This is a genomic window from Micromonospora sp. WMMB235, from assembly GCF_001855515.1.
GTDB classification, from domain to species: Bacteria; Actinomycetota; Actinomycetes; order Mycobacteriales; family Micromonosporaceae; genus Micromonospora; species Micromonospora aurantiaca.
Genome location: NZ_MDRX01000001.1, coordinates 4,238,223 through 4,620,000 on the forward strand (window position 1 = coordinate 4,238,223; position 381,778 = coordinate 4,620,000).

At 72.5% G+C, this 381,778-nt stretch carries 360 protein-coding genes, 7 tRNA genes, 2 pseudogenes and 1 riboswitch (2 of these 370 only partly in view); of the genes and pseudogenes, 146 read left to right on the forward strand and 223 right to left on the reverse strand.

Annotated elements, in window-relative coordinates; translation table 11 throughout:
* Nucleotides 1-855, forward strand: the 3' portion of a protein-coding gene (locus BFV98_RS18505; protein WP_071097215.1) for an adenylosuccinate synthetase. Its footprint begins 405 nt before the window's first position; the window shows 855 of its 1,260 coding nt (coding positions 406-1,260); its start codon lies beyond the left edge, outside the window; its stop codon occupies nucleotides 853-855.
* A gap of 24 nt (nucleotides 856-879) precedes the next feature.
* A complete protein-coding gene (locus BFV98_RS18510; protein ID WP_071097217.1) occupies nucleotides 880-1,503 on the forward strand; it encodes a DedA family protein in 624 nt (207 codons plus the stop codon).
* 45 nt (nucleotides 1,504-1,548) lie between these two features.
* Here the strand turns inward: BFV98_RS18510 and BFV98_RS18515 are convergent, their stop codons facing one another.
* Complete coding sequence (locus tag BFV98_RS18515; protein WP_030273380.1) at nucleotides 1,549-2,190, reverse strand: TetR/AcrR family transcriptional regulator; 642 nt, start codon at nucleotides 2,188-2,190, stop codon at nucleotides 1,549-1,551.
* Nucleotides 2,191-2,268: 78 nt separating this feature from the next.
* On the opposite strand from BFV98_RS18515, the gene BFV98_RS18520 reads away from it, so the two are divergent.
* From BFV98_RS18520 to BFV98_RS18535, 4 genes are all read left to right on the forward strand, one after another.
* Nucleotides 2,269-2,721 carry an SCP2 sterol-binding domain-containing protein gene (locus tag BFV98_RS18520; protein WP_013283405.1) on the forward strand — a complete coding sequence of 151 codons (453 nt, stop codon included), beginning with the start codon at nucleotides 2,269-2,271 and terminating at the stop codon, nucleotides 2,719-2,721.
* Between the two features lies 1 nt (nucleotide 2,722).
* Nucleotides 2,723-3,937: an acyl-CoA dehydrogenase family protein gene (locus BFV98_RS18525; protein ID WP_071097219.1), complete on the forward strand. Its 1,215-nt coding sequence runs from the start codon at nucleotides 2,723-2,725 to the stop codon at nucleotides 3,935-3,937.
* A 165-nt stretch (nucleotides 3,938-4,102) separates the two neighbouring features.
* A complete protein-coding gene (locus BFV98_RS18530; RefSeq protein ID WP_013283403.1) occupies nucleotides 4,103-5,668 on the forward strand; it encodes an AMP-binding protein in 1,566 nt (521 codons plus the stop codon).
* A gap of 77 nt (nucleotides 5,669-5,745) precedes the next feature.
* Nucleotides 5,746-7,248 (forward strand): N,N-dimethylformamidase beta subunit family domain-containing protein, encoded by a 1,503-nt coding sequence (locus BFV98_RS18535; RefSeq protein ID WP_071097221.1) that lies wholly within the window; start codon nucleotides 5,746-5,748, stop codon nucleotides 7,246-7,248.
* Here BFV98_RS18535 and purD read toward each other — a convergent pair.
* The 3 genes from purD to BFV98_RS18550 form a co-directional block, all read right to left on the reverse strand.
* Complete coding sequence (purD, locus tag BFV98_RS18540; protein ID WP_071098928.1) at nucleotides 7,232-8,479, reverse strand: phosphoribosylamine--glycine ligase; 1,248 nt, start codon at nucleotides 8,477-8,479, stop codon at nucleotides 7,232-7,234. The genes BFV98_RS18535 and purD overlap by 17 nt on opposite strands.
* Before the next feature lie 90 nt (nucleotides 8,480-8,569).
* Nucleotides 8,570-9,493, reverse strand: coding sequence for a type IV toxin-antitoxin system AbiEi family antitoxin domain-containing protein (locus tag BFV98_RS18545; RefSeq protein ID WP_071097222.1), 924 nt, complete (start codon nucleotides 9,491-9,493; stop codon nucleotides 8,570-8,572).
* 236 nt (nucleotides 9,494-9,729) lie between these two features.
* Complete coding sequence (locus BFV98_RS18550) at nucleotides 9,730-11,019, reverse strand: adenylosuccinate synthase (protein ID WP_013473426.1); 1,290 nt, start codon at nucleotides 11,017-11,019, stop codon at nucleotides 9,730-9,732.
* A gap of 121 nt (nucleotides 11,020-11,140) precedes the next feature.
* Between BFV98_RS18550 and BFV98_RS18555 the strand changes: the two genes are divergently transcribed.
* Nucleotides 11,141-12,139 (forward strand): diacylglycerol kinase family protein, encoded by a 999-nt coding sequence (locus BFV98_RS18555; protein ID WP_071097224.1) that lies wholly within the window; start codon nucleotides 11,141-11,143, stop codon nucleotides 12,137-12,139.
* Between the two features lie 74 nt (nucleotides 12,140-12,213).
* The gene (locus tag BFV98_RS18560) at nucleotides 12,214-14,166 is read left to right on the forward strand and encodes a chromosome partitioning protein (RefSeq protein ID WP_071097226.1); all 1,953 of its coding nucleotides are present in this window, start codon (nucleotides 12,214-12,216) and stop codon (nucleotides 14,164-14,166) included.
* Nucleotides 14,167-14,217: 51 nt separating this feature from the next.
* On the opposite strand, the gene BFV98_RS18565 is transcribed toward BFV98_RS18560, so the two are convergent.
* Nucleotides 14,218-14,646: a DUF3151 domain-containing protein gene (locus BFV98_RS18565; RefSeq protein WP_013283396.1), complete on the reverse strand. Its 429-nt coding sequence runs from the start codon at nucleotides 14,644-14,646 to the stop codon at nucleotides 14,218-14,220.
* Nucleotides 14,647-14,907: 261 nt separating this feature from the next.
* Between BFV98_RS18565 and BFV98_RS18570 the strand changes: the two genes are divergently transcribed.
* The gene (locus BFV98_RS18570; RefSeq protein WP_071097227.1) at nucleotides 14,908-16,119 is read left to right on the forward strand and encodes an LOG family protein; all 1,212 of its coding nucleotides are present in this window, start codon (nucleotides 14,908-14,910) and stop codon (nucleotides 16,117-16,119) included.
* A 92-nt stretch (nucleotides 16,120-16,211) separates the two neighbouring features.
* Here the strand turns inward: BFV98_RS18570 and fbaA are convergent, their stop codons facing one another.
* Nucleotides 16,212-17,234: a class II fructose-bisphosphate aldolase gene (fbaA, locus tag BFV98_RS18575; RefSeq protein ID WP_013283394.1), complete on the reverse strand. Its 1,023-nt coding sequence runs from the start codon at nucleotides 17,232-17,234 to the stop codon at nucleotides 16,212-16,214.
* 163 nt (nucleotides 17,235-17,397) lie between these two features.
* On the reverse strand, nucleotides 17,398-17,781 hold the full coding sequence (locus BFV98_RS18580) for a phage holin family protein (RefSeq protein ID WP_013283393.1): 384 nt from the start codon (nucleotides 17,779-17,781) through the stop codon (nucleotides 17,398-17,400).
* Nucleotides 17,782-17,919: 138 nt separating this feature from the next.
* On the opposite strand from BFV98_RS18580, the gene BFV98_RS18585 reads away from it, so the two are divergent.
* Nucleotides 17,920-18,129: a hypothetical protein gene (locus BFV98_RS18585; protein ID WP_013283392.1), complete on the forward strand. Its 210-nt coding sequence runs from the start codon at nucleotides 17,920-17,922 to the stop codon at nucleotides 18,127-18,129.
* A 12-nt stretch (nucleotides 18,130-18,141) separates the two neighbouring features.
* Here the strand turns inward: BFV98_RS18585 and BFV98_RS18590 are convergent, their stop codons facing one another.
* The gene (locus tag BFV98_RS18590; RefSeq protein ID WP_071097229.1) at nucleotides 18,142-19,194 is read right to left on the reverse strand and encodes an LCP family protein; all 1,053 of its coding nucleotides are present in this window, start codon (nucleotides 19,192-19,194) and stop codon (nucleotides 18,142-18,144) included.
* The gene (locus BFV98_RS18595; protein ID WP_013473421.1) at nucleotides 19,194-19,676 is read right to left on the reverse strand and encodes a SigE family RNA polymerase sigma factor; all 483 of its coding nucleotides are present in this window, start codon (nucleotides 19,674-19,676) and stop codon (nucleotides 19,194-19,196) included. Before BFV98_RS18595 ends, BFV98_RS18590 begins: the two co-directional genes overlap by 1 nt.
* Before the next feature lie 117 nt (nucleotides 19,677-19,793).
* On the opposite strand from BFV98_RS18595, the gene BFV98_RS18600 reads away from it, so the two are divergent.
* Genes BFV98_RS18600 through BFV98_RS18610 form a run of 3 tightly spaced genes read left to right on the forward strand, consistent with a single transcriptional unit; the run spans nucleotide 19,794 to nucleotide 24,666 of the window.
* The gene (locus tag BFV98_RS18600; protein WP_071097231.1) at nucleotides 19,794-21,284 is read left to right on the forward strand and encodes a 3' terminal RNA ribose 2'-O-methyltransferase Hen1; all 1,491 of its coding nucleotides are present in this window, start codon (nucleotides 19,794-19,796) and stop codon (nucleotides 21,282-21,284) included.
* Nucleotides 21,281-23,797, forward strand: coding sequence for a polynucleotide kinase-phosphatase (locus BFV98_RS18605; RefSeq protein WP_071097233.1), 2,517 nt, complete (start codon nucleotides 21,281-21,283; stop codon nucleotides 23,795-23,797). The genes BFV98_RS18600 and BFV98_RS18605 overlap by 4 nt, the downstream gene beginning before the upstream one ends.
* 23 nt (nucleotides 23,798-23,820) lie before the next feature.
* The gene (locus tag BFV98_RS18610) at nucleotides 23,821-24,666 is read left to right on the forward strand and encodes a DedA family protein (RefSeq protein WP_030269737.1); all 846 of its coding nucleotides are present in this window, start codon (nucleotides 23,821-23,823) and stop codon (nucleotides 24,664-24,666) included.
* 172 nt (nucleotides 24,667-24,838) lie between these two features.
* Here the strand turns inward: BFV98_RS18610 and BFV98_RS18615 are convergent, their stop codons facing one another.
* The 16 genes from BFV98_RS18615 to BFV98_RS18690 all read right to left on the reverse strand — a co-directional run bounded on the left by BFV98_RS18615 (nucleotide 24,839) and on the right by BFV98_RS18690 (nucleotide 37,758).
* Nucleotides 24,839-25,216 carry a helix-turn-helix transcriptional regulator gene (locus BFV98_RS18615; protein WP_007454255.1) on the reverse strand — a complete coding sequence of 126 codons (378 nt, stop codon included), beginning with the start codon at nucleotides 25,214-25,216 and terminating at the stop codon, nucleotides 24,839-24,841.
* A gap of 57 nt (nucleotides 25,217-25,273) precedes the next feature.
* Nucleotides 25,274-25,813 (reverse strand): orotate phosphoribosyltransferase, encoded by a 540-nt coding sequence (pyrE, locus tag BFV98_RS18620; protein ID WP_013283387.1) that lies wholly within the window; start codon nucleotides 25,811-25,813, stop codon nucleotides 25,274-25,276.
* 154 nt (nucleotides 25,814-25,967) lie between these two features.
* The gene (locus BFV98_RS18625) at nucleotides 25,968-26,777 is read right to left on the reverse strand and encodes an SDR family oxidoreductase (RefSeq protein ID WP_013283386.1); all 810 of its coding nucleotides are present in this window, start codon (nucleotides 26,775-26,777) and stop codon (nucleotides 25,968-25,970) included.
* Complete coding sequence (locus BFV98_RS18630) at nucleotides 26,774-27,502, reverse strand: hypothetical protein (protein ID WP_030269733.1); 729 nt, start codon at nucleotides 27,500-27,502, stop codon at nucleotides 26,774-26,776. Before BFV98_RS18630 ends, BFV98_RS18625 begins: the two co-directional genes overlap by 4 nt.
* Before the next feature lie 72 nt (nucleotides 27,503-27,574).
* A complete protein-coding gene (locus BFV98_RS18635) occupies nucleotides 27,575-28,354 on the reverse strand; it encodes a hypothetical protein (protein ID WP_013283384.1) in 780 nt (259 codons plus the stop codon).
* A 69-nt stretch (nucleotides 28,355-28,423) separates the two neighbouring features.
* A complete protein-coding gene (locus tag BFV98_RS18640; protein WP_041784385.1) occupies nucleotides 28,424-29,422 on the reverse strand; it encodes a hypothetical protein in 999 nt (332 codons plus the stop codon).
* A 67-nt stretch (nucleotides 29,423-29,489) separates the two neighbouring features.
* Nucleotides 29,490-31,058, reverse strand: a complete 1,569-nt coding sequence (locus BFV98_RS18645) for a polyamine aminopropyltransferase (RefSeq protein ID WP_013283382.1) — start codon at nucleotides 31,056-31,058, stop codon at nucleotides 29,490-29,492.
* Nucleotides 31,055-31,828, reverse strand: coding sequence for a hypothetical protein (locus tag BFV98_RS18650; protein WP_071097235.1), 774 nt, complete (start codon nucleotides 31,826-31,828; stop codon nucleotides 31,055-31,057). Before BFV98_RS18650 ends, BFV98_RS18645 begins: the two co-directional genes overlap by 4 nt.
* A complete protein-coding gene (locus BFV98_RS18655; protein WP_030269725.1) occupies nucleotides 31,828-32,250 on the reverse strand; it encodes a DUF350 domain-containing protein in 423 nt (140 codons plus the stop codon). The genes BFV98_RS18650 and BFV98_RS18655 overlap by 1 nt, the downstream gene beginning before the upstream one ends.
* Before the next feature lie 31 nt (nucleotides 32,251-32,281).
* Nucleotides 32,282-32,707 carry a DUF4247 domain-containing protein gene (locus BFV98_RS18660; protein ID WP_013283379.1) on the reverse strand — a complete coding sequence of 142 codons (426 nt, stop codon included), beginning with the start codon at nucleotides 32,705-32,707 and terminating at the stop codon, nucleotides 32,282-32,284.
* Complete coding sequence (locus tag BFV98_RS18665; protein WP_013283378.1) at nucleotides 32,704-33,198, reverse strand: DUF2617 family protein; 495 nt, start codon at nucleotides 33,196-33,198, stop codon at nucleotides 32,704-32,706. Before BFV98_RS18665 ends, BFV98_RS18660 begins: the two co-directional genes overlap by 4 nt.
* 1 nt (nucleotide 33,199) lies before the next feature.
* Nucleotides 33,200-33,838 (reverse strand): DUF4178 domain-containing protein, encoded by a 639-nt coding sequence (locus BFV98_RS18670; RefSeq protein WP_030269724.1) that lies wholly within the window; start codon nucleotides 33,836-33,838, stop codon nucleotides 33,200-33,202.
* Nucleotides 33,839-33,919: 81 nt separating this feature from the next.
* Nucleotides 33,920-34,300, reverse strand: coding sequence for a hypothetical protein (locus BFV98_RS18675; protein ID WP_071097236.1), 381 nt, complete (start codon nucleotides 34,298-34,300; stop codon nucleotides 33,920-33,922).
* A 200-nt stretch (nucleotides 34,301-34,500) separates the two neighbouring features.
* A complete protein-coding gene (gene clpB, locus BFV98_RS18680) occupies nucleotides 34,501-37,092 on the reverse strand; it encodes an ATP-dependent chaperone ClpB (RefSeq protein ID WP_013283375.1) in 2,592 nt (863 codons plus the stop codon).
* An 85-nt stretch (nucleotides 37,093-37,177) separates the two neighbouring features.
* Nucleotides 37,178-37,444: a hypothetical protein gene (locus BFV98_RS18685; protein ID WP_013283374.1), complete on the reverse strand. Its 267-nt coding sequence runs from the start codon at nucleotides 37,442-37,444 to the stop codon at nucleotides 37,178-37,180.
* Nucleotides 37,441-37,758 carry a DivIVA domain-containing protein gene (locus tag BFV98_RS18690; RefSeq protein ID WP_013283373.1) on the reverse strand — a complete coding sequence of 106 codons (318 nt, stop codon included), beginning with the start codon at nucleotides 37,756-37,758 and terminating at the stop codon, nucleotides 37,441-37,443. Before BFV98_RS18690 ends, BFV98_RS18685 begins: the two co-directional genes overlap by 4 nt.
* Nucleotides 37,759-37,962: 204 nt before the next feature.
* Here BFV98_RS18690 and BFV98_RS18695 point away from each other — a divergent pair, with 204 nt between their 5' ends.
* The 4 genes from BFV98_RS18695 to BFV98_RS18710 all read left to right on the forward strand — a co-directional run bounded on the left by BFV98_RS18695 (nucleotide 37,963) and on the right by BFV98_RS18710 (nucleotide 40,579).
* Nucleotides 37,963-38,181 carry a winged helix-turn-helix domain-containing protein gene (locus BFV98_RS18695; protein WP_013283372.1) on the forward strand — a complete coding sequence of 73 codons (219 nt, stop codon included), beginning with the start codon at nucleotides 37,963-37,965 and terminating at the stop codon, nucleotides 38,179-38,181.
* Nucleotides 38,182-38,262: 81 nt separating this feature from the next.
* On the forward strand, nucleotides 38,263-38,763 hold the full coding sequence (locus tag BFV98_RS18700) for a cation:proton antiporter regulatory subunit (RefSeq protein ID WP_013283371.1): 501 nt from the start codon (nucleotides 38,263-38,265) through the stop codon (nucleotides 38,761-38,763).
* A gap of 5 nt (nucleotides 38,764-38,768) precedes the next feature.
* Complete coding sequence (locus BFV98_RS18705) at nucleotides 38,769-39,986, forward strand: cation:proton antiporter (RefSeq protein WP_013283370.1); 1,218 nt, start codon at nucleotides 38,769-38,771, stop codon at nucleotides 39,984-39,986.
* A 164-nt stretch (nucleotides 39,987-40,150) separates the two neighbouring features.
* Nucleotides 40,151-40,579, forward strand: a complete 429-nt coding sequence (locus BFV98_RS18710) for a hypothetical protein (RefSeq protein ID WP_013473407.1) — start codon at nucleotides 40,151-40,153, stop codon at nucleotides 40,577-40,579.
* Between the two features lie 230 nt (nucleotides 40,580-40,809).
* Here the strand turns inward: BFV98_RS18710 and BFV98_RS18715 are convergent, their stop codons facing one another.
* From BFV98_RS18715 to dnaK, 5 genes are all read right to left on the reverse strand, one after another.
* On the reverse strand, nucleotides 40,810-41,016 hold the full coding sequence (locus tag BFV98_RS18715; protein ID WP_013283368.1) for a hypothetical protein: 207 nt from the start codon (nucleotides 41,014-41,016) through the stop codon (nucleotides 40,810-40,812).
* A 165-nt stretch (nucleotides 41,017-41,181) separates the two neighbouring features.
* A complete protein-coding gene (locus tag BFV98_RS18720) occupies nucleotides 41,182-41,622 on the reverse strand; it encodes a heat shock protein transcriptional repressor HspR (protein WP_013283367.1) in 441 nt (146 codons plus the stop codon).
* A 24-nt stretch (nucleotides 41,623-41,646) separates the two neighbouring features.
* Nucleotides 41,647-42,834 carry a molecular chaperone DnaJ gene (gene dnaJ / locus BFV98_RS18725; protein WP_071097238.1) on the reverse strand — a complete coding sequence of 396 codons (1,188 nt, stop codon included), beginning with the start codon at nucleotides 42,832-42,834 and terminating at the stop codon, nucleotides 41,647-41,649.
* Nucleotides 42,835-42,913: 79 nt separating this feature from the next.
* A complete protein-coding gene (gene grpE / locus BFV98_RS18730) occupies nucleotides 42,914-43,651 on the reverse strand; it encodes a nucleotide exchange factor GrpE (protein WP_013283365.1) in 738 nt (245 codons plus the stop codon).
* Nucleotides 43,652-43,699: 48 nt separating this feature from the next.
* On the reverse strand, nucleotides 43,700-45,562 hold the full coding sequence (gene dnaK, locus BFV98_RS18735; RefSeq protein WP_071097240.1) for a molecular chaperone DnaK: 1,863 nt from the start codon (nucleotides 45,560-45,562) through the stop codon (nucleotides 43,700-43,702).
* A 210-nt stretch (nucleotides 45,563-45,772) separates the two neighbouring features.
* On the opposite strand from dnaK, the gene BFV98_RS18740 reads away from it, so the two are divergent.
* The 3 genes from BFV98_RS18740 (at nucleotide 45,773) to BFV98_RS18750 (ending at nucleotide 50,688) form a co-directional block, all read left to right on the forward strand.
* Nucleotides 45,773-47,590, forward strand: a complete 1,818-nt coding sequence (locus BFV98_RS18740) for an ABC transporter (RefSeq protein ID WP_071097242.1) — start codon at nucleotides 45,773-45,775, stop codon at nucleotides 47,588-47,590.
* Nucleotides 47,591-47,705: 115 nt separating this feature from the next.
* Complete coding sequence (locus tag BFV98_RS18745) at nucleotides 47,706-49,409, forward strand: GTPase (RefSeq protein ID WP_071097243.1); 1,704 nt, start codon at nucleotides 47,706-47,708, stop codon at nucleotides 49,407-49,409.
* A gap of 52 nt (nucleotides 49,410-49,461) precedes the next feature.
* Nucleotides 49,462-50,688 (forward strand): hypothetical protein, encoded by a 1,227-nt coding sequence (locus tag BFV98_RS18750; RefSeq protein ID WP_071097245.1) that lies wholly within the window; start codon nucleotides 49,462-49,464, stop codon nucleotides 50,686-50,688.
* Nucleotides 50,689-51,304: 616 nt separating this feature from the next.
* Here the strand turns inward: BFV98_RS18750 and BFV98_RS32295 are convergent.
* The gene (locus tag BFV98_RS32295) at nucleotides 51,305-52,054 is read right to left on the reverse strand and encodes a hypothetical protein (RefSeq protein ID WP_176921707.1); all 750 of its coding nucleotides are present in this window, start codon (nucleotides 52,052-52,054) and stop codon (nucleotides 51,305-51,307) included.
* Nucleotides 52,055-52,539: 485 nt separating this feature from the next.
* Between BFV98_RS32295 and pdhA the strand changes: the two genes are divergently transcribed.
* The 6 genes from pdhA (at nucleotide 52,540) to BFV98_RS18780 (ending at nucleotide 61,625) form a co-directional block, all read left to right on the forward strand.
* Nucleotides 52,540-53,718, forward strand: coding sequence for a pyruvate dehydrogenase (acetyl-transferring) E1 component subunit alpha (gene pdhA / locus BFV98_RS18760; protein ID WP_013283359.1), 1,179 nt, complete (start codon nucleotides 52,540-52,542; stop codon nucleotides 53,716-53,718).
* Nucleotides 53,718-54,707: an alpha-ketoacid dehydrogenase subunit beta gene (locus BFV98_RS18765; RefSeq protein ID WP_071097248.1), complete on the forward strand. Its 990-nt coding sequence runs from the start codon at nucleotides 53,718-53,720 to the stop codon at nucleotides 54,705-54,707. The genes pdhA and BFV98_RS18765 overlap by 1 nt, the downstream gene beginning before the upstream one ends.
* A gap of 5 nt (nucleotides 54,708-54,712) precedes the next feature.
* Nucleotides 54,713-56,182 carry a dihydrolipoamide acetyltransferase family protein gene (locus BFV98_RS18770; RefSeq protein ID WP_071098930.1) on the forward strand — a complete coding sequence of 490 codons (1,470 nt, stop codon included), beginning with the start codon at nucleotides 54,713-54,715 and terminating at the stop codon, nucleotides 56,180-56,182.
* Nucleotides 56,183-56,406: 224 nt separating this feature from the next.
* Complete coding sequence (locus BFV98_RS32300; RefSeq protein ID WP_013283356.1) at nucleotides 56,407-56,544, forward strand: hypothetical protein; 138 nt, start codon at nucleotides 56,407-56,409, stop codon at nucleotides 56,542-56,544.
* A gap of 348 nt (nucleotides 56,545-56,892) precedes the next feature.
* Complete coding sequence (locus tag BFV98_RS18775) at nucleotides 56,893-59,670, forward strand: hypothetical protein (RefSeq protein WP_071097250.1); 2,778 nt, start codon at nucleotides 56,893-56,895, stop codon at nucleotides 59,668-59,670.
* 119 nt (nucleotides 59,671-59,789) lie between these two features.
* Nucleotides 59,790-61,625, forward strand: coding sequence for an NHL domain-containing thioredoxin family protein (locus tag BFV98_RS18780; protein ID WP_071097251.1), 1,836 nt, complete (start codon nucleotides 59,790-59,792; stop codon nucleotides 61,623-61,625).
* A 60-nt stretch (nucleotides 61,626-61,685) separates the two neighbouring features.
* Here the strand turns inward: BFV98_RS18780 and BFV98_RS18785 are convergent, their stop codons facing one another.
* From BFV98_RS18785 to BFV98_RS18795, 3 genes are read right to left on the reverse strand one after another with little or no spacing between them, the layout of a single operon-like run.
* Nucleotides 61,686-62,435, reverse strand: coding sequence for a LamB/YcsF family protein (locus BFV98_RS18785; protein ID WP_071097253.1), 750 nt, complete (start codon nucleotides 62,433-62,435; stop codon nucleotides 61,686-61,688).
* Nucleotides 62,419-63,288 carry a biotin-dependent carboxyltransferase family protein gene (locus tag BFV98_RS18790; RefSeq protein WP_071097255.1) on the reverse strand — a complete coding sequence of 290 codons (870 nt, stop codon included), beginning with the start codon at nucleotides 63,286-63,288 and terminating at the stop codon, nucleotides 62,419-62,421. The genes BFV98_RS18785 and BFV98_RS18790 overlap by 17 nt, the downstream gene beginning before the upstream one ends.
* Nucleotides 63,285-63,899 (reverse strand): allophanate hydrolase subunit 1, encoded by a 615-nt coding sequence (locus BFV98_RS18795; RefSeq protein WP_071097256.1) that lies wholly within the window; start codon nucleotides 63,897-63,899, stop codon nucleotides 63,285-63,287. The genes BFV98_RS18790 and BFV98_RS18795 overlap by 4 nt, the downstream gene beginning before the upstream one ends.
* 75 nt (nucleotides 63,900-63,974) lie before the next feature.
* On the opposite strand from BFV98_RS18795, the gene BFV98_RS18800 reads away from it, so the two are divergent.
* Nucleotides 63,975-64,652 carry a hemolysin III family protein gene (locus BFV98_RS18800; RefSeq protein ID WP_047894297.1) on the forward strand — a complete coding sequence of 226 codons (678 nt, stop codon included), beginning with the start codon at nucleotides 63,975-63,977 and terminating at the stop codon, nucleotides 64,650-64,652.
* A 64-nt stretch (nucleotides 64,653-64,716) separates the two neighbouring features.
* Here BFV98_RS18800 and BFV98_RS18805 read toward each other — a convergent pair whose 3' ends face one another.
* The gene (locus BFV98_RS18805) at nucleotides 64,717-65,007 is read right to left on the reverse strand and encodes a DUF6458 family protein (RefSeq protein ID WP_013283349.1); all 291 of its coding nucleotides are present in this window, start codon (nucleotides 65,005-65,007) and stop codon (nucleotides 64,717-64,719) included.
* Between the two features lie 117 nt (nucleotides 65,008-65,124).
* On the opposite strand from BFV98_RS18805, the gene BFV98_RS18810 reads away from it, so the two are divergent.
* On the forward strand, nucleotides 65,125-65,661 hold the full coding sequence (locus BFV98_RS18810) for a histidine phosphatase family protein (RefSeq protein WP_071097258.1): 537 nt from the start codon (nucleotides 65,125-65,127) through the stop codon (nucleotides 65,659-65,661).
* A gap of 10 nt (nucleotides 65,662-65,671) precedes the next feature.
* Here BFV98_RS18810 and BFV98_RS18815 read toward each other — a convergent pair whose 3' ends face one another.
* Complete coding sequence (locus BFV98_RS18815; protein WP_071097260.1) at nucleotides 65,672-66,079, reverse strand: helix-turn-helix domain-containing protein; 408 nt, start codon at nucleotides 66,077-66,079, stop codon at nucleotides 65,672-65,674.
* Between the two features lie 150 nt (nucleotides 66,080-66,229).
* On the opposite strand from BFV98_RS18815, the gene BFV98_RS18820 reads away from it, so the two are divergent.
* Nucleotides 66,230-67,096 (forward strand): aldo/keto reductase family oxidoreductase, encoded by an 867-nt coding sequence (locus BFV98_RS18820; protein WP_071097261.1) that lies wholly within the window; start codon nucleotides 66,230-66,232, stop codon nucleotides 67,094-67,096.
* Between the two features lie 9 nt (nucleotides 67,097-67,105).
* Here BFV98_RS18820 and BFV98_RS18825 read toward each other — a convergent pair whose 3' ends face one another.
* From BFV98_RS18825 to BFV98_RS18840, 4 genes are all read right to left on the reverse strand, one after another.
* Nucleotides 67,106-67,375 (reverse strand): DUF6458 family protein, encoded by a 270-nt coding sequence (locus tag BFV98_RS18825; protein ID WP_013283345.1) that lies wholly within the window; start codon nucleotides 67,373-67,375, stop codon nucleotides 67,106-67,108.
* A gap of 184 nt (nucleotides 67,376-67,559) precedes the next feature.
* A complete protein-coding gene (locus BFV98_RS18830; protein WP_013283344.1) occupies nucleotides 67,560-69,416 on the reverse strand; it encodes an acyl-CoA dehydrogenase in 1,857 nt (618 codons plus the stop codon).
* Nucleotides 69,417-69,535: 119 nt separating this feature from the next.
* Nucleotides 69,536-70,660 (reverse strand): PP2C family protein-serine/threonine phosphatase, encoded by a 1,125-nt coding sequence (locus BFV98_RS18835; protein ID WP_030269685.1) that lies wholly within the window; start codon nucleotides 70,658-70,660, stop codon nucleotides 69,536-69,538.
* A 68-nt stretch (nucleotides 70,661-70,728) separates the two neighbouring features.
* The gene (locus BFV98_RS18840) at nucleotides 70,729-71,361 is read right to left on the reverse strand and encodes a septal ring lytic transglycosylase RlpA family protein (RefSeq protein ID WP_013473388.1); all 633 of its coding nucleotides are present in this window, start codon (nucleotides 71,359-71,361) and stop codon (nucleotides 70,729-70,731) included.
* Nucleotides 71,362-71,521: 160 nt separating this feature from the next.
* On the opposite strand from BFV98_RS18840, the gene BFV98_RS18845 reads away from it, so the two are divergent.
* Together BFV98_RS18845 and BFV98_RS18850 are read left to right on the forward strand one after the other, a co-directional pair.
* A complete protein-coding gene (locus tag BFV98_RS18845; protein ID WP_176921708.1) occupies nucleotides 71,522-72,070 on the forward strand; it encodes a phosphoribosyltransferase family protein in 549 nt (182 codons plus the stop codon).
* A gap of 40 nt (nucleotides 72,071-72,110) precedes the next feature.
* The gene (locus tag BFV98_RS18850) at nucleotides 72,111-72,524 is read left to right on the forward strand and encodes an ASCH domain-containing protein (RefSeq protein ID WP_071097263.1); all 414 of its coding nucleotides are present in this window, start codon (nucleotides 72,111-72,113) and stop codon (nucleotides 72,522-72,524) included.
* Here BFV98_RS18850 and BFV98_RS18855 read toward each other — a convergent pair.
* From BFV98_RS18855 to BFV98_RS18870, 4 genes are all read right to left on the reverse strand, one after another.
* On the reverse strand, nucleotides 72,521-73,432 hold the full coding sequence (locus tag BFV98_RS18855) for an LLM class flavin-dependent oxidoreductase (protein WP_013473385.1): 912 nt from the start codon (nucleotides 73,430-73,432) through the stop codon (nucleotides 72,521-72,523). The two genes, BFV98_RS18850 and BFV98_RS18855, sit on opposite strands and share 4 nt — an antisense overlap.
* A gap of 21 nt (nucleotides 73,433-73,453) precedes the next feature.
* Nucleotides 73,454-74,506: a MerR family transcriptional regulator gene (locus tag BFV98_RS18860; RefSeq protein ID WP_071098934.1), complete on the reverse strand. Its 1,053-nt coding sequence runs from the start codon at nucleotides 74,504-74,506 to the stop codon at nucleotides 73,454-73,456.
* A gap of 76 nt (nucleotides 74,507-74,582) precedes the next feature.
* Nucleotides 74,583-75,149: an NUDIX hydrolase gene (locus tag BFV98_RS18865; RefSeq protein ID WP_071097264.1), complete on the reverse strand. Its 567-nt coding sequence runs from the start codon at nucleotides 75,147-75,149 to the stop codon at nucleotides 74,583-74,585.
* A 30-nt stretch (nucleotides 75,150-75,179) separates the two neighbouring features.
* Nucleotides 75,180-76,073, reverse strand: coding sequence for a LysR family transcriptional regulator (locus BFV98_RS18870; protein ID WP_013473382.1), 894 nt, complete (start codon nucleotides 76,071-76,073; stop codon nucleotides 75,180-75,182).
* An 88-nt stretch (nucleotides 76,074-76,161) separates the two neighbouring features.
* Between BFV98_RS18870 and BFV98_RS18875 the strand changes: the two genes are divergently transcribed.
* Together BFV98_RS18875 and BFV98_RS18880 are read left to right on the forward strand one after the other, a co-directional pair.
* Nucleotides 76,162-76,557 (forward strand): VOC family protein, encoded by a 396-nt coding sequence (locus BFV98_RS18875; RefSeq protein WP_030269673.1) that lies wholly within the window; start codon nucleotides 76,162-76,164, stop codon nucleotides 76,555-76,557.
* Between the two features lie 9 nt (nucleotides 76,558-76,566).
* Nucleotides 76,567-77,133 (forward strand): GNAT family N-acetyltransferase, encoded by a 567-nt coding sequence (locus BFV98_RS18880; protein ID WP_071097266.1) that lies wholly within the window; start codon nucleotides 76,567-76,569, stop codon nucleotides 77,131-77,133.
* Here the strand turns inward: BFV98_RS18880 and BFV98_RS18885 are convergent.
* The gene (locus tag BFV98_RS18885; protein WP_013283333.1) at nucleotides 77,112-77,723 is read right to left on the reverse strand and encodes a dihydrofolate reductase family protein; all 612 of its coding nucleotides are present in this window, start codon (nucleotides 77,721-77,723) and stop codon (nucleotides 77,112-77,114) included. The two genes, BFV98_RS18880 and BFV98_RS18885, sit on opposite strands and share 22 nt — an antisense overlap.
* 77 nt (nucleotides 77,724-77,800) lie before the next feature.
* Between BFV98_RS18885 and BFV98_RS18890 the strand changes: the two genes are divergently transcribed.
* Nucleotides 77,801-78,103 carry a hypothetical protein gene (locus BFV98_RS18890; RefSeq protein ID WP_013473379.1) on the forward strand — a complete coding sequence of 101 codons (303 nt, stop codon included), beginning with the start codon at nucleotides 77,801-77,803 and terminating at the stop codon, nucleotides 78,101-78,103.
* On the opposite strand, the gene BFV98_RS18895 is transcribed toward BFV98_RS18890, so the two are convergent.
* The gene (locus BFV98_RS18895; protein WP_071097268.1) at nucleotides 78,081-78,626 is read right to left on the reverse strand and encodes a hypothetical protein; all 546 of its coding nucleotides are present in this window, start codon (nucleotides 78,624-78,626) and stop codon (nucleotides 78,081-78,083) included. The two genes, BFV98_RS18890 and BFV98_RS18895, sit on opposite strands and share 23 nt — an antisense overlap.
* A gap of 115 nt (nucleotides 78,627-78,741) precedes the next feature.
* On the opposite strand from BFV98_RS18895, the gene BFV98_RS18900 reads away from it, so the two are divergent.
* A complete protein-coding gene (locus BFV98_RS18900) occupies nucleotides 78,742-79,479 on the forward strand; it encodes a hypothetical protein (protein ID WP_030269669.1) in 738 nt (245 codons plus the stop codon).
* Between the two features lie 60 nt (nucleotides 79,480-79,539).
* Here BFV98_RS18900 and BFV98_RS18905 read toward each other — a convergent pair whose 3' ends face one another.
* The 4 genes from BFV98_RS18905 to BFV98_RS18925 all read right to left on the reverse strand — a co-directional run bounded on the left by BFV98_RS18905 (nucleotide 79,540) and on the right by BFV98_RS18925 (nucleotide 81,382).
* Entirely contained in the window at nucleotides 79,540-79,782 is a 243-nt protein-coding gene (locus BFV98_RS18905) for a hypothetical protein (RefSeq protein ID WP_030269667.1), read from the reverse strand.
* Nucleotides 79,783-79,793: 11 nt separating this feature from the next.
* Nucleotides 79,794-80,312: a hypothetical protein gene (locus BFV98_RS18910; RefSeq protein WP_071097270.1), complete on the reverse strand. Its 519-nt coding sequence runs from the start codon at nucleotides 80,310-80,312 to the stop codon at nucleotides 79,794-79,796.
* 87 nt (nucleotides 80,313-80,399) lie between these two features.
* The gene (locus BFV98_RS18915) at nucleotides 80,400-80,819 is read right to left on the reverse strand and encodes a hypothetical protein (protein ID WP_030269662.1); all 420 of its coding nucleotides are present in this window, start codon (nucleotides 80,817-80,819) and stop codon (nucleotides 80,400-80,402) included.
* A gap of 489 nt (nucleotides 80,820-81,308) precedes the next feature.
* Nucleotides 81,309-81,382, reverse strand: a tRNA-Gly gene (locus BFV98_RS18925).
* A 244-nt stretch (nucleotides 81,383-81,626) separates the two neighbouring features.
* Between BFV98_RS18925 and BFV98_RS18930 the strand changes: the two genes are divergently transcribed.
* Complete coding sequence (locus BFV98_RS18930; RefSeq protein WP_013283326.1) at nucleotides 81,627-82,619, forward strand: zinc metalloprotease; 993 nt, start codon at nucleotides 81,627-81,629, stop codon at nucleotides 82,617-82,619.
* Nucleotides 82,620-82,689: 70 nt separating this feature from the next.
* Here the strand turns inward: BFV98_RS18930 and BFV98_RS18935 are convergent, their stop codons facing one another.
* Nucleotides 82,690-83,235, reverse strand: a complete 546-nt coding sequence (locus tag BFV98_RS18935) for a pyridoxamine 5'-phosphate oxidase family protein (RefSeq protein ID WP_071097274.1) — start codon at nucleotides 83,233-83,235, stop codon at nucleotides 82,690-82,692.
* A 78-nt stretch (nucleotides 83,236-83,313) separates the two neighbouring features.
* Here BFV98_RS18935 and dcd point away from each other — a divergent pair, with 78 nt between their 5' ends.
* The gene (gene dcd, locus BFV98_RS18940; protein ID WP_013283324.1) at nucleotides 83,314-83,892 is read left to right on the forward strand and encodes a dCTP deaminase; all 579 of its coding nucleotides are present in this window, start codon (nucleotides 83,314-83,316) and stop codon (nucleotides 83,890-83,892) included.
* 64 nt (nucleotides 83,893-83,956) lie between these two features.
* Here dcd and BFV98_RS18945 read toward each other — a convergent pair whose 3' ends face one another.
* Nucleotides 83,957-84,988 (reverse strand): NlpC/P60 family protein, encoded by a 1,032-nt coding sequence (locus BFV98_RS18945; protein WP_030269659.1) that lies wholly within the window; start codon nucleotides 84,986-84,988, stop codon nucleotides 83,957-83,959.
* Between the two features lie 13 nt (nucleotides 84,989-85,001).
* Nucleotides 85,002-85,136: riboswitch (cyclic di-AMP (ydaO/yuaA leader) on the reverse strand.
* A gap of 238 nt (nucleotides 85,137-85,374) precedes the next feature.
* Between BFV98_RS18945 and BFV98_RS18950 the strand changes: the two genes are divergently transcribed.
* Nucleotides 85,375-87,408 carry an N-acetylmuramoyl-L-alanine amidase gene (locus BFV98_RS18950; protein ID WP_071097275.1) on the forward strand — a complete coding sequence of 678 codons (2,034 nt, stop codon included), beginning with the start codon at nucleotides 85,375-85,377 and terminating at the stop codon, nucleotides 87,406-87,408.
* Between the two features lie 70 nt (nucleotides 87,409-87,478).
* On the opposite strand, the gene BFV98_RS18955 is transcribed toward BFV98_RS18950, so the two are convergent.
* The 3 genes from BFV98_RS18955 to BFV98_RS18965 all read right to left on the reverse strand — a co-directional run bounded on the left by BFV98_RS18955 (nucleotide 87,479) and on the right by BFV98_RS18965 (nucleotide 90,964).
* The gene (locus BFV98_RS18955) at nucleotides 87,479-88,489 is read right to left on the reverse strand and encodes a C40 family peptidase (RefSeq protein WP_013283321.1); all 1,011 of its coding nucleotides are present in this window, start codon (nucleotides 88,487-88,489) and stop codon (nucleotides 87,479-87,481) included.
* 170 nt (nucleotides 88,490-88,659) lie between these two features.
* Complete coding sequence (locus BFV98_RS18960) at nucleotides 88,660-89,664, reverse strand: hemolysin family protein (protein WP_071097277.1); 1,005 nt, start codon at nucleotides 89,662-89,664, stop codon at nucleotides 88,660-88,662.
* Nucleotides 89,657-90,964, reverse strand: coding sequence for a hemolysin family protein (locus BFV98_RS18965; RefSeq protein ID WP_013283319.1), 1,308 nt, complete (start codon nucleotides 90,962-90,964; stop codon nucleotides 89,657-89,659). Before BFV98_RS18965 ends, BFV98_RS18960 begins: the two co-directional genes overlap by 8 nt.
* A gap of 82 nt (nucleotides 90,965-91,046) precedes the next feature.
* Here BFV98_RS18965 and BFV98_RS18970 point away from each other — a divergent pair, with 82 nt between their 5' ends.
* Entirely contained in the window at nucleotides 91,047-91,724 is a 678-nt protein-coding gene (locus BFV98_RS18970) for a GPP34 family phosphoprotein (RefSeq protein ID WP_244879707.1), read from the forward strand.
* Between the two features lie 67 nt (nucleotides 91,725-91,791).
* Here BFV98_RS18970 and BFV98_RS18975 read toward each other — a convergent pair whose 3' ends face one another.
* Both BFV98_RS18975 and BFV98_RS18980 read right to left on the reverse strand, forming a co-directional pair.
* Entirely contained in the window at nucleotides 91,792-93,990 is a 2,199-nt protein-coding gene (locus tag BFV98_RS18975) for a (Fe-S)-binding protein (protein ID WP_013283317.1), read from the reverse strand.
* A 180-nt stretch (nucleotides 93,991-94,170) separates the two neighbouring features.
* Entirely contained in the window at nucleotides 94,171-94,434 is a 264-nt protein-coding gene (locus tag BFV98_RS18980; protein ID WP_013283316.1) for a cell division protein CrgA, read from the reverse strand.
* Nucleotides 94,435-94,664: 230 nt separating this feature from the next.
* Here BFV98_RS18980 and BFV98_RS18985 point away from each other — a divergent pair, with 230 nt between their 5' ends.
* The 4 genes from BFV98_RS18985 (at nucleotide 94,665) to BFV98_RS19000 (ending at nucleotide 98,097) form a co-directional block, all read left to right on the forward strand.
* Nucleotides 94,665-95,471: a DUF881 domain-containing protein gene (locus BFV98_RS18985; RefSeq protein WP_013283315.1), complete on the forward strand. Its 807-nt coding sequence runs from the start codon at nucleotides 94,665-94,667 to the stop codon at nucleotides 95,469-95,471.
* Between the two features lie 791 nt (nucleotides 95,472-96,262).
* Nucleotides 96,263-97,165 carry a class E sortase gene (locus tag BFV98_RS33090; RefSeq protein ID WP_071097279.1) on the forward strand — a complete coding sequence of 301 codons (903 nt, stop codon included), beginning with the start codon at nucleotides 96,263-96,265 and terminating at the stop codon, nucleotides 97,163-97,165.
* Between the two features lie 3 nt (nucleotides 97,166-97,168).
* Complete coding sequence (locus tag BFV98_RS18995; RefSeq protein ID WP_013473364.1) at nucleotides 97,169-97,441, forward strand: hypothetical protein; 273 nt, start codon at nucleotides 97,169-97,171, stop codon at nucleotides 97,439-97,441.
* A gap of 5 nt (nucleotides 97,442-97,446) precedes the next feature.
* The gene (locus BFV98_RS19000) at nucleotides 97,447-98,097 is read left to right on the forward strand and encodes an aminodeoxychorismate/anthranilate synthase component II (RefSeq protein WP_071097280.1); all 651 of its coding nucleotides are present in this window, start codon (nucleotides 97,447-97,449) and stop codon (nucleotides 98,095-98,097) included.
* 174 nt (nucleotides 98,098-98,271) lie between these two features.
* Here BFV98_RS19000 and pknB read toward each other — a convergent pair whose 3' ends face one another.
* From pknB to BFV98_RS19035, 7 genes are read right to left on the reverse strand one after another with little or no spacing between them, the layout of a single operon-like run.
* Nucleotides 98,272-100,104, reverse strand: a complete 1,833-nt coding sequence (gene pknB / locus BFV98_RS19005; RefSeq protein WP_071097282.1) for a Stk1 family PASTA domain-containing Ser/Thr kinase — start codon at nucleotides 100,102-100,104, stop codon at nucleotides 98,272-98,274.
* The gene (locus BFV98_RS19010) at nucleotides 100,101-101,486 is read right to left on the reverse strand and encodes a serine/threonine-protein kinase (RefSeq protein WP_013283309.1); all 1,386 of its coding nucleotides are present in this window, start codon (nucleotides 101,484-101,486) and stop codon (nucleotides 100,101-100,103) included. Before BFV98_RS19010 ends, pknB begins: the two co-directional genes overlap by 4 nt.
* A 1-nt stretch (nucleotide 101,487) precedes the next feature.
* Complete coding sequence (locus BFV98_RS19015; RefSeq protein ID WP_013283308.1) at nucleotides 101,488-102,996, reverse strand: penicillin-binding protein 2; 1,509 nt, start codon at nucleotides 102,994-102,996, stop codon at nucleotides 101,488-101,490.
* Nucleotides 102,993-104,483, reverse strand: coding sequence for an FtsW/RodA/SpoVE family cell cycle protein (locus BFV98_RS19020; protein WP_013283307.1), 1,491 nt, complete (start codon nucleotides 104,481-104,483; stop codon nucleotides 102,993-102,995). The genes BFV98_RS19015 and BFV98_RS19020 overlap by 4 nt, the downstream gene beginning before the upstream one ends.
* A gap of 28 nt (nucleotides 104,484-104,511) precedes the next feature.
* Complete coding sequence (locus BFV98_RS19025) at nucleotides 104,512-105,948, reverse strand: protein phosphatase 2C domain-containing protein (RefSeq protein ID WP_030269644.1); 1,437 nt, start codon at nucleotides 105,946-105,948, stop codon at nucleotides 104,512-104,514.
* Complete coding sequence (locus BFV98_RS19030; protein ID WP_013283305.1) at nucleotides 105,945-106,430, reverse strand: FHA domain-containing protein; 486 nt, start codon at nucleotides 106,428-106,430, stop codon at nucleotides 105,945-105,947. Before BFV98_RS19030 ends, BFV98_RS19025 begins: the two co-directional genes overlap by 4 nt.
* A gap of 6 nt (nucleotides 106,431-106,436) precedes the next feature.
* On the reverse strand, nucleotides 106,437-107,225 hold the full coding sequence (locus BFV98_RS19035) for a DUF3662 and FHA domain-containing protein (protein WP_026267912.1): 789 nt from the start codon (nucleotides 107,223-107,225) through the stop codon (nucleotides 106,437-106,439).
* A gap of 209 nt (nucleotides 107,226-107,434) precedes the next feature.
* On the opposite strand from BFV98_RS19035, the gene BFV98_RS19040 reads away from it, so the two are divergent.
* From BFV98_RS19040 to BFV98_RS19055, 4 genes are all read left to right on the forward strand, one after another.
* Nucleotides 107,435-107,520, forward strand: a tRNA-Leu gene (locus BFV98_RS19040).
* 71 nt (nucleotides 107,521-107,591) lie between these two features.
* Nucleotides 107,592-108,701, forward strand: coding sequence for an NAD-dependent epimerase/dehydratase family protein (locus tag BFV98_RS19045; RefSeq protein WP_030269640.1), 1,110 nt, complete (start codon nucleotides 107,592-107,594; stop codon nucleotides 108,699-108,701).
* Nucleotides 108,698-109,504 carry a WecB/TagA/CpsF family glycosyltransferase gene (locus BFV98_RS19050; protein WP_071098936.1) on the forward strand — a complete coding sequence of 269 codons (807 nt, stop codon included), beginning with the start codon at nucleotides 108,698-108,700 and terminating at the stop codon, nucleotides 109,502-109,504. The genes BFV98_RS19045 and BFV98_RS19050 overlap by 4 nt, the downstream gene beginning before the upstream one ends.
* Before the next feature lie 86 nt (nucleotides 109,505-109,590).
* Nucleotides 109,591-110,193 (forward strand): hypothetical protein, encoded by a 603-nt coding sequence (locus BFV98_RS19055; protein WP_013473359.1) that lies wholly within the window; start codon nucleotides 109,591-109,593, stop codon nucleotides 110,191-110,193.
* Here BFV98_RS19055 and BFV98_RS19060 read toward each other — a convergent pair.
* The 3 genes from BFV98_RS19060 to BFV98_RS19070 form a co-directional block, all read right to left on the reverse strand.
* Nucleotides 110,161-110,559 carry a hypothetical protein gene (locus BFV98_RS19060; RefSeq protein ID WP_013283300.1) on the reverse strand — a complete coding sequence of 133 codons (399 nt, stop codon included), beginning with the start codon at nucleotides 110,557-110,559 and terminating at the stop codon, nucleotides 110,161-110,163. The genes BFV98_RS19055 and BFV98_RS19060 overlap by 33 nt on opposite strands.
* A 149-nt stretch (nucleotides 110,560-110,708) precedes the next feature.
* Nucleotides 110,709-110,930 (reverse strand): DUF397 domain-containing protein, encoded by a 222-nt coding sequence (locus tag BFV98_RS19065; protein ID WP_013283299.1) that lies wholly within the window; start codon nucleotides 110,928-110,930, stop codon nucleotides 110,709-110,711.
* Complete coding sequence (locus BFV98_RS19070; protein WP_013283298.1) at nucleotides 110,900-111,781, reverse strand: helix-turn-helix transcriptional regulator; 882 nt, start codon at nucleotides 111,779-111,781, stop codon at nucleotides 110,900-110,902. The genes BFV98_RS19065 and BFV98_RS19070 overlap by 31 nt, the downstream gene beginning before the upstream one ends.
* Before the next feature lie 627 nt (nucleotides 111,782-112,408).
* Here BFV98_RS19070 and BFV98_RS19075 point away from each other — a divergent pair.
* Together BFV98_RS19075 and BFV98_RS19080 are read left to right on the forward strand one after the other, a co-directional pair.
* Complete coding sequence (locus BFV98_RS19075; RefSeq protein ID WP_013283297.1) at nucleotides 112,409-112,696, forward strand: hypothetical protein; 288 nt, start codon at nucleotides 112,409-112,411, stop codon at nucleotides 112,694-112,696.
* Between the two features lie 98 nt (nucleotides 112,697-112,794).
* A complete protein-coding gene (locus tag BFV98_RS19080; protein ID WP_030269636.1) occupies nucleotides 112,795-113,262 on the forward strand; it encodes a hypothetical protein in 468 nt (155 codons plus the stop codon).
* Between the two features lie 3 nt (nucleotides 113,263-113,265).
* Here the strand turns inward: BFV98_RS19080 and BFV98_RS19085 are convergent, their stop codons facing one another.
* Together BFV98_RS19085 and BFV98_RS19090 are read right to left on the reverse strand one after the other, a co-directional pair.
* Nucleotides 113,266-114,165, reverse strand: coding sequence for a PASTA domain-containing protein (locus tag BFV98_RS19085; protein ID WP_083395298.1), 900 nt, complete (start codon nucleotides 114,163-114,165; stop codon nucleotides 113,266-113,268).
* Between the two features lie 97 nt (nucleotides 114,166-114,262).
* Nucleotides 114,263-114,934 carry a PASTA domain-containing protein gene (locus tag BFV98_RS19090; RefSeq protein WP_232236631.1) on the reverse strand — a complete coding sequence of 224 codons (672 nt, stop codon included), beginning with the start codon at nucleotides 114,932-114,934 and terminating at the stop codon, nucleotides 114,263-114,265.
* Between the two features lie 103 nt (nucleotides 114,935-115,037).
* Here BFV98_RS19090 and BFV98_RS19095 point away from each other — a divergent pair, with 103 nt between their 5' ends.
* Entirely contained in the window at nucleotides 115,038-116,432 is a 1,395-nt protein-coding gene (locus BFV98_RS19095) for a hypothetical protein (RefSeq protein WP_071097284.1), read from the forward strand.
* 204 nt (nucleotides 116,433-116,636) lie between these two features.
* Here BFV98_RS19095 and BFV98_RS19100 read toward each other — a convergent pair whose 3' ends face one another.
* Entirely contained in the window at nucleotides 116,637-118,115 is a 1,479-nt protein-coding gene (locus BFV98_RS19100) for a hypothetical protein (protein WP_013283292.1), read from the reverse strand.
* 253 nt (nucleotides 118,116-118,368) lie between these two features.
* The gene (locus BFV98_RS19105; RefSeq protein ID WP_013283291.1) at nucleotides 118,369-118,950 is read right to left on the reverse strand and encodes a YceI family protein; all 582 of its coding nucleotides are present in this window, start codon (nucleotides 118,948-118,950) and stop codon (nucleotides 118,369-118,371) included.
* Nucleotides 118,951-119,051: 101 nt separating this feature from the next.
* On the opposite strand from BFV98_RS19105, the gene BFV98_RS19110 reads away from it, so the two are divergent.
* A complete protein-coding gene (locus tag BFV98_RS19110; protein WP_013283290.1) occupies nucleotides 119,052-119,543 on the forward strand; it encodes a MarR family winged helix-turn-helix transcriptional regulator in 492 nt (163 codons plus the stop codon).
* Between the two features lie 281 nt (nucleotides 119,544-119,824).
* On the opposite strand, the gene BFV98_RS19115 is transcribed toward BFV98_RS19110, so the two are convergent.
* The 8 genes from BFV98_RS19115 to BFV98_RS19150 all read right to left on the reverse strand — a co-directional run bounded on the left by BFV98_RS19115 (nucleotide 119,825) and on the right by BFV98_RS19150 (nucleotide 133,158).
* Entirely contained in the window at nucleotides 119,825-122,362 is a 2,538-nt protein-coding gene (locus tag BFV98_RS19115; protein ID WP_030269626.1) for a helix-turn-helix domain-containing protein, read from the reverse strand.
* 100 nt (nucleotides 122,363-122,462) lie between these two features.
* Complete coding sequence (locus BFV98_RS19120) at nucleotides 122,463-123,611, reverse strand: acyl-CoA dehydrogenase family protein (RefSeq protein WP_013283288.1); 1,149 nt, start codon at nucleotides 123,609-123,611, stop codon at nucleotides 122,463-122,465.
* Nucleotides 123,612-123,729: 118 nt separating this feature from the next.
* Entirely contained in the window at nucleotides 123,730-125,262 is a 1,533-nt protein-coding gene (locus tag BFV98_RS19125) for an acyl-CoA carboxylase subunit beta (RefSeq protein WP_071097286.1), read from the reverse strand.
* A 219-nt stretch (nucleotides 125,263-125,481) separates the two neighbouring features.
* Nucleotides 125,482-126,402, reverse strand: coding sequence for a hydroxymethylglutaryl-CoA lyase (locus BFV98_RS19130; RefSeq protein ID WP_071097287.1), 921 nt, complete (start codon nucleotides 126,400-126,402; stop codon nucleotides 125,482-125,484).
* A gap of 25 nt (nucleotides 126,403-126,427) precedes the next feature.
* A complete protein-coding gene (locus BFV98_RS19135; protein WP_030269621.1) occupies nucleotides 126,428-127,765 on the reverse strand; it encodes an acetyl/propionyl/methylcrotonyl-CoA carboxylase subunit alpha in 1,338 nt (445 codons plus the stop codon).
* A 77-nt stretch (nucleotides 127,766-127,842) separates the two neighbouring features.
* Entirely contained in the window at nucleotides 127,843-128,457 is a 615-nt protein-coding gene (locus BFV98_RS19140) for a TetR/AcrR family transcriptional regulator (protein ID WP_013283284.1), read from the reverse strand.
* A 71-nt stretch (nucleotides 128,458-128,528) separates the two neighbouring features.
* Nucleotides 128,529-131,372 (reverse strand): hypothetical protein, encoded by a 2,844-nt coding sequence (locus BFV98_RS19145; RefSeq protein WP_071097289.1) that lies wholly within the window; start codon nucleotides 131,370-131,372, stop codon nucleotides 128,529-128,531.
* Nucleotides 131,365-133,158 (reverse strand): HSP90 family protein, encoded by a 1,794-nt coding sequence (locus tag BFV98_RS19150; protein ID WP_071097291.1) that lies wholly within the window; start codon nucleotides 133,156-133,158, stop codon nucleotides 131,365-131,367. Before BFV98_RS19150 ends, BFV98_RS19145 begins: the two co-directional genes overlap by 8 nt.
* A 117-nt stretch (nucleotides 133,159-133,275) precedes the next feature.
* On the opposite strand from BFV98_RS19150, the pseudogene BFV98_RS32750 reads away from it, so the two are divergent.
* Nucleotides 133,276-133,455: pseudogene (locus BFV98_RS32750) on the forward strand (MFS transporter); the annotation flags it as partial.
* Between the two features lie 76 nt (nucleotides 133,456-133,531).
* Complete coding sequence (locus tag BFV98_RS19155) at nucleotides 133,532-134,548, forward strand: MFS transporter (protein ID WP_255368168.1); 1,017 nt, start codon at nucleotides 133,532-133,534, stop codon at nucleotides 134,546-134,548.
* Nucleotides 134,549-134,564: 16 nt separating this feature from the next.
* Here BFV98_RS19155 and BFV98_RS19160 read toward each other — a convergent pair whose 3' ends face one another.
* Nucleotides 134,565-135,710 carry an FAD-dependent monooxygenase gene (locus BFV98_RS19160; protein ID WP_071097293.1) on the reverse strand — a complete coding sequence of 382 codons (1,146 nt, stop codon included), beginning with the start codon at nucleotides 135,708-135,710 and terminating at the stop codon, nucleotides 134,565-134,567.
* Between the two features lie 91 nt (nucleotides 135,711-135,801).
* Here BFV98_RS19160 and BFV98_RS19165 point away from each other — a divergent pair, with 91 nt between their 5' ends.
* Genes BFV98_RS19165 through BFV98_RS19175 form a run of 3 tightly spaced genes read left to right on the forward strand, consistent with a single transcriptional unit; the run spans nucleotide 135,802 to nucleotide 138,138 of the window.
* Nucleotides 135,802-136,401 carry a TetR family transcriptional regulator gene (locus BFV98_RS19165; protein WP_071097295.1) on the forward strand — a complete coding sequence of 200 codons (600 nt, stop codon included), beginning with the start codon at nucleotides 135,802-135,804 and terminating at the stop codon, nucleotides 136,399-136,401.
* Between the two features lie 16 nt (nucleotides 136,402-136,417).
* On the forward strand, nucleotides 136,418-136,948 hold the full coding sequence (locus BFV98_RS19170) for a SigE family RNA polymerase sigma factor (protein ID WP_013283278.1): 531 nt from the start codon (nucleotides 136,418-136,420) through the stop codon (nucleotides 136,946-136,948).
* Entirely contained in the window at nucleotides 136,945-138,138 is a 1,194-nt protein-coding gene (locus BFV98_RS19175) for a hypothetical protein (RefSeq protein ID WP_071097296.1), read from the forward strand. The genes BFV98_RS19170 and BFV98_RS19175 overlap by 4 nt, the downstream gene beginning before the upstream one ends.
* 82 nt (nucleotides 138,139-138,220) lie before the next feature.
* On the opposite strand, the gene BFV98_RS19180 is transcribed toward BFV98_RS19175, so the two are convergent.
* Genes BFV98_RS19180 through BFV98_RS19190 form a run of 3 tightly spaced genes read right to left on the reverse strand, consistent with a single transcriptional unit; the run spans nucleotide 138,221 to nucleotide 140,383 of the window.
* The gene (locus BFV98_RS19180) at nucleotides 138,221-139,123 is read right to left on the reverse strand and encodes a sulfurtransferase (RefSeq protein ID WP_013283276.1); all 903 of its coding nucleotides are present in this window, start codon (nucleotides 139,121-139,123) and stop codon (nucleotides 138,221-138,223) included.
* A 40-nt stretch (nucleotides 139,124-139,163) separates the two neighbouring features.
* A complete protein-coding gene (locus BFV98_RS19185; RefSeq protein ID WP_013473340.1) occupies nucleotides 139,164-139,610 on the reverse strand; it encodes a hypothetical protein in 447 nt (148 codons plus the stop codon).
* A 2-nt stretch (nucleotides 139,611-139,612) separates the two neighbouring features.
* The gene (locus BFV98_RS19190) at nucleotides 139,613-140,383 is read right to left on the reverse strand and encodes an SGNH/GDSL hydrolase family protein (RefSeq protein WP_013473339.1); all 771 of its coding nucleotides are present in this window, start codon (nucleotides 140,381-140,383) and stop codon (nucleotides 139,613-139,615) included.
* A gap of 254 nt (nucleotides 140,384-140,637) precedes the next feature.
* On the opposite strand from BFV98_RS19190, the gene BFV98_RS19195 reads away from it, so the two are divergent.
* Both BFV98_RS19195 and BFV98_RS19200 read left to right on the forward strand, forming a co-directional pair.
* Entirely contained in the window at nucleotides 140,638-142,119 is a 1,482-nt protein-coding gene (locus tag BFV98_RS19195) for a hypothetical protein (protein WP_071097298.1), read from the forward strand.
* Between the two features lie 19 nt (nucleotides 142,120-142,138).
* Complete coding sequence (locus BFV98_RS19200) at nucleotides 142,139-143,539, forward strand: PQQ-like beta-propeller repeat protein (RefSeq protein ID WP_071097300.1); 1,401 nt, start codon at nucleotides 142,139-142,141, stop codon at nucleotides 143,537-143,539.
* 51 nt (nucleotides 143,540-143,590) lie between these two features.
* Here BFV98_RS19200 and BFV98_RS19205 read toward each other — a convergent pair whose 3' ends face one another.
* From BFV98_RS19205 to BFV98_RS19230, 6 genes are all read right to left on the reverse strand, one after another.
* Nucleotides 143,591-144,604, reverse strand: a complete 1,014-nt coding sequence (locus tag BFV98_RS19205; RefSeq protein WP_255368169.1) for a hypothetical protein — start codon at nucleotides 144,602-144,604, stop codon at nucleotides 143,591-143,593.
* A 171-nt stretch (nucleotides 144,605-144,775) separates the two neighbouring features.
* Nucleotides 144,776-145,882 carry a hypothetical protein gene (locus tag BFV98_RS19210; protein WP_071097303.1) on the reverse strand — a complete coding sequence of 369 codons (1,107 nt, stop codon included), beginning with the start codon at nucleotides 145,880-145,882 and terminating at the stop codon, nucleotides 144,776-144,778.
* Nucleotides 145,879-146,409 (reverse strand): SigE family RNA polymerase sigma factor, encoded by a 531-nt coding sequence (locus tag BFV98_RS19215; RefSeq protein WP_071097305.1) that lies wholly within the window; start codon nucleotides 146,407-146,409, stop codon nucleotides 145,879-145,881. Before BFV98_RS19215 ends, BFV98_RS19210 begins: the two co-directional genes overlap by 4 nt.
* 116 nt (nucleotides 146,410-146,525) lie before the next feature.
* The gene (locus BFV98_RS19220) at nucleotides 146,526-147,041 is read right to left on the reverse strand and encodes a putative immunity protein (protein WP_071097307.1); all 516 of its coding nucleotides are present in this window, start codon (nucleotides 147,039-147,041) and stop codon (nucleotides 146,526-146,528) included.
* The gene (locus BFV98_RS19225) at nucleotides 147,038-147,595 is read right to left on the reverse strand and encodes a putative immunity protein (RefSeq protein ID WP_071097309.1); all 558 of its coding nucleotides are present in this window, start codon (nucleotides 147,593-147,595) and stop codon (nucleotides 147,038-147,040) included. The genes BFV98_RS19220 and BFV98_RS19225 overlap by 4 nt, the downstream gene beginning before the upstream one ends.
* Nucleotides 147,592-147,927 (reverse strand): hypothetical protein, encoded by a 336-nt coding sequence (locus BFV98_RS19230; RefSeq protein ID WP_083395299.1) that lies wholly within the window; start codon nucleotides 147,925-147,927, stop codon nucleotides 147,592-147,594. Before BFV98_RS19230 ends, BFV98_RS19225 begins: the two co-directional genes overlap by 4 nt.
* Before the next feature lie 95 nt (nucleotides 147,928-148,022).
* On the opposite strand from BFV98_RS19230, the gene BFV98_RS19235 reads away from it, so the two are divergent.
* The gene (locus BFV98_RS19235; RefSeq protein WP_071097313.1) at nucleotides 148,023-148,826 is read left to right on the forward strand and encodes a helix-turn-helix transcriptional regulator; all 804 of its coding nucleotides are present in this window, start codon (nucleotides 148,023-148,025) and stop codon (nucleotides 148,824-148,826) included.
* A complete protein-coding gene (locus BFV98_RS19240) occupies nucleotides 148,817-149,011 on the forward strand; it encodes a DUF397 domain-containing protein (RefSeq protein WP_071097314.1) in 195 nt (64 codons plus the stop codon). The genes BFV98_RS19235 and BFV98_RS19240 overlap by 10 nt, the downstream gene beginning before the upstream one ends.
* On the opposite strand, the gene BFV98_RS19245 is transcribed toward BFV98_RS19240, so the two are convergent.
* A complete protein-coding gene (locus BFV98_RS19245) occupies nucleotides 148,986-149,753 on the reverse strand; it encodes a class I SAM-dependent methyltransferase (RefSeq protein ID WP_071097316.1) in 768 nt (255 codons plus the stop codon). The genes BFV98_RS19240 and BFV98_RS19245 overlap by 26 nt on opposite strands.
* 120 nt (nucleotides 149,754-149,873) lie before the next feature.
* Here BFV98_RS19245 and BFV98_RS19250 point away from each other — a divergent pair, with 120 nt between their 5' ends.
* From BFV98_RS19250 to BFV98_RS19265, 4 genes are read left to right on the forward strand one after another with little or no spacing between them, the layout of a single operon-like run.
* Nucleotides 149,874-150,221: a PadR family transcriptional regulator gene (locus BFV98_RS19250; protein WP_013473327.1), complete on the forward strand. Its 348-nt coding sequence runs from the start codon at nucleotides 149,874-149,876 to the stop codon at nucleotides 150,219-150,221.
* Nucleotides 150,222-150,223: 2 nt separating this feature from the next.
* Nucleotides 150,224-150,601 (forward strand): DUF1048 domain-containing protein, encoded by a 378-nt coding sequence (locus BFV98_RS19255; RefSeq protein WP_071097318.1) that lies wholly within the window; start codon nucleotides 150,224-150,226, stop codon nucleotides 150,599-150,601.
* On the forward strand, nucleotides 150,598-151,410 hold the full coding sequence (locus BFV98_RS19260) for an ABC transporter ATP-binding protein (RefSeq protein WP_071097320.1): 813 nt from the start codon (nucleotides 150,598-150,600) through the stop codon (nucleotides 151,408-151,410). The genes BFV98_RS19255 and BFV98_RS19260 overlap by 4 nt, the downstream gene beginning before the upstream one ends.
* Nucleotides 151,407-152,171, forward strand: coding sequence for an ABC transporter permease (locus tag BFV98_RS19265; protein WP_013283259.1), 765 nt, complete (start codon nucleotides 151,407-151,409; stop codon nucleotides 152,169-152,171). Before BFV98_RS19260 ends, BFV98_RS19265 begins: the two co-directional genes overlap by 4 nt.
* A 24-nt stretch (nucleotides 152,172-152,195) precedes the next feature.
* Here BFV98_RS19265 and BFV98_RS19270 read toward each other — a convergent pair whose 3' ends face one another.
* Nucleotides 152,196-152,570: a VOC family protein gene (locus BFV98_RS19270; protein ID WP_013283258.1), complete on the reverse strand. Its 375-nt coding sequence runs from the start codon at nucleotides 152,568-152,570 to the stop codon at nucleotides 152,196-152,198.
* 174 nt (nucleotides 152,571-152,744) lie between these two features.
* Here BFV98_RS19270 and BFV98_RS19275 point away from each other — a divergent pair, with 174 nt between their 5' ends.
* From BFV98_RS19275 to BFV98_RS19290, 4 genes are all read left to right on the forward strand, one after another.
* Nucleotides 152,745-154,514, forward strand: coding sequence for a proline--tRNA ligase (locus tag BFV98_RS19275; RefSeq protein ID WP_071097321.1), 1,770 nt, complete (start codon nucleotides 152,745-152,747; stop codon nucleotides 154,512-154,514).
* 54 nt (nucleotides 154,515-154,568) lie between these two features.
* On the forward strand, nucleotides 154,569-154,988 hold the full coding sequence (locus tag BFV98_RS19280) for a CBS domain-containing protein (RefSeq protein ID WP_013283256.1): 420 nt from the start codon (nucleotides 154,569-154,571) through the stop codon (nucleotides 154,986-154,988).
* A 78-nt stretch (nucleotides 154,989-155,066) separates the two neighbouring features.
* Entirely contained in the window at nucleotides 155,067-155,492 is a 426-nt protein-coding gene (locus BFV98_RS19285; RefSeq protein ID WP_013283255.1) for a SufE family protein, read from the forward strand.
* A gap of 20 nt (nucleotides 155,493-155,512) precedes the next feature.
* Nucleotides 155,513-156,145, forward strand: a complete 633-nt coding sequence (locus BFV98_RS19290) for a DsbA family protein (RefSeq protein ID WP_013283254.1) — start codon at nucleotides 155,513-155,515, stop codon at nucleotides 156,143-156,145.
* 36 nt (nucleotides 156,146-156,181) lie between these two features.
* Here BFV98_RS19290 and BFV98_RS19295 read toward each other — a convergent pair whose 3' ends face one another.
* The 4 genes from BFV98_RS19295 to BFV98_RS19310 all read right to left on the reverse strand — a co-directional run bounded on the left by BFV98_RS19295 (nucleotide 156,182) and on the right by BFV98_RS19310 (nucleotide 159,427).
* Nucleotides 156,182-156,730, reverse strand: coding sequence for a YbaK/EbsC family protein (locus BFV98_RS19295; RefSeq protein ID WP_071098938.1), 549 nt, complete (start codon nucleotides 156,728-156,730; stop codon nucleotides 156,182-156,184).
* A 59-nt stretch (nucleotides 156,731-156,789) separates the two neighbouring features.
* Complete coding sequence (locus BFV98_RS19300) at nucleotides 156,790-156,987, reverse strand: hypothetical protein (protein WP_013283252.1); 198 nt, start codon at nucleotides 156,985-156,987, stop codon at nucleotides 156,790-156,792.
* A gap of 36 nt (nucleotides 156,988-157,023) precedes the next feature.
* On the reverse strand, nucleotides 157,024-157,836 hold the full coding sequence (locus tag BFV98_RS19305; RefSeq protein ID WP_255368170.1) for an SDR family oxidoreductase: 813 nt from the start codon (nucleotides 157,834-157,836) through the stop codon (nucleotides 157,024-157,026).
* Nucleotides 157,837-158,050: 214 nt separating this feature from the next.
* Nucleotides 158,051-159,427, reverse strand: coding sequence for an MFS transporter (locus BFV98_RS19310; protein WP_047893156.1), 1,377 nt, complete (start codon nucleotides 159,425-159,427; stop codon nucleotides 158,051-158,053).
* 210 nt (nucleotides 159,428-159,637) lie between these two features.
* Here BFV98_RS19310 and BFV98_RS19315 point away from each other — a divergent pair, with 210 nt between their 5' ends.
* Entirely contained in the window at nucleotides 159,638-164,137 is a 4,500-nt protein-coding gene (locus BFV98_RS19315) for an HAD-IC family P-type ATPase (RefSeq protein ID WP_071097325.1), read from the forward strand.
* Here the strand turns inward: BFV98_RS19315 and BFV98_RS19320 are convergent.
* Entirely contained in the window at nucleotides 164,134-165,081 is a 948-nt protein-coding gene (locus tag BFV98_RS19320; RefSeq protein WP_041784381.1) for an L-threonylcarbamoyladenylate synthase, read from the reverse strand. The genes BFV98_RS19315 and BFV98_RS19320 overlap by 4 nt on opposite strands.
* Nucleotides 165,082-165,170: 89 nt before the next feature.
* Nucleotides 165,171-165,761, reverse strand: coding sequence for a helix-turn-helix domain-containing protein (locus BFV98_RS19325; protein ID WP_071097327.1), 591 nt, complete (start codon nucleotides 165,759-165,761; stop codon nucleotides 165,171-165,173).
* Between the two features lie 65 nt (nucleotides 165,762-165,826).
* On the opposite strand from BFV98_RS19325, the gene BFV98_RS19330 reads away from it, so the two are divergent.
* Nucleotides 165,827-166,417: a dienelactone hydrolase family protein gene (locus BFV98_RS19330; protein ID WP_071097329.1), complete on the forward strand. Its 591-nt coding sequence runs from the start codon at nucleotides 165,827-165,829 to the stop codon at nucleotides 166,415-166,417.
* A 3-nt stretch (nucleotides 166,418-166,420) separates the two neighbouring features.
* On the opposite strand, the gene BFV98_RS19335 is transcribed toward BFV98_RS19330, so the two are convergent.
* Genes BFV98_RS19335 through BFV98_RS19350 form a run of 4 tightly spaced genes read right to left on the reverse strand, consistent with a single transcriptional unit; the run spans nucleotide 166,421 to nucleotide 168,400 of the window.
* Nucleotides 166,421-167,110 carry a PH domain-containing protein gene (locus BFV98_RS19335; RefSeq protein ID WP_047893152.1) on the reverse strand — a complete coding sequence of 230 codons (690 nt, stop codon included), beginning with the start codon at nucleotides 167,108-167,110 and terminating at the stop codon, nucleotides 166,421-166,423.
* Nucleotides 167,111-167,152: 42 nt separating this feature from the next.
* Entirely contained in the window at nucleotides 167,153-167,701 is a 549-nt protein-coding gene (locus BFV98_RS19340; RefSeq protein ID WP_071097331.1) for a hypothetical protein, read from the reverse strand.
* Between the two features lie 10 nt (nucleotides 167,702-167,711).
* Nucleotides 167,712-168,098 carry a VOC family protein gene (locus tag BFV98_RS19345; RefSeq protein WP_013283243.1) on the reverse strand — a complete coding sequence of 129 codons (387 nt, stop codon included), beginning with the start codon at nucleotides 168,096-168,098 and terminating at the stop codon, nucleotides 167,712-167,714.
* A complete protein-coding gene (locus tag BFV98_RS19350; RefSeq protein ID WP_013283242.1) occupies nucleotides 168,095-168,400 on the reverse strand; it encodes a helix-turn-helix transcriptional regulator in 306 nt (101 codons plus the stop codon). The genes BFV98_RS19345 and BFV98_RS19350 overlap by 4 nt, the downstream gene beginning before the upstream one ends.
* Before the next feature lie 51 nt (nucleotides 168,401-168,451).
* On the opposite strand from BFV98_RS19350, the gene BFV98_RS19355 reads away from it, so the two are divergent.
* Nucleotides 168,452-169,018, forward strand: a complete 567-nt coding sequence (locus tag BFV98_RS19355; protein WP_071097333.1) for an AAA family ATPase — start codon at nucleotides 168,452-168,454, stop codon at nucleotides 169,016-169,018.
* A 122-nt stretch (nucleotides 169,019-169,140) separates the two neighbouring features.
* On the forward strand, nucleotides 169,141-170,172 hold the full coding sequence (locus BFV98_RS19360) for a DMT family transporter (protein ID WP_071097335.1): 1,032 nt from the start codon (nucleotides 169,141-169,143) through the stop codon (nucleotides 170,170-170,172).
* A gap of 251 nt (nucleotides 170,173-170,423) precedes the next feature.
* Here the strand turns inward: BFV98_RS19360 and BFV98_RS19365 are convergent.
* The 6 genes from BFV98_RS19365 to gyrB form a co-directional block, all read right to left on the reverse strand.
* A tRNA-Ala gene (locus BFV98_RS19365) sits at nucleotides 170,424-170,499 on the reverse strand.
* A 10-nt stretch (nucleotides 170,500-170,509) separates the two neighbouring features.
* Nucleotides 170,510-170,638: a DLW-39 family protein gene (locus tag BFV98_RS32465; protein ID WP_013283222.1), complete on the reverse strand. Its 129-nt coding sequence runs from the start codon at nucleotides 170,636-170,638 to the stop codon at nucleotides 170,510-170,512.
* Nucleotides 170,639-170,681: 43 nt separating this feature from the next.
* A tRNA-Ile gene (locus BFV98_RS19370) sits at nucleotides 170,682-170,755 on the reverse strand.
* A gap of 144 nt (nucleotides 170,756-170,899) precedes the next feature.
* Entirely contained in the window at nucleotides 170,900-171,826 is a 927-nt protein-coding gene (locus BFV98_RS19375) for a DUF3566 domain-containing protein (protein ID WP_013283221.1), read from the reverse strand.
* Between the two features lie 3 nt (nucleotides 171,827-171,829).
* Nucleotides 171,830-175,609: an intein-containing DNA gyrase subunit A gene (gene gyrA / locus BFV98_RS19380; protein WP_143025346.1), complete on the reverse strand. Its 3,780-nt coding sequence runs from the start codon at nucleotides 175,607-175,609 to the stop codon at nucleotides 171,830-171,832.
* A gap of 130 nt (nucleotides 175,610-175,739) precedes the next feature.
* Nucleotides 175,740-177,686, reverse strand: a complete 1,947-nt coding sequence (gyrB, locus tag BFV98_RS19385; protein WP_013283219.1) for a DNA topoisomerase (ATP-hydrolyzing) subunit B — start codon at nucleotides 177,684-177,686, stop codon at nucleotides 175,740-175,742.
* Nucleotides 177,687-178,233: 547 nt separating this feature from the next.
* Here gyrB and BFV98_RS19390 point away from each other — a divergent pair.
* A complete protein-coding gene (locus BFV98_RS19390) occupies nucleotides 178,234-178,788 on the forward strand; it encodes a hypothetical protein (RefSeq protein ID WP_013283218.1) in 555 nt (184 codons plus the stop codon).
* On the opposite strand, the gene BFV98_RS19395 is transcribed toward BFV98_RS19390, so the two are convergent.
* A complete protein-coding gene (locus tag BFV98_RS19395; protein WP_013283217.1) occupies nucleotides 178,773-179,261 on the reverse strand; it encodes a MarR family winged helix-turn-helix transcriptional regulator in 489 nt (162 codons plus the stop codon). The genes BFV98_RS19390 and BFV98_RS19395 overlap by 16 nt on opposite strands.
* A gap of 81 nt (nucleotides 179,262-179,342) precedes the next feature.
* Between BFV98_RS19395 and BFV98_RS19400 the strand changes: the two genes are divergently transcribed.
* Entirely contained in the window at nucleotides 179,343-179,582 is a 240-nt protein-coding gene (locus BFV98_RS19400) for a hypothetical protein (RefSeq protein ID WP_013283216.1), read from the forward strand.
* Here the strand turns inward: BFV98_RS19400 and BFV98_RS19405 are convergent.
* From BFV98_RS19405 to dnaA, 6 genes are all read right to left on the reverse strand, one after another.
* The gene (locus tag BFV98_RS19405) at nucleotides 179,573-180,178 is read right to left on the reverse strand and encodes a DUF721 domain-containing protein (protein WP_013283215.1); all 606 of its coding nucleotides are present in this window, start codon (nucleotides 180,176-180,178) and stop codon (nucleotides 179,573-179,575) included. The two genes, BFV98_RS19400 and BFV98_RS19405, sit on opposite strands and share 10 nt — an antisense overlap.
* Nucleotides 180,171-181,301 (reverse strand): DNA replication/repair protein RecF, encoded by a 1,131-nt coding sequence (recF, locus tag BFV98_RS19410; protein WP_013473313.1) that lies wholly within the window; start codon nucleotides 181,299-181,301, stop codon nucleotides 180,171-180,173. Before recF ends, BFV98_RS19405 begins: the two co-directional genes overlap by 8 nt.
* Before the next feature lie 16 nt (nucleotides 181,302-181,317).
* The gene (gnd, locus tag BFV98_RS19415) at nucleotides 181,318-182,190 is read right to left on the reverse strand and encodes a phosphogluconate dehydrogenase (NAD(+)-dependent, decarboxylating) (protein WP_013283213.1); all 873 of its coding nucleotides are present in this window, start codon (nucleotides 182,188-182,190) and stop codon (nucleotides 181,318-181,320) included.
* A gap of 40 nt (nucleotides 182,191-182,230) precedes the next feature.
* Nucleotides 182,231-183,364: a DNA polymerase III subunit beta gene (gene dnaN, locus BFV98_RS19420; RefSeq protein WP_013283212.1), complete on the reverse strand. Its 1,134-nt coding sequence runs from the start codon at nucleotides 183,362-183,364 to the stop codon at nucleotides 182,231-182,233.
* 212 nt (nucleotides 183,365-183,576) lie between these two features.
* Nucleotides 183,577-183,849: a hypothetical protein gene (locus BFV98_RS31970; protein ID WP_141722578.1), complete on the reverse strand. Its 273-nt coding sequence runs from the start codon at nucleotides 183,847-183,849 to the stop codon at nucleotides 183,577-183,579.
* A gap of 580 nt (nucleotides 183,850-184,429) precedes the next feature.
* The gene (gene dnaA, locus BFV98_RS19425) at nucleotides 184,430-186,259 is read right to left on the reverse strand and encodes a chromosomal replication initiator protein DnaA (protein ID WP_071097337.1); all 1,830 of its coding nucleotides are present in this window, start codon (nucleotides 186,257-186,259) and stop codon (nucleotides 184,430-184,432) included.
* Between the two features lie 576 nt (nucleotides 186,260-186,835).
* On the opposite strand from dnaA, the gene rpmH reads away from it, so the two are divergent.
* From rpmH to BFV98_RS19460, 8 genes are all read left to right on the forward strand, one after another.
* Nucleotides 186,836-186,973, forward strand: a complete 138-nt coding sequence (gene rpmH, locus BFV98_RS19430) for a 50S ribosomal protein L34 (protein ID WP_013289388.1) — start codon at nucleotides 186,836-186,838, stop codon at nucleotides 186,971-186,973.
* Between the two features lie 34 nt (nucleotides 186,974-187,007).
* Nucleotides 187,008-187,421 carry a ribonuclease P protein component gene (rnpA, locus tag BFV98_RS19435; protein WP_030269559.1) on the forward strand — a complete coding sequence of 138 codons (414 nt, stop codon included), beginning with the start codon at nucleotides 187,008-187,010 and terminating at the stop codon, nucleotides 187,419-187,421.
* A gap of 41 nt (nucleotides 187,422-187,462) precedes the next feature.
* Entirely contained in the window at nucleotides 187,463-187,702 is a 240-nt protein-coding gene (gene yidD, locus BFV98_RS31555) for a membrane protein insertion efficiency factor YidD (protein WP_013477538.1), read from the forward strand.
* Nucleotides 187,703-188,704, forward strand: coding sequence for a membrane protein insertase YidC (gene yidC / locus BFV98_RS19440; RefSeq protein WP_013289386.1), 1,002 nt, complete (start codon nucleotides 187,703-187,705; stop codon nucleotides 188,702-188,704).
* Between the two features lie 210 nt (nucleotides 188,705-188,914).
* Complete coding sequence (locus BFV98_RS19445) at nucleotides 188,915-189,505, forward strand: R3H domain-containing nucleic acid-binding protein (RefSeq protein WP_013289385.1); 591 nt, start codon at nucleotides 188,915-188,917, stop codon at nucleotides 189,503-189,505.
* A gap of 341 nt (nucleotides 189,506-189,846) precedes the next feature.
* Complete coding sequence (rsmG, locus tag BFV98_RS19450) at nucleotides 189,847-190,599, forward strand: 16S rRNA (guanine(527)-N(7))-methyltransferase RsmG (RefSeq protein WP_369830085.1); 753 nt, start codon at nucleotides 189,847-189,849, stop codon at nucleotides 190,597-190,599.
* Between the two features lie 245 nt (nucleotides 190,600-190,844).
* Nucleotides 190,845-192,182, forward strand: coding sequence for a ParA family protein (locus BFV98_RS33005; protein WP_083395300.1), 1,338 nt, complete (start codon nucleotides 190,845-190,847; stop codon nucleotides 192,180-192,182).
* A gap of 27 nt (nucleotides 192,183-192,209) precedes the next feature.
* On the forward strand, nucleotides 192,210-193,250 hold the full coding sequence (locus BFV98_RS19460) for a ParB/RepB/Spo0J family partition protein (protein ID WP_071097341.1): 1,041 nt from the start codon (nucleotides 192,210-192,212) through the stop codon (nucleotides 193,248-193,250).
* A gap of 782 nt (nucleotides 193,251-194,032) precedes the next feature.
* Here the strand turns inward: BFV98_RS19460 and BFV98_RS19465 are convergent.
* Together BFV98_RS19465 and BFV98_RS31975 are read right to left on the reverse strand one after the other, a co-directional pair.
* Nucleotides 194,033-195,005: pseudogene (locus BFV98_RS19465) on the reverse strand (IS481 family transposase).
* A gap of 446 nt (nucleotides 195,006-195,451) precedes the next feature.
* Nucleotides 195,452-195,745 carry a hypothetical protein gene (locus tag BFV98_RS31975; protein WP_176921709.1) on the reverse strand — a complete coding sequence of 98 codons (294 nt, stop codon included), beginning with the start codon at nucleotides 195,743-195,745 and terminating at the stop codon, nucleotides 195,452-195,454.
* A gap of 497 nt (nucleotides 195,746-196,242) precedes the next feature.
* Between BFV98_RS31975 and BFV98_RS19470 the strand changes: the two genes are divergently transcribed.
* A complete protein-coding gene (locus tag BFV98_RS19470) occupies nucleotides 196,243-197,121 on the forward strand; it encodes a hypothetical protein (protein WP_071097343.1) in 879 nt (292 codons plus the stop codon).
* Between the two features lie 2 nt (nucleotides 197,122-197,123).
* On the opposite strand, the gene BFV98_RS19475 is transcribed toward BFV98_RS19470, so the two are convergent.
* Together BFV98_RS19475 and BFV98_RS19480 are read right to left on the reverse strand one after the other, a co-directional pair.
* Entirely contained in the window at nucleotides 197,124-198,119 is a 996-nt protein-coding gene (locus tag BFV98_RS19475) for a D-alanine--D-alanine ligase (protein ID WP_013477531.1), read from the reverse strand.
* Nucleotides 198,120-198,126: 7 nt separating this feature from the next.
* Nucleotides 198,127-199,440 carry a PLP-dependent aminotransferase family protein gene (locus tag BFV98_RS19480; RefSeq protein ID WP_013477530.1) on the reverse strand — a complete coding sequence of 438 codons (1,314 nt, stop codon included), beginning with the start codon at nucleotides 199,438-199,440 and terminating at the stop codon, nucleotides 198,127-198,129.
* A 282-nt stretch (nucleotides 199,441-199,722) separates the two neighbouring features.
* Between BFV98_RS19480 and BFV98_RS19485 the strand changes: the two genes are divergently transcribed.
* Nucleotides 199,723-200,388, forward strand: coding sequence for a hypothetical protein (locus tag BFV98_RS19485; RefSeq protein ID WP_013289377.1), 666 nt, complete (start codon nucleotides 199,723-199,725; stop codon nucleotides 200,386-200,388).
* A gap of 8 nt (nucleotides 200,389-200,396) precedes the next feature.
* Here BFV98_RS19485 and BFV98_RS19490 read toward each other — a convergent pair whose 3' ends face one another.
* From BFV98_RS19490 to murJ, 7 genes are all read right to left on the reverse strand, one after another.
* On the reverse strand, nucleotides 200,397-201,557 hold the full coding sequence (locus BFV98_RS19490) for an N-acetylmuramoyl-L-alanine amidase (RefSeq protein ID WP_071098942.1): 1,161 nt from the start codon (nucleotides 201,555-201,557) through the stop codon (nucleotides 200,397-200,399).
* A 162-nt stretch (nucleotides 201,558-201,719) separates the two neighbouring features.
* Complete coding sequence (trxA, locus tag BFV98_RS19495; RefSeq protein ID WP_013289375.1) at nucleotides 201,720-202,043, reverse strand: thioredoxin; 324 nt, start codon at nucleotides 202,041-202,043, stop codon at nucleotides 201,720-201,722.
* A 38-nt stretch (nucleotides 202,044-202,081) separates the two neighbouring features.
* Nucleotides 202,082-203,035, reverse strand: coding sequence for a thioredoxin-disulfide reductase (trxB, locus tag BFV98_RS19500; protein ID WP_030269547.1), 954 nt, complete (start codon nucleotides 203,033-203,035; stop codon nucleotides 202,082-202,084).
* Between the two features lie 176 nt (nucleotides 203,036-203,211).
* The gene (locus tag BFV98_RS19505; protein ID WP_071097344.1) at nucleotides 203,212-204,153 is read right to left on the reverse strand and encodes a hypothetical protein; all 942 of its coding nucleotides are present in this window, start codon (nucleotides 204,151-204,153) and stop codon (nucleotides 203,212-203,214) included.
* Nucleotides 204,150-204,854, reverse strand: coding sequence for an RNA polymerase sigma factor SigM (gene sigM, locus BFV98_RS19510; protein WP_030269539.1), 705 nt, complete (start codon nucleotides 204,852-204,854; stop codon nucleotides 204,150-204,152). The genes BFV98_RS19505 and sigM overlap by 4 nt, the downstream gene beginning before the upstream one ends.
* Nucleotides 204,855-204,897: 43 nt before the next feature.
* Nucleotides 204,898-206,508: a protein kinase family protein gene (locus tag BFV98_RS19515; RefSeq protein WP_041784380.1), complete on the reverse strand. Its 1,611-nt coding sequence runs from the start codon at nucleotides 206,506-206,508 to the stop codon at nucleotides 204,898-204,900.
* 410 nt (nucleotides 206,509-206,918) lie between these two features.
* Nucleotides 206,919-208,667: a murein biosynthesis integral membrane protein MurJ gene (murJ, locus tag BFV98_RS19520; protein WP_071097346.1), complete on the reverse strand. Its 1,749-nt coding sequence runs from the start codon at nucleotides 208,665-208,667 to the stop codon at nucleotides 206,919-206,921.
* Nucleotides 208,668-208,799: 132 nt separating this feature from the next.
* On the opposite strand from murJ, the gene BFV98_RS19525 reads away from it, so the two are divergent.
* Nucleotides 208,800-210,260, forward strand: coding sequence for a CCA tRNA nucleotidyltransferase (locus BFV98_RS19525; protein ID WP_047892729.1), 1,461 nt, complete (start codon nucleotides 208,800-208,802; stop codon nucleotides 210,258-210,260).
* A gap of 176 nt (nucleotides 210,261-210,436) precedes the next feature.
* The gene (locus tag BFV98_RS19530; protein ID WP_071097348.1) at nucleotides 210,437-212,473 is read left to right on the forward strand and encodes a S8 family serine peptidase; all 2,037 of its coding nucleotides are present in this window, start codon (nucleotides 210,437-210,439) and stop codon (nucleotides 212,471-212,473) included.
* Nucleotides 212,474-212,530: 57 nt separating this feature from the next.
* On the opposite strand, the gene BFV98_RS19535 is transcribed toward BFV98_RS19530, so the two are convergent.
* Both BFV98_RS19535 and BFV98_RS19540 read right to left on the reverse strand, forming a co-directional pair.
* Nucleotides 212,531-214,039 (reverse strand): flotillin family protein, encoded by a 1,509-nt coding sequence (locus BFV98_RS19535; RefSeq protein ID WP_013289367.1) that lies wholly within the window; start codon nucleotides 214,037-214,039, stop codon nucleotides 212,531-212,533.
* A 25-nt stretch (nucleotides 214,040-214,064) separates the two neighbouring features.
* Nucleotides 214,065-214,607 (reverse strand): NfeD family protein, encoded by a 543-nt coding sequence (locus BFV98_RS19540; RefSeq protein ID WP_013289366.1) that lies wholly within the window; start codon nucleotides 214,605-214,607, stop codon nucleotides 214,065-214,067.
* 81 nt (nucleotides 214,608-214,688) lie between these two features.
* Between BFV98_RS19540 and BFV98_RS19545 the strand changes: the two genes are divergently transcribed.
* Nucleotides 214,689-215,168 carry a methylated-DNA--[protein]-cysteine S-methyltransferase gene (locus BFV98_RS19545; protein WP_030269532.1) on the forward strand — a complete coding sequence of 160 codons (480 nt, stop codon included), beginning with the start codon at nucleotides 214,689-214,691 and terminating at the stop codon, nucleotides 215,166-215,168.
* 67 nt (nucleotides 215,169-215,235) lie between these two features.
* On the opposite strand, the gene BFV98_RS19550 is transcribed toward BFV98_RS19545, so the two are convergent.
* Nucleotides 215,236-216,315, reverse strand: a complete 1,080-nt coding sequence (locus tag BFV98_RS19550; RefSeq protein WP_013289364.1) for an inositol-3-phosphate synthase — start codon at nucleotides 216,313-216,315, stop codon at nucleotides 215,236-215,238.
* A 23-nt stretch (nucleotides 216,316-216,338) separates the two neighbouring features.
* Nucleotides 216,339-216,977, reverse strand: coding sequence for a PadR family transcriptional regulator (locus BFV98_RS19555; RefSeq protein WP_013289363.1), 639 nt, complete (start codon nucleotides 216,975-216,977; stop codon nucleotides 216,339-216,341).
* A gap of 174 nt (nucleotides 216,978-217,151) precedes the next feature.
* On the opposite strand from BFV98_RS19555, the gene BFV98_RS19560 reads away from it, so the two are divergent.
* The 3 genes from BFV98_RS19560 to BFV98_RS19570 all read left to right on the forward strand — a co-directional run bounded on the left by BFV98_RS19560 (nucleotide 217,152) and on the right by BFV98_RS19570 (nucleotide 222,294).
* On the forward strand, nucleotides 217,152-217,598 hold the full coding sequence (locus BFV98_RS19560; RefSeq protein ID WP_013289362.1) for a DUF5318 domain-containing protein: 447 nt from the start codon (nucleotides 217,152-217,154) through the stop codon (nucleotides 217,596-217,598).
* Between the two features lie 194 nt (nucleotides 217,599-217,792).
* Nucleotides 217,793-220,615, forward strand: coding sequence for a transglycosylase domain-containing protein (locus BFV98_RS19565; RefSeq protein ID WP_013289361.1), 2,823 nt, complete (start codon nucleotides 217,793-217,795; stop codon nucleotides 220,613-220,615).
* A gap of 122 nt (nucleotides 220,616-220,737) precedes the next feature.
* Complete coding sequence (locus BFV98_RS19570) at nucleotides 220,738-222,294, forward strand: glycosyltransferase family 87 protein (protein ID WP_071097350.1); 1,557 nt, start codon at nucleotides 220,738-220,740, stop codon at nucleotides 222,292-222,294.
* Between the two features lie 21 nt (nucleotides 222,295-222,315).
* Here BFV98_RS19570 and BFV98_RS19575 read toward each other — a convergent pair whose 3' ends face one another.
* Nucleotides 222,316-224,415 (reverse strand): hypothetical protein, encoded by a 2,100-nt coding sequence (locus BFV98_RS19575; protein WP_071097352.1) that lies wholly within the window; start codon nucleotides 224,413-224,415, stop codon nucleotides 222,316-222,318.
* Nucleotides 224,412-225,194 (reverse strand): deoxyribonuclease IV, encoded by a 783-nt coding sequence (locus BFV98_RS19580; protein WP_071097354.1) that lies wholly within the window; start codon nucleotides 225,192-225,194, stop codon nucleotides 224,412-224,414. Before BFV98_RS19580 ends, BFV98_RS19575 begins: the two co-directional genes overlap by 4 nt.
* A gap of 634 nt (nucleotides 225,195-225,828) precedes the next feature.
* On the opposite strand from BFV98_RS19580, the gene rpsF reads away from it, so the two are divergent.
* The 4 genes from rpsF (at nucleotide 225,829) to rplI (ending at nucleotide 227,470) form a co-directional block, all read left to right on the forward strand.
* Nucleotides 225,829-226,119, forward strand: a complete 291-nt coding sequence (gene rpsF, locus BFV98_RS19585) for a 30S ribosomal protein S6 (protein WP_013289357.1) — start codon at nucleotides 225,829-225,831, stop codon at nucleotides 226,117-226,119.
* 81 nt (nucleotides 226,120-226,200) lie between these two features.
* Nucleotides 226,201-226,728 carry a single-stranded DNA-binding protein gene (locus BFV98_RS19590; protein ID WP_018788497.1) on the forward strand — a complete coding sequence of 176 codons (528 nt, stop codon included), beginning with the start codon at nucleotides 226,201-226,203 and terminating at the stop codon, nucleotides 226,726-226,728.
* A 41-nt stretch (nucleotides 226,729-226,769) separates the two neighbouring features.
* Complete coding sequence (gene rpsR, locus BFV98_RS19595) at nucleotides 226,770-227,009, forward strand: 30S ribosomal protein S18 (RefSeq protein ID WP_013289355.1); 240 nt, start codon at nucleotides 226,770-226,772, stop codon at nucleotides 227,007-227,009.
* A gap of 14 nt (nucleotides 227,010-227,023) precedes the next feature.
* On the forward strand, nucleotides 227,024-227,470 hold the full coding sequence (gene rplI, locus BFV98_RS19600) for a 50S ribosomal protein L9 (protein WP_013289354.1): 447 nt from the start codon (nucleotides 227,024-227,026) through the stop codon (nucleotides 227,468-227,470).
* 66 nt (nucleotides 227,471-227,536) lie between these two features.
* Here rplI and BFV98_RS19605 read toward each other — a convergent pair whose 3' ends face one another.
* On the reverse strand, nucleotides 227,537-229,207 hold the full coding sequence (locus BFV98_RS19605) for a hypothetical protein (RefSeq protein ID WP_071097356.1): 1,671 nt from the start codon (nucleotides 229,205-229,207) through the stop codon (nucleotides 227,537-227,539).
* A gap of 398 nt (nucleotides 229,208-229,605) precedes the next feature.
* Between BFV98_RS19605 and dnaB the strand changes: the two genes are divergently transcribed.
* Complete coding sequence (dnaB, locus tag BFV98_RS19610) at nucleotides 229,606-232,425, forward strand: replicative DNA helicase (protein WP_071097357.1); 2,820 nt, start codon at nucleotides 229,606-229,608, stop codon at nucleotides 232,423-232,425.
* Between the two features lie 6 nt (nucleotides 232,426-232,431).
* Here dnaB and BFV98_RS19615 read toward each other — a convergent pair whose 3' ends face one another.
* The 5 genes from BFV98_RS19615 to BFV98_RS19635 all read right to left on the reverse strand — a co-directional run bounded on the left by BFV98_RS19615 (nucleotide 232,432) and on the right by BFV98_RS19635 (nucleotide 238,164).
* Complete coding sequence (locus BFV98_RS19615; protein ID WP_013289351.1) at nucleotides 232,432-233,112, reverse strand: maleylpyruvate isomerase N-terminal domain-containing protein; 681 nt, start codon at nucleotides 233,110-233,112, stop codon at nucleotides 232,432-232,434.
* 94 nt (nucleotides 233,113-233,206) lie between these two features.
* Nucleotides 233,207-233,599 carry a zf-TFIIB domain-containing protein gene (locus BFV98_RS19620; RefSeq protein WP_013289350.1) on the reverse strand — a complete coding sequence of 131 codons (393 nt, stop codon included), beginning with the start codon at nucleotides 233,597-233,599 and terminating at the stop codon, nucleotides 233,207-233,209.
* 23 nt (nucleotides 233,600-233,622) lie between these two features.
* On the reverse strand, nucleotides 233,623-234,255 hold the full coding sequence (locus tag BFV98_RS19625) for a phosphoribosyltransferase (protein WP_013289349.1): 633 nt from the start codon (nucleotides 234,253-234,255) through the stop codon (nucleotides 233,623-233,625).
* A complete protein-coding gene (locus BFV98_RS19630; protein ID WP_071097360.1) occupies nucleotides 234,252-235,595 on the reverse strand; it encodes a glycosyltransferase 87 family protein in 1,344 nt (447 codons plus the stop codon). Before BFV98_RS19630 ends, BFV98_RS19625 begins: the two co-directional genes overlap by 4 nt.
* A 40-nt stretch (nucleotides 235,596-235,635) precedes the next feature.
* Nucleotides 235,636-238,164, reverse strand: coding sequence for a putative bifunctional diguanylate cyclase/phosphodiesterase (locus BFV98_RS19635; protein WP_369830066.1), 2,529 nt, complete (start codon nucleotides 238,162-238,164; stop codon nucleotides 235,636-235,638).
* A 583-nt stretch (nucleotides 238,165-238,747) separates the two neighbouring features.
* On the opposite strand from BFV98_RS19635, the gene BFV98_RS19640 reads away from it, so the two are divergent.
* Entirely contained in the window at nucleotides 238,748-239,626 is an 879-nt protein-coding gene (locus BFV98_RS19640) for a BTAD domain-containing putative transcriptional regulator (protein WP_071097364.1), read from the forward strand.
* On the opposite strand, the gene BFV98_RS19645 is transcribed toward BFV98_RS19640, so the two are convergent.
* Entirely contained in the window at nucleotides 239,614-240,396 is a 783-nt protein-coding gene (locus BFV98_RS19645) for an IS5/IS1182 family transposase (RefSeq protein ID WP_071095663.1), read from the reverse strand. The genes BFV98_RS19640 and BFV98_RS19645 overlap by 13 nt on opposite strands.
* A gap of 137 nt (nucleotides 240,397-240,533) precedes the next feature.
* Between BFV98_RS19645 and BFV98_RS19650 the strand changes: the two genes are divergently transcribed.
* The 5 genes from BFV98_RS19650 to BFV98_RS19670 all read left to right on the forward strand — a co-directional run bounded on the left by BFV98_RS19650 (nucleotide 240,534) and on the right by BFV98_RS19670 (nucleotide 245,643).
* Entirely contained in the window at nucleotides 240,534-242,672 is a 2,139-nt protein-coding gene (locus tag BFV98_RS19650) for a tetratricopeptide repeat protein (protein ID WP_255368172.1), read from the forward strand.
* Nucleotides 242,673-242,926: 254 nt separating this feature from the next.
* Complete coding sequence (gene moaC / locus BFV98_RS19655) at nucleotides 242,927-243,418, forward strand: cyclic pyranopterin monophosphate synthase MoaC (protein ID WP_013289345.1); 492 nt, start codon at nucleotides 242,927-242,929, stop codon at nucleotides 243,416-243,418.
* Nucleotides 243,415-243,885: a molybdenum cofactor biosynthesis protein B gene (locus BFV98_RS19660; protein WP_013477514.1), complete on the forward strand. Its 471-nt coding sequence runs from the start codon at nucleotides 243,415-243,417 to the stop codon at nucleotides 243,883-243,885. Before moaC ends, BFV98_RS19660 begins: the two co-directional genes overlap by 4 nt.
* 37 nt (nucleotides 243,886-243,922) lie before the next feature.
* On the forward strand, nucleotides 243,923-245,182 hold the full coding sequence (locus BFV98_RS19665; protein WP_071097366.1) for a molybdopterin molybdotransferase MoeA: 1,260 nt from the start codon (nucleotides 243,923-243,925) through the stop codon (nucleotides 245,180-245,182).
* A 35-nt stretch (nucleotides 245,183-245,217) separates the two neighbouring features.
* Nucleotides 245,218-245,643 carry a molybdenum cofactor biosynthesis protein MoaE gene (locus BFV98_RS19670; protein WP_176921779.1) on the forward strand — a complete coding sequence of 142 codons (426 nt, stop codon included), beginning with the start codon at nucleotides 245,218-245,220 and terminating at the stop codon, nucleotides 245,641-245,643.
* 4 nt (nucleotides 245,644-245,647) lie between these two features.
* Here the strand turns inward: BFV98_RS19670 and BFV98_RS19675 are convergent, their stop codons facing one another.
* Together BFV98_RS19675 and BFV98_RS19680 are read right to left on the reverse strand one after the other, a co-directional pair.
* Nucleotides 245,648-247,072, reverse strand: a complete 1,425-nt coding sequence (locus BFV98_RS19675) for a glycosyltransferase 87 family protein (protein ID WP_013289341.1) — start codon at nucleotides 247,070-247,072, stop codon at nucleotides 245,648-245,650.
* 207 nt (nucleotides 247,073-247,279) lie between these two features.
* Nucleotides 247,280-247,825 carry a DoxX family protein gene (locus BFV98_RS19680; RefSeq protein WP_071097367.1) on the reverse strand — a complete coding sequence of 182 codons (546 nt, stop codon included), beginning with the start codon at nucleotides 247,823-247,825 and terminating at the stop codon, nucleotides 247,280-247,282.
* Between the two features lie 135 nt (nucleotides 247,826-247,960).
* On the opposite strand from BFV98_RS19680, the gene BFV98_RS19685 reads away from it, so the two are divergent.
* On the forward strand, nucleotides 247,961-248,506 hold the full coding sequence (locus BFV98_RS19685) for a GNAT family N-acetyltransferase (RefSeq protein WP_013289339.1): 546 nt from the start codon (nucleotides 247,961-247,963) through the stop codon (nucleotides 248,504-248,506).
* A 57-nt stretch (nucleotides 248,507-248,563) separates the two neighbouring features.
* On the opposite strand, the gene BFV98_RS19690 is transcribed toward BFV98_RS19685, so the two are convergent.
* Both BFV98_RS19690 and BFV98_RS19695 read right to left on the reverse strand, forming a co-directional pair.
* Complete coding sequence (locus tag BFV98_RS19690) at nucleotides 248,564-249,799, reverse strand: ATP-binding protein (RefSeq protein ID WP_041784376.1); 1,236 nt, start codon at nucleotides 249,797-249,799, stop codon at nucleotides 248,564-248,566.
* 143 nt (nucleotides 249,800-249,942) lie between these two features.
* On the reverse strand, nucleotides 249,943-250,776 hold the full coding sequence (locus BFV98_RS19695) for a hypothetical protein (RefSeq protein ID WP_030269511.1): 834 nt from the start codon (nucleotides 250,774-250,776) through the stop codon (nucleotides 249,943-249,945).
* Between the two features lie 85 nt (nucleotides 250,777-250,861).
* Here BFV98_RS19695 and BFV98_RS19700 point away from each other — a divergent pair, with 85 nt between their 5' ends.
* Both BFV98_RS19700 and BFV98_RS19705 read left to right on the forward strand, forming a co-directional pair.
* Nucleotides 250,862-251,869 (forward strand): EamA family transporter, encoded by a 1,008-nt coding sequence (locus tag BFV98_RS19700; protein WP_232236626.1) that lies wholly within the window; start codon nucleotides 250,862-250,864, stop codon nucleotides 251,867-251,869.
* A gap of 11 nt (nucleotides 251,870-251,880) precedes the next feature.
* Entirely contained in the window at nucleotides 251,881-252,516 is a 636-nt protein-coding gene (locus BFV98_RS19705) for an A24 family peptidase (protein WP_071097369.1), read from the forward strand.
* Between the two features lie 31 nt (nucleotides 252,517-252,547).
* Here the strand turns inward: BFV98_RS19705 and BFV98_RS19710 are convergent, their stop codons facing one another.
* The 5 genes from BFV98_RS19710 to BFV98_RS19730 all read right to left on the reverse strand — a co-directional run bounded on the left by BFV98_RS19710 (nucleotide 252,548) and on the right by BFV98_RS19730 (nucleotide 259,283).
* A complete protein-coding gene (locus BFV98_RS19710) occupies nucleotides 252,548-255,733 on the reverse strand; it encodes a UvrD-helicase domain-containing protein (protein ID WP_071097371.1) in 3,186 nt (1,061 codons plus the stop codon).
* Nucleotides 255,734-255,827: 94 nt separating this feature from the next.
* Nucleotides 255,828-257,090 (reverse strand): metallophosphoesterase, encoded by a 1,263-nt coding sequence (locus tag BFV98_RS19715; protein ID WP_369830067.1) that lies wholly within the window; start codon nucleotides 257,088-257,090, stop codon nucleotides 255,828-255,830.
* 20 nt (nucleotides 257,091-257,110) lie between these two features.
* Complete coding sequence (locus BFV98_RS19720) at nucleotides 257,111-257,356, reverse strand: MoaD/ThiS family protein (protein WP_013289332.1); 246 nt, start codon at nucleotides 257,354-257,356, stop codon at nucleotides 257,111-257,113.
* A gap of 2 nt (nucleotides 257,357-257,358) precedes the next feature.
* Nucleotides 257,359-258,372: a GTP 3',8-cyclase MoaA gene (gene moaA, locus BFV98_RS19725; RefSeq protein WP_013477506.1), complete on the reverse strand. Its 1,014-nt coding sequence runs from the start codon at nucleotides 258,370-258,372 to the stop codon at nucleotides 257,359-257,361.
* Nucleotides 258,369-259,283, reverse strand: a complete 915-nt coding sequence (locus BFV98_RS19730; RefSeq protein WP_013477505.1) for a fructosamine kinase family protein — start codon at nucleotides 259,281-259,283, stop codon at nucleotides 258,369-258,371. Before BFV98_RS19730 ends, moaA begins: the two co-directional genes overlap by 4 nt.
* Nucleotides 259,284-259,435: 152 nt before the next feature.
* On the opposite strand from BFV98_RS19730, the gene BFV98_RS19735 reads away from it, so the two are divergent.
* Nucleotides 259,436-260,638, forward strand: coding sequence for a DUF4192 domain-containing protein (locus BFV98_RS19735; RefSeq protein ID WP_071097374.1), 1,203 nt, complete (start codon nucleotides 259,436-259,438; stop codon nucleotides 260,636-260,638).
* A gap of 65 nt (nucleotides 260,639-260,703) precedes the next feature.
* Here the strand turns inward: BFV98_RS19735 and fdhD are convergent, their stop codons facing one another.
* Complete coding sequence (gene fdhD / locus BFV98_RS19740) at nucleotides 260,704-261,558, reverse strand: formate dehydrogenase accessory sulfurtransferase FdhD (RefSeq protein WP_071097376.1); 855 nt, start codon at nucleotides 261,556-261,558, stop codon at nucleotides 260,704-260,706.
* A 282-nt stretch (nucleotides 261,559-261,840) separates the two neighbouring features.
* Between fdhD and BFV98_RS19745 the strand changes: the two genes are divergently transcribed.
* The 3 genes from BFV98_RS19745 (at nucleotide 261,841) to BFV98_RS19755 (ending at nucleotide 264,091) form a co-directional block, all read left to right on the forward strand.
* Nucleotides 261,841-262,614, forward strand: a complete 774-nt coding sequence (locus BFV98_RS19745; RefSeq protein WP_071097378.1) for a molybdenum cofactor guanylyltransferase — start codon at nucleotides 261,841-261,843, stop codon at nucleotides 262,612-262,614.
* On the forward strand, nucleotides 262,611-262,868 hold the full coding sequence (locus tag BFV98_RS19750; RefSeq protein ID WP_013289326.1) for a DUF6457 domain-containing protein: 258 nt from the start codon (nucleotides 262,611-262,613) through the stop codon (nucleotides 262,866-262,868). Before BFV98_RS19745 ends, BFV98_RS19750 begins: the two co-directional genes overlap by 4 nt.
* Before the next feature lie 65 nt (nucleotides 262,869-262,933).
* Nucleotides 262,934-264,091, forward strand: coding sequence for a hypothetical protein (locus BFV98_RS19755; RefSeq protein ID WP_013477501.1), 1,158 nt, complete (start codon nucleotides 262,934-262,936; stop codon nucleotides 264,089-264,091).
* Nucleotides 264,092-264,098: 7 nt separating this feature from the next.
* Here the strand turns inward: BFV98_RS19755 and BFV98_RS19760 are convergent, their stop codons facing one another.
* A complete protein-coding gene (locus BFV98_RS19760; protein WP_071097379.1) occupies nucleotides 264,099-265,055 on the reverse strand; it encodes a zinc-binding dehydrogenase in 957 nt (318 codons plus the stop codon).
* A gap of 55 nt (nucleotides 265,056-265,110) precedes the next feature.
* Complete coding sequence (locus tag BFV98_RS19765) at nucleotides 265,111-265,569, reverse strand: Lrp/AsnC family transcriptional regulator (RefSeq protein WP_013289323.1); 459 nt, start codon at nucleotides 265,567-265,569, stop codon at nucleotides 265,111-265,113.
* Nucleotides 265,570-265,628: 59 nt separating this feature from the next.
* Here BFV98_RS19765 and ddaH point away from each other — a divergent pair, with 59 nt between their 5' ends.
* Complete coding sequence (ddaH, locus tag BFV98_RS19770) at nucleotides 265,629-266,462, forward strand: dimethylargininase (protein ID WP_176921710.1); 834 nt, start codon at nucleotides 265,629-265,631, stop codon at nucleotides 266,460-266,462.
* 91 nt (nucleotides 266,463-266,553) lie between these two features.
* Here the strand turns inward: ddaH and BFV98_RS19775 are convergent, their stop codons facing one another.
* Entirely contained in the window at nucleotides 266,554-267,774 is a 1,221-nt protein-coding gene (locus tag BFV98_RS19775; protein WP_013477498.1) for an ABC transporter substrate-binding protein, read from the reverse strand.
* A gap of 49 nt (nucleotides 267,775-267,823) precedes the next feature.
* Nucleotides 267,824-268,651, reverse strand: a complete 828-nt coding sequence (locus BFV98_RS19780; protein WP_071097383.1) for a S9 family peptidase — start codon at nucleotides 268,649-268,651, stop codon at nucleotides 267,824-267,826.
* 57 nt (nucleotides 268,652-268,708) lie between these two features.
* Here BFV98_RS19780 and BFV98_RS19785 point away from each other — a divergent pair, with 57 nt between their 5' ends.
* Complete coding sequence (locus tag BFV98_RS19785; protein ID WP_013289319.1) at nucleotides 268,709-269,299, forward strand: bacterial proteasome activator family protein; 591 nt, start codon at nucleotides 268,709-268,711, stop codon at nucleotides 269,297-269,299.
* Between the two features lie 35 nt (nucleotides 269,300-269,334).
* Here the strand turns inward: BFV98_RS19785 and BFV98_RS19790 are convergent, their stop codons facing one another.
* The 3 genes from BFV98_RS19790 to BFV98_RS19800 all read right to left on the reverse strand — a co-directional run bounded on the left by BFV98_RS19790 (nucleotide 269,335) and on the right by BFV98_RS19800 (nucleotide 271,870).
* Nucleotides 269,335-270,147, reverse strand: coding sequence for an HAD family hydrolase (locus BFV98_RS19790; protein WP_071097385.1), 813 nt, complete (start codon nucleotides 270,145-270,147; stop codon nucleotides 269,335-269,337).
* On the reverse strand, nucleotides 270,147-270,968 hold the full coding sequence (locus BFV98_RS19795; RefSeq protein ID WP_071097387.1) for an HAD family hydrolase: 822 nt from the start codon (nucleotides 270,966-270,968) through the stop codon (nucleotides 270,147-270,149). The genes BFV98_RS19790 and BFV98_RS19795 overlap by 1 nt, the downstream gene beginning before the upstream one ends.
* Nucleotides 270,969-271,135: 167 nt before the next feature.
* The gene (locus BFV98_RS19800) at nucleotides 271,136-271,870 is read right to left on the reverse strand and encodes a hypothetical protein (protein WP_013289316.1); all 735 of its coding nucleotides are present in this window, start codon (nucleotides 271,868-271,870) and stop codon (nucleotides 271,136-271,138) included.
* 118 nt (nucleotides 271,871-271,988) lie between these two features.
* On the opposite strand from BFV98_RS19800, the gene BFV98_RS19805 reads away from it, so the two are divergent.
* The 3 genes from BFV98_RS19805 (at nucleotide 271,989) to BFV98_RS19815 (ending at nucleotide 273,666) form a co-directional block, all read left to right on the forward strand.
* On the forward strand, nucleotides 271,989-272,417 hold the full coding sequence (locus BFV98_RS19805; RefSeq protein WP_013289315.1) for an OsmC family protein: 429 nt from the start codon (nucleotides 271,989-271,991) through the stop codon (nucleotides 272,415-272,417).
* An 89-nt stretch (nucleotides 272,418-272,506) separates the two neighbouring features.
* A complete protein-coding gene (locus BFV98_RS19810) occupies nucleotides 272,507-272,851 on the forward strand; it encodes a metallopeptidase family protein (protein WP_026268384.1) in 345 nt (114 codons plus the stop codon).
* A gap of 95 nt (nucleotides 272,852-272,946) precedes the next feature.
* The gene (locus BFV98_RS19815) at nucleotides 272,947-273,666 is read left to right on the forward strand and encodes an AIM24 family protein (protein ID WP_013289313.1); all 720 of its coding nucleotides are present in this window, start codon (nucleotides 272,947-272,949) and stop codon (nucleotides 273,664-273,666) included.
* A 42-nt stretch (nucleotides 273,667-273,708) separates the two neighbouring features.
* On the opposite strand, the gene pheA is transcribed toward BFV98_RS19815, so the two are convergent.
* The 4 genes from pheA to BFV98_RS19835 form a co-directional block, all read right to left on the reverse strand.
* A complete protein-coding gene (gene pheA / locus BFV98_RS19820) occupies nucleotides 273,709-274,665 on the reverse strand; it encodes a prephenate dehydratase (RefSeq protein WP_013289312.1) in 957 nt (318 codons plus the stop codon).
* Between the two features lie 10 nt (nucleotides 274,666-274,675).
* A complete protein-coding gene (locus BFV98_RS19825; protein WP_036311149.1) occupies nucleotides 274,676-275,215 on the reverse strand; it encodes a hypothetical protein in 540 nt (179 codons plus the stop codon).
* Nucleotides 275,216-275,300: 85 nt separating this feature from the next.
* A complete protein-coding gene (locus tag BFV98_RS19830; RefSeq protein ID WP_013289310.1) occupies nucleotides 275,301-275,750 on the reverse strand; it encodes a hypothetical protein in 450 nt (149 codons plus the stop codon).
* 143 nt (nucleotides 275,751-275,893) lie between these two features.
* On the reverse strand, nucleotides 275,894-276,631 hold the full coding sequence (locus BFV98_RS19835) for a hypothetical protein (RefSeq protein WP_013289309.1): 738 nt from the start codon (nucleotides 276,629-276,631) through the stop codon (nucleotides 275,894-275,896).
* 162 nt (nucleotides 276,632-276,793) lie between these two features.
* On the opposite strand from BFV98_RS19835, the gene BFV98_RS19840 reads away from it, so the two are divergent.
* Nucleotides 276,794-278,008 (forward strand): arginine deiminase, encoded by a 1,215-nt coding sequence (locus tag BFV98_RS19840; protein ID WP_013289308.1) that lies wholly within the window; start codon nucleotides 276,794-276,796, stop codon nucleotides 278,006-278,008.
* A 10-nt stretch (nucleotides 278,009-278,018) separates the two neighbouring features.
* Here the strand turns inward: BFV98_RS19840 and BFV98_RS19845 are convergent, their stop codons facing one another.
* The 12 genes from BFV98_RS19845 to BFV98_RS19900 form a co-directional block, all read right to left on the reverse strand.
* Nucleotides 278,019-278,903: a DUF5926 family protein gene (locus BFV98_RS19845; protein WP_013477492.1), complete on the reverse strand. Its 885-nt coding sequence runs from the start codon at nucleotides 278,901-278,903 to the stop codon at nucleotides 278,019-278,021.
* An 86-nt stretch (nucleotides 278,904-278,989) separates the two neighbouring features.
* Nucleotides 278,990-279,406 (reverse strand): ATP-binding protein, encoded by a 417-nt coding sequence (locus BFV98_RS19850; RefSeq protein WP_255368356.1) that lies wholly within the window; start codon nucleotides 279,404-279,406, stop codon nucleotides 278,990-278,992.
* 64 nt (nucleotides 279,407-279,470) lie between these two features.
* Nucleotides 279,471-280,925 (reverse strand): ATP-binding protein, encoded by a 1,455-nt coding sequence (locus BFV98_RS19855; RefSeq protein WP_030272676.1) that lies wholly within the window; start codon nucleotides 280,923-280,925, stop codon nucleotides 279,471-279,473.
* A 76-nt stretch (nucleotides 280,926-281,001) separates the two neighbouring features.
* Nucleotides 281,002-281,793 carry a glycerophosphodiester phosphodiesterase family protein gene (locus tag BFV98_RS19860; protein ID WP_013289304.1) on the reverse strand — a complete coding sequence of 264 codons (792 nt, stop codon included), beginning with the start codon at nucleotides 281,791-281,793 and terminating at the stop codon, nucleotides 281,002-281,004.
* A gap of 15 nt (nucleotides 281,794-281,808) precedes the next feature.
* A complete protein-coding gene (locus BFV98_RS19865) occupies nucleotides 281,809-282,144 on the reverse strand; it encodes a rhodanese-like domain-containing protein (RefSeq protein WP_013289303.1) in 336 nt (111 codons plus the stop codon).
* Between the two features lie 28 nt (nucleotides 282,145-282,172).
* Nucleotides 282,173-283,108 carry an LCP family protein gene (locus BFV98_RS19870; protein ID WP_052166194.1) on the reverse strand — a complete coding sequence of 312 codons (936 nt, stop codon included), beginning with the start codon at nucleotides 283,106-283,108 and terminating at the stop codon, nucleotides 282,173-282,175.
* A 179-nt stretch (nucleotides 283,109-283,287) separates the two neighbouring features.
* Entirely contained in the window at nucleotides 283,288-284,502 is a 1,215-nt protein-coding gene (locus BFV98_RS19875; protein ID WP_013289301.1) for an LCP family protein, read from the reverse strand.
* Between the two features lie 203 nt (nucleotides 284,503-284,705).
* On the reverse strand, nucleotides 284,706-285,953 hold the full coding sequence (locus BFV98_RS19880; RefSeq protein WP_013289300.1) for an LCP family protein: 1,248 nt from the start codon (nucleotides 285,951-285,953) through the stop codon (nucleotides 284,706-284,708).
* A 74-nt stretch (nucleotides 285,954-286,027) separates the two neighbouring features.
* Nucleotides 286,028-287,005 carry an NAD-dependent epimerase/dehydratase family protein gene (locus tag BFV98_RS19885; protein ID WP_071097391.1) on the reverse strand — a complete coding sequence of 326 codons (978 nt, stop codon included), beginning with the start codon at nucleotides 287,003-287,005 and terminating at the stop codon, nucleotides 286,028-286,030.
* Nucleotides 287,006-287,072: 67 nt separating this feature from the next.
* Complete coding sequence (locus BFV98_RS19890; RefSeq protein WP_013477486.1) at nucleotides 287,073-288,746, reverse strand: cation acetate symporter; 1,674 nt, start codon at nucleotides 288,744-288,746, stop codon at nucleotides 287,073-287,075.
* On the reverse strand, nucleotides 288,724-289,092 hold the full coding sequence (locus tag BFV98_RS19895) for a DUF485 domain-containing protein (RefSeq protein WP_013289297.1): 369 nt from the start codon (nucleotides 289,090-289,092) through the stop codon (nucleotides 288,724-288,726). The genes BFV98_RS19890 and BFV98_RS19895 overlap by 23 nt, the downstream gene beginning before the upstream one ends.
* A 240-nt stretch (nucleotides 289,093-289,332) precedes the next feature.
* The gene (locus tag BFV98_RS19900) at nucleotides 289,333-289,920 is read right to left on the reverse strand and encodes a flavin reductase family protein (protein WP_318528075.1); all 588 of its coding nucleotides are present in this window, start codon (nucleotides 289,918-289,920) and stop codon (nucleotides 289,333-289,335) included.
* On the opposite strand from BFV98_RS19900, the gene BFV98_RS19905 reads away from it, so the two are divergent.
* Nucleotides 289,919-290,176, forward strand: coding sequence for a hypothetical protein (locus tag BFV98_RS19905; RefSeq protein ID WP_071097392.1), 258 nt, complete (start codon nucleotides 289,919-289,921; stop codon nucleotides 290,174-290,176). The two genes, BFV98_RS19900 and BFV98_RS19905, sit on opposite strands and share 2 nt — an antisense overlap.
* Before the next feature lie 21 nt (nucleotides 290,177-290,197).
* On the opposite strand, the gene BFV98_RS19910 is transcribed toward BFV98_RS19905, so the two are convergent.
* The 10 genes from BFV98_RS19910 to BFV98_RS19955 all read right to left on the reverse strand — a co-directional run bounded on the left by BFV98_RS19910 (nucleotide 290,198) and on the right by BFV98_RS19955 (nucleotide 300,906).
* Nucleotides 290,198-290,689, reverse strand: a complete 492-nt coding sequence (locus BFV98_RS19910) for an SRPBCC family protein (protein ID WP_030272668.1) — start codon at nucleotides 290,687-290,689, stop codon at nucleotides 290,198-290,200.
* Nucleotides 290,689-292,383, reverse strand: a complete 1,695-nt coding sequence (locus tag BFV98_RS19915) for an ABC transporter permease (protein WP_071097394.1) — start codon at nucleotides 292,381-292,383, stop codon at nucleotides 290,689-290,691. The genes BFV98_RS19910 and BFV98_RS19915 overlap by 1 nt, the downstream gene beginning before the upstream one ends.
* On the reverse strand, nucleotides 292,368-293,132 hold the full coding sequence (locus BFV98_RS19920; protein ID WP_013289292.1) for an ABC transporter ATP-binding protein: 765 nt from the start codon (nucleotides 293,130-293,132) through the stop codon (nucleotides 292,368-292,370). The genes BFV98_RS19915 and BFV98_RS19920 overlap by 16 nt, the downstream gene beginning before the upstream one ends.
* Before the next feature lie 78 nt (nucleotides 293,133-293,210).
* The gene (locus BFV98_RS19925) at nucleotides 293,211-294,851 is read right to left on the reverse strand and encodes a cation acetate symporter (protein ID WP_013289291.1); all 1,641 of its coding nucleotides are present in this window, start codon (nucleotides 294,849-294,851) and stop codon (nucleotides 293,211-293,213) included.
* Nucleotides 294,851-295,231, reverse strand: a complete 381-nt coding sequence (locus BFV98_RS19930) for a hypothetical protein (RefSeq protein WP_071098944.1) — start codon at nucleotides 295,229-295,231, stop codon at nucleotides 294,851-294,853. The genes BFV98_RS19925 and BFV98_RS19930 overlap by 1 nt, the downstream gene beginning before the upstream one ends.
* A gap of 232 nt (nucleotides 295,232-295,463) precedes the next feature.
* On the reverse strand, nucleotides 295,464-296,126 hold the full coding sequence (locus BFV98_RS19935; RefSeq protein WP_255368174.1) for a DUF5701 family protein: 663 nt from the start codon (nucleotides 296,124-296,126) through the stop codon (nucleotides 295,464-295,466).
* Between the two features lie 67 nt (nucleotides 296,127-296,193).
* Nucleotides 296,194-296,961: a LytTR family DNA-binding domain-containing protein gene (locus tag BFV98_RS19940; protein ID WP_071097397.1), complete on the reverse strand. Its 768-nt coding sequence runs from the start codon at nucleotides 296,959-296,961 to the stop codon at nucleotides 296,194-296,196.
* A complete protein-coding gene (locus BFV98_RS19945) occupies nucleotides 296,958-298,181 on the reverse strand; it encodes a histidine kinase (RefSeq protein ID WP_013289287.1) in 1,224 nt (407 codons plus the stop codon). The genes BFV98_RS19940 and BFV98_RS19945 overlap by 4 nt, the downstream gene beginning before the upstream one ends.
* A gap of 33 nt (nucleotides 298,182-298,214) precedes the next feature.
* Complete coding sequence (locus tag BFV98_RS19950) at nucleotides 298,215-299,720, reverse strand: sugar transferase (RefSeq protein WP_013289286.1); 1,506 nt, start codon at nucleotides 299,718-299,720, stop codon at nucleotides 298,215-298,217.
* 325 nt (nucleotides 299,721-300,045) lie between these two features.
* Nucleotides 300,046-300,906: an Fpg/Nei family DNA glycosylase gene (locus BFV98_RS19955; protein ID WP_013289285.1), complete on the reverse strand. Its 861-nt coding sequence runs from the start codon at nucleotides 300,904-300,906 to the stop codon at nucleotides 300,046-300,048.
* A 136-nt stretch (nucleotides 300,907-301,042) separates the two neighbouring features.
* Here BFV98_RS19955 and BFV98_RS19960 point away from each other — a divergent pair, with 136 nt between their 5' ends.
* On the forward strand, nucleotides 301,043-302,311 hold the full coding sequence (locus tag BFV98_RS19960; protein WP_030272663.1) for a glycosyltransferase family 4 protein: 1,269 nt from the start codon (nucleotides 301,043-301,045) through the stop codon (nucleotides 302,309-302,311).
* Nucleotides 302,312-302,368: 57 nt separating this feature from the next.
* On the opposite strand, the gene BFV98_RS19965 is transcribed toward BFV98_RS19960, so the two are convergent.
* From BFV98_RS19965 to BFV98_RS19980, 4 genes are all read right to left on the reverse strand, one after another.
* Nucleotides 302,369-303,091, reverse strand: coding sequence for a CDP-alcohol phosphatidyltransferase family protein (locus tag BFV98_RS19965; protein WP_071097399.1), 723 nt, complete (start codon nucleotides 303,089-303,091; stop codon nucleotides 302,369-302,371).
* On the reverse strand, nucleotides 303,066-304,133 hold the full coding sequence (locus BFV98_RS19970; protein WP_013289282.1) for an iron-containing alcohol dehydrogenase family protein: 1,068 nt from the start codon (nucleotides 304,131-304,133) through the stop codon (nucleotides 303,066-303,068). The genes BFV98_RS19965 and BFV98_RS19970 overlap by 26 nt, the downstream gene beginning before the upstream one ends.
* A complete protein-coding gene (locus BFV98_RS19975; RefSeq protein WP_013289281.1) occupies nucleotides 304,121-304,852 on the reverse strand; it encodes a sugar phosphate nucleotidyltransferase in 732 nt (243 codons plus the stop codon). Before BFV98_RS19975 ends, BFV98_RS19970 begins: the two co-directional genes overlap by 13 nt.
* Before the next feature lie 70 nt (nucleotides 304,853-304,922).
* Entirely contained in the window at nucleotides 304,923-305,378 is a 456-nt protein-coding gene (locus BFV98_RS19980; protein ID WP_030272661.1) for an NUDIX domain-containing protein, read from the reverse strand.
* Nucleotides 305,379-305,490: 112 nt separating this feature from the next.
* Between BFV98_RS19980 and BFV98_RS19985 the strand changes: the two genes are divergently transcribed.
* Complete coding sequence (locus BFV98_RS19985) at nucleotides 305,491-305,883, forward strand: cyclic nucleotide-binding/CBS domain-containing protein (RefSeq protein WP_013289279.1); 393 nt, start codon at nucleotides 305,491-305,493, stop codon at nucleotides 305,881-305,883.
* Nucleotides 305,884-305,981: 98 nt separating this feature from the next.
* On the opposite strand, the gene BFV98_RS19990 is transcribed toward BFV98_RS19985, so the two are convergent.
* The 9 genes from BFV98_RS19990 to BFV98_RS20030 form a co-directional block, all read right to left on the reverse strand.
* Nucleotides 305,982-309,068, reverse strand: coding sequence for a malectin domain-containing carbohydrate-binding protein (locus BFV98_RS19990; protein ID WP_013289278.1), 3,087 nt, complete (start codon nucleotides 309,066-309,068; stop codon nucleotides 305,982-305,984).
* Nucleotides 309,069-309,256: 188 nt separating this feature from the next.
* On the reverse strand, nucleotides 309,257-310,300 hold the full coding sequence (locus BFV98_RS19995; protein ID WP_071097401.1) for a glycoside hydrolase family 26 protein: 1,044 nt from the start codon (nucleotides 310,298-310,300) through the stop codon (nucleotides 309,257-309,259).
* Nucleotides 310,301-310,444: 144 nt separating this feature from the next.
* Complete coding sequence (locus BFV98_RS20000; protein ID WP_030272655.1) at nucleotides 310,445-311,374, reverse strand: sulfotransferase; 930 nt, start codon at nucleotides 311,372-311,374, stop codon at nucleotides 310,445-310,447.
* 28 nt (nucleotides 311,375-311,402) lie between these two features.
* The gene (locus tag BFV98_RS20005) at nucleotides 311,403-313,016 is read right to left on the reverse strand and encodes an oligosaccharide flippase family protein (RefSeq protein ID WP_013289275.1); all 1,614 of its coding nucleotides are present in this window, start codon (nucleotides 313,014-313,016) and stop codon (nucleotides 311,403-311,405) included.
* A complete protein-coding gene (locus BFV98_RS20010; protein WP_013289274.1) occupies nucleotides 312,983-313,846 on the reverse strand; it encodes a sulfotransferase in 864 nt (287 codons plus the stop codon). Before BFV98_RS20010 ends, BFV98_RS20005 begins: the two co-directional genes overlap by 34 nt.
* Nucleotides 313,847-313,863: 17 nt before the next feature.
* The gene (locus BFV98_RS20015; RefSeq protein ID WP_013289273.1) at nucleotides 313,864-315,069 is read right to left on the reverse strand and encodes a hypothetical protein; all 1,206 of its coding nucleotides are present in this window, start codon (nucleotides 315,067-315,069) and stop codon (nucleotides 313,864-313,866) included.
* Entirely contained in the window at nucleotides 315,069-316,553 is a 1,485-nt protein-coding gene (locus BFV98_RS20020; protein WP_047890497.1) for an O-antigen ligase, read from the reverse strand. Before BFV98_RS20020 ends, BFV98_RS20015 begins: the two co-directional genes overlap by 1 nt.
* A complete protein-coding gene (locus BFV98_RS20025) occupies nucleotides 316,550-317,557 on the reverse strand; it encodes a DUF3048 domain-containing protein (protein WP_013289271.1) in 1,008 nt (335 codons plus the stop codon). The genes BFV98_RS20020 and BFV98_RS20025 overlap by 4 nt, the downstream gene beginning before the upstream one ends.
* Nucleotides 317,554-319,407 carry a Wzz/FepE/Etk N-terminal domain-containing protein gene (locus BFV98_RS20030; protein WP_071097403.1) on the reverse strand — a complete coding sequence of 618 codons (1,854 nt, stop codon included), beginning with the start codon at nucleotides 319,405-319,407 and terminating at the stop codon, nucleotides 317,554-317,556. The genes BFV98_RS20025 and BFV98_RS20030 overlap by 4 nt, the downstream gene beginning before the upstream one ends.
* A gap of 500 nt (nucleotides 319,408-319,907) precedes the next feature.
* Between BFV98_RS20030 and BFV98_RS20035 the strand changes: the two genes are divergently transcribed.
* From BFV98_RS20035 to BFV98_RS20050, 4 genes are read left to right on the forward strand one after another with little or no spacing between them, the layout of a single operon-like run.
* Nucleotides 319,908-320,384 carry a polysaccharide biosynthesis protein gene (locus BFV98_RS20035; RefSeq protein WP_013289269.1) on the forward strand — a complete coding sequence of 159 codons (477 nt, stop codon included), beginning with the start codon at nucleotides 319,908-319,910 and terminating at the stop codon, nucleotides 320,382-320,384.
* The gene (locus tag BFV98_RS20040) at nucleotides 320,384-320,965 is read left to right on the forward strand and encodes a glycosyltransferase (RefSeq protein WP_013289268.1); all 582 of its coding nucleotides are present in this window, start codon (nucleotides 320,384-320,386) and stop codon (nucleotides 320,963-320,965) included. Before BFV98_RS20035 ends, BFV98_RS20040 begins: the two co-directional genes overlap by 1 nt.
* Nucleotides 320,962-321,963, forward strand: coding sequence for a sulfotransferase (locus BFV98_RS20045; RefSeq protein WP_013289267.1), 1,002 nt, complete (start codon nucleotides 320,962-320,964; stop codon nucleotides 321,961-321,963). Before BFV98_RS20040 ends, BFV98_RS20045 begins: the two co-directional genes overlap by 4 nt.
* A complete protein-coding gene (locus BFV98_RS20050) occupies nucleotides 321,960-322,874 on the forward strand; it encodes a glycosyltransferase family 2 protein (RefSeq protein WP_013289266.1) in 915 nt (304 codons plus the stop codon). The genes BFV98_RS20045 and BFV98_RS20050 overlap by 4 nt, the downstream gene beginning before the upstream one ends.
* A 58-nt stretch (nucleotides 322,875-322,932) precedes the next feature.
* Here BFV98_RS20050 and BFV98_RS20055 read toward each other — a convergent pair whose 3' ends face one another.
* Nucleotides 322,933-324,588: a hypothetical protein gene (locus BFV98_RS20055; RefSeq protein WP_071097404.1), complete on the reverse strand. Its 1,656-nt coding sequence runs from the start codon at nucleotides 324,586-324,588 to the stop codon at nucleotides 322,933-322,935.
* 101 nt (nucleotides 324,589-324,689) lie between these two features.
* A complete protein-coding gene (locus BFV98_RS20060) occupies nucleotides 324,690-325,568 on the reverse strand; it encodes a 3'(2'),5'-bisphosphate nucleotidase CysQ (RefSeq protein WP_013289264.1) in 879 nt (292 codons plus the stop codon).
* A 198-nt stretch (nucleotides 325,569-325,766) separates the two neighbouring features.
* On the opposite strand from BFV98_RS20060, the gene BFV98_RS20065 reads away from it, so the two are divergent.
* On the forward strand, nucleotides 325,767-326,861 hold the full coding sequence (locus BFV98_RS20065) for a PLP-dependent aminotransferase family protein (RefSeq protein WP_013289263.1): 1,095 nt from the start codon (nucleotides 325,767-325,769) through the stop codon (nucleotides 326,859-326,861).
* A 344-nt stretch (nucleotides 326,862-327,205) separates the two neighbouring features.
* The gene (corA, locus tag BFV98_RS20070; protein ID WP_013289262.1) at nucleotides 327,206-328,354 is read left to right on the forward strand and encodes a magnesium/cobalt transporter CorA; all 1,149 of its coding nucleotides are present in this window, start codon (nucleotides 327,206-327,208) and stop codon (nucleotides 328,352-328,354) included.
* Nucleotides 328,355-328,426: 72 nt separating this feature from the next.
* On the opposite strand, the gene BFV98_RS20075 is transcribed toward corA, so the two are convergent.
* Entirely contained in the window at nucleotides 328,427-329,266 is an 840-nt protein-coding gene (locus BFV98_RS20075; protein ID WP_013289261.1) for a hypothetical protein, read from the reverse strand.
* Nucleotides 329,267-329,350: 84 nt separating this feature from the next.
* On the opposite strand from BFV98_RS20075, the gene BFV98_RS20080 reads away from it, so the two are divergent.
* Both BFV98_RS20080 and BFV98_RS20085 read left to right on the forward strand, forming a co-directional pair.
* A complete protein-coding gene (locus BFV98_RS20080; protein ID WP_013289260.1) occupies nucleotides 329,351-329,881 on the forward strand; it encodes a peptidylprolyl isomerase in 531 nt (176 codons plus the stop codon).
* Between the two features lie 25 nt (nucleotides 329,882-329,906).
* On the forward strand, nucleotides 329,907-330,848 hold the full coding sequence (locus tag BFV98_RS20085) for a rhomboid family intramembrane serine protease (protein WP_049794858.1): 942 nt from the start codon (nucleotides 329,907-329,909) through the stop codon (nucleotides 330,846-330,848).
* Between the two features lie 3 nt (nucleotides 330,849-330,851).
* Here the strand turns inward: BFV98_RS20085 and BFV98_RS20090 are convergent, their stop codons facing one another.
* Nucleotides 330,852-331,283, reverse strand: a complete 432-nt coding sequence (locus BFV98_RS20090; protein WP_049794857.1) for a PH domain-containing protein — start codon at nucleotides 331,281-331,283, stop codon at nucleotides 330,852-330,854.
* A 99-nt stretch (nucleotides 331,284-331,382) separates the two neighbouring features.
* On the opposite strand from BFV98_RS20090, the gene BFV98_RS20095 reads away from it, so the two are divergent.
* From BFV98_RS20095 to BFV98_RS20120, 6 genes are all read left to right on the forward strand, one after another.
* A complete protein-coding gene (locus tag BFV98_RS20095) occupies nucleotides 331,383-332,555 on the forward strand; it encodes an acetyl-CoA C-acyltransferase (protein WP_013289257.1) in 1,173 nt (390 codons plus the stop codon).
* Nucleotides 332,556-332,663: 108 nt separating this feature from the next.
* Complete coding sequence (locus tag BFV98_RS20100; RefSeq protein ID WP_013289256.1) at nucleotides 332,664-333,176, forward strand: hypothetical protein; 513 nt, start codon at nucleotides 332,664-332,666, stop codon at nucleotides 333,174-333,176.
* A 68-nt stretch (nucleotides 333,177-333,244) separates the two neighbouring features.
* A complete protein-coding gene (locus tag BFV98_RS20105; RefSeq protein WP_013289255.1) occupies nucleotides 333,245-333,928 on the forward strand; it encodes a response regulator transcription factor in 684 nt (227 codons plus the stop codon).
* Between the two features lie 34 nt (nucleotides 333,929-333,962).
* Nucleotides 333,963-335,405, forward strand: a complete 1,443-nt coding sequence (locus tag BFV98_RS20110; RefSeq protein WP_369830086.1) for a sensor histidine kinase — start codon at nucleotides 333,963-333,965, stop codon at nucleotides 335,403-335,405.
* A gap of 58 nt (nucleotides 335,406-335,463) precedes the next feature.
* Nucleotides 335,464-336,051 (forward strand): hypothetical protein, encoded by a 588-nt coding sequence (locus BFV98_RS20115; protein ID WP_013289253.1) that lies wholly within the window; start codon nucleotides 335,464-335,466, stop codon nucleotides 336,049-336,051.
* A 79-nt stretch (nucleotides 336,052-336,130) separates the two neighbouring features.
* Nucleotides 336,131-336,841, forward strand: coding sequence for a glycosyltransferase family 2 protein (locus BFV98_RS20120; RefSeq protein WP_013289252.1), 711 nt, complete (start codon nucleotides 336,131-336,133; stop codon nucleotides 336,839-336,841).
* A 70-nt stretch (nucleotides 336,842-336,911) separates the two neighbouring features.
* On the opposite strand, the gene BFV98_RS20125 is transcribed toward BFV98_RS20120, so the two are convergent.
* Both BFV98_RS20125 and BFV98_RS20130 read right to left on the reverse strand, forming a co-directional pair.
* Nucleotides 336,912-337,787 (reverse strand): transketolase family protein, encoded by an 876-nt coding sequence (locus BFV98_RS20125; protein WP_071098948.1) that lies wholly within the window; start codon nucleotides 337,785-337,787, stop codon nucleotides 336,912-336,914.
* A gap of 14 nt (nucleotides 337,788-337,801) precedes the next feature.
* Nucleotides 337,802-338,485: a transketolase gene (locus BFV98_RS20130; protein WP_071097408.1), complete on the reverse strand. Its 684-nt coding sequence runs from the start codon at nucleotides 338,483-338,485 to the stop codon at nucleotides 337,802-337,804.
* 46 nt (nucleotides 338,486-338,531) lie between these two features.
* Between BFV98_RS20130 and soxR the strand changes: the two genes are divergently transcribed.
* Nucleotides 338,532-338,984, forward strand: a complete 453-nt coding sequence (gene soxR, locus BFV98_RS20135) for a redox-sensitive transcriptional activator SoxR (protein ID WP_013289249.1) — start codon at nucleotides 338,532-338,534, stop codon at nucleotides 338,982-338,984.
* Between the two features lie 3 nt (nucleotides 338,985-338,987).
* Here the strand turns inward: soxR and BFV98_RS20140 are convergent, their stop codons facing one another.
* Together BFV98_RS20140 and BFV98_RS20145 are read right to left on the reverse strand one after the other, a co-directional pair.
* Nucleotides 338,988-339,962 (reverse strand): NAD(P)H-quinone oxidoreductase, encoded by a 975-nt coding sequence (locus BFV98_RS20140; RefSeq protein WP_030272633.1) that lies wholly within the window; start codon nucleotides 339,960-339,962, stop codon nucleotides 338,988-338,990.
* A 9-nt stretch (nucleotides 339,963-339,971) separates the two neighbouring features.
* The gene (locus tag BFV98_RS20145) at nucleotides 339,972-340,217 is read right to left on the reverse strand and encodes a hypothetical protein (RefSeq protein WP_218128566.1); all 246 of its coding nucleotides are present in this window, start codon (nucleotides 340,215-340,217) and stop codon (nucleotides 339,972-339,974) included.
* Nucleotides 340,218-340,464: 247 nt separating this feature from the next.
* Here BFV98_RS20145 and BFV98_RS20150 point away from each other — a divergent pair.
* The 3 genes from BFV98_RS20150 to BFV98_RS20160 all read left to right on the forward strand — a co-directional run bounded on the left by BFV98_RS20150 (nucleotide 340,465) and on the right by BFV98_RS20160 (nucleotide 342,081).
* Nucleotides 340,465-340,551: transfer RNA gene (locus tag BFV98_RS20150), tRNA-Ser, on the forward strand.
* A gap of 266 nt (nucleotides 340,552-340,817) precedes the next feature.
* On the forward strand, nucleotides 340,818-341,507 hold the full coding sequence (locus BFV98_RS20155) for a DNA alkylation repair protein (RefSeq protein WP_071097409.1): 690 nt from the start codon (nucleotides 340,818-340,820) through the stop codon (nucleotides 341,505-341,507).
* 40 nt (nucleotides 341,508-341,547) lie between these two features.
* Nucleotides 341,548-342,081 (forward strand): YbhB/YbcL family Raf kinase inhibitor-like protein, encoded by a 534-nt coding sequence (locus BFV98_RS20160; protein ID WP_013477456.1) that lies wholly within the window; start codon nucleotides 341,548-341,550, stop codon nucleotides 342,079-342,081.
* Between the two features lie 53 nt (nucleotides 342,082-342,134).
* Here BFV98_RS20160 and BFV98_RS20165 read toward each other — a convergent pair whose 3' ends face one another.
* Nucleotides 342,135-342,839, reverse strand: coding sequence for a class I SAM-dependent methyltransferase (locus BFV98_RS20165; RefSeq protein ID WP_013289245.1), 705 nt, complete (start codon nucleotides 342,837-342,839; stop codon nucleotides 342,135-342,137).
* 208 nt (nucleotides 342,840-343,047) lie between these two features.
* Here BFV98_RS20165 and BFV98_RS20170 point away from each other — a divergent pair, with 208 nt between their 5' ends.
* Nucleotides 343,048-344,826, forward strand: coding sequence for a hypothetical protein (locus BFV98_RS20170; protein WP_071097411.1), 1,779 nt, complete (start codon nucleotides 343,048-343,050; stop codon nucleotides 344,824-344,826).
* Between the two features lie 4 nt (nucleotides 344,827-344,830).
* On the opposite strand, the gene BFV98_RS20175 is transcribed toward BFV98_RS20170, so the two are convergent.
* A complete protein-coding gene (locus tag BFV98_RS20175; protein WP_030272627.1) occupies nucleotides 344,831-345,613 on the reverse strand; it encodes a hypothetical protein in 783 nt (260 codons plus the stop codon).
* Nucleotides 345,614-345,934: 321 nt separating this feature from the next.
* On the opposite strand from BFV98_RS20175, the gene BFV98_RS20180 reads away from it, so the two are divergent.
* Nucleotides 345,935-347,467 (forward strand): peptide deformylase, encoded by a 1,533-nt coding sequence (locus BFV98_RS20180; RefSeq protein WP_013289242.1) that lies wholly within the window; start codon nucleotides 345,935-345,937, stop codon nucleotides 347,465-347,467.
* A 68-nt stretch (nucleotides 347,468-347,535) separates the two neighbouring features.
* Here the strand turns inward: BFV98_RS20180 and BFV98_RS20185 are convergent, their stop codons facing one another.
* The gene (locus BFV98_RS20185) at nucleotides 347,536-348,657 is read right to left on the reverse strand and encodes a globin domain-containing protein (protein WP_013289241.1); all 1,122 of its coding nucleotides are present in this window, start codon (nucleotides 348,655-348,657) and stop codon (nucleotides 347,536-347,538) included.
* A gap of 122 nt (nucleotides 348,658-348,779) precedes the next feature.
* Between BFV98_RS20185 and BFV98_RS20190 the strand changes: the two genes are divergently transcribed.
* A complete protein-coding gene (locus tag BFV98_RS20190; RefSeq protein ID WP_013477452.1) occupies nucleotides 348,780-349,553 on the forward strand; it encodes a CPBP family intramembrane glutamic endopeptidase in 774 nt (257 codons plus the stop codon).
* Nucleotides 349,554-349,638: 85 nt separating this feature from the next.
* On the opposite strand, the gene BFV98_RS20195 is transcribed toward BFV98_RS20190, so the two are convergent.
* Complete coding sequence (locus tag BFV98_RS20195) at nucleotides 349,639-350,391, reverse strand: hypothetical protein (protein WP_244879699.1); 753 nt, start codon at nucleotides 350,389-350,391, stop codon at nucleotides 349,639-349,641.
* An 875-nt stretch (nucleotides 350,392-351,266) separates the two neighbouring features.
* Between BFV98_RS20195 and BFV98_RS20200 the strand changes: the two genes are divergently transcribed.
* From BFV98_RS20200 to BFV98_RS20210, 3 genes are all read left to right on the forward strand, one after another.
* Nucleotides 351,267-351,357: transfer RNA gene (locus BFV98_RS20200), tRNA-Ser, on the forward strand.
* A gap of 36 nt (nucleotides 351,358-351,393) precedes the next feature.
* A tRNA-Arg gene (locus tag BFV98_RS20205) sits at nucleotides 351,394-351,466 on the forward strand.
* Nucleotides 351,467-351,787: 321 nt separating this feature from the next.
* The gene (locus BFV98_RS20210; protein ID WP_071097413.1) at nucleotides 351,788-352,840 is read left to right on the forward strand and encodes a polysaccharide deacetylase family protein; all 1,053 of its coding nucleotides are present in this window, start codon (nucleotides 351,788-351,790) and stop codon (nucleotides 352,838-352,840) included.
* A 108-nt stretch (nucleotides 352,841-352,948) separates the two neighbouring features.
* On the opposite strand, the gene BFV98_RS20215 is transcribed toward BFV98_RS20210, so the two are convergent.
* Nucleotides 352,949-353,359, reverse strand: coding sequence for a RidA family protein (locus tag BFV98_RS20215; protein WP_071097415.1), 411 nt, complete (start codon nucleotides 353,357-353,359; stop codon nucleotides 352,949-352,951).
* Between the two features lie 78 nt (nucleotides 353,360-353,437).
* Between BFV98_RS20215 and BFV98_RS20220 the strand changes: the two genes are divergently transcribed.
* Entirely contained in the window at nucleotides 353,438-353,815 is a 378-nt protein-coding gene (locus tag BFV98_RS20220; protein ID WP_013289104.1) for a helix-turn-helix domain-containing protein, read from the forward strand.
* 41 nt (nucleotides 353,816-353,856) lie between these two features.
* Here BFV98_RS20220 and BFV98_RS20225 read toward each other — a convergent pair whose 3' ends face one another.
* From BFV98_RS20225 to BFV98_RS20245, 5 genes are all read right to left on the reverse strand, one after another.
* A complete protein-coding gene (locus BFV98_RS20225) occupies nucleotides 353,857-354,564 on the reverse strand; it encodes an excalibur calcium-binding domain-containing protein (protein ID WP_255368178.1) in 708 nt (235 codons plus the stop codon).
* A 175-nt stretch (nucleotides 354,565-354,739) separates the two neighbouring features.
* Nucleotides 354,740-355,783, reverse strand: coding sequence for a P1 family peptidase (locus tag BFV98_RS20230; protein ID WP_176921780.1), 1,044 nt, complete (start codon nucleotides 355,781-355,783; stop codon nucleotides 354,740-354,742).
* On the reverse strand, nucleotides 355,780-356,121 hold the full coding sequence (locus BFV98_RS20235; protein WP_013289101.1) for a DUF1330 domain-containing protein: 342 nt from the start codon (nucleotides 356,119-356,121) through the stop codon (nucleotides 355,780-355,782). The genes BFV98_RS20230 and BFV98_RS20235 overlap by 4 nt, the downstream gene beginning before the upstream one ends.
* A gap of 48 nt (nucleotides 356,122-356,169) precedes the next feature.
* Nucleotides 356,170-356,700: a hypothetical protein gene (locus tag BFV98_RS20240; protein ID WP_013289100.1), complete on the reverse strand. Its 531-nt coding sequence runs from the start codon at nucleotides 356,698-356,700 to the stop codon at nucleotides 356,170-356,172.
* Nucleotides 356,701-356,772: 72 nt separating this feature from the next.
* Nucleotides 356,773-357,414 (reverse strand): class I SAM-dependent methyltransferase, encoded by a 642-nt coding sequence (locus tag BFV98_RS20245; protein ID WP_071097420.1) that lies wholly within the window; start codon nucleotides 357,412-357,414, stop codon nucleotides 356,773-356,775.
* 130 nt (nucleotides 357,415-357,544) lie between these two features.
* Between BFV98_RS20245 and BFV98_RS20250 the strand changes: the two genes are divergently transcribed.
* Together BFV98_RS20250 and BFV98_RS20255 are read left to right on the forward strand one after the other, a co-directional pair.
* Entirely contained in the window at nucleotides 357,545-361,018 is a 3,474-nt protein-coding gene (locus BFV98_RS20250) for an NACHT domain-containing NTPase (protein ID WP_071097421.1), read from the forward strand.
* A 41-nt stretch (nucleotides 361,019-361,059) separates the two neighbouring features.
* Complete coding sequence (locus BFV98_RS20255; RefSeq protein ID WP_013289097.1) at nucleotides 361,060-361,980, forward strand: alpha/beta fold hydrolase; 921 nt, start codon at nucleotides 361,060-361,062, stop codon at nucleotides 361,978-361,980.
* Here the strand turns inward: BFV98_RS20255 and fxsT are convergent.
* From fxsT to BFV98_RS20285, 7 genes are all read right to left on the reverse strand, one after another.
* Nucleotides 361,958-365,893, reverse strand: coding sequence for an FxSxx-COOH system tetratricopeptide repeat protein (fxsT, locus tag BFV98_RS20260; RefSeq protein WP_071097423.1), 3,936 nt, complete (start codon nucleotides 365,891-365,893; stop codon nucleotides 361,958-361,960). The genes BFV98_RS20255 and fxsT overlap by 23 nt on opposite strands.
* Nucleotides 365,890-367,080: a TIR-like protein FxsC gene (locus tag BFV98_RS20265; protein ID WP_013289095.1), complete on the reverse strand. Its 1,191-nt coding sequence runs from the start codon at nucleotides 367,078-367,080 to the stop codon at nucleotides 365,890-365,892. Before BFV98_RS20265 ends, fxsT begins: the two co-directional genes overlap by 4 nt.
* 127 nt (nucleotides 367,081-367,207) lie before the next feature.
* Nucleotides 367,208-368,020, reverse strand: a complete 813-nt coding sequence (locus tag BFV98_RS20270; protein WP_236619333.1) for an aminoglycoside N(3)-acetyltransferase — start codon at nucleotides 368,018-368,020, stop codon at nucleotides 367,208-367,210.
* The gene (locus tag BFV98_RS20275) at nucleotides 368,008-370,314 is read right to left on the reverse strand and encodes an FxsB family cyclophane-forming radical SAM/SPASM peptide maturase (RefSeq protein WP_071097425.1); all 2,307 of its coding nucleotides are present in this window, start codon (nucleotides 370,312-370,314) and stop codon (nucleotides 368,008-368,010) included. Before BFV98_RS20275 ends, BFV98_RS20270 begins: the two co-directional genes overlap by 13 nt.
* A gap of 6 nt (nucleotides 370,315-370,320) precedes the next feature.
* Complete coding sequence (locus BFV98_RS32310; protein WP_013289092.1) at nucleotides 370,321-370,494, reverse strand: hypothetical protein; 174 nt, start codon at nucleotides 370,492-370,494, stop codon at nucleotides 370,321-370,323.
* A 276-nt stretch (nucleotides 370,495-370,770) separates the two neighbouring features.
* Nucleotides 370,771-373,032: a hypothetical protein gene (locus BFV98_RS20280; RefSeq protein WP_071097427.1), complete on the reverse strand. Its 2,262-nt coding sequence runs from the start codon at nucleotides 373,030-373,032 to the stop codon at nucleotides 370,771-370,773.
* A gap of 10 nt (nucleotides 373,033-373,042) precedes the next feature.
* Nucleotides 373,043-375,088 (reverse strand): hypothetical protein, encoded by a 2,046-nt coding sequence (locus BFV98_RS20285; RefSeq protein WP_255368180.1) that lies wholly within the window; start codon nucleotides 375,086-375,088, stop codon nucleotides 373,043-373,045.
* A gap of 311 nt (nucleotides 375,089-375,399) precedes the next feature.
* On the opposite strand from BFV98_RS20285, the gene BFV98_RS20290 reads away from it, so the two are divergent.
* Both BFV98_RS20290 and BFV98_RS20295 read left to right on the forward strand, forming a co-directional pair.
* A complete protein-coding gene (locus tag BFV98_RS20290; RefSeq protein ID WP_071097430.1) occupies nucleotides 375,400-376,941 on the forward strand; it encodes a non-reducing end alpha-L-arabinofuranosidase family hydrolase in 1,542 nt (513 codons plus the stop codon).
* Between the two features lie 183 nt (nucleotides 376,942-377,124).
* A complete protein-coding gene (locus BFV98_RS20295; protein ID WP_013289088.1) occupies nucleotides 377,125-377,418 on the forward strand; it encodes a DUF4287 domain-containing protein in 294 nt (97 codons plus the stop codon).
* A gap of 145 nt (nucleotides 377,419-377,563) precedes the next feature.
* On the opposite strand, the gene BFV98_RS20300 is transcribed toward BFV98_RS20295, so the two are convergent.
* The 4 genes from BFV98_RS20300 to BFV98_RS20315 all read right to left on the reverse strand — a co-directional run.
* Nucleotides 377,564-378,085, reverse strand: a complete 522-nt coding sequence (locus tag BFV98_RS20300) for an alpha/beta hydrolase (RefSeq protein ID WP_013289087.1) — start codon at nucleotides 378,083-378,085, stop codon at nucleotides 377,564-377,566.
* 70 nt (nucleotides 378,086-378,155) lie between these two features.
* Complete coding sequence (gene argS / locus BFV98_RS20305; RefSeq protein WP_071097432.1) at nucleotides 378,156-379,874, reverse strand: arginine--tRNA ligase; 1,719 nt, start codon at nucleotides 379,872-379,874, stop codon at nucleotides 378,156-378,158.
* Between the two features lie 271 nt (nucleotides 379,875-380,145).
* Nucleotides 380,146-381,204: a tryptophan--tRNA ligase gene (gene trpS / locus BFV98_RS20310; RefSeq protein ID WP_071097434.1), complete on the reverse strand. Its 1,059-nt coding sequence runs from the start codon at nucleotides 381,202-381,204 to the stop codon at nucleotides 380,146-380,148.
* Nucleotides 381,205-381,474: 270 nt separating this feature from the next.
* Nucleotides 381,475-381,778 carry the 3' portion of a PRC-barrel domain-containing protein gene (locus tag BFV98_RS20315; RefSeq protein WP_013477419.1) on the reverse strand. It continues 140 nt past the right edge of the window, so the window shows 304 of its 444 coding nt (coding positions 141-444); the start codon falls outside the window, past its right edge; it ends in the stop codon at nucleotides 381,475-381,477.

The window sequence follows — 381,778 nt, forward strand, 5'->3', positions numbered from 1 at the left end:
GGGGTGGGCGAGGCGGTCGCGTACGGCCTCGCCCACCCCGACGAGGCACCCCGGGTGGCTGACTGCCGCCGCCCGGCGGTGCTGCGCCGGCGACTGACCGCGCTGCGGGACCGGCTCACCGCCGAGCTGGGCCCGCTCGACGCGCCACCGGTGGACGACAGCCTGCCCGCGTACGCGGCCTTCGCGCGCCGGGTGGCGATCGTCGACCGGACCTGGCTGGCAGGTGCCCTGCGCGAGGGCACCTGCGTGTTCGAGGGCGCGCAGGGGGTGCTGCTGGACGAGTGGCACGGCTTCCACCCGTACACGACGTGGAGCACCACGACGTTCGCCAACGCCGAGACGCTGCTCGCCGAGGCGGGCATGGCCGGGACCGCGCAGCGGCTCGGCGTGCTGCGCACGACCACCACCCGGCACGGTCCCGGGCCGCTGGTCACCGAGGACGCGGCGCTGCCGTTCACCGACCGGCACAACGGGACGAACCCCTGGCAGGGGCGGTTCCGGTTCGGGCACTTCGACGCGGTCGCCCACAGATACGCGCTGGAGGTGGCAGGTGGCGTGGACGGGCTGGCGCTCACCCACCTCGACCTGGCCCGGCCCGAGCTGCGGATCTGCCGCCGGTACGAGGGCCTGGACCGGCTCGTCCCCGGCCCGGCCGGTGACCTGGACCGGCAGGCGGCGCTCACCGAGCGGCTGATGCGGGCTCGGCCGGTGCTGGACGAGTCGCCTGCCGACTGGCCGGCTGCGGTCTCGGAGGCGCTGGGCGCGCCGGTGGTGCTCACGTCGCGCGGGCCGACGGCCGAGGAGAAGGAAGGGCCCCTTGTTAACGCCTTTTGTATGGGAAGGGCCCCTGCTTAACACCGCACCCCCGAGCATGGGTGCATGGGGGACGTGCTCGACCTGCTGCACCACACGGTGACGTCGCCGTGGGTGTACCTGGTGATCATCGCGGTCACCGCCATCGACGCGTTCTTTCCGGCGGTACCGGGCGAGACAGTGGTGATCACCGCCGGGGTCTTCGCGGCCGGCGGCGAGCCGAACCTGGTGCTGGTGATCGTGACCGCCGCGTTCGGCGCGCTCGCCGGCGACCACATCTCGTACGCGATCGGGCGCGGCGGCGGCGCGCACCGGCTGGCCCGCTTCCCGGCGGACAGCAGGCGGCGGGCCAGCTCGGAGTGGGCCCGCCGGGCGGTCGACAGACGCGGCGGGATGATCCTGACCACCGCCCGGTACGTCCCCGGCGGCCGGACCGCCGTCACGCTGACCATGGGCGCGGTCCGCTATCCCGCGCGCACGTTCCTGCTGTACGACGGCCTGGCGTGCACCACCTGGGGGATCTACTGCGGGCTGCTCGGCTACTTCGGCGGCCTGGCGTTCGAGCACAACCCGCTGTCCGGGCTGCTCGCCGGCGTGGCCATCTCGCTGGCCGTCACCGGCCTGTTCGAGGCCGTCCGCTGGGGCCGGCGGCGGGCGCACCGGCGGGCTGCCGCCCGGCGCGACTGTTAACAAGGGGCCCTTGTACTACCGCAGGCGTTAAGAAGGGGCCCTTCCTTACCCCGCGGCGGGCGGGTGCCAGGTGACGCCGCGCAGCAACTGGTCGGCGCCGAGCCAGGCCACGTTCATCATCCGGGTCGCTGTCTTCCCGGCGTCGGCCTCAGGGTGGTCGGCCAGCCAGTCGGCGAGCGACTCACTGGCGCCCACCAGCCCGTACGCGACCACCTCCAGGTCGGTGGCGCCGACCTCGCGGCCGGAGGCGCGCAACGCGTGGTCGAGCATGCCGGCGACCACCTCGACCAGCCGGCCGCGCATGGCGGCGAGTTCGGCGGCGAACGGCTGGGAGCCGCGGGCCTGCCGGTAGAGGACCGCCCAGCCGTCCCGGTGCGCGCCGACGAAGCCGAAGAACGCGCGCAGTCCGCGCCAGAGCCGCTCGTCGGCGGGCAGGTCGGGGGCGGCCGCGCCGGCGATCGCCTCCATCATCCGGGTGCTCTCCCGGTGCAGGCAGGCGATGAAGAGTTCCTCCTTGGTGCCGAGGTAGGCGTACACCATCGGCTTGGAGATGCCGGCGTCGTCGGCGATCTCGTCCATGCTGGCGGCGTGGAAGCCGCGGCGGGAGAACACCTTCACCGCCGCGTCGAGCATCTGCTGCTCGCGTACGGCGCGGGGGAGGCGCTTGAAGGTCGGCGTGCTGGACACCCTTGCGAGCATACCTACCCGTGCGTAAGGTTACGCCAGAGTAACCAAAGTGGCCCCGCCCGAGAGGTGCAATCCCCCATGACTGACTTCGACCCGGCCAACTTCGCGAACGTCGGCCCGAAGGAGTTCGCGCAGCTGGTCAAGTCCACGCCGGACGCCAAGATCAACGAGATCATGTCCGGCGAGGCGCGCGGCAAGATCCTCAGCGAGGTCTTCAACCGGATGCCCACGCTGTTCCGCGCGGACCGCGCCGGTGCCACCAACGCGGTCATCCACTGGAACATCACCGGCCGTCCGGACGGTGGCACCGACACCTACGAGATCGTCATCGAGAACGGCACCTGCACCGTCTCGGAGACCGCGACCCGCGACCCGAAGCTGAGCCTCACCATGGGCCCGGTCGAGTTCCTGAAGATCGTCTCCGGTGGCGCCAACCCGGTGATGATGTTCATGACCGGCAAGCTGAAGGCCAAGGGCGACCTGGGCCTGGCCGCCAACATCGCCAACCTGTTCGACATCCCCAAGGCCTGACATGGCCGAGTTCTCGCTCGACCTGAACGAGGAACAGCGGGACCTTCGCGACTGGGTGCACGGCTTCGCCGCCGAGGTCGTGCGCCCGGCCGCGGCCGAGTGGGACGCCCGGGAGGAGACTCCCTGGCCGATCATCCAGGAGGCCGCGAAGGTCGGCCTGTACGGGTTCGAGTTCCTCGCCACCTGCTGGGCCGACCCCACCGGCCTCTCCCTGCCGATCGCCAGCGAGGAACTCTTCTGGGGTGACGCCGGCATCGGCCTGAGCATCTTCGGCACCTCCCTCGCGGTCGCTGCGATCTACGGCGCCGGCACCCCCGAGCAGCTCGTCGAATGGGTGCCGCAGTGCTTCGGCGACGTCGACTCCTCGGCCGTGGCCGCGTTCTGCACGAGCGAGCCGGAGGCCGGATCCGACGTGGGCTCGATGCGTACCCGCGCCGTCTACGACGAGGCCACTGACGAGTGGGTGCTCAACGGGCAGAAGGCGTACGCCACCAACGGCGGCATCGCCGGGGTGCACGTGGTCACCGCCTCGATCGAGCCCGAGCTGGGCTCGCGCGGCCAGGCCGCGTTCGTCGTACCCCCTGGCACTCCCGGTCTGACCGCCACCCGCAAGCTGCGCAAGCTGGGGCTGCGCGCCTCGCACACCGCGGACGTCTTCCTCGACGACGTCCGGGTGCCAGGCCGCTGCCTGCTCGGCGGCAAGGACGCGCTCGACGAGCGTCTGGCCCGCGCCCGGTCCGGGCAGCGCGCCTCCGGCCAGGCGGCGATGCGGACGTTCGAGCTGTCCCGCCCGACAGTCGGCGCGCAGGCGCTCGGCGTGGCCCGCGCCGCCTACGAGTACGCCCTGGACTACGCCAAGGAGCGGGTCCAGTTCGGACGGCCGATCATCTCCAACCAGGCGGTCGCGTTCGCGCTCGCCGACATGAAGATGGAGATCGACGCGGCCCGGCTGCTGGTCTGGCGCGCCTCCTGGATGGGCCGCAACAACCGGCCGTTCACCGCGGGCGAGGGCTCGATGTCCAAGCTCAAGGCCGGTGAGGTGGCCGTCTCGGTGACCGACAAGGCGGTCCAGCTCCTCGGCGGCGCCGGCTTCCTGCGCGACCACCCCGTCGAGCGGTGGTACCGCGACGCCAAGATCTACACCATCTTCGAGGGCACCTCCGAGATCCAGCGGCTGGTCATCTCCCGGGCCATCTCCGGGATGCAGATCCGCTGACCGCCGGCGGGCCGCGGCCCGGCCCGTGACGACGTCTCACGCCGTCGGGCCGGGTCGCCGCTCCCGGGCCGACCCGAACCGCGATCGGGCGCAGGATCATGCCGAACCGGACGGCCGACCGTCCGGAGCCTGGTCGACGAACCACGAACGCGAAGGAGTTGCGCCGTGGACCTGCCGTTCATCGCCGCCACGCTGACCCGACGTGGACTGCTCGCCCCGGGCGGACCGATCCGCGTGGTCTCCCAGCTCAACGCGCTGCGCCGGTGGGGCTGGAGCCTCGCCGGGGAGCTGCGCCAGGCCGCCGCCCGCGACCCCGGCCGTGTCGCCGTGGTCGACGAGCAGGGCGCCACCATGACGTACCAGGAACTGCTCGACCGCTCCGAGCGGCTGGCCCGGTCGCTGCGCTCCCACCTCGGCGTGCAGACCGGCGACCGGGTCGGTGTGCTCTGCCGCAACCACCACGGCCTGATCGAGGCGATAGTGGCAGCGATGCTGCTCGGCGCGGACGCCGTCCTGGTCAACACCGGCCTGTCCGCCGCGCAACTGGTGACTGTGGCCGAGGAACAGGGCCTGCGCGTCCTGGTGCACGACGGCGAGTTCACCGAGCGCGTCCTCGGCCTCCCGGCCGAGCTGCACCGGGTCGACGAGCGGCGGCAGGAGGAGCTGATCGCCGCCGCCGTACCCGGCGAGAAGCTCCAGCCGCCGGAGCGCGACGGCCGCACCATCGTGCTGACCTCCGGCACCACCGGCGCGCCCAAGGGCGCCCGCCGGCCCACCCCGCACGGCTTCGGCCCGCTGGTGTCCATCATCGACCGCATACCGCTGCACGCGCGGGACACCGTGATGATCGCCGCGCCGATCTTCCACACCTGGGGGTACGCCGCGCTTCAGGTGTCGTTCGCGCTGCGCGCCACAGTCGTACTGCACCGACGCTTCGACCCGGCCGCCACTCTCGCCGCGCTCGCCGCTCAACCGTGCGACGCGATGTTCGCCGTACCGGTGATGCTGCAACGGCTGATGGAGGTCGCGCCGCCGCAGCCCCGGCCGCCGCTCAAGGTGGTCGCGGTCAGCGGATCCGCGCTGCCCGGCAACCTGGCCACCGCGTTCATGGACCGGTACGGCGACGTGCTCTACAACCTCTACGGCTCGACCGAGGTCTCCTGGGCCTCCATCGCCGGCCCGGCCGAACTGCGCGCCGCGCCCACCACCGCGGGCCGGCCACCGCACGGCACCCGGCTGGCCATCCTGGACGAGACCGGCCGGCCGGTCCGCGACGGCGAGGTCGGACGGATCTTCGTCGGCAACGAGATGCTGTTCGAGGGCTACACCTCGGGCGCCGGGCGGGAGAGCCGCGACGGCCTGCTCGACACCGGCGACCTGGGCCGGCTGAACGCCGACGGCCTGCTCTTCGTCGACGGCCGGGCCGACGACATGATCGTCTCGGGCGGCGAGAACGTCTTCCCGTCCGAGGTGGAGGATCTGATCGCCCGGTTGCCGCAGGTCCGCGAGGTCGCCGTGATCGGCGTACCGGACCCCGACTACGGCCAGCGACTGGCCGCGTTCCTCGCGCTGCGCACCGGCGAGACGCTCGACCCGGAGGCGGTCCGCGAGTACGTCCGGCGCTACCTGGCCCGCTTCTCCGTGCCCCGCGACGTGGTGTTCGTCAAGTACCTGCCGCGCAACGCCACCGGCAAGGTGCTCACCCGGGAGCTGCGCCGCTACTTCGACTGATCCACATCGGTCACACGGCTGCCGTCCTCCGGTGCTACGGTCTCCCCCGATCGAACGGGGAAACGGGGAGCACCACAATGGACAGGCTTCGGCGGCGTACCGCACTCGGCCTCCTCGTCGGCGGCGCGTCCGCCGCCGCGCTCGGCCCGTTCGACCCGGTCCTCGGCGGCCGGCCCGACGACTCACCCACCCGGTGGCCGGTCCCGCCCGTCGAGCGGGAGAACCGCGCCGCCGGTGAGCCGTGGTGGCCCGAGCACGGCGGCCGGGCCGCCGACGACCGGCGGCGCCAGATCCAGGGGTACGCCTCGACGACGAGCGTCGCCCCCGGCGAGGAGATCGACTTCCACGTCGCGGTCAACCCGGGCGGCCGGTTCCGGATCAGCGTGCACCGCCTCGGCTGGTACGACGGCGCGGGCGCCCGCACGATGCTGACCAGCCCCGAACTGCGCGGCGTACCGCAGCCGGTGCCGGTGGCCGACCCGGACACCGGTGTGCTCGACTGCCGGTGGCCGGTGTCCTGGCGCCTGTCCGTCTCGCACGGCTGGACCTCCGGCCTCTACCAGGCGGTCTTCACCTCGGCTGACGGCTGGCGGGCCTGCACGCCGTTCGTGGTACGCGACGACCGGCGCCCGGCCGCGCTCTGCGTGGTGCTGCCGGTGACCACCTGGCAGGCGTACAACCAGTGGCCGCGCGACCGGCGGACCGGCAAGAGCCTCTACAACGGCTACCGGGCCGACGGGCGGCGCGACCCGGCGCTGCGGGCACGCGCTGTCACGTTCGACCGCCCGTACTCCGGCGCCGGCCTGCCCACCCACTTCGACCGCGACGAGGCCGCGATCCGGTGGCTGGAACGCAACCTCTACGACGTCAGCTACGCCACCAGCTTCGACCTGCACTCCGGGCGCCTCGACCCGGCCCGGTACCGGGGTCTGGTGTTCTGCGGGCACGACGAGTACTGGTCGGCCGAGATGCGCCGCGCCACCGAGGTCGGCCTGGACGGGGGCACCAGCCTCGCGTTCCTCGGCGCGAACAGCGTCTACTGGCACGCCCGCGTACGCGCCGCCGCCGACGGCCGCCCCGAACGGCTCGTCGAGTGCGCCAAGACGCTTCCCGACCCGGGCGCGGGCATCGGCGACCCGACCGTGACCTGGCGCAACCTCGACCGGCCGGAACAGGCGCTGCTCGGCGTGCAGTACAACGGCATCGTGCTGACCCCGCAGCCGCTCGTGGTGCGCGCCGCAGACAACTGGGTGTGGGCCGGCACCGGCGTGGCCGACGGCGACCGCATCCCGGGCGTGGTCGCGGGCGAGGCGGACGGGCTGCACGCGGCCCTCCCGCGGCCCGCCGGGACCACGCTCAGCTCCTCGCCGTACCCGGCCCAGCAGGGCGGCCGACGGCTCCAGAGCAGCTACGTCCACGAGACGGCACGCGGAGCTGTCGTCTTCGCCAGCGGCACGCTCGGCTGGACCCTGGCACTGGACCGGCAGGGGCACCGCGACCCGCGCATCGAGCGGGCCACGGCGAACGTGCTCAACCGGATGGCCGGCCGGCGCCCCGGGCCGGTCAGCCCGGAATCGTGACCCGGCCGTCCACGGCCGCCGCCGCGATGTCGGTGCGGTGGTGGGAACCGGCCAGCTCGACGTCGCGTACCAGGGCGTAGGCGGCGTCGCGCGCGGCGGCCAGGTCCGGCCCGGTCGCCGTACCGCAGATGACCCGGCCCCCCGCGGAGCGCAACGTGCCGTCGGCGTCCCGGCGGGTGCCGGCGTGGATGATCCCGGCGCGGTCCGCGCCGGTGATCACGTCACCGGTACGCGGGCCCGCCGGATAGCCGTCGGCCGCCACCACGACCGTCACGGCCGCGCCGTCGCGCCAGCGCAGCGGCGGGTGCGCGCCGAGCGTGCCGGTGGCGGCGGCGTGCAGCAGCCCGGCCAGCGGCGTCTCCAGCAGGGCGAGTACGACCTGCGTCTCCGGGTCGCCGAAGCGCGCGTTGAACTCGATCACCCGCGGGCCGGACGGGGTGATCGCCAGGCCCACGTAGAGCAGGCCGGCGAACGGGGTGCCCCGGCGGCGCAGCTCCGCCAGCGTCGGGTGCACCACGTCGCGCATCACGTCGTCGACCAGATTCGGCGGGGCCCACGGCAGCGGCGCGTACGCGCCCATGCCGCCCGTGTTCGGCCCGGTGTCGCCGTCGCCGACCCGCTTGAAGTCCTGCGCCGGCAGCAGCGGCACCGCCGCCTCGCCGTCGGTGACCACGAACAGGGAGACCTCGGGACCGGACAGGTACTCCTCGATCACCACCCGGCCGCACTCCGCGGCGTGCCGCTCGGCGACCGCCCGGTCTTCGGTGACCACCACACCCTTGCCGGCGGCGAGCCCGTCGTCCTTCACCACGTACGGCGCGCCGAACTCGTCCAGCGCGCGCCCCACCGCCGCCGCGCCCTCGCAGGTGTACGCGCGGGCGGTCGGCACCGCCGCGGCGGTCATCACGTCCTTCGCGAACGTCTTCGAGCCCTCCAGCCGGGCCGCCTCCGCGCTCGGGCCGAACACCGCGATGCCCTTGGCGCGTACCGCGTCGGCGACGCCCACCACCAGCGGCGCCTCCGGCCCGATGACCACCAGGTCGGCAGCGACCTCGACGGCGAGAGCCGCCACTGCTGCCGGATCGGTGGGTGTCACCTCCCGAAGTTCGGCAACCGCAGCGATCCCCGGATTCCCCGGAGCCGCGACGAGCGCCTCGACAGCCGGGTCACCGGCGAGTCCGAGCGCGAGAGCGTGCTCCCGCCCACCACCACCCACAAGAAGTACGCGCACGACCGGCATCCTACTGACCGCCCCACCCCACCCCGTCGATCAAGGAGTTTGCGTCTCAGATTGAGCGGTGCGGGTCCGCAAACTCCTTGATCACCGGCGCGTCAGGGCGTGCTTGACCGTCTGGGGGATGTAGTCGGGGCGCAGGGTGTCGGACCAGGTGAAGCGGAGGATCCGCCAGCCGGCGTTGACCAGGCGGTTCTGCCGGAACCGGTCCGCGTAGACGGCCTGCGGCGTCAGGTGCGGGCCTCGGCCGTCCGCCTCCGCAATCAGACGAGCCCCGCGCCATGCCAGGTCCCCGACGCCGAGCAGGTAACCGTCCTCGTCCCGCACCGGCAGTTGCAGGACGTCCGGCGGCACGCCACCGTCGACGCACCGGAGCCTGGCGCGGGTCTCCAGCGGTGACTGTGCCCGGCCGTCCGCCTCGGCCAGGTATCCCCGAGCGGCGACCGCTCCACGGCGTCCGGTGAGGTGCGTGAGCACCAGGGACAGGTCGTTCTCGGCCAGGATCCGCTGATTGAGCGCGGAGTCGAGGACGCACACCGCCGGATAGCGCCGCGCCCGCAGCAACACGTCGGCGACGGTGCGCGCCGGTGTGGTGACCGGTACGCCGCCGGCCCGGCACACGTCCGCTTCGGCGAGCGTCAACTGGTGCACCGTCAGGCCCGGCTCCGCCCGGCGCTGCACGTGCGGCCGATCCGGCGGCACCGAGACGTGGATCGCCGCCGTCGGCGGGAGACCGGCGATGCCGTGCAGCTCGGCGGCGGTACCCAACACGGCGACCGCGCCCCGCCCGAGGCTGGCGACCGTAGCGCGGATCATGGCACGTCGTAGTGCCACAGGCGTCAGCACGGCGGGAGGCGGCAGGTAGCAGCCGCGCGAGACCCGGGTCCATCGCCCGGACCGGACGAGGTACCGGATCTGCTCCCGGCCGAGGCCCAGGCGCAACGCCTGCCCCGCCGTCACGAACCCGCCCTGCGTCGCGGCCAGCCGCGTCAGTTCGCCGAATTCACCCACACGCGCAGGCTCCCCCGCGCCACCCCACAGCCGACACCCCTGTGGACAACCCTGTGGAAAACCGCCTCCCACAGCCCGCCCCGCCTCCACCCCGTGCCCGCCTTCACCCGCCCCGGCGCCCGCCCCGGTGATCAAGGAGTTTGTGTCCGGATCCGACGCCGAACTGGACACAAACTCCTTGATCACCAGAGTGCGAGCCGGAGGGCGGGGGCCGGGGGTCCGGCGCGGGGGTGGGGTTAGGGGAGGAGGGGGTGGCGGAGGACGTTTTCCTCTCGGCCTGGACCCACGCCCACCACGCTCACCCGGGTGCCGGTCAGCTCCTCGATACGGGCGATGTAGCGGCGGGCGTTCTCCGGGAGCTCGTCCTCGGTCCGCGCCTTCGTGATGTCCTCCCACCAGCCGTCGAGCTCTTCGTAGATCGGCGTGGCGTGGTGGAAGTCGGTCTGCGTCATCGGCATGTCGTCGAAGCGCTCGCCGTTGATCTCGTACCCGACGCAGATCGGCACCTTGGCCAGGCCGGTCAGCACGTCCAGCTTGGTGACCACCAGGTCGGTGACGCCGTTGAGGCGGCACGCGTACCGGGCCACCACGGCGTCGAACCAGCCGCAGCGGCGCTCCCGGCCGGTGGTGGTGCCGTACTCGTGGCCGACCTTGCGCAGGTGCTGCCCGTTGTCGTCGAACAGCTCGGTCGGGAACGGGCCCGAGCCCACCCGCGTCGTGTACGCCTTGCTCACCGCGATGACCTTGGTGATCGCGGTCGGCGGGATGCCCGCGCCCACGCACGCCCCGCCGGCCGTCGGGTTCGACGAGGTGACGAACGGGTAGGTGCCGTGGTCCATGTCGAGCATGGTGGCCTGGGCGCCCTCCAGCAGCACGGTCTCGCCGCGGTCGAGCGCGTCCCAGAGCATGACCCGGGTCTCGGCGATGTACGGGCGCAGCCGCTCGGCGTACTGGAGGTACTCCTCGACGGTCTCCTCGACGTCGATCGCCTTGCGGTTGTAGACCTTGAACAGCAGCTGGTTCTTCTCGCGGAGCGCCAGCTCCAGCTTCTTGCGCAGGATGCCCGGGTCGAGCAGGTCCTGGAGCCGGATGCCCATCCGGGCGACCTTGTCGCCGTACGCGGGACCGATGCCCCGGCCGGTGGTGCCGATACGGGAGCTGCCCAGGTAGCGCTCGACCACCCGGTCCAGCGCGCGGTGGTGCGGCATGATCAGGTGCGCGTCGCCGGAGATACGCAGGCGGGACACGTCCACGCCGCGCTCGGCGAGCCCGTCGATCTCCTGGAGCAGCACCTTCGGGTCGACCACCACGCCGTTGCCGATCACGATCATCGCGCTCGGTGACAGCGCCCCGGACGGCATGAGGTGCAGCGCATACTTCTGGCCGTCCGGCGTGATCACCGTGTGGCCTGCGTTGTTGCCGCCGGAGTAGCGCACGACGTAGTCGACCCGCTCACCCAGCAGGTCGGTAACCTTGCCCTTGCCCTCGTCGCCCCACTGGGCGCCGAGCAGCACGATCGCTGGCATCTTCTCGCCTCCAGAAGGCTCGGGTGCCAGGTGGCGACCGGTCAGCGAGCCCGGGGTGTCAGGCTAACAAGTAGTGACGGCGGGACCAGCAGGGGTTGGTCGAGAAGCAGGAGGCTCCTTCGTGTACGACGTGGTGCTGCTCACCCTCGGCTCGGAGCGGGACGCTCCCGGTGGTGGCTGCGGCAGCGGCGGCGCCTGCTGCGGCGGCGCGGACGACACCGCCGCCGAGAGCGGCGAGGAGCGCTGCGAGACGCCGCGCGTACCGGTGCTGGCCTGTGCGGACGAGCTGACCGCCCGGGGTGCCCGGGTGACCACCGTGACCGCCCGGTCGGACTCCGAGATCGACGAGGTGCTGGCCCGCCTCGACGGCCCGCCGCGCGCCGACGGCCTCACCTGGCCGGACTCCGACGGCAAGACCCGGCTCATCGTCGCCACGGCCAGTGACGGTCAGTTGCGCGCCGTCCTGCGCCGGCTGGTCCGGCGGTACGCTCCGCCGCCGAGTCGCCGCCCCGCGGACCTGGCCGCCAACCGTACGGTGCCCGACCTGCCGCCTGTGGGCGTACTCCCGCTCGATCCGGCCCGGTCCGGGACGGCGCGGGACCTGGCCGCGCAGCTCGGGCTGCCCCGGGATCCGGCGGGTGTGGCCGCCGCGGTGCTGGACGGCACCGCCCGGCGGCTGGACCTGCTGCGCAACGACGGCGGCTCGGTGACGCTGGACGGGGCGCTGCTCGGCGCCGCCGACGACGCGGGCCGCCCGCTGCACTGGCGGGCCCGGGTCGAGGTCGACGGCACGGTGCTGAGCGACGGTTCGGAGCCGATCACCGCGTGCGCGATCGGCAACGCGGGCGGGTACGCGCGCCTGGGCGAGGTCGACCTGCTGGGCGGCCCGGATCCGGCCGACGGGCGGGTGACGGTGGGCGTCGCCGTACCAGTGGTGACCCGGTCGGTGTTGGGCCGGAAGAAGGTCCGGCTGGAGGTACGCCGGGCGCGGGGACGTGCGGTGGCGGTGGTGCCCCGCGACGAGAAGGTGCCCTTCCTCGACGACGGCGTCGAGGGCGAGCTGAGCCGCAAGCGCTCCTGGTGGACCGAGCCGGGCGCCTGGGCGGTCTGGACGGGCTGACCTCGGTCGATCCCCACCCGGCTCGCGGCGCTGGCCGGACCGCCTATCCTCGGCGGAGGGAATGGGGAGGAACCGTGGTGCACGAGAACGACGACCGGGCCCACGTACCGGGCCGACCGCAGGTGCCGCAGCGGGACGTCGAGCCGCTGTGGCCGCCGGAGGAGACCGACGCGGCGGCGGCCACGATCCCGCCGTGGGCGTCGGTGCCCTGGCCGCTCCCGCCCGCCGACGCTCCCACGCCGGTGGCCGCGGACGTTCCGGCGCCCCAGGCGCCGGTGGCGGCGGACGTCCCGGCGCCCCAGGCACCCGCTGTCGACCTGGACCTGCCGTTCACGCTCGACCGGGCGACCTCCGCCCCGTCACCGGCCCAGCCGGAACCGGCGGCATCCGGCTCACCGGCGACATCCGGCTCACCGGCGGTGCCCGGTACGCCGGCGGCACCCGTCCCGGCGACCACGCCCGCCCCCGGCACTGCCGGAACGGCGACCGCCGGCGAGGGCGCCGGGAACGGACGGCCCGGCTCGCCGTGGGCACAGCCGCCACAGCGGGCCGGGTCGGACTCCGCCACCACGCCGGACCCCGCCGACGCCACGGCGCCGCCGTCCGAGGCGGTGGAGGCCGACGGCACCGCGTCCGGCCGCGCCACCGTGGCACCTCCCCCGCCCGAGGCACTCTCCACCGACGGCACCGCCTCCGGCCGGGCCACCGTGGCACCGCCCCCGCCGCCTGACGCCCTCCCCGAGGACGGCACGGTGTCCGGCCGCGCCACCGTCGCCGGGACGCAGCCGTCGCCGGACTCCGGTACGGGACCGGCAGGGACGGGCGCGCCCGAGCAGGCGCCCCGCCTCGGGCCGTTCCCGCCGTCGCCGGGCGTACCGGCACAGCCGTCCCCGTACGGCAACGGCTACCCGTCGCCCGGCTACCAGCCACAACCGGGTCAGCCCGGCTGGTACCCGCCGCCCGGCTGGACGCCCCAGACCGGCGTGCCGCAGCCGGGCGGCCCGCTGCCTCCGCAGGCGCCGGTGTCCGGCCCGGTGGTGCCGCCACCACCTCAGCCCGGAGCACCCCACCCGGAGCAGGGCTGGACGCCGCAGCAGGCGGTGCCCCCGACCGCCGAGGACTTCGCCCGCCGCCGCCAGGCCCGGCCGGTCGACCCGGTGGCCACCATGGGCGTACGCGCGGTGGTCAACAAGATCGGGCTGGTCCGGCTCGCGCCCGGGCGGCACGAGCAGGAGATGAAGCGCGACATCGAGATGGTCCGCCGCAACTTCGGCGGCCTGCGCCAGGTGACAGTGGTCAACCCGAAGGGCGGCGCCGGCAAGACGGTGGCGATCCTGCTGCTCGCCATGACGTTCGGCCAGAAGCGCGGCGGATACGTGCTGGCCTGGGACAACAACGAGACCCAGGGCACCCTCGGCATGCGGGCGCAGCAGGACTTCCACGCCCGTACGGTGCGGGACATGCTGCGGGACCTGGCCCAGTTCCAGGGACCGCACGGCCGGGTGGGCGACCTGTCGCAGTACGTCCGCTCGCAGGGCGAGGGCATGTTCGACGTGCTGGCCTCGGACGAGTCCGCGACCGGCGGCGAGATGCTCACCGCCGCCGCGTTCGCGGAGATCCGTGAGGTGGTCAGCCGGTTCTACAAGCTGATCTTCGTGGACACCGGGAACAACGTCCGGGCGCAGAACTGGCAGGCCGCGATGGACGCCACCGACCAGCTCGTGGTGACCATGTCGGCCCGTAACGACTCGGCCGAGACCGCCGCGCGGATGCTCGACCACCTGGAGCAGAGCGGCCGGCAGCGGCTGGTCCGGCAGGCGGTCACAGTGGTCTCGATGCCGCCGTCGCGCAAGGAGATCGACCTGCCCGCGATCCAGGCCCACTTCGCGGCACGGACCCGGGCGGTGCTGCTGGCGCCGTACGAGCGGCTCATCGACACCGGCGAGCCGCTGCGGTACGGGCAGCTCTCCTCCGCCACCCGGGACGCCTGGCTGAAGATCGCCGCGTCGGTGGCGGAAGGGCTGTAGGACGGGCGCGACGGCCGGCGCCCGGGTCGGGACCGGCCGTCGCGGCAGTGGTCAGTCGCCGGAGAGCGCGTCTCCGGCGGCCGGGTCGCAGTCGCGGAGGAACTGGGCGCACCGGGCCGCCTCGTCCGCCTCGCCGATCTCCCCCGCCGCGCGGGACAGCACGTAGAGGCAGCGGAGGAAGCCGCGGTTGGGCTTGTGCGACCAGGGCACCGGACCGTGGCCCTTCCAGCCGCTGCGGCGCAGCTGGTCCAGGCCCCGGTGGTAGCCGGTGCGGGCGTACGCGTACGCCGTGACGACCTGACCCGCGGTGAGCGCGCGGCCGGCCAGCGCGGCCCAGGCCGCACTGTAGGTCGGGAATCGGGCCGCGACCTCGGCGTACGCCTCGTCGGTGCCCTGCTCGGCCGCCGCCGCCAGCGCGGCGTCGGCCTCCTCGTGGACCGGGAGCAGGGTGGCCGGTGGCTCAGGCAACAGGTTCTGCATCGCCCCATTCAACCCGCTTCGCCCTCGGGTACGCGAGGGGCCTCGCCCGTACGGTTGGCTGAACGGCTGAGGGTTTCGTCACGCCTGCGGCGGGAGCACACGTACCCGCGGCCCATGCCGCCGCCGTGGTTCTTGCACTACAAATACAGATCCGGAGCCTCCCCAGGACCCGGTTACGCAGGAGCCCGGCGGCGTGCCCGCCGGGCTCCTGTCGTTCCCGCCCCGGTTTCGGCACTTGCCGCGCGGGGGCAGGATGGCCTGGTGCCGACCCCACCACCCGCGGACGTCATCGAGCCGCACGCGCCCCACGTCAACGAGATCGAGACCCGCACCGCGTTCGAGCAGCGGCTGGCCGGGGGAACCCTGGCCGGTCTGACCGTGCAGGGCCTGCGCCTCGACCTCGACCCGGTTCCCGACCTGCGCGACGTCGACGTCACCGGCACGCTCTTCGTGGGCTGCCGCTTCGCCGGCCGCGAGGTGGGCGCGGACCTGGTCCGCCGGGGCGCCAACGTCGTCCCTCCGTTCTCCGGGCTGCCCTACCCGACCCAGCCGTCGCACCTCTACACCGCCGACGAGCTGGCCGCCGGGTTCGCCGAGGGCGGGTTCGCCGGAATGTACGACACCCGGGTGTACGCGCACTTCCGGGAGCACGGCGGCGCGCTGCCGGACGTACGCGAGGCGCTCGGTCAGCGACTGCACGACCACGGCGTGGACAACGCGCTGGCCGACGCCACCCGGTCGTGGCTGGCCGCGCACGGGCCGCAGTCGGTGGTGGGCGTGATGGGCGGGCACGCGGTGCCGCGCGGCAGCGTCGCGTACCGGATGGCCGCCGTGCTGGGCTGGGAGCTGGCACGGGCCGACCGCCTGGTGGTCACAGGCGGCGGTCCGGGTGTGATGGAGGCGGCGAACCTCGGCGCGTTCCTCGCGGCCTGGCCGGCCGAGGAGCTGTCCGCCGCGATCGACGTGCTCGCCGTCGCGCCGGACTTCACCGACCACGACCGGTACACGGCGGCGGCGCTGGCGGTGCGCAAGCGGTACGCGGACGGCCCGTCGCTGCCCTCGCCCCGCCCGTCGGCGCCAGGCACCGGGTGGGCCCGTTCCGGCGGGCTGGCCATCCCCACCTGGTTGTACGGCCACGAGCCGGCGAACCTGTTCGCGGGCCGGATCGCCAAGTACTTCTCCAACGCCATCCGGGAGGACACGATCCTGCGGCTGGCCCGGGGCGGGATCGTGTTCGCGCCCGGCAAGGCCGGCACCGTGCAGGAGGTGTTCCAGGCGGCCACCAAGACGTTCTACGGCACCGACGGGGCGAGCGGGGCGTACGTCTTCCTGGACCGCACGTACTGGACCACCGAGCTGCCGGTGGAGTCGCTGCTGCGGCCGCTGTTCGCCGCGTCCCCGTTCGGCGACCTATCGCACACGATCCATCTGACCGACGACGTGCGCGACGCCGTCCGGGTGCTGGTGCAGTGAAAGGAAGGGCCCCCTTTTAACGCCTCCGGTAGAGGAAGGGCCCCTTGTTAACGCCGAGCGTTAACAAGGGGCCCTTCCTTACACGCGGGGTGTCACTTCATGGTGGTGCCGGTGGAGCGCAGGTGCTCGCAGGCCTCGACCACGCGGGCGGCCATGCCGGCCTCGGCCGCCTTGCCCCAGACACGCGGGTCGTACATCTTCTTGTTGCCGACCTCGCCGTCGACCTTGAGCACGCCGTCGTAGTTGCGGAACATGTGGTCCGCGACCGGGCGGGTGAAGGTGTACTGGGTGTCGGTGTCGATGTTCATCTTCACCACGCCGTAGTCCAGCGCCTCCCGGATCTCCGACAGCAGCGAGCCGGAGCCGCCGTGGAAGACCAGGCTGAGCGGCTTGTCCTTGCCGTACTTGGCGCCGACCGCGTCCTGGATCTGCTTGAGCACCTCGGGACGGAGCTTGACGTTGCCCGGCTTGTAGACGCCGTGCACGTTGCCGAAGGTCAGCGCCGCCATGTAGCGGCCCTTCTCGCCCAGGCCGAGCGCGTCGACCATGGCCAGGCCGTCGTCGACGGTGGTGTAGAGCTTGTCGTTGATGGCGTTCTCGACGCCGTCCTCCTCGCCGCCGACGACGCCCACCTCGATCTCCAGGACGATCTTGCCCTTGGCGGCCTCGGCGAGGAGTTGCTCGGCGATCTCCAGGTTCTCCGCCACCGGCACGGCCGAGCCGTCCCACATGTGCGACTGGAACAGCGGCTCCTGGCCGCCCTTGACGCGCTCCTGCGAGATGGCCATCAGCGGCCGGACGAACTTGTCCAGCTTGTCCTTCGGGCAGTGGTCGGTGTGCAGCGCGATGTTCACCGGGTACTTCTTGGCGACCTCGTGCGCGTACGCGGCGAACGCCACAGCGCCGGTCACCATGTCCTTCACGGACGGGCCGGACAGGTATTCCGCGCCGCCGGTGGAGACCTGGATGATGCCGTCGCTCTCCGCATCGGCGAAGCCCTTGAGCGCCGCGTTCAGCGTCTGCGAGGAGGTCACGTTGATCGCGGGGTACGCGTACCGGCCGGCCTTGGCCCGGTCCAGCATCTCCGCGTAAGCCTCGGGGGAAGCGATGGGCATGTCGAACGCTCCTTACTTACCGCTCTCGGCCGTGCAGGCCGCTGTCTTCCATGGAGGGCGGCCGTTCCGGTCGCTGACGTCCACGGCTGCGCCGGACCGCGCTGTCCACCGCGGGCAGTATCCCGTAGGAGCGTGAGCGGGGCACAACCGGCCCGGACGCCGCTCACCGATTCTCCAGCCGGTCCGGCACGATGACGCTGATCAGCCAGCTCACCACCGCGACCACGATGGCGCCCCAGAAGGCGGCCCAGAAGCCGTCCACGTGGAACGGGAGCTTCAGCACCCCGGCGATCCAGTCGGTGAGCAGGAACAGCAGCGCGTTCACCACGAGCGCGAACAGGCCGAGCGTGAGCAGGTAGAACACGCAGCCGAACACCTTGATGAGCGGCTTGAGCACCGCGTTGACCACACCGAAGACCAGTGCCACCACGATCAGGGTGAGCACGTTGCTGCCGGTGTTACGGCCGCTCACCTCCACTCCGGGCACGATCAGCGTCGCGATCCACAACGCGACCGCGGTGATCGCCAGTCGGATCAGGAAGCCCATGCCTCCCATCCTGGCACCGGCCGCGCGCCGGGAGCGGGACAATCGCCGACTCCGCCGTTCCGCCCGCCACCCAGCGGCGGCCCGGAGCAGCCCGTACGGTGGTGGGGACGATGCCCGCACGGAGAACAGGGAGGGACGATGGGTCAGCCCGACGAGGACTTCGCCCCCAGTGACCACCTCGCCCCGGAGGAGCGGGATCTGGAGGCCGAGCCGGCCGACGCGGTGGAGCAGGCCACCACTGTGACCGACGAGACAGACGGCGAGCCGCACCGGGGCATGGAGGTCGACGACTGGGACGCCATGGAGCAGGCCCGCGTCGTCGCCGCCGACGAGGACGACTACCGCTGACCCGGCGCCCGGTCACCGCAGGGCGGTGACCTGACCCGGGTGTTCTGCGGCCCACTGCGCCAGCCGGTCGGCGCGCAACGCGTCCAGGAACCCGGGGGCGAGTTCCGGGTCCGGCTCGTACCCGCGACCGTTCCACTCGTCGCGTACCGGGAAGGCGAGCGCGACCGGCTCGGCCGCGGCGGTTCGACCGCTCGCGGCCACCAGCGCCGGCAGCGACAGGTCGCCGGTGTCGGCCGTGACGGCCGGTCCGATCCGCAGGAGCAGCCGGCCGAGTTGCGCCGGATCGGTCGCCGTGCCCTGCTCCCGAAGCTTGCGGAGCAGACCGGCGGCGTAGCGGGCCGCGTTGCGGTCCCGGTCCAGCCCGCCGTCGCGCAGGCCGTACCGCTGCCGCAGCAGGTCCACCGCCGCCGCGCCGTCGAGCCGCTGGCAACCGGCCGGGAAACGCCGTTCGGTGTGCACCGAACGCACCGGCGCCGGCAGGCAGACCGGCACGCCGCCGACCGCGTCGGTCAGCTCACGCGCCCCCGGGTACGTGAGCACCGCGCCGGCGTCGACGCGTACCCCGGTCAGCCGGGCGACCGCCTGGCGGGTCGCCCGGTAGCCGGCGGCCAGGTCGGTGCCCGAACCGGCGGCGCGGGAGAACGTCGCATTGAGCTTCTCCGTCCCGCCCTGCGGCGGTACCGGCACCAGCAGGTCACGCGGGAACGACACGAGGTGGAGCCGGCTCCGGTCGGCCGGCAGGTGCACCAGCAGCACCGAGTCGGCGCGCCGGCTGCCGACCGACTGGTCGACGCCGAGCAGCAGCAGGTTCAGCGCTCCGCCGGGCTCCGGCACCGGCGTGGGGGGCGCGGGCGCCGCCGTCGGCGCCGGCGGCCGGGGCGCCATCGCTGTGAAACCGACAAGCGCGACGGCGGCGACCGCCAGGGCGGTCCCGGCCAGGCGTACGCGCCGACGGCGCCGACGGCGACTGATCACCGCCCGGTCGACGGCGGCCCGGACCGGGCCGACGGGCGGGGTCGACTCCTCGAGGCGGGCGAACGCGGCCCGCAGCTCGTCCTCGATCATCAGCAGACCTCCACGAGTTCGGCTCGGAGGGTGGCCAGCGCACGCGAGATGCTGGACCGGACCGTGCCGACGGCGCAGCCGAGGATCTCGGCGATCTCCCCGTCCGGCAGGTCCTCGTAGTACCGCAGCACCAGCGCGGCCCGCTGCCGCCGGGGCAACCGGGACAGCCAGGACCGGACCTGGTCCCGGTCCACGGCGGACTGGGCGTGGTCGGTCGGCGCGGGCACCGACTCGTCCGCCTCGCCGCGCAGCAGCACCCGCCGCGCCCACGATCCGCGCCGCCAGTCGATGAACTGGTTGGTGAGCATCCGGCGCACGTACCGCTCCGGGGCGTCGGTGCGGGCCACCCGCCGCCAGTTGAGCTGGACCCGGACCATGGTCTCCTGCACGAGGTCCTGGGCCTGGTGCGGATCCCCGGTCAGCATGACCGCGTACCGCAGCAGGGCGCCCAACCGCGCGTCGGCGAACTCCTCGTACGTCACTGCACCTCCCGGTGTCCCGTTTCATGGACGGTCCCGGGCAGCCGGAACATTGCGGCGGGATTCGGCCTCCCGGAAACCCCCACGACAGGAACCGGGCGATCACGAGATCATCGATGGGTGCTGCTGACCCTGACCACGACCCACCGCCCGGCGACCGACCTCGGACACCTCCTGGTGAAGCATCCGGACCGCGTGCAGAGCTTCGACCTGCCCGCCGGTGCCGCGCATGTGTTCTACCCGGAGGCGGACGAGGCGCGCTGCACCGCGGCGCTGCTGGTCGAGGTCGATCCGCTCAAGCTGGGCGGCGGCCGCCGGAACCGGGCGCCGGAGGGCTTCGCGCTCGGGCAGTACGTCAACGACCGCCCGTACGCCGCCTCCAGCCTGCTCTCGTCGGCGCTGTCGAAGGTGTTCCGCTCCGCCCTGCGGGGCGAGTCACGCGACCGTCCCGAGCTGGCGGCGAGCGCGATCCCGCTGACCGTACGGGTGCCGGTGCTGCGCTGCCGTGGCGGCGCCGAGCTGGCGGTACGGATCTTCGCCCCGCTGGGCTGGACCGTGACTGCCACCCCGATCCCGCTCGACGAGACGTACCCGGAGTGGGGTGACAGCCGCTACGTCGACCTGACGCTGACCGGCACGCTGCGGCTCGCGGACGCCCTCAACCACCTGTACGTGCTGCTGCCGGTGCTCGACGACGCCAAGCACTACTGGGTGGCGCCGGACGAGGTGGACAAGCTGCTGCGGGCCGGCGCCGGCTGGCTGGCCGGTCATCCGGAGCGGGGCCTGATCACGCGCCGCTATCTGGCGCACCGCCGGGCGCTCGCGGGTGAGGCGATGGCCCGGCTGACCGAGCTGCGGCTCGCCGACGAGCCGCCCGCCGACGACAGCATCGAGCCGTCGACCGGAGAGCCGGCCGGGTCGTCGGGCGGCGGGGCCGGGACGGCGGAGGACGTCCGCCGGGCCTCCCTGGCGGTACGGCGACGGGAGGCGGTGCTCGCCGCGCTGCGGGACAGCGGCGCGAGCCGGGTGCTGGACCTGGGCTGTGGTGGCGGCGCGCTGCTCACCGCGCTCGTCGCCGACCGGCGGTTCACCGAGGTGGTGGGCGTCGACGTGTCCGACCGGTCGCTCGGCCTGGCTGCCCGGCGGCTGCGCCTGGACCGGCTTCCGGAGCGGCAGCGGGACCGGATCCGGCTGTGGCAGTCCGCGCTCACCTACCGGGACGACCGGCTCCGGGGGTACGACGCGGCGGTGCTGATGGAGGTCGTCGAGCACCTCGACCCGCCGCGCCTGCCGGCGCTGGAGGACGCGGTGTTCGGTCACGCCCGGCCGGGCACGGTGGTGGTGACCACCCCGAACGTCGAGTACAACGTGCGCTACGAGGGGCTCGCGCCGGGCCGGTTCCGGCACGCCGACCACAGGTTCGAGTGGACCCGGGCCGAGTTCGCCGCCTGGGTGGACCGGGTGGTGGCGGCGCACGGCTACACGGCGGTGCTCGGCGGCGTCGGCGACGAGGACCCGGAGGTGGGCACGCCGACCCAGATCGCGGTGCTGACGCGGGATGACCGCAATGAGAACACCAGCAACGACCGGAAGGAGGCGACGAACCGATGACCGTCCTGGACATCCCCGAGCTGGCACTGGTGGCGCTCGTCGGCGTCTCCGGCTCCGGCAAGTCGACGTTCGCCCGGCGGCACTTCGCGCCCAGCCAGGTGCTCTCCTCGGACACGTTCCGCGGGCTGGTGGCCGACGACGAGAACGACCAGTCCGCGTCCGCCGACGCGTTCGACGCGCTGCACCACGTCGCCGCCATCCGGCTGCGGCGGGGACTGCTGACTGTGGTCGACGCGACGAACCTCCAGCCGCACGCCCGCGCCGGGCTGATCCGGGTGGCCCGGGAGCACGACGTGCTGCCGGTGGCGATCGTGCTGGACGTGCCGGAGGCGGTGGCCTGGGAGCGTACGGAGGCGCGCGCCGACCGGACGCACGGCCGCCAGGTGCTCAACCGGATGCGCCGCGACCTGCGGCAGTCGTACGGGCGGCTGGCCCGCGAGGGCTTCCGCAAGGTGCACGTGCTGCGCGGGGTGGACGAGATCGACGCCGCGGAGGTCCGCTACGAGAAGCTGTTCAACGACCGGCGGGAGCTGACCGGCCCGTTCGACGTGGTCGGGGACGTGCACGGCTGCCGGACCGAGCTGGAGGCGCTGCTGTCCCGGCTCGGCTACGTGCTGCGGCACGACGACGCGGGCCGCCCGGTGGACGCGGCGCACCCGTCGGGGCGTACCGCGGTGTTCGTCGGTGACCTGGTGGACCGCGGCCCGGACTCGCCCGGCGTGCTCCGCCTGGTGATGGGCATGGTGGCGGCCGGGCACGCGATCTGCGTGCCGGGCAACCACGAGCAGAAGCTGCTGCGCAAGCTGCGCGGCCGGGACGTCCGGCTGACCCACGGCCTGGCCGAGACGATGGAGCAGCTCGCCGCCGAGTCGCCGGAGTTCGTCGCCGGGGTGGAGACGTTCATCGACGGCCTGGTCAGCCACTACGTGCTCGACGGCGGCCGGCTCGTGGTGGCGCACGCCGGGCTGAAGGAGGCGTACCACGGGCGGGCGTCCGGCCGGGTGCGGTCGTTCGCGCTCTACGGCGAGACCACAGGCGAGACCGACGAGTACGGCCTGCCGGTGCGCTACCCGTGGGCGCGGGACTACCGCGGCTCGGCGATGGTCGTGTACGGGCACACGCCGACGCCCGAGCCGGAGTGGGTGAACAACACCATCTGCCTGGACACCGGCTGCGTGTTCGGCGGGCAGCTCACCGCGCTGCGCTACCCGGAGAAGGAGCTGGCGGCGGTCCCGGCGGTGAAGGAGTGGTACGCCCCGGCACGTCCGCTGGTCCCGGTCACGCCGTCGCGGCCGGACACCGTGCTGGACCTGGCCGACGTGACCGGGCGACGGCACCTCACCCACGCGTACGGGTCGCTGACCGTGCCGGCCGAGAACGCCGCCGCCGCGCTGGAGGTGATGAGCCGGTTCGCGGTCGACCCGGGCCGGCTGGTGTGGCTGCCGCCGACCATGGCGCCCTGCTCCACGTCGGCAGTGGACGGGTTCCTGGAGCACCCGGCCGAGGCGTTCGCCGACTACCGCGCGGCGGGCGTCGAGCGGGTGGTCTGCGAGGAGAAGCACATGGGCTCGCGAGCGGTGGTGCTCGTGGAGCGGGAGCCGGGCCGTTTCGGCGGCGGGGTGGTGCACACCCGTACCGGCAGGCCGTTCTTCGATCCGCCGCTCGACGGCGAGCTGCTGACCCGGGTGCGCGCCGCGGTCACCAGCGCCGGTCTCTGGGCCGAGCTGGACACCGACTGGCTGCTGCTCGACGCCGAGCTGCTGCCCTGGTCGGCGAAGGCGAGCGGGCTGATCCGCGAGCAGTACGCCGGGGTCGGCGCGGCCGGGCGGGCCGCGTTGCCGGCGGTGCTCGCCGCGCTGGACACCGCCGCCGGGCGCGGGATGCCGGTGGCGGGGCTGCGCGACCGGATGGCCGGGCGGGCCGCCGAGATCACCGCCTACTCGGCTGCCTACCGGGCGTACGTCCGGCCGACCGACGGGCTGCGCGGGGTGACGCTGGCGCCGTTCGCGGTGCTGGCCGGGGCCGGGGTGAGCTACGCCGACCGCGACCACGGCTGGCACCTGGCGCTGGCCGACCGGCTCTGCGCCGCCGACCCGGAGTTCTTCACGCCGACCCGGCGGCGGGTGGTGGACCTGGCCGACGAGTCGGCGGTGGCCGACGCCACCGAGTGGTGGCTGGCGCTCACCGCGGCCGGTGGCGAGGGCATGGTGGTCAAGCCGTACGCGGGCCTGGCCGCCCGTTCGCCGAAGGGCTCGTTGCTCCAGCCGGGGATCAAGTGCCGGGGGCGGGAGTACCTGCGGATCATCTACGGTCCCGGGTACACCGAGGCGGGGCAGCTCGCCGCGTTGCGCCGCCGTTCGCTGGGTCGCAAGCGCGGGCTCGCCCTGCGCGAGCACGGACTGGGCCTGGCCGCCCTGGACGCGCTGGCCGAGGACGCCCCGCTCTGGCGCCGCCACGAGCTGGTGTTCGCGATCCTCGCCTGCGAGTCCGAGCCGGTCGACCCCCGCCTCTGACGAGGACGCCCGGTCCGGCCGAAATGCCGGACCGGGCCGGGGTACCCTGTGTGGCCGTGGACACAGCAGAGAAGACCCGGATGTTCTCCGAGAGCGTGGCGCTGAACCCGCTCGATCCGAAGGACCTCATCCACACCTTCGGCATGATCGGCGTCTGGGTGATCCTCTTCGCCGAGACCGGGCTGCTCGTCGGCTTCTTCTTCCCGGGCGACTCGCTGCTGTTCCTGGCCGGGGTGGCCGCCTCTCCGGTGGCCGACGCCATCTTCGGCGACGGCACCCGCCTGTCCCTGGCCGGGCTGATGATCGGCGGTCCGCTCTGCGCCATCGTCGGCGCCCAGCTCGGGCACTGGCTCGGCGCCCGGTACGGCCGGCGCATGTTCGAGAAGCCCAACTCCCGTCTGTTCAAGCGGGAGTACGTGGAGAAGGCGGAGTACTACTTCCAGAAGTTCGGCCCGGCGAAGGCCGTGGTGCTGGCCCGGTTCATCCCGATCGTGCGGACGTTCCTCAACCCGGTGGCCGGGGTGCTCGGCATGCCGGCCCGCCAGTTCTTCGTGTGGAACGTGGTGGGCGCGGTCCTCTGGGTGGACGGCATCCTGCTGATCGGCTACCTGCTGGCCCGGCAGATCTACGACGCCATCGGCGACAAGATCGACAGGTACATCCTGCCGGTGGTCGCGCTGATCATCGTGATCTCGGTGCTGCCGATCTTCTTCGAGTTCCTCCGCGACCGGCGGGCACGCAAGCGCGGCGAGGCGGTCGCCGTCATCACCGCGGCGACTGTGGCCGGCACTGTGGAGGCGGCCCGGGAGGGCATCGAGGAGCACCGTCCCGGGCACGGCGACGGGCACGGCGGTCAGCACCGCCGCTGAGCACGTACGGACGCCGAAGGCCGGCCCTCGGACGAGGACCGGCCTTCGACAGCACTGCTCCAGCCGGGTCACACGGACGACGACAGCCGTCACCGTGCGCTGATGGCGCCACCCCTCGCACGCCACCGGTCACCCGGTCGGGACGACCCTCGGTCGGGTCGGCCCGAAGGTTTCAGCGAGCCTTCTTGGTGGCCCGCTTCCGCGGCGGGGTGAGCAGATCCGCGATCGTGGCGATCGCGGACGGCACCAGCCGGTAGTACGCCCAGACCCCGCGCTTCTCCCGCTCCAGCAAGCCGGCCTCGGTGAGGATTCGCAGGTGGTGGCTGACCGTCGGCTGCGAGAGGCCGAGCGGCGCGGTGAGGTCACACACGCACGCCTCCCCCTCGGGAGCCGACTGGATCAGGCTGAGCAGCCGCAGCCGGGCGGGGTCAGCGAGGGCCTTGAGGACCCCCGCAAGCCGCTCGGCGTCGGCGCGTTCGATCGGCTCGCCGGCAAGCGGCGAGATCTGAGGCATGGTCATTTCAGCCAACGCAGTTCCCACGTATTCCATCCTTCCACCAGCAGCATCGATCCGCCTGCATATCAGCAGATCCGAATCGGCAAACTTTTACGCCACAAGGCCGAGGTCAGCCAACGTATAGGCCGCCCGATAGGGCAATCCGGCGGCTCGCACCGTGTCGCCGGCACCTCGATCAACAATAACCGCCACACCCACCACCTCGGCCCCTGCCTCACGCAATGCGTCGACAGCCGTCAACACACTTCCACCGGTGGTGGAGGTGTCCTCGACCGCGAGCACCCGTCGCCCGGAGACGTCCGGCCCCTCGATCCGGCGCTGGAGACCGTGGGCCTTGCCCTCCTTGCGGACCACGAAGGCGTCGACCGCGTGGCCGGTGCCCGCCGAGGCGTGCAGCATGGCGGCGGCCACCGGATCGGCGCCCAGGGTCAGCCCACCGACCGCGTCGTAGGCCCAGTCGGCGGTGAGGTCACGCATGACCCGGCCGATCAACGGAGCCGCCTCGTGATGGAGCGTGACGCGACGCAGATCCACGTACCAGTCCGCCTCGCGGCCCGACGAGAGCACCACCCGGCCGTGCACCACAGCGAGGTCAGTGATGAATTTGCGCAGGTCGTCGTGGTCGCCCATGGCCCAAGAGCGTACTTCGCAAGTCTGAGCGCCATGTTTCGGGCCTGCCCTGGTCAACCCTGCGGGCGACCGACGGGTGGCGATGAGCGGCTACGCTGTGCGACCGTCCATCCCGGTCGGCCGCCGGGCCGGTGCGCGTACGGGCTGCCGCCGGTCAGCCGCGCTGCCGGCCGACCGCACCCCGGGTGTCCCGCCGGAAGCCGCGCAGCAGCCGCTTCGGCGCGTGCCGCAGCCCGGCCACCGCCACCTTGTACTTCCAGTCCGGCACGCTCACCGACTTGCCTTTCCGCAGGTCACGGAGCCCTTCGGCGACCACATCGTCGGCTCGCAGCCAGGCCCAGGCGGGCAGGCGCGACATGTCGATGCCCGCGCGTTCGTGAACTCCGGTTCGCGTGTAGCCGGGACAGAGCGCCATCACGCGCACACCCAGCGGTGCGACGGACTGGCCGATCGATTCACTGAAATTCGTCACCCACGCCTTGCTGGCCGAGTACGTGGATCCCGGCATGGGGACACCGAAGCCGGCAACGGAAGAGACATTTATCACTGCCCCGTGGCCCCTCTCGATCATCGGACCGAGGGCGGCGTGGGTCAGACGCAGCACGGCGAGCACGTTGAGCCGGACCAGCCGCGCCTCGTCCGCCACCGACGAGCGGACGAACGACGTGCTCAGACTGATGCCGGCGTTGTTGACGAGCAGCTCGATCGGCGTACCGGCGGTGAGCCGCTGCTCGACCGCCGCGCAGCCGTCCTCGGTGGACAGATCGGCCGCGATCGTCTCGGCGTCACCGCCGTGCCGGCCGGTCAGCTCGGCCGCCAGCGCGTCGAGCCGGGCGGCGTCCCGGGCCACCAGGACGAGGTCCCATCCGTCGGCGGCGAGCCGGCGGGCGAACGCCTCGCCGATGCCCAGGCTGGCGCCGGTCACCAGGGCGCGGCGCCGGGAGGGGTGGGTGTCACCGGTCATCGGCTGTCCTCGGGAGGTGGCGGGAACCCACCCGGCGGCGTCGCGGGCGGGACGGACGGGGGCGGGTTCAGGCCGGGTGGCGGCCCCCAGGGCGTCGGCCCGGGGGCGGCCGCGCCGGACACTGTCGAGCCGTAGCCGGACAGCCGCAGCGGTGCGGTACGGCGTCGCAGGAACGCGCCGGACGACGGCAGCGTGAGCAGCACGGCGACCACCAGATAGCCGAGGATCTGCGCCACCGACAGCGTCGCGTTCACCGGGATCCACCACGACGGGTACGCGTCGCCGACGAGCCCCAGCAGGTCGGCGGTGATCCGGTCGTCCGCGCCGAGCCGCAGCGGGGCGGCCCGCTGGCCGACCAGCACCGCCAGCCCGCAGCAACCGCAGAGCAGGCCCGTGCCGGCGACCACCCAGGTCGCCGTGCGGGCACCGGACCGGCCGGCGAGCAGACCGAGCGCGAGCCCGACGAGCAGCAGCGCGGCGAGCACGCCGAGCACGGCGGCCAGCACTGTGGAGCCGCGCAGCAGACCGGCCACCTGGTCGACGTCGCCGCCGCTGGCGCCGGTCCGCTCGGCTGCCGCGTCCCGGAACCGGTCCACCGTGCCGCCGCCGACGGCCAGGTTGACCACCGCGTACGCCACGGCGCCCACCGCCATCACCAGCAGCAGCGCCGCCGCGGCGAGGACCGTGCCCGGCCGGCGGGGTGCGGCCCGTTCGGGGTACGACACGACTGATCCCTCCGGTAGGCGTCGGCTTGCAACCTACTCGGAGGGATCGTCGGCGTCGCTGCAATCCGGACGTCAACTTCCGGATGGCGGCTCCGGGTCGCGGCGCTCACCCGGCTGACCACCGGGCGCGGACGGCGGCTGACCACCCGGCGCGGACGGCGGCTGACCGCCGGGCGTCGACGGCGGGGTGCCGGGAGCCGGCGGGTACGACGGGTATGCCGGATCCCCGGACTGGCCCGGGTGCGACGGGTACGCCGGGTAGGCGCCACCGGGCACCGGCGGCTCCCAGCCGGCCTTGGGCTTGCGGAAGAACTCGTTCGCCTTCGGCAGCGCCAGCAGGATCAGCGCGGCCAGCAGGGCGAGCAGCGCGACCAGACCCAGCAGCAGGTTGACCGGGGTGTACCAGGACGGCAGCGCGTCCTCCAGCCGGCGCTGGATCTCCTCCGAGCTGGGCACGTCACCGGTGGTGTTGCCGCCGCCCGTCATGCCGCCGGTGAGGCCGGTCAGCAGCCCGCCGCCGGTGCAGCAGAACAGGATGCCGCCCAGCACCCAGGTGGTGATCCGGGAGCCGTTCTTGCCCCGGTTGTTCAGCAGCGCGAGGACGACGAGCCCGGCCGCGATCAGCAGCGACACGACCGCCGTGATGATGCTGAACGCGTACGCGATGTCGCCGGCCCCTTCGGCCGAGGTGCCCGCGTACGCGTCGGTGAGAACGTCGCGGATCTTGCCGACGACGGTCAGCGCCACGATCAGGTTCAGCACCTGGATCGCGGCGACGAGGATGAGCAGCCAACTGGAGAGCGTCACCACGCCGGGACGCGTGCGGGGCGGGGTGCCCGGAGCATCGACCATGATTCTCCCTTCCTGGATCAGATGCCCACCGTAGCGATCTTCCACCAGCTCAGCACGCCGGAAACGGCTCTACCTCTCGGCGGCGCGCCGCAACCGGCGGTGCTCGGCGGTGACCACGCCGAGCAACGCGAGATCGAGCGCGACGGCGGAGACCGCGCCGAACTGGTTCACAGTGAAGTTGAAGACCTGCCCGAACAGCAGGTCGACGAGCAGCGCCAGCTTGAACAGGCGGAACGCCTCGGCCCGGTTGCGGCGCAGCAGCCAGGCGGCCCACAGACCGAGCACGGCGGTGATCAACGCGGTGGCGCTGACGCCGAGCACCGCGCCCCACTCCCGTTCCTGGTCCAGTTTCCCGGTCACGCCGTCGAGGAACACCGCCACCACCGTGAGCACCGGCTCCACCACCAGGTAGACCACCACCGGCCAGACCAGCCACCGGCGTCCGGCCGCCCAGACGGCGAGGCGCCGGGCCCGGTCCGCCGCCCGCTGCCAGAGCGGCACCGGCGGCGGTTCCCGGTGGGGCACCGCTTCGAGCAGGTGCGCCACCGCCGTCTCGGTGGCCGGTCCGGTGCCCTGGACGAGCCGCAGCACGGCGATCCGGCGGCGGTCGGTCAGCCCGCCCGGCAGGCCGCTGAGCACCATGTCCAGTGCGTTCGCGGTGCGTTCGGCCGGGGTCAGCCGGGACCGGCCGGTGCGCCCGCGTACCGCCTGGATGAGCAGGACCAGCAGCGCGAACGCGACATAGATGATGGCGGCGGCGGGGGCGTAGAAGTAGTCGGTGCCGGTGGTGACGAACTTGCCCACCTCGTCGATGAACAACCCGAACCCGATGCCGCCGATCACCGCCCCGCCGCTGCGGGCGCCACCGCCGAGGAAGACGAGCGGGATGCCCAGGCCGACGGCGAGCAGCAGGCCGCCCCAGAGGACGTGCGCGATGTGCAGCCCGCCGCCGCCGAGCTGTGGATAGTCGGTGGCCTTCAGGTACGCCCGCACGGCCAGCACGGTGACCACGCCGGAGAGCACGAACGCCTGGAGGTAGGACGCCGCCTCGACCGCCCGGGTCGGCAGCCGGCGGACCAGCCAGCCGATCCCCGGTCGGTGACGCGACGACGATTCGGGTGGCATGTCCCGAAACCTAGTAGCCGCGCCACTCCTCGCGGGCGTAGTCCAGCACCCTCGGGCGCAACAGGGTGGAGGCCGGTACGTCGATCCGGGCCCGGTCGGCGGGGAACGTGCCGGCGGCGGCCAGCACCGCCGGGGTGAGGAAACGCAGCGGCGGCGGATCGTCCGGCAGCGCCAGTTCCGGCGCGACGTCACCCGGCGCGGCGAGCACGAACCCCCAGTCGCCGAAGCTCGGCACGTCGACGTGGTACGGCACTGTGGCGAAGCCCGCCTCGCGCACCGACCGCTCGATCGACCAGTACGACCGGGGTGCGAAGTAGGGCGACCCGGACTGCACGACGAGCCGCCCGCCGGGGGCCAGCACCGGCCGGATCAGCGTGTAGAACTCGATCGTGTAGAGCTTCGCGGTGGCCGTCTCGTCCGGATCGGGCAGGTCGGCGATCACCACGTCGAAGCGGTCCGTGGCGGTACGCAGCCAGGCGAACGCGTCCAGGTTGAGCACCCGTACCCGGGGGTCGGTGAGCGACTCCCGGTTCAGCTCGCGCAGCTGCGGCTCCCGGCGGGCCAGCTCGACCACTGCCGGGTCGAGGTCGACGAGCGTCACCGAGCGCACGTCCGGGTACTTGAGGATCTCCCGTGCGGCCAGCCCGTCCCCGGCGCCGAGCACCAGCACGTCACCGTGCGCCCCCCGCATCGCCGGATGCACGAGCGCCTCGTGGTAGCGGTACTCGTCGATCGAGCTGAACTGGAGGTCGCCGTTGAGGAACAGCCGCAGGTCGGTGTCGGAGTGGCCGGGCTCGCGCACCGATCGGGTGAGCACGATCTCCTGGTAGCGGCTGCGCTCGGCGTGCACCACCGGGTCGCGGTAGAGCTGCTGGCGGGTGGTCACCTCGAAGTCGTGGGCGGTCACCCAGGCGTACCCGAGAAGCAGGCCGACCACGACGGTGGCCGCGCCCAGCGCGGCCCGCGCCCGGCGGCCGAGTTCAGCGCGGAACACGGTGAAGACGAGCACCACACCGGCGACCGCGTTCACCGCGCCCACCACGAGCGCGCCCTTGAGCTGGCCGAAGACCGGGATCAGCAGGAACGGGAAGGCCAGCCCGCCGAGCAGCGCGCCCACGTAGTCGGCGGCGAACAGGTCGGCCACCGCGCTGCCCGCCGACTGCTCCCGGATGCGTTGCAGCATCACCATGAGCAGCGGGATCTCCGCGCCGATCAGCAGTCCGAGCACGAACGCGGTGCCGACGAGCGCCGGACCGTACAGGTCGAGCCAGGCGAACGCGGCGTAGAGGCCGAGCACCGACAGGCCGCCGAGCAGCGCCAGCGTCAGCTCGATCACCGCGAACGAGACCACCGCCCGGGACTGCAACGGCTTCGCCACCAGCGCGCCGACGCCCATCGCGAAGACCATCACGCCGAGCACGATCGACGCCTGACCGACCGTGTCGCCGATCAGGTAGCTGCCGAGCGCGACCAGCGCCAGCTCGTACACCAGGCCGCAGGCCGCGCACACGAAGACCGCGAGCAGGACCGCCGCGCGGGCCAGGCGCCACCGCGGCCGCGCGGCCACGTCGACTGTCACCGTCTGCTCCGGGTACGTCCGGCGGCTCCCGCCCCGGCGCGCTGCGCGGGCACCCGTCCCCGGTGGTTGCGGCGCTGGCGCACGCCCACGACGAGGAACAGCGCGGCGAGCAGGAACAGACCGAGCGAGCTGAGGACGTAGATCCAGCGGTCCCGCCAGAAGTCGTTGCCGGCGTCCGGCAGCGGTGCGGCCGCGGTCGACGGCCCGGCGGTGGGGGTGGCGGCCGGCTCGGCGAGCCCGCGCTCCGCGGCGAGCAGCGGCAGGATCGTGGCGGCCCGGGTGACGGCCCAGCCCGGGTCGTCGACGAATGCCTCCTCGTCCAGCCCGAAGCGGCTCAGGCGGGTCTCGATCGCGGCGAGGTCGGCGAACTCGATGTCGTCCGAGCCCTTGATCCGGATCGTGGCGGAGTCCTCCGACTCGCTGCTGGACGAGGTGTACCTGACGTTCGCGGACACAGCGATCCAGCGCGTGCAGCCGGGAGCGTCGACGACTGTGGTGCCGTCGCCGAGGTTGGAGCCGACGCTCACCTCGTCGTACACGTCGAGCAGTTCCCAGCCGTAGCAGATGCCCTGGCTGTCGGCGGCGGCCCGGAGGATCGGCACGGTGCCGGACCGCTCGTCGGCCGCCGGCGCGGGGACGGAGGTGTCCGAGTCGCCGCTGAACGCGCCGATGGCGCAGACGACGACCACGATCCCCACGACCACGGACCAGATCACCGTCTGGGTGCGCTTGTCCTTCCCCGCCGAATGCTGTGCGGGCTTTCCGCTCATCAGATGATCGCGGCCGCGATGATCGCACCGGTGGCGAGGTGCACGGTGGCGGAGACCCACACCGCCGGGTGCGGCTCCGGGTCGACGAGCAGCTCACCGAGCTTGCCCGGAGTGGCCACGTCGAGCAGCACGAACGCCGCCGCCATGATCACCAGACCGAGGATGCCGTACGCGGCGGCCCCGACCAGCCCCAGCGTGAAGTCGTCGTCGCTGGCCACGATCGCGGCGACCACGATCGTGCCGACCCCGAGCAGGTTGGACGAGAGCAGCAGCGCCGCGTTGCGGTTGCGCTCGGTCCAGATCAGCTCGTGGAGCTTGCCGGGGGTGGCCAGGTCGACCAGGACGTAGCCGATCGCCATCAGGACGACGCCGACCGCGCCGTAGGCGAGGGTGACCAGCAGGTCGGTGACGAGATGCTGCACAGGAGACTCCAGGGTGAGGGGGTCGGAGGGGCTACTTGCCGGAACCGGGGCCGCCGCCCCGGACCGTGCTGCCTCGGCCCCAGCCCCAGCTGTTGCCGACGACGCTGTGGTACCGGGGGTAGGCGGTGGTCATCTTCTCCAGCAGGATCACCGAGCCGACGGCGAGCGGGAGGATCACCACCGAGTCGTCGTCGTAGCGCAGGTACACGCCGCTGCCGTCGACGTACTGGTCGGCCGGCTTCCAGGTGTCGGTGATCTGCTTGGACACGTCGCTCGGCGCCTTGTTCGAGGTGTAAGCGATCGCGTTCGAGCCGATGTCCCGCCCGGTGGCGCGGGAGAAGTTGTCCTCCACGTAGCCGCGGGGCGAGAAGTTGCCGTAGAAGATCGTGAAGGCGGCGATGAGCGCGCCGATGACGGCGACCGCCACGCCCACCACGAACCACCGTCGGTACGTCACAGCTCCTCCACCACCGTCTCGGTCAGGACCAGCTCGTTGGTCTGCGGGTAGGCGTGCCAGGTGCGCCAGGCGAGCACGCCGTCCGGCGGGGCGGGCCGCACGGAGAGCGCGGTGACCGCGTCCTCGTCGCCGGGGAAGACGCCGATCAGCGCGTACGGGTCCTCGGCCAGCTCGGCGCGCAGCGCCGCGACCCGGGTACGCAGGCCGTCGCCCTCCGGCCGGAGCACTGTGGCGAGGAACCGGTAGCCGGCCGTCTCGTCGTGCAGCGTGCCCGGCAGGTGCGGCGGGCGGCCGGGCAGGCAGGCGACCGTCTCGGTGAGCGTGCCGAGCACCACCTGGTGGGAGGCGCCCAGCAGGCGCAGCCGCAGCCGGGGCAGGCCGGGCAGGTCGATGTCGCGTACGGCGAGCGCCGGCAGCTCCGGGCCGCCCAGGGCCAGGCTCAGATCGGCGGCGCTGGTGTCGACGTAGGGCGCGTCCAGACAGACGAGCACGTCAGCGCACCGTGTCCGGGCCACCCTGCGGGTAGATCATCACCTCGGCGCGGCGCAGCTCCTCGCCGAGGTTGACCTCCCAGCCGGCCTCCCCGTACGCCTCGAACGACAGCCGTGCGCCGCCGGGCGCCTGGTAGTCGTAGTAGCGCATGGTGCCGTTCGGGTCGAGGCCGGTGCCCTCGGTGGCCGTGTACCGGGCCTGGCCCGACTCGTCCCAGTTGTAGCGACGGCCGGCGATCTCCAGCGTCGGGGCGCCGGGCGTCACGGTGGCCCCCGGCTCGCTGGTCCAGAGCACCATCTCCAGGTCCGGGTCGGCCTCGACGGACAGCCAGCGCTTCACCCCGCCCGCATCGTCGAGCAGGTGCTCCGCCCAGCTCCAGCCGCCCTCGACCAGGTGCACCGAGCCACGGACCGTGTACGGCACCGCGCGGATCTCGACGATGTCGCCGGGCTTGAGCGCGCGCGGGTCGCCGCGCAGGGCGTCCGCGTCCCGGTCCCGGAACGGGTCACCCGGCGCCGCCTTCGTCTTCGGGCGGGACGCGGACTGGGACTTCCGCCACGCGATCACCGCGATCACCACTCCGGCCACCCCGACCAGACATCCCAGCGTGGCCAGCACCCACGCCAACGAACCGTTCACGACCGCCTCCCCCAACGTGCTCGGCGGGAACGGTAACAACCGCACGCACGCCTGCTGAAGTCCTGTTCGCTGAGTGTGTGCTCAGCTACTGTCGGCGGCGGCGAGCCGGTCGGCGGCGTATTCGCCCAGCGTGGCGCGGCCCATGAGGCAGCCGGAGAACGTGGTGAACTCGCCGTCGTCGCCGCGCAGCCGGGCCCAGGCGTCCCGCCCGGCGGCCGGATCGACCGCCTCCAGCAGCGTCGCCGCGTACGCCCGGCCGGCCGGCGAACCCTTGCGGAGCAACCTGTCGACCCGCTTGCGGGCCGCCTCCGGGTGCTCCCGCAGCCCCTGTTCCAGCGTCCGGTACGCCTCGGTCGCGGGCAGGATCTGCCCCGCCAGTCCCACCCCGCCGAAGGCGAGGGTGTCCGCGCCGTCGAGTTCCCGCGCGGCCGCGTCCAGTTCCCGTTCCCAGCTCCCGCTCATGCCCCACTATGTGCCCACCCCACCAACCCCTCACGCTCACTCCGTTCGCGTGAAAGGAAGGGCCCCCTTTTAACGCCTCCGGTAGAAGAAGGGCCCCTTGTTAACACCACGGCGGGCAGCACCCACGGCACGCGGGCCGGCACGGCCGGGGACGGCGAAGGCCCGGCCGGGAGGGCCGGGCCTTCGCGGGGTGGTGCGGGTCAGGCGGCGGTCACCGCCAGGGACTCCTTGGAGTCGGACAGGTCGACGCGGACCGTGTCGCCGTCGCGGATGTCACCGGCCAGCAGCGCCTTCGCGAGCTGGTCGCCGATCGCCGACTGCACCAGCCGGCGCAGCGGGCGGGCACCGTAGATCGGGTCGTACCCGTGCTCGGCCAGCCACGTGCGGGCCGCGTCGGTGATCTCCAGGCCCAGCCGGCGGTCGGCCAGCCGGCGGCGCATGCGGTCGAGCTGGATGTCCACGATCGACCGCAGGTCCTCGCCCTGGAGCGCGGCGAACACCACGATGTCGTCGAGCCGGTTGAGGAACTCCGGCTTGAAGTGCGACCGGACCACCGCGAGCACACCCTCCCGGCGCTCGTTCTCGGTGAGCGTCAGGTCGCTGATCACCGACGAACCGAGGTTCGAGGTGAGGATCAGGATCGCGTTGCGGAAGTCCACGGTACGGCCCTGACCGTCGGTGAGCCGGCCGTCGTCGAGCACCTGGAGCAGCACGTCGAAGACGTCCGGGTGGGCCTTCTCCACCTCGTCCAGCAGGATCACCGAGTACGGCCGGCGGCGTACCGCCTCGGTGAGCTGGCCGCCCTCCTCGTAGCCGACGTACCCGGGCGGGGCGCCGACCAGGCGGGCCACCGAGTGCTTCTCGCCGTACTCGCTCATGTCGATGCGGACCATGGCCCGCTCGTCGTCGAAGAGGAACTCGGCGAGCGCCTTGGCCAGCTCGGTCTTGCCGACGCCGGTCGGGCCGAGGAACAGGAAGCTGCCGGTCGGCCGGTCCGGGTCGGCGACGCCGGCCCGGGCGCGGCGTACCGCGTCGGAGACCGCGCCCACCGCCTCGGCCTGGCCGACCACGCGGCCGCGCAGCGTTTCCTCCATCCGGAGCAGCTTGGCGGTCTCGCCTTCGAGCAGCCGCCCGGCGGGGATGCCGGTCCAGGAGGCGACCACTGCGGCGATGTCGTCCGCGCCGACCTCCTCCTTGAGCATCGCGCCGTCGGCCTGGAGCCGGGCCAGCTCCTCCTCGGCCTGCTTCAGCTCGGTCCGCAGCGCGGGGATCCGGCCGTACCGCAGTTCGGCGGCGCGTTCCAGCTCGCCGTCGCGCTCGGCCCGCTCGGCCTCGCCACCGAGGCGCTCCAGTTCCTCCTTGGCGGTGGAGAGCTTGGTGATGTGGCTCTTCTCGGTCTGCCAGCGCTCGGAGAGCGCGGTGAGCTGCTCGCGCTTGTCGGCCAGCTCCTTGCGCAGCCGCTCCAGACGCTCGGCGGACGCGGCGTCCGGCTCCTTTGCGAGCGCCATCTCCTCGATCTCCAGGCGGCGTACCGCCCGCTCGATCTCGTCCACCTCGACCGGGCGCGAGTCGATCTCCATGCGCAGCCGGGACGCTGACTCGTCCACCAGGTCGATCGCCTTGTCCGGCAGGAACCGGTCGGTGATGTACCGGTCGGAGAGCGAGGCGGCGGCCACGAGTGCGGCGTCGGTGATCCGTACGCCGTGGTGCACCTCGTAGCGCTCCTTGAGCCCGCGCAGGATGCCGATGGTGTCCTCGATGGTCGGCTCGCCGACCAGCACCGGCTGGAAGCGGCGCTCCAGGGCCGGGTCCTTCTCGATGTGCTCGCGGTACTCGTCGAGCGTGGTCGCGCCGACCATCCGCAGCTCGCCGCGCGCCAGCATCGGCTTGAGCATGTTGCCGGCGTCCATCGAGCCCTCGCCCTTGCCGGCGCCGACCACGGTGTGCAGCTCGTCCAGGAACGTGATGACCTGGCCGTCGGAGTTCTTGATCTCCTCCAGCACGGACTTCAGCCGCTCCTCGAACTGACCGCGGTAGGACGCGCCGGCGACCATCGCGCCGAGGTCGAGCGAGACGAGCTTCTTGTCCCGCAGCGACTCCGGCACGTCGCCGGCCACGATCCGCTGGGCCAGGCCCTCCACGATCGCGGTCTTGCCGACGCCCGGCTCGCCGATCAGCACCGGGTTGTTCTTGGTACGCCGGGACAGCACCTGGATCACCCGGCGGATCTCCGAGTCCCGGCCGATCACCGGGTCGATCTTGCCGTCGCGGGCGCTGGCGGTGAGGTCCACGCCGTACTTGGCCAGGGCCTGGTAGGTCTGCTCCGGGTCGGCGGTGGTCACCCGGCGGTCGCCGCCCCGGACGGTCGGGAACGCGGCGACCAGGTTCTCCTCGGTGGCGCCGGAGTTCTTCAGCGCTACCGAGACCGCGCCGCCGACCCGGGCCAGCCCGGCCAGCAGGTGCTCGGTGGAGGTGTACTCGTCGCCCAGCGGCCGCGCGATCTGCTCGGCGGCGCCGATGGCGTTGACGAACTCGCGGGCGAGGGTCGGCTCGGCGATGCTCGACCCGCGTGCGGCGGGCAGCGCGTCGACCGAGCGCTGGGCGACGCGGCGCAGCTCGGCGGGGTCGGCCCCGACGGCGCGCAGCAGGCCCGCGGCGGTCGAGCCTTCGGTGTCCAGCAGTGACAGCAGCAGGTGCCAGGGCTCCACGGTGGCGTGACCGCGCTGGTTCGCCAGCGCGACGGCACCGGTGATGGCTTCGCGGCTCTTGGTGGTGAGACGTTCCGTGTTCATGGGCTCCCCCGGATCGGCGTGTCCACTGGACATGACACAACCAGAGTTGAGTCTATTCCGCTCAACTCTACCCCTGTGACCTGAGTCACCGTCCTCCGGTCCGGCCGGGGAGACGCGCGAGGCAGGGAGTCTCGTGGTCGGCGCGCAGCACGCAACGCCGGCCGCCGTCCAGCTTGCGGTCGCAGAACACCCAATGGCGTACGGACTGGTCGTCCTCCGTCGACACGGTGATCCCGCCCAGCTCCACCACCGCGAGGAACGCCAACGACCGGCCGGCCGTGCGACCGAGCATCTTCGCCCGGGCCAGGTCCGCCGCGCGCACCGGCAGATGGATCACGTACCGCCCGGTCACGGCCGCCCGGCCAGGTCGCGCATCGAGGGAGCCTGACGGGACTGCCACTCGCGCAACGCGCCCTTGATCCGCGCCGTCTCGTCCCGGCTACGTGCGACTTCGGCGTACGCGGCGGCGAGGTCCCCGGCGACGCGGTCGAGGAACGCGGCGACCTCGGCGGGGTCCAGCCCTCGCCGGCACGTCCTGAAACTGTGGCCCCGCACCTGCCAGGGCCGGAGCGGAAGGTACGACGCGGAGCGGTAGGGGCCGCCCGGCGCGGAGTCGGGCGGGCGCGCGTTCCGCCGCTTCGGACGTATTCGCAGGATATTGCGCACGACACTGTCCCTTCTCGCCGAGGACGGGGGTCGGGACGAGCCACGGGGGATGCCCGCCCCGACCCTGGAAGCTCCAGGTGCCATCCGGGAGCGTTCGCCAGCAACCTACAATCGGTACCAGTCGTAGGTCAACGATCGACCCACAATTGCTTGAGGTTGGAGGTGGGTGCATGGTCGAATGGGCATGCCATCCGGGGAGTGTGTATGCCCAAGCAGCAGTACCAAGTGCTCGCAGACGAACTGAAGAGCAAGATCGATTCGGGAGAGTGGCCACCCGGCACCAAGCTGCCGAGCCGCGCCCAACTGTGCAAGGAATACGGCGTCTCCGACACGGTCGTCGGCAAGGCGATGATGATCCTGCGCGCGACCGGCCTCACCGAGACGCTCGAAGGTGTCGGCGTGTTCGTGGCCGAACGGACCTAGACGAGCCGCCCGAGCCGCATTGTGCAGTCTGTAGTTCGGCCCCGGACGCGGTGCGTGCGTGGCAGCGGTAGCCTCACCGGCGTGCGAGTACGTGTCGAACAGACCGCCCTGCCCGGGATCGGCGTACGTCATGATCTGATGACGGAGTCCGGCCGCCGGCTCGGCGTGGTCTCCCACCGCAATGGCCGCCGCGACCTGGTCCTATACGACCCGGACGATCCCGACTCCTGCCAACATGACATACCCCTGACCGACGACGAGGCGGAGGCGCTCGCCGACATCCTCGGCGCGTCGCTGATGCTGGGTCAGCTCTCCGGGCTGCGCGAGCAGGCCGCCGGGCTGCTGACCGAGCAGATCGCCATGCCGGCGGGGTCGAAGTACGTCGGCAGGCGGCTCGCGGACACCAAGGCACGCACCCGGACCAGCGCGTCGATCGTGGCCGTGCTGCGTCAGGGCGCCGTGAACGTCTCGCCCGATCCCACCTTCCGGTTCGAAGCCGGCGATGTGGTCGTCGTGGTCGGTACCCGTCAGGGGCTCGACGGCGTGACCGCGATCCTCGCCGAGACCGATCCGGACGGCTGACGCGTATGCACGAAACCACAATCCTGCTCATCGAGGTCGGTGCGCTGCTGCTCCTGCTCGGCCTGCTCGGCCGGCTGAGCCGTCGCTTCGGCGTCTCGCCCATCCCCCTGTACCTGCTCGCCGGCCTGGCGTTCGGGCACGGTGGTCTGCTGCCGCTCAACGCCAGCGAGGAGTTCTTCGCGGTCGGCGCCGAGATCGGCGTGATCCTGCTGCTGGTCATGCTCGGCCTGGAGTACAGCGCGAACGAGCTGGTGGGCAACCTCCGGTCCGCCGCGCCGGCCGGCCTGATCGACGCGGTGTTCAACGCGCTGCCCGGGTTCGCCTTCGCGCTCCTGCTCGGCTGGGGCTGGGTGGCGGCGGTGGTGCTCGCGGGCGTGACCTGGGTGTCGTCGTCCGGCGTGATCGCGAAGGTGCTCGGCGACCTGGGCCGGGTCGGTAACCGGGAGACCCCGGTGATCCTCTCCGTCCTGGTGATCGAGGACCTGGCGATGGCCCTCTACCTGCCGCTGGTCACCGCGCTGCTCGCCGGGGTCGGCCTGATGAAGGGCGGCATCGCGCTCGCCGTCGCGGTGTTCACCGTGGTCGTGGTGCTGGCCGTGGCGATCCGGTACGGCCACCTGATCTCCGCCGCGCTCTCCGCCAAGGATCCGGAGGCGCTGCTGCTCGGGGTGCTCGGCCTGACCCTGCTGGTCGCCGGTGTCGCGGCCAAGCTCCAGGTGTCGGCGGCGGTCGGCGCGTTCCTGGTGGGCATCGCGCTGTCCGGGCCGGTGGCGCACCACGCCACCGAGCTGCTCTCCCCGCTGCGTGATCTGTTCGCCGCGGTCTTCTTCGTGTTCTTCGGGCTGGTCACCAACCCGTTGGACATGCCGCCGGTGCTGCTGCCCGCGCTGCTGCTCGCAGTGGTGACCATGGCGACGAAGGTGGCCACCGGCTACCTGGCCGCCCGCCGGGCCGGGATCGCCGAGCCCGGACGCTGGCGGGCCGGCCTGGCGCTGACCCCGCGCGGCGAGTTCTCCATCGTCATCGCCGGGCTGGCCGTCGCGGCCGTCTACCCGGTGGAGCCGAAGCTCGCCGCGCTCGCCACCGCGTACGTGTTGATCACGGTGGTGACCGGGCCGCTGCTCGCCCGCCTGCCGGACAGCCCGTGGTTCAAGCAGTGGCTGCGCACCCGCGCCGCCGCCGCACGGCCGCCCGCGCCGCTGCCCCTGGGCACCGGCGACTGACCGGGCCGGGCCGGATCAGCCGCAGGGCAGATCCGGCCCGGCGTTGTCAAATTGATCCCGGGAAGGTCTACCCCTGCTCCGTCCAACCGCGTTAACGTTTCGGCCCAGCAGCCAGGGTCCGCGGGTGGCCTGCGCCCCCGCCAGCGCAAGCGGAAGGTCGGCCGGTGAGCGTGCAGGAAGAGACGTTCCGCGGCTTCGCCAACCCGGTCGATCCCTCGCCCGCCGAGCTTCGGGCGTGGGCCTATCAGCCGGATTCGGTGCCGCTGACCTCGATGCCGCCCGACTGGGATCTGCTGGTCGCCGGTGACCATCTGGTGCAGACGCTGTTCGATCTGGCCATGGATCAGGGCTGCCCGGCGCGGCGGTTCACGCTGCACTGCCTGTACATCTACGCCGCCGACGGCATCCGGACGAACTTCCGCGCCCACCCCAAGCGCCGGTTCCGCAAGCTGGTCGAGCAGGCCGAGAAGTCCGGCGACGACCTGATGCGCAACTGGGCGCACAACAGCCGGGTGCTGCTCGCCCGGCCGGATCTCTTCGTCTACCGGGACTGGTGCGAGGGCGGCCTGGTCCGCGAGAACCGCCGCCTCTGACCACCTCGACCCGCCCACGTCGACCTCACTGGCCACGTCGACCCGACCGGCCTGGTCGATCATGAACTTGGCGGTGTTTGGTGTCCGGTTTGTCGCCGCCAACTTCATGATCGACCGCGAGGGCGGGTGGGTGGTGCCCGCCCGGAGCAGCCCGACGTCCCGGCCGGCCCTGCAGAACACGAACGGGCCGGGATCCCCCGTGGATCCCGGCCCGCACGTCGGCGGATCGTCTAGGTCGACCCGCCCTGCTTCTTGCGCCGCTCGTCGTCCCGCGCCCGGTCCACGCCGTGGTCCGTCTGGTCGGCGAAGCGCCCTTCCTTGACCTTGTCGCTGAAGCGTCCCTCGGTGACCCGGTCGAACCGCTCGCGCACGTTCTCGGCCACCTTCTCCAGCCGTTCCTCCGCGCGCTCGGCCACCTTCTTCGCCGGTTCCGTCATGACTCCCCCCGCCAGCCCGGAATCCGCTTTGGGGCTTTTGCCCCTATGGAAAAGCCTAGTTGACCCCGCTCTGCCGTACCCCGCTTTCCCCGCGAACCGCCCGGGGAACGACGAAGGCCGGCGCGGCCCCGGGGGAGCGGGGCGCGCCGGCCTTCAGGTACGGAATCAGCGGTCGGGAGCGCGGCGCGGACGCCAGACGACGAGCGCGGTGGACGTGCGGTTGGTGGGCACGAGGTCGCCGCGGGGGAAGCCGCCGAGCGACTCCAGCTCGGCGATCCGCCGGTACGCGGCGTCCAGTTCCGCCTCCAGCCGGGCCACCCGCTGCTGCGCCTCTTCGAGCAGCCGCTCCAACCCGATGATCCGCTTGACCCCGGCCAGGTTGATCCCGTCGTCCTGGCTGAGCCGCTGCACCTCGCGGAGCAGCACCACGTCCCGGACGCTGTACCGGCGACCGCCGCCGGACGCCCGGCCGGCCTGCACCAGGCCCAGCCGGTCGTACTGGCGCAGCGTCTGGGGGTGCATCCCCGCCATCCGCGCGGCCACCGAGATCATCAAGACCTTGGCCTCGTATGCCTGGTCACCCGAGCCGACGTACTCCTCCGACATGCCCGCTCACCTCCGGTGCCGCCGTCAACTGAATCGACGTACCCGCGCGTCGAGATGTTGCCGCGCGGCGGGCGGAGTCTGCGCCGCGAAGGTCTCCAGCGCCGCCCGCGCCTCGTCCGAGACCTTCGCCGGAACCACCACGTCGAGCGTGACCAGCAGGTCACCGGCGCGGCCGTCCTTGCGTACGACGCCCTTGCCGCGGGCGCGCAGCACCCGCCCGCTGGGCGTACCCGGTGGCACCCGCAGGGTCACCGTCCCGTCCAGGGTCGGCACGCGCAGGTCCGTGCCGAGAACCGCCTCGGCGTACGTGATCGGGACGTTCAGGGTCAGGTCGTCCCCGGTGCGCCCGAACAGCTCGTCCGGGCGGACCTTCACCTGCACGAACAGGTCGCCCGCCGGACCGCCCCGCTCGCCGGGCTCACCTCGGCCGGCCAGGCGGATCCGCTGCCCGTCCGACACCCCGGCGGGGAAGCGGACGTGCAGCGTGCGGGTCTTGGTGACCCCGCCGGTGCCGTGGCACTCCGGGCACTTCTCCTCGACGATCGTGCCGACACCCTGGCAGTTGCGGCACGGCTCGGAGAAACTGAACGACCCCTGGTTGCGGGTGGTCACGCCGGCACCGTGGCAGACCGGGCAGGCCACCGGCTGGGTGCCGGGCTTCGCGCCGTTGCCGTGGCAGGTGTCGCAGACGCCGGGCGCGCGCAGCGTCAGCGGCAGCGTGACGCCGCGTACCGCGTCTTCGAAGTCGAGCGCCACCTCGGTCTCGACGTCCCGGCCGCGGGCCGGGCCGCGCGGACGTGCCGGACCGCCGCCACCTGCACCGCCGGAGAAGATCGAGCTGAACAGGTCGGTGAAGCCGCCGCCGCTGAACCGGCTGTCCCCACCCCCGGCACCGCCGCCGAACAGGTCGGAGACGTCGAACGGCATGCCGCCCGGCTGGCCCGCGCCGCGGGCGTTGCGCCGGAAGGCGCCGGAGCCGAACAGCGAGCGCATCTCGTCGTACTCACGGCGCTTCTTCTCGTCACCGAGCACCGCGTACGCCTCGGAGACGGTCTTGAACCGCTCCTCGGCGCCGGTGTCGCCGGGGTTGTGGTCCGGGTGCGACTCCCGGGCCAACTTGCGGTACGCCTTCTTGATCTCGTCCGAGGAGGCGGACTTGTCCACGCCCAACGCGGCGTAGTAGTCCTTCTCGATCCAGTCCTTGGAACTCACCGGTCCACCCCCTTCCACGGGTCGAACCCCGGTCGTCCCGCCCGCCCGGTGCGGGCGGGCGGGACGTCACGGGTCGGCACTACTCCGGGTCCGCGACCGCGACCATGGCGGGCCGCAGCAGCCGCTCGCCGAGCTGGTAACCACGGCGCATGACCTGGACGCAGGTCGGCTCCGTCACGTCGGCGGAGGTCTGGTGCGCCACCGCCTCGTGCCGGGTCGGGTCGAACGGGTCACCCGTCTCACCGAACGCGGTCAGGCCGAACTTCGCGAGCGCGCCGGTGAGCTGCTCGGCCACGCTGCCGAACGGTCCCACCAGGTCGCCGTGCTCACGGGCCCGGTCCAGGTCGTCGAGGATCGGCAGCAGCGCGGTGAGCACCGCCCCGGTGGCCTGTTCCTGAACCAGGTTGCGGTCCCGGTCGACCCGCTTGCGGTAGTTGGCGTACTCCGCGGTCACCCGCTGGAGGTCGCGGGTGCGCTCCTCCAGGTCGGTGCGGAGCGACTCCAGCTCGGCGCCGAGCGGCGCGTCCGGGCCGGTCCCGCCGTTCGGCTCGGCGGGCGAGTCGACCACGGTCGGACCGCTGACCTCGGCCTCGCCGCCGATCTCGTCGACCACGACCTCGGCCTCCTCGACCAGCCCTTCGGCGGGCGCGTCGGCGGCCGCGTCGGCCGCCGAGGCGTCGTTCGCCGGCTGCTCGGTCACCTTGCCGAGCTTGCGCTTGTCGCGGATGACGACCCGGGGTTCGTCGCCGGTGTCCTTGCCGGCGCCCGGCGCCGACCCGGTGGCACCCGGGCCGGCCGCTCGTGGCTTGTCCGTCATGCGGTTACCTCATCCCTCTGCCGTGCGAATCGTGTCCGGGACCGGATGTCACTTCTTGTCCTCGTCCACGATCTCCGCGTCGACCACGTCGTCGTCGCCACCGGCCTTCGGGCCACCGGCCGCACCCGCGCCGGCACCCGGCCCGGCCGCACCCGGTGCGGTCTGCTCGCCCTCCTGCTGCTGGGCGTAGAGCAGCGAGCCCGCCTGCTGGGAGACCTGCGCCAGCTTCTCGTGCGCGGACTTGATCTTCTCGATGTCCTGCCCGCCGAGGGCGCTGCGCAGCTCGCCGAGCGCCTCGTTGAGCTGGTCACGGTTCTCGCTGGGCAGCTTGTCGCCGCTCTCGGCGAGGAACTTCTCGGTCTGCCACTGGAGCGCCTCGGCCACGTTGCGGGTCTCGGCCTCCTCACGGCGGCGCTTGTCCTCGTCGGCGTGCTCCTCGGCGTCCCGGCGCATCCGCTCGATGTCGTCCTTCGGCAGCGAGGAGCCGCCGGTGATCGTCATCTTCTGCTCCTTGCCGGTGCCCAGGTCCTTGGCGTGCACGTTCACGATGCCGTTGGCGTCGATGTCGAACGTGACCTCGATCTGCGGCACGCCGCGCGGGGCCGGCGGGAGACCGGTCAGCTCGAAGGTGCCGAGCTTCTTGTTGTAGGCGGCGATGTCCCGCTCGCCCTGGAACACCTGGATCAGCACCGACGGCTGGTTGTCGTCGGCCGTGGTGAACACCTCGGAGCGCTTGGTCGGGATGGTGGTGTTGCGCTCGATGAGCTTGGTGAAGATGCCGCCCTTGGTCTCGATGCCCAGGCTCAGCGGGGTCACGTCGAGCAGCAGGACGTCCTTGACCTCGCCCTTGAGCACACCGGCCTGGAGCGCGGCGCCGACGGCGACGACCTCGTCCGGGTTGACGCCCTTGTTCGGGTCGCGGCCGGTGAGCTGCTTGACCAGGTCGGTCACGGCCGGCATGCGGGTCGAGCCGCCGACCAGGATGACGTGGTCGACGTCGGAGATCTTGATGCCGGCGTCCTTGACGGCCTGCTCGAACGGGCCCTTGCAGCGGTCCAGCAGGTCCTGCGTCATGCGCTGGAACTCGGCGCGGCTGAGCGTCACGTCCAGGTGCAGCGGGCCGGCCGAACCGGCGGTGATGTACGGCAGGTTGATGTTGCTGGTGGTCGCGGCGGACAGCTCGATCTTGGCCTTCTCGGCGGCCTCCTTGAGCCGCTGCATGGCCATCTTGTCCTGCGAGAGGTCGATGCCGTGCTCGCCGCGGAACGTCTTCACCAGGTGGTCGATGATGCGCTGGTCCCAGTCGTCACCACCGAGCTGGTTGTCACCGCTGGTGGACTTGACCTCCACCACGCCCTCGGCCAGCTCCAGCAGGGACACGTCGAAGGTGCCGCCACCGAGGTCGAAGACCAGGACGGTCTGCTCCTTGGAGCCCTTGTCCAGGCCGTACGCCAGGGCCGCCGCGGTCGGCTCGTTCACGATCCGCAGCACGTTGAAGCCGGCGATCTCACCGGCCTCCTTGGTGGCCTGGCGCTGCCCGTCGTTGAAGTAGGCCGGGACGGTGATCACCGCGTCGGTGATCTGCTCGCCCAGGTACGCCTCGGCGTCCCGCTTGAGCTTCATCAGCGTGCGCGCCGAGATCTCCTGCGGGGTGTACTTCTTGCCGTCGATGTCGACGGTCCAGTTGGTGCCGATCTCACGCTTGACCGACCGGATGGTCCGGTCGGGGTTGGTCACCGCCTGGCGCTTGGCGACCTCACCGACGAGCACCTCGCCGTTGCGGGCGAACGCGACGATCGAGGGAGTCGTACGCGAGCCCTCGGCGTTGGCGATGACGGTGGGCTCACCGCCCTCGAGAACGCTGACGCAGGAGTTCGTCGTGCCGAGGTCGATGCCGACCGCACGTGCCATGTTCGCTTCCTCGCTTCATAACGGGTGAGCAGGTCAGACGGCCTGCCCGGCGGGTCGCCCGGAAGCGACCGCACCACAAGTTGAGTGAACTTGACTCAATAGTGCCACGCGATCGCCAATCCGCAAGTCGGGGTTGAGCCGACCCGGCGCAACCCGACCGTTACTACTGTCCGGTTGTCTTACCTTGCGTCGGTCGGGCACGCTTTAGCGGTGACGACGCATGGCGATTCCGCCACCCGTGCCGGCGCGCCCGCCGTCGCAGCCCGCACCGGAGCCACCACGGGCGACGACCAGCCTGCTCACGCCGCCGACGGCCTGCCCGCCGCGCTCACCGGCCTGCGCGCGGCGATCGGTGCGGCCCGCTTCCCGCTCGCCCTGCCCTCGGCCGAGCCGGCCCGGCACGCCGCAACGAGCCTCACCGACCAGCTCGACGACTACCTGCTGCCCCGGCTGGCCCGGCTCGACGCCCCGCTCCTGGTGGTCGTCGGCGGTTCCACCGGCGCCGGCAAGTCGACGCTCGTCAACAGCCTGGTCCAGGCGCGGGTCAGCGCGGCGGGTGTGCTCCGCCCCACCACCCGCTCCCCGGTGCTGGTGTGCAGCCCGACCGACGCGGCCTGGTTCCGGCAGGGTGAGCTGCTGCCCGGTCTGACCCGGACCACCGAGCCCAGCGAGCAGCCGGGCACCCTGCACCTGGTCACCGCGCCGGCGCTGCCGCCCGGCCTGGCCTTCCTCGACGCGCCCGACATCGACTCGGTGGTCGACGCCAACCGGGCGCTCGCCGGTCAGCTGCTCGCCGCCGCCGACCTCTGGCTGTTCGTCACCACCGCCGCCCGGTACGCCGACGCCGTCCCCTGGGAACTGCTCCGCAGCGCCCGCGCCCGGGGCACCGCCGTGGCGATGGTGCTCGACCGGGTGCCCCCGGAGGCAGCCGACGAGGTCGCCGCCCACCTGTCCGAGATGCTCGCCGAGCAGGAGCTGGGCGCCTCGCCGCTGTTCGTGCTGCCGGAGACCTGGGTGGACGGGCAAGGGCTGCTGCCGGACCGGATCACCGCGCCGCTGAGCGACTGGTTCGCCCGGCTCGCCGCCGACGCCGAGGCCCGCGCCGCGGTGGTCCGGCAGACACTCGACGGCGCGCTGGCCGCGGTGCACCCGGTCGTCGAAGGGCTGGCCGAGGCCGCCGACGAGCAGGTCACCGCCGCCGACGCGCTGGACGAGCGGGTCCAGGCCGCGTACCGGAGCGCGGAGCGGAGCGTCGACCAGGGGCTCAGGGACGGCCGGCTGCTGCGCGGCGAGGTGCTGGCCCGCTGGCAGGAGTTCATCGGCACCGGCGACTTCTTCCGCGGGCTGGAGGCCCGCATCGGGCGCCTGCGCGACCGGGTGGTCGCGGCGGTCACCGGGCGGCCCGCTCCCGCCGCGGAACTGCGTACCGCGATCGAGTCCCAGCTCGTCACGCTGCTGCGCGGGGTGGCCGCCGAGGCGGCGGAGAACGCGTACACCGGCTGGAAGGCGCACCCGGCGGGCGCGGCGCTGCTGGAGCCCGACCTGGCCCACCCCTCGGCCGACCTGCCGGAGCGGGCCGAGCAGCTGGTCCGCGACTGGCAGCGCGGCGTGCTGGAGCTGGTCCGGGTCGAGGGCGGCGACCGGCGGTTCGTGGCCCGCACGGCCGCGTACGCGGTGAACGCCACCGGCCTCGCCGTCATGATCGGCGTGTTCGCCTCCACCGCGTTCATCCCGACCGGGCTGGAGGTCGCCGCGGGCACCGGCACGGCGGTCGCCGGGCAGACCGTGCTCCAGGCGATCTTCGGTGACCAGGCGGTGCGCAACCTGGCCCGCAAGGCCCGCGTCGACCTGCTCGACCGGGTCGGCAAGCTGCTGGCCGAGGAGGCCGGGCGCTACCTGAGCCGCACCGAGGCCGAGCGCCCCGCAGCCAACGCCGGTGCGGCGCTGCGCTGGGCCGCCGTCGAGGTCGAGCGGGCCCGGCACCGCAGCGGCCTGTTCCCGGCCCCCGAGCAGGACGGTCGCCCGTGAGCGCGAGGAGTGAGCCGGTCCTGCGAGCCCCGCAGTCGCGAGCAAGGACCGGCACCGTGAGCGCGAGGAGTGAGCCGGGTCTGCGAGCCCCGCAGTCGCGAGCAAGGAACGCACCGTGAGCGCGAGCAAGGACGGCACCGTGGGCAACATCGTGGGACGGATGCGCGAGGCGATGCGGGGCGAGCAGCGGGTCGACCCGGACACCCTGATCGAACGGCTGACAGCGATCCAGCGGTTCCTCGGCGCGGTGGACGGCCACGTGCCCGACGCCCAGCTCGTCGCCGCGCACACGGTGGTCGAGCGCGCCGGTGACCGGCTGGCGCTCTCCGGCCGCCACACGGTGGTCGCGCTCGCCGGCGCGACCGGCAGCGGCAAGTCGAGCCTGTTCAACTCGCTGGCGCGGCTCGACCTGTCGCCGGTGGGCGTACGCCGGCCGACCACCGGTGTGGCGCACGCCTGCGTGTGGGGCCCGCTCGACGGCGCGGTACGGCTGCTCGACTGGGTCGGGGTGCTGCCCCGGCACCGGTTCGTCCGGGAGAGCCCGCTGGACGCCGACGACGAGTCGAACCTGCACGGCCTCGTCCTGCTCGACCTGCCCGACTTCGACTCGGTGCAGCACGGCCACCGGCTGGAGGTCGACCGCCTGCTCGGCCTCGTCGACCTCGTGGTGTGGGTGGTCGACCCGCAGAAGTACGCCGACCGCGTGATCCACACCAGCTATCTGCGCGAGTTCCACAGGCACAAGGACGTCACGGTCGTGGTGCTCAACCAGGCCGACCGGCTGCACCCGACCGAGCTGCCGAAGGTCCTCGACGACCTGCGCCGGCTGCTCGACGCCGACGGGCTCGGCGGGGTGCCGCTGCTGCCCACCGTCGCGGTGGACCCGAACGGGCTGGAAGGGCTGCGGACCGAGCTGGAGCGTACGGTCGCCGAACGGCAGGCCGCCTTGCGCCGGCTCTCCGGCGACGTGGACGCCGTGGTGGCCGATCTCGAACCGCTCGTGGGGCCGGAGCCGCCGCGCACCCGGCCCGGTGACGCCTCGGCGCAGGAGCTGACCCGGGCACTGGCCGGGGCGGCCGGGGTGCCGACCGTGGCGGCGGCGGTCGAGGGCGCGTACCGGCATCGGGCGGTGAGCAACACCGGCTGGCCGCTGCTGCGGAGCTGGCGCAAGCTGCGGCCGGATCCGCTGCGCCGGCTGCACCTGCCCGGGCGGGATCCGGACGCGCCCGCGGAGAGCCTGGTCGCGGCCACCTCCGTACCCGATCCGACAGCCGCGCAGCGCTCGGCGCTGACGCTGGCGATCCGCGCGGTGGCCGAGCGGTCCGGTAGCGGTCTGCCGGCGCCGTGGCCGACCGCGGTGACCGCCGCGGCCCGGGCCCGGCAGGCCGACCTGCCGGGCGCGCTCGACCACGCGGTCGCCGCGACCGACCTGGGCATGGACCGGCGGCCCGGCTGGTGGCGGGTGGTGGGCGTGCTCCAGTGGGTGGTCACCCTCGCCGCGCTGGCCGGCCTGGTCTGGCTGCTCCTCGGGTACGCGGTGCGCCTGCTCGGCCTGCCGCCGCTCGAACACCCGACGCTCGGTGTGGTGCCCTGGCCCACGGTCCTGCTGCTCGGCGGCCTGCTGGCCGGGCTGCTCGTCGCGACGGTCACCCGGCCGGTGGTGGGGTGGGCCGCCCGGCGGGCCCGGCGGCGGGCGGAGGAGCGCCTGCTCACCTCGGTGGGCAGCGTCGGGGAGAAGTACGTGCTGGACCCGGTCTGGGCGGTGCTGGCGCGCTACGGCACGGCCCGGGACGCGCTGCGCGAGGCGGGACGGCGCTGAACCCGGCGTGCTGACCGGTGTGGGGGCGGCCGGTGCGGCGTAGGGTCGATGCATGGCCACGCCACAGACCCCCTACGACGCGGTGCTGCACGCCGCGCGCGACGTGACGAGGCTCGACTCGGCCCTGGACGCGGAGATGCTCGGCGCGGCGTTGCTGGGCAGCGTCTACGCCGTCGCGGAGCACGACCGGGAGCGGGCCGTCCGCGAGTTCGTCAGCGGCTTCCTCGCCGCCACGTCCCGGCGCCGCAGCGCCGCCGCGACCACCCTGCGGGCCGTCTTCGCCGCCCTGGTGCCCGACGCCGAGGGCGCCGCCCGGGTCCGGCCCGGCGCGTACGCCCCGTCGTGGGCCGGCCAGCTCGGCCGGGTGCGCGTCACCGGCGCCTGGGCCTACGGCGACGTGTACGGCGACCAGACCTCCTACCTCGCCACGTTCGCGTACGACGACGAGGAGGAAGGCGGCCCGGAGCACGCCCTGGTTGCCCTCGTCGACCACAACATCGGCATCACCAAGGACGTCTTCGTCGGCGGCCCGGCCGGACGGATCGTCGAGCAGGCCCGGGAGATCTGCACCGAGGACGAGTTCACCTGGTTCCGCACCGAGGACCCGGCCCGGATGCACGCCGAGGTGAGCCGCCACCTGGCGGTCACCGACGACCTGACCGAGCTGCCCGCACAGGGCTCGCTCGCCACCGACCGGGCGCTCGTGGGCGCCCGGCTGGCCGCACTGCCCGGGCCGACCCTGCCAGCCGGTCCGGCGGTCGTGCCGCCGCCCACCGACGAGGAGCGCACCCGCCTGGTGCGCGCGTTCCTCGACTCACCCGAGGCGGCCCGGTTCGGGCTGCCCGAGGTGGCCGACGGCGAGCTGGCCTCGCTGCACTTCTGCCTCGGCCTGCTGCTCGACCACGCGGCCAGCTTCCCGGATGCCGACCCGATGCGGTGGAGCCCGATGGTCGCGGAGCTGTTCCTGCTCGACTGGGTGCACCGCCGGGCCGTGCTGGACATGGACGACGCCGCGATGCTGCCCCGGGTGCTGCGCGCCTGGGCGGCGTACGCGGCCCGGCAGCGTGGGCTGTCACAGTCGGCCGCCGCCCGGACGGACGAGGCGATCACCGAGATGGTCCCGGAGTTCGCGCGGCTCTACAGCACCGGCGAGCGGCGCAGCCCGGCCACCGCGGCGGTGGCCCAGCTCATGGCGGACGGGGTGGACCCGGACGACCCGGAGGCGCTGAACGCCTGGATCGAGGCGAACCGCCACCGCCTCACCGACGACCCGGCCTAGGCACTCGCGCCCCGCGTGATTCGGCACCACCTCGTCGAGGTGGCGGCATCCGACCGGCCAGAACCACACCACCACGCCGAGCTGGTGCCGATCATGCGAGACCGACCCCGATCACCTCGCCCCCCCTCGGTGATCCACGCCACCTCGGCGAGGTGGCTGCATCGCGCCGACCGGAACCACACCACCACGCCGTAATGGTGTCGATCATGCAGCCTGCCGTCCCCCGACCGCACCGCTCGACACGAGGGGCATGAACCCGGACACCGTTGATCCACACCACCTCGGCGAAGTGGCGGCATTGGGCCGGCCGGAACCACACCACCACGCCGTAGTGGTATCGATCATGCGCCTGCCATGTCCTGACCACCCCGGCCCGACACGAGTGGGGCATGGCCCGGACCTCGTTGATCCACGCCATCTCGGCGAGGTGGCTGCATCGCGCCGACCGGAACCACACCACCACGCCGTAGTGGTGTCGATCATGTGGCCAGACGCCCCCCGACCGCACCGCTCGACACGAGGGGCACGAACCCGGACACCGTTGATCCACACCAGCTCGGCGAAATGGCGGCATCAAGCCGGTCGGGACTGCACCACCACGCCGGAGTGGTGTGGATCATGAGGTGTGGGAGACCGACGGGCTGGCCGGGTCGGACGGCCCGGCGGAACCCGACGGATCGGCAGGACCGGACGGGTCGGCAGGACCGGACGGGTCGGCAGGACCGGACGGATCCGATGGGCTGGACGGGTCGGACGAACCTGCCGAGGGTGTCGGCTCGGCGGTCGTGACCGACGGCTCGGGGCTCGGGCTCGGCTCGGGCGTCGGCGTGGCCGGGTCCGACGGCGAGTGCGACGGCGACGGTGAGGGCACCGGTGACGGGCGCGGCGGGCGGACCGGGGTGGGCCGGACCGGCGCGGCCGGCGGCGGGGGCGCGGCGACCGGGCGGGACCGGTGCCGGGAGCCGAGGTCGCTGTCGTCGGGCAGGGCCGGTGCCGCCGGGAGCACCGGCCGCGCCGGGGGCACCGATGTCACGTCGACGGCGGGCGTGGGCGTGGACGGCGCCGGGGCCTGGGTGCCCTGGGGCATCGGGATGACCACCGGGCCGACCGAGGGGGTCGGCAGGAACGGCGTGCTGGTGTCGGGGAGGGCGCTGTTGCCGACGGTGGCCGACCCGGTGCTGATCGCGGCGAGGATCGGCATCGACGCGGTGCCGGCGAGCAACGCCACGGTGAGCAGGTAGCCGCGGCTGGGACCGCCCGTTCCGGGGGCGCGGTGCGCGCCCACGACCCGGCGGTACGGGGAGGCGGGCAGGGCCCGGTGCCGGCCAAGGAAGGGCGTACCGGGCGGACCCTCTGGTTCGGACACCGGCACACTCCTCACGCACGGACGGACGAAGAGCACGCGCGGATATTCGGACAAATGCCGCGCAACAGCTCACCGCAAGCTTGACCCAGTGACGCTCAGTTCACCAGCCGCAACCGCGTGTCGACACACATTTTGTACGTCGGCCGCACCCGCCACTGCGGACAAAAGCGCTTATCCGTCGTGAACCCGATCGAACCTCACCGGCGAGGGAGGCCATACTGTGGGCCCGCTCACCTCCTCTGCAATCATTCAGACACGACGGCAACGCAGCCGCCACCTCCGCGTACCCCGCGGCTGGTGCGGAACGGCGCCGGCGCTCCCGGGCCTGGGTCTGTCCCCGACCGACTCCGGCTCACGCCGCGCGGCAACCCCTACCGGGGTCAGGCGCGGTCGCCAGGGACCGACCCGGCACCAGCCGGGCGGGCGCACGAGGTGCTCGGCTCGGGTAACCCCCGGCGCCGGCGCAGACAGACAGGGAGAGACGGATGGCAAAGGGCGACCCCGGGGCCGCCACCCGCAGCAAGCGGGCCGCACCCCGCACCAGGCGCGCCGCCGCGACCGGTGAACCGGAACTCGTACAACTGCTCACCCCCGAGGGTGAGCGGATCGAGAGCGCGCTCGGCCCGGACGGGACCGAGTACCGCGTCGACTTCACCGACGAGGAGTACCGCGGGCTGTACCGCGACCTCGTGCTGGTCCGCAAGCTGGACGCCGAGGCCACCGCTCTGCAGCGCCAGGGCGAGCTGGGACTGTGGGCCAGCCTGCTGGGCCAGGAGGCCGCGCAGGTCGGCTCCGGCCGGGCGCTGCGTACGCAGGACATGGCCTTCCCGACCTACCGCGAGCACGGCGTGCTCTACTGCCGCGGCATCGACCCGATCATGCCGCTGGGCCTGTTCCGCGGCGTCGACCAGGGCGGCTGGGATCCGAACGAGTTCAAGTTCAACATGTACACGATCGTGATCGGGGCGCAGACCCTGCACGCGACCGGGTACGCCATGGGTGTCGCCATGGACGGCAAGACCGGCGGCGAGGACGGCGAGGCGGTCATCGCCTACTTCGGCGACGGCGCCACCAGCCAGGGCGACGTCAACGAGTCGTTCGTCTGGGCCAGCGTCTTCAACGCCCCGCTGGTGTTCTTCTGCCAGAACAACCAGTACGCCATCTCCGAGCCGCTGGAGCGGCAGACCCGCGTGCCGCTGTACCGGCGGGCCGGCGGGTTCGGCTTCCCCGGCGTCCGGGTGGACGGCAACGACGTGCTCGCGTCGTACGCGGTGACCCGGCACGCGCTGGACAACGCGCGCAACGGCCAGGGCCCGAGCCTGATCGAGGCGTACACCTACCGGATGGGCGCGCACACCACCTCCGACGACCCGACCCGCTACCGCATCGCCAGCGAGGTCGAGGCGTGGCAGGCGAAGGACCCGATCGCCCGGATGAAGGCGTTCCTGACGAAGCAGAAGATCGCCGACGAGTCGTTCTTCACCGAGGTCGACGAGCAGGCCCGCACCGAGTCGGTGCACCTGCGCGAGCGCGTGCTCGCCATGCCCGACCCGCAGCCGGTGACCATGTTCGACCACGTCTACCCCAACGGCTCTCCCGAACTGGACGAGCAGCGGGCCCGGTTCACGCAGTACATGGAGTCCTTCGAGGGGAGCGCGCACTGATGGCCACGGAGACGCTCACCCTCGGCAAGGCGCTCAACACCGGCCTGCGGCGGGCCTTGGAGAACGACCCGAAGGTCGTCGTCATGGGCGAGGACGTCGGCAAGCTCGGCGGCGTGTTCCGGATCACCGACGGCCTCCAGAAGGACTTCGGCGACCAGCGCGTGATCGACACCCCGCTGGCCGAGTCCGGCATCATCGGCACCGCCGTCGGCCTGGCCATCCGCGGCTTCCGGCCGGTCTGCGAGATCCAGTTCGACGGCTTCGTCTACCCCGCGTACGACCAGATCGTGTCGCAGGTGGCGAAGATGCACTACCGCTCGCAGGGCAAGGTGCGGATCCCGATGGTCATCCGCATCCCGTTCGGCGGCGGCATCGGCGCTGTCGAGCACCACTCCGAGTCGCCCGAGGCGTACTTCGCGCACACCGCCGGTCTCAAGGTGGTGAGCTGCGCGAACCCGCAGGACGCGTACGTGATGATCCAGCAGGCGATCGCGTCGGACGACCCGATCGTGTTCCTGGAGCCGAAGCGGCGCTACTGGGAGAAGGGCCCGGTGGACCTGGACGCGCCGATCGCCGACGCGTACCCGCTGCACTCGGCCCGGGTCGCGCGGCCCGGCACCGACGCGACGGTCCTGGCGTACGGCCCGATGGTCCGCACCGCGCTCGACGCGGCCACCGCCGCCGCAGAGGACGGCCGCGAGCTGGAGGTCATCGACCTGCGCACGATCTCGCCGCTGGACCTGACCGCCGCGTACGAGTCGGTGCGGCGCACCGGCCGCTGCGTGGTGGTGCACGAGGCCCCGGGCAACCTGGGTCTCGGGTCGGAGATCGCGGCCCGGATCACCGAGGAGTGCTTCTACTCCCTGGAGTCCCCGGTGCTGCGGGTGACCGGCTTCGACACCCCCTACCCGGCCGCCCGGGTGGAGGAGGAGTACCTGCCCGACCTGGACCGGGTGCTCGACGCCGTCGACCGCACGTTCGGCTGGTGAGCGGCATGTCCCGGATCAAGGAGTTCAACCTTCCCGACCTGGGCGAGGGCCTGACCGAGGGCGAGATCCTCGCCTGGCTGGTCAAGGTCGGCGACGACATCGAGCTGAACCAGCCGATCGTCGAGGTGGAGACCGCCAAGGCGGCGGTCGAGATCCCGGCGAAGTGGGCCGGCCGGGTGCAGGCGATCTTCCACCCGGAGGGGTCGACGGTCGAGGTCGGCGTACCGATCATCGCGATCGACACCGATCCGAACGCCGGGCCGATCGAGGAGTCGACGACCGCGACCCCGGCGTCGGACCTGCCCGCCCCGTCGGCCGCGTCGCTTGCAGCGGTCCAGGTCGCGCCGGCCGAGGGCATGGTCGAGCCGGGCCTGATCGGTGGTGTGGCCCCGGGTGGGCGTACCGCCGTGCTGGTCGGCTACGGCCCGCGCAACGCCCCGGCCAAGCGCCGCCCCCGCAAGGGCGACGCGCCGGCCGCGGCACCGGTTCAGGCCGCCGCCCCGGTGGCACCCGCGCCTGTCGCTCCCGCGCCGGTGGCGCCCGCTCCGGCGCCGGCGGTCAACGGCAACGGCCGGGTCTCCGGCCCGGTTCTGGCCAAGCCGCCGGTCCGCAAGCTGGCGAAGGATCTCGGCATCGACCTGGCCACGCTCACCGGCTCGGGTCCGCTCGGCTCGATCACCCGTGAGGACGTACAGCGGGCGGCGAGCGCGACCCCGGCGGCGGCCGAGCCGCTGACGGTCGCGGCGCCTGCCGCGTCGGCCGCGAGCTTCGGCGCGGACCGCGAGCAGCGCATCCCGGTCAAGGGGGTACGCAAGCTCACCGCGGAGAACATGGCCCGCTCGGCGTTCACCGCCCCGCACGTGACGGAGTTCCTGACCGTCGACGTGACCCGGGCGATGAAGGCGCTGGACCGGCTGCGTGAACGGCGCGAGTGGCGGGACGTGCGGGTCTCGCCGCTGCTGCTGGTCGCCAAGGCGGTGCTCCTGGCCGTCAAGCGGCACCCGATGGTCAACTCGACCTGGGCCGGCGACGAGATCGTGGTGAAGGAGTACGTCAACCTCGGCATCGCGGCGGCCACCGAGCGCGGCCTGATCGTGCCGAACATCAAGGACGCCGGGCGGCTCTCGCTGCGCGAGCTGGCGGACGCGATGACGGAACTGGTGCAGACCGCGAAGTCGGGCAAGACGTCCCCGGCGGACATGTCCGGCGGCACGCTCACCATCACCAACGTCGGCGTCTTCGGCGTCGACACCGGTACGCCCATCCTGCCCCCGGGTGAGTCGGCGATCCTCGCCTTCGGCGCGGTACGGGAGCAGCCGTGGGTGCACAAGGGCAAGGTGAAGCCGCGCCTGGTGACCACGCTGGGCCTGTCCTTCGACCACCGGATCATCGACGGTGAGCTGGGTTCGAAGTTCCTCCGCGACATCGGGGACTTCCTGGCCGACCCGGAGGCGGCGCTGCTCGCCTGGACCTGACGCACCACCGCCCCGGTCACGGCCGGTGTGCCACGGGTGAACGCCCGGCACACCGGCCGTGACTTTTTTGGGAACGGATTCGTCGGATCTGAGGGTGTGAACACCTACGATCCGTAGGTACGTGGTTCAGCTCACCTAATAATCGATGGCGGTGGCCGTTCCGGTGCGCTTAAATAGAGACATCAAGGGGCTGACAACCGAATAGCCAGGAGGAGAGACCCGAGATGAGCATGATCGAGCGAATCCGCACCCGCCGCGACGCCAACCGCCGCGCCCGCGCCATCGAGCACGCGCTGCGCTCCGCCAACTCGCCCGCGGTCCGCGAGGAGCTTCTCGCCATCGCCCAGCGTCACATGAGCTGACGCCATCGACCTTTCTCACCTCCTCCAGTCCGAAGACCCGCCCGGCACCGGGCGGGTCTTCGGCGTATCGGTGTCGGTCGGCACCGGGATTCCACCTCGCTCCACCGCCCGGTACGGTTGGCACGGTCGCCAACCGGCTGACTCCGGACGGACGCGGGACAACGAAACCCATCGACGTCGTCCGGTGACTTTCGGTGACCGCTGATGCTCCCCCGGGCGGCCTCGGGCGACCACCGGATACGGTGCGGGGAGCCCGCACGGCCGGTACCCGCCGGCGACGCCGGCAGCCGTGCCGACGGTTCCCCCGACCGGCATCGGCGGCCGACCTGTGATGGAGGAGGCGCACCCATGACGTCCGAGGCTCCGCACCGCCCCGGCCAGGAGCCGGGCGAGGTGTCGCCGGGCACCGGCGGACCGGTGCCGTACGGCGATCAGCCGGCGCAGCAGGACAACGGGTACAACGGCGCACCCGACCTCGGCTGGGCACCGCCCCCGCCGGCCGGTCGGCCCGCGCAGCCGGCCCCGGCCTGGGCCGCGAACGACGACCAGCCACCCGCGTGGGCCCCGCCCGCCGGGCAGCCGGTGACCGGGCGGGCGACCGCCCAGGTCCCGCAGCCCGCCTGGGGCGGCAACGACCAGGGCAACCCCGCCTGGGCCGGTTCCGGTGGCCCCTCCTGGGGCAACCAGGAGCAGTCCGGCCCTGATCGCGGCGCCGAGCAGGCGCCGCCCGCCTGGGCCGCCACGCCGCCGGGCAGCCCGGCCGAGCCGTCGCAGGCCCTCTGGGCCGCCGAGCAGAACCGACCCGGGTGGGGCTCCGGCGAGCAGCCGGGCTGGTCGCCGTCCGGTGACCCGGCCGCCCGCGGCACCGGTTACGTGCCCGCCCCGGCCACCGTGCCGAACGAGACCTGGGTCACGCCCGCCCCCGCTGACGACCCGCACCGCTCCGGCGGCTTCGCGCCCACCGGCGGGCAGCACGAGGACGCCTCCGGTCGCGCCGGTGGCTGGGCCGCCGCACAGCAGCAGGACGACCCGAACCGCTCCGGCGGCTGGAACCCGCGCGACGAGCAGCCCGCCGCGTCCGACGACCCGAACCGCTCGGGCGGCTGGAACCCGCGGGAGAGCCAGCCGGCCTGGGCGCCGGGTCAGCAGACCGGTGCCACCTGGCCGCCGGCCGACCCGCCCGCCCGTGCCGCCGCCGCGGTCTCCGTGCCGGGCGCCGCCCGGCCGGACAACGCCTGGTCCACTCCGGAGCAGTCCGATCAGGACAACCGCTCCGTCGAGGACAGCGGCGGCTGGCGGGCGACCGGTGGGCCGCAGCACGACGAGGGACAGCGTTCCGGCGGCTGGCCCGCCCCGCAGGCCGAGAACCGGTCCGGCGGCTGGGACGAGCCGGCCCGCACCGAGGACCCGGACCGCTCCGGCGGCTGGGCCGCCGGACGCGCCGCGAGCCCCGCCGAGGCGGCACAGCCGGGCGGCTGGGAGCCGAACCAGAGCCGGCAGGCCGGCGGCTGGGGTGACGGCACCGCCGTACCGCAGCAGCGTGACTCCGGTGAGCAGGCCGGTGCCTGGAGCGGCGCGGCCTCCGTACCGCAGCAGCACGAGCCCGCGCGGCCGTCGGACGAGCCCGCGCAGCCCGGCTGGGGCGCCGCCGCGCCGGCCGAGGCCCGCGCGAGCGTGTCCGTGCCGTCGCCCGACGCGCCCGCCGGCTGGGGCGGCAACCAGGACGAGCGTCCGGCCGCACCGTCGCCCGAGCCGTGGTCGCCGGCCGAGGCGTGGGGCCGGTCCGAGGACTCCGCCCCGGCCTACCAGCCCGCGCCCGCGCCGGGCATCTCCCCCGGCAACGCGGTGCCGCTGCCGGCACAGCAGCAGCGGGTGCCGGGCGCCGCGCTGGCCGCGTCGTCGCCCGCCGACCACCCGGGCCCCGAACCCCAGGGGTACGAGCCGGAGCGCGGCGACGGCGGCTGGAACGAGCCGCAGTCGCCAGCCGTTCCCGGACCGCGTACCTCCCCGGAGGGCGGCCCGGTCTCGGCGAGCGCGTCGGTCCCGGTGGCCAGCCGGGTCACCCCGCCGTCCGACCAGCCGCTGCCGACCAGTGGCCCGGCGCCGCAACCCCGGGTGTACGGGCGGCCCGCCCGCCCGGAGCCCGACGAGGCTCCCGAACAGGACGAGTCCGGGTTCCCCGGCCAGGACGGGCCGCACGGCAACGGCTTCCCCGGCCCGCAGTCCCGGTCCGAGGACGCCGACGGCCCGCACGGGTATGCGGGCGCGCCCTCCTCGCCCGCCGCGCCGCCGTCGTTCCCGGTCGGCGTGCCGTCCTTCGTGGACACCCCCGGCAACACCCGTCCCGCCAACGGCGTACACCCGGGCGGCGAGCAGCCCGACGCCGCCCGTGACCCGTTCGGCGGCCCGCAGAGCCCGTACGGCGCTCCCGGCGGCCAGGACGCGTTCGGCGGCCCGGGTGGGCGGCCGGACCCGTTCGGCGCCCCGGGCGGCCAGCAGGATGCGTTCGGTGGCCCCGGCCAGCAGGACCCGTTCGGCGCCCCGGGCGGCCAGCAGGCGCCGTTCGGCAGCCCGGCCGGCCGACCCGAGCCGTTCGGCGAGCAGGACCGGTTCGGCCCGTCGGCCGGGGGACGCGCCTCGGTCGCGGTGCCCGGCCAGGGCCCGGCTGGTGGCGGCAACGCCTTCCCGCCGCCGCCCCAGCAGGCCCCGCCGGCCTGGTCGCAGGACGGGCCCGGCACCGAGCCGGAGCAGGGCCGCTTCGACGCGTTCAAGCCGGACGCCGCCGAGCCGCAGACCGAGGCGCCCCCGCCGAAGGTGCGCAACGGCCGGGTGCTCGCCGCCGTGCTGATCGCGGCGGTACTCATCCTCGCCGTACCGCTGGGTCTGCTCACGCTGCTCGGCAAGGTCGGCGACGACAAGTCGGCCGGCTTCGACCCGGCGGTCGGCTCCTGCGTGAAGCAGTCCGGCACGAGCGCCGTGGCCGCCGACTGCGGTGAGCCCGGAGCGTTCAGCGTGGTGTCGAAGGTGGACAACAAGGACAAGTGCGCCGATCTGGCGCAGCCCTCGGTCTCGGTCGAGAGCGGCGGGACCACCCGGGTGCTCTGCCTGAAGCCCGCCGGCCAGTAACCGCACGTACGCGGAGCGTCCATCCCTCACCGGGGTGGGCGCTCCGCGTCGTTCCGGTGTGCGTCTGTTCACCCCGGGATCGCCGGGAGCGGGCCCGGCCGGTGCGGCACGATGGGGGCATGAGCGCACGCGTACGGGCACCGGAACTGCGGGGTCGGGCCTGGCTGAACACCGGCGGCAAGGCCGTCACGCTGGCCGACCTGCGCGGCAAGATCGTCCTGCTCGATTTCTGGACGTTCTGCTGCATCAACTGCCTGCACGTGCTCGACGAGCTGCGTCCGCTCGAAGACAAGTACGGCGACGTCCTGGTCGTGATCGGCGTGCACTCGCCGAAGTTCGAGCACGAGAAGGACCCGGCGGCGCTGGCCGCGGCCGTCGAGCGCTACGGCGTGCACCATCCGGTGCTCGACGACGCCGAGATGGACATGTGGCAGCAGTACGCGGCCAAGGCGTGGCCGACGCTCGCCGTGGTCGACCCCGAGGGGTACGTGGTCGCCACCATGGCCGGCGAGGGGCATGCCGAAGGGCTGGCCCGGCTGATCGACGAACTGATCGCCGGCCACGAGGCGAAGGGCACCCTGCACCGGGGCGAGGGCCCGTACGTGCCGCCGGCCGAGCCGGACACCGTCCTGCGGTTCCCCGGCAAGGCGCTGCCGCTCGACGGCGGGAACCTGCTGGTCAGCGACTCGGCCCGGCACTCCCTGGTCGAGCTGGCCGCCGACGGCGAGACGGTGGTCCGCCGCATCGGCGCCGGCTCCCGGGGCCGCACCGACGGCCCGGCCTCCGCCGCCACGTTCGCCGAGCCGCAGGGGCTCTGCCTGCTGCCGCCGCACGTGGCCGAGGTGGCCGGCTACGACGTGGTCGTCGCGGACACGGTCAACCACCTGCTGCGCGGCGTACGGCTGTCCTCCGGCGAGGTGGTCACGGTGGCCGGCACCGGACGGCAGTGGCGCTCGACTGTCGACGACCACGCGCACGACGCCCGCGCGGTCGACCTCTCCTCCCCCTGGGACGTGGCCTGGTACGACGACCGGGTGGTCGTGGCGATGGCCGGCATCCACCAGCTCTGGTGGTTCGACCCGATCAAGCGGACCGCCGGCATGTACGCCGGGACCACTGTCGAGGCGCTGCGCGACGGCCCGCTGCCGGACGTGTGGATGGCCCAGCCGTCCGGGCTGTCCGTCTCGGCCGACGGCGCCCGGCTCTGGGTCGCCGACAGCGAGACCAGCGCGATCCGGTGGGTCTCCGACGGCGAGATGCACACCGCAGTCGGTCAGGGCCTGTTCGACTTCGGGCACGTCGACGGCCCGGCCGACCAGGCGTTGCTCCAGCACCCGCTGGGCGTGTGCGCGCTGCCCGACGGCTCGGTGCTGATCGCCGACACGTACAACGGGGCGGTGCGCCGCTTCGACCCGGAGACCGGCCAGGTGGGCACCGTGGCGGACGGGCTGGCCGAGCCGAGCGACCTGGTGCTCACCGGCGAGGGCGACGTGCTCGTGGTCGAGTCGGCCGCGCACCGGCTGACCCGGCTGGCGCCGGGCGCGCTGACCTCGGCCGGGGCGAACACGGTGGACGGCCCCCGGCACCGGCTGGAACGCAAGCCGACCGACGTGGCGGCCGGGGAGCTGACCCTGGACGTGATCTTCACGCCGGCGCCGGGGCAGAAGCTCGACGAGACGTACGGGCCGTCCACCCGGCTCGTGATCTCGGCGTCCCCGCCGGAGCTGCTGGTCGAGGGTGCCGGCACGACCACCGACCTGTCCCGCAAGCTGGTGGTCAGCGGCGACGTGGCGCAGGGCGTGCTCCAGGTGACCGCCCAGGCGGCGACCTGCGACGCCGACGTCGAGCACGCGGCCTGCCACCTGACCCGGCAGGACTGGGGCGTGCCGGTGCGGGTGGTCACCGGCGGCGCGACCCGCGTGCCGCTGGTCCTGCGGGGCATGGACGAGTCCTGACGGTGCGTGTTAAGAAGGGCCCCTTCCTCTACCGGAGGCGTTAAGAGGGGGCCCTTCCTTTCACGCGAACGGAGTGAGCGTGACCCCCGCGTCGATGAGCGCGGCCCGTACCAGCTCCGCGCACCGCACCGCGCCCGGCGTGTCCCCGTGCAGGCAGATCGACTCGACCGGGGCCGGGATGACAGTCCCGTCCACGGCGACCAGCGTGCGCTCGACGGCCATCCGTACCGCCCGGACGGCCACCTGCTCCGGGTCGGTCACCAGCGCGTCCGGTGAGCTGCGCGGCACGAGCGTGCCGTTCGGGAGGTAGTTGCGGTCGGCGAAGCCCTCGGCCACCACCCGCAGCCCGGCGCCCGCAGCGAGCTGGGCCAGCACGGTGCCGGGCTGGCAGAGCACCGGCAGCTCGTGGTCGTACCCGCTGATCGCCGCCACCAGCGCGGCGGCCTGGCCCTCGTCGCGGGCGGCCGCGTGGTAGAGCGCGCCGTGCGGTTTGAGGTAGCGGACCCGGGTGCGGTACAGGCGGCAGAACGCGTCGAGCGCCCCGAGCTGGTAGATCGTCTCGTCGCGCAGCTCGGCGAAGTCGTACGCGATGTGCCGCCGGCCGAAGCCGGCGAGGTCCCGGTAGCCGACCTGCGCGCCCACCGCGACGCCGCGTTCGGCGGCGCCCGCGCAGACCCGGTGCATGGTGGCCGCGTCGCCGGCGTGGAAGCCGCAGGCGACGTTCGCGGAGCTGATCAGGTCGAGGAGCGCGTGGTCGTCGCCCAGCCGCCAGCTTCCGAATCCCTCGCCCAGGTCAGCGTTGAGGTCCATGGAACGTCACCGTAGTGCCTGGCCGGGCCTGGGCGAGCGGGGTCACGTCGTCCACCACCCCGATGACGGGGTACCCGCCGGTGGTGGGGTGGTCGGCCAGGAAGACGAGCGGCCGGCCGTCCGGCGGCACCTGCACCGCGCCGAGCACCAGGCCCTCGCTGAGCAGTTCGCCGGCGACCGCGCGGGTCACTGCCGCGCCGGCCAGCCGCGCGCCGACCCGGTTGCTGTCCGGGCTCACCGTGTACGCGGTGCGGCACAGCACGTCCAGCGCCTCCGGGGTGAACCAGTCCTGCCGGGGGCCGGGGCGCACTGTGAGCCGCAGCTCGTCCGGGACCGGCCGGGTGACGGCGAGGTCGACCGGTGCGGGTGGGCCGGCCGGGGTGCCCACCGGCAGCCGGTCCCCGTCGCGCAGCGGCGGCGGTCCGAGGCCGGAGAGCGTGTCGGTGGCGCGGCTGCCGAGCACCGGTTCGACAGCGATCCCGCCGCTGACCGCGAGCCAGGTCCGCACCCCGGCGCGGGCCGGTCCGACGCGCAGCACCGCACCGGCGGGCAGCGCGAGCGGCCGTCCGACGTCCCCCGGGCGCCGCTGTGCGGATCCGGCCCGCCACTCGACGACCACGTCGGCCGGGGCGCCGGTGAGGGCGACCGCCACGGCCCGGGTGAAGCGCAGCGTGCAGCCGGTCACGGTGATCTCCAGCCCGGCCGCATGCTCGTCGTTGCCGACGAGCCGGTTGGCCAGGCGCAGGGCGGCCGGGTCGAGCGCGCCGGAGCGGGGTACGCCGAGGTGCGCCCAGCCGGGCCGGCCCTGGTCCTGGACCGTGGTGAGCGCCCCGGCCCGCAGCACCTCGATCACGACGCGTCGACCAGGCGGACGCGGGTGCCGGGGGTGAGCCGGGCCGGTGGGTCGGCGTGCACGTCGAACAGCGGCAGATCGGTGCGGCCGACGAGCAGCCAGCCACCGGGTGACGCGGCGGGGTAGATGCCCGCGTACGGGCCGGCGAGCGCGACCGAGCCGGCCGGTACCCGGGTACGCGGCGTGGCGAGCCGGGGCACCGCCAGCTCGGGCGGCAGCCCGGTCAGGTACGCGAACCCGGGTGCGAACCCGCAGAACGCGACCCGGAACTCGGTACGCCGCAGCCGGTCGACGACTGCGGGAACGTCGACGTTCCAGTGGCCGGCGACGAGCGGAATGTCCTCGCCGTCGTACACGACCGGTACCCGGACCTCGGTGGTGGCCGCGCCGGAGGCGGCGGTGCGGGGGTGCCAGGCGGCGATCCGCGCGGCGGCTGCCTGCGGGTCCGGTACGCCGTCGAGCAGCACGGTGACCGCGCCGGGGACGATCTCGGTGGCGGTCAGCTCGCCCGCTTCACGCCGGTGCCACAGTTCGGCCCGCCACGCCTGCGCCTGCTCCGCGTCGTCACAGTCGAGGAGCAGGGCGTACGCCCCGACCGGCCGGATCCGCATCCGGTCATCCTCCCGTCGAGTGAGGTGACGGTCCACACTACTTGCAAGTAACCTACGCCGTCGTAACCTATTGCTGTGACGACCTCCGCACCGTTCCGGCTCCGGCCGGCCGACATCGGGAAGCCGCGTATGCGCGGCTGGCTGCACGCGTACGCGTTCTTCGCCGCTCTCGTCTGCGGCATCGTGCTGTGTTCGATCGCCGCCGGCCGTCCCGGCTGGGCGCCGCTGGTGAGCTGCCTGATCTACAGCTTCACCGTGTGCGGGCTGTTCGGCACCAGCGCGCTCTACCACCGGCGGGTCTGGACCGAACGCGGCTACCAGATCATGCGCCGGATGGACCACTCGATGATCTTCGTGTTCATCGCCGGCACCTACACACCGTTCTGCGCCCTGCTGCTGGACACCCGGCAGGCCACGATCATGCTGAGCCTGGTCTGGGGCGGCGCGATCGCGGGCGTGGCGGTGAAGCTGATCTGGCCGCACGCGCCGCGCTGGGTCTCCGCCCCGCTCTACCTGGCGCTCGGCTGGGTCGCGGTGGCCATGCTGCCGCAGATCCTGCACTCCGGTGGCGTCACCGCGCTGGTGCTGCTGAGCGTGGGCGGCGCGATCTACAGCGTGGGCGCGGTGTTCTACGCGCTGCGTCGGCCGAATCCGTGGCCCACAGTCTTCGGGCACCACGAGTTCTTCCACGCCTGCACGCTCGTCGCGGCGATCTGCCACCACATCGCGATCTACTTCGCACTGTTCGCCTGACCGAGCGGACCCCGGACATGCGCGAGGGCCCCGCACCGTTGCGGGGCCCTCGGGTTCTCGGGGGTCAGGCCGGGTAGCCCGAGCCCGGGCGGCGCACCTCGCGGTACTCCTCGCGCACCACGCGGTCGTCGCGCACCGGCACCACCGGCTCGGCGACCACCTGCTCGCGGACCGGGGCGGCCACGACCCGGCGGCGGCTGTTCCAGAAGTAGAGCGTGGTGAGCAGGCCGGCGACGCCGGCGAGCATGAGCACCCAGCCCACCACGTTGAGGTTCAGCCATCCCAGATCGGCGTCGATGGCGAACGCGAAGATCGCGCCGAGCGCGATGAGGAAGATGCTGGCACCGATGCCCATGACGTCGCCTCCTTGGCGTCCTGCTGGCGTTTCCTGCCCGCCGCGGCCATGGATGAGGTAGCGGCACACATCGACATACCCAGGCGCTTCGATCGTCAATCAGGCAAGCTGGGCGGTATGACGGACGGCAGGAACGGGCAGCGGACGCTGGTTCTGCTGCGGCACGCCAAGGCCGAGCAGTCCGCGGACGGCCCGGACGCGGAGCGGTCGCTCACCGCGCGGGGCCACGCCGACGCGGCGGCGGCCGGCGCCTGGCTGGCCCGGCAAGGGCTGCTTCCCGACGTGGTGCTCTGCTCGCCCGCGCGGCGCACCCGGCAGACCTGGCACGACGTGGCGATGGGCATGACCGGTTCACCACCGGAGGGCGGCCCGGCGGGTTCGCGCCCGGCGGTGCGGTACGAGGCGGCCGCGTACGACGCGCACCCGGACCAGTTGCTGGACCTCGTCCGGACGGTCGAGCCGACGGCCGGCACGGTGCTGCTCGTGGCGCACAACCCTGGTGTCTCGCTGCTCTCGGCGCTGCTCGACCCGCAGCGGGCCGACCCGGACGGGCTGCGTACCACCGATCTCGTGGTGCACCGGCCGACGACCCGGTGGGCCGAGCTGGCCCCCGGCGGCGCGCCGCTCACCGCCCGCCACACCGCCCGCGCCTGACCGGTACGACTCAGACCCGGCTGTCGTAGGCCTCCCGGTTGGCGAACACGTCGTCCATGTGCGCCTCCGCCCAGACCTTCAGGCCCTGGATCGTCTTGAGCAGCGAGAGCCCGAGCGCTGTCAGCTCGTAGGTGACTGTGACCGGCACCGTGGGCTCCACGGTGCGGGTGACCAGGCCGTCGCGTTCCAGGGCGCGCAGCGTCTGGGTGAGCATCTTCTGGCTGACGCCGACGAGCGTGCGGGACAGCTCCGAGTAGCGCATCGGGCGCGGGACACCTGCGCAGTCGGCACCGAACCGGTGCGAGCCGTCGCTGCGCAGCGCTGCCAGCACCAGCGTGACCCACTTGTCGGCGATCCGGTCCAGTAGTTGCCGGCTGGGGCACTGGGCCAGGAACGCGTCGTACTCCGCCTTGCTCATCTCTGCTCCTGCCGCCCTCTCCTGCCGTCCGGTGAGCTACGCACTTTCAGGTGCCTACTTCCCAGCAGAAAGTTACACCCCGATAGTGGAGGTCGGCGCCGCGACCCGGCGGCGTCGCGTAACGGACGACGAGAGCCAAGAGGTACACGCATGGCCCGCACCACCCTTCCCGGCGGCACCTGGACGCTGGGCGACCTGACCGTCACCCGGTTCGGCTACGGCGCGATGCAACTCGCCGGCCCCTGGGTCATGGGACCACCGGCCGACCGTGACGGCGCCCTGGCGGTGCTGCGCGAGGCGGTCGCACTCGGCATCACCCACATCGACACCAGCGCGGCGTACGGGCCGTACGTCACCAACCGGCTGATCCGGGAGGCGCTGCACCCGTACCCGGAGTCGCTGCACATCGTCACGAAGGTCGGCGCGGACCGGGACGAGCAGGGCGGCTGGCCCACGGCCCGGGATCCGCAGAGCCTGCGCCGGCAGGTCCGGGAGAACCTGGAGACGCTAGGCGTGGACGCGCTCGGCCTGGTCAACCTGCGGCTCGGCGACGCCACGGGGCCGCAGCCCGGGTCTCTCGCCGAGGCGCTGGAGACGCTCGTCGCGCTCCGGCAGGAGGGCCTGATCCGCCACCTCGGCCTGAGCAACGTGACGCCCGAGCAGGTGGCCGAGGCGCAGACGATCGCGCCGATCGTCTGCGTGCAGAACCGGTACAACCTGGCCCACCGCGGCGACGACGACCTGATCGACGAGTTGGCCCGGCAGGGCGTCGCCTACGTGCCGTTCTTCCCGCTCGGCGGGTTCACGCCGTTGCAGTCCTCGGCGTTGTCGGCGGTGGCGGAACGCCTGGGGGCGACGCCGATGGGCGTCGCCCTGGCCTGGCTGCTGCGGCGCTCGCCGAACATCCTGCTGATCCCCGGCACCAAGTCCGTCGCGCACCTGCGCGAGAACGTCGCCGGTGCCGGGCTGGCCCTCTCCGGCGACGACCTCGCCGAACTGGACCGGATCGGCCGCTGAGACGCGGCGTCAGGACGGCGGCGCGGTCGGCGGCGGCGGGTCGGGCGGCGGCGGCATCATCGCTGTCGGATGCGAGAGCCGGTTCTCCTCCACGATGAGCGTGCGGGCCCGCTTGCGGCGGTCCTGCCAGAACCACAGCGTGGTCAGCAGAACGCCCAGCCCGGCCAGGATGAACACCCAGCCGACCGCGCGCAGGTCGATCCACCAGACGTTGGCCCGGATGGCGAAGGTCATGATCGCGCCGAGCGCGATGAGAAAGATGGCGCTACCAATGCCCATGTGCGCTGCACTCCCCCGTGCGATGGCCTTGGGCGTACTCCGGTCGTGGTCCGCGACGGTTACCCGCCACCGGGCCGCCTATCCACCCGGGCGCACGCACGACGACGGCCGGCGGGCTGGTGCCCGCCGGCCGTCGTCATGAGGGGGAGAGTGACGTTTCAGGGGTGAAAGCCCCCGGAAGGGCTCAGAAAGCCTCCTCCGGGAGGTCCATGATCTCCAGGTCGGTGCCCTCGATGATCCGGCGGTCGGCGCCGATGCGGGGCAGCACCTCGCGGGCGAAGAACCGGGCCGCGGCGACCTTGCCGGTGTAGAAGGACTTGTCGGCCGCGGAGACCTCGCCGGCCAGCGCCTTCAGAGCCACGTCCGCCTGCTTCTGGAGCAGCCAGCCGACCACCAGGTCGCCGATCGCCAGCAGGAACCGGCGGCTGCTCAGGCCGACCTTGTAGAGCGCGCGGGTGTCGCCGCCCTGGGCCTCGCCCAGCCAGCCGGTCATCACGCCGAGGATGTTCTGGATCTCGGCGAGCGCCTTGCCGAGCGCCTGACGCTCCTCCTTGAGCTGGCCGTTGCCGGCCTCGGAGGCGATGTGCTCCTGGATCTCGGCGGCGACCGCCATCAGGGCCTTGCCGTTGTCCCGGACGATCTTCCGGAAGATCAGGTCGAGGCTCTGGATCGCGGTGGTGCCCTCGTACAGGGTGTCGATCTTGGCGTCCCGGACGTACTGCTCCAGCGGGTAGTCCTGGAGGAAGCCGGAACCGCCGTACGTCTGGAGCGACTCGTGGCCGAGCAGCTCGTACGCCCGCTCCGAACCGACGCCCTTGACCAGCGGCAGGAGCAGGTCGTTGACGCGCTTCGCCAGCTTGGTGGCCTTCTCGTCACCGGCCGCCTCGGCGATCGCGACCTTGTCCTGCCAGCTCGCGGTGTAGCAGACCAGCGCGCGCAGGCCCTCGGCGTACGACTTCTGCAGCAGCAGCGAGCGGCGCACGTCCGGGTGGTGGGTGATGGTCACCCGCGGGGCGGTCTTGTCGGTCATCTGGACGAGGTCGGCACCCTGCACCCGGTTCTTGGCGTACTCCAGGGCGTTGAGGTAGCCGGTGGAGAGCGTGGCGATCGCCTTGGTGCCGACCAGCATCCGGGCGTACTCGATGATCATGAACATCTGGCGGATGCCGTCGTGCTTCTCGCCCAGCAGCCAGCCCTTGGCCGGTACGCCGTGCTCGCCGAAGGTCACCTCGCAGGTGTTCGAGACCTTCAGGCCCATCTTGTGCTCGACGTTCGTCGCGTAGACGCCGTTGCGCTCGCCCAGCTCGCCGGTCTCGGCGTCGAAGTGGTACTTCGGCACGACGAACAGCGACAGGCCCTTGGTGCCCGGACCGCCGACGCCCTCGACGCCGACCGGGCGGGCCAGCACGTAGTGGACGATGTTGTCGCTCAGGTCGTGCTCACCGGAGGTGATGAAGCGCTTCACGCCCTCGATGTGCCACGAGCCGTCCGGCTGCTGGATCGCGCGGGTACGGCCGGCGCCCACGTCGGAGCCGGCGTCCGGCTCGGTGAGGACCATGGTCGAGCCCCACTGCTTGTCGATGAACAGCCGGGCCCACTTCTTCTGCTCCTCGGTGCCCTCGACGTGCAGCACGTGCGCGAAGGACGGGCCGGAGGCGTACATCCAGATCGGGGCGTTGGCGCCGAGCACCAGCTCGGCGAGCGACCACCAGAGGGCGCGCGGGGCGTTCGTGCCGCCCAGGGACTCCGGCAGGTCCAGGCGCCAGAACTCGGAGTCCATGAACGCCTTGTACGACTTCTTGAACGACTCCGGCAGCGGCGCGGTGAACGTCGCCGGGTCGAAGACCGGCGGATTGCGGTCGCTGTCCGAGTAGCTGGCGGCCAGGTCCTCGCGGGCGAGGCGGTCGACCTCGCCGAGGAAGCTGCGGGCCGTGTCGACGTCCAGGTCCGTGAACGGCGCCTGGCCGAGCGTCCGGTCCGCCCCGAATACCTCGAACAGGTTGAACTCGAGGTCCCGCACATTGCTCTTGTAGTGGGTCATGCTCGCTGGCCCCGCTTCCGGACAGGTGTTACCGATCAGTAACTCCAGACTGTATTACTCACCGGTAGGCAACGACAAGCGGATCTCGGAAGTGACAGCGATTACACACTTCCCGTTCATCAGTCGGCGGCGCCGACCTCCCAGCTCGGAACCGGCGTGGCGGTGGTGTTGCGCGCGCCGACGTACTCCATCAGGACCAGCGCGATGTCGTCGTCGAGCCGGCCGTGCACCCACTCGACCAGGGCGGTCTCCAGCGAGGCCAGCCCGTCCGCGACGGTGCCGTGGCCGAGCAGCCGCCAGGCCCGGTCGGCGGTGGGGAAGAACTCGCCGTCCCGGCGCGCCTCGCCCAGGCCGTCGGTGAACAGCAGCAGCCGGTCGCCCGGTTCCAGCCGCTCCACCCGGGGCCGGACCACGGGCATGAAGCCGAGCGGCGGCGCGGGCGCGGGCGGCTCCAGCGGGATCACCGCACCCCGGCGCAGCAGCAGCGGCGAGGGGTGCCCGCAGTTGACGATGGTGAGCGTGCCGCCGCGCTCCTCCACCAGGGCCGCGGTGACGAAGTCCTCGTCGCCGACGTTGCGGGCCACCGCGCGGTCCAGGTCGGTCACCACCGCGCGCAGGTCGGCCCGCTCGTACGCGACGTGCCGGTAGGAACCGAGCACGATGCTGGCCAGGCGGACCGCGTCCAGCCCCTTGCCCCGTACGTCACCGATGATCATGCGGACGCCGTACGGGGTGTCCATCACCTCGTACAGGTCGCCGCCGATCTCGGCCGTCGCGGTAGAGGAGATGTACCGGGCGGCCACCGCGAGCGTGCCTACCTGCGGGCCGAGCGGCCGCAGCACCGCCTGCTGGGCGACCGAGGCGAGCCGGGACAGCTCCGCGATCCGGTCCGCCTGGCGCTGGCGTATCGCCGCCGTCGCAGCCGCGATCGCGGTGGCCACCCCGACGGCTGTCACGTTGACCACTGTCACCAGCGGGCTACCCCGTTCGGCGACGGCGAAGCCGATCCCGATGGCGGTGGCCAGGCCGCCGACCGCGAGCACCACCCGCCAGGACGCCAGTGCCGCCGCGAGGAACGGCGCGACGACCATCAGCGCGAGGTAGTGCGCCGGGCGGCCGTCGGCCAGCTCCACCGCGACCACGATCGCGAGCAGCGCGAGGGCCGCGCCGAGACCGGCGCGGGATCCGGGACTCAGCGGGCCTCGGCCCGGCTGGAAGGGTTGCGTGCGTACATCCGACAGCATGCCTGATGGACGTGAACGGGAGAATGAACCTGGCCCGTCGGTCGTGGAAGTTCTGCCCGACTGGCCGGTCAGCCGAGCACCTCGTACCGGACGTTCACGTGGCCGAGGCTGGTGGCGGCGATGGTCGCGAACGCGGCGCGGGACAGGTCCAGGCACCGGCCGTCGATGAACGGGCCACGGTCGTTGATCCGCACCACCACCGACTTGCCGTTTGCCGGGTTGGTCACCCGGACCTTGGTGTTGAACGGCAGCGTCTTGTGCGCGGCGGTGAGCGCGTCCGGGTTGAACGTCTCGCCGTTCGCCGTCATCTGGCCCTCGGCGTAGAAGGAGGCGCCGCAGGAGCCGCTGTCCACGACCTTCGGGCTGCTCGTCTTCTTCGCCGTCGGCGACGGGGAGGCGGTCCGGGCCTTGCTGCGGGAGGCCGCCTGGGTGCGGCTCGCCTTCGGACTCGGGGTGGCCTTCGGCGACGGGCTGAGGCTCGCGCTCGGCGAGGCGGACGCGCTCGGCGAGGGGGCGGCCGACGTGGGGGCGGGCGTGCTGGGCAGCGTCTCGACCACGGCCGGCTCGGCGGGCGGCTCGGCGGAGGTGAGCCGCACGGCGCCGACGGTACCGCCGACCGCGAGCGCCACGCCGACCGCCGCGGTCGCGGCGATGGCGGCGGGCGAGGAGAACTTGCGGGTACGAAGGTGCCTAGCAGCCACCGGCCCGGTCCTTTCGTCAACTGAACAAACCGGCCCGGACCGTAACGAGAGAAGCACTTCCGAAGTCAACGTGATCATGGTGCTATGCCCGCATTTACCCTGGTACGTGTAGCCGATCACGCCACTGTCGATCGGCCGAACGGCCCACCGATCCGCCAGGATGGAAACCGTGCTGAGTCGTCGCCTGGTCGAGCTGTTCGAGTGGATCGACCCCGGCCCGGGCAGCACCCACCTGGTCAGCGACATCTCCGGCTGGTGGCGTGACCCCGACGTGCTCGCCCAGGTCGGGCCGGCCCTGGCCGGGCTGTTCCCCGAGGACCGCCCGACCGTCGTGATCGCCCCCGAGGTGACCGGGCTGCTGCTCGGCCCACTGGTGGCGGTCGCCGCCGGAGCCGGTTTCCTGCCCGCGTACAAGGACGGCGGCGAGCGACGCCGGGCCGCGCCGACGCGCTGGGCCGAGACGCCTCCCGACTACCGGGGACGGCGGCTGCGGGTCGGCGTGGACGGCCGGCGGCTGAACCCCGGCGACCGGGTGCTGCTCGTCGACGACTGGGTCGACACCGGCGCGCAACTGGACGCGCTGTGCCGGGTCGTCCGGGACGCCGGGGCCGGCCTGATCGGGGCCGCCGCACTGGTCGCGACCTGCCCGCCCGAGGTCGCCGCACGGCTCAGGCTGCGCGCCCTGCTCACCGGCGCCGACCTGCCGTGAGCCCGTCGGCGGTGGCGGAGCATGCCGTAGCGTCGGCGGCATGTGGCCCCGCATCGGTGGATTGCGCGCACTCGCCCTCGGCACGCCCGGCGAGCTGCGTACCCGGCTCAACACCCTCGTCCTCTCCGGCGCGAAGACCGCCACCGCCGGGCTCGTCCAGGAGTACGACGACGAGAACGAGGAACTGGAGTACGTCGGCGAGCGACTGGTCCTGGTCGACGACAACGACGCGCTCGTCGGCGTCGTGGAGGTCACCGGCGTCGAGGTGGTGCGCTTCGCCGACGTGCCGTGGGACTTCGCCCGCGCCGAGGGCGAGGGCGACCGGTCGATCGAGGAGTGGCGCGAGGGCCACGGCGCCTACTGGGCCCGGCAGGGTACACCGGTCACCGACGACACCCGGATCGTCTGCCTCCGGTTCCGGCTGGTCTCCACCGAGGGCAGCATCGGCACCTAGCCGGCCCGGCGCAGCTCCGGCAGCAGCGCCGCCGCCTCCACCAGCACGGCCTCGTCGCCCGCGTACCAGCTGCTGGCCCGGGGCCAGTGCGTCACCACGTCGGTGAAGCCCAGCCGGGCCGCCCGGGCCACCTGCTCGGCGAGGAAGTCGGCGCTGGTGAGCGAGAACACCGGCGCGGAGTCGAGCGACAGGTAACGGTCGAGCGTCGCCGGGTCACGGCCGGCCTGCTCCAGCGTCCGGGTCATCCGGTCCGACAGCTCCGCCACCGTGCCCCACCACGCCTCGATGTCGTCGCCGCCGAGCCCGGTGGTGACCCAGCCCTGCCCGAACCGGGCGACCAGCCGCATCGAGCGGGGACCGTTCGCGGCCATCACGAACGGCACCCGGGGCTGCTGGACGCAACCCGGGTTGTTGCGCGCGTCCACGGCGGTGAACCACTCCCCGCGCCAGGTCGTGCCGTCCTCCCGCAGAATCAGGTCGAGCAGCTCGGTGAACTCGGCGAACCGGTCCACGCGCTGCCGGGGCGGCAGCGTCTCGCCGCCGAGCACCGCCGAGTCGAAGCCGATGCCGCCCGCGCCGAGGCCGAGCAGCACCCGGCCGTCCGACACGTCGTCGAGCGCGGTCACCTGCCTGGCGAACGCCGCCGGGTGCCGGAAGTTCGGCGACGCCACGAGCGTCCCGAGCTTCACCCGGGACGTCACGCCGGCCGCCGCGGTGAGCGTCGTCCACGAGTCGAACCACGGCCCGTCGACCAGGTCACGCCAGCCCAGGTGGTCGTAGGTCCAGGCGTGGTCGAAGCCCCACTCGTCCACCTGGGCCCACCGCCGACGCGCTTCCGACCAACGCTGGTCGGGCAGGATCACGATGCCGATTCGCATGATCGCCAGGGTACGACCCGGGCCGGACATCCCGGCCCGGGTCGCGGGGGATCACGCCGCCAGGTCGGCCACCACGCAGGCGATGTTGTCCGGCGCGCCAGCCGCGTACGCCTGCTCGACCAGGCGCTCGACGGCGCTCTCCGGATCGTCCGCCTCCGCCAGCGCGGCGTGCAGCGCGCCCGGGTCCACCACGGCGGAGAGGCCGTCGGAGCAGAGCAGGTAGCGGTCGCCGGGCAGCGCGGTACGCAGCGCCAAGTCCGCCTCCACCTCCGCGCCCGCGCCGAGCGCCCGGGCCAACAGCGCGCGCTGCGGATGCGCCAGGGCCTCGGCCGGGGTAAGCCGCCCCTGGTCGACGAGCGTCTGCACGTACGTGTGGTCCTGGGTGAGCCGGGACAGCTCGCCGCCGCGCAGCAGGTACGCCCGGCTGTCCCCGACGTGCACCAGCGCGAGCCGGGTGCCACGTCGCACGAGCGCGGTGAGCGTGGTGGCGGGCTGGTCGGCGTCGGTGGCGTGCGCGCGTACCGCCCGGTCGGCCCGGGTCACCGCGTCGGCAAGGGCGGCGAGCAGATCGGCCCCCGGCGCGTCCGCCTGCTCCAACGGCCGCAGCGCGTCCACGGCCGCCGCGCCGGCAGTGGCCCCGGCCGGACCGCGTACGCCGTCGGCGACCGCGAGCAGCGCCGCACTCGCGTACGCGGTGTCCTCGTTGGAGTCGCGGACCGTGCCGGTCTCGCAGCGCGTCGCGTACCGGAAGGTGGTCTCGGACATGGTGGTGCCCCTCTCGCTGAGCCTGTCGACGAGGAGCGCGACGGCCCGGCCGCGCGCCGCGGTGTCCGCGCTGACCCGCCGCCACCAGGCGTCGAGCGCCTCGGCGGCGGCAGCGGGCGGCAGGCCGCAGACGGTACGGATCTCGGCCAGCGGCATCCCGGCCCGGCGCAGCCCGGCGATCAGCCGTGCGCGGTCCGCCTGCTCCGGCGCGTAGTAGCGGTAGCCCGAGTGCGGGTCGACAGCAGCAGGGGGCAGCAGCCCGCAGTCGTCGTAGATGCGCAGCGCCTTGGCGCTCAGGCCGGTCGCCCGGGCGAACGCGCCGATGGTCAGCAGTCGCACCGTGCCTCCCTCGCGCTCCTCGTGCCGGTCACCGCGACCGGCACCGGTCACGCTGGGCCTTGCCGCAGGGGACGGGTCAAGGCGTCGCTGCCGCCAGTTTGGTCAGCATCCGGCCCAGATGCGGCTCGATCGTGCCGGTCGGCGCCTCGTTCACCTCGGCCGGCGTCCACCAGCGGATGCCCGCGAACTCCACCGGATCGGGCGTGAACCGCTGGTCACGGTGCGAGTCCAACACGTACCAGAGGCTCACGTCGGTGTGCCGGTGCTCGGGCGGGCCGACCGTCTCAGTGACGGTGAGGAACGCCGGGCGCTCGCCGAACGGCGGCGCGAAGACCGCCGCCACGCCCAGTTCCTCCCGCAGTTCGCGGCGCACCGTGTCGGCCGGGTGCTCACCGGGCTCGACGTGACCGCCGCTGGGCAGCCACATCCCCGCCAGGCGGTGGTCGACCAGCAGCACCGCGCCGTCGGCCGGGTCGCGGAGCAGGAAGTACGCGACCAGGTGCGGCGACGGCGTACGCGGCTTGACCCGGCGGAAGACGTCATCCGTGCCGGCCAGCCAGGTCAGCGCCGCCTCCCGGTGCCGCGCCTCCAGTTCGTCTCCCGGTGACAGTTCCTCGACCAGTGCCCGGATCTCGTCCCGCATCCCGCCGATGCTGCCAGCCGGGTACGACGGTCAGTCCGGCGGCAGCGGGTTGGCGTCGGCAGCCGCGCGGACGAACTCACGTACCCGGGACGTGGTGTTCCCGGCCGGCCACACCGGACCGCGACAGATCGGCGGCGCGTCGTGGATCGGCACGTAGGCCACGTCCGGGCGGGCGTAGAACTGCCGGGCCTGCTCGCCCACCGGCAGCACCCCGCGCCCCATCGCGACGAGCGCCAGCATCTCCGAGAAGCTGCCGCCCACCGGGCCCTTCGGCACCGGGCGGCCGGACGGGGTGCGGTCCGGCGTGCGGTCCTGCTTGAACGCGGCCGACGTCACCGCCGGGTACTGCACCACCGGATGGTCGCCCAGCACCTCCAGCGACACCGACTCCTCGGCCGCCAGCGGATGATCAGCGGCGACCGCGAGCACCCGGCGCTCGCGCAGCAGCACCGGGCCGTTCGCCATGCCGTCGAAGGGGTACGAGGCGATCAGCACGTCGATCGTGCCGTCCAGCAGGCTCGACCGGGTGCTGGCCAGCGGCGCCTCGTGCACGTGCACCTCGCAGTCCGGGTGGCGCTCGGTGAACAGGGCCACCGCGCGCAGCAGCACCGGAGCTGTCGACTCACCGACATACGCCACCCGCAGCTCGCCGGTGAGCCCGCGCCCGGCGTCGACGGCCCGCTGCACAGCCGCCTCGATGCCGGCCACCAACGGGCGCATCTCCTCGGCCAGGCGGGCGCCGATCGGGGTGAGCCGGACGACCCGGCTGGTCCGCTCGAACAGCGGCGCGCCGATGCGGCGTTCCAGCTTGCGCACCACATGGCTGACCCGGCCGGTACTCACCCGCAGCCGCTCGGCGGTCCGCCCGAAATGCAGTTCCTCGGCCAGGGTCAGGAACGTCTCGACCTCGTACCGCTCCAGCACCGGAGCACCTCCGTCGTTGCCTGCGGGTCAACGATCGTAGTCCGGATCGGGGTTGGTCCGGACGACGCGCCGGACCAGGGTTGACGGCATGCACAACCATCTCGTGACGGTGACCGGTTTCGACCACCTCGTCCTCTCGGTGAGCGACGTCGAGCGTTCCCTCGACTTCTACTGCGGCACGCTCGGCCTGGCCCCGGTGCGGGTCGACAGGTGGCGGGCCGGTGAGGTGCCGTTCCCCTCCGTACGCGTCGACGCCGGCACCATCATCGACCTGATCGAGGGCGACCCGACCGGGTCCAACGTGGACCACTTCTGCCTCGTGGTGGAGCCGGTCGACTGGCAGCGGGTGGTCGACTCCGGCGTCTTCACCGTGCTGACCGGCCCGGTCCCGCGCTTCGGTGCGCGCGGCACCGCCACCTCGATCTACGTCAGCGACCCGGACGGCAACACAATCGAACTGCGCTGCTACCCGGCCGACGCCTAACCTGTTCCGATGCCGGAGCTGGAACGACTCGCCGCCCACCACGCACCCGCCGTGCTGCGGTTCGAGCGGGAGAACCGGGCCTACTTCGCCCGGTACGTCCCCGACCGGGGCGACGACTTCTTCACCGGGTACGCCGCCCGGCACGCGGCCCTGCTGGACGAGCAGGAACGCGGCACCTGCCACTTCCACGTGCTGGTCGGCGACCACGGCGCCGTGCTCGGGCGGTTCAACCTGGTCGACGTCGCAGGCGGCAGCGCCGAGCTGGGCTACCGGGTGGCCGAGCGCGCCGCCGGGCGCGGGCTCGCGGGTGAAGGCGTACGGCACGTCTGCGAACTGGCCCGCACCGAGTACGGGCTGCGCCGGCTGGTCGCCTCGGCGGCCCTGGCGAACCCTGCCTCGCTGGCGGTGCTCCGTCGCGCCGGTTTCGTGCTCGACGGTTCGGTGCGCGGCGATTCGGTGCACGACGGTTCGGTGCGCAGCGGTTCGGTGTCCGGCTGCGAGGTGGATCTGGACGGGGAGCCCGGCCTGCGGCACGTGCTCGACTTCGGCGCGCCCTACGCCGCCGCGTCCCCGTAGGTGGGCGCTCCGGCCGGCTCGTACGTCAGTTGCAGCGTGCCGTGGGCGTGGGTGACCGACTCGGTGAGCCGCAACGCGCTCGGCACCGTCCCCTCGCCGAACAGGCGCTTGCCGGTGCCGAGCACCACCGGGTACACCCACAGGTTGAGCCGGTCGACCAGGCCGAGGCGCAGCAGCGACTGCACCAGGTCCAGGCTGCCGATCACGTGGACCTCGCCGTGGCGGCCGTTCATCTCGGTGACGCGCTCGGCGAGGTCACCTTTTACCAGCGACGAGTTCGTCCAGGTGAGCGGCTCGGCGAGCGTGCGGCTGGCCACGTACTTCGGCACGCCGTTCAGCAGGCCGGTGAAGGGGATGTCCGCAGGCGCCTTCGGCCAGTAGCCGGCGAAGATGTCGTACGTCTTGCGGCCCAGCAGCAGCGCGTCCATGCTGCTCGCCTGCTGGAACATCACCGCGCCGGACTTCTCGTCGAGCAGCGGCATCTGCCAGCCGCCGTGGCTGAAGCCGCCCTCGCGGTCCTCGTCGGGCTCACCGGGCGCCTGCGCCACGCCGTCGAGGGTCAGGAACTCTGTCACGATCAGCTTGCCCATGGGTCCGCTCCTCCGGTTTCCGCTCGTCCCCCGTCAGACCCGTCAACGACCCGCAACTCATCGCCGAGGTGTACGTGATGGATTTCGTGGAACTGGTCATCGACGGGCAGATCGACATCGATCGCGACGACCTCGAAGACGCCCTCAACGAGGCTCTCGTCGGGCGCGGCGAGGTGACCGGTGCCGGAACAAGCGAGCACGGCTCCCACCTCGACGTCGACGTCCTTGTGACGGCGGACCGACGAGCCGTCCTGGACGCCGTCTTCGGGGTGCTCGCCGCCTTGGACCTGGGCGACTCCGTGCGGGTCCGGCCCGGCGACGGGCAGACCTGGATCCGTCCGGGCCAGTGGACCCGCTCTACTCGTGCCGGACGAGCCTGAAGGGCATCCCGTCGATCTCCGTGACGTACCCGATCACCGGCACCGGGTTCCTCAGTTCCGCGATCTCGACAAGCAATGCGGTGGCAGTGCCGGCGTAGGGCTCGGGCGGGTCGATCAGGGCGGTATCGCAGACCACCGTCGGCCACTGCTCGGGAGGACCGTCGTCCAGGTGCCAGCAGAGCAGATAGTCGAAGTTCACGGCTCCCCAGACCCGGAGGTCTCCCGGTGAGGTGCCGAAGTGGTACGGGAACCCTCCTGTACACTCCGCCCTCTTGTTCATCACGTGATGCCAGTTCCGCGCGTACCGGAGGAATTCCGGTACGCCCCAGTCGGAAGGATGAAGCACTTCCAGGAAGCCGATGCTGCCGTGTGGGAAGCGCTCGACGAAGCGTCGGTAGTCCTCGGGAAAGGGATGGCCTGCCGCCTCGGTGAGAGCCGTCCAGTCGATCTCCGTCTCCGTCGCCCCGTCCCAGTCGAACAGGCCGGCGAGTCGATCCACGGTCGGCGAAGCATTCGGTGTCATTTGGCTTCCTCCGGCAGATGATCGTTGGTCGGGTGCACGTCCCACCTCGCCTTCACCGTAAGATCACTCTCTTCGGCAGGCGTACGCCTCCGGAGTCCTCGAAGGCGGATTCGCCATGATCCCCGATCGGACTGAGGTAAGCGACCTCCTGGAGAAGGCGCTGGCGGGTGCGGCCGCCACGTTCCAGGGCATGACGGCGCACCGGCAGGAGTCCAACTGCGAGTGCCACTGGGGCAGCGCGGAGGAACTGGCACTGCTGAAGACGCCGGACGTGCCGCTCGACGAGGACCTGCTCCGTCGCACGTACTGGACCACGGACTGGCGCTATCCCGGCCCGCTGCTGCGCCGGATCCTGCCCCAACTGACCCGGAGCCTCGTGGCCGGCAGAGTGATGCCCATGGCCGGGATGGAGAGCCTCGGGTACTTGTTCACCACCGCCCGCTGGCAGGAATGGCCCAAGGGGCAGCGGGACGCTCTGCGGGAGTTCCTGGACGCCTGGTGGCTGCATGCCCTGGTCGAGCCCGATGCGAAGGTGCCCGCTCACGAGGCCCTGGAACTCATCGCCGAGACCACCGGCAAGCTCACCCCGTGGTTGGCTGTCTGGACGGAGTCGCTGGCCGACGCGGTGGCCCGACGACGGCTGGTCACGGCCGTGGAGGAGTGGGTGGACGACCTGGTGGTCGACAGGCTCCCCTGGTCGAGTTGGCACAAGGAGGACACGTGGGGCGCCGCGCTGTCGCTGTGGGTGATACGACATGCGCCGACCCCACTACGGGAACACAACGCGTCGAGCGACGTGCTTGATTACATTGGCCTGCTCGCCCTGCCCTACGCCGATCGGTGGGACAAATAGCCCTCGCGACGGCGCGCCGAATGCTCGTGGCATCACAAGCGGTGGGAGCCCTCGCGACGGCTACGTCCATGGCGTGGACCGCATCTGGATCGGCTGGTAGGCCAAGGCTCGGTCAACCACCTCGGCAGCCGTCAACTCGGGGTCGCTCCAGTAGATCAGGTTGGAGACGTAGCCGCCTGGGCAGGCGAGGTCTCGCTCAAGTTGGTCCAGCCAGCCGCCCAGCTCACCATCGTCCGCGTAGTCGACACTCATGATCCGCTCGACGAGGGCGATGGCCTCGTCCCGCGTCAGCTCTGCTGCCAAGTCGGCGCACCTCACGTCCTTTGTCGACCACGCCGGTCAGCTCTCGAACGGCGATCAGCCCAAGTAGCGCTGCTTTCAATCAGCAGCCTTACCGCGCGAAGGTCCGGCACCACTACCGCGAGCCACGTCCGGTACTCGTGGCGCAACTGCGCATCAACCCCCACCAGTACGCCTGCCGGAAGCTCCGCCCAGAACTCCTGGGTGAGACGGCACGAGTCGGGCCCGAGCGGCACAACGGTGAGCACGCCGCCGCTGGAGTACCCGGAAGTCAACGTACGGGTGACGGCACGACGTCCCGGTTCGACCTCGACGACCTCGTGCATGATCCCCAGTCGACCGTCGGGGCTCCGATGCACGAACGCCTGGATCTCGCCGACTCCCTTCGGTCCGGGCAGAGTGACGCCGATCTCAATCGAGTCGTCCAGCACCACCGACGAGGCCGGATCCTCCATGAAGCCGAAGGCCGCCTCCGCGCTCGTCGGCAGGTCGACGGTGGCCGTCTCCCGTACCTGGACCGCAGTCGTCGTCACCCTGATCAACCGTAGACGCGAGCGCACGCCGCATTGTGTCAGTCGACCCGCCGACGGTGGGGGCGAGATCAGCGCTACGCGCCCTCGCTAGCGGGCTCCGCCTGGTGCGAACACTGCATAGAAGTACCGGAGGCTGTCCTCCGGACCGTTCTCCAGGCGCTTGAAGGCCTTCGCGATCGGATTGCACCAGCCCTGCCCGGCGAGCTCGACCACCATGGGCCATCCGACGACGGCCAGTTCGTCTGCCGCCGTTGCGCGCCACCGTCCACCCGCATGCCGGGTCAGCACCTCGCCGACATAGCAACCGAAGCCGAAGAGAGTCTCTGCCACCTGCCCAGCGGCGAGGCCCTCGGCCCGAAAGCCGTCGAGGATGGCGTCCACGGCCGCCAGGCTGTCCGGCGTGTAGTCCAGGTGCACACCGCTGACCTGGGCCGCTGACACCACGATGTCGCCCGCGAACCGGGCTGCGTTCTCCGGCACGGGCGCGTACTTCAGGCGCAGTTGCACGGTTCTCTCCGTTGATCAACAGATGGGGATCGCGCGATCGTACCGACGACGGCCGACAAGCAGTGGCCTCGCGCCCGGCCTCGGGCCCAGCTGTCGCATGCCCCCTCGTCAGCACAACTACGTAACACCTGGCTCGTCTTTTGCTACGCGATGGCCCGCCTCCCCAACGGGGAGGTTCTCGTTGGGCAGGCTCCGCAGATCATCAAGGCGTTCGATATCAAGAGCTGGGGGGACGTGCTTCTGCCCTGGCGGATCATCGAGCGCGGCATCCGTGGGGTCACTCTGCTTGTAGCTCGAGACGCCGACGGCGCAGGCGGCGCCCAGCAGGGCCCGCAGCCGGAGACCACGACCGGTACGGCCAACCAGGGGGAACCGCCGCAGCCACCGGCCGGACCGTGATGGCACGCTAATGACACCGGTCGTGCTGGCTGGCCACTGAATATCGAAGACCCTGACTCGGGACTCTCGTCCTGATCAGGGCCTTCGTGCTGGAGCGGGTGACGGGAATCGAACCCGCACTGTCAGCTTGGGAAGCTGATGTTCTGCCATTGAACTACACCCGCAGGCGGCACCACTCTACCTGAAGGTCACCACCCCCGTGCATCCAGGTGCCCGCGCGCCACTTCGGCGAGGTGGCGGTATCGACGGGCGGTTGACCCCGCCACCTCCCCGAGCTGGAGTGGATCAAGCGCCAACGTCGACAACGTATGGGCGTTCTCAAATGCGTCGATGGGATGTAACGTCTGCCCCACGTTTCCGAACCGGCGTGACACACCCCCTGGCACGCCGTCAGAAAGAGGTGGGCCCATGGGACTCCGTCCCAACCTGCTGACCCGGCGTACCGCCGGTGTCGCGACGTCGACCCTCGCGCTGCTGCTCAGCACCGCCGCCGTCGGCGTCGTCCCCGCTGCTTCGGCCTTCTCGGCCGCCCCGGCCGGCGTCTGCGCCGAGCCGGCCGACGCCCACGCCGACGAACACGCGAACGCGCGCGTCGCGAAGGGTGGCAACGCCAAGCTCGACCCCAACCACCTGACCGCCAAGCAGGTCCGTGACCGTGAGGCCGACCTCGCCGCCGCGCAGCGCGAGCGGGCAAGCTTCCGGACCGGCGCCGTCGCCCCGCTGGCCACCGTGACCATCCCGGTCGTCGTGCACGTCATCCAGGAGAACAGCACCCGGGCCGGCGGCAACATCACCGACTCGATGATCAACCAGCAGATCACCGTGCTGAACCAGTCGTACGCGGGCTCGACCGGCGGCGCCGCCACCGCTTTCGGGTTCCAGCTCACGAAGATCAACCGGGTGACGAACCCGTCGTGGTACCCGATCGTGCAGGGCTCCTCTGCCGAGCGCTCGATGAAGACCTCGCTGCGTGAGGGCGGCAAGAACACGCTGAACATCTACCTCGGCGAGCTGAGCAACGGCCTGCTGGGCTGGGCGACGTTCCCGAAGCGGACGCTGGACAAGATGGACGGCGTGGTCGTGCTGAACGAGTCGCTGCCCGGCGGCACCGCGACCAACTACAACCAGGGTGACACCGGCACCCACGAGGTCGGCCACTGGCTGAACCTCTACCACACCTTCCAGGGCGGCTGCTCCGGCTCGGGCGACAGCGTCTCCGACACCCCGGCCGAGGCGTCCCCGGCGTACCAGTGCCCGACCGGCCGCGACACCTGCTCGACCGCCGGCAAGGACCCGATCACCAACTTCATGGACTACACGTACGACTCCTGCATGTACCAGTTCACCGCCGGCCAGGCGAGCCGCATGCTCACCGCGTGGAACGCCTACCGCGCAGCCTGACCGTCGTACCGCGTACCGGTGCCGGCCCTGTCCTCGGACGGGGCCGGCACCGTTTTCGTCGTGGGCCGGGTCAGGCGGCCGGGCGGCGGGTGTCGAAGCCGTGCCGGCCACGCCGCCCCTCGGCGGCGAGCGGGTCACGCCGGGCGGGTTCGGCCCCGCGCGGATCGAGCCAGACCCGCACCTGGGGCGGAGCGGCGCCGGGCTGGGCCACCGGATCACGGCGGGTCAGCATCGCCGCCTCGACGGTGAACTCGAACAGCCGCCAGTCGCCCTGCGGCGACGCGCGGCCGATCCGGGCCAGGCGGGCCACCGTGGCCGGGTCGGTCACCGGCCGGGCGCGGCCTGCCACGTACGCCTCGTCGTCGCTCTCCTCCGGCGGGAACGAGTGCAGCGCGTAGCGGCCGTCGCGTTCGAGGTCGCGGCGCTTCGGCGAGTCGATGACGAAGCACCAGAGGCCGTCGGCGGTGAACACCGGGGAGACCGGGTGCACCCGGGGCCCGCCGTCGGCGCGGACCGTGGCGAGATAGCCGAAGCCCGGCCCGTACTGCTGCATCAGGAGGCGGATCTCGGCGGCGAGGCGGGGCTCGTCGGCGGCGAATTCGGACCAGGAAGCCATGTGGACACTCTATCGAACACGTGTACGAAGATGTAGTGCGACACGCAGGTCACCGGCACCTGTCGCTATGGTGTTCCGATGCTGCTCTCCGACCGCGACCTGGTCTCCGAGATCAAGGCCGGCACGCTCGCGCTGGAGCCCTTCGAGCCCACGTTGGTGCAGCCGTCGAGCATCGACGTACGCCTGGACCGGCTGTTCCGGGTCTTCAACAACCACCTCTACACGCACATCGACCCGTCGATCCAGCAGGACGACCTGACCTCGATGGTGGAGGTGCCGGAGGGGCAGCCGTTCGTGCTGCACCCGGGCGAGTTCGTGCTCGCCTCCACCCTTGAGGTGATCTCGCTGGGTGACCAGCTCGCCGGCCGGCTGGAGGGCAAGTCGAGCCTCGGGCGACTGGGGCTGCTGACCCACTCGACCGCCGGCTTCATCGACCCGGGTTTCTCCGGTCACGTCACGCTGGAGCTGTCGAACGTGGCGAACCTGCCGATCACGCTCTGGCCGGGCATGAAGATCGGCCAGCTCTGCATCTTCCGGCTCTCCTCGCCGGCCGAGCACCCGTACGGCTCGGCCGTCTACGGCTCGCGTTACCAGGGGCAGCGCGGACCGACGCCGAGCCGGTCCTGGCAGAGCTGGCGCACCTGGCCGACCCGCTGACGGCGCCCACAGTTGTTAATAGGGGCCCCCTCCTCTACCGGAGGCGTTAAGAGGGGGCCCTTCCTTACACCCGGCCGTAGCTGTTGATGTCGCCGTCGTCGACCCGCTTCATGGTGATCGGCTTGCCGGACTGGGAGGCGTGCACCACCCAGCCGTCGCCCACGTACATCGCCACGTGGTGCAGGTCGCTGTAGTAGAAGACGAGGTCACCGGCGCGCAGCTCGGCCCGGCTCACCCGCTTCGTCATGCCGTGCTGCTGGCGCGCGTTGTGCGGCAGCGAGACACCGCCCTTGGCCCAGGCCGCCATGGTCAGGCCCGAGCAGTCGAAGTGATCCGGCCCGGCCGCGCCCCACACGTAGATCTTGCCGATCTGGGCGCAGGCGAACTTGACCGCCGCTCCGGCCGCGCCACCGGGGTAACCGGCGGGGCAGGGCGCCGGGCGCAGCGGGCCGCCGCCACCGTTGCCGTACACCTTGAGCCGCAGCTTCTGCAGCCGGGCGATCTCGGCGTCGATCTGCTTCTTCTTCGCCGCGAGCTGGGCCTCGGTACGCGCCAGTCCGGCGATCATCTCGTCCAGCGGCTTCTTCTTCGCCGCCAGTTCGTCGCGCAGCGCGGCGACGGAGCGCACCTGCTCGTGCTGGCGGTGCGCGAAGCGGTCGAGCAGTTCCAGGCCGTTGACCAGGTCACCGGGTGAGCGGCTGCCCAGCAGCGCGTTGACGGTGGAGAGGTTGTCACCCTTGTAGGCGTCGGCGGCGAGTCCGCCGACCTGGCCGAGCGCGGCGTCCACCCGGGCCTGGAGGGGTGCGATCTGCCGGCCGAGCGCGTCGGCCTGCTTGCGCCGCGCGGCGAGCTGCTCGCGTACGGCGTTGACCTGTTCGATGACCGGTTCGAGTTTGTTCCAGTCGCGGTCGATCTGCGCCTCGATCTCGGCGACCGAGGGTTCGGCGTGTGCCGCCGTGGCGCCACCGGTCAGGATGACTGCGGTGCCGACGAGAGCGGCGAGGGCTGTGGTGAAGCGGGACCAGCGGGTACGCGGCACAGCCGTGGACCGGTCGACCGACCGGCTCGACGACGGCCGCGGGGCATGGAGTGCCACCGGGCGTCCGTACTCCTTCTTCCGTACCGCCTACCGGGTTAGCTGACGGATTCGGGCGGGAAGGGAGCCGCCCTACCGCATCGCTGCGGATTCACCCCAGGTACCTGGTTCCCCGGCTCGCCCGGAGGCGACTCGGCGGTGTCGGACCGTCACCGACCGGGTTGGACGGTGAGACGTGCGGCCGACGATTCACCAGAGTAGGGACCACCGTTATCGATCCGCAACTTCCAGCGCCGTGACACTCCGTACGCGATGAGGCGCCGCACCCCGGTCGGAGGTGAAATTTTCTTTCAAGGCTGATTACTCACTGGAAAGGTATTGACCCTCGCGGGTGTGCGGAGTGAGGGTGGAAACGCAGTGACCCCCATCCCTGTCCAGGAGGTTCGATGCACCTCTCCGCCCCGCCGTCGGGCAGACGGATACTGCTCGCCGCCGCAGTGGCGACCGCCACCGCGCTGGCGACGACCGGCCCGGTGACCGCCGCGCCGGACACGTCCGCGTCCGCGAGCGACCGGCAACAACAATACGCCGCCGCCGCGGCCGAGTACGGCGTACCGCAGAACGTGCTGCTCGGTGTCTCCTATCTGGAGTCCCGCTGGGACACCCACACCGGGCAGCCGAGCACCAGCGGCGGCTACGGCCCGATGCACCTGACCGACGCCGCGCACATCCTCGCCATGCCGGGCAGCGCCCACGTCGACGAGGACGAGGACCCGCGCGGCGACGACTCCCGGCCGCTGAAGCTCGATCCGGCCACCGCGGCCGCACCGAAGCGGGAGACCCCGCTGCCGCCGGCCTCGCTCCAGACGCTCGACGCCGCCGCCGCGCTCACCGGGCTCGACGCGGGCACGCTACGCACCGAGCCGGCCGCGAACATCCGCGGTGGCGCCGCGCTGCTGGCGTCGTACCAGAAGGCTCTGGGTGGGCCGGTCGGCGCCGGCACCGATCCGGCGGCCTGGTACGGCGCGGTGGCCCGGTACTCCGGCGCGGACACCTCGGACGCCGCGGCGGCCTTCGCCGACGAGGTCTACGACCAACTCGGCCAGGGCGCCAGCCGGACCACCGACGACGGCCAGCGGGTCACGCTCGCCGCCACCGCCGCGAAGCCGGACCGTTCCCGGCTGGCCCGCCTGGGCCTGCGCAACGCCGAGCGACCGGACGGGCTGGAGTGCCCGGTGCGGCTGGCCTGCGAGTGGATCCCCGCGCCGTACGAGCAGCTCAGCGACGACCCGGGCGACTACGGCAACCACGACCTGGGCGACCGGCCGAAGCAGCAGAAGATCGAGTACATCGTCATCCACGACACCGAGGGCTACTTCGGCCCGAGTGTCGACCTGGTGAAGCGGGCCGACTACCTGGGCTGGCACTACACGCTGCGCTCGGTGGACGGCTACATCGCCCAGCACATCAAGACCAAGGACGTGGGCTGGCACGCCGGCAACTGGTACGTCAACGCCAAGTCCATCGGCCTGGAGCACGAGGGCTTCGCCGGTCAGGGCACCTGGTACACCGAGGCGATGTACCGCACCTCCGCCAAGCTGGTGCGTCACCTGGCGCTGAAGCTCGGCATCCCGATGGACCGGCAGCACATCATCGGCCACGACAACGTGCCCGGCATCAACGCCGGCGCGGTGGGCGGCATGCACTGGGATCCGGGACCGTACTGGGACTGGTCGCACTACTTCGACCTGATGAAGGCGCCGTTCCGCAGCACCGGCACGCCCCGTACCGGCCTGGTCACCATCGACCCGGACTTCGCCACCAACCGGCCGGCGTTCTTCGGCTGCAACCAGCAGCCGCCGGGCGTCCCGACGCCCCGGCCGCCGGCCGAACCGTGCCCGTCGCGCGGCTCCTCGTCGGTGATCCTGCGGACCGCGCCGAGCCCGGACGCCCCGCTCGTCAACGACCTCGGGCTGCGCCCGGACGGCACGCCGGACACCATGTACATCTCCGACCACGGCGCCCGCGCCTCCGCCGGTCAGACGTACGCGCTCGCCGGCCGCCAGGGCGACTGGACGGCGATCTGGTACCTCGGCCAGAAGGCGTGGTTCCTCAACCCGGCCTCCGCGCCGACGGCCAAGTGGGCCACCGGCTTCGTCGTGACGCCGCGGCCCGGCAAGGCCACCATCCCGGTGTACGGGCGGGCCTACCCGGAGCAGGCCGCCTACCCGGACACCATCCCGTACCAGACCATCTCGCCGCTTCAGTACACGTTCGCCGCCGGCCAGCGGTACGCGGTGGGCGGGGTGCTGCCCGGCGAGTACTACCGGGCGGTCTCGTTCGACGGTTCGGCACCGGGTGACCGGACCGTGGTCCGCGGCGAGAACCGCTACGTGCAGGTCCAGTTCGGTCACCGGATCATGTTCGTGAACCTGGACGACGTGCTGATCCTGCCGTCCCCGGTCGGCGCGCCGCGCTGACCCGGCACCGCACACGGGAAGGCCCCCGGTCCGCGTGGACCGGGGGCCTTCTCGCTGCCAGGGTTCCGGATCAGGCGACCCGGACGAAGCCGGCGATCGGCATCGTGCTGATGCTCGACACCTGGACCGGTTTGCCGGTACGTGGCGCGTGCACCATCACCCCGTTGCCGAGATAGAGCCCGACGTGGTGCAGGTCGGAACCGAAGAACACCAGGTCACCGGGGCGGGCCTCGGAGCGGGAGATCCTGCGGCCCTCGTTCCACTGCGCGCCGGTGAAGTGGGTCAGCGAGATGCCCGCCGCCTTGTACGCGTACTGGGTGAGACCGGAGCAGTCGAACGAGTTCGGGCCGGTGGCGCCCCACACGTACGGGTCACCGACCTGGGCGCACGCCGTCTTGATGGCGGTCCGCGCGGCGCTGCTCACCACGCCGTCGACGGCGGGGCAGCCTGCCGGGCGGATCGAGGTCACCGGCAGCATGGCGGTCAGCCGCTTGATCTCCGAGTCGATCTGCTTCTTCTTCGCCGCGAGATCGTTCTGCTGCTTGATCTCCAGCGCGATCAGCGCGTCGAGCTTCTCCTTCTGCTTGTTGTACTCGTCGCGCACCTTGAGCACACCGGCGATCTGGCGGCGCTGGTCCTCGGCGATCCGGTCCAGCATGACCAGCTGCTCGGCCAGCGCGCCCGGCTTGGAGTTCACCAGCAGCGCACCCAGCTCCTGCGACGGGCCCTGGATGTAGTAGCGGGCCGCGATGTCGCCGACCTTGTTCATGGCGAGCGTGGAGGCCAGCTCCAGCGGCACCATCTTGTCCTTCAGCGCCTTGGACTTCTTCTGGTTGGCGCGAAGCTGCGAGCGGACCTTGTTGAACTGCTCGATGGTGGGTTCGAGCTGCTGCCACTGCTTGTCGATCTGCGCGTCGATCTCGTCCACCGACGGCGCCGCGTGCGCCGGGGCGGTCAGCATTCCGGCGCCGACCGCGGCGGCCGCGACCAGGGTGACCAGACCGTGTACCACCCGTCGGAACCCGGCCCGCCGGCCGGGTGGAGCGCTCGGGGCGTGACGTTGAGGGGGCGTGGTTGCCACCGGCACGGACTCCTTTGCAACCGACCGCCGGGCGCCTCGCGAGAGGGAAGGTCGAGGCAGACGACCCACAGCGGTCGGTGCCTCACATTAGGGAAGGCGTCCGATGGAATCAAGGCGACCCTTTGTTCAATCACGTATCCGCAATCGGTTGCACACCAAGGGTATTCAATTCATCTTCCGACGATGGCTGTCAATACGTCGTCGAGCGTCACCACACCCATCGGCCTGCGTCCGTCGCTGACCAGCACCATGTGGCGGCGTTCGCGGCGCATCGCCAGCAGCAGATCGGCGAGCGTACGGTCCGGCGGCACCACCGCCAGCGGCCGGTAGATCTCGGCCAGCACGGGCGCGCGGCGGCTCGCCCCGGCGTACCCGAGCACGTCCTTGACGTGCACGAAACCGAGCACCCGGCGGGTGGCCCGCTGCACCACCGGGAAGCGGGACCGGCCGGTACGGGTCGCCAGCACCTCCAGCGACGCCGGTGAGACGTCCTCGGCCACCGTGGTCACCGTGGACCAGGGTTGCAGCGCGTCCGCCGCGGTACGGCTGTGCAGGGCCAGCGCGCCGGTGATCCGGGCGTGCTCCTCGGCGTCCAGCAACCCCTCGGTACGCGCCTGGGACACCAGCCCGGCCAGTTCCTCGGCGGTGAACACGGTCTTCACCGCATCGGTCGCCTCCACCCGCCACCACCGCAGCACCTGCCGGGACGCCCACTTCATCGCCAGCAGCAGCGGCTTGGTGGCCAGGCAGAACGCCAGCATGGCCGGGCCGAGCCAGAGCGCCGACGGCTCCGGCCCGGCGAGCGTGATGTTCTTCGGCACCATCTCGCCGACCACCGTGTGCAGGAACACCACCACCGCGAGCGCGATGACGAACGACACCGGGTGCACCGCCGAGGCGGGCAGCCCCAGCGCGGCGAACGCCGGCTCCAGCAGGTGCGCCAGCGCCGGCTCGGCGATCGCGCCGAGGCCGAGCGAGCAGACGGTGATGCCGAGCTGCGCCCCGGCGATCATCAGCGGGATCTGGTTCATGGCCGCCAGCGCCAGCCGGGCCCGCTTCGACGTCGCCGCCAGCGGTTCGATGACCGTACGGCGGGACGCGATCAGCGCGAACTCGCTGCCCACGAAGAACGCGTTGCCGAGCAGCAACCCCACCGCGACGAGTAGTTCAGGCACCGCCGTCGGGCTCCTCGGGGCGTACCACCCGCACCTGCTCGATCCGGTGCCGGTCGACCTCCACCACAGTGAACTCGTACCCGGCCTCGTCGACCGCCTCGCCCGGCACCGGGATGTGGCCGAGCCGCGCCATGAGGAACCCGCCGAGCGTCTCGTACGGCCCGTCGGGCAGCCGGAACCCGGTCTGCTCGACCAGTTCGTCGGCGCGCAGCACGCCGTCGGTCAGGACTGTGCGCTCGCCGCCGGGCACCGTCAGCTCCACCGGCCCGAAGCCGTCCACCGCGTCCGGGTCGAACTCGTCGGCGATCTCCCCGACCAGTTCCTCGACCAGATCCTCCACCGTCACCACGCCGTCGGTGCCGCCGTACTCGTCCACCACGATCGCCAGGTCCGCCCCGGCGGCCTTGAGCGCGGCCAGCACCCCGTTCAGGTTCAGGCTCTCCGGGACGTACACCGGTTCCCGGGCCACGGCGGCGACAGTGGTGGCCGCGCGGCGGGCCAGCGGCACCCCCAGCGCGTCGGGCACCCCGGCGACGCCGGTGACCAGGTCGAGCGTCTCCTCGTAGACCGGGAACCGGGTCCGGCCGGTCCGCCGGGACGCCTCCAGCAACTCCGCCACAGTCGTGGTGGCGCGCAACGCGGTCACGTCCACCCGGGGCGTCATCGCCTCGGCGGCCCGCTTGTCGCCGAAGCGGATGGTGCGGCGCAGCAGCATCGCGGTGTCCGGCGGCAGCGCGCCGGCCCGGGCCGAGATGGCGGCGAGCAGGCCCAGCTCCTCCGGGGACCGGGCGCTCGCCAGCTCCTCCTGCGGCTCCACGCCGAGGCGGCGCACCAGCCGGTTCGCTGATTCGTTCAGCAGCCGGATCAGCCAGCCGAAGGTGCGGGAGAAGGCCCGCATCGGCGCGGCGGTGGCGAGCGCCGCGGGCATCGGGCGGGCCAGCGCCAGGTTCTTCGGCACCAGCTCGCCGAACAGCATCGAGATGAGCGTGGCCAGCGCCAGCGCGAGCAGGCCGGAGAAGCGTTCCGCGCCGCCGAGCGAGTGCAGCAGCGGCGCGAAGAGCCGGGCCAGGGCGGGCTCGGCCAGGTAGCCGGTGAGCAACGCGGTGAGCGTGATGCCGAGCTGCGCGCCGGAGAGCTGGAAGGACAGCTCACGCAGCGCGCGGCGTACCGTGGCGGCCCGGCCGTCGCCCTCGTCGGCCCGCCTGTCGATCTCCGCCCGGTCGACGGTGACCAGGGCGAACTCGGCCGCGACGAAGAAGGCGTTGCCGGCGGTCAGCAGCACGAAACCGACCAGGGGCAACAGCGTCAGAAGCAGAAGGCCGTCGATGCGCGTGATTGTGGCACGCGCGCGCCGATGGCGGACCCCCCGTAGCGTGGTGCGCATGGACGGTCTGCTGCTCACCGACGAACTGGTCCTGCTCGCGTACGACGACGGCGGCACGAACCGGCTCGGCAGTCCGCACCTCGGCTACGGCCTCGCCGGGGCGGTGCTGCTGGAACTGGCCCTGGCCGGCCGGGTGGAGGTGGCGGACAAGCGGCTCGTCGTCACCGACCCCACCCCGACCGGCGTGCCGCTGCTCGACGAGGCGCTGACGACTGTCGGATCGGGCCGCCCCCGCAAGCCGAAGGACTGGATCGGCAAACTCGCCAAGGGCCTGCCGGAGCGGGTGCTCGGCGGGCTCGTCGACGCCGGGGTCCTGCGCCGGGAGTCCGACCGGGTGCTGCTGGTCTTCCCGCGTACCCGCTATCCCTCGCCGACCGGCGCGGAGCCGGCGGTGGAGACGGCGGCCCGAGAGCGGATGGCTGCGGCGCTCACCGGCGACGGCCCGGTCGACGCCCGGACCGCCGCGCTGCTCACGCTGACCCGCGCGGTCGGCCTGGACCGCAAGATCTTCCGCGAGCTGCCAAAGGAGCGGGTCAAGGCGCGCATCGACGAGATCGCCGCCGGTGACTGGGCATCGGCCGCCGTCAAGAAGGCGATCGAGGAGATGCAGGCCGCGCTTATGGTCGCGATGACGGCCGGGACGAGCGCCGCCATCATGACCACCACGACCAGCTGAAGGCGACGGCGGCGGCACCGCTCGGGTGCCGCCGCCGTCGTGGTCCGGCTTCCTGCCGGGGTACGCCTCAGCTCGCGGTCGGCGCGACCTCCGGCTCACCGGCCGGGGCCTCCGGCTTGACCGAGCGCAGCAGCACGCTCGCCACGTCGACCACCTCGACCTGCTCGCCCGCGCCCTTGCCGTTCACGCCGTCGTTGAGCATCGTCGAGCAGAACGGGCAGCCGACCGCGATGGTCTTCGCCCCGGTGGACATGGCCTCCTCGACCCGGTCCACGTTGATCCGCTTACCGATCTTCTCCTCCATCCACATCCGGGCGCCGCCGGCGCCGCAGCAGAAGGAGCGCTCGCTGTTACGCGGCATCTCGGTCAGCTCGCCCTGGATCGAGTCGCCGAGCACCTCGCGCGGGGCGGCGAAGATCCGGTTGTGGCGGCCCAGGTAGCACGGGTCGTGGTAGGTCACGCCGCCGTCGACCGGCTGCACCGGGGTGAGCTTGCCGGCGCTGACCAGGTGGGCCAGCAGCTGGGTGTGGTGCACCACCTCGAACTCGCCGCCGAGCTGGCCGTACTCGTTGCCCAGGGTGTTGAAGCAGTGCGGGCAGGTGGCGACGATCTTGCGCTTGCTCTTCTCCCGGCCCTCGAACGCCTCGTTCAGCGTCTCGACGTTCTGCTGGGCCAGCATCTGGAAGACGAACTCGTTGCCGATGCGGCGCGCCGGGTCGCCGGAGCAGGTCTCGCCCTCGCCGAGGATGGCGAACTTGACGCCCGCCTCGTTCAGCAGCGTGGCGACCGCGCGGGTGGTCTTCTTGGCCCGGTCCTCGAACGCGCCGGCGCAGCCGACCCAGAAGAGGTACTCGAAGTCGTCGACCTCGCCGACGCGCGGCACCTCGAACCCGAGGCCCTTGGTCCAGTCCTCGCGGGTGTTCTGCGGGGCGCCCCACGGGTTGCCCTTGTTCTCCAGGTTGCGGAGCATGACGCCGGCCTCGGACGGGAAGCTCGACTCGATCAGCACCTGGTAGCGGCGCATGTCGACGATGTGGTCCACGTGCTCGATGTCGACCGGGCACTGCTCGACGCAGGCGCCGCAGGTGGTGCAGGACCAGAGTACGTCCGGGTCGATGACACCGCCCTCTTCGGCGGTGCCGATCAGCGGCCGGTCCGCCTCGGCCATGGCCAGCACGTCCACGCCGGCCAGCTGCTCCTGCGTGGCCTTCTCCTCGCCGGTGAGGTCCTTGCCGCCACCGGCCAGCAGGTACGGCGCCTTGGCGTACGCGTGGTCACGCAGGCTCAGCACCAGCAGCTTCGGCGACAGCGGCTTGCCGGTGTTCCAGGCGGGGCACTGCGACTGGCAGCGACCGCACTCGGTGCAGGTGCTGAAGTCGAGCAGGCCCTTCCAGGTGAACTGCTCGACCTGGGCGACACCGAACTGGTCCTTCTCCGGGTCGGCCTCCTCGAAGTCCAGCGGCTTGCCCTCGCTGGTCATCGGGCGCAGCGGGCCCAGGCCGGAACCGGCCGGCTTCTCCGGGTCGCGCTTGAAGAAGATGTTCGGGAAGGCCAGGAAGCGGTGCCAGGCCACGCCCATGGTGACGTTCAGCGAGATCACGATGAGCCAGGTCATCGAAATGGCGATCTTGATGAGCGCGGCGACGCTGACGCCCGCCTCCCAGTCCGGGAGGACCGAGCCGACCGCGTGGCTGAGCGGGGCGGCCCAGACCGGGTACTCGAAGTGGTCGGTGGCGACCTTGAAGCCCCGGATCACGAACCCGAAGATCAGGACCAACAGGACGACCCACTCGACGAAGTAGCCCTGCCACATGGTCGAGCCGGTGAACCGGGAGCGGTTCTCCGCGCGGCCGGGCCGGTTGCGCAGCCGGATCGCCATCAGCACCAGGATGCCGACCAGGCCGAGGATGCCGATCCACTCGGTGACCAGACCGAAGATCGTCCAGTGCCCGATGATCGGCAGCCCACCGCCGGTGGAGACGACCTCGAAGTAGGCCTCCAGCACCAGCAGCGACAGCACGATGAAGCCGACCATCACGAACCAGTGGGCGGCGCCGACCACGCTCCACTTGAGCATGCGGGTGTGACCGGCGGTCTCCACCAGCATCTTCTTCGTACGCGCGCCCTTGTCGCCGAACCGCTCCGGCGCGGGCTGGCCGAGCCGGATGACGGCGGTCATCTTCATGACCGCGCGCACCGCAAGCCACACCGCCACCGCGGTGATGGCGGCCGCGAGGATCGTGGTGACGATCTGGACGCTGCCCATCGAGTTGGCCTCCCGGTCTGCTGCTTTGTCCGTGCAGCCTACGCGCAAGGTTACCCAGCAGTAACGTGAGTCTTCTCGCACCAGGCCACGCCGCCCTGCGCACACCTTAGGTGGACCGGCGCCGAAGCGCCGGGCAGGGGCGGCGTGGCGTGACCTACGCCGGGGTGGGGCAGCGCCGGATCAGCGCCAGCGGGAGAGCAGGATCAGCGACGAGACCATCGCGCCGAAGCCCACGGCGAGGTTCCAGTAACCCCAGCTGGCGACCGGGTACGCCTGCTCGGACAGGTAGTAGAGCACCAGCCAGCCGATGCCCGCCACGATCAGCGTGACCGCCGTGACCGGCAGCCAGATCGGGCTAGGCTTGCGCGTCGACGCCGTCGCCGTCGGACGTACGTCCGTCGGCGGGGTGTACACCTTCTTCTTGCGGACCTGAGACTTGGGCACGACGCTCTCCAGAGGGGGGTACGACCTCGTCCGGCCTGACAACCGGGCGCGAGGGCGACGGTCCATGGCCAATAATGTTCGACAGCTAGCGTAGTCCGGACGGACCGTCCAGGCCACGAATGGGGCCAGGCCGGTGCACTCAGTAACCGGAAAGAGCGGACTTTCCGGGTCGAGCAGGTCGGCTCGCACCGGCGCGGGCCGGAACGAGACGACGGGAAAGGGAACGCCCGGTGGAGTACACGTCCGGCGCCGCCTCCTGGCAGAAGGTCCTCCGCCGCGCGGCAGCCGCCCTGCTGCCCCGGCGCGCACGCCAGCGCCGCCCCGGCTGGTCCGTCGGCGTACCCCTGATCGCCGCCGCGGCCGGTCTGCTGTTCACCACCACCGCCACCACCGCGGGCGGCACCTCCCTGCGTGAGGACCGCCGGCCTCAGCTGACCCAGCTGATCGAGGACCGCCGCGAGGAGGTCGCCGCCAGCGAGGCGAAGGCCGCCCGACTCCGGGCCGAGGTGGAGGAGCAGACCGAAGCGCTCGCCGGCGCCGACGGGCCGATCAAGACCGAGCGGGACCGGGCCGCCGCCAGCCGGCAGGGCGCCGGGTTCACAGCGCTCACCGGCAGCGGCGTGACTGTCGAGCTGAACGACGCCGACCGCCGGCCCGACCAGCCGCTGCCGAAGGGCGCCAGCAACGACGACCTGGTGGTGCACCAGGGCGACGTCCAGGCGGTCGTCAACGCGCTCTGGGCCGGCGGCGCGGAGGCCATGTCAATCATGAACGTCCGCGTGCTGAGCACCAGCGCGGTACGCTGCGTCGGTAACACCCTGCTGCTGCACGGCCGGGTGTACTCCCCTCCTTTCAAGATCGTGGCAATCGGCGATCCCGCGGAACTCCAGCGGGCGCTCGCCGCCTCTGAGGGAGTGCGGGTGTTCAAGGAAGTGGCCGACCACTACCAACTCGGGTACGTCGAGCGCGTCTCCACCGTCACCGTGCCGGCGTTCGAGGACTCCACCGCGTTGCAATCGGCGACGGTGCCCCGGTGACCGGCGGCGACCCCCGGGAACGCACCGGCCACGACCGCCAGGAGGAGCCGACAGCGTTCCTCCCCCGGGTCGAGCGTCCGGCCCCGGCGTCGCCACAGCCGCTCCACCTGCCCTGGCCCGACGCCGGTCCGGCCCACACCGCCCCGGCCCGACGCGACCCGGACACCCGCCAGCCCGCGCCGTCACGGACCGGCCAACCGCCGTCCGCCCCGCCACGGACCGCCCCGCCGGTCGCTCCGCCGCCGCCGTGGCCGGGCAGTCAGGCGCATCAACCGGCGAGCGCCTCCCGCCCCGAGGCCGACCCCCGGTTCCGCCCCCCGGCGAGCGAGCTTCCCCCCAGGGGTACGCCCCACCCGGCCGGCCCGGCGCACCAGGGCGCCGGACACCACGGCCCTACGCAGAACGGCCCCGCGCCCCACGGGCCTGCGCAGAACGGCCCCGCGCCCCACGGAGCGGCGCCCCGGGGTGGTCCCGCTCCCGGGATGCGCCCGGCCGCACCCGGCGACGTCGCACACCGGCCGGGCGAGCGCCAGTCGCGACCGGAGGGGTACGGACCGGCGGGGCAGCAATACGCCGTCCGCCATTCCACAGGTGGGGCGATCCCGCCCGAGCGTGGTGGCCGCGGTGGACAGCCACCGCAGAACGGCACCCGCCCGTGGGAGGCCGGCGGACGCCCGCCGGAGGACGGTCGCCGACCGGCGGGGGGTGAGGGACGGCCGCCCGGCGTACCCCCTCTCGGCGGGCCGGCCGGCGCGGACCGGAACCCTCCGGCCGACCCCGGAGCGACGACGGTGCTGCCCGCCGTCACCCGCCCACCCGCGGACCCCCACCTGGACGCCACCGGGCTGATGGGCGCGGTGCCCCCGGTGCCTGACACCGGCGACGGCGGCGGTGGTGGCGCCGAACCGCCCGCCGAGCCGCCCCGCCCTCGGCGCGGCGAGCGGGTGGTGCAACTGCGGCCCGAGCAGACCGGCGACGGGTACCGCAGCGTCTACTCCGAGCTGACCCGCCCCACCGTCGGCTCCCGGCTGCGCACCGTCGTGCGGGGCACCGGCGAGCTGCTGATCACCTTCGGGCTGGTGGTGCTTCTCTTCGCCGGGTACGAGATCTGGGGCAAGGCGGTCATCGTCGAGGCCCACCAGAGCGACCTGAACAGCCAGCTCGCCCAGGAGTGGGACGCGGCGGCGGACCCGACCGTCGGCCCGACCACCGGGCCGACGGTGAAGCCGAAGCCACCGGCGGAGGGCAGGCCGGTCGCCGGCCTCTACATCCCCAAGTTCGACAAGCACTGGGTGGTGGTCGAGGGGGTCAGCCCGGAGGACATCCGGTACGCGCCGGGCCGCTACCCGGACAGTGCCATGCCCGGCGAGGTGGGCAACTTCTCCGTCGCCGGCCACCGGATCCGCTCCACGTTCTGGCGGCTGGACGAGATGAAGGCCGGCGACGCGATAGTGGTCGAGACCAAGACGGAGTGGCTCGTCTACCGGGTATACCAGCAGCGGATCGTCAAGCCGTCCCAGGTGGAGGTGGTCGCGCCGGTGCCCGGCAAGCCGGGTCAGAAGCCCACCGAGAAGCTGCTGACGCTCACCACCTGCAACCCGAAGTTCGACAACTACCAGCGGTTGATCATCCACGCCCGGCTCGACCACACGCAGGCCAAGTCGGCGGGCCGCCCGGCCGAGTTGGAGGCGTGAGCCGTGTACTCGTGGATCTGGCGCAAACTCCCGTTCGGGCTGCCCGGCAAGCTGTTCGGCTCGCTGGTGCTGGCCACCGCCACCGTCGCGCTGCTCTGGTTCGTGGTCTTCCCGTGGGCCGAGCCGCTGCTGCCCTTCGACGACGTGCAGGTCACCCAGGACTCCGGCGTACCGGGTGACGGTGGGATCACCGAGCCGACCGGGCTGCCCGGCGAGGAGGAGCTGCCGTACAGCACCGAGACGAACAACGCCCCACCCTCCACCCCGAACAGGTGACAGCGATGCGCGTACTGGTGATCGACAACTACGACTCGTTCGTCTTCAACCTCGTGCAGTACCTCGGCCAGCTCGGCGCCGACTGCGAGGTGCGGCGCAACGACGAGATCGACGTCGCCGAGGTGGGCCGCCTCGGCGCCGCCGGTGTCCTGCTGTCACCCGGGCCGGGCAGTCCGGACCGGGCCGGCATCTGCCTGGACGTGATCCGCGAGTACGCGGGCAAGCTCCCGATCTTCGGCGTCTGCCTCGGTCACCAGGCGATCGGCGAGGCGTTCGGCGCGACTGTGGCCCGCGCGCCGGAACTGCTGCACGGCAAGACCTCGGAGGTACGCCACGACGGCGTGGGCGTGCTCGCCGGTCTGCCCGACCCGTTCACCGCCACCCGCTACCACTCGCTCGCCGTACTGCCCGAGACGCTCCCCGACGAGCTGGAGGTCACCGGCCGGACCGCCTCCGGCGTGGTGATGGCGATGCGGCACCGCACGCTGCCGATCGAGGGCGTGCAGTTCCACCCCGAGTCGGTGCTGACCGAGGGCGGTCACCTGATGCTGGCGAACTGGCTCGCCGCCTGCGGCTTCCCCGCGGCGCTGGAGCGCGCCCCGGAACTGGCCGCCGAGGTCGACGCCCGCCGTCAGGCCGCCTTCTCCCCAGCCTGACGCCCCCGCCCGCTTCTCACCCGGCGCGGTCCCGCCCGCCCTTTCTCGGTCGATCATGAAGGTGGCGGGGATAAATCGGACGCCTTGCGCCGCCAACTTCATGATCGTCGCGAGAATGGGCGCGGCGGCGGCCCCGGGGGTCGGGGACGCCGCCGCGTCGTGCTCAGGTCTTGCTCAGCGGTCGGTACGCGTCGGGGCCACCGGCGGGAACGGGAAGCCACTGCCGCCGCCGTTGCCGCCACCGTTGCCCGGCGTGCTCGGGGACGTGCTGGGCGAGCCGCTCGGCGTTGGGCTGGTCGGCTCCTCTTCGCGCGGCACGTCGACCTCGATGGTCACCGTCTCGCCCTTGGCCAGCTTCCTATTGGGCGACGGGGACTGACCGCTGACCTTGCCCACCTGGGCCGGTTCGACCTCTTCGCCGTCGACCACCTTGACCCGGTAGCCGGCGTTCTCAAGCTGCTTCCTCGCCTGGTCCTCGGTGAAGCCGCGGACGTCCGGCACCTCGGCGACGTTGCCCTTGGAGACCTCGAGCGTCACCTTGGTGTTCGGGGCCACCGTGCTGCCCTCGTCGGGCGACACGTTGACCACCTGTTCCTTCGGGGCGCTGTCGGTAACGTCCTTGCGGACCACGGTGAGCCCCAGGCCTTCCAGGGTCGCCTTCACGCTGGTGAAGGTGCCACCCTTGAGGGCCTGCGGGATGGTGACGTCGTCCGGACCGGCGCAGATCTGGACCGTGACCGCGCTGTTCTTCTCCACCCGCTGGCCGAACGGCGGGTTCTGCTCGACCACGGTGCCCTTCTTGCACTCGGCGTTCTTGACCGGGTCCCCGGGGGCGAAACGCAGCCCGGCCTGGCTGAGCGCGGCCTGCGCGTCGGCCTGCGTGCGGTCCACCAACTGCGGCACCGACACCTTCTCGTTGCCGGCCTGGTTGAGCCAGAGCGCCGTGCCGAGCGCGATCACCGCGAGCACGCCGAGGGTGGCGAACGCGGCGATGACCCAGGACGAGCTCTTGCGCTTGCCCGGGTCGCCGACCCGCGCCACCGGCTGCTGGCGGGTCTGCGGGCCCATCATCTGGGTCTGCTGCGCCTGGTGGTAGCCGCCCGCGGCGGCGCCCATCGGCATGGTCTCCTCGGCCGGCATCACCGGGGTGGCGAGCACCGGCCGGCCGGCGGCGGCGCGGAGCAGGTCCGCCCGCATCTCGCCGGCGCTCTGGTAGCGGTTGAGCGGGTTCTTCGACAGCGCCTTGAGCACGATGGCGTCGACAGCGGGGTTGACGTCCGGGTTGATCGTGCTCGGCGTCGGCGGCTGCTCCCGCACGTGCTGGTACGCGACGCTGACCGGGCTGTCCCCGACGAACGGCGGGTGGCCGCAGAGCAGCTCGAACAGCACGCAGCCGGCCGCGTAGACGTCGGAGCGGGCGTCGACCGCCTCGCCGCGCGCCTGCTCGGGGGAGAGGTATTGTGCGGTGCCGATGACCGCGCTGGTCTGCGTCATCGTGGTGGCGCCGCTGGCGAGCGCCCGGGCGATGCCGAAGTCCATCACCTTGACCTGGCCGGTCTGGGTGAGCATCACGTTTCCGGGCTTGATGTCCCGGTGGATGATCCCGTGCCGGTGGCTGAACTCCAGCGCGGCGCACATGTCGGCGCAGATCTCCAGCGCCCGGCGCGGCTGGAGCCGCCCCTCGACGCCGAGGACCTCCTTGAGGGTCCGGCCGTTGACGAACTCCATCACGATGAACGGCAGGGTCTCGCCCGTGGGGGCGGTCTCCTCACCGGTGTCGTAGACGGCGACGATGGCCGGGTGGTTGAGCGACGCGGCGTTCTGCGCCTCACGGCGGAACCGCATCTGGAAGGTGGCATCCCGGGCCAGATCGGCACGGAGCATCTTGATCGCGACATCCCGCCCGAGCCGGAGGTCACGGCCGCGGTGCACCTCGGCCATGCCGCCGTAGCCCAGCAGCTCGCCGACCTGGTACCTGCCACCGAGCAGGCGGGCCTGCGCTGTCATCGCGTCTCTCGTCCTTCGCTCGTCGTCGTACCGCCGCCGGCCGGCAGGAGGCGTACCTCACGACGGTACGACGTGCGGACCGGATAGTCGCCTCCGTACGGCTGCACCGCGCCGGAGGTCACGCTCACACTCGCCGAAGCGGATGCGGTAGCACCGTATTTCCGGTACAGGAACGAAATCACGCCCGAGCAGAGGATGACCAGTACGGCCACCACGATCGCCGTCGTCCACAGCCCGGACCGGGAGCGTCGGGGCGGAGCGGCGGCGGGCGGTCGCGCGTACCCCAGGGGGTTGTGCTGGGGCACGGGGCGTGGCTGCGGGACGGGGGCCGCGCCGCGCGGCGCCACCGGCGGACGGGGCTGCGGGGCGGGGTGCGCGATCACGGCCGGGCGCGGCGCGGCGACCGGCGGGCGGGCCGGTGACACGGGCGGCCGGGGCTGCGGGCGCGGGGCGGCGGCCGGCGGCTGCGGACGCGGAGCGGCGGTGGGCACCTGCGCCCGCGCGACGGGCGCGGCAGGCGAGGCGGGTACGCCGGAGATCGGGTGCCCGGAGCGGGCCGCCTGGGAGAGTGCGAGCTTGGCCTGCCGGGCGATGCTCGCCAGCGCGGCGGCGCTCGGCCAGCGCGCGGCCGGATCCTTCGCCATGGCCCGCTCGACGATCGCCCGGACCTGGGGCGGGATGTCGGCCGGAAGCGCCCGCGGAGTGTCCCGTACGTGCTTCATGGCGATTTCGAGGGGGTTGTCCCCCTCGAACGGGCGGCGGCCGGCCAGGCACTGGTACGCGACCACGCCCAGCGCGTAGACGTCCGAGGCGGGGGTGGCGACAGCGCCGGTGGCCTGCTCCGGCGAGATGTACGAGGCGGTGCCGAGCACCGAGCCGGCGGCGGTGAGCTGGCCGACCAGGTCCGAGCGGGCGATGCCGAAGTCGGTGAGCACGAGCGTGCCGTTCGGCCGGACCAGCAGGTTGCCGGGCTTCACGTCGCGGTGCACGATGCCCTTCTCGTGCGCCGCGTGCAACGCGTCGGCGGCCTGCGCCAGCAGTGCCATCGTGCGGGCCGGGGTCAGCCGGCCGACGCGGCTGAGCGTGGCGGAGAGCGCGTCGCCCTCGACGTACTCCATCACCAGGAAGGCGATGTGCTGGTCGCTGCCGAAGTCGTAGACGTCGACCACGCCGGGGTGGTTGATGGTGGCCATGGTCCGGGCCTCGCCGCGGAACCGCTCGGCGAAGCCCGGTTCGTCCAGCAGTGCCGGGAGCAGGCTCTTCACCGCGACGGTACGGCCCAGCACCTGGTCGGTGCCGCGCCACACGTCGCCCATGCCACCGCTGGCGATCCGCTCGTCGAGGCGGTAGCGGTTGCCGAGCTTCACTCCCGGACCGAGCACGTCAGCGCCTCCCGGAGTCGGCGATCGCCGCCGCCATGATCCGGCCGGCGATGCGGGCCGCCTCGGCGCTGCCGCCGCTGCCCGCCTGCTCCAGCTCGACGCAGACCGCGGAGAGCGGCGTGCCGTCCTTGTCCAGGGCGAAGCCGATGAACCAGCCGTGGTCCGGGGTGTTCGGGCCGGACTGGGCGGTACCGGTCTTGCCGCCGACCAGGAAGCCGTCGATGGCGGCCCGGCGGCCGGTGCCCTCCTTCACCACGTTCTGCATCATGTCGCGCAGGTCGGCGGCGACCTGGCCGCTGATCGGGCGGCGCAGCTCGCGCGGCTGGGCGGCGTCGTAGACGGTGGTGCGGTCCGGCCCGAGCAGCTGCTTGACCAGGTACGGACGCATCTGCTTGCCGTCCTTGTTGGCCACCGCGGCGGCGATCATCGCGCCCTGCAACGGGGTCATCCGCACGTTGTTCTGGCCGATCGACGACTGCGCCAGAGCGGCCTGGTCGGTGCTGCCGTCCGGGTTCTGCATGTCGCCGGTGCGGCTGGCCGCCACCGGCAGGCCGCCCTCACCGAGCTGGCCGACGGTGAGGTCCTCCTGCTCGAAGCCGAACTGCTTGGCCTTCTCCTTGACCTTGTCCGAACCGAGGCGTACGCCGAGCTGGGCGAAGCCGGTGTTGCAGGACTCGGTCACCGCCTCCCGCAGCGTCACCTGCGACTCGGGGCAGATCGACGGCGCGGCGTTGCGGATCGGCTGGCCGGCGCCGGGCGCGGTGTAGCTGGAACCGGCCGGGATGCGGGTCTGCTGCCCGACGCCGTTCTCCAGCGCAGCCGCCGCCATGATGATCTTGAAGGTGGAGCCCGGCGGCAGCGTCTCGGACAGCGCCCGGTTCGCCAGCGGCCGGTCCTTGTCCTTCTCCAGCGTGTTGTACGCCCGGTCCGCCTCGGTGCTGTTGTGACTCGCCAGCGGGTTCGGGTCGAAGCTCGGCATGGACACCAGCGCCTGCACCGCGCCGGTACGCGGGTCGATCGCGATGGCCGCGCCCTTGGTCGCGCCGACCTGGTTGTCGTTGAGCTGCTTGTACGCCGTCTCCTGGGCCCGCTTGGAGAGCGTCAGCAGCACGTTCCCGCCACCGGTCTCGTCACCGGTGAACATGTCCTTGATCCGGCTGGCGATGAGCGCGTCGCTGGTGCCGGCGAGGAAGTCGTTCTCCACCCGCTCGATGCCGCTCGCGCTGCCGTTGACCGGCTTCCAGCCGAGCACGTGCGCGTACATCGCCCCGCCCGGGTAGGTGCGCTGGTACTTCAGCTCACCACCGGTCTCCTTGCTGACCGCGTACGCGGTGCCGCCCACCTCGATGTTCCCGCGCTTGCGGTCGTACTCGGCGACCTGGACCCGGCCGTTGTAGTCGCTGTTGCGGTACTCGTCGGCCTTGTAGGCCTGGATCCAGTTCAGGTTCGCGAACAGGAGCCCGAACAGGACCATCACGACCACGCCGACGCGGCGCAGAGGGGCATTCACGGCCGGATCACCTCCGTCGGGGCGCCGTGCAACTGCTCGGGTGGGCCGCCTGCCGGCCGGGCGGCCGGGCCACCGCCGCCGGTCACCGGGCGGCGGGCGCCGTCCGAGACCCGCAGCAGCAGGGCGATCAGCAGCCAGTTCGCCATCAGCGAGGAGCCACCGGCGGACAGGAACGGGGTGGTCTGACCGGTCAGCGGGATGAGCTTGCTGATGCCGCCGACGATGACGAAGACCTGGAGGCCCAGCGTGAACGCCAGACCACCGGCGAGCAGCTTGCCGAACGAGTCCCGTACCGCCAGCGCGGCACGCAGGCCACGCTCGACGATCAGCAGGTAGATCACCAGCAGCGCGGAGAGACCGAACAGGCCGATCTCCTCACCGATGCCGGCGAAGATGAAGTCGGTCTGCACCTCGGGCAGCAGCGCCGGCTGGCCGCCGCCCGGCCCGGCCCCGAACAGGCCGCCGGTGCCGAGCGTGAGCAGACCCTGCACCAGCTGGTAGCCCCTGTCGTACGGCTCGGCGAACGGGTCCAGCCAGATCTGCGCCCGGTCGTAGAAGTTCGCGAACGGGCCGCCCACGGTGCTGCCCAGCACGTACGCCAGGTAGGCGCCGCCGAAGAACAGGATCAGGCCGATGAGCAGCCAGCTGACCCGCTCGGTGGCGATGTAGAGCGTCACCACGAACATGCCGAAGTAGAGCAGCGAGGTGCCGAGGTCCTTCTCGAAGATCAGGACCAGGAGGCTGACCAGCCAGACCACGAGCACCGGGCCGAGGTCTCGCCCGCGCGGGAAGTCGATGCCCAGCACCCGCCGGCTGGCGAGCGAGAGCACCTCGCGCTTGCGCACCAGGTAGTAGGCGAAGAACGTGAGCAGGGCCAGCTTGGCGAACTCACCCGGCTGGATGGAGAATCCGCCGAACTTGATCCACAGCTTCGCGCCGTTGATCTCGGAGAACCGGCTGGGCAGCACCGCCGGGATCATCACCAGCACGATGCCGGCCAGGCCCAGCGTGTACGCGTACCGGGACAGCGAACGGTGGTCGCGCAGGATCGCCAGCAGAGCGGCGGCGAGCACCACCGCGGCGAGCGTCCAGGCGAGCTGCCGGCCGCCGGTGCCGGCGAAGACGGCCAGGTCCTCCCGCTCGGCGGGCGTGGCCTTGGCCAGGTCGTAGCGGCGCAGGAAGCCGACCCCGATGCCGTTGAGCAGTGCCACCGCCGGCAGCAGCGCCGGATCGGCGTACGGCGCCAGCCAGCGGATCACCAGGTGCAGACCGAGGAAGACCAGCCCCAGCGCGGCGGCCGGAATCCAGAAGTCGGGCGTGATCGTGTCCAGCGCCTTCGCCTCGATCATCGCCGCGTACGCCGCGACGAGCACCATGGCGAGCAGGAGCAGGGACAGCTCGGCGTTGCGCCGGGACCGGGCCAGGCGTACGCCGGACTCCTCGCCCGTCGAAGCGGGCGAGGCGGCCGGTACGGCGGCTGCGGTCACGGATACGTCCTCGGGATCGAGCCGGCACTCACTCCGGCGACCGGCAACCCGCCGGGTCGGCCGGCGGAACGGTGTCGGAGGGTACGGCGTCGGGCGTGATGGTCGTCAGCGGCGTCGACGCGCCGGGGCTCGGTGAGCCGGCCGGCGGAACGGACGGTGCGGGACTGCCGCTGACCTGCGGGTTCAGCCCGCCCGCTGCCGGGCTCGGACTGGTCGCACCGGGCGACGGGTCGGGCGGGCAGAGCGGCTTGAGGTTCGGGTTCGCCGGATCCTCACTCGTCAGCTCCGCCAGCCGGCGCTCCGCGTCCGGCTCGTTGCGGGCCTGGATGCCCTGCTTCACCCGCTCCTGGGCGGCGAGGGTGAGGTCGTCGAGCCGGGCCTCGCTGCGCGCGTGCACGTTCGACAGGTCCAGTCCGGCGACCTGGCCGGGCACCCCGCGGAAGACCGCGAGCTGGCCGTCGTCGGTGGCGCCGACGTAGAACTGCCGCTGGGTGTACGTCCACCCGCCGAACGCGCCACCGCCGACGATCACCGCGAGCGCCAGCACCATCGCGACGGTGCGCAGCGGCCGGCGGCGACGCCGTTCCGGCTCGTCGTCGCGGTTGTCCGCCGGCTCCTCCGGCGCGGGTGGCCGGGGGGCGGACAGCGCCGAGGCGCGGGCCGCCGGGGTGGAGTCGTCGGCCGAGGTCGCCATGCCCCGGTCGCGGGCGGCGGCGCCGCCGACGATCGGGGACGCCTCGACGATGTCCTGGTCGGTGGCGTCGGCGATGATCACCGTGATGTTGTCCGGGCCGCCGCCGCGCAGCGCGAGCTGCACCAGGCGTTCCACGCACCGCTGCGGGTCGGGGTACTCCCGCATGGTGTCCGCGATGGTCTCCGCGCTGACCACGCCGGAGAGCCCGTCGGAGCAGATCAGGTAGCGGTCGCCGGGCAGCACCTGGCGGACGCTGTACTCCGGGTCGATGTCGCGGCCGTCGAGCGCCCGGGTGAGCAGCGAGCGCTGGGGGTGACTGCTCGCCTCCTCCGCGCTGATCCGGCCCTCGTCGACGAGCATCTGGACGTACGTGTCGTCCTTGGTGATCTGCGCGAACTCGCCGTTGCGCAGGAGATAGGCCCGGGAGTCACCGATGTGGACCATGCCGAGCTTGCTGCCGGAGAAGAGGGTCGCGGTGAGCGTCGTGCCCATCCCCTCCAGCTGCGGGTTGGCGTCCACGGTGTCGCGGAGCTGCTGGTTGGCGGTGCCCACGGCGGAGCGGAGCGCGTCGACCAGGGCGTCACCGGGGACGTCCTCGTCGAGGGGCGCCATGGCACCGATGACGATGTTGCTGGCGACGTCACCGGCGGCCATGCCGCCCATGCCGTCGGCCACGGCGAGCAGCCGCGGTCCGGCGTAGACGGAATCTTGATTACCGTCTCGGATCAGACCGCGGTCGCTGTGGGCCGCGTAGCGCAGGGTCAGAGTCATGGCCGTAATTCGAGGGAAGTGCGGCCGATCCGGATCGGCACGCCGAGGGGGACGGGGGTTGGTCCGGTGACCTTAGCGCGATCGAGATAGGTGCCGTTAGTCGATCCGAGGTCCTCGACGTACCACTGCCCGTCGCGGGGCACCAGCCGGGCGTGTCGCGCCGAGGCGTAGTCGTCGGTGATCACCAGGGTCGAGTCCTCCGCGCGGCCGATGGTGATCTGGGCCTCCCCGAGCGTGATCCGGGTGCCGGCGAGCTGACCGGCGGTGACCACCAGCTGGTGGGCGGCCCGGCCGCGCTTGGCCTTCGCCGGCTTCCCCGGCTGCCCGGTCGACGCGCCGATCCCCCGCGGCGCGGCCACGAGCCGGCCCGACCGGGCACCGGCGAAGAGGTCCCGGCGGATCACGCCGACCACCGTGAACACGAAGATCCACAGCAGGATCAGGAACCCGAACCGGGCGACGGTGATGACGAGTTCCGGCAACGCGGATCAGCCGTCCACGCGGAAGGTCAGCGTCGTGGTGCCGAGCTGGATCATGTCGCCGGGGTTGAGGGCGACCGCCGAGACCCGCTGGCCGTTGACCATCGTGCCGTTGGTGGAGCCCAGGTCGGTCAGCACCACCTGGCCGCCGTCGAAGTCCAGCCGGGCGTGGCGCCGGGAGATGCCGACGTCGGGCAGGCGCAGGTTGGCCTGGTCGCCGCGGCCGATCACGGTCGAGCCCATCTGGAGGGGGTAGGTGCGGCCGTCGCCCGAGACCAGGCGGACGTTGCGGCCGCCGCCGTGACCGGGCGGAGGGCCGTAGCCGCCACCCTGGTCGTACGCCGGGTACGCCGGGCCGGCGTCGTAGCCGCCGGGCGCGGAGACCGGGGCGACGTCCCCGCCGGTGTAGACCTCGGCGGTGACCCGGAACATGCCGGTGTCCAGGCCCTCACCGCGTTCGACCTCGACGATCACGTCGCCGTAGACCGTCCACGCCTGCTCGCCGATGAACTCCGCCTGCGACTGGGCCAGCTCCTGGGCCAGCGCGGCAGCGTACGGCGCCAGCCGACTGTGGTCGTAGGGCGAGAGATCGATCACGTAGCGGTTGGGCACAAGGGTGCGCCCACCGGCCAGGATCGCCTTGTGCGCCTCGGCCTCCCGCTGCATGGCGTTGAGGATCTCCACGGGGTGGACCACCCCTTTGAAGACCTTGGCGAAGGCCCCCTCGACCAGGCCTTCCAGACGCTTCTCGAAGCGTTGCAGCACGCTCACCGGCTCCTCCTCGGGTCCCGAGGCAATGATGGTATCCGGACACCGCCTCCGCAGCTCACACGCCGCTCGGCCGGCTGCCGTCGGCCCGTTCGTGACCAGGCCCGCGAGCGTGCTAAAGTTTCGCCCGCCACGAGCGGTGATCGTTCGTGGCGTGACCAGTGGACAGCGTAATATGTCCCGGCACCCGCCGCAGATGGCGGGCGCGGGATGCGATATGGTGTTCCAGGTCGTGCCACGGGGATGTGGCGGAATGGCAGACGCGCACGGTTCAGGTCCGTGTGTCCGAAAGGACGTGGGGGTTCAACTCCCCCCATCCCCACCAGGACAAGGGCTCCGCACACAGCGGGGCCCTTGCTTCGTATCGGGGCGTTCCGGACGTCACGCTATGCTCCGATGGTTTCCCTGCCTCCCATGGACCAGGAGTGGCGTGTGACTGTCGCGTTGGTGACCGGTTCCGGCGGTCTGATCGGCTCCGAGGCGGCCCGGCACTTCGCCGGACTCGGTCTCGACGTGGTCGGCATCGACAACGACATGCGGCGGTACTTCTTCGGCGAGGACGGCTCGACCGCCTGGAGCCTCGACCGGCTCGCCGCCGACCTCGGCTCCGCGTACACCCACCACGCCGTCGACATCCGCGACCGCGACGGGCTGGAGCAGGTCTTCAAGCGGTACGGCAAGGACATCGCCGTGGTGATCCACAGCGCCGCCCAGCCGAGCCACGACTGGGCCGCCAAGGAGCCGTTCACCGACTTCGACGTGAACGCCGGCGGCACGCTCAACGTGCTGGAGAACACCCGGCGGCACGCCGTCGACGCGCCGTTCATCCACTGCTCCACCAACAAGGTGTACGGCGACCGGCCGAACTCGCTCCCGCTGATCGAGCTGGAGACCCGGTACGAGCTGCCCGAGGACCACCGCTGGTACGACGGCATCACCGAGGACATGTCGATCGACGAGTCGCTGCACTCGATCTTCGGCGCCTCGAAGGTCGCCTCCGACGTGATGGTCCAGGAGTACGGCCGCTACTTCGACATGAGGACCGCCTGCTTCCGGGGCGGCACGCTGACCGGCCCGGCGCACTCCGCCGCCGAGCTGCACGGCTTCCTGGCGTACCTGATGCGCTGCGTGATGGAGGGCCGGACCTACAACCTCTTCGGCTACAAGGGGAAGATGGTCCGGGACGCCATCCACTCGCACGACGTCCTCACCGCGTTCGAGGCGTTCTTCCGGGAGCCGCGCTCGGCCCAGGTCTACAACCTCGGCGGCGGCCGGCACTCCAACACCTCGCACATCGAGGCGTTCCGGGTCGCCCAGGAGATCACCGGCCGCGAGGCCCGGATCAACTACGTCGAGCAGGCCCGCACCGGCGACCACCAGTGGTACGTCAGCAGCATGGCCCGCTTCGAGGAGCACTACCCGTCCTGGAAGATCACGTACGACGTGCCGATGATCCTCCGCGAGATCTACGAGGCGAACGCCGACAAGTGGGTGCCGAAGGCATGACCGCCGGGACCAAGCGCAACGTGCTCGGCGTCGGGGTCGACGCCACCGACTACGCCCGGGCCACCGAGGCCGTGGTGGCGGCCGCGCACGAACGCCGCCCGCTGGCGCTCACCGCGCTCGCCGTGCACGGCGTGATGACCGGCGTGCTCGACCCGGCGCACAACGCCCGGCTCAACTCGTTCGACGTGGTCACCCCGGACGGGCAGCCGGTGCGCTGGGCGCTCAACCTGCTGCACGGCGCCGGGCTCACCGACCGCGTCTACGGGCCGGAGCTGACCCTGCGGGTGCTCGCCCGGTTCGCCGAGGAAGGGCTGCCCGTCTACCTCTACGGCTCCACCGAGGAGACGCTGTCCCGGCTGGTCCCGGCGCTGGAGCGCAAGTTCCCCGCGCTGAAGGTCGCCGGGGTCGAGCCGTCCAAGTTCCGCGCCGTCGCGCCGGGCGAGGACGCCGAGATCGCCGACCGGATCCGGGCCAGCGGCGCCCGCCTCGTCCTGGTCGGGCTGGGCTGCCCGCGCCAGGAGGTCTTCGCGTACGCGATGCGCCCGCTGCTGGACATGCCGCTGATGGCAGTCGGCGCGGCCTTCGACTACCACGCCGGCCTGCTGCGCAACCCGCCACCGTGGATGCAGCGCGCCGGGCTGGAGTGGTTCTGGCGGCTCGGCCTGGAGCCCAAGCGCCTGTGGCGCAGGTACGTCATCCTCAACCCGGCCTACCTGGCCCGGCTCGCGGCCCAGAAGACCGGCCTGTGGAAGGCCAACCCGCCGGCGCCGGCCACCGGGCGACCGGCCACGTTCGACGTCTGAGCCGTACCCCTACGGGCACGGGTACGGGACGAACCGGGGTGCCGTCCCGGATTCGGCGGACGTCGAAACGGGCAAGGCTAAGGGCCATGGATGACCGTCTCGCCCTGCTGCTTCCCGTCGCCGCCGTCTGGCTCGCCGCCGGACTGGTCGCGGAGGGCCTGCCCGGGCTGGACCGCGCCCGCGCGCTGCGCCGGCGTACCGGATGGTTGTCCGTCCTGGTGCTGACCGGCCTCGCGCTCACCGCGGCGGTCCTCGCCGCGGGCCTGCAGAGCGCCGGTGACACCACTGTGGACCGGGCCGCCGCCGCACTCGGCGTCGCCGCGGTGCCGGCGGCCGTCGTGGCGGTCTGCACGGTACGGCGGGTCCGGCGGCTGCGGTCCGGCGCGGGCGCGTTCGCGGCGGCGCCGGAGACACCCGCCCCGCACGGGCTGCGCGCGGCGGCAGCGCACCCGCTGATCGCGCTGCCGCTCCAGGCGACGGCGATCGCGGTGCTGGTGGCGGTGCTGCCGGCGATCGGCGTCGACCTGTTCACCGCGCCGGGCGTCGCCGGACCGGTGATCACCGTCGGGGTGCTCGGCGTGTGCGCGATCGGAGTACGCCACGCGCTCCGGCACAACCGGCTCGCCGAGCGGGCGATGCCGGCCGCCGAGGCGGTGTCAGCGCGACCGGCTCGCGCCCTGCACGTATAGCAGTTCCAGGATCGCCCGGGTCGCCTCGAACCAGCGGTCCAGCCAGCCGGGCGGGGGCACGCTGCCCTTCGGGGGCAGCTCCATCAGCAGGCCGCGCAGCAGCGGGTGGTCCACCAGGGACTCCTGCTGCTCGACCGGCCAGCCGCTCGGCGGGAAGGACGGCTCGGTCAGCGGGTTGGGGTCCAGCGACGGCAGGGACAGCGGCGCCGTGGCCTGCTCGGGGACGCCACTCTCGCGGGCGTCCTCGCCGTCACCGGAGACCACCTCGGTGAGGACGGTGTCCCGGCGGGCACCCCGGTACTTGCCACCGAACCGCTCGGGCTTGCCCGGGCCGCTGGTGAGGTTCTCTGAACCGATCGTCGTCATCCGTCTCGCCTGCCTTGTTCGGTTGCCGATCCGTGCGGTTCAACGAGGCGGATCGGAACTGGCGACGGGTGCCCGCCGCCGCACGGGCACGCGGACGCGAATGGTCCCGCCCGGCGGCGCTGCCGGGCGGGACCACATCTCGGTGCCGGTCAGCTCCGGCCGAACACGCCGTTCCGGGCGCGGGCGACGAAGGCGTGCCAGTCGCCCGGTGCGAAGACCAGAGCCGGGCCGGTCTTGTCCTTCGAGTCCCGCACCCCGACCGCCCCGGTCACGTACGCGACCTCGACGCAGTTGTCGCAGTTCGGCCCGCTCTTCGAGCTCTTGAACCACGTCGCCTGCGTCAGGTCCACGGGGAACTCCTTGGTCGCCATTTCCACAGTGGCTCCTCTGCCAGTTTCGCGATGTGTGCGATGGACTCCTCCGGGCGCATGGCCGCTGCTCGAATGTGATCGAAGATGAAGCTGTACTTCTGCAGTTCGTCACTCTTCTCCAGGAAGAGCCCACCCGTGGCGTTCTCCGCGTACACGACATCGGGATCACTCGGCTCGGGGAAGCTGAGGATCGTGAAGGTCCCGTCCATGCCGGCGTGCGCTCCCACCTCGAAGGGCAGGACCTGCACTGTCACGTTCGGCAGTTCGGCCACCTCCACCAACCGCTTGAGCTGGCCACGCATCACCACGTCGCCGCCAACCGGCCGGCTCAGCACCGCCTCATCGAGCACCACCCACAGATCGACCGGATCGTCCTGCGTCAACAACGACTGACGGCCCAGACGGACACGCACCCGTTGGTCGACCTGTTCGTCGGTGAAGTCCGGCCGGGCCGCCCGGATCATCGCACCGGCGTACTCCTCGGTCTCCAGCAGACCCGGCACCACCTGCTGCTCGTACGCGCGGATGGAGCTGGCCGCCGCCTCCAGGCCGACGTACGCGCCGACGAGCACCGTGCTGTACGGATGCCACCAGCCCTTCTGCCGGGCCTCCCGGGCGATCTGCACCAGCTCGTCGCTCTCCGCGCCGACCACCCCGTAGATGCGGAGCATGTCGCGTACGTCGCGCGGGGTCGCCGTGGTGTGGCCGGTCTCGATCCGGGAGATCTTGGAGGCCGAGCACTCCAGCTGCTCGGCGACGACTTCGATGGTGATGCCCGCCGCCTCCCGCTGTCGGCGGAGTTCCGCCCCCAGCCGGCGCCGCCGGATGGTCGGGCTGCGCCGTTCGCTCACGGAGTCACCTCGGTGCCGTCCATCGGCTTGCGGGACCACGCTTCACAGTCACCCGGCTACCTCCGGTCGGTCGCGCCCCGGTTCGGCTCCCACCGCGGGCGCGACCGGCGGGCGGCGGGTGTGCGTTCGCGGCAGGGGTGGTGCCGGTCGTCGACCGGCCGCGACGGGCGAAACCGGCGTCCAGTGTGCCGCTCCGATACCTGACGCTTCAAGTTTCGCCGTTTGCGTGTCCGACTCACCTATCAGCAAAACTCCACGTGCAACTTGCATGTCGCACGTCCCTGATGCAGTCTGTCCGTATGGCACGGGTTACTCACCGTCTTCGCTTGATCTCCGGGCGTGGTGGCACCACGGTCCGTGGGACGGCCGGAGGGGAGCCGTCCCGCGCCCTGCGACCTGCCCCGGAATGAAGACCCCGTCGCTGTACGCCAGCTTGGCTGCGGCGGCGGGAGCGGTAACCGGGAGCAGCCGGGTGATGGTCGGGTGGCGGTCCGCCACCGCGGGTACGGCCCGACCAGCACCGACCCACCGACCGCCGGTCCACGAGGCAGACCCCCCGTCACCGGACCGCACCTGACCCCCCGTTCAGCCTCGCCGGTCCCGCCGGCCGACTTCCCAGGAGCCCATGTGCTTCCCCGCTCCGGTGACGTACTGCACGTGACTCGCGCGGCGAGTGTCCAGTTCCTCCGACCGATCATGTTCCGGGTGATCCGGGTGCTCGACTGGCCGACCTACGACGGTTGGCTCTGGCTCGACGGCTACGAGTTGAACGCGGCGGGGGACGCGGTCAACCGGAGGTCGATCTTCGTACTCCAGGAGGGGTTGCGGCAGCTCCAAGCCGCGCCGGCTCCGCGTCAGCACACCGTGCGGACGGCTCGCCGCCCGGCGGTCCGGACCCCGGTCCGGGTCGGCTGACCTCACGATTCCCGGTCGGGAGGGCGTGCCGTCGCCATAGAATCGGTACGCCCACCCCGGCACGTTCCACCCCGCGCGCCATGGACCCTGAACCTGGGATGGTCATGGTCAACTTGCCCGCCGCGCGGCGGCACCACCGGTCCCGTATCGGCTATGCCCTCGGGCTCTTCCTCTTCCTCGTCACCGCGACCGCGCTCGCGCTCGCGGTACGTCATCCCGCCTTCTCCGCCACCCAGCAGCTCGCCGAGCCCGTACCGGCCCCGGAGATCACCGTTGCCGGTGAGAACGGCCGGACGGAGTCCGGCACGGCCGACTCCGATGCCGCCGAGTCCGATGCCGCCCACTCCGACGGGTCGGACGACGAGGACGGCTGGGCCGCCACCGACCCGGCGGAGGACGAGGACGAACCGGCCGCGGGCGCCGGTGGCGGCGAGGGCGCGCTCGCCGAACGGCCGACCGGCGCCACCGACGACCTCAGCCGGTCGCTGTTCTACTCCGGGCTGCTCGGGCTCGCCATCTCGCTGGCCGGGCTGGGCCTGGTCGGCACCCGCAGACGCCAGTGGTGATCGTCAGGGCGTCGTGGTCGTCGCCGGGGCGGAGCCCGGAGTGCTCGGCCCGCTCGTCGGCGGCGCGGGTACGGCCACCACGATCGTGACCCGGTCGTCCTCGCCCACCGGGTAACCGGCCTCGGGATCGGTGGAGATCACCGTGCCGGCCGGGCGGTCCGACGCCCGCCGTTGCACCCGGTAGTCCAGGTCCAGCCGGTCGAGCGCCGCCCGGGCAGCCGCCTCCGGCAGCCCCACCAGCGGCGGCATCGGCACCTCCACCGGGGCGGTCGTGGCCGGCGTACTCGGCGGTGAACTGCTCGGCGCGGCACTGGTCGGCGCGGCGGTCGTCGGGGCGGCGCTCGTCTGTGCCGAGACGCTCGGCACCGGCGGGCCCGGATCGGAGTTCCGGTCGGCGGCACGCAGCGCCAGCCACACCCCCGCCCCGATCAACCCGAGCAGGAGCAGCGCCAGGATGCCGAGCAGGATCGGCATCCACCAGCGGCGCCCGGCCTGCTCGTCGCCGTACCACTCGCTGCCGGGCTCGGGATAGCCCGCCGGACGTGGTGGCGGCACCCCGGCCCGGCCGGACCAGGCGCCCACCGGTTCCTGCGGGGTGGTCGCGTCGAGGGGACGGCGCGGCCCGCCCTGTCCTGCCGGTCCGCCGGGCAACGGACGGGTGGCGTCGCCCGCGTTCCGCGGCATGGCGCGGGTCGCCTCCACGTCCTCCTCGGCGGCGTTCCTCGGCATCGCACGGGTGGCGTCGGCGTCGTGCCCGGCCGCGTCGCGCGGCATCGCGCCGGTCGCGTCGGCGTCGTGCCCGGACGCGTCGCGCGGCATCGCACGGGTCGCGTCGGCATCCGGGGGCATCGCGCGGGTCGCGTCCGCGTCACCGGCGGGTGGTTCCTGACGGTCGTAGCTCATGGCACGTCCTTTCCCCACCGGGACGGGGCGCACGGCCCTCGATCGTCCACCGTAGCGGTCCCCGGCGACACCGGCTGGGATCAGCGCGCCGCGCTCGTCACGGAGTCGGCGGCGGGGAGACCGTCGGCGGCGTGGACGCCTTGTCGCCGCAGGTGAGCGTCACCTGGTCGTTCCATCGGGCGGTACCGCCGGCCACCGGCTCCTGTGCCGTGACCGGGCCCTGGCGCCCGGTGGCGTACCGGGGATAGAGCCCTGCCTCCACCAGGTCGTCGGCCGCGTCGGAGCAGGACAGCGTGCCCACGTCGGGCACGCTCACGGCCGGCGCCGGCCCGGAGACCCACACGGTGACGGTGGTGCCGCGCTTCACCGGGGTGCCGGGAGCCGGTGAGGTGCGCTCCACGGTGCGTCCGGTGCCCGTACCGAAGACCAGTCGCCAGCCGAGGCGGCGCTCGCGCAGGTCCCGGCGGGCCTGCTCGAAGTCGGCGCCCACCACCTCGGGCACGGTGAGCCCGGCCGGGGCGCTGGTGCGCGTACCGGATGGTTGGGCGGCGGTGGCCGGCGGCGCCGTGGTCGCGGAGGCCGATGTGGACGCGGCGGCGGGCGGTGCGGAGTCGCCGGGCGCGGCCGAGCGCTCCGGCTCACCGGCAAGGATCCACCCGACGCTGGCGCCGATCACGGCCAGCAGGGCCACTGCCACACCACCGCCGAGGAGCAGCCTGCCTCGCCCCGGTCCGCTGCCGTCGCCTGCCGGTTGCCGCTCGTCCGTCATGCTCCCCGCCCCGATCATCGACAACCGTATCCGTTGCTCACTGACGGTCACGGCCCGTCGTTACGACTCGCCGCGCCGACCACGGGACGTTACGCTCCCCGGCATGGTCAGACGGGGCTGGGGAGGATCGACAGCCGCCGCGCTCGGCGTCGCCGCCGGCGCGGGTGCCGCGCAGCTCGGTTTCGGGTACGGGCTGGGCATCATCAACTGGGTGCCGGACGGCGCGGTACGGGCCGAGGCGGCCTGGGTGGCGAGCCTCGCCTGGGCGACCTGGATCGCGGCGACATCGGTCATCGTCGGTGCGGTCTGCGCCCAGCGCCTGCGTGGTGGCGACGACGAGTCGCCGGGCACGCTGCCCCGGCTCGGCCTGGCGCTCGCCGCGGGTGTCGGCGCGATCGTCACCGTCCTGCTGGTGGCGGTACCCGCGCGGGCGGCCCGAGTGCCGGACGTCTCCTCGCCGCAGGCGGTCGCCGCCGCGTACGCGGGCGCGGGGCTGGTTCTCGGCGTGCTGCTCGCCGTCTGGGCGCTGCACACCCGCGCCGCCGCCACCAACCTGATCGCCACCACCGGCTGGCTCTGGCTGCTCGCCGTGGTGTCGGTGGTCGACGGGGTGATCGCCGGCCGTGGCCTGACCACCGCCCAGCTCGGCATCTGGCAGATCAGCGCGGACCGTGGCGCGTTCTGGATCCGCGACTACTTCTACTGGCCCGGTGCGCTGCTGTCGGTGCTCTCCGCCCTGGTGATCGGCCTGGTGGCGGCCCGCCGAGCCGCCCGCGCACCGGAGATCCGGGTCGGCGCGGCGGCCTCCGGGGCGGCCGGACCGCTGCTCGTCGCGCTGGCGTACCTGCTTGCCGTGCCGCGCCTGGCCGGGATCGCGGCGGAACAGTTGTCGGCCCACCTGATCGCCCCGTACGCGGTGATCGCCGGCGTCGGCGGCTCGATGGTGATGGCCGCGCTGGCTCAGCGCGCCGAGCGCCGGAGCGCCGAGCGGGTGACAGTGCCCCGCCAGCGCACCGGCGAGCCGGACCCCGTCGACGGGGAGCCCGCGATCGGCGAGGACACGGCCGAGCCGGACGGAGGATCGACGTCGGGACGGTCCGCGTCGGATCTCTCCGGGCGGACGACTCTGCCGGACACGGAGCCGAACCTGAACCTGTCGGCCGGTTCGCTCCGGGATGCGGCAGTGGACGCCGGGCCCGGCGTGACGTCCGGCCGGACGGAGACGGATCGGGGACGTGCCACCCGGTCCACCACCGGCCGTCGAGGTCGGGCCGTGCCACCGCAGCGGCAACCCGAGTCACCCACGCAGGCCGGCTCGCACGACAAGGGTTCAACCGCCGACGAGCCGAACCCGCGAAGCACGACGGCCTCGCCGCAGGGCGACTCCTCGTCCCCGACCGCCTCGCCGGGCCAGACCGGTTCGTCAGGCCAGGCCGGTTCGTCAGGCCAGGCCGATCCGCCGCCGCCCACCGAGACCACCCGCCGCCGGGGTCGCTGAGCCCCACCCGCCCAGCCCGCGCGTCACCTCGGCCGCTGAGCCACCGCCCACTCGCGTCGATCTTGGAGTTGTGGCACCTCACAAAACTCCCATTCGGAAGATTCGAGGCGCCATAACTCCAAGATCGACGAGGCGCGGGCCAGCGCCCGCGCGTTCGCGGCCGGCCGGGCCGCAGGCGAGCCAGGGCGAGGGCCGCAGCGGGAGTCAGTCGACGGGCCAGGTGTGGACGGGTTCGTTGCCGCGCTGGAGCTCGGCGTACCGCTGGACCATGTGGTGCAGCGCGGCCTCCCGGTCCAGGCCCCGGCTCCGCTCGGCCGCCCACACCGTCTCGGTCTGCCAGACCGCACCGTTGCGGCCGGTACGGCAGCGGCCCTCGATCACGCCGAGCAGGCGGTCCCGCTCGGCCGGGGCGACACCGAACCGGTCCAGCCCCTGCGCGGCCACCGGCAGCAGCGTGTCGAGTACGAGCGTGGTGACCGGCACGTCCCCGAGCCGGGGCCAGTGCAGGACCGCCTCGATGCCGCGCCGGGCGGCGGCGTGGAAGTTCTCCTCCGCCGAGCTGAACGTCAACTGGCTCCAGATCGGACGGTCCGACTCGGCGAGGCCGCGGGCCAGCCCGAAGTAGAACGCCGCGTTGGCGAGCATGTCCACCACTGTCGGGCCGGCGGGCAGCACCCGGTTCTCCACCCGCAGGTGCGGGCGGTCGTTCATGATGTCGTAGACCGGCCGGTTCCAGCGGTAGACGGTGCCGTTGTGCAGCCGCAGCTCACCGAGCGTGGGCACGCCACCGGCGTGCAGCACCTCGACCGGGTCCTCCTCCTCGCAGATGGGCAGCAGCGGCGGGAAGTAGCGGACGTTCTCCTCGAACAGGTCGAAGATCGAGGTGATCCAGCGTTCGCCGAACCACACCCGGGGCCGTACGCCCTGGGCCTTCAGCTCGTCCGGGCGGGTGTCGGTGGCCTGCTGGAACAGCGCGATCCGGGTCTCCGCCCAGAGCTGCCGGCCGTAGAGGAACGGCGAGTTGGCACCGACGGCGACCTGCACGCCTGCGATGGCCTGGGAGGCGTTCCAGTAGTCGGCGAAGCTGTCCGGCGCGACCTGGAGGTGGAACTGGAGGCTGGTGCAGGCGGCCTCCGGCGCGATCGAGTCGGTGTGCGTACGCAGCCGCTCGACGCCGTTGATGTCCAGCTCGATGTCCTCGCCGCGGGCGCCGACGATCTGGTCGTTGAGGACGCGGTACCGCTCGTTGGTGGAGAGGTTGTCGGCGACCAGGTGGCGTTCGGTGAGCGTGGGCAGGATGCCGACCATCATGATCGTCGCGTCGGACTTGGCGGCCCGCTCGTCGGCGCGGCTGAGACTGCTGCGCAGGTCCTGCTCGTAGTCGGCGAAGCCGCTGCCCTCGATCAGCCGGGGCGAGGCGTTCAGTTCGAGGTTGAACTGCCCCAGCTCGGTCTGGAACAGCGGGTCGGCGATGTCGGCGAGGATCTGGTCGTTGCGCATGGCCGGTTCGGCGGCCGCGTCGATCAGGTTCAGCTCGATCTCCAGCCCGGTCATCGGGCGGTCGGCGTCGAAGCCGAAGTCGTCGAGCATCAGCGCGAACACGTCCAGGCACCGTCGGACCTTCTGCCGGTAGCGGACCCGATCCTCGCGGGAGAAGGCGCCCTGCTCGACGTCTCTGCCCATGTGTCCTCCCGGCGCCGGTGCGACGGAACCGTACCGTTCCGCAACGCATTGTGAACCATTCACGTGGTGGGCGTAAGTGCGCCCGCCCCGCCACCCGGCTGGACGGGCGACAGGTCTGCACCTGTACCCCGTCACCGCCGTCACCAGCGCGTCAGTGCGGAGAACTTCACGTGACGATTCGCACCGCCGGGGCGTACGCGAGAAGGGCCCGCACCGTCGGGGACGGTGCGGGCCCTGCGGGCCTGTGCCGGGCTCAGCCCTGGCGGATGGCCTCACCCTCGATCTCGATCTTGACCTTGCGGCCGACCAGGACGCCACCGGTCTCCAGCGCCACGTTCCAGGTCAGACCGAAGTCCTCCCGGTCGATCTCGGTGGAGGCGGAGAAGCCGAAGATGTCCTGCCCGAACGGGCTGCGGCCGACGCCCTCGAACTCCACCTCGAGCTCGACCTGACGGGTCACGCCCTTGATGGTCAGCTCGCCGACGAGCACGAACTCGTTGCCCTCGCGGGACTTCACCTCGGTGCTGCGGAACTCCAGCGTCGGGAACTGCTCCGCGTCGAGGAACTCCGGGCTGCGCAGGTGCGCGTCGCGGTCCGCCTGGGCGGTGTTGATGCTGGCCGCCTGGATGCTGGCGGTGACCGAGGACTGCATCGGGTCGTCGGTGACGGTGATGGTGGCGGTGGCGTCCGCGAACTCACCGCGTACCTTGCTGACCATCATGTGCCGCGCGACGAAGCCGACACGCTTGTGCGCGGCGTCCAGCACGTAGGTGCCGGGGGTGGGGATGGTGAGACCCTCCCAGTCGCGGGTAGTCGCCTCGGTGCTGCTGGTCATGATGCTCTCCTCCGGAGAAGAATGTTTAGGAGCCCAACGACTGACTGAGCAACTATAGTTGAGACAATATTCCCCGTGTCAAGTGTTGCTAGGATGGTGGCGTGGACCAGAACGTGTTCGACGACCCCCGGATCACCGCCGTCGGCCTGCTCGTCGAGGCGCACGCCGGGCTCGCCGCCCGGTTCGCCGCCCAGTTCGAGGAGCACGGCCTCTCCCCGGTCGAGTTCGAGGTGCTGACCCGGCTCGCCCGCTCACCCAACAACCAGCTGCGGATGACCGACCTGGCCGCGCAGACCTCGCTCTCCACCAGCGGCGTGACCCGCGTGGTCGACCGGATGGAGCGGGACGGGCTGATCTGCCGGCGTGCCTGCCCGTCCGATCGGCGCAGTTCCTTCGCGGTGGTGACCACCGCCGGGCTCAGCCGGCTGGACGACGTCCTTCCCGGCCATCTGCGGATCATCGAGCAGTGGTTCACCAGCCAGCTCGACCCGGCGCAGCTCGACGGGCTGCTGGACGGGCTGCGCCGGGTACGCGACGCGGTCCATCCGGGCGCCACCGCCGGCAGCACCGAGCCGGTCGAGGACGCCGCCTGACGGTCCGCGACCTGCCGGGCACTACCTGCCGGTCACCGGCAGAATGACCGGCAGAACCGCCCGAACGGCCGGACAAAGCGGTCCACATATTCGCGAATCGGTCGTCCGACCTCGGTAGTCTTCCGGCAGCGGGGGGCACCGGGGGGTGCTGGCGCGAGCGTGGAGCGAGGGGCAGTACCAGGGGGCTACTTCGCTCGCGCCACCCCCGCGCCCTCCGCCCCTCCCGTGCCGCCCGACGCGCAGTGCGGCCACCGCGACCCACCGGGGTGACGACAAGACGCTCATCGCCCCCGTCGGGCCGTCAGGGAGAACAGCAACTCCTCCTCCTGCGGCAGCAGGCTGACGCCGGTGACCTGTCGCGCCGCGTCCAGCCGATCCAGCACGGCCGGATCAGCGGTGCTGACCGCCAGCCCCACCAGCGCCTCGACCAGATCCCGCCGGTCGGCGACACCCTCGGCCGCGTCGGCAGCCGCGGCGAACCACTCCGCCGCCAGCTCCCGGTCTCCCCGGTGCAGCGCCACGTGCCCCTCGATCAACCCGCGCAGCGCGTCCTCGGTGCGCGCGTCCCCACCCGGGCCCGGCGGATCGAGCATCTCCACGGCCGGTGGACGGCGCCGACCCGGCACCACTCCCGACGGCCACAGCTCGGCGATCGTGGCCAGCGCCTCGTCGGTGCGCCCGGCGTGGGCGAGCGCCAGCCCGACCGCGCCGACCGTCCGGCGCCGCCGCCCGGGATCACCCAGCTCCGCGAGCGCGGCCGCCACCCGGCGGCCCTGCTCGACCGCCTCGGCGTATCGGCCCTCCAGGCGGGTCAGCTCGGCCTGATCGGCACGCGCCAGCACACGCAGGCGCTGGTCACCGCACTGTGCCGCCAGGCGGTCGACAGTCGCCAGCCGCCGCCGGGCACCGGCCAGCCGACCTTCGCGTACGTCGTGCCAGGTCAGGTGCGCCTGGGCGACGGCCATCTCGCGTACCCGGTGGTGCCGGGTGGCCGAGGCCAGTGCGGCCTCGGCCTGCTCGCGGGCCTCGTCGTGCGCGCCGAGCCCGAGCAGCAGCGCGCAGAGCACGGACCGGGCGGACAGTTCGCCGGTCACGTCGCCCGCCTCGGCGAAGACGACCAGGGCGGCCCGGGCCGCCGGGAGTTCCTCCGCGCCCGCGCCGTGCTCGGCGGCGAGCCGGGCCGCGCCGAGCATGGCCCAGGCCCGCAGCGTGGGCCGGGCACCAGCGGTACGCGGATCGGCGAGCAGCCGCCGCAGCCGGCCCCGGCCGGACACGTCCCGCCCGCGCAGCCGCCACCATCGGGGCAGTGAGGCGGCGAGCAGGAGCGCGGTCTCCGGCGCGTACTCGGCGGCGTACGCCAGCGCGGCGGTGATGTCGCTCGTCGCCTCGTCGAGCACGTGCACCGCGCCGGACATCTGTGCGCCCACCAGCCCCGGCGCGGTGCGGTGGACCAGACCGGCGATCACCGCGGCGTGCCGCATCCGGATCCGGGCGGTCTCGCCCTCCAGGTCGGCCTGTTCCGCGGCGAAGTCACGGACCGCGTCCAGCAGACGGAACCGGAACGGGCCGGTGCCCCTGACACTCAGCAGGCCCAGCTCGCGCAGCCGGTCCAGCATCGGCGCGGCGTCCCACCGCCGGCCGCCGTCGGCGAGCAGATCCTCGGCCAGCTCGACCGACCAGCGGTTACGGAACGCGGACAGCCGCCGCAGCGCCGCCCGGTCGGCGTTGGCGAGCAGGTGATAGCTGGTCGCCACGGCGTCGCGCAGCGTCACAGTGCCGGCGGACGGGTCGGCGGGCTCCCAGCCGGGGCGTACGCCGGTCAGGTCCAGGACGCGGTCGCCGTAGCGGTCGAGCAGCTCGGTGACGTCGAGGATGCGTCCCCGTGCCGCCATCAGCTCGATGGCGAGCGGCAGTCCGCCGAGCCGGCGCACGAGCGCGGCGAGCGCCGGCAACTCGGCCGGGGTCGGTGGTTCCCGGCGGGCCTGGGCGAAGCGGGCGGCGAACAGCGCCGCCGCCGGCCAGCGGTCCAGGCCGGCCCGGTCGGCGGGTTCGGTGCCGGCCGGCGGTACGTCGAGCGGCGCGACCGGCCGGACCATCTCGCCGGCCAGGCCGACCGGGCGGCGGCCGGTCACCAGCACCCGCAGCGTCGGCACGGCGGCGGTCAGGACGCGGAGCGCCTCGGCCACCGGCTCCGGCGCCCGGTCGACGGCGTCGACGAGCAGCAGCGCCCGCCGATCGCCGATCCGGCAGGACAGGTCGGCCAGCCGGTTCACGCCGAACATCGACGCCGACGCGGCGAGTACGTCGGCGGCGTCCGAGCCCTCGCCCACGAGCACCCCGGCCACGCCCGCCGGGTGGCGGGCCGCCACCGCGTGCGCGACGGTGACGGCCAGCGCCGTCTTGCCCACCCCGGCGAGCCCCACGAGGCTCACCACCGGGTACGCGTCGAGCAGCCCGGACACCTCCGCCACGTCCCGTTCCCGGCCGAGCAGCGGTACGGGCTGGGGCAGCGCCACCGGCGGATCGTCGGCGGCGGCACCGGCTGCGGGGAGGCGGGATGCCGCGGGCCGGGCGGTGTCGACGAACTCGCGCCGCTCGTCACCGCTCAGGCCGAGCGCGTCGGCCAGCAGGTCGACTGTGGTGCGCTGGGGGCGGGTGGCCCGCCCCCGTTCCAGATCGCGGACCGTCCGTACGCCCACGCCGGCCCGGCCCGCCAGCTCGGCCTGGGTCAGGCCGACGGCGAGCCGGTGCCCGCGCAGCAGGTCGGCCAGACCGGTACGACCGCCTGGGCCCCGCGCACGGTCATGATCCGGAGTCATGGGCACGAAGATTACGGATGGACTCCGACGCTCCACAGCCCATCGTCAACCACCCGACCGTCCACTGCCGATATCCGACAGGGCGCGGTTCCGGGCGTCCTCACATGCCGAGATCGCGCGCGATGATCATGCGCTGCACCTCGCTGGTGCCCTCGCCGATCTCCAGGATCTTGGAGTCGCGCCAGAAGCGGGCCACCGGGTACTCGTTCATGAAGCCGTACCCGCCGTGGATCTGCGTCGCCTCGCGGGCGTTGTCCACAGCGACTGTGGAGGCGTGCAGCTTGGCGATGGCCGCCTGACGCTTGAACGGCTCACCGGCGAGCATCCGGGCGGCCGCGTCGTAGTAGGCCAGCCGGGCCGTGTGCGCCTTCATCTCCATGTCCGCGATCTTGAACTGGATGGCCTGGTAGTTGCCGATCGGCTGGCCGAACGCCTGGCGCTCCTTCGCGTACTTGATCGACTCGTCCACGCAGCCCTGGGCCAGGCCGACGGCGAGCGCCGCGATGGCGATCCGGCCCTCGTCCAGGATGCGCAGGAACTGCGCGAAGCCCCGGCCGCGCTCCCCGAGCAGGTTGGCCGCCGGCACCCGGCAGTCGTCGAACGTCAGCTCGTGGGTGTCCGACGCATTCCAGCCGACCTTCGAGTAGCCGGGCGCGACGGTGAAGCCGGGCGTACCCGACGGCACGATGATCGTGGACAGCTCCTTGCCGCCGTCCGGCCGCGTACCGGTGACGGCGGTGACTGTGACCAGCGCGGTGATGTCGGTGCCGGAGTTGGTGATGAACGCCTTCGAGCCGTTGATGACCCACTCGTCGCCGTCCAGGACCGCGCGCGTCCGGGTGCCGCCCGCGTCCGAGCCGGTGCCCGGCTCGGTGAGCCCGAACCCGGCCAGCGCCTCACCGCTGAGCAGCTTCGGCAGCCACTGCGCCTTCTGCTCCTCGGTGCCGAAGCGGTAGATCGGCATCGCGCCGAGCGACACCGCCGCCTCCAGCGTGATCGCCACGCTGGAGTCGACCCGGGCCAGCTCCTCCAGCGCCAGGCAGAGCGCGAAGTAGTCGCCGCCCATCCCGCCGTGCTCCTCCGCGAAGGGCAGCCCGAACAGGCCCATCTTGCCCATCTGACGGACGATCTCGTACGGGAAGGTGTGCTGCTCGTAGTGCTCGGCGATGGTGGGCGCGACCACCTCGCGGGCGAATTCCCGGACGCTCTCCCGCAGCGCCTGCTGCTCCTCGTCGAGCCGGAAGTCCATGTCGATCCTCCTGGAAAGGGCGGGCCGCCGGGCGCTCGTGACGCCGGGAGCGGCTGAAGCGTTAGGAGGGGCCCCTTTACATGCACCAGGCGTTAAGAGGGGGCCCTTCCTTACCGGGTCAGACGGGGGTGACGCCGTGCCGGCGCCGGGAGAAGTGCCGCTCCTTGCCGCGCGCGGCGGTGAACCGGCGTACCAGCTCGGCGCGCAGCTCGTGCGGCTCGACGATCGCGTCCACCACCAGCTCGCTGGCGAGGCGCACCACGTCGATGTCGCGCTCGTACTCCTCGCGCTTCGCGGCCACGAACGCGGCGCGCTCGGCCTCGTCGGAGATGGCGGCGATCTTGTTGGCGTAGACCGCGTTGACGGCGGCCTCCGCGCCCATCACCGCGATCTTCGCGGTGGGCAGCGCGATCGTGGCGTCCGGCTCGAAGCCGGGACCGGCCATCGCGTAGAGACCCGCGCCGTACGCCTTGCGGACCACCACACAGATCTTGGGTACGGTCGCCTCGGAGATCGCCGTGATCATCTTCGCGCCGTGCCTAATGATCCCCTGCCTTTCCACCGCGCTGCCGACCATGAACCCCGGCACGTCGCTGAGGAACAGCAGCGGCACGTTGAACGCGTCGCAGAGCTGCACGAACCGGGTCGCCTTGTCGGCCGAGTCGACGAAGAGCACGCCGCCCTTGAACATCGAGTTGTTGCCGACCACGCCGACGACCTCGCCGTTGAGCCGGCCGAACCCGATGGTCAGCTCCTTGGCCCACAGCGCCTGGATCTCGAAGAAGCTGCCGGAGTCGAGCAGGCCCTTGACGTACCGGCGCATGTCGAACGCCTGCCGCTCGCTGGCCGGGACCAGCGCGGCCAGGTCGGCCTTCTCCGGCGCGGCCACCGCCTCGGCCGCCGGCGGGTCCTGCTTCCAGTTCGACGGCAGGTACGACAGGTACGTCCGCACCGCGTCGAGCGCGTCGTTCTCGGTCTTGCAGAGGAAGTGACCCACGCCGGACTCGGCGCAGTGCACCTTCGCGCCGCCCATCGCCTCCAGCGTGGTCTTCTCGCCGGTGACCATCTCGACCATCCGGTCGGAGCCGAGGTACATGCTGGCGTTGCCGTCCACCATGGCGACCACGTCGCAGAACGCCGGGATGTACGCCCCGCCCGCCGCGCTCGGCCCGAACAGCGCGCAGACCTGCGGGATCGAGCCGGAGGCGCGGACCTGGTTCCAGAAGATCTTGCCGGCGCCGCGCCGGCCCGGGAACAGGTCGACCTGGTCGGTGATCCGGGCGCCGGCCGAGTCGACCAGGTAGACCATCGGGACGCCGGTCGCGTACGCCCGCTCGATGATCCGGATGATCTTCTCGACGGTACGCGCACCCCAGCTGCCGGCCTTGACCGTGGAGTCGTTGGCCATCAGGCAGACCTGGCGGCCGTCGATCGTGGCGGTGCCGGTGACCACGCCGTCGGCGGGCAGCCCGTCGGCCATCGCGTTGGCGTAGAGCCCGTCCTCGACGAAGGAGCCCTCGTCGACCAGGTACGCCACACGCTCGCGGGCGAACAGCTTCCCCTTCGCGGCGTTTGCCGCGTGGTACTTGTCCGCACCGCCGGCGCGGGCGCGCTTGCGTAGCTGCTCCAGAGCTTCACCGTCGAGCGTCACGCCGACTCCCGTTGCCACGGCCCCCGCACAGGGCGCCCACCGACCTGAACGATCGTTAGGCTACCCCACCCGCACCATCCCCGGCACCCCACCACGCCCCCGCACCCCACCCACCCCCGCTCATTTCGTTGATCAAGGAGTTCGCGTCCTCGTTCGGGCCCCCGGAGGACACGAACTCCTTGATCAACAGAGCGGGGAGACGGGGTGGGAGGGGGCCGGTCAGGCGGGGCGGGGGGTCAGGCGGGTTCGGGGGCCGGCCCGGAGGACTCCGGACGGGAGCTTCTTGCCCACCAGGGTCTCGGCCAGCTCGGCGGCCTCGATCAGGGCGTCCAGGTCGATGCCGGTGTCGATGCCCATGTCGTGCAGCATGTGCACCGCCTCCTCGGTCGCCAGGTTGCCGCTGGCACCCGGCGCGTACGGGCAGCCACCGAGGCCGCCGACGCTGGCGTCGAACTCGGTGATCCCCAGTTCCATCGCGGTGAGCATGTTCGCCAGCGCGGTGCCACGGGTGTTGTGGAAGTGCAGCAGCACCGGCAGGTGGGCGTTGCGGTCCCGGACCGCCGTGACCAGTTCGCGGACGCGCCGGGGCGTACCCATGCCGGTGGTGTCGCCGAAGGCGACGCGGTCCGCGCCGTCGCGGGCGACGCGGTCGACGATCGCGGCGACCCGGCGGGGGTCCACGTCGCCCTCGTAGGGGCAGCCGAAGCTGGTCGCCACGATCACCTCGGCGGTGGCGCCCGCGCCGTGCAGCAGGTCGATCAGCTCGGCGATGTCGTCCAGCGACTCGTCGGTGGACCGGTTGACGTTGCGGCGGTTGTGCGTGTCGCTGGCCGAGACCACCACCTCGATCTCGGTGAAGCCCGCCGCCAGCGCCCGCTGTGCGCCACGGGTGTTCGGCACCAGGGCGGAGTAGCGCACGCCGTCGACCTTCTCGGCCCGCTGCCACACCTCGTCGGCGTCGGCCATCTGCGGGATCGCCTTCGGGTGGACGAAGGAGACGGCCTCGATGCGCCGTACCCCGGTGCGGGACAGCGCGTCGAGCAGCCGCACCTTCGCGTCGGTGGGGATGGGCTCCTCGTTCTGGAGGCCGTCGCGGGGACCGACCTCACGGATGCTCACGGAGCCTGGAAGTTCCGCCATCAGATTCACCTCACTGGGTCGAAGGTCAGCGCATCCGGGAGACGATGCCGGTGTCGTAGTCGCCGGAGAGGAACTCCGGGTTCTCCAGCAGCTCGGCGAAGAACGGCAGGTTGCACTTCGGGCCGGCGATCTCGAACTGGGCGACAGCCGCCCGCGCCCGCTCGACCGCCTCCTCGCGGGTCGCCCCGGTGAGGATCAGCTTGGCCATCAGGCTGTCGTAGAACGGCGTGACGGTGTTGCCGGCGACGTAGCCGGAGTCGACCCGGACGCCGGTGCCGGACGGCTCGTTCCAGGTGGTGATCGCGCCCGGGCCGGGCAGGAAGCGCTTCGGGTCCTCGGCGTTGATCCGCAGCTCGATGGCGTGACCGCGCGGGGTGAGCGCGTCCGGGTCGAACGTCGGCGCCAGGCCGGACGCCACCCGCAACTGCTCCTCGACCAGGTCGACGCCGTAGACGTACTCGGTGACCGGGTGCTCGACCTGCAGCCGCGTATTCATCTCCAGGAAGAAGAACTCCTGCGTCGAGGGATCGAGCAGGCATTCCACAGTGCCCGCATTGCGGTAATTGACCGCCTCGCCGGCCCGCACTGCGGCGGCCAGGAACCGCTCGCGCAACTCGGGCGACACCGCCGGGGACGGCGACTCCTCGACCAGCTTCTGGTTGCGCCGCTGCACCGAGCACTCCCGCTCGCCGAGCGCCACCACCCGGCCGTCCGCCAGGCCGAGAATCTGCACCTCGACGTGGCGCACCCGGGGGAAGTACCGCTCGATCAGCACCGACCCGTCGCCGAACATCCGCTCGGCGAACGCGCGGACCTTGTCGTACTCGGTGCGCAGCGCCGCCTCGTCGGCGGCCACGCCCATGCCCATGCCGCCGCCACCGGCGGCGGCCTTGACCATCACCGGGTAACCGATCTCCGCGGCTGCCGCGACCGCCGCGTCCAGGTCGCTCGCCGGTTCGGTGGTGCCGGGCGCGACCGGCACGCCCGCGGCCGCCATCAGGTTCCGGGCGTTGATCTTGTCGCCCATCGCGCTGATCGCGTCGGCGCCGGGCCCGACCCAGATCAGGCCGGCCCCTTCGACGGTACGGGCGAAGTCCGCGTTCTCGGACAGGAAGCCGTAGCCGGGGTGGATCGCCTGCGCGCCGGTGCTCCGGGCGGCGTCGAGGATCGCCTCGACGTTCCGATAGCTCTGGGCCGGGTTCGCCGGGCCGACGCAGACCGCCTCGTCGGCCTCGGTCACGAACGGCAGCGCGCCGTCGGCCTCCGAGTGCACCGCGATCGTCCGGATCCCGAGCCGCCTACCGGTGCGGATGATCCGCCGCGCGATCTCCCCCCGATTCGCGACCAACAACGATTCGATCATCTTCTGCACGGACGTGACCCCTTCTCGACGCAAAGCCGGGGTCTCTTCTTAACACGCGTTAAGGTACGCGCGGCGTGTCAGGTCGGGTCGGTGGGCGCGAGCAGGGCCGCGAGGGTCGCGCCGCGCAGCAGTTCGGCCCGGCGCCGGCGGTCCACCTCGCCGCCGAGGAACGGCGTCGAGTTCATCAGGCCGAACGCCGCGTGGGCGAGCACCCGGGCCGCGCCGTCGGGCAGGCCGGGGTGCAGCGCGGTCAGCACGGTGACCCATTCCTCGACGTACATCCGCTGGAGCCGGCGGATCCGGCGGCGCGGCTCGTCCGGGAGGCGGTCCAGCTCGTGCAGGTGCAACGCGATCACCGCCGGGTTCGCCAGCGCGAAGTCGACGTGGAAGTCGATCAGCGACTCCAGCGCCGCACGCGGGTCGCCCGGGTGACCGGCGGCCCGTTCCCGCCCGCCCGCGAGCAACCCCTCACTCACCGGGATCAGGGCGGCGACGAGCATCGCCTCCTTGCCGGCGAAGTGGTGGTAGAGCGCGGGACCGGTGACCCCGGCCGCCGCGCCGATGTCGTCCATCGACACACCGTGGTAGCCGCGCGCCGCGAAGAGGCCGACCGCGATCTCCAGGATCTCGTCCCGCCGGGACCGGCGCCGGGCCGCACCCGCCGCACCCCGTGCCTGCTGTTCCACCGCCACCGGACCAGCCTAGACCTCGCGTTCGAACTGGGGCAGCCGCGGTTACCCAACGGTTGCCCCAGCCCGTCGTGTCAGTCCTCCTCGATGCCGTGGTCGGCGCGGACCTTCGACGCCTCGGCCTCCCGGCCCTGCTCGTCGAGCGCGCGGGCGAGCAGCCAGGCGGCCTGCGTGGCGGGACGGGAACCGCTGGGCAGCCCGCCCAGGACCGGGCGCAGCAGCCCTTCGGCCTGCTCCGGCCGCCCGTCGCGCAGCAGCAGCTCGCCGGTCAGCACCTCGACCTGCGCCGCCTCGCCGAACGCCTCGATCGACCGGAGGCGCTCCGGCACCCCGTCCACCCGGTCCAGCGCGGCGGTGAGGCGGTCCTCGCCGATCAGCACCCGGGCCACCGCGTCGGCGGCCATCGCCCGCTCGTACGTGACCACCGGCGCCTCGTCGGCCTCGGCCGGGAGCGCGGCCGCCGCCTCGTCCACCCGCTCGATCGCTGCGACCGCGGCCGGCAGGTCGCCGGACCAGTGCAGGGCGAGCAGTTCCCGCCGCCGGGCCCGCAGCTCGTCCACCTGGAAGCCGGCCAGCCGCCAGGCGGTCGCCGCCGCCGCGAACCGCTGCGCGGCCAGGGCGTCCCGGTCGGCGTCGTACAGCAGGCCACCGGACTCCTCCAGCACCTGCGCCCGGTGGGGGAGATTGTCCGGCCCGTCCAGGTTCTCGGCCAGCGTGTCGAGCACCGTGAGCGCCAGATCCGTCTCGCCGAGGCCGGCGTAGATGCCCGCCAGCATGTGCCGGCACCGGTCCGCCTCGGCCTGCGCGCCGGCCCGGTCGAGCCCGAGCACCGCCTCCTCGGCCACCTCGGCGGCCTCCGCCAGCCGACCGGCCACCCGGTACGCCTCGGCCAGCTCCCAGCGCAGCAGCGCGTCGCCCTCCAGCCCCTGCTCGACGCAGAGAGTGACCGCCTCGGCCAGATCCTCCACCGCCTCGCCGGCCCGGTCGGCGGCCATCAGCGCCCGTCCCCGGGTGACCCGCAGCGGCAGGTGGGCGCCGGCCGGGGCGACCGACAGCGCCTCCTCGCACGCGGCCACCGCGTCGGCCGGGTCGTCGGTGGCGCGGGCGTACGCCAGGCAGGCGCCGGTGAGCATCTCGGCGTCGCCCAGCTCGCCCGCCAGCCGGCGGGACCGCGCCGCCGCGTCCCGGAACTCCTCGGCCCGCTCCAACTGCTCCAGCACGTGCGTGCGGTGCAGCGCGACCCGCCCGGCCAGCCACGGATCGGCGTCCGCCTCCGCCTCGGCCCGGTCGAGCGCGTCGAGCGCCTCCGCCCACTGCTCGCGGTGCACGTGGGCCAGGGCCAGCCGATCCCAGCCGGCGGCCCGGTCACGCGGCTCGCCGTGCTCGGTCAGGTAGCCGGCCGACTCCCGGGCCAGGGCCATCCCCTCGTCCGCGCTCTCCTCGACCATGCTGAGCAGCACACCGAGCCGCCCGGCCACCACCTGGGCGCGCAGCGGATCCGGCACCTCCCGCCACGCGGCGAGCGCCTCGCGGTTGACCTCGATCGCCACCGGCACGCCGTCGTCGTCCTGGGACAGCTCACCGGCCCGCAGCTCCAGCCGCCAGGCGCGGGTGGTCGCGGGCACGTCGGCGTCACCGAACCGCTCGTCGTACGCGTGCAACGCGGCGACCAGGCCGTCCCGGCGGTTGGTGCGCCAGCACTCCTCGGCCAGCGCGAGCAGCTCGTCGGCACCGGCGTCGGCCGGCACGGTCACCGGCTTCGGAGAGGCCACCGGCGCGTCCGAGCCGGTCCGCGGGGCGGGCACCGCCGGGCGGCGCAGGCTCGCGGAGAGCGGCAGGTGCTCGCCGACCGGCCCGGCCGCCAGCTTGCGGGCGATCAGGCCGGACTGGTGCGTGGTGCCGTTGCGCGCGTCGAACCGCTCGGCCAGCGCGGTCGCCGTACCGGCCAGCTCGTCGGCGAGCGCACCCGCCGGCACGTCGGCGGCGGCCCGCTCGCCGGAGGCGCGGCGGTGCACAGTCAGCTCGGCCGGCACCTGACGCAGCGCGGCCGAGGCGGCGGCCGCGAAGTGCATCGCGGCCGCAGGGGTGGGCGCGCGGTCCAGCCAGTCCAGGTGGCGCTCGACCAGTTCCAGGGCGCGGGCCTCGTTGCCGGTCACGGTGCAGAACTCGACGTGGTCGGCGATGTCCCACAGGTCGGCGAGGTGCCCGCGCACCCGCCGGTACGCCTCCCGGTGCGCGTCCCGCGCCGCGTCGGTGCGGCCGGTCTCGCGGTAGGGCGTGAGCAGCGCGGTGAGGATCCCCTGCGGCTGCTCGCTACAGGTGAGCCGCCCGGCGAGCACCGGCTCGGCCAGCGCCACCGCCTCCTCGTGGCGGCCGTGCCGCACCAGGTGCGCGACCTGCGTGGTCGGGTCGCAGCCGGCGCAGTCGGAGAGCGTGTCGCGCGGGGTGGTCATCCACTTGCGGTACCACTGCTCCGCCGCCTCGTCGTCGCCCAGGTGCGCGGCCACCAGGTAGCGGTGCTTGTAGACCGCCTGGAGCGAGTGCCCGGAGTCGCGGTAGCGCCGTTCCATGTCGTCGAGCACCGCGTACGTCCGGTCCAGCGGCAGCTCCGGGAACTTCACCATGGCGTTGACCATGTACTTGAAGAACCAGAGCAGCTGGTGCGTGTAGCGCTGGTGGTAGGGCTGCGGATCCTTGTCGTACTCGGCCAGGCACCAGGAGAACGTGACGAAGGACTTCGCCGGTTCGCCGCCGTAGACGTACGCGGTGGTGCCGGTGACCCGGGCGGCGAAGGCGAGGTGCCTGTCGTCGCCCGCGTCGGCGCGGCGCAGCAACTGCTCCAGCGCGGCGATCTGCCCCGGCCCGTACGGCATGGATTCGATCTCGTGGTGCATCCGCCAGAGGTCGTCGTCAGTCACGGGTCTCTCCCGGTACGGCCCGGCCGAGCAGGCCGAGGAAGGAACTGTTCAGCAGTGCGGCGTCGGCCGCCCGGATCGGGTGGTGCCCGAGCAGCAGGGCCTGCCCGTAGAGCGCCTCGACGGCCAGCCCGACCAGCTCCGGGTCGGCGAGCGTGGTGACCCGGCGGACCAGCGGGTTGCGGTGGTTGAGCACCAGTTGCGGGCGGTCCGGCGGCGCTGAGGCGGCGAGCGCGTCGAGCACGCCGCCCCACAGCTCGTCGGCCTTGTCCCGGCTGGCGGCGAGCTGGTCGTGGAACGCGGCCGACCGGGACACCAGGTAGAGCGCCGGCAGCGAGACCGGGTCGTACGCCCGGATCACGACCTCACAGCCGAGCCGTTCCAGGGCCCGCTGCGCGGCGGTGAGGAACGGCCGCAGGGCCAGTTCGGTCGCCGGGTCGAGGATCTCGAACCGGGTGGTCAGGTCGCTCGGCTCAAGCCGCTCGATCAGCACCGATCGGTCCACTGTGGGCAGCCGCTCGATCAGCTCGGTGTCGTACGTGTAGCCGCCGTTGACCACTGCCACGTCCTGCGCGGCGGCCACGGCGGCGAGCTGGCGGAACTCGTCCAGGCTGGCGGCGTACCGGAGCACGCCGTGCCGCTGCCGGAACTCGGCGAGCGTCATCGTGCCGACGTTGGTGTCCATCGGCCACCACTGGTCGACCAGCCGCAGCATCTCGTCGTCGTGCATCGCGAGCGCCTTGACGCCGAGGTGGTGCACCTGGAGGAACTCGCCGAGCCGGCGCGGGTCGTGCTTGGCGAGCCGGACCAGCCAGCCGCGGATCTGGTCGCCGAGCGCCTCCCGGACGGAGGTGAGAAGCGCGTCCTCGTAGAGCGCCTCGCGGCTGGCGGTGGGCCGCAGCTCGCTGGCGTCGACCACGCAGTGGGCGAAGAAGGCCCACTCGGGCAGCAGCCCGTCGGCGTGCTCGCTGAGCAGCATCCGCTTGAGGTAGACCCGGTGCCCGGCCCGGGCGGCCGGGTTCACCGCGGCGGGCAGGATGAACGCCACGCCGGTCAGGCCGGCTTCGGGCACCGACAGCGGCACCACGTCGAACGGGGCGAAGCCGAGCAGCTCCTGCGCGTACCGCTGGAGGGCGGCCCGGTCGACCGGCGCCCCGGGTGTGGTCGGCCACGGCGGCGGGCCGGCGGTGGTCGGCGTGTCACCGACCCGTACGTCGACCGGCAGCAGGCCGCCGTAGAGGCGGGCCAGCTCGGTGACAGTGGGTACGCCGAGCCACTGGTCGGCGTCGCGCCGGGGCACCAGCGTGACTGTCGTGCCGGGCTCGTCGCGGGCCTGTTCCGGCTCGGCGAGCCGTACCGCGTACCGCCCGTCGGACCAGCCCGTCCAGAGCACTGTGGGCTCGTCGGCGTGCCGGGTGACCACCCGGATCTCGTCCGCCACCAGGAAGCAGGAGAGCAGGCCGATGCCGAACTGGCCGAGGAACTCGTGCCGGGAGAAGCCCAGCTCGTCGCGCTTGGAGCTGCGGCCGATGGTGGCGAGCAGTTCGTGCACCTGCGCCTCGGTCAGGCCGATGCCGGTGTCGTGCACGCGCAGCGTCCCGTCGCCGGTCAGCTCCGGCGGCTCGATGCGGACCCGGGCCGGGGCTTTCGGCTCGGTGGACCGGCGCGCGGTGATCGCGTCGACGGCGTTCTGGAGCAGCTCGCGCACGTAGACCCGCGGACTGCCGTAGAGGTGATGACTGAGCAGGTCGACCACGCCACGGAGGTCCACCTGGAAGGTGCGGTCCAATCGCGCTCCCGGTTCGGATTTTCGGCGCTCACCGTACCGGTCAGCGCCGACAGTGTCCGTCCCGTTTCACCCGGCGGCTTGACCCTCCACCGGGTGCAGGGCACACCGTCTCCTGGCATGACGATCACCGCCGTCCCGGGCCGCGACTACCGGCTGCTCTGGTCCGCCGCCGTCTGCTCGCAGGTGGGGGACTCCCTGCGTACGCCGGCTCTGGCCCTGCTGGCCGCCACGCTCACCCGCGACCCTCGCGCGGTAGCCGCGGTGACAGTGGCCGGGCTCCTTCCGCCGCTGCTGTTCGGCCTGCTCAGCGGCGTGTACGCGGACCGGTGGGACCGGCGGCGGACGATGGCGGTGGTGGACGGGGGGGCGGGCCGTGGTGGTGGCGGCGCTGGCCTGGTCCGTGGCGACCGGGCACGCCGGGATCGCCACGCTGGTCGTCGTCGCCTCGCTGCTCGCCCTGCTGGGCACGCTCTTCGACGCGTCCGCGTACGCGCTGCTGCCCACTGTGATGCCGCCCGAGGGGCTGGCGGGCGCCAACGCCCGCCTCCAGGCCGGAACGGCGGTGGCCGGCGGTTTCGTCGGCGCCCCCTTGGCCGGTGTCCTCTTCGCCGTCTCCCCCGCACTCCCGTTCACCGCCGACGCCCTGACCTTCGCCCTGGCCGCCGTCCTCATCCTCGCCATCCCCGCCCCGGCTCCCCGCCGATCTTGCACTTTCCGCCCCGGCAAGGCCGCACAAAAAGGACAGTCGAGGGGCCGCAACCGCAAGATCAACGAGGACAAGGGCGGGGTTTGGCAGGGGATTCGGTTTCTTCGACGGGATCGGGTTCTCCGGGCGCTGACAGTCGGGACGGCCGGGTCGAATCTGGCCATCGGAGGGCTGGCCTCGGTGCTCGTGCTCTATGCGCTGGCCGTGCTTCGGGTGCCGGAGGCGGCGTACGGGCTGTTCGCGGCCGGCGCGGTCGCGGGCGGGCTGGGCGGCGCGCTGTTCGCCGGACGGCTGGCCGCCCGCTTCGGCACGCTGCCCACGCTGCGTGTCGTGCTGCTCGGTCAGACGCTGGCGCTGGCCGGATTCGCGCTGGCCCGGCACCCGCTGACCGGCGGCCTCGCGATGGCCGGGTTCACCGCCGGCTCCACGATCTGGAACAGCCTGCGGGCGGCGTACGGGCAGCGGCACGTACCCCCGGATCTGCTCGGCCGGGTGGGCGCGGCACAGCGGGTGGCCGGGTTGGCCGCCGCACCGGCCGGCGCGGTGCTGGCCGGTCTCGCCGCCCAGGCGTTCGGCCTGACGCCTGTCCCCTGGGCGGCCGCCGCGGTCTTCGCCCTGGTCACGGCCGCCGTCTGGGTGACCTTCCGAGCGCGCACCGGCCCGCCCGCCGCGCCACCGCACTGATCACCCGCCCCGCGGGTCAGCCACCGGGCCGCGCGGGCTCGAAGCCGGCCAGGCGAACGGCGATCCGGTGACGGACCGGCGGGAGCGTGGAGACCGTCCGGAGCAGCAGATTCCGCAGCGGTCGCACGGCCGGCGGTGCGGCGGCGAGCCGGGTCAGCCCGGCGGCGAAACCGAGCACCTCCTCGGCGCGGGGGCGACGGTCGGCGGCGTACCCGTCGAGGGCCTGCGGGCCGGCGGCGAGCGCGTCGCCGAGGGCGACCGCGTCGCGCAGGCCGAGGTTCATCCCCTGCCCACCGGCCGGGCTGTGCACGTGCGCGGAGTCCCCGGCGAGCAGCACCGGCCCGGACCGGTAGGTGCTCGCGATCCGGTGGTGGATCCGGAACCGGGACGCCCACGCCATGCCGGTGACCCGGTCCGGCCGGCGCGCCGGACCGCGCTCGTCCAGCAGCGCCTGGAAGTGGTGCGTCTGCGGGTCGCGCGGCGCGTCGTCCACAGTGGCGACCAGCCGGACCGTGCCGTCGGGCAGCGGCGCCCAGACCAGCGGGCCCCGCCGGGACAGGAAGAGGCTCACCTGGTCGCGCGGGAGCGCGCTGTCCACGTGGACGTCGGCGAGCAGGAACGACTCCCCGGGGTCGGCCGGGCCGCCGAAGCCGATGCCGGCCAGCTCGCGGACCCGGCTGTGCATCCCGTCCGCGCCGACGACCCGGCGTGCCCGGACCGCGCGGCCGCCGTCGAAGCGGGCGACGGCGCCGTCGCCGTCGAGGTCCAGGCCGGTCATCTCGTACGGCCGCAGCACGCGCCCACCGAGCGCGGTGAGCCGGTCGGTGAGCACCGCCTCGGTCTCGGCCTGGGAGATCAGCAGCGCGTACGGGTAGCGCGACGGCAACCTGTCGAAGGGGACGGTCACCAGCACCCGGTCCCGGTCGCGGACGCTGAACCGGGCCGAGTGCAGCCCTCGCGCGGCCAGCGGCGCGGCGACCCCGATCCGGTCCAGCACCTCCAGGGTGCCGGCGTGCACGACTGCGGCGCGCGAGGTGACCGGCGGCTCGGCGAGCCGGTCGACGACGGTAGCGGTCACCCCGTGCCGGGCGAGCGTGACCGCCACGGCCAGGCCGGTCGGCCCGGCTCCCACCACGAGGACGTCGGTGCGTTCGGGCAGCATCGCTTCCACCTCCGGGCTCGGTCAACAACTGTTTGCCAACGCTTGTTGACTTCACTGTAGAGCCGATGTCAACACGCGTTGGCATACAGTCGTGGACGTGACCGAACCCGCCACCCGCACCCGCCGCGCGGACGCCACCCGGGCGGCCATCCTGCGTGCCGCCCGGGAACGCTTCGCCGCCGACGGCTACGACCGGGCCACCATCCGGGCCATCGCCGCCGACGCCCGCATCGACCCGTCGATGGTGATGCGCTACTACGGCAGCAAGGAGGGGCTGTTCGCCGCGGCGGCCGAGTTCGACCTGCGCCTGCCCGACCTGGCCGAGGTGCCGCCGGACCGGCTCGGCGAGACACTGACCCGGCACTTCGTACGCCGCTGGGAGGCGGACGGGACACTCGTCGCCCTGCTCCGGGCCGCCGCCACCAACCCCGGCGCGGCCGAACGCATGCGCGGGATCTTCGCCGGCCAGCTCGCCACCGCGGTGGCCCGATCCGGTGCCGACCCGGCGACCGCCGACCGCCGGGCCGGTCTGGTGGCCAGTCAGATCCTCGGTCTCGCGCTCACCCGGTACGTCGTCCGGCTGCCACCCGTGGTGGACCTCGACCCCGAGGAACTGGCCGACTGGGTCGGCCCGACGATTCAGCGCTACCTGACCCAACCTTTGCCCCCGTCCCGCGCGTCTGGCGGGTGACGGAGGGAGGAGCCGGATGGGGCGTGACGCGGACGACGGGCGGGCGGACTACCTCGCCTTCGTCGAGTCGCACCAGCACCGGCTGCTGCGTGCCGCGTACCTGATCTGCGGGAACCGCCACCAGGCCGAGGACCTGCTCCAGGACGCGCTGCTCAAGCTGGCGCTGCGCTGGCCGTCGGTGCGCGACGGCGACCCGGCCGCGTACGTGCGCGCCATCCTCTACCGCGACGCCGTCTCCTGGTGGCGGCGCCGACGCCGGGAGTGGCTCAGCGCGTACCCACCGGACCGGCCGGGTGCCGACGCCGACGCGGCGCTGCGGCTCACCGTGCGCGCCGCGCTGGACCGGCTGCCGCCACGTCAGCGGGCCGTCGTGGTGCTGCGCTACTTCGAGGACCTGACCGAGGTCGCCACCGCCGAGGCGCTCGGCGTCACCGTCGGCACCGTCAAGAGCCAGTGCCACGACGCGCTGCGCAAGCTGCGCGACGTCGTACCCGCCCCCGGCACGTCCGGAGACGGCCTGGTGACCGGGATGGAGGCGAACCCGTGAGCGAACCCGAGCTGACCCGGCTGCTGACCCGGGCCGCCGAGGAGATCCGGCCGACCCGGCTGGCCGAGGCAGGATGGGAGCGGGCCGGACGGGTCCGCCGCGCCCGCCGGGCCGCCGGCGTCGCGGCCGTCGCCGTGGTCCTGCTCGGTGGCGGTACGACCGCGCTCCTGCACCGCTCGGGCCCGCCACCGGCCGCACCGCCCCGCCCGACTGTGACGGCGGCACCTAGCGCGCCTGTGGTGCAGCGGCCCCCGGACCGGCTCGGCGAGGCGGGCGACCCGCTGGGCCGGCTCGGCGACCGGGTCGCCTTCGCCCTCTCCGACCGGCCGGTGAGCCGGGCGCTGGCGCTGTACCAGCCGGTCGACCCGGAGACCGGCGACGCCGGTCCGGTCCGGGTGCTGGGTGACGACGGCATGGTCCGGGAACTCGACGTGGTGACGCTCGCGCCCACCCGCGACGCCGAGGGCAACGAGGCCACTCCGCTGAAGCCGGGCAGCCTGTCGCCGGACGGCCGGACCGCCGCGTTCGCGCAGACCGGTGAGGTGGTCGTGGTCGGCCTGACCGACGGCGCGGTCCGCCGCTATCCGCTCACCGGCTACCTGGAACACGTGCTCTGGGCCGGGGACCGGCTGCTGGTCGGGGACAACGACACCACGTACGAGCTGGACCGGCGCACCGGGTCGGCGCGGAAGCTCGCGGTCGACCCGTGGACGCTCGTCGTGCCCGAGCCGGCCCGGTCCGGTGACCTGTTCACAGTCGGCGGCTGGTCCGGGGACGGCGGCCTGGCCGTACGCCGGTTCCCCGCCTCGGGTGGCGCGCCGGAGCGGCGGCCGGTGACCGCCGGGGAGCTTCCCCCCGGCTACCAGCTGAACGAGGTCTACGGGCGGGGCTGGCAGCGCGGCGACCGGATCGCCCAGGCCGGGTGGACCACCACCGCGGGCGCCGCCGGCACGATGAGCGGCGCCGAGGGCGTGGCGGTGCTGGACGCCCGTACCGGCGCGGTGACCCGCCTGCTCGACCTCGGGCGCGAGGGCCGGACCAAGGGGTGCTGCGAGGTGTACGGCTGGACCGCCGACGGCGCGGTGCTGCTCCGCTACGACGCCGGGCTGGCCCGGTGGCGGCCGGAGACCGGCGCCGTCGACTGGGTGGCGAGCAACGTCCCCGGCCGGCTGTCGATAGCCGCCCGCTGACCGGTCCGGAACGCGGCCGGACCGGCGTAACAGCGGAACCGGCCGGTCCAGCCGCCGTGACGACGGGACCGGCCGGGACGCCTCAGCGGGTCAGGCCGCCGGGCTGGTCGCCCTTCACGACGGGGGCCCGGACCAGGTTGCCCCACTCGGTCCACGAGCCGTCGTAGTTGCGCACCTGCGGGAACCCGAGCAGGTGGTGCAGCACGAACCAGGTGTGGCTGGACCGCTCACCGATCCGGCAGTACGCGACCACGTCGTCGGACGGGCTCAGCCCGAGCTGGTCGCCGTAGATGGCGCGCAGCTCGTCGGCGGACTTGAACGTGCCGTCGTCGTTCGCGGCGGACTTCCACGGCTTGCTCACCGCGCCCGGGATGTGCCCGCCACGCAGCGCGCCCTCCTGCGGGTAGTCCGGCATGTGCAGCATCTCGCCGGTGTACTCGCCGGGCGAACGCACGTCCACCAGCGGCCGCCCGGCCGCCACGTGCGCCATGACCTGCTCCCGGTACGCGCGGATCGGCGCGTCGTTGCGCTCCGGCACCGGGTACGAGGCGCGGGGCCGGCTCACCTTGTCCCGGGTCAGCTCCCGCCCCTCGGCGATCCACTTCTGCCGGCCGCCGTCGAGCAGACGTACGTCCTGGTGACCGAAGAGGGAGAAGACCCAGAGGGCGTACGCGGCCCACCAGTTGAAGTTGTCGCCGTAGAAGACGACTGTGTCGTCCCGCCCGATGCCCTTGGCCGCGCACAGCTCGGCGAAGCTCGCGGCGTCCAGGTAGTCGCGGGTGACCTGGTCGTTGAGTTCGGTGTGCCAGTCGACCTTGACGGCGCCGGGGATGTGGCCGGTGTCGTAGAGGAGCACGTCCTCGTCGGACTCGACCACCACGAGCCCTTCGTCGCCCAGGTGCTCGGCCAGCCACTCGGTGGTGACCAGGCGCTGCGGGTCGGCGTACGACTGGAGGTGGGGATGCGGATCGCTCGGCACAGGCATGATCCCCAAGGTACGCCGGATCAGCGCGGTGCGGTGCCGGTCAGGCGCGGCGGTGCACCAGGCGGCCGGCGACCACTGTCGCCAGGCAGGAACCGTCCGCGTCGAACACGGCGAGGTCGGCGCGCCCGCCGGTCACCAGCGCGGGCGGCCGGACCGTGGGCAGCACCGCCACCTCGTTGCGCGCCGCGGCGGAACGCAGCGCCGGGTCGGTGACGTGTTCGTCGAGCACGGCGGCCACGCCGAGCCGGAACAGCGCGTGCACCCGCTCGCGGGGCGTGGGCGCCGGCGGCAGCGGGCCGTCGTGCACGAGCGCCGGCCCGAGCGTGCCGGCCCACCGCCGCACCCGCACCCCCGGGTACGCGCCGGACAGCTCGGCCGTGGGCACTATCGCCTCGACCCGGTCACCGGCGACCACGACCGCCAGCCCGGTGCGGGGTGGATCGTCGGGTGTCAGCCGCAGCAGGTCGGCGGCGTGGACGGTTCGCACGCTCAGTCGCGCTCGACCGGCCCGAGCACCGGCCGCTTGGCGGTGACGAAGTCGCCGGAGGACCGCCCGGTCAGCCGGCGCTTGATCCACGGCGCCAGGTGCCGGCCGGCCCAGCGCAGGTCGGCGGCGCGCGCGGCGAGCCACGGGCTGGGCGCCGGATGCGGCGGCACCATCAGCCACTCCTCCTCGCAGCCGATGCCGAGCGCGGTGAGCACCTGGGCCGCGACCCGGCGGTGGCCGGCGGCCGACAGGTGCAGCCGGTCGGTGCTCCAGAGCAGCGGGTTGAGGTAGGTGTCGTCGGCGTACAGGTCGACCAGGATCGCGCCGTGCCGCTCGGCCACCTCGCCGACCGCACGGTTGAGCAGCGCGACCCGGGGGGCCACCAGCCGCTGGCCGGGCAGCCGGGCCATCACGTCGGCGAACCGGAACAGCACCACGTCGCTGCCGCCGGACCGCAGCCGCTGCACGACCGAGTCGAAGCGGGGGACGAACGAGTCCGGGTCGAAGCTGCGGCGCAGCACGTCGTTGCCGCCGGCCGCGAAGCTGATCAGGTCGGGCTTCATGGCCAGCGCGGACGGCACCTGCTCGGCCACCACGTTGGGGAACAGCCGGCCGCGGATGGCCAGGTTGGCGTACCCGAAGTCGGGCCCGGCCTCGGCGGCGAGGCGGGTGGCGACCAGATCGGCCCAGCCCCGGTAGCTGCCGTCCGGATACGCGTCGTCCATGCCCTCGGTGAAGCTGTCGCCCACCGCCACGTAGCTGCGCCAGCGCACGGCGCCTCCCTCAGACGTCCCGGCAGAAGTGCGTCGCACAGTCTGTCACCGCGCGGACCGGTCCCGCTGACCCTGGACGCCGGACGTGGCGGATGTCTCGACGTCCTGTTCACGACAGCCACCCGAGGGGACAAATCCGTCCGACACGTCCGGCGGGGCAGAATCCGTCGTCCGGACCGGGGATGATGTCTGCCGTCATCCGGCCGGGCGAAACCGTCCGGCCGGTCCCGCACACGGCACGAGCGAGGAACCACATGACGCAGGGGCACCCACCGGCGGGCTGGCCACCGCCCGGCAACGCCGACCCCCGGTACGCCGCAGCACCGCCGCCCGCGCAGCCGGGACCGTGGGGGCCGCCGCCTGCGACGCCGAAGTCCCGCCGAGGGCTCTGGATCGGGCTCGCGGCGGGTGCGCTCGCGCTTGCGCTCTGCGCCGGCACGGCGGTCGGCGTCGGGCTGGGCCTGCGCGGCGACGACGAGGAGGGCCCGGCGCCGAAGGCGGCAGCCGGCGCGAACGGCGTCACCGTCACGAACGCCGAGCTGACCGCCCTGCTCGACCGGCACAGCAAGGCGCTGGCGGCGAAGGACCTGGACGGCTACCTGGCCGCGTTCGACCCGGCCCGTAAGGAGCTGATCGCCGGGCAGACCCAGCTGTTCCGCAACCTGGGGAAGCTGCCGCTGTCGGTGGCCCGCTACGAGACCATCGAGCGGCAGGGCCGCGCCGGCGACGCCTTCGGGCAGGGCGTCACGTTCCAGCTCGACGTCTCGTTCGTGCACCAGCTCGACGGCTTCGACCTGGCCCCGGTCACCGAGTGGTACCGCTGGACGATCGTCCGCACCGGCAAGGACGCGCCGATCCGGGTCACCGCTGTGACCGGCGCTCCGGCCGCCGGGAACGGTGGCTCGAAGACCGTCCACTACCCCGGTCCGTGGGACAAGTGGCGGGAGATCCACGTCGAGCGGACCCCGCACGCCCTGCTCATCGCCGACGCCGCCCGGGCCGGCGTGGCGAAGCGGTACGCCCCGGCCGCCGATGTGGCGGTCACGAACGGCCTGGCCGTGTGGCGGGCCAGCGGGCCGCCCGGCCCGGTGCCGAGCGGCTTCGTCATCACGCTCGCCGACGGCAAGGACGAGATGACCTCGCTCTACCGGATCGGCACCGAGAAGGCCACCGAGGCGGGCTTCTCGCTGGGCCTGGTCGCGGCCGAGCGCAAGGACGGCAAGGCCACGATCGGCGGCACCCGCATCGTGGTGGACACCCGCGACCGTTACTTCAGCCGTACCAGCGGCGACAACGACGCCCGCATGGTGTTGCGGCACGAGGTGGCGCACTCCCTGATGACGCCCCGCACCGACCTGACCGCTGTGGACGCGTTCAGCAAGCTCGACGAGTGGGTGGTCGAGGGCTTCGCCGAGTACATCGCGTTCCACGGCCGCCCGCTCGGTGCCAGCGAGCGCACCGCGCAGGCCCGGCAGCTGGTCCGCGGCGGGTGGAACGGCACGCTGCCCGGCAACGGCGAGTGGGACGACCCCGACCGGCTGAGCTTCCACTACTGGCTCGGGCACGCCGCGATGAACCACCTCGCCGAGAAGCACGGCGAGGTGAAGCTGTTCCGCTTCGTCGAGGCCGTCTACGGCGGCACCCCGACCGACCGCGCCGCCCGGGACGTGCTGGGCGTGTCGCTCGACGAGTTCCAGGCCGGCTGGGCCGCCTACGTCCGCGCGCAGGCGCGCTGACCGGGAACGGAGACGACGAATGACGTACCAGCACCAGCAGCCGCCGCCCGCGTACCCGCCGGCGGGATGGCCGGGTCCGGCCGGTGCGCCGCCGGCGGCGCCGAAGCGGCGCGGACGCGTGGCGTTGCTCGTCGCCGGTGGCCTGGTGGCCGTGCTCGCGGTCGCGGCCGGCACCGCCTACGGCGTGTCCCGGCTGGTCGGCGGCGATGACGACGACGGGAGGAAGCTGCGTACCGCCTGGGTGCTCGACTTCCCGGAGCGGCAGCGCAACGGGCTGAAGACGTACGACGGGCAGGACATGTTCGGCGCCTGGCTGGTCGGCGACGCGGTGGTCCGGGCCCAGCCGGACGGCGTCATCGCCTACCGGCTCGACGACGGCGCCCAGGCGTGGGGCGTGCCCGCGCCCCAGGCGACCTCGCTGTGCGCGGCCGCGCAGACGCTCGCCGAGGGGCGGGGTGTGGTGGCGCTCGGTTCCGCCGACTCGTGCGACACGATCGTCGGCTTCGACGCTGCCGCCGGCACGCAGACGTGGCGGGCGACGTTCCCCGTCGAACGCCGGACGGGCCGGTCCGAGATCGTCGCCCCGGACCTGTCGGTGACCGCCGGGCAGGTGGTCGTCCGCAGCGGCGAGAACGTCCTCGGCTACTCGCTGGCCGACGGCAAGCGGCTGTGGCAGACCGACGCCGACCGGCTGCTGCCGGGCCGCGACTGCCGCCTGACCGACGCGCAGGCCGCCGGGGACCAGGCCGTTGTGACCGCGCTCTGCGACGGCGACCGGGGCGCGCTGCTCGGTCTGGACCCGGCCACCGGCAAGCCGCGCTGGCAGCAGAAACTGCCCGCAGCGCAGCAGAGCGCCGGGGTGCTGAGCGTCGACCCGCTGGTCAGCCTGCCCGGTCTGAGCACCGAGACGTTCGTCGCGCGCGACGCCGCCGGCAAGGCGCGGGCCACGTTCGGCAACCCCGTCGACGGTACGCGGTTCAGCGACCTGCCGGTCAACCGTTCCAACACGGTGAGCGGGCCGGGGATCCGGCCGTACCTGGCCGACGCGGACACGCTCTACCTGCCCACCGAGGCGACGAACGTCGGCGGCAAGATGCGCCAAGCCAACCAGGTGGTGGCGATCGACCTGGCCACCGGGAATCGGCGCTGGGTGTCGGCCGGGCACACCGACAGCGAGGTGGAACTCGTCCGCCTCGACGAGCAGGGCGTGCTGGCGTGGGAGGTGGGCGACCGGCGGGACCTCGCCCCGCGGCTGGTCCGGATCGACCCGGCCACCGGCGAGGTCACAGTCGTGGCCGAGGCGCCGCTGTCGGCCGGCACCGAGGGCAGCGACGCGAAGGTGCTGGAGCGAGACGGCACAGTGGTGCTGGTGCCGTGGAAGCACGTCACAGCGGATGCGGCGATCACCGTGCTGCGCTGAAAAGACACGGGGCGGGCCACCCGTCGGTGACCCGCCCCGCGTCGCCTTTCGTCAGGCAGGCACGTAAGCCAGCAGCAGCGCCCCGCTCAGCCCGGCCGGCTCGGTCACCGTCCCGACCGGCTGGAAACGCTTGTCCAGAACGCTGATGCCGTTGTCGCGCCGGACCAGCACCGTGCCGTCGGTGCTGAACAGGATGCTCCGCACCTCGCCCGTGCCGGGCAGGTCGACCACCTTGCTGGTCCTGGTGTCGACCACCGCGAAGCTCCCGTCGTTGCGGGTCTCGTCCTTGTTGATCCAGCCGACGGCCACGTACCGGCCGTCCGCCGAGACGCTGCGGACCCGCCAGCCGTCGTAGCGGGCCGCCTGGGCCGTCGGCGGCGTGTAGCGGTAGAACGTCACCTTCGGGTCGGTCGTCGCGTACGGCCGCCCCTCGGAGACGGCGGCCCAGTTGCGGCCGTCCGGCGTCCACCACTTCAGAGTCTCGTTGCCGGCGTCGCCGTCGGCGGGCTTGCGGCTGCTCAGGTCGATGAGCGCCATGTGGCCGTCCTGCTGCACCAGCACCCGGTCGTTGGTGTTCCACACGAGCGGGTCGCCGCCGTCGCAGGGCGCCTTGCCGGAGAAGGGCGGCTCCGTCGCGATGGTGGCCCGGTCGCTGCCGTCGATCCGGGTGGTCACGAGCTTGCCGGCCTCCGCTCCGGCCGCTCCCTCCACCCAGGCCAGCCGCTCGCCGTACGGCGAGATGGTGATGGTGTTCCGGACGCAGTCGCCGCCGCCGTACGGGACGCTGGCGCTCACCCGGTCGGTGCCGCCCTTGACGACGTGCACCTCCGCGGCCTGCTCGCCGAACGACAGGTAGTACCGGGTGCCGGGCAGTGCGGCGGAGGAGGCGTCCGACGGGCTCGGGGCGGCGGACGACGGTGCGGCGGCGGACGACTGCCCGGCTGCGGGGGCGGTCGGCGTGGACCCGCCGTCGCCGCAGGCGCTCACGCCCACGGCGACGAACGCGGCGGCGGCGAGGGCGGCGACGGTACGTAGTCCGCGGGCGCTGGTGACGATGACGTTCACGATTCGATCCTCGGGGGTTGGTTGGTGCGCGTCTCTGATGCACTCCCAGACGTCGGTTTCGATCTGCATGGTTGCCGCCTGATCGAAAGAACTTCGGCCCCGGGTCGGCGGACGCGGACAGGCCCCCGGCGCACGAAGCGCCAGGGGCCTGTAGGGGTTGTCTGAGGCGGCTCAGGGCACGTACGCCAGCAGTGCCCGGTTCCGGGTCGGTGCCGGCTCGGTCACCGTGCCGAGTGGCTTGAACTCACGGTCGAGGACCGTGATGCCGGTGCCGCGCCGCAGCAGCACCGTGCCGTCGGCGCTGAACAGGATGCTCCGTACCTCGCCCGTGCCGGGCAGGTCGACCACCTTGCTGGTCCTGGTGTCGACGACCGCGAAGCTGCCGTCCCGGCGGGACGGGTCGGTGCCGATCCAGCCCACTGCCACGTAGCGGCCGTCGGTGGACACGCTGCGGGCCTCCCAGCCGTCCCACTTCGCGGCCTCCTGCTGGGGAGGGGTGTAGGTGTACTGCCGCAGGTCGGTGGTGTCCGAGACGTAGGGTTTGCCGTCCGACTCGGCGGCCAGCCAGGTGCCGTCGGCGGACCAGCAGCGTTTGGTCTCCTGGCCCGGGTCGCCGACGACCTGCTTGTTGGCCACCACGTCGTAGAGCACGGACTGGCCGTTCTTCCGCTGCACCATCAGCCGGTCGTCGCCCTTCCACCGCATCGGCCGGGCGCCGAAACAACTGATCCCCTCCGCGAGGGTCGTCGCCCCCTTGTCTCCGACGGTGGCGATCAGCAGCACCCCGCTCGCGTTGTCGGTGCTGTCCTGCACCCAGACCACCCGCTTGCCGTCCGGCGAGACGCTGACGGTGTTGGACTCGCAGCGAGAGGCGGCTTCGTGGACGACCTCGTGGACCACCCGGTCCCGCGTGCCGCGGACCTCATGGATCCGCGATCGGGTGGACGTCTGCTCCAGGTAGTAGCGGGTACCGGCGAGCGCCGACTGCGACTGGCCGGTGGCGGTACTCGCGTCGGGGGAGGGCGTACGGGACGGCTCGACCGGCGGGGCGGTGACTGTGACCGACGGGCCGGCCGGGGCGGGCGCCTGGCTGTTCGGCCGGATCGCCAGCGCGGTCCCGGTCGCGGCGGCCAGCACCACGAGCGCGGCGGCGGAGGTGGCGACGGCCCGCTGGACACCGAGCCGCCGCGAGGTACGCAGCGCCCGGTCCCGCAGGTCGACCGGGGTGACCTCCTCGGCCAGGTCGGCCAGGTCGAAGCGCAGTCGGTCCTGGTTCATCGGGCGGTTCCTTCCGTGACGTACAGCTCGGCGAGCTCCGGGGCCACGCTGCGCAGCTTCGCCAGCGCCTTGGAGGTCTGGCTCTTGACGGTGCCGACGGTCACGCCGAGCAGGTCGGCGGCCTCGGCTTCGGTGCGGTCCTCGAAGAACCGCAGGACCAGCACGGCCCGTTGCTTGGCGGACAGCCGGGCCAGCGCGGCCCGGAGAGCCAGCCGGAGCGTGGTCTGCTGGGCGTGGTCGGGGGCCGAGTCGCCTCCGCGCGGCTCGGGCATGTCGCCCGGCATCGACTCGGCCACCCGGCGGCGCCGCCACCAGGAGACCTGCAGGTGGTACATGGTCTTCCGGGTGTACGCCTCAGCGTTGCCGGTCTCGTGCAACCGGTTCCAGGCACGGTGGGTACGGGCGAGGGCGGACTGGACGAGATCCTCGGCCAGATGCTGGTCGCCGGTCAGCAGGTAGGCGGATCGCAGTAACGCGGGGGTGCGAGTTCGGACGAACAGGTCGAACTCATTCAGGAGAGGGTCCACACGAGCCGGTCCTTGGGGTCAGGTGGTACATCAGCGTGACGCCTTCCGAGACGCCACCTGCGCACGCCATGGTTGCCGCCGCCGGTGACTCTTTCTCGACAGGCCCCGGCCGGACGTCAGCAGTCGAAGACCGACCAGCAGATGTCGTTGCGCAGGCGCTGGTCGTCCAGGACCAGGTCGCGGATCTCCGCCGGGAGCTGGTCGCGCTGCCACCGGCACTCGTCGCGCCCGGCCGCCTCGCCGAGACCGGCGGGCGCCGCCGCGCGTACCGCCTTGATCGCGTACGCGGCGGCACCGAGTTCGTGGGCGGCCACGTGGGCCACGACGGCGGCCTGACCGGCGGCGTACGCGGCGTTGCGTGCCGCCCCGCGCAGGTCCCGGGCCGCACCCATGGCGTGACCGCCCGCCGCACGCGCCTCCATCATCCTGACCTCGCCCCGCACCCAGGCGCGGGCGTGCTCGATCGCCTCGCGTGGGCGGCTGTCCTCCGGCCGGACCGCCTCGAACAGGCCGAGGACGTGCTCGGCGCAGGTGGCGGCCCAGAGCGCCAGCAGGTGGTGGTGCTCGTCGGTGAGAGTGCCGCCCCGGCGGATCGTCGTGAACCGGGGATCGCGGATCTTCGGCAGGATCACGACGCGGCCTCCGGCCCGGCGGTGCCCTGGCGCAGGTCGTGGTCCAGAGTGCTCATCAGCCGGGCGACCCGGCTGCCGCCGCCGGTCAGCGGCGGATAGCGGCGGAGCACGTCGACGAGCACCGGCGTGGCGAGCCGTCGGGACCGGTCCACCTGCGAATCCCCGACGGCCTCGTCGCCGCCGGCCTCCAGTTCGGCGACGCGCGCGGCGTTGGCGGCCGCCCGCAGGATGTGACCGACCTGGGTGGCCTTCGCGATCGGGTGCAGGTACGCGGCCGCGGCGGCGTCACCCGCGGTCCGGGCAGCCAGGCGCGCGGCCTCGGTGGGCGCGGACCGGGCGGCCCGGTGCGCGTCGAGGGACGTGACCCGCTGGAGTCTCGTCCGGGCGGCGCCGCGCGCGAACATCCAGGCCGCGTCGACAGCCGCGCGGGGACGCGGGTCACCGGGAACCGCCCGCTCGTAGACCGGGAGCACGTCCTCCGCGTGCCGGACCGCGTACCGCGCCACCTCGCGCAGCTCGTCCATCGTCAGGTCGAAGTCCCCGGGCGCAGTCATGTCGCGGGCATCGTATCGGTGATGCTGCGCCGGTACGGGCCCCAGCCGACGAACCGCTCGAACAGCTCGCGCGGGGTCGGCCCGTCCTGCGGATTGAGGCGGAACAGGTCGTGGGTGGCCTCGTGGTAGAGCCCGGACAGGTAGACGGCCAGGTCGACGGGGTGGTCCGCGTACTCGACCTTGAGCAGCAGGCGGGCCTGCGCGCAGGGCCACGGCCCGCCGCAGGCGCGGCAGAGCCAGAGCGGCCGGATCGGCAGGTGGGCCGGGTGGTCCGGCGGGTAGGGGCGGGGCCGATCGGGGTACGGCCCGAGCCGCGGTACGGAAAGGTTCATGCGTGACAGTCTGCTAACGACACCACTACGCTCGGAAGTCGTCGCGGCCGGTCCGGGGAGAGGCCGGGAGACCGGCGGCCGACTGGGGAGGGCGTGTGGAGAACGAGCCGACCGCCGAGCTGATCCGCGCGCAACTGCGGCGGCTGCGGGTGCGGGCCGAGCTGAGCCAGGAGGAGTTCGGGAGGCTCGTGCACTTCTCCGGCTCCCAGGTGTCGGCGGTCGAGCTGGGCCACCGGCCGCTCGACCGGTTCTTCCTCGCCCGGGCCGACGAGGTGCTCGGCACCGGCGGGCTGTTGATGTCGCTGCTCAAGCTCGCCGAGCGCGACGGCCAGCCGAGCTGGTTCCGCCCCTGGCTCGAAGCCGAACGCCAAGCGCAGCAGTTGCGCACCTACCAGCCGACTCTGGTGCCCGGACTGCTCCAGACCGAGAACTACGCCCGCGCGATGATCCGGACGGATGACCTGATCACCGATGACGAGGTGGAACGACGCCTCGGAGTGCGTCTGGACCGGCAGTCGATCCTCTCCGACCCGGGCCGCCCGAAGTACATCGCCGTCATCGAGGAGTCCGTCCTGCGCCGCGCCGACGACGGCTACCGCGGACTCATGACCGAGCAGATCGCGCACCTCGTCGAGTGCGCCGAGCGCCCGCACGTCGACATCCACATCGTGCCGACCTCGGTCACCGTGCACGTCGGCTTGGTCGGACCGTTCGCGCTGGCCCGGGGCACAGACGGCGGCTGGGTCGGTCACCTGGAGAACCAACTCGGCGGCGTCGTGGTCGACAAGGACGAGGACGTGGCTATCCTGCTGTCCAGATGGGAGAGTGTCCGCAGCGAGGCACTACCGCGCCGGCAGTCGGTCGAGCTGATGAAGGACGTGATGACCTCGTGGAGCTGACCGGAGCGATCTGGCGGAAGTCCACACGCAGCGGCACCCAGGGCGACTGTGTCGAGGTGGCGGACAACCTGGCCGGAGTGGTCGGGGTGCGGGACAGCAAGGACCCGGCCGGGCCGGCGCTCACCTTCACGCCCGACGCCTGGCGCACCTTCGTCCGGCTCAGCGGGCGCCGCGCGTCGAGCTGATCAGCACTGTGTGCTTGCGTACCCGGAAGGCGCCCTCGGCGTCGATGCGCGCCTCGATCGCGGCGCGGGCGGCCGCCTCCTGCGCGGCGGGCAGCGGCCCGATCATGCTGGCGACGTACGCCAGGATCGGCTCCGCGGCGGGCACCACCAGCTCGTCCGGGTAGCGCTCGACCGTCACGTCGTCGAAGTGGGCGGCGACCCGGGCCGGTGTCGTCTCGGCGGTCACGTCGTTCCGGTCGTGGAACCGGACAGCCAGGTCGGGGCGCCCGATCACCGCGCCGAGCGTGTTCAGCTCGGCCATGTGGTCGCGGCCGTTCACGGCGACGGCGAGCCGCCCGCCGGGGCGCAGCACCCGGGCGAACTCGCGCAGCGCGGCGTCCGGGTCGTCCAGGTGGTAGAGCATGCTGTTGGCGATCACCGCGTCGACGACGCCGGCACGGAACGGCAGGTACGTGGCGTCGCAGCGCAGCACCCGGGCGCCGGGCACGTCGCGCAACCGCGCGCACATGGCGGGTGAGAAGTCGGTGAGGGTGAGCCGGCCGCGACGGCCGACCCGGCGCCACAGCTCGCCGGTGCCGGCGCCCACCTCCAGCACGTCGCCGGACAGCGGCAGCCGCTCGCCGAGCCAGGCGAACCAGTCCTGCGGGTTGGTGCCGTACGAGTGCAGTGCCATGCGGGCGGTCAGGTTGCCGGTGGTCGTCGCGTACTGGCTCACGGCGCGCGCCGAAGGAGTGGTGGTCATCCGCCGAACTTAGAGGAAGCGGTTCTCCGGGATCCCCGGTATTAAGCGTTGCTAGCTACCGGTACCTAGTGTTACTTTCTACTGGTACTCAGCGACGCTCAATAGCGAGGGAACGAGGACATGGCCAACCAGATGACGGAGATGCTGAAGGGCACCCTCGAAGGCATCGTCCTGGCGATCCTGGCCCGCCGATCCGCGTACGGCTACGAGATCACCGCCTGGCTGCGCGACCGCGGATTCTCGGACATCGCGGAAGGCACCATCTACGCGCTGCTCGTCCGCGTCGAGCAACGCGGTTTCGTGGACGTGGAGAAGGTTCCCTCCGAGAAAGGGCCCCCGCGGAAGGTGTATTCGATCAACGCAAAGGGGCGGGATCAGCTCGCCGAGTTCTGGCGGACGTGGAGCGTCCTCGCGGAACGCATCGACCACCTTCGTGACAACGACGACCGGCACGACGAAGGAGCATGAGCATGGCCGCGAAGTGGATCGAGACGCTCGTCGGATCGCTCGACCAGAAGAAGCAGTACAAGCGGCACATGGCCCGCATGGAGGCCCTGCCGGAACCCCATCGCAGCGCGGCCAAGGCGCTCCAGCGGTACTTCATGTACCAGGGCGGGATCGTCGACGGGAACACACTCGTCGCGATGCTCGGCGACTCCGTGGACCTCTGGGAGCGCGCGGTCGCCGACAACACGCCCGTCCGCGCGATCGTCGGCGACGACCCGGTCGAGTTCGCCGAGACGTTCGTGTCCGCGTACTCCGGGAGGCAGTGGATGGACAAGGAGCGCGAGCGCCTCCGGAAGGCGATCGACGCCGCCGTCGGCAACAGCGGGGAGGAACACTCATGACCACCGCGACGCGCGAACCCGCCATCCGGGTTCGGGGCATCACCAAGTCCTACAAGGACCTGCACGTGCTGCGGGGCGTCGACTTCGAGGTGACGGCCGGGAGCATCTTCGCTCTGCTCGGCTCGAACGGCGCCGGAAAGACCACGCTCGTGCGGATCCTGTCGACGCTGCTCAAGGCGGACACCGGCACCGCGGCCGTCCACGGCTTCGACGTCGCTTCGGTTCCCGCCGAGGTACGCAAGTCGATCAGCCTGACCGGCCAGTTCGCCGCCGTCGACGAAGTGCTCACCGGCCGGGAGAACCTGGTCCTGGTCGCGAAGCTCCGCCACCTGAGGAATCCGGGTGCGGTCGCCGACGACATGCTGGCCCGTTTCTCCCTCACCGACGCCGGGAACCGCCGGGCGGGGACGTACTCGGGCGGCATGCGCCGGCGGCTGGACATCGCGATGAGTCTCGTCGGCAACCCGCCGGTCGTGTTCCTCGACGAGCCGACCACCGGCCTCGACCCGCAGGCCCGCATCGAGGTCTGGCGGACAGTGCGGCAGCTCGCCGAGGACGGCACCACCATCCTGCTCACCACCCAGTACCTCGACGAGGCCGAGCAACTCGCCGACCGGATCGCGATCCTGCACGAGGGAACGATCATCCAGAACGGCACTCTCGCCGAGCTGAAGCGGCTCCTCCCGACCGCGAAGGTCGAGTACGTCGAGAAGCAGCCGACCCTTGAGGACGTCTTCCTCGCCCTCGTGGGCCACACCGCCAGGGCCGCCGACAAGGCAGCCGTGCCCGCAGGAGAGGAATCCCGATGACCATCCACGTCCTCAGCGACACCGGAACCCTCACCGGCCGTTCCCTGCGGCACATCCTCCGCAGCCCGGACACCATCATCACCACGGCGGTCACACCCGTCGCGCTGATGCTGCTCTTCGTGTACGTGCTCGGTGGAGCCATCAACACCGGATCCGGCGAGTCGTACATCAACTACATGCTGCCGGGCATCCTCCTCATCACGATCGCGTCCGGCATCGCCTACACGGCGTACCGCCTGTTCCTCGACATGCAGGGCGGCATCTTCGAGCGCTTCCAGTCGATGCCGATCCCGCGGCCCTCAGTGCTCTGGGCGCATGTCCTGACCTCGCTCGTCGCCAACCTGGCCTCGCTCGTGATCGTCACAGGCGTCGCCCTGATCATGGGATTCCGGACGGGCGCATCGGTGGTCGGCTGGCTCGCCGCAGCCGGCATCCTGATCCTGTTCACCCTCGCCCTGACCTGGGTCGCCGTCATCGCGGGCCTGTCCGCCAAGACCGTCGACGGCGCGAGCGCCTTCAGCTACCCGCTGATCTTCCTGCCCTTCATCAGCTCGGCGTTCGTCCCCACCGACTCGATGCCCGGCCCGGTCGCCTGGTTCGCCGACAACCAGCCGGTGACATCGATCGTGAACACCCTCCGCGCGCTCTTCGCTCAGCAACCCGTCGGCAACGACGTCTGGATCGCGCTCGCCTGGTGCGCCGGCCTGCTCCTGGCCGCCTACGCCGCCGCGACGGCGATCTACCGCACCAAGGTCAGCTAGCCGGCCGTGGGAGCCGGTCACCCGTCACAGGTAGAGGCAGAACGGGTGACCGGCCGGGTCGAGGTGCACCCGGACGTCGTCCTGCGGCTGGAAGTCGGCCAGTGTCGCGCCCACCGACACCGCGTACGCCGAGGCGGCCTCCAGGTCGTCGACCTTGATGTCCAGGTGGGTCATCATCGGCGGGTCGCCGGGCCCGGCGGGCCATACCGGGCGCACGTAGGCCGGCTCGTCCTGGAAGGCCAGCCAGGTGCCGCCGTCCGGCGGAGCAAGCACCACCCAGTCGGACTCGTCCTCGCGACGGGACCAGCCGAGCAGCCGCTCGTAGAACGCGGCCAGGTCCTCTGCGGACGGCGCGTCCAGCACCGTGGTCGTCAGCTTCATCAGCGGTCGCTCAGCCATGCCGCATTCCTACCCGACCCCCGCGACGTTTGCTGGACCGTCCGCGCCAGCTCGGCGGGGTGGCGGTATCGACACCAGTCGGATGCCGCCACCTCGCCGAGCTGGCGACGATCGATCCGACACGAGCGCGGAAAGGGATCGCCCGGTCGTCCGCTCGCGCCATAAGCTGCGCCAATGCTGCTGCGCATGTCGACCCTGCTGCTCCGGACCCTGCGCGAGGACCCGGCCGACGCGGAGGTGCCGAGCCACCGGCTGCTGCTGCGCGCCGGTTACGTCCGCCGGGCCGCGCCGGGCGGCTACACCTGGCTGCCGCTGGGCAAGCTCGTGCTGGACCGGATCACCGCGATCGTGCGGGACGAGATGACCGGAATCGGCGACCAGGAGGTGCACTTCCCGGCGCTGCTCCCGGCCGAGCCGTACCGGACCAGCGGGAGGTGGACCGAGTACGGGGACGACATCTTCACGCTCGCCGACCGCAAGGGCGCCGAGCACCTGCTCGCGCCGACCCACGAGGAGCTGGCCGCGCTGCTGGTGAAGGACCTGTTCACCTCGTACCGGGACTTCCCGGTGACGCTGTTCCAGATCCAGACCAAGTTCCGCGACGAGGCCCGGCCCCGGGCCGGTCTGCTGCGCGGGCGCGAGTTCCTGATGAAGGACGCCTACTCGTTCGACCTGGACGAGGCCGGGCTCCAGGCGGCGTACGACCGGCACCGGGCCGCCTACGAGCGCGTCTTCACCCGGCTCGGCCTGGACTTCACCACTGTCCACGCGATGTCCGGCGCGATGGGTGGGTCCGCCTCGGAGGAGTTCCTGGCCGCCACGCCGGTCGGCGAGGACACGTTCGTAGGCTGCACCGCCTGCGACTACGCGGCGAACACCGAGGCGGTGGTGACCCGCGCCCCGGCCGCCGGCGACCCCGACGCGTACCCGCCCGCCGAGGTGCACGACACCCCGGAGACGCCGACCATCGCTGCACTGGTCGAGCTGGCCGAGGCCCGGGAGCTGGGCGGGCGCACCGGCTGGACCGCCGCCGACACGTTGAAGAACGTGGTCCTCACCGTCCGACGGTCCGGCGCCGAACAGGGCGAACCGCTGGTGATCGGCCTGCCCGGCGACCGCGAGGTCGACCTCAAGCGGGTCGAGGCGGTGCTCGCCCCGGCCACGGTGGCGGTCTTCGAGGACTGGGACGCGCACCCGGAGCTGGTCCGCGGCTACATCGGCCCGCAGATCCTGGCCAAGCACGGCATCCGCTACCTGGTCGACCCCCGCGTGGTGCCCGGCACCTCCTGGCTGACCGGCGCGAACGAGCCGGGCCGGCACGCCACCGACGTGGTGTGCGGGCGCGACTTCGTACCGGACGGCACGATCGAGGCCGCCGAGGTGCGGCCCGGCGACAGCTGCCCTGCCTGCGCCGACGGCGAGCTGACCATCCGGCGGGGCATCGAGATCGGGCACATCTTCCAGCTCGGACGCCGGTACACCGACGCGTTCGCGGTCGACGTCCTCGGCCCCGAGGGCAAGCCGGTCCGGCCCACGATGGGCTGCTACGGCATCGGCGTGTCCCGGGCGGTCGCCGCAGTGGCCGAGCAGCACCACGACGACCGAGGGTTGGTCTGGCCCGCGGCGGTCGCGCCGTGCGACGTACACCTGATCGCCGCCGGGAAGGGGCCGCAGCTCGACGCGTCGCTCGACCTCGGCGGGCGCCTCGCCGCCGTCGGCCTGCGGGTGCTGGTCGACGACCGCACGCACGTGTCCGCCGGGGTGAAGTTCACCGACGCCGAGCTGATCGGCATCCCGCGCGCCGTCGTGGTCGGCCGCCGCCTGGCCGAGGGGTACGTGGAACTGCGCGACCGGGCCACCGGCGAGCGCACCGAGCTGCCGGTGGAGGCCATCGTGGAGCGCCTGCGCGACGAGGCTGGCGCGACGCGCCGCGACGGGGTGTAGCGAGCGCGCCACCGGGTACCGCAGACGGATCGACCAAAGCGTTCGGAGGCTCTCATGTTCCGCGTCAGTGACGTGATGACCAGGCAGGTGGTCTACCTCTCGGCGGAGACCCCGTTGGACGAGGCGGCCCGGGTGATGAAGGAGTCGGACATCGGCGACGTGGTGGTGACCGACGGCGCCACGCTCGCCGGCATGCTGACCGACCGCGACATCGTGGTCCGGGCGGTGGCCGAGCGTGCCGACCCCGGCACCACCACGATCGGCTCGATCATCACCCGCGAGGTGGTGATGATCGAACAGCACTGCACGGCGAACGAGGCGGCGGCGCTGATGCGCGAGCGCAACATCCGCCGGGTGCTGGTGTGCGACAGCGACCGCAAGCTCGTCGGCATCGTCTCCCTCGGTGACCTCGCCATGCAGCTCGACCCCCACTCGGCACTCAGCGACATCAGCGAGGCCGCGCCGAACGTGTGAGCGCGGGCTCCGCACGTGCGGCGGGGCCCCGCTCGGCACCGCCGGGTGGCGACGCGCGGCGGCGGATAGCCTCGACCCATGCCCGAGATGCCGACCAAGCTGGCCGAGATCGTCGACGAGTTCGCCGCCGCGCCCCGCGACGTCGTCCTGGAGATGCTGCTGGAGTTCGCGGACGTGATCCCGCCCCTGCCCGAGGGTGTGAACCGGGAGGAACTGGAGCAGGTCCCCGAGTGCCAGACCGCGTTCTTCCTGCGCGCCGAGGTGAACGCGGACAAGACCGTGAGCACTGTGTTCGACTGCCCGCCGGAGGCGCCCACCACCCGGGCGTTCGCCGGCATCCTCGCCGAAGGGCTGGCCGGGGCGAGCGCCGAGGAGGTGCTCGCCGTACCGGACGATCTCTACCAGCGGATGGGCCTGGCGCAGGCGATCAGCCCGCTGCGCGTACGCGGCGGCACCGCCATCCTGGCCCGGCTCAAGCGCCAGGTCCGGGAACAGATCTCCTGACCCGCGGGTTGTCGCTGGTCATGGACATCGAGATCTACGCCGACGTGGTCTGCCCCTGGTGCTGGATCGGCAAGCGCCGGCTGGAACAGGCCCTGGAGTCGTACGACGGCGAGGTGAACGTCCGGTTCCGGCCGTTCCAGCTGGACCCGACTCCGGTCACCGAGCCGAAGCCGCTGCTGGAGGCGCTCGGCGACAAGTTCGGCGGGCGGGACAAGGCCGAGGGCATGGCCGCGCACGTGACGGGCGTCGCCGCGGGCGCGGGCCTGGACCTGCGGTTCGACCGGGCGGTGGCCGCGAACACGTTCGACGCGCACCGGCTGGTGCGTTTCGCCACCGAGCACGGTCGCTCCGCCGAGATGGTCGAGCGGCTCTACCGGGCGCACTTCCACGACGGCGTCGACGTCGGCTCGATCGACGCGCTCGTCACGTTGGCCGGCGAGGCCGGGCTGGACGAGACCGAGGCGCGGCAGTACCTGGAGTCGAACCTGGGCCGCCGGGAGGTCGCCGCCGACCTGAGCACCGCCCACCAGCTCGGCGTCTCCAGCGTGCCGACCTTCGTGCTGGCCGGAAAGTACGCGGTCACCGGCGCCCAGGAGCCGGAGACGCTGCTCGCCGCGCTGCGAGAGGTGGCGCAGCGCGAAGCGGCAGCCTGATGTTTCACGTGGAACAAGATCGATGCGGATGAGGACCTAGGCCGGCCTGGCCAGGTCCTCCACCACCCTCGCCCCGGGCAGCGCGCCGAGCGCCGGCCCGGGCAGGGCGATCTTGCTGTGCCGTACGCCCGAACCGATGATCACGTGCGGCGTGGCGATCACCCGGGAGTCGACGAGGATCGGCCAGTCCGCCGGCAGGCCGATCGGCGTGATGCCGCCGTACTCCATGCCGCTCGACTCGACCGCCTCGGCCATCGGCGCGAAGCTCGCCTTGCGCACGTCGAGCAGCTTGCGGACCACACCGTTGACGTCGGCGCGGGTGGTGGCGAGCACGACACAGGCCGCGTACCGGGTCTCGCCGCCACGCTTGCCGGCGACCACCACGCAGTTGGCCGACTCCTCCAGCCCCACCCCGTACGCCTCGCAGAAGGCAGCGGTGTCGGCCAGGTCGGCGTCGATCGGAGCGACCAGTACGTCGTCCACGTCCACCGGGGCCTCGGCCGGCCAATCCTGCAGGGCCGCGGCGACCGGCGGGGCGAGCAGGTCGAACCGGGTGAGGGCCGGCTCCGTCTTCAGCGTCCCCATCATGCCGCGATCCTCGCACCCGCCCGGCGGATCGACCGGCCGGACCCCGCCCCCGCCCTTCAGTTGGGATTGGTGAGGAACGCGTTCTCCTGCGCGAAGTCCCGGCTCTCGGTCGTGGTGAGCTGCCGGCGACGCAGCACCTCGGGACGGTTCGCCTCGGCGTCCTCGATGCCGTGCCGGACGCCGACCCGGATCACGCCGTAGAGGAAGACGAAACCGAAGACGTACAGGACCACTGTGGCGACGAAGACCAGCATGCGGTCACCGTAGGCCGGGGCGGACCCGACCGTTTCTCATCTTCCGGCGGTTCCCCCGTACGTGTCAGCGAGGTGGTCGGCCCAGGTCCGGGCGCCGGTCGGCGTGGCGGTCGTGGTGAGACCACCCGCGCGCAGCTCCCGTCCGAGCCGGCCGGGGATCCGGACCGGCAGCAGCGGACGGCGTACCCGGCGCGCCGCGAGCCAGGCACGGGCCGCGTCGTCGTAGCGCAGCACCTCCGGTCCGCCGAAGTCCTCCACCCGGTTCGACGGCCCGGCCAGCAGCAGGACGGCGAGCCGGTCCGCCACCTCACCGGGGTCGACCGGCTGGGCGAGCACGGCCCGGTCCCCGATCACCGGGCCGAGGCGGCTCGCGCCGCTGAGCAGCCCCTCCAGGAACTCCGGGAACTGGGTCGCCCGCAACACGCTCCACGGCACCGGTCCGGCGGCCACCACCTGCTCGGCCGCGAGCTTGTGCCGGTAGTAGCCGAGCGGCACCCGGTCGACGCCGACGATCGACACGAAGACCAGGTGACGCACCCCGGCGTGACCGGCCGCCACCGCGAGCCGGCGGGTGCCGAGCACGTCGATGTCGTGGGTGCGCCGCTGCGGCGACGAGGCCAGGTGCAGCACCGCGTCCACCCCGGCGACCGCCTCCGCCAGCCCGGCGCCGGTGGCCAGGTCGGCGGTCACCCACTCGACCCCGTCCCCGGTACGCGGTCCGCGGCTCATCGCGCGCAGCGTGAAGCCCTCGTCCCGCAGCCGCGGCACCGCCACCCGCCCGAGCCGCCCGGTCGCCCCGGTCACCAGCACCCGCATCGCCCACTCCTCCCGCCCACGCGCAACCGCCACACCGCGGCTCCCCGATTGGGACGGAACGCCGACCCGGATCGTGACAGCCGCCCGCCCCCGGCCCCTTTCACCCCGATCCTGCGCCCCCGAGGGCCACCTCGGCCCTGCCCTCCCTTTGTTGACCAAGGAGTTCGTGTCGGACGGAGGCTCGAAAACCGACCCGAACTCCTTGATCAACCGGCAGAGGGTGGGAGGGCGGGGGCGGGCAGGGCGGTCAGGGGGTGGGGCGGAGGACCACCCGGCCGGCCAGCAGCAGGCCCAGCAGGCCGCAAGCGGCTGCCACGGCCAGCGTGGTCGCGAAGCCGGCCGGGCCGGGGGACGCACCGGCGGCCAGGACCGCGCCGGTGAGCGCCAGCACTGTGGCGGCGGCGAGCGAGTCGCCCAGTTGCAGCGCGGAGCTGTTGCGGCCCTGCTCGGCCGGGGCGGACTGCTCCAGGGTGAGCACCGACAGCGACGGATAGAGCAGGCCCATACCCAGCCCGGCCACCGACCAGCTCAGCACGGCCGGCAGCACCGGCAGTCCGGGCACCAGCGCCGACGCCACGCCCGCCGTACCGATCGTGATGCAGGCCAGCCCGGCCCGGGGCAGCGTCGCCGCCGAGCGGGGTGAGCGGATCCGCCCCTGGATCCACGAGCCGACCGACCAGGACAGCGCCCCGACCGTCAGCACCAGGCCGGCGCCGGTGGGCGAGAAACCGCGCTCCCGGGACAGCATCAGCGGGATCACCACCTCGGCGGCCACGAACGCCGCCGACGCCAGCGCGCGCAGGCCGATCACCGTCGGCAGTCCCCGCGCCGCGCGCAGGAACCCGGCCGGCAGCAGGTGCGGCACGCAGACGAACAGCCCGGCCAGCGCCCCGGCGATCAGGGCGGCGGCGAGCACGCCGCGCTGCTGCCCCCCGTAGTGCAGCAGTGCGGCGCTCGCCCCCGCCCCGCAGGCCCAGCCGATCCGGGCCAGGGCACCCGCCGGCGGGCGGGTCGCCACGGTGGCGGTCAGCGCCCGCAGCCCCGGCTGGACCAGCAGCGCCGCCGGGATCGCCACCGCCGGCACCGCGAGGAACACCCACCGCCAGCCCAGATGTTCCACGATCAGTCCGGCCAGGGCCGGACCGACCAGCGACGGCACCACCCAGGCCGCGGCGAACGCGGCGAAGATCCGCCGCCGCAACTGCTCCGGGTACGCCTGCCCGACGACCACGTAGAGCGCCACCGAGACCAGTCCGGAGCCGAAGCCCTGCACCACCCGCCCGACGACCAGCACCTCCATGGTCGTGGCGGCGCCGGCCACCACGAGCCCGGCGACGAACCAGACGACACCGTGCCACATGGCCGGGCGCGGCCCGCGCGCGTCGCACCAGATGCCGGAGGCGACCATCGCCACCACGCCGGAGGCGAACGAACCGCCGAACGCCAGCGCGTACAGGCCGAGCCCGTCGAGGCTGCGCGCCACGGTCGGCATGGCGGTGCCCACCGCCAGCGCCTCGAACGCGAGCAGGGACACCAGGGCGACACTGCCCACCGTCATCGCCCGCAGGCGCGGCGACCAGAGGTCGACGGGTGGATCAGCCGGAACGGCGGTGGTGCTGGTCATGGCGTTCAGCCTCGGACCTCACCCCCGGTTGAGGTCAACTGTGGCGCGCGTCTCGTCGGCCGGGAACGGCGGGGCGATGCCCGGAAACTTCTGCCGTCGGGGTGGCATAACGGACGCCGCGCCGGGAAGTCGGGCCGCCGGGACGAGACCGGGAGGCGAGATGGCGTACGGCTGCGACACCTTCAACCGACTGCCCGGCCGTACGACTCGATGACCTCGCTGGGACGGTTCGCCGGCCTCCTGCTGTCGCCGACGGTCGTACCGGAGACCGCCGCGCGTGTCGCGCGTACCGTCGGTTCGGCCCTGCCCACGGACGCCGTGCCGGCCCGGGTCAGCGAGGTGGCGGGCAGTGTCGGTACGGCGGCGGCCCGGCTGGCCCGCCTCACCGGGCTGACCAGCCGCCGCGTGTGGTCGCAGGACGGCCGCCACCACATCGAGGTGCACGGCGTCTGCCAGGACGGCGGCGACCGGCTGGCCCGTCAGGTCGAGGCGGCGCTGGAGTCGATGCCGGGTGTCGCCTGGGCGCGTGTGAACGCGCCGTCGGGCCGGGTGGTGGTGGCGACCGGGGATCCGGCGCCGAAGCTGCGCGACCTGATCGCCACGGTGGCGCGCGTGGAGCAGACCTGCCCGTACGAGCCGGACCCGGAGATCGAACCGCCGCAGCCGCCCGAGGACGGCCCGCGTACCGCGCGGACGTTCGGCGCGCTGCTGTCCGACGTGCTCGGGTTGAGCATCTCCGCTGCCACCCGTGTCCTGCCGCTCACTCCCATTCCCGCCGAGGTGGCCGGTCTGCTCGGCGCTGTCGACCTGCACCCGAAGCTGCACGCGCTGGCCGGTCTGGGCATCCGCGCCGACCCGCGCGCCGAGGTGCTGTTCCCGCTGGCCGAGGCGGTGGTGCAGGGTCTCACCGGCGGCTGGGCGGGCATCGTGCTGGACGGCGCGCAGCGGGTCGTGCAGTGGGGTGAGGGCGCCGCTCAACTGAACGCATGGCGGCGGGCCGAGCCGCACCTGACCGGTGACCCGGAACGGGCTGTGGCCCGGGTGCCCGACGGCGAGCGGCCCTGCCCGGTGCCGGACGGGCAGCCCGAGCGGTACGCCAAGCGGGTGCTTCCGGCCGGCGCGGTCGCCGGGGCGGCGGCGCTGCCGGTGCTGGGGCCGAAGCGCGCAGCCGCGCTGGCGCTGTCCTCGCTGCCGAAGGCGCCCGGCTCCGGCCGGGAGGGGTACGGCGCCCAGCTCGGCCGGATGCTCGCCCGGCGCGGCGTGATCGCGATGGACCGCAGTGTGCTGCGTGAGCTGGACCGGATCGACACGGTGGTGCTCGACGCGGCGGTGCTCGGTTCGGACCGGGGCGTCCTGGCCGATCTCGCGCCGCTGGCCGACGCCGACACCGGGCAGGTCGCCGCGCGCGCGTTCGCGTTGTTCGACCCGGCCGAGCCGGACGCGGTTCGCGCCGCCGAGGGCTGGCGGATCGGCCCGCTGGACCGCCTCGGCGCCGACGATCCCGGCGACACCCCGGACAGCGCCCGGCTGCGCGCCGACGGTGGACGGCTGCTCGGGCTGGCGGAGAACGGCCGGCTCGCCGCCGTACTGCGGGTCGAGCCGGAGCCCGCGCCGGGCGTGGACGCGCTGGCGTCGGCCGCACGGCAGGCGGGCCTGCGGCTCGTGGTCGGCGGCGCGGACGACGGCCGGTACGACTTCGCGGACCTGCTCGTACCCGGTGGTGCCCGGCTCGCCGACGCGGTGCACGACCTGCAACGCGAGGGCGCCGTGGTGATGGTGGTCTCCGGTGAGCGGTCGGCGCTCGCCGCCTCGGACTGCGGCCTCGGCGTGTACGGCCCGGACGACCTGCCGCCGTGGGGCGCGCACCTGCTGGTCGGTGACGACCTGCGGGTACCGGCCCTGCTCGTCGACGCCGCCGGGGTGGCCCGCCGGATGACCGAGCAGAACGTCCGGATCTCGATGGCCGGCAGCGGGCTCGGCGCGCTCGCCGCATTCACCGCCGACCGGCGGCGGCTGCCCCGCCCAACGCTCGCCGCGGTGAACGGCGCGGCGGCGCTCGCGTTCGCGCACGGCGTGTTCCGGGCACACCGGCTGCCGGACCGGACCGGCGCACCGATGCCCGCGCTCACCGCCTGGCACCTGATGCCGGCGCAGACCGTCCTGGACCAGCTCGCCACCGACCCGTCCGGGCTTGCCGAGGACGAGGCGGCCCGTCGCCGGCGCGTCGAGGTCGGCGACGAGCACGGCCCGGCCGGGCTGCTCCGCGCGTTCGTGGAGGAGCTGTCCAACCCGCTCACCCCGGTGCTGGCCGCCGGTGCGGTGCTCTCCGCCGCGTTCGGCTCACTCGTCGACGCGGCACTGGTGGGCGGCGTGGTGGGCGGGTCCGCTCTGGTCGGCGCGGTGCACCAGCGCAACACCGAACGGTCCCTGGCCGAGCTGCTGTCCCGCTCGGCGGTCACCGCCCGGGTGCTGCGCGACGGCGCCGAGCGGGTGGTGCCCGCCGAGGAACTGGTACGCGGCGACGTGATCACGGTCAGCTCCGGGGACGCCGTACCGGCCGACTGCCGGGTGCTGACGAGCGACGGGCTGGAGGCGGACGAGTCGTCACTGACCGGCGAGTCGCTGCCGGTGGCGAAGAGTCCGGAACCGGTGGTGGCGGCGGCCATCGCCGAACGGCACTCGATGCTGTTCGAGGGCACCACTGTGGCCGCCGGGCACGGCACCGCAGTGGTGGTGGCCACCGGTGCGGAGACCGAGGCCGGGCGGAGCCTCGCCATGGCCCGGCAGGCCCCTCCCGCCAGTGGCGTGGAGGCGCGGCTCGGCAGGCTGACCAGCAGCGCCGTACCCCTTGCGGCCGCCTCGGCGATCGCTGTCGCAGGCGCAGGGCTGCTTCGGGGCGTACCCCTTGCCGAAACGGCGGCGACCGCCGCGAACCTGGCCGTGGCGTCGGTGCCGGAGGGGTTGCCGTTCCTGGTCAGCGCCGCGCAGCTGGCGGCGGCGCGGCGGCTGGCCGAGCACGGCGCCCTGGTCCGCAACCCCCGGACCATCGAGGCGCTGGGCCGGGTCGACGTGCTCTGCTTCGACAAGACCGGCACGCTCACCGAGGGGAAGTTGCTGCTGGCGGGGGTGGGTACCGGTGACGGCCGGTACGCCGTGCTGGACGAACTCGACGAGCCGCTCCGGTCGACGCTGGCCGCCGCGGTGCGGGCCACCCCTGCTGCGGCGGATCCGGACGAGTTGCCGCAGCAGACCGACCGGGCGGTACGCCACGGCGCGGACGCCGCCGGCGTGACCGAGCGGACCGGTGCGGCGGAGTGGACCGCCAGGGCCGGGCTGCCGTTCGAGCCGTCCCGGGGCTACAGCGCCACCGTCGGCCGCGGCACCGGCGGGCTGCTGCTGAGCGTGAAGGGCGCCCCCGAGTCGGTGCTGCCGCGCTGCGCGTCCCGGCGCACCGCCGAGGGTGACCGGCCGCTTGATGCGGCCGGACGCGAGGAGGTGCAGGCCATGCTGGCCGGGCGGGCCGGTGCCGGGCATCGCATCCTCGCCGTGGCCGAGTGCCAGGTCTCCATCGAGCAGGTGAGCGACGAGCAGGTCGACGGGCTGGTCTTCGTGGGTTTCCTGACGCTCGCCGACGGGGTGCGGGAGAGCGCCCGGCCGGCGGTGGCCCGGATCCGGGCGGCGGGCGTGCACACCGTCATGATCACCGGTGACCACCCGGCCACGGCCGAGGCGATCGCCGCCAAGATCAGCCCGGACGACGGCGGGCAGCGCGTGGTCACCGCCACCGACCTGGACCGGCTGGACGACGCGGCGCTCGCCGAGCGCCTGATGGCCACCGACGTGGTGGCACGTTGCACGCCCGCCCACAAGGTACGGATCATCCAGGCGTTGCAGCGCCAGGACCGGACTGTCGCGATGACCGGTGACGGCGCCAACGACGCGCCCGCGATCCGGCTCGCCGACGTCGGCATCGCGCTCGGCCAGCGCGGCACTCCCGCCGCCCGCGCGGCGGCCGACCTGGTGGTCACCGACGACCGGCTGGAGACGATCATCGCCACGCTCGTCGAGGGACGGGCCATGTGGTCGTCGGTGCGGCACGCGCTGAGCATCCTGGTCGGCGGCAACCTCGGCGAGATCGCGTTCAGCGTGCTGACCGCCGCCGCGACCGGCCGGTCCGCGCTGACCGGCCGGCAACTCCTGCTGGTCAACCTGCTCACCGACCTGGCACCCGCACTCGCCATCGCGGTCCGCCCGCCCGCCGACGACAGCGCCGACCATCTGCTGCGGGAAGGGCCGGACTCGTCGCTCGGCGTCACCATGACCCGGGAGATCGGGCTGCGTGCGGCGTCGACCACGTTGGGCGCGACCGCCGGCTGGACGATCGCCAGGTGGACCGGCACCCAGCGGCGTGCCAGCACCGTCGCGCTCGCCTCGCTGATCGGCACCCAGCTCGGCCAGACCGTGCTGGCCGGCGGCACCAGCCCCAGCGTGCTCGCCGCCACCGCCGCGTCGGTCGGCGTGCTCGTGGCTGTGGTGCAGACGCCGGGCGTCAGCCAGTTCTTCGGCTGCACCCCGCTCGGCCCGGTGGGCTGGACCATCGCCACCGGGTCGGCACTCGGCGCGACGTTCGCCAACGGTGCGCTGACCAAGCTGGTCGACCGCCTGCCGCAGCCGGGTTCGCATCGGCGACCCGACGCCGGCCAGTCCTAGCGCCAGGTGGCGGCAGCCCGGCGCAGCCGGTCGTTTATCGCTCGGCCCACGCCGGTCTCCGGCACCGGCTCGGCGACGATCTCGGTCACCCCGGCCGCGTCGAGCCGGTGCAGCGCGTCGAACAGGCGCGCCGCCGCCGCCGTCACGTCGCCGTCGGGCGACAGGACCTCCACCGCCGCCCAGTCGCCGTCCGCCGGTGGCTCCCGGAAGGCCAGGAAGCCCCGCCGGCCGCCGCCGGGCTCGGCCGCCGCGCCCAACCGCAACGGGGTACGCGGGGCGTAGTGCGCGGCGAGCGTCCCGGGCGCGACCGGCTGGCCGGAGCTGCCCTGGCGCACCTCGACCGGGCCGACCGCCTCGACGAGCGCCTCGACCGGCAGCGCGCCCAGCCGCAGCACCACCGGCCGCTCACCGCGCGCGTCCACGATCGTCGACTCGATCCCGCACCGGGTGGGCCCGCCGTCGAGCACCACGTCCACCGCGCCGCCCAGCCCGGCCACCACGTGCTCGGCCCGGGTGGGGCTGAGCTGGCCGAACCGGTTCGCGCTCGGCGCCGCCACCGGCACTCCGGCGGCGGCGATCAGCGCCCGCGCCGACGACTCGTCCGGTACGCGTACCGCCATGGTGTCCAGACCGGAGGTGACGATCGGCGGGATGATCTCCGGACGGTCCACGATCAGGGTGAGCGGGCCGGGCCAGAACCGCTTCGCCAGCTCGGCCACCGCCGCGGGCACCTCGCCCACCAGCGCGGCCAGGTCGGCGGCGTCGGCCAGGTGGCTGATCAGCGGGTCGAAGCTGGGCCGCGCCTTCGCCTCGAAGATCCGCGCGGCGGCCCGGGCGTCGAGCGCGTTGGCGCCCAGCCCGTAGACCGTCTCGGTGGGAAAGGCGACCAGCCCGCCGGCACGCAGGACGGCGGCTGCCTCGTCGATGCCGCGCTCGGCCGGCAGGACGCGCGGGGATCCGGTGCTCACGCTTCCGACGCTAGCCTGCCCGGTTCGCCGTCCCGGCAAGACCCTGCCGTCGCGTGGTGGGGCCGTCAGTCGCGTGGTTCGGTGGCGGGTTCCGTGTCGGGGAGCGTGGGCGCGTCGGTGGGGTAGAGGCCGGCGGCGAAGCCGTACACCTGGTCCCCGGCGCGGGGGATCTGCGCGAACCGCCGGGCCAGCGCCTGCACCTCCGCCCAGAACTCGCGGACGTCCTCGATCGGGATGCGCGCGTGCACGAGCGTGCACCGCAACTCGTCGGCGGCGTGCGCGGCCGCCGCTTCGGCTGCCGCCTCGGCGAGCCCGTTGATCCGGGACACCACCTGCTTGTCCTCGGCCCGGCTGAGCGCGCCGACGTAGTAGGTGCGGGCCACCCGCCCGTAGAACCGCTCCTCGATGGCGCGTACCCGGCGGGTCCGCACCACGCGCAGCAGACCGGCGTCGACCAGTTGGTTCACGTGGTACGCCACGCTGCTCTTCGGCCGGTCGACGGCGCGGGCCATCTCGTTGACAGTGGCGGCGCGCTCCAGGAGCAGTTCGAGCAGCGTGCTCCGCAGCGGGTCGGCGAGCGCACGCAACTGCTCCGGAGCGGTGACCACGAGCAGGTCGTCGAGGTCGTAGTCCGGGATTCGCTCATTGACCGACATTTCTCGACCGTTCTAAGATTCTGGTTCGTTCGACAACTCTGGTCTGACAACTCAGGAGTGTAGTGATGGCCGAGATCGTGCTCTTCCACCACATTCAAGGGCTCACGGACGGCGTCCGCGCGCTCGCCGGCTCCCTGCGGTCCAGTGGCCACACCGTCCACGTCCCCGACCTCTTCGACGGCGAACGGCCGGCCACCATCTCCGACGGCGCCGCGCTGATCAAGCGGATCGGCGGCGACGTCCTCGACCGGCGCGCCGACGCGTACGTCGCCGGCCTGCCCGCCGGCCTCGTCTACGCGGGCGTCTCCTGGGGCGCCGCCATCGCCCAGCGGCTCGCCCAGACCCGGGCCGGCGCCCGGGCCGCCCTGCTCTACGAGGCCTGCCTGCCGGTGACCGGCGAGTGGGCGATCGGCCCGTGGCCCGACGGGGTGGCGGTGCAGGTGCACGGCATGGAACAGGACCCGTTCTTCGGGCTCGAAGGCGACGTCGACGCCGCGCGCGAGCTGGTGTCGATCGTCGGTCCCGAGCGCGGCGAGCTGTACGTCTACCCCGGCGACCGGCACCTGTTCACCGACAGTTCGCTGCCCTCGTACGACGCCGAGGCCACAACGCTGGTGGTGAGCCGCAGCCGCGAGCTGCTCGACCGGCTCGGCTGACGCCTACTCGTCACCGCGCAGCCGCGCCAACGCGGCCGCGTACTCGGCATCGGTCAGCACTCCACGCTCGTACTGCCTGGTCAACGCGTGGATGTCGCGCCGCTGGGCGGCGCTCGGAGCGGGCCGCCGGATCTGCCCCGGCGGGTCCGGACGGTCGGTGCGGACCGGATCCGGCGCCGGGCTCGCCGCCGCGCGCTGCTCCGGGGGCCGGGCGTTGCGATGGCACTCCCGCAGGTTCGCGAGGATCTCGTCGTAGTGCTCCGGCCAGGTGACCAGCCGGGTCAGCTCCAGGCGGAACGGCCGGACGACGGCGCCGGACTGGATCGGCGTCTGCACCGGCTCGCCGTCGATCCGCTCGATGACGATCGCGTCGCGTCCCACATCCAGGCCCACGATCGAACCCGTACCGCTGTGTATCTCCGCAACCGACGCCCACGGCACTGTGGTCGTGCGGAGCAGCGAGCGCGAGCGTACGCCGACAGGGCTCACCCAGACGCCGAGCATCGCGCGGCGGACCGCGACAGCGAGGCCGACGGCGTTCCACACGCCGAGGAACACCGCATCCCGTCCCGGCATCCTGCCGCTCCTGACCTCGAACACGAGGAGCACGAAGAAGCCGACCGCCAGCACCGCCACGACCATGAAGCCGGAGGTGGTCAGGTCCAGCGAGTACGGGCGCCGCCACACCGTCATGCCGCCAGAGTGACCGACCGTGTCCAGCGGTTCCGCGCGGAGTCAACGACCTCTCGCCAACTCCACGACCTCGGCGAGGCTCACGACCCGGTCGCACTCGTCGTCGGTCAACGTATTGATGAGCGCCTTGGCGGCCTGGGCCTGGGGAGTCGTGGGCAGGGCGCCGGCCAGCAGGTCCGGCAGGACCAGCTCGTAGCCGGCCCGCGCCCGGGGTGAGTAGCGGTGGCGGCTGCGGGTCACCGCCGTGGCCACGCGCAGCGCGTGCTCGTTGCCGGGCGGCACGTGCGGGCGGTCGCGCTCCCGGGCGCCGAACCGCATCCGGTGGCGGAACTCGCACGTCTCGCACGTCGCCGGTCCGGCGGTCAGCCGTGCCCCGCAGTCGGGACAGGTCAGCCGGTCCACCGCGCCGTCCACGGTCCGCCAGTCGTACGCCCCGGGGTCGTCGACGACGAGCCAGGCCAGCTCGCTCTCCTCGGGCGAGCCCGGCGCCACGTCCAGCTCACCGCGCAGCCGCGCCCAGGCGTCCCGGATCTCGTCCTCCAGGCACGCCACCGCGGCCGCCAGCGCCGGGCTACGCCACGGTCCGGCCACTGTCGACCCGCTACCGGTACTGTGCGATCTGGATCAGGTTGCCGCAGGTGTCGTCGAACACCGCCGTGGTCACCGGGCCCATGTCGACCGGCTCCTGGGTGAACAGCACGCCGAGGCCCCGCAGCCGGTCGTGCTCGGCGGCCACGTCGTCCACCGCGAACTGCGTCAGCGGTATCCCGTCGCCCGCGAGCGCCTCCTTGAACGCCTTGGCGGCCGGGTGCGCGTCGGGTTCCAGCAGCAGCTCCACGCCGTCCGGGGCGTCCGGCGAGACCACAGTCAGCCACCGGTACTCCCCGGTCGGCACGTCTGTCTTCTTCACGAAGCCCAGCACCTCGGTGTAGAAGCGCAGTGCCTTGTCCTGGTCGTCGACGTACACGCTGGTGAGGTTGATTCTCATGGATTCTCCTGGGTGGGTGCGTCGGACCTGAGCCATCGCTCGGTGATGGACCGCAGCGGCCGGGTGTCGAGGTGGTGGAACTTGTAGCGGCCCTGTCGCCGCGTGACGATCAGGCCGGCGGCCTCCAGGACGTCGAGGTGCTGGGAGATCGCCTGCCGGGACGAGCCGACCTGGTGCTTGGTGGCCAGCCGGCCGCAGATCTCGAACAGGGTCTGACCGTCGCGCTCGGTCAGCTCGTCGAGGATCAGGCGGCGGGTGGGATCGGCCAGCGCCTGGTACAGATCGCCCACGTCACCCACCATATGCAAGTAACAGCTTGCCTATCAAGAGGCTGTCTGCCAACGGAGGACGTCATGCCCGGATTCATCCTCACCGGCACTCCCGGCTCCGGTAAGACCGCGATCCTGCGCCACCTGGAGGTCGACGGCCATCCCGTCGTGGAGGAGGCGGCGACCGACGTGATCGCGCTGCACCAGGCGCTCGGCCGGCCCGAACCGTGGCGGGAGCCGGACTTCGCCGAGCAGGTGCTGGATCTCCAGCGGAGGCGTCGGCGCCGAGCCGAAGCGCACGCCGGGGAGATCGTCTTCCACGACCGCTCACCCGTCTGCACGCTCGCGCTGTGCCGCCACCTGGGGTCGACGCCGCCGTCCGCCCTGCTGGACGAGGTCGAGCGCCTGACGACGGAACGCCGCCACTACGAGCGGACCGTCTTCTTCGTACGAAATCAGGGCTTCGTCGAGGCGACCGCCGCCCGCCGGATCAGCTTCGAGGAATCGCTCGTCTTCGAGCGCGTCCACGAACTGACGTACTGCGACGCGGGATTCGACCTGGTCGAGGTGCCCGCGGGGCCGCTCACGACGCGGGTGGCCGCGATAAAGCAGGCGGTCGATCGTCTGCGCGCCGCTAGGGTGCGGACATGACGTTCCGCGTTGTCTCGCCGCCACCGGTCACCCGGTAACGACGCCGTTCACCGAACCCGGCTTTCGATCCAGAGCCCGGGTGCGTTCGCGGTGCCCGGGCGGCGACGACAACGGAGAATCCCGTGCGCAGAAATCTGCCCCCGACCGTGGGGCGAGGAACCCTATACATCCTCCTGGCGGCGATCGCCTGGGGCACCGGCGGCGCCGCGGCGGCCGTCCTCTACGACACCAGCGGGTTGGGCCCCGTCGCCGTCTCCTTCTGGCGGTTCGCGGGCGGCGTCCTGCTGCTCGCCGCCGGACACCTGACACGTCGGCGACCATCCTCGCGTATCCGGGTCGTCACCACCCGGCCGCGCCACAGGTGGCGGCAGGTCGTGACGACAGGCGTAGGGCTCGCCGTCTACCAGACGGCGTACTTCGCCGCAGTGGGGTACGCCGGTCTGGCCGTCGCCACCATGGTCACCCTGGGCGCCGGGCCGGTCCTCATCGCCCTCGGTTCACGCCTGGCCCTCGGCGAGCGACTCGGCCGATCCGGCGGAGTCACAGTCGTGACAGCACTCGTCGGCCTGGTCCTGCTGCTGGGCGGTGGTAGCGCCGGCAGCGCCCCGGCGCCGCTGCTGGGGTTGGCCTGCGCGCTGCTGTCCGCGGCCGGGTACGCAGCCGTCACCCTGCTCAACCGGAAGCTCGGCCGAGACGGCGGCGGGCACACTCCGCTACTGGGCGGATTCGCCGTCGGAATGATCTGCCTGCTTCCCCTGGCCCTGCTCGAAGGGATCCTGCCCACAGCCGGTGACATCCGTCAGACAGTGGGCCTGCTCGCCTACCTCGCCGTGGCGCCCACCGCCGTGGCGTACACCCTGTTCTTCGCCGGGTTGGCCTCGGTCCGGGCGACCACCGCGTCGGTCATCGCGCTCGTGGAGCCGGTGACGGCGGCGCTCATCGCGGTGCTCCTGCTCGACGAACGGCTCACAGTGACCGCCGTTCTCGGGTCGATCGTGCTGCTCGCCGCGGTGGTCACGCTGATGCTCGGCGAACCCGGACCGGCGCCGTCGTCGACTGCGGCGCTCAGGGACCGTGACGCCGACATGCGGAACCGCCGCCGGCCTCGACGAGCGAGGGCCGGCGGCGGTGTGGCGACGCGCCGTCCGGGGTGACGGATCAGCCGGCGAGCTGGCGCCGCACCGAGTCGGCGTCCATCAGGTACGACATGAACTTGAACTTGACGTACTGCTGCACGAGCTAGGGCATCACGTGCTCCAACACCGCAGCCGGAAGGTCGGCGGGTGCAACGCCGATCAGATCATGAACGGTTCGCCGAGGCTTTCGCTGATCGATGGAAGCCGACTGCCGAGGCGGCACGCGACACAGCAGCATCGACAGCCGCTGATGATCCGGCGAAATGATGTGGTGGAGCCCAGGGGACTCGAACCCCTAACCCCTGCCTTGCAAAGGCAGTGCTCTGCCAGTTGAGCTAGGGCCCCGTGACGGCGTTCAGCGCAGGTCGGGCGCCGTGGTCGCCTCGTGCCACAGGGCGCGCTCGTCGTTGGAGGCCTTGACCTTCTTGGCCACGACGGCGGCCACACCGACGATGCCGGCCAGGATCAGGAGCTTCTTGAACATGTGCTTGACCCCTCGCGCTCGACTGTCGTCGGACGATGTGCGGTGGGGCTAGCTGGAATCGAACCAGCGACCTCAGAGTTATCAGCTCTGCGCTCTAACCGACTGAGCTATAGCCCCGCGTAGCGACGAGCTAGGTTAACCCATCGCCTCCACCGCGCCCAAATCGGGGGTCTGTGGTGGGAAGCACCCGCGCCACCTCGAACCTACCCGGACGCACGACGCCGGGGCGACCGCTTTACGCGGTGCCCCGGCGCCGGTCGATCAGTCCCGCTCGGCGAGCGTCAGCTCGATCCCGCCGACCAGGTCGGCGCAGACGTTGTAGACGAACGCGCTGAGCGTGGCCAGCGCGGTGAACAGCACGACGTTCACCAGGCCGATCAGCGCCGACGTCAGGATCACGCCCTTGGCGGTGATCCGGAAGCCGCCGCCACCCTGGCCGCCGCCGGCGTTCACCAGGTCGGTGAGGCTGTCGTTGACGCTCTTGAACACACCCATGGCGTCCAGCGCCAGGTAGAGCACCGACGTCGCCACGACGACCACGATGAAGAGCACCACCGACACCGCGAAGGCGAACTTCATCACCGACCACGGGTCGATCCGCTTCAGGTTCAGCCGGGCCCGTCGCGGTCCGCGCGACGCGGCCGAGCTGACCGAGGTACGCGCGGCGCGTACCGCCTCACCCACGCGCGCCGCGCCGACGGCTGCCGCGCCGCTGATGCCCGGCGGCAGGCCGCCGCCGTTGGCGGGCCGGGCCTGGGCGCTCGCGGCGCCGCTCGGGCGCGAGCCGTCGGGCGACGTCTTCGGGGCGGTGCCCAGGCCGGCACCGATCCGCGGCTGCGTGCCGGTCGTCCCGGTGGAGGCCCGGCCGGCGGCCGACGGGGTCTTGATCGGCTGGGTGCTCGTGGCGTTCGCGGGCTTGGCGGCCGGAGCGGCCAGACCGTCGGCCGATGTCGGCGCGTCAACCTTGGTCTCGGCCGAGTCCCGGGAACCGGAGTCCTCGGCCGGCTTGTCCGGAGGCGGGGCCATGCCGGGAGCCCGGGTGAACTTCGGGGCAGGCGCGTCGGCGGGAACCGTGGCCCGGCCCACAGCCGCGCGGCCGGTCGCTGGTGTGCCGCCCTGCGCGGCCTCCTCCTCGACCGGAGTGGCCGAGGTCCCCTTGTTCCCCGACTTCGCCTGTGTCTCCGTCATCAACTAGTCCTGTTCGTCAGGCTCGTCGGCATTGCGAGCAATCGCCACGATAGTCACGCCGTCCGGGAGGTCCATCAGCTTGACCCCCATTGTGTTCCGGTCACGCGTACGGCGTACAGGCTTCACCGGAGTCCGGATGACGCCGCCGTTGCTCGTGATGGCGAACAGCTCGTCCTCCGGATCGATCACGACCGCGCCGACCAGGCCACCGCGTCGCTCGGTGATCTTCGCGGTCAGCACGCCCTTACCTCCCCGGCCCTGGACCGGGTATTCCTCGATCGGGGTACGTTTCGCGTAACCCCCGTTCGTCGCGACCAGAACGTCCAGACCCTCTCGCACCACCTCGACGGCGAGCAACTCGTCCTCGCCGCTGAAGCGCATGCCGATCACACCGGAGGTGGCCCGGCCCATCGGACGCAGCGCCTCGTCGGTGGCGTTGAAGCGGATCGCCTGGGCGTTCTTCGACACGAGCAGCAGGTCGTCCTCCGGAGCGACCAGTACCGCACCGACCAGCTCGTCCTCATCGCGCAGGTTGATCGCGATGATGCCGCCGGAACGGTTGGAGTCGAACTCCTCGAGCCGCGTCTTCTTCACCAGGCCGTTCTTCGTGGCCAGTACCAGGTAGGGGGCCACCTGGTAGTTCGGGATTTCAATGATCTGCGCGATCTGCTCGTCGGGCTGGAACGCGAGCAGGTTGGCCACGTGCTGGCCCTTGGCCACCCTACTGGCCTCGGGAAGCTCGTACGCCTTCGCCCGGTAGACCCGACCCTTGTTCGTGAAGAACAGGATCCAGTCGTGGGTAGAGCATACGAAGAAGTGGCTGACGATGTCGTCCTGGCGGAGCGTCGCCCCGCTGACGCCCTTCCCGCCACGCCGCTGCGACCGGTAGAGATCGACCTTGGTCCGCTTCGCATACCCGGTGCGGGTGATCGTCACCACCACGTCCTCGCGGGCAATGAGGTCCTCCATCGAGACCTCGCCGTCGAACGGGACGATCTTCGTACGCCGGTCGTCGCCCCACTTCGCGACGATCTCGCCCAGCTCCTCCGAGACGATCCGCCGCTGCCGCTCCGGCTTGGCCAGGATGTCCTTCAGGTCGGCGATCTCCACTTCGAGCTTCGCCAGGTCGTCCAGGATCCGCTGCCGCTCCAGGGCGGCCAGCCTGCGCAGCTGCATGTCCAGGATCGCGGTCGCCTGGACCTCGTCGATGTCCAGCAGCCGGATCAGACCCTGCCGTGCGTCCTCCACAGTGGGCGAGCGCCGGATCAGGGCGATCACCTCGTCCAGCGCGTCCAGCGCCTTGGACAGACCGCGCAGGATGTGCGCCCGCTCCTCGGCCTTGCGCAGCCGGAACGCGGTCCGCCGCCGGATCACCTCGATCTGGTGCTCGACGTAGTAGCGGATGAACTGGGCCAGGTTCAGCGTGCGCGGCACGCCGTCGACGAGCGCCAGCATGTTGGCGCCGAACGTCTCCTGGAGCTGGGTGTGCTTGTAGAGATTGTTCAGCACCACCTTGGCGACCGCGTCGCGCTTGAGCACGAGCACGATCCGCATGCCGGTACGCCCGGAGGACTCGTCGCGGATGTCGGCGATGCCGGCGAGCTTGCCCTCCTTGATCAGCTCGGCGATGCGCTCGGCGAGGTTGTCCGGGTTGACCTGGTACGGCAGCTCGCTGACCACGAGCGCCGGCCGGCCCCGCTTGTCCTCCTCGACCTCGACCACGGCGCGCATGCGGATCGAGCCGCGCCCGGTCCGGTACGCGTCCTGGATGCCCGCCTGACCGACGATCAGGCCGTGGGTCGGGAAGTCCGGGCCCTTGACGATCTCCAGGAGGGCTTCCAGCGTGGTGGCCTCGTCGGCCTCCGGGTGCTCCAGGCACCACTGCACGGCCGCGCCGATCTCGCGCAGGTTGTGCGGCGGGATCTTGGTGGCCATGCCGACCGCGATGCCCTCGGAGCCGTTGATCAGCAGGTTCGGGATACGCGACGGCAGGATGGTGGGCTCCTTGGCCCGGCCGTCGTAGTTGTCCTGGAGGTCGACGGTGTCCTCGTCGATGTCCCGCAGCATCTCCATCGCCAGCGGGTCGAGCTTGCACTCGGTGTTGTGGCTGACGAAACCGTCGGAGACGAACGAGTGGTCCTCGGTGTCCACCCGGATGCTGTAAACCGGCTGCACACCGGCGTCGGTGACGTCGGTCACCTCGGCGTAGTAGAAGCGGCCGTCGACGAGCGGTTCGACCACGTCGAGGATGCCCGGCTCGGTGATCCGGGCGGCGATCTCGTCGCGGTCCCGCTCCCAGCGCTCGATCCGGTCCACGTTGTGCCGGCGCAGCCAGTCACGCTCGGTCCAGCGGCTCGCGCCGTGCTCGCGGACGAAGTCACCGACGAACGGCACGTGATCGCCGGAGAGCGCGGTGCTGCTCGCCGGCACCTGGGCCAGCTCGGATTCCAGCTTGGCCTGCTTGCGGCCGAGGAATCCGACGTGAGCGGCGAAGATCCGGGCGTCCCGCCGGTTGGTGACGACGACCTTGATCTCGCCGTCGTCGTACCGGCACTGCCGGCTGACCACGCCGAATTCCAGCAGCAGTTGCTGCACCTCGCGGGCCAGCCGCTCACTGCGGGTCGAGTAGGAGACCTGGATCGTGTGGCGGGGCAGCAGCGACGACGAGCCGTCGCCCTCGAACAGCGCCTGGAGGAAGGCCCGCTTGACCGCGGCCGGTCCGCGCCAGACGAACTCCGGCACGAACTTGTCGGCGCTCCGCGCGCCCACCATCTCGCCGAGTACGCTCGCCCGCAGTGCGGAGACGTTCTGTACATCGAGTTCGTGCAGCGTGCTGCCGGAGTCGATGACCCGCTCGGCGACGTACCGGGGGCCGCCGACCGCGAGGTCATAGGCGGTGAGGACCCGGACGAAGAACTCCCGGTCCACGTTGTTGAAGCCAGCTCGCTGCTCGGACACCCACCCCTCGGACACGAACGCGCCCGCGAGCAAGGCTGCCTCGACGTGCTCCAGCATCGGGTAGCCGATCTCGTCCGGCACGGTGCGCTGGAGGGCCACCCGGTCGCCCGGGGCGATCTCGGCGAGCAGCTTCCACAGCAAGGTCGGAACACCGGCCACGTTCACCAGGCAGAGCACCGGGTGGTTGTGGGTGCCGGTCAGCTCGTACCCCTCACGGGTGCGCAGCCGCAGCGTGGGGTGCTCGCCGGAGTGGAAGAACCTGCTGGCACGGACCAGGTCGCCGTTGCGGTCACGGACCTTGAGGTCGACGTCGGTCTCGCTGCTCGGCGCGGCGTCCGGCACGACGTCGCCGATCCGGACGGTGCCGTCGACGGTACGAACCCGGACATCTGCCGCAAGGCAGTACCGCATGGCGGCGGCCGGGTCGTTACCGGGCGAGCCGAAGTTGCCGTTGCCGTCGACCAGCGGGTAGCGCAGCGACCACGGCTGCGCCATCCGGACCAGCGCGTCGTAGATGGCCGAGTCGCCGTGCGGGTGGAACTGGCCCATCACGTCGCCGACGACGCGGGAGCACTTCACGTACCCGCGGTCCGGCCGGTAGCCGGAGTCGAACATGGCGTAGAGGATCTTGCGGTGGACCGGCTTGAGCCCGTCCCGGACGTCCGGCAGGGCCCGCCCGACGATGACGCTCATCGCGTAGTCGAGGTACGAGCGCTGCATCTCGACCTCGAGGCCGACCGGCTCGATCCGGTCGTGCTGGACGACCGCCGCCAGTGGTTCCGGGGTCTCCGGCTCGTTCGGGGTGGACTCGGGAGTATCGGTCACTGTTAACCCTTATCAGACTCAGAGTCGTGGTCTCGCTGTGGATAACGGCTGTGGAAAGCGGCCAGACTGTGGATAACTCTGTGGATCGCCGGGCCGGCCGGTGGATCGCCGGCCGACCCGGGCGCGTCCGTCAGATGTCCAGGAACCGCACGTCCTTGGCGTTGCGCTGGATGAACGACCGGCGAGCCTCGACGTCCTCACCCATCAGGACGCTGAACAGCTCGTCCGCGGTGGCGGCGTCGTCGAGCGTGACCTGGCGCAGCGTACGCGTGGCCGGGTTCATCGTGGTCTCCCACAGCTCGGGGTAGTTCATCTCGCCGAGACCCTTGAACCGCTGGATGTCGTCCGGGCGGGCGTTGGGCTTCTTCTGCTGGCGCAGTGCGATCAGCCCGTCGCGTTCCCGGTCCGAGTACGCGTACTGGGCGTCGTCGCCCTTCTTGTTCCACTTGATCTTGTAGAGCGGCGGGGCGGCCAGGTAGACGTGCCCCAGCTCGACCAGCGGCCGCATGAACCGGAACAGCAGCGTGAGCAGCAGCGTCTGGATGTGCTGGCCGTCGACATCGGCGTCGGCCATCAGCACGATCTTGTGGTAGCGCAGCTTCTCGATGTCGAAGTCGTCGTGGATGCCGGTGCCGAGCGCGGTGATCAGCGCCTGCACCTCGTTGTTCTTCAGCACCCGGTCGATCCGGGCCTTCTCCACGTTGAGGATCTTGCCGCGGATCGGCAGGATCGCCTGCGTACGCGGGTCGCGGCCCTGCTTGGCCGAACCGCCGGCCGAGTCGCCCTCGACGATGAAGACCTCGGACTCGCGCGGGTCGGTGGACTGGCAGTCGGCCAGCTTGCCGGGCATCGAGCCGGACTCCAGCAGCGACTTGCGCCGGGCGAGCTTGCGCGCCTGCTGGGCGGCGATCCGGGCCCGGGCCGCCTGGGAGGCCTTCTGGATGATGATCTTCGCCTCGGCCGGGTTGCGGTCGAACCAGTCGACGAGCGACTCGTTGCAGACCCGCTGCACGAAGCCCTTGACCGGGGTGTTGCCCAGCTTGGTCTTGGTCTGACCCTCGAACTGCGGGTCGGTGAGCTTGACCGAGATGATCGCGGCCAGGCCCTCGCGGATGTCCTCACCGGAGAGGCGCTCGTCGCCCTTGAGCAGCTTCTTCTCGGCGCCGTAGCGGTTGACGACGCTCGTCAGCGCGGCCCGGAAGCCCTCCTCGTGGGTGCCGCCCTCGTGGGTGTTGATGTTGTTGGCGAAGGTGTAGACCGACTCGCCGTACGACTCGTTCCACTGCATGGCGATCTCGACCGACATGCCCGTCTCCTCGGCGCCGAACTCGACCACCGTCTTGTGGATCGGGCTCTTGGAGGCGTTGAGGTGCCGGACGAAGTCGGCGATGCCGCCCTCGTAGTGGAAGGTGACCTCGCGGGTCTTGCCGTCCTCGTCCTCCGGCACCCGCTCGTCGAGCAGGTGGATGGTGAGACCCCGGGTGAGGAAGGCCATCTCCTGGAGGCGCCGGTAGATCGTGTGGAAGTCGAAGTCGACGGTCTCGAAGACGTCCGGGTCGGGCCAGAAGGAGACAGCCGAACCGGTGCGGTCGGTCGCCTCGCCCTTCTCCAGCGGCGTCGGCTTGGAGTGGTGGTACTGCTGGCGCCAGACGAAGCCGTCCTTGTGGATCTCCACAGCCATCCTGGTGGACAGCGCGTTCACCACGGAGACGCCGACGCCGTGCAGGCCGCCGGAGACGGCGTACGCCTTGCCGTCGAACTTGCCGCCCGCGTGCAGCACGGTCAGGGCGACCTCGACACCCGGCTTCTTCAGCTTGGGGTGCAGGTCGACCGGGAAGCCACGGCCGTTGTCGGTCACCCGGACACCGCCGTCGGCCAGCAGCACCACGTCGATGGTGTCGCAGTGCCCGGCCAGCGCCTCGTCCACCGCGTTGTCGACGACCTCCCACACCAGGTGGTGCAGACCGCGCTCGCCGGTGGACCCGATGTACATACCGGGCCGCTTCCGGACCGCTTCCAGGCCTTCGAGAACGGTGATGGACTCGGCACCGTACTTCTTGTTGTCCTCCGCTGCCACGCTCGGCCACTTTCTCGCACCGGCCGCGCGTGGGCGCGGGGCGCGGGTTCGGCGGACAGGACGCGACGTCGGCGCGCATGGACCGCCCCTGGGATCGCCAGGCTCGGATCATGTACGCCGGGCGCCGCGGTTGCCCGCGGATCGCGATCGGCTCGGACCCGATGCGGGACTATGATCGAGGGCTCATGCGGGCCCCTGTCCGTCGCTCCGTCTCGGGTCTTTCGTCTCGCCCTCAATCTTACTGTGCGGAGCCGACCAAACCGCCACTCGGCACCCTCTCCGAGGCGGCTGAGAATGCCGTAGCCGGACGAACCGCGTCGCCCACGACTCCCCCTACACGCCATTGGGGCGGTACCGCGCCACCGGCCACCGTGAGCCACGACGGTCATCCGACCGGTGATCGGCGGCTGCCCCGACCGGGGGTCGCGGCCGGGCCCGGCGTGCCGTAGCTTTTGCGGCGCCGCCGTTGCGGTCTTGATCTTTTGCGCCCGGAACCGGGACGATCGTCGGAGATGGTCCGAAAACGCTTGGTGAGAGGTGACGCCAGATGGGGCTGGACAACGTCGCGGTGCACTGGCCGCGGACCGGCCGCTTCTACGATCCGGTCGCGCCGGCTGAGTTCGTGGACTTCGGCGAGATCGTGGACATGCCCCGAATCTCCGCGCCGACCGCGGCGCTCGCCGAGCTGATCGCGAAGACCGGCACGGTACGCGCGACCGCGTACACCGAATTGGTCGATTTGATCCTCGGGCTGGAGAATGTGCTCTACGCCACGGAGAACGCGGTCGAGGACGAGGACCCGGTGATCGACCCGGACGGCTGCTCCTGGATCGCCGAGGGCGTGGAGAAGTTCGTCGCACGGCACCGGCCGTACGGCGAGCCGGTCACGTTCGAGTCGGTGAGCGAGGTGCTGCGCGCGCTGCTCGGCGACGGGCGGCTGGCCGAGCAGCAGCTCCGCTGGCTCGACAGCCGGCTCGACCGGCTGCGGGACGAGAGCGGCGATCCGCCGCAGTGGAACTTCACCTGCGCCGAGCTGAGCGTGCTGGCGGCCTTCTACCGGCGCTGCGCGGAGCGGGGCTTCGCGGTCTACGCCGACGCCTGACCGGGCGCCGCAGCGCCGGAAGAAGACGTGGCCTGGTTGGCTGCCGCGATCACCTCGGTCAGCGCCGTGTGCAGGTGCCGCAGGTCGGCCAGCGGCAGGCCGAGGCGCTGCACGATGGCCGGCGGGATCCGCTCGGCCTGCGCCCGCAGCGCCTGTCCCTCGGCGGTGAGCGAGACGGCCAGGCTGCGCTCGTCGGCGGCGTCGCGTTCCCGCCGGATGTAGCCGGCCGCCTCCAGCCGCTTGAGCAGCGGTGACAGCGTGCCCGGGTCGAGCTGGAGCAGCCGGCTCAGATCCCGGCCGGACAGCGGCGCGTGCTGCCAGAGCGCCAGCATCACCAGGTATTGCGGGTGGGTGAGCCCCATCGGCTCCAGCAGCGGCCGGTAGACAGCGACGACGCTCCGGGCGGCGACTGAGAGCGCGAAGCAGACCTGCTGCTCCAGCGCCAGGGGGTCCTCCTCGATGCCGTCGGTCACCCGCGTCCTCCTCGTCGTCGTTGCGATCGTAGCAATGATTGGTGTACCAATGGTTTGCACACAAACAGAGAGGGCGGCGGGATGAGCGACGACGAGCAGGTGGGCGACGCCTCCGGCAAGGGTGGCCGTCTGCTGGGCTGGGTGTTCCGCAACCTCGCCGGCCCGTCCCAGGTGCAGGGCGCGGTGCAGGGCGGCTCGAAGCTGGCCCGCGACGCGTGGAAGGAAGACCTGGAGCGCCGCAAGCAGTGGAGCCGCGAGCAGCGCGAACTCAAGCGCGCCCGGCGGGAGGCACGGCGTTCGGGCGGTGTCGGTCAGCCGTAGGTGTCGCGAGGGCCGCGCCCGCGTACCCGTCGAGGGCCGCGCGACCACGACGGCGCCGCCGGCCCGTGGATGTGCAGCTTGCGCACCACGTTGTGGCCGACCTCCCGGGCGATCTGCTGCAACAGCGAGCCCGCCAGCAGGCGCAACTGGGTCGCCCAGGCCGTCGAACGCGCCTCCACGGTCAGCTCGCCGTCCTCCAGCTTGACCGGGCGACTGTGCTGCGCGACCTCCGGGCCGACCACCTTCTCCCACGCGCCGAACACGGTCGCCTCGGCCGCCGGCTGCTGCCAGCCGCGCGCCTTCATCAGCTTGTCCAGCACCGCGCCGAGCGGCTGCGGGTCGCGCGGGTCCGGCCCCGGGCCGGAGTAGCCGCGCAGCCGCTTCTCGCCGTCGCCGCGGACCGCGCCGCGCCGTCGCGGGGCCGCCGCCTGCCGCCGGGCCTTCGCCGCGTCGAGCACCGCCCGCGCCAGCTCCGGCCCGGCCGTGCCCTCCGGCAGCTTCGCGGCCGGCTCACCGTCCGCGGGCTTCCCCGGGGTACGCGCGTCGCGTCCCGGCCCGAGGCGCGCGGGCGGGAGCTGCACCTCGTCATCAGGCACGTCGCACCGTCCCCTCGCCCACCGCGTACCGGGTGCCGCGCAGCGTCGCCGGCACGTCGTCGTCCACCGCGCAGGTGACCAGGAGCTGGCTCGCGCCGCCGACCAGCTCGGCCAGCCGCTCCCGCCGGCCGGTGTCCAGCTCGGCGAAGACGTCGTCGAGCACCAGCACCGGCTCGATCCCGTCGGCGCGCAGCAGGTCGTAACCGGCCAGCCGCAACGCCAGCGCGTACGACCAGGACTCGCCGTGGCTCGCGTACCCCTTCGCGGGCAGCGGGCCGAGCGTCAGCGCCAGGTCGTCGCGGTGCGGGCCGACGAGCGTGGTGCCGCGCTCGATCTCGGCGGCGCGGTTCGCGGTGAGCGCGGCGGCGAGCGCCTCCGCCAGCGCCGCGCGGTCGGCGCCGGGTTCGGGCAGCTCGACCGAGGGCCGGTACGCGATGCCCGCCGCGCCGCGGCCGGCCGCCACCGCGTCGTACGCCTTCGCCACGTGCGGGGTCAGCGCGGCCACCAGCTCCAGGCGGCCGGCGAGCAGGTCCGCGCCGTGCTGCGCCAGATGCGCGTCCCACACGGCCAGCGTCGACAGGTCACCGCCGCGTGTGCCGCCGGTCTTCCGAGCGAGGTACGACGTACGCAGCAGCGCGTTGCGTTGCTTGACCACGCGTTCGTAGTCGGCGCGGACACCGGCATAGCGGGGCTGGCGGGTGACCAGCAGGTCGTCCAGGTAGCGGCGGCGTTCAGCCGGGTCGCCGCGGACCAGTTCCAGGTCCTCCGGCGCGAACAGCACCAGGCGCAGCGCGCCGAGCACGTCCCGGGCGCGGCGGGCCGGGGACCGGCCGAGCCGGGCCCGGTTGGCCTTGCCCGGGACGATCTCCAGCTCGACCAGCAGCTCCCGGCCCTCGTGCACCACGGCGCAACGGATCACCGCCGAGGCGGCGCCCATCCGAACCAGCGGGGCGTCGGTGGCGACCCGGTGCGAATCCAGGGTCGCCACGTAGCCGAGCGCCTCGACCAGGTTGGTCTTGCCGACGCCGTTGGCGCCGACGAGCACGTTCGGACCCGGCTCCAGGTCGACGCCGACGCGCTCGTACGAGCGGAAGTCGACCAGTTCGAGCCGGCGGACGTACACAGCCTGTGGATACCGGTCAGCGCTTGTGGACGGCGTGGCCGCCGAACTGCTGGCGCAGCGCGGCGACGGCCTTCATCGCGGGCGAGTCGTCCTGCCGGGAGGCGAACCGGGCGAAGAGCGACGCGGTGATGACGTTGAGCGGTACGGCGAGCCGGACCGCCTCGTCCACGGTCCAGCGGCCCTCGCCGGTGTCCTCGGTGTAGCCGCTCAGCTCGGCCAGTTCCGGGTCCTCGTCGAGTGCCCGGTCCAGCAGGTCGAGCAGCCAGGAGCGCACGACGGTGCCCTCGCGCCACGACTTGAACACGCCGGGGACGTTCGTCACCAGCTCCGAGGCCGCAAGCAGCTCGTAGCCCTCGGCGTAGGCGTGCATCAGGCCGTACTCGATGCCGTTGTGCACCATCTTGGCGTAGTGGCCGGCGCCGACCGGGCCGGCGTGCACGAAGCCGAACTCGCCCTCGGGCTTGAGCGACTCGAAGATCGGCATGAGCCGCTCGACGTGCTCCTGCGCGCCGCCGACCATCAGCGCGTACCCGTTCTGCCGGCCCCAGACGCCGCCGGAGACGCCGACGTCGATGTAGCCGATGCCCTGCTCGTTCAGCCGCTCGGCGCGCGGGGCGTCGTCGCTGAACCGGGAGTTGCCGCCGTCGATGATGATGTCGCCCTCGCCGAGCACACCGGCGAGCTCGTCGATGGTGGCGTCGGTGACGCCGGCGGGAACCATGACCCACACCGCGCGGGGCGACTGGAGCTTCTCGGCAAGCTCGGCCAGGCTCGCGGCGTCGCTGATCTCCGGGTTGTGGTCGTAGCCGACCACCTCGTGCCCGGCGGCGCGCAACCGCTCCCGCATGTTGCCGCCCATGCGGCCGAGTCCTACCAGGCCGAGCTGCATCTGCTCCTACCTCCGTACGTCAGGGTCGTGCTGCCTGCGATCAGCGGGACACGCGGATCGGCATGATGAGGTACCGGTACCCCGGGATGACCTCGCCATCCTCGCCTGCCGGGGAGATGACCGCGGGCTTGAACGCGTCGACGAACCGGAGCAGGGCGTGCTGCGCGCCCAGGTTGGCCAGGCCGTCGATGAGGTACTGCGGGTTGAACCCGATGGTCAGCGGCTCGCCGCTGAAGGTGGCCTCCATGGCCTCGCTGGCCCGGGCCTCCTCGGTGCCGCCCGCCTCGACCACGAGACCGTCGGCGCTGAAGCTGAGCAGCACCGGGGTGGTGCGCTCGGCGACCAGCGCGACGCGCTTGACCACCTCGATGAGCGCGGCGACGGCGACGCGGGCCTCGGCGTTGTGGTCGGCCGGAAACAGCGAGCGCACCGGCGGGTAGTTGGCGCCGTCGAGCAGGCGGCTGGTGGTCCGGCGGGTGCCACCGGAGAAACCGATCATGCCCTCACCGGCGCCGCCGGAGGACAGCGCCATGGTGACGTGGCCACCGAGCGGGCCGAGCGCCTTCGCGGTGTCGTGCAGCGTACGGGCCGGCACCAGCGCGTTGAGGCTGATCTCCGGGTCGTCCGGGTTCCACTCCATCTCGCGCAGCGCGAGGCGGTAGCGGTCGGTCGCCAGCATGGCCATCGTGCTGCCGCTCAGCTCGATCCGTACGCCGGTCATCATCGGCAGCGTCTCGTCGCGGCCCGCGGCGACAGCCACCTGGGCCACGGCGGAGGCGAAGGCGGCGGCGTCGACGGTGCCCGCGCTCTCCGGCATCTCCGGCAGCGTCGGGTAGTCCTCCACCGGCATGGTGGGCAGCGTGAACCGGGCGCTGCCGCAGACCAGTTCGAGGTGGGCGCCGACGGCGGCGATGTCCACCGGCTTGGCCGGCAGGGCCTTGGTGATCTCGGCGAGCAGGCGGCCGGAGACCAGGGCGGCGCCGTCCGCGTCACCCTGCACCTCGACCGTCACCTGGCTGGAGACCTCGTAGTCGAAGCCGGAGACCTGGAGGTTGCCGTCGGTGACGCGGAGCATCACCCCGGCCAGCACCGGTACGGAGGGTCGGTTGGGCAGGCTCTTGGCGGTCCACGCGACCGCCTCGGCGAGCGCGTCGCGCTCCACTCGGAACTTCATCAATGCCTCCGCGTCGACGTCAGCGACAACTCTCTCATGCCGACCGCTGCCACCCGTCCCGCCCGACCGTGCGGGTACCCATCGCACCTTAAGGCGCTGGGACATCGGCTGTGCGCCCGACCCCGTGGATCCAGGTGCCCCGGGCGACTGCCGTCGGCAGTGCTCCGGCCCGATCCACAGGAAGTCCAACGGTGATGATTGGTTTTTGTTGTTTAGAAGAGATAACTCATCGTCTTCATCGCACCTGTGCAAACTGTGGAGAACCGGCGTCCGCGCAGGTCAGACACGTTATCCACCGGTGGTTTGGCTGTGGAGAACCAGGGGTAAAACTCGTGTCCCGGTCCACAGCCCTCGCCGGCCGCCGGGTTTTCCACGGCTGTCCACCGGTTGTCCACCGGTAATCCACCGGTTTTCTCCCCAGCGCTGTGGACAACGCCGACAGGGTCGAGAGCCGTCATCCCCAGAACCTTCAACAGCTCGCCCACAGGCAGACCGTCGTCTGGGGATGACGATTGCGTTGTCCCCAGGCATCCACAGCGTCGTCCCCAGGAGTTGTCCACAGTCTGTGGGTAACCGGCCGGGTGCAAAGCGTGGTTGTCCACTGCCTGTGACACAGGGCCTGTGGACAACGGGTACGAGCTGTGGACGAGCACACGACAGATCCTGGGCCCTCCACCGGGTCGAGGGTCAACCGATCCCCGCTGTCGGCTACTTGCCACCCGCCCGAGCCCGCCGCGTCGGCGCCGAATTGGTCACCTTGGTCACCCCACCCCTCCCGCGACTCCGCCCGCCCCGCCCGCCCCGCCCAGCCCTGCTCGGGTTGATCATGAAGTTGGCGGCATCTGGCGTCCGGTTTGTCGCCGCTAACCTCATGATCGACGCGAACGGTCGGCCGGTGAGGGCGGGGACCGTGGCTGCGTTCAGGTCACGCGTGAGGTGTGACGTTCAGCTCTGGCGAGATCTTGGTAGGAAACGGCCCCTATGAGGGCGCCAAGCTTCCAAGATCTGCGGGGACGTCCGCGGCGGGAGCGGTGAGGGAAAGAGGCAGCGCGAGGAGAGAGACGGTCAGGTGTTCTGCTTGATGCGGTTCGTCAGCTCGGCGATCTGGTTGTAGAGCGAGCGCCGCTCCGCCATCTGCTGGCGGATCTTGCGGTCCGCGTGCATCACCGTCGTGTGGTCCCGGCCGCCGAACGCCTGCCCGATCCGGGGCAGCGACAGGTCGGTCAGCTCGCGGCACAGGTACATGGCCACCTGACGCGCGTTCACCAGCACCCGGGAGCGGGAGTGGCCGCGCAGGTCCTCCAGGCTCACGCCGAAGTAGTCGGCCGTGGACACCATGATCTGGTCCGCGGTGATCTCCGGGCCGGCGCCGTCCGGGATGAAGTCCCGCAGCACCTCCTCGGCCAGCGACAGCTCGACCGAGGATCGGGTGAGGCTGGCGAAGGCGGTGACCCGGATCAGCGCCCCCTCCAGTTCGCGGATCGAGTTCGACACCCGGGACGCGATGAACTCCAGCACGTCCGGCGGGGCGAACAGCCGCTCCTGTGCCGCCTTCTTCTGCAGGATCGCGATCCGCGTCTCGAGGTCCGGCGGCTGGATGTCGGCGAGCAGGCCCCACTCGAACCGCGTACGCAGCCGGTCCTCCAGCGTCGCCAGCTGCTTCGGCGAGCGGTCGGACGTGATCACGATCTGCTTGTTGGCGTTGTGCAGGGTGTTGAAGGTGTGGAAGAACTCCTCCTGCGTCCGCTCCCGGTTCTCCAGGAACTGGATGTCGTCGATCAGGAGGATGTCCACGTCCCGGTAGCGGCGCTGGAACGCGCTCGTCTTGTCGTCGCGCAGCGAGTTGATGAAGTCGTTCGTGAACTCCTCGGTCGAGACGTACCGGACCGAGCGCGCGTTGCCGAGCGTCGTGGCGTAGTGCCCGATGGCGTGCAGCAGGTGGGTCTTGCCCAGCCCGGAGCTGCCGTAGATGAACAGCGGGTTGTACGCCTTCGCCGGCGACTCGGCCACCGCCACGCTCGCGGCGTGCGCGAACCGGTTGGACGAGCCGATGACGAACGTCTCGAACATGTACTTCGGGTTGAGCCGGTTGCCGCCGCTCTCCGTACCGCCGGGGAGCCTGCGATCGGCCTGGCCGCCGCCCGGACGGTGGTGGTCGGCGCCACCCCGGCCGGGGCCGTTGTCGGTGGCGCCGTCGCGCGGCAGGCCGCGCATCGGCGCGGGGTCGGCGGGCGGACTCTCCCGGTATCGGGGCTCGTATCCGCCGGCGTCGGGCACGGGCGGCTCGATGCGGGTGCGCTCGTCGAAGGCGCGGCGCTCGGGCGCGGTGCGTACCGGCTCGGCGAACGCAGCGCTGAAGAGCGTGTCCTGCGCGTCCCGGCCGGCCGGAATGAGGTGCGGGCGGCCGCCGCCGTCGGCGGTCCGCTGGCGCGGCGCCGGCTCGTCGAGCGGCTGCTCCGGGCGCGGTTCGGCGTACCCGGCCTCGGCGTACCCGGGTTCCGGGCGCGGCGACGGGAAGGCGGACGCGGGCGGGCCGGGCTGGTCGAAGCCGGGCAGCGGGGCGGCGGCGTCGTGCTCGGGCAGCGGCTCCGGGCCGCTGCGGTAGACAGTGCCGGCCGGGCGGGCGCCCGGGTCGTCGGAGACCCGCACGGTGACGGCCACCTGGATCGGCCGGCCGAGCCGGCGGCTCAACGCCTCGGTGATGGCCGGGCGGAGCCGGGACTCGATCACGTCCCGGGTGAAGGCGTCCGGCACCGAGAGCAACGCCGTGTCCTCGACGATCGCCCGCAGCCGGGTGAGCCGGAGGTACGCCCGTTGCTGCGCGGAGATGATCTCGTCGGCGAGTTCGTCGGTGGTCGCCGTCCACACCGCGGCAAGGTCGGTCGCTCCGGTCACCGTCGTGCCACCCCCTCGCCTGCTCCTTCTCACGCCCGCCCGGACGGCTGACCGGTCGTCATCCACAAGTTATCCACAGCCTGTGTACCGACCGATTGTGGCCGCCCACCGGACGCGGGTCGGACCTGCCCCCCTCGATCCAGGGAGGCGTTGAAGCGGGTTCACCGTGCCGAACGATTCAACAGCGTGTCCGGTCTTGCCGATCGGCGACAAACCCCGGACCCCCGACGCCGACCGCAATCGCGCACGCTAACAGCGCGGACCCCACAGCATCAACCGGCGACACCCTGACGACCTTGGCAACATCAGTGAAAACCGCCCCTTCGGTCGCGCTTGCCCGCAGGTCGGACGCCTGAGTGTGACGTTTGACGGTCATTGCGCCCCTGCGTAGGCTGGAGCGGCTGCTCTCTCGCCCTCTGCTAGGGTGATTGATGCTTGCTGTCCGTGGCTGTCACCCCGCATCGCCGGGGAGCGTGTCGCGGCAGCGCCGATCGGAGGTCACCGACAGGTGATCTGGACCAGCACACGACCCCGGGCGATCCGCCGCGCGGGGCGTACGACAACGGAGAGCCTGACGTGAGCAAGCGCACCTACCAGCCGAACAACCGCCGGCGCGCGAAGACCCACGGCTTCCGGCTGCGCATGCGCACCCGTGCCGGCCGCGCCATCATCTCGACCCGTCGCTCCAAGGGCCGCGCCCGCCTGTCGGCCTGACGCCGACAGGTCCGGTCCGGGGACGTGGGCAGTCGTGCTGGCCGCCGCGCAACGACTGCGGCGCAGTAACGACTTCGCCGCAGCGGTTCGCGGTGGCCGACGCGTCGGCCGTGGCGCCGTCGTGGTCCACCTGACCCTCCCCGAGCCGATCGGCACCACCGCGACACTCTCGCCGGAGCCGGCGCGAAGCCTCGGTGCGGAGACCTCCGCACCGAGCCGCGCCGGCTTCGTCGTGTCCAAGGCCGTCGGCGGCGCTGTGGTCCGCAACAAGGTCCGCCGACGGCTCCGGCATCTGGTCCGCGAGCGGCTGGGCGAGCTGCCCGCCGGCACCACCCTCGTGGTACGCGCGCTGCCTGCGGCCGCCGACGCGACGTACGCCCGGCTCGGGGCCGACCTGGACGCCGCCATCGCCGCCGCACGGGCCCCCCGGGGACGGCGGTCGCGGTGACCGGCCCGACGACGACTCCGTCGCCCACAACCGGTGCCCGCATGCTGCTGGCACCCATCATCGCGTACCGTCGGTGGATAAGTCCGGCACTGCCGGCCCGCTGCCGGTTCTACCCGTCGTGCAGTGCCTACGCCGTCGAGGCGGTGTCCCGGCACGGTGCGCTGCGGGGAGCCTGGCTGACGGTCCGTCGGCTGTCGCGCTGCCACCCCTTCCACCCTGGTGGACACGACCCGGTTCCGGAGCCGGGCGACCGCCGCCGTTCCGACGTGACTGGAGCCTGAGTGTTTAGTCTCGACTGGATCTACTACGCGATCTCGTGGATCCTGCTGACCTGGCACTCGGCCTGGGACGCCATCGGAGTTCCGGTCGGGGCCGTGATCGGTACGAACTGGGCCTGGATCCTCGCCATCGTCTTCCTGGTGGTGACGGTCCGGGTGATCCTGTTCCCGGTCTTCGTCAAGCAGATCAAGTCGCAGCGTGCCATGCAGGCGCTCCAGCCGAAGGTCAAGGAGCTCCAGGAGAAGCACAAGGGTGACCGGGAGACGCTCCAGAAGGAGATGATGGAGCTCTATCGGAAGGAAAAGGCCAACCCGCTCATGGGCTGCCTTCCGATGTTCCTCCAGATCCCGGTCTTCCTGGGCCTGTTCCACACGCTGCGCCGCCTCAGCCCTGACAACCAGGGCAAGACCCTGTACGGCTGGACCGTCGACCAGTTCAACAGCGCCTCCAACGCGACGCTGTTCACCGCGCCGATCTCCGGCAAGTTCGGCTCCACCGCTGACGAGCTGAGCCGGCTCGGAGCGAGCACCGGCACGGTCAAGGTGGTCGCCGGCATCCTGGTGATCATCATGATCGCCACCACCTACCTGACCAGCCGTCAGATGATCCTCAAGACCGGGTGGGCCGAGGACCCGCAGCAGCGCATGGTGCAGCGGCTGATGCTCTACGGCATCCCGCTGTCGCTGCTGATCTCGGGTGCGATCTTCCCGATCGGTGTGATCATCTACTGGGTCACCAACAACCTCTTCACGCTCGGCCAGCAGCAGTGGGTGCTGCGGAAGTTCCCGCCGCCGCCGACCGCGAAGAGCACCAGCGCCGCCAAGAGCACCTCCGGCAAGGGCCCCGTGCAGCCGGCCAAGGCCGGTGGCCTGTTCGGCCGCAAGGCGGCCCAGCCGCCGGCGAAGGCTCCGGCCGTCGCGCCGAAGGTGGCCGGCCCGAAGCCTGGCGCCAAGCCGGTCAACCCGAAGAAGGGTGGCAGCAAGCCCGCCAAGCGACAGGGCTGAGCCCACAGGGCCACCGTCGCGACGTCGGCGGTGGCCCGTTCCGGCCGCGTGCTGCCATCCGAGGAGTCGGCGCCGGGCCGGAATCGCCGCGCGGAGCGCGGACACGGGCGAAACTGGCCCGTACAGACGTGCCCGAGGGCACCCGGCGAACCTCCCGCCGGCCCCGGGAGACCAGCGGACCCCCGACGGTCCGGCCGAGCGAGTACGGAGATGAGACCCGTGACCGAGACCAGCATCCCCAGCGCCGACCAGTCCCTGGACGAGGAGACCCCCGTTACCGCCGCCACCGAGACCGAGGACGCCGCTGGCGAGGCCCGGGAGAAGAAGGCCCCGGCCGACAGCGACCTGTTCCGCCAGAGCGAGATCGCCGCCGACTACGTCGAGGGACTGCTGGACATCCTCGACTACGACGGCGACATCGACGAGCTGGTCTCCGGCGGCCGCCCCGTCGTCGAGGTCGTCGGCGGCCGGCTCCAGAACCTGGTCGGCCAGCGCGGCGCGACCCTGGAGGCGCTCCAGGAGCTGACCCGGCTGGCCGTGTTCCGTCAGACCGGCACCCCGAGCCGGCTGCTGCTCGACGTCGGCGGCTACCGGGCCGCCCGGCGCAAGGAACTGGCCGCCGTGGCGAAGAACGCGGTCGAGAAGGTCAAGGAGCACGGCGAGCCGGTGCGCCTGGAGCCGATGTCCGCGTTCGAGCGCAAGTGCGTGCACGACGTGGTGAACGCGATGAGCGGGGTGGAGAGCGAGTCCGAGGGCGTCGAGCCCAACCGCCGCATCGTCGTCCGGCCGGTGGCGGACTGAGGTCCGTGATCTCCGACGAGACGACGGCAGGAGCCGTGACCGGCCCGGGCGGTACGCCGCCCGGGCCGTCGGCTGTGCGCCCCGACAACACAGTCGACCCGGTCTTCTCCGATGACGACGGGCCGGCCGACCCGGCGTACCCGGGAAGGGCCGTGACCGACCCCGGCGAGCCCGCCTTCTCCGGCGAGCCGGCGGTGGTGACCGGGATCGAGCCCGCCGACCCGGCGGTGGACGTGACACCCGCCTTCTCCGGCGAGCAGGCGGCGGACGTGACGCCGGCCGACCCGGCCGCGGTGGCCGACCCGGTCTTCGCGGAGCCGTCGGCGGACGCACCGTCCCTCGTGGACGGTGGCGACGCCCCCGACCCGGCGACGGCGACGCTGCCGCCCGAGTTGGCGGAGGCCGCCCGCGCGTTGTTCGGTGACCGGCTCGACCTGGCCGCCGCGTACGCCGAACTGCTCGCCACCGACGGCGTGGTCCGTGGCCTGATCGGCCCCCGCGAGACGCCGCGCCTCTGGGAGCGGCACCTGCTCAACTGTGCGGTGGTGGCGGAGCGGATCCCGGAGGGCGCCAGCGTGATCGACGTCGGCTCCGGTGCCGGGCTGCCCGGTCTGGTGCTGGCGATCGCGCGTCCCGACCTCACCGTGACGCTCGTCGAGCCGCTGGCCCGGCGGACCGCCTTCCTGATCGAGGCGGTACAGCGTCTCGGCCTGACCCGGGACGTCCGTGTGTTCCGTGGGCGGGCCGAGGAGGCGGCGGCCGGCTCGCGTGACCGGGAGCCGCTGAGCGCCGACATCGTGACCGCCCGCGCGGTGGCGCCGCTGGACCGGCTCGCCTCCTGGTGTCTGCCGCTCGTGGCTTCCGGCGGGCGGCTGGTCGCGCTCAAGGGCGCCTCGGCGGCCGACGAGATCACCGAGCACGCCGAGGCCGTGATCCGCCTCGGCGGCGCGACCCCGGAACTGCACCGCTGCGGCGAAGGGGTGATCGACCCCCCGGCGACTGTGGTCGAGGTGGTGCGGGAGCGCGTGGTCAACCCGCGCCGTCCGAAGAAGCCGAAGCGGTCGCGTGGCGGTCGCCGCCGCGGCGACCGCTGAGCCGGTACGCCATTCCGCACGCCCGGTCCGGTCGTTGGACCGGTGGGCGTGACGCGATCGATCGCAACCCGACATGGACCCACCGCGCCCGTCGGCCGTAGGCTGACCGCGCGTCGATAGTGTGGAACGGCGGTGCCGGGCGGCACCCGAACCCGATGGTTCCCGCCGAACCGACGGCGCCGTGCGAGGCGCGGACGCGATTCGACGGGTGCGGACCGACCATCCGGAGCGGGTAGGGATGACAGGTGCATGACGACGGCAGGTACGACGATCCACGGTTGACCGGACCAGGAGGCGAGCCCTCCGCCGACCCCGTTTCACGTGAAACCAACTGCCAGGAGTGGACGGTGAACGAGTCCGGCGAACCGTCCTCCCCGTACCCGGCTCAGCCGTCCAAGCGACGGGAGCCGTCGGCCGGCGGGCCCGTGCGGCCCGTGTCGTCCGTGCCGGCGAACGTACCGCCGGCCCGCGACCCGCTCGACCCGGCCGACGGTCCGGTGAACGCACCGACTCCGCGCCCGCCCGTGGTGCGGGCGAACGCCGCGGTACCCACCCGCTACGAACCCCAGCCGCCCGTCTCGGCCGTGCCGTTCCAGGCCGTCCCCGAGGTCACGGTGGCGCCGTCCGACACGCCACAAGCGGACGGGTACGGGGACGAGGTAGACGCCAGCACGTACGTTTCACGTGAAACCCCGACGCGCGAAGAGGATGATCCACCGTTGGCTATGGAGGCGATGCGCGCCGTGCAGATCCTGAATCCCAGTGGCGAGGTCACCATGCCGCGCCCCGACCGGACCCGGGTGATGTGCGTCGCCAACCAGAAGGGCGGCGTGGGTAAGACGACCACCACCGTGAACCTCGCAGTGGCGCTCGCGCTGCACGGCAACCGGGTGCTCGTGGTCGACCTTGATCCCCAGGGCAACGCCTCCACCGGTCTTAACGTGCCGCACCACACGGGCGTGCCCGACGTGTACGACTGCCTGATCGACAGTGTGCCGCTGGAGGAGGTGGCCCAGGCGGTCGAGGGCATCCCGAACCTGTGGTGCGTGCCGGCCACGATCGACCTGGCCGGCGCCGAGATCGAGCTGGTCTCCGTGGTGGCCCGGGAGTCGCGCCTGGCGCGGGCCATCGCCGCGTACCCGGGCCACTTCGACTACGTCTTCATAGACTGTCCGCCGTCGCTTGGCCTGCTCACGGTCAACGCGCTCGTGGCCGCGCAAGAGGTGCTGATCCCGATCCAGTGTGAGTACTACGCGCTGGAGGGCCTCAACCAGCTGATCAACAACATCAACCTGGTTCGTCAGCACCTCAACCCGAAGCTCGAGGTCTCCACGATCCTGCTCACCATGTACGACAGGCGTACCCGGCTGGCCGACGCGGTGGAGCAGGACGTCCGGAACCACTTCGGCGACAAGGTGCTCCAGGCCGTCATCCCCCGCAACGTGCGTGTCTCCGAGGCACCGAGCTACGGCCAGTCGGTGATGACCTACGATCCCGGTTCGCGGGGGGCCACGAGTTACTTCGAGGCCGCCCAGGAGATCGCGGAGCGAGGCGTCAAGGAGCCGGTGAGCCGGAATGCGTAGTGCGGAGATGTCGCTGGGAGGCGTCGCATGAAGAACCGTCCCCGCGGCGGACTGGGCCGAGGGCTCGGCGCCCTCATCCCCACCGGACCGGTACCGGGCGCCGAACCGGCTGCCACCGAACCGGAATCGTCGGCCTCTGCCGCGTCGCCGTCGACTCCGGTCGCCGGCGCGACCGCCGCCATCACCGGCGGCGTCGGGGGTACCCCGCCTCCGGCCGTCGAGCCCGAGCCCCAGCTGAGCCCGGTGCCCGGCGCCCGCTTCGCGGAGATCCCGGTCGACGCGATCGTGCCGAACCCGAAGCAGCCCCGGCACGTCTTCGACGAGGAGGCGCTGGAGGAACTGAAGACCTCGATCCAGGAGGTCGGCTTCCTCCAGCCGATCGTGGTCCGCCAGCTCGACCCCGAGAAGTTCGAACTCGTGATGGGTGAGCGGCGCTGGCGTGCCGCCCAGGCGGTCGGCCGGGAGACCATCCCCGCCATCGTCCGGGACACCAAGGACGACGCGATGCTCCGGGACGCGCTCCTGGAGAACATCCACCGCGCCAACCTCAACCCGCTCGAAGAGGCGGCGGCGTACCAGCAACTCCTTGAGGAGTTCGGTGCCACGCACGAGGAACTGGCCCGGCGGATCGGCCGCAGCCGCCCGCAGATCTCCAACACCATCAGGCTGATGAACCTGCCACCCGCCGTGCAGCGCCGGGTCGCCGCCGGTGTCCTCTCCGCCGGCCACGCCCGGGCACTGCTCAGCCTGGACAACGCCGAGGCGCAGGAGGCACTTGCCGAGCGGATCGTTCGCGAGGGCATCACGGTCCGCGGCGCCGAGGAACTGGTGCACCTGGCACTCGCCGAGGAGCCGGCGAAGTCGGCCGCCGCCAAGCGCCGGCCGAAGCCGCACGCCCCGGCGCTCACCGATCTCGCAGACCGGCTGTCGGACCGATTCGACACCCGGGTGAAGGTCGACATCGGCCGCAGCAAGGGCAAGATCACGATCGAGTTCGCCACCGTCGACGACCTGGAGCGGATCGTCGGCATCATCGGCGTGGGCGAGGACGGGCAGCCCGAGGCGTAGCCCTTTTCTCCGGTGTCGATCCGGCCGCATCCCGACGAGGGGATGCGGCCGGATCTGTGTCCGGGTCGGTTCGGTGCCGTTCGTCGGGCATGGCGGTTCGTTGGGTCACGGCTGCTCGGTCGACGGGGACCGGCCCCTCCGAAGCCGATGCCGTCTCCGACGAAGGGCTGGGCCGTCTGGTGCCGATGGTGCTCACCGATGCCCTAGCGTCCTTCCGCGCTGATGCGGTCGAAGCGGGAGCATCCTGGATCGCACCGGCTGTTGGGCTGTCGTGCCTTGCCCGTCGTTTCACGTGAAACGGGGGCAGGTGACTGGGTGGTGGCGGTGAATCTGCTATCCGCGTTACTGATCGGCGGCAGGCCGCGCGTCCGAGCGCTGAAGGGCTGAGTACGCGAGGGCCGAGTGCGCAAAGGTTCCGAAAGAGCCGCCGTTCGGCGTTGACGAGTCGGTCCGCGCCCACTCCGCTGAGTCTGGCAGGAGGGCTGGCGGCGACGGCTCAGACGGAATCCGTTGCTTGGTGACCCGCTCGTTCCGCGTGACGCACCCGTCTAGCCGCCGGCTGGTGCCGCCCACCGATCGCACGCACGCGAACCGGTTCTCCGCCGGAAAGCCATTCGGGCCGCCGGGCTGCCGGGCCGTCGGGCTGCCGGGCTGCCGAGCCGTCGGGCTGCCGGGCTGCCGAGCCGTCGGGCTGCCGGGCTGCCGAGCCGCCCTGCCCGGGCCAGCGTGCCGCGGCGTGCCCCGGACCGGCGTGCCGACTGTCCCGGGCGGCAAGCCCTGAGCTAGGTGTAATGCCCATGAGGGTTGTTGACGCGGCTGATGGGTGGTTTGCCGCCGAGCGAGGTGTGGTTGCGGTGGTGGTTGTAGGTGTGCAGCCAGGCGGGTAGAGCGTCAGCGCGTTGCTGGTTGTTGGTGAAGGGTTGGGCGTATGGCCATTCGTCGCACAGGGTGCGGTTGAAGCGTTCGGCTTTGCCGTTGGTCTGTGGTCGGTAGCGGCGGGTGAAGCGGGCGGTGGCACCGAGGTCGGTCACGGCCTTGGTGCCAGGCTCGGTCGCGGCGGTAGGCCAATGCGTTGTCGGTCATGACGCGTTCGACGCGGGTGATTCCGTGGGTGGCGAAGTGCTCGGCGGCGCGGCGGAGGAAGCCGGCACAGGTGTCGGTCTTCTCGTCGGGGTGGATCTCGGCGTAGGCGAGACGGGTGTGGTCGTCGATGGCGCAGTGCACGTAGTCGAAGCCGACACGCCCGGCGGTGCGGGCACGGCGGTGTTCCAGGCTGTCGCGGCCCAAGATGCGCCAGCCGCCGCCGTCGCGAACCCGGCCGAGTTTCTTGACGTCGACGTGGATCAGCTCGCCGGGCCGGTCGCGCTCGTAGCGGCGGATGAGCTGACCGGTGGGCCGGTCGAGCCAGGCCAGGCGGTGTAGACCGTGCCGCGTCAGAACGGCGTGCACCGTCGAGGCCGGCATCCCGAGCAACGGTCCGAGCCGGCGAGCCCCGAGTTTGCGTTCCTGGCGCAGTTGGCAGACCCGCGCCTCCAACTGGGCGGGCGTCTTGTGCGGCTGGTGGTGAGCCCGGCTGGATCGATCCCGCAGACCAGCGTCGCCCTCGGCCCGCCACCGCTGTAGCCACTTGTAGCCGGTGGCCCGAGAACAGCCCAGTTCCTTCACGACGTGGGCCACCGGCCGACCCTGGTCAACGACACGCGTGATGAGCAGCCGCCGGCCGTGGATGGTCAGCCGGGCATTACGGTGGGCCATGGAGACCTCCGGTTCCGTGTGGGCGTCAGCACCTCACACCTCGCCGGAGGTCTCGCCTCGTCTCAAGCCGCCACGCCGTCAACAACCCTCATGGGCATTACAGCTAGGGCAAGGGCGATCGGAGGATGACCATGCTGACGGGCCAGAGGGTTGAGCACACCCGGCCGTGACGACCGCGCAAGAGCCGTCCTGCCGACCCCCTATCCGATCATCCGGGCGCCCGCGTAGGGCACGCCGCCGCAGCGCCTGTGAGCGATCCAGGCGCATTGAGCCGCGCCCCGCCGAACCGGGGAGCACCTGAGCGAGGGTCGCTGAGCCGAGCAGTGCCGAACCGAACACTGCCGAACCGGGGAGTGTCGAACCGGCGAGCGGCCGAGCCGGGAGCGCCGAGTCGGGAGCGCCTGTCGCGAGGAGCCCGGCCAGCGGGCCGAGCTGTGCGGCCCGGCTCAGCATCCCTGGGCCGGATGATGCTGACTCGTTCGCGCCGCCGTCGATGACCCGGCATCGCTCTCCGGGGCGGCCGGGTGGTCGCACGCCTCCAGGGCGGTGGCGAGCCCGATCAGCGATCGAGCGGCAAACCCGAGGCCCGACAAACCCGAGGCCCGTGCGGCCAGCTCGGGATCGTCCTGTCGGCTCAGACGCGCCTGCTGTTTCACGTGAAACGCGGCGACGGACCCGACGCTCATCCGATCGAGTCCCGGCTGTGCCGGGTGCAAGCGATGCGGCGCGGTGCCGGCCATAAGCCGAGCGGTGGTCGGCGCGGCTCGGTATCCGCGCGGCCCGGCCCGCTCCCAACGAACAGCCGGGGGGCTCGCCTCGCGACTCCTCTGTCGCCGTCGCCCGGAGGCGCCTCGTTCGATCTGCCGTACCCGCCGAGGATGCAGTCACGGAACAAGGTCAGTCGACGCCAGCGAGCCGAGCGACCGCGCCGAGATGCGGGCCGACGCGTCCGCCGTTTCACGTGAAACACGCACGAGAAGAAGCCGTCAGCACCCGGTGCGGATCGTTCACCGGATCGTTGGAAGAACGGGCCCAGACGCACCCCGAGTTATCCACAGCGGTTGTCCACAGGCACTCCCCGTTTCACGTGAAACAAAGCGAGGAAACCCTTGCTGAGCAGTGCATGACGCGCTGTGCTGGTGATCTCGGCAGCCTGTGGACAACGCGGTGGACAACCGGTGGGCGGCCAGTGGAACAGGTAGGGACAGGCGTCGCCAACTCGGTTAGGGTCAGCGTCGTGCCGGACACCCCTCCCTCAGTTCCCGACTTCACCCAGTGGCCGTCCTTCCCCTTCGAGGGCGATCTCCGCGTCAAGCAACTTGACGAGCCCGTACCGTTCGAACCTCCCCGCCGCGGCGAGGCGGACCGGGAGTGCACCGCCTGCAACGCGCCCGACGAGGCGTACATCTGGGTCGGTGAGCGGTGGCGCGTCCGCGCCATGGACCGGCCCACCGGCCTGCCGATGGTCCTGATCCTGGAGTCCCGTTCCCACCTGGATCTGGGCGACCTGCCGAACCTGCTCGCCGCCGAACTGGGCGTGATGACCGTCCGCCTGGAGCGGGCCGTCCGCTCGCTCGACGGGGTGGCCCGCGTCCACGTGAACCGGTGGGGCGACGGCTCGGCGCACCTGCACCTGTGGTTCCTGGCCCGGCCGTACGGGCGACTGCAACTGCGGGGCACGTTCCTGTCGCTGTGGGACTCGATCCTGCCCCCGATCTCCGAGGAGAAGTGGCGGGAGAACCTCGCCATGGTGGCCGCGTGGCTCGCCGAGTTCGGCGGCCGTCCGTTGGCCGAGCCGCCGCGCATCCACTGGCAGGCGCCGTCGAGTCTCTCCCCGACCTCGCCCGCGAACGCCGCTGAGGAGCCCGAGGACGAGGCCGTGTCGGTGATCGAGGCAGCGGACGAGATCCCCGAGTCCGACGCGGCAGCGGGCCTCTCAGACCCCTCGGCGGGCCCGTCGGAGCCCGACCCGGCACCGCAGGCCGGCCCGGCGCCGGAACACGCAGGGGACAGCGCCCCGGACAGCGAAGACGAGGACGAGGCCGGGCCGGACGACGCCGGGCCGGACGACGCCGCGGACGACCGGCCGGACGCAGCGCGTACCCGGGAGAGCTGAGGTCAGCGACGCCGTGCGGCGGCCCGGGTCACGAGCGTGCCGAGGACCCGGCCGAAGTCCAGCCCGGCGGCCTGGATCGCCAGCGGGAGGAGCGACGTCTCGGTCATGCCCGGTGAGACGTTGACCTCCAGCACGTGCGGGTCGCCTCCGGCGTCGACGATCAGGTCGACCCGGGACACGTCGCGCAGCCCGAGCGCGGTGTGCGCGGCGAGCGCCACCTCGGTCACCCGGGCGGTCGTCGCGGCGTCGAGCCGGGCCGGCGCGTGCCAGGTGGTGCGCCCGGCGGTGTAGCGGGCCGCGTAGTCGTAGACGCCGTTGCGCGGCACGATCTCGACCGGGGGCAGGGCCTGCGGGCCCTTGCCGAGGTCGAGCACGGAGACCGCCACGTCCATCCCGGGGACGTAGCGCTCCACGAGCGCGGTCTGGTCGTACGCGAAACAACCCACCATCGCGGCCGGCAGCGACGCCGCCTCCCGGACCACGGCGGCGCCCAGTCCGGAACCGCCCTGCGCGGGCTTGACCATCAGCGGCAGCCCGAGGCGGTCGACGATCCGGTCCAGGACGGCCACCGCGCCCAGCTCGGAGAAACGGTCGTGCGGCAGCGCCACCCAGTCGGGTGTGGGGATACCCGCCTCGCGCAGCACCGCCTTGGCGGACGGCTTGTCCCAGGCGAGGCGGGACGACCGGGCGTCGCAGCCGACGTAGGGCACGTCCCAGAGGTCGAGTACGCCGCGCAGCGAGCCGTCCTCGCCGGTGGCGCCGTGCAGGGCGATCACCACGGCGTCCGGCGGGTCGGCGGTCAGGGCGGGCAGCAACGCCACGTCGGCGTCGCGCAGTTCCGCGTCGACGCCGACGGCCCGCAGCGCGTCGAGCACCCGGCGGCCCGACCGCAGTGAGACGTCCCGTTCGTAGGAGAGGCCGCCCGCGAGCACGAGCACGTGCAGCTCGTCGGCGGCGGATCCGGTCACGGGAGGCGGTGCGGCGGGGCTGTCGGACATGCGGGCATCATGCCAAGTCGGGACCGGGCGCGTCCGAGCCGCCCTGGCGACGGCGGGGTCCGGCGCCGCCGACCGCGCCGAAGACCTTGCGCATGGCGATCTCCTGCTCCATCACCCCGGCGAGCCGGCGGACGCCTTCGCGGATCCGCTCCGGCGTCGGGAAGGAGAAGTTGAGCCGCATGTTCCCGGTGCCGGTGCCGTCGGCGTAGAAGCCGGTCCCCGGCACGTACGCGACGCGGGCGGCCACGGCGCGCGGCATCATCGCCTTGGAGTCGAGCCCGTCGGGCAGCGTCGCCCAGACGAACAGGCCGCCCCGCGGTGTGGTCCAGGTGGTGCCCTCCGGCATCAGGTCGGCCATCGCGTCGAGCAACGCGTCCCGGCGCTCGCGGTAGACCTCGCGGTAGACCTTGAGCTGCTGCCGCCAGGGCATGGTGCCGAGGTACGTCGAGACGGCCGACTGCGCGTAGGCGCTCGGGCAGAGGATCTGTGCCTCGCTGGCGATGACCAGCTTGTCGCGGACCGCGTGCGGGGCCAGGATCCAGCCCACCCGCAGGCCCGGCGCGAACGTCTTGGAGAACGTGCTCAGGTAGAAGACCCCGTCGCGCCGCCGGGCCCGCAGGGGCCTGGGCGCCTCACCCTCGAAACCGAGCTGACCGTACGGGTCGTCCTCCACCACGAGCAGCCCGGCGCGCTCGCAGATGTCGAGCACCCGTTCGCGCCGCTCCTCGCTCAGCGTCACACCGGCGGGGTTCTGGTAGGTGGGGATGGTGTAGAGGAACTTCACCCGCCGGCCTGCTCGGGCCAGGTCGGCGATGGCCGTCTCCAGCGCCTCCGGGATGAGCCCCTCGTCGTCCATCGGCACGTGGGCCACCTGGGCCTGGGCGGCCTGGAACACCCCGAGCGCGCCGACGTACGTCGGGCCCTCGGCGAGCACCACGTCACCCGGGTCCAGGAAGAGACGAGCGACCAGGTCGAGGGCCTGCTGGCCGCCGACCGTGACCACCACGTCCTCCGGTGAGGCACCGCAGGAGGCGTCGATCCCGGACAGGGACATCACCTCGCAGATCCGCTCGCGCAGCTCCGGGGTGCCCTGGCCGATGCCGTACTGGAGGGTGGTGGCGCCGTGCTCGGAGCCGAGCCGGCCGAGCATCTCGCCGACCGCGTCCAGCGGCAGCGCCGCGATGTAGGGGGCCCCACCGGCGAGCGAGACGACCTCCGGCCGGCTGGCCACCGCGAAGAGTGCCCGGATCTCCGAGGCGGTCATTCCGCGGACGCGCCGGGCGTACCGGTCGGTGTAGTCGTCGAGCGTCGTGCCGGTCATGGACATCACCTCGATCGGGTGTCGGCGGGGCTGCCGCCCGGTGTGGTACCCGCGATGCCGACATCCATTGGCGGCGGGGGCCGGTTGGTCGATCGTAGTCCCCGGTGACGGTCGCGGCACCGGCCGTGTGGACACGTCCACATCCCGGACCCGCCGTCGGCCGTCCGGGCGAGGGCTCGCGCGTTCACTCCCGTACCGCCGGACGGGGGCGTACGATCGCTCGTCGGGAGCAGGAGGGCGCGGGACTCACCGGCGCTCCGAGCCTAGTGGTGGGGTGCGCTCATGTCGCGACGTCTGGTCAGCCTGACCCTGGACACGCTGGAGGACCTGCCTCGATCCTGCCGGAGCTGCGTCTACTGGGAGCTGGATCCGGTCTCCGCCGAGCGGGCCTGCGCGGCAGGCGACCCGGGCCTGGAGAAGGAGGCGTGGGTCTCCCAGACGCTGCTGGAGTGGGGTTCCTGCGGCAAGCTCGTCTACGTCGACGGCATGCCGGCCGGTTTCGTCATGTACGCCCCACCGGCGTACGTCCCGCGCTCGATGGCGTTTCCCACCTCACCGGTCTCGGCGGACGCGGCTCTGCTGATGACGGCGCACGTGGTTCCCGCCTTCGCCGACGGCGGCCTGGGCCGGATGCTGGTGCAGGGCGTGGCCCGCGACCTGACCAAGCGCGGCATCAAGGCGATCGAGGCGTTCGGCGACGCCAAGTTCGGCGACGACGCGGACGACCCGGCCCGCGCGTGCGTGGCACCCGCCGACTTCTTCCTCTCGGTGGGCTTCAAGACGGTCCGGCCGCACCCGCGCTACCCCCGGCTGCGGCTGGAGTTGCGGACGGCGCTGAGCTGGAAGTCGGACGTCGAGTACGCGCTGGAGAAGCTGCTCGGCTCGATGAGCCCGGAGACGCTGCTGCGGCCGGTCCGCCCGGCACCCGCCACCCGCTCGACGAGCTGAGCCGCGGGTCAGTCGACGACGGTGCCGGCGGCCACGATCGCCCGCAGTTCGCTCACGTCGATCGAGCCGGTCGGCACGTCCCGCTCGATCGGCAGGTACATCCGCTGCACGCCGGCCACGATGGCCTCGACCACCCGGTCCCGGAAGCGCGGGTCGACGAGCCGCGCCCGGTCGTCCGGTGAGGTGAGGTAGCCGACCTCGACGCGTACCGCGGGCATCCGGGTGAGCCGGAGCAGCTCCCATGCCTTGGCGTGGGTACGGCAGTCGCGCAGCCCGGTGCGGGCCACGATCTCCCGCTGCACGAGCCCGGCCAGGCGCTCGCCTGTCGCCGACGTGACGCCGTTGTCGGTGCCGTAGTGGTAGGTGGCCACACCCTCGGCCTCCGGGTTGGCGTGCCCGTCGGTGTGCAGGGAGATGAACACGTCCGCGCCGAGCGAGTTGGCGAGCTCGGCCCGGTCCGCGTCCGGCAGGCAGTCGCCGGGCGACGGACCCCGGGTGAGCTGCACCCGTACGCCGGCGGCGGCGAGCCGCCCCTCCAGCCGGCTGGCGAGGTCGTGCACGAGGTCCGCCTCGCTCCAGCGCAGCGTGCCGTCGGGCACCACCACGCCCGGGTCGGTGCCCCCGTGCCCCGGGTCGATCACCACGGTCCGCCCGATGAGCGTCGGCCCGGCCTGCCGGATGGCGTCGGACTCGCGCAGCCACTGCGGGCGCCCGCCGACCACCTTGCGGCCGAGGCGGCGCAGCGCGTTGACGGTGTGCGGCCCGCACGAGCCGTCCGGTTTCAGGCCCATCTCCCGCTGGAACTGCGCCACCGCGCGGGAGGTGCGGATGCCGTAGATGGCGTCGGCGCGGCCCACGTCGTACCCCATCTCCAGCAGGCGTTCCTGGAGCGAGCGGACGTCCTCGCCGGTCAGCGGCTCGGGTACGGCGTGGTAGAGCGCGCGGGCCCCGAACCGCCAGCGGGCCGCGTCGAGCGCCCGCCAGGTCTCGGCGCCCACCCGCCCGTCGACGCTGAGGCCGCGGGACTGCTGGAAGGCCCGTACCGCGCGTTCGGTCTGTGCGTCGTAGTCGTCTCCTCCGGCCTCGGCGGGAAGAAGTTCCAGGCTGGCGAGGACGGTACGGATCTCGGCCACCGCCGGTCCCTGGTCACCGGGTCGGATCGGACGCACGACGACCCCCTCTGCACGGACGTTGGCGGACCGGAACTCCGACGGATGCTTACGGAGCGTACCGTGGGCGATACCCGGCGGGTTCGTGTTCATGCAGGTCAGGAAAGCCGCAACCCCCGCCACCGGGCGTGGTGACGGGGGTTGCGGCGGTGCCGGTACGGCTCAGAGCGCCGACTCGATGAGCTTGACCAGCTCGCCCTTCGGCTTGGCGCCGGCGATCGACTGCACGGGCTGGCCGTTCTTGAAGATGGTCAGCGTCGGCACCGACATCACCCGGTAGGCGCGGGCCGTCTCCGGGTTCTCGTCGATGTTGAGCTTGACGATGGTGACCTGGTCCTTCATCTCGCCCGCGATCTCCTCCAGCAGCGGCGAGACCTTGCGGCAGGGGCCGCACCACTCCGCCCAGAAGTCGACCAGAACCGGCTTGTCGGACTGCAGCACGTCACTGACGAAGCTGGCGTCCGTGACCGCCTTGGTTGCTCCCACTATGAACTCTCCTCCTCCGAACCTTGCTCGTGGAACTCTCAGCCCTGAATGGTGGCGATGAACCGCTCGGCGTCCAGCGCGGCGGCGCAGCCGGTGCCGGCCGCCGTGATGGCCTGCCGGTAGGTGTGGTCGACGAGGTCACCCGCCGCGAACACGCCGGGCACGCTGGTACGGGTGCTGGGGGCCTGCACCTTCACGTACCCCTCGTCGTCCAGCTCGACCTGACCGCGGAACAGCTCGCTGCGCGGGTCGTGCCCGATCGCCACGAAGACGCCCGTGACGTCGAGCACCTTGCTCTCGCCGGTGTGCACATTGCGCACCCGTACGCCGTTGACCTTGCCGTCGTCGCCGAGGATCTCCTCGACCACGGAGTTCCACTCGACCTTGATCTTCTCGTTGCCCAGCGCCCGGTCCGCCATGATCTTGCTGGCGCGGAACGAGTCGCGGCGGTGGATGATCGTCACCGACTCGGCGAAGCGGGTGAGGAAGCTCGCCTCCTCCATCGCCGAGTCGCCGCCGCCGACCACCACGATGTGCTGGTTGCGGAAGAAGAAGCCGTCACAGGTGGCGCAGGACGACACACCGTGGCCGAGGTATTCCTGCTCACCCGGCACACCCAGCGGACGCCAGGCCGAACCGGTGGAGAGGATGACGGCGTGCGCGCGGTACGCGGTCTCGCCCACCCACACGGTGCTCACCGCGTCGGAGCCGATCTCGCCGGTGTCCTTCAGCTCGACCCGCGTCACGTCGTCGGTGAGGAACTCGGCGCCGAAGCGCTCGGCCTGCTTGCGCATGTTGTCCATCAGCTCGGGGCCGAGGATGCCGTCCGCGAAGCCGGGGAAGTTCTCCACCTCGGTGGTGGTCATCAGCGCGCCACCCGACTGCACGCCCTCGATCACCAGGGGCTTCAGGTTGGCGCGGGCGGCGTAGACCGCCGCCGTGTAGCCGGCCGGACCGGAGCCGATGATGATCAGGTTGCGGACCTCGTCCACTGCCGTCTCCCGATGTGTGTGTTCGTCACCGGTCGCACCGATGTCGATCCCGAGTGCCGACGGCTCAGGGGCGCCGGCGCCTTACTTGCAGAACGTCATCGTACGAAGCGGGGATTCCCGAGCCGGTCATCCGGTGGGTCAGGTCACGTGGCGGGACAAGCGTCGTGACCGCGTTTTCACCCTACCCGCGTCCGGAACCGCGTGTCCGCGCCGGACCCGGGTACTCCGCACTCCGGCCCGCTCACCCAGCCCCAGCGGGCGCCGCCCGCGTCCGCGAACGTCACCACGAGCGCCGGTGCGCCCTGGAACCGGGCGTAGTCGACCATGTTCACGGTGAGCGGCCCGGAACCGTGCTCGACCCCGATCGCGGTGAGGCACGCGGCGAGCGTCTCCGGGCGGGTCAGCCGGTCCACCCCGCCGAGGGCGTCGAGGCGGTACTGATCGGGGGACAGGGGCGTCTCCGCGCCGTCCTTCGCCGCGCCGGACGGACCGGCCATGTCTCCGGTGATCGACTTCGCTCCGGCGGGCGCCCGGGCGCCGGCGAGGCGTTCCGGTGTCCAGTCGGTGCCGCTGCGCACTGCCGGTCCGGTGGTCCGGTACGGCGCGCCGGCCATCGGCGCCGCCTCCCGGGCCGCCTGGTCGGCCGTACCGCTGTCGCCCGGGTCGGCCAGCCGGCCGACACCGAGCCCCACCGCGGCGACCGAGGCCGCGGCCAGGGCCACCGGCCCGGCGATGCGGGCCCAGCGCCGGGGACGACGACCGGGGCCGCTGTGCCGTTCGGGACGGGGTGCCGTGCCGGGTGGCCGGCTCGCGCCGCCGGACTGCGCCGGCACGAGCGGCGTACCGTCGCGCAGCGCGGGGCCGGCGCCGGCGAGCGCCGCGGTGATCCGGTCGGCCACCGCCTGCGGCATCTCCGGCGCGGGGGCCGCGGCCCAGCCGGCCAGGTCGGCGCCGACCAGGTCGATCGCGTCGGCGAGATTCTCGTACGCGGCACGCCACGTCGGGTCCTGCTCGACCAGCCGTGCCACTGTCGCCTGCTCGGGGGTGCCGTCCAGCGCCCCGCCGAGGTAGTCGGCGAGCAGGTCGTGGTCGACCTCGCTGAACTCCCGGGAAGTCACGGCTCCTCCTGGCTGACGGCCTGACGGGACGCTCCCGACGAGGATCCGACGCCCTCGGGGCGTCTGCGGTTCCCGGAGGTGAGCCGCGGCACGTCGGCGGCCGGTGCGTCGGTGCCGGTACGCAGGTGCCCGAGCAGCACGGCGAGGCGGGCCCGGCCTCTGGCGCACCGGCTCTTGACCGTGCCCTCGGCGACCCCGAGCATGGCGGCGACCTCGGCCACCGGGTAGCCCTGCACGTCGACCAGGACCAGCGCGGCCCGCTGTTCGGCGGGCAGTGCCGCGAGCGCCTGCCGGACCACGAGCGCGGTGTCGTGATCGTGGGCCGGCGCGGCCGGTTCCGGACCGCCGGTGTGCCGGCCCGGTTCGCCGTCGGTGTGCACGCCGTCGGGCAGCGGGACGGTGGCGTGGGTCTGCCGCCGCCGGATCCGGTCCAGGCAGGCGTTCACCACGATGCGGTGCAGCCAGGTGGTGACCGCCGAGTCGCCCCGGAACCGGGCCGCGGCACGGTGCGCCGACAGCATGGCGTCCTGGAGGGCGTCGGCGGCCTCCTCGCGGTCGCCGATCGTCCGCAGCGCGACCGCCCAGAGGCGGTCCCGGTGCCGTCGGAACAGCTCGGTGAAGGCGTCCCGGTCGCCTGCCGCGTGTGCCCGGAGCAGCTCCAGGTCGGAGCGGCCGGGCTGCGCGCCGTCGCGTTCCGCCATCACCACATCCGGCGGAGGTGGCGCGGCGGGGACGGCGGCCGGGTCACGAGCCCTGGACCACGATCTCCTGGACGCCGAGCTTCCAGCTGTTGCCGCTGTCCTTCGCCGGCAGCTTGGTGATCCAGAACAGCAGGTACTGGTACTTCTGGTCCGGCTCGAAGGCGTTGAAGATCATCTTGGTGCCGCCGTCCTCGTTCGCCGGCCCGATCAGCGTCGAGTAGGCGTTGACGAGCTGCTTGTCGCCGGAGGAGCTGGACGGGAAGTCGCCGCGGGCGCCGGTACGCAGCTCCACGGTGGCACCGGTGGCCGAGAGCGTCGCCTCCAGCTGCTTGACCGTGTGCGGGGCGCCCAGGTCGATCCAGACACCCATGCCCTTCTTGAGGCCGCCGAACTTGCCGTTGTTGCGGTAGCTGTTGGTCTCCCAGCCCTCGTCGTCGTTCCCGTCGATCACCTTCTCGGCGTTGCGCACCTCGGCGCGGTCGCCGTCCGGGTCGATGATCCGTACGTCCTGGATGGTGAGCTTGCGGACCTGCGCGGCGGGCTCGGCGCCGCCCCCGGTGGCCGGCGCGCTGTTCGACGGCTGGGCGACCGGCTCCTTGTCGCCGTCGTCGCCACCACCGAGCGCGTTGATGCCGATGAGCAGCCCGACCAGGGCGACCGCCAGCAGACCGGCGATGCCGATGGCGACCTTGCGACCGCCGGCCGCAGCCAGCGGTGAGGGTTCCTCGCCGGGCTCGGCGGTGAAACGCAGCGGACCGGCCTGCTCCAGGAACTGCTCGTCGGCGGGGATGTCGAGCCGGCTCAGCTCGGCGGCCAGCACGTCCGACGACGGCGGAGGGATCTCCGCGTCGAGCAGGTCCATGGTGAGGTCGTCGAGGTAGGCCGGCACACCGGCGCGCATCTGCCGTGGCGCGGCGATGGCGCCGCCGGCGTCCCGGACGGCGTCCGGCAGGGCGGCGCGGCCGTGCCCGGCGGTGGCGCCGTGCAGCGGGGCCTCGCCGTGCGGCCAGTGCCCGGTCAGGGCGAAGTAGAGCACCCCGCCGACCGCGCGCAGGTCGTTCTCCTGGCTGTCCGCGCCGTCGGTACGCGCGTCGGCGAGCACCACGCGGCCGTCGTCGCTGATCATGACGGTGCCGGGGTGGAGGTTGCCGTGCACCATGCCGGTGGCGTGCACGGCGGCGAGGGCGCTCGCGACGGCGTTACCGATCGCGGTGGCCCGGGCCGGGTCCAGCGGCCCGTCGGCGGCGACCATCTCGCGCAGCGACTGCCCGTCGACCCACTCGCGGACCACGTAGGCCCGGTCGTCCTCGTCGATCGCGTCGTAGACGCCGACCAGGTTGGGGTGGATGACGCGGCTCGCGGCGACCGCGGCCTGAAGCATCTCGGTGGCGGAGTCGCCACCCGGGTAGCGGAGGACCACGGCGACGGGACGGCGGAGCACCACGTCGACACCGCGCCAGACCAGCCGGCCCGCGCTGTCGTTGTTGATGTGCTCGACCAGTTCGTACCGCTCCGCGAGCAGCTCACCGACAGTGGGAGCACCGAAGGTCACGACCGCAGGAGAGGTCTCCTCCGCTTCCTGACCCTCGCCGACCTGGGTCACCCGTCCTCCCTCGGTGATCGCGTCGATCGATGGACCCGTGCTGCTGGGCATGTGGCTTCCCGCTCTGCCTTCGGTGGAACGGCCGGCGGTCTCGACACCCGCGCCGATCCCGGTCGTACCCGTCGAGAGCGACCTTACCCGGGATGCCCGGTTCTCCGACATGTCATCTTCCCGCTGTGACCGGCCGGAAGGCCAGTCGCCACGGGCCCCGGCCGGGTCGCCCGCCCACCCGGCGGGCGAGCCGGACACGCACCGTCAATCTAAAGGTTGGCGGCAACGAGGCGGCACAGGGGCGTACCGGTGCGGAGACGGGGAGGTTTTCCCCGCCCCGGCCTGCGCTCCCTCGTCCGTACGGTTGGTTGTCCACAGGCCGAGAGGCCCATTGGACGGCGGAATTCCAAGTTATCCACAGCCGTATCCCCAGCCTGGTGATCCTCGTTCACCGTCGGTCACCGAGGGGGTCAACGCCCGAGGCGCCGCCGGACCATCCCGACCACCTCGGTGATCTCGCCGATCCGCAGCACCATGGCGAGCCCGAGATAGGTCGCGCCGATCGCCGCGCCGCCGATCACCAACTGGACCGCCGCGGCGAGCCAGCTCAGGCTCGCCGGGTCGCCGGGGAGCACAGCCACCACGAGCACGCCGACGAGCGCCGCGCCGAGCGCCGCCACGACCACCCGGCCGAGCGTCCGCATGATCCCGCCCAGTCCGATCCGGCCCACCCGGGGCCGCAGCAGCATCGCCGAGATGATCGCCGCCGCCAGGTACGACACGGCGTTGCCGAGCATCATCCCGGCGGCCGCGAACGTGTTCGAGAAGAGCAGGAACAGGCCCACCTGGAGCAGGACGCGCAGCGCCACCACCGGGATGTTGATCAGAGCCGGGGTACGGGTGTCCGGCAACGCGTAGAACGCGAAGGTGAAGAGCTGGCTCACCGCGAACGGCACCAGGCCCAGCGCCGCCACGAGCAGCACCGTCGAGGTGGCCACCGCGTTGTCGCCGGTGAACGCGCCGTACCGGAACACCACCACCGAGATCGGGGCGGCCAGCACCGCGTAGCAGACCGCGATGGGCGCGAGCACCGCGGTGACCATCCGGGTGCCGCGGGACAGGTCGGCGGTGACGTCGTGGAACCGGTTCTCGGCCGCCGCCGCGCTCATCCGGGGCATCAGCGCCGTGATGATCGAGACCGCGATGATGCCGTGCGCCATCATCAGCAGCAGGAAGACGTTGTTGTAGATCAGCAGGCCGGCGTTCTCGCCGTCCCCGCCGGTGGCCCGGTTGAGCAGGTTGACCACCACGAAGAGGCCGAGCTGGTTGACCGCGACGTAGCAGAACATCCAGGCGCCGAGCCGGGCCAGCTCGCGCAGCCCCAGCTCGCGGAAGTCGAACCGTGCCTTCCACCGGAAGCCGACCTTGCGCAGCGCGGGCAGCAGGCCGATCGCCTGCACCGCCACGCCCAGCAGCGTGCCGCCGCCGACCAGCAGGATCCGGTCCCAGCCCACCTCGTCGGGCCGGAGACCGGTCGCGCCGAAGACGACGATGTACAGGCCGAACGTGCCGATCGACACGAGGTTGTTGAGGATCGGCGCCCACATCGGGGCGGCGAAGTGTCCCCGGGTGTTCAGCACCGCGGCGATCAGCGCGCTGATGCCGGTGAAGAACAGCATCGGCAGCATCAGGTACGACAGCCGGGTGACGAGCGTGGTGTACGCCGGGTCGTCGCCGCCGGCCGCGTACACGGCGGTCAGCACCGGGGCCAGCAGCACCGCGATCAGCGCGGTCGCGGCGAGCGCCAGTACCGCGAGCGTCAGCAGGCGCTGCGCGTACGCCTCGCCCCGGTCCGCGTCGATCTTGCGGCGGCGCACCAGCACCGGCACCAGGACGCTCGTCAGCACGCCGCCGAGCAGGAACTCGTACACCTGGTTGGGCAGGAACTGGGCGGTGGTGAACGCGTCGCCGACCATGGTGCCGAGCGCGGCGCCGATCATCAGGTTGCGGATGAACCCCGTACCCCGGCTGACCAGGCTGCCGACGGCCATCACCGCGCTGTTCGCCGCGGCGCTGGTCTCGGCGACCACCTCCTGCGGCGGCGCGACGGCCTCGACGCCGGGCTGGTTCAGCGGCTCGGCGGAGATGAAGGTGGCGCCGTCGTCCGGCGGCAGGCCGCCGCCGTGCGCGTTCGCGCTGCGGTAGAGCCCGCCGCTCATCTGCCAGCCTCCAGGGGGTACGTGGCGACCGGGCCCGGCCGGCCCCGCTCAACCGGAACCTTAGTCAACCCGGGCCCGTTACCCGCGCCCGGCGCGGTCGATCCACCTCCGGCCCGATAGGCTGGCGATCCCATGTCCGAAGCCTCCGCCTCCCACGCCGCCGACCGCCGCGAACTGACCGCCGCGCAGCGCAACGCCGTCGCCGAACTGCTCCGAGTCTCACCGGTCGCCGACGAGCTGGGCCGGCGCTTCGCCCGGGCCGGTCACGAACTGCACCTGGTGGGCGGATCCGTCCGCGACGCGCTGCTCGGGCGGCTCGGCAACGACCTCGACTTCTGCACCGACGCCCACCCGGACGAGACCATCAAGGTCATCCGCGGCTGGGCCGAGTCGATCTGGGAGACCGGACGCGAGTTCGGCACCATCGCCTGCCAGCGCGACGGCCTCAACCTGGAGATCACCACGTTCCGCGCGGAGGTCTACGACCAGGTCAGCCGCAACCCGGTGGTGCAGTACGGCACCAGCCTGACCGAGGACCTCAAGCGCCGCGACTTCACGGTGAACGCGATGGCGGTCAGTCTTCCGGACCACCGGTTCACCGACCCGTACGGCGGACTGGCCGATCTGGCCGCCAAGATCATTCGTACCCCGGGAACGCCGCAGGAGTCGTTCCGCGACGACCCGCTGCGGATGCTGCGCGCGGCCCGGTTCGCCGCGCAGCTCCGCTTCGCCGTCCACCCGGACGTCCGCGCGGCGATGACCGAGATGGCTGCGGACCTGGACCGGATCACCGCCGAGCGGATCCGGGACGAGTTCACCAAGCTCCTCTGCGGCGCCGACCCGATCACCGGGCTGCGCCTGCTCGTCGACACCGGGCTGGCCGAGCGCTTCCTGCCCGAGCTGACCGGGCTGAAGCTCACCATCGACGAGCACGCCCAGCACAAGGACGTCTACGAGCACACGCTCACGGTGGTCAGCAACGCCATGTCGATGGAGTCCGACGGTTGCGACTTCGTGCTGCGGATGGCCGCGCTCATGCACGACATCGGCAAGCCCGCCACCAAGGCGGTCGGCGCGGACGGCCGGGTCAGCTTCCACCACCACGAGGTGGTCGGTGCCCGGCTGACCAAGAACCGGATGAAGGCGCTGCGCTACTCCAAGGAGATCACCTCCCAGGTGGTCAAGCTGGTCGGGCTGCACCTGCGCTTCTACGGGTACGGCCGGGGCGAGTGGACCGACTCGGCGGTCCGCCGGTACGTCACCGACGCCGGTGACCTGCTGTCCCGGCTGCACAAGCTGACCCGCTCCGACTGCACCACCCGCAACCGGCGCAAGGCCGCCCAGCTCGCGGCCGACTACGACGCGCTGGAGGAGCGGATCGCCCGGATCGCCGCCGAGGAGGACCTGGCCCGGGTCCGGCCCGACCTGGACGGCAACGCGATCATGGAGCTGCTCGGCGTACCGCCGGGGCCGGTGGTCGGTCGCGCCTGGCAGTACCTCAAGGAGCTGCGGCTGGAACGCGGGCCGCTGGACCGCGACGAGGCCGAGGCGGAGCTGCTGCGCTGGGCGCGCGACGAGGGCATCACCGGCTGAGGCCGGCGCCGCGGATCTGACGACGATACGCCGGCGTGTCGACCGAACGGTTGACCCGCTTCGGTCGATGTCTCCCGCATGATGAGTCATCGGCAGCCGCCGAATCGACAGATGCGGCTGTTCTGATTCATCCGCCCGTCCGATCCGGACGGTCGCTGGACACGGGGAGACAATTCGTGACACGTCGTGGCGGCTTGCGCCGCTCCGCCCTCGTGGGGCTCGCCCTCACCAGCGCCACCTCCATCCTCTGCGCCACCGTCGCCGGGCCGGCCCTCGCCGACCCGAAGCGACCGTCGGTCCGTGGCGCCGGCACGGCCGAGGCGGTGCCCGGCCGCTACATCGTGGTCCTCAAGAAGGGCAAGACCACCCCGGCCAAGGTGAAGTCCGCCGCGTCCGCGCTGGCCGGCGAGCACGGCGGCACCGTCCGCCGGGTCTTCGGCAAGGCGCTGAACGGCTACTCGGCCACCATGGACGCCCGGCAGGCCGCGCGGCTCGCCGCCGACCCGGACGTCGAGTACGTCCAGCAGGTCCAGCGCTGGAGCACCGCCGGCACCCAGACCACCCCGCCGTGGGGTCTGGACCGCATCGACCAGCTCAAGACCCGGACCGACGGCAGGTACACCTACCCGTCGACCGGCGCCGGGGTGACCGCGTACGTGATCGACACCGGCATCGACATCGACCACCAGGACTTCGGCGGGCGCGCCCGCAACGGCTACGACGCGGTCGAGCAGGACGACGTCGCGCAGGACTGCGACGGGCACGGCACGCACGTGGCGGGCACGATCGGCGGTACGACGTACGGCGTCGCGAAGGCCGTCGACCTGGTCGCCGTCCGGGTCCTCGACTGCTCCGGCCAGGGCGACACCGAGCAGGTGATCGCCGGCATCGAGTGGGTCACCACGAACGCCACCGGGCCGTCCGTGGCGAACATGAGCCTCGGCGTCGACCGCGTCGACCAGGCGGTCAACGACGCGGTCGCCCGCTCGATCGCCTCCGGCATCACCTACGCGGTAGCGGCCGGCAACAGCATGCAGGACGCCTGCGGCTCCTCGCCGGCGAGCGTGCCCGCCGCCATCACCGTCGGGGCCACCGACCGGGTCGACATGCGCGCCTGGTTCTCCAACTACGGCCGGTGCCTGGACCTGTTCGCCCCCGGCACCGGCATCGTCTCGGCCAAGGCCGGCACCAGCGCCGGCTCGGAGTCGATGAACGGCACCTCGATGGCGTCCCCGCACGTGGCGGGCGCCGCCGCGCTGCTCCTGGAGGAGCACCCGGGCTGGTCGCCGCAGCAGGTGCGCGACTCGGTCGTGACCACCGGCATCGGCGGCGCGGTGCACGACATCATGGGCTCCACCGACCGGCTGCTGCACATCGGCTCGGCCGTGACGGCCCGCGGCTCGTACGGGCTCAAGGCCCGGGGCAACGGCCGCTACGTCACCGCGGAGAGCGCGGGGACGAAGCCGCTGATCGCCCGGGGCACCTCGATCGGCGCCTGGGAGAAGTACGACGTGGTCGACGCCGGCGGAGGCCTGTTCGGCCTGCGGGCGCGGGTCACGAACAAGTTCGTCACGGCGGAGAGCGCCGGGGCGAAGCCGCTGATCGCCCGCTCGGCCACCATCGGCGCGTGGGAGAAGTTCCAGATCGTCGACAACACCGACGGCACGATCAGCCTGAAGGCGGCGATCAACGGCAAGTACGTCACCGCGCCGAGCGCCACCTCCCCGCTGATCGCGAGCAAGACCGCGATCGGCACCGCCGAGAAGTTCGACTTCGACGCCCCGGCACCCCTCGTGAGCATCAAGTCGGTGGCCAGTGGCAAGTTCGTGACGGCGGAGAGCGCCGGGGCGAAGCCGCTGATCGCCCGCTCGGCGACCGTCGGCGCCTGGGAGAAGTACGAGCTGGTGAACGTGGGTGACGGCTACGGCACCTTCGGTCTGAAGGCCCAGATCAACGGCAAGTTCGTGACGGCGGAGAGCGCCGGGGCGAAGCCGCTGATCGCGCGGGGCGCCTCGATCGGCGCGTGGGAGGGGATGTCGTTCCTCGACTACAACGCCGACGGCTCGGTCTACCTGTACGCGAACATCAACGAGAAGGCGGTCACCGCCGGCAGCGCCGGCACCAGCCAGCTCATCGCGAGCCGGACCATCGACTGGAACAGCCCGACCCTCGGCCTGGGCGCCGGCGAGAAGTTCGTCGTCGCCGTGCTCTGACCCGTACCACCGCACGACGCCCGCCGGCTCCCGAGGGGAACCGGCGGGCGTCCGTCGTCACGGGGTGACCGTGGTGCCGTCCACTGTGGTCTTGCCGTTGTGCTGGGCGCTGCTGCCCAGCCGCGCCAGCAGCCCGGCCAGGTCGATGCCGGTCAGGTCGCTGCCGAGTTGGAGGCCCTGTGCGACGTTGCCGGCCACGGACTTGGTCAGCGACGACGCCCCGTCGGTGGAGATCACCGTCATCTTGTCGATCGCGCCGATCGGGGCGCTGGCCGCACCGACCACCTCGGGCAGCACCTTGACCAGCAGGTCCAGCACGGCCGCCTCGCCGTACGCGGCGAACGCCTCGGCCTTGCGGGCCATCGCGTCGGCCTCGGCCTGACCCTTGGCCAGGATGGCCGCGGCCTCGGCCTGGCCCTCCCGCTCGACCGCCTCGGCGATCGCGGAACGACGGCGCTGCTCGGCCTCGCCCTCCTTGGCGCCCTCGATCGCGTTAGCCTCGGCCAGCGCGGCCCGCCGGGCCCGCTCGCCCTCACCGGTGAGGCGGGCCTGCTCGGCGGAGGCCTGCGCGGCGGCGATGGTGGCCTGCCGCTGCGCGTCGGCGTTGAGCACCGCCGCGTTGCGGGCCGCCTCGGCCTCCTGCTCGACCTTGTACCGGGCCGCGTCGGCCGGCTTGCGCACCTCGGTGTCGAGCTGGCGCTGCTTCAGCTCGGCGTTGCGCTCGGCCACCTTCTGCTGCTCGGAGAGGATCGCCTGGTCCCGCTCGGCCTGCGCGAGCGGCCCGGCCGCCGCCGACTTCGCCTTCGCCGCGTCGATCTCGGCCTGGATGCCGGCCTGCTTGAGCGCCAGGTTCCGGTTCGCCTCGGCGATCGCCTCCTCGGCGAGCAGCCGCTCCTGCTCGGCCTGCTGCCGGGCCCGCGCCTCGGCGATGGCCGCGTCCTTGAGCACCCGGGCCGCCTCCGGCCGGCCCAGGTCCTGGAGGTAGGAGCCCTCGGCCGAGATGTCCTGGAGCTGGAACGTGTCGAGCACCAGGCCCTGGTTGGTCATCGAGTGCTCGGCCTCCTCGGCGACCGCGCTGGCGAACGCCGCCCGGTCCCGGATGATCTCCTCGACGGTGAGCCGCCCGACGATCGAGCGCAGCGCGCCGGCGAGCACCTCGCGGGTGAAGTTGTCGATCTCCTCCTGCTGGTTCAGGAAGCGCTGGGCGGCGGCGCGGATCGCGTCCTCGGTGCCGCCGACCTTCACGATCGCCACGCCGTGCAGCTCGGTGCGGATGCCCTGCTTGCTCACCGCGCCGCGGATGCTGACATCGATCCGGCGGCTGGACAGGTCGAGCGACTGGAGCTTCTGCACCACCGGCAGCACGAAGACCGAGGCGCCGAGCACGACCTTCTGGCCGGACATGTCGGTGGAGCGGGCTCCGTCGGCGGACTGGGTGGTGCGGCCCTTGCGGCCGGTGACGATGAACGCCTGGTTCGGCCCGGCCACCTTGATCCGGGACAACACGAAGAGAACGAGGACGACGGCGAGGAGGACCGCGCCGCCGATGGCGACGAGCAGGGGCATGGGCGTTCCCGTCTGTGTGGTGGTGTCAGTAGGTTTCGACGTGCACGCTGGTCTCGCTCAGTGCTTCGACCACGAAGATCCGGGTGCCGACCGCGATCGGCCCGTCGGCGCGGGCGTTGAGCTTCACCGGCTGGCCGGCGAGGCGTACCCGCACCTCGCCGTAGCCGCCGCTGGGGATCGGCGTCACCACCAGGCCGATCGCGCCGGCCAGGTGGTCGCGGGTGGGTGTGGCGTCCGTGCGCATGTTGCGGGCCGCGCGGCTCAGCCGCGCCGCCAGCCAGCCGGTGGGCACGGCGGCGAGCGCGCCGCCGGCCACCGCCGCCGCGATCATTCCGGGGGTACGACCCCCGAGCAGCTCGTTGACGATCGCGCCGCCGAAACCGAACGCCCCGGTGAACCCGGCGGCCGCCTCCAGCGACACCGGCCCGTCGACGTCCGGCTGGCCGAGGTGGAGCACTCCCGAGCCGAGCAGGGCGAGGGTCAGCACGCCGACACCGATCCCGCCGATGATCAGGAAGATGAGCGTCCCGGTGGCCATGACCTGCACGGTATCGACGCCGTGCAACATCGACTTCGCTCAGCGGTCGTCCAGCCCGCCCTCAGGGAACCGGCCGGGGAGAATGTCGGCGTGGGCGCGACAATGGGTGGCATGCGCTGGACCGTGCTCGACTCCCCGATCGGCGAGTTCTCCGTCGGCACCGACGACGACGCGGTGCGCGGCGCGCACTTCGGCCGGGTGGACGGGGCGTCAGGCGAACCCGGCGACGCGGTGGCCCGGCTGGCGGTGGCGGAGCTGCGGGCGTACTTCGCCGGTGAGCTGACCGAGTTCACCGTGCCGGTGTCGGCACCCCGGGGCTCCGAGTTCGAGCGCGCCGTGTGGCGGGAGATGACACGCATCCCGTACGGGGAGACGAAGACCTACGGCGAGGTGGCGAAGGCGGTCGGAGACCCCGGAGGCGCCCGGGCGGTCGGGGTGGCCTGCAACCGTAATCCGGTGCCGGTGATCGTGCCCTGTCACCGGATCGTCGGCGCGGGCGGCAAGCTGGTCGGCTTCGGTGGCGGGCTGCCGCGCAAGGTGACGCTGCTGGAGCTGGAGGCGTCAGTGGCCCTGCGGCGAGCCTGGTCCTGACGTACGCGAAGAGAAAGAAGGCCGGGTCCGCGCGGACCCGGCCTTCCTTCTTGTGCGTGTCAGCGCGTCAGCGCTCGATCTCGCCGGCGATGAACGCCTCGACGGCCGCGTGCGCGTCGTGGTCGGCGTACTGCTCCGGCGGGGACTTCATGAAGTACGAGGAGGCGGAGAGGATCGGGCCACCGATCTTCCGGTCCAGCGCGATCTTCGCGGCGCGGACGGCGTCGATGATGACACCGGCCGAGTTCGGCGAGTCCCACACCTCGAGCTTCAGCTCCGCGTTGAGCGGGGTGTCACCGAAGGAGCGGCCCTCCAGGCGGATGTACGCCCACTTGCGGTCGTCGAGCCACGGCACGTGGTCGGACGGGCCGATGTGCACGTCGCTCTTGCTCATCTCGTGCGGGATCTGGGAGGTCACCGACTGGGTCTTCGAGATCTTCTTCGAGACCAGGCGGTTGCGCTCCAGCATGTTCATGAAGTCCATGTTGCCGCCGAAGTTGAGCTGGTACGTGCGCAGCAGCTCGACCCCGCGGTCCTCGAAGAGCTTCGCCAGGGCGCGGTGCACGATGGTGGCACCGACCTGGCTCTTGATGTCGTCGCCGACGATCGGCAGGCCGGCGTCGGTGAACTTCTTCGCCCACTCCGGGTCGGAGGCGATGAAGACCGGCAGGGCGTTCACGAACGCGCAGCCGGCGTCGATCGCGGCCTGGGCGTAGAACTTGTCGGCCTCCTCGGAGCCCACCGGGAGGTAGGAGACGACCACGTCGACCTGCGCGTCGCGCAGCGCCTGCGCCACGTCGACCGGCTTGGCGTCCGACTCCTCGACGATCTCGCGGTAGTACTGGCCGAGACCGTCGAAGGTCGGGCCGCGCTGCACGGTGACGCCGGTCGGCGGCACGTCGCACAGCTTGATCGTGTTGTTCTCGCTGGCGACGATCGCCTCCGCGAGGTCCATGCCCACCTTCTTGGCGTCCACGTCGAACGCCGCGACGAACTTCACGTCCGAGACGTGGTAGTCGCCGAAGGTGACGTGCATGAGACCCGGGACGCGGTCGTTCGGGTCGGCGTTCCGGTAGTACTCCACGCCCTGTACGAGGGACGAGGCGCAGTTACCCACACCGACGATGGCGACGCGGACGGAGCCCATAGCGTCTGCCTCCTTCTTCTTCATCACGGCCGCTCTTTCCTGGACGTTCCAGGCGTGGGCGGGCTGTCGTTGTCTCCTCGGCCACCGGCCGTCCCGGGTCGCGGGTCGGCGGGGGCCCGGCCGGAGCGCTCGTTGGCGATGAGCTCCTCCAGCCAGCGGACCTCGCGCTCACAGGCGTCGAGCCCGTGGCGCTGCAGTTCCAGGGTGTACGCGTCGAGGCGCTCGGCTGCCCGGCCGAGCACGTCACGAAGACCTTCGCGACGTTCCTCGATCTTGCGGCGACGACCTTCCAGGATCCGGAGCCGGGTGGCCTGGTCGGTCCGGGCGAAGAACGCGAAGTGCACGCCGAAGCCCGTGTCGTCGTACGTCTCGGGTCCAGCCTGCGCTATGAGCTGGGCGAAGCGTTCCTTGCCCTCCGCGGTAATGGTGTAGACCACCCGACCGCGTCGGCTGGTCAGCGCGGGAACCTCCTCGGCGGTCGCGGGTGTCTCGGCGGCTTCGGCGATCCATCCCGCCGCCTGCAGCCGACGCAGGGTCGGGTAGAGCGAGCCGTAGCTGATCGCCGCCCGGATGGCACCGAGCTTGGCGGTCAGCTCCTTGCGCAGCTCGTAGCCGTGCATCGACGCCTCCTGCAGGAGGCCGAGGATGGCGAGCTCGAGCACGGGCCATCCCCTCTTTCCCCCTGCGCGGAGCGCTAACCACCGCGATGTATCGAACCGATACATCGCACGTTAGCGGAGAGGTGAGGATGGGGCAAACCCCTGCTTACGCGACGCGATCATCACGCATCGTGACCATGGTCGCCTGGGTTCGCGGGAGCGCGTACCCTTTGCCGCATGCGTACGCAGCGCCAGGTCGTCGACTACTCGCTTCAGAAGCGAGCTGTGCTGCGTGAACTGCTCGCCGGGCGGATCGGCACGTACGACGTCTGCGACGCCTCGCCGTACCTGAAGAACGCTGCTCGCTTCCACGGCGAGCCGACCGACCACCGCTGCCCGATCTGCCGCAGCGAGAACCTGATCCACGTCCACTACATTTACGGTGACGAACTCAAGCAGTCGGCCGGCCAGGCGCGTACCCGGGCCGAGTTGCCCGTCCTGGCCATGACGCTGCGTGAGTTCCAGGTGTTCGTGGTGGAGGTCTGCCCCGGCTGCGACTGGAACCATCTCGTCGAGCAGTTCCTGCTCGGCCGGGACGGTCTCGCTGGCGAGGCGGAGGACGCGGACGAGTCGGTCGCGGCCAACGGCTCCACCCCTCGGCGAAGGCGAGAGGCGCAACGGTGAACGCGGCTGTCCCGATCGCTGCCGGCCCATTCCCCGGGCGGCAGGATCGACAGCCTTTACGCGTAATTGGTCCGAATAGATCGGATTTGACGGGCGATCGCTGGCACGGCCGGCGGGTAACGTCCCGTGTTCCAGCTCACGGCAACCCGGTGGCGGCGCCCCCGCGCCCCACCGCGACCGGCAGGGTGTGAGGAATGAACTACGGCGATCCCAGTTCTTCGCGCGGGCGGGCCCAGATCCCGGGCCCGAACGGCGACCCCGGTTCCGAAGGGAGCCGGGGCGGGAACGGTTGGTCCGGCGCGGCTGAGGGCGGCGCCTCGGCGCGCGCCTCCGCGACACCGTACGGCGCGGGCGGCCGGGCCTCGGTCGGTGGCGCTCCGGCGCCGCGCGGGGCGGCAGGCTCGGCCTCGGTCGGCCGGGCCGGCGCGGGCGGCCGGGCCTCGGTGCCCGTCTCGCCGGCACCCGGCGTCTCCGGACGCGCGGGCGCCGGCCGGGCGTCGGTGCCCGTCTCCCCGGCCGCTCCGGCCGGACGCGCCTCGGTGGGCGCGGCGAGCGTCGGCGCGGCCGGCGTCGGCGGGCGTGCGAGCGTGGGCGGACGCGCGAGCGTCGGCGCGGCGGCCGTCGGTGGCCGCGCCCGGGTGCCCGGCGCCGCCGGCGGCGGCCCCGGTGGTCCCGGCGGTCCGGCAGGCCCTGGCCGGCGTGGCCGCGGCGAGGACCCGGCGCGGGCGAAGAAGCGCCGCCGGATCAACATCCTGATCGCCGGCTTCGCCGTGTTCATCATGCTCGCCGGCATCGGTGTGGTGAGCTTCACCTGGTACTCCACCAAGGTGGTGCTCCCGGAGGACACCATCCCGCCGCTGTCCACCACCATCTACGACTCGAGCGGCCAGGCGATCGCCCGGATCGGCGACCAGAACCGCCAGCTGGTCACCATCGACCAGATTCCGGAGCACGTCCAGCACGCGGTCGCCGCGGCGGAGGACCGGAACTTCTACAAGCACTCCGGTGTGGACTACAAGGGCATCGCCCGGGCCGCGTGGAACAACCTCACCGGCGGCGACAAGCAGGGCGCCTCGACCATCACCCAGCAGTACGCGCGCAACGCGTTCGAGAACCTGAACCAGGACACGTACGGCCGCAAGGTGAAGGAGGCGATCCTCGCCTCCAAGCTGAACGACAAGTACGACAAGCGCGTGATCATGCAGCACTACCTGAACGTCATCTACTTCGGCCGTGGCGCGTACGGCATCCAGGCGGCGGCGCGGACCTACTTCGGCAAGGACGTCAAGAGCCTGACCGTGGCCGAGGCCGCGGTGCTTGCCGCACTGATCAAACAGCCGGAGCCGAGCGCGACCCACCAGGGCTACGACCCGGCGATCAACCCGACCGCCGCACTGGACCGGTGGAACTACGTGATCAACGGCATGATCACGGAGAAGTGGCTGGACGCGCCGAACACGCCGCAGCACCCCACCGAGTACCCGAAGAACATCGCGAAGCCGTCGAAGAACAGCGGCGGCGGCTTCGGCATCGACACCCCGTACGGCAACATCGTCAACTACGTCTCGCAGGAGATCCGCGAGATGAACCTCTGCACCGACAACGAGGCCGAGGCGACCGAGAAGAAGCCGCTCTGCGCCAAGGCGCTGAGCCGGGGTGGTTACAAGATCACCACCACGATCAACCGGAAGATGCAGGAGGCGGCGCTCGCCGCGGCCCAGCGGGCCAAGAAGGGCTCCGAACTCGCCGGCCAGCCGCCGAACCTGATGGCCGCCGTGGTGGCGATCGACCCGAAGACCGGGCGGGTGCTCGCCTACTACGGCGGCGACAACGGCACCGGCACCGACTACGCCGGGAAGAACGTCGACAACGGCGTGGTCAGCGGCGGTCACTCGCCGGGCTCAAGCTTCAAGATCTACACGCTCGCCGCCGCCCTGAAGGAAGGCATCTCGCTCAAGTCCCGGTGGAAGGGATCGGCGTTCACGCCGAAGGGCACCAAGTTCAAGGTCAGCAACGCCGGCGCGGACAAGGTCTCCTGCGGTGACTCCTGCACGCTCGAACTGTCGACGCTGAAGTCGCTGAACGTGCCGTTCTACTACATCACCGAGAAGATCGGCCCGGACAAGGTGCTCGACATGGCCAAGCAGGCCGGCGTCACCACCATGTGGCAGACCGACACCAACCCGGCCAAGGCGCACGACCTGACCAAGGCCGACCCGAAGGACCTGGCTCCGTCGCCGTTCTTCCACGTCCTCGGCTACGGCCAGTACCCGATCACGGTGCTCGACCACGCCAACGGCGTCGCCACGTTCGCCAACCAGGGCGTCTACCACAAGGCGCACTTCGTGAAGCTGGTGCAGAAGCAGAACCCGGACACCGGCAAGTGGGACACGGTCGGCGGGGAGAAGCTCAAGGGGCAGCAGCGGATCGACAAGGACATCGTCGCCGACGTGACGTCCGTGCTGAAGCAGTACCCGGGCCAGATCAACAAGAAGCTCGAGGAGGGCCGGCAGGTCGCCGAGAAGACCGGCACCTGGGAACTCGGTGACAAGACCACCCGCAACGGCGATGCCTGGATGATCGGCTACACGCCGCAGCTCGCCACCGCCGTCTGGGTCGGAAACGTCAAGGACCGCAAGGCGATCAAGTACAAGGACGGCCGGGACATCAGCGGCGCCCGGATGCCGGGTGACATCTTCCAGCGCTTCATGAACGACGCTCTCAAGGGCAAGGACAAGGAAGAGTTCCCGCCCGCCGCGAACGTCGGCGACGACGAGGCCGGCAACGGCGAGGTGCCGCCGCCGACGAACGAGCCCGGCCAGCCGGGCGGCCCGAACTGCGACCCGCTGGGTCTGTTCTGCCCCGGCGGCACGCCCGGTGGCGGCAACCCCGGCGGCGGCGACCAGGGTGGCAACAACCCCGGCGGGGGTGGGCTCCCCGGAGGCGGCGGACGCCCCGGTGGTGGCGGTGGCGGCGGTGGGCTGCTGCCGAGCACACCACCGACACGGCAGAACTGACGCGTACCACCTGACGGCGGCGGCCGGACCCGAGCGGTCCGGCCGCCGCCGCGTTTCGCGTACCGGAATTTCTCCGCGCGCGACGGGACGGCGACCCCCGGTGTACGGCAGGATGCCTCTCCATGAGCACCCAGTCGCCCGCAGGCATCGATGAGCCCGGCGCGTCCGAGGCGGCGCCACGATCCGCAGAGACGGTGGACCACCCGTCCCGCTCGGACTGGTTCGTCCGGGGCGCCTCCGGTCTGATCGGCGGGCCGCTCGGCGACCACGCCGCCGCCCTGGACCGGCCCGCCGGCCGGGAGAGCCGGTTCTGGACCGCCGGCCGGATCGTGCTGGCGCTGGTGTGCCTGACGCTGGCCCTGCACTGGGTGCAGAAGTCGCCCTGCCAGGACGGCGCCTGGCAGAACAACGTCCAGTACACCCGGATGTGCTACACCGACGTGCTGGCGCTCTACTACGCCGAAGGGCTCAACGAGGGCAAGGTGCCCTACGCCGACCACCCGGTGGAGTACCCGGTGCTGACCGGGTACTTCATGGGCGCGCTCGGCCTGCCGGTGCACGCCCTCGGCGCCGACAACCCCGCCATCAACCAGGGCCAGTGGTTCTACAACCTGAACGCGCTGGTGCTCGGCGCGCTCGCGGTCGCCACCGTCGCCGTGATCCTCAGCCTGCGCCGACGACGACCCTGGGACGCCGCGTTGTTCGCGCTCTCCCCGGCGCTGGTGCTCACCGCCACCGTCAACTGGGATCTGCTCGCCATCGGCCTGGCCGCGTTCGGCCTGCTGGCCTGGGCGCGCGCCCGGCCCGACCGGTACGCGCTGCTGCTGCCCGGAGTAGCAGGCGTCCTCATCGGACTGGGCGGCGCGGCCAAGATGTGGCCGCTGTTCATCCTCGGCCCGATCCTGGTCCTCGCGTTGCGCGCCGGGAAAATGCTGGCCGGGCTCGTCGCCACGGCGACCGCGCTGGTGACGCTCGTGGCCGTGAACCTGCCGGTGGCGATCCCGTACCGGGAGAACTGGGAACGCTTCTTCGACCTGAACACCACGCGCCCCATCGACTGGGGCACGCTCTGGTACATCGGCCGCTACCTGGACGGCCGGATCAGCCCGTCCTCACCCGGCCAGCTCGGGCCCTTCGAGTGGCTCAACGCGAACATCCCCACCCTCAACTGGCTGTCGTACCTGCTCTTCGGCCTGGCCTGCCTCGGCGTGGCCGGGCTGGCGCTGCTGGCGCCGCGCCGCCCCCGGCTGGCCCAGCTCGCCTTCCTGGTGGTCGCCGCGTTCCTCATCTTCAGCAAGGTGTGGTCCCAGCAGTTCGTGCTCTGGCTGCTGCCGCTCGCGGTGCTCGCCCGGCCGCGCTGGGGCGCGTTCCTGGCCTGGCAGGTCGCCGAGGTCGGCTACTTCGCCGCGTTCTACGGCGAACTGCTCGGCACGGCCATGTCCCGGCCGGTCTTCCCCGAGGGCGTCTTCGTGCTGGCGTCGAGCCTGCGCCTGATCACCGTGGCGGTGCTCTGCGGATTCGTCATCCGGGACATCATGCGGCCCGAACTGGACGTCGTCCGGCACACCTACGCCGACGACCCGGACGGCGGGGTGCTCGACGGCGCGCCCGACGCGCCCTGGCATCAGCGCTGGCGGGCGCGCGCCGCCGAACGGCCCGCCGAACCCGTTCCGGTGTGACCGAGACGGTCGTGTTCCGGTCTACAGCCGGAACACGACCGCCTCGCCGACCTGCTCCCGGGTCACGCCCAGCGCGTCGACCGGCCGGTCGAGCATCCCCTCCCACGGGGTGCCCTCCAGCTCGTCGCGCAACACGACCACGTTCTTCACGCCGATCTGCCGCAGGTAGTCGACGCTCGCGTAGTCCGGGAAGCTGACTGTCGCCTCGCGGATCTGAGCCTGCGAACGCGGCGTGAAACCGCTGCCGCCGTTGACCATCGGCTGGAACCGGTCGGTGGACCACAACATCACCGGCTGATCCAGGTTCTGGCTGCTCGGCAGCACCAGCATCGGGCCGTCCACAGTCCGCATCGCCGCCGGCTGCCGCGGCACCACCGGCTGCGGCGTGGCGTTCAGCCCTTCCACGAGCACCAGCGCCAGCGGCAGCAGCGTGGCCAGGCGCAGCCACGGGCCCGGCCACGGCGGCACCCGCTCGGCGGCCAGCTCGCGTACCCGCATGCAGAACGCGGTGACCGCGCCGGCCGCGAGCAGACCCAGCAGCAGCGTGGTCCAGAGCATCATCCGGCCCGGCGTGCGCAGCCCGCTCCAGCCCGGCACGTAGTCGAACAACGGCACGTAGGTGAACCGGCCGCCGAAGAACCGGGTGCCCATCGCCAGCGCCATCGTCACCAGCACGCCGGCGAGCAGGAAGATCCGGTGCCGGACCCGCCAGACCGAGAAGAACAGACCACCGGCGGCGAGCGCGTAGAGCACGAAGCCCGGCAGCAGCGTCATCTCCGGATGCCAGGGCAGCACGGCACGGGCGCCCTCGTGCAGCCCGCCCCAGACCCGGGACTCGGCCGGCGCGGTGAAGAACCCGCTCGCCGGCGGCGAGTAGAGCCCGATGTCGCCGAGCGTCCGTTCCGCGTTCGGGTGCAGCTCGGCCACCTTGAAGTACGGCACCGCCAGCGCCGCGCCCACCGCGGCGAAGGCGAGCCCGCCGAACACGTCGGCCAGGAACAGCCGCCGCCCGAACGGACGCTTCACCCGGCGCCGTCGCACGAACCACAGCACCACCGCGACCAGAACGGTCCCGGCCAGCATGTACGCGAACGGCAGCCCGATACCGAACCCCAGGCTGAGCTGCCACGCGGCCACCAGCCACCCGGCGAACGCCCAGCCCGCGTGCCGGCGGCGCGGCCGGTAGCCGTACCGCAGCGACCAGCCGTGACCCCGCGCCAGCATGGCCAGCGCCAGCGGGATGCCGCCGTTGGAGAGGATGTGCAGGTGCCCCGCCTGGGCCAGCAGCCACGGCGCGTAGGCGAAGCTCGCCCCGGCCACCGCGCCGCCGATGCGGCCCGCGCCGAGCTGCCGGGCCAACACGTACGCGCCGAACGCGGCGAGCGCGTGCGCCAGCACGAACATGATGTTGTAGCGCAGCACGGCGTGCTCCGGGCCGACCCCGATCAGGCCGGCCGGGGCGTACCCGAGGAGCGTGTCGGAGAACGCGAAGCTCCAGTTCTCCGGGTAGAACGTGTTCGCGTGCCACAGCATCGCCGGGTCGGTCCGCAGGATGTGGCCGGACCACGCCATCTGCCACGCCTGCAGGCTCGGATCCCAGTAGTCCTGCGGCAGCGTGTGCCGCGGATAGCGCAACGTGGGCCAGGTCATCGCCGCGGCCAGCGCCAGTGCGGCGACGGCGGCGAGCGTCCACTCGTGCACCAGGAACCGGCCGACCGCGCGGACGGCCCGGCGGGCCCGGCCGAGCACCGGCTCCGGCGCGGGCCCGAACGCGGACCAGGGATCGGCGGCCTTGTCGTCGGCCGTACCCGTTGTGTTCTCGTCTCCGGCGTCGGGCTTGTCGGCGGCGGTTCCGCCGTCGCCGCCGTTCGTCCGGGCGTCGTGGGCGTCGCCCTCGGCGGCGGCCTCGTCCCGGGCCTCGGCCTTCTTCCCGGCGGTGTCGTCCGTGCCGGATCCGCCCCCGGCGGTCCCACCCTCGCCGGGCGGGGCCGTCCCGGTCGCGTCGTCCGGCCGGTCCGGTGCGGTCGCGTCGTCCGGCCGGTCCGGTGCGGTCGCGTCGCCGTCCGGACGGGGCTCGGCGCCGGACCGGCGGCCGGTCGTTCCGGACTGCTCGGTCGTCACGCCGCCGCGCCCAACTGTCCGCGCAGGAACGCGATGTCGGCGGTCTGGCCCTCGACGCCGCCGGGGGTCTCCACGATCACCGGTGCGCCGGCCGCGCGGATCACCGCCACCAGCAGCTCCGGATCGATGGTGCCGCCGGTCAGGTTGTCGTGCCGGTCCTGGCCGGAGTTGAACGCGCCCTTGGAGTTGTTCGCGTGGATCAGGTCGATCCGGCCGGTGATCGCCTTCACCCGGTCGACCAGGCCCAGCAGTTCCTCGCCGCCCGCGTACGCGTGGCAGGTGTCCAGGCAGAAGCCGACCTCGTGGTCGCCGAGCGCGTCCCAGAGCCGGGCCAGCGAGTCGAGGTGCCGGGCGCAGGCGTTGTCACCGCCGGCGGTGTTCTCGATCAGCACCGGCAGCGGGAAGCCGCCGGAGTCCGCCGCGTACGCGAAGGTCTTGCGCCAGTTGTCGAAGCCGACCGCGACGTCGTGGCCGGCGTTGACGTGGCCGCCGTGCACGATCAGCCCTCTGGCCCCGACGTCCGCCGCGGCGGACGCGTGGGCGAGCAGCAGCTTGCGGCTGGGAATGCGGATCCGGTTGTTCAGCGTGGCCACGTTGATCACGTACGGCGCGTGCACGTAGAGGTCGACGTCGGCGGAACGCAGGCGCTCGGCGTCCTCGCGCGGCTTCGGGGCCTTCCAGCCCTGCGGGTCGGCCAGGAAGAACTGGACCGCCTCGGCCTGCCGGGCGGCCGCCTCGGCCAGCGGGTCGGTCGGGTCGACGTGGGCTCCGATTCGCATGCAGGGCAGCCTACGTCGCGCCTGCGACGGTCGGCGCGCTCGCGGGAGGCGCCCGGCGGGTCGGCCGCGTCACCACCCGGCCCGGCGGTCGTTGTCCGAGGTGGGATCGATGGTCGACGCTCCGCCCGCACGTGGTCCACAGCACGGACGGGCGAGGGTGGACCCCCGGAAACGGGACGCCCCGCCGTGCGGCCCGGCACTGCGGGGCGGGATCCGCTCGTCATCCCGGCACGGGAGGCCAGCAGTAGGACCAATTCCTCCATTTACCCCAAGTGGTGACGAGAGCCATTGTATGGTCAGACCAGGTGACAACACGATAAAGCTCCGCGGGGCGTCTTCGATCCAACCTCATCGGTGTGGTCGTTCCTCCCCAGGTCCCACCCAAGGAATGCGGACGGGACGCCCCGCGGTCCCGTGGACAGGGGTCCACCTGCCGGCTCGCCGGAGGTGGGCCCCTGTCGCCGCACCCGGCACACCGGGACCACCGGCCCGGCCATGATCGTCCGGACCGGCTATCCTGGTCCGGTTGTCCGTGTGTCCGGCCGGGTTCCCCCGGCACCGGCGCGGGCAACGACGCACGACCTCCTGCCACGGAAGGACCGTGGCCGCTTAGCCCACAGGAGGTGAGCACGTCTTGCGTCATTACGAAGTCATGGTGATCCTCGACCCCAGCCTCGAGGAGCGCACCGTCGCCCCGTCGCTCGACACGTACCTGAACGTGATCCGGACCGCGGGTGGCTCGGTGGAGAAGACCGACGTGTGGGGCCGCCGGCGCCTCGCGTACGAGATCAACAAGAAGGCCGAGGGCATCTACGCCGTCATCGACCTCCAGGCGACGCCGGAGGCCGTTGGCGAGCTGGACCGTCAGCTCCGACTCAACGAGTCGGTGCTGCGCACCAAGGTCATCCGCCCGGAGATGCGCTGAGCATCTAGACCCGGCACGTCCGGATCACAAGCCTCATCCACGCTGTCGTACGGCTCTGAGAGCCTGACGGCACAAAGATGAGTGCGCGAGGAGATGGTCATGGCAGGAGACACCACCATCACGGTCATCGGCAACCTGACCGATGACCCCGAGTTGCGATTCACCCCCTCCGGCGCGGCGGTCGCCAAGTTCCGGGTCGCTTCGACGCCCCGCTTCATGGACAAGGCCTCCGGCGAGTGGAAGGACGGCGAGCCGCTGTTCCTCTCGTGCACGGTCTGGCGCCAGGCCGCCGAGAACGTCGCCGAGTCGCTGCAGCGCGGCGCTCGCGTGATCGTGTCCGGCCGACTGCGCCAGCGGTCGTACGAGACCCGCGAGGGTGAGAAGCGCACCGTCATCGAGCTGGAGGTCGACGAGATCGGCCCGTCGCTGCGCTACGCCACGGCGAAGGTGCAGAAGATGTCCCGCTCCGGTGGCGGTGGCGGCGGCTTCGGTGGTGGTGGCGGCCAGGGCGGCGGCGGAGGCAACTTCGACGACCCCTGGGCCTCTGCTGCCCCCGCCCCCTCCCGCGGTGGTTCGGGCGGCAACTTCGACGAGGAGCCTCCGTTCTGATGGCGCCGAGCGCCCGCGATCGCAAACCAGGAGCACGAGCAATGGCTAAGGCTGCGGCCCTTCGCAAGCCGAAGAAGAAGGTGAACCCGCTCGACAAGGACGGGATCACCTACATCGATTACAAGGACACCGCGCTGCTGCGCAAGTTCATCTCCGACCGCGGCAAGATCCGCGCTCGACGGGTGACCGGCGTGACCTCGCAGCAGCAGCGGCAGATCGCCCGTGCGGTCAAGAACGCCCGCGAGATGGCGCTCCTGCCGTACACGGCCACGACCCGCTGAGAGGAGGCACGGACATGAAGATCATCCTCACTCAGGAGGTGTCCGGCCTCGGCTCTCCGGGCGACATCGTCGAGGTGAAGGACGGCTTCGGCCGTAACTACCTGCTGCCGCAGGGCTTCGCGATCGCCTGGACCAAGGGCGCGGAGAAGCAGGTCACGGTCATCAAGCGGGCCCGCTCGGCCCGCGAGATCCGCGACCTGGGCCACGCCACCGAGGTCAAGACCCAGATCGAGGGTCTGAAGGTCAACCTGAAGGCCCGCGCCGGCGACGGCGGGCGGCTCTTCGGCTCGGTCACCCCGGCCGAGATCGTCGACGCCGTCAAGGCCGCCGGCGGCCCGACCCTGGACCGCCGCCGGCTGGAGCTGCCCGGCCACATCAAGGCGCTCGGCTCCTACCCGGTCAGCATCCGGCTGCACCCCGAGGTGACCGCCAAGTTCGACCTGAACGTGGTCAAGGGCTGACACCCGAAGCACGACGCGAAAGGCCCGCACCGGTCGCCGGTGCGGGCCTTTCCGCATCCCCGCCGCTCAGCCGAGCGGATTGCCGGTCACCGCGCTGATCACCACGGTGGACAGCCCACCACCCACCACCGCGGCCGCCAGCGCCACTGTCGCCGACCGCCACGTCGTCCCGACCTGCCGCAGCAGCACCGCCACCACCAGACTGCTCACCATCGCCAACCCGAACCGCGGCGCCGCCGACACCAACGACTCCAACGCGTGCGCACGCGGCGAGTCACAACCACCGCCGGTGATGTCCGTGACGCACCCCGCCGGAGGCTGCCCGCTCAGGAACAGCAGGCCGACCACGAGCAGCACCGCCGGAACCAGATAGCAGGCCGCCGTGTAGACCAGCGGCCGCAACGGACCACCCGGATCCGGGTCCAGCAGGTCGTCCTCCAGCCGCCGGCCCCACGAACCGCCGCCGATCGTCTCCACCCGCCGCCGCAACGTCGACGCCGCCGGCTCCACCGGGCGACGACGAGGCGCGGTACGCGGCCGCGGCGCCGAGTACGCCACCGCGGGCGAACGCGGAGCCGTCGACGGTGTCTCCATCCACCGGGGGTCGTCACCGGAGAGCCGGGTACCCGACCAGAACGCCTCGGCTCGCGCCGGCGACGCCCAGCCCTCCCGCACCGGCGGCGCCGAACGGTCCCACGGATCGGCCTCCGCGTACCGGTCGTCGGTGTCCCGCACCGGCTCCAGGAAACCGGTGTCGGTGAATCGGTCCCACTCACCCGTGTGCTCCGTACGGTCCCACCGGCTCTCCGCCCGCTCCCAGCGGCTCGCGGGCACCGGCCGGTCCCAGGCGTGCACGCCCGACGCGTCCCACGGATCGACGGCGGGCGGCTCCACCGGCTCACGCTCGGCGCTCCGGCGGCGCTGCCACGGATCCGCCACCGGCCGCGACCGCGCCGACTCCGATGGCGTCGCCCGCGACCAGGCCGGCTCCGACTCCGACGCCGTCGCCCGTCCCCAGGCCGGCTCCGACTCCGCTGCCGGCGACGCCGGCCGGCCCGCGTCCGACGCCGCCGCCGGCCACTCGGCATCCGTCCCCGAGCGGGACCACGCGCCGTCCGAGGCCGCCGGCCGCGACCATGCGGAGTCCGACCCCGCCGGCGGCGGCCAGGAGGAACCCGACGCCGACCGGCGACGCCGACCCGCCGGCCGTTCACCGTCCGATCCGGCCGGCCCCTCGCTCGTACCCGCCGACTCCGGCAGCCCGGACCAGGTCACCTGCGGCCGGCGCGTCGCCGCCCGGCGCGGGCGACTCCGGGGCGCCGCCCCCGACACCGGCTCGTCGTCCTCGTCCGCCCGCCGGTTGCCCACGTACCCCCGCTCCTGCGGGGCGTCCATCGTCCACTCGGCGGTGTGGTCCGACAACGGACCCGCACCGATCGCGCGCAGATCCCGCCGGCCGGCACCTGAGGCCGGCGCCTCCACCTCGTCGTCGTCGGGCGCGGCATGCCGCCCGCCGCCGTCCGCGCGACTCACCCCGGACTCCAGCGCCCAACGGGGAAGGTACGTCTCCACCGGCTCGTCCTGGCCGCGCTCGATCGCCCGCCGCCGGCTCGCCGTGCGGTAGCCCTCCGGCGCGTACGAGTCGACCCGGCGCGGCCCGGCGGGCTCGTCCCAGGAACCGCTCGGCCGTCGCTCGCGCGGGCTGTCCTCCCCGCTTCCCCAGTCCCGGTGTCTCACGGCCGGAGCGTGACCTCTCTCAACCCGAAAGTAAACCCGCTGTCCCAGGTGTCGCCGTTTCGCAGCGATAGTACGGGACGAACGACGACAAAGCTCGGCCGGAAATCTTCCGTCCACAGGGTGGGGATAGAAAAAGCCCAGGTCAGAGGCGATAAGCCCGGAATTCCCAATCACTTTTCCACACCCCTGTGCACACCCTGCGCACATGCCTGTCCCCAGGCGTCCACAGGTTGTCCCGAGGCTCATCCACCGGCCTTGTTGAGCGGTTGACCTCGGGTTCCGTATCGTGGTTCACCGACCGCCGGGCGATGACCCCCGATCGACCGGAGGGTCGGCGGAGAGTTGTCATACCCCGGCGATACAGCTGGACTCGATCCGACGCAGCGAGGGGGGAACCCGTGTCGGTCACCGACGAGACGCGTGCGGAACGGACCGGGGGATCATCGCCCGAGCCGCCGCCGCGCGAATCTGCGTTCGAGAAGACACCACCCCAGGACGTCGCCGCCGAGCAGTGCGTACTCGGCGGCATGCTGCTGTCCAAGGACGCCATCGCGGACGTCGTGGAGATCCTGAAGACAAACGACTTCTACCGTCCGGTCCACGCCACCATCTTCGACGCGATCCTGGACATCTACGGTCGCGGCGAACCCGCCGACCCGATCACCGTGGCGGCCGCGCTCGCCGACTCCGGCGACCTCGCCCGGATCGGCGGCGCCCCCTACCTGCACACGCTGATCGCCAGCGTGCCCACCGCCGCGAACGCCGCGTACTACGCCCGGATCGTCGGCGAACGGGCGGTGCTGCGCCGGCTGGTCGAGGCCGGCACCCGGATCGTGCAGCTCGGCTACGGCACCGGCCCGAGCGGCAGCCGCGACGTCGACGACATCGTCGACCTCGCCCAGCAGGCCGTCTACGAGATCACCGAGAAGCGCGTCAGCGAGGACTTCGCCGTCCTGGCCGACATGCTCCAGCCGACGCTGGACGAGATCGAGGCGGTCGGCGCCCAGGGCGGGGTGATGACCGGTGTGCCGACCGGGTTCACCGACCTCGACCGCCTGCTGAACGGCCTGCACGCCGGCCAGCTCATCATCGTGGCCGGCCGGCCTGGTCTCGGTAAGGCGCTCGCACTCGACACCCCGCTGCCCACCCCACAGGGCTGGACCACCATGGGTGAGGTGCGCGTCGGCGAGCAGCTCCTCGCCGCGGACGGCATCCCGACGACGATCACCAACGTCTTCGACGTGATGTACGACCGCCCCTGCTACGAGGTCGAGTTCTCCGACGGAAGCGTCATCGTGGCGGACGCCGAGCACCTGTGGAAGACCACCACCCGGGCCAGCCGACGCCAGCCGGAGGCACGTCGGCGGCACCACTGGGCCGAGCCGGCGTTGGCGAAGGTACGGGCGGCCGAGGTGGCTGCATTCGCCGAACCGCACCGCCTGGTCACTCTCGCCGAAACCCTGGAACAGGTCGGCCCGGAATTCCGCAACGTGCTTCACACGGTGGCGCAGACAGTGGGTTCCAACGGCCGGGTCGCCCGCCCGGTGACCTGGGCCGGCAAGACACGCAACTGGACGGCTCCTGGCCACCCGGTGGGCGCGTTGATCTCCGGCCTCCGTGCACGCGCGGAACGACCGGTGAACGCCGGCAGCCGCGCCGAGCATGACGGGATCGTCACGACGGCGCAGATCGCGGCCACGCTACGTACCGAGACGGCCGACCGCCGTCTCAACCACGCCGTGCGGAACTGCGCGCCGCTCCGACTTCCGGAACGCGACCTGACCGTCCCGCCGTACACCCTCGGGGTGTGGCTCGGCGACGGGCACACCGGGGCCAGCCGCTTCACCACCGCGGACGCGGAGATGCTCGACCTCGTGGCCCAGGACGGCTTCCTGGTGCGCCCGAGTGGGCCCATGGTCTACAGCGTGCATCTGCCCACGCCGGCCAGGACGGCGGACCGCACCTGCGTCGACTGCGGCGGCTCCACCCGTGCCCTGCGGGAGAACCCCGCAACCCGCCGCTGCGCCGAGTGCCACGAGCGGAACGGCTCCTTCCTGGCCCTGCTCCGCCGGGTCGGTGTGGCCTACGACAAGCACATTCCGGACGACTATCTACGCGCCTCCGAAACCCAGCGCCGGGCGTTGCTCGCCGGTCTCATGGACACCGACGGCACGGTGGCGCCGACCGGGAACCTGCAGTACACGTCCACCTCGCGGCGCTTGATCGACGGCGTACGGGAACTCGTCGTCAGCCTGGGCTATCGGTGCACCATGACCGAGCGCAAGGTGCGCGGCCGTACCGAGGAGTCGTCGATCGCGTACACGCTGAACTTCTCCACCCCGGACACGGTCTTCCGGCTGGACCGGAAGCGGACCGCCCATGCGGCCCGGCGCCGGACGTCCTCGGACGTCCGCTCCCACTCGCGGTTCATCGTGGACGTCCGTCCGGTGCCGAGCGTTCCGGTGCGCTGTGTGACCGTCGACAATCCCGACCATCTGTATCTGGCGGGCCGCTCGATGATCCCGACGCACAACAGCACGGCAAGTATGGACTTCGCCCGAAATGCAGCTATCCGCGCCAACCAGGCGTCGGCGATCTTCTCGCTGGAAATGAGCAAGGTCGAGATCGTCATGCGACTCCTCTCGGCCGAGGCGCGCGTGCCGCTGCACGTCCTGCGCAGTGGCCAGCTCTCCGACGACGACTGGACCAAGCTGGCCCGCTGCATGGGTGAGATCAGCGAGGCGCCGCTCTTCGTCGACGACACGCCGAGCATGAACCTCATGGAGATCCGGGCGAAGGCGCGGCGGCTCAAGCAGAAGCACGACCTGAAGCTGATCGTCGTCGACTATCTCCAGCTGATGACCTCGCCGAAGCGCACCGAGAGCCGGCAGCAGGAGGTCGCGGACCTGTCGCGTGGCCTGAAGCTGCTGGCCAAGGAGGTCGAATGCCCGGTGATCGCGGTGAGTCAGCTGAACCGTGGCCCCGAGCAGCGCACCGACAAGCGACCACAATTGTCCGACTTGCGGGAATCTGGATCTATTGAACAGGATGCAGACGTAGTAATCCTTCTGCACCGCGACGACTACTACGACAAGGAGTCGCCGCGAGCGGGCGAAGCAGACTTTATTGTTGCAAAGCACAGAAATGGTCCTACCGACACGGTCACCGTAGCGGCCCAGCTGCACCTGTCGCGCTTCGTCGACATGGCCATCGTCTGAGCGACGTCAGCCGAGCAGCGGGAACCAGCCGGCGGCCTCGCCCAGCTCCAGCCGGTCCCGGTCGGTGAGCGGCACCCGCCCGGCGGCCTTCAGCAGGTAGTCGTGGTCGTCCCAGCCGGCCGGCCGTACCGCGTCGTCGCTGAGCAGGCCGTCCATCGTGGTCACCGCGACCCGCGTCGGGTCCGCCGCCGGCCGCGGCGCGTCCGGCAGGTCCACCACCAGGTCCAGGTGATGGATGACCGCCTCGGTGGTCAGGGTGGCGAGCAGATGGGGTACGCGCAGCACGTGCCCCTGTGTCGTCACGTACCCGTCGGGGTCGGCCGCGGTGGCCGCGCGGACGGCGGCGGGCGCGGTGTCGGTCCAGAGCCGGACCACGCCTGTGGGCCGGTCGAAGGCGGCGGCGGAGCGGCGTGCCCACCAGGCGTGCCCGGCGCTCACGTCGTCGTCGCCGGGGGTGAACGCGCGCCAGTAGCTGACGTCGTCCACGTCGGCCGGTCCGGGTGCGGGGCTGGCCAGAGCGACGAGTGCGCGCTGGGCGTCGCAGAGCACGTGGAAGAGCAGGTCGGCGACGAGCCAGCCGCGGCACCGGGTGGGCCGCTGCAGGCCGGCGTCGTCGAGCGGAGTGACCACGGCGGTGATGCCGTCGTACGCCTGGGCCAGCGCCTCGTGCTGCCGGATCGGGCTCATGCCGAGCAGCCTGCCACGGTGCGGCAGGCGCGGCACGCCGACGAGCGCGCCGGGTCGATGCGGTGCACCGGCCCGGCGTGCGCGTTGCCGGCGGTCAGTCGAACAGTTCGCCGAGGAAGCCGTGCTTCTTCTTGCGCCGGTAGTGGCCGTGGTAGCCGTGGTGCTGCTGACCGTGGCCGTACGCGGGCTGCGCGTAGCCGTGGCCGGGCGGCGGCGGAGGGGGCGGGGGGACGGCGCCGTAGCCGGGCTGGTGCGGCGCGGCGGCGGGCGGGGGCGGCGGAGGTGGCGGGTAGCCGGCACCGGACGGCGCGGGCTGCTGCGGGGCGCCGCCGTGCTGCCGGTTCCAGTTGGCCTCGGCATCGAACAGCTTTTCCAGCTCGCCGCGGTCGAGGAAGATGCCCCGGCATTCGCCGCACTGGTCGATGACTACTCCGCTGCGCTCGTACTGGCGCATTTCTCCGCGGCACTTGGGACAGGTCATCTGCATGACAACGACGGTACCGGGTGTTTTCACGCAGTGGCGGTCAGCGCCTGCGTGACCTCGTCGTCGGAGACCTCGTGGAAGTCCTCGTAGTACGCCCCGACGGCGGCGAAGTCGGGCGGGAGTTGGCAGCTCACGACCGTGTCGGCGTCGGCGGCGAGCATGTCGTACGCCTGCTCGGATCCGACCGGGACGGCGACCAGGACGCGGACGGCGCCGAGGTGGCGGGCGACCTGGACGGCGGCGCGGGCGGTGGCGCCGGTGGCGAGGCCGTCGTCCACGATGACGGCGGTGCGCCCGGTGAGGTCGAGCGGTGGGCGGCCGCCGCGGTAGCGCTGTTCGCGGCGTTCCAGTTCGGCCTGTTCGCGGCGGCGGACCTGGGCCCTGTCGTTCTCGCTGATCCGGCCGGCGACCATCTCGTTGAGGACCTGCACGCCGCCGGGGCCGAGCGCGCCGTACGCGACCTCGGGTGCCCAGGGCACGCCGAGCTTGCGGACGACGAGGACGTCCAGTGGTGCGCCGAGCCGGTCGGCGACCACCCGGGCGACGGGTACACCGCCGCGTACCAGGCCGAGCACGATGACGTCGGGCCGGCCGGCGAGGTCGGTGAGTCGTTCGGCGAGTTCGCGTCCCGCCTCGGCCCGGTCGCGGTAGGTGGTCATCCCTCAGATGTACGCCTTCCGGCCGGATCGCGCGGGGCGGTTGCCGGGAATGCCGCCCTGTCGTCCGGTCGGGTGAGCGTCAGCGCGGGGGCGAGGACGAGCAGGGCTGCCGGGTAGAGCAGGTACCCGAAGCGGGTGGAGGGCATCAGCAGGATCGCGGCGAGCAGTCCGTACCCGCAGATGATGGCCGTGGCGGCGGCGGTGCGGGGCGGACGGCGCAGCAGCCGGACGGCGATGGCTCCTCCGGCGGCGACGAGCAGCGCGGCGGCGACGGCGCGGCCGGCCGGGAGTGTCTCGGCGATGAGGTGCCCGGGGAACGGCGACTGGGCGGGGCTGGTGACGAGGCCGTGGCCGAGCGGGAAGCGCAGCACGTTCTCGACGAGGGCGTCGCGGTCGACGAGGAGTACCGGGACCAGGGCGAGGACGGGTAGGCCGATGGCGCCGAGGGCGGTGCGGGTCGCGGACCGGCGGGTGGCGGCCCAGCAGATCAGCACGACGGCGACCGGCCAGGCGAAGAGCTTCAGGGCACCGGCGGCGCCGACCGCGAGGCCGGCCCGGCCGGGTCGGCCGGCGGCGGCGAGCGCGAGGGCGAGCAGGCAGAGCGCGAGTACGGGGAGGTCGTCGCCGCCGGTGGCGAGGGTGAGCGCGCAGACGGGCAGGACTGTGGCGGCCTGGACGGCGCGCAGGACGGCGGCGTCGCGGCGGGGTGCGCCCGGGCCGCCGCTTGCGCGCAGCGTGGCGACGAGGGCGACGAGGGTGAGCGCGGTGACCACGGCGAACCAGACGCGGGAGTCGGTCCACCAGGCGTCGACGGCGGCACGGGGCAGCCCGAACAGCGCCATACCGGGCTGGTAGGGGGTGTAGCCGAGGAGTTGCTCGCCGGGGGGCAGGGCGGCGATGGCGTCGGGTCCGAGGTAGGGGGTGCCGTGCTCGGCGAGGCGGGCTCCGGCGTGTTCGACCACGATCACCTCCTCCTGGGCGCGGTCGGTGCGTCCGCCGGCGCGTTCGACGCTCTGCGTGACGATCGGCAGCAGCGCGGTGGCGGCCCAGGTGAGACCGGCGACGGTCCAGCGTGCGGGCAGGCCGGCCAGGGGGGTGCCGGGGTGGCGGCGGCGGGCGAGCAGCTGGGTGGTCGCGGCGAGCGTGGCGAGCGCGTACCCGATGGTGGCGACGGCGCCCCAGGCGCGGTGCGGCGGGAGGGTGGAGGTGGCGGCGGTGATCGCGGCGAAGACGGTGGCGGCGGCGTAGAGGCCCAGGTCGAGGGCGAGGCCGCCGGCGGCGGTGTCGAGTGCCGACCAGCGGCGGGAGACGGGGGTTGCCGGGTCGGCTTGGGCGGTCACGCGGGCCAGTGTGGCAGACCGGCGGGGTGGCCCGGCCGGGTCAGGGTTGCCGGGCGTCGGTGGCGGCGGGGGGTGACGGGCGGGTGCGGCCGGTGCGGCGGCCGGGGAGGCGGATGACGGCGCCGGCGTCGTGCAGCGCGGGTGCGAGCGCGCCGGTCCGGCCGCCGTGGCCGCGCTGGAGGGCGGCGAGGAGCGCGGCTGCGGGCAGTGGCCGGGCGAACAGGTGGCCCTGCCCGGCGGCGCAGCCGAGTTCCCAGAGCGCGCGGCGTTGCGGTTCGCTCTCCACGCCCTCGGCGACCACGGTGAGGTCGAGGCTGCGGCCGAGGTCGAGGGTGGAGCGGATCACGGCGGCGGCTTCGGGCGCGGTCTCCATGGCGCCGACGAAACTGCGGTCGATCTTCAATTCGTGTACGGGGATGCGGGAGAGCAGGGAGAGCGACGAGTATCCGGTGCCGAAGTCGTCGAGCGCGAGCCGGACGCCGGAGTCACGCAGCCGGCTGAGGACGCGGTCGACGACGTCGAGCTGGCTGAGCGTGAGCGTCTCGGTCAGTTCCAGCACGAGCCGGTCCGGCGGGAGGTCGTGGGCGCGTAGCCGGGCCAGCACGGCGCCGGGGAAGCGGGCGTCGAGCAGGCTGCGCGGGGACACGTTCACCGAGACGGGCAGGTCGAAGCCGGCGTCGCGCCAGGAGCCGGCGGCGATGAGGGCCTGGTCGAGGATCGCCTCGGCGAACGCGGGGAGCAGCCCGGAGCGTTCCACCGCTTCGAGGAAGCGCAGCGGGTCGATGAGCCCGTGGGTGGGGTGGTGCCAGCGGGCCAGGGCCTCCGCGCCGATCACCTCGCCGCTCGCCAGGTCGACGATGGGCTGGAAGTTGACGGTGAACTCGTGGTCGGCGACGGCGCGGGGCAGTTCGCCGCCGAGGGTGAGCCGGCTCAGGTCGGCGGTGTCGCGGGCCGGTGCGTAGGTGGCGACCCGTTGGCCGGCGCGTTTGGCCTGGTACATGGCCACGTCGGCGCGGCGCAGCAGTTCGGCCATGCCGCCGGTGGCGGGGGCGACGGCGATGCCGCCGCTGGCCTCCACGCTGATCCGCATGCCGTCGAGGTCGAGCGGGTCGTGCAGCGCCGCGAGCAGGGCCTCGGCGCGGTGGGCGGCGACGGCCGGTGCGGGCAGGCCGCGCAGGAGTACGGCGAACTCGTCGCCGCCGAGCCGGGCGACCAGGTCGTCGGGGCGGGCCGCGCCGCGGAGGCGTTCGGCGACCTGGATCAGCACCTGGTCGCCGGCGCCGTGCCCGAGGGTGTCGTTGACTTCCTTGAAGTGGTTGAGGTCGATCAGCACCAGGGCGGTGACGCCGTCGGCGTGCCGGCTGGTGAGCTGGGCGCTGCCCTCGTCGAGCAGGTGCCGCCGGTTGGACAGGCCGGTGAGGGCGTCGTGGGTGGCGGCGTAAGCGTGGTCCTCGGCGATGCGGGCGAGTTCGGCGTACGCCTGGGCGTTGCGGACCGCGGTGCAGAGGGCGGAGGCGAAGGTACGCAGGGTGTACTGCTCGCGTTCGGAGAGTTCGACCGGGCCGGCGAACCGCAGCCGCAGCACGCCTACGTCGTCGGTGCGGTCGTGGCCCTCCAGCGGGACCGGCATGACCTGACCGTCGACGGCGCTGGGCCGGGGGGCTGTTCCGTCGTACGCGATGTCCGTGCCGTTGCCCCGGACGGTGCGTTCGCCGTCGCGCAGCTCGATCTCGACCTCGTCGGCGGAGAAGAGTTCGCTGGCCTCGGTGACCGCTGTGGTGAGCACCTGGTCGAGGTCGACCACGTTGAGGGCGTCGGTGGCGCGGGCCAGGCGCTGCCATGCCTGCTGCTCGGTGCGGGTGCGGATGCGGCTGGAGTAGGCCAGGTGCAGGCTGAGCACCAGCGCCGGTACGGCGAGCAGCAGGCGGGGGTCGACCCGCAGGATGAGCACGGTGCTGGCGGCCACCAGGAAACGCAGGCCGAAACCGGCGATCCGCAGGTCGAGGTCGTCGCGGAACTGCTGGAGGATCGGTGTGCGGGAGGCGAGCGCGATGACCGGGATCGCGAGGACGTCATCGAGGACCGCAGCCACCAGGTAGACGAACCCCAGCAGGACGACGATGCCGAGTGGCTCCCGAGGCGGCCAGGCGCTTCCCAGCAGCAGGGTGGCGACAGTGGCTCCGCCGGCCACCAGTGTGTGCTTCGCGATGGCGAATGCCACCTTGATGGGGGCCAGGCGGGTGACTGATCCGCACGCCACGCCGATCCCGGTGGCCAGGACGACCCACGAGGGCGGAGCGACGGCGAGGCCGATGACGATCGCGGTCTCGACCCAGGCGAAGTAAAAGGTGGTGGAGCGGATCCGCAGACGGGTCTTGATGACGGTGGCCAGGGTCACCGTCACGACGAGGGCTGTGACGGTGACGAAGTCACGTACGGAGTCAGGGTGTTGTGTACGGGCGGAGTAGATCGCGGTGAGGGCGACGATCGTCGCCCCCGCGACCAACGTGTAGACGATCCCGCGCAGGTGTGGGTCGACAGCCGTTCGGCTTTCCGTGGTTCGGCTCAACCCGAGTCACCCGCCGCTCACCGTCGGTATGCGATGAGCGGCAGCCTACCGCTTCACCCGGGTCCGGGAAACTCATCCCCATTCGGTGCTGCGCATTGTGCTGCCCTCCTCGGATATCGCTTCGGGGCGGAATGGTCACGGACTGAAGTCGTTACTTCGATCCGCTGCCGCTCATTGCCGCCGGCGCCCTGTGCCTTCTTTGCGCGTATCCGCGCCTTGCTGACTGAAGGCAGATTAGGGGATATTCGAGTTGGTCTGAAAGAATTAATGTCGGTATGCGCAATATAAGTAACTATTGCGGGTTAAATGACGTTCTGTCCATGGCCTGCTTGCGGAGCGAAGCCGACTGTCTCCTTTAGGTACCCGGGCCGTCGCTGAGCGCATCGAATAGCGCGATACCACTCGGTCCGTGTGTAGCGTCGCTGTGGCGGCGAAACATTACAACCGTGCTTCGGGTGACTTCGGCAGACGTGTCGGACGACGGCGGCGACCAGCGCCTGAGCCCGGGGCGACGCCTCTGTGACGAATCGATTACGCTGTCGCTTCGTGGTGGGCGGGTGCCCACTGAGGCTGGAACAGCAGCATGGAAATCCGGGTTCTCGGGGGCTTGGCGGCGCGACTCGGCGCCGTGGACCTTCCGCTTGGAACGCCCAAGCAGCAGTTGGTGTTCGCGCTACTCGTCGCGCGGGCCAACCGGCTGGTCACGGTTCATGACCTGGTGGACGAGCTGTGGCCGGACGCTCCACCACGGTCGGCGATCGCAAACGTCCGGACCTACGCCGCCAATCTGCGGCGGAGTCTCGGCTCGGGTGCGGACGACGAAGCGAGGATCGTCCGTGAACCGGGCGGCTATCGACTTCTCATCGACGAGAAGCTGATCGATCTGCATCGACTGAACGTGCGCTCGCGCCGCGCCCGGGAGTTGATGCGGGAGGGGCGGTCGGCGCAGGCCGTCCCGGTGCTCGTCGAGGTGGTCGGCGCGGCGGCCCCACTGCTCGCAGGGTTGGCGCTGGGGCCGGCACTCACCGCTCAGCGCGAGGCCGTGAGTCAGGAACGGCAGGCGGCGCTGGAACTGTTGACAGAGGCATATCTCGACCTCGGGCGCCCCGAATCAGCGGTGTCGTTACTGCGTGACCACGTCTCGCATCAGCCGCTGCGCGAGCGGGCGCAGTGTCTCCTGATGCGCGCGCTCATCCAGACCGGCGACGCAGGGGGCGCCCTGGCCGTCTACCGCGCCACTCGCGAGGCGTTGTCCGATCAGCTCGGGGTGCCACCCAGCGCGGAGATGGAACGACTTCGTGTGGCGGCCACCCGGGCGCGACGCCGGATTCCGGAATCGGCGCGCGAGGTGGAGACGATCCGGAGTGGTGCTCATAAGCGCAATTGGTTGCCGCGGACGGTGATGGATTTCGTCGGCCGGGAGGAAATGGTCGATCGATTGAGCCCTTTTCATCCTGCGTAGCGGTTGGCTTCGACGTGATGCAGAACGAGGATGGCCTGCACGATCGGGGTCGCTCGCCGTGGACAGCAGCGCAGCTTGGTCAGGATCTTCCAGGTCTTGAGGGTGGCGATCGCGCGTTCGCCGCAAGCGCGGTTTTGCGCGTGGGCGCGGTTCACGGCCTTCTGCCGGCGTGACAGCTTCGGGCGGAAGCGGCGCCGTTTGAACGGTGTGCGCAGGCTGCCGCGGGCTCCTTGGTAGCCCTTATCGGCGAAGGTCATCACGTCTTCCCTGGTCAGTGCGTCGATGATGCCGTGGGTTCGGGCTGCGGTCAGGTCGTGGACCGAGCCGGGCAGCGCTGGTGAAGCCCAGACGAGCCGGCCAGCGGCATCGGCGATGACCTGCACGTTCACGCCGTGGTGCTTGTGTTTCCCGGAGTAGTACGGCTTCTGGTCGGCGACCCGGTCGATCGGTATCAGGGTGCCGTCCAGGATCGCGTACGCCAGTCGGCGGATCCGTTCCATGGCGGTGGCCAGGTCATTGGCGGCCGTCGCGAGCAGGGCTATCGCTTCCTGCACGTAGCGCCAGGCGGTGGCGACACCGATCTCGAAGCCGGCGGCGAGGCGGGTGTAGGTGTCGCCGTTGCGCAGATGAGCCAGAGCGAGCAGCGCCTGCCGGCCGGGGTCGAGGCGCCGCCACCGGGATCGGCGCTGTTGACGGTGGCCGCGGATGCGTTCGGCGAGGTGGTTCAGGGTGCGGCTGGACAACGGAATCGTGGCGGGGTAGGACAGCATGGCGAGGCTCCCGGTTGGGGCTTCGAGTCTTGGTCGACAGCTGTCCTACCTGGAGCCTCGCACCCATCGATCACCGGGCCTGCCACACCCCTCCTGAGCTGCAAGATCAGCTTGGAAAAGGTTCATTGTTGTGCGAAGTGCGGGAGGCATCCGGGCAGGGTCCGACGATCCGGGTGATCGACGGCATGGCGGGCTGCGGCAAGACGACCCTCGCCCTGCATGTGGCCTGCCGGTCGGCCGAGCGCTTCCCCGACGGGCAACTTTTCGTCGACCTGCGGGGACACAGCACGCGAACACGGATGCGGCCCGCGGTGGCACTGGACACGCTGCTTCGCCAACTGGGTGTGCCGGCCGGCCGGATACCGCTGGAACTGCCCGACCGGCAGGAGATGTGGCGGCGCGAACTGGCCGCGCGTTCGGTGCTGGTGGTGCTCGACAACGCCGCCGACAGCCGGCAGGTCGAGCCGCTGCTACCCGTCTCCGGATCGGCCGTCGTCCTCGTCACCAGCCGGCGGCGCCTGCTGGCACTCACCGAACGACCGCCGGTGTCCCTCGCCGTCCTCGCCGAGGCCGAGGCGCTCGAACTGCTCGCCACCCTCATCGGGAGCGGCCGGGTGGCGGCCGAGCCGGAGGCCGCGCGACAACTGGTCGCCATCTGCGGCTGCCTCCCTCTCGCTGTCGGACTGGCCGGCACCCGGCTGGCACATCGGCCCGACTGGCGGATCGCCGACCTCGTCGACAGGTTGAGCCACAGGTCGATCTTCCTCCCCGGTCTCCGTGCCGAGGCGCGAAGCGTGGTGGAGGCGTTCGCCGAGTCGTACGAGCCGCTCGACGAGGCGTGCCGGAAAGCCTTCCGATCCTTCGGGCTGGCGGCCGGGAACCACCTCGACACCGCCATGGTCGCCGCCCTCACCGACCTGCCCCTGCGGGACGCGGCGGACGTCCTCGACGAACTGGTGGACCGCCACCTCGTGCAGGAGACCTCGGCCGGCCGGTACCGCCTGCACGACCTGATGAGGCGTTACGCCGCCGAACTGGCCCGGCAGGAGGACGAGCCGACGACCGGGCGACCGGCGATCCGGAACCTGCTGGATCACGTGCTGCACTCGATGGTGCGGGCGTCCGCGTCGATCGAGGACGGCCGGGTGCTCGCGCAGCACCTGCGGCTCGGAGAACCGCTTCGACCGGATCTGCTCGCCGGACGCGTCGACCGCGACCTGGACTGGCTGGAGGAACAGCGGTCGAACCTGGACGCCTTCGTCCGTCAGGCGGCTGACCAGGGCCATGAACCGATGGCGTGGCGTCTGGCTCGCGCCGGTTGGCGGTTCTTCTACATACGCGGTTACTTCGACGACATATCGGCCACGCACGCGGTGGGTCTCGCCGCCGCCCAGCGGTGCGGGGACCGGCACGCCGTGGCCCTCATGCACAACTATCTCGCCTCGGCGTGCGTACGCACCGGCGCCTACCAGGACGCCTCGGCACACCTGCACGAGGTCGTGTCGATCCTCACCGGGCTCGGTGACGAATCGGGCGCCCAGCGGGCACGGTTCAACCTCGGCGCCGTGCACTGGCTGACCGGGCGGCTCCACCAGTCGCTCGAAGCCAACCGCATGACGCTGCGCAGCTGTGCGCTGGACACCCTTCCGGTCCTGCCGAACCTCGGCCTGACACTGCGCTACCTCGGTCGTTACGACGAGTCGATGGCGGTTCATCGGCTGCACCTCTTCGCCGCCCGGATCAAGCAGGATCCGTTCCACATGTCGAACGCACTGGGGCATCTCGGTGGCCTCAGATACCGCCTGGGACAGAACGCGGCGGCGGAGCGCCTGCTCCGAGCCTCGCTCGCGCTCCGGGATCGCACCGGCAACGGCTTCGGCCGTGCCGAGACGCTCAGCGACCTCGCCGGCACCTACCGGCAACTCGGCCGCTACGACGACGCGCTGCGGCACCACGAGGCCGCCATCGAGGCCGCCGCCGCATCCGGCGAGCGGCACGTCCAGGCCCAGGCACGCAACGAGCTGGCCGTCACCCTGGGAGCCACGGGGCGAGCCGACGAAGCGGTGGCCGTCTTCGAGGAGGCACTCGCCATCGCCACCCGGATCGGCCATCCGTACGAGCAGGCCCGCGCCCTGGACGGCCTGGCCGGACATCTTGCGGAGAAGGAGCCGGCGCAGGCGCGACGGTACCGGCAGCGCGCGCTGGCGATCTTCGAGCGGATGGGTGCGCCCGAGCGCCACGACCTGCGCCGGCAGCTCGTCGAGACGCCGGCCTGAACCGGCTTATCGATTTCTTATCGCGGCGTTCGTTAGCGTCCCCGGCATCGGCCACGGGGAGGGTTCAGCGCCAGAGCGGACCCGGCCGAACGAGGCCCCCACCGTCAGTTCCCCCCCAGCGAATCGGCGGTGGGCAGGTGAGGGAGGGGCGTCGTGCACCGGCACCCGACACGACGCTCCTCCCCGCCGCAGGCCGCGGCACCCGGGCAGGCCGGAGCACCCGCGTCGTCGTACCCGGCGGATAGGGTCGGGCCGTGACCGAACCCGCGCAGCTCACCCACGTCGACCCGGCCGGTGCGGCCCGGATGGTCGACGTCTCCGCCAAGCCGGTCTCGGGCCGGCTCGCGGTCGCCGCCGGCCGCCTCCGCACCACTGCCGAGGTGGTGGAGTTGCTGCGCCGCGACGGCCTGCCCAAGGGCGACGCGCTCGCCGTCGGCCGGCTCGCCGGCATCATGGGCGCCAAGCGCACGCCCGACCTGATCCCGCTCTGCCACCCGATCGCGTTGCACGGCGTCACAGTCGACCTCGACCTCACCGCCGACACGGTGGAGATCACCGCCACCGCGAAGACCGCCGACCGCACGGGCGTGGAGATGGAGGCGCTGACCGCCGTGGCGGTCGCCGGGCTCGCCCTGGTCGACATGGTGAAGGCGGTCGACCCGGCCGCCTCGGTGGACGCCGTCCGGGTGCTCCGCAAGGAGGGCGGCAAGACCGGCGAGTGGGTCCGGCCGGAGGACCGGCCGTGATCCGGGCCCGGGTGATCGTGGCGTCCAACCGGGCTGCCGCCGGGGTGTACGAGGACACCAGCGGCCCGCTGCTCGTGACCGGGCTGCGCGAGCTGGGCTGCGAGGTCGACGCTCCGGTGGTGGTGCCCGACGGCGAACCGGTCGGCGACGCCCTGCGTGCCGCCCGCGCAGACGGCGTCGACGTGGTGCTGACCAGCGGTGGCACCGGCATCACCCCGACCGACCGCACGCCCGACGTGACGCGCGCGCTGCTCGACTACGAGATCCCCGGCATCGCCGAGGCGATTCGCGCGCACAGCCGCGACACCGTGCCGACGGCTGCGTTGTCCCGCGGGCTGGCCGGGGTGACCGGCCGGACGCTCGTGGTCAACCTGCCCGGCTCACGCGGTGGCGCCCGGGACGGTCTGGCGGTGCTCGGCCCGATCCTGCGGCACGCCGTCGACCAGCTTCGCGGCGGCGACCACTGAACCCGCGCGGCACGTGCCCCGGCGTTAGGCTCGCCGGATGAGCACGGAAACCGAAGCCGCCGCGGCCGAGGCCGGCACGCCACCACCGGCCGGGTGGGAGGAGGCCCGCTCCCGGGTGTACGCGGTGGGCCTGTCCGCCGCGCTCCCCGCGGTCGCCCGTCCGCTGGCCGAGGCCGACGGGCACACCCTGGCCGAGCCGCTGACCACGCGCACCGACCTGCCGGCGTTCCCCACCTCCAGCGTGGACGGCTGGGCGGTGCGCGGCGCGGGGCCGTGGCGGGTGGTCGGGCGGGTGCTCGCCGGGCAGACCGCGCCTCCGCTGGAGGCCGACGGCAGCACGGTGGAGATCGCCACCGGCGCGATGGTTCCCGAGGGCACGACGGCGATCCTGCGGATCGAGGAGTCGACGCGTACCGCGGACGGCCTGGTGTCCGGCACGCCCCGCCCGGCGCCGGAGTGGCGGGAGCCGGGCGAGGAGGCGCACCTCGGGGAGGTACTGCTGCCCGCCGGCACGCCCGTGGACCCGGCGGTGATCGGCCTGGCCGCCTCCTGCGGGCACGACACGCTGCGGGTCCGCCGCCCACCCCGGGCCGCGCTCCTGGTCTTCGGCGACGAACTGCTCACCTCCGGTCCGCCCGGCGCCGGGCGGGTCCGTGACGCGCTCGGTCCGTCGGTGCCGGCCTGGCTGCGCCGCTACGGCTGCCAGGTGCGCGCGGCCGACGTGGTCGGCCCGGTCGCCGACACGCTGCCCGCGCACGTGGCGGCGCTGCGGGGCGCGCTCGCCAACGCCGACCTGGTCTGCACCACCGGCGGCACCATGCACGGTCCGGTCGACCATCTGCACCCGACGCTGGAGGCGCTCGGCGCCGACTACGTGGTGAACACCGTGGCGGTGCGCCCGGGTTTCCCGATGCTGCTCGCCCGGCTGGTGGACGGCGACGGGCGGGTGCGGTTCGTGGCCGGTCTGCCCGGCAACCCGCAGTCGGCCGTGGTGGCGCTCGTGTCGCTCGTCGCGCCCCTGCTCGCCGGTCTCACCGGCCGGCAGATGCCGGTACTGCCGCACGTGACACTGGCCGAGCCGATTCCCGGGCGCGGCGACTACACCCATCTGGCGCTGGCCCGCTGGGACCGCGTCGCCGGCACCGCGTACCCGGTGCGGCACGTCGGCTCGGCGATGCTGCGTGGGCTGGCCGGCGCGGACGGGTTCGCGATGATCCGGCCCGGCACCAGCGGCGCGGCCGGCGACCGGGTGCCGCTGGTGCCGCTGCCACTGACCCCCGGGGAGCGATTCGGGTGAGCGCGACGAACGAGCCGACGGGAGACGTCGTGACAGTGGAAGCAGGCGTGGTGCTCGGCGCGGTGACCGACCGGCCGCTCGACCTGGCCGCGCACGAGGCGGCGGTCGCCGACCGCCGTGCCGGCGCGGTGGTGTCCTTCCAGGGCGTGGTCCGCGACCACGACCACGGGCGGGCGGTCACCCGGCTGGAGTACGAGGGCCACCCCACCGCCGAGGCGGTACTGCGCGAGGTGGCGGCCGAGGTGGCGGCCGACCCGCAGGTGTACGCGGTGGCGGTGTCGCACCGGATCGGCCCGCTGGAGATCGGTGACGTGGCACTGGTGGCGGCGGTCAGCACGGCGCACCGCGCGGCCGCGTTCGCCGCCTGCGCCCGGCTGGTCGACGAGGTGAAGGCGCGGCTGCCGATCTGGAAGCGGCAGGTCTTCGACGACGGCACCGAGGAATGGGTGAACTGCCCCTGAGGGCTCAGCGCCGGGCGGCGAGCGCGGCGGTGCGGCCCAGCCGCTCGTGGTAGAACGCCGGCTCGGCGCCGGGACGCCACGGCAGCGCCGCGACGAGCACGATCAGCGCGATGGCCAGGGAGTTCTCCATCAGCGCGCCGAACAGGCCGTCCTGGTAGTGGGACACCTCGGGGAGCTGGTGCTCGTACGGCCAGATCGGTGAGATCAGGAACAGCAGGTAGAGCCCGAGCGCGCCGACGCCGTGGCGGAGCCCGGTCAGCGTCGGGTACCAGATCGGCGGGCGCAGTGCCGGCACACCGTTGGCCGAGGGACCGCCGGTGCCGCGCGGGGGCAGGCCGCGGCTGGCTTCGCGGCGGCGTACCGCGGCGTCGGCCAGCACGATGATCGCCGGGATGACCCAGATCAGGTGGTGCGACCAGGAGATCGGGCTGATCACGTTGGCGGTGAGCCCGACCAGCGTGAACGCGGTCAGCTCGTCGCCGTCGGCGCGGGCGCTCATCGCCCGGGACAGGCCCAGCGCCAGGATGAGCACCGAGAACGCCAGCCAGAGCAGGCCGGGCGTCTCGATCGAGTCGTAGAGGCGCGCCAGCAGACCGGCGAGGGACTGGTTGGCGGTCATGTCCGCCGCGCCGACCCGCTCGGTCTGCCAGAGCACGTCGGCGAAGTACGCGCGGGACTCCTCACCGAGCACACCGAACGTAGCGATGGTCACGCCGATGGCGGTGCCGACAGCGGTGAGCGCGGCCCGCCACTGCCGGGTGAGCATCAGATAGGCCACGAACAGCGCCGGGGTGAGCTTGACCGCTGTGGCGAGCCCGATGCCCACACCGGCCCAGGCGCCGCTGTAGACGAACCGGGCCAGCGGCGAATCGGCCGTCTCGTAGTGGGTGCCCCGCTTGGCCCGCCAGCGCAGGCCCACCATGTCCGCCATGATCAGCGCGAACAGCAGCAGGTTGACCTGCCCGTAGCCGAGCGTCTCCCGGGACGGCTCGATGGCGACTGCGAGCGGGGTGGCGATGCCGACGGTGAACCAGAGCGGCCAGCCGAGCCGGTCCACGATGGGGCGTAGCAGCGCCGCGAGGACGACGGCGAGCGCGCCGATGCTGGCGAGCGCGTTGACGAAGCCGGCGCCGTCGACCGGCAGCCACGACATCGGCAGCATGACCAGGGCGGCGAACGGGGGGTAGGTGAAGCCCAGCGTGGTCGAGGGCGCGACGAAGTCGTACAGCTCGTTGCCGCCGGCCCACCACAGCACCGCGCCGTGGTAGATCTTCATGTCGAAGAAGTTGTACGGCCGTCCGAAGGCGCCGATGGCGAGCCACGCGGCGTACGACACGGCGGCGACGACGCCGAGACGCACCACGATCCGGCGGTCGACGCGGGAGGTCGGGGCGAGGCGGTTGGTCCGTCTACCGACTGTCGTCGGCATGGCGTGGCCACCCCCGTACCAAGGTCGTCGTACCCGTCCAGGTCCAGAACGGAGCCTAGAACGGCGCCTCACGTTGCTGCCTCCCGCGTTACGCGACCGTGTCCGATCCCACACGTGTTTTTGACATTTCCACCGCGTTAACGGGTCTCGGACGGTTCAGGTGATTGGTGGCCTTGCGGGGGGTGGTAGGCCGTACAGAGTGCCTGGTCAGCCAGGCATGCGGCGGGCGGTCGCCGCGGAGCGTACGGCGATCTTCGTCTCGCGGCGTGCCGTGCGGACCGCGCGCTTGACCGACCGGCGAGAGTGGTCGATCCGGTGGCCGGCGCGCCAGCGCAGCCCCGGCTTGCCCTCGGTGTCGGCGGCGGCGAGGAGGAGGCCACCGAGCAGGCCGAGGTTCTTCAGGAAGTGGATCTGGTTGTTGTTGCGCGCGGCCGGGTCGTCGTTGTTCCAGAAGGCGTGGCCGGCGGCGGTGGTCGGGAGGAGCGTGCCCGCGAGCACCAGCGCGGCCGGACGGGTGAACCGGCCGGTGGCGAGCATCAGGCCGCCGACCAGCTGGGTGGCGGCGTTGGCCCGGATCAGCGAGACCGTGTCGGTGGGGATGCGGGGGTGCACGTTCTGGATCAGCGGGGCGACCTTCCCGGTGACCGGTTCCGCGGCCTGCACCAGGCGTTCCGGGTTGCGCAGGTTGCGGGCGCCGCTGACCACGAAGATGCCGCTCAACATGACTCGGGCGAGGGAGCGCACGGGCTTCATGGCTCAGTCTTACCCCGTCGGGGGCGTCGTCATCCCCGCAACACACGAAAGGTATCGGCCGACGTGGACGTCCGAACGGTATCGATTTCAGCGACCGTCGCGGATGGACCGGTTGCGTTCGGTAAGGTCGCGCGGGTGACGACGCTGCGACTGCGCCCCGAGGGCCCCGCCGACGAGGCGCCGGTGGCCCGGGTGCTGGCCGCCGCCTTCGCCCGCCCCGACGTGGCCACCCCACCGGAGGTCGGCCTGGTCGAGGAGCTGCGGCACAGCCCGGCGTGGATCCCGGAGCTGGCCATGGTCGCCGAGTACGGCGGCGAGGTGGTGGCGTACGCGCTGCTCACGCGCGTCGGCGTACGCACCGAACGCGGCACCTGGCCGGCGCTGGCCCTGGGTCCGGTGGCGGTGGCGCGGCACCGGCAGCGGCTGGGGCACGGCACGGCGGCGGTGCAGGCGGCACTGGACGCCGCGACCGAGCTGGGCGAGCGGCTGGTGGTGGTGCTGGGCGACCCGGCCTACTACCGGCGGTTCGGGTTCGGCCCGGCGGACCGGCTGGGCCTGACCAGTCCCTGGTCCGGGCTGGGGGAGCCGTGGCAGGCGCTGGTGCTGCCGCCGTCGGCGAGCGGAGAGCCGTCACCGCCGTCCGGCGAGGTGGTCTTCCCGCCACCGTGGTCGCGGGTCTGAGCGGTCCGGATCGCGGCCGAGCGGCCTGAGACCGCGCGGCCCGAGCGGCCTGAGCCGTCAGGCGGGCTGGGTACGCAGGTAGCGGCCGAAGTGCGGCACTGTGAACGCCACAGTCCCCCGCTCGCCGGAGTAGATCAGCCCCTTCTTGATCAGCGCATCACGCGCCGGGGAGAGGCTGGCCGGTTTGCGGCCGAGCGCGCGGGCGATCTCGGCGGTCGGCACCGCCGCGTCCATGTCGTCCCGGCCGCCCTCCTCGCCGTCCACCAGCGCCAGCGTGGCCATCGCGCGCATGTACTCGCGTTCGGCAGGCGTGGCCCGCTCGAACCGGGAGCCGAAGAACCCCACCGCCAGTTCGGCCTCCGCCTCGGGCGCGGCGACCCGGACGTCCGCCGCGGTGATCGGGGAGCGGGGTGCGTGGTCCCAGGTGGCCTTCCCGTACGCCTGGACGAAGTAGGGATAGCCACCCGACTTCTCGTAGAGCAGGTCGAGCGCTTTCTGCTCGTACTCGACCTCCTCCCGCTCGGCCGGCGCGCAGAGCGCCTGGTCGGCGGCGATCCGGTCGAGCCGGTCGATGCGCTGGTAGCGGTAGAGCCGCTCGGAGTACGACTTGGCGGCGCTGAGCACGGCCGGCAGGTGCGGCAGGCCCGCGCCCACGACGATGAGCGGCGCGCCGAGCTGGGACAGCTCGTGGCAGGCGGCGCAGAGCGCGGAGACGTCCTCGGCGCCGACGTCCTGCATCTCGTCGATGAAGATCGCGATGCCGGTGCCGACGTCGGTGGCGACCGCCGCCGCGTCGCTGAGCAGTTCGACCAGGTCGATCTCGATGTCGCCGGAGTCGGCGCGCCCGCTGCTCGCCGGTACGTCGATGCCGGGCTGCCAGCGGTCGCGCAGCTTGGGTGCCGCGCCGCCCCGCCCGGTGGGGGTGGAGCGTTGCGCGAACGCCTTGAGGACGCCGAGGAACGCGTCGATCCGGTCCGGGGCGCGGTGCCGGGGCGCCAGTTCGCGGACGGCCATGTGCAGCGCGGCGGCGATCGGGCGGCGCAGCGACTGGTCCGGCCGGGCCTCGATCTTGCCGGTGCCCCAGAGGTGGTTGATCGCCTCGGAGCGCAGCGTGTTGAGCAGGACCGTCTTGCCGACTCCCCGCAGGCCGGTGAGCATCAGGCTGCGTTCGGGGCGACCGCGGGCGATCCGTTCCAGCACCACGTCGAAGACGTCCAGTTCCCGCCCCCGCCCGGCGAGTTCGGGCGGGCGCTGGCCGGCGCCCGGTGCGTACGGGTTGCGGACCGGATCCACGAATCGCACAGTATCGGGTTCTCTAGCGACCAGGCTAGATGCGCATAGAGGCGGCTACCGCGTGTCGGCCTCGATGCAAAACTAGGGCTGTCTAGCATCCACGCTAGACAGCCCTAGTTTTGGTTACCGACAGGCGGACAGGGTCAGCGGCGCTTCAGGCAGAGCACGAAGTCGAGCGTGTCCAGCTCACTGTCGAAGAAGTACCAGTCGGTGTAACCGGCCACCTTCCCGCACTTCGCCTCCGCGTCCTTCTTGCCGCTCGTCGCGCCGTCGATGCGGCGCAGCACCTCGTACGTCTTCGGGGCGCAGTCGGCGATCACCAGCTTCGGCTGGCCGCCGCCACCTTCGTTGGCGACGCACTGGCCCGCCTTGACGAAACGCGGATCGGTCGACGAGGCCGGGGCCGCCGTCGTGGGCGTCGTGTCGGCCGGTTCGCTCGGCGGCGCGGCCTCGCCGGTCGGATCCGCGGCCGGCTCGGTGGCAGCTGTCGTGCCGCCGGTCGGGCTCTGCTCGTCCCGGCCCAGCATCCAGTACGCTCCGGCGCCGCCCAGCAGCAGCACGGCCAGCACGATCACCACCACCAGCAGCGGGCCCTTCCCGCGCTTCGGCGGCGTCGGCTCGGCGTACGGCGGCTGCCCGCCGCCGTACGGCGGCCCGGCATAGGGGTCACCCGGGTGGCCCTGCTGCGGCGGCCCGGGTGACCAGGCCGGTCCCGGCTCGTAGCGCTGCGTCGGCGGCCCGTACTGATCGGCCGGCGGGCCGTAGCGGTCGCCGGAACCGTACTGCTGGGCGGGCGGGCCGTACCGGTCGGCGGGGCCGTACTGCTGGGTCGGCGGGCCGTACTGCGGGTCGGGCTGCGGGGCGTAACGCGGGTCGCCCGGCGGGGCGTAGCGGGGATCGGGCTGCGGGGCGTAGCCGTCGTCGGGCCGTCCCCAGGGCTCGGGAGAGCCGCCGCCCGGTGGACCGAAGTTCGACATGAACGCCTCCTGCGTACGCCAGTGCTGAGAGGCCGGCCACCAACTGGGGACGCCGACGCCGTGGTCACCGTAGCGTGGTCCCACGATGAGCTCACGCCCCACGAGTGCGACGAACGTTGTCGATTCCGCGACGCCGCCGGCCCGCACCGCGCTGATCTGGACCGCACTCGTGCTGGTCTACCTGCTCTGGGGCTCGACCTACCTGGGCATCCGGGTCGCTGTCGAGTCCCTGCCGCCACTGATCTCCGCGGCGATGCGGTTCGCCGCCGCCGCGGTGGTGCTCGCCGTGGTGCTGCGCCTGCGACGTGGACCCGGCGCGTTGCGGGTGCCCGCACGCCGCGTCGGCTCCGCCGCGCTCGTCGGTGTGCTGCTGCTCGCCGGCGGCAACGGCCTGGTGGTGCTCGCCGAGTCCGGCCCGGCCGGGACCGCCGTACCGTCCGGGGTGGCGGCGCTGCTCGTCGCCACCGTGCCGCTGCTCGTGGTCCTGCTGCGGACGGCAGGTGGGGACCGGCCGCGACCGTGGACGTTCCTCGGAGTGGCACTCGGCTTCGCCGGCCTCGTCCTGCTCGTGCTGCCCCGCGACGGGGTGGACGGCGTGCCGGTGGCAGGCGCGCTGACAGTGGTCGCCGCGGCGGCGAGCTGGTCGGTCGGCTCGTACCTGTCCGGGAAGATCCGGATGCCCGCCGACCCGTTCGTGGCCACCGTCTACGAGATGGTCGCCGGCGCTGCGGTGCTCGCGCTCGTCGGCGTGGCCCGAGGTGAGCTGCGCGGCTTCTCCTTCGCGGACGTGACCGGACGGTCCTGGGCGGCGATGGCCTACCTGATGGTGGCCGGTTCGCTGGTCGCCTTCACCGCGTACGTCTGGCTGCTCGCCCACGCGCCGATCTCGCTGGTCTCCACGTACGCGTACGTGAACCCGGTGGTCGCGGTGGCACTCGGCGCCTTGTTCGTCGCGGAACCGATCACCTCGCAGGTGCTGATGGGCGGTGCGGTCATCGTGGTCGGCGTGGCGGTGGTGGTGAGCACCGAGCGTCCCCGCCGGTCCCCGCCACCAGCCGTCGACGGGACGGCCGGGGAGCCGGCCGGGCGGTAGCGTCCCGGCCCGTGTCGGCGCTGCTGGTGACGGGGATCGCGCTGCTGGGCGCGGCGGCCGGGTGGGCGGCGGTCCCGGCCGGGCGGTCCTTCGTTCCCGACACCGGCGGCCGGGTCCGAACTCCGAACCGGAGTGTGCTCGCCCTCGTCGGCGCCGTGGTGTTCGGCGGGCTCGCCGCCGCCCGGGGCGCCGATCCGGCGCTGGCCGCGCTGCTGCCGGTCGCCGCCACCGGGTTGGTCCTCGTGGTCACCGACCTGACCGCGCTGCGGCTGCCCGACCCGCTCGTCGGCCTGGTCGCGCTCGGCGGCGGGCTCGGACCGGCCGCTGCCACAGCGACGACCGGCGAACCGCGCCACCTGGCCGTCGCGGTGGCCGGGGCCACGCTCTCCTTCATCGGGTACGCGCTGCTGGCGCTGCTGCCCCGCGCCCGGCTCGGCTTCGGCGACGTGAAGCTCGCCGCCGCGCTCGGGCTGCCGCTGGGCTGGCTCGGCTGGCCGGCGCTGCGGCTCTGGCTGCTCCTGCCGCACGTGCTCGCCGGAGTCACGGTGCTGGTCCTGCTCGCCGCCGGCCGGATACGCCGGGACACGCCGGTGCCGTTCGGCCCGGCGCTGCTCGGCGGCGCGTGGCTCGCCGCCGTCCTCGGCTGACCTGCGCGCTCGGCCCGGGCGCCGCAGGCGGTCAGATCAGACGGAGCTGGTGGTCCTTCGGACGGCGGGGCTCGGTCGCGTCCAGACGCTCGAACAGCGCCGGGTCGATCACGTCGAGGAACGGCGACGGGCGGGTGTCGCGTTCCGCACCGTGCCGGGCGCGGCGGCCCGCGTGGCTCACGTAGAGCCGGTCCTGTGCCCGGGTCAGCCCGACGAAGAACAGCCGGCGCTCCTCGGCCACCGCGTCGTCGTCCGGCTCGGATCCGGGCCAGCGCAGCGGCAGCAGCCCGTCCTCGGCGCCGACCAGGAACACCACCGGGAACTCCAGACCCTTCGCGGCGTGCAGCGTGAGCAGCGTGACCGCCTCGGCGCGCGGGTCGAGCGCGTCCACCTCCGCGCCGGTGGCGAGCTGGTTGAGGAACAGGTCGAGGTCGTCGCCGCAGCGTCGGGCCAGCGGGGTGAGCAGGTCCACCGCCGTGCGGACGTCCTCGGGGCGTACCGCGCCGGAACCGTCGAGCGTGGGCACGGCGAAGCGCTCGGCCAGGATCTGCCCGGCCTGCCGCACCCGGGCCGCGAGCGAACCGTCCAGACCGGCGTGGCGCAGCTCGCGGGCGATTGCGGGCACGCCGGGACGGTCGCGCAGCCGGTCGTGCGAGCGCTTCTGCACCGGGATGTTCGCCCGGGCCAGCGCGTCCACGATCGGTGCGGCCTGCGCGTCGGTCCGGTAGAGCACCGCGATGTCGGAGAAGGACAGCGAGGTGGTCCGCCCGTCGATCCGACCCGAGTCGAGCGAGCGGTGGGACAGGCCGCCGACCAGCTCGTCCACGGTACGGACCACGAAGTCGGCCTCGTCGTAGGCGGAACTCGCCGCGTACCGGCCGACCAGCGGCGCCTCCGGGTCGAGCCGGGCCGGGTCGAGACGCCGGCCGCGCACCAGCGACGACGGCGCGATGGCCTGTACGGCGGCGGCCAGGATCGGCGCCGAGGAGCGGTAGTTGCGGTTCAGCCGGACCAGCCGCGCGTCGGTGAAGTCCTGCGAGAACCGCAGGAAGTAGCCCACGTCGGCGCCCCGGAACGAGTAGATCGCCTGGTCCGGGTCACCGATCGCGCACAGGTTGCCGTCCGGCGGGCTGAGCAGCCGCAGCAGCTCGTACTGCACCGCGTCGACGTCCTGGTACTCGTCGACGAAGATCCACTTCCACCGCTCGCGGTACTCGCGGACCAGCTTCCGGTCACCCTTCAGCAGGGCCACCGGCAGCGTCAGCAGCTCGTCCAGGTCGACCAGGTCCCGCTTGCGCAGCAGTGCCACGTACCGCTCGTCGTCGTCACCGGCCTCGGCGCGCGCCGCCGCCCGGTCCGCCTCGTCGGCGATCCGGAAGTCCGCCGGCAGCCCGGCCGCCGTCGCGTTCTCCCGCAGCACGGTCAGGCCGAGCGAGTGGAACGTACCCACCGTGACGTCCTCGGCGACCGGGCCGAGCAGCCCGTCCAGCCGGTGCCGCAGCTCCTCGGCCGCCCGCCGGGTGAACGTGATCGCCAGGCACTGATCGGGGAAGACGTTCAGCTCCGCGCACAGGTACGCGATCCGGTGGGTGAGCGTGCGGGTCTTGCCGGTGCCCGGACCGGCCACGATCAGCAGCGGGCCACCCGGCGCCGACGCGGCCACCCGCTGCATCGCGTCCAGCCGGTCCAGCAGGCCGGTGCCGACCTCCTCCATCCCGGCGAGCATCGGCTCGAACGGCTCGTGCGGAGACGGCGGCGGCGCGATCGGGGGCGCTGGCGTCGGCGTCCGCTTCGGTTCCGGCCGGGCCGCCGCCGGGCGCTTGGCCTTCGGTTTCGGCGCCGACTCCGCCGGCCGCCGCTGCGCGGGCACCGGTACGTCGAACAGCGTCTCCTGCCCGGCCCGGGCACCCCCGGCGCCCAGTTCCGCCGGGTCGAACAGCGTGATCACGCCGTACTCCCCGTCGTAGCCCGGCACCCGGCGCACGTCGCCGCGGCGCAGCCGGCCGATGCCCTCCGCGAGCAGCTCGCCGCCGACGCGGCCGATCTCCTCGATCGGGGTACGCGTGAGGATCTCCAGCTCCGGTCCGAGCGCGGCGATCAGCTCGTTGAGCTTGCCCTCGACCTTCTTCGACCGCGCGCCGACCCGGTTCAGCTCGCCCAGGATCTCGGCCAGCGGCACCAGATGGGTCACCTCGCGGGCGTGCGCCGGCCGGTGCCCCGCCGCGCGGTCCGCCAGCTCCTCGACCCGGCTGAGTACGCCCACAGTCAGCGGCTTGCCGCACTCCGGGCAGCGTCCGCCCGCCTCGCGGGTCCGCTCCGGGGACCAGTTCACGCCGCACAGCCGGTGCCCGTCGGCGTGGTACTTGCCCTCCTCCGGGAAGAACTCGACGGTGCCCGCGAGCCCGTCGCCGGTCCGCAACGCCTCGCGGATGGCGAAGTAGTCGCGGGCGGCGGTGAGGACCGTGGCCTCCCGGGCCAGCGCGGGCGGCGAGTGCGCGTCCGAGTTCGACACCAGCTGGTAGCGGTCCAGGCTGCCGACCCGCCAGTTCATCTCCGGGTCGGACGACAGGCCGGTTTCCACCGCGAAGATGTGCTCGGCCAGGTCGGCGTAGCAGTCGGCGATCGCGTCGAAGCCGGACTTCGAGCCGAGCGCGGAGAACCAGGGCGTCCAGATGTGCGCGGGCACCAGGTAGCCGTCCGGGCTCGCCTCCAGCGTGATCTCCAGCAGGTCGCGGGAGTCCAGCCCGAGGATCGGCCGGCCGTCCGAGCCGAGGTTGCCGATCCGGCCCAGCGCGGTGTTGAACCGGGCCACCGCGTCCAGGTCCGGCAGGTAGATCAGGTGGTGCACCTTGCGCGTCCGGTCGTCGCGCTTGTAGATCGTGGAGATCTCCACGCTCAGCATGTACCGGACCGGGTCGGCCTCCGCCTCACTGGCCAGCCGGGGCGGCAGCCGCCGGGCGACGTCCCGTTCCGCCTCGGGTGAGAGCCGGTACAGGCCCGGCTCGGCCGGGTGCAGCGTCTCGCGCAGGTGGTCGTACCAGGCGGGATGGGTGAAGTCGCCGGTGCCGAGCACGCCGATGCCCTTGCGCCGGGCCCACCAGGCCAGGTTCGGCAGGGTCAGGTCGCGGCTGCACGCGCGGGAGTACTTCGAGTGGATGTGCAGATCCGCGACGTACGGCGGGAGGCCACCGGGGGGTGCGGCGCTGAACGGAGGCACGCCGCATCCTGTCACGTCCGGTCCCCCGCCCGCCCGTCGCCACGCGTACGGGTGACCTGAGCAATGCGGTGCTGGACTCGGCGGCCCATGCACGCTATTGAGCGCGCAGCTCGACGAGCGTCACCTGGGGAGGCGCGCCCACCCGCACCGGCGGGCCCCAGAAGCCGGCGCCGTTCGTGACGTAGACCTTCGTGCCGTCGACCTCGCCGAGACCGGAGACCACCGGCTGTTCGAGCTTCACCGCCAGGTTGAACGGCACCATCTGGCCGCCGTGCGTGTGCCCGGAGAGCTGGAGGTCGACGCCGAACTTCGCCGCCTCCTGCGCGGCCACCGGCTGGTGCGCCAGCAACACCACCGGCCGGCTCGGGTCGCGGTCGCCGAGAGCGGCGGCGTAGTCGGCGGGCGCGGCCACCCCGGTGCCGGCGGCGCTCACGTCGTTCACCCCGGCGAGGTCCAGCACGCCGCCCCGGGCCTGGATCTCCTGCCGCTCGTTCTGGAGCACGCGCAGGCCGAGCCGGTCGACCTCGCGGACCCACTCCTCGACGCCCGAGTAGTACTCGTGGTTGCCGGTCACGAAGAAGCTCCCGTACCGGGACCGCAGGTCGCGCAGCGGCTCGGCGGCCTCGCCCAGTTCGGCCACCGTGCCGTCGACCAGGTCACCGACCACGGCGACCAGGTCGGCGTCCATCCGATTGATCATCGCGACGATCCGCTCGGTGTGCGCCCGGCCGCGCAACGGCCCGATGTGGATGTCGGAGACGGTGGCGATACGCAGTCCGTCCATGCTGCGGGGCAGCTTGGCCAGCGGGATCTGCACCCGGTCGAGCTGCGGCGGACCCATCGCGGTGCGGACGCCGTAGCCGGTGACACCGGCGGCGGTGAGCCCGGCGAAGATCGCCGCCCCGCGCGCGAGCAGCAGCCGCCGGGAGGGGTCGTGGTCCGGCGCGTGGGTGCCGGCCGGCGGCGCGTCGGTGGGGTCGACCGGCGGCGGCGTCGGACCGTCCGCCGTCGCCGCGCCCACGAGCGCGGGCTCGGGCTCCGGGCCGGCGGCGACCGCCGAGCGGGCCCGCCGACGCAGCACGAGCCGGACCACAGCGGTCGGCACCTCCAGCACAAGCAGCAGCACCAGCAGGTAGAACATGAGCGCGACCCAGAGGTAGCCGGGCCAGGCCAGCCAGTACCAGCCGTTGCGCGTGCCGGCCATGGTCACCGGCACGAGCACCGCCAGCGCCGCGATCGTCACGCCACCGGCCCGGCGCCACCGCCCGGGGCGCGTGGTGTCCCGGACCAGCCGCTTCCACAGGTAGAAGTGGATCAGGCCGATCACGAGCACGACGAAGCCCAGGAATGTCGCCATGGCCAGCACGTGTGCCCCCCTCAGCCGCCCGCGAAGGGCGGCAGCACGTCCACCGTCACCCCGGCCGGCAACAGTGCCCGTCGATCATGACAGGCCACGCCGTCGACCAGGAAACTCGCCGCCTTCAGCACCACCGCGAGGCGTTCGCCGTGCCGGGCGGCCAGGTCATCGAGGAGTTCGTCCAGGGACCGGCCGGCGGATGCGGTCTCCTCGGATCGTCCCGCGGCCGCGCGGGCCCCGGCGAAGTAGCGGACCGTGAGCTCCACCCTCAGCCTCCGATCGCCGACATCGAGCGCGCGGGCTGGAGGAACGTCGGGTCGTCGATGCCGTGCCCGGCCCGCTTGGCCCACATCGCGGCGCGCCAGCGGCGAGCCAGCTCCTCGTCGTCCGCGCCGTCGCGCAACGCGCCGCGCAGGTCCGACTCCTCGGTGGCGAACAGGCAGTTGCGCACCTGGCCGTCGGCGGTGAGCCGGGTGCGGTCGCAGTCGCCGCAGAACGGCCGGGTCACGCTGGCGATCACCCCGACCCGGGCCGGCCCGCCGTCCACCAGCCACGTCTCGGCCGGTGCCGCACCGCGCTCGGACGGGTCCGGCGTCAGCGCGAACGCGGCGTGCAGGGAGGCCAGGATCTCGTCGGCGGTGACCATGGTCGAGCGGTCCCAGCCGTGCTGGGCGTCGAGCGGCATCTGCTCGATGAACCGCAGCTCGTAGCCGTGCGCGAGCGCGAACCGGAGCAGCGCGGGCGCCTCGTCGTCGTTCGTGCCGCGCATGAGCACCGAGTTGATCTTCACTGGGGTCAGCCCGGCTTCCGCGGCCCCGGCCAGCCCGGCGAGCACGTCGGCGAGCCGGTCGCGGCGGGTCAGCGCGGTGAACCGGTCCCGGTCCAGCGTGTCGAGGGAGACGTTGACGCGATCCAGCCCGGCGGCACGCAGCGCCGGCGCCATGCGGGCCAGACCGATGCCGTTCGTGGTCAGCGAGATGCGCGGCCGGGGCGTGAGCGCGGCGACCGCGGCCACGATGCCCGGCAGGCCCGGCCTGATCAGCGGCTCGCCGCCGGTGAAGCGCACCTCGGTGATGCCGAGCCGGGAGACCGCGACACCCACCAGCCGGATGATCTCGTCGTCGGTGAGCAGCTGCGGATTGGCCAGCCAGGGCAGGCCCTCCGCCGGCATGCAGTAGGTGCAGCGCAGGTTGCACTTGTCGGTGAGCGAGACCCGTAGGTCCCGGGCGACACGGCCGTACCGGTCGGCGAGGACGCCGTCGGCCGTCCGGGGGGCGCTCATCCCTCGACCGTAGCGCGGTCGGGCCCCCGGAGGGCGGCACGGGCGGTGGAGCGGACCGCGTCCGCGTACGCCGCGCCGAAGATCGCGGTGTGCACGAGCAGCAGATGCAACTGGTGCAGCGGTACACGTTCCCGCCACCCGTCGGCGAGCGGCCACGCCTCCCGGTAGGCGGCCGTGATCCGGTCCAGGTGCGGCGGACCGCCGAACAGCGCGAGCTGGGCCAGGTCGGTCTCGCGGTGGCCGCCGTGCGCGGCCGGGTCGACCAGCCAGACCCGGCCGTCGGCGCCCCAGAGCAGGTTGCCGGGCCAGAGATCGCCGTGCAGCCGGGCCGGCTGCTCGTCACCGCCGAACTCGCCGATCCGCTCGACGACCTGCTCGACGAGCGCCGCCCCGGCGCCGTCGAGCGCGCCGCCGTCGACCGACATGCGCAGGTAGGGCAGCAGGCGGCGCCGGGCGAACCAGTCCGGCCAGGGACCGGGGTCGGGCGTGTTGTCCTGCGGCAGCGCGCCGATGAACCCCGGCCAGTCCGCGCCGAACGCGGGCGCCCCGGCGCGGTGCAGCCCGGCCAGATCGCGGCCGAACGCCTCCGCGGCCTCCGGCGTCGGCTCGCCGGGCTCCACCCAGTCGAGCGCCAGCAGGTCGGGCAACGCGACGAGCACATCCGGTACGGGCACCGGGCCGGCCTCGCGCAGCCAGCGCAGCCCGGCCGCCTCGGCGGCGAAGAAGCCCTCCGGCAGCGGACGCGCCGCCCGTTCCGGCCAGGTCTTGGCGAACACCGAGTGCCCGTCGTCGAGAGTGAGCCGGGAGGCGGCGCAGATGTCACCGCCGGAGACCGGGGTCTCCCGGATCCGCTGGTGGGTCAGGAAGGTCGGCAGGTGCTCCGGGTGTGCCCGCAGGTACGCCAGGTCCATGTGCGCAAGGTAGCGGTTACCCCGGACATCCGTGTGCCGGGCGGCACCGCCGATCGCCGCTGACCTGGACCGATACGCTCCGTATCTGTGGACGGACCGCGTGTCGTCCACAGGGGCGGACGCGGTGACGCGCGACCGCCCACGCTCCCGGCATGAACTCCACCGAGCCAGCGCGCCTCTCCGTCCGCTCGCCGGCCGACATGGTCGCGGCCGTGCCCTACCTGCTCGGCTTCCATCCCGCCGACAGCGTGGTGGTGGTCGCGGTACGCGGCCGCCGCGTCGTCTTCGCCGCCCGTGGCGACCTGCCCGCACCGGGCGCCGACCCCGGCCCGGCGGCCCGGCACCTGGCGCAGGTGGTGGCCCGGCAGGACGCCGACGCCGCCACAGTCGTCGGCTACGGTCCGGCCGCCCGGGTGACGGGCGTCGTCGACGCGATCGGCGACGCGCTGACCGCCGCCGGGCTGGTCGTGCTCGACGCGCTGCGGGTCACCGAGGGCCGCTGGTTCTCGTACCTCTGCGTCGAGCCGTCCTGCTGCCCGCCCGAGGGCACCCCGTACGACCCGGCCGCCAGCCAGGTCAGCGCGGCGGCTGTGTTCGCCGGTCAGGTCGCGCTGCCCGACCGGGCTGCGCTCGCGGCGCAGGTGTCCCCGCTCGACGGGCCGGTCCGGCTCGCCATGCGCCGGGCCACCGGTCGAGCACGCCTCCGCCTGGCCGCGCTCACCGGACGGCCGTCCACGCCGTCGTCGGGGAGCCCGGCCGGAGGCTTGCCAGCCGACAGTTCGAGGGCGGGTGCGGAGCCGCCGGTTCCGGCGGACGGTGCTGGGCCGGAGGGGGAGTCGTCGGTCCCGGTTGGCGGGCCCGGGTCGGGCGGCAAGTCCCAGGCGCCGGCAGGTGGTGCCGGATCAGGTGGGGAGCCGCGGGCCGTGCGGACGGCGGGCACGGCCGCGGTGCGAGCGGCCTTCCGCCGGCAGCGGCGTGGTGAGCGGCTGGACGACGACGAGATGGCCTGGCTGACAGTGCTCCTCACCCACGTCGCGGTACGCGATCACGCCTGGTCCCGCACCGACGGCCGGGACGAGGACATCAGCCTCTGGACGGACGTGCTGCGACGCGCCGAGCCGGACCTGATCGCCGCGCCGGGCTGTCTGCTGGCGTTCGCCGCGTGGCGATCGGGGCACGGGGCACTTGCCGCTGTCGCCCTGGAACGGGTGTTGTCCGCCCACCCCGGCTACTCGCTCGCGGTGCTGCTCGACGAGGCGCTCCGGCGGGGAGTCGCCCCGTCGGCACTGGACGGGTGGCCCGGTTCCGGCGACGGCGCGGTGCTGCGGCGCCGCCGACGCAGGCCACGCCGATGAGTGGTCACCCTGCCGGGCGGTCATCCGCCTACCGGGCCGCCGGCGGCCGCCACGCCGGTGAGCGGTCACTCGCCGATGCGCGCCGCCCCGGCGTAGACGTTCATGGTCGGCCCGCGCAGGAAGCCGACCAGCGTCATCCCGGCCTCCTCGGCCAGCTCGACCGCGAGCGTGCTCGGCGCGGACACCGCCGCGAGCAGCGGCACGCCCGCCATCCACGCCTTCTGGGTGAGTTCGAAGCTGGCCCGTCCGGAGACCAGCAGGACGTGCCCGGCCAGCGGCAGCCGCCCTTCCCGGGTGGCCCAGCCGAGCACCTTGTCCACCGCGTTGTGCCGCCCGACGTCCTCGCGCAGCACGACCAGCTCCCCGTCGGGGGTGAAGAGGCCGGCGGCGTGCAGGCCGCCGGTGCGGTCGAAGGCGCGCTGCGCGGCGCGCAGCCGGTCCGGCAGCCCGGCCAGCAGTTCGGCGGTGACCACCAGCGGGTCGTCCCGCACCGCGAACTGCGAGCGGGTGCGTACCGAGTCGATGCTCGCCTTGCCGCACACGCCGCACGAGCTGGTGGTGTAGAAGTTGCGCGACGGGTCGGTGACGGGCTCCGGCACGTCGGGCGAGAGCACCACGTCGACCACGTTGTAGGTGTTCGGGGTCTCCGCCCCGGCGCAGAGCTGCGCGGTGTGCACGTCCTCCGCCGACCGGATCAGCCCTTCGGTGAGCAGGAAGCCGATCGCCAGGTCCAGATCGTCGCCGGGCGTACGCATCGTCACCGCCAGCGGCCGGCGTCGTCCCGGACCGGCCGCGCCGACGCGGATCTCCAGCGGCTCCTCCACGGCCAGGTTGTCCTGCCGGCCGATCCGCCCCCGGCCGTCCCCGGCCGCGTCGAGGTCGATCCGCAGCACACCACGCCGATCCGTCGCCCGTCCCATGCCGCCATCCTCCCCGGGCGCCCCGCCGCCCGCACGTCGCCCCAGGTCTTCCCGCCCCCACCCACCCACCCACCACCCACCCCACCCACCCCGGCCGGCCCGGCCGGCCCGGCCGGCCCCAGGCCCGATGATCGACACCAGTTCGGCGAAGTGGCGGTATCGGAGGGCCCTGGATGCCACCACTTCGGCGGAAAGCAGTCGATCAACGTCGGAAAACCGCCGACAACGCTGGGCGCCGGCCCGAGCCGGACCGGCGGTCGTGGCTGTGGCTACTGTGAGGCGGTGACGGGGTACGCGGCGATCCTGCTCGCCGGTGGCGCGGCCCGGCGGATGGGCGGGGTGGACAAGCCGGCCCGGGCAGTAGGCGGCCGGCCGATGCTGCACCGGGTGCTGGACGCGGTGGCCGACGCGGACCAGCGGATCGTGGTCGGCTCGTCCGGCCCGCTGCCCAGGGGAGTCCGGACGGCCCGGGAAGAGCCGCCCGGGGGCGGTCCGGTGGCCGCTACGGCAGCCGGGTTGGCGTTGCTCGACCCCGGTACGACGACAGTCGCAGTGCTCGCCGCCGACCTGCCGCTGCTCACCACCGCAGCGGTGGCCGAGCTGCGACGCGCGCTCGCCGCCTGTCACTCCCGCGACGACCCGCCGCCCGCGCTCGACGCCGCAGCCGCCGGGCCGGAAGACGCACCTGCCACCGCCGGGCCGGAAGACGCACCTGCCACCGCCAGGTCGGAAGACGTACCTGCCGCCGTCGGGCCGGAAGACGCGCCCGTCACCTGGCGGGAGACGCTGGACGATCGGTCCGCCGCGCTCGCCTGCTACGTGGACGGGGACGGCCGCCGCCAGCACCTGTGCGCCCTCTGGCAGGTACCGGCCCTGCGGTCCGCCCTCGACCGGCTCGCCGCGACGCGGGGCGGCTCGCTCGACGGCGCGCCGGTACGCGGGCTGCTGGCCGACGTCGCCGTACGCGAGGTGTCCTGGTCCGGCTCGGGGCCGCCGCCGTGGTTCGACTGCGACACTGACGAGGACGTACGCCGGGCGGAGGAGTGGACGAGATGACGGTGCTGGACGACTGGGTCACGGCGGTTTGCGCCGAACTGGACCTGGACCCGGCGGGGGTGCCCGTGCCGACAGTGCTCGACGTGGCCCGGGACGTGGCCCACCAGGTGGTCCGGCCGGGAGCGCCGGTCACCGCGTACCTGCTGGGGCTGGCGGTGGGGCGCGGCGCGGACCCGGCCGCGGCGGCCGAGCGGCTCAGTGCGCTGGCCGGTTCCTGGCCGGTGGACCTGGGTGGTTCCACGCCTGAGGATTAGCGCCTCGCGCGGGATTCGGTCCCCTTCGCGCCTGGGTAGGGTGGCGGGAACGGACGGAGGCGATCATGACGGCAGACCACCCCTCGGAGCCGGTCGACGAGCCTGCCGGCGGCGCGCCGGAGCACCACGCCACCGGCGCCACGTCGGCGCATCAGGCCACCGGCGGCGCGCCGGAGCAGCACCACGAGTCGATCCTGCTCGACGAGCCGACCACCGCTGATCTGCGGGCCAAGGTCACCGAGGCCTGGCGGGAGTTCGCCCGGGCGCTCGCCGACCGGCTGCGCGGGCTGCCCTCCGGCGGGCACCTGGAGGTCACGCTCGACCCGACCGCCTCGGGCACCGGCGACGCCGTCTACTCGGTGAGCGTGGACGCGGGCGAGGCGGGCCGTCTCTCGGCCCGCGCGGTCGGAAACGCCACGCTGCCGCAGGGCTACCGGCTGGACCGGGCCGCGGTGGCCGACATGGTGGCGCTCGGCTGGTCGCCGCCGGGCGTGGTGCCGGGTTCCGGGGAGCAGTTCGGGCTGGACTGCGGCACCGACGAGGCGACCCGGCTGGCCGCCGTGCTGTCCCGGACGCTGCGGGACGTCTACGGCGCCCCGCATCCGGCCTTCCTCGTCTACCTGGTGCACGACGCCGAGGGCGAGGCGCTTCCCGTGGAGCCGCTCGGTACCGCGCGCAGCGAGTTCGGCCCGGACCGCGACGTCGAGGCCGACCTGGACGAGGCGCTGGCCGCGGCGGCGGCCGCCCAGTCCGGCGAGAACGACGTGCTGGCCCTGGAGGAGCGGGTCCGGACCGTCGTGTCGACAATGCTGAAGTCCGCGTCCGACCAGCTTCAGGTCGACTCCGACGGTGACATCAACATCCGGGCCGGCTCGGCCATGGTCTTCGTGCGGGTGCGCGACAACCCGCCGCTCGTGGACGTCTTCTCGCCGGTGCTGACCGAGGTCGAGCCGACCGAGCGTCTCTACGTGAAGCTCTCGGAGCTGACCAACCGGATGCCGATCGGCCGGCTCTACTGCGCCGACGACACGGTGTGGGCCTCGATCCCGGTGTTCGGCCGCAACTTCCAGCCCACCCATCTGATGCTCGCGGTGCAGGTGATGACCGGTCTCGCCGACGAGTTGGACGACCGTCTGCACGGCGAGTTCGGCGGCAAGCGCTTCTTCGGCGAGGGCGACAAGCCGGCCCGGGCCGAGGAGCACCGCACCGGCATGTACCTCTGAGCGCTGCTCAGCGTACGTCGAGCAGGGTCTTGCCCAAGGTTTCCCGGGCCTCGATCGCGGCGTGCGCGGCGGCGGCCCGTTCCAGCGGGAAGCGCTGCCCGATCAGCGGCCGCAGCCGCCCGGCCGCGCCCTCGGCGAGTGCCGCCTCGGTGAGGGCGCGCAGCTCGTCCGGGCCGGGCCGGGGGCTCAGCAGCGTCACCCCGCGTGCGGCTGCCGACTCGGCCGGGATGTCGGCCCAGGTGCCGCCGGCCAGCCCGAAGCTGAGCATCCGTCCGCCGGGGGCCAGCAGGTCGAACGCCTCCCGGGCGAGCGGCCCGCCGACGCCGTCGAACACCACGTCGACGGCGCCCACGGCGTCCCGGACCCGGTCGGTCCAGCCCGCCTGCCGGTAGTCGACCACGACGTCGAGCCCGGCGGCACGGAGCACGGCCACCTTGCGGGAGCCGCCGACGGCGGCCACCACCGTGGCGCCGGCCCGTGCGGCGAGTTGGACCAGCAGCGATCCGACCCCGCCGGCCGCCGCCTCCACCAGGACGCGGTCACCGCGCCGCAGCCCGGCCGCCCGGGCCAGCATCAGGGCGGTCCGGCCGTCGGCCATCAGCGCCACCGCCGCGTCCAGCGGCAACCCCGGGGGTACGGGGACAGGCGCACCCTGGTCGACCACGACGCGCTCGGCGTACCCGCCGGTGCCGCCGGTGGCGGTGACCACGACGCGGCCGGCGAGCGCCGGGTCGGCGTCCGGTCCCAGCGCGGTGATCGTGCCGCCGACCCCGTTACCGGGGATCACCGGCAGTTCGGTGCCGAACGGCCCGAAGCCGCTGGCCCGGAACATCGTCTCGACGAACGTGATGTTCGCGTGTGCCACGTCGACGAGCACCTGGCCCGGTCCGGGTGCCGGGTCGGACGCCGTCCCCGGCACGAGCACCTCCGGTCCGCCGAACTCCCGCAGCCACACCGCACGCATACCGCCCCCTCGCTTCAGGCCGGTCACCAGTGCACGACATGAAGCGAGGTTGAGGTCAAGGCGTGGACGGTCCGACGCCGGGGGACTCGACCAGCCGGGAGAGCACGATGGTGCTGCGGGACGAGGTGACGAACGATTCGGCGCGCAGCCGTTCCAGCGCCTCCTCCAGGTGGGAGATGTCCGCGGCGCGCAGGTGCACGAGCGCGTCCGCCTCGCCGGAGACCGTGTACGCGCCCACCACCTCGGGGTGCCGGCGGGCGGCGGCGCCGATCTGCGCGGGCGTGGTCCGGCCGGCGCAGAACAGCTCGACGAACGCCTCGGTGGTCCAGCCGACCGCGGCCGGGTCGACGACGGCGGTGAATCCCCGGATCACCCCGGCGGATCGGAGGCGGTCGACGCGTCGCTTGACGGCGGGGGCGGAGAGTGACACCCGGCTGCCGATGTCCGCGTACGAGGCGCGAGCATCCGCGACGAGTAACGCAATGATTCGCTGGTCAACCGCGTCTATCTGCAACGTTCTGCTCCCGGGAAGCAATGCTTGTGGCTGTTACCAAAGTTGTACCGTACCTACTCTTGGTGACCGTGAACCAGCAGCGAGTCTCGCGAAAGCGGACATATCTCATGTGCTCGCCCGAGCACTTCACGGTCGAGTACGCGATCAACCCGTGGATGGACGTGACCACGCCGGTCGACGCCGACCTGGCGGTCAAGCAGTGGGACCGGCTGCGCGAGACGCTCGTCGGGCTGGGCCACGAGGTGCACCTGCTCACCGCCGAGGCGGGTCTGCCGGACATGGTCTACGCGGCCAACGGTGCCTTCGTGGTCGACGGCAGCGTCTACGGCGCCCGGTTCAAGCACGAGCAGCGGTCCGCCGAGGCCGCCGCGCACCGGGCGTTCTACGAGCAGCAGGGCTGGCGGTTCATCGCGCCGAGCGAGACGAACGAGGGTGAGGGCGACTTCGCGTACCTGCCGGAGGCGCACGGCGGCCTGATCCTGGCCGGGTACGGCTTCCGGACGGAGCCGGCCGCGCACGCCGAGGCGCAGGAGGCGCTCGGGCGGCCGGTGGTCTCGCTGCACCTGGTCGACCCGCGCTTCTACCACCTGGACGTCGCGCTGGCCTCGATCGACGACGAGAACGTCGTCTACTACCCGGGGGCCTTCTCGGCCGCGAGCCAGAAGGTGCTGGCCCAGCTCTTCCCGGACGCGATCGTCGCGGACGACGAGGACGCGCTGGCGTTCGGCCTGAACCTGGTCAGCGACGGGCTCAACGTGGTGCTGAACAACGAGGCGACCCGGCTCGCCGGCAAGCTGAAGGCGGCCGGCTACCACCCGGTCCCGGTGGAGCTGGCCGAGCTGAAGAAGGGCGGTGGCAGCGTGAAGTGCTGCATCGCCGAGCTGCGGCACTGAGCCAAGGCTCGACGCCACGCCACGCCACGCCTCGGCGCGAAGGGCGGCCTCCCGATGGGGAGACCGCCCTTCGCGTGTGTACGAGGGCTTGTCAGCCCAGCGTCGCCAGCTCGTTGATCACGACGTTGGAGAGCAGCCGGCCGTCGGTCTGCACCCGGCGCAGGTACCACTTCTGCTGCGGGGTACGCGTCTGGTTGAACTGCCAGGTGCCGCGCGGGCTGTCCACCTGGCCGACCTTGCCGAGCGCCAGGTTGACCTGCTGCGGCGAGGGGTTCGACCCGGCCAGCCGGATCGCCTTGTCCAGCACCAGCGCGGCGTCGTAGGAGGCCATCGCGTACGTGGTGGGCGCCGAGTTGAACGTCTTCCGGTACGCGGAGGCGAAGATCCGGTTCGCGGTGTTGTTGAGGTCGGCCGAGTAGTTGAGCGCGGTCTCGATGCCGTACGTCTGGATCAGCTTGCGCTCGCGGCCCTTCTCCCCGTCGTCGAGCTGGTCGAGCGCGGTGCCCTCGGTGAGGAAACCGGGGGCGTAGATCGGTCCCCGGTAGCCCTGGGCGTAGAGCTGCTTGACGAACTGCACGGCCTGCGCGCCGGAGTAGTGGCAGAAGACCGCATCCGGGTTGCGCCCGAGCGCCTTGCGGATCGGCCCGGAGTAGAGCGACCGGGAGGGGTTGGGGTCGTCGTCGGTGAAGATCGGATCCTCGGTGAGCCGGCGGCCCCGCTCGTACGCGCGCCGCAGCCCTTCGATGACGTCCTGGCTGCCCGGGCCGCGGGTGCCGAAGATGGCGATCCGGCTGGACGCGTCCAGCTTCTGGCGCAGGTACTCGCCGAGCGCCTCACCGGGCTCGGTCAGCACGTACGACGTGCGCCAGATGTAGACGACGCCCTGGAGCGTCGACGGGGAGGCGTTGGAGCCCAGCAGGGGCACCCGGGCCTCCTCGACCGCGTCCTTGATGCCGGTCATCACGGTGGGGCTGACCACGCCGGTGAGCGCGAGCACGCCCTCCTTGAGCAGCCGGTCGACGGCGGCCTTTCCGGTGGCGGCGGTGTCGCCCTCCTCGGCGGTCACGACCGTGACCGGGTGACCGGCGATCTGCTGGCCGCGCATGCTGAGGAAGAGCTGGAAACCGTTGGTGATCTCGTCACCGATGGCCTTGTTCGCCCCGCTGCCGGGCACGATCAGCCCGACTTTGATCGGGCTGCCGGATCCGGCCTCGTCCCCGGTGTCGTCCCCGGATCCGCAACCCGCCGCCAGTCCGGTGGTACCCAGCGCGGCCAGCAGTTGCAGCGCCCGCCTGCGGTTCATCTGTGCCACCGAATTTCCTTCCCGACGGGGCGGCCATGGTGCACACCCCTTCGGCGTTCTACCTGGTCGACGACGCTGCGTCAATGCCCGGAAGATCATCGTGAAGCGACCGCAACGCCGCCACCACCTGGGGCCATGCGGTGGAGCCCGGTGCGATCAGCCCGAAATGCTCGCATTCGGGCAGCTCAACGAGCGTGGCGGAGCCTCCGGCGGCCCGATCTGCCGCCACCCAGGATCGGCTGATCGCGATCGGGACCTGGACATCTTGATCACCGTGGATGACTACTGTGCGTGTTCGGATGGGCACCAATGCCGATGGATCCGCTGCGGCGTACCGGTCCGGCACGTCGTCCGGGCCGCCGCCGAGCAGCGCGGCCACCGCACCCTCGTCCAGGTCCAGCCGGTACGCCTGCGCGAGGTCGGCCACCGGCGCCAGCGCGAGCACCCCGCCGACCGTGTCCGGGGCGTGCGCGGCCACGTACAGGGCCAGGTGCCCGCCTGCGGAGTGACCGACCAGGATCGGCGGCACGGGCGCCACCCGGCCGGGCAGCGCGGCGGCTGCGAGTTCCGGCAGCGCGGCGATCCCGGCGCGGACGTCGGTCAGCGTGTGCGGCCAGCCTCCGCCCGGCCGGCCGGTCCGCCGGTACTCGATCTGCGCGACCGGGTGGCCGAGCGCGGCCAGCGCCGCCGCCATCGGGCCGGTGTGGGCCCTGTCGTACTCCGCCCGCCAGAAGCCGCCGTGCACCACGACCACGAGCGGCCGGGGCGGCCCGTCGCCAGCCGGGAGGCGCAGGTCGGCGCACTGGTCCGGATGGTCGCCGTAGGAGACCGTGGCATCCGGGGGCGGCGACGGGCGGGTCAGCACCTCGCGCGGGTCGGAGAGCATGCGGCGACCGTAGCGTCCCCCGGACCGGCCGCGTGCACATGGTCGGCGTGGGTAAAGATGGGTGCCATGACCGAAGCGCACTCCGCCGGACACGACGACGAACAGGGCAACGATGGCATCCCCGGCACCGTGGTGGTGGTCGGGCCGGACGGCCGCCCGGTCGGCACGGTGCAGACCGACGAGGGCAAGGGCGAGGACCCGACCCGTCTGGTCGAGCAGCCGGCCAAGGTGATGCGGATCGGCAGCATGATCAAGCAGCTGCTGGAGGAGGTGAAGGCGGCGCCGCTCGACGACGCGAGCCGGCACCGGATGCGGGAGATCCACGAGCGCTCGATCGTCGAGTTGAAGGAGGGCCTCGCCCCCGAGCTGCGCGAGGAGCTGGAGCGGATCTCGCTGCCGTTCACCGAGCAGCAGGCGCCGAGCGAGAGCGAGCTGCGGATCGCGCACGCCCAGCTGGTGGGCTGGCTGGAAGGGCTGTTCCACGGCATCCAGGCCGCACTGGTGGCCCAGCAGATGGCCGCCCGCGTCCAGCTGGAGCAGATGCGTTCCGGCCGCCAGGCGCTGCCCAGCGGCCCGGGCGGCGTGATGCCGGGCATGCCCGGGATGCCCGGCGGCGGCGAGGGCCACGCGCCCGGCCAGTACCTGTGACCCGTCGGCCGGGGCGTGTCATGCGCCCCGGCCGGTCAGTCCAGCTCGAAGACCTTCTCCAGGTACGCGGCCACGCCGTCCTCGGTGTTCGGCCCGGTGACCTCGTGTGCGATCTCCCGTACGGCCGGATGGGCGTTGGCGACGGCCACCGCCCGTCCGGCCCAGGCCAGCATCGGCACGTCGTTGGGCATGTCGCCGAAGGCCACCACGTCCCGCTCGTCGACGCCCAGCCGCTCCGCGTACCAGGCCAGGCCCGCCGCCTTCGTCACACCGGCGGCCGAGATCTCGATCAGTCCGCTGTACGACGAGTGGGTCGCCTCGGCCAGCCCCTCCAGGGCGCCCGCCACCACCCGCACGAAGACGTCCGGATCCTGCTCACCGGCCCGTACCAGCAACTTCACCGCGGGCGCGGCCAGCAGTTCCTCCGGCGACTCGACGGCCCGGATGGCGTCGAGGTCGGCGTCCCAGCGCAGCGGGTAGTGCACCTCGTGCCGCATCTGGCGGCTGTCCACGATCTCCACGGCGAGGCTCACGCCGGGCACCTCGGCGCGCAGCCTCCGGGCCACCTCGGCCAGCAGTTCCGGGGCGAGCGGGTCGGCCCGCAGCACCTGGTCGGTGGCCGGGTCGTACACCACCGCGCCGTTGGCGCAGATGGCCGGCAGCGGCGCGGCGAGCTGCTCGTACACCATCGGGAGCCAGCGGATCGGACGGCCGGTGACCAGGACCACCGGGGTGCCGGCGGCGGCGATGCGGGCCAGCACCGCGGCGGTACGCGGGCTGAGCGACCGGTCGTCGCGCAGCAGCGTGCCGTCGATGTCGGAGGCGACGAGCCGAGGTGGATCTTCCATCACCGGGAGAGTAGCCGGTCCAGGTAGACCGCGACCCCGTCGTCGTCGTTGCGCAGGGTGATCTCGTCCGCCGCGGCGCGCACCTCCGGGTGAGCGTTCGCCACCGCCACCCGTGCCCATCCCGCCCAGTCGAACATCGGCAGGTCGTTCGGCTGGTCGCCGAAGACCAGCACGTCGGCCGGGTCCACACCGAGCCGCTCGGCGATGACGCTGAGCCCGCTGGCCTTGTCGGTGCGGGGCGGGCAGATCTCGATGAAGCCGAGCCCGGCCTGGGTGAGCGTGGCCACGTCCGGCGGCACGATCGCCCGCGCGGCCGTCAGCAGCTCGTCCACGTGGTGGTCGGCGGTCCGGGCGAACGCCTTGATCACGTCGCAGGACAGGCATTCGACCCGGCTGCGCGCCTCGAACCGGTCCGGGTAGGGCCAGCTCGGGTGGTAGTCGCCCCACAGCGGTGCGTCGTGCTCGTCCGACGCCTCGACCATCACGGTGAGCGGGCCGACCGCCGCCTCCAGGTCGGTGAGGACGCGGGCCAGCACCTCGCCGGGCAGCCGCTCGTCCCGCAGCACCAGGGGCCCTTCCGGGTCGCTCTGGTCCACCACCCGGCCGCCGCCGGCCATCACCAGGAAGTCGGCGGCCCGGATGTCGTTACGGGTGAGTTCGGTCAGGCGCGGTCCCCGGCCGGTCGCGCCGACCACCGGGATCCCGGCGGACCGCACCCGGTCCAGCACCCGATGGGTGTACGCGGAGACGGTCTCGTCGCTGCGGACGAGCGTGCCGTCGAGGTCGGTGGCGATCAGCTTGGGCAGTCCCGGGCGGGTCATGGTTCCTCCTTCGCCCGCCGCCGTCACGCCGGCCGACCAGGTCCTCGGTGCCGCGACCATGGGACGGCGGGCAGCAACCGTATCTCGCGGAACGGGCGGCAACCACGGCTTTCCGGCGAATCGGCGGCGAAGCTCCGGTGGCCGCCGGAGGTGCTGCCGGACCTGGTTCAGTACGCCCGTTCGGGGCCCGCGAACGGCACCGTGGGCTGCACCGTCAGGTCCGCCGGGGCCGGGGGCACGTCGTCCTCGTCCGCCCGGCGGCGGCGCTCGGGCCGGTCGTCGTCCGGCTCCCCGTCGGTGGGCGTCCCGCCGGCCGCCCGGCCGGCCAGGTGCAGCGCGGCCGCCAGCAGTGCGACAGCGACGAACGCGCTGACCAGGCCGCGTCCGTGCTCGACCTGAAGGCGCTGCTCGCCGACGAAGAACAGGATGCGCCGGGCCAGCTGTTCGAGGGAGGAGGCGGTCGCGACGAGCACCCCGAGCACGCCCGCCGCGAGACCCAGCCCGGCCAGCCGGGCGTGCTGCCGCACCGCCGGGGCGCCGCGCAGCGCCAGCCCCACCGCGACCGACAGCCCGAGCAGGCCCACCAGGTACGCCGTACCGAACCCGCCGATCTCGGAGATGCCGCTGGTCAGCCGGGCGGGTGCGTCGTCGCCCCGGGTCTCGGCCGGCACCGTGATCGCCAGCCACTCGCCGATCAGCGAGGCGATCGCGGCCACCGCGCCGAGCCCGGTGAGCACGGGCGGCAGACGGCGGTCCCGGCCCAGCGCGGCGAGCGAGCGCGCGGCCCGGCCGGACGACTCCGGCTCGGTGTCGCCCCACTCGACGATCGTGGTGTCGTCGGACCTGTTGTCCTGCATGGGGATTCGCTTGTCCTGCCGGGGAACGGGGAGATCCTGCGACATGGCCACCCTTCCCGTGCGCGGGCCTGCGTCGAATCATGGCACAGCCCGCTTCCGCCGGCCGGGATCACGACCCCGGGGTCCGGTGCGGGGCGGCCCGCTTTCGGTTAGCGTCGGTGCCATGCCTATCCGTACCGCATCCGCTCGCTGGCAGGGCAACCTCACCGAGGGGTCCGGCACCGTCCGCACCGGCAAGGGCGGCCTGTCCGGCAACTACTCCTTCAAGTCGCGCTTCGAGGAGGGCGAGGGCACCAATCCCGAGGAGCTGATCGGCGCCGCGCACGCCGGCTGCTTCTCGATGGCTCTCTCCAAGCAGCTCGCCGACGCCGGCGCCCAGGAGACGGCGGTGGAGACCACCGCCAAGGTGCACTTCGACAAGACCGACGCCGGCATGACCGTGACCCGCATCGACCTGGAGACCGTGGGCCAGGTTCCGGGCATCGACCAGGCCGAGTTCACCAAGCTCGCCGAGGCGGCCAAGGAGAACTGTCCGATCTCCCGGCTGCTGTCGCCGGGCGCGCAGATCACGCTGAACGCCCGTCTGGCCTGACATCGCGTACGGCACGGCGGGGGTGTCCTGCGGGACGCCCTCGCCGTGCGGTGTGCCCGATCCGGAGGGAGTGACCGGGCCGCGTGGCCGTGGAGATGAGCCGGGACCGGTTCGAGGAACTGGTCGGTGAGGCGCTCGACGAGGTGCCCGAGGAACTGCTCGGGTTGATGAGCAACGTGGTCATCCTGGTGGAGGACGACCCGCCGCCGGGTGAGGACCTGCTCGGCCTGTACGAGGGGCACGCGCTCACCTCTCGCGGCTGGGACTACTCCGGCGTGCTGCCCGACCGCATCCTGATCTACCGCAACCCGATCCTGGCGATCTGCGACACCGACGACGACGTCGTCGACGAGGTGGCGGTGACAGTGGTGCACGAGATCGCCCACCACTTCGGCATCGACGACGAGCGCCTGCACGCCCTGGGCTGGGGCTGACCGGCCTCCGGCGCGTCCCCGCCCGGCTGATTCCGGCGGTTGCGCCGGTCCCCTAACCTGCGGGTCAGGCAGATCCTGATGCAGGAGGAAAACCCATGCGCAGCGCGCTGTTCTCCGCGGAGAACCTTGAGAAGGAGTCCCAGCAGCCCGGCATGCGGTTGCAGAACTCCAAGATGCTGAAGATCGAGCTGAACGGCGAGGCGATGGCCCGGGTCGGGTCGATGGTCGCCTACCAGGGGCAGGTGCAGTTCCAGGCCCTCGGTTCCGGCGGCATCGGCAAGTTCATCAAGCAGCGGCTCACCGGTGAGGGAGTGCCGCTGATGAAGCTCTCCGGCCGCGGCGACGTCTTCCTCGCCGACTTCGCCAAGGACGTGCACGTCATCGACCTGGAGCCGGGCGACGCGCTGTCCATCAACGGCTCCAGCGTGCTGGCGTTCGACTCGACGCTCCAGTACGACATCAAGATGGTCGGCGGCGCCGGTTTCGCGTCCTCGTCCGGCCTGTTCAACTGCGTCTTCACCGGCCACGGCCGGATCGCCGTCACCACCAAGGGCACCCCGGTGGTGCTCAACGTGGACGCGCCGACGTACGTCGACCCGCAGGCGGCGGTCTGCTGGTCGGCGAACCTCCAGACCGGCTACCACCGCGCCGAGCAGCTCGGCCTGGGCACGTTGCTCGGCCGCAGCACCGGTGAGGCGTTCACGATGAGCTTCGCCGGTCAGGGCTTCGTCGTGGTCCAGCCCTCGGAGGAACCTCCGGTGGCCGGCAGCGGCTCCCAGCAGCAGGGCGGCGTGCTCGGCGGCCTGCTTCAGTGACGGCCGGTGCCCGGGGCGTCCGCCGAGGTCGCCCCGGGCCGGTCAGCTCAGCTCGCCGGCCCGCAGCCGGGACACCCAGGCCGCCGCGTCGGCGTAGTCGGCGTCGGTGAGCCCGGCCGGCACCGGCGTCTGCTGGTCACCCGCCGCCGTGCTCCAGCGGTGCCGGGGGTACGACCCCAGGAAGCGCACGTCGGCGCAGACCCGGCGCAGCCCCTGCAACGCCTCGCCGAGGCGTACGTCGGCGACGTGTCCGGCGCAGTCCAGGAAGAACACGTAGCGGCCGAGCGCCTCGCCGGTCGGGCGGGACTCGATCCGGGTCATGTTCACGCCGCGCACCGCCAGCTCCATCAGCACCGCCAGCAGCGCACCCACCCGGTCGTGCGCGAGGCACACCGCGAGCGAGGTCAGGTCGTCGCCGGTGGGCGGCGGGGGCGGACCGGGGCGGGACACCAGCGCGAAGCGGGTGACCGCGTCCGGGTGGTCGGCGATCTTGTCAGCCAGTACCGCGAGCCGGTGCCGGGTCGCGCCGATCGGGGCGCAGATGGCGGCGTCGTACTCGCCGCTCGCCGCACCGGCCGCCGCGGCGCCGTTGGAGAGCACGTCGACCACTGTGGCGTCGGGCAGGTGCTCCCGCAGCCACCCCCGGCACTGGGTGGACGCCTGCGGGTGGGCCGCGACGGAGCGGACGTCGGACAGCGTGGTGCCGGTGCGGGCGGCCAGCACGAACTCCACCGGCAGGACCACCTCGCGGGTGATCACCAGCGGGTCGCCCTCGACCAGTTCGTCGAGCGTCACCCCGACCGCGCCGCCGATGGAGTTCTCCAGCGGCACCAGCGCCGCGTCCGCCTCCCCGGCGCGTACCGCGTCGAGCGCCTCGCCGACGCTGCGGGCGGGTGTGCGGTCCCCGCGCTCGGCGGCGGGCACCGTTCGCAGGGCCTGCTCGGCGAAGGTGCCCTCGGGGCCCAGGTAGACGAAGCGGGTCGGCGGTGTTCCCGGCATGCCGACCAGCCTACGCACCCGGCGTGCCGTCGCAGGCCAGGGTACGGATGCCGGCCGGCGCCACGGTCCGTACCTCGACGCCGCACACGTCCGTGCCGGCGGTGACGAGGCGCGGCGTGCCGCTCTCGCCGCGCGTGACCACCTGCAACTCCTCGTGCCCGGTGACCGTCAGCACGGTGTATTGCCAGCCCTCGGCGCAGAGGGGACCGGTGGCCACGGTGACCCGGACGTCGCGGGGCAGTACGCCGGCGGATCCGCGCAGCAGCGCGACGATCCGGTCGCCGGAGGGCCGCCCCCGGCAGGGCGCCGCGGACGCCGGTACGGACGGGGAGAGCGTGGGCGGGAGGACGGGCGTCGGTGGGGCCGATGTCGCGCTCGGGCTGGGCGTGGCGGACGCCGACGGGACCGGGACGGGCGTGGCGGCGGCGGGTGGCGCACGCAGCTCGGGCGGGGTGCCGCAGGCGGCGAGGGCGAGCAGCGTCAGCAGCGCCAGCGGACGGTGGCGGCGTCGGGGGCGTGGGGTGCGGGGCACGGGGGCGTCCTCGGGCATCGAGGGATGTCGTCGTGTGGTGGGGCCGAGGCCATCGTAGGAGGATGACCGGCCCGGGGTGAAGGGCGCCGGGTCTCGTCGCGGGTCAGACCGCGGAGAGGAAGGTGAGCGAGCCGGCCACCGCGCCGTCGGTGAGCACCGGCGTGGAGATGGCGTCGACCGTCCGGCCGGCGTCGGAGCCGGGCCCCTGAACCCGCAGCAGGCCGCGGGCGAGCCGCCCGGAGTGCAGCGCGAGCAGCGGCGGGATCTTGTCGGTCTCCTGCTCGGTCAGCTCGCTCGGGCTCGCCGTGAAGTCGACCAGGCGCAGGCCGCCCTCCAGCAGCGGCAGACCGATCACGTCCTCCGGGGCGCCCAGGCAGAGCAGGTCGCAGCCGGACGAGGAGATCGCCACGACAGTGGTGCCGGCGTCGATCAGCAGGCACGGCTCGGCGGCCCGGGAGACCATGCCGGACCACTGCCCGAAGTTGTCGGACTCCTGCTCGGTGGATGCCGCGGGCGCGAACACTTCCGAGAGTGAGAGTTCGACGTGGGCCACCGCGCCTCCTATGTACACCGACGGTCTGTCCACGCTAGCCGGTCGGTGCGGCGGAAGCATCGGCTGCCGGGCGGCCGGCGACGGCGCGGACCGACGGAACCAGTCGGGGCGGTGCCGTGGGCCGCGTGGCGTCGCCGGAGACGTTACCGGCGGGCGGCCTGCTTGTCAGCGGCCGTTCGGCCCTCGTCATACCACCGGTAGTCGGCGGTTGGACGGTACGTGCCGTTGAACCACGTCGCCGGCGCCTGCGCGACGCGGGAGAGCTTCTCGGCGGTGGCCGGGCTGATCCGGTTCCCACCGGCCACGAGCAGGCGGTCCAGCTCGCGGTGGGTGGCCATGAGGCAGTCCTTCGGCAGGCCGTAGACGCTGATCACCCCGGAGCCGACGAACGTCAGCACCGGGGTCACCGGGATCGGCAGGCCGACCGCGTCGGAGAGGGCCTTGCTGGCCCGCTTGGCGTCCCGGCGCGCCTCCGCCACGTACGGCGGGCGCTTGCCGTTGATCTGGACCACGTCTCCGGCCACGAGCACGCGGGCCCGGCCGTGGTCGGCGATGGTGACAGCGAACAGACCGCTCGGACCGATGGCCAGGAACCCGGCCCGGTCGTCGCGACCGCGGTCGAGCAGCATGTCCGCCGGGTCCGTCCGGGGCCACTCGATGACGTGCCACGCGGGACCGAGATGGTCGAGCTGGCCCAGGGCGCGGGCCCCTGCCGCTTCCAACCGGCGGGCCCCCCGCTCCGCCCGGCGACGCCGGGCCCACTCCAATGGAGTCGGTCGGGCCGGCTCGAGCACCGAGGTGGGCTCGACCCGGGAGTGCGGCACCGTGCGGGGCGGCAGTGCCCTGCTCGGTACGGCTCGACGAGCGGGAAAGACAGTCATCGCGACCTCCGGCAAAAGGTCTCTCGAAGTTATGTCTCCACTACCCTACGTTGCACACCCGGGGGCTCGGCAAGTTGGACCGCCGGAGTGAGTGCGGATGAATGCCATATTCATCCACACTTCTTTTCCGGATGGTGCGCAAGCCTGCCCTAGGCTGCGGGAGTGACCCACTATGTGGACAGCGAAGTCGCCCGCCTCGGGACGGTGCTGCTGCACCGCCCGGGACCGGAACTGGCCCGCCTCACCCCGCGGAACAACGACAGTCTCCTCTTCGACGCTATCCCATGGGTGGGACGCGCGCAGGAGGAGCACGACGCGTTCGCGGCGGCGCTGCGGTCCCGCGGGGTCGAGGTGCTCTACCTGGCCGACCTGCTGGTCGAGACGCTCGCCGTGGCGGACGCCCGGGCCGAGCTGACCGACCGGGTGCTGCGGTCCCGCCGGCTCGGCCACACGCTGCGACGCCGGGTCGCCGACCATCTGGCGTACCTCGACCCGGCCGGACTGGCCGACGTGCTCACCGCCGGGCTCGCCCACGAGGAACTGCGGATCGGCGCCGACCGCCCCGGCGGTCTGGTCTGGACGCTCATGGACCGGCACGACTTCGTCATCGATCCGCTGCCCAACCTGCTGTTCACCCGCGACTCGTCGGTCTGGATCGGCGACCGGGTCGGTGTGACCAGCCTGGCCATGCCGGCCCGGCGGCGGGAGACCACGCTCACCGACGCGATCTACCGCTACCACCCGCGTTTCGTCGGCACCGAGTTCGTCTACCACCCCCGGCTGGAGCACCTGGAGGGCGGCGACGTGCTGCTGCTCGCGCCGGGCGTGCTCGCCGTCGGCGTCGGCGAACGCACCACCCCGGCCGGCGCGGAACGGCTGGCCCGGCAGGTGTTCGCGGCCGGGCTGGCGCACACCATCCTGGTGGTGCCGATCGCGCAGGAACGCGCCACCATGCACCTGGACACGATCTGCACCATGGTCGACGTCGACGCCGTGCTGATGTACGCGAACGTCGCCGACCAGATGTCCGCGTACACGGTCATCGCCGGCGCGGACGGCGACGACCTGCGGGTCGACGGGCCGGCGCCGTTCCTGCGGGCCGCCGCCGACGCGATGGACCTCGACCAGCTCCGGGTGATCGACACCGGCCTGGACCCGGTCACCGCCGAACGCGAGCAGTGGGACGACGGCAACAACACGCTCGCGATCGCGCCCCGGCTGTGCGTCGGCTACGAGCGCAACGTGGAGACCAACGCGCAACTGGAACGGGCCGGCATCGAGGTGATCGCCATCGCCGGGTCGGAGCTGGGCTCCGGGCGGGGCGGCCCGCGCTGCATGTCCTGCCCGCTGGTGCGGGAGAAGGGCGGGGCCGCCTGACCCGGAGACGTCAGCGCAGCGTCAGCTGCCGGCCGAGCAGGCCCTGGCGGGCCCGGCGGCCGGCCGCGTCGAGCGGTTCCCGCTCCGCGACCGCCTCGGCGTAGCGCTTGGCGAACTCCGCCACCGGCGCCTCCCACTCGGCGGCCGGGGTGTCCTCCGGCAGGTCCCAGACCGGCGCGAGGCGCCCGTGCGCCCGGAACATGCCCGCGAACTTCGTGTCGTCGCCGAGCGTCAGCGCGCCCGCCGCGGCGAGCCGGGACAGCGCGTCCAGCGCGGCGTCCTCGTCCTCCGGCAGGACCAGGCGCACGTGGGCCTTCTCCGGCACCTGACACCAGTACGCGGCCGGCGCGGCGGCCAGCTTGACGGTCGGGTAGATCGCCGAGTTGGCCCGCTCCAGGGACGCCTGGACGTTCGGGTCGTCGGCGGCGCCCGGGTCGAGCCAGAAGTCGAACCCGTCGTGCATGGTGATCTCCAGCGGGCCGTCCACCAGGATGTCCTGGAGGCGGGGGCCCGGCCCGGGCAGCGGCGGCACGCTCACCTGGCCGCCCGGCTCGGTGCGCAGCGCGGAGATCAGCGCGTCGGCCAGGTCACGGGAGACGTCGCCGGACTGCTGGTGCCGTTGCAGGCCGATGAAGACCCGCCCGTCGGGCTTGGTCATCGCCGGGGCGGCCATCGGCAGCACGGTGGCCAGCGTGACCGGCCGGTCGCCGTACTCCTCGATCAGTTCCGGGGTCAGCCGCAGCGGCGCGGACGCGGCCGGGACCAGCTCGCGCAGGGCGATCCACTCCGGCTCGTCCGCCAGGCCCTCGAACGGCCGGGGCACGAAGACGTCGCGCACCTTCTCCCGCTTCGGGGTGGCCTCGCCGGCCCGCTGGTTCTTCCGACGCTTGCTCATGCGCCCGCTCCGCTCCGCTCGCTCATGGCGAGACAGCCTAGATGCCGGGTCTCGGCGGCGAGGGCCGGACCCGCCCGCCGCGTCGGTCAGCCGGCCGCGACCAGGTCGGTCCGCTGCGTCGGGACCGGGTCGAACCGCGCCCACACGCTCTGGCCCAGGCCGTCGCGCTCCACGCCCCAGCCGCTGGCGAGCCCGGCGACGATGTGCAGCCCTCGCCCGTCCGCCGCGTCCGGCGAGGCGGTACGCATGCACGGGCCGGCGCCTGATCCTCCGTCGGTGACCCGGAGTTCGACGCTCGGCCCCTGCTCGGTCGGGCGCAGCCGCCAGGCGACCCGCACGACGCCGCCGGGCAGCGCGTCGGCGTGCCGGACCGCGTTGCCGACCAGTTCGGCGAGGACCGCGACCAGGTCGGCCACCAGGACCGGGGGTACGACATCGGTCAGCTCGTCGGCGAGCCGGTGCCGGGCCAGGCGCGCGCCGGTGGGGTCGTGGGGCACCACCACGCACCACGACCGTTCGGCCGGACCAGTCGACACGTCGTTCCTTCCCCGCCCGTGAGCGCCCCGGTCAACCCCGGGGCAGCCGCACCTCTGCGACCGTACCGCCACCGGCTCTGGGCCGGAGGGATACCCATCCATTCTGCTGTTCAACGATCTGGCGGACGAGATAGAGACCGAGCCCGGCGCCGGGATACCGGCGGCGGTCGCCGGACTCCCCCTGCCAGAACCGGTCGAAGGCCCGCTCCACGTGTTCCGGCCGGATGCCGATGCCCCGGTCGGCCACCCGGAACGAGACGGTCCGCTCGTTCGCCTCGGCGGTGATCTCGATCGGCGTGTCCGGCAGCGAGTACTTCCCGGCGTTGGTGCCCAGTTCGGTGAGCACCGTGGCGAGGCTGTGCCGGTCGCCGAGCGCCTTGGGCAGGTCGGCGGGCAGGTCGAGCACGACCCGGTGCCGGACGTCCGCCGGCAGGTCCACCACCGCCGCGCGCAACGCGTCGACCAGGTCGAACGGCGCGGCCGGTTCGCCACCGGGACGGTTCTCGGTGGCGGCGGTCAGCAGCCGGTCGACCAGGCGGGCCAGTTCGTTGGCGCGCTGGCCGATGATCCGGGCGGCCTGCCTGCGGTCGCCGTCGCTCAGCGAGTCCCAGTGGTCGGTGAGCGTGTCCGCGTACCCCTTGATGACGGTGACCGGCGTCCGCAGCTCGTGGCTGGTCACCGCGACGAACAGGTCCCGGTCGTGGTCGCGCCGCTGCTGGTCGGTGGTGTCGCGGAAGCTGACCACGCGCAGCGCGTTCGGGCCGGGCAGTTCGCCGGAGGTGATCCGCAGCCAGCGGCCGTCCGGCAGCCGGTGGTCGAGCACCTGGCCGGGTGGCGGCAGCGGGAACGGCAGCGGCCGGCTCAACGCCTCGTCCGCCGGCCGGCCGGTCACCTCGACCGCGGCCGGGTTCCAGAGCCGGACACGTCCGTCCCGGTCCACCACCGCGAGGCCGTCGGCGAGCGCCGCCACGACCGGGCCGTCCCCGTGTACGGGCAGGCCGGTCTGGTCGCCGTACATGTGGGCGATGCAGGCGGCGATGTAGCCGATGACGGCACGTTGCGAGGGTTGCAGCGGCTCGCCCAGCGGGTAGAGCGCGTGCAGGCTGCCGACTGTCAGCCCGCCGACCTCGGCACGTGCCACGATCATCCGGCAGAGGCCCCGGCCGGCGACCTCGACGGCGAGCGCGCCCGGGATCGCGTCGACCCGGACCTCCCGCACCGGCGGGCCGGCGAGTAGGCAGACGGTGGCGGGGTCGGTGGCGGGCAGCGGGCGGCCGAGGACGAACTCGGCGCTGCCGGTCGCCGCGATCACCCGTCCCCCGGCCGGGGTGAACTCCACGAAGACCAGACCGGCGGCGCCGACCGCCGGTTCGACCTCGCGGAGCAGGCGGGTGAGCACGGCGAGACCTGACTCGCCCGAGTTGATCATGTTGATCACTGCGGTGTGGCCGGCGATGAAGGCGGGGTAGTCGGTTCGCTCCGGCATGTCCCGAGTGTGCCGCGCCGCCCGCGTCCGTGACACCCCCGGCCGGTCGACCGTCCCCGGTACCGATCGACGGGACTCACCGGCCCAACCGGGCCAGCGCGTGGGCCGGCCGGTCCGTGATCACCCCGTCCACGCCGGCTTCGAGCACGAGTTCCAGGTCCTCCGGCTCGTTGACGGTCCAGACGTACACCGAGTTGCCGGCGGCGCGCAGGGCGGGCACCAGCCGCGGGCGGGCCCGGACGAGGTCCACACCCGGGCCGGCGATCCGGCTGCCGAACGGCAGCCGGCCCAGCGGCAGCAGGCGCGGCAGCATCTCCAGCAGCAGCACGGTGGGCAGCGCCGGGGCGAGTTCCCGGACCCGGCGTACGGCGAGCGGCGAGAACGACATCACCGTCACCTGGACGGGATGGTCCGGGCGGGGCTCGGCCAGCCCGTACCGGCGCAGCATCTCGACCAGGCGGCGTTCGACCTCGCCCCGGTAGCGGGACGGATGCTTGGTCTCGATCAGCAGCCGGACCGGCCGCCCGGCGGCCAGCACCGCGTCGAGCAGCCGCTCCAGCGTGAGCAGCCGGGTGTGCGACTCGTCCAGCGGCGCGTCGTCCTCGGCGAGCGTCGCGGCCCGGTGCCAGGAGCCGAAGTCCAGCGCCTCCAGTTCGGCGAGCGTCCGCGCGCTGACCAGCCCGCGGCCGTTGCTGGTGCGGTCCAGCCGGCGGTCGTGCACGCAGACCAGATGCCCGTCACGGGTCAGCCGGACGTCGCACTCCAGCCCGTCCGCGCCCTCGTCGAGAGCGCGCAGGTAGGCGGCGAGCGTGTGTTCCGGCAGGTCGTACGAGGCGCCGCGATGGGCGAAGACCAGGGGGACGGTCATGGCCGCGTCACCGACTCAGGCGACCCGGCCCGGCTGCCCGTCGTCGGTGACCACCGGACGGCCGGCGGCGGCCCAGTCGCCCATCCCGCCGTCGACGTTGCGCACCTGGTCCCAGCCGTTGCGCATGAGGTAGCCGACCACCTGGGCGGACCGGCCGCCCGAGCGGCAGATCACCGCCACGTCGCGGTCCTGCGGGATCTCGGCGATCCGGGCGGGCAGCTCGGTCATCGGCAGGTGGTGGGCGGCCGGCGCGTGGCCGGCGGCCCACTCGTCGTCCTCGCGGACGTCGAGCAGGTAGACGTCGTCGGGCACGGCCGACGCGGGCACGCTGGGTAGTGAGGCTCCGAACACGGTAACCAAGCCTAGTCGCCCACGGCGCTCACAGCCGGTTGACCCAGCGCGGGTTGGCGCCGGCCCATTCCGGTACGCGCGTGTCGCGCAGCGCGGTGAACAGCCCGCCGCCGCCGTTGTCCAGCACCACGTACGAGACGCCGTCGATGGTCTGCGGGTAGGAGGGCACCTGGACCCCGCGCAGGGCGTCCGCGGGCAGGCCGCGCAGCGCGAACAACAGCTCGTCCAGGGGTACGCCGTTGGTGTCCACGGTCAGCGCCCCGCCTGCCGCGCGCAGCACGCGGTCCAGCTTGACCGGGTCGCTGCGCAGCCGCGTCTCGCCCGCCCGATCGAGCACCGCCCGCAGCATCTGCTGCTGGTGCCGCTGCCGGTCGTAGTCGCCGCCGGGCAGGTCGTAGCGCTGCCGCACGTAGTCGAGCGTCCGCGCGCCGTCCATCTGCTGGCAGCCGGCGTCGAACTGGTGCCGGGTGTGGATCGAGCGCACCGGCGTGTCCACGCACATCCGGATGCCGCCGAGCTGGTCGATCACCTGCTTGAAGCCGGAGAAGTCGACGAGTGCGGCGCCGTCGAAGCGGATCCCGGTGAGCCGGCTCAGGGTGGTGCTGAGCAGCCGCGCGCCGCCCTCACCGCCGCCGCCGTGCTCGTACGCGGCGTTGACCTTGTCCTGGCCGCCGGGGAAGCCCGGTGCCGCGGGGAGCGCCACCAGCAGGTCGCGCGGCACGGAGATCAGGTACGCCTGCCGCATCCCGGCCGGTACGTGCACGATCAGGATGCTGTCGGAGCGCTGGTCCTCCGGGTTCGCGCCGGGCCGGTGGTCGGAGCCGATCAGCAGGTAGTTGAGCGCGCCGTCCAGGTCTGTCCGCTTGTTGCGGGCGGCCGGGTCGAGCAGTTGCTCCTTGGCCACGGTGCGGTCGTAGCGCGAGGTGAGCCAGTGCAGCCCGGCGACGCCGAGCGTGGCGAGCAGGACCAGGACGAGTCCGGTGCCGAGCAGGAACCGGGCCCAGCGGGCGGGTCCACCCCGCCCGCGTCGGTTCCGTGCTGGCCTGGACGTGACGATCCCCCCGTAGCCGCGACATGAGACCCGCTCACGTCAGGCTACGGGGGGATCGGCCGACCGGTATCGCTTTCGCGCAGGTCAGCGGGTCATTTACGGGTGGAGAGGACGTCCGGGTTGTTCACCACGAAGTCGGCCAGCTTGTCGTTCTTGACCGCCTGGAACATGTCCATCGTCGCCTCGTTGAACGTCTCCCGGCCGTTGCCGTTGCCGGCGAAGGTGCCGCCGTTGGTCCGCAGGGTGACCAGGTCGTTCCCGTTGAGGTTCTTGAGCGTGAAGATGAAGTCGGCGATCGGCACGCCGCCGGTGTCCAGGACGAACGCCTTGCCGGCCGCCTTCATCAGCGAGTTCAGCTTGATCGGGTTGGTGAGCATGCCGCCCTCGGTGGCCTTCTTGGCCATCGCCTTGATCAGCTGCTGCTGGTTCTGCTGCCGGTCGTAGTCGCTGTTCGGCAGGCCGTAGCGCTGGCGGGAGTAGTCGAGCGCCTCCCAGCCCTCCATCTCCCGGCAGCCCTTCTTGTGCACCACTGCCTTGTACGGCTTGCCGGTCTTCTTCGCGTCGGCGTTCCACATCGGCTTGCCGTCGACGTACGACATGTGGTGCGACTTGACCTCGTGGCTGACGCAGATCCGCACCGAGCCGAGCGCGTCGATCACGCTCTTGAAGCCGCCGAAGTTGATGATCGCGGCGCCGTCGAAGCCGATGCCGGTCATCGACTTGATCGTCTTGGCCATCAACTGGGCGCCGCCCTCCCAGCCGCCGCCGTTCTGGGCGCCGTGGAAGAAGGCCGCGTTGATCTTGTCGGTGCCGCCCTTGTAGCCGCTCTTCTCGAAGGCCGGGATACGCGCCTCGGTGTCCCGGGGGATCGAGATCAGGTACGCCTGGTCGTGGCTGGCCGGGATGTGCAGGATGATGATCGTGTCCGACCGGACGTCGTCGGCGGCCCAGCGGGCCCGTGCGTCCACGCCGAGCAGCAGCATGTCGATCGGGCCTTCGAGGCTGCTGCCGCCCTCGGCGTCGGACTTGCCGGCCTCACCGAGCAGGTTGCGCTGGGCGATGTTGTTGGTGGCCTGACCGATGACCGCCTTGCTGCCGACGATCGCGACGCCGCTGGTCACCATCAGCACCGCGCCCAGCACCAGCGTGAGCTTCGCCCAGAGCGGGTCCTTGCGCTTGGTGCGCTTCTTCTTGCCACCGCCGGGACCGCGACCGCCGGAACCGGGCTGTGTGGGGATGACCGGAGGGACCCGCCCGGATGATCCGGGTGCCGGTGACTGCGGGCGACGGCTGGTCTGGACCGACATGCGTGCTCCAGCTCGGTGATCGGGGGCGGGACCACTTTACGTATCTGTTCCCGTTCTCGCGACCTCGTAGGGTCGCAATTCCCGTCAATACCGGCCGACATCTTCGGGTTGTGACCGAACGGGCAGGGGTAAGGAGCCGGTCGGCGGTTGGCCTCCGTGGTGGCGAGGTCCTAACGCGCGAGACCGGTCATGTCGTGCCGGCGTCAGCCGCCCGCGTTGTCGCCCGAACCCTTCTGGTTGGCCTGCATCCACTCGGCCATCCGGTCCGCGGCGATGGCCTTGTACATCGCCAGCGCCTTCTCCCGGTCGGAGACCACCACCGATTGGCCGTCGATGGTCTGGCCGCCCAGGTGCGGGCTGGTGACGAACGTCAGGTTCTCGCCCCGCAGGCTGCGGAACTGCACTGCCATGTCGGTCAACGAGAATCCCTGGTCGACCGTGACGGCGGCGGTCACCGCCTTGAGGAAGTCGTTCAGCTTCTTCGGGTTGGTGAGCGTCCCGGTGCTGGCCGCCTTGTCCATCAGCGCCTTCAGGAACTCCTGCTGGTGCCGCATCCGGGCGAAGTCGCCGTCCGGGAACTGCTTGCGCTGCCGGACCCAGTCCAGCGCCTCGGCGCCGTTCATGTGGTTCACGCCCTTGGTGAACGTCCGGTACGGCTTGTGGATCGAGGTGATGGTCCGCTCCACCTTGAGGTCGACCCCGCCCAGGGCGTCGGTGACCTCCTTGAAACCGCCGAAGTCGATGGCCATCACGTGGTCGATCCGTACGTCGGTGAAGCACTCCACGGTCTTCACCGCGAGCGGCAGGCCGCCGAACGCGAACGCCGCGTTGATCTTGTTGCGCGAGCCGGAGTCGCAGGACGCGCCGGCGCTCTCCGGGATCGGCACGTACAGGTCACGCGGCACCGAGACCAGGTATGCGCTCTTGTGGTCGGCGGGGATGTGCATGACGATCACGGTGTCCGCGCGCCACTTGCCGGAGCCGTCGACCGGGGCGTCCGGATCCCGCGAGTCGCTGCCCACGAGCAGGATGTTGAACGCGCCCTCGACCTGCTTGGCCGGCCGCCCGCCGGTGATCCCGGCGAACGGATCGGTGCGCGCCAGGTCGTCGTCCAGGTTGCGGGCGTAGAACCAGGCGCCGAGGCCGCCGAGCAGCGCCAGCACCAGCACCGCGACACCCGCCACCAGACCGATGCGCCCCCAGCGCGGCCGGGGACCACGCCGGCCGGACCCACCCGGACCGCCGCCGCCCGGACCACCGGGACCGGTCGGCCCGGCCGGGCCGCCGGGACCGCCGGAGCGGGGCGCCTCGTCGTGTGCGGGGTACCACGTGGCTTCCGAGGGGCGGGCGCGCCCGGTGGCGCCGCGGCCGGAGCCGGGAACCGCGGCGCGGCCCGCGCCCCGGTTCAGGTGTCGGGGGAGCGGGGCGCCGGCAGACGAGGTCGCTGACATGTAACCGAGGGTAGGTCGGCCCGGCCACCGACGCCCTCGTACGCGCCCCGATGTCAGCCGCGTCCCCGGCGGGTTCAGTACCCGAGACGCCCGCGGAAGTACTCGATCGTGCGTCGGAGGCCGTCTTCGGGCGTGACGCTCGGCTCGTATCCGAGCAGTTCGCGGGCGAGGGTCAGGTCCGGGCGGCGCATCTCCGGGTCGTCGGAGGCACGAGTGATGTAGCTCACCTCGGACGTGCTTCCGGTGAGTGACACGATCGTCTCGGCCAGTTGCCGCATCGACATCTCGTGCTCGGTGCCGCAGTTGATCGGCCCGGTCTCGGTCGAGTCGAGCAGCAGCAGGATGCCGCGCACCAGGTCGTCGACGTAACAGATCGAACGGGTCTGGTCGCCGGTGCCGTGCACAGTGATCGGCTCGCCGCGCAGCGCCTGGGAGATGAACGTCGGGATGGCCCGGCCGTCGTCCGGGCGCATCCGCGGGCCGTACGTGTTGAAGATCCGCACGATCGCGGTGTCGGTGCCCCGGCTCCGGTGGTAGGCCATGGTGGCCGCCTCGGAGAAGCGCTTCGCCTCGTCGTAGACGCTCCGGATGCCGATCGGGTTGACGTTGCCCCAGTACGTCTCCCGCTGCGGGTGCTCCTTCGGGTCGCCGTACGCCTCGGAGGTGGAGGCCATCAGGAACCGCGCGCCGTCGTCGGTGGCCCGCTCCAGCAGCGCCAGCGTGGCCACCGAGCCGACCCGGAGGATCTCCACCGGCAGCTTCTCGAAGTCGGTGGGGCTGGCCGGGGACGCCATGTGCAGGATCGCGTCGAACCGCTCGGCCATCGCCGGGTGCTGCGGCAGGCCGTCGGAGATGTCCGCCTCGACGAGCGTGAAGGTCGGCTTGTCCAGCAGATGGGCCACGTTGTCCTTGGACCCGGTGACGAAGTTGTCCAGCACCACGACGTCGCAGCCGCGCTCGACGAGCCGGTCGACCAGGTGGGACGGTACGAAACCGGCGCCGCCGGTGACGAGGATGCGGTGTCCGGTACCGAAGCGGGGAGCGACCTTCATGGCGGCCAGCCTATACACGCGAGGCGGGGCCCCCGCGTAAGGCAGGGGCCCCGCTCGACGGTGGTGCTCAGTGGGCGCCGGCTCCGGTGAGCGAGCGCACCTCCAGCTCCGCGTACTTCTCCTCGTCGCTCTCCTTGGACAGGATCGTGCCGAGCCAGCCGCACAGGAAGCCGAACGGGATCGAGATGATGCCCGGGTTCGACAGCGGGAACCACTGCCAGTCGTGGTCGGGGAACATCGCCGTCGGCGCGCCGGAGACGACCGGCGAGAAGAAGACGAGCACCACGGCGGCGAGCAGGCCGCCGTAGATGGCCCAGACCGCGCCCGAGGTGTTGAACCGCTTCCAGAACAGGCTGTAGAGGATCGCCGGCAGGTTGCCCGACGCGGCGACCGCGAACGCCAGCGCGACCAGGAACGCCACGTTCAGGTTCTGCGCGTAGATCGACAGGACGATCGAGACCGCGCCGATCACCAGCGCGGAGATGCGGGCGACGGTCACCTCCTGCCGTTCCGACGCCTGCCCGTTCTTCACCACGTTGGCGTAGAAGTCGTGCGCCAGGCTGGACGACGACGCCAGTGTGAGCCCGGCGACCACCGCGAGGATCGTGGCGAACGCGACCGCTGCGATGATCGCCAGCAGTGTCGCGCCGCCCAGGTCCCCGCCGAGGAACTGCTCCCCCAGCTTCTCGGCGAGCTGTGGCGCCGCGGTGTTGCCCGCCTTGTCCTGTGCGGTGATCTCCGACCCGCCGACGATCGCCGCCGCGCCGAAGCCGAGCGCCAGGGTGAGCAGGTAGAACGTGCCGATGATGCCGATCGCCCAGAGCACGCTCTTCCGGGCCGCCCGCGCGGTCGGCACGGTGTAGAAGCGGATCAGGATGTGCGGCAGGCCGGCCGTGCCGAGGACCAGCGCGATGCCCAGCGAGAGCAGGTCCATCTTGCTGTAGAACGTCTTCAGCGCGTCGCCGGGTGTCTCCACGCCGTAGCGCAACCCGGGTTCGAGGAACGCCGCTCCCTTGCCCGAGGCGCTGGCCGCGTCGCCGAGCAGCGAGGACAGGTTGAACTTGTACTTGGCGAGCACCAGCAGCGTCATCGCCAGCGCGCCGCCCATCAGCAGGAACGCCTTGACGATCTGGACGTACGTGGTGCCCTTCATGCCGCCGACGGTCACGTAGATGATCATCAGGGCGCCGACCATGATGATGGTGGCGACCTTGGCGGTGTCGGCGTCCATGCCGAGGAACGTGGTGCCCGGCTTGATGCCGAGCAGCAGGGCGACGAGCGCGCCGGCGCCGACCATCTGGGCCAGCAGGTAGAAGATCGACACCGTGATGGTGGAGACCGCCGCGGCGGTCCGGACCGGCCGCTGCCGCATCCGGAACGCCAGGACGTCCGCCATCGTGTACCGGCCGGAGTTGCGCAGCAGCTCGGCCACGAGCAGCAGCGCCACCAGCCAGGCGACCAGGAAGCCGATCGAGTAGAGGAAGCCGTCGTAGCCGTAGAGCGCGATGATGCCGGCGATGCCCAGGAAGGACGCCGCCGACATGTAGTCGCCGCCGATCGCCATGCCGTTCTGGAAGCCGGAGAAGGACCGGCCGCCGGCGTAGAAGTCGGTGGCGGTCTTGGTCTGCCGGCTGGCCCAGACGGTGATCGCCAGCGTGATCGCCACGAAGACCAGGAACAGCGTGATGGTGAGGTTCCGGGCGGTGGTGCTGCCCGCCTCAGCCGCGAGGACCGTGTTCATGGGTCACCTCCCCCATCTCGTCGCGGATCCGGTCGGCGACCGGGTCGATCCGGCGGCTGGCGAACCGCGAGTAGAACCAGGCGATGAGGAACGTGGAGACGAACTGGAGCAGGCCGAAGACCAGGGCGACGTTGATGTTGCCGATCAGCTTCGTGCCCATGAATCCCCGCGCGTACGCGGAGAGGATGACGTAGAGCGCGTACCACAGGAAGAACGCGACGGTCATCGGGAAGACGAAGCCGCGCAGCGTGCGCCGCAACCCGGCGAACTCGTCCGACCGCTGGACGGCGAGGTACCGTTCCGCCGCCGACTCGGCGGGTGCGGACGCGGGTGTGTCCGTGGACATCTGTGGATCACCACCTTCGCAAGGCGTGGGGGAGTTTCGCGCACGGTAGAGAGCGCGCTCCCGGCCCGGGAAGGCTCCGCCGCCGGGCGGCGAACGGCTGCGCCGAACGGCACCCCCACTGCGCCCAGTGACCCACGTCACTCCGCTAACCGGTCACCCTCCACCCGGTCGATCATGAGGTTGACGGCGACAAATCGGACGCGGATCGCGGCCAACCTCATGATCGACGGAGGAGAGGGGTCAGCCGGGGAGGTCGTGGTAGCGGCCCCGGTAGTGCAGCAACGGGGGTGTGTCCCGGGGCAGGTCCACCGACTCGATAGTGGCCTCGACCAGCAGGCCCCAGCCGTACTCGCGGGCGGTGTCCAGGCGGCAGCCCGCCCACCCGCCGGCGTCGGCGGGCACCGGGCCGTACGGCGTCTCGGTCCAGGCGTCGAGCGCGAACAGGCCGCCGGGCGACGGGAACAGCCCGGCGAAGCGGTCGGCGAGCTGCCGGTGCTGCGGACCCAGCGGGGCCACCGCGAACCGTCCCGCCTCCTCGATCGCCGCCCACAGGTCCGACTCCGGGTCGACCAGGCCGAGCAGCCGGTCCGGTTCGCCCTCGGCCACCAGCGTGGAGGAGACGGTCAGCCCGGCCGGACCGGGCGCGGTCCAGAGCGTCACCGGGGCGGCCAGCCGCCCGCGCAGCCGGCGTACCGGCGAGCGTTGCGCGGCCGGCGCCGCGAACGGATCGGTGGAGTGGATCTGCGCGCCCGGCTCTGGATTCACGTGAAACATTGTGCCGCCCGCCACCGGGCGAGGCTCGACGGAACGCCCTACCCTGCCGGGCATGGCTCTCGTCCCACCGCAGAAGCTCGCCCAGGACCGGATGGTCAGCGCCGACGCCGTTCTCGGTGGTCAGGTCGATCTCCGTGCCTACCCGTACCGGCACCTGATGGTCATCGCCCGGCACAAGTGGGGCAGCAGTGGGTTCCCGCCGCTCATGGCGGCGGTCGAGCACCTGTCGAACTACGGCTGGGACCTGGTGAACGTGCTCAGCGTCGGCGACGGCCACCACGTCTACGCGACGATGCGCCGCACCGCCTGACGGCAGCCCGAGACGCGCGGATCAGTCGTCGTCGAGCAACCGGCGGGCGGCGGCCAGCACCTCCGGGTCGGCGCAGCCGGCCGCGTACCCGGCGATCCGGCGCCGGATGTCGCGCCCGAGCAACCGCTCCCCGATCCGCTCGGCGACCGGGCGCAGGAACGCGGGCCGGCAGCGGAAGTTGTACCGCCACGTCGCGATCGTGGTGCCGGGATCCGGGCCGGGCGCGAACCGCCAGCCGCCGCCGAACCGCTCGAAGAACCACGGTCCGCGCACCATCTTCATGCCGACGTTCGTCGGCGGTGACCAGGACACGTACTCGCTGACCATCACCAGGCCGTGCCGGGAGCGGGTGAATGTCTGCACGCCCCGCCCGGGCCGCGTCGCGCCGTCGACGAAGTGCTGCTCGCGGACGAACGGATCCCAGCGGTACCGCACCGGGGCGGTGGTCTGGGAGACGGCGAACGCCAGCTCCGGAGGGACCGGGACGGTGACGACCGCTTCGACGACAGGCATCAGCGCCTCGGGGTGACATTCGCCAGCAGCTCCGGCTGCCGGTGATCGAGTGTGTCCCCGGCCATGTACGCGCCGAGCAGCGCCGCGCCCCCGCCGTACGCCAGGCCGACCGGCAGTGCCAGCCAGAGCCACACGTCGCCGAGCAGCGCGGCGGCCACCACGAACGGCACCGCCACCACCGCGGAGCCGACCATGGAGACCAGGGTGAGCAGACCCTTGGTGAATCCCGCGCCGCTGTTCAGGGCGAACGGGTTGCTCGACTCGGGCAGCGAGTACGCGCCGAGCACTGAGACGAACGCGTTGATCGCGAGCCCGCAGCCGTACGCGGCGAACAACGCGCCACCCATCACGCCGAGCCATTCGGGCCGGCCGAGGACGACGGCCAGCGCGACGGCGATCACGAGGAGCATCGGCACCACGTAGATCGAGAACGCGGCCATCCGGGCCCGCAGCTCCACCCGCCCCGGCACACCGGCGACCACGTTCGCCGCGAACGAGCTGCCGTCGAAGCCGAACTGGTTGGCGAGCGTCAACGACGCGAGCGCCCCCACGAAGACCATGGTGAGGCTGACCATCGCCGGTGAGGAATCGGCTGTCGCCTGGTCGAACGCGGCGCCGCCCTCGGACAGGAACGCGGGGCCGCCCAGGTTGACCATCAGCGGCACGAACACGCCGACCACGGCGACGGTGATCAGGTTGGCCCGGCGGCGGGCGTCCCGCCACCAGTAGCGGCACTCCCGGGCGACGATCGCGCCGAACCGGTCCCGCCGGGCCCAGCCCACCGCGCGGGGGAAGAGCTGCGCGACCGCGCCGCCGGCCACAGCGCGCGGCGTCCGCGCGGGGCCGCTGCTCGCCGTGCCCACCATCGCCGACTCCAGCGACCGCGACCACCAGAACAGGAGTACGCCGAGCGTCGCGACCGCGATCAGCAGCTTCACCACCGCCGCACCGGTCCGCCCCTGGGCCACGTCCACGCCGGCGGTCCACGGTGCGCCGAACGGCGTCCAGCCGACCACCCGGGCCACACCGTCCAGCCGGTCCCAGTCGGTCTGCCGTACCGCCGCGAGCACCAGCAACTGCAACGGCCCGAGCAGCGCGGCCAGCACCGCGAGCAGCACGGCGGCCAGGTCGCGTACCCGGCGGGAGCGCAGCATCGTCGCGAACGCACTGGTCAGCGCGCGGGCACCGGCCAGGCAGACGAGCAGCCCGACGACCAAGCCGAGCGCGCCGACCAGGGCGGCCGCCCATCCACCGAGCGCGCCGGCGGTGACCACCAGCCCGGCCGCCGTGATCGCCGTCGCCAGGGCCGGCACGCTGACCAGGGCGGCGGCGAGCAGACCGGTGACCAGGGTGCGGCGGGACAGCGGCAGCAGCGCGAACCGGGCCGGGTCGAGCGTCTCGTCCACGCCGAAGAAGACGAGCGGCAGGAGCAGCCAGCCGAGCGTCAGAACGCCACCGCCGAACGCGGCGATCATCAGCGCGTACCGGGACTCGCCGGCCAGCCCCGGCGCGGCGAGCAGGAAGAACCCGACGGCGGCGAACCAGAGCCCGAACAGCAGGCCGAGGACGAACAGCGCGACCCGCCAGGTCTGACCCCGGAAGTTGTTGCCGAGCACCCGCAGCTTGAGCCGGACGAAATGCCAGGGCGACACGCGCCGGGCCGGACGCTCGGGGACGGTCACCGGGACAGCCACGACAGCTCCTCGCCGGTCGCGGTCCGGCCGCCGACCACCTCCACGAAGACGTCCTCCAGCGACCGGTCGCCGCGCACCTCGGCCAGCGTGCCCACCCGCTTGATCCGGCCCTCGGCCAGGATCGCCACGTGGGAGCAGAGCCGCTCGACCACCTCCATCACGTGGCTGGAGAAGATCACCGTTCCGCCGCCGCCGACGTACCGGTGCAGGATGTCGCGGATCAGCGCCGCCGAGACCGGGTCGACGGCCTCGAACGGCTCGTCCAGCACCAGCAGGCGCGGACCGTGCAGCAGCGCGCAGGCCAGCCCGATCTTCTTCTTCATGCCCGCCGAGTAGTCGACCACCAGCGTGCGGCCGGCGTCGGAGAGCGCCAGCACGTCGAGCAGCTCCGCCGCCCGCTGGTCGACCACCGCCGGGTCCATGCCGCGCAGCAGACCGTGGTACGCCAGCAGCTCCGCCCCGCTCAGCCGGTCGAAGAGGCGTACGCCGTCGGGCATCACACCGAGCAGGCTCTTGGCTCGGACCGGGTCGGCCCAGACGTCGTACCCGAGCACCCTCGCCTCACCGGCGTCGGGCCGCAGCAGGCCGACGGCCATGGAGAGGGTGGTGGTCTTGCCCGCTCCGTTCGGGCCGAGCAGGCCGTAGAACGAGCCGGTCGGCACGGCGAGGTCGACGCCCGCCACCGCGACCTTGGTGTCGAAGCGCTTGGCCAGACCACGAAGGGAGAGCGCGGGGTGCTGATCGGTCATGGTCCGACCGTATCGGGCTCCGGCCAGCGGCTGCTCGGGCGGCAGGGTGATCTTCTGCTCCTACCTGGGGAGTAGCGCCTACAGGCGCAGCGACTCCGGGGTGTGCAGGCGGAGCATGGTGGCGCCGACGTCGCGGGGAAGCCGACGCCGGCTCGCCATCGACACCACCACCATGACGGTGAACGCCAGCGGCACCGTCCACGCGGCCGGCTGGGTGGTGAGCGTGGCCGGCCACCCGGTCAGCGGCGGGCCGAGCACGGTGAGCAGCACCGCCCCGACGGCCGCGCCGCCGCCGACCAGCACCCCGGCGGCGGCGCCCAGGTCGGTCAGGCCGCGCCACCAGATGCCGAGCACCAGCAGCGGGCAGAAGCTCGACGCGGCCACCGCGAACGCCAGCCCCACCACCTGTGACACGTCCAGCCCGGAGACGTTCAGCGAGAGCACCGCCGGCACCCCGCCGGCGATCACCGTGGCGAGCCGGAAGCCGCGTACCGAGCCGCGCCCCAGCACGTCCGTGGAGATCACCCCGGCCACGCTGGTGAGCAGGCCGGACGAGGTGGACAGGAACGCCGCGAACGCGCCGGCCGCGACGAGCGCGGCGAGCAGCCGGCCGGTGGTGCCGTCGCCGAGCGCGGCACCGGGCAGCAGCACCACCACCGCGTCGGTCTGGCCGCTCACCAGCAGTTGCGGGGTGTAGATGCGGCCCAGCACGCCGTACACGGTGGGCAGCAGGTAGAAGACGCCGACGAGCGCCAGCACCACGAGCGTGGTGCGGCGGGCGGCGGCGCCGTCGGGGTTGGTGTAGAAGCGGACCAGCACGTGCGGCAGGCCCATGGTGCCGAGGAACGTGGCCAGGATCAGCGAGTACGTGGCGAACAGCCCTCGGTCGTCCTCGCCGGCGGTGTCCGGCAGCAGCCATTCGGTGGCGCCGGTCGCCGCGCCGGACACCTCCGGCACCGGGTCACCGGCGGCGAACTCCAGGCGGTCGCCGGGGCGTACCTCCCGGATGTCGCCGTCGGGCAGGGTGAGCGTCGCGCGGTGCTCGACCACGACGGTGGTCGCGGTCCGGAACGTCGGTCCGTCGGGCGGGGTCACCGCCGGGCGGGCGTCGGCCTGCCACTGCAACGCCAGGAAGATGGCGGGTACGGCGAGTGCGGTGAGCTTGAGCCAGTACTGGAACGCCTGCACGAAGGTGATCGCCCGCATGCCGCCCAGCGCCACGTTCGCGGTCACCACCACGGCGACGAGCAGCGCGCCGAGCGGGTACGGCGAGCCGGTGAGCGTGGCGAGCGTCAGCCCGGCGCCCTGCAACTGCGGCACCAGGTACAGCCAGCCGATGAAGATCACGAAGACGGTGGCGAGCGTCCGCAGCCGGCGGGAACCGAGCCGCACCTCGCAGAAGTCGGGCAGCGTGAACGCGCCGGAGCGGCGCAGCGGCGCGGCCACGAACAGCAGCAGGGCGAGGTATCCGGCGGCGAAGCCGACCGGGTACCAGAGCACGTCCACGCCGTACTTGAGGATCAGCCCGGCGACGCCGAGGAAGCTCGCCGCCGACAGGTACTCCCCGCCGATCGCGGCGGCGTTCCAGGTCGGGCTGACCGACCGGGATGCGACCAGGAAGTCCGAGGTGGTGCGGGCCAGCCGCAGCCCGTAGAAGCCGATGCCGACGGTGACCAGGGTGACGGCGACGATCGCCGGGACCACGTAGCCGTTGGACATCAGTGTTCCGGCCGTCGGATCAGGTCGACGAAGTCCTGCTCGTTGCGTTCGGCCAGGCGCACGTACGCCCAGCCGACGACGATCAGGAACGGGAAGGACACGACGCCGAGCAGCAGCCACGGCAGGTTGACCCCGAGCACCGTGACCCGGCCGACAGTGGGCGCGATGGCGAACAGCCAGGGCAGGCCGCCGAGCCCGACCAGCACCAGCAGGCTGAGCCGCAGCGCGAGGGAGAGCTGGGCGCGCATCAGCCCCTGCACGAGCGTCTCGCCGACAGGGGTCTGCTGGGTCAGCTCGGAGCGGGTGCGGTCGGCCGGATTGCCGACCCGGGAGACCTCGGCCAGCACGACCCGGGTCCGCTTCGGCGCGGCGGCCGGCACCGGCCCGCTGCCCGGCTCGCGGAGCGGTGCGGACGCGCGCGGGCCGGGAACCGGGGCGGCCTCGGCGGGCCGCCCCGAAGGATGCTGTTCCGCGGCTCCGGTCACCTCCGGCAGTCTCGCCCGCTCAGCGGGAATGTCAAGAGCACGGTTCCGAGCCCTGTGCACAACCTGTGGATAACGCTTCACGGTTGTGGATAACCCGGTGGATGGCGTGGAGTCGTTGTGGACAGCGTCAGCTCAGCCCCACCCGTACCGGGTTCGCGGTCGCCGAGCCGAGCCAGGTGTGCGGGTTGCCGAACCAGCACCACCCGAGCTTCGGCGCGCCCTGGCTGATCCACAGCGCCGGCACCCGCCGGTCGCCGCAGCGCGACCCCACGAGCGAGAAGCACCTGTTGCTCGCCAGCGCCTGCGGGTGCAACGTGACGAACGCCAGCCCCTCGTCGATCGTGATCGGCAGCCGGTCCTTCGCGGTCATGTCCTCGAGCGCGGCCGACGGCGGCACGTTGCGGTACTCCTCGCCCCGGTCCACGTCGAAGAGCAGGTACGCGGGACCGGACGGCACCTCCAGCTCCTTGATCGGGTGGAACGTGGGCAGGTCGTCGGCGGGGAAGTTCCGGTCGAGGACGCCGGTCTTGCGCTTGCCGGCGAGCGTGGTGAGCGCGATGCGTTCCGGCACCGGCACCAGCTCCCGCGTGGTCACCAGCAGGAACGGCACCCGGGCGTCGGTGGGAGCGGCCAGTCCGGCGGCACCGGTGACCGCCGCGTCGCGCAGCGGGGTGAGCAGCGCCCGGAACTCCTCCTCGGTCTGCCCGGCCAGTGCCGGGTACCCGAGCTGCACGAGGCGGTCGAGCTGGCGGTCGAATTCGGTAGCGGCGTCGAAACGGTCGTCGGACATGCGGTCCCCCACCCTGTCGTACGGTCTGCCGTACATTGTACGTCAGCGCTCCCGACGCCCCCGTCCCTCAGCGGCTCCAGTCCTGTTTCGCGGTGCGTACCAGCTTGTCCTTCAGCTCCCGGGTGTGCCGGCGGCTCACCGGCAGCTCGGATCCGTCGATCACCACCACGTAGCCGGAGTTGACCAGCCGCAGCTCGGCGATGAGCCGCAGCTGCACCAGATACGACCGGTGGATCCGGACGAACCCGGCATCGGCCCAGCGCTCGGCCAGCGTCGCCAGCGACACCCGGACCAGGTGCGACCCCTCCGCCGTGTGCAGCCGCGCGTAGTCGCCCTGCGCCTCCACCCACCGCACCGCCGAGCGGGGCAGCATCCGCGTGGTGCCGGCCAGCTCGATCGGGATGGTCGGATCCTCCTCCGCCCGGGCCAGCGCGGCCGGATGCGACGGCACCACCCGGGAGCCGATCACCCGGCGCAGCGACTCGGCCAGCCGCTCGGCGCGTACCGGCTTGCGCACGTAGTCGGTGGCGCCCAGGTCGAACGCGTCCACCGCGCCGTCGTCGTACGCGGTGACGAACACGATCGCCGGCGGCCGGGCGAACCGGCGCAGCACCCGGGCCAGCTCCATGCCGTCCAGCCCCGGCATCCGGATGTCGAGGAACACCACGTCCACGTCGTCGTCGCGCAGCACGCGCAGCGCCTCGGTCGCGTCCCCGGCCGTGTGCAGCCGGGCCACCCGGGGGTCGGCGCGCAGGTGGTACGCCAGCTCGTCGAGCGCGGGCGGCTCGTCGTCCACCGCCAGCACCCGGAGGAAACCGGTGCCGGTGACGGTCACGACGACGCCCGGACGCCGGGGTGGAACTTCGGCACACGCATGCTGACCTTCGTACCCGAACCCAGGCCGGTCTCCACCACCAGGCCGAAGCCGTCCCCGAAGACCGACCGGAGCCGTTCGTCGACGTTCGAGAGGCCGACGTGCTGCCCCGGGTCGTCGGCCGGGTCGCCGGCCGCGCCCGACACCTCGGCGATGCCGGCGGTAAGCGTCGTCGGATCCATCCCCACCCCGTCGTCCTCCACCGTGATGTGACACTCCGCGCCCGCGTCCCGGGCCTCGATGCTCACCATGCCGGTGCCCGGCTTGCGGGACAACCCGTGCCGGACCGCGTTCTCCACGAGCGGCTGGAGGCAGAGGAACGGCAGCGTCACCGGCAGCACCTCCGGCGCGATCTGGAGGCGCACCTGGAGCCGCTCGCCGAAGCGCGCCCGCTCGATGGTCAGGTAGCGGTCGATCGAACGCAGCTCCTCGGCCAGCGTGGTGAACTCGCCGTGCGCCCGGAACGAGTAGCGGGTGAACTCGGCGAACTCCAGGATCAGCTCCCGCGCCCGCTCCGGGTCGGTGCGCACGAACGAGCCGATCGCGGTGAGCGCGTTGTAGATGAAGTGCGGGCTGATCTGAGCGCGCAGCGCGCGTACCTCGGCCCGCGCCAGCCGCTCCCGCGACGACTCCAGCTCGGCCAGCGCGAGCTGGTCACCCGCCCAGTGCGCGGTCTCCAGCGTCGCCTGCACCAGACCCGGGGCCGGGCGCTCGTCGGCCACCGCCACCAGCGCCCCGACCACCCGCCCGTCCGCGCGCAGCGGCGCCACCACCGCGCCGCGCACCGGGCAGTCGACCAGGTCGCAACGCAGCTCCGACTCGCCCAGCACTGTGGAGCGCCCGCTGTCGGCCGCCCGCCGGGCCGCCGCGACCAGCTGGTCGCCGTGGTGCGCGCCCTGCCCGTCGACCGCGAGCAACGCGTCGCGGTCCGTCAGCGCCAGCCCGGCCGCGCCCACGAGGGCCCGCAGATGGCGTACGGCCTTCGCCGCGTCCGCCGCGGTCAGGCCGGCGCGCAGCGGCTCGGCGGCGAGCCCCGCGGTGTGCAGCACCTCGTACGTGGCCCGCTGCGTGGCGGTGGCGATGCCCCGCCGACCGCGCAGCCGCAGCACCGCCCAGAGCGCCGCGGCCAGCGCGGTGACCAGCGAGACGACGGCGAAGACGGCGGAGAGGTTGCCACCCACGCAGCGATCCTGCCGGGTGCCGGCCCGGTAGCGCTAGTACGCGCCCTTGCGGGCCAGCACCACGCCCACGGTCCGCCACAGGATGCTCAGGTCGTACGCCAGCGACCAGTTGTCGACGTAGTAGAGGTCGAGCCGGACCGCCTCGTCCCAGGACAGGTCGGAGCGGCCGGAGACCTGCCACAGACCGGTCATGCCCGGCCGGACCAGCAGCCGGCGCCGGACGTCGCCGAGGAAGTCGCCGTCGTCGGCGGGCAGCGGGCGCGGGCCGACGAGCGACATCTCGCCCCAGAGCACGTTGATCAGCTGGGGCAGCTCGTCCAGCGACGTGGCACGCAGGAAGCGGCCCACCGGGAAGACCCGGGGGTCCTGCTTCATCTTGAACAGCATGCCGTCGGTCTCGTTCTGGTCGACCAGGCCGGCCAGCCGCTCCTCGGCGTCGACGTACATCGTCCGGAACTTCCAGACCCGGAACGTCCGCCCCTCGTGCCCCACCCGGGGCTGACGGAAGAAGACCGGCCCGGGGTCGGAGATCCGGATGGCGACGGCGATGGCGAGGAAGAGCGGGGCCAGCAGCAGCAGGCCCAGCCCGGCGGCGACCCGGTCCATCAGGTTCTTGACCAGCAGCGCCGGCCCGGACAGGGTCGGCTCCTCGACGTGCAGCAGCGGCAGGCCCTCGATCGGGCGGATGTGCACCCGGGGACCGGCGATGTCGGTGAGCTGGGGCGCAACCACCAGATCGACGCCGGAGCCCTCCAACTGCCAGGCCAGCCGGCGCAGCTCGCCCGGCTCGGCGCTGGCCGAGCCGCAGACCGCGATCGTGTCGCCGCCGACCTCACGCACCAGGGCCAGTACGTCCCGGCCCGCGTACACCGGCACCGGGGTCTCCAGGCCGCGCGCGGCGGCGTACCCGTCGGTGAGGTGGATGGCCACCGGCACGAGGCCGACGGACGGGTTCCGGGTGACTGTGGTGTAGACCTCCAGGCACTCCGGAAGCGTGCCGACGAGCACCATCCGGTGCCCGGCGTGGCCGGCGCGGCGGCGCAGAGCGTGCAGGCAGGCCCGGGCGATCATGCGGCCGAGCAGGATCAGCAGCAGGGCGCCGAGCAGCGCGAAGCCGACCGTCCAGCGGGACAGGGTGGTCTTCGTGGCGAAGGCGAGGAACGAGACCGTCGCGGCGACCGCGACGCCGCCGCGGATCACCCGCTTGAACTCGTCCGGGCCGAGGCCAAGGTAGCGCCGGTCGTAGGCCCGGTTGCCCCAGAGGATGAGCACCCAGCCGAGCGGCAGGAGCGCGAAGGCCACGGTGTAGAACCACGCCTCGGGCGCGTTCCGGAAGCCGGAGGCGGCCTGCTCGAAGATCTGCACGGCCAGGAAGCTGGCCAGGGCGGCCGCGCCGAAGTCGAGCAGCAGCAGGAATGCGATGTAGGGCCGGTGCCACCGGGACACCCGGCGCCGGGCTCGGGCCCACGCCGACCGGGGTACGCCGTTGTGCGACGGCGGAGTCGGCGGCTGGATCTCAAAGCTGTCGACGTGCCGCACGCTCTTGCTCCGGCCTCTGTCGGTTACCGGGCGCTGGAGGCTTGTCGTCACCTCAACCCATGTCCTCCCGCATGACCCGCGTCCTCACTCGGCGTGAGGGCCCGGGTCGCTCACCGTCCCAGTCTCCCACGCGGGCCCGGCCCGGACCGGCCCCCGCGAGGAAGCCGTTCCGCTGGTGCTCGGTGAGATCTGGCCGGCTCCGAATCAGTTGTGAAGCCGGGGACCGAGCCACTATACCGATGGATGACGGCTCGGGTAGAGGGGCGGACCGGGAGCATCGGCGATCCCGGGTCGATTCCACTCGGTAACCGGCGAATGCCATTACTCACCGTACGAGGCGGGACAACCTTCGGTCAGCCAGCGGCTTGCCACCGGTCTGACAGGTGGGGCAGTACTGGAGGCTCGAATCGGCGAACGAGACCTCCCGCACCGTGTCGCCGCAGACCGGACACGGCAGCCCCTTGCGGGCGTGCACCTTGAGGCCCGAACGTTTCTCGCCCTTCAGCTCCGCGGCCCGCTGCCCCATCGACCGGCGTACCGCGTCGCCGAGGACCGTCCGCGTCGCCGCGTGCAGACCGGCGAGCTGGTCGTCGGTGAGCCGGTCGGTGATCGCGAACGGGGAGAGCCGCGCCGCGTGCAGGATCTCGTCCGAGTACGCGTTCCCCACCCCGGCGAGCACCGACTGGTCGGTCAGCACGCCCTTCACCTGACCCCGGCGGCTGCGCAGCCGCTCGGCGAAGGTCGGCAGGTCCGCCTCCAGCGCGTCCGGCCCGAGCTTCGCCACGCCCGGTACCTGCGCCGGGTCGGTGACCAGGTAGGCGGCCAGCTTCTTCTGGGTGCCGGCCTCGGTCAGGTCGAAGCCGGAGCCGTCGTCGAGGCGTACCCGCACCGCGATCGGGCCCTTGCCGGGCCGCAGCGGGGTCGTCGCCGGGAACGCCTCCCGGTAGTGCAGCCAGCCCGCCCGGGCCAGGTGGACCACCAGGTGCAGACCCTCGTCGAACCGCACGTCCAGGAACTTGCCGTACCGGCCGGCGCCGGTGACCGCACGGCCGGCGACCGCGCTCGGCGGCGGATCGTACGTCTTCAGCGCGCTGATCGCGGCGACCTCGAACCGCTCGACGCGGCGGCCCACCGCACGCTCGCGCAGGTAACCGGCGAGCGCTTCCACCTCCGGAAGTTCGGGCACGGTACAACGGTAGCCTTCTTTCCCGTGAGCGCGAGGAATGAGCTTGCGAGTCTCATGCGCGAGCGCGAGGAGTGAGCTTGCGAGCCCCGCAGCCGCGAGCAGAGATCGGCACAGTCGCGAACGAAAGGCGAGCTCTGTGAGAATCGTGGTGGCGCACAACCGGTACCGGGAAGCCCAGCCCTCCGGCGAGAACACCATCGTCGACGCGGAGATCGCCCAGCTCGCCGCCGCCGGCGTGGAGGTGCTGCCGTTCCTGCGCAGCTCGGACGAGATCCCGTCGATGTCCAAGCCGGCCAAGGCGCTGCTGCCGATCTCGCCGATCTGGGCGCCGAAGGCCCAGCACGACCTCGACCGCCTGCTCACCGAGCACCGGCCGGACGTGTTGCACCTGCACAACCCGTACCCTCTGCTCTCGCCCTGGGTGGTGCGGACCGCGCACAAGCGCGGCGTGCCGGTGGTGCAGACGGTGCACAACTACCGGCAGGTCTGCTCCTCGGGCCTCTACTTCCGCGACGGCGTGATCTGCCAGGACTGCCGGGGGCGGACGCTGGGCGTACCGGCGATCGTGCACCGCTGCTACCGCAACTCCCGGGCGCAGAGCGCGCTGATGGCGACCACGCTCGCCGTGCACCGCCCCACCTGGAAGTCGGTGGACCGGTACATCGCGCTCACCACGGCGGTCGCTGATCATCTGCGCGACTACGGCATCCCGGACGAGCGGATCGTGGTCAAGCCGAACGCGGTGCCCGACCCGGGTGCCCCGGCGCCGTCCGGGAACGGCTTCCTCTTCATGGGCCGGCTCAGCCCCGAGAAGGGCCTCGATCTGCTGCTCGCGGCGTGGCGCCGGCACCCCGTGGGCGCGCTCGGCCCGCTGCGCATCGCCGGTGACGGCGAGCTGCGTCCGCTCGCCGAGGCGGCCGCCGCCGAGCGGCCCGACGTGCTCTACCTGGGCCAGCTCGACCGCTCCGGGGTACGCGCGGCGCTGGCCGACAGCTCCGTGGTGCTGGCCACCTCCACCTGGCACGACGTGCTGCCCACCGTGATCATCGAGGCGCTGGCGTCGGGGCGGCCGGTGCTCGGCACCGCGCTCGGCGGCATCCCGTACCTGGTGGGCGCGGACGGCCCGCGTGAGCCCGCCGGTACCGGCCCGGCCGAGGTGGCCACCGCGGCACCGGGCGACGGGCGGGTCGCGCTGCCGTCAGGGGTGCAGCGCGGCGAGGCCGGCTGGGTGGTGGCGCCCGAGGTGGACGTGCTCGCCGCCGCGCTGCCGCTGGCCGCCGCCGAGGCACGCATGCTCGCCGGCCCGGCCCGGTCCCGCTACGAGCGCACCTTCCACCCCGACGTGATCACGAAGCGCCTGATCGACATCTACGCCGGCCTGGCCGGAGGTCGTCCCGCGCGCTGACCGAGGTGTTAGGAAGGGCCCCTTTCAATGCACGAGGCGTTAAGAAGGGGCCCTTCCTTACCGCAGGGAGGCGCGGGCGGAGAAGGCGATGCTTGCCAGCAGGAATCCGCCGTTGACCACGGTGAACGCGACCATCAGCCAGAGCGCCAGCGCGGGGGTGAAGGCCAGCACCAGGCCGGCCAGGAAGATCACCGCGCCGTAGTCGCGGACCAGCTTGACCAGGCGTACCGGGAGCGAGGTCGAGGTCACCATGCTCGCCGCGTTCGGCCCCGACTGCATCACCGAGGTCACCAGGTTGACCATCCAGGTGCCCGCGAACACCGCCACCAGCCAGACCGGCGTGGACGGGCGCTGCGCCACGGCTGTCGCGCCGATGGCGGCCACCAGCGCGATCTGGGCGGCCACGTCGCAGAGCACGTCGACCCGGGCACCGGCCGCGCTGCCCTGACCGGTCACCCGCGCGAGCTGCCCGTCGGCGCAGTCCAGCGCGTACGCGATCTGCCAGGCGACCAGGGCGACCAGCCCGACCACCCAGGCCGGTACGGTGCCGGCGGCCACGTCGTCGGCGAGCGCCACCACTGTGACCGAGGCGGCCAGCCCCAGCACCAGGTTGGCGAGCGTCAGCGCGGTCGGGCGCAACCCGAGGCGCTGCGCGGCCAGCGCGAAGGCCGCCCCGATCCACTGGCTGATCGACTCGCTGAACAGGCCGCCTCCCCGGTTGACCCGGTGGAAGTCGGCGACGGTGGGACGGGGCTCAGCCAATGTGGTCGCGGAGGGCACCGGCGTAGTCTGCCAGCCGCTCCCGCGTCTCGGTAGCGGACATCGCGAGGTGTTCGAGGATGGTGTAGCGGTCCGGCCGGGTGGCCGGCGCGAACTGCACCGCCTCGACGAACTGGTCGTCGGTCAGCTCGACCTCGGCCGGCAGCCGGGGCAGCCCGTGCCGGGTCAGGCAGGCCGCCATCTCGGCGAACCGGCGCTCGTCGCCGCGCAGGAACGTGCAGAACAGCGCGCCGAGCCCGGCCAGCTCGCCGTGCGAGGCGGTGCCGGGGAACAGCGCGTCGATCGCGTGCATGATCTCGTGGCAGCCGCCGCTGCACGGCCGGCTGGTGCCCTCGATCGCCATCGCCAGACCACTGGAGATCAGCGCGTCGGCGAGCACCGTGACGAAGCCGTCGTCGCTCATGTCGCCCGGGTGGTTGAGCACCGCCTCGGCGCCGGCGCGCGACAGCGAGGCGGCCAGCCCGTCGACCCGCTCACCGCGTACCCGCCGGGCCAGTTCCCAGTCCGCCAGTGCGCTGATGTTGCTCACCACGTCGCCGACGCCGGCCCGGTTGTGCCGCTCCGGCCCGGCCTCCACGAAGTCCAGGTCCACGATCACCGCGATCGGGATGTGCACACCGTAGGAGCCCTTCAGGCCCTCCGTGATCAGGCTCGCCACCGGAGAGGCGATGCCGTCGTTGGCGAGGCTCGTCGCCACCGACACCATCGGCAGCCCGCGCCGGGTCGCCGCGTACTTGGCCACGTCGATGGTCTTGCCGCCGCCGATGCCGACCACCGCGTCGTACGACCGGGTGCGCAGCTTCGCCCCCAGGTCGTCGGCGGCGTCGAGCGTCCCCCCGGCCACCGTGAACACGTCGGCCGAGCGCAGCGACGGCCGGATCAGCTCGGCGATCCGTTCGCCCTGCCCCGGCCCGACCACCACGGCGACGTCGCCACCGGCCGAGATCCGCCCGTCGGAGAGGATCGCCGCCAGATCGGCCACCGCGCCCCGCCGCACGTCGATGTGCAGCGGGGTGAGGACGCTGCGGGCTAGTAGCGGCACGCGATCTCCCGCGCCCGGGCCAGATCGGCGTGGTTGTCGACCTCGACCCAGGAGACGTCGCCGATCGGGGCCGCCCGCACCTCGCCGCCGCGCTCGGCGAACTCCTGGTAGCCGTCCTCGTAGTAGAGGTTCGGGTCGCGCCGCCAGGTCGCCTCCAGCGCGTCCGCGAGCGGCTCGGCCACCTGCGGCTCGATGAGCGTCGCGCCGATGTACTCGCCGTACGCCTCGCCCGGGTCCATCAGCTTGGTGATCCGGGTGAGCTGGCCGGCGGCGTCGAAGGTGGTCTTCATCTCCTCCTCGGCCAGCGGCTTGAGCGTGTCCACGGCGAGCAGGATGCCCGGGCCGCGCTCGGCCAGCAGCGTCTTCTCCACGCTCACCGGGTGCACGGTGTCGCCGTTTACGAGCAGCACCCCACGGGAGAAGTGCTCACGCGCCAGCCAGAGCGAGTACGCGTTGTTCCACTCCTCGGCCTTGTCGTTGTGGACCAGGGTGATCGTGACGCCGTACTTCTCCTCCAGGGCGGCCTGGCGCTGCCGCACCGCGTCGGCCGCGTAGCCGACCACGATCACGACTTCGTTCAGCCCCACCTCGGCGAGGTTGCGCAGCGCGATGTCGAGGATGGTGGTCTCCCCGTCGACCGGCACCAGGGCCTTGGGCAGGGTGTCGGTGTACGGCCGCAGCCGGCGCCCCGCACCTGCGGCGAGCACCATCCCGATCATGCCGACACGCTCCTCTTCTCGACCCGATTCCACCCGGCGAGGATATCGCCGGGCACCGACCGGCAGTGGTTCAGCCCGTCAGCCCGATCGAGCGCAGCGCCGCGAAGCCGTCCTCCGCGATCCGCCGGATCATTCCGTCGTTGACGTTCCGGTGCTCGTCGAGCAGCGCGATCTCCGACTCCGCAAGCCAGCGGAACTCGGTGTGCTTGCCGGCTTCCAGCCGGGGCCGGCTCAGGTCGCCGTCCACCCGGACCAGGAAGTCGGTCTCCACCCGGGTCAGCCCGTCGTCGGCGGTGTACCGGTATTCGCCGACCAGGCCGAGCACGTGCGACAGGGCCCAGCCGGTCTCCTCGGTGACCTCCCGGCGCAGCGCGTCGTCGATCTCCTCGCCCGGTTCGAGGTGGCCGCCGACGATGTCCCAGCAGTTCGGGAAGAGGCGTCGCTCGGGGGATCGGCGTTGGATGAAGATGCGGCCGTCGTCGTCGACGATCAGCGCGCCGGCGCAGCGGAGGGGCTCGGTGGGCACCCTCCGACAGTAGCCATCCGGGCCGTCTCCGGCGATGCCCGTTCTTGTCCCGGTACGCATCGATGGCCCACCATGTCCGTACTCAGTCGCCGTCCCACAGGGGTGATGTGTGATGCAGGTACGGGAAGCGATGTCCAGCGAGGTACTGGTGGTCGGGCCGGAGCACACGCTCCGGCAGGCGGCCCGGATGATGTCGGCCCGCGGTGTCGGGTCGGCGGTCGTGATCGACCCGGACTCCGAGGGAGTGGGGATCATGACCGAACGCGATGTGCTGAAGGCGATCGGCGCCGGGCTCGACCCGGATGTCGAGCGCACCGGGGCACACCTGACCTGGGACGTCGTCTACGCCGGCCCGGACTGGACGGTCGAGGAGGCAGCCGCGGCGATGGCCCGCGGCGGGTTCCGTCACCTGGTCGTGCTCGACGGGCGGGAGGTGGCGGGAGTGATCTCGGTACGGGACCTGATGCGGGTCTGGGCGGGCGAGCACGCGCCGACCCGTACCTGATCCGGCCCGGCGCGATCGGCGCCGGGGAAAGGGCGATGGCCCGGCCGATATCGGCCGGGCCATCGTCGTATCTGTTCCGTTCCGGTCGTGCCCGCCCGTCAGGGGCCGACGAAGACCGAGGTGCCGCGCCAGTCCACGTCGTCGACGCTCGGACCGCTGCGCACCGTGGCGGAGCCGGTCGGCACGCCGTCGGACCACGCCATCGAGGACAGGGTGCCGGTGCTCCGGGAGACGACGTAGAGCGTGTCGCCGTCCAGGAACAGGCCGCCCGCGTCGGCGAAGGCCGTGGTGCCGGTGACCGTGTTGCGCTCGGCGCCGACGGTGCCGGTGTCCGGCGCGAACCCGCGCCAGAACAGCGTGCTCTGACCGGCCAGCGAGTAGTAGATCCGGCCGCCCTTGTAGAACATGGCCGTCACGTTCGGCAGTTCGGCGGAGAAGTTGCCGGTCATGCCGGCGTACGTGGAGCCCTCCGGCGCGGAGCCGGTGACGACCAGGTCCCACTTGGCGTCGTGGTACGGGTCCAGCTTCTTCGGGGTGCCGAACTCGCTGCCGTCGAACGAGCGCTTGTAGAGGTCGCCGCCGACGCCGTAGAACAGGTCACCGCCGACCCAGAAGGCGCCCTTGACGCCCGACCAGCCGGTGTTGTCCGCGTTCGGCACCGACATCGCGTTGCCGACCGAGGTCGCACCGTCGTACGTGCGCTTGGTGATGCTGTCGACGGTGGTGGCCGGCGGCACCGGGGGCAGCTTGACGATCTCGATGCCCTGCACCAGCGGGTTCTCCAGGACGCGACCGAAGTCGATGTCGATGTTGCCGTCGCTGGTGATCGGGAACGCGCGCATGGTGCCCCGGTTGGTGGCGCCGATCGCGGCGATCGGGTCGAAGTTGCTCAGCTTGACCACGCCGTCGATCGTCACGTTGAACTTGCGCTTGCCGGCGGTGGCGGTGCCGGCCCAGCGGTTCGCCAGGTAGAGCCGCACCTGCACCGGCGTGCCGGCCGGGACCGGGAAGTCCCACTGCATGTCCGGCGCGGGCGACTCGTCCCACCGCTCCGCGTTGAACAGCTCCACCGGGGTGCCCGACGGCACCGTGCCGTCGAGGGAGGCGTTCGTGGTGTAGCTGGTCACCTGGTTGCCGGCGTTGTGGTAGGTGCTCGGCGCGGCGGCGGTGTCCGCGGCCCAGGCCGGGCCGCTCGGCGCGGCCAGCTGGTCGCCGCCCGCGTTGATCCGGTAGAGCACGTCGGAGGCGTCCGGCGTGGGCGCGGTCTTGACGATCTCGATGCCGTGCAGCAGCGGGTTCTGGAGCACCCGGCCGAAGTCGATGTCGACCACGCCGTCGCTGACCACCGAGATGGACTGCATGGTGCCGCGGTCGGTCCCGCCGGCGGTGACGACCGGGTCGAAGTCGTTCAGCTTGAGCACGCCGTCGATGCTGACGTCGAACTTGCGGGCGCCCGGCTTGCTCGTGCCGGACCAGCGGTTGGCCATGTAGATCCGGACGTCGACCCGGGTGCCGGCCGCGACCGGGATGTCCCACTGCATGTCCGGCGCGGTCGCCTCGTCCCACCGCTCGGTGTTGAACAGCGTGGCCGGCGTGCTCGCCGGCACGGTGGGGTCGAACGTCGCGTTCGTGGTGTAGCTGGTGACCTGGTTGCCCGTGTTGTGGTACGGGCTGGGCTCGGTGGCGCTGTCGGCGGCCCAGTCCGGCCCGCCGTCGGTGGCCGGGATGGCGGGACCACCGGCGTTGACCCGGTAGAGCACCTCGGTCTGCGCCGCGCGACCGGCCTGGTAGACGTTGCCCGGCAGACCCTTGGTGCTGGTCGAGTGCGGGGCGTTGCCGCCGTCCAGCGGGAAGAAGGCGAGCCGCTTGCGCTGGTAGTCGAAGTTGCCGATGTACTCCTGGTCGCTGCCGAGCCAGAGGCCCTCCTGGGTCACCAGCATCTCGGTGACGCCGTAGCCGCGCGGGTGGCGGCCCGGGTTCCAGGACAGCGGCAGGCCGCTCACCGGGTCGAGCGCCGCGATGCTGGCCCGCGGCACCGCGCCCGGTCCGGCCTTGTCGCGGGCGAGCGGGTTGTTCGACCAGCGGAAGTGACCGCCGACGTAGACGGCCTTCTCGCTGATGCCGACCGAGAGGAAGGTGTCGCCGCCGCTGAAGTTCGTCCAGGTCGGCTTCTGGCCGTCGCCGCTGGCGGCGGTCTCCCAGCGGGCCGCGGAGTCGCAGAGCGTGCCCGGGTACGACGCGCCGGTGGTGACCACGACGAAGTACTTGCTGTCCGGGGAGAACTGGATGTCGCGCACCCACGAGTCGAACGCGGCGTACTTGCAGGCCGCGGAGTAGCCGTCGGTGTTCCAGTCGGCGACGGTCGTCGAGCTCTCGCCCAGGTTGATCCGCACGATCTGGTCGTGCACGACGTCGTCGGCCTTCTTGAAGTTGCCGATCACCACGAGGTGCTTGCCGTCGGGGGAGACGGCGAGCTTCTCCGTACCGACACCGGCCGAGGCGCCGTTGTTGGTCGGCGTCCAGTTGTGGTGCTCGGTGAGCGACACGGTGAGGTAGTCGTCCACCGCGCCGGTGGTCGGGTTCAGCGAGGCCAGCCCGTTGCGGTTGGTCGTCGCGGTCACAGTGGTGAAGATGCCGCCCACCAGCAGGTGGCCGTCGACGAGCGCGATGTCGTTCACGGTGCCGTTGAACGCCGGGCCCTTGAACCCGTCGACGGGGGTGCCGTCCGCGACGTTCAGCAGGGCCAGCTTGCGGAAGTTCTTGTCGCCGACCTTGTTGAACTTGCCGGCGACGTACACCGTGCCCGGGGTCGGGCCGGCGATGACGGCGGTGACGTCACCGTCGAGCACCGGCGCGAACGCGTTGTCGATCTTGCCGGTCGCCTTGTCGAAGGCGAGCAGTCCGCGGCGTTCGACCGGGGTGGGTGAGGAACCCCGGTTCTGCGCGTTGGTGAACGAGCCGCCGACGATCACCTTGCTGCCGGCGTCGTGGATGGCCACGACGTTGCCGTCGTTGATGTTCGGCGTCTTCTCCGAGGGCACCTCGCCGACCATCGTGCTGTGGTCGGGCGCGGGCGCCGCGGCCGGCGCGGCGAGCGCCGGTACCGGTGTGAACAAGGTGGCGATGCCGAGCACGGCAGCGCCGAAGGCGGACACCGAGCGGTGTCTCAGGATCGAGGAAGCCACAGGCTACTCCGGGGGGAAACGTCGGAGGCGCTGCGATCGTGGTCGGTGCCGACATGAGGCGGGGCGTCACCCGACCGACCGCAGACGTGAGAGCAATACCTTCTCGCATTCGGCCGTCGCCCGTCCACCCGGGTTGGGCCTTTTTGACCGAGGAAACGCACCGGGTCACACGAAAAGACGAACGACGATCACCTGGTGGACACGGAGGGTGTTCCTGAGGAAACACTCAGGTCGGGCATCGGCGGCTGGAAGTACAGATCGGTCGCCATCTCCCGGAATACCTGCTCGCTCTCCGGGTCGTTGCCGAAGGTGCTGTCGTAGATGGGCTTCTCCGTCTGCCGGGCCGCGAAGTAGACCGCCGCCTTGATCTGCGGGTGCTTCTTCAGGTACGGCCCGACCTCGCGCATCCATTCGGCCCGCTGGCCCGGCCGCCCGTCCTGGGTCAGGCCGTACTCGCCGATGATGACCGGTCGCGGGTGCTTCTTGGCGAACGCCATGAAGTGGTCCATCCGGTTGGAGAAGCTGTTCCACTCCGGACTGGGATAGACGTCCGCGCAGAGCCAGTCGACTTGGTCGTCGCCCGGGTAGTAGGCGGCGGCCCGGCGCTGCGGCTCGGCGAACCCGTCCGCGTGCGGGCACCACACCCACCCGGCGTTGGTGACGCCCATCTCGGCGAAGATGCCGCGGACGTGCTTCCAGGCGGCGACGTAGTCCTCCGGCGAGTGCATGCTCGCGGCCAGGTTCGGCCGGTCCATCTCCCACCGGTAACGCAGCAGCACCGGAACGCCGAACTCCTTGACGTCCTTCGCGCGTTCCCGGATCAGCGCGTCGTAGACGCCGCTGACCGTGGACCGGGTGTCGGTGCCCTGCCACGAGATCATCTGGAGCTTGCCCCGGGACTGGAACAACTTCTCGGTGGCGCTCGGGAACGGTTCGTTCCACTCGTGGAACATGTGCGCGATGGCGAGCTTGCCGCCGGCCGCCTGGTTGAACGCGTCGAACGCCGCGGCCCGCCCGCTGGCGTTGTGGTACTGCGGCTTGACCCAGGTGCCGAGCCAGGCCCCCTTCTCCGGCGGCTCCGGCCCCCACCCGGTGGTGCGGACCGGAGCGGTCCGCGGTGTCACAGTCGGCGGGGGCGGCACCGCCGTCGCCGTCTCGTCGGATCGCTCCGAGCCGATGTCACAGGCCGCCACGGCCGGGGCCAGGAATGCCAGGCCCAGCACGGCAGCCATCGTCAGTCGTAACCGTCGTACCACCGCAACCTCTCCCCAGGACGGTCGCCGGCCACGGTATGGGGGCCCTGACGGATCCGCGTGGGCGGAGAGGCACGCCGGGCCGGGCGGGCGACCCCTGGCACTCTACCTGTGACGCGGCGCTCAGGCGGGGTAGCCGAGTTGCGTCAGCAGCGGCCCGGCCTGAGCCATCACGTCGGCCAGATCCTTTTCGGTCAGTCGCTGCCGCCACCGGCCCACCGAGCCCGGCCGCGCCTTGGCGAAGCGGGCGTGCAGCGCCTCCCGCCCGGCCGGGTCACCGACCTCCAGGAAGTCGGCCACGACCTCGGCCGCCTCGGCCGGGCGGGTGACGATGTCCTCGTACCGCAGGTGCCGCACCCGTTCCGCGGGCAGCTCGGCGAGCTGCGTGAGCGCGCTGCTGGTGAACCGCCGCCACATCCAGGCCGACCGGCCCAGGTCGGAGACCTGCGTGAACTCCTCGCGCCGCTCCGGCTCCACCCAGAACCGGGGCGCGGCGCCCCACGGCGTACCGCCCCGGCCGCTGCGGCCGGTGCCGGTGGACGCCGCGTTCAGCCAGGGCTGCTCGGCGTGCGACACCGCCACGTCCCGCCCGTCCCGGTAGACGTGCAGGAAGACCGCGTCCGGGAAGACCTCGGTCAGGAACGGCACGATGAAACAGTTCTCCGGGTCCTTCTCGGCGAAGCGCAGGCCGCCGTGCCCGGACGCGGCGAGCAGCGCGCCGTAGTAGCCGCGGAAGTAGCGGGCGGCCCGCTGCGGCGTCCAGCTTCCCTCGTAGACACAGCGGGCGACCGCCTTGGTCAGGCGCGGTTCGAAGTGGTACGACACGTCCGGCAGCGCGCCGACGCAACTGCCGAGGAACGTGGTGCCGGAACGCGGGGCGCCCAGGATGAAGATCGGACGCTCCACCTTCAGGGTGAGCCGGCGGCCGCCCCCCTCGACCGGCCGTTCCAGCTCGCGGCGTTCCTTGCGGTCCGCCAGGAGACCGACCGCGGCGAGCTTCGCGGCCTTCACGGTGGACAGGCCGGAGTGCGGGGCGGGGGAGTCGCTTGTCATCGAAGGTCCCATCGGTGCGCAGGATCGGTCAGGACTGGGCGGCCGGGTCCGCCCCGGCCCGGTTACGGCCGCGGCGGAGGGCGCGCAGCGCGTCGAGGTGCAGGGTGCGCCGCCAGCGCCAGACGCCCGTCGCGTACGCGACCAGCCCGGCGACCGTCACCAGCGCGAGTACCAGCGGACCGGCGCCGAGCAGCGTCGCCAGGCCGAGCGGCAGACCCAGCGTGACCACCGCCAGCGCCATCGCGGCCCGGGTACCGGCGCCGAACGGGTGCAGCCGCATCGACCACCAGAGCTGGGTCAGCGGCACCAGGTTGGTGACCAGGATGGAGACGGTCCAGGCCAGGGCCGCGCCGAGGATGCCGTACCGCGGGATGAGCACCAGGTTGCCGACCACGTTGAGCACGGTGCCGGTCATCGCGTTGTAGAACGTCCACGCGGTGCGCCCGGCCATGTTGAGCACCATGTCGACCATGCCGCAGCCGGTGGCCAGCAGCATGGTCAGCGCCAGCAGCACCACGACCCGGCGGCCGTCGCCGTACCCGGATCCGAACAGTGCCAGCATCGGCGTGGCGAACGCCGCGAAGATCAGGTACGCGGGCCAGGAGAGCAGCACGAGCCAGCCGGTGGCGGCCTGGTAGAGCTGGCGCGCCTCGGCCCGGTCGTCGCGGGCGAACGCGGCGGCCAGCCGGTGCTGCACCGAGCTGGACAGCGCGACGCTGGAGAGCTGACCCAGCGCCAGGAACCGGGTCGCGGCCGTGTAGATCGCCGCGTCCGCCGGGCCGCGCAGCGCGCTGAGCAGCACGATGTCCAGCCGCTGCACCACGATCGCGGCCAGGCTGCTGACGGCGCGGGGCCCGGTGAACCGCCAGAACGGCCCGGCCAGCTCGCGCGCCGGCACCGGCCGGGTCACCTGCCGCCCGGCCCGGCCGACCAGCCGGCTCAGCCAGAACAGCGCGACCACCGCGGCGATCAGGTACGGCACCACCCAGGCCAGCGGCAGCGCGACGGTGGCGGACATGCCGAGCCAGGCGGCCACCGCCACACCCAGGAACTGCACCAGCGTGCGGCCGAGCCGCTCAACAGTCAGCAGCGGGCGCATCTGGCCGAAGCCGCGGCAGGCGGCGAGCGCGTAGTCGTTCAGCGCGGCCAGCGGCACGAACGCCAGCAGGATGCGCAGCGCGGTCACCGCCTCCGGCCCGGCCTCCGGCATGGTGGCCCGGGCCAGCGCCGGTGCGGCCAGCCAGCCGGCCAGCCCGAGCAGCGTGCCGACCACGAGCACCGGCAGCAACCCGACCAGGATGGTGCCCCGGATCTGGTCGCGGCGGTCGAGCGTGCGCTGGCGGCTGACGAAGTAGACGGTGCCGACGTCGGTGCCGAGCCGGGCCGCCGACGCGGCGATCATGAACGCGCTGGTGGCGGCGAAGAACATGCCCGCCTCGCGGACCGACCAGCCGCGGGCGATGACGATGTTCAGGCCGAAGCCGGCGACCGCGGCCAGCCCGACCCCGACCAGGTTGGCGAAGCCCTGCCGGGCCGCGCCGCCCAGCCCCGCGCCCGGCCCGGGGGGCGGTGCGGTGAGCGTCGGGGTGCCGCCGGCGTCCGCCCGCGTCACCGCCGCCACGACGGCACGCGTCCCCACCACGTCGCCAGCCGCTCGTCGTACGGCGCGAAGTGGTCCTCCAGCCGGGTCCGCAGCTCCGCCGACATGGGCGAACGGGAGCGCGAGTTGTGCTTGCCGAACGCGATGTCCGCCCAGCGGGGCAGCCCGAGGAAGTCACAGACCGCGTCGAAGGAAGGGCGCGGGTCGGCGAAGAAGTCGTCGCTGTCGATGACGTGCATGCGGTCCCGGCCGACCAGCGCCTCCAGGCGCTCCAGCTGCTCGATGTAGCGGCCGCGGGCCAGGTACGCGTTGTGCTGGAGGTGCTCGCTGGCGTACGACGCGGAGCTGATCATCCGCTCCCGCTCGCCCGCCGTACGGGACTCCTCCAGCGCGAGCGCCCGCTCGAAGTCCGTCTCGGTCTCGTAGCCCCGGGCCAGCTCGTGCGAGTGCGCCGAGTAGGCGCGCTCCACCGGGTCACGCAGCAGCACCAGCAGCTTCACCGAGGGCAGGTCACGGGCGATCCGCTGCCCGGCCAGCGGGTGGAACATGTAGTACGGGCTGGACTCGCCGGTGATCCCGCGTACCCCGATCTGGGCCTTCACCGCCTCGGCCTTGCCGGTGGTGGGGAAGTGCCCGAGGTACCAGCTCATCCCCCGGTGGTAGTCCATGTCGAAGTAGTGCACGCCCTTGTGGTAGGCGGGCGGCAGCACACCGGGATGCTGCGACAGCGTCTTGAACAGCGAGGTGGTGCCGCAGCGCTGCGCCCCCACGATCAGGAATCCCGGCACCATCCGCGAACCGGCGGTCAGCCGGCCGACCGTCCGGCTCACCGACTTCACCGCGCGGAGCGCCTGCTCCTTGGCCAGCGTCACGTCCCCACTCCTCACTCTCACCCGGCCCGGCGGGCCAGGTGTTCCTCGACGGCGGGCAGCAGCCAGGTGTCGACGTGCCCCAGTCGCGCACCCGCCTCCGCCTGCCGGTCCCGCAGGTAGCGCGCCGCGAGCTCCACCAGGTAGAGCACGGCGACCAGATCGGCGCCCCCGCCGGTCTGGTCGAACGGCGCCAGGGTGGCCCCGGCGCCGGCGATCAGCGCTCGGGCCGCCTCGACCGGCTCCACCCCGTCGTGGCTCATCGCGCCCTGCACCGCCAGGTGCAGCGCGTCGTACCCGGCCGGCACGTCCGCCTCGAACCGCTCCCAGTCCCAGACCAGCACCCGGCCGTCGGCCAGCACGGCGCTGTTGCCGCCGTTCCAGTCACCGTGCCAGGCGCCGAAGGCCACCACCGGGTCGGCGTCCGCGACGGACTTCAGCGCCGCGCGCAGCCGCCCGGCCTCCGGCCGGGGCCCGAGCGCGTCCACCGCCTCGGTGAGCCGGGCCGCGTGCCCGCTGGCCGCCCACGACTGCCGGCGTACGCCGAGACAGCCGGCGACCGCCACCATCGCGTCGCGTTCGGCCGCCTCCGCGGCGGCCGGGGTGGCCCGGGGCAGCCGTACCGGCAGCGCCTCCTGCACCAGCAGCGCGTGGCCGTGCCAGTCGCCGTGATGGCGTACCCCGGCCAGGACCACCGGGCCGAGCGGCACCTCGGCGAGGCGGCGCAGCGCGTCCGCCTCGGCGTGCACCAGCGCGCGGGTCAGCGGGTCGACGCCGAGCTTGGCGTACCCGAGGGCCCGGCCGTCCGGGGCGAGCAGTTGCAGCACCGGCTTGCGGTTCGCCCGGGCCGGCCCGATGTGCAGGCTCACCAGCGCCGGCTCGCCGAGCACCTCGGTCAGGTGCGCGTCCAGCCCGCCGCCGTCGACCACCAGCCGGTCGCGGAACACCAGTGGGCCCAGCCCGAGCCGGAACGCGGTGGACAGGCCTTGCCGGACCAGCTTGGCCTTGCGGCCGACCGCCTCGGTGGAGTGCCGGACCGCGCTCGCCGCCGCCCGGCCCGAGCCGGTGGGCACGAGCAGCCGGGGGCGGGACGCCGAGGGCACCACCACCCAGCCGGCGCCGCCGCGGCGCAGGCTTGGCTCGGCCGGCGCGGGCCAGATCAGCCCGGCCAGTTCACCGAGGTACGCGGCACGGCCGTCGCCGTCCGGGGGTACGCGGAACACCATCAGCTGTCACCGGTCTTTTCCAGTCGGGCCCGTAGCCCGGCGATCGTGCCCTGGGGTGGCGCCGGCGCGAGCGACCGGCGTATCCGGTCGTTGCGGGCCAGCAGGGCGACAGTGATCAGGGCGTAGGCGAGTGTCGCTTCCATCGCACCGTAGGTGAACTGGAAGAAGAGCATGAGGATGAGCACGAGCGTGCCGGCGATGCCGATCGCGCTGTGGTCGCGGCGGTAGCGCCAGATGCAGTAGATGAAGAAGGCGTTGTAGCAGATCGCGCCGACCCAGCCCTGCCCGACGAGCAGCGCCCAGACCTGGCCGTTGCTGCCCAGTTCCCGGTTGCCGCACTGCTTGCAGTCCTCGGACTTGCCGATGGCGATGGACCGGTTGCTGCCGATCAGCGCCCGGTTGCCGCCGTACCCGAGGATCGGCGAGTGGTTGGCCGCGGCGACCGCGCCCTGGGACAGCGTGGTCCGGATGTCGTCGCTGTGGCCGTTCTGGAGGCGTTCGTCGAAGGTGCGGCCGAGCGGTGTGGCGACGATCAGCACCCCGATCAGCCCGACCGCCAGGGCGAGCCCGCCGAGCACCACCATCCGGCCGCGCAGCGCGAGCCGCAGCGCGACGTACGCGGCGGCGATGCCGAGACCGATCCAGAGGCCCCGGTTCAGCGAGTAGACGATCGGGAAGATCGCGGCCAGGGCGATCGCCACGCCCGCGGTACGGCGCATCGGCTTGCCCAGCACGACCCAGCCGACGATCAGCCAGACCAGCAGGATGGCCGTGTTCTGGCCCCACGAGTTCGTGTAGGTGAACGGCGCGGACGGGCGGGGCGAGCTGGCCTCCCCCTCGATCACCTGCTGCACCTGGGCGAACTTGATCTCCATGAGCGAGGTGACGTACGGGTGACCGGCGATCGACTGGGGCAGGACGAATCGCAGCGGCGCGACGAACGTGAGGTTCGGGAAGAGCGAGCCGATCCAGCCGCCGAGTACCACGACCACGCCCATGAACCCGAACAGGCGGACCATCCGGCGCTGGGACAGCTCCCGCTCCCGCAGGTTGTAGACGTAGAGCATCGTCACGGTCATGGCGACGTAGTTGGCGAGCCGGATGCCCCAGCCGATGTACTTGCCGCTGCCGCCGGGTGGCAGCGTGTTCGGCGCGGTGAGGTCGAGGGTGAGCACGGACAGGAACACCCAGAGCAGCAGGACCATCCAGATCCCGAAGCCGGGCGGCACCCGGATCGGGCCCCGCTTGCGCATCTGCACCACCATCGGCACCGCGAAGATGACGAAGACGAAGCTCGACACGCCGAGCACCCACCACAGCGGGTACAGCAGGAAGACCGAGATCAGCGGCCACGCCGTCGGCAGCCGCCACGACCAGCTCTCCGGCCGTACCGTCACCGGCCGCAGGCGGTTCCCGTCCGGCGGCGACACCGCTCCGACCGGAACCGTCCCGCGCGCGGTGCGGGGCGGGGTGGCGGTGCTCATTTCACGGTGACCTTGGCGGTGGTCGGCGCGTAGATCACCCACGCGTTGCCGGGCTGGGGGTGCAGGAGATCGCCGCCGGTGTCGGCGAGCGTGCAGACCATGCCCAGGCCGGGCTTGCGCCACCGGCCCTTCGCGCTGTTCGGCCCGGACACCGCCAGCACCGCGCCCTCACCGAAGACGTTCGCCGAGGGCAGCGAGCGCGGGGACGGGTTGCGGACGTCCAGCGTGCGGTACTCCATCGTCAGCACGATGACGGAGGCGGCGGTCACGGTGACCTTGCCGACCTTGCCGACCCAGACGGACTTGGCCTGGTCGTACCGCCAGACCATCGGCGGGCCGCCGGAGACGGTGACGGTGAGTTCGGTGGCCGGCGCGAGGTCGCGGGCGGCGAGCGCGTCGCCCTCGCCGGCGTGGTCGATCGGCGGGGTGGGCGGCTGGCCGCCCTTCGGGGCGGCCTTGAGCAGCGCGGCGGTCGACGTGTAGTCGCCGGAGAAGACCTTGCTGTCGTCGTCGGGCGTCACGCCGTCGAGGTCGGAGTTCTCGAACTGGGTGAGGAAGCCGGTGGGGCCGCCGTCGTAGCCGACGAACGGGCGCAGCACCGCGAGCGACCGGATGTCGACCGGCCGGATCTCGGTGACCGGACCGATCTTGGTGGCGTCCTTGGAGTGGAACACGGCGGTCAGGTGCAGCGTGTCGGACTCGGCGAACTCGGCGTAGACCAGGTCGGCGGCGTCCAGGCCGGCCGGGGTGGTCGCGGGGCTCACCCGCAGCGGCACAGCGACCGCCTGGCGGGTGGCGGCGGCCGGGGTGCTCACCGGCGCGCCGGTCAGCGGGCCGGTGGGCAGGGTCGGCGAGGCACTGGCCGATGACGGCGAGGCGGTGACGTCGCCCGGGTCCACCACCTGGACCTTGCCCGGCTTGGGCTCGGGCTCGCTGCACCCGGTCCCAACGCCGAGGACGACGGCGGGGGCGATGGCGGCGCGGAGCATCTGCCGGCGGTTCACCCCAGGTCCTCGCCGGAGTCGAGCGCGTAGCTGCGGCCGTCGCCGTCACCCCGGGAGCGGTACGTGCCGCCGGTGCCGTTGAGCGGCACCGGCTTACCCGGCATGCCCTGGTTGCCTGGGTTGCCGGGGTTCGGCGGCGGGGTGGCCTTGCCCGGTGCCGGCTTCGCCGGGGCGGGGCGGGACGACTGCATGCGCGGCAGCACCATCGTCGACTCGGCGGACGGGCCGGGGCTCGGCCGGGGCTTGGGCCGGTTGGCCGGTGCCGCCGGGGTGCTCGGCGCGCCCGACGTGCCCGACGTGCTGCTCGCACCGCCCGAGGACGCCGGCCGGGCGGCGCCGGCCACCGGGGCGGGCAGGCGCGGGGCCAGCACGGCACCGATCACCGGCGCGTTCACCTGCTCGAACTGCTGCAGGGCGGCGGTGATCTCACCGCTGCGGGTCTTGCCCGCCTCGGCCACCATGATCACGGCGTCGACGTACCGGCCCAGGGCCTGGGCCTCTACGGCGAACGTGGGCTGCGCGGTCTCGATGATCACGTGGTCGAAGCGCGCGGACAGCTCGTGCATGATCTCCAGCAGACCGGCGACCGGCAGCTCGACCTCCGCGTCCAGGTCGCCCGGCACCAGCACCCGGAGCTGGCCCAGCCCCGGCACCGGCGCGAGCGCCTTGAGCGGGGGTACGTCGCGGCGCAGCACCGATGCCAGGTTGTGCCGGCCCTCGGCCACGCCGGTGATGGCGCCCACCGTCGAGTCGGGCTTGGTGGTGATCAGCGCGACCTGCTGGCCGGTACGGGCGTACGCGGCGGCGAGGTTGGCGGCGACGAATCCGGCGGCGGTGCCGGTCGAGGCGTCGCAGATCAGCAACTGGCGACCGCGCCCGCCCTGCGCCGGTTCGGGCACGGCGGACAGCAGCACGTTGCGCAGCCGGCCCAGCTCGCGGGAGACCCGGTGGGTGGCCGGCAGGACGGCCAGCGAGGGCGCGCGCACCGGCAGTTCCAGCAGCAGCGGCAGGCCGACCCGGTCGGAAATGTCACGACCACGCCGGATCCGGGTGTCGAGCCGGTCCAGCACGAGCGCCAGCACGATGCCGAGCAGCAGGCCCGCGCCCATGCCGCTGGCGAGGTTGAGCGTGCGGTTCGGTGAGCTGGGCGAGTCGGGGAGACGGGCGTCGGAGATGATCTCGCCGGGGTCGGAGCCGGCCGAGACCAGCGGGCTGAGCCGGTTGTTCAGGCCGGTGATCTGGCTGGTGAGAAGGCTCCGTTCGGCCTCGGCCCGCTCCCGCTCGGGCGAGTTCGACGGCGACGCCGCGATCCGCCCGGCGACGGCACTGAGCTGCTTCTGCAGCTCGGCGATCTGCTGCTTGAGCGCGGTCGTCTCGTTCTCCAGCGCCTTCTGCGCGGTGGCCTTGCGCAGGTCCAGATACGCCTGGGCGAACGCGTGCGAGCCCGACTGGGCGCCCTCGGGGCTGTTCGCCTCGTACGCCACCTGGAGGATCTGGCTGTTCGGCGGCACCTTGACGGTCACCGACTTGACCAGCTGGTCGGCACCGGTGTCGACCTTCATCAGCGCCTTGGCCCGCTCGGCCACCACCAGCGAGCGGACCACCTGGGCCTCGGTGTCGAGGTTGACCTTGGCGTTGGGGTTGCTCTCCGCGCCCGAGCCGAGCGGGCGCACCAGCAGCGAGGTGGTCGAGGTGTAGCGCGCCTCCTGGATCTGGTTCAGCGCCAGCCCACCACCGAGACCGAGGGCCGCGGCGAGCAGCAGGATCCACCAGCGGCGGCGCAGCCAGCCCAGGTAGGCCATCAGGGCAAGACCGTCGGCGTCGCTCTCGGCCAAATGGGGTGAGGGCATCAGAGTCTGTCGCTCCCTTTCGACCGAGCCGGGCAGTCCACGGCACAGCTGGACCTGACCGTGGCCTTGAGTGTCCCCGATCCGAACGACGAGGGAAAGTCTGCTCACGTTCCGGTAAGCCTGCCCGGGTGTGGGCAGCCCGCGTAGAAATGGCCGATCGGCGCTGACCATTCGGCGGGTTTCCCGGTGTCGGGCCCGACCTGTCCCCGGATAAGCCGGCGTCGCCGACGGCTCTCGTGCGGAGCGGTGACGGAATCCTGACACATCTCACTTTCTTCCGGTGGCCCGCCCCGGCGGCGCGGGGCGAACCGGGCTGACCTGGACGGTGGCCGGCCGGTGGGCATCCCGGTGACGGGAATCGAGAGGTGAGCCGACCGGCGAGCCAGGATCCGTCCAATGGCCCCTTCAGTTGCCCATGGGCGCGCCAGTAGGTTGTCAGGACGCGTCCGAGGGGCATTCACAAAAATCCGGACGCGTCATCCGCGTACGGGAGGACTTTTGTGGTGAGCGGGTCAACCGAGGACTCGGGGCAGGTCCTGCTGGTGGGTTCCAGTGGCGGGCACCTGGCCCAGCTCCTGGCCCTGGAACCGTGGTACCGGGATCGGCGCCGCGCATGGGTAACCTTCGACACCCCGGACGCGCGCTCGCTGCTCGCCGGTGAGGACGTGGTCTGGGCGCACCACCCCACCACACGCAACGTCAAGAACCTGGTACGCAACGCGTTCCTCGCGCTGAAGGTGATCCGGCGGCGCCAGGTCGACGCCGTGGTCACCACCGGTGCCGGGGTCGCCCTGCCGTTCGTGGTGGCGGCCCGGATGCGCAAGATCCCGACGGTCTACATCGAGGTGTACGACCGGATCGACAGCGCGACGCTCACCGCCCGGCTCTGCCGCCCCTTCCTCTCCGCGATGCTCGTGCAGTGGGACGAGCAGCGCCGGATGTACCCGGAGGCCACCGTCGTGGGGAATCTGCTCTGATGGCGCACATTCCGCAGCAGCGGGACCGGCGTTCCGCGGCACCGTACGTGCTGGTCGTGGTCGGCACCGACGTGCACCGCTTCGACCGGCTGGTCGGCTGGCTGGAGCGCTGGCACGCAGCGCGGCCCGAGGTCCGGCTGGTCCTCCAGTACGGCCACAGCCGCACCCCGGCCCTGCCCGAGGCCACCCCGTTCCTCGGCCACGAGGAACTCCAGCGGGCGATGGCCGAGGCGACGCTCGTGGTTAGCCACGGCGGCCCGGCCACCATCACCGAGGCGCGCCGCAACGGCCACCTGCCGATCGTGGTGCCCCGCGACCCGTCGCACGACGAGCACGTCGACAACCACCAGCAGCTGTTCTCCCGCCGTCTCGGCGCGGCCGGCATGGTGCGGCTGTGCGAGTCCGAGGCCGAGCTGCTCGCCGCGCTCGACGAGGGCCTGGCCGACCCGAACCGGTTCGTGCTGGCCGCCGACCCGAACCGCCCGGACCCGCGCGCCGAGGCGGTCGCCCGGGTCGGCGCGGTGATCGACGAGCTGGTGGCCCGGCGGGTACGACAACGAGCCGTCGGGCGTCGCGGATGAGCGCCCCGGATCCGGCGACGCCGCGGGTCCTCTTCGTCGGCGGCCTCGGCCGCAGCGGCTCCACGCTGCTGGAGCTGCTGCTGGCGCAGAGCGCCGACGTGTGTGCCGTCGGCGAGGTGGTGCACCTGTGGGAGCGGGCGCTCGGCGCCGACGAGCGGTGCGGCTGCGGTGAGCGGTTCACCGCCTGCCCGTTCTGGCGGCAGGTCGGCGACCAGGCGTTCGGCGGCTGGGCCGCTGTCGACCGGGACGACGTGCTGGCGCTCAAGGACCGCGTCGACCGGACCCGGCACATCCCCCGGCTCGCCAAGGAGGCGCTCCCGCCGGAGCAGCTGGCCGACGTGCGCCGCTACGCCGACCTGTACACCCGGATCTACCGGGCCGCGCTGTCGGTGACCGGCGCCCGGGTGGTGGTGGACTCCAGCAAGCACGCCTCGCTCGCCTTCGCCCTGCGCTGGGCCGAAGGGCTGGACCTGCGGGTACTGCACCTGGTCCGGGACAGCCGGGCGGTGGCGTACTCGTGGGGCAAGCAGGTGCGCCGCCCCGAGGTCGTCGACGGCGAGGACTTCATGCCGACCTTCTCGCCGTTCGAGGTGAGCAAGCTGTGGACCGCGCAGAACGCCGCGTTCCATCTGCTCGCCTCCCGGGCGAAGGTGCTGCGGCTGCGCTACGAGGACTTCACCGCCGAACCGGCCGGCACCGTACGCCGGGTGCGGGACTTCGCCGGCCTGCCGGACGACCCGGCGGCGCTGCGCATCCTGTCCGGAGCCGACGAGACCGGCGCGGCCCCCGAGCCGGCCGCGCCGTTCCGTGCGCACAGCGTCGCCGGCAACCCGCTGCGGTTCAGCGGCGGGCCGTTGACGGTGCGCCGGGACGAGGCGTGGCGGGACCGCCTGCCGCGCCGCAGCCGTGCCGTGGTCAGCCTGGCCACGCTTCCCCTGCGGGTCCGCTACGGCTATCTGGGCCAGCGGGGATCCGACGAGTCCGTGGAGAGAGCATGAGTGGGCCGAGCATCTCGGTCGTCGTACCGACGCGGGACCGTCCGGAGCTGCTGCGTGCGGCGCTCGACGCCATCCTCAGCCAGGCCCACCCGGGCCTGATCGAGGCGATCGTCGTCTACGACCAGTCCGAGCCGGACCGGTCGCTGGAGACCGACCGGGGTGACCGCCGGATCCGGGTGATCACGAATACCCGTACCGCCGGGCTGGCCGGCGCGCGCAACACCGGCATCGAGGCCGCCACCGGCGACTGGGTGGCGTTCTGCGACGACGACGACGAGTGGCTGCCCGGCAAGCTGGCCGCCCAGTTCGGGGCGCTCGACGCGCACCCGGACGGCGCGCTGGTGAGCTGCGGCATCCGGGTCAGCTACGACGACCGTACGGTGGACCGTTCGCTGGACCGCGCCCGGATCTCGCTGGAGGCGCTGCTGCGCGACCGGCTCACCGAGCTGCACCCGTCCACGTTCCTGATCCGCCGCGCCGCGCTGCTCGACGCGATCGGCCTGGTGGACGAGCAGATCCCGGGCAGCTACGCGGAGGACTACGAGTTCCTGCTCCGCGCCGCCCGCTACGCCCCGCTGGTGAACGTGGAGAGCCCGTACGTGCTGGTCCGCTGGCACAAGCGGTCCTACTTCGCGCAGCGCTGGGAGACCATCTCGACCGCGTTGCAGTGGCTGCTGCGCCGCTACCCGGAGTTCGCCACGGTGCCGCACGGCGAGGCGCGGGTGGCCGGTCAGATCGCCTTCGCGCAGGCCGCGATGGGCAACCGGCGCGACGCGGTCCGCTGGGCCCGGCGCACGCTGGCCCGCAACCCGAAGGAGCCGCGCGCCTACCTGGCGCTGGCGGTGGCGAGCCGGGCCGTGCAGGCCGACCGGGTGCTGCGCACGCTGCACAAGCGCGGCCGGGGCATCTGAGCCGTACGCGAGACGGGCGGGCGACCTCGGTCGCCCGCCCGTTCCCGTTCCGCTGTGATCAGGCCGTGCAGAAGGACTTCCACGCCTGGATGCTCGGCTGGTCGAGCAGCCGGAAGTCGCCCTGGCTGACCGTCTGGTTGTAGTACGCCACGAACTCCGGCCGCTGACCGTTGAGGAAGCTGGTCATCGACCGGATCCAGGCCGCCCGGCCGGTGCCCCCGTCACCGGGAACCAGGTCGCTGCCGGTCTCCGCGACGCCCCACGGCTTGCCCAGCGCCTTCGACTTGCTGATCATGGGGCCGTAGATCTCCTGCGGCGAGGCGTACCGCTTCCACTTCTTGCCCCAGTTGTAGCAGTCCCAGCCGAGCGCCTCGATCACGTCGCCACCCGGGTAGAACGCGTCGAAGCTGCGCCCGGACTTCGAGTCGAGCGTCCAGCACATCAGGATCAGCGTGTTGATCAGCTTCGGGTTGCCCGTCCGGTCGGCCAGGCCGGCGATCCGCTTCCACGCCGTCCGGTACGCCGTCGTGCTGAAGGCGCCGCGCTCGACGTCGTCCTCCGGCTCGTGGAAGTACGACCAGTAGACGTTGTGCTCGCGCGGGATCGAGGAGAACCAGGAGGTCAGGCGGGAGTCGAACTTGCCGGTGTTCACCTCCTGCGGCGACGCCTTGAAGGACACCACGACGGTGCGGTCCACCACGTCGGCCCGGCTGCCGGACCACGCCGGCGGCAGGCCGGGGAAGAAGATCCGGGCCATCCGCAGCTTGCCGAAGGTCTGGTCGGACCGGGCCAGCGCCTGGCCGAACGTCTCCCCGCTCTGCACACCGATCGAGGCGCCGGGCAGCGTCAGTCGCGTACCGCTGAAGGCCGGCCCGGCGTCCGCGGAGGCCGACGGACGCGCCGAGGGCTTGCCGCCGAGACCCTGGTCGGCGCTCGGCGACGCACCCGGGGTGCCGGGCGTGCCGGGGCCCATCGAGGTGGCCGGCCCGACCGAGCCGGGCGTCCCGCCGGCCTGCCGTTCCGCCGCGTCGGGTCGCAGCGTGGCCACCGCGACCCCGCTGCCGGCCACGGCCAGGACCAGTGCCGCCGCGAGGGCGACCCGCCAGCGACGACGGGAGCCGCCGGACGACGGCACGGGGGCCGGGGCGAGCGGCGGCGCGGGCGGCCGGCCCGGCCCGCCGGTGGCCGGTCCGTGCGGAACGTCCACCGGGGGCGGTCCGGTCAGGGTGGCGGTCGCCGTGGTGCCCGCACCCCAGCCCGCCTCGCCCGCCGGGCCGCCCGGCCCGAAGTCGCCCGCCGGTCCCCGGCCGGGCTCGTCGTGCGGCGCCCAGCCGGTGTGGCCGTCCGCCGGACCGGACTGAGTGGCCCAGGCGTCGTCGTGCGGCTCACCCTGCGGCCAGGCGGCGTCGCCGTGGCCCGCGGGCCCGTGCTGCGGCCAGGGGCCGTCCTGCTGCGGCGCCCAGCCGTTCGTCGTGCCGGGAGCAGCGTCCCAGCCGGCCGGGTCGTGCCCGGGCCCGTCGTGGTGACCGGCGTCGGGCCGGTCACGCTCGGGCCAGGGCAGGTCACCGCCCGGCCGGGCCGGTGGCGGCGGTGGCGCGCTCTCGGCCTCCGGCCAGGGCAGCGAAGGGCCGCCCACCTGACGCGGAATGTCCTGACCCGGCCACAGGCCGGTCGGCTGCCCGAAGGCATTGTGCGGCTCTCGGTCGGCCGGCATGACCCTCCCTGGCTGTCGGCGGCCCGTGGTCGGGGCTCAGATCGCCACGCATACCTGCCCGACGATAACCCTCATCCACCTGGCCGTACGTACCGTGACACTCAGCCGAACGCCTCACCCTGGTCACCGGTGACGGTCGAAGCGGGCATCTCGACCCCGGTCCGGGCGATCGCGTCGAGCAACTGGTCGGCCAGTTCGGGCCGGCAGACCAGCAGATCGGGCAGCCGCGGGTCGGCCCGGTTGTAGCGCAGCGGCGAACCGTCGATCCGGGACGCGTGCATGCCCGCACCGAGCGCCACGGCGACCGGGGCGGCACTGTCCCACTCGTACTGACCGCCCGCGTGGACGTACGCGTCGACCTCGCCGGTCACCACCGCGCAGACCTTCACACCGGCCGAGCCCATCGGCACGGCGGTGGCGCCGAGCATCTCGACCAGCTCGCCCACGAACGCCGGCGGGCGGCTGCGGCTCACCGCGATCCGGATCGGCCCGTCGGACGCCTTCGGCTGCGGGCAGGTGGTGCCGAGCACGAGCGGCGTACCGTCCACCGTGGTCCGGGCCGGCATGCCCACCGCGCCGGCGACCAGGGCGCCGTCCGGGGCGGCGGAGCGCTGCCAGAGCGCCACGTGCACCGCCCAGTCGTCCCGCCCCTCCTCGGAGAACTCACGCGTGCCGTCCAGCGGGTCGATGATCCAGACCCGGTCCGCCTCGTGCCGGGGCGCGCGCTCGCCGTCCGCCCACGCGCGGCGCGAGTCGGCCTCCTCCTCGGAGAGCACCGCGTCGGCCGGCCGCAGCCGGGCCAGCGCCGCCGTCATCAGCTCGTGCGACGCGCGGTCGCCGGCGTCCTTGAGCGCCTTCGGGTCGGCGAAGCCCTGCCGGTCCCGCAGCGCGGTGAGCGCCCTGCCGGCCTCGGTCGCCAGCCACTGCGCGAACCGCTGGTCGTCGAGCCGTCCCGCCTCGTCCTCGGTCACGAGCCCCATCCCTTGTTCTCCCGGGTCTGCCGCGACCCGTCATCCTTCGGCGTCCGGTCGGACCGGCGCCAGCGTCCGTCGGATCGTAGACAGTCGCGAGGCGGTCTCGGATCCCCCGGAGGCACCGGTGGTCCGGCCGGCCGCCCGCATGTTGAACTTCGCGTGTATCGCGGTCGGACCCGCCGGGCCAGGCCCTAGGCTCTGCGCATGACCGCCGAGCAGCTGATCTCGTTCGCCCGTGGCGCGCCTTCGCTGGACATCGTCGATGTCGAGGGGCTCAAGGCCGCCGCCGTCCGCGCCTTCGACGCCGACCCCGCCGGGGTCACCGCGTACGGCACCTCCGTCGGCTACCCGCCCTTGCGGAAGTGGATCGCCGAGAAGCACGGTGTCGAGGCCGACCAGGTGCTGATCACCAACGGCTCGCTGCAGGCCGACGCGTTCCTCTTCGACCACCTGGTCCGCCGGGGCGACGCGGTGGTGGTCGAGCGTCCGACGTACGACCGCACGCTGCTCAACCTCAAGCAGATGGGCGGCGAGGTGCACGGCGTGACGATCCAGCCGGACGGCCTGGACACCGCCGAGCTGCGCAAGCTGCTGGAGTCCGGGGTACGGCCGCGGCTGGCGCACGTGATCCCCAACTACCAGAACCCGGCCGGCGTGACCCTCTCCCTGGAGAAGCGCCGTGAGCTGCTGGACCTTGCCGCCGAGTACGACTTCACGATCTTCGAGGACGACCCGTACGCGGACATCCGGTTCCGGGGCGAGCCGCTGCCCTCGATGCTGTCGATGGACACCCGGGGCGTGGTGGTGCACGCCTCCAGCTTCACCAAGACGGTCTGCCCGGGCGTACGGGTCGGCTACCTGGTCGGCCCGGCCGAGCTGATCGCGGCGATCGCCAAGCGGGCCACCAACCTCTACATCTCGCCCGGCATGGTGGCCCAGGCGATCGTGCACCAGTTCTGCGTCTCCGGCGCGATCGAGGAGTCGATCCGGACGGTCCGTTCGGCGCTCGGTGAGCGGTCGGCGGTGCTGGCCGAGTCGCTGCGCCGGCACATCCCGGAGGCCCGGTTCGTGGAGCCGGACGGCGGCTACTTCCTCTGGGTGGAGCTGCCCGAGGACGTCGAGGTCGACCGCCTCGCCCCGGCTGCCGCCGAGCGCGGCGTGGCGGTGGTGAAGGGCAGCGACTTCATGGTCGACGGCGGCCGGCACGCGCTGCGCCTGGCGTACTCGGCGGTCACAGCGGACCGGATCGACGAGGGTGTGCGGCGTCTCGCCGAGGCCATGGCCGCCGTTCGCGGCTGATTTTCTGTCGGGTTTCTGACAAAAAGGCCCCGCTGGCCGGTTCGGCACTCCCGCCGGACCGGCCGGCACCCCCACAATGCTGCGAGTGCCGCTCACCTTCTGCCGGTGACCAGCCCGCACGCCGGACGACCGGCCGGGCCGGCGGCACGCCCAGCATCACTCCCGCCCCCAAGGGGTGCCGGGTGGGCCGTGTCGCCCCTCACCCCCCTGACGCGGCCCGGCCCGCCCGGCGCCGCCGCGTGACGCCCGTCGCAACCGCCCGTCCCCCGCACCCGCGCCCGCGCTGCGCTTCCCGCCGGTCGGCGTAACCTGCAAGCCGCAGCTCTAGGGGAAGGGGGCGAGAGATGACGGACCGGGTGGCACGCGACCGAACCGCCGGCACCGACGGCAGCCGGGCACTGCGCCCCCGCGCCTGGTCGGCCCCGGTCCGCGCGATGTCCCGCATCCTCAACGCCGACGGCTCCCCGCGTACGGCCCAGCCGGCCGGCCCGGAGCGCAGCGGCATCGTCGACTGCGGGCTGTACGTCGACGGCGAGCGCCGCCCCGGCCACCCCCGGTACGCCGAGGCCCTGGCCGCCGCCCGGCAGGAGCGGGACGGCTTCGTCTGGCTCGGTCTGCACGAGCCGGACCTGGCCGAGATGACCGAGATCGCCGCCACCTTCGGCCTGCACGAGCTGGCCGTGGAGGACGCGGTCAAGGCCCAGCAGCGCCCGAAGCTGGAACACTTCGGCGAGATCGTCTTCCTGGTGCTGCGCACCGCCCGCTACTGCGAGCACGCCGAGCTGACCGAGAACTCCGAGGTGGTGGAGACCGGTCAGGTGATGCTCTTCATCGGGCCGCACTTCGTGATCAGCGTGCGGCACGGCGACGCCTGCCGGCTGGCGCCGGTGCGCGCCGACCTGGAGGCGAAGCGGGACCTGCTGCGGCACGGCCCGTGGGCGGTCGCGTACGCGATCACCGACCGCGTGGTGGACCTCTACCTGGAGGTGGCCGACCGGCTGGAGGACGACCTCGACGTGCTGGAGGCGGACGTCTTCGACCGGCAGAGCAGCGGGCGGATCCAGCGGATCTACCAGATGAAGCGGGAGCTGGTCGAGTTCAAGCGGGCGGTGGCGCCGTTGCAGCGCCCGCTGATGACGCTCACCTCGCAGGTCAACCGCGCGGTGCCGCAGGAGGTGCGGCGCTACTTCCGCGACGTGCAGGACCACCTCAGCCGCACGGTCGAGCAGGTGAACTCCTACGACGACCTGCTCAACTCGATCCTCCAGGCCCGGCTGGCCCAGGTCACCGTCGACCAGAACAACGACATGCGCAAGATCGCCGCCTGGGCCGCGATCGGTGCGGTGTGGACGGCGATCGCCGGCATCTACGGCATGAACTTCGACAACATGCCCGAGCTGAAATGGACGTACGGCTATCCGGGCGTCTGGGCGCTGATGCTCGCGGCGTCCTTCACGCTGTACCGCCTGTTCCGCCGCAACGGCTGGCTGTAGCCGCCCCGTACGCGCGGAAGCGCCGGCCACGCGGGGTGTCCCGCGTGCCGGCGCTGATCCGACGGTACGAGGTCAGCGGCGACCGCCGGCCTTCGCGGCGTTCTTGCCGGCCTGCACGGCCTTGGTGATGTCGTCGGCCGGGCGGCCGGAGGCGTCCCGGGCGCCCTCGGCGACGGAGGGGACCTGGTCGTTCGGGTGGATCACCGGCTGGCTGCCGGAGGTGGCGGTCGACGCGCTGCTGCCCTTGGCCACCGCCGAGGAACCGGCGCCGGTCGGGCCGGCCTGCGTCACCTTCGCGCTCGCGTCCGGGGTCTCCACCACGATCGTGTCCACGTCCTCCCGCATCGGCTCCAGCTTGTCGTGACCGGTCGTGCCGAGCGTGCCCGTCGCGCCGAGCGTGCCGGTCGGGTCGTACTCGGCCCACTCCTGCTGCTCGCGGCGACGGCGCATGGCCATCGCACCGGCCAGGCCGGCGACGGTGCCAGCCACCAGCAGGCCCGCGGTCATGCCCCGCGACCTGCGCTGCTTCTTCTTTCCGGCCTTCATGTTCTTCGCCTTCTTCGTCATCGCGGACTGCTTCGCGGCCATCACCTTGCGGCCACTCGACGCCTTGCCGGCGGCCTCGACCCGGGCGTTGCGCACGGCCAGCAGCACCGGCGCGAGCGCCGCGGCGGTCGACGCGAACCCGCTGGACGCGCGGTCCCGGACCAGGACCGCGGTGGGCGCGACGGCGACCCGGGCTGCCTGGACCCGCGGGCCGACAGTGGCGCCGGCCCCCTTCGCCGCGTGCGTGGCGGCCTGCCTCAGGTGACCGATGCCCTGGTTCAGCTCGACCCTCGCGAGCTGGCCCTGGGTCTTTCGCCGCCCGATTCCAAACACGGTCCCACCTCCTGGGAGTTGTTCCTTCGTCATCCTCCACCTTCGAATGCCTCCGCATGGCCAGATCGGGCACATGGGAGGATCCGCAAGGAACTGAACTACGAGTGAGGAGTACCCGTGGCCGAGGCTGTCTACGCCACCTTGCACACCAACGCCGGCCCGATCCGGCTGGAGCTCTTCCCGAACCACGCACCGAAGACCGTCCGCAACTTCGTGGAGCTGGCCGAGGGCACCCGGGAGTACATCGACCCGCGTACCGGTCAGCCGGGCAGCGGGCCGTACTACGACGGCACCGTCTCGCACCGCGTGATCAGCGGTTTCATGATTCAGATGGGCGACCCGACCGGCACCGGCCGCGGTGGCCCGGGCTACAAGTTCGCCGACGAGTTCCACCCCGAGCTGCGCTTCGACCGGCCGTACCTGCTGGCGATGGCGAACGCCGGGCCGGGCACCAACGGCTCGCAGTTCTTCATCACGGTGTCGCCCACGCCACACCTGAACAACCGGCACACCATCTTCGGCCAGGTGGCCGACGAGCAGTCCGCGAAGGTGGTCGACTCGATCGCCAACACCCCGACCGGCCCGAGCGACCGGCCGATCCAGGACGTGGTGATCGAGCGCGTCGAGATCGAGCACAAGCAGTCCTGAGCGGCACGCGGGTACCTTTGCTCGCATGACTGAGCGCTCCGGCCAGCCAGGCGACGCCACCGGGGGTCCGGTGCCGACCACTCCGGTCTGCTACCGGCACCCCGGCCGGGAGACTTACATCCGGTGCACCCGGTGCGACCGGCCGATCTGCACCGAGTGCATGCGGGACGCCTCCGTCGGCCACCAGTGCCCGGAGTGCGTCGCCGAGGGCCGCCGCAGCGTGCGGCCGGCGCGTACCGCCTTCGGTGGCGGTGCCGCCGGCCGCCAGGGCAACGTCACGAAGGCGCTGATCGCGCTGAACGTGGTGATGATGCTGCTGTCCATCCTCTCGGCCCGCAGCGGGACCGCCGTGGCCGGCGGTGGCCTGGGCGGCCTGATGGGCAACGGGACGCCGCTCACCGAGTGGGGGGCGGTGCTGGGCCTGGCGCGCTTCCCCGACGGGCACGTCGGCGGGGTGGCCGACGGCGAGTGGTACCGCCTGGTCACCGCCATGTTCCTGCACTACGGCGTGCTGCACCTGCTGCTGAACATGTGGGCGCTCTGGGTGCTCGGCCGGACGCTGGAGGCGGTGCTCGGGCCGCTGCGCTTCCTGGCGCTCTACCTGCTCGCCGGGCTGGGCGGCAACGTCGCCGCGTACGTCTTCACCGAGCCGAACCGGTTCACGGCCGGCGCCTCGACCGCCGTGTTCGGCCTGTTCGCCGCCGTCTTCGTGATCATGCGGCGGCTCGGCCGGGACACCTCGGCGATCGTGCCGATCCTGGTGATCAACCTGATCTTCACGTTCACCGTGCCGAGCATCTCGGTGGCCGGGCACCTCGGCGGTCTGGTGGCCGGCGCGCTGGTGGCGCTGGTCCTGGCGTACGCCCCACGGTCGCGGCGCACCCTGTTCCAGGTCGCGGGCTGCGTGATCGTGCTGGTCGCGCTGATCGGCCTGACGCTCGTCCGGTCCGCCGCGCTGCTCGGCTGAGCCTCAGCGCGCGGGGCGGACCTCGTCCAGTGCCGCGGCCACCTCGTCCAGCGGGGCGTCCAGGTCACGGCGGCCGAACAGGTGCAGCGACTCCCCGGCGTCGATCTCCAGCGTCTCGGCGGTGATCCCGCGCCGGCTGCGCCGGTCCAGGCGGATCGCCTCCACGGCGTCCCACGGCAGCCGGCGCCGCCCGGCGAATCCCCGCAGCACGGTGAGCCCGTCCGGGTCGACGGCGAGGCGGACCGGCGCGACCACGTCGCGCAGCGCCCAGGCGAGCAGACCGGCGGCGGCCAGTCCGGCGAGCGCCGGACGGACCGGGTCACCGCCGGCGAACACCAGCCCCAGGGCGACGAGCGCGAGCGCGCCCACCGCCTTGAGCACCGGCACCTCGCGCGGCACCCGCCACTGCCTGATCGGCGGCGACTGTGGATCCATCCGCCCAGCATGCCAGCCGCACCTGCCGGACGCCGGGGGAGGACGACCGGTCGGATCAGCACGTAGGATCGGGGCAAGCGAGGTTACCGGGGAGTAGACATGAGTGACGCGGTCATCGTCGGCGCGGTACGGACCCCGGTCGGGCGGCGCAAGGGCAGCCTCGCCGGAGTGCACCCGGTCGACCTCTCGGCGCACGTGCTGCGCGCGCTCGCCGAGCGCACCGGCATCGACCCGGGCCAGGTCGACGACGTCGTGTGGGGCTGTGTGTCGCAGGTCGGCGAGCAGTCCTGGAACGTGGCCCGCAACGCCGTGCTCGCCGCCGGCTGGCCGGAGTCGGTACCGGGCACCACGCTCGACCGCCAGTGCGGCTCCAGCCAGCAGGCGCTGCACTTCGCCGCCGCGACGGTCCTCTCCGGCCAGGCCGACCTGGTCGTGGCCGGTGGCGTCGAGTCGATGACCCGGGTGCCGATGGGTTCCAGCGTCGCCGGTGGCATGCCGTTCAGCGCGGCGATCCTGGAGCGCTACCGCGGCGTCGAGGGCGTCGCGGAGGACTCCCCGTTGCCGTTCAACCAGGGCGTCGGGGCCGAGCTGATCGCGCAGCGGTGGCGCTTCTCGCGTACCCAGCTCGACGAGTTCGCGCTCGCCAGCCACGAGAAGGCCGCCGCCGCGCAGGACGCGGGCGCGTTCGAGGCCGAGCTGGCGCCGGTGGCGCTCGCCGACGGCGGCAAGTTCTCCGCCGACGAGGGCATCCGCCGCGACACCTCGCTGGCGAAGCTGGGCGAGCTGGCTACCCCGTTCCGCGCCGACGGCGTGGTCACCGCCGGGTCCGCGTCGCAGATCTCCGACGGCGCCGCCGCGCTCGCGGTCACCACCGCCGAGTGGGCCAGCCGGCACGGCCTGCGCCCGCTGGCCCGGGTGCACACCGCCGTGGTCGCCGCCGACGACCCGGTCACCATGCTCACCGCGCCGATCCCGGCCACCGCGAAGGCGCTGCGCCGCGCGGGGCTGGGCATCGAGGAGATCGGGGTGTACGAGGTGAACGAGGCGTTCGCCCCGGTGCCGCTGGCGTGGCTGGCCGAGACCGAGGCGGACCCGGAGCGGCTCAACCCCCGGGGCGGGGCGATCGCGCTCGGTCACCCGCTCGGCGGCTCCGGCGCGCGGATCATGACCACGATGCTCCAGCACATGCGGGACAACGGCATCCGCTACGGCCTCCAGACCATGTGCGAGGGCGGCGGCATGGCCAACGCCACGATCGTCGAGCTGCTCTGATCCGACCGGCCGCCGGTGTCGCACCGCTGGTGCGACTTGCACGTGTGGAAGTTCCAGAAATCGGGCGTGACCCATATCACCCCTGGTCATCGGCTCGTTGGACCGGGCATGGACGTGTTCTCGCGAACGTTCCTTCCGGCCGCCGCCGAGACCGGCCTGGCGACCCAGACCGTCACCCGGCACATGCCGGTGTTCCGCCGATGCGTCGGCTCCGGCGACGCGACCATCCTGGTCACCCGGTGCAGCCGCCCGGATGACCCGGTGGGCGGCGACTACCTGATGCTCCTCACCCACCGGCGGCTGGTGGTCACCCGGCAGACCCGGGTGCTGCACCGGCTGCGCCTGCACCTCAACACCGAACTGCGCGAGCTGAGCAACGTGACGTGGAGCCCCGACGCCCGCGCGCACAGCGTGGAGCTGGCGGCCACCGCGATCGACGGGGTACGCGAGCGTTTCGTCCTGCGTACCCACCACCCGAAGCAGGTGTGGCAGCTCGACGCGCTGCTCAACCACGCCTTCCGGACCCGCCTGCGTACGCCCGCCGAGCGGGTGGTGGCGACCATCGGCGAGTCGCCGGCGGGCGCCCGGCCGACGGTGCTGCGGCCCGCCCCGGCCCGCTGACGTCCTCCTTACCTGATCCGAACATTCCCTGACCGGCCGGGCGGTCGCGGGTCGGTCATCATGAGCCGGTGACCACCGCCGCCCCGCCCGGGCTCGTCCTCGTGGTGGAGGACGAGCCGGCCATCGCCGACCTGGTCCGGCTCTACCTGACCCGGGACGGGTTCGGCGTACACCTGGAACGTGACGGCGAGGCCGGGCTGGCCGCCGCGCGGCGCCTGCGCCCGGTGGCCTGCGTGCTCGACATCGCGCTGCCCGGCCTGGCCGGCACCGAGATCTGCCGCCGCCTGCGCGCGGCGGGTGACTGGACGCCTGTCATCTTCCTCACCGCCCGCGACGACGAGGTGGACCGCGTCGTCGGGCTGGAACTGGGCGCTGACGACTACGTCACCAAGCCGTTCAGCCCGCGCGAACTGCTCGCCCGGCTGCGGGCGGTGCTGCGCCGCACCGCCGGCGTGCCCGCCGAGCAGCCCCGCACGCTCGGCGCCGTCACACTCGACCCGGCCCGGCGGACCGTGACGGCCGGCGGTACGCCGGTGCAGCTCACCTCCACCGAGTTCGACCTGCTCGCGCACCTGATGGCGCGTCCCGGCCGGGTGTTCACCAGGGAGGAGCTGCTGGCGGGCGTGTGGGGGTACGCGGCGCACGCCGGCACCCGGACCGTCGACGTGCACGTGGCGCAGGTGCGGGCCAAGCTCGGCCCGGACAGCGTGATCCGCACCCATCGGGGCGTCGGGTACGCCGCCGATGCCTGAGCAGCCCACAGTGCCGATGCCGCCCACAGTGCCGATGCCGCCCACCGTGGCGATGCCGCCCACCGTGGCGATGCCGCCCACCGGTCCGGCCCGCAGCGGCCGCCGCCCCGGGCGGACGCTCACCGCGCGCGCCGTGCTCGCCACCTGCGCGGTGGCGCTGGTGTCGGTGCTCGTCACCGCGCTCGTCGCGGTGCCCCTCGCGGTACGCGGCGCGGAACGCCGGGACCAGGAGGCGCTCGCCGCCCAGGCCCGGCTCGCCGCCGACGTGCTCCGGGTGCGGCCGGTACGCCAGCGCGACGGCGCCGGGGACCGGCTCATCCGGCAACTGCGCCAGCAGCAGATCGACGTGTACGTGATCCGGGACGGCCGGGCCGACCGGCCGGGCCTGCCCCGGCCGCTGGTGACGCGGGTGGCCGGCGGCGAGAACGTCTCCGGCCGTCGGCTCGTCGAGGGGCAACGCCGGCTGGTCGAGGCGCGGTCGCTGCCCGGCGGGGACGGGGTGGTGCTGACCCGGGCCCGGAGCGCCGCGCCCTGGCGGCAGGTGTTGCGCGGACTCTGGCTGCCGCTGCTCGCCGGACTCGCCGCCGGGGCGGCCGCCGGACTGCTGCTCGCCCGCCGGCTGGCCCGGCCGATCCGTACCGCCGCCACCGCCGCCGCCCGGCTGCGCGCCGGGGACCGGGCGGTCCGGGTGCCGGTCGAGCCGCCCGACGAGGTGGCTGACCTGGCGCATGCGCTCAACGGCCTGGCCGCCGCGCTCGCCACGAGCGAGGGGCGGCAGCGCGAGTTCCTGCTCTCCGTCTCGCACGAGTTGCGGACCCCGCTGACCGCCATCCGCGGCTACGCCGAGGCGCTGGCCGACGGCGTGATCGAGGCCGACGCCGTGCCGGCGACCGGCCGGACCGTGCTCGCCGAGGCCGAACACCTGGACCGGCTGGTCCGCGACCTGCTGGCGCTGGCCCGGTTGGAGGCGGTCGACTTCCCCCTGGAACCGGTGCCGGTCGACCTGGCCGGGCTCGCCGCCGACGCGGAGCGCGCCTGGTCCGGCCGGTGCGCGGCGCTCGGGGTGCCGTTCCGGCTGGAGACGCCGGGTGTGCCGGTGCCGGCGTACACCGATCCGGGCCGGATCCGGCAGGTGGTGGACGGGCTGCTGGAGAACGCGCTGCGGGTCGTGCCTCCGGGGGCGCCGGTCGTGCTCGCGGTCCGCACGGACGGTCCGGCGGGCGGCGGGGTGCTGGAGGTCCGCGACGGCGGACCCGGCTTCACCGACGACGACCTGCGGGTGGCGTTCGAGCGGGGCGCGCTGCACGAGCGGTACCGGGGGGTGCGCAAGGTGGGCAGCGGGCTGGGCCTGGCGCTCGCCGCCGGGCTGGTCCGCCGGCTCGGCGGGGACATCGCCGCGGGGCACGCCCTGGAGGGCGGAGCCGCCTTCACCGTCCGGGTGCCGGCGGATCCTTACGCGGCTCGAACATCGGCTTGACCGTCCCCTCGCGTCGGTGCGGAACGCTCGGGTCGTCACCGCGAGGAGAGGACCACAGATGAGACGTCAGCGAATCGTCACCGGCGCCACCGCACTGCTCGCCGCCGCGGCGCTCGGGCTCGCCGGGTGCGGCGTGAGCCGCCCCGGCGCGGCGCCGGACGACGCGGTCGAGGTGAGCGCCGCCCTGGGCGTGGACGGCCAGGCGCTCGCCGCGCTCGGCGTCGACGCCGACGAACTGGACGTGGATCCGGTCGCCGCCCCGGCACCCTCCGGCACGCCGCAGGCCGGGCCGGACGGCAAGGGCGAGCGGGCGAAGGACGGGCACAAGCGGCACCGCGCCCGGGTGCTGCTGCGGCGCAACACGCTGCACGGCGAGGCGGTGGTGCGGACCAGGGACGGCGGTACGAAGACCGTCGCGGTCCAGCGCGGCGAGGTGACCGCGATCGACGGCAGGTCGATGACTGTGAAGTCCACCGACGGCTTCACCGCGACGTGGACGTTCGGCGAGAAACTGCGGGTGGTCGAGCGGCGGACCACGATTCGATCGACCGACATCAAGATCGGTACGACGGTCGGGGTGGCCGGCGCGAAGGACGGCGACAAGAGCGTGGCCCGGCTCGTGGTGGTGCCACTTCGCCAGGAATAGGGTGCCTGGGCTGTCGTGACCTGAGCAATGTGCCAGGCTACGCTATGCCCCGACCTGCCATCGCCTCCGTGGAGATTCCGTGAAGCTCTCGATCCTCATGCCGGTCTACAACGAGGAAGAACGTATCGCGGATGCCCTCAAGCAGGCATTGGCAGTCGACTACCCCTGCGAGATCGAGCTCGTCGTCGTGGACGACGGCAGCCGGGACGGCACCGGTGAGATCCTCGGCCGCGTGGACGACGCCCGACTGCGGGTGATCACCCACCAGCGCAACGCCGGTAAGGGCGCGGCCATCAAGACGGCTGTCGACAGTGCCGAGGGCGAGTACATGGTCATCCTCGACGCCGACCTGGAGTACGACCCGCAGGACATCCCGCGCCTGCTGGAGCCGGTGCTCGACGGCCGGGCGACTGTCGTCTACGGCAATCGGACCTTCGGGAGCCACAGCTCGTACAGCTTCTGGTACGTGATGGGCAACAAGGGCGTCACGCTCGCCGCGAACGTGCTCTACAACTCCTACATCGGCGACCTGGAGACCTGCTTCAAGCTGATGCCGCTGGAGCTGTACCGCTCGCTCCAGGTCCGCTCCCGGGGCTTCGGCATGGAGGCGGAGGTCACCGGCAAGCTGCTGCGCCGCCGCATCCGCCCGTACGAGGTGCCGATCAGCTACCGCGCCCGGGGCCGCGAGGAGGGCAAGAAGATCACCTGGAAGGACGGCGTCGAGGCGATCTGGATCCTGGCCCGCGAGCGCGCCCGCCGCCGCCCGGCCGGTCCCGCCACCGCGCACTGAGCGTGAATCGACGGAACCCCGCGACCCCGGCACGAACCGAGGTCGCGGGGTTCCGCCGTGTCCGGCCCGCTCAGGCGAGGAACGCGTCGACCGAGCGGCGCAGCCCGGCGGCGTCCAGGCCGTGCCAGCGTTCGTGGTCCTCGGCGCTGCCGTAGCGGCGCAGGTCCTTGCGGCCCACCCCGAGCGCGAGCAGCCGGTGCGGCCGGTCGGCCACCGCCTCCGACACCACCCGCGCCGACGTGCCCGCCAGATACGGCTCGACCAGGATCACCTCGGTCCCGGCGAGCGTCCGCAGCCCGGCCGTGTCGAACGGTCGCGGCCGGTGGGTGTAGGCCACAGTGACCGGCCGGTCGGCCGTCGCCGCCACCGCCGCGTCCAGCACCGGACCGACCGCGACGAGCAGCGGAGCGCCCGGCCCGGCGTCGCGCACCACGTGCAGGTCACCCGCCTGCGGGTACGCCTGCACGTTGGTCCGGACGGACAACCGCAGGTACGCCGAGTCCTGCCCGCACACCACGTCGCGCAGCAGCGGCCGGACCTCGTCCGGGTGCCCCGGCACGTGCACTGTCCAGCCGTCCAGCGTGTCCAGCAGTGCCACGTCCGCCGGCCCGAGGTGGGTGCGTCCCGCCGCCGCCCGGTCGTACGAGCCGCCGATGCCGACGAGCACCGCGCCGACGTCCTGGTGGTCGAGGTCCAGCTTGATCTGCTCGTACGCCCGCTCGACCAGGAACGGGGCGTAGCTGTGCACGACCGGCCGCTGCCCGGTCAGCGCCAGCCCACCGGCCACCCCGATCATCAACTGTTCCCGGATGCCCACGTTGATCACCCGGTCCGGGTACCGGGCGGCGGCCGGCTCGAACGCGGCGGCGGAGATGTCGGCGAGCACGACTGTCGTCCGCGGATCGGCGAGCACCTCCTCGGTGCTGGTGACGAACGCGTCCCGCATGGTGCTGGTCATGCTCACTCCCCGTCCGTGACGACCGCGACGACGACGTGCGGCCGGTGATCGTCGTGCCCGGTGAGGGCGGCGTGCAGGGCGTCGTGGTCGCGCCCGTCGACTGTGGCGGCGCTCCACCCGTTCACCGTGAACCGGCTCGCCGCGCCGCCCGGCCAGCCGTATGTGGCCGAGCGGTTGTCCAGCACGATCGCTGTCAGGTTGCCCAGCCCGGTCGCGCCCGCGTACGCGATCGCCTCGTGGTTGGAGCCCTCGTCCAGTTCGGCGTCGCCGAGCAGCACGTACACCCGGGGGCCGGTGCGGCCCTGGGCCCGCAGCCCGAGCGCGGTGCCCACGCCCAGCCCGAGCCCGTGGCCCAGTGAACCGGAACCGATCTCCACCCCCGGCACGAGCGTCCGGTCCGGGTGGTCGCCGAGCCGGCTCGCCGGGCCGCCCTGGTCGTCCAGCCACTCGGCCGGCAGGAAGCCGCGGGCGGCGAGCAGCGCGTAGTACCCGGCGACCGCGTGGCCCTTGGAGAGCAGGAAGCGGTCCCGGTCCGGGTCGTCCAGGGTGGCCGGGGTGATCCGGAGCACCCGGTCGTAGAGCACCTGGAGCACGTCGAGCGTCGAGTACACGTTGGCGCCGAACTCGCGGCCGGCGCGTACCCGGTCCAGGAGCGCGCCCAGGTCGGTGGCGGTGGTCGTCGTCATACCGATAGCCTCGGACTTGAAGCGAACTTCAACTCAAGGCCGTGTGATGCACGAAGCAACACTGACCATCGGGCAGCTCGCCGACCGCAGTGGTGTCGCCCCTTCGGCGCTGCGCTACTACGAGCGGCTCGGCCTGATCCACGCCGCCCGCACCGGCGGGAACCAGCGCCGCTACGCCCGTACCGAGCTGCGCCGGGTCGCGTTCATCCGGATCTCCCAGCAGGTGGGTGTGTCGCTGGAGGAGATCCGGGCGGCGCTCGACTCGCTGCCGTCGGGGCGTACCCCCACGCCCGACGACTGGGCCGCGCTGTCCCGCGCCTGGCGGGACCGGCTGGACGAGCGGATCCGGCTGCTCGGCAAGCTCCGCGACGACCTGGACGGCTGCATCGGCTGCGGCTGCCTGTCCTTGCAGCGCTGCACGCTCTACAACCCGGAGGACTCGCTCGCCGCCGAAGGCCCCGGCCCGCGCCTCATGCTCCCCCGTCCCGGCCAGGGCTGACCCCTACCGGACCAGCAGCACCTTGCCCAGGTGGTCGTTGGTCTCCACCAGGCGGTGCGCGGCGGCGGCGTCGGCCATGTCCACCCGGGCGTGCACGACGGGCCGGATCCGGCCCGCCTCCACCAGGGGCCACACCTGCTCGCGTACGCCCCGGACGATCGCCGCCTTCCCCTCCACCGGGCGGGACCGCAGCGCGGTCGCGTGCACCGCCGCCCGCTTCGCCAGCAGCATCCCCAGGTCGAGTTCGCCCTTGCGCCCGCCCTGCATGCCGATCACCACGAGCCGCCCGCCGGTCGCCAGCGCCGCCACGTTCCGGGGCAGGTAGGACGCGCCCATGATGTCCAGGATCACGTCGGCGCCCCGGCCGTCGGTGACCCGGCGTACCTCGTCGACGAAGTCCTGCTCGCGGTAGTCGATCGTGTGCGCGGCGCCCAGCTCACGCAGCCGGTCGTGCTTGGCCGGGCGCGCGGTCACCACCACAGTCGCGCCGAGCGCCACGCCGAGCTGGATCGCGAACGTGCCGATCCCGCTGCCGCCGCCGTGCACCAGCAGCGTGTCCCCCTCGGTCAGCCGGGCCAGGTCCACCACGTTCGACCAGACCGTGCACGCCACCTCCGGCAGCGCAGCCGCGTCGACCAGGTCCACTCCGGCCGGCACCGGCAGCAACTGCCCGGCCGGCACCGCGACCTGCTCGGCGTAGCCGCCGCCGGCGAGCAGCGCGCAGACCTCCTGGCCCACCGACCAGCCGGTCACGCCGGGACCGAGCGCACGCACCGTCCCCGAACACTCCAGACCGGGGTACGCGGACGCGCCCGGCGGCGGCGGGTAGTGCCCCTGCCGCTGCAACAGGTCGGCCCGGTTCACAGCGCTCGCCCGCACCTCCACGATCACCTCGCCGGGACCGGGCTCCGGATCCGGCACGTGGGTCCAGACGAGCGCCTCGGGTCCGCCGGGTTCGCTGATCGTGATCGCGCGCATGACTCAGTCTTACCCGATCTGCCCGTCGGTCCACGCGCGGGCGAGGATCTCCGTCACCGTCTCCTCCGGGGTCTGGCCGGAGGTGTCCAGCCAGAGCCTGATCCGGGGTGTCGGCGCGGAACCCGGCGTCGGGTCCGCCACCGGCCAGTCGCCGTACCCCTTCTTCGACCGGTCCCGCTCGCGGGCGGCGACCACCTCGGGGCGCGGCGCGAGCACCACCACGGCCAGCGGCCGGTGCCGGATCCGGCCGATCATGGCCGGCAGGTCCGCTGACGATCATGCGGCGGAACACGTCGCCGCGCAGGTGCACCGCACGGGGCAGCCGCCGCGCCAGCCATTCGGCCACTGTGGACCTGCCGGCTGCCATGATTCCGCTGATCAGCACCACTGCCGGGCTCTCCCGCACGCACACATTCGCGCAAGGGAGGTGGGACGGCGGCTTGCCCGGTACGGGGTTCGTGGCAGACTGGTCCCCGGTCGCGCACCCCTCGGGGGCGTGCCGGGAGGGTTCGCCTAGTGGCCGATGGCGCTGGTCTTGAAAACCGGTAAGGCAGCGATGTCTTCGTGGGTTCGAATCCCACACCCTCCGCCCACTCCCACCTCGCCGTCGGCCGGCCGCGCGTGCGGACGCATCGGCGTGTCGCCCCGGAAGTAACCATCGCCTATGCGGCTCATGCCATTGGGTCATAAATATGACCGAGAGGCATAAGGGCCTCGGGTGTTCTCTTCTCCGGCGGCCCGGCGGCCCGGCGGCCCGGCGGCCCGGCGGCCCGGCGGCCCGGCGGCCCGGCGGCCCGGCGGCCCGGGCGGTCGTAGGGTGCGGGGTGCGGGGTGCGGCGACGACGGGAGGCCGGGATGGCGGAGACGACGACGGTGGCCGGGGTGACGGCCGAGCTGGCCGCGCTCGACGATCCGAAGATCCGTGCGGTGAACGAGCGCCACGGTGACGATCACGGGGTCAACCTGGGCAAGCTGCGGGCGGTCGCGAAGCGGCTGAAGACGCAGCAGGAGCTGGCCCGCGAGCTGTGGGCGACCGGCGACAGCGCGGCCCGGCTGCTCGCGATGCTGATCTGCCGGCCGAAGGCGTACGGGCGGGACGAGCTGGACGCCATGCTGCGCGAGGCGCGTACGCCGAAGGTGCACGACTGGCTCGTGAACTACGTGGTGAAGAAGAGCCCGCACGCCGAGCCACTGCGCCTGGCCTGGTCGGCCGACAGGGATCCGGTGGTGGCGAGCGCCGGCTGGGCGCTGACCACCGAGCGGGTGGCGCGGAATCCGGACGGGCTGGACCTGGCCGGCCTGCTCGACGTGATCGAGGCGGAGATGGCGGGCGCGCCGGAGCGCCTCCAGTGGGCGATGAACCACTGCCTGGCGCAGATCGGGATCGAGCACCCTGCGTACCGGGACCGCGCGATCGGGATCGGCGAGCGGCTCGGGGTGCTCAAGGACTATCCGACGCCGCCGGGATGCACGTCGCCGTACGCGCCGGTCTGGATCAACGAGATGGTGCGCCGACAGCACGGTGGCGCGGACAACGGGGTATGAAGGGGCGCAGGACATTCGCGTACCCGGAAGGACCGTTTCGATGACCCTGGAACGACCGATCGCCCCGGACCCGTACGAGCTGCTGCCGACGGTGCCGTCGTTCGACCTGACCAGCGACGACGTGCACAACGGCGAGCCGATGGACGCGCGGTACGCGCACGGCAGCACCGGCGGCGAGAACGTCTCACCCCAGCTGTCCTGGTCGGGCTTCCCGGCCGAGACCAAGAGCTTCGTGGTCACGTGCTTCGACCCGGACGCCCCGACCGGCAGCGGCTTCTGGCACTGGGTGCTGGTGAACGTGCCGGTCTCCGTCACCGAGCTGCCCACCGGCGTGCGTGAGGCCGATCTGGGTGGCGCGTTCAGCGTCCGCAACGACTACGGCGACACCGGCTACGGCGGTGCGGCGCCGCCGGCCGGGGACCGCCCGCACCGGTACGTGTTCGCGGTGCACGCGGTGGACGTGGACCGCCTCGACATTCCGGCCGGGGCCAGCCCGGCCTTCGTCGGCTTCAACCTGGCCTTCCACACCCTGGCCCGGGCGGTCATCCGCCCGACGTACCAGATCAAGGAGTGAGGTGTAAGGAAGGGCCCCTTGTTAACAGACGTCTGTTAACAAGGGGCCCTTCCTTACACGCGGGCGACGGCGAAGACGGACTGGCCGAACGGCGGCCGGACGCGCTGCTCGGCGGCCTTGGTGACTGGTAGCACGAGGGTGTCGTAGACCTTCACCATCGGGCCCTCCTTCGGCATCAGCCGGAAGACCTTGGTGGCCATGAAGTAGCCGATCAGGCCGAGCGCGTTGGCGTAGTGGATCCGCTCGACGGTGAGGCCCGCCTCGGTCATCGCCGCGGCGAGCGTCTTCTTCGTGTAGCGACGGACGTGGCCGGTGGCGATGTCGGCGGGGCTCATGGCGAACTGGAACGCCGGCACGATGATGACCACGGCGCCGCCGGGGCGGACCAGGTCCCGCATGCTGCGCAGCGCGCCCACGTGGTCGTCGATGTGCTCCAGCACGTTGTAGGAGACGGCCGCGCTGTAGTCGCCGCGCTCGTGGTGCGGGAGCAGCATCTGCCGGACCTCGACGCCCGGGTGGTCGGACAGCCGCTCCTTGAGCTGGATCAGCCGGTCCGGGTCGGCCTCGGTGGCGGTGATCCGGGGTGCGTACGCGGCCCAGGCGGAGGCGTAGTCGCCGAGGCCGCTGCCGATCTCGATCGGGTTGTCACCGAGGTAGGGCACCGCCAGCTCGACGAACCACTGCCGGTGGTTGACAGCCGTCGCCAGGCCTTCGAGCACCTCGGACTGGACGCGCTGATCCCCAGTGATTTCTGCCATGCGTCGATTCCTCACGATATGACTGACCCGCGCCTGGACCGTCAGAGTCAACCATCTGGATGGCTGAGGGGGAAATCGGGGGACGGAGGGGGGCCGAATTGTGATCCGGAGGGGTGCCTGTTCGGCGGTCGGCGAACCTGGCACATAGTACGTGATTCCCCGGAACATTGCACGTGCCCGTCATACCCTGACTACGCTCTGAAATGTCATGACTACTCCGGAAAGCGGCGCGAGCGTGGCCAAATCGGGGCAGGGTAGGCGGACCGACGCGCTCGCCGTGCTCAGCTTCGTGCTGCTCGCGTTCTGGGTCACCGCCCGGCTCTGGGTCGATCCGCGCAATGGCGTCCGGGACAATCGGACAGATCAGGCGCAATTCGAATGGATGATGGCGCATGGTGCTCGCGTCGTCACTGACTTCGCCTATCCGTTCACCTCGGACCGGATGAATGTGCCGGATGTCGTCAATCTCATGGCTAATACGTCCGTATTATCCGTTTCATTGCCGCTGACCCCGATAACGCTCTGGGCAGGCCCGCGCTGGTCCTTTCTGATTTTCCTCACTCTCGGGCTCGCCGCCACCGGCGTGTCCTGGTATTTCCTGCTCTCCCGAGTTGTCGTGAAGTCCCGCGGTCCGGCCTGGCTGGGTGCCGCCTTCTGCGCGTTCGCGCCGGCGATGATCTCGCACGCCAACTCGCACCCCAACATCGTCAGCCAGTACGTGGTGCCGCTGATCATCTGGCGGACGCTGCGCCTGGCCGAACCCGGCCGGTGGCTGCGCAACGGCGTCCTGCTCGGCCTGGTGATCGTCTGGCAGGCGTTCCTCAACCTGGAGATCCTGCTGATGACCGCCATCGGGCTCGGCGTGGTGGTGCTCGCGCTGGCGCTCGGCCGTCCCGCGCTGCGCTCGGCGGCCCGCCCGTTCGCCGCCGGGCTCGGGGTCGCCGCGACGGTCGCCGGGGCGCTGCTCGCGTACCCGCTCTGGGTGCAGTTCTTCGGCCCCGGCGCGTACAGCGGGCTCTCCACGCTGATCCGGGGCTACTCCACCGACCTCGCCGCGTACGTGGCCTGGTCGCGGGAGTCGGTGGCGGGCGACGCCCGGGGCAGCGAACCGCTCGTGAAGAACTCCACCGAGGAGAACGCGTTCTTCGGCTGGCCGCTGGTGATCCTGGTGATCGCGCTGGTCTGGTGGCTGCGCCGCAACGCCGTGGTGCTCGGGCTGGCAGCGGTCGGGCTTGTGTTCGCGCTCTTCTCGCTCGGCCGGGAGATCCGCTACGACGGGCGGGACACCGGCGTCCCCGGCCCCTGGGCCGCGCTGGAGAACCTGCCGGTCCTGCACTCGGTGGTGCCCACCCGCTGGTCGCTCGCGCTCACCCCGATCATCGGCGTGCTGCTCGCGTTCGGTGCCGACCGGGCCCGGCGGCTCGCCGTACGGCACCCGGACGCGCGCGACCAGATCCGGTTCGCCACCGTCACAGTGCTCGCCATGGCGCTGCTGCCGATCCTGCCCACCCCGCTGCCCGCGAAGCGCCTCGACCCGACTCCGACGTTCGTCACCTCCGGCGCATGGCGTCCCTACGTCGCCGGCGGGCGGAGCATCGTCACGCTGCCGCTGCCCGACACCACGTACGCGGTCCCGCTGCGCTGGTCCGCCGAGACCCGGCTGGACATGCCGCTGGCCCGCGGCTACTTCCTCTATCCGGACACCCGCCCAGGCGGGGACCGGATCGCCCTCTTCACCGCGCCGCCGCGTCCCACCAGCACGTTCTTCGAGACGGTACGGCGCACCGACGCGGTCCCGCCGATCACGCCGCAGGACCGGGTGGCCGCCGTGGACGACCTGCGCTACTGGCGGGCCGGCGCGGTGATCCTCGACCCCCGGCTGCCGCAGGCCGACGCGCTGCGCCGGGCGATGACGGAGCTGAGCGGGATCACGCCGAGGCGTACCGGCGGGGTGTGGTTGTGGGACGTCCGGCCGCTGGTCGAGTGAGCGGTCAGCCCTGGCGGACGCAGCAGCCCTGGCACACCTTGGGCCGGGGCAGCGTGAACGCCAGGCAGCAGGTGCGCCGCTGCACAGTCGGCTCGCCGGCCGGGCCGGGCACCAGTTCGACCAGGTCGCTCAGGTCGAGCGCGTCGAGCAGCGTGCCGACGGCCGCCGTGGCCGAGCCGGGCAGCGCGTCCGACGCGCGCAGGATGCCGTGGGCGATGCCGGAGGCCACCGAGCCGAGCAGCGTACGGGTGCCGATCCGGACCTCGCCCTGGATGGCGCCGATCAGCGGGGCGAAGTGGGCGTCGAGCAGGGACGCGCGCAGCGCGCCGAGCAGCGCCGCCTCGTCCGTCACCACCAGTACGCCCGGAGCGCCGGCGAGGGCCAGCGGGTCGCTCGGCAGCACCGCCACCGGGGTGGAGGCACGCAGTCCCAAGGTGAGGAGCTGGTGGTGGTCCTCGAAGTGCACGAGCACGTCGGCCGGGTCGAGCAGCGGCACCCGGCGGGCGGACGCCCAGCCGAGCACCGCGGGTAGCGCGGTCCAGTAGCTGTAGGACTTCCAGGCCAGCGCGGCGCACGCGTGCGGGGTGCCGCCCCAGCGGCGGCCGGCGGCGGTCAGGAACTCGGACAGCAGAGTGCCGTCGATCAGCCGGGTGGCCGGGGACCAGCGGTCCAGCTCGTCGTGGACCAGCAGGCCGGGTGCGAGCCCGGGCAGGTCGTCGGTGCCGAACATGGCGCGCAGGGTCGCTGTCACAGGGGCGAGCGGGGTGGCGGCGTCGCGCCCCGGCATCACCGCAGTCACCTGGCCGTCCCCTGTCCTGTCGCCCTGCGGTCGGCGCGTGCCGTCGACCCAAGCTAAGGCTAGCCTAACCACCCTCCCGGCGGGAGGGGAAGTGGTGCCGCGGTATCGCGGGGAGGTCCCCGTCACTCCGCGGCCGTCGCGTACTACCCGGCCTCGGAGACGGAAAACGCCGCCGGAGAACCGGCGGCAGACGGCGTAAGGATCGACGTACGCCGCTGAAAAGTCAAGGTGAGTGTCGAATACGAGGCAGTTTCCGTACACGTTCGGCCACTCAACGTGAAAATGGTCTTCCCGCGTACGAGGAAGCTGATGACGACCTCACCGATCGAGCGTGCCGCGGACTCGTTCGCGGCCGAACTCGCCCGGCACCGGACCGGCCGAGGGCTGTCCAAGAAGCAACTGGCCACGATGATGGGCTTCGACCCGTCCTACGTCAGTCACGTCGAAGGGCGCCGGCACCGGCCCACCGAGGACTTCGCCCGCCGGGCCGAGGCCGTCCTGGAGGCCAGCGGCGCGATCTGGCAGCGCTTCCGGGAGTACGACGAGCTGCGGCACGGCCGGACCGGCACCGCGCACCGCGACCCACCCGTGCCCGGCCAGTGGCTGCCCCCGGGGACCGGCCTCGTGGTGGAACGGGAGATGGCCACGCTCACCCACACCGGGGACGGCTACCACTGCGCGATCCGGCGGGAGCTGTACAACGCGGGCACCGAACCGGTCACCCGCTACCTGGTCCGGGTCGCCGTCGACCGCTACCCCAACGACCCGGGCCGCTCCAACCGGCACCACCGGGAACACCCGCTGACCTTCGCCGAGCTGCAGCTCACCGCGTACCGGGACGACGGCAACGGACGCGAGCCGATGCACTGGCGGGCCAAGCACGACCGGGACGCGTTCAAGGAGATCTGGCTGCTGTTCGAGAACGACGAGGGACGCTTCCCGCTCTACCCCGGCGACCGGGTCACCATCGAGTACGCGTACCGCGTCGGCCGGGACAAGTGGGGCCCCTGGTTCCAACGGGCCGTACGCCTGCCCACCCGGCACCTGGCGGTGCGGCTCGACCTGCCCGCGGACCTCGACCCGAAGGTGTGGGGTGCGGAGACCTCGCTGTCGGCGGAGGAGGGGCCGCTGCGTACCCCGATCCAGCGTTCGGCGGACGGCGGCCGGGTGGTCTTCGACTGGGGGACCGACGACCCGCCGCTGAACGCCCGCTACCGGATGCAGTGGCGGTTCCGCAGCCCCGAGCCGGACGCCGAACCGGACAGCGCGCCCACCGGCGGCGCCCGGGTACGGGCCAGCGACCGGATGCGGGCGGTGGGCATCGTGCAGCGCGGCGACGACCTGCTGCGGCAGCGGGCCCGCCAGTTCGACCTGCCGGCCGACGAGCAGCACGCCCGGCAGGTGATCGACCGGCTCGCCGCGATGCTGGTCCGCCTGGACGAGCTGCACCCGTTCAGCAAGGGCGTCGGCCTCGCCGCGCCCCAGCTCGGCATCGGCTGGTCCGCGGCGCTCGTGCGCCCGGCCGACCGGGCGGCCGACCCGGTGGTGCTGCTCAACCCCCGGGTGGTGGACGCCGCCACCGAGACCGACGAGCAGTACGAGGGCTGCCTGTCCTTCTTCGACCACCGCGGCCTGGTGCCCCGGCCGCTGCGCATCGACGTTGAGCACGCCCTGTGGGACGGCAGCCGGGTGATCACGTCCTACGAGTACGCGATGGCGCGGCTGGTCGCACACGAGATCGACCACCTGGAGGGGCGGCTCTACGTCGACCGGATGGCACCCGGCGTGCCGCTCGTGCCTGTGGAGGAGTACCGCGAGACCGGCACCCCCTGGCGTTACTGAGAAACGGGGGGCCGGGTCGCGTGCCCCAGGGGGCGGGGGCACGCGACCCGGCTCGGGGGGAGCAAGGTTCAGAGGTTGCCGAACGTGTCGTACCGGATGTGGTCGGGCGGGACGTCGTCGGCGGCGAGCGCCCGCAGGGTGGCCCGGACCATGGCGGCCGAGCCGGAGACGTAGCAGTCGTGCGTGGTCCACGGGCCGTACCGGGTGACCACCTCGGAGACGTCACCGAGTTCGCCGCCGAAGTCCGGGTCCTCGCTGCACGCCGGCGTCACCGACAACCACGGGTGGGACGCGACGAGGTCCTCCAGGCCGGGCAGCCCGTACAGCTCGTCCGGGCGGCGCGCGCCGTAGAAGACGTGCACCCAGCGGGTCCGGTTGACCCGGGTCAGCTCCTCCACGAGCGCCTTGATCGGCGCCAGGCCGACCCCGCCGGCCACGCAGAGGACGTCCCGGGTGGACTCCGGGTCCAGCGTCATCGAACCCATCGGCGCGGCCACCCGCAGCAGGTCACCCGGCTTGGTACGGCGCACCAGCGCGCCGGACACCCAGCCGGCCGCACCCGGTGGCGTCCGGACGTGGAACTCCAGCACGTTCTCCTCGTTCGGCGCGTTCGCCACCGAGTACGTCCGCCACACCCGCGGGTGGTAGCGCGGCACCTCCACGCTCACGTACTGGCCGGCCCGCCACGGCAGCGGATCCTGGAGCGCGCGGACGGTCAGCACCGCCGTGTCCGGGCCGTGCCGCTCGTGCGTCAGCACCTCGGCGTGCCAGTACGGCGGGTTCTCGTCCGCCTCCGCGCCGGCCAGCATCCGCTCGCTGATGCCCGCGTACGCCTCCCGCCACGCCTGGTCGTACTCCAGGTTCCAGCCGTCCCCGGCGGTGCTGCGCAGCGCGTCGAGCAGCGCGACGCCCATCGTCGCGTAGTGCTCGGCCGACACGTGGTACTTGCGGTGGTCGCGGCCCAGCGCGCGCAGGTACTCGTCGAAGCTCTCCGGGTCGCCCACCGTCTGGGTGGCCGTGACGATGGCCTCCAGGATGCGGTCCCCCTGGCCGTTCATCTGCACCGGGAAGAGCTTGCGCAGCTCCGGGTCGAGGAGGAACAGCCGGGCGTAGAAGTGACCGCTGAGCCGCTCCCGGTGCTCCTCGACCAGGGTCCAGCTCTCCTTCAGCAGCCGCGCGAAGTTCTCCACAGGGGCACGCTCCTTCTCCGTACGGGCGGATCGGCCCGCATAGAATGTCCACGGAGCGTGTACGCCGGTCGCACAGGCTGTGCGACCGTCCGGCCCGGTCGCCGAAGTGCTTTCATGGTCCGGTGACGGTTGACGAGCTGGCCCGTCCGGTCTCCCGCCGGATGCTGGGCACCGAGACGCTGCTCGTGCTCGGTCTGTCCCTCGGCCAGTCGGCCGTGTACGCGCTCGTCTCGCTGATCGCGAAGCTGACCGCGACCGGCGGACTGTCCAAGCAGACCGCCGCGCTGAACACCTCCGCGTCGGCCCGGCCGTACCTCGACCTCACGTACCAGCTGCTCGGGATCGTCTTCGCGCTGCTGCCGGTACTGCTCGCCGTACACCTGCTGGCGCGCGACCCCGGCGACCCGGCACGGACGCTCGGCGTCGACTTCCGCCGGCCCGCCTCCGACCTGGCCCGGGGCGCGGGCCTGACCGCGCTCATCGGCCTGCCCGGGCTGGCGCTGTTCTGGGCGGCGGCGCAGCTCGGGCTCAACGCCACGCTGGTCCCGGCCGCGCTGCCGGACCTCTGGTGGACGGTGCCGGTGCTGATCCTCGCCGCCGTGCAGAACGCCGTGCTGGAGGAGGTGATCGTGGTCGGCTACCTGATCACCCGGCTGCGGCAGCTCAACTGGCGGATCGGCGCGGTGCTCGCCACGAGCGCGCTGCTGCGCGGCTCGTACCACCTCTACCAGGGCTTCGGCGCGTTCGTCGGCAACGCCGTCATGGGCGTGATCTTCGGGCTGTTCTACCTGCGTACCCGCCGGGTCGCCCCGCTGATCGTCGCGCACACGCTGCTCGACATCTTCGCGTTCGTCGGCTACGCGATGCTGCCGAAGTCCTGGTTCGACTGGCTCTGACCGCACGCGTTCCGTCCGCCGCCAGGTCGGGGAAGTGGCGGCATCGGGCCCGCCTGACCGCGCCGGCTCGCCGAACTGGTGTCGATCACGCCCGATACCGGGCGACCGCCCGCGCGGCCACCCGCTCGGCCGTCGCCGTACCGCCGGTCGCGGCCGCCAGCGCCGCCGCGCCCGGCAGCAACCGGGCGGCCAACCGCAGCCCGAGCCAGCCACCCGCCTGCGCGGCCACCGGCGTCGCCAGCCGCCAGGCCGCCTCCACCACGCGCCCCCACGGACCCTCCGCCGGAGCATCAGCCGCCCGAGCCGCCGCCAGCGCCGCCCGCGCGGTGCCGTCGTCCGGGTGCACCAACGTGAGCACCAGCAGCTCGGCGGCCCGATCCGGATGCGCCGGATCCCGCCCGTACGCCGCTGCCAGATGCAGCACCAGGTTCGCCTGCGTCCACAGCACCGTCGCCAGCTCCGCGACCGGCGCGAACAGCCCGGCGCCCGCCGCGAGCGCCCCACCCGTACCGGCCATCCGCACGAACCGCCGCGTCGCCAGCCGAGCCACCCCGTCGGCGTCCGCCTCCGGGTAGGCCCGCCGTACCTGCTCCACCCAGGACGCGGCCCGCGGCCCGAGCGCGTCGACCGCCGCCAGGGCCAGCAGCTCCGGCGCGAACCCGGGGTGGTCGCGCAGCTGCGGCCCCACCGCCCGCCAGCCCTCCATCGGGGTACGCGTGACGTCGGGTTGTGCGGGTGCCCGCTCGACGACCGTGCCGTGCGTCGGCTCGTCGGACTGCTCGGCGCGGGGTGTCGTGGTGTCGGCGGCGGCTGGACTCGCCGTTGCCGGGATCGCCATCGCCGCCGACGGGGCGGCTTTCGTGGTCCGGCGGGTCCGTCCGGGCGAAGGTGCGGTGACGGGACGCTCCGCCGTGACCGGCTCGGTGCCGTCGGGCTGCCGTTCGGTGGGTGTGGGCTCCGTCGTGCTGATCGCCGTCTCCTGCTTCGGAGGCGACGCCTTCCGAGTGGCCTTCTTGACCGCCGGCGCAGCCTTCTTCACAACTGGGGCCGCTTTCTTCGCGACCGGGGCGGCCTTCTTGGCGGCGGGAGCGCGGCGCGCCCGTTTCGGTGTTTCCTCCCCGGCCGGTGGGGAGACCGGCCCGGCCGGAGGCTCGGTGGCTTGCTGCTGCTTTGCTGTGACGGGCCTCTCATCGGCCGGGAGCGTGCCCTCCCCGGCGCTCGGCGACGGCTCTCCGGCAGTCGTGCCCGAGGGAGTCGTGGACGTCTCTTTCGGCGGCGTACCCGGGCCGTCGACAGAAGCCTTCGGAGCGGCGTGCTCGCCGGGCGTACCCGGATCGGCCGGCGAAGGGTCGGCGGCCGGGCGCGGCGCCGGCGGTGCGTCGGCGGCCGGCGTCGGCGGCTGGAAGACGACAGTGGGCGCCGCCCGGCGCGGACGCCGGGGCGGCGGTGTGTCGCTCGTCGCGTTCTCCGCGGCGGGCTCCGGTGTCGGTGGGTTGAACGTCGGTCGTGGGGAGCGGCTCCGCCGGGCCTTGGGGGCGGGCTCGCGACGGGGCGGATCGCTCGGCGGCTGCTCCTGCATATCGATGGAGCGTAGCCGTGGGCGTGATCTGGCACACGACGAAAACGCGGTCGGAGCGGCCGGTCCGATAGTCGCTTTGCCCCGGGCGGGTACGGACCTGTATCCTCGGGCGCGGTGACCTCGTGGGTCACCAGGGAGACTTCGCCTAGTCTGGTCTATGGCGCCGCACTGCTAATGCGGTTGGGGTCTTAAAGCCCCTCCCGGGTTCGAATCCCGGAGTCTCCGCGCGAAAGCCGGTTGTGTAGACTGGCCGAGCACCAGGCGCCCGTAGCTCAACGGATAGAGCATCTGACTACGGATCAGAAGGTTAGGGGTTCGAGTCCCTTCGGGCGCACAGTACAGGGAGACGCCCCCGACCAGCCGAAATGGCGAGGTCGGGGGCTTTCTCGTATCCGTCCTCGGCGAGTTCGGCGCGGCTGTGGGAGCCACGGTGGGATCTACTGGCCCCTCGCTGATGCGCGACGGTGAACAGCCGGGCACGGGCCTCGTCAAGGGATTCCGGCACGTCGTCCAGGTACGTACTTCCGGAAAACTTCCGGAAAATCGTTGACGTGCTCGAAACGCCGCTGCAATACTCCGAGCGCCGGCAACATCAATCTCTGTCGATTAAAGCCATGCGTCGTCAGGTGTCACCCGTCCCGAGGAGGACCTGCGCATGTACGCCAGCATCGGCGGCTTCCGCCGCCCGTCCACCCCCCGAACATCGCGTCTCACCGTCCGGTTGGCAGTGCTCGCCTCCACCGTGGCGCTGAGTGCCGCCGGTCTCGCGGTCGCCGCCACTCCGTCCAGCGCCGCCGTCTGCAACGGGTACGTCGGCCTCACCTTCGATGACGGGCCGACCGGCAGCACCAGCGCACTGCTGTCCGTGCTGCGCGCGAACGGCGTACGGGCGACCATGTTCAACGTCGGGCAGAACGTGCAGAGCAACCCGTCCGCCGCGCGGGCGCAGGTCGACGCGGGCATGTGGGTGGCCAACCACAGTTGGAACCACGCGCACATGACCTCGATGAGCCAGAGCCAGATGCAGTCGGACCTCTCCCAGACCAACTCGGCGATCCAGTCGGCGACCGGCGTCCGGCCGCAGTTGTTCCGCCCGCCCTACGGGGAGACCAACTCGACCCTCCAGTCGGTCGCCTCGTCGCTCGGCCTGCGCCAGGTGATCTGGGACGTCGACTCCCAGGACTGGAACGGCGCCAGCGTCAGCCAGATCGTCTCCAACGCCGGCCGCCTCCAGGCCGGCCAGGTGATCCTGATGCACGACGGCATTCAGAACACCCGCGACGCGATTCCGCAGATCATGGCCAACCTGAGCAGCCGCAACCTCTGTCCGGGCATGATCTCACCGAGCACCGGCCGAGCGGTGGCCCCGGACGGCACTCCGCCGCCGACCACTCCGCCGCCGACCGGCACGCCGACCACTCCGCCTCCCAGCGGCGGGTGCACAGCGACGGCGACGACCCCCAACGTCTGGGGTGACCGGTACAACACCTCGGTGACGGTTCAGGGGGCCGGCAACTGGACCGTGGTCGTGGCTCTGACCCCGCCGCAGCGGGTCTCCACCACCTGGAACGGCTCCCCCAGTTGGGACAGCACCGGTTACGTGATGACTATGCGGTCCAACGGCAGCGGCAACACCTTCGGCTTCACCACGATGATGAACGGCAACAGCAGCGCCAGACCCCAGATCCGATCCTGCACCACGGGCTGATCCCGGTGGCCTGCCCAGGCCACCGAAAACGGCTCAGGTGGGTGTGGCCGACCAGGTGCCCCTACGGTGAACTCCAGCTGACCCTGGACCGTAGGGGCACCCCGGCGCTCAGTGTGCGATCGCTGTCGCCTCCAACTCCACCAGCACGTCGGGCTCGAAGAGGTGATCGACGCCGATCAGCGACGCCGGCGGAAGCGGCTGCGGGAGCCCGAGCTCCTCGGCGACCGACTCGATCCCGGCCATGAACGGCCCGATCTTCTCGGGCGTCCAGTCGGTGACGTAGAAGGTCAACCGGACCACGTCCTCGAACGACGAGTCTGCGCCGGCGAGGGCGCGGCCGGTGTTGCGCAGTACCTGCGCGACCTGACCGGCCAGGTCTCCGGTGGCGACGGGTGAGCCGTCGTCCAGTCGTGCCACCTGGCCGCTGACGTGGATGTGGCGCGACCCGGTGGCGACTGCCACGTGGTGGTACGGCGTGTGCGGCTGAAGACCGGCAGGGCTGAGACGGGTGACTGACATGTGGGCTCCTCCACTGAGCAACTGAGGTTTACCATTGATACCTAGTTGACGGAGGACACTTCAAGGAGACCTGGTTTCATGAGCGATACCGCCACCCCCGGTGCCGCCGAGCTGCGCATCGACGCACCGCACCGCGAGCTGCTCGATCAGGTGCTGGACAAGTGGTCGCTGAGCGTCCTGAACGAGCTGTGCGAGCGTCCGTGCCGCTTCAACGAGCTGCGCCGCGCGATCCCGGCGGTGACGCAGAAGTCTCTGACGGCGACCCTGCGACGACTGGAACGCAACGGCATCGTGGAACGGCACGTCGTGGCGACGCGCCCGGTCGCTGTCGAGTATCGGATCACCCCGCTGGGCAAGACGCTGCGTGCGCCGGTCGACGTGCTGCTCGAATGGGCCGACGCCCACATGGCGCAGATCGAGCACGCCCGACGGGCGTTCGACGACGAGGTGGAGTGACCACCGGGGCGGCACCGCACGGTCCGCCCCGGCGTCGCGTGTCACTCGCAGACAGTGCCGTCGTTGTCCCGGTCGATGTACCAGTAGTACTCGGGATCCTTGCCCTGCCTGTACGGGCCGTACCCGTTCGCGTTCGCCTCCTTGCAGGTGCCGAAGCGCGGGTCGTTGCCGCCGCCGCCCGAACTGCCGCCGCCGGTGCTTCCGCCGCCGGAGTCACCGTTGCCGCCATCCGGCTCACAGGCCTCGCCGTCGAGGTCACGATCCAGCCCGGTCCGGTACCCCGGCTGGCCGCGCAGCAGCGGCGCCTTGCCGGCTGCGCGTACGGCATCGCAGTTCTTGTAGTAGACGGCGGGCTTCGTGGTCTTGCGCGGGGTCGGCTTCGACGCGGGCTTCGCGGTGGTCGGCGCGGCCGTGGTGGGTGACGGCGACGGCTCGGGCGACACGGTGCTGACCTCGGGCGCGGGGGCCGTGGTGGTGGGTGCCGCCACGGTCGGCACCTCCTGGGCGACAGCCTTCTCCGGCGCCTTGTCCGGTTCGGTGGCGGGGCCGGCGGCGATGCCGATGCCGAGCAGCCCGCCGCAGCAGGTGAGGACCGCGACGCCGCTGACGAGGAGCAGCTTGATCGCCGCGGGCTGGCGGCTCCACCACGACGGCCGTGGCGGTGGCGCGAACGGCATGCCGGGCTGATGGGGCGGTGGAGGCGGCGGGTCCTGCCCGTGCCACGGGTTCGGGGGAGGGATTTCGGTCACAGCGGGCAGTGTGGAGCGATGTGTCCGCACGGGAGTGTCGCTGAGCCGACAGACCGGCCCTTACCGGCGCGATAAGCGACGAAGTGGTGGGCAGCTGCCGGAATACCGGCATCGATGCGGCGGATGATCGGACTCGGCCCCTCGCCGAACGGCCGACGGCGAGGGGCGCAGTGGATCAGGCGTACGGCCGGGCCGTGAGCCGTCCCGCCGCCGCCAGCCGCTCGACGACGGCCCGGTGGGGAACCGCGTGACTCGTACGACCGCCCACACCGGTGGTGGTGACGGCGGTGAACAGCGAGTTGAGCAGCGCCTCCTCCACCGCGTCCAGCACGGCGGCGAAGACCGGATCGATCGCGCCGTCCGGGATCGGCGGCTGGTCCGACGTGGTGAACGCGATCGCGTAGTCGCCGCTCGTGGTGCTGAAGGACGCACCCACCCGGGCCATCGCGAACACCGCCCGGCGGGCGAGCCGCCGGAGCTGGCGCGCGTCCAGCGGTACGTCGGTCGCCACCACGATCATGCACGAGTTGCCCGGTGGTTCGGTCCGGTCGGCGGCCGGGACCAGCTCGTCGACCGGTAGCGGCACGCCGAGTGCGGTGAGGACGCCGCCGAAGTTGGACTGGACCAGCGCGCCGACCGTCCGCGTGCCGCCGTCGGTCCGGATCGTGCGGGACGAGGTGCCGATGCCTGCCTTGTAGCCCAGGGCGGTGGTGCCCGCGCCGGCCCCGACACAGCCCTCGGCGGGAAGCCCGTCGGTCGCCCCCGCGACGGCCGCCAGGACGTGTTCCTCGGTGATCGGGCGGCGGCGGATGTCCGACAGGTGCCCGTCGTTGGTCTCACCGACCAGCGGGTTGAACGACAACCCGTCCGGCCGGCGCTCCATCAGGTGCCCGAGCAGCGCGTCCGCCGCCCGGAACACCGACAGCGTGGCGGTCAGCACGACCGGAGACTCCAGTACGCCGAGCTCGTCCACCTGGGTCGAGCCGACGAGCTTTCCGTGGCCGTTGCCGGTGTACACCGCCGCGGGCAGCGTCCACCGTCCGGGGCCGAGCCCGCTCGGCACGATCGCTGTCACGCCGGTGTGCAGGTCGGCGCCGTCGTCGACGGTGGTGTGACCCACCAGGACGCCGGGGACATCGGTGATCGCGTTGTGCGGCCCGGTGGGCAGCGACCCGACGACGATCCCCAGGTCGCGGGCGCGCCGGCCAGGCCGGCTCAGGAGGCCGCCGCCCGGATCGCCTGCACGATGCCGGTCGGGGAGTAGTCGTCGGGGACGCCCTCGACCAGGATGATGTCGCCCTCGATGTGCCGCGAGCGCAGCGGCGCGATCTCCTGGTAGGCGGGCGAGTCCCACCAGGCCCGCGCCTCGGCGATGCCCGGGAAGCCGAGCATCACGACGGCTCCGGGCCAGTTGCCCTCCTTCACCTCGTGCGGCGTGGCGTGCACGAGGAAGCGGCCGCCGTGCGGGGCGAGGGTGCCGGGGAGCCGCTCGATGTATTCGGCGATGTCCGGGTGAGGGGCGGCGTCCTGGAGGTGAGCGATGGCGTACGCGGGCATGGTGTCCTTCCGGCCGTCGAACTCCGAACGCCGATCCTGACACAGCGGTCAGCACGCTTTCTCGCCCATTTCGGTGAACTCGTCGAGCGGGACCGTTCGCAGCACCTCCCCGCTGTCGTCGAAGTCGGTGACCAGGACCGAACCCGGCCGCAGCTCGGCCAGTTCGGCGATCCGGAAGTCCACGCCCTCGGTGCGGAAGCTGTTGTCGTGGGTGGCGCCGGAGACCCGGAACGCCGCCTGCCCGTCGGCCACCGGCCCGGGCGGGAAACCCTCAAGGGGTACGAGGGCAGGCGCTGCGGCGTCGCGAGGCACGTCGTACTTCCGCCTCGGCCAGTACGGCCGCTCCGGTGTGGGCGCACCGGGCGAGGCGGACTCCGCCACGGAGGTGAGCACCACGAGGTCGGGCGGCCGGTCCGCGCACCAGGCGAGCGCCGCGTGCGGCCGGCCGTGGGCGTCCACTGTGAGGCCGGTGACGCCCTTCACCTCCGGCGTACAGGAGGTCAGTCCGGCCAGCACGATCAGGGCGGCGGCCGGTGCCGCGACGGCCCGGCGTGTCCTCGTACCCCTTCGTGCGGCCATGCTCCGACGGTGACAGTGCCGTGTCACCCCGCGATCCGCGTTCGGTTGCGGCCTGGTGACGATGGTGCGCGCTCAGGCCCCGGAAGCCACGGCCGCGACGGCGGCGTGCGGGCGGTGGGCGTCGTCCAGGCGCGTCAGACGCTCGACCTCCGCGAACCCCGCCTGCCGCAGCCGCGCGGAGAACTCGTCCACCGGCCAGCGGTACGCGGTGGCGACCTTGTGCTCGAAGGCACCCACCTCGTCACCGACGAAGATGCCGGCCACGAGCGGTCCACCCGGCACGATCGCGCGGCGGAACTCCGCCAGCACGCCGTCGAGGTCCGGTGGCGGGAGGTGGATCAGTGAGTACCAGGCGAGGATGCCGGCGACGGAGTGGTCGGGGACGGCGAGGTCGTCCAGTGACCCGAGCCGGTATGCGCAGTCCGGATGCGTCGCCCGCGCGTGCGCGACGAACTCGGGAACCATGTCGATCCCGGTGGCGTCGACGCCCAGCGAACGGAGGTGGTCGGTGAGGTGGCCCGGTCCGCATCCGAGGTCGAGCACCGGGCCGGTCCGGACGGTCAGGTGGCGGCCGATGAGGGCGAGGTCGTCCGCGTGGACGTGGCCGGTGGTGCCGAACAGTTCGATGTAGAGCGGCGCGATCTCGCCGTACGCCTGCCGTACCCGTGTGTGGTCCACCCGTCGATCATAGAGGTCGGTACGCCTTGGCCGCATTTACCAGATGAATGAGATGAATGAATGGAAAAGTCGTCGCAAAGCCGCCGCCCGGTGAGGAATCGATAGCTTTCCGTCACTGAAGTTTCTATCCTTGAAGAATCCGATCGCCAGCAGCGGAAGGGGCGGCATGCCGCGCCGTTCGAGCCTCAGCTATCGAGATGCGTTACGACTGCTGGCCCCGGGCAGCGCGCGCATCACCGAGACCGACAAGGTCGTCAGCGCGGGGATCCTGGGCGCTGGGGCCCTCTCCCACGGTACGGCGCTCGCGCTGCTCGGCCCGAAGAACGCGCTCATGCAGCTCGTCCGGGACGCCACCGGAAACCAGGCCGGGCGCATCCGGGCAACCGGCGGTAAATCGTATTACGAGCTGCTGGAGGCCAGCCATACCGTGCTGGCCCTCTCCGCGTTCTTCGACGGTTTCCGCGACGAGGTCGGGCCGGGTTTCGACAGGCTGGAACTGACCGACGAGGAGAAGGTCGGCATGGTGCCGGCCGAGCGGCGGCACCACACGCTTCCGCAGGAGATCGACGGCGGCTACTTCCCGCTGCCCTCCTCCGTGCACGGCATGGACGACACCCGGCGGGACGTCGAGGCCGCGTACGTCAAGCTCTACGACGCCACCATCGCCTTCTGCGAGGGTCTCGCCGCCTGGCCGTCGGTGCGGCGCGGGCTCGACCTCACGTCGATGCGCTCCCGCGTGGTGGGCCGGGCCATGTGGCACTACGAGGACCGCTTCGACCGGCTCGCCGCGGACCTCCCCGAGTTCGGGTTCCGGATGATCCGGCAGGCGATCGAGCACAACCTGATCGACAACCGGAAGCTCACCACCGAGGTCTCGGCCCGGCTGGACGCGCTGGCGCAGCTCTACCGCAACCTGGACGAGCTGTCCGGTCCGGTGGCCGCCGACCGGCCCGACCTGCTCCGCGAGTCGCTCGACCGGCTCACCGGGTCGCTGGCGGCGGTGTTCCGGCAGCCGCTGCTGCGGATCAAGGACGTCGACTTCCACCTGCGGCTGCCGAACGTGGACAGCGGGTTCATCAGCCCCGACTTCCGGGCCGCCGAGTACGGCAAGCACACGTCACCGGAGCGGGAACACTGGTGGGAGGACCAGCCGCGCCGGGGTGACCTCGTCGGGTTCCTCTCCGAGTATCTGACCGACCCGGCGAGCCTGCACCGTCCGCTGCTGCTCCTCGGCCAGCCGGGCGCCGGCAAGACGCTGCTGACCCGGGTGATCGCGGCCCGGCTGCCGGCGAGCCGGTTCACCGCGATAGTGGTGCCGCTGCGCCGGATGTCCGGGGACACGTCGCCGACCGAGCAGATCGAGGCCGCGATCGAGCAGGTGATGGACGAGCGCATCCGCTGGGCGGACCTGCGCCGGGCCACCCAGCACACCACCGTCGTGGTGATCTTCGACGGGTTCGACGAACTCGTCCAGGTCACCGGCACGGCCCACTCCCAGTACATCGACCGGGTGGCCGAGTTCCAGGAGACCCAGTGGGATCTGGGCTACTCGGTCATCCCGATCATCACGTCGCGGATCCTGGTGATGGACCGCGCCAGCGTGCCGCAGGGCACAGTGCTGGTCCGGCTGGAGGATCTGACCGACGCCCAGGTGACGGCCTGGCTGACCGCCGTGAACGCGGCGAACGAGGACCGGCCCGGCTACCGCCGGCTGTCCGCCCGGGAGCTGCTGTCCCACGGCGAGCTGGCCCGTCAGCCGTTGCTGCTCACGCTGCTGGCGATCTACTACAACGAGCACTGGGCCGACCGCCGTCCCGGCGCCGCCATCTCCCGATCCGACCTGTTCACCGGCCTGCTCACCGCGTTCATCAGGCGGCAGGTGAGCGAGAAGGCACCGACCGCCCTCGCGAACCACGAGCGGGAGGCCCGCGAACACCAGCTCCGGCGCGACCTGGCGATCACCGCGTTCGCCATGTTCAACCGCAACCGGGAACTGGTGAACCGGGCCGCGCTCCGTCTCGACCTGGACTGCTTCGGCTCCGGGCCCGGAGACGGCTCGCGCTTCGAACTCGGCGACGTGCTCGGCCCGGAACAGCTGGTCACCGCCGCGTTCTTCGTGGTGTACGGCCCGGACGACGTGCAGGGCGAGGACGCCCGACGCACGTACGAGTTCCTGCACACCACGATCGGCGACTTCCTGATCGCCGAGTACGTCATCGGGGCGCTGCGGAGCCTGGCCGTGCTGCGCCGGCACACCCGCAGCCCGGCCGGCTTCGGCTACCAGCTGGACACCGGCCAGTTCCGGGCGCTGCTCTCCCACCAGCCGCTGGTGAAGCGCGAGGCGGTGGTCGGCTTCGCCCGGGAGCTCGCCTCCCGCCACCCGGAGGAGCTGGACGGGATCGTGGAGACCATCGCCGGCCTGCTGGCCGAGTCCCGGCAGCGGACCAACCTGGCCGGCGTGGACGGCTACCGGCCCGCGCCGTACGACCCGGTGCGGCTGCTCGCCGCGTACACCGCCAACCTGGTCGCCCTCGCCGCGCTGGTGTCACCGGACGGCGTACGCCACACCGATCTGATGGACGAGGCGACCTGGGTGTCCACGGTCCGGCTGTGGCGGGCGGGGCTGGACGAGAAGGGCCAGCTCGCGATGATCAGCTGGCTCGGCCGGGACGCCGACGGCCGGATCATCGCCGAGCAGCGGCGCGAGGGCCGGGGAGAGAAGATCAACGTGGCCGCCGAGGAGGCGCGGCTGCTGGGTGACATCACCACCTACGGCCAGTTGCGGGCGGGCGCACGGACGTGGCGCGGCCAGCAGCCGGACAGCTTCGAGGCCGCCCGGTTCCACGCCGACCTGGTGTCGCTCGCCACCCGCCGCTGGCCGGTGCCGTCCCTGCACCAGCTCATCCTGTACGACGAGCGCAGCTACCGGCGCCTGTGGGCGCGCGCCGTCGAGTCACCGGAGGCGGTGTCCAGCACGAGCGCCACTGTCCTGCTGGAATGCCTCGCCGAGGACGGCGCGCAGTTGCCCCGCGAGGTGGTGTGCGGGCTGACCCGGGTGGCGTTGAGCCGGCTGCCCGACTCGCCGACCGCGCCGCCCGAACTGATCATTTCGTGCCCGTACCTGATCGACGAGTTCCCGGAGCTGGTCGACTCGCTCGGCACGACCGACGACCACGCGGTGCTGCACGCGCTCATCCTGCGGCACGGGCTCCACCGGCTGCCGCAGCGGTACGTGCCCCGGGTCCGCCGGGTGCTCGCCGACATCGAGGACCGGCTCGCGGAGCTGCCGCTGGAGGACGGCGTGGTGTCGGCCGAGATGGCCGAGCAGTTCGCCGCCGCCCGGGTCGACAACCGCACCGCGCTGTGGCTGCTGATGGCGTTGAGCGAGTACGCCGAACTGGCCTGGCCGAAGATCCCGCCGAAGACGATGCACGCCCTGCTCGCGCACCGGCTGCCGGACGAGTTCCTCGACGAGGCGAGCCTGTGCCGGCTGCTCCTGGACTACCTGCGGGCCTACGACCGGGTGCCGGCCGAGGTCTCGCTGGCATCAGCCCTCGACACGCTGCGCGTCCTCGCAGCATCCGACCAGTCCGATCACACCGGGCGGACCGGCCAGATCCCGGCCGCCGGGGCGGTCTGACCACGCCACCCGTACCGCCACCACCCGTCCGGAGGCCCCGATTGGCACACTCGCCCACGCACCGAGAGCACATCGTCCGGACGGGAAGGAGGAACCTGGCGGTCGACATCGCCGGGGCGGAACGCGGCTGGCCCGTGTTCCTGATGCACGGCACACCCGGCAGCCGCAACGGCCCACGACCACGGTCCATCGTGCTGCACCGGCTCGGCGTACGGCTGATCTCGTACGACCGGCCGGGTTACGGCGGCTCCAGCCGGCTGCCCGGCCGCCGCGTCGCGGACGCCGCGGCGGACGTCGCGGCCATCGCCGACGACCTGGGCCTGGACGGGTTCTCGGTGGTGGGGCGCTCCGGCGGCGGCCCGCACGCCCTGGCCTGCGCCGCGCTGCTGCCGGACCGGGTACGGCGGACCGCCGTCCTGGTCGGTCTCGCCCCGGCCGGCGCGGCAGGGCTGGACTGGTTCGGCGGCATGACCGACGCCAACGTCCGGGACTACGGCGCCGCCGAGCACGACGTGCCGGTGCTCGCCGAGCAGTTGCGGCTGCGGGCCGAGCGGACCATGGACGACCCGGGCTCGCTGCTGGCGCTGCTGGTCGAGCAGATGACCGAGGCCGACCGCCGGGTGGTGGCCGGCGTGCCGATCCGCCGGCAGCTCACCGACGCCTACGCCGAGGCGCTGCGCCAGGGGCCGCACGGCTGGATCGACGACGTGCTGGCGCTACGCGCCGACTGGGGGATCACGCTGGCGGACATCCGGATGCCGGTCCGGCTGTGGCACGGCGCCGACGACAACTTCGCCCCGGCCAGCCACACCCGCTGGCTGGCCGAGCAGATCCCCGGCGCGCAGTTGCACGTGCAGCCGCGCAGCGCGCACTTCGGCGCGGTGGAGGTGCTGCCGGAGATCCTCGCGTGGCTGGCCGACCCGGTGGAGCGGACCGCTGTCAGATCGGATGCGGGTCGATGATGCGCCGCTGCAACCGGCTCTCCCGGACGGCCTCGACCGCCGGGTGGTTCTCGCCCAGCCGGTAGGTCAGCTCGCGGGTGACCGCCTCCAGTTCCGCCCGCCGGCCGCTCTCCACCCGCTCCTGCATCACCACCAGGTTCGCCCGGCAGCGCAACGTGTTCGTGTGGTCGCGGCCGAGGGTCCGGACCAGGCCGTCGTGGGCGCGCCGCAGCAGGCTCAGCGCCTCCAGGTCCGCCGCCTCCCGGCCTTCCGGCGGGTCGGGCTGTTCGGCGATGCAGATGCCCTGGTTCATCCAGCCGGAGAGCGGGTACGGGTGCCCGCTGCCCAGCACGCCCGCGAGCGCGTCGGCGGACCGGCCGGCGAGCTGCCGCGCCTCGGCGAAGTCTCCGGCGCGGCGGGCCACCATGGCGAGGTTGACCATGCAGACCAGGGTCAGCGGGTGCGCCGGGCCGAGGTTGCGCTGGTAGATGCGGTGCACCTCGGTGAGTTCCCGGCTGGCGCGCTGGAACAGGTCGACCGTGAGCAGGTTGATCGACAGGCTCAGCCGGCAGGTCAGCGTCTCCGGGTTGTCCGGCCCGAACCGCTCGTTCAGCAGCTCGTACGCGGCTTCGAGGAGCTTGCCCGCCTCGACCGCGTGCCCGGCCGCGCGCAGCGACACCGCCAGGTTCGTCTGCGTCCGCAGGGTGATGAGGTGTTCGGGCCCGGCCGTGTGCAGCAGGTCCCGGTGGACGCTGCGCAGGCGGGTGACCGACTGCTCGAAGTCGCCCGCGTCGCGCATGTCGATGCCGACGTACGCGGAGGAGGCGAGCGTGTCCGGGTGGTTCTCCCCGAGGATCGCGCGGCGCCCGGCCAGCACCATCTCGTCGTTCTTGCGGGCCTCCCGGAAGTCGCCCATCAGGCGCTGGGTGCTGGCGAGGTTGTTGAGCGCGGCGAGGGTACGCGGGTGCTCTTCGGTGAAGTTCCGCTTCCACGCGTTGAACGTGATCTCGTCCAGGCGCAGCGCCTCGTTGTACATGCCCATGCCGCGCAGGTCGCGGGCGAGCCCGCCGGCGGTCATCAGCGTGTGCGGGTGGTCCTCGCCGAGCAGTTCCCGCTGGGCGGCGAGCACCTCCTCGTCCAGCGCCCGCGACTCGGTGAACTGCCCGAGGAAGGCGAGGATGTTGGCGAGGTTGAACTGGAGGTGCAGCAACTGCCGGCGCAGGTCGTCGCGCGCCCGCGCGTCGTCCTCCTCCGCGAGCATCTGCTCCCAGGTCTGCGCGACCTCCTGCCCGAGCCGCCGGCCGGTCTCCAGGTCGCCGCGCAACTGGAGGTAGCGGACCCGGTCGATCATCAGCGCCCGCACCTCCACCTTGCGGCTCAGCGGCGCCTTCGACGCCTCCAGGTGCGGCCAGATGACCCGGAACCGGGGCCAGCCGTCGGGGTCGTCGACCTCGCCCTCGGGCCGGGCCGCGGCGAGCACGAGGTGGACCTGCTGGCGCGCCTCGTCGAGTTGCGCCTCCGTCATCCGGGACCGGACGGCGTGCTGGAGCAGGCGGTGCATGAGCACCAGGCCGCCCCGGCCCCGCTCGCCGCCGGACGGGTTCTCGGCCCGCAGGTCGACGCGGACCAGCGCGAGCCGGTTGGCCTGCTGCACCAGTTGCTGGCGGACCAGCCGCTCCTTCGCCTGCGGGTGGAACGGCACCAGCGCCTCGGCGAACTCGTCGCTGTAGACCAGGTCGGCGGAGATCTCGGGCGCGAACACCGAGCAGAGTTGCAGCACCCGGTAGGCGGCCGGGTTGCGGGTCCGCAGGTGGTTGAGCGACAGCTCCCAGGTGGCCTCCACGGAGACGTTGCTGTTCGGCTCCATCACCGCGCCCGGTCCGAACCTGGCGATCTCGTTGAGGTAGCTGTCGACCGAGTGGCCGGTGTCGGCGAGCCAGGCCGCGGCGGCGGTGACAGCGATCGGCAGGTCGCCGAGCAGGGCGGCGATCCGGTCGGCCTGGTCGACGCGCATGGTCGGCACCCGCTCGGTGAGGTGCTGGATGCTCTCGGCGCGCTTGAACACGTCGACCTGAACGGTGGTGGCCCGCTCGACCCATTGCAGGTTCCGGGACGTGATCAGGACGTGGCCCTTGCCGTCCGGCACGTACGGCAGGACGCCCTCGACCTCGTCCGCGTTGTCCATGATCAGCAGCCAGCGGAGGTCGGTGCGGCGCAGCGCCTGGAGCACCAGCCGGGCGTTCTCCCGGTTCGAGTCCGACGACGGTACGCCCAGGTAGGGCGCCAGGTCACCGATGGCCGACTCGATGAACGGCACCTGGTCGGCGTCGATCCACCACACCATGTCGTACGCGGCACGGTAGCGGTGGGCGTACTCCAGCGCGAGCTGGCTCTTGCCGATGCCGCCCATGCCCTGCAACGCCACCGGCCCGGTGCCGGAGAGCACCACCTTCGGGCTGCTGCGCAGCAGCGTCCGCAGCTCGCGCAGGTCCGCCTCCCGGCCGGTGAAGCGCTTGTTGCGGCCCGGCACCTCGAACACCGTGTTGTCGCGGCCGGGGAACCGGGGACCGGTCGGCAGTTCCAGGTCGGCCGGCACGCCCTCGCGGCCGACCAGGCGCAGGATCCGCGCGGCGGCGGTACGCGCCTCCAGCCCGGCGACCGAGACGGTGTGCGCCGCGGGCACGTTCGCCAGGCGCCGCACGTCGGCCACGTAGACGACGAGCGGCGCCTGGTCGGGCGAGCGGTCCGGCGCGGCGAGCACCGCCTCCTCGGTGGCGTTCGCCTCGGAGACGATGATCAGCTCCCGGGCGGTCCGGGGCGTCTCGTCCTCGGCGAACCACGGGTCGGTCACCCGGACGTCGGCCGAGACCAGCAGGTGACCGATCCACTCCGCCCACACCCGGTCGTACGGGGCGTGCCGGAGCAGGATCTCGTTCTCCACCGAGTTGGAGGTACGGGTGAACCGGGCGTTGACCCGCTCGCGTACCGCGCTGCTCATCGGCGGCAGCGACTCCACCTCGCCCCGGGTGATCTCCCGGGCCAGCACCTCGTACGCGGACAGCAGCGACCCGTTGACGCCGGGCTGGTCGGCGAACGTGGCGAGCAGTTCCTCGTACGCGTAGAACGCCTGGTAGGGCACCTGCATCCGGGCCCAGTACCGGTCCCGGTCGGCCTCGCTCATCCCGCTCGGCAGACCGCTGAAGCGCTGCCGCGCCACCGCCCGCCCGGTGTCCGCCTTGACCTTCTCCGCCGGGTCGATCCGCATCGGCACGGGCAGCACCCGGATCCGCCGCGACCCGTAGCGGTGCTCGACCAGCCGCGCCACCTTGGCCGCGCCGGTGATGCCCTGCTCGCTGAGGGTGAAGCAGGTGACCAGCACGTCCGGCAGCTGGATGGTGCAGATGTCGGCCACGTCGGAGAAACCGGTGCGGCTGTCGATCAGCACGTAGTCGTAGTTGCGCTTCATGTCGGCGCGCAGCGCGTCGAAGAAGTAGCCGCCGCCCTGCCGCTCGTAGAACTCGTCCCAGTTCATCCCGGCGAGCGCGCCGGCGTAGTCGTTGTTCTGCTGGCCCGCGCCGAGGAAGTCCAGCGTCCCGTCACCGGGGAAGTTCGACCAGTTCAGCGAGAACGAGTACTTGTGCACGCGGGCGTACTGCTCGTGCCAGCGGTCGTCGCCCTTGTCCTGCTTGGTGGTGGTCGCCCACTCGTACTCCCGGATCAGGTCGATCACCCCGCCGGTGCTCTCCAGCGCGTCCCGGTCGATGAACGGCGCGAAGAAGCGCGACAGGCCGGGGGACTCCAGGTCCCAGTCGACTGCGAGCACCCGCTTGCCGTTGGCGGCGAGGATCCAGGCGACGTTCGCCAGCGCCATCGTCCGGCCGGTGCCGCCCTTGTAGGAGTAGAAGGTGACGACCTGTCCCTCGCGTCGGGTCATGTGTCCACTCCCTCGTCGGGCGGCGGGTTCTCCCAGAGCCGGGGTTTGCTGATCGGCCGTCCCGGCGGCGGGTAGGCCGGTCTCGCCTCCAGGTAGCGGCGGCGCATCCGGTCGACCAGGCCGTGGATCCCGGCCCGCCAGTCGTCGTAAGTGGTGATCGCCAGTGGGCGTGCCGCGGCCGGGAAGATCTCGATGGCCCGGTCGAGCAGCACCGCCGCGTGGGAGCGGCGACCGGGTGCCGAGTCCTCGATGATCACCACGACGCCCACCCAGCGGTGCAGCGAGGCGACGGCCGCGCGGACGGCCTCCGCACCGTCCGGCGTCTCGACCACCCGAGGATCGATCATGAGTACGCCCGGGCAGCCCCGGAACAGCCCGGCGTCCGGTACGAAGTCGCGGACGTCGATCGGCATCCGCAGCCGCTGCACCGCGTCGGTCACGTCGTCGACCACCGGCGGCCGGTCGCGGAACGGGCGCCACCGGCCGGCGTGCGTGTCGGACCGCCCGTTGAGCCGTCCCGGGTCGGCCGGTTCCTCGGGCGCGATCACCACCGCCCGGAACGGCACCTCGCTGGTCGGGGACGACGGCAGATCGGTCGGGCCGGTCGGCGGCTCGGCCGGTTGCAGCGGCGTCTGCTCGGCGGTGTCGACGATGTGCTGGGCGAGCCGGCCCAGCACCTCCTTGTAGGCGTGCTGGAACTTCTGGAGCCGGCAGAGCGCGCTCATGCCGTTCGCCGCGTACGCATCCACGTCGGCGGCCATCGCCACCGCCCGGGCCTGGTCCGGCGCGTGCACCGCGGCGGGCGACGGGATCCACAGGACCGGCAGGATGTTGTCGCCGTCGGCCGGCCGGCCGGCCCGGATCAGCCGTTGCCGGAACCACTCCCGTTCCCGGCGCGAGTCGTCCCGGTTGAGGTAGTCCGGCGAGTACAACGGCACGAACACCTCGGCCTCGGCCAGCGCGGTGCGTTTTCGTTCCGTCCGATCCTCCGGCGGCCGCACCATGAAGTCGGCGAAGCCCTGCCGGCGTAACCGGTCGCCGGGCCGGCCGTCGATCGCCAGGTTGAGATCGTGGTAGAAGCGGCGGACCCAGTGGTCGCCCGGGGTGCGGTCGTTGTGTGTCGGCGGGGGGACGTAGCTGAGGAAGAAATATGGCGGGCCCGGCAGCGCGGGCCGCTCAGAGGTCACGACGACACGACCGTTCCACGGGAAGTGCGCCTGACCCCCAACCGGTAATGATCACGCGCTGCTCCCCAGTCGACACGATACGGCGTCTATCGATCAGGGTAGAGAGGTTGCGCTCGGGTTACCAGGCTCACCGTCCGATGTGGGCGTCCATCCAGGCGACCGCGACGCGTACCGCACCGGATATCGGCAGCAGCCGGGCCGGTGCGTCCCCTACCGTCCCGTGCCGGGTGAACGCCGCCCGGTCGAGTTCCGCGCCGATCGCGGGAAAAGGGCCCGCATCCAGGTGCGGAGCCTCGAATTCCAGCCGTTCCCGGCGGCCGTCGCGCAGCACGTAGCAGCGGTACGGACGACGCGGCGCCGGGCGGCGTGACCGGTACTCGGCGAGGTGCAGCGCGGTGCATGTCGCATAGCCGACACCGAGCAGCAGCGTCCGGGCGCCGGCCGCCTCCAGGGCGGCGAGCGGGGACCGCTCCCCGAGGTGGGAGTCCAGGTCGTGGACGCGCATCAGCTCCTCCGCCCGCGGCCCCCACGCGCTGAACGACGTCTGCGGGTGCCGGCTGCGGACCGCGCCGGGCAGCCGCCGTACGTGCTCGGCGAACGCGCCGACCCCGAACGACGGCGTGACGGCCGGGTCGAAGCCGGGCATCCGGTCCTCGTACGCCAGGCGTTCCTCGTCGGTCAGCCCGGCGGTCGCGGCGCGGTACGCGGCGCTGCTCACCGAGTTGTCAGGGGTCTGCGCCGGGACCACGACGGTGCCGGACGGACCGACGGCGGCCCGCAGCGCTGCAGCCAGGGTGCCCGACCCGCCGTCCACCGGCCCGAGCGCCCGCAGGGAGCAGTGCACGAGCACCACGTCACCGGGGCCGAGCCCGAGCGCGCGCAGGTCGGCGGCGAGCGTGCCGGCCCGGTACGCGGTCCGGGCGGCGGTCACGACGGCCACCCGGACATCGAACGCGCGACCTGCCGGACCAGCCGTGAGCCCGCCGGCGTGAGCGCGTCCGCCCGTTGCAGCGCGCCGATCGCCTCGGCCGTCCAGTCGCGGTACCGGCGGTAGACCGCCTGCGCGCCGTCGACCTGACGGTCGGCCCGGATCCGCCAGATGTCGGCCACCGCCGCGTGCGCGTAGATGCCGTGCAGGACGGCCTCGGCGGGCCGCGGGTCGGGCCGCCAGCCCACTGTGATGTCGATCGGCCGCGTGCCGTCGACCAGGTCGCAGATGTCCAGCAGCGCGTTCATCTTGCTGTGCTGGAACTCGTGCACGAGCAGCACCGCGAGCGATCCGGCGTCGGTCTCCGTGGCCGCGACACCGCCGAACGCCTGCCGCGCGGTCGACGCCTCGCTGACACCCGCGCCGCTGCGCCGCAGCGGCACCACGGCCCGCAGCCCGGCGCGCAACTCCTCGGCATGGCCCGGCACCTCGTCCCGGATCACCTGCCACGCCGCCGCGAACGTCTCGGCCCAGCGCGCGGCGCCCGCGTCGTCGAGCCGGTCACCGGCGGGCAGCCGGTGGCAGTCGCGGTGCGGGTCGCCGTCCTCCAGCAGGACGCTCACGTCCGGCGCGGCGAGTACGCGGGTCGGCCACCACCGGGGCGCGTCCCCGGGCGTTCCGGGACGGATCGCCACTGTCACGTCCCCGGCGGCCACCCGTAGCGAACCCGGGCCGGTCTCGACCCGTGCGGCGCCGTCTCCCACCTCGGGCAGCAGCACGGTGCCCACTGTCGGCAGGTGCAGGCGGCCGGACCGCACCGGCACGTCGAGGCGTACCGGGGTGCCGGCGTCGAGCGCGGCGGCGACGGCGAGCGCGCTCAGGTAGTCAGGCCCCTGCCGGGCGCCGGTGCCGCTGCCGGCGAGGCAGTCGACAGCCCACGCCCGCACGTACGGGTGGGCCGCGATCCGGGCGACGGACTCCGGCGCGCTGCGGTCGAGGGCGGTCAGCGCCTCCCAGCCGTCGGCTCCGGCCCCGCCGGCCGGCAGGCGGTCGGCCACTTCGGCGAGCAGCGCGCGGACGATGGCGATCTGTGCCTCCACGAGCCGGCCGATGGCGACCCGGTCGCCGGTCAGTGCCGCGAGGCGGTCGATGAAGTCGTCGGGCAGGCCGGCGTCGAGCCGGACGGGTGCTGGTGGGTTCTCGTTCACGTGCACGATCAGCTCTTTCAGATCGGCGCAGTAGACACTCGGATGATCGAAGTGCCCGGCGCCGTACCGGTGGGCGAAGAGTCCGCCGCCGCACTGGTCGACCACCGGGCACCGCCGGCACTCGTCGCTGAGCCCGGCCCGGCCGGAGCGGCGGCGGGCCAGGAGCGGGCTGGCCGCCACGTCGTCGGCCGCGTGCGAGAAGACGGTCATGCCGGTGGCCGGCGCGCCGTCGTACGCGGTCTTGAGCGAGTCCGCCTGCTCCCACTCGCCGTCCGTCTCGACGACCGCCAGGTCGACCGGGTCGAGACCGAGCCACTCGGTGCCGCTGGGTCCGCCCGCGGCGGTGGACAGCAGCGAGTCGAAGAGGCGGACGGAGACCGGTCGGCCGTCCGCCAGCCAGCGGTCGTAGACGGCGCGCAGCCAGCCCGCGTACGCGGTGCCGCCGCCGGCCGGCCGCCACGGCGGGTCGTCCCAGGTGGCGTGCGGGAGCAGGAAGTCGATCCGCGGTGGCTCCTGGGCGAGCAGCGATTCGTACACCGCGATCGGGTCGTTGCGCACGTCCACCGTGCACAGCAGGCCCGAGTAGATCCGCCGGTACGCCGGGCGGCGCAGCAGGCCGAGGGCGCGGAGCACCTGGTCGTAGCTGCCGGCGCCGGACCGGAAGCGCCGGTGCCTGTCGTTGGCGGCACGGTCGCCGTCGAGCGAGACGCCGACCGCGACATCGTGTTCGGCGAGCAGGTCGCAGAGCTGCTCGGAGAGCAGTACGCCGTTTGTCTGCATGCCGAGCCGGAGCCGGGTGACCGGGGCGATGACCCGCCGGAGGTCCGCGAGCACCTCGTCGAGCCGCTCGGCGCCGAGCAGCAGTGGTTCCCCGCCGTGCAGGATCACCGTGACGTCCGGCAGGTCGTGGGCCGCGGCGTGTTCGGCGATCCGCCCGGCCGCGGTCCGGAGCACCTCCGGCGTCATCCGTACCGGGCGGCGCCGCCAGCTCTGGTCGGCGTGTTCGTAGACGTAGCAGTGGTCGCACGCCAGGTCACACCTGGCGTGCACCTTGAGGACGAACTCGGTGAGCGCCGCGCGGGCGGGCCCCGGGGCCATCGCGGATCAGATGAACGACGAGAACTTCGCCGCCGGGATCCGGGTCTGATCGAGGTGAGCCGCCATCACCCGGCGCACGATGGGGGAGATGTCCGCGGCGGAGAGCCGGTCGAGCGGCTCCGCGCGGACCCTGCCCAGCGAGACCGGGGGCTCATCCTGGCGCAAGGGTGCGGTTGTCATGAGTCTTCCTTAGGTTCGTGCACACGCCAGGCGGGGAACAACAAGCAACGGCTCAAAATAAAGGCTCTGTGAGCCGGGCGCTATCGACCCACCGGTGGGAAGCAGTGCATTTTGGACGGTTGCGCGACCGGCGGCTGCTGTGCCGTCGAGGGAGCGACCTGGGGGATCAATATTATGCCCCTTTTTGCCCATCCGACATGATTCCAAAGTCCATACTTTTACAGAAATCGTCCACCTCGACGCGTGCTCGAGGTGGACGACCACTGTCTCCGGCGCTCAGACGGCCGGGCCGCTCCCGGACGGCGTGCCGAGGCGGATGTCGACGTCGGCCGGTTCGGTCATCTGGTCGTACGCCTTGGTCCGGAGCCGGTTGGTCTGCACCTCGCCGTCGAGCAGCGCGGCCCGCAGCGCCTCCGCGTCGCTGATCTCCTTGGCGGTCACCGCGTCGGCCGCTGTCGTGGCGCCCTGCACCACCTCCAGGTGGGTGCCGTCGGTGGGCATCAACTCGGTCCACTTCGCCAGGCAGTACACCCGCTCCGGCACGTCCTGGCACTCGGTGGTCAGCTCGGGCATCTCGTCGCCGGTGCCGAGGTGGCCGGTCCGGTACGTCGTCAGCTCGTCCACGAACGCCGCCAGCTCGTGCTCCACCTGGGGCGCCAGGCTGGTCGCCACCACCTTGCCGAAGATCCACCGCAGCGCGGTCAGCTCCATGCCGGCCCGTACCGGCAGGTAGAGCTTCGCCCAGCTCGCGTTGACGAAGTCGCCGGGGTCGCGCTCCGGGGCGCGGGCGTCGCCGCCGGACCACCAGCCGGGGTACGCCACGAACGACGCGCGCTCCCAGTCGAAGACGCGGTGCCAGAAGTCGATCTCCCACGCCTCGTCCCGCACGCTGGCCGGGAAGTGCGTCTCCACGATCTGCGAGACCATCTCGTTGACCGGCGAGAAGCCGGCCCGCAGCCGCGCCTCGAACTCGTCCCCGGCCGTCTCCGCCGCGGCCAGCGCCTCGTCGCGCCGGTCCTGCCACTCCTGGAGATCGGTCAGGTAGCCCGCGACGAGCGCGTTGTACGCCGCGTCGTCGGCGGTCTGGTCCACCACCGTCGGGGTACGCCGGAATCCGGCGGCGAGCTGCACGTCGGCACCCGGACCCGCCAGCCAGCTCCGGGCGCCGACGTGCACGCGTACGCGCAGCACGGGCCGGCCGTCCGCCTCGGTGACCACCGGCACGCCCACCACTCGGGCGGCGATCGCGTCCGGCGGACGGCGGGTGATCAGCGTGAGGTTCTGCCGGATCGTGTCGATGTCGCCGTCCCACTCCCAGCCGGCGTCGAACGCGACGTCGACGTCGTAGTCGGCGCTCATGTCGCCGGTGAATCCCCACTTGTCGAGCGTGACCACGGGGGAGTACACGACGCGCGTCTCCACCGCGGCGGGCGCGCCACGCGGCGGGCGCTCCGGCTTCACCGGCGCCGGGGGCAGCGCGGCGACCGCGTTGTCGCGGATCCGCTGCCGTCCGCCGATGATCTTCTGGGCGAAGGCGAACGCCGGATCCTTGATCGTGGGGGCCCAGCAGACCCGTGCCCCGTACCGCTCGTGGGCCAGCTCCAGCCGTTGCAGCACCTTGAAGTAGTGCAGCGTGATCGGTGTGGCCCGGTTCGGGTTGCGGACGGTGCGCTTCGAGGAGGACTCCGCACCGGTCTCGCTGACCAGCTTGAAATCGGTCCTGTGCTGGGTGCGGTAGCGCGCCGCGACCTTCGAGGTGGCGGTCCGGCTGTCCTTGACCGCGCGGCGGCTCGTCTCCTGGCTCGCCGCGGTGACGCTGCTGGCGAAGCCGATGGTGTGGCTGGCGTTGAAGGTGCCCCAGACGCCGGTCGGGCTGGTGTACTGGCCGGTGTGGCTCGCGTTGAGCCCCCAGGTGTCGGTGAGCGACTTCTGCCGCTCGAAGCCCTCCTGGAGTTCCGTGGTGAGTGCGCTGGTCAGCTCGACGTCGGTCTGCTGTTCCGACTCGTTCTGCTCCTCCAGGGTCAGCTCGCGCTTGGTGTAGGTGCGCTGCTCCAGCACCGCCTCCTCGCCGGGGGCGAGCGCCAGCGCGTAGACGTGCTCGCCGAGCGCGAAGCCCACCGGCCTGATCCGGGTGCGGTCGAGGAACGCGATGCCCACGTCGGACTGGAGCAGGCCGGCGAGGAACTCCGCCTGCTGGTCGCCGAGGAGCGTCTGGCGTCGCGCCGGCGGCTCCCGGTACGACATGCCCGAGTCGGCGCCGGGCAGCGCCTCGGTGGCGGCGTCCATGTCGTTGGCCTTCCACAGGTCGTAGAGGCCGAGTTCCTTGAGCAGGTGCGGCAGCCGGTCGCCGTCGAGCCCGCCGTAGCGGATCGCCTCGATCAGCGCCTGCTTGACGTAGAACGGCAGGATGGGCGTCTCGCCACCGCCGAAGGTGAGCCGGACCGGTACGAAGTAGTTGGAGTAGACGTACCGGTCGGAATGCGCGGTGCTGAAACCAAGCGTCGCCGAATCGGCGTCGGCGACGACGACTCTGCCCATCGGTGCTCCTCTACAGCGGCAGTTCGAACAGGGATTGCAGCCCTCGGTACGTCATCTCGTGCGAGGTGACGAAGAATCCGGGGAACAACTGGCTGAGGGCGGCCTGACGGAGGACCGTCTCGCGTACGGCGTGCGTGGTCAGCTCTTCGAGGCCGGCGACGACCTCCGCCGGGACGCCGCCCTTCGCGGCTCGCTGGTACGCCTCCGCGATCGCCTCCCAGCGACCGTCGAACGTCTCCCCGAGGTCGTCGGCGACGGTTCCCCAGGTCTTCTCGAAGCGCTCCAGCTTCGTCGAGGACGTCCAGTCGACGTTCGTGACGCGGGCCGCCTCGGGGTCGACGAGCAGCAGGTCGGAGCGGAGGTCACCGACCGTGGTGGATGCCTTCCACCGGAACCGTTCGGCGAGGTGGGTGGCGAGCGCCTTCTCCGCGCCGGTCGCGGCCGGGTTGCCGGTGAACCCGACGAGCCGCAGCAGCAGATCCCGGTCCGGGTGGCCGAGCAGCATCTGCGCGACCGTCTGGCGCAGCACCGCCTCGGAGCCGCGCAGCGCGGGCGCCAGCTCCGGGTGGGCCGCGCGGACCGCCTCGACCACTGTCGCCAGCGACTTCTCCGCGAACGGCTCCAGGCCGGGCGACCGGCCGACGAGCTGCGTGACCTCGGCCGCCATCCGCCGGTGCACCTGCTGGCCGAGCCGCCACGGTTGCGCCTGCCCGGCCTTGCGCAGCGCGCGGAACTCCTCGTACGCGACGGTCTGGAGTGCCCTGTTGAACGCGGTGGTCAGCCGCTGCTCCAGTTGCCGGGCGATGGCGGCGCGTACGGCGGCGGCCCGGATGTCCCGGGGTGTCTTCGGCGGTTTCAGCTCGCGCAGGTCCTCGACCCGCTTGATGATCTCGTCGAGCGCCTCGGTCAGCTCGGCGCGGGTCGCGGCGCGGCCGGCCGACGAAACCGTCTCCGACATGCTCGCCATCAGCACGGGCCGGCCGTCGAGGCTCACCAGCGCGCCGAGCCGGGTGCCCGCACCGGCGCCTGCGAACGCCTCGGCGTGCGCCGCCTGGTTGAACACGGTCAGTGTGAGTTCGGCGTCGACGAGCAGCGCCCGGCCCTGCCGGAACAGCGCGTCGAGCACCTTCGGGGGGAAGAGCGTCCGCAGCATCGCGAGGCCCACCTGAGGCGTGGCGACGATCGCCGCCCGGCCGATCGCCACCAGCAGCGCGGCCGTCTGCGCGGTCAGCAGGCGCGCCTCCCGGGCGCCCGCGAGCAGCAGCGGTACATACCGGACGGCGGCGCGCACCGCGACGCCGCCGAGCAGCCGGGCGAGATGCACCAGACCGGTGAGCACCTGGTAGAGGTCGCCGGCGACGCGGCCGAGCAGGCGGCCGGCGGCGAACGGGTCGAGGTCGTCCAGGTGCCGGGCGAACTGGGCGGCCCAGCCGCGCCACAGCGCCAGCAGCCGTTCCGGAACCGTCGTCGGGTCCAGCGCGGCGACGATGCCGGCCAGCGCCTGGCGTACGACTGTGGCCTGGTCGGCGAGGCGCTGCACACCGGCGCGCGGGTCGACTGTGAGCACGATGAGCGTGATGAACTGCTCCTGCTGGAGACGGCCGATCAACTGCACGAGCTTGCCGAGGTCGACCACCACCGTCGCGACGGACTCCCCGACGCCGACGGCGAAGCCGTCCAGGAACAGCTTCGGGTTGATCCCGTTCCAGGCCGCGTAGTGCCGCATCGCGTCGAGCAGCGCCGGATCGAGGCCGAGCAGGTAGCGACGGAACGTGCCGTCGGAGTCGACGTCGGAGGCGGTCAGGTCGAAGAACGCCTCGGCCAGCCGGAGCTTCGCGAGCATCGAGACCAGGTCCCAGACGTTGTCCGGGGTGATGCGGCCGGTCATCGCGGCCAGCACCCGCTCGCGGGTCATCGACCGCGTGGCGTGTGCGTCCATCCAGTACTTGACCGTCAGCGCGACGAACTCCACCCGTGGATCCTGGGTGCGTGCGCCGAAGACCGCGGCCCGGTCCTCGGCGGACACCCGCGGCACGCTGAACCAGTCCCGGATCATGACGGATTCGTTCGCCGGCTGCCCCAACTCCCCCACCACCCCTCCAGCCGTGTGCACTGTCGGGCCGCGCTGAGGGCGGCGGTAGTGCTGGGTCGAGAAGCTGACATGGCCCCACGGCGTCACGCGCCCGTCGTCCATCGACTGTTACGACTTGACGAACGACGTGTTATCGCTCACAGTCGATGGCACAGGGCGGCGCCTTCGGCGGCTCACCGGGCGGGCGCGGATGGCCACGTGGCAGGCCGGGTGTGGGATCAGTGCGCTTCGACGAATTGTTAGCGCTCACAACATGTCTGATCTGAAGGAGGAACATGTTCGCTTTCGGTAGGTCCCCATCGACTGTGTCGCCGCCACGACGGCGCGGATGGCTGCCGCGCGTCGTCGCGACGGGTGCGGCCGCGGTACTCGTCGGCGCCGGCGCCGTGGCGGTCGTGTCCGCGCCCGCCGCCGCCGCGAGCGTCGACACGAACGCCTGGTACGTCCTTGTGAACCGCAACAGCGGCAAGGCGCTCGACGTCTACAACCTGGCCACCAACGACGGCGCGCGGATCGTGCAGTGGTCGCGCAACAACGGCAACCAGCAGCAGTGGCAGTTCGTCGACTCCGGCGGCGGCTACTACCGGCTGAAGTCCCGGCTGTCCGGCAAGGTGCTCGACGTCTACAACTGGTCGACCGCAAACGGCGGCAGCATCGTGCAGTGGTCCGACCTCAACGGGACCAACCAGCAGTTCCGGCTGGCCGACTCCGACAGCGGCTACGTCCGGCTGATCAGCCGCCACAGCAACAAGGTGGTGGAGGTGCAGGGCGCCTCGACCGCCGACGGCGGAAACATCGTCCAGTACGACGACTGGAACGGCGCCAACCAGCAGTGGCAGCTCGTACGGGTGGACGGTGGCGGCGGCAACCCCACCACCCCGCCTCCGACGACCCCGCCGCCGGGTGGCACGTGCAACCTGCCGTCGTCGTACCGGTGGTCCTCGACGGGTGCGTTGGCGCAGCCGCGCTCGGGCTGGGTGTCGTTGAAGGACTTCACTGTGGTGCCGTACAACGGGCAGCATCTGGTGTACGCGACGACGCACGACACCGGCTCGTCGTGGGGGTCGATGAACTTCGGCCTGTTCTCGAACTGGTCGCAGATGGCCTCGGCCAGCCAGAACGCGATGTCGTCGGGCACTGTGGCACCCACCCTGTTCTACTTCGCGCCGCGCAACATCTGGGTGCTGGCCTACCAGTGGGGACCGACCGCGTTCTCCTACCGCACCTCGACCAACCCGACCAACCCGAACGGGTGGTCGTCGGCGCAGCCGCTGTTCACCGGCAGCATCTCCGGCTCCGGCACCGGCCCGATCGACCAGACCCTGATCGCCGACGACCAGAACATGTACCTGTTCTTCGCCGGTGACAACGGCAAGATCTACCGCTCCAGCATGCCCCTGGGCAACTTCCCCGGCAGCTTCGGCTCCACCTACACCACCATCATGTCGGACTCGACGAACAACCTGTTCGAAGCCGTGCAGGTCTACAAGCTCCAGGGCCAGACCCGCTACCTGATGATCGTCGAGGCGATCGGCTCCCAGGGCCGCTACTTCCGCTCCTTCACCGCCACCAGCCTCAACGGATCCTGGACGCCGCAGGCCGCCACCGAGTCCAACCCGTTCGCCGGCAAGGCCAACAGCGGCGCCACCTGGACCAACGACATCAGCCACGGCGAACTCATCCGCACCACCGCCGACCAGACCTTCACCGTCGACCCCTGCAACCTCCAACTGCTCTACCAAGGCCGCTCCCCCAACTCCGGCGGCGACTACGGCCTCCTGCCCTACCGACCCGGACTACTCACCCTCCAGCGCTGAGCGCGTACCCCGAGATCCGGAGAGCCCGGCCCCGCGACCACGCGGGCCGGGCTCTCCGGCCTCTCGCCCGACGGCGATCGTTGCCCTGGAGGCAACGACGGTGGCCCGGTCAGTCGTTGATCGGCACCGTCCCGCCCGGGAGTGTGGAGGTCGTCACCACCTCCCGAGCGAAGGGTTGGGCAGATGTCCTTCCAGGCGTACCTCGACGCGATCGAGGACAAGACCGGCAAGACCCCGCGCGTCCTGGTCGACGAGGCCAAGGAGCGCGGCTACGACGCGGCCGACGTCAAGGCGGGCGTGATCGTGGCCTGGCTGAAGGACGAGTACGGCCTCGGCCGGGGACACGCGATGGCTCTGATTCACGTGATCAAGAACGGGCCGAGGATCAGCGCCAAGCACGTCGGCTCCACCGGCTCCCACCGCGACGACAGCGACACGCTGTGGCTGGACGGCAAGGCCGCCCGAGCCTCCGCGTAGCGGCTGTGGACAGCGACGCCTATCGTTCGCCCCATGGGAGCGATCAAGCCGTGGCACCTGTTCGTCCTGACGCTCTGCTGCCTACTGCCGCTCATCGCGGCAGTGGTGGCGGTGGTGTGGACGCGGCGGAGTCGCCGCTGACCCGTCAGCGGCCGGCGGCGAACTCCTCCACCGCCGTGCAGACCCGCCCGAGCGCCTCGGCCGAGGCCGCCAGCGGCCCGGGCACCATCATCGAGTGGTCGGCGTCGGCGACCTCCACCACGTACGGGGTCAGCCGGCGCGCCACCGCACCGTCCCAGAACCGGTCGCCGGTGCCGCCGGCCAGCAGGAATGGCGCGGTGGCCCGGCCCAGCGGCTCCCGTACCGCGGGGTCGGTCAGCAGCGGCGTCAGCCACACCGCCGGGATGCCCCGGTCGGCGGCGAGCGGCGCGGCGAAACTGCCGAGCGACTTGCCCACGAGCAGATCCACCCCGGCGTCGAGAACCGGATCCAGCTGCTCGGCGACCCACTCCGGCGCGCTGTCGAGCCGCAGCTCGCCCAGCGACCGCCAGGTCACCTCGTGCACCTCGAAACCGAGCCGGCGCAGCGCCTCCCCGATGTAGACGAAGAGCGGTCCCCGGGTGTCGTAGCCCTGTCCCGGTGCGAGTACCGCGCGCCGATCCGCCATGGTCGCCTCCCTTGCGTTCGATCGATGCGTCACGCTAGCCGCTGCATGGATTGCCGGTGACCCCTCGGCCTCACAGCCGTTCCGGGGTACGGATGCCGAGCAGGTTCAGGCCCTGCCGCAGCACCCGCCCGGTCAGGTCGCACAACACGAGCCGGCTCTCCCGCACTGGCCCCTCGGCCCGCAGCACCGGGCAGCGCTCGTAGAACGCGCTGAACGCGACCGCCAGCCGGTGCAGGTAGGCGGTCAGCCGGTGGAACTCCAACCCACCCGCCACCTCCTCGACCACCGCGGCGAAGCCGACCAGCTCCATGGCGAGCGCCCGCTCGGCCGGCTCGGCGAGCGAGACCTCCGCGTCCGGCCGCGCCGCCGCGCCGGCCCGCCGGAAGATCGACCGGACCCGGGAGTACGCGTACTGGAGGTACGGCGCGGTGTTCCCGTCCAGCGACAGCATCCGCTCCCAGTCCAGCACGTAGTCCTTGTGCCGGTCCCCGGACAGGTCGGCGTACTTGATCGCGCCGACGCCCACCGCGCGCCCCACCTCGGCGGCCTCCGACTCGCCCAGCTCCGGATTGCGCTCCCGGGCCAGCGCGGTGGCCCGCTGGACCGCCTCGGTGAGCAGCCCGGCCAGCTTCACCGACCCGCCGGCCCGGCTGCGCAGCATCCGCCCGTCCGGGCCGAGGATCGAGCCGAACCCGACGTGCTCGGCCCGCGCCGGTGCGGTGAGCCAGCCGGCCTGCGCGGCGACCGCGAACACCATCTCGAAGTGCCGCCGCTGCGGAAGCCCGACCACGTAGAGCAGCCGGGTCGCGCCGAGCGCGCCGGTCCGGTGCCGCAGCGCGGCCAGATCGGTGGCCGGGTAGCCGTACCCGCCGTCGGACTTGCGCACGATCAGCGGCAACGGCTCGCCGTCACGGCCCACCGACCCGGGCGGGAACACGCAGTCCGCGCCGTCGCTGCGCCGCAGCAGCCCGAGCCGGTCCAACTCCTCGACAGTCGGCGCGAGCTGGTCGTGGTAGCTGCTCTCGCCCCGGAAGTCGTCGCCGGTCAGGGTCACGTCGAGCAGGTCGTACACGGTCAGGAAGTAGCCCTCCGACTGGGTCACCAGCAACCGCCACAGCCGCAGCGTCGCCGGGTCACCGCCCTGCAACGCCACCACCCGCTGCCGCGACCGCTCCCGGAACGCCTCGTCGTCGTCGAACTTCTCCCGCGCCGCCTTGTAGAACCCGTCCAGGTCACCCATGGACAGCTCCTGCGCCGCACCGGCCTCGCCCAGGTCGAGCAGGTGCTCGATCAGCATGCCGAACGGTGTGCCCCAGTCACCGAGGTGGTTGGCGCGCAGCACCCGGTGCCCGAGCCACTCCAGCGTCCGCGCCGCCGCGTCCCCGATCACAGTCGACCGCAGGTGCCCGACGTGCATCTCCTTCGCCACGTTCGGCCCCGAGTAGTCGACCACCACCGTCTCCGGCTCGGCCACCACTGGCACGCCGAGCCGCGGGTCGGCGGCCAGCGCGGACACCAGCCCGCCGAGCGCGTGCCCGGCCACCGTCAGGTTCAGGAAACCCGGACCGGACACCTCGACCGCCGCGCAGACGTCGGCCAGCGCGGCGCGCTCCCGTACCTCCGCGGCGATCTCCTGCGGCGGCCGGCCGAGCCGCCGGGCCAGCCCCAGCGCCGCGTCGGACTGGAAGTCCGCGTGCTGCGAGCGCCGCACGGCCGGGTCCACCGGCACGCCGGCCACCGCCGCGAACGCCGGCGCCAGCCGGTCGGTGAGCAACCTTTCAAGATCCATGAGTACGCCGATCTCGCTGTGGATCCGCCGCGCGGATCACCTGACGGGAACGCGACGGCGGAGCGAGGACGATCGATGACGACCGGCGGCTCGATCCGCCGGTCGCAGGAGGGGAAGGCTCAGCGCAGGCGGTCGCGGGACCGCCGGCGTCGCAGCGCGCCGAGCCGGACGTCGGAGGACGTCATCGGGTACGCGTGCGAGCTGGCCATGTCGGCAGCGTAACCGGCCGGTCCGGGGTCGGCGCAAGCGCGTACCCCGGACCGGCTCGCGGTCAGGCCGAGGTGGCGACGGCCTTGCGGTAGCGCTCGGCCCGGCGCCGCACCTGGGTGTACGCGCTGCTCAGGCCCATCGCCCGGCGGACCTCGACGAGTGTGTGGCGCACCTGCTCGCGGGTCCGCTCGGTTCCGGTGACGATCAGCTCGTCGACCAGGCCGGGCTGCGCCTCGAAGCGGGCCCGGCGCTCCCGGATCGGGTCCAGGAACCGGTTGAGCGCCGTCGCCAGCGCCTCCTTGACCTCCACGTCACCGACCCGGCCGGCCCGGTAGCGGGCCTTGAGGTCGGCCACCTCCGCCCGGTCCGGATTGAAGATGTCGTGGTACTCGAAGACCGGGTTCCCCTCGACGGTGCCGGGCACGTCGGCGCGGACCCGGTTCGGGTCGGTGTACATCCCCATCACCTTGCGGCGCACCGTCGCCGCGTCGTCGGAGAGCGCGATCGCGTTCCCCTTGCTCTTGCTCATCTTCCCGGCGCCGTCCGTCCCGACCAGCGTGGGCGTCTCCGACATGAGCATGTCGGGCACCGGGAAGACCTCGCCGTAGAGGTGGTTGAACCGGCGGGCGATCTCCCGGGTCACCTCGACGTGCGCGGCGTTGTCCTTTCCGACCGGCACGACCTGGCCCTTGACGCAGAGGATGTCGGCGGCCTGGAGCACCGGGTAGCCGAGCAGGCCGTACGGCATCTCGTCCTTGCCGGCGTCCCGGGTCATCTCCTTCAACGACGGCACCCGTTCCAGCCGGGGCACAGTGATGAGGTTCTGGAACAGCGTGTTCAGGTCGCCGACCTCGGGGATCGCGGACTGGAGGTAGAACGTCGCCCGTTCCGGCTCCACCCCGGCGGCGAGGATGTCGGTGACCATCTCGCGGGCGTTGTGGGCGACCTGCTCGATGTCCGCGCGGCTGTTGCGGGTGGTGAGCATGTGCAGGTCGGCGATGATGAAGAAGCTCTCGTAGCGCTGGTGCAGCCGCACCCGGTTGGCGATGCTGCCCACGTAGTGGCCGAGGTGCAGCCGCCCGGTCGGGCGGTCGCCGGTGAGCATGCGTGCAGAGGACATGGTCGTACGCCTTTCGTGCCGTTCGCTGGCGGGGAGACGCGACCCGGGTGTCACCCAGGTCGGTGGAGCGGGCTCGTCAGAACGAGCGCCGCCATCGCCCGCCGGCGCGGAAACGGAGTCCGCCGGCACGTAATACGTCGAGGATCTGCTCCCGGCCGTCGACAGCGTGGCCCGGGAGACCGCTGCGGGTCTCCGGGAGGCAGCTGCGCGGCCGGACCATGACTGACACGGTAACCGCTCCCCGGCCTGCGCCGCTGCCTCCTGCCGCGCTTACTGCTGTCGATAGCTCTCCGTGTAGTAGCTGCCGACCCGATCCCGGTACTCGGGGTGCGCGAAGTGGTCCCTGTCGAACGCCGGCGACTCCTTCACCTGCTCCCGGGTGCGGTCAACGTGCACGACGCGGTCCAGGTGGTCGACCTGCGCCACCGTGCCGGCCGGCAGCAGCACCTTCTTGCCGAAGATCCACGGACCGGTGTCCACCACCAGGTACCGCGCGTCCGCATCCTCGTTCGCCTCGTCGATGGAGCCGATCCGCCCGTCCGTCGCCTCCACCCGGTAGCCGGTGAGGTCGATC

Coding starts and splice junctions, on each gene's coding strand:
- BFV98_RS19780 (WP_071097383.1), bottom strand. CDS start 268,651: ATGCTCTCCGACCCGCGCGAGGTGCTGACCCGCCCGTCGCCGCCCCCG.
- BFV98_RS19580 (WP_071097354.1), bottom strand. CDS start 225,194: ATGCGAATCGGAGCCCACGTCGACCCGACCGACCCGCTGGCCGAGGCG.
- BFV98_RS20160 (WP_013477456.1), top strand. CDS start 341,548: ATGACCCTGGAACGACCGATCGCCCCGGACCCGTACGAGCTGCTGCCG.
- dnaN (WP_013283212.1), bottom strand. CDS start 183,364: ATGAAGTTCCGAGTGGAGCGCGACGCGCTCGCCGAGGCGGTCGCGTGG.
- BFV98_RS19880 (WP_013289300.1), bottom strand. CDS start 285,953: ATGTCAGCGACCTCGTCTGCCGGCGCCCCGCTCCCCCGACACCTGAAC.
- BFV98_RS19245 (WP_071097316.1), bottom strand. CDS start 149,753: ATGACCACCACTCCTTCGGCGCGCGCCGTGAGCCAGTACGCGACGACC.
- BFV98_RS19615 (WP_013289351.1), bottom strand. CDS start 233,112: ATGAGCCCGATCCGGCAGCACGAGGCGCTGGCCCAGGCGTACGACGGC.
- BFV98_RS20245 (WP_071097420.1), bottom strand. CDS start 357,414: ATGCGGCCAAGGCGTACCGACCTCTATGATCGACGGGTGGACCACACA.
- BFV98_RS19695 (WP_030269511.1), bottom strand. CDS start 250,776: ATGTCGAACTTCGGTCCACCGGGCGGCGGCTCTCCCGAGCCCTGGGGA.
- BFV98_RS19090 (WP_232236631.1), bottom strand. CDS start 114,934: ATGACGGACGAGCGGCAACCGGCAGGCGACGGCAGCGGACCGGGGCGA.
- BFV98_RS19545 (WP_030269532.1), top strand. CDS start 214,689: ATGCGCTGGACCGTGCTCGACTCCCCGATCGGCGAGTTCTCCGTCGGC.
- BFV98_RS20055 (WP_071097404.1), bottom strand. CDS start 324,588: ATGCCGGCCGACCGAGAGCCGCACAATGCCTTCGGGCAGCCGACCGGC.
- BFV98_RS18835 (WP_030269685.1), bottom strand. CDS start 70,660: ATGCTGTCGGATGTACGCACGCAACCCTTCCAGCCGGGCCGAGGCCCG.
- BFV98_RS19925 (WP_013289291.1), bottom strand. CDS start 294,851: ATGTCCAACGGCTACGTGGTCCCGGCGATCGTCGCCGTCACCCTGGTC.
- BFV98_RS19910 (WP_030272668.1), bottom strand. CDS start 290,689: ATGCCTGTCGTCGAAGCGGTCGTCACCGTCCCGGTCCCTCCGGAGCTG.
- BFV98_RS32465 (WP_013283222.1), bottom strand. CDS start 170,638: ATGTTCAAGAAGCTCCTGATCCTGGCCGGCATCGTCGGTGTGGCCGCC.
- BFV98_RS19890 (WP_013477486.1), bottom strand. CDS start 288,746: ATGAACACGGTCCTCGCGGCTGAGGCGGGCAGCACCACCGCCCGGAAC.
- rplI (WP_013289354.1), top strand. CDS start 227,024: ATGAAGATCATCCTCACTCAGGAGGTGTCCGGCCTCGGCTCTCCGGGC.
- BFV98_RS19735 (WP_071097374.1), top strand. CDS start 259,436: ATGAACTCCACCGAGCCAGCGCGCCTCTCCGTCCGCTCGCCGGCCGAC.
- BFV98_RS19080 (WP_030269636.1), top strand. CDS start 112,795: ATGGTCATGGTCAACTTGCCCGCCGCGCGGCGGCACCACCGGTCCCGT.
- BFV98_RS19675 (WP_013289341.1), bottom strand. CDS start 247,072: ATGCCGACGACAGTCGGTAGACGGACCAACCGCCTCGCCCCGACCTCC.
- BFV98_RS20250 (WP_071097421.1), top strand. CDS start 357,545: ATGCCGCGCCGTTCGAGCCTCAGCTATCGAGATGCGTTACGACTGCTG.
- BFV98_RS18815 (WP_071097260.1), bottom strand. CDS start 66,079: ATGAGCAAGGCGGAGTACGACGCGTTCCTGGCCCAGTGCCCCAGCCGG.
- BFV98_RS19250 (WP_013473327.1), top strand. CDS start 149,874: ATGGCCAACCAGATGACGGAGATGCTGAAGGGCACCCTCGAAGGCATC.
- BFV98_RS18610 (WP_030269737.1), top strand. CDS start 23,821: ATGCCGGACCGGGCCGGGGTACCCTGTGTGGCCGTGGACACAGCAGAG.
- BFV98_RS20095 (WP_013289257.1), top strand. CDS start 331,383: ATGAGTGACGCGGTCATCGTCGGCGCGGTACGGACCCCGGTCGGGCGG.
- BFV98_RS19130 (WP_071097287.1), bottom strand. CDS start 126,402: ATGGCGGAACTTCCAGGCTCCGTGAGCATCCGTGAGGTCGGTCCCCGC.
- BFV98_RS18820 (WP_071097261.1), top strand. CDS start 66,230: ATGGCCCGCACCACCCTTCCCGGCGGCACCTGGACGCTGGGCGACCTG.
- BFV98_RS20195 (WP_244879699.1), bottom strand. CDS start 350,391: ATGGCGATCCCGGCAACGGCGAGTCCAGCCGCCGCCGACACCACGACA.
- BFV98_RS19860 (WP_013289304.1), bottom strand. CDS start 281,793: ATGACCGTCCCCCTGGTCTTCGCCCATCGCGGCGCCTCGTACGACCTG.
- BFV98_RS19350 (WP_013283242.1), bottom strand. CDS start 168,400: ATGGTGGGTGACGTGGGCGATCTGTACCAGGCGCTGGCCGATCCCACC.
- BFV98_RS19325 (WP_071097327.1), bottom strand. CDS start 165,761: ATGTCGGTCAATGAGCGAATCCCGGACTACGACCTCGACGACCTGCTC.
- BFV98_RS19795 (WP_071097387.1), bottom strand. CDS start 270,968: ATGACCCGCCCGGGACTGCCCAAGCTGATCGCCACCGACCTCGACGGC.
- BFV98_RS19335 (WP_047893152.1), bottom strand. CDS start 167,110: ATGACGGTGTGGCGGCGCCCGTACTCGCTGGACCTGACCACCTCCGGC.
- BFV98_RS18590 (WP_071097229.1), bottom strand. CDS start 19,194: ATGATCGAGGACGAGCTGCGGGCCGCGTTCGCCCGCCTCGAGGAGTCG.
- BFV98_RS19625 (WP_013289349.1), bottom strand. CDS start 234,255: ATGACCACCTACCGCGACCGGGCCGAGGCGGGACGCGAACTCGCCGAA.
- moaA (WP_013477506.1), bottom strand. CDS start 258,372: ATGAGCGCCCCCCGGACGGCCGACGGCGTCCTCGCCGACCGGTACGGC.
- BFV98_RS20235 (WP_013289101.1), bottom strand. CDS start 356,121: ATGCCCGCGTACGCCATCGCTCACCTCCAGGACGCCGCCCCTCACCCG.
- BFV98_RS19115 (WP_030269626.1), bottom strand. CDS start 122,362: ATGACTCCGGATCATGACCGTGCGCGGGGCCCAGGCGGTCGTACCGGT.
- BFV98_RS20000 (WP_030272655.1), bottom strand. CDS start 311,374: ATGACAAGCGACTCCCCCGCCCCGCACTCCGGCCTGTCCACCGTGAAG.
- BFV98_RS19100 (WP_013283292.1), bottom strand. CDS start 118,115: ATGGGCAGAGACGTCGAGCAGGGCGCCTTCTCCCGCGAGGATCGGGTC.
- BFV98_RS20060 (WP_013289264.1), bottom strand. CDS start 325,568: ATGGGGCTCGTGACCGAGGACGAGGCGGGACGGCTCGACGACCAGCGG.
- BFV98_RS18810 (WP_071097258.1), top strand. CDS start 65,125: ATGACGGACGGCAGGAACGGGCAGCGGACGCTGGTTCTGCTGCGGCAC.
- BFV98_RS20165 (WP_013289245.1), bottom strand. CDS start 342,839: ATGGCAGAAATCACTGGGGATCAGCGCGTCCAGTCCGAGGTGCTCGAA.
- BFV98_RS19700 (WP_232236626.1), top strand. CDS start 250,862: ATGAGCTCACGCCCCACGAGTGCGACGAACGTTGTCGATTCCGCGACG.
- BFV98_RS18580 (WP_013283393.1), bottom strand. CDS start 17,781: ATGGGCTTCCTGATCCGACTGGCGATCACCGCGGTCGCGTTGTGGATC.
- fbaA (WP_013283394.1), bottom strand. CDS start 17,234: ATGCCCATCGCTTCCCCCGAGGCTTACGCGGAGATGCTGGACCGGGCC.
- BFV98_RS19315 (WP_071097325.1), top strand. CDS start 159,638: ATGACCTCGCTGGGACGGTTCGCCGGCCTCCTGCTGTCGCCGACGGTC.
- BFV98_RS18650 (WP_071097235.1), bottom strand. CDS start 31,828: ATGAGCGGAAAGCCCGCACAGCATTCGGCGGGGAAGGACAAGCGCACC.
- BFV98_RS20220 (WP_013289104.1), top strand. CDS start 353,438: ATGAGCGATACCGCCACCCCCGGTGCCGCCGAGCTGCGCATCGACGCA.
- BFV98_RS18890 (WP_013473379.1), top strand. CDS start 77,801: ATGGATTTCGTGGAACTGGTCATCGACGGGCAGATCGACATCGATCGC.
- BFV98_RS19390 (WP_013283218.1), top strand. CDS start 178,234: ATGGGGCTGGACAACGTCGCGGTGCACTGGCCGCGGACCGGCCGCTTC.
- BFV98_RS19730 (WP_013477505.1), bottom strand. CDS start 259,283: ATGGACCTGGCGTACCTGCGGGCACACCCGGAGCACCTGCCGACCTTC.
- BFV98_RS19045 (WP_030269640.1), top strand. CDS start 107,592: ATGGTTTCCCTGCCTCCCATGGACCAGGAGTGGCGTGTGACTGTCGCG.
- BFV98_RS19560 (WP_013289362.1), top strand. CDS start 217,152: ATGCGTACGCAGCGCCAGGTCGTCGACTACTCGCTTCAGAAGCGAGCT.
- BFV98_RS32310 (WP_013289092.1), bottom strand. CDS start 370,494: ATGACAACCGCACCCTTGCGCCAGGATGAGCCCCCGGTCTCGCTGGGC.
- BFV98_RS20125 (WP_071098948.1), bottom strand. CDS start 337,787: ATGCGGGACGCGTTCGTCACCAGCACCGAGGAGGTGCTCGCCGATCCG.
- corA (WP_013289262.1), top strand. CDS start 327,206: ATGACGGACCGGGTGGCACGCGACCGAACCGCCGGCACCGACGGCAGC.
- fxsT (WP_071097423.1), bottom strand. CDS start 365,893: ATGACCCGACGCGAGGGACAGGTCGTCACCTTCTACTCCTACAAGGGC.
- BFV98_RS20155 (WP_071097409.1), top strand. CDS start 340,818: ATGGCGGAGACGACGACGGTGGCCGGGGTGACGGCCGAGCTGGCCGCG.
- BFV98_RS19345 (WP_013283243.1), bottom strand. CDS start 168,098: ATGAGAATCAACCTCACCAGCGTGTACGTCGACGACCAGGACAAGGCA.
- BFV98_RS18550 (WP_013473426.1), bottom strand. CDS start 11,019: ATGCCAGCGATCGTGCTGCTCGGCGCCCAGTGGGGCGACGAGGGCAAG.
- BFV98_RS18720 (WP_013283367.1), bottom strand. CDS start 41,622: ATGTCGGAGGAGTACGTCGGCTCGGGTGACCAGGCATACGAGGCCAAG.
- BFV98_RS19180 (WP_013283276.1), bottom strand. CDS start 139,123: ATGCCTGTGCCGAGCGATCCGCATCCCCACCTCCAGTCGTACGCCGAC.
- BFV98_RS18880 (WP_071097266.1), top strand. CDS start 76,567: ATGCCGGAGCTGGAACGACTCGCCGCCCACCACGCACCCGCCGTGCTG.
- BFV98_RS19570 (WP_071097350.1), top strand. CDS start 220,738: ATGAGCACCCAGTCGCCCGCAGGCATCGATGAGCCCGGCGCGTCCGAG.
- BFV98_RS20215 (WP_071097415.1), bottom strand. CDS start 353,359: ATGTCAGTCACCCGTCTCAGCCCTGCCGGTCTTCAGCCGCACACGCCG.
- rpsR (WP_013289355.1), top strand. CDS start 226,770: ATGGCTAAGGCTGCGGCCCTTCGCAAGCCGAAGAAGAAGGTGAACCCG.
- BFV98_RS19375 (WP_013283221.1), bottom strand. CDS start 171,826: ATGACGGAGACACAGGCGAAGTCGGGGAACAAGGGGACCTCGGCCACT.
- BFV98_RS18900 (WP_030269669.1), top strand. CDS start 78,742: ATGATCCCCGATCGGACTGAGGTAAGCGACCTCCTGGAGAAGGCGCTG.
- BFV98_RS18510 (WP_071097217.1), top strand. CDS start 880: ATGGGGGACGTGCTCGACCTGCTGCACCACACGGTGACGTCGCCGTGG.
- BFV98_RS20280 (WP_071097427.1), bottom strand. CDS start 373,032: ATGGGCAGAGTCGTCGTCGCCGACGCCGATTCGGCGACGCTTGGTTTC.
- BFV98_RS18535 (WP_071097221.1), top strand. CDS start 5,746: ATGGACAGGCTTCGGCGGCGTACCGCACTCGGCCTCCTCGTCGGCGGC.
- BFV98_RS19310 (WP_047893156.1), bottom strand. CDS start 159,427: ATGACCAGCACCACCGCCGTTCCGGCTGATCCACCCGTCGACCTCTGG.
- BFV98_RS19535 (WP_013289367.1), bottom strand. CDS start 214,039: ATGCCCCTGCTCGTCGCCATCGGCGGCGCGGTCCTCCTCGCCGTCGTC.
- BFV98_RS19255 (WP_071097318.1), top strand. CDS start 150,224: ATGGCCGCGAAGTGGATCGAGACGCTCGTCGGATCGCTCGACCAGAAG.
- BFV98_RS18950 (WP_071097275.1), top strand. CDS start 85,375: ATGCACCTCTCCGCCCCGCCGTCGGGCAGACGGATACTGCTCGCCGCC.
- BFV98_RS19105 (WP_013283291.1), bottom strand. CDS start 118,950: ATGACCAGCAGCACCGAGGCGACTACCCGCGACTGGGAGGGTCTCACC.
- BFV98_RS18525 (WP_071097219.1), top strand. CDS start 2,723: ATGGCCGAGTTCTCGCTCGACCTGAACGAGGAACAGCGGGACCTTCGC.
- dnaK (WP_071097240.1), bottom strand. CDS start 45,562: ATGGCACGTGCGGTCGGCATCGACCTCGGCACGACGAACTCCTGCGTC.
- BFV98_RS19300 (WP_013283252.1), bottom strand. CDS start 156,987: ATGCTGGTCTTCGTCGCCACAGTGGTCCTGTACGTCTTCGGTTTCGTC.
- pheA (WP_013289312.1), bottom strand. CDS start 274,665: ATGCCGGGAACACCGCCGACCCGCTTCGTCTACCTGGGCCCCGAGGGC.
- BFV98_RS20130 (WP_071097408.1), bottom strand. CDS start 338,485: ATGACGACGACCACCGCCACCGACCTGGGCGCGCTCCTGGACCGGGTA.
- gnd (WP_013283213.1), bottom strand. CDS start 182,190: ATGCAGCTCGGCCTGGTAGGACTCGGCCGCATGGGCGGCAACATGCGG.
- BFV98_RS19855 (WP_030272676.1), bottom strand. CDS start 280,925: ATGCCGGAGCGAACCGACTACCCCGCCTTCATCGCCGGCCACACCGCA.
- pyrE (WP_013283387.1), bottom strand. CDS start 25,813: ATGGGCGACCACGACGACCTGCGCAAATTCATCACTGACCTCGCTGTG.
- BFV98_RS18845 (WP_176921708.1), top strand. CDS start 71,522: ATGGAAACCGTGCTGAGTCGTCGCCTGGTCGAGCTGTTCGAGTGGATC.
- BFV98_RS19195 (WP_071097298.1), top strand. CDS start 140,638: ATGACGCAGGGGCACCCACCGGCGGGCTGGCCACCGCCCGGCAACGCC.
- BFV98_RS19120 (WP_013283288.1), bottom strand. CDS start 123,611: ATGGACTTCCGGCTCGACGAGGAGCAGCAGGCGCTGCGGGAGAGCGTC.
- BFV98_RS20275 (WP_071097425.1), bottom strand. CDS start 370,314: ATGGCCCCGGGGCCCGCCCGCGCGGCGCTCACCGAGTTCGTCCTCAAG.
- BFV98_RS19170 (WP_013283278.1), top strand. CDS start 136,418: ATGGGGCGTGACGCGGACGACGGGCGGGCGGACTACCTCGCCTTCGTC.
- BFV98_RS18775 (WP_071097250.1), top strand. CDS start 56,893: ATGACGTCCGAGGCTCCGCACCGCCCCGGCCAGGAGCCGGGCGAGGTG.
- BFV98_RS18930 (WP_013283326.1), top strand. CDS start 81,627: ATGGGACTCCGTCCCAACCTGCTGACCCGGCGTACCGCCGGTGTCGCG.
- BFV98_RS18830 (WP_013283344.1), bottom strand. CDS start 69,416: ATGACCCACTACAAGAGCAATGTGCGGGACCTCGAGTTCAACCTGTTC.
- BFV98_RS20115 (WP_013289253.1), top strand. CDS start 335,464: ATGAGACGTCAGCGAATCGTCACCGGCGCCACCGCACTGCTCGCCGCC.
- BFV98_RS18850 (WP_071097263.1), top strand. CDS start 72,111: ATGTGGCCCCGCATCGGTGGATTGCGCGCACTCGCCCTCGGCACGCCC.
- BFV98_RS18585 (WP_013283392.1), top strand. CDS start 17,920: ATGGGTCAGCCCGACGAGGACTTCGCCCCCAGTGACCACCTCGCCCCG.
- BFV98_RS19845 (WP_013477492.1), bottom strand. CDS start 278,903: ATGAGCAAGCGTCGGAAGAACCAGCGGGCCGGCGAGGCCACCCCGAAG.
- BFV98_RS18635 (WP_013283384.1), bottom strand. CDS start 28,354: ATGGTCGATGCTCCGGGCACCCCGCCCCGCACGCGTCCCGGCGTGGTG.
- BFV98_RS20145 (WP_218128566.1), bottom strand. CDS start 340,217: ATGATCGGCCGGATCCGGCACCGGCCGCTGGCCGTGGTGGTGCTCGCG.
- BFV98_RS18715 (WP_013283368.1), bottom strand. CDS start 41,016: ATGACGGAACCGGCGAAGAAGGTGGCCGAGCGCGCGGAGGAACGGCTG.
- BFV98_RS19085 (WP_083395298.1), bottom strand. CDS start 114,165: ATGAGCTACGACCGTCAGGAACCACCCGCCGGTGACGCGGACGCGACC.
- BFV98_RS19975 (WP_013289281.1), bottom strand. CDS start 304,852: ATGATCGGGATGGTGCTCGCCGCAGGTGCGGGGCGCCGGCTGCGGCCG.
- BFV98_RS18825 (WP_013283345.1), bottom strand. CDS start 67,375: ATGGGCATTGGTAGCGCCATCTTTCTCATCGCGCTCGGCGCGATCATG.
- BFV98_RS19135 (WP_030269621.1), bottom strand. CDS start 127,765: ATGATCGAATCGTTGTTGGTCGCGAATCGGGGGGAGATCGCGCGGCGG.
- BFV98_RS18770 (WP_071098930.1), top strand. CDS start 54,713: ATGTCCCGGATCAAGGAGTTCAACCTTCCCGACCTGGGCGAGGGCCTG.
- BFV98_RS19750 (WP_013289326.1), top strand. CDS start 262,611: ATGACGGTGCTGGACGACTGGGTCACGGCGGTTTGCGCCGAACTGGAC.
- BFV98_RS19485 (WP_013289377.1), top strand. CDS start 199,723: ATGTCGCGACGTCTGGTCAGCCTGACCCTGGACACGCTGGAGGACCTG.
- BFV98_RS19210 (WP_071097303.1), bottom strand. CDS start 145,882: ATGAACCAGGACCGACTGCGCTTCGACCTGGCCGACCTGGCCGAGGAG.
- BFV98_RS31975 (WP_176921709.1), bottom strand. CDS start 195,745: ATGGCCGGCACCGCGCCGCATCGCTTGCACCCGGCACAGCCGGGACTC.
- BFV98_RS18895 (WP_071097268.1), bottom strand. CDS start 78,626: ATGACACCGAATGCTTCGCCGACCGTGGATCGACTCGCCGGCCTGTTC.
- soxR (WP_013289249.1), top strand. CDS start 338,532: ATGCACGAAGCAACACTGACCATCGGGCAGCTCGCCGACCGCAGTGGT.
- sigM (WP_030269539.1), bottom strand. CDS start 204,854: ATGGCGGAACGCGACGGCGCGCAGCCCGGCCGCTCCGACCTGGAGCTG.
- BFV98_RS19665 (WP_071097366.1), top strand. CDS start 243,923: ATGAGCACGGAAACCGAAGCCGCCGCGGCCGAGGCCGGCACGCCACCA.
- pknB (WP_071097282.1), bottom strand. CDS start 100,104: ATGACAGCGCAGGCCCGCCTGCTCGGTGGCAGGTACCAGGTCGGCGAG.
- dcd (WP_013283324.1), top strand. CDS start 83,314: ATGCTGCTCTCCGACCGCGACCTGGTCTCCGAGATCAAGGCCGGCACG.
- BFV98_RS20285 (WP_255368180.1), bottom strand. CDS start 375,088: ATGATCCGGGACTGGTTCAGCGTGCCGCGGGTGTCCGCCGAGGACCGG.
- BFV98_RS19515 (WP_041784380.1), bottom strand. CDS start 206,508: ATGCCCAGCAGCACGGGTCCATCGATCGACGCGATCACCGAGGGAGGA.
- BFV98_RS18765 (WP_071097248.1), top strand. CDS start 53,718: ATGGCCACGGAGACGCTCACCCTCGGCAAGGCGCTCAACACCGGCCTG.
- pdhA (WP_013283359.1), top strand. CDS start 52,540: ATGGCAAAGGGCGACCCCGGGGCCGCCACCCGCAGCAAGCGGGCCGCA.
- BFV98_RS20295 (WP_013289088.1), top strand. CDS start 377,125: ATGTCCTTCCAGGCGTACCTCGACGCGATCGAGGACAAGACCGGCAAG.
- BFV98_RS19460 (WP_071097341.1), top strand. CDS start 192,210: ATGAAGAACCGTCCCCGCGGCGGACTGGGCCGAGGGCTCGGCGCCCTC.
- BFV98_RS20090 (WP_049794857.1), bottom strand. CDS start 331,283: ATGGATCCACAGTCGCCGCCGATCAGGCAGTGGCGGGTGCCGCGCGAG.
- BFV98_RS19680 (WP_071097367.1), bottom strand. CDS start 247,825: ATGAAGCCCGTGCGCTCCCTCGCCCGAGTCATGTTGAGCGGCATCTTC.
- BFV98_RS19905 (WP_071097392.1), top strand. CDS start 289,919: ATGGCTCTCGTCCCACCGCAGAAGCTCGCCCAGGACCGGATGGTCAGC.
- BFV98_RS19785 (WP_013289319.1), top strand. CDS start 268,709: ATGGGTGCCATGACCGAAGCGCACTCCGCCGGACACGACGACGAACAG.
- BFV98_RS18875 (WP_030269673.1), top strand. CDS start 76,162: ATGCACAACCATCTCGTGACGGTGACCGGTTTCGACCACCTCGTCCTC.
- clpB (WP_013283375.1), bottom strand. CDS start 37,092: ATGAACACGGAACGTCTCACCACCAAGAGCCGCGAAGCCATCACCGGT.
- BFV98_RS19645 (WP_071095663.1), bottom strand. CDS start 240,396: ATGCTGTCCTACCCCGCCACGATTCCGTTGTCCAGCCGCACCCTGAAC.
- BFV98_RS20030 (WP_071097403.1), bottom strand. CDS start 319,407: ATGCCCTCACCCCATTTGGCCGAGAGCGACGCCGACGGTCTTGCCCTG.
- BFV98_RS19095 (WP_071097284.1), top strand. CDS start 115,038: ATGGTCAGACGGGGCTGGGGAGGATCGACAGCCGCCGCGCTCGGCGTC.
- BFV98_RS18970 (WP_244879707.1), top strand. CDS start 91,047: ATGGACGGTCTGCTGCTCACCGACGAACTGGTCCTGCTCGCGTACGAC.
- BFV98_RS20040 (WP_013289268.1), top strand. CDS start 320,384: ATGGCGCACATTCCGCAGCAGCGGGACCGGCGTTCCGCGGCACCGTAC.
- BFV98_RS19330 (WP_071097329.1), top strand. CDS start 165,827: ATGGCCGAGATCGTGCTCTTCCACCACATTCAAGGGCTCACGGACGGC.
- BFV98_RS20045 (WP_013289267.1), top strand. CDS start 320,962: ATGAGCGCCCCGGATCCGGCGACGCCGCGGGTCCTCTTCGTCGGCGGC.
- BFV98_RS20020 (WP_047890497.1), bottom strand. CDS start 316,553: ATGAGCACCGCCACCCCGCCCCGCACCGCGCGCGGGACGGTTCCGGTC.
- BFV98_RS18885 (WP_013283333.1), bottom strand. CDS start 77,723: ATGGGCAAGCTGATCGTGACAGAGTTCCTGACCCTCGACGGCGTGGCG.
- BFV98_RS19620 (WP_013289350.1), bottom strand. CDS start 233,599: ATGCAGATGACCTGTCCCAAGTGCCGCGGAGAAATGCGCCAGTACGAG.
- BFV98_RS19565 (WP_013289361.1), top strand. CDS start 217,793: ATGAACTACGGCGATCCCAGTTCTTCGCGCGGGCGGGCCCAGATCCCG.
- BFV98_RS20065 (WP_013289263.1), top strand. CDS start 325,767: ATGACCGCCGAGCAGCTGATCTCGTTCGCCCGTGGCGCGCCTTCGCTG.
- murJ (WP_071097346.1), bottom strand. CDS start 208,667: ATGAGCGGCGGGCTCTACCGCAGCGCGAACGCGCACGGCGGCGGCCTG.
- BFV98_RS18935 (WP_071097274.1), bottom strand. CDS start 83,235: ATGGCTTCCTGGTCCGAATTCGCCGCCGACGAGCCCCGCCTCGCCGCC.
- BFV98_RS19025 (WP_030269644.1), bottom strand. CDS start 105,948: ATGACTCTGACCCTGCGCTACGCGGCCCACAGCGACCGCGGTCTGATC.
- BFV98_RS20180 (WP_013289242.1), top strand. CDS start 345,935: ATGACGACCTCACCGATCGAGCGTGCCGCGGACTCGTTCGCGGCCGAA.
- BFV98_RS20050 (WP_013289266.1), top strand. CDS start 321,960: ATGAGTGGGCCGAGCATCTCGGTCGTCGTACCGACGCGGGACCGTCCG.
- BFV98_RS19295 (WP_071098938.1), bottom strand. CDS start 156,730: ATGGGGACGCTGAAGACGGAGCCGGCCCTCACCCGGTTCGACCTGCTC.
- BFV98_RS20015 (WP_013289273.1), bottom strand. CDS start 315,069: ATGGTGTTCCGCGTACCCCCGGACGGCGACGGCCGTGCCGCGTACCTC.
- BFV98_RS19540 (WP_013289366.1), bottom strand. CDS start 214,607: ATGTTGCACGGCGTCGATACCGTGCAGGTCATGGCCACCGGGACGCTC.
- BFV98_RS18605 (WP_071097233.1), top strand. CDS start 21,281: ATGACCGTCCTGGACATCCCCGAGCTGGCACTGGTGGCGCTCGTCGGC.
- BFV98_RS19230 (WP_083395299.1), bottom strand. CDS start 147,927: ATGAACCTTTCCGTACCGCGGCTCGGGCCGTACCCCGATCGGCCCCGC.
- BFV98_RS18785 (WP_071097253.1), bottom strand. CDS start 62,435: ATGGACCTCAACGCTGACCTGGGCGAGGGATTCGGAAGCTGGCGGCTG.
- BFV98_RS19290 (WP_013283254.1), top strand. CDS start 155,513: ATGGACATCGAGATCTACGCCGACGTGGTCTGCCCCTGGTGCTGGATC.
- BFV98_RS19815 (WP_013289313.1), top strand. CDS start 272,947: ATGCGCAGCGCGCTGTTCTCCGCGGAGAACCTTGAGAAGGAGTCCCAG.
- BFV98_RS20170 (WP_071097411.1), top strand. CDS start 343,048: ATGACTACTCCGGAAAGCGGCGCGAGCGTGGCCAAATCGGGGCAGGGT.
- BFV98_RS20290 (WP_071097430.1), top strand. CDS start 375,400: ATGTTCGCTTTCGGTAGGTCCCCATCGACTGTGTCGCCGCCACGACGG.
- BFV98_RS20175 (WP_030272627.1), bottom strand. CDS start 345,613: ATGCCGGGGCGCGACGCCGCCACCCCGCTCGCCCCTGTGACAGCGACC.
- BFV98_RS18615 (WP_007454255.1), bottom strand. CDS start 25,216: ATGGAATACGTGGGAACTGCGTTGGCTGAAATGACCATGCCTCAGATC.
- BFV98_RS20300 (WP_013289087.1), bottom strand. CDS start 378,085: ATGGCGGATCGGCGCGCGGTACTCGCACCGGGACAGGGCTACGACACC.
- BFV98_RS19760 (WP_071097379.1), bottom strand. CDS start 265,055: ATGCGTGCGGTGTGGCTGCGGGAGTTCGGCGGACCGGAGGTGCTCGTG.
- BFV98_RS19715 (WP_369830067.1), bottom strand. CDS start 257,090: ATGGCGACATTCCTGGGCTTCGTCGTGCTCGTGATCGGCCTGATCCAC.
- BFV98_RS18865 (WP_071097264.1), bottom strand. CDS start 75,149: ATGCGGGACGAGATCCGGGCACTGGTCGAGGAACTGTCACCGGGAGAC.
- BFV98_RS19260 (WP_071097320.1), top strand. CDS start 150,598: ATGACCACCGCGACGCGCGAACCCGCCATCCGGGTTCGGGGCATCACC.
- BFV98_RS19065 (WP_013283299.1), bottom strand. CDS start 110,930: ATGGCGACCAAGGAGTTCCCCGTGGACCTGACGCAGGCGACGTGGTTC.
- BFV98_RS20210 (WP_071097413.1), top strand. CDS start 351,788: ATGTACGCCAGCATCGGCGGCTTCCGCCGCCCGTCCACCCCCCGAACA.
- BFV98_RS19885 (WP_071097391.1), bottom strand. CDS start 287,005: ATGAAGGTCGCTCCCCGCTTCGGTACCGGACACCGCATCCTCGTCACC.
- BFV98_RS19755 (WP_013477501.1), top strand. CDS start 262,934: ATGACGGCAGACCACCCCTCGGAGCCGGTCGACGAGCCTGCCGGCGGC.
- BFV98_RS20140 (WP_030272633.1), bottom strand. CDS start 339,962: ATGCGCGCGATCACGATCAGCGAACCCGGCGGACCCGAGGCGCTCGTC.
- BFV98_RS19275 (WP_071097321.1), top strand. CDS start 152,745: ATGCTGCTGCGCATGTCGACCCTGCTGCTCCGGACCCTGCGCGAGGAC.
- BFV98_RS19525 (WP_047892729.1), top strand. CDS start 208,800: ATGTCCGAAGCCTCCGCCTCCCACGCCGCCGACCGCCGCGAACTGACC.
- BFV98_RS18975 (WP_013283317.1), bottom strand. CDS start 93,990: ATGGGCAGCGTCCAGATCGTCACCACGATCCTCGCGGCCGCCATCACC.
- BFV98_RS18805 (WP_013283349.1), bottom strand. CDS start 65,007: ATGGGCATCGGTGCCAGCATCTTCCTCATCGCGCTCGGCGCGATCTTC.
- BFV98_RS19790 (WP_071097385.1), bottom strand. CDS start 270,147: ATGGAAGATCCACCTCGGCTCGTCGCCTCCGACATCGACGGCACGCTG.
- BFV98_RS18750 (WP_071097245.1), top strand. CDS start 49,462: ATGGCCACGCCACAGACCCCCTACGACGCGGTGCTGCACGCCGCGCGC.
- BFV98_RS19285 (WP_013283255.1), top strand. CDS start 155,067: ATGCCCGAGATGCCGACCAAGCTGGCCGAGATCGTCGACGAGTTCGCC.
- BFV98_RS19270 (WP_013283258.1), bottom strand. CDS start 152,570: ATGGCTGAGCGACCGCTGATGAAGCTGACGACCACGGTGCTGGACGCG.
- BFV98_RS19805 (WP_013289315.1), top strand. CDS start 271,989: ATGCCTATCCGTACCGCATCCGCTCGCTGGCAGGGCAACCTCACCGAG.
- BFV98_RS19550 (WP_013289364.1), bottom strand. CDS start 216,315: ATGGGCTCCGTCCGCGTCGCCATCGTCGGTGTGGGTAACTGCGCCTCG.
- BFV98_RS18780 (WP_071097251.1), top strand. CDS start 59,790: ATGAGCGCACGCGTACGGGCACCGGAACTGCGGGGTCGGGCCTGGCTG.
- BFV98_RS19900 (WP_318528075.1), bottom strand. CDS start 289,920: ATGCCCGGCAGGGTAGGGCGTTCCGTCGAGCCTCGCCCGGTGGCGGGC.
- BFV98_RS19265 (WP_013283259.1), top strand. CDS start 151,407: ATGACCATCCACGTCCTCAGCGACACCGGAACCCTCACCGGCCGTTCC.
- BFV98_RS19200 (WP_071097300.1), top strand. CDS start 142,139: ATGACGTACCAGCACCAGCAGCCGCCGCCCGCGTACCCGCCGGCGGGA.
- BFV98_RS19995 (WP_071097401.1), bottom strand. CDS start 310,300: ATGGCTGCCGTGCTGGGCCTGGCATTCCTGGCCCCGGCCGTGGCGGCC.
- BFV98_RS18705 (WP_013283370.1), top strand. CDS start 38,769: ATGCACGAAACCACAATCCTGCTCATCGAGGTCGGTGCGCTGCTGCTC.
- BFV98_RS19160 (WP_071097293.1), bottom strand. CDS start 135,710: ATGCTGCCCGAACGCACCGACGTCCTCGTGGTGGGAGCCGGGCCGACC.
- BFV98_RS18795 (WP_071097256.1), bottom strand. CDS start 63,899: ATGCGGATCCGGCCGGTCGGGGCGTACGCCCTGCTCCTCGACTGTGAC.
- BFV98_RS19055 (WP_013473359.1), top strand. CDS start 109,591: ATGGATGACCGTCTCGCCCTGCTGCTTCCCGTCGCCGCCGTCTGGCTC.
- BFV98_RS19480 (WP_013477530.1), bottom strand. CDS start 199,440: ATGACCGGCACGACGCTCGACGACTACACCGACCGGTACGCCCGGCGC.
- BFV98_RS18855 (WP_013473385.1), bottom strand. CDS start 73,432: ATGTCCGGCCCGGGTCGTACCCTGGCGATCATGCGAATCGGCATCGTG.
- BFV98_RS19280 (WP_013283256.1), top strand. CDS start 154,569: ATGTTCCGCGTCAGTGACGTGATGACCAGGCAGGTGGTCTACCTCTCG.
- BFV98_RS20240 (WP_013289100.1), bottom strand. CDS start 356,700: ATGGCCGCACGAAGGGGTACGAGGACACGCCGGGCCGTCGCGGCACCG.
- BFV98_RS18625 (WP_013283386.1), bottom strand. CDS start 26,777: ATGACCGGTGACACCCACCCCTCCCGGCGCCGCGCCCTGGTGACCGGC.
- BFV98_RS19355 (WP_071097333.1), top strand. CDS start 168,452: ATGCCCGGATTCATCCTCACCGGCACTCCCGGCTCCGGTAAGACCGCG.
- BFV98_RS19000 (WP_071097280.1), top strand. CDS start 97,447: ATGCGCGTACTGGTGATCGACAACTACGACTCGTTCGTCTTCAACCTC.
- BFV98_RS19800 (WP_013289316.1), bottom strand. CDS start 271,870: ATGTCGCAGGATCTCCCCGTTCCCCGGCAGGACAAGCGAATCCCCATG.
- BFV98_RS19920 (WP_013289292.1), bottom strand. CDS start 293,132: ATGACCGATCAGCACCCCGCGCTCTCCCTTCGTGGTCTGGCCAAGCGC.
- BFV98_RS18675 (WP_071097236.1), bottom strand. CDS start 34,300: ATGAGCGGGAGCTGGGAACGGGAACTGGACGCGGCCGCGCGGGAACTC.
- BFV98_RS19640 (WP_071097364.1), top strand. CDS start 238,748: ATGGAAATCCGGGTTCTCGGGGGCTTGGCGGCGCGACTCGGCGCCGTG.
- BFV98_RS19445 (WP_013289385.1), top strand. CDS start 188,915: ATGAGACCCGTGACCGAGACCAGCATCCCCAGCGCCGACCAGTCCCTG.
- BFV98_RS18695 (WP_013283372.1), top strand. CDS start 37,963: ATGCCCAAGCAGCAGTACCAAGTGCTCGCAGACGAACTGAAGAGCAAG.
- BFV98_RS19875 (WP_013289301.1), bottom strand. CDS start 284,502: ATGTCGGTCCAGACCAGCCGTCGCCCGCAGTCACCGGCACCCGGATCA.
- BFV98_RS20075 (WP_013289261.1), bottom strand. CDS start 329,266: ATGACGAAGGAACAACTCCCAGGAGGTGGGACCGTGTTTGGAATCGGG.
- BFV98_RS19985 (WP_013289279.1), top strand. CDS start 305,491: ATGCAGGTACGGGAAGCGATGTCCAGCGAGGTACTGGTGGTCGGGCCG.
- BFV98_RS19935 (WP_255368174.1), bottom strand. CDS start 296,126: ATGTCCGACGACCGTTTCGACGCCGCTACCGAATTCGACCGCCAGCTC.
- BFV98_RS18565 (WP_013283396.1), bottom strand. CDS start 14,646: ATGCAGAACCTGTTGCCTGAGCCACCGGCCACCCTGCTCCCGGTCCAC.
- BFV98_RS19895 (WP_013289297.1), bottom strand. CDS start 289,092: ATGTCCACGGACACACCCGCGTCCGCACCCGCCGAGTCGGCGGCGGAA.
- BFV98_RS20110 (WP_369830086.1), top strand. CDS start 333,963: ATGCCGCCCACCGTGGCGATGCCGCCCACCGTGGCGATGCCGCCCACC.
- BFV98_RS20085 (WP_049794858.1), top strand. CDS start 329,907: ATGACTGAGCGCTCCGGCCAGCCAGGCGACGCCACCGGGGGTCCGGTG.
- BFV98_RS19835 (WP_013289309.1), bottom strand. CDS start 276,631: ATGACTGTCTTTCCCGCTCGTCGAGCCGTACCGAGCAGGGCACTGCCG.
- BFV98_RS19825 (WP_036311149.1), bottom strand. CDS start 275,215: ATGCCCGAGGACGCCCCCGTGCCCCGCACCCCACGCCCCCGACGCCGC.
- BFV98_RS18520 (WP_013283405.1), top strand. CDS start 2,269: ATGACTGACTTCGACCCGGCCAACTTCGCGAACGTCGGCCCGAAGGAG.
- BFV98_RS32300 (WP_013283356.1), top strand. CDS start 56,407: ATGAGCATGATCGAGCGAATCCGCACCCGCCGCGACGCCAACCGCCGC.
- trpS (WP_071097434.1), bottom strand. CDS start 381,204: ATGTCCTCTGCACGCATGCTCACCGGCGACCGCCCGACCGGGCGGCTG.
- grpE (WP_013283365.1), bottom strand. CDS start 43,651: ATGACGGACAAGCCACGAGCGGCCGGCCCGGGTGCCACCGGGTCGGCG.
- BFV98_RS19050 (WP_071098936.1), top strand. CDS start 108,698: ATGACCGCCGGGACCAAGCGCAACGTGCTCGGCGTCGGGGTCGACGCC.
- BFV98_RS19400 (WP_013283216.1), top strand. CDS start 179,343: ATGAGCGACGACGAGCAGGTGGGCGACGCCTCCGGCAAGGGTGGCCGT.
- BFV98_RS19060 (WP_013283300.1), bottom strand. CDS start 110,559: ATGACGACGATCGGTTCAGAGAACCTCACCAGCGGCCCGGGCAAGCCC.
- BFV98_RS19225 (WP_071097309.1), bottom strand. CDS start 147,595: ATGACTGCGCCCGGGGACTTCGACCTGACGATGGACGAGCTGCGCGAG.
- BFV98_RS20100 (WP_013289256.1), top strand. CDS start 332,664: ATGGACGTGTTCTCGCGAACGTTCCTTCCGGCCGCCGCCGAGACCGGC.
- fdhD (WP_071097376.1), bottom strand. CDS start 261,558: ATGGGACGGGCGACGGATCGGCGTGGTGTGCTGCGGATCGACCTCGAC.
- yidD (WP_013477538.1), top strand. CDS start 187,463: ATGCTGCTGGCACCCATCATCGCGTACCGTCGGTGGATAAGTCCGGCA.
- BFV98_RS19475 (WP_013477531.1), bottom strand. CDS start 198,119: ATGTCCGACAGCCCCGCCGCACCGCCTCCCGTGACCGGATCCGCCGCC.
- argS (WP_071097432.1), bottom strand. CDS start 379,874: ATGGATCTTGAAAGGTTGCTCACCGACCGGCTGGCGCCGGCGTTCGCG.